General features: G+C 59.1%; 367 protein-coding genes, 6 tRNA genes, 2 rRNA genes, 1 other RNA gene, 4 pseudogenes and 1 riboswitch (2 of these 381 cut by a window edge). Of the genes and pseudogenes, 158 read left to right on the forward strand and 222 right to left on the reverse strand.

Translation table 11 applies throughout. The features are described 5' to 3' along the window. Positions 1-1,086, forward strand: partial view of a proline--tRNA ligase gene (locus AC3IUA_RS24855; RefSeq protein WP_489357501.1) — the 3' portion only. It extends 630 nt beyond the left edge of the window; the window shows 1,086 of its 1,716 coding nt (coding positions 631-1,716); the start codon falls outside the window, past its left edge; the stop codon is at positions 1,084-1,086. A gap of 19 nt (positions 1,087-1,105) precedes the next feature. Continuing rightward, positions 1,106-2,056: a hypothetical protein gene (locus tag AC3IUA_RS24860; RefSeq protein WP_489357502.1), complete on the forward strand. Its 951-nt coding sequence runs from the start codon at positions 1,106-1,108 to the stop codon at positions 2,054-2,056. A gap of 77 nt (positions 2,057-2,133) precedes the next feature. On the opposite strand, the gene dinB is transcribed toward AC3IUA_RS24860, so the two are convergent. Then, positions 2,134-3,195, reverse strand: a complete 1,062-nt coding sequence (gene dinB, locus AC3IUA_RS24865; RefSeq protein ID WP_489357503.1) for a DNA polymerase IV — start codon at positions 3,193-3,195, stop codon at positions 2,134-2,136. 300 nt (positions 3,196-3,495) lie between these two features. Here dinB and AC3IUA_RS24870 point away from each other — a divergent pair. The 5 genes from AC3IUA_RS24870 to AC3IUA_RS24890 all read left to right on the forward strand — a co-directional run bounded on the left by AC3IUA_RS24870 (position 3,496) and on the right by AC3IUA_RS24890 (position 8,411). Then, a tRNA-Met gene (locus AC3IUA_RS24870) sits at positions 3,496-3,572 on the forward strand. A 230-nt stretch (positions 3,573-3,802) separates the two neighbouring features. Continuing rightward, a tRNA-Met gene (locus AC3IUA_RS24875) sits at positions 3,803-3,879 on the forward strand. A 225-nt stretch (positions 3,880-4,104) separates the two neighbouring features. Further along, a tRNA-Met gene (locus AC3IUA_RS24880) sits at positions 4,105-4,181 on the forward strand. A 292-nt stretch (positions 4,182-4,473) separates the two neighbouring features. Continuing rightward, entirely contained in the window at positions 4,474-7,116 is a 2,643-nt protein-coding gene (mprF, locus tag AC3IUA_RS24885; protein ID WP_489357504.1) for a bifunctional lysylphosphatidylglycerol flippase/synthetase MprF, read from the forward strand. Next, positions 7,116-8,411, forward strand: coding sequence for a virulence factor family protein (locus AC3IUA_RS24890; protein WP_489357505.1), 1,296 nt, complete (start codon positions 7,116-7,118; stop codon positions 8,409-8,411). The genes mprF and AC3IUA_RS24890 overlap by 1 nt, the downstream gene beginning before the upstream one ends. Before the next feature lie 149 nt (positions 8,412-8,560). Here AC3IUA_RS24890 and AC3IUA_RS24895 read toward each other — a convergent pair whose 3' ends face one another. Then, positions 8,561-10,402, reverse strand: a complete 1,842-nt coding sequence (locus tag AC3IUA_RS24895; RefSeq protein ID WP_489362464.1) for a potassium transporter Kup — start codon at positions 10,400-10,402, stop codon at positions 8,561-8,563. A 339-nt stretch (positions 10,403-10,741) separates the two neighbouring features. Between AC3IUA_RS24895 and rimO the strand changes: the two genes are divergently transcribed. The 5 genes from rimO to tsaA all read left to right on the forward strand — a co-directional run bounded on the left by rimO (position 10,742) and on the right by tsaA (position 14,883). Continuing rightward, a complete protein-coding gene (gene rimO, locus AC3IUA_RS24900; RefSeq protein ID WP_489357506.1) occupies positions 10,742-12,079 on the forward strand; it encodes a 30S ribosomal protein S12 methylthiotransferase RimO in 1,338 nt (445 codons plus the stop codon). A gap of 113 nt (positions 12,080-12,192) precedes the next feature. Further along, complete coding sequence (locus AC3IUA_RS24905; protein ID WP_489357507.1) at positions 12,193-12,666, forward strand: acetyltransferase; 474 nt, start codon at positions 12,193-12,195, stop codon at positions 12,664-12,666. Positions 12,667-12,748: 82 nt separating this feature from the next. Next, positions 12,749-13,459, forward strand: coding sequence for an rRNA pseudouridine synthase (locus tag AC3IUA_RS24910; protein WP_489357508.1), 711 nt, complete (start codon positions 12,749-12,751; stop codon positions 13,457-13,459). A gap of 78 nt (positions 13,460-13,537) precedes the next feature. Further along, positions 13,538-13,999, forward strand: a complete 462-nt coding sequence (locus tag AC3IUA_RS24915; protein WP_489357509.1) for a YehS family protein — start codon at positions 13,538-13,540, stop codon at positions 13,997-13,999. Positions 14,000-14,184: 185 nt separating this feature from the next. Continuing rightward, the gene (gene tsaA, locus AC3IUA_RS24920; RefSeq protein ID WP_489357510.1) at positions 14,185-14,883 is read left to right on the forward strand and encodes a tRNA (N6-threonylcarbamoyladenosine(37)-N6)-methyltransferase TrmO; all 699 of its coding nucleotides are present in this window, start codon (positions 14,185-14,187) and stop codon (positions 14,881-14,883) included. A 67-nt stretch (positions 14,884-14,950) separates the two neighbouring features. Here the strand turns inward: tsaA and fpr are convergent, their stop codons facing one another. Beyond that, positions 14,951-15,730: a ferredoxin-NADP reductase gene (gene fpr, locus AC3IUA_RS24925; RefSeq protein ID WP_489357511.1), complete on the reverse strand. Its 780-nt coding sequence runs from the start codon at positions 15,728-15,730 to the stop codon at positions 14,951-14,953. A gap of 119 nt (positions 15,731-15,849) precedes the next feature. On the opposite strand from fpr, the gene AC3IUA_RS24930 reads away from it, so the two are divergent. Then, the gene (locus tag AC3IUA_RS24930) at positions 15,850-16,776 is read left to right on the forward strand and encodes a LysR family transcriptional regulator (RefSeq protein WP_489357512.1); all 927 of its coding nucleotides are present in this window, start codon (positions 15,850-15,852) and stop codon (positions 16,774-16,776) included. A gap of 7 nt (positions 16,777-16,783) precedes the next feature. Here the strand turns inward: AC3IUA_RS24930 and AC3IUA_RS24935 are convergent, their stop codons facing one another. After that, a complete protein-coding gene (locus tag AC3IUA_RS24935) occupies positions 16,784-17,146 on the reverse strand; it encodes a diacylglycerol kinase (RefSeq protein WP_489357513.1) in 363 nt (120 codons plus the stop codon). Between the two features lie 70 nt (positions 17,147-17,216). Beyond that, a complete protein-coding gene (gene erdR / locus AC3IUA_RS24940; protein WP_489357514.1) occupies positions 17,217-17,870 on the reverse strand; it encodes a response regulator transcription factor ErdR in 654 nt (217 codons plus the stop codon). 239 nt (positions 17,871-18,109) lie between these two features. On the opposite strand from erdR, the gene AC3IUA_RS24945 reads away from it, so the two are divergent. Then, positions 18,110-19,003, forward strand: coding sequence for a DMT family transporter (locus AC3IUA_RS24945; RefSeq protein WP_489357515.1), 894 nt, complete (start codon positions 18,110-18,112; stop codon positions 19,001-19,003). 3 nt (positions 19,004-19,006) lie between these two features. Here the strand turns inward: AC3IUA_RS24945 and AC3IUA_RS24950 are convergent, their stop codons facing one another. Further along, entirely contained in the window at positions 19,007-19,717 is a 711-nt protein-coding gene (locus AC3IUA_RS24950) for a tRNA-uridine aminocarboxypropyltransferase (RefSeq protein WP_489362466.1), read from the reverse strand. 187 nt (positions 19,718-19,904) lie between these two features. Here AC3IUA_RS24950 and AC3IUA_RS24955 point away from each other — a divergent pair, with 187 nt between their 5' ends. Both AC3IUA_RS24955 and AC3IUA_RS24960 read left to right on the forward strand, forming a co-directional pair. After that, positions 19,905-20,324, forward strand: a complete 420-nt coding sequence (locus AC3IUA_RS24955; RefSeq protein WP_489357516.1) for a quorum-sensing-regulated virulence factor family protein — start codon at positions 19,905-19,907, stop codon at positions 20,322-20,324. A gap of 649 nt (positions 20,325-20,973) precedes the next feature. Further along, entirely contained in the window at positions 20,974-22,092 is a 1,119-nt protein-coding gene (locus AC3IUA_RS24960) for an LOG family protein (protein WP_489357517.1), read from the forward strand. Positions 22,093-22,149: 57 nt separating this feature from the next. On the opposite strand, the gene recX is transcribed toward AC3IUA_RS24960, so the two are convergent. From recX to AC3IUA_RS24985, 5 genes are all read right to left on the reverse strand, one after another. Continuing rightward, a complete protein-coding gene (gene recX, locus AC3IUA_RS24965; protein WP_489357518.1) occupies positions 22,150-22,617 on the reverse strand; it encodes a recombination regulator RecX in 468 nt (155 codons plus the stop codon). Positions 22,618-22,625: 8 nt separating this feature from the next. Further along, positions 22,626-23,678: a recombinase RecA gene (gene recA, locus AC3IUA_RS24970; RefSeq protein ID WP_489357519.1), complete on the reverse strand. Its 1,053-nt coding sequence runs from the start codon at positions 23,676-23,678 to the stop codon at positions 22,626-22,628. An 83-nt stretch (positions 23,679-23,761) separates the two neighbouring features. Beyond that, positions 23,762-24,262 (reverse strand): CinA family protein, encoded by a 501-nt coding sequence (locus AC3IUA_RS24975; RefSeq protein ID WP_489357520.1) that lies wholly within the window; start codon positions 24,260-24,262, stop codon positions 23,762-23,764. Positions 24,263-24,437: 175 nt separating this feature from the next. Next, positions 24,438-24,782 carry a phage holin family protein gene (locus AC3IUA_RS24980; protein ID WP_489357521.1) on the reverse strand — a complete coding sequence of 115 codons (345 nt, stop codon included), beginning with the start codon at positions 24,780-24,782 and terminating at the stop codon, positions 24,438-24,440. A gap of 284 nt (positions 24,783-25,066) precedes the next feature. Beyond that, positions 25,067-25,801 carry a LexA family transcriptional regulator gene (locus AC3IUA_RS24985; protein ID WP_489357522.1) on the reverse strand — a complete coding sequence of 245 codons (735 nt, stop codon included), beginning with the start codon at positions 25,799-25,801 and terminating at the stop codon, positions 25,067-25,069. 200 nt (positions 25,802-26,001) lie between these two features. Between AC3IUA_RS24985 and mutS the strand changes: the two genes are divergently transcribed. Together mutS and fdxA are read left to right on the forward strand one after the other, a co-directional pair. Next, on the forward strand, positions 26,002-28,581 hold the full coding sequence (mutS, locus tag AC3IUA_RS24990; protein WP_489357523.1) for a DNA mismatch repair protein MutS: 2,580 nt from the start codon (positions 26,002-26,004) through the stop codon (positions 28,579-28,581). 142 nt (positions 28,582-28,723) lie between these two features. Continuing rightward, on the forward strand, positions 28,724-29,047 hold the full coding sequence (gene fdxA, locus AC3IUA_RS24995) for a ferredoxin FdxA (RefSeq protein ID WP_007908827.1): 324 nt from the start codon (positions 28,724-28,726) through the stop codon (positions 29,045-29,047). Between the two features lie 880 nt (positions 29,048-29,927). On the opposite strand, the gene rpoS is transcribed toward fdxA, so the two are convergent. The 8 genes from rpoS to AC3IUA_RS25035 form a co-directional block, all read right to left on the reverse strand. Then, positions 29,928-30,932, reverse strand: coding sequence for an RNA polymerase sigma factor RpoS (gene rpoS / locus AC3IUA_RS25000; protein WP_489357524.1), 1,005 nt, complete (start codon positions 30,930-30,932; stop codon positions 29,928-29,930). A 105-nt stretch (positions 30,933-31,037) separates the two neighbouring features. Beyond that, positions 31,038-31,895 (reverse strand): peptidoglycan DD-metalloendopeptidase family protein, encoded by an 858-nt coding sequence (locus AC3IUA_RS25005; protein WP_489357525.1) that lies wholly within the window; start codon positions 31,893-31,895, stop codon positions 31,038-31,040. Positions 31,896-32,105: 210 nt separating this feature from the next. After that, positions 32,106-32,741, reverse strand: a complete 636-nt coding sequence (locus AC3IUA_RS25010) for a protein-L-isoaspartate(D-aspartate) O-methyltransferase (protein WP_489357526.1) — start codon at positions 32,739-32,741, stop codon at positions 32,106-32,108. Between the two features lie 41 nt (positions 32,742-32,782). Continuing rightward, on the reverse strand, positions 32,783-33,532 hold the full coding sequence (gene surE / locus AC3IUA_RS25015) for a 5'/3'-nucleotidase SurE (protein ID WP_489357527.1): 750 nt from the start codon (positions 33,530-33,532) through the stop codon (positions 32,783-32,785). Further along, complete coding sequence (truD, locus tag AC3IUA_RS25020; protein ID WP_489357528.1) at positions 33,520-34,578, reverse strand: tRNA pseudouridine(13) synthase TruD; 1,059 nt, start codon at positions 34,576-34,578, stop codon at positions 33,520-33,522. The genes surE and truD overlap by 13 nt, the downstream gene beginning before the upstream one ends. Next, a complete protein-coding gene (gene ispF / locus AC3IUA_RS25025) occupies positions 34,575-35,048 on the reverse strand; it encodes a 2-C-methyl-D-erythritol 2,4-cyclodiphosphate synthase (protein ID WP_034149878.1) in 474 nt (157 codons plus the stop codon). The genes truD and ispF overlap by 4 nt, the downstream gene beginning before the upstream one ends. Positions 35,049-35,091: 43 nt before the next feature. Next, a complete protein-coding gene (fghA, locus tag AC3IUA_RS25030) occupies positions 35,092-35,937 on the reverse strand; it encodes an S-formylglutathione hydrolase (RefSeq protein WP_489357529.1) in 846 nt (281 codons plus the stop codon). Positions 35,938-35,945: 8 nt separating this feature from the next. Continuing rightward, positions 35,946-37,058 carry an S-(hydroxymethyl)glutathione dehydrogenase/class III alcohol dehydrogenase gene (locus AC3IUA_RS25035; protein ID WP_007907184.1) on the reverse strand — a complete coding sequence of 371 codons (1,113 nt, stop codon included), beginning with the start codon at positions 37,056-37,058 and terminating at the stop codon, positions 35,946-35,948. Positions 37,059-37,165: 107 nt separating this feature from the next. Here AC3IUA_RS25035 and AC3IUA_RS25040 point away from each other — a divergent pair, with 107 nt between their 5' ends. Further along, entirely contained in the window at positions 37,166-38,062 is an 897-nt protein-coding gene (locus tag AC3IUA_RS25040; RefSeq protein ID WP_489357530.1) for a LysR substrate-binding domain-containing protein, read from the forward strand. An 86-nt stretch (positions 38,063-38,148) separates the two neighbouring features. Here the strand turns inward: AC3IUA_RS25040 and ispD are convergent, their stop codons facing one another. The 23 genes from ispD to rpsB form a co-directional block, all read right to left on the reverse strand. Continuing rightward, complete coding sequence (gene ispD / locus AC3IUA_RS25045) at positions 38,149-38,856, reverse strand: 2-C-methyl-D-erythritol 4-phosphate cytidylyltransferase (RefSeq protein ID WP_489357531.1); 708 nt, start codon at positions 38,854-38,856, stop codon at positions 38,149-38,151. Next, on the reverse strand, positions 38,853-39,131 hold the full coding sequence (gene ftsB / locus AC3IUA_RS25050; protein ID WP_489357532.1) for a cell division protein FtsB: 279 nt from the start codon (positions 39,129-39,131) through the stop codon (positions 38,853-38,855). The genes ispD and ftsB overlap by 4 nt, the downstream gene beginning before the upstream one ends. A gap of 171 nt (positions 39,132-39,302) precedes the next feature. Then, positions 39,303-40,592, reverse strand: coding sequence for a phosphopyruvate hydratase (eno, locus tag AC3IUA_RS25055; protein WP_489357533.1), 1,290 nt, complete (start codon positions 40,590-40,592; stop codon positions 39,303-39,305). A 156-nt stretch (positions 40,593-40,748) separates the two neighbouring features. Further along, positions 40,749-41,594: a 3-deoxy-8-phosphooctulonate synthase gene (gene kdsA / locus AC3IUA_RS25060; protein ID WP_489357534.1), complete on the reverse strand. Its 846-nt coding sequence runs from the start codon at positions 41,592-41,594 to the stop codon at positions 40,749-40,751. Positions 41,595-41,598: 4 nt separating this feature from the next. Then, positions 41,599-43,230 (reverse strand): CTP synthase, encoded by a 1,632-nt coding sequence (pyrG, locus tag AC3IUA_RS25065; protein WP_489357535.1) that lies wholly within the window; start codon positions 43,228-43,230, stop codon positions 41,599-41,601. Positions 43,231-43,502: 272 nt separating this feature from the next. Further along, a complete protein-coding gene (gene tilS / locus AC3IUA_RS25070; protein ID WP_489357536.1) occupies positions 43,503-44,840 on the reverse strand; it encodes a tRNA lysidine(34) synthetase TilS in 1,338 nt (445 codons plus the stop codon). 146 nt (positions 44,841-44,986) lie between these two features. Beyond that, the gene (locus tag AC3IUA_RS25075) at positions 44,987-45,934 is read right to left on the reverse strand and encodes an acetyl-CoA carboxylase carboxyltransferase subunit alpha (RefSeq protein WP_489357537.1); all 948 of its coding nucleotides are present in this window, start codon (positions 45,932-45,934) and stop codon (positions 44,987-44,989) included. A gap of 144 nt (positions 45,935-46,078) precedes the next feature. Further along, on the reverse strand, positions 46,079-49,600 hold the full coding sequence (gene dnaE, locus AC3IUA_RS25080; protein WP_489357538.1) for a DNA polymerase III subunit alpha: 3,522 nt from the start codon (positions 49,598-49,600) through the stop codon (positions 46,079-46,081). Positions 49,601-49,675: 75 nt separating this feature from the next. Next, positions 49,676-50,302, reverse strand: a complete 627-nt coding sequence (rnhB, locus tag AC3IUA_RS25085; protein ID WP_489362468.1) for a ribonuclease HII — start codon at positions 50,300-50,302, stop codon at positions 49,676-49,678. Positions 50,303-50,313: 11 nt separating this feature from the next. After that, positions 50,314-51,444 carry a lipid-A-disaccharide synthase gene (gene lpxB, locus AC3IUA_RS25090; protein WP_489357539.1) on the reverse strand — a complete coding sequence of 377 codons (1,131 nt, stop codon included), beginning with the start codon at positions 51,442-51,444 and terminating at the stop codon, positions 50,314-50,316. A 2-nt stretch (positions 51,445-51,446) separates the two neighbouring features. Continuing rightward, entirely contained in the window at positions 51,447-52,223 is a 777-nt protein-coding gene (gene lpxA, locus AC3IUA_RS25095; protein ID WP_489357540.1) for an acyl-ACP--UDP-N-acetylglucosamine O-acyltransferase, read from the reverse strand. Continuing rightward, positions 52,220-52,660, reverse strand: a complete 441-nt coding sequence (fabZ, locus tag AC3IUA_RS25100) for a 3-hydroxyacyl-ACP dehydratase FabZ (RefSeq protein WP_489357541.1) — start codon at positions 52,658-52,660, stop codon at positions 52,220-52,222. Before fabZ ends, lpxA begins: the two co-directional genes overlap by 4 nt. 109 nt (positions 52,661-52,769) lie before the next feature. Beyond that, the gene (gene lpxD / locus AC3IUA_RS25105) at positions 52,770-53,825 is read right to left on the reverse strand and encodes a UDP-3-O-(3-hydroxymyristoyl)glucosamine N-acyltransferase (protein WP_489357542.1); all 1,056 of its coding nucleotides are present in this window, start codon (positions 53,823-53,825) and stop codon (positions 52,770-52,772) included. 3 nt (positions 53,826-53,828) lie between these two features. Next, positions 53,829-54,332, reverse strand: coding sequence for an OmpH/Skp family outer membrane protein (locus tag AC3IUA_RS25110; protein WP_095146539.1), 504 nt, complete (start codon positions 54,330-54,332; stop codon positions 53,829-53,831). 45 nt (positions 54,333-54,377) lie between these two features. Beyond that, positions 54,378-56,750, reverse strand: a complete 2,373-nt coding sequence (gene bamA, locus AC3IUA_RS25115) for an outer membrane protein assembly factor BamA (protein WP_489357543.1) — start codon at positions 56,748-56,750, stop codon at positions 54,378-54,380. 74 nt (positions 56,751-56,824) lie between these two features. After that, positions 56,825-58,177, reverse strand: a complete 1,353-nt coding sequence (rseP, locus tag AC3IUA_RS25120) for a sigma E protease regulator RseP (RefSeq protein ID WP_489357544.1) — start codon at positions 58,175-58,177, stop codon at positions 56,825-56,827. A gap of 54 nt (positions 58,178-58,231) precedes the next feature. Next, on the reverse strand, positions 58,232-59,422 hold the full coding sequence (gene ispC, locus AC3IUA_RS25125) for a 1-deoxy-D-xylulose-5-phosphate reductoisomerase (protein WP_489357545.1): 1,191 nt from the start codon (positions 59,420-59,422) through the stop codon (positions 58,232-58,234). Continuing rightward, positions 59,419-60,225 (reverse strand): phosphatidate cytidylyltransferase, encoded by an 807-nt coding sequence (locus tag AC3IUA_RS25130; protein WP_489357546.1) that lies wholly within the window; start codon positions 60,223-60,225, stop codon positions 59,419-59,421. Before AC3IUA_RS25130 ends, ispC begins: the two co-directional genes overlap by 4 nt. Continuing rightward, on the reverse strand, positions 60,225-60,980 hold the full coding sequence (uppS, locus tag AC3IUA_RS25135; RefSeq protein ID WP_489357547.1) for a polyprenyl diphosphate synthase: 756 nt from the start codon (positions 60,978-60,980) through the stop codon (positions 60,225-60,227). The genes AC3IUA_RS25130 and uppS overlap by 1 nt, the downstream gene beginning before the upstream one ends. Before the next feature lie 13 nt (positions 60,981-60,993). Further along, positions 60,994-61,551 (reverse strand): ribosome recycling factor, encoded by a 558-nt coding sequence (gene frr, locus AC3IUA_RS25140; RefSeq protein WP_489357548.1) that lies wholly within the window; start codon positions 61,549-61,551, stop codon positions 60,994-60,996. Then, positions 61,551-62,291: a UMP kinase gene (gene pyrH / locus AC3IUA_RS25145; RefSeq protein WP_150644510.1), complete on the reverse strand. Its 741-nt coding sequence runs from the start codon at positions 62,289-62,291 to the stop codon at positions 61,551-61,553. The genes frr and pyrH overlap by 1 nt, the downstream gene beginning before the upstream one ends. A 210-nt stretch (positions 62,292-62,501) precedes the next feature. Next, complete coding sequence (gene tsf, locus AC3IUA_RS25150; protein ID WP_489357549.1) at positions 62,502-63,365, reverse strand: translation elongation factor Ts; 864 nt, start codon at positions 63,363-63,365, stop codon at positions 62,502-62,504. A gap of 196 nt (positions 63,366-63,561) precedes the next feature. Continuing rightward, positions 63,562-64,302, reverse strand: coding sequence for a 30S ribosomal protein S2 (gene rpsB / locus AC3IUA_RS25155; protein ID WP_489357550.1), 741 nt, complete (start codon positions 64,300-64,302; stop codon positions 63,562-63,564). 382 nt (positions 64,303-64,684) lie between these two features. On the opposite strand from rpsB, the gene map reads away from it, so the two are divergent. The 8 genes from map to AC3IUA_RS25195 all read left to right on the forward strand — a co-directional run bounded on the left by map (position 64,685) and on the right by AC3IUA_RS25195 (position 74,271). Then, positions 64,685-65,467 (forward strand): type I methionyl aminopeptidase, encoded by a 783-nt coding sequence (map, locus tag AC3IUA_RS25160; protein WP_150644507.1) that lies wholly within the window; start codon positions 64,685-64,687, stop codon positions 65,465-65,467. A 42-nt stretch (positions 65,468-65,509) separates the two neighbouring features. Then, complete coding sequence (locus AC3IUA_RS25165; RefSeq protein WP_489357551.1) at positions 65,510-68,212, forward strand: [protein-PII] uridylyltransferase; 2,703 nt, start codon at positions 65,510-65,512, stop codon at positions 68,210-68,212. 34 nt (positions 68,213-68,246) lie between these two features. Next, a complete protein-coding gene (gene dapC, locus AC3IUA_RS25170; protein WP_489357552.1) occupies positions 68,247-69,446 on the forward strand; it encodes a succinyldiaminopimelate transaminase in 1,200 nt (399 codons plus the stop codon). 584 nt (positions 69,447-70,030) lie between these two features. Further along, positions 70,031-70,762 (forward strand): zinc metalloprotease, encoded by a 732-nt coding sequence (locus AC3IUA_RS25175; RefSeq protein ID WP_489357553.1) that lies wholly within the window; start codon positions 70,031-70,033, stop codon positions 70,760-70,762. A 392-nt stretch (positions 70,763-71,154) separates the two neighbouring features. Continuing rightward, positions 71,155-71,517 carry an ArsC family reductase gene (locus tag AC3IUA_RS25180; RefSeq protein ID WP_489362470.1) on the forward strand — a complete coding sequence of 121 codons (363 nt, stop codon included), beginning with the start codon at positions 71,155-71,157 and terminating at the stop codon, positions 71,515-71,517. Between the two features lie 33 nt (positions 71,518-71,550). Continuing rightward, a complete protein-coding gene (gene dapD / locus AC3IUA_RS25185; protein WP_489357554.1) occupies positions 71,551-72,585 on the forward strand; it encodes a 2,3,4,5-tetrahydropyridine-2,6-dicarboxylate N-succinyltransferase in 1,035 nt (344 codons plus the stop codon). Positions 72,586-72,661: 76 nt separating this feature from the next. Next, positions 72,662-73,867, forward strand: coding sequence for an aminotransferase class V-fold PLP-dependent enzyme (locus tag AC3IUA_RS25190; RefSeq protein WP_489357555.1), 1,206 nt, complete (start codon positions 72,662-72,664; stop codon positions 73,865-73,867). After that, the gene (locus tag AC3IUA_RS25195; RefSeq protein ID WP_489357556.1) at positions 73,864-74,271 is read left to right on the forward strand and encodes a SufE family protein; all 408 of its coding nucleotides are present in this window, start codon (positions 73,864-73,866) and stop codon (positions 74,269-74,271) included. The genes AC3IUA_RS25190 and AC3IUA_RS25195 overlap by 4 nt, the downstream gene beginning before the upstream one ends. Before the next feature lie 110 nt (positions 74,272-74,381). Here AC3IUA_RS25195 and tcdA read toward each other — a convergent pair whose 3' ends face one another. Continuing rightward, positions 74,382-75,200 carry a tRNA cyclic N6-threonylcarbamoyladenosine(37) synthase TcdA gene (gene tcdA / locus AC3IUA_RS25200; RefSeq protein ID WP_489357557.1) on the reverse strand — a complete coding sequence of 273 codons (819 nt, stop codon included), beginning with the start codon at positions 75,198-75,200 and terminating at the stop codon, positions 74,382-74,384. Positions 75,201-75,468: 268 nt separating this feature from the next. On the opposite strand from tcdA, the gene AC3IUA_RS25205 reads away from it, so the two are divergent. The 4 genes from AC3IUA_RS25205 (at position 75,469) to AC3IUA_RS25220 (ending at position 80,582) form a co-directional block, all read left to right on the forward strand. Then, positions 75,469-78,057: a glycosyltransferase gene (locus AC3IUA_RS25205; RefSeq protein WP_489357558.1), complete on the forward strand. Its 2,589-nt coding sequence runs from the start codon at positions 75,469-75,471 to the stop codon at positions 78,055-78,057. A gap of 105 nt (positions 78,058-78,162) precedes the next feature. Beyond that, on the forward strand, positions 78,163-79,314 hold the full coding sequence (dapE, locus tag AC3IUA_RS25210; protein ID WP_489357559.1) for a succinyl-diaminopimelate desuccinylase: 1,152 nt from the start codon (positions 78,163-78,165) through the stop codon (positions 79,312-79,314). Further along, positions 79,314-80,123: a putative RNA methyltransferase gene (locus AC3IUA_RS25215; protein ID WP_489357560.1), complete on the forward strand. Its 810-nt coding sequence runs from the start codon at positions 79,314-79,316 to the stop codon at positions 80,121-80,123. The genes dapE and AC3IUA_RS25215 overlap by 1 nt, the downstream gene beginning before the upstream one ends. Before the next feature lie 81 nt (positions 80,124-80,204). After that, positions 80,205-80,582 carry a hypothetical protein gene (locus tag AC3IUA_RS25220; RefSeq protein WP_489357561.1) on the forward strand — a complete coding sequence of 126 codons (378 nt, stop codon included), beginning with the start codon at positions 80,205-80,207 and terminating at the stop codon, positions 80,580-80,582. 202 nt (positions 80,583-80,784) lie between these two features. Here the strand turns inward: AC3IUA_RS25220 and AC3IUA_RS25225 are convergent, their stop codons facing one another. From AC3IUA_RS25225 to prfB, 7 genes are all read right to left on the reverse strand, one after another. Then, entirely contained in the window at positions 80,785-81,111 is a 327-nt protein-coding gene (locus AC3IUA_RS25225) for a PA3694 family proteiin (protein ID WP_489357562.1), read from the reverse strand. Then, positions 81,108-82,022 carry an alpha/beta hydrolase gene (locus AC3IUA_RS25230; protein WP_489357563.1) on the reverse strand — a complete coding sequence of 305 codons (915 nt, stop codon included), beginning with the start codon at positions 82,020-82,022 and terminating at the stop codon, positions 81,108-81,110. The genes AC3IUA_RS25225 and AC3IUA_RS25230 overlap by 4 nt, the downstream gene beginning before the upstream one ends. A 212-nt stretch (positions 82,023-82,234) precedes the next feature. Beyond that, positions 82,235-83,512 carry a flavohemoglobin expression-modulating QEGLA motif protein gene (locus AC3IUA_RS25235; RefSeq protein WP_489357564.1) on the reverse strand — a complete coding sequence of 426 codons (1,278 nt, stop codon included), beginning with the start codon at positions 83,510-83,512 and terminating at the stop codon, positions 82,235-82,237. 34 nt (positions 83,513-83,546) lie between these two features. After that, complete coding sequence (locus AC3IUA_RS25240; RefSeq protein WP_489357565.1) at positions 83,547-84,092, reverse strand: hypothetical protein; 546 nt, start codon at positions 84,090-84,092, stop codon at positions 83,547-83,549. A 71-nt stretch (positions 84,093-84,163) separates the two neighbouring features. Beyond that, on the reverse strand, positions 84,164-84,880 hold the full coding sequence (locus AC3IUA_RS25245; RefSeq protein WP_489357566.1) for a TetR/AcrR family transcriptional regulator: 717 nt from the start codon (positions 84,878-84,880) through the stop codon (positions 84,164-84,166). Positions 84,881-84,980: 100 nt separating this feature from the next. Continuing rightward, complete coding sequence (gene lysS / locus AC3IUA_RS25250) at positions 84,981-86,483, reverse strand: lysine--tRNA ligase (protein ID WP_489357567.1); 1,503 nt, start codon at positions 86,481-86,483, stop codon at positions 84,981-84,983. A gap of 110 nt (positions 86,484-86,593) precedes the next feature. Continuing rightward, positions 86,594-87,689 (reverse strand): peptide chain release factor 2 gene (prfB, locus tag AC3IUA_RS25255; RefSeq protein ID WP_150641470.1). Its coding sequence is split into 2 segments (ribosomal slippage): positions 86,594-87,616 and positions 87,618-87,689, totalling 1,095 coding nucleotides; the frame shifts between segments, so codons are not numbered across the junction. 720 nt (positions 87,690-88,409) lie between these two features. On the opposite strand from prfB, the gene AC3IUA_RS25260 reads away from it, so the two are divergent. From AC3IUA_RS25260 to AC3IUA_RS25280, 5 genes are read left to right on the forward strand one after another with little or no spacing between them, the layout of a single operon-like run. Continuing rightward, on the forward strand, positions 88,410-89,750 hold the full coding sequence (locus AC3IUA_RS25260) for a saccharopine dehydrogenase C-terminal domain-containing protein (protein WP_489357568.1): 1,341 nt from the start codon (positions 88,410-88,412) through the stop codon (positions 89,748-89,750). Between the two features lie 33 nt (positions 89,751-89,783). Next, positions 89,784-90,518 carry a hypothetical protein gene (locus AC3IUA_RS25265; protein ID WP_489357569.1) on the forward strand — a complete coding sequence of 245 codons (735 nt, stop codon included), beginning with the start codon at positions 89,784-89,786 and terminating at the stop codon, positions 90,516-90,518. A gap of 27 nt (positions 90,519-90,545) precedes the next feature. Then, positions 90,546-91,259, forward strand: a complete 714-nt coding sequence (locus AC3IUA_RS25270) for a hypothetical protein (RefSeq protein ID WP_489357570.1) — start codon at positions 90,546-90,548, stop codon at positions 91,257-91,259. 14 nt (positions 91,260-91,273) lie between these two features. Beyond that, positions 91,274-91,612, forward strand: a complete 339-nt coding sequence (locus AC3IUA_RS25275) for a hypothetical protein (protein WP_489362472.1) — start codon at positions 91,274-91,276, stop codon at positions 91,610-91,612. A gap of 42 nt (positions 91,613-91,654) precedes the next feature. Continuing rightward, entirely contained in the window at positions 91,655-91,798 is a 144-nt protein-coding gene (locus AC3IUA_RS25280; RefSeq protein ID WP_489362474.1) for a rubredoxin, read from the forward strand. A 224-nt stretch (positions 91,799-92,022) separates the two neighbouring features. Here the strand turns inward: AC3IUA_RS25280 and AC3IUA_RS25285 are convergent, their stop codons facing one another. From AC3IUA_RS25285 to AC3IUA_RS25320, 8 genes are all read right to left on the reverse strand, one after another. Continuing rightward, positions 92,023-93,024 carry a diguanylate cyclase gene (locus AC3IUA_RS25285; protein WP_489357571.1) on the reverse strand — a complete coding sequence of 334 codons (1,002 nt, stop codon included), beginning with the start codon at positions 93,022-93,024 and terminating at the stop codon, positions 92,023-92,025. Between the two features lie 48 nt (positions 93,025-93,072). Beyond that, positions 93,073-94,083: a chemotaxis response regulator protein-glutamate methylesterase gene (locus tag AC3IUA_RS25290; RefSeq protein WP_489357572.1), complete on the reverse strand. Its 1,011-nt coding sequence runs from the start codon at positions 94,081-94,083 to the stop codon at positions 93,073-93,075. After that, positions 94,080-96,389, reverse strand: coding sequence for a hybrid sensor histidine kinase/response regulator (locus AC3IUA_RS25295; protein ID WP_489357573.1), 2,310 nt, complete (start codon positions 96,387-96,389; stop codon positions 94,080-94,082). Before AC3IUA_RS25295 ends, AC3IUA_RS25290 begins: the two co-directional genes overlap by 4 nt. Next, on the reverse strand, positions 96,386-97,066 hold the full coding sequence (locus AC3IUA_RS25300; RefSeq protein ID WP_489357574.1) for a chemotaxis protein CheW: 681 nt from the start codon (positions 97,064-97,066) through the stop codon (positions 96,386-96,388). Before AC3IUA_RS25300 ends, AC3IUA_RS25295 begins: the two co-directional genes overlap by 4 nt. Next, positions 97,063-98,337, reverse strand: a complete 1,275-nt coding sequence (locus tag AC3IUA_RS25305; protein ID WP_489357575.1) for a CheR family methyltransferase — start codon at positions 98,335-98,337, stop codon at positions 97,063-97,065. The genes AC3IUA_RS25300 and AC3IUA_RS25305 overlap by 4 nt, the downstream gene beginning before the upstream one ends. Then, on the reverse strand, positions 98,334-98,870 hold the full coding sequence (locus tag AC3IUA_RS25310; RefSeq protein ID WP_489357576.1) for a chemotaxis protein CheW: 537 nt from the start codon (positions 98,868-98,870) through the stop codon (positions 98,334-98,336). Before AC3IUA_RS25310 ends, AC3IUA_RS25305 begins: the two co-directional genes overlap by 4 nt. Further along, complete coding sequence (locus AC3IUA_RS25315; protein ID WP_489357577.1) at positions 98,870-100,492, reverse strand: methyl-accepting chemotaxis protein; 1,623 nt, start codon at positions 100,490-100,492, stop codon at positions 98,870-98,872. The genes AC3IUA_RS25310 and AC3IUA_RS25315 overlap by 1 nt, the downstream gene beginning before the upstream one ends. Positions 100,493-100,777: 285 nt before the next feature. After that, the gene (locus AC3IUA_RS25320; RefSeq protein WP_489357578.1) at positions 100,778-101,503 is read right to left on the reverse strand and encodes a tellurite resistance TerB family protein; all 726 of its coding nucleotides are present in this window, start codon (positions 101,501-101,503) and stop codon (positions 100,778-100,780) included. 192 nt (positions 101,504-101,695) lie between these two features. Here AC3IUA_RS25320 and AC3IUA_RS25325 point away from each other — a divergent pair, with 192 nt between their 5' ends. The 7 genes from AC3IUA_RS25325 to AC3IUA_RS25355 all read left to right on the forward strand — a co-directional run bounded on the left by AC3IUA_RS25325 (position 101,696) and on the right by AC3IUA_RS25355 (position 109,961). Continuing rightward, complete coding sequence (locus AC3IUA_RS25325; RefSeq protein ID WP_489357579.1) at positions 101,696-102,610, forward strand: LysR family transcriptional regulator; 915 nt, start codon at positions 101,696-101,698, stop codon at positions 102,608-102,610. A gap of 101 nt (positions 102,611-102,711) precedes the next feature. Further along, the gene (locus tag AC3IUA_RS25330; RefSeq protein WP_489357580.1) at positions 102,712-104,199 is read left to right on the forward strand and encodes a gamma-aminobutyraldehyde dehydrogenase; all 1,488 of its coding nucleotides are present in this window, start codon (positions 102,712-102,714) and stop codon (positions 104,197-104,199) included. A gap of 89 nt (positions 104,200-104,288) precedes the next feature. Further along, positions 104,289-105,440 carry a putative ABC transporter substrate-binding protein YdcS gene (gene ydcS / locus AC3IUA_RS25335; RefSeq protein WP_489357581.1) on the forward strand — a complete coding sequence of 384 codons (1,152 nt, stop codon included), beginning with the start codon at positions 104,289-104,291 and terminating at the stop codon, positions 105,438-105,440. A 150-nt stretch (positions 105,441-105,590) separates the two neighbouring features. Beyond that, complete coding sequence (locus AC3IUA_RS25340) at positions 105,591-106,628, forward strand: ABC transporter ATP-binding protein (protein WP_489357582.1); 1,038 nt, start codon at positions 105,591-105,593, stop codon at positions 106,626-106,628. 1 nt (position 106,629) lies between these two features. Further along, entirely contained in the window at positions 106,630-107,574 is a 945-nt protein-coding gene (locus AC3IUA_RS25345) for an ABC transporter permease (RefSeq protein ID WP_489357583.1), read from the forward strand. Next, complete coding sequence (locus tag AC3IUA_RS25350) at positions 107,564-108,406, forward strand: ABC transporter permease (protein WP_489357584.1); 843 nt, start codon at positions 107,564-107,566, stop codon at positions 108,404-108,406. Before AC3IUA_RS25345 ends, AC3IUA_RS25350 begins: the two co-directional genes overlap by 11 nt. A 130-nt stretch (positions 108,407-108,536) precedes the next feature. Next, the gene (locus AC3IUA_RS25355) at positions 108,537-109,961 is read left to right on the forward strand and encodes a gamma-aminobutyraldehyde dehydrogenase (protein WP_489357585.1); all 1,425 of its coding nucleotides are present in this window, start codon (positions 108,537-108,539) and stop codon (positions 109,959-109,961) included. On the opposite strand, the gene AC3IUA_RS25360 is transcribed toward AC3IUA_RS25355, so the two are convergent. Both AC3IUA_RS25360 and AC3IUA_RS25365 read right to left on the reverse strand, forming a co-directional pair. Beyond that, positions 109,958-110,299 carry a hypothetical protein gene (locus AC3IUA_RS25360; RefSeq protein WP_489357586.1) on the reverse strand — a complete coding sequence of 114 codons (342 nt, stop codon included), beginning with the start codon at positions 110,297-110,299 and terminating at the stop codon, positions 109,958-109,960. The genes AC3IUA_RS25355 and AC3IUA_RS25360 overlap by 4 nt on opposite strands. 27 nt (positions 110,300-110,326) lie before the next feature. Then, a complete protein-coding gene (locus tag AC3IUA_RS25365; protein ID WP_489357587.1) occupies positions 110,327-110,512 on the reverse strand; it encodes a hypothetical protein in 186 nt (61 codons plus the stop codon). Positions 110,513-110,927: 415 nt separating this feature from the next. On the opposite strand from AC3IUA_RS25365, the gene AC3IUA_RS25370 reads away from it, so the two are divergent. Beyond that, positions 110,928-112,553, forward strand: coding sequence for a glucan biosynthesis protein D (locus AC3IUA_RS25370; RefSeq protein WP_489357588.1), 1,626 nt, complete (start codon positions 110,928-110,930; stop codon positions 112,551-112,553). 153 nt (positions 112,554-112,706) lie between these two features. Here AC3IUA_RS25370 and AC3IUA_RS25375 read toward each other — a convergent pair whose 3' ends face one another. From AC3IUA_RS25375 to AC3IUA_RS25385, 3 genes are all read right to left on the reverse strand, one after another. Beyond that, entirely contained in the window at positions 112,707-113,813 is a 1,107-nt protein-coding gene (locus AC3IUA_RS25375; protein ID WP_489357589.1) for an NADH:flavin oxidoreductase/NADH oxidase, read from the reverse strand. Positions 113,814-114,069: 256 nt separating this feature from the next. After that, positions 114,070-115,779 carry a single-stranded-DNA-specific exonuclease RecJ gene (gene recJ / locus AC3IUA_RS25380; protein WP_489357590.1) on the reverse strand — a complete coding sequence of 570 codons (1,710 nt, stop codon included), beginning with the start codon at positions 115,777-115,779 and terminating at the stop codon, positions 114,070-114,072. 66 nt (positions 115,780-115,845) lie between these two features. Further along, positions 115,846-116,388 (reverse strand): YaeQ family protein, encoded by a 543-nt coding sequence (locus tag AC3IUA_RS25385; RefSeq protein ID WP_489357591.1) that lies wholly within the window; start codon positions 116,386-116,388, stop codon positions 115,846-115,848. Between the two features lie 149 nt (positions 116,389-116,537). Between AC3IUA_RS25385 and AC3IUA_RS25390 the strand changes: the two genes are divergently transcribed. Both AC3IUA_RS25390 and AC3IUA_RS25395 read left to right on the forward strand, forming a co-directional pair. Continuing rightward, positions 116,538-117,737 (forward strand): CaiB/BaiF CoA transferase family protein, encoded by a 1,200-nt coding sequence (locus AC3IUA_RS25390; protein WP_489357592.1) that lies wholly within the window; start codon positions 116,538-116,540, stop codon positions 117,735-117,737. Between the two features lie 10 nt (positions 117,738-117,747). After that, complete coding sequence (locus tag AC3IUA_RS25395) at positions 117,748-118,623, forward strand: TIGR02285 family protein (RefSeq protein WP_489362476.1); 876 nt, start codon at positions 117,748-117,750, stop codon at positions 118,621-118,623. Positions 118,624-118,789: 166 nt separating this feature from the next. Here the strand turns inward: AC3IUA_RS25395 and AC3IUA_RS25400 are convergent, their stop codons facing one another. From AC3IUA_RS25400 to ffh, 11 genes are all read right to left on the reverse strand, one after another. Beyond that, on the reverse strand, positions 118,790-119,077 hold the full coding sequence (locus AC3IUA_RS25400) for a DUF3509 domain-containing protein (protein ID WP_489357593.1): 288 nt from the start codon (positions 119,075-119,077) through the stop codon (positions 118,790-118,792). A gap of 170 nt (positions 119,078-119,247) precedes the next feature. Beyond that, positions 119,248-120,609, reverse strand: a complete 1,362-nt coding sequence (locus AC3IUA_RS25405) for a transporter substrate-binding domain-containing protein (RefSeq protein WP_489362478.1) — start codon at positions 120,607-120,609, stop codon at positions 119,248-119,250. A 118-nt stretch (positions 120,610-120,727) separates the two neighbouring features. Beyond that, on the reverse strand, positions 120,728-122,137 hold the full coding sequence (gene thrC / locus AC3IUA_RS25410; protein WP_489357594.1) for a threonine synthase: 1,410 nt from the start codon (positions 122,135-122,137) through the stop codon (positions 120,728-120,730). 66 nt (positions 122,138-122,203) lie between these two features. Beyond that, positions 122,204-123,508 carry a homoserine dehydrogenase gene (locus tag AC3IUA_RS25415; RefSeq protein ID WP_489357595.1) on the reverse strand — a complete coding sequence of 435 codons (1,305 nt, stop codon included), beginning with the start codon at positions 123,506-123,508 and terminating at the stop codon, positions 122,204-122,206. A 135-nt stretch (positions 123,509-123,643) separates the two neighbouring features. Next, positions 123,644-124,375: a thioredoxin fold domain-containing protein gene (locus AC3IUA_RS25420; protein ID WP_489357596.1), complete on the reverse strand. Its 732-nt coding sequence runs from the start codon at positions 124,373-124,375 to the stop codon at positions 123,644-123,646. A 247-nt stretch (positions 124,376-124,622) separates the two neighbouring features. After that, positions 124,623-125,519 (reverse strand): site-specific tyrosine recombinase XerD, encoded by an 897-nt coding sequence (gene xerD, locus AC3IUA_RS25425; protein ID WP_489357597.1) that lies wholly within the window; start codon positions 125,517-125,519, stop codon positions 124,623-124,625. 280 nt (positions 125,520-125,799) lie between these two features. Further along, positions 125,800-126,150: a 50S ribosomal protein L19 gene (gene rplS, locus AC3IUA_RS25430; RefSeq protein ID WP_003175895.1), complete on the reverse strand. Its 351-nt coding sequence runs from the start codon at positions 126,148-126,150 to the stop codon at positions 125,800-125,802. Between the two features lie 45 nt (positions 126,151-126,195). Beyond that, positions 126,196-126,969: a tRNA (guanosine(37)-N1)-methyltransferase TrmD gene (gene trmD, locus AC3IUA_RS25435; protein ID WP_489357598.1), complete on the reverse strand. Its 774-nt coding sequence runs from the start codon at positions 126,967-126,969 to the stop codon at positions 126,196-126,198. Next, entirely contained in the window at positions 126,951-127,490 is a 540-nt protein-coding gene (gene rimM, locus AC3IUA_RS25440) for a ribosome maturation factor RimM (protein ID WP_489357599.1), read from the reverse strand. Before rimM ends, trmD begins: the two co-directional genes overlap by 19 nt. 5 nt (positions 127,491-127,495) lie before the next feature. Then, positions 127,496-127,747, reverse strand: a complete 252-nt coding sequence (rpsP, locus tag AC3IUA_RS25445; RefSeq protein ID WP_262114813.1) for a 30S ribosomal protein S16 — start codon at positions 127,745-127,747, stop codon at positions 127,496-127,498. A 250-nt stretch (positions 127,748-127,997) separates the two neighbouring features. Continuing rightward, complete coding sequence (gene ffh / locus AC3IUA_RS25450; RefSeq protein ID WP_489357600.1) at positions 127,998-129,374, reverse strand: signal recognition particle protein; 1,377 nt, start codon at positions 129,372-129,374, stop codon at positions 127,998-128,000. Positions 129,375-129,584: 210 nt separating this feature from the next. On the opposite strand from ffh, the gene AC3IUA_RS25455 reads away from it, so the two are divergent. Together AC3IUA_RS25455 and AC3IUA_RS25460 are read left to right on the forward strand one after the other, a co-directional pair. Beyond that, positions 129,585-130,397 (forward strand): cytochrome C assembly family protein, encoded by an 813-nt coding sequence (locus tag AC3IUA_RS25455; protein ID WP_489357601.1) that lies wholly within the window; start codon positions 129,585-129,587, stop codon positions 130,395-130,397. A 12-nt stretch (positions 130,398-130,409) separates the two neighbouring features. Further along, a complete protein-coding gene (locus AC3IUA_RS25460; RefSeq protein WP_489357602.1) occupies positions 130,410-131,687 on the forward strand; it encodes an HlyC/CorC family transporter in 1,278 nt (425 codons plus the stop codon). 359 nt (positions 131,688-132,046) lie between these two features. Here the strand turns inward: AC3IUA_RS25460 and purT are convergent, their stop codons facing one another. The 4 genes from purT to AC3IUA_RS25480 form a co-directional block, all read right to left on the reverse strand. Then, complete coding sequence (purT, locus tag AC3IUA_RS25465) at positions 132,047-133,228, reverse strand: formate-dependent phosphoribosylglycinamide formyltransferase (RefSeq protein ID WP_489357603.1); 1,182 nt, start codon at positions 133,226-133,228, stop codon at positions 132,047-132,049. 140 nt (positions 133,229-133,368) lie between these two features. Continuing rightward, positions 133,369-133,584, reverse strand: coding sequence for a DUF1289 domain-containing protein (locus AC3IUA_RS25470; RefSeq protein WP_489357604.1), 216 nt, complete (start codon positions 133,582-133,584; stop codon positions 133,369-133,371). Then, complete coding sequence (locus tag AC3IUA_RS25475; RefSeq protein WP_150801947.1) at positions 133,581-134,105, reverse strand: gamma carbonic anhydrase family protein; 525 nt, start codon at positions 134,103-134,105, stop codon at positions 133,581-133,583. Before AC3IUA_RS25475 ends, AC3IUA_RS25470 begins: the two co-directional genes overlap by 4 nt. A 55-nt stretch (positions 134,106-134,160) precedes the next feature. Further along, a complete protein-coding gene (locus AC3IUA_RS25480) occupies positions 134,161-134,760 on the reverse strand; it encodes a CoA pyrophosphatase (RefSeq protein WP_489357605.1) in 600 nt (199 codons plus the stop codon). Positions 134,761-134,907: 147 nt separating this feature from the next. Between AC3IUA_RS25480 and AC3IUA_RS25485 the strand changes: the two genes are divergently transcribed. The 7 genes from AC3IUA_RS25485 (at position 134,908) to nagE (ending at position 143,599) form a co-directional block, all read left to right on the forward strand. Then, positions 134,908-135,459, forward strand: a complete 552-nt coding sequence (locus tag AC3IUA_RS25485) for an NUDIX hydrolase (protein ID WP_489357606.1) — start codon at positions 134,908-134,910, stop codon at positions 135,457-135,459. 46 nt (positions 135,460-135,505) lie between these two features. Beyond that, a complete protein-coding gene (locus AC3IUA_RS25490) occupies positions 135,506-136,009 on the forward strand; it encodes a L,D-transpeptidase family protein (protein ID WP_489357607.1) in 504 nt (167 codons plus the stop codon). Between the two features lie 270 nt (positions 136,010-136,279). After that, complete coding sequence (locus AC3IUA_RS25495) at positions 136,280-137,011, forward strand: GntR family transcriptional regulator (RefSeq protein WP_489357608.1); 732 nt, start codon at positions 136,280-136,282, stop codon at positions 137,009-137,011. Between the two features lie 32 nt (positions 137,012-137,043). Then, positions 137,044-138,150, forward strand: coding sequence for an N-acetylglucosamine-6-phosphate deacetylase (gene nagA, locus AC3IUA_RS25500; protein WP_489357609.1), 1,107 nt, complete (start codon positions 137,044-137,046; stop codon positions 138,148-138,150). Further along, on the forward strand, positions 138,131-139,153 hold the full coding sequence (locus tag AC3IUA_RS25505; protein WP_489357610.1) for an SIS domain-containing protein: 1,023 nt from the start codon (positions 138,131-138,133) through the stop codon (positions 139,151-139,153). The genes nagA and AC3IUA_RS25505 overlap by 20 nt, the downstream gene beginning before the upstream one ends. Positions 139,154-139,328: 175 nt before the next feature. Further along, entirely contained in the window at positions 139,329-141,845 is a 2,517-nt protein-coding gene (gene ptsP / locus AC3IUA_RS25510; protein ID WP_489357611.1) for a phosphoenolpyruvate--protein phosphotransferase, read from the forward strand. Positions 141,846-141,874: 29 nt separating this feature from the next. Beyond that, positions 141,875-143,599 carry an N-acetylglucosamine-specific PTS transporter subunit IIBC gene (gene nagE, locus AC3IUA_RS25515; RefSeq protein WP_489357612.1) on the forward strand — a complete coding sequence of 575 codons (1,725 nt, stop codon included), beginning with the start codon at positions 141,875-141,877 and terminating at the stop codon, positions 143,597-143,599. Between the two features lie 113 nt (positions 143,600-143,712). Here the strand turns inward: nagE and AC3IUA_RS25520 are convergent, their stop codons facing one another. After that, positions 143,713-144,024 carry an NGG1p interacting factor NIF3 gene (locus AC3IUA_RS25520; RefSeq protein WP_489357613.1) on the reverse strand — a complete coding sequence of 104 codons (312 nt, stop codon included), beginning with the start codon at positions 144,022-144,024 and terminating at the stop codon, positions 143,713-143,715. 4 nt (positions 144,025-144,028) lie between these two features. Continuing rightward, complete coding sequence (gene purL / locus AC3IUA_RS25525) at positions 144,029-147,925, reverse strand: phosphoribosylformylglycinamidine synthase (RefSeq protein ID WP_489357614.1); 3,897 nt, start codon at positions 147,923-147,925, stop codon at positions 144,029-144,031. Between the two features lie 286 nt (positions 147,926-148,211). Here purL and mltF point away from each other — a divergent pair, with 286 nt between their 5' ends. Then, positions 148,212-149,672: a membrane-bound lytic murein transglycosylase MltF gene (gene mltF, locus AC3IUA_RS25530; RefSeq protein WP_489357615.1), complete on the forward strand. Its 1,461-nt coding sequence runs from the start codon at positions 148,212-148,214 to the stop codon at positions 149,670-149,672. Positions 149,673-149,792: 120 nt separating this feature from the next. On the opposite strand, the gene pdxJ is transcribed toward mltF, so the two are convergent. From pdxJ to lptF, 8 genes are all read right to left on the reverse strand, one after another. Further along, positions 149,793-150,539 (reverse strand): pyridoxine 5'-phosphate synthase, encoded by a 747-nt coding sequence (gene pdxJ, locus AC3IUA_RS25535; RefSeq protein WP_489357616.1) that lies wholly within the window; start codon positions 150,537-150,539, stop codon positions 149,793-149,795. Between the two features lie 49 nt (positions 150,540-150,588). After that, positions 150,589-151,278 carry a DNA repair protein RecO gene (gene recO, locus AC3IUA_RS25540; protein ID WP_489357617.1) on the reverse strand — a complete coding sequence of 230 codons (690 nt, stop codon included), beginning with the start codon at positions 151,276-151,278 and terminating at the stop codon, positions 150,589-150,591. 110 nt (positions 151,279-151,388) lie between these two features. Next, the gene (gene era / locus AC3IUA_RS25545) at positions 151,389-152,291 is read right to left on the reverse strand and encodes a GTPase Era (RefSeq protein ID WP_489357618.1); all 903 of its coding nucleotides are present in this window, start codon (positions 152,289-152,291) and stop codon (positions 151,389-151,391) included. Continuing rightward, complete coding sequence (gene rnc, locus AC3IUA_RS25550) at positions 152,284-152,973, reverse strand: ribonuclease III (RefSeq protein ID WP_489357619.1); 690 nt, start codon at positions 152,971-152,973, stop codon at positions 152,284-152,286. The genes era and rnc overlap by 8 nt, the downstream gene beginning before the upstream one ends. Before the next feature lie 228 nt (positions 152,974-153,201). Further along, positions 153,202-154,056 (reverse strand): signal peptidase I, encoded by an 855-nt coding sequence (gene lepB, locus AC3IUA_RS25555; RefSeq protein ID WP_489357620.1) that lies wholly within the window; start codon positions 154,054-154,056, stop codon positions 153,202-153,204. Between the two features lie 5 nt (positions 154,057-154,061). Beyond that, on the reverse strand, positions 154,062-155,861 hold the full coding sequence (lepA, locus tag AC3IUA_RS25560; protein ID WP_489357621.1) for a translation elongation factor 4: 1,800 nt from the start codon (positions 155,859-155,861) through the stop codon (positions 154,062-154,064). A 169-nt stretch (positions 155,862-156,030) separates the two neighbouring features. Continuing rightward, the gene (gene lptG / locus AC3IUA_RS25565) at positions 156,031-157,092 is read right to left on the reverse strand and encodes an LPS export ABC transporter permease LptG (RefSeq protein ID WP_489357622.1); all 1,062 of its coding nucleotides are present in this window, start codon (positions 157,090-157,092) and stop codon (positions 156,031-156,033) included. Next, positions 157,085-158,206 (reverse strand): LPS export ABC transporter permease LptF, encoded by a 1,122-nt coding sequence (gene lptF / locus AC3IUA_RS25570; RefSeq protein ID WP_489357623.1) that lies wholly within the window; start codon positions 158,204-158,206, stop codon positions 157,085-157,087. The genes lptG and lptF overlap by 8 nt, the downstream gene beginning before the upstream one ends. 319 nt (positions 158,207-158,525) lie before the next feature. Here lptF and AC3IUA_RS25575 point away from each other — a divergent pair, with 319 nt between their 5' ends. The 3 genes from AC3IUA_RS25575 to AC3IUA_RS25585 are packed head-to-tail and all read left to right on the forward strand — an operon-like array spanning position 158,526 to position 160,926. Then, positions 158,526-160,016, forward strand: a complete 1,491-nt coding sequence (locus AC3IUA_RS25575) for a leucyl aminopeptidase (protein ID WP_489357624.1) — start codon at positions 158,526-158,528, stop codon at positions 160,014-160,016. Positions 160,017-160,076: 60 nt separating this feature from the next. Further along, positions 160,077-160,505 carry a DNA polymerase III subunit chi gene (locus tag AC3IUA_RS25580; RefSeq protein WP_489357625.1) on the forward strand — a complete coding sequence of 143 codons (429 nt, stop codon included), beginning with the start codon at positions 160,077-160,079 and terminating at the stop codon, positions 160,503-160,505. A 7-nt stretch (positions 160,506-160,512) separates the two neighbouring features. Beyond that, a complete protein-coding gene (locus tag AC3IUA_RS25585; protein WP_489357626.1) occupies positions 160,513-160,926 on the forward strand; it encodes a DNA polymerase III subunit chi in 414 nt (137 codons plus the stop codon). A gap of 57 nt (positions 160,927-160,983) precedes the next feature. Here the strand turns inward: AC3IUA_RS25585 and AC3IUA_RS25590 are convergent, their stop codons facing one another. From AC3IUA_RS25590 to treP, 5 genes are all read right to left on the reverse strand, one after another. Next, positions 160,984-161,280: a PTS sugar transporter subunit IIB gene (locus tag AC3IUA_RS25590; protein WP_489357627.1), complete on the reverse strand. Its 297-nt coding sequence runs from the start codon at positions 161,278-161,280 to the stop codon at positions 160,984-160,986. Between the two features lie 2 nt (positions 161,281-161,282). Further along, complete coding sequence (gene ptsP, locus AC3IUA_RS25595) at positions 161,283-163,820, reverse strand: phosphoenolpyruvate--protein phosphotransferase (protein ID WP_489357628.1); 2,538 nt, start codon at positions 163,818-163,820, stop codon at positions 161,283-161,285. A gap of 156 nt (positions 163,821-163,976) precedes the next feature. Continuing rightward, positions 163,977-165,200, reverse strand: coding sequence for a maltoporin (locus AC3IUA_RS25600; RefSeq protein ID WP_489357629.1), 1,224 nt, complete (start codon positions 165,198-165,200; stop codon positions 163,977-163,979). Between the two features lie 102 nt (positions 165,201-165,302). Next, positions 165,303-166,949, reverse strand: a complete 1,647-nt coding sequence (gene treC / locus AC3IUA_RS25605; protein WP_489357630.1) for an alpha,alpha-phosphotrehalase — start codon at positions 166,947-166,949, stop codon at positions 165,303-165,305. 68 nt (positions 166,950-167,017) lie between these two features. Then, positions 167,018-168,460, reverse strand: a complete 1,443-nt coding sequence (gene treP / locus AC3IUA_RS25610) for a PTS system trehalose-specific EIIBC component (RefSeq protein WP_489357631.1) — start codon at positions 168,458-168,460, stop codon at positions 167,018-167,020. A gap of 204 nt (positions 168,461-168,664) precedes the next feature. On the opposite strand from treP, the gene treR reads away from it, so the two are divergent. After that, positions 168,665-169,369 (forward strand): trehalose operon repressor, encoded by a 705-nt coding sequence (gene treR / locus AC3IUA_RS25615; protein WP_489357632.1) that lies wholly within the window; start codon positions 168,665-168,667, stop codon positions 169,367-169,369. 10 nt (positions 169,370-169,379) lie between these two features. Here the strand turns inward: treR and AC3IUA_RS25620 are convergent, their stop codons facing one another. After that, a complete protein-coding gene (locus tag AC3IUA_RS25620; RefSeq protein WP_489357633.1) occupies positions 169,380-169,898 on the reverse strand; it encodes a helix-turn-helix transcriptional regulator in 519 nt (172 codons plus the stop codon). A 4-nt stretch (positions 169,899-169,902) separates the two neighbouring features. Further along, on the reverse strand, positions 169,903-170,181 hold the full coding sequence (locus tag AC3IUA_RS25625; RefSeq protein WP_489357634.1) for a hypothetical protein: 279 nt from the start codon (positions 170,179-170,181) through the stop codon (positions 169,903-169,905). 264 nt (positions 170,182-170,445) lie between these two features. On the opposite strand from AC3IUA_RS25625, the gene AC3IUA_RS25630 reads away from it, so the two are divergent. After that, entirely contained in the window at positions 170,446-173,490 is a 3,045-nt protein-coding gene (locus tag AC3IUA_RS25630; RefSeq protein ID WP_489357635.1) for a membrane-targeted effector domain-containing toxin, read from the forward strand. Between the two features lie 108 nt (positions 173,491-173,598). Here AC3IUA_RS25630 and guaA read toward each other — a convergent pair whose 3' ends face one another. The 4 genes from guaA to AC3IUA_RS25650 form a co-directional block, all read right to left on the reverse strand. Beyond that, positions 173,599-175,176 (reverse strand): glutamine-hydrolyzing GMP synthase, encoded by a 1,578-nt coding sequence (guaA, locus tag AC3IUA_RS25635; protein WP_489357636.1) that lies wholly within the window; start codon positions 175,174-175,176, stop codon positions 173,599-173,601. Between the two features lie 104 nt (positions 175,177-175,280). After that, positions 175,281-176,750, reverse strand: coding sequence for an IMP dehydrogenase (guaB, locus tag AC3IUA_RS25640; RefSeq protein WP_489357637.1), 1,470 nt, complete (start codon positions 176,748-176,750; stop codon positions 175,281-175,283). 256 nt (positions 176,751-177,006) lie between these two features. Further along, positions 177,007-177,555, reverse strand: coding sequence for a sugar ABC transporter ATPase (locus tag AC3IUA_RS25645; protein ID WP_489357638.1), 549 nt, complete (start codon positions 177,553-177,555; stop codon positions 177,007-177,009). 93 nt (positions 177,556-177,648) lie between these two features. Continuing rightward, a complete protein-coding gene (locus AC3IUA_RS25650; protein ID WP_489357639.1) occupies positions 177,649-178,416 on the reverse strand; it encodes a sulfite exporter TauE/SafE family protein in 768 nt (255 codons plus the stop codon). Positions 178,417-178,601: 185 nt separating this feature from the next. On the opposite strand from AC3IUA_RS25650, the gene xseA reads away from it, so the two are divergent. The 3 genes from xseA (at position 178,602) to leuA (ending at position 182,930) form a co-directional block, all read left to right on the forward strand. Beyond that, a complete protein-coding gene (gene xseA, locus AC3IUA_RS25655; RefSeq protein ID WP_489362480.1) occupies positions 178,602-179,981 on the forward strand; it encodes an exodeoxyribonuclease VII large subunit in 1,380 nt (459 codons plus the stop codon). A 3-nt stretch (positions 179,982-179,984) separates the two neighbouring features. After that, the gene (locus AC3IUA_RS25660) at positions 179,985-180,806 is read left to right on the forward strand and encodes a peptidoglycan DD-metalloendopeptidase family protein (RefSeq protein ID WP_489357640.1); all 822 of its coding nucleotides are present in this window, start codon (positions 179,985-179,987) and stop codon (positions 180,804-180,806) included. Positions 180,807-181,259: 453 nt separating this feature from the next. After that, entirely contained in the window at positions 181,260-182,930 is a 1,671-nt protein-coding gene (gene leuA, locus AC3IUA_RS25665) for a 2-isopropylmalate synthase (RefSeq protein WP_489357641.1), read from the forward strand. A 165-nt stretch (positions 182,931-183,095) separates the two neighbouring features. On the opposite strand, the gene AC3IUA_RS25670 is transcribed toward leuA, so the two are convergent. The 21 genes from AC3IUA_RS25670 to trmJ all read right to left on the reverse strand — a co-directional run bounded on the left by AC3IUA_RS25670 (position 183,096) and on the right by trmJ (position 201,964). Further along, positions 183,096-183,887 (reverse strand): amidohydrolase, encoded by a 792-nt coding sequence (locus AC3IUA_RS25670; RefSeq protein WP_489357642.1) that lies wholly within the window; start codon positions 183,885-183,887, stop codon positions 183,096-183,098. Next, a complete protein-coding gene (locus tag AC3IUA_RS25675; RefSeq protein ID WP_489357643.1) occupies positions 183,875-185,023 on the reverse strand; it encodes a pyridoxal phosphate-dependent aminotransferase in 1,149 nt (382 codons plus the stop codon). Before AC3IUA_RS25675 ends, AC3IUA_RS25670 begins: the two co-directional genes overlap by 13 nt. Positions 185,024-185,191: 168 nt before the next feature. After that, the gene (der, locus tag AC3IUA_RS25680) at positions 185,192-186,661 is read right to left on the reverse strand and encodes a ribosome biogenesis GTPase Der (protein ID WP_489357644.1); all 1,470 of its coding nucleotides are present in this window, start codon (positions 186,659-186,661) and stop codon (positions 185,192-185,194) included. Positions 186,662-186,804: 143 nt separating this feature from the next. Continuing rightward, on the reverse strand, positions 186,805-187,956 hold the full coding sequence (gene bamB, locus AC3IUA_RS25685; protein ID WP_489357645.1) for an outer membrane protein assembly factor BamB: 1,152 nt from the start codon (positions 187,954-187,956) through the stop codon (positions 186,805-186,807). Continuing rightward, the gene (locus AC3IUA_RS25690; RefSeq protein ID WP_489357646.1) at positions 187,949-188,590 is read right to left on the reverse strand and encodes a tetratricopeptide repeat protein; all 642 of its coding nucleotides are present in this window, start codon (positions 188,588-188,590) and stop codon (positions 187,949-187,951) included. Before AC3IUA_RS25690 ends, bamB begins: the two co-directional genes overlap by 8 nt. Before the next feature lie 40 nt (positions 188,591-188,630). Continuing rightward, entirely contained in the window at positions 188,631-189,920 is a 1,290-nt protein-coding gene (gene hisS / locus AC3IUA_RS25695; RefSeq protein WP_489357647.1) for a histidine--tRNA ligase, read from the reverse strand. A gap of 23 nt (positions 189,921-189,943) precedes the next feature. Next, positions 189,944-191,053, reverse strand: a complete 1,110-nt coding sequence (gene ispG / locus AC3IUA_RS25700; RefSeq protein WP_489357648.1) for a flavodoxin-dependent (E)-4-hydroxy-3-methylbut-2-enyl-diphosphate synthase — start codon at positions 191,051-191,053, stop codon at positions 189,944-189,946. Positions 191,054-191,056: 3 nt separating this feature from the next. Next, positions 191,057-192,073 (reverse strand): RodZ domain-containing protein, encoded by a 1,017-nt coding sequence (locus tag AC3IUA_RS25705; protein WP_489357649.1) that lies wholly within the window; start codon positions 192,071-192,073, stop codon positions 191,057-191,059. Continuing rightward, on the reverse strand, positions 192,073-192,831 hold the full coding sequence (pilW, locus tag AC3IUA_RS25710) for a type IV pilus biogenesis/stability protein PilW (RefSeq protein ID WP_489357650.1): 759 nt from the start codon (positions 192,829-192,831) through the stop codon (positions 192,073-192,075). The genes AC3IUA_RS25705 and pilW overlap by 1 nt, the downstream gene beginning before the upstream one ends. A 12-nt stretch (positions 192,832-192,843) precedes the next feature. Beyond that, on the reverse strand, positions 192,844-193,992 hold the full coding sequence (gene rlmN, locus AC3IUA_RS25715) for a dual-specificity RNA methyltransferase RlmN (RefSeq protein ID WP_489357651.1): 1,149 nt from the start codon (positions 193,990-193,992) through the stop codon (positions 192,844-192,846). Between the two features lie 28 nt (positions 193,993-194,020). After that, entirely contained in the window at positions 194,021-194,446 is a 426-nt protein-coding gene (gene ndk / locus AC3IUA_RS25720; protein WP_007903599.1) for a nucleoside-diphosphate kinase, read from the reverse strand. A gap of 93 nt (positions 194,447-194,539) precedes the next feature. Next, on the reverse strand, positions 194,540-194,740 hold the full coding sequence (gene iscX / locus AC3IUA_RS25725; RefSeq protein WP_489357652.1) for a Fe-S cluster assembly protein IscX: 201 nt from the start codon (positions 194,738-194,740) through the stop codon (positions 194,540-194,542). A gap of 14 nt (positions 194,741-194,754) precedes the next feature. After that, positions 194,755-195,096 carry an ISC system 2Fe-2S type ferredoxin gene (fdx, locus tag AC3IUA_RS25730; RefSeq protein WP_489357653.1) on the reverse strand — a complete coding sequence of 114 codons (342 nt, stop codon included), beginning with the start codon at positions 195,094-195,096 and terminating at the stop codon, positions 194,755-194,757. A gap of 3 nt (positions 195,097-195,099) precedes the next feature. Continuing rightward, the gene (hscA, locus tag AC3IUA_RS25735) at positions 195,100-196,962 is read right to left on the reverse strand and encodes a Fe-S protein assembly chaperone HscA (protein WP_489357654.1); all 1,863 of its coding nucleotides are present in this window, start codon (positions 196,960-196,962) and stop codon (positions 195,100-195,102) included. A gap of 51 nt (positions 196,963-197,013) precedes the next feature. Further along, positions 197,014-197,535 (reverse strand): co-chaperone HscB, encoded by a 522-nt coding sequence (hscB, locus tag AC3IUA_RS25740; RefSeq protein ID WP_489357655.1) that lies wholly within the window; start codon positions 197,533-197,535, stop codon positions 197,014-197,016. Positions 197,536-197,543: 8 nt separating this feature from the next. After that, complete coding sequence (gene iscA / locus AC3IUA_RS25745; protein WP_489357656.1) at positions 197,544-197,867, reverse strand: iron-sulfur cluster assembly protein IscA; 324 nt, start codon at positions 197,865-197,867, stop codon at positions 197,544-197,546. Positions 197,868-197,901: 34 nt separating this feature from the next. Then, positions 197,902-198,288, reverse strand: a complete 387-nt coding sequence (gene iscU / locus AC3IUA_RS25750) for a Fe-S cluster assembly scaffold IscU (RefSeq protein WP_003443374.1) — start codon at positions 198,286-198,288, stop codon at positions 197,902-197,904. A 96-nt stretch (positions 198,289-198,384) separates the two neighbouring features. After that, the gene (locus tag AC3IUA_RS25755) at positions 198,385-199,599 is read right to left on the reverse strand and encodes an IscS subfamily cysteine desulfurase (RefSeq protein ID WP_489357657.1); all 1,215 of its coding nucleotides are present in this window, start codon (positions 199,597-199,599) and stop codon (positions 198,385-198,387) included. A gap of 51 nt (positions 199,600-199,650) precedes the next feature. After that, positions 199,651-200,142 carry a Fe-S cluster assembly transcriptional regulator IscR gene (gene iscR, locus AC3IUA_RS25760; protein WP_489357658.1) on the reverse strand — a complete coding sequence of 164 codons (492 nt, stop codon included), beginning with the start codon at positions 200,140-200,142 and terminating at the stop codon, positions 199,651-199,653. A gap of 284 nt (positions 200,143-200,426) precedes the next feature. Further along, entirely contained in the window at positions 200,427-201,191 is a 765-nt protein-coding gene (gene cysE, locus AC3IUA_RS25765; protein WP_489357659.1) for a serine O-acetyltransferase, read from the reverse strand. A 2-nt stretch (positions 201,192-201,193) separates the two neighbouring features. Continuing rightward, entirely contained in the window at positions 201,194-201,964 is a 771-nt protein-coding gene (gene trmJ / locus AC3IUA_RS25770) for a tRNA (cytosine(32)/uridine(32)-2'-O)-methyltransferase TrmJ (RefSeq protein WP_150641553.1), read from the reverse strand. Positions 201,965-202,109: 145 nt separating this feature from the next. Here trmJ and suhB point away from each other — a divergent pair, with 145 nt between their 5' ends. Further along, on the forward strand, positions 202,110-202,925 hold the full coding sequence (gene suhB, locus AC3IUA_RS25775; RefSeq protein WP_489357660.1) for a type III secretion system regulator SuhB: 816 nt from the start codon (positions 202,110-202,112) through the stop codon (positions 202,923-202,925). A gap of 304 nt (positions 202,926-203,229) precedes the next feature. Here the strand turns inward: suhB and AC3IUA_RS25780 are convergent, their stop codons facing one another. From AC3IUA_RS25780 to queA, 6 genes are all read right to left on the reverse strand, one after another. Then, positions 203,230-203,778 carry a glycine zipper 2TM domain-containing protein gene (locus AC3IUA_RS25780; protein WP_489357661.1) on the reverse strand — a complete coding sequence of 183 codons (549 nt, stop codon included), beginning with the start codon at positions 203,776-203,778 and terminating at the stop codon, positions 203,230-203,232. Between the two features lie 122 nt (positions 203,779-203,900). After that, positions 203,901-204,815, reverse strand: a complete 915-nt coding sequence (gene secF / locus AC3IUA_RS25785) for a protein translocase subunit SecF (RefSeq protein ID WP_489357662.1) — start codon at positions 204,813-204,815, stop codon at positions 203,901-203,903. A gap of 9 nt (positions 204,816-204,824) precedes the next feature. Further along, positions 204,825-206,693: a protein translocase subunit SecD gene (secD, locus tag AC3IUA_RS25790; protein ID WP_489357663.1), complete on the reverse strand. Its 1,869-nt coding sequence runs from the start codon at positions 206,691-206,693 to the stop codon at positions 204,825-204,827. A gap of 62 nt (positions 206,694-206,755) precedes the next feature. Beyond that, positions 206,756-207,091 carry a preprotein translocase subunit YajC gene (yajC, locus tag AC3IUA_RS25795; protein ID WP_150802004.1) on the reverse strand — a complete coding sequence of 112 codons (336 nt, stop codon included), beginning with the start codon at positions 207,089-207,091 and terminating at the stop codon, positions 206,756-206,758. 42 nt (positions 207,092-207,133) lie between these two features. Then, on the reverse strand, positions 207,134-208,249 hold the full coding sequence (gene tgt / locus AC3IUA_RS25800) for a tRNA guanosine(34) transglycosylase Tgt (RefSeq protein WP_489362482.1): 1,116 nt from the start codon (positions 208,247-208,249) through the stop codon (positions 207,134-207,136). Between the two features lie 5 nt (positions 208,250-208,254). Further along, positions 208,255-209,319 (reverse strand): tRNA preQ1(34) S-adenosylmethionine ribosyltransferase-isomerase QueA, encoded by a 1,065-nt coding sequence (gene queA, locus AC3IUA_RS25805; protein ID WP_489357664.1) that lies wholly within the window; start codon positions 209,317-209,319, stop codon positions 208,255-208,257. 108 nt (positions 209,320-209,427) lie between these two features. On the opposite strand from queA, the gene AC3IUA_RS25810 reads away from it, so the two are divergent. The 6 genes from AC3IUA_RS25810 (at position 209,428) to AC3IUA_RS25835 (ending at position 213,729) form a co-directional block, all read left to right on the forward strand. Further along, positions 209,428-209,512, forward strand: a tRNA-Leu gene (locus AC3IUA_RS25810). A 163-nt stretch (positions 209,513-209,675) separates the two neighbouring features. Continuing rightward, complete coding sequence (locus AC3IUA_RS25815) at positions 209,676-210,005, forward strand: hypothetical protein (RefSeq protein WP_489357665.1); 330 nt, start codon at positions 209,676-209,678, stop codon at positions 210,003-210,005. Between the two features lie 604 nt (positions 210,006-210,609). Then, complete coding sequence (locus AC3IUA_RS25820; RefSeq protein ID WP_489357666.1) at positions 210,610-210,981, forward strand: DUF6124 family protein; 372 nt, start codon at positions 210,610-210,612, stop codon at positions 210,979-210,981. Positions 210,982-211,437: 456 nt separating this feature from the next. Then, on the forward strand, positions 211,438-211,938 hold the full coding sequence (locus AC3IUA_RS25825) for a hypothetical protein (RefSeq protein ID WP_489357667.1): 501 nt from the start codon (positions 211,438-211,440) through the stop codon (positions 211,936-211,938). After that, complete coding sequence (locus AC3IUA_RS25830) at positions 211,931-213,346, forward strand: PAAR domain-containing protein (protein ID WP_489357668.1); 1,416 nt, start codon at positions 211,931-211,933, stop codon at positions 213,344-213,346. Before AC3IUA_RS25825 ends, AC3IUA_RS25830 begins: the two co-directional genes overlap by 8 nt. Beyond that, complete coding sequence (locus AC3IUA_RS25835; RefSeq protein ID WP_489357669.1) at positions 213,343-213,729, forward strand: hypothetical protein; 387 nt, start codon at positions 213,343-213,345, stop codon at positions 213,727-213,729. The genes AC3IUA_RS25830 and AC3IUA_RS25835 overlap by 4 nt, the downstream gene beginning before the upstream one ends. 92 nt (positions 213,730-213,821) lie before the next feature. On the opposite strand, the gene AC3IUA_RS25840 is transcribed toward AC3IUA_RS25835, so the two are convergent. From AC3IUA_RS25840 to AC3IUA_RS25850, 3 genes are all read right to left on the reverse strand, one after another. Next, on the reverse strand, positions 213,822-214,208 hold the full coding sequence (locus AC3IUA_RS25840; RefSeq protein WP_489357670.1) for a hypothetical protein: 387 nt from the start codon (positions 214,206-214,208) through the stop codon (positions 213,822-213,824). Between the two features lie 26 nt (positions 214,209-214,234). Then, positions 214,235-214,645 carry a cupin domain-containing protein gene (locus tag AC3IUA_RS25845; RefSeq protein ID WP_489357671.1) on the reverse strand — a complete coding sequence of 137 codons (411 nt, stop codon included), beginning with the start codon at positions 214,643-214,645 and terminating at the stop codon, positions 214,235-214,237. Positions 214,646-214,761: 116 nt separating this feature from the next. Continuing rightward, entirely contained in the window at positions 214,762-215,094 is a 333-nt protein-coding gene (locus AC3IUA_RS25850) for a hypothetical protein (protein WP_489357672.1), read from the reverse strand. A gap of 62 nt (positions 215,095-215,156) precedes the next feature. Here AC3IUA_RS25850 and AC3IUA_RS25855 point away from each other — a divergent pair, with 62 nt between their 5' ends. The 3 genes from AC3IUA_RS25855 (at position 215,157) to AC3IUA_RS25865 (ending at position 221,109) form a co-directional block, all read left to right on the forward strand. Beyond that, positions 215,157-216,122 carry a GlxA family transcriptional regulator gene (locus AC3IUA_RS25855; protein WP_489357673.1) on the forward strand — a complete coding sequence of 322 codons (966 nt, stop codon included), beginning with the start codon at positions 215,157-215,159 and terminating at the stop codon, positions 216,120-216,122. A gap of 413 nt (positions 216,123-216,535) precedes the next feature. Then, positions 216,536-220,486: a M10 family metallopeptidase C-terminal domain-containing protein gene (locus AC3IUA_RS25860; protein WP_489357674.1), complete on the forward strand. Its 3,951-nt coding sequence runs from the start codon at positions 216,536-216,538 to the stop codon at positions 220,484-220,486. A gap of 332 nt (positions 220,487-220,818) precedes the next feature. Continuing rightward, complete coding sequence (locus tag AC3IUA_RS25865) at positions 220,819-221,109, forward strand: hypothetical protein (protein ID WP_489357675.1); 291 nt, start codon at positions 220,819-220,821, stop codon at positions 221,107-221,109. Positions 221,110-221,217: 108 nt separating this feature from the next. On the opposite strand, the gene AC3IUA_RS25870 is transcribed toward AC3IUA_RS25865, so the two are convergent. Next, positions 221,218-222,564 (reverse strand): MFS transporter, encoded by a 1,347-nt coding sequence (locus AC3IUA_RS25870; protein WP_489357676.1) that lies wholly within the window; start codon positions 222,562-222,564, stop codon positions 221,218-221,220. A 343-nt stretch (positions 222,565-222,907) separates the two neighbouring features. Between AC3IUA_RS25870 and AC3IUA_RS25875 the strand changes: the two genes are divergently transcribed. Next, positions 222,908-223,867: a LysR family transcriptional regulator gene (locus AC3IUA_RS25875; protein ID WP_489357677.1), complete on the forward strand. Its 960-nt coding sequence runs from the start codon at positions 222,908-222,910 to the stop codon at positions 223,865-223,867. A gap of 291 nt (positions 223,868-224,158) precedes the next feature. On the opposite strand, the gene AC3IUA_RS25880 is transcribed toward AC3IUA_RS25875, so the two are convergent. Next, on the reverse strand, positions 224,159-224,650 hold the full coding sequence (locus AC3IUA_RS25880) for a hypothetical protein (RefSeq protein WP_489357678.1): 492 nt from the start codon (positions 224,648-224,650) through the stop codon (positions 224,159-224,161). 173 nt (positions 224,651-224,823) lie between these two features. Between AC3IUA_RS25880 and AC3IUA_RS25885 the strand changes: the two genes are divergently transcribed. After that, a complete protein-coding gene (locus AC3IUA_RS25885; protein WP_489357679.1) occupies positions 224,824-225,303 on the forward strand; it encodes an anti-virulence regulator CigR family protein in 480 nt (159 codons plus the stop codon). A 396-nt stretch (positions 225,304-225,699) separates the two neighbouring features. Continuing rightward, positions 225,700-225,897: pseudogene (locus tag AC3IUA_RS25890) on the forward strand (DUF6124 family protein); the annotation flags it as partial. A 146-nt stretch (positions 225,898-226,043) separates the two neighbouring features. Here AC3IUA_RS25890 and AC3IUA_RS25895 read toward each other — a convergent pair. Both AC3IUA_RS25895 and AC3IUA_RS25900 read right to left on the reverse strand, forming a co-directional pair. Then, positions 226,044-226,568 (reverse strand): hypothetical protein, encoded by a 525-nt coding sequence (locus AC3IUA_RS25895; RefSeq protein ID WP_489357680.1) that lies wholly within the window; start codon positions 226,566-226,568, stop codon positions 226,044-226,046. Between the two features lie 39 nt (positions 226,569-226,607). Beyond that, complete coding sequence (locus AC3IUA_RS25900) at positions 226,608-227,786, reverse strand: PDDEXK-like family protein (RefSeq protein WP_489357681.1); 1,179 nt, start codon at positions 227,784-227,786, stop codon at positions 226,608-226,610. Between the two features lie 198 nt (positions 227,787-227,984). Here AC3IUA_RS25900 and AC3IUA_RS25905 point away from each other — a divergent pair, with 198 nt between their 5' ends. Further along, complete coding sequence (locus tag AC3IUA_RS25905; RefSeq protein ID WP_489357682.1) at positions 227,985-229,946, forward strand: alkaline phosphatase D family protein; 1,962 nt, start codon at positions 227,985-227,987, stop codon at positions 229,944-229,946. 315 nt (positions 229,947-230,261) lie between these two features. Beyond that, a complete protein-coding gene (locus AC3IUA_RS25910) occupies positions 230,262-230,660 on the forward strand; it encodes a GFA family protein (protein ID WP_489357683.1) in 399 nt (132 codons plus the stop codon). 81 nt (positions 230,661-230,741) lie between these two features. On the opposite strand, the gene AC3IUA_RS25915 is transcribed toward AC3IUA_RS25910, so the two are convergent. After that, on the reverse strand, positions 230,742-231,671 hold the full coding sequence (locus AC3IUA_RS25915) for a LysR family transcriptional regulator (RefSeq protein ID WP_489357684.1): 930 nt from the start codon (positions 231,669-231,671) through the stop codon (positions 230,742-230,744). Between the two features lie 121 nt (positions 231,672-231,792). On the opposite strand from AC3IUA_RS25915, the gene AC3IUA_RS25920 reads away from it, so the two are divergent. From AC3IUA_RS25920 to AC3IUA_RS25935, 4 genes are all read left to right on the forward strand, one after another. Continuing rightward, positions 231,793-232,146, forward strand: a complete 354-nt coding sequence (locus AC3IUA_RS25920) for a hypothetical protein (RefSeq protein ID WP_489357685.1) — start codon at positions 231,793-231,795, stop codon at positions 232,144-232,146. 50 nt (positions 232,147-232,196) lie between these two features. Continuing rightward, the gene (locus AC3IUA_RS25925) at positions 232,197-232,706 is read left to right on the forward strand and encodes a helix-turn-helix domain-containing protein (protein WP_489357686.1); all 510 of its coding nucleotides are present in this window, start codon (positions 232,197-232,199) and stop codon (positions 232,704-232,706) included. Further along, on the forward strand, positions 232,703-233,977 hold the full coding sequence (locus AC3IUA_RS25930) for a type II toxin-antitoxin system HipA family toxin (RefSeq protein WP_489357687.1): 1,275 nt from the start codon (positions 232,703-232,705) through the stop codon (positions 233,975-233,977). Before AC3IUA_RS25925 ends, AC3IUA_RS25930 begins: the two co-directional genes overlap by 4 nt. Positions 233,978-234,060: 83 nt before the next feature. Beyond that, positions 234,061-235,074, forward strand: coding sequence for a sensor domain-containing diguanylate cyclase (locus AC3IUA_RS25935; RefSeq protein ID WP_489357688.1), 1,014 nt, complete (start codon positions 234,061-234,063; stop codon positions 235,072-235,074). 45 nt (positions 235,075-235,119) lie between these two features. On the opposite strand, the gene msrA is transcribed toward AC3IUA_RS25935, so the two are convergent. The 4 genes from msrA to msrB all read right to left on the reverse strand — a co-directional run bounded on the left by msrA (position 235,120) and on the right by msrB (position 239,530). Next, entirely contained in the window at positions 235,120-235,836 is a 717-nt protein-coding gene (gene msrA, locus AC3IUA_RS25940; RefSeq protein WP_489357689.1) for a peptide-methionine (S)-S-oxide reductase MsrA, read from the reverse strand. 60 nt (positions 235,837-235,896) lie between these two features. Next, the gene (locus tag AC3IUA_RS25945) at positions 235,897-236,868 is read right to left on the reverse strand and encodes an IS110 family RNA-guided transposase (protein WP_489355766.1); all 972 of its coding nucleotides are present in this window, start codon (positions 236,866-236,868) and stop codon (positions 235,897-235,899) included. Positions 236,869-237,170: 302 nt separating this feature from the next. Continuing rightward, a complete protein-coding gene (locus AC3IUA_RS25950; RefSeq protein ID WP_489357690.1) occupies positions 237,171-238,967 on the reverse strand; it encodes a cytochrome c biogenesis protein DipZ in 1,797 nt (598 codons plus the stop codon). Positions 238,968-239,011: 44 nt separating this feature from the next. Then, complete coding sequence (msrB, locus tag AC3IUA_RS25955; protein WP_489357691.1) at positions 239,012-239,530, reverse strand: peptide-methionine (R)-S-oxide reductase MsrB; 519 nt, start codon at positions 239,528-239,530, stop codon at positions 239,012-239,014. A gap of 153 nt (positions 239,531-239,683) precedes the next feature. Between msrB and AC3IUA_RS25960 the strand changes: the two genes are divergently transcribed. From AC3IUA_RS25960 to AC3IUA_RS25985, 6 genes are all read left to right on the forward strand, one after another. Further along, complete coding sequence (locus tag AC3IUA_RS25960; protein WP_489357692.1) at positions 239,684-240,400, forward strand: response regulator transcription factor; 717 nt, start codon at positions 239,684-239,686, stop codon at positions 240,398-240,400. Beyond that, on the forward strand, positions 240,397-241,923 hold the full coding sequence (locus AC3IUA_RS25965; RefSeq protein ID WP_489357693.1) for a sensor histidine kinase: 1,527 nt from the start codon (positions 240,397-240,399) through the stop codon (positions 241,921-241,923). The genes AC3IUA_RS25960 and AC3IUA_RS25965 overlap by 4 nt, the downstream gene beginning before the upstream one ends. Before the next feature lie 185 nt (positions 241,924-242,108). Further along, positions 242,109-243,083, forward strand: coding sequence for an amino acid ABC transporter permease (locus tag AC3IUA_RS25970; RefSeq protein ID WP_489357694.1), 975 nt, complete (start codon positions 242,109-242,111; stop codon positions 243,081-243,083). A gap of 5 nt (positions 243,084-243,088) precedes the next feature. After that, complete coding sequence (locus AC3IUA_RS25975; protein ID WP_489357695.1) at positions 243,089-243,886, forward strand: amino acid ABC transporter ATP-binding protein; 798 nt, start codon at positions 243,089-243,091, stop codon at positions 243,884-243,886. A 55-nt stretch (positions 243,887-243,941) separates the two neighbouring features. Further along, on the forward strand, positions 243,942-244,775 hold the full coding sequence (locus AC3IUA_RS25980) for a transporter substrate-binding domain-containing protein (RefSeq protein ID WP_489357696.1): 834 nt from the start codon (positions 243,942-243,944) through the stop codon (positions 244,773-244,775). 94 nt (positions 244,776-244,869) lie between these two features. Beyond that, entirely contained in the window at positions 244,870-246,156 is a 1,287-nt protein-coding gene (locus AC3IUA_RS25985; protein WP_489357697.1) for an NAD(P)/FAD-dependent oxidoreductase, read from the forward strand. Between the two features lie 12 nt (positions 246,157-246,168). Here AC3IUA_RS25985 and AC3IUA_RS25990 read toward each other — a convergent pair whose 3' ends face one another. Both AC3IUA_RS25990 and AC3IUA_RS25995 read right to left on the reverse strand, forming a co-directional pair. Next, positions 246,169-247,773, reverse strand: coding sequence for a 5-guanidino-2-oxopentanoate decarboxylase (locus tag AC3IUA_RS25990; RefSeq protein WP_489357698.1), 1,605 nt, complete (start codon positions 247,771-247,773; stop codon positions 246,169-246,171). A gap of 129 nt (positions 247,774-247,902) precedes the next feature. Beyond that, positions 247,903-248,823 (reverse strand): LysR substrate-binding domain-containing protein, encoded by a 921-nt coding sequence (locus tag AC3IUA_RS25995; RefSeq protein WP_489357699.1) that lies wholly within the window; start codon positions 248,821-248,823, stop codon positions 247,903-247,905. Between the two features lie 220 nt (positions 248,824-249,043). Between AC3IUA_RS25995 and AC3IUA_RS26000 the strand changes: the two genes are divergently transcribed. The 10 genes from AC3IUA_RS26000 (at position 249,044) to AC3IUA_RS26045 (ending at position 257,931) form a co-directional block, all read left to right on the forward strand. Then, on the forward strand, positions 249,044-249,838 hold the full coding sequence (locus AC3IUA_RS26000) for an ABC transporter ATP-binding protein (protein ID WP_489357700.1): 795 nt from the start codon (positions 249,044-249,046) through the stop codon (positions 249,836-249,838). A 49-nt stretch (positions 249,839-249,887) separates the two neighbouring features. Beyond that, a complete protein-coding gene (locus tag AC3IUA_RS26005) occupies positions 249,888-250,661 on the forward strand; it encodes a transporter substrate-binding domain-containing protein (RefSeq protein WP_489357701.1) in 774 nt (257 codons plus the stop codon). A 37-nt stretch (positions 250,662-250,698) separates the two neighbouring features. Then, positions 250,699-251,412, forward strand: a complete 714-nt coding sequence (locus AC3IUA_RS26010; RefSeq protein ID WP_489357702.1) for an ABC transporter permease — start codon at positions 250,699-250,701, stop codon at positions 251,410-251,412. Positions 251,413-251,425: 13 nt separating this feature from the next. Further along, the gene (locus tag AC3IUA_RS26015) at positions 251,426-252,115 is read left to right on the forward strand and encodes an ABC transporter permease (RefSeq protein ID WP_150802049.1); all 690 of its coding nucleotides are present in this window, start codon (positions 251,426-251,428) and stop codon (positions 252,113-252,115) included. 50 nt (positions 252,116-252,165) lie between these two features. Beyond that, the gene (locus AC3IUA_RS26020) at positions 252,166-253,347 is read left to right on the forward strand and encodes a pyridoxal phosphate-dependent aminotransferase (protein ID WP_489357703.1); all 1,182 of its coding nucleotides are present in this window, start codon (positions 252,166-252,168) and stop codon (positions 253,345-253,347) included. 198 nt (positions 253,348-253,545) lie between these two features. After that, a complete protein-coding gene (locus AC3IUA_RS26025; protein WP_489357704.1) occupies positions 253,546-255,291 on the forward strand; it encodes an amidohydrolase in 1,746 nt (581 codons plus the stop codon). Then, positions 255,291-256,214, forward strand: a complete 924-nt coding sequence (locus tag AC3IUA_RS26030) for a CobW family GTP-binding protein (RefSeq protein ID WP_489357705.1) — start codon at positions 255,291-255,293, stop codon at positions 256,212-256,214. The genes AC3IUA_RS26025 and AC3IUA_RS26030 overlap by 1 nt, the downstream gene beginning before the upstream one ends. A gap of 263 nt (positions 256,215-256,477) precedes the next feature. After that, positions 256,478-256,732 (forward strand): type II toxin-antitoxin system prevent-host-death family antitoxin, encoded by a 255-nt coding sequence (locus tag AC3IUA_RS26035; RefSeq protein ID WP_489357706.1) that lies wholly within the window; start codon positions 256,478-256,480, stop codon positions 256,730-256,732. Next, complete coding sequence (locus AC3IUA_RS26040) at positions 256,729-256,983, forward strand: Txe/YoeB family addiction module toxin (RefSeq protein WP_489357707.1); 255 nt, start codon at positions 256,729-256,731, stop codon at positions 256,981-256,983. The genes AC3IUA_RS26035 and AC3IUA_RS26040 overlap by 4 nt, the downstream gene beginning before the upstream one ends. 243 nt (positions 256,984-257,226) lie before the next feature. Beyond that, entirely contained in the window at positions 257,227-257,931 is a 705-nt protein-coding gene (locus AC3IUA_RS26045; RefSeq protein WP_489362484.1) for a hypothetical protein, read from the forward strand. Positions 257,932-258,117: 186 nt separating this feature from the next. Here the strand turns inward: AC3IUA_RS26045 and cyoE are convergent, their stop codons facing one another. The 7 genes from cyoE to hmpA form a co-directional block, all read right to left on the reverse strand. Continuing rightward, entirely contained in the window at positions 258,118-259,005 is an 888-nt protein-coding gene (gene cyoE, locus AC3IUA_RS26050) for a heme o synthase (RefSeq protein WP_489357708.1), read from the reverse strand. A 10-nt stretch (positions 259,006-259,015) separates the two neighbouring features. Beyond that, on the reverse strand, positions 259,016-259,354 hold the full coding sequence (gene cyoD / locus AC3IUA_RS26055) for a cytochrome o ubiquinol oxidase subunit IV (protein WP_489357709.1): 339 nt from the start codon (positions 259,352-259,354) through the stop codon (positions 259,016-259,018). Then, on the reverse strand, positions 259,355-259,981 hold the full coding sequence (locus AC3IUA_RS26060) for a cytochrome o ubiquinol oxidase subunit III (protein WP_489357710.1): 627 nt from the start codon (positions 259,979-259,981) through the stop codon (positions 259,355-259,357). It lies immediately after the preceding gene. Positions 259,982-259,984: 3 nt separating this feature from the next. Beyond that, complete coding sequence (gene cyoB, locus AC3IUA_RS26065; protein WP_489357711.1) at positions 259,985-262,015, reverse strand: cytochrome o ubiquinol oxidase subunit I; 2,031 nt, start codon at positions 262,013-262,015, stop codon at positions 259,985-259,987. 3 nt (positions 262,016-262,018) lie between these two features. Then, complete coding sequence (gene cyoA / locus AC3IUA_RS26070) at positions 262,019-262,963, reverse strand: ubiquinol oxidase subunit II (protein ID WP_489357712.1); 945 nt, start codon at positions 262,961-262,963, stop codon at positions 262,019-262,021. 813 nt (positions 262,964-263,776) lie between these two features. After that, positions 263,777-264,286, reverse strand: coding sequence for a disulfide bond formation protein B (locus AC3IUA_RS26075; RefSeq protein ID WP_489357713.1), 510 nt, complete (start codon positions 264,284-264,286; stop codon positions 263,777-263,779). A 279-nt stretch (positions 264,287-264,565) separates the two neighbouring features. Further along, a complete protein-coding gene (hmpA, locus tag AC3IUA_RS26080; protein WP_489357714.1) occupies positions 264,566-265,747 on the reverse strand; it encodes an NO-inducible flavohemoprotein in 1,182 nt (393 codons plus the stop codon). Positions 265,748-265,903: 156 nt separating this feature from the next. Between hmpA and norR the strand changes: the two genes are divergently transcribed. From norR to AC3IUA_RS26105, 5 genes are all read left to right on the forward strand, one after another. Further along, on the forward strand, positions 265,904-267,460 hold the full coding sequence (norR, locus tag AC3IUA_RS26085; protein ID WP_489357715.1) for a nitric oxide reductase transcriptional regulator NorR: 1,557 nt from the start codon (positions 265,904-265,906) through the stop codon (positions 267,458-267,460). Between the two features lie 157 nt (positions 267,461-267,617). Continuing rightward, complete coding sequence (locus AC3IUA_RS26090; protein WP_489357716.1) at positions 267,618-268,520, forward strand: chemotaxis protein CheV; 903 nt, start codon at positions 267,618-267,620, stop codon at positions 268,518-268,520. Between the two features lie 3 nt (positions 268,521-268,523). Then, positions 268,524-269,006, forward strand: a complete 483-nt coding sequence (locus AC3IUA_RS26095) for a GNAT family N-acetyltransferase (RefSeq protein WP_489357717.1) — start codon at positions 268,524-268,526, stop codon at positions 269,004-269,006. A 182-nt stretch (positions 269,007-269,188) separates the two neighbouring features. Further along, positions 269,189-269,515: a hypothetical protein gene (locus AC3IUA_RS26100; protein WP_489357718.1), complete on the forward strand. Its 327-nt coding sequence runs from the start codon at positions 269,189-269,191 to the stop codon at positions 269,513-269,515. Positions 269,516-269,608: 93 nt separating this feature from the next. Next, entirely contained in the window at positions 269,609-270,382 is a 774-nt protein-coding gene (locus tag AC3IUA_RS26105) for a YkgJ family cysteine cluster protein (RefSeq protein WP_489357719.1), read from the forward strand. Between the two features lie 12 nt (positions 270,383-270,394). Here the strand turns inward: AC3IUA_RS26105 and AC3IUA_RS26110 are convergent, their stop codons facing one another. From AC3IUA_RS26110 to AC3IUA_RS26120, 3 genes are all read right to left on the reverse strand, one after another. Beyond that, positions 270,395-271,237, reverse strand: coding sequence for a type 1 glutamine amidotransferase domain-containing protein (locus tag AC3IUA_RS26110; RefSeq protein WP_489357720.1), 843 nt, complete (start codon positions 271,235-271,237; stop codon positions 270,395-270,397). Between the two features lie 30 nt (positions 271,238-271,267). Further along, on the reverse strand, positions 271,268-272,404 hold the full coding sequence (locus AC3IUA_RS26115; protein WP_489362486.1) for a transporter substrate-binding domain-containing protein: 1,137 nt from the start codon (positions 272,402-272,404) through the stop codon (positions 271,268-271,270). A gap of 238 nt (positions 272,405-272,642) precedes the next feature. Continuing rightward, on the reverse strand, positions 272,643-272,900 hold the full coding sequence (locus tag AC3IUA_RS26120; protein WP_489357721.1) for a hypothetical protein: 258 nt from the start codon (positions 272,898-272,900) through the stop codon (positions 272,643-272,645). Between the two features lie 273 nt (positions 272,901-273,173). Here AC3IUA_RS26120 and AC3IUA_RS26125 point away from each other — a divergent pair, with 273 nt between their 5' ends. The 7 genes from AC3IUA_RS26125 (at position 273,174) to AC3IUA_RS26155 (ending at position 283,099) form a co-directional block, all read left to right on the forward strand. Then, the gene (locus AC3IUA_RS26125; protein WP_489357722.1) at positions 273,174-274,343 is read left to right on the forward strand and encodes an efflux RND transporter periplasmic adaptor subunit; all 1,170 of its coding nucleotides are present in this window, start codon (positions 273,174-273,176) and stop codon (positions 274,341-274,343) included. Then, positions 274,340-277,426, forward strand: coding sequence for a multidrug efflux RND transporter permease subunit (locus tag AC3IUA_RS26130; protein ID WP_489357723.1), 3,087 nt, complete (start codon positions 274,340-274,342; stop codon positions 277,424-277,426). The genes AC3IUA_RS26125 and AC3IUA_RS26130 overlap by 4 nt, the downstream gene beginning before the upstream one ends. Positions 277,427-277,435: 9 nt before the next feature. After that, positions 277,436-278,110 carry a heavy metal response regulator transcription factor gene (locus tag AC3IUA_RS26135; RefSeq protein ID WP_489357724.1) on the forward strand — a complete coding sequence of 225 codons (675 nt, stop codon included), beginning with the start codon at positions 277,436-277,438 and terminating at the stop codon, positions 278,108-278,110. Then, positions 278,085-279,464: a heavy metal sensor histidine kinase gene (locus AC3IUA_RS26140; protein ID WP_489357725.1), complete on the forward strand. Its 1,380-nt coding sequence runs from the start codon at positions 278,085-278,087 to the stop codon at positions 279,462-279,464. Before AC3IUA_RS26135 ends, AC3IUA_RS26140 begins: the two co-directional genes overlap by 26 nt. A 248-nt stretch (positions 279,465-279,712) precedes the next feature. Beyond that, positions 279,713-279,937, forward strand: a complete 225-nt coding sequence (locus tag AC3IUA_RS26145; RefSeq protein ID WP_489357726.1) for a hypothetical protein — start codon at positions 279,713-279,715, stop codon at positions 279,935-279,937. A gap of 191 nt (positions 279,938-280,128) precedes the next feature. Next, positions 280,129-281,448 (forward strand): OprD family porin, encoded by a 1,320-nt coding sequence (locus AC3IUA_RS26150; RefSeq protein WP_489357727.1) that lies wholly within the window; start codon positions 280,129-280,131, stop codon positions 281,446-281,448. 148 nt (positions 281,449-281,596) lie between these two features. Beyond that, complete coding sequence (locus AC3IUA_RS26155) at positions 281,597-283,099, forward strand: sensor domain-containing diguanylate cyclase (RefSeq protein ID WP_489357728.1); 1,503 nt, start codon at positions 281,597-281,599, stop codon at positions 283,097-283,099. A gap of 153 nt (positions 283,100-283,252) precedes the next feature. Here AC3IUA_RS26155 and lpxC read toward each other — a convergent pair whose 3' ends face one another. The 18 genes from lpxC to rsmI form a co-directional block, all read right to left on the reverse strand. Further along, positions 283,253-284,164 (reverse strand): UDP-3-O-acyl-N-acetylglucosamine deacetylase, encoded by a 912-nt coding sequence (lpxC, locus tag AC3IUA_RS26160; protein ID WP_150802080.1) that lies wholly within the window; start codon positions 284,162-284,164, stop codon positions 283,253-283,255. A 112-nt stretch (positions 284,165-284,276) separates the two neighbouring features. After that, positions 284,277-285,464: a cell division protein FtsZ gene (ftsZ, locus tag AC3IUA_RS26165; RefSeq protein ID WP_489357729.1), complete on the reverse strand. Its 1,188-nt coding sequence runs from the start codon at positions 285,462-285,464 to the stop codon at positions 284,277-284,279. 115 nt (positions 285,465-285,579) lie between these two features. Next, the gene (ftsA, locus tag AC3IUA_RS26170; RefSeq protein ID WP_489357730.1) at positions 285,580-286,845 is read right to left on the reverse strand and encodes a cell division protein FtsA; all 1,266 of its coding nucleotides are present in this window, start codon (positions 286,843-286,845) and stop codon (positions 285,580-285,582) included. Between the two features lie 13 nt (positions 286,846-286,858). After that, entirely contained in the window at positions 286,859-287,725 is an 867-nt protein-coding gene (locus AC3IUA_RS26175) for a cell division protein FtsQ/DivIB (RefSeq protein WP_489357731.1), read from the reverse strand. A 4-nt stretch (positions 287,726-287,729) separates the two neighbouring features. Next, entirely contained in the window at positions 287,730-288,698 is a 969-nt protein-coding gene (locus AC3IUA_RS26180; RefSeq protein ID WP_489357732.1) for a D-alanine--D-alanine ligase, read from the reverse strand. After that, entirely contained in the window at positions 288,695-290,155 is a 1,461-nt protein-coding gene (murC, locus tag AC3IUA_RS26185) for a UDP-N-acetylmuramate--L-alanine ligase (protein WP_489357733.1), read from the reverse strand. Before murC ends, AC3IUA_RS26180 begins: the two co-directional genes overlap by 4 nt. Next, positions 290,148-291,218, reverse strand: a complete 1,071-nt coding sequence (murG, locus tag AC3IUA_RS26190) for an undecaprenyldiphospho-muramoylpentapeptide beta-N-acetylglucosaminyltransferase (protein WP_489357734.1) — start codon at positions 291,216-291,218, stop codon at positions 290,148-290,150. The genes murC and murG overlap by 8 nt, the downstream gene beginning before the upstream one ends. Further along, a complete protein-coding gene (ftsW, locus tag AC3IUA_RS26195) occupies positions 291,208-292,425 on the reverse strand; it encodes a putative lipid II flippase FtsW (protein ID WP_489357735.1) in 1,218 nt (405 codons plus the stop codon). The genes murG and ftsW overlap by 11 nt, the downstream gene beginning before the upstream one ends. Continuing rightward, a complete protein-coding gene (gene murD, locus AC3IUA_RS26200; RefSeq protein WP_489357736.1) occupies positions 292,422-293,768 on the reverse strand; it encodes a UDP-N-acetylmuramoyl-L-alanine--D-glutamate ligase in 1,347 nt (448 codons plus the stop codon). Before murD ends, ftsW begins: the two co-directional genes overlap by 4 nt. A 5-nt stretch (positions 293,769-293,773) precedes the next feature. After that, the gene (gene mraY, locus AC3IUA_RS26205) at positions 293,774-294,856 is read right to left on the reverse strand and encodes a phospho-N-acetylmuramoyl-pentapeptide-transferase (protein ID WP_489357737.1); all 1,083 of its coding nucleotides are present in this window, start codon (positions 294,854-294,856) and stop codon (positions 293,774-293,776) included. Beyond that, a complete protein-coding gene (locus AC3IUA_RS26210) occupies positions 294,856-296,223 on the reverse strand; it encodes a UDP-N-acetylmuramoyl-tripeptide--D-alanyl-D-alanine ligase (RefSeq protein WP_489357738.1) in 1,368 nt (455 codons plus the stop codon). The genes mraY and AC3IUA_RS26210 overlap by 1 nt, the downstream gene beginning before the upstream one ends. Next, complete coding sequence (locus tag AC3IUA_RS26215; protein WP_489357739.1) at positions 296,216-297,679, reverse strand: UDP-N-acetylmuramoyl-L-alanyl-D-glutamate--2,6-diaminopimelate ligase; 1,464 nt, start codon at positions 297,677-297,679, stop codon at positions 296,216-296,218. Before AC3IUA_RS26215 ends, AC3IUA_RS26210 begins: the two co-directional genes overlap by 8 nt. Next, on the reverse strand, positions 297,679-299,418 hold the full coding sequence (locus AC3IUA_RS26220; protein ID WP_489362488.1) for a peptidoglycan D,D-transpeptidase FtsI family protein: 1,740 nt from the start codon (positions 299,416-299,418) through the stop codon (positions 297,679-297,681). Before AC3IUA_RS26220 ends, AC3IUA_RS26215 begins: the two co-directional genes overlap by 1 nt. After that, on the reverse strand, positions 299,418-299,711 hold the full coding sequence (gene ftsL, locus AC3IUA_RS26225; protein WP_150802093.1) for a cell division protein FtsL: 294 nt from the start codon (positions 299,709-299,711) through the stop codon (positions 299,418-299,420). The genes AC3IUA_RS26220 and ftsL overlap by 1 nt, the downstream gene beginning before the upstream one ends. Continuing rightward, a complete protein-coding gene (gene rsmH / locus AC3IUA_RS26230; RefSeq protein ID WP_489357740.1) occupies positions 299,708-300,655 on the reverse strand; it encodes a 16S rRNA (cytosine(1402)-N(4))-methyltransferase RsmH in 948 nt (315 codons plus the stop codon). Before rsmH ends, ftsL begins: the two co-directional genes overlap by 4 nt. Next, a complete protein-coding gene (mraZ, locus tag AC3IUA_RS26235; protein ID WP_489357741.1) occupies positions 300,652-301,107 on the reverse strand; it encodes a division/cell wall cluster transcriptional repressor MraZ in 456 nt (151 codons plus the stop codon). Before mraZ ends, rsmH begins: the two co-directional genes overlap by 4 nt. 402 nt (positions 301,108-301,509) lie before the next feature. Beyond that, an RNA gene (gene rnpB, locus AC3IUA_RS26240) (RNase P RNA component class A) lies at positions 301,510-301,863 on the reverse strand. 74 nt (positions 301,864-301,937) lie between these two features. Further along, the gene (gene rsmI / locus AC3IUA_RS26245; protein WP_489357742.1) at positions 301,938-302,843 is read right to left on the reverse strand and encodes a 16S rRNA (cytidine(1402)-2'-O)-methyltransferase; all 906 of its coding nucleotides are present in this window, start codon (positions 302,841-302,843) and stop codon (positions 301,938-301,940) included. Positions 302,844-303,029: 186 nt separating this feature from the next. On the opposite strand from rsmI, the gene AC3IUA_RS26250 reads away from it, so the two are divergent. The 4 genes from AC3IUA_RS26250 to AC3IUA_RS26265 all read left to right on the forward strand — a co-directional run bounded on the left by AC3IUA_RS26250 (position 303,030) and on the right by AC3IUA_RS26265 (position 306,488). Beyond that, a complete protein-coding gene (locus AC3IUA_RS26250) occupies positions 303,030-304,841 on the forward strand; it encodes a penicillin-binding protein activator (RefSeq protein ID WP_489357743.1) in 1,812 nt (603 codons plus the stop codon). Next, positions 304,841-305,212: a YraN family protein gene (locus AC3IUA_RS26255; protein ID WP_489357744.1), complete on the forward strand. Its 372-nt coding sequence runs from the start codon at positions 304,841-304,843 to the stop codon at positions 305,210-305,212. Before AC3IUA_RS26250 ends, AC3IUA_RS26255 begins: the two co-directional genes overlap by 1 nt. A gap of 107 nt (positions 305,213-305,319) precedes the next feature. Continuing rightward, positions 305,320-305,913, forward strand: coding sequence for a phosphoheptose isomerase (locus tag AC3IUA_RS26260; RefSeq protein ID WP_003171862.1), 594 nt, complete (start codon positions 305,320-305,322; stop codon positions 305,911-305,913). Then, positions 305,910-306,488 carry a BON domain-containing protein gene (locus AC3IUA_RS26265; RefSeq protein ID WP_489357745.1) on the forward strand — a complete coding sequence of 193 codons (579 nt, stop codon included), beginning with the start codon at positions 305,910-305,912 and terminating at the stop codon, positions 306,486-306,488. The genes AC3IUA_RS26260 and AC3IUA_RS26265 overlap by 4 nt, the downstream gene beginning before the upstream one ends. A 120-nt stretch (positions 306,489-306,608) precedes the next feature. Here the strand turns inward: AC3IUA_RS26265 and AC3IUA_RS26270 are convergent, their stop codons facing one another. From AC3IUA_RS26270 to rplM, 7 genes are all read right to left on the reverse strand, one after another. Continuing rightward, entirely contained in the window at positions 306,609-307,022 is a 414-nt protein-coding gene (locus tag AC3IUA_RS26270) for a ClpXP protease specificity-enhancing factor (protein WP_489357746.1), read from the reverse strand. Between the two features lie 16 nt (positions 307,023-307,038). Continuing rightward, positions 307,039-307,656: a glutathione S-transferase N-terminal domain-containing protein gene (locus AC3IUA_RS26275; protein ID WP_489357747.1), complete on the reverse strand. Its 618-nt coding sequence runs from the start codon at positions 307,654-307,656 to the stop codon at positions 307,039-307,041. A 150-nt stretch (positions 307,657-307,806) separates the two neighbouring features. Beyond that, on the reverse strand, positions 307,807-308,589 hold the full coding sequence (locus tag AC3IUA_RS26280) for a cytochrome c1 (RefSeq protein ID WP_489357748.1): 783 nt from the start codon (positions 308,587-308,589) through the stop codon (positions 307,807-307,809). Then, positions 308,589-309,800, reverse strand: coding sequence for a cytochrome b (locus AC3IUA_RS26285; protein WP_489357749.1), 1,212 nt, complete (start codon positions 309,798-309,800; stop codon positions 308,589-308,591). The genes AC3IUA_RS26280 and AC3IUA_RS26285 overlap by 1 nt, the downstream gene beginning before the upstream one ends. Further along, complete coding sequence (gene petA / locus AC3IUA_RS26290; RefSeq protein WP_489357750.1) at positions 309,800-310,393, reverse strand: ubiquinol-cytochrome c reductase iron-sulfur subunit; 594 nt, start codon at positions 310,391-310,393, stop codon at positions 309,800-309,802. Before petA ends, AC3IUA_RS26285 begins: the two co-directional genes overlap by 1 nt. Before the next feature lie 252 nt (positions 310,394-310,645). Next, a complete protein-coding gene (rpsI, locus tag AC3IUA_RS26295; protein WP_003216038.1) occupies positions 310,646-311,038 on the reverse strand; it encodes a 30S ribosomal protein S9 in 393 nt (130 codons plus the stop codon). A 14-nt stretch (positions 311,039-311,052) separates the two neighbouring features. After that, positions 311,053-311,481, reverse strand: a complete 429-nt coding sequence (gene rplM, locus AC3IUA_RS26300) for a 50S ribosomal protein L13 (protein WP_150641864.1) — start codon at positions 311,479-311,481, stop codon at positions 311,053-311,055. 247 nt (positions 311,482-311,728) lie between these two features. On the opposite strand from rplM, the gene AC3IUA_RS26305 reads away from it, so the two are divergent. Then, positions 311,729-312,769 carry an NADP(H)-dependent aldo-keto reductase gene (locus tag AC3IUA_RS26305; RefSeq protein WP_489357751.1) on the forward strand — a complete coding sequence of 347 codons (1,041 nt, stop codon included), beginning with the start codon at positions 311,729-311,731 and terminating at the stop codon, positions 312,767-312,769. A 103-nt stretch (positions 312,770-312,872) separates the two neighbouring features. Here AC3IUA_RS26305 and AC3IUA_RS26310 read toward each other — a convergent pair whose 3' ends face one another. Beyond that, complete coding sequence (locus AC3IUA_RS26310; RefSeq protein WP_489357752.1) at positions 312,873-314,009, reverse strand: acyl-CoA dehydrogenase family protein; 1,137 nt, start codon at positions 314,007-314,009, stop codon at positions 312,873-312,875. Positions 314,010-314,251: 242 nt separating this feature from the next. On the opposite strand from AC3IUA_RS26310, the gene AC3IUA_RS26315 reads away from it, so the two are divergent. After that, on the forward strand, positions 314,252-315,148 hold the full coding sequence (locus AC3IUA_RS26315) for a GlxA family transcriptional regulator (RefSeq protein WP_489362490.1): 897 nt from the start codon (positions 314,252-314,254) through the stop codon (positions 315,146-315,148). A gap of 145 nt (positions 315,149-315,293) precedes the next feature. On the opposite strand, the gene zapE is transcribed toward AC3IUA_RS26315, so the two are convergent. From zapE to AC3IUA_RS26330, 3 genes are all read right to left on the reverse strand, one after another. Beyond that, the gene (gene zapE / locus AC3IUA_RS26320; RefSeq protein ID WP_489357753.1) at positions 315,294-316,388 is read right to left on the reverse strand and encodes a cell division protein ZapE; all 1,095 of its coding nucleotides are present in this window, start codon (positions 316,386-316,388) and stop codon (positions 315,294-315,296) included. Between the two features lie 89 nt (positions 316,389-316,477). Continuing rightward, positions 316,478-317,833, reverse strand: coding sequence for a tryptophan--tRNA ligase (locus tag AC3IUA_RS26325; RefSeq protein ID WP_489357754.1), 1,356 nt, complete (start codon positions 317,831-317,833; stop codon positions 316,478-316,480). Positions 317,834-317,857: 24 nt separating this feature from the next. Continuing rightward, a complete protein-coding gene (locus tag AC3IUA_RS26330; RefSeq protein ID WP_489362491.1) occupies positions 317,858-318,487 on the reverse strand; it encodes an alpha/beta hydrolase in 630 nt (209 codons plus the stop codon). A 146-nt stretch (positions 318,488-318,633) separates the two neighbouring features. Between AC3IUA_RS26330 and AC3IUA_RS26335 the strand changes: the two genes are divergently transcribed. Continuing rightward, entirely contained in the window at positions 318,634-319,068 is a 435-nt protein-coding gene (locus AC3IUA_RS26335) for a Z-ring associated ZapG family protein (RefSeq protein ID WP_150802107.1), read from the forward strand. Positions 319,069-319,148: 80 nt separating this feature from the next. Here the strand turns inward: AC3IUA_RS26335 and AC3IUA_RS26340 are convergent, their stop codons facing one another. Together AC3IUA_RS26340 and AC3IUA_RS26345 are read right to left on the reverse strand one after the other, a co-directional pair. Then, positions 319,149-319,841, reverse strand: a complete 693-nt coding sequence (locus AC3IUA_RS26340) for a YiaD family glycine zipper/OmpA-like lipoprotein (protein WP_489357755.1) — start codon at positions 319,839-319,841, stop codon at positions 319,149-319,151. A 116-nt stretch (positions 319,842-319,957) separates the two neighbouring features. Then, a complete protein-coding gene (locus AC3IUA_RS26345) occupies positions 319,958-320,602 on the reverse strand; it encodes an MBL fold metallo-hydrolase (RefSeq protein ID WP_489357756.1) in 645 nt (214 codons plus the stop codon). A gap of 202 nt (positions 320,603-320,804) precedes the next feature. On the opposite strand from AC3IUA_RS26345, the gene AC3IUA_RS26350 reads away from it, so the two are divergent. Genes AC3IUA_RS26350 through AC3IUA_RS26360 form a run of 3 tightly spaced genes read left to right on the forward strand, consistent with a single transcriptional unit; the run spans position 320,805 to position 323,013 of the window. Beyond that, complete coding sequence (locus AC3IUA_RS26350) at positions 320,805-322,277, forward strand: PAAR domain-containing protein (RefSeq protein WP_489357757.1); 1,473 nt, start codon at positions 320,805-320,807, stop codon at positions 322,275-322,277. After that, positions 322,274-322,888: a hypothetical protein gene (locus tag AC3IUA_RS26355; protein WP_489357758.1), complete on the forward strand. Its 615-nt coding sequence runs from the start codon at positions 322,274-322,276 to the stop codon at positions 322,886-322,888. The genes AC3IUA_RS26350 and AC3IUA_RS26355 overlap by 4 nt, the downstream gene beginning before the upstream one ends. A gap of 2 nt (positions 322,889-322,890) precedes the next feature. After that, positions 322,891-323,013 (forward strand): hypothetical protein, encoded by a 123-nt coding sequence (locus AC3IUA_RS26360; protein WP_489357759.1) that lies wholly within the window; start codon positions 322,891-322,893, stop codon positions 323,011-323,013. 142 nt (positions 323,014-323,155) lie between these two features. On the opposite strand, the gene AC3IUA_RS26365 is transcribed toward AC3IUA_RS26360, so the two are convergent. The 5 genes from AC3IUA_RS26365 to AC3IUA_RS26385 all read right to left on the reverse strand — a co-directional run bounded on the left by AC3IUA_RS26365 (position 323,156) and on the right by AC3IUA_RS26385 (position 332,187). Continuing rightward, positions 323,156-325,894, reverse strand: a complete 2,739-nt coding sequence (locus AC3IUA_RS26365; protein WP_489357760.1) for a winged helix-turn-helix domain-containing protein — start codon at positions 325,892-325,894, stop codon at positions 323,156-323,158. 217 nt (positions 325,895-326,111) lie between these two features. Then, positions 326,112-327,476, reverse strand: a complete 1,365-nt coding sequence (locus AC3IUA_RS26370; protein ID WP_489357761.1) for a DUF1329 domain-containing protein — start codon at positions 327,474-327,476, stop codon at positions 326,112-326,114. Between the two features lie 28 nt (positions 327,477-327,504). Continuing rightward, positions 327,505-329,394, reverse strand: a complete 1,890-nt coding sequence (locus AC3IUA_RS26375; RefSeq protein ID WP_489357762.1) for a DUF1302 domain-containing protein — start codon at positions 329,392-329,394, stop codon at positions 327,505-327,507. Positions 329,395-329,730: 336 nt separating this feature from the next. Next, positions 329,731-331,413, reverse strand: a complete 1,683-nt coding sequence (locus AC3IUA_RS26380) for a fatty acid--CoA ligase (RefSeq protein ID WP_489357763.1) — start codon at positions 331,411-331,413, stop codon at positions 329,731-329,733. 144 nt (positions 331,414-331,557) lie between these two features. Next, positions 331,558-332,187, reverse strand: a complete 630-nt coding sequence (locus AC3IUA_RS26385; RefSeq protein ID WP_489357764.1) for a LysE family translocator — start codon at positions 332,185-332,187, stop codon at positions 331,558-331,560. 93 nt (positions 332,188-332,280) lie between these two features. Here AC3IUA_RS26385 and AC3IUA_RS26390 point away from each other — a divergent pair, with 93 nt between their 5' ends. The 3 genes from AC3IUA_RS26390 (at position 332,281) to AC3IUA_RS26400 (ending at position 335,124) form a co-directional block, all read left to right on the forward strand. Further along, complete coding sequence (locus tag AC3IUA_RS26390) at positions 332,281-333,246, forward strand: 2-hydroxyacid dehydrogenase (protein WP_489357765.1); 966 nt, start codon at positions 332,281-332,283, stop codon at positions 333,244-333,246. 33 nt (positions 333,247-333,279) lie between these two features. After that, positions 333,280-334,278: a methyltransferase gene (locus AC3IUA_RS26395; protein WP_489357766.1), complete on the forward strand. Its 999-nt coding sequence runs from the start codon at positions 333,280-333,282 to the stop codon at positions 334,276-334,278. 50 nt (positions 334,279-334,328) lie between these two features. Continuing rightward, positions 334,329-334,451, forward strand: a riboswitch (yybP-ykoY riboswitch). Between the two features lie 88 nt (positions 334,452-334,539). Next, positions 334,540-335,124, forward strand: coding sequence for a TMEM165/GDT1 family protein (locus tag AC3IUA_RS26400; protein WP_489357767.1), 585 nt, complete (start codon positions 334,540-334,542; stop codon positions 335,122-335,124). Positions 335,125-335,280: 156 nt separating this feature from the next. Here the strand turns inward: AC3IUA_RS26400 and AC3IUA_RS26405 are convergent, their stop codons facing one another. The 4 genes from AC3IUA_RS26405 to AC3IUA_RS26420 form a co-directional block, all read right to left on the reverse strand. After that, positions 335,281-336,099: a M48 family metallopeptidase gene (locus AC3IUA_RS26405; protein ID WP_489357768.1), complete on the reverse strand. Its 819-nt coding sequence runs from the start codon at positions 336,097-336,099 to the stop codon at positions 335,281-335,283. A 267-nt stretch (positions 336,100-336,366) separates the two neighbouring features. Then, the gene (locus AC3IUA_RS26410; protein WP_489357769.1) at positions 336,367-336,987 is read right to left on the reverse strand and encodes an SOS response-associated peptidase; all 621 of its coding nucleotides are present in this window, start codon (positions 336,985-336,987) and stop codon (positions 336,367-336,369) included. Between the two features lie 36 nt (positions 336,988-337,023). Then, complete coding sequence (locus AC3IUA_RS26415; protein ID WP_489357770.1) at positions 337,024-337,284, reverse strand: putative signal transducing protein; 261 nt, start codon at positions 337,282-337,284, stop codon at positions 337,024-337,026. Between the two features lie 11 nt (positions 337,285-337,295). Further along, a complete protein-coding gene (locus AC3IUA_RS26420; protein ID WP_489072338.1) occupies positions 337,296-337,478 on the reverse strand; it encodes a CPXCG motif-containing cysteine-rich protein in 183 nt (60 codons plus the stop codon). 142 nt (positions 337,479-337,620) lie between these two features. Between AC3IUA_RS26420 and AC3IUA_RS26425 the strand changes: the two genes are divergently transcribed. Next, complete coding sequence (locus AC3IUA_RS26425) at positions 337,621-338,787, forward strand: 1-acyl-sn-glycerol-3-phosphate acyltransferase (RefSeq protein ID WP_489357771.1); 1,167 nt, start codon at positions 337,621-337,623, stop codon at positions 338,785-338,787. A gap of 143 nt (positions 338,788-338,930) precedes the next feature. On the opposite strand, the gene AC3IUA_RS26430 is transcribed toward AC3IUA_RS26425, so the two are convergent. Both AC3IUA_RS26430 and AC3IUA_RS26435 read right to left on the reverse strand, forming a co-directional pair. Beyond that, a complete protein-coding gene (locus AC3IUA_RS26430) occupies positions 338,931-339,299 on the reverse strand; it encodes a DUF6124 family protein (protein ID WP_489357772.1) in 369 nt (122 codons plus the stop codon). Between the two features lie 351 nt (positions 339,300-339,650). Then, positions 339,651-339,938, reverse strand: a complete 288-nt coding sequence (locus tag AC3IUA_RS26435; RefSeq protein WP_489357773.1) for a hypothetical protein — start codon at positions 339,936-339,938, stop codon at positions 339,651-339,653. Between the two features lie 192 nt (positions 339,939-340,130). On the opposite strand from AC3IUA_RS26435, the gene AC3IUA_RS26440 reads away from it, so the two are divergent. Beyond that, positions 340,131-340,337 (forward strand): hypothetical protein, encoded by a 207-nt coding sequence (locus AC3IUA_RS26440; RefSeq protein WP_489357774.1) that lies wholly within the window; start codon positions 340,131-340,133, stop codon positions 340,335-340,337. A gap of 126 nt (positions 340,338-340,463) precedes the next feature. On the opposite strand, the gene AC3IUA_RS26445 is transcribed toward AC3IUA_RS26440, so the two are convergent. Beyond that, positions 340,464-341,048 carry a YajG family lipoprotein gene (locus AC3IUA_RS26445; RefSeq protein WP_489357775.1) on the reverse strand — a complete coding sequence of 195 codons (585 nt, stop codon included), beginning with the start codon at positions 341,046-341,048 and terminating at the stop codon, positions 340,464-340,466. Positions 341,049-341,252: 204 nt separating this feature from the next. On the opposite strand from AC3IUA_RS26445, the gene AC3IUA_RS26450 reads away from it, so the two are divergent. Both AC3IUA_RS26450 and mqo read left to right on the forward strand, forming a co-directional pair. Continuing rightward, positions 341,253-341,486, forward strand: a complete 234-nt coding sequence (locus AC3IUA_RS26450) for a hypothetical protein (protein ID WP_489357776.1) — start codon at positions 341,253-341,255, stop codon at positions 341,484-341,486. Positions 341,487-342,226: 740 nt separating this feature from the next. Continuing rightward, entirely contained in the window at positions 342,227-343,735 is a 1,509-nt protein-coding gene (gene mqo / locus AC3IUA_RS26455; RefSeq protein ID WP_489357777.1) for a malate dehydrogenase (quinone), read from the forward strand. Between the two features lie 159 nt (positions 343,736-343,894). Here mqo and AC3IUA_RS26460 read toward each other — a convergent pair whose 3' ends face one another. The 4 genes from AC3IUA_RS26460 to AC3IUA_RS26475 all read right to left on the reverse strand — a co-directional run bounded on the left by AC3IUA_RS26460 (position 343,895) and on the right by AC3IUA_RS26475 (position 345,820). Continuing rightward, positions 343,895-344,182 (reverse strand): PA4642 family protein, encoded by a 288-nt coding sequence (locus AC3IUA_RS26460; RefSeq protein WP_489357778.1) that lies wholly within the window; start codon positions 344,180-344,182, stop codon positions 343,895-343,897. A 63-nt stretch (positions 344,183-344,245) separates the two neighbouring features. Then, the gene (locus AC3IUA_RS26465) at positions 344,246-344,731 is read right to left on the reverse strand and encodes a hypothetical protein (protein WP_489357779.1); all 486 of its coding nucleotides are present in this window, start codon (positions 344,729-344,731) and stop codon (positions 344,246-344,248) included. 54 nt (positions 344,732-344,785) lie between these two features. Continuing rightward, positions 344,786-345,259, reverse strand: a complete 474-nt coding sequence (locus tag AC3IUA_RS26470; RefSeq protein ID WP_489357780.1) for a WbuC family cupin fold metalloprotein — start codon at positions 345,257-345,259, stop codon at positions 344,786-344,788. A 3-nt stretch (positions 345,260-345,262) separates the two neighbouring features. Further along, positions 345,263-345,820 (reverse strand): hypoxanthine-guanine phosphoribosyltransferase, encoded by a 558-nt coding sequence (locus AC3IUA_RS26475; protein ID WP_489357781.1) that lies wholly within the window; start codon positions 345,818-345,820, stop codon positions 345,263-345,265. A 165-nt stretch (positions 345,821-345,985) separates the two neighbouring features. Here AC3IUA_RS26475 and upp point away from each other — a divergent pair, with 165 nt between their 5' ends. Together upp and AC3IUA_RS26485 are read left to right on the forward strand one after the other, a co-directional pair. Then, positions 345,986-346,624, forward strand: coding sequence for a uracil phosphoribosyltransferase (gene upp, locus AC3IUA_RS26480; protein ID WP_150802132.1), 639 nt, complete (start codon positions 345,986-345,988; stop codon positions 346,622-346,624). Between the two features lie 2 nt (positions 346,625-346,626). Beyond that, on the forward strand, positions 346,627-347,901 hold the full coding sequence (locus tag AC3IUA_RS26485) for a uracil-xanthine permease family protein (RefSeq protein WP_489357782.1): 1,275 nt from the start codon (positions 346,627-346,629) through the stop codon (positions 347,899-347,901). A gap of 176 nt (positions 347,902-348,077) precedes the next feature. On the opposite strand, the gene hemH is transcribed toward AC3IUA_RS26485, so the two are convergent. Both hemH and AC3IUA_RS26495 read right to left on the reverse strand, forming a co-directional pair. Continuing rightward, positions 348,078-349,100, reverse strand: a complete 1,023-nt coding sequence (gene hemH, locus AC3IUA_RS26490; protein WP_489357783.1) for a ferrochelatase — start codon at positions 349,098-349,100, stop codon at positions 348,078-348,080. Between the two features lie 11 nt (positions 349,101-349,111). Further along, a complete protein-coding gene (locus AC3IUA_RS26495; protein WP_489357784.1) occupies positions 349,112-350,014 on the reverse strand; it encodes a TIGR01777 family oxidoreductase in 903 nt (300 codons plus the stop codon). A 210-nt stretch (positions 350,015-350,224) separates the two neighbouring features. Here AC3IUA_RS26495 and AC3IUA_RS26500 point away from each other — a divergent pair, with 210 nt between their 5' ends. The 6 genes from AC3IUA_RS26500 to AC3IUA_RS26525 all read left to right on the forward strand — a co-directional run bounded on the left by AC3IUA_RS26500 (position 350,225) and on the right by AC3IUA_RS26525 (position 355,945). Continuing rightward, entirely contained in the window at positions 350,225-351,211 is a 987-nt protein-coding gene (locus AC3IUA_RS26500; RefSeq protein WP_489357785.1) for an NAD(P)/FAD-dependent oxidoreductase, read from the forward strand. A 227-nt stretch (positions 351,212-351,438) separates the two neighbouring features. Beyond that, the gene (locus AC3IUA_RS26505) at positions 351,439-352,404 is read left to right on the forward strand and encodes a YbgA family protein (RefSeq protein WP_489357786.1); all 966 of its coding nucleotides are present in this window, start codon (positions 351,439-351,441) and stop codon (positions 352,402-352,404) included. Next, entirely contained in the window at positions 352,404-353,345 is a 942-nt protein-coding gene (locus AC3IUA_RS26510) for a MerR family transcriptional regulator (protein ID WP_489357787.1), read from the forward strand. The genes AC3IUA_RS26505 and AC3IUA_RS26510 overlap by 1 nt, the downstream gene beginning before the upstream one ends. A gap of 19 nt (positions 353,346-353,364) precedes the next feature. After that, entirely contained in the window at positions 353,365-354,810 is a 1,446-nt protein-coding gene (gene phrB / locus AC3IUA_RS26515) for a deoxyribodipyrimidine photo-lyase (protein ID WP_489357788.1), read from the forward strand. 18 nt (positions 354,811-354,828) lie between these two features. Then, positions 354,829-355,539 (forward strand): SDR family NAD(P)-dependent oxidoreductase, encoded by a 711-nt coding sequence (locus AC3IUA_RS26520; RefSeq protein ID WP_489357789.1) that lies wholly within the window; start codon positions 354,829-354,831, stop codon positions 355,537-355,539. A 100-nt stretch (positions 355,540-355,639) separates the two neighbouring features. Further along, positions 355,640-355,945 carry a YkgJ family cysteine cluster protein gene (locus tag AC3IUA_RS26525; protein WP_489357790.1) on the forward strand — a complete coding sequence of 102 codons (306 nt, stop codon included), beginning with the start codon at positions 355,640-355,642 and terminating at the stop codon, positions 355,943-355,945. 172 nt (positions 355,946-356,117) lie between these two features. On the opposite strand, the gene AC3IUA_RS26530 is transcribed toward AC3IUA_RS26525, so the two are convergent. From AC3IUA_RS26530 to hemA, 6 genes are all read right to left on the reverse strand, one after another. After that, positions 356,118-356,636 (reverse strand): acyloxyacyl hydrolase, encoded by a 519-nt coding sequence (locus AC3IUA_RS26530; protein WP_489357791.1) that lies wholly within the window; start codon positions 356,634-356,636, stop codon positions 356,118-356,120. Positions 356,637-356,754: 118 nt separating this feature from the next. Continuing rightward, positions 356,755-357,546, reverse strand: coding sequence for a glutamate racemase (murI, locus tag AC3IUA_RS26535; protein WP_489357792.1), 792 nt, complete (start codon positions 357,544-357,546; stop codon positions 356,755-356,757). Further along, positions 357,539-358,294, reverse strand: coding sequence for a molybdopterin-synthase adenylyltransferase MoeB (locus AC3IUA_RS26540; protein WP_489357793.1), 756 nt, complete (start codon positions 358,292-358,294; stop codon positions 357,539-357,541). The genes murI and AC3IUA_RS26540 overlap by 8 nt, the downstream gene beginning before the upstream one ends. Continuing rightward, on the reverse strand, positions 358,288-359,118 hold the full coding sequence (gene prmC / locus AC3IUA_RS26545) for a peptide chain release factor N(5)-glutamine methyltransferase (RefSeq protein ID WP_489357794.1): 831 nt from the start codon (positions 359,116-359,118) through the stop codon (positions 358,288-358,290). Before prmC ends, AC3IUA_RS26540 begins: the two co-directional genes overlap by 7 nt. Continuing rightward, positions 359,119-360,201 carry a peptide chain release factor 1 gene (gene prfA / locus AC3IUA_RS26550; RefSeq protein WP_489357795.1) on the reverse strand — a complete coding sequence of 361 codons (1,083 nt, stop codon included), beginning with the start codon at positions 360,199-360,201 and terminating at the stop codon, positions 359,119-359,121. Beyond that, complete coding sequence (gene hemA, locus AC3IUA_RS26555; protein ID WP_489357796.1) at positions 360,198-361,487, reverse strand: glutamyl-tRNA reductase; 1,290 nt, start codon at positions 361,485-361,487, stop codon at positions 360,198-360,200. Before hemA ends, prfA begins: the two co-directional genes overlap by 4 nt. A gap of 191 nt (positions 361,488-361,678) precedes the next feature. Between hemA and AC3IUA_RS26560 the strand changes: the two genes are divergently transcribed. The 8 genes from AC3IUA_RS26560 (at position 361,679) to ychF (ending at position 368,603) form a co-directional block, all read left to right on the forward strand. Further along, positions 361,679-363,403 (forward strand): tetratricopeptide repeat protein, encoded by a 1,725-nt coding sequence (locus tag AC3IUA_RS26560; protein WP_489357797.1) that lies wholly within the window; start codon positions 361,679-361,681, stop codon positions 363,401-363,403. Positions 363,404-363,407: 4 nt separating this feature from the next. Then, the gene (lolB, locus tag AC3IUA_RS26565) at positions 363,408-364,040 is read left to right on the forward strand and encodes a lipoprotein insertase outer membrane protein LolB (protein ID WP_489357798.1); all 633 of its coding nucleotides are present in this window, start codon (positions 363,408-363,410) and stop codon (positions 364,038-364,040) included. Continuing rightward, the gene (ispE, locus tag AC3IUA_RS26570) at positions 364,037-364,888 is read left to right on the forward strand and encodes a 4-(cytidine 5'-diphospho)-2-C-methyl-D-erythritol kinase (RefSeq protein WP_489357799.1); all 852 of its coding nucleotides are present in this window, start codon (positions 364,037-364,039) and stop codon (positions 364,886-364,888) included. Before lolB ends, ispE begins: the two co-directional genes overlap by 4 nt. A 37-nt stretch (positions 364,889-364,925) precedes the next feature. Next, a tRNA-Gln gene (locus AC3IUA_RS26575) sits at positions 364,926-365,000 on the forward strand. A 46-nt stretch (positions 365,001-365,046) separates the two neighbouring features. Then, a complete protein-coding gene (locus AC3IUA_RS26580) occupies positions 365,047-365,988 on the forward strand; it encodes a ribose-phosphate pyrophosphokinase (RefSeq protein WP_003208392.1) in 942 nt (313 codons plus the stop codon). Positions 365,989-366,126: 138 nt separating this feature from the next. Continuing rightward, positions 366,127-366,726, forward strand: coding sequence for a 50S ribosomal protein L25/general stress protein Ctc (locus tag AC3IUA_RS26585; protein ID WP_489362493.1), 600 nt, complete (start codon positions 366,127-366,129; stop codon positions 366,724-366,726). Positions 366,727-366,894: 168 nt separating this feature from the next. Beyond that, positions 366,895-367,479 (forward strand): aminoacyl-tRNA hydrolase, encoded by a 585-nt coding sequence (gene pth / locus AC3IUA_RS26590; RefSeq protein ID WP_489357800.1) that lies wholly within the window; start codon positions 366,895-366,897, stop codon positions 367,477-367,479. A 23-nt stretch (positions 367,480-367,502) separates the two neighbouring features. Continuing rightward, entirely contained in the window at positions 367,503-368,603 is a 1,101-nt protein-coding gene (gene ychF / locus AC3IUA_RS26595; protein ID WP_489357801.1) for a redox-regulated ATPase YchF, read from the forward strand. Positions 368,604-368,758: 155 nt separating this feature from the next. Here the strand turns inward: ychF and AC3IUA_RS26600 are convergent, their stop codons facing one another. Continuing rightward, positions 368,759-372,364, reverse strand: a complete 3,606-nt coding sequence (locus AC3IUA_RS26600; protein ID WP_489357802.1) for a beta strand repeat-containing protein — start codon at positions 372,362-372,364, stop codon at positions 368,759-368,761. 541 nt (positions 372,365-372,905) lie between these two features. After that, positions 372,906-374,123 (reverse strand): MFS transporter, encoded by a 1,218-nt coding sequence (locus AC3IUA_RS26605; protein WP_489357803.1) that lies wholly within the window; start codon positions 374,121-374,123, stop codon positions 372,906-372,908. Positions 374,124-374,452: 329 nt separating this feature from the next. Between AC3IUA_RS26605 and AC3IUA_RS26610 the strand changes: the two genes are divergently transcribed. From AC3IUA_RS26610 to AC3IUA_RS26620, 3 genes are all read left to right on the forward strand, one after another. Next, complete coding sequence (locus AC3IUA_RS26610) at positions 374,453-376,510, forward strand: methyl-accepting chemotaxis protein (RefSeq protein ID WP_489357804.1); 2,058 nt, start codon at positions 374,453-374,455, stop codon at positions 376,508-376,510. A gap of 159 nt (positions 376,511-376,669) precedes the next feature. Further along, positions 376,670-376,746 (forward strand) — tRNA-Met (locus AC3IUA_RS26615). Between the two features lie 279 nt (positions 376,747-377,025). Further along, positions 377,026-378,588, forward strand: coding sequence for a sensor domain-containing diguanylate cyclase (locus AC3IUA_RS26620; RefSeq protein WP_489357805.1), 1,563 nt, complete (start codon positions 377,026-377,028; stop codon positions 378,586-378,588). A 39-nt stretch (positions 378,589-378,627) separates the two neighbouring features. Here AC3IUA_RS26620 and AC3IUA_RS26625 read toward each other — a convergent pair whose 3' ends face one another. Further along, positions 378,628-378,939 carry an isochorismate lyase gene (locus tag AC3IUA_RS26625; RefSeq protein ID WP_489357806.1) on the reverse strand — a complete coding sequence of 104 codons (312 nt, stop codon included), beginning with the start codon at positions 378,937-378,939 and terminating at the stop codon, positions 378,628-378,630. 204 nt (positions 378,940-379,143) lie between these two features. Here AC3IUA_RS26625 and ggt point away from each other — a divergent pair, with 204 nt between their 5' ends. Both ggt and AC3IUA_RS26635 read left to right on the forward strand, forming a co-directional pair. Continuing rightward, positions 379,144-380,988, forward strand: coding sequence for a gamma-glutamyltransferase (gene ggt, locus AC3IUA_RS26630; RefSeq protein WP_489357807.1), 1,845 nt, complete (start codon positions 379,144-379,146; stop codon positions 380,986-380,988). 78 nt (positions 380,989-381,066) lie between these two features. Beyond that, positions 381,067-381,240, forward strand: a pseudogene (locus AC3IUA_RS26635) (transcriptional regulator); the annotation flags it as partial. A 4-nt stretch (positions 381,241-381,244) separates the two neighbouring features. On the opposite strand, the pseudogene AC3IUA_RS26640 reads toward AC3IUA_RS26635, so the two are convergent. The 3 genes and pseudogenes from AC3IUA_RS26640 to AC3IUA_RS26650 all read right to left on the reverse strand — a co-directional run. Further along, a pseudogene (locus tag AC3IUA_RS26640) lies at positions 381,245-381,340 on the reverse strand (TOBE domain-containing protein); the annotation flags it as partial. Positions 381,341-381,404: 64 nt separating this feature from the next. Beyond that, positions 381,405-382,499: a D-alanine--D-alanine ligase gene (ddlA, locus tag AC3IUA_RS26645; RefSeq protein ID WP_489362495.1), complete on the reverse strand. Its 1,095-nt coding sequence runs from the start codon at positions 382,497-382,499 to the stop codon at positions 381,405-381,407. Between the two features lie 51 nt (positions 382,500-382,550). Next, complete coding sequence (locus AC3IUA_RS26650) at positions 382,551-383,030, reverse strand: GNAT family N-acetyltransferase (protein ID WP_489357808.1); 480 nt, start codon at positions 383,028-383,030, stop codon at positions 382,551-382,553. Between the two features lie 203 nt (positions 383,031-383,233). Between AC3IUA_RS26650 and AC3IUA_RS26655 the strand changes: the two genes are divergently transcribed. Continuing rightward, positions 383,234-384,043 (forward strand): AraC family transcriptional regulator, encoded by an 810-nt coding sequence (locus tag AC3IUA_RS26655; RefSeq protein ID WP_489357809.1) that lies wholly within the window; start codon positions 383,234-383,236, stop codon positions 384,041-384,043. 77 nt (positions 384,044-384,120) lie between these two features. Further along, on the forward strand, positions 384,121-384,489 hold the full coding sequence (locus tag AC3IUA_RS26660; RefSeq protein WP_489357810.1) for a cupin domain-containing protein: 369 nt from the start codon (positions 384,121-384,123) through the stop codon (positions 384,487-384,489). A 218-nt stretch (positions 384,490-384,707) separates the two neighbouring features. Here the strand turns inward: AC3IUA_RS26660 and AC3IUA_RS26665 are convergent, their stop codons facing one another. Beyond that, positions 384,708-385,166 carry a methyl-accepting chemotaxis protein gene (locus AC3IUA_RS26665; RefSeq protein WP_489362497.1) on the reverse strand — a complete coding sequence of 153 codons (459 nt, stop codon included), beginning with the start codon at positions 385,164-385,166 and terminating at the stop codon, positions 384,708-384,710. Between the two features lie 81 nt (positions 385,167-385,247). Beyond that, positions 385,248-386,024 (reverse strand): annotated as a pseudogene (locus AC3IUA_RS26670) (PAS domain-containing protein); the annotation flags it as partial. 192 nt (positions 386,025-386,216) lie between these two features. Here AC3IUA_RS26670 and AC3IUA_RS26675 point away from each other — a divergent pair. Beyond that, positions 386,217-386,726: a RidA family protein gene (locus AC3IUA_RS26675; protein WP_489357811.1), complete on the forward strand. Its 510-nt coding sequence runs from the start codon at positions 386,217-386,219 to the stop codon at positions 386,724-386,726. 98 nt (positions 386,727-386,824) lie between these two features. Here the strand turns inward: AC3IUA_RS26675 and AC3IUA_RS26680 are convergent, their stop codons facing one another. After that, the gene (locus AC3IUA_RS26680; RefSeq protein ID WP_489357812.1) at positions 386,825-388,162 is read right to left on the reverse strand and encodes an MFS transporter; all 1,338 of its coding nucleotides are present in this window, start codon (positions 388,160-388,162) and stop codon (positions 386,825-386,827) included. A gap of 263 nt (positions 388,163-388,425) precedes the next feature. Here AC3IUA_RS26680 and AC3IUA_RS26685 point away from each other — a divergent pair, with 263 nt between their 5' ends. Together AC3IUA_RS26685 and AC3IUA_RS26690 are read left to right on the forward strand one after the other, a co-directional pair. Next, entirely contained in the window at positions 388,426-389,598 is a 1,173-nt protein-coding gene (locus AC3IUA_RS26685) for a hypothetical protein (RefSeq protein ID WP_489357813.1), read from the forward strand. A gap of 179 nt (positions 389,599-389,777) precedes the next feature. Further along, positions 389,778-390,302, forward strand: coding sequence for a lysine methyltransferase (locus AC3IUA_RS26690; RefSeq protein WP_489357814.1), 525 nt, complete (start codon positions 389,778-389,780; stop codon positions 390,300-390,302). A gap of 10 nt (positions 390,303-390,312) precedes the next feature. Here the strand turns inward: AC3IUA_RS26690 and can are convergent, their stop codons facing one another. Then, positions 390,313-390,957, reverse strand: a complete 645-nt coding sequence (gene can, locus AC3IUA_RS26695) for a carbonate dehydratase (protein WP_489357815.1) — start codon at positions 390,955-390,957, stop codon at positions 390,313-390,315. A gap of 154 nt (positions 390,958-391,111) precedes the next feature. Between can and AC3IUA_RS26700 the strand changes: the two genes are divergently transcribed. Next, positions 391,112-391,516, forward strand: a complete 405-nt coding sequence (locus AC3IUA_RS26700) for a serine kinase/phosphatase (RefSeq protein WP_489357816.1) — start codon at positions 391,112-391,114, stop codon at positions 391,514-391,516. A gap of 140 nt (positions 391,517-391,656) precedes the next feature. Here AC3IUA_RS26700 and rimI read toward each other — a convergent pair whose 3' ends face one another. After that, positions 391,657-392,109, reverse strand: coding sequence for a ribosomal protein S18-alanine N-acetyltransferase (gene rimI / locus AC3IUA_RS26705; protein WP_150807591.1), 453 nt, complete (start codon positions 392,107-392,109; stop codon positions 391,657-391,659). Then, positions 392,102-392,887, reverse strand: coding sequence for an energy transducer TonB (locus AC3IUA_RS26710; protein ID WP_489357817.1), 786 nt, complete (start codon positions 392,885-392,887; stop codon positions 392,102-392,104). The genes rimI and AC3IUA_RS26710 overlap by 8 nt, the downstream gene beginning before the upstream one ends. Before the next feature lie 178 nt (positions 392,888-393,065). Between AC3IUA_RS26710 and mksB the strand changes: the two genes are divergently transcribed. The 3 genes from mksB to mksF are packed head-to-tail and all read left to right on the forward strand — an operon-like array spanning position 393,066 to position 397,883. Next, positions 393,066-394,343, forward strand: coding sequence for an Mks condensin complex protein MksB (gene mksB, locus AC3IUA_RS26715; protein ID WP_489357818.1), 1,278 nt, complete (start codon positions 393,066-393,068; stop codon positions 394,341-394,343). Beyond that, positions 394,333-395,046 carry an Mks condensin complex protein MksE gene (gene mksE / locus AC3IUA_RS26720; RefSeq protein ID WP_489357819.1) on the forward strand — a complete coding sequence of 238 codons (714 nt, stop codon included), beginning with the start codon at positions 394,333-394,335 and terminating at the stop codon, positions 395,044-395,046. The genes mksB and mksE overlap by 11 nt, the downstream gene beginning before the upstream one ends. Next, positions 395,043-397,883 carry an Mks condensin complex protein MksF gene (gene mksF / locus AC3IUA_RS26725; protein WP_489357820.1) on the forward strand — a complete coding sequence of 947 codons (2,841 nt, stop codon included), beginning with the start codon at positions 395,043-395,045 and terminating at the stop codon, positions 397,881-397,883. Before mksE ends, mksF begins: the two co-directional genes overlap by 4 nt. Before the next feature lie 135 nt (positions 397,884-398,018). Here mksF and AC3IUA_RS26730 read toward each other — a convergent pair whose 3' ends face one another. From AC3IUA_RS26730 to AC3IUA_RS26750, 5 genes are all read right to left on the reverse strand, one after another. Then, on the reverse strand, positions 398,019-400,322 hold the full coding sequence (locus AC3IUA_RS26730) for a PqiB family protein (protein WP_489357821.1): 2,304 nt from the start codon (positions 400,320-400,322) through the stop codon (positions 398,019-398,021). Further along, on the reverse strand, positions 400,315-400,938 hold the full coding sequence (locus AC3IUA_RS26735; RefSeq protein ID WP_489357822.1) for a paraquat-inducible protein A: 624 nt from the start codon (positions 400,936-400,938) through the stop codon (positions 400,315-400,317). Before AC3IUA_RS26735 ends, AC3IUA_RS26730 begins: the two co-directional genes overlap by 8 nt. Next, complete coding sequence (locus AC3IUA_RS26740) at positions 400,925-401,584, reverse strand: paraquat-inducible protein A (protein ID WP_489357823.1); 660 nt, start codon at positions 401,582-401,584, stop codon at positions 400,925-400,927. Before AC3IUA_RS26740 ends, AC3IUA_RS26735 begins: the two co-directional genes overlap by 14 nt. A 161-nt stretch (positions 401,585-401,745) precedes the next feature. After that, positions 401,746-401,861 (reverse strand): 5S ribosomal RNA (gene rrf, locus AC3IUA_RS26745). A gap of 163 nt (positions 401,862-402,024) precedes the next feature. Next, a 23S ribosomal RNA gene (locus AC3IUA_RS26750) occupies positions 402,025-403,830 on the reverse strand; it runs 1,086 nt beyond the window's last position.

Consider the following 403,830-nt stretch of genomic DNA (forward strand, 5'->3'; position numbering starts at 1 on the left):
CACGTACTGGCCGAATCCGGCGAAGACGATATCGTCTTCAGCAACGGTTCCGACTACGCCGCGAACATCGAGAAAGCCGAAGCCGTACCGCGCGAACCCTCCCGCGCCGCGCCGGCCGAAGAGCTGCGCCTGGTCGATACGCCGAACGCCAAGACCATCGCGCAACTGGTCGAAGGCTTCAACCTGCCGATCGAGAAGACCATCAAGACGCTGGTGGTTCACGCTGAAGAGAAAGGCAAGCTGATTGCCCTGATCATCCGTGGCGACCACGAGCTGAACGAAATCAAGGCCGCCAACCAGCCTGGCGTAGCCAGCCCGCTGGTCATGGCCTCCGAAGCCGAACTGCGTGACGCCATTGGCGCTGGCGCAGGCTCTCTCGGCCCGCTGAACCTGCCATTGCCGATCATCATCGACCGTTCGGTCGAGCTGATGAGCGACTTCGGTATCGGCGCCAACATCGACGACAAGCACTACTTCGGCGTCAACTGGGAGCGCGATCTGCCGGTTCCTACCGTGGCTGACCTGCGTAACGTTGTGGCCGGCGACCCGAGCCCTGACGGCAAAGGCACTCTGGAAATCAAGCGCGGCATTGAAGTCGGGCATATCTTCCAGCTGGGCAACAAGTACAGCAAAGCGATGAAGTGCGAAGTGCTGGGCGAGAACGGCAAGCCGGTCACCCTGGAAATGGGCTGCTACGGCATCGGCGTATCTCGCGTGGTGGCGGCTGCCATCGAGCAGAATAACGATGACAAAGGGATCATCTGGAGCGATAGCCTCGCGCCGTTCCAGATTGCCCTGGTGCCACTGCGCTACGAAACCGAACAGGTTCGCGAAGCCACCGACAAGCTGTATGCAGAACTGACTGCAGCCGGCTTCGAAGTGCTGCTGGACGATCGCGACAAGAAAACCAGCCCGGGCATCAAGTTCGCAGACATGGAGCTGATCGGCATTCCACACCGGATCGTGGTCAGTGACCGCGGCCTCGCCGAAGGCAACCTGGAATACAAGAGCCGTACCGAGGCCGAGGCGCATGCGTTGCCGGTCGCTGACGTGCTGTCGTTCCTCCAGGCCCGTATCCGTCGCTGAAACCAGATCAAGAGAAGTCATGCTCAAGCGAAACACCTTAAGCCTCGGTGGTGCCGCCCTGTGCGGCACCCTGCTGCTCAGCGGCTGTGCCAACCAGATGTCTCAACGCAGCGAGCATGAGGAGCGCATCGAGCGCAAATTGCTCGAGCATAGCCTGCAGATCGATGTTGGCGAGCCTAAGGTGCTTGAGCTGCCGCAACGTCGTGTGCGGATCCACGAACAGAAGACCTTCGAGGTCACCGAATTCGAAGTCACCCGGCGCTATGATCGCTACACGCCTTACCAACCCTGGCGCGAGGTCTACGAGATCCCGCTGGGCGCAGTGGCGGTGGTGGCTGGCGTCGGTGCAAACGTTGTCAATGTGTTCGCCCTCGGCAACCTGCCGGACAGCGTCACCATGGACTGGATCAGCTACGGCGTTGCCGGGCTCAACCCGTTCATGAACGTGCAGTCCCATGGTCGCGCGCAGCAAAACCTGGCCGGTATCGACGAAACCCAGCGTGACAAACGTCTGGAATATTCGAGCCTGCCATGGAGCGAGCGTCCGGTGGAGGTCAAGGCCGGCAAATATACCTTCAACCTGAGCACCGACCGCAACGGCGTTCTGCGTCTGAACCTGCTGGACAGTCCGTTTGCCGAACAGGACCTGAACCACCTCGGCAAGCTGCAGATCAGTGTCGAAGACGCTAAGGATGAGGTGCATTCCGATTCGACCCTGGCCATCAGCAGCGCCTTGCGCGGCAAGATGCTCGAAGCTCACGGCCTGATCTACGACGACCTCGAGGATGACGAAGTCAGCCAGTGGGTACACCGGGTAAAACGCCTGTCGGAACTGGGTCTGGAAGAAGAAGCCAGCGAACTGGAACAGAGCCTGATCGAGTTGACCCGCAACGATCCCGAGTTGCAGCAAGAATTCCTCAAGTCACTGACCAAAGATGCCGGACGACTGGTGGCTGATCCTGGGGCCTGATGAGGTCAGCTACGCTATTTTTGCGGGCAATGCCAATATCTGGGTGCCCGCAAAAAGATCGCAGCCTGCGGCAGCTCCTACCGGCTGAACAATTCCAACTGCTCATGCCCGCCGCGCAGATCCTGCAAACGCACACCAATCCCTAATAACCGCACCGGTTTGCCGCCTCGGTTGAAAGCCTGGGTCAGCAGCTGTTGATACCCCTCCAGATCCCGTCCAGCCCCCGCCTGCTCCAGCGTGGTCTGGGTAAAGTCGTGGAACTTCACCTTGACGAAAGGCTTGCCCGGCCGATAACTGCTATCGATCCTCGCCATGCGCCCGCTCAGGACCTCCAACAACTCGGGCAACTTCTCCAGGCAACTGGCCAGATCGGGCAAGTCCACATCGTAGGTATTTTCGACACTGACCGACTGACGCCGACTGTCGTTCTGCACCAGCCGGTCGTCGATCCCACGAGCCAGCCCCCAAAGCCGCTCGCCGAAACTGCCGAATTCCCGCACCAGCGCCAACTTGTTCCAGCCCCGCAGGTCCAGGCAACTGACGATACCCAACCGCCCCAACTTATCCGCGGTAACCTTCCCCACCCCATGCAGCTTGCTGACCGGCAGCGCGGATACAAAATCCTCGACCTGATCCGGGGTAATCACGAACAGGCCGTTGGGTTTTTTCCAGTCGCTGGCAATCTTCGCCAGAAATTTGTTCGGCGCGACTCCGGCCGAGACCGTGATATGTAACTGATTAGACACTCGCCTGCGGATGTCTTGCGCGATACGCGTGGCACTGCCGGCAAAATGCGGACTATCGGACACATCGAGATAGGCCTCATCCAGCGACAATGGCTCGATCAAGTCGGTGTAATCGCGGAAAATCGTCTGGATCTCTTTCGAGGCCTCCTTGTAGGCATCCATGCGCGGCTTGACGATCACCAGGTCCGGACACAACTTCAAGGCATGCCGCGAAGACATGGCCGAGCGCACCCCATAGGCCCGCGCCTCATAGTTACAGGTGGCGATCACTCCACGCCGCTCCGCCGACCCGCCAACGGCCAGCGGTTTGCCAGCCAGATTCGGGTCGTCACGCATCTCGATAGCGGCATAGAAACAGTCACAGTCGACGTGGATGATTTTGCGCTGCGTCATATAAGGCGGTGTTCGTTGAGGGCAAAAGAGATCAAGATGAAACTGATCGGCAGTATCTCACCGACACCTGTATATAGCACCAGTGCTTTGAATCTTCGCCTGTCTGCGTAGGAAAAAATCCAAATGGATTCGTTTTATCAATCAGGACAGGCGGTCCAATAGAGCTGGAAGCCTTACGCAGCAAGCCTTCAAGGCATGTCGAGCTGCCCTTCTGACACGCTAAGCGATTGAACAGGAACAGGTTTTTAGTAGATTCAGGTTGACAGGCCGGCGATCTTCTGTAGAATGCCGACACACAGACGCGGGATGGAGCAGTCTGGTAGCTCGTCGGGCTCATAACCCGAAGGTCGTCGGTTCAAATCCGGCTCCCGCAACCAAACATCAAAAAAGGCTACTCGAAAGAGTGGCCTTTTTTGTGCGTGTCGTTTTTGTGCCCCTCCACTCTCAGAGGCGTCGGTGTCCGAATTGACGCAAAGAAAAAACCTTTGCGATTCTGGCACTTAACCCGTCGAAACGAGCAAAAGCCGAGCTATTTGCACTTATTCGTCCTGACAGACCATTAAAGATTGACTCTCAAGCGTACCCCTGTAGGATGCCGCCACACAGACGCGGGATGGAGCAGTCTGGTAGCTCGTCGGGCTCATAACCCGAAGGTCGTCGGTTCAAATCCGGCTCCCGCAACCAAACATCAAAAAAGGCTACTCGAAAGAGTGGCCTTTTTTGTGCGCGTTTTTTTACCCCTCTCCTGCCGCCTATTCTCATCTCGGCCATCAACAACCTGGCCTCGAGGAAAATCCGTTGTAGCTCTGACACTTAAGCCGGCGCGACTCCTTATTGGCGCTTATTTGACCCTGAGGAGCATTAACGGTTGACACTCAAGCGATCGCCTGTAGAATGCCGCCACACAGACGCGGGATGGAGCAGTCTGGTAGCTCGTCGGGCTCATAACCCGAAGGTCGTCGGTTCAAATCCGGCTCCCGCAACCAAACATCAAAAAAGGCTACTCGAAAGAGTGGCCTTTTTTGTGTCTGTCAGAAATGTCCTTTCGCACCAAATGACTACCTGTGGCGAGGGGGCCTGCCCCCGCTGGACCGCGAAGCGGTCCTAAAATCAGTAGTCGCATTGTGTCAGGAAGAACGTATCAGCCGACTTTGCGACTGCTTCGCAGCCGAACGGCGGCAAGCCCCATCGCCACACATTTTGAAATTATTTTTCCTTAGGGATTGGTAACTTGGCTGTATACCCCCATCCTGTCGCGCACGATCCAAGAGGTGATTGATGCGCGCCAACTCGTCTGATCCACAAGACACCGTCACAGCGACCCAACCGATCACAGCCACCCGCCGGCACTGGCTCGACCAGGTGAGCAAATACCGCCAGCCCATAGGTTTGGCGGTCACTCTGTTGTTGTTCGTCATTGCACTGATTGCCTGTCGCCACCTGCTGAGCGAACTCGATCTGGATGCCCTGCACGACTCCCTGCTTGAAGTGCCAAAACCGGCCTTGCTCGGGGCGATGGCGGCCACCGTGGTCGGCTTCGTCATCCTGCTGGGCTATGAGTGGTCGGCCAGCCGCTATGCCGGCGTAAAGTTGCCACCACGCATCCTGGCCCTGGGGGGATTCAGCGCCTTCGCGATCGGCAATGCCATTGGTCTTTCGCTGCTGTCCGGCGGTTCGGTGCGTTATCGCTTATATGCACGCTTTGGACTGGGGGCGTCCGAAGTCGCGCGCATGTCGCTGTTTGCCAGCCTGTCGCTGGGTTGCGCGTTGCCTCCGCTGGCCGCCCTGGCCACCCTGAGCGACCTGCCAGCCGTCTCTGCCGCGCTGCACCTGCCCGAACCTCTGCCGGGCGCGATTGCCATCGCGGTGCTGCTCCTCGGCGCGGTGCTGGCAATCGGCATCTACCGCCGTCGTCTGCCCGAGCAACCTCTGCCGGACAACCTGCTGGTTCGGATCGGACGCCGGACCCTGCGCCTGCCCGGTCCCCGCCTGAGCCTCCTGCAGCTGGTGATCACCGCACTGGACGTCGCAGCTGCGGCTACCGTGCTCTATCTATTGCTGCCCGAGGCCCCGCCGTTCGGCGCATTCCTGCTGGTCTACCTGCTAGCGCTGGCCGCTGGCGTGCTCAGCCATGTGCCTGGCGGCGTCGGGGTGTTCGAGGCCATTCTGCTGGCAGCCTTCGCCGACACACTTGGCTCGGCCCCGCTGGCCGCGGCCTTGCTGCTGTATCGGCTGATCTACGTAATGATGCCGTTGCTGGTGGCCTGTTTGTTATTGCTGATCAGCGAAGCCCAACGCCTGTTTCAGTCTCGCCAATCGCTAAGGGTAGCCTCGGGGCTGGCCGCACCGATCCTGGCGGTACTGGTGTTCCTGTCTGGCGTGGTGTTGCTGTTTTCCGGCGCCACACCGGAAATCGACACCCGCCTGGAACACATCGGTTTTCTGATCCCCCACCGCCTGATCGACGCCTCGCACTTCGGCGCTAGCCTGATCGGCGTGCTCTGCCTATTGCTTGCCCAGGGGTTGCGCCGGCGCCTGTCGGCGGCCTGGATGCTGACCACCGTTCTGCTGCTGGTGGGCGCCCTGCTTTCCCTGCTCAAGGGTTTCGACTGGGAAGAAGCCAGCCTGTTGACCCTGACTGCCTGCCTGCTGGCGGTTTTCCGGAGTTCGTTCTATCGGCCCAGCCGATTGACCGAACTGCCGTTCTCGCCTCTGTATCTGGTGGCCAGTGTCTGTGTGCTCGGGGCGTCGATCTGGCTGCTGCTGTTCGCTTACCAGGATGTGCCCTACAGCCATCAACTCTGGTGGCAGTTCACCCTCGACGCCGACGCGCCGCGCGGCTTGCGCTCGCTACTTGGCGCCGCGGTGCTGCTGGTGGTGGTGTCGCTAACCTGGTTGCTGCGCACCGCACGCCCGGTGATCCATCTGCCGACCGCTGAAGAAATGGGCAAGGCGCTAAAGATTCTCATGGCCTCGGCCCAGCCGGATGGTGGCCTGGCCCTGACCGGTGACAAAGCATTGCTGTTTCACCCCGATGACGACGCCTTCCTGATGTATGCTCGCCGCGGTCGCAGCCTGGTAGCGCTGTACGACCCGATCGGCCCGCCCCGCCAGCGCGCGGAGATGATCTGGCAATTCCGCGACCTGTGCGACATCCACCATGCCCGCCCGGTGTTCTATCAGGTGCGCGCCGAGAACCTGCCGTATTACATGGACATTGGCCTGACGGCGATCAAACTCGGCGAAGAAGCCCGGGTCGATCTGCTGCGCTTTGATCTCGAAGCCAAAGGCAAAGAGATGAAAGACCTGCGCTACACCTGGAATCGCGGCACCCGCGACGGCCTGTCGCTGGAGATCTTTGATCCAGGCCAGGCGCCGATGGACGAACTGAAAGTCATCTCCGATGCCTGGCTGACTGGCAAGAACGTGCGCGAGAAAGGCTTCTCCCTCGGCCGGTTCAGCGATGATTACCTCAAGCATTTTCGCGTTGCGATCATCCATTTTGAAGGGCGCCCGGTGGCCTTTGCCAATCTGCTCGAGACCTACAGCCATGACCTGGCCAGCCTCGACTTGATGCGCGCCCATCCTGAAGCGCCAAAGCTGACCATGGAGTTCATGATGGTCGGCCTGATTCAACATTATAAAAATCACGGCTATGCACGTTTCAGCCTGGGCATGGTGCCGCTGTCAGGGCTACAGCCCCGTCACGGCGCGCCACTGACCCAACGCCTTGGCTCGATGGTGTTCCGCCGTGGCGAGCAACTCTACAACTTCCAGGGGTTGCGCCGTTTCAAAGACAAGTTCCAGCCTGACTGGGAACCCCGTTACATGGCCGTGCCCTCCGGACTCGATCCGCTGGTGGCACTGGCCGATACCGCCGCCCTGATCGCGGGCGGCTTGACTGGATTGGTGAAACGCTGATGATTCAACGCTCCTGGCGGTATTTACTGGCCACTCTGGTGGTGCTTGGCCTGATCCTCGGTGGTGGTTATTGGTTCTGGAACCGCCCTGCACCAGAACCGACACTTGAACACGTGACACAAGCCGACGGTTCGACAACCACCCGGGTCATTCCCGGAACCGCGCCGCACGCCCAAGTGGTGGTGGCCGTTACCGATGAGCAAAAGCTCAACGACCAACAACTGCTGACCCTGAGCCGTGGCGGCGCAGCGCAGATCGTTCAAGTGATCCTGCCTAAGGATTGCGTGCTGCAAGGTCGCGCATTGCAATCGGCCCTGAAACAACTCAACGGCCCCGCCACCCTGGTCAGCGGCATCGGTCCTGGCGCAGTCCTGGCCTGGCGCTGGCTGGCGGAGCAAAGCAATGACAAGGCCCAGGCCGTCTCTGTGGACCTGGCACTGGAAAAACCCGGCTGTACCCATCTGCTGCCCAAAACCGCGACTCACGGCCACTGGCTGGTGGCCTGGAACGACAACCCCGACGACACCAGCGCAGGCTTTGTGCGGGATCAACCCAACGCCGAAACCAGCATCAGCGACTACGACATCAACCTGCCGCAAGTGCTGAACAATGAGCTGCGCAAAATCCTCATGGGTTCGGACAAGGGCAACGGCGGCCTGAATATCCCGGTGGTCGAAGTACCGGCCGGCCAGGCCAAGGACACCGTGACCCTGTTTCTCTCCGGCGACGGTGGCTGGCGCGATCTGGACCGCGATGTGGCCGGCGAAATGGCCAAGATCGGCTACCCGGTGGTCGGCATCGACACCCTGCGCTACTACTGGCAGCACAAGAGCCCGGAACAAAGCGCCATCGACCTCAGCGAACTGATGCAGCACTACCGGCAAAAATGGGGCATCAAACGCTTCGTGCTGACTGGCTACTCCTTCGGTGCCGACGTGCTGCCAGCCATCTACAACCGTCTGCCTGAAGCCGAACAACAACGGGTCGACGCCATTATCCTGCTGGCTTTCGCCCGCACCGGCAGCTTCGAAATCGAAGTTGAAGGCTGGCTTGGCAACGCTGGCAAGGAAGCCGCCACCGGCCCAGAAATGGCCAAACTGCCAGCAGACAAAGTGGTCTGCATTTACGGTGAAGAAGAAGTCGACGAAAGCGGTTGCACCGAGAAGACCGCCGTTGGTGAAGCCATGAAACTGCCGGGCGGCCACCACTTCGACGAGAACTACCCGGCCCTGGCTCAACGCCTGGTCGATGCGATCGAAAAGCGCCAGGGCAAGACGCGAGTCGCTGAAGAGTGACCTGAGACTGCAAACCAGAGACCTTCGGCGCGGTTCGGTTCGTCAAGATCGCAGCCTGCGGCAGCTCCTACGTACACCCACAAATTATCAGGTGTATGCGAAACCCGTAGGAGCTGCCGCAGGCTGCGATCTTTTAGGGCCCACGGTGCTTATATTTCTACCTGAGTACCCAGTTCGATTACCCGGTTGAGCGGCAGGTTAAAGAACCGCAGGTTACCGTTGGCGTTCTGCAACATGAAGGCGAACAGCGCTGCGCGCCAGCGCGCCATGCCCACCAGCCTGGAGGTGATCACCGTCTCGCGGCTGAGGAAGTAGGTAGTGCGCATCGGGCTGAAGTCCAGCTCATCGAGATGGCAGAGCTTCAATGCCTGCGGCACATCCGGCTCATCGGTAAAGCCGAAGTGCAGGATCACCCGGTAGAACCCCTCTCCATGGGACGCCACTTCAAAGCGCCGCTGCGCTGGAACCCGCGGAATATCCTCGTAGACCACCGTCAGCAACACCACTTGTTCGTGCAGTACCTGGTTATGCAACAGGTTGTGCAACAAGGCATGGGGCACGGCATCCGGTCGCGCGGTGAGGAACACCGCCGTGCCCTGGATCCGATGGGGTGGCTGCACCCGAATACTGCTGATGAAAATCGGCAGTGGCAGCCCGCCTTCGTCGATACGCTCGACCAGCAATTGCTTGCCGCGTTTCCAGGTGGTCATGAGCACGAACAGGACAATCCCCGCCAGCACCGGAAAGGCCCCGCCCTGAAATATTTTCGGCACGTTGGCGGCGAAGAACAAACCATCCACAAACAGGAAACCCAGCAACACCGGGACTGCCAGCAGCGGCGGCCATTTCCATAAGAGCAACATCACCGCCGAAACCAGGATCGTGGTCATCAGCATGGTACCGGTCACCGCCACACCGTAGGCCGAAGCCAGCGCGCCCGAGGACTCGAAGCCCAGCACCAGCAAAATCACCCCGACCATCAGTGCCCAGTTCACCGCACCAATGTAGATCTGGCCCTGTTCGGCACTGGAGGTGTGCTGAATACGCATCCGCGGAATATAGCCGAGCTGGATCGCCTGACGGGTCAGGGAAAACGCACCGGAGATCACTGCCTGCGAGGCGATTACCGTCGCCAGGGTCGACAACCCCACCAGGGGGATCAACGCCCAGCTTGGCGCCAGCAGGTAGAACGGGTTGCGCGCCGCTTCCGGGTCGCCCAACAGCAGCGCGCCCTGGCCGAAGTAATTGAGCACCAGAGCCGGCAGTACCAGGATAAACCAGGCACGGGCTATCGGTTTGCGACCGAAGTGGCCCATGTCGGCGTACAGCGCCTCGGCACCGGTCAACGCCAGTACCACCGCGCCGAGAATCGCCACGCCCATGCCCGGATGAACGACAAAGAAGCGCACGCCCCAGACCGGACTCATCGCCTTGAGCACTTCCGGGTGCTGGACGATGCCATAGACCCCCAGTGCACCCAGTACCAGAAACCAGGCGACCATCACCGGCCCGAACAGAATGCCGATGCGCGCCGTGCCATGGCGCTGAATCAGGAACAGCGCCACCAGCACGATCAATGACAGCGGCACGACCCAGTGATCAATGCCTTCGAATGCCAGCCCCAGCCCTTCAATCGCCGAAAGGACAGAGATCGCCGGGGTGATCATGCTGTCACCGTAGAACAGCGCGGCACCGCACAAACCACAGACCACCAGTAAGGTGCGCAGACGCTTATGGTTCGCCGCCGCTCGCCGGGCCAGCGCAGTCAAGGCCATGATGCCACCCTCACCCTGGTTGTCGGCGCGCAGCACGAACAGCATGTACTTGATCGAAACGACCCAGATCAACGACCAGAAAATCAGCGCCAGAATGCCCAGCACCCCGTCATGGTTGACGGGCACACCATATTCACCGGAAAACACTTCCTTGAGGGTGTACAAGGGGCTTGTGCCAATATCGCCATACACCACCCCGACCGCCGCCACCAGCATGCTCAAGGGTTTCACCGGCGAATGCTCGGCGCCCGCAGCCTGACTACTTGCCTGACCCATCAACCACTCCTGTTACTCAAACCCGGGCTTCTCTATAAGAAGTACTATTTTGTGTCGTGCAGCATGCGCTGTTTTTCTTGCGTTTACAGGATCGTAACAATTCATTACAGCGCAAAAGGCGCGAAGCATAGCGCAGCACTCGTCGTATTTCCCCGCATAAAGCTGGTCAAGTGCGTTGCCCATCGCTAGAATTGCGCACTTTTTGATCAGAGGCGCGCCAAGCGTCCATCCGTCGCCTTGCCACCCGCGGCTTGAGGCGTCACAAAACCGAGGTTAGCTATGTCCACCGTCACCACGCCGGCCGCCCCCAAGGTCGGCTTTGTATCTCTGGGTTGCCCGAAAGCACTGGTCGACTCCGAGCGCATCCTTACGCAACTGCGTATGGAAGGCTACGAAGTCGTGTCCACCTATCAGGACGCCGATGTCGTGGTGGTCAACACCTGCGGTTTTATCGACAGCGCCAAGGCCGAGTCCCTGGAAGTGATCGGTGAAGCCATCAAGGAAAACGGCAAGGTCATTGTCACCGGCTGCATGGGCGTCGAAGAAGGCAACATCCGCAAGGTGCATCCGAGCGTGCTCGCGGTAACCGGCCCGCAGCAATACGAGCAGGTGGTCAACGCCGTGCACGATGTGGTCCCGCCGCGTCAGGATCACAACCCGTTGATCGACCTGGTGCCACCACAAGGCATCAAGCTGACCCCGCGTCACTACGCCTACCTGAAGATTTCCGAAGGCTGTAACCACAGCTGCAGCTTCTGCATCATCCCGTCGATGCGCGGCAAGCTGGTCAGCCGTCCGGTCGGTGACGTGCTCGACGAGGCCCAGCGCCTGGTCAAGTCCGGTGTCAAAGAGCTGCTGGTGATTTCCCAGGACACCAGCGCCTACGGCGTCGACGTCAAGTACCGCACCGGCTTCTGGAACGGCGCGCCGGTGAAAACCCGCATGACCGAACTCTGCGAAGCGCTGAGCAGCCTCGGCGTCTGGGTACGCCTGCACTACGTCTACCCGTACCCGCACGTCGATGAACTGATCCCGCTGATGGCCGCCGGGAAAATCCTGCCGTACCTGGACATTCCGTTCCAGCACGCCAGCCCGAAAGTCCTCAAGGCCATGAAACGCCCGGCCTTCGAAGACAAGACCCTGGCCCGGATCAAGAACTGGCGCGTCATCTGCCCGGAACTGATCATCCGCTCGACCTTCATCGTCGGCTTCCCCGGCGAAACCGAAGAAGACTTCCAGTACCTGCTCGACTGGCTGACCGAAGCCCAGCTCGACCGCGTCGGCTGCTTCCAGTACTCGCCAGTCGAAGGCGCGCCGGCCAATGACCTGGATCTGGAAGTGGTGCCAGACGACGTCAAGCAGGACCGCTGGGATCGCTTCATGGCCCATCAACAGGCCATCAGCTCGGCTCGCCTGCAGCTGCGCATCGGCAAGGAAATCGAAGTGCTGATTGACGAAGTCGACGAGCAAGGCGCCGTTGGCCGCTGCTTCTTCGATGCCCCGGAAATCGACGGCAACGTCTTCATCGATGATGCCAGCGACCTCAAGCCAGGCGACAAGGTCTGGTGCCGGGTGACCGACGCCGACGAGTACGACCTGTGGGCTGAAAAGCGCTAAAGCATACAAAATTGAAAAGCCCTGCTCTCCTGACGAGATGCGGGGCTTTTTTACGACTATCGTTTTGTGAAATAAAAGGACATCCGCCACCACTAGCATAAGGAACCGGCGACATGCGTCATCACGCGGTCATCCACACGCCGAAACAGAGCGACTATGAGGAACTCACCCGGATCTGGGAGGCCTCGGTGCGCGCCACCCATGATTTCCTGCCGGACAGCTATATCGACCTGTTGAAGAACCTGGTACTGACCCGTTACCTGGATGCCGTCATGCTGGTCTGCACCAAGGATCATCGCCAACGCATCACCGGTTTTGCCGGCATCGCGGCGGGCAAGATCGAAATGCTCTTTATCGACCCCGACCACCGCGGTCAGGGGCTGGGCAAACAATTGCTCAAGTACGCCATCGAACACTTGAATGCCGATGAGCTGGACGTCAATGAACAGAACCCGCAGGCCTTGGGTTTCTACTACAAGCTGGGGTTCGAAGTGATTGGCCGTTCGGAGCACGACGGCATGGGCCAACCCTATCCGTTGCTGCATATGCGCTTGAAACAGGCAAATCAGCGGGCACAAAGCGGCTAAAAGCTACAGTCTTCAAATGGACCCGCGATTAACCGGCGCCAGGCAGGTACAATGGGCGCCCTCTTTTGTTACGGCCCCTGTCATGACTGACCCGATTCGTCTCTCCAAACGCCTCATCGAACTCGTCGGCTGTTCCCGTCGGGAGGCTGAGCTGTTCATCGAGGGCGGCTGGGTCACGGTGGACGGCGAAGTCATCGATGAGCCGCAGTTCAAGGTCGACACCCAGAAAGTCGAGCTCGACCCCGAAGCCAAGGCCACTGCGCCGGAGCCGGTGACCATCCTGTTTCACGCGCCGGCGGGCATGGATGCGCAAAGCGCCATGCAGCTGATCGGCCCGCAAACCCTGAGCGAAGAGCACCGTTACAGCAAGCGTCCGCTCAAAGGGCACTTCCTGCGCCTGACCGCCAGCTCGGACCTGCAAGCCAACGCCAGTGGCCTGCTGGTGTTCACCCAGGACTGGAAGATTCTGCGCAAGCTCACCGCCGACGCCAGCAAGATCGAGCAGGAGTATGTGGTCGAGGTCGAGGGAGACATGGTCGCCCACGGCCTCAATCGCCTGAACCACGGCCTGACCTACAAGGGTAAGGAACTGCCGGCGGTCAAGGCCAGCTGGCAGAACGAAAACCGCCTACGCTTTGCGATGAAAAACCCCCAGCCGGGTGTCATCAAGCTGTTCTGCGAAGCCGTCGGCCTCAAGGTCATTGCCGTTCGTCGTATCCGCATCGGTGGAGTCTCCATCGGCAAAGTGCCGGTCGGCCAATGGCGCTACCTGTCCGGCAAAGAGAAGTTCTAAGGCTTCTCGCGCCGCCACACACTTCGACGCCGCACTTCTCTGCGCGGTGCTCACTGCTGATTGATCAGGACTGTAAACATGATTCATAACGATGTACTGCGCAGCGTGCGCTACATGCTCGACATCAGTGACAACAAAGTCGTCGAGCTGATCAAGCTTGGCGGCCTCGAAGTCACCAAGGAAGACGTCCTCACTTACCTGAAAAAGGATGAGGAAGAAGGTTTCGTCCATTGCCCGGACGAGGTCATGGCGCATTTTCTCGACGGCCTGGTGTTCTTCAAGCGCGGCAAGGACGAAAGCCGTCCGTCGCTGCCAGTCGAGCTGCCGGTGACCAACAACGTCATCCTGAAGAAACTGCGAGTGGCCTTCGAACTGAAGGAAGACGACATGCATGCGATCCTCAAGGCCTCCGACTTCCCGGTGTCCAAGCCTGAGCTGAGCGCGCTGTTCCGCAAGTTCGGCCACACCAACTACCGCACCTGCGGCGATCAACTGCTGCGCAACTTCCTCAAGGGTCTGACCCTGCGCATTCGCACCTGAGTGCCCTGGTTTCAGGTGGCTGAACCCAGCCGCCTGGCGAGTACTGCTGCAACCCCTGAAAAGATTGCAGCCTGCGGCAGCTCCTGCAGGGAATGCGTTCGGCGTAGGAGCTGCCGCAGGCTGCGATCTTTTGATCTTCACATCGATTATGATGCGCGCATCTCCCCCCGTTCCGACCCCAGACCATGACCTACAGCGTTTCCCCGATCGGCTTCGTGCGCTCCTGCTTCAAGGAGAAATTCGCCATTCCGCGTCAGCCGCAGCTGGCGCCGGCCGCCCGTGGCGTTCTGGAACTGGTGGCGCCGTTCGATCAGGGCGATGCCGTACAAGGGCTTGAGCAGGTCAGTCATGTCTGGTTGCTGTTCCTGTTCCACCAGGCCCTGGAAGACAAACCACGACTCAAGGTCCGCCCGCCTCGCCTGGGCGGTAACAAATCCATGGGCGTGTTCGCTACCCGCGCCACCCATCGCCCGAACGGCATCGGCCAGTCAGTGGTCAAGCTGGACAAGGTCGAAGCCAATCGTCTGTGGATCTCCGGTATCGATTTGCTCGACGGCACGCCGATTCTCGATATCAAACCCTACGTGCCCTATGCCGACATCGTTGATACAGCCTCCAACAGCATCGCCAGCGCCGCGCCCGAGCTGATTCCGGTGCAGTGGACGGATACCGCACTGCAACAGGCCCACAAGCATGCTCAGCGCCTGCAAGAGCCATTGCTGGAGCTGATCGAGCAGTGCCTGGCCCAGGATCCACGTCCGGCCTACCAGGCTCCCGCAGCCGAGCGCGAATACGGCGCACAGTTCTGGGATCTGGATGTGCGCTGGCATTACCCCGCGCCTGGCCTGATCCGCGTGCTGGAAGTCATCCCCGCGATCGTATAAACGCCAGAAATGAAAAAGCCCGCGCTGCCTTCTCAGGCAATGCGGGCTTTTCATTGATCGGGTTCGCTTACTTCTCGACGAAGGCGCGCTCGATCAGGTAGTCGCCTGGCTCACGCATCCGCGGAGAAACCTTCAGGCCGAAGCTGTTGAGCACTTCGCTGGTTTCGTCAAGCATGCTCGGGCTGCCGCACAGCATGGCGCGGTCGTCCTGCGGATTGATCGGTGGCAGACCAATATCGCTGAACAACTTGCCAGTACGCATCAAGTCGGTCAGACGCCCTTCGTTCTCGAACGGTTCGCGGGTCACGGTCGGGTAGTAGATCAACTTGTCACGCAGCGCTTCGCCGAAGAACTCGTTCTGCGGCAAATGCTCGGTGATGAACTCGCGGTAAGCGACTTCGTTGACGTAACGCACGCCATGGCACAGGATCACTTTTTCGAAACGCTCGTAGGTTTCCGGATCCTGGATGACGCTCATGAACGGCGCCAGACCGGTGCCAGTGCTGAGCAGGTACAGGTGTTTGCCCGGTTTCAAATCGTCCAGCACCAGGGTGCCGGTCGGTTTTTTGCTGATGATGATCTCGTCGCCTTCCTTCAGATGCTGCAACTGGGAAGTCAGCGGACCATCCGGAACCTTGATGCTGAAGAACTCGAGATGCTCTTCCCAGTTGGGACTTGCAATCGAGTAAGCGCGCATAAGCGGCCGGCCGTTGGGCTGTTGCAGGCCGATCATCACGAACTGACCGTTCTCGAAGCGCAGGCCCGGATCGCGGGTGCACTTGAAGCTGAACAGGGTGTCGTTCCAGTGATGAACACTGAGGACACGCTCGTGGTTCATGTTGCTCATGTACGGGGGCTCCTAGAAATTGCCTGCGCCGACAATGTGCGCAATTGCATCGCATTCTAATGGCGGCGACAATATCTGTTAAATGGATTATTAAGATAAGGGTTATCGGTTATATAGATATGCGATTTACTCTCCGTCAACTTCAAGTATTCGTCGCCGTCGCCCAGCAGGAAAGCGTGTCCCGTGCTGCGGGTCTGCTCGCGCTTTCTCAATCGGCCGCCAGCACCTCTATCACCGAGCTTGAGCGCCAAACCAGCTGTCAGCTATTCGATCGCGCCGGCAAGCGCCTGAGCCTCAATGCCCTGGGCCGACAGCTGCTGCCGCAGGCCGTTGCCTTGCTGGATCAGGCCAAGGAAATCGAGGACCTGCTCAACGGCAAGTCCGGCTTCGGTTCATTGGCGGTTGGTGCGACGTTGACCATCGGCAACTACCTGGCGACCTTGCTGATCGGCAGCTTTATGCAGCTGCACCCGGAAAGCCAGGTGAAGCTCCATGTGCAAAATACCGCCAACATTGTGCAACAGGTTGCCCACTATGAAATTGATCTGGGTCTAATCGAAGGCGATTGCAGCCACCCGGATATCGAGGTGCAAAGCTGGGTCGAAGATGAGCTGGTGGTGTTCTGCGCGCCCCAGCATCCCTTGGCAAAACGCGGTCAGGCGAGCATGGAAGAGCTGACACGCGAAGCCTGGATCCTGCGCGAACAAGGCTCGGGAACCCGGCTTACCTTCGACCAGGCCATGCGTCACCACCGCAGTACGCTGAACATCCGCCTCGAGCTCGAACACACCGAGGCGATCAAACGCGCAGTGGAATCAGGCTTGGGAATTGGCTGCATTTCACGCCTGGCGCTACGCGATGCGTTCCGTCGCGGCAGCCTGGTGGCGGTAGAAACGCCGGACCTGGATCTGCTGCGGCAGTTCTATTTCATCTGGCACAAGCAGAAGTACCAGACCTCGGCCATACGTGAGTTTCTCGAACTGTGCCGCGCCTTCACCGCCGGGGTGCAGCGCAGCGACGAGATCGTCCTGCCGACGATCGCGTGAACAGTCGTTAAAGCAGAATTACCGCCCAGACCACGGCGATCATGCTCAAGGCGACGAGCTGGGCGGCGCTGCCCATGTCCTTGGCGTTTTTCGACAGCGGGTGCAGGTCCAGGGAAATCCGGTCGATCGCCGCTTCCACCGCCGAATTGAGCAACTCGACAATCAATGCCAGCAGGCACACGGCGATCATCACCGCCCGCTCAACCCGACTGACGGTGAGCAGGAAGCTCAGCGGAATCAGGATGACGTTGAGCAATACCAGCTGACGGAACGCCGCCTCACCCGTAAAGGCCGCGCGCAGACCGTCGAGAGAGTAGCCGGAGGCGTTGAGGATGCGTTTAAGACCGGTTTGACCCTTGAAAGGCGACATAAAGTAGGCAACTGAAAAAAGAAGTGGGAAAGCTAGTTTAACGAAAGTCAAAATAGTGTGAATAAACGGGTTACTGGCTACTTGAAATTGACTCAAGTTGTTGCAAGAGCAACGCCGCCTGAGTCCGGGTCCGCACCCCCAATTTACGAAAGATCGCCGTAACGTGGGCCTTGATCGTCGCTTCCGAAACACTCAACTCATAGGCAATCTGCTTGTTCAGCAAACCTTCACAGACCATGGTCAATACACGGAACTGCTGCGGAGTCAGGCTCGCCAGGCCGGCGCTGGCGGCCTTGGCCTCGGCTGATACGCTCATCTCCTCGAAGGCTTGCGGCGGCCACCAGACGTCGCCGTCCAACACACTGCGCACCGCTTTCTGAATGACTTCCAGCGAACTCGACTTGGGAATGAAACCGCTCGCGCCGAATTCACGGGAGCGCACCATGATCGATGCCTCTTCCTGTGCCGAAACCATCACCACGGGGATCTGTGGATATTGGCCGCGTAACAACACCAGCCCGGAAAAACCGTAAGCACCCGGCATGTTCAAATCCAGCAGCACCAGATCCCAGTCAGTTTTTTCGGTCAGACGGGTTTCCAGTTCGGCAATGCTCGCGACCTCCACCAGGCGAACTTCAGGACCAAGGCCCAGGGTCACCGCCTGATGCAGCGCGCTACGAAATAAAGGGTGGTCATCGGCAATCAGGATTTCGTATGTGGCCATTTTTCAAATGATCCCGTTTTTTATGGTCGGTCTGAAGAATTCAGTCCTCGCCAACGCAACACCAGGTGACAGCAAAAAAAGCTGTACCCGCAGAGCCCGCTCAACGCCAAGAGCCCGAAAAGCCAGCGTTTAAAACCTCGGTCGCGCCCTAATCGGCGCCAAGCATGCCGAGCGAAGCCGGGGTGGTCAAGCTGGATGCTTTACGGCAAAGTCATCGGCTGACTAACTAGAGTGCCATCATGCGAAGCCATGCCTTGCGTGCCGACATCCTGATGCTTGTGACTGCCATGATCTGGGGCTCCGGATTTGTCGCACAAACCTGGGGGATGGATCATATTGGCCCCTTCCTGTATTCCGGTCTGCGCTTTGCGCTTGGCTCGCTCTGCCTGCTACCGCTGGTGTTGCGTGGCAATCGCCAGAACACCAACAGTGAGCCCTTCCTTACCCAAGGCTTGCTCGTCGGCGGTGGCCTGATGGGACTGGCACTGGCTCTCGGAATCAACCTCCAGCAAGTCGGTTTGCTGTTCACCAGCGTGACCAATGCCGGTTTTATTACCGGTCTGTATGTCATTGTAGTGCCACTATTGGGTCTGGTGATCGGCCACAAAACCGGCCTGGGCACCTGGCTCGGCGCACTGTTGGCGGTGGTCGGGATGTTTTTGCTCAGTGTCGGCGAGAATTTCCAGGTCGCCTCCGGAGATTGGCTGCAACTGATCGGAGCCGTAGTCTGGGGCGCACATGTGGTGCTGGTCGGGGTTTTCGCCAGCCGGCATGACCCGATTCGCCTGGCCTTCCTGCAATTTTCCACCTGCTCGGTGGTCAGCCTGGCCCTGGCGCTGGGCTTTGAGACCTTCCAACGGGACGCCATTATCGCTGCCGGGCCGGCCATTGTGTATGGCGGCATGGTTGCGGTGGGCATCGGCTACACACTGCAGGTGATTGCGCAAAAGGATGCGATCGCCTCCCATGCCGCGATCATCTTCTCGCTGGAAGCGGTCTTCGCCGCCATCGCCGGTGCCTGGCTGCTCGATGAGTCCTTGCAGCTGCGCGGCTATTTCGGCTGCGCGCTGATGCTCACGGGCATGCTGGTGACGCAGCTCTGGCCGAAGAAGCCGCAGCTGGTCAGCGCCTGAATCCTAGAGAAAAGGCTTCAGACGGCTGTGGGCCGGGTCGCCCGGATCAATCGCCTGTTGGTATTTCGCCGCCAGATAATGGGTGCTGAACACATCCAGATAAGCATCCAGCACTTCACTGGCCGGCTGGTCCTCGGCCAGCTCCAGGCACAAGGCAGCGACTTCCGCGGTACAGAAGTGGTCGTCACGCTTGGAGCGTCGCAGCTTGTAGCGCGACAGCTGCTCGGGCTCCAGACTGAGCACCGGCAAGTGCTCCAGATAAGGACTCTTGCGGAACATTTTGCGCGCTTCACTCCAGGTGGCGTCCAGCAGGATGAACAGCGGACGCTTACCCTCCTGGAGCTTGACCTCGGTCACCACACGCTCCGGCGCAACAAACTCGCCCGGAAATACGATGTAGGGTTGCCACTGCGGGTCGGCAATCAGCGCCAGTAACCCCGGTTCGACTTCCGTGCGCGACCAGGGAAAGGCGCTGGTGTCAGCAATCACATCGGCAATCAGCCAACCGGTATTGCTCGGTTTCAACGGCTCGACATCATGCATGACCAGGCACATCGCCGACTTTGCCGAAACCTGCGGGCGCCAGGCACACATGCAATGACTGGGAATTACCCGACACCCCGGGCAGCGTTCCGCTCGCGAGCCCCGTGCGACGAAGGGTTTGACGGCACGCGCCAGACGTTGGGCGCGCAAGCGGGAAACGGCGTGGCTCATGACAGGCATGGCTGGCAAGGGGAAAGAATCGACACGAAAGAACTCGGCTGGGTGAAATGTCATTGCAGTTTACCAGAGCGGCCGCGCAAGCCTGTACCGTCCACACCTGCTCCCCTATAATTCCCCGTCACTGAACGCACAGTCCTGTGGCTGGTCGAAGCAACAGTCACTGAACCAGGAGAGTTTCATGCTGCGCCTTATCGTTCCCACCGCTGCCGTTTTGCTGGCGTCGTCCTTCAATGCTCAGGCTGCATCCTTGAAAGACGTGGAGCTGAGCAAAATGCTGCAAAACGTGGCCACCCAGAGCAGCATCGGCACGCCGCGGGCGATCAACGAAGACATTCTCGATCAGGGCTATACCGTTGAAGGCAAAGAGCTGATCAACCACCTGAGCGTGCAAAGCAGCCATGCCGACAAGATGCGCGCCGACCCCAAGGCGGTCTACTTTCAGCTGGGTTCTACCGTCTGCAACAATCCGGGCTTTCGCAAGCTGATGGCCAAGGGCGCGATCATGCGTTACGAGTTCACCGAAGTTAAAACCAACCGCCCGGTGGCCACCGAACGCTTCAAGGAGTCCGACTGCCCGCAGCAGAAGAAGAAAAAGTAAAGACTACGCACGCACGCCATCAGCGCTTGCAGCTCATGCAAGCGCCGCAGGACGTCAACGGCACTCATCTTCAAAGCCCGGATGAGTGGCCTGCGCCGCTCATTGCAACAATCGATACAGCTGCATATCAATCTCCAGATTCACTCTGGTCATTGCCGCCTTGTCCTCTGACTCCCTGACAATCGCGATCAAACCTTCAACCCTGAAACCTTGCCCCGCCTCCTTGAAGCCAGGATGTCCAATCTTGGTTGCCACTTAGTAAATCAGAGCCCAGGCCACCTGGAGCAGGTTCTGACGAGTGGTGAAACTGCCTTTCGAATCGGCAATAAGCTATTGCCAGCCAAGACTTTCCAGGCACATGATCAAGTCAGCAAAAATCGCTGAGAGGGTCTAGATTCAGTGTGTTGACGCTAATTTTCTCGGGGCGGGAAAGGGGGTTGCCCACTCGCGTCTTGCAGTGCGAATGTTTCTTTCATCCAAGAAAGCAGAACCTGTATGGATGACTCGATCGCCACATCAATGCTTCACGGCTTTATCGAGTCAGTTGTAGTGCTCAGGCGTTAGCCTGGTCTGACAGCGACACATGCAGTGTCGTGGCGCTGGCGAATACTCGCTCGGGCCAAAGGTTCTGTGCAGAAGGAGAAGTTGAATGCCTTACGAACCGAATGACCTCCTGAGTCGTCATTTTCAAAGCAACGGTATCGACCTCACCAGCAAGGTCGAAGAGCAACTCAACCTGGTTTCACCCAATAGCCCGAATATTCCGATTTATCGCGACATGATATTGACTGTCTTGCGCATGGCCCAGGAAGACCACAATCGCTGGAATGCCAAGATTACGCTGCAAGCCCTGCGCGAACTGGAGCACGCCTTCCGGGTGCTGGAACAGTTCAAAGGTCGACGCAAGGTCACGGTCTTTGGTTCGGCCCGAACGCCGATCGAACACCCCCTCTACGGCCTGGCCCGGGAACTCGGTGCGACACTGGCGCGCTCGAACCTGATGGTCATCACCGGTGCCGGGGGAGGCATCATGGCTGCCGCCCATGAAGGCGCCGGCCTCGAACATAGCCTTGGATTCAATATCACCCTGCCATTCGAGCAGCATGCGAATCCAACCGTCGAAGGCACAACCAACCTGCTGCCATTCCACTTTTTCTTCACTCGCAAGCTATTTTTCGTCAAGGAAGCCGATGCTCTGGTTCTTTGCCCTGGCGGTTTCGGCACGCTGGATGAAGCATTGGAAGTACTGACACTGATCCAGACCGGCAAAAGCCCGCTGGTACCGGTGGTGCTACTGGATGCGCCGGGCGGAAATTTCTGGCAAGGCGCCCTGGACTTCATTCGCAATCAACTGGAGGACAATCGCTACATTCTGCCCAGCGACATGAAGCTGATCCGCCTGGTGTACAGCGCCGAAGAAGCGGTTCAGCAAATCAACCAGTTCTACAGCAACTTCCACTCCAGTCGCTGGCTCAAGCACCAATTTGTGATCCGCATGAACCACAAACTCAGCGAGCAGGCACTCGAGCACATGCAAAAGGCCTTTGCCGACCTGTGCCTGAGCGATCACTTTCATCAACATGCTTACAGTGGAGAGGAACACGACGAAGCACAGTTCAGTCACCTGGTGCGACTTTCGTTCACCTTCAACGCCCGCGATCATGGTCGCTTGCGTGAACTGGTCGACTTCATCAACCTGCCGGAAAACTGGGCCAATACTCAACCCAAGACGCAGCAACGCGCGCGCGAACCGATCAAGGTCACTTGATCAACAAGCAAGTCAGTGGCTCGCACGCTCAGACACAGCGTTCACGAGCCACACCTGTCAGTCATCCAGCCCGCGGCCGCTAAACAAGCGGCCGATCATTTCCATTGAATAACCCCGATAACTCAGAAATCGCCCCTGTTTGGCCCGCTCACGGGCATCTATTGGCAAATGCCCGGCAAACTTGCGGCGCCAGGTGTCTTCCAGTTGCTCTTGCCAACTGATGCCACACTCGCGCAGGGCGAGTTCAATATCGGCACGTTGCAGGCCACGCTGGCTCAACTCTTCACGAATACGCAAAGGGCCATAGCCGGCTCGGGCACGGTAGGAGACGAAGCTTTCGAGGTAACGGGATTCGGACAGCAGGCCTTCTTCCGTCAGCCGGTCAAGTGCCGTGTCGATCATTTCGGGAGGGGCGCCGCGCTGACGCAGTTTACGCGTCAGCTCGACTCGACCGTGCTCGCGTCGCGCGAGCAGGTCCATTGCGGTTCGTCGCACCGCGACGAGTGTATCGAGTACGACGGTCATCGGATCAATCAGATATCAGCGTCGGCCAGATCGTCAACAGTCTCGCGGGTCGCATTGGCTTTCACGTCCGACGTCGGAGTGAGCAGTTTGTCGCGGATCTGCTTCTCAAGGGTCGCCGCGATATCCGGGTTGTCCTGCAGGAACTTGGCCGAGTTGGCTTTGCCCTGACCGATCTTGCTGCCGTTGTAGGCATACCAGGCACCGGATTTTTCCACGAAACCATGCAGTACGCCGAGGTCGATCATTTCGCCGTTCAGGTAAATGCCCTTGCCGTAGAGAATCTGGAATTCGGCCTGACGGAATGGCGGAGCCACCTTGTTCTTGACGATTTTGACGCGGGTTTCGCTACCAACGACTTCGTCACCTTCTTTCACCGCGCCAGTACGGCGGATGTCCAGACGAACCGAAGCGTAGAACTTCAGCGCGTTACCACCGGTGGTGGTTTCCGGGCTGCCGAACATCACGCCGATTTTCATCCGGATCTGGTTGATGAAGATCACCAGGCAGTTGGCGTTCTTGATGTTACCGGTGATCTTGCGCAGCGCCTGGGACATCAGACGGGCTTGCAGGCCCACGTGCATGTCGCCCATCTCGCCTTCGATCTCGGCTTTTGGCACCAGGGCCGCCACGGAGTCGATGACGATCACGTCGATGGCGTTGGAGCGCACCAGCATGTCGGTGATTTCCAGCGCCTGCTCGCCGGTATCCGGCTGGGAAACCAGCAGGTCGTCGACGTTGACCCCCAGTTTTCCGGCATATTCAGGATCCAGTGCGTGCTCGGCGTCGACGAAGGCGCAGGTGGCGCCCATCTTCTGTGCCTGAGCAATCACGGAGAGGGTCAGGGTGGTTTTACCCGAAGATTCCGGACCGTAGATTTCAACGATACGGCCTTTTGGCAGGCCGCCGATGCCGAGAGCGATGTCCAGACCCAGAGAGCCAGTAGAGATAGCCGGGATCGCCTGACGGTCATGATCGCCCATACGCATCACGGCACCCTTGCCGAATTGACGTTCGATCTGACCCAGGGCCGCAGCCAAGGCTTTCTTCTTGTTGTCGTCCATTAAAGTCCTCACGTAATCAATAAGGCCTGACGGCCAACACCTGTATAAGTAGCCAGTATTATTCCACAGCGTTTGAGGATCGCCTACCCCTGATTTGAGATTTCTCCCGCAGCATGTTGCAGCAGCCCCTCTAGCGCGGCCTTCACCGTTTGTCGGCGGACTTCGTCGCGGTTGCCGGGGAAGTGTCGGCACTCGGTAATCATCCTCTCGCCTACCCCCCAGGCCAGCCATACCGTGCCCACTGGCTTGTTCGGCGTACCACCGTCCGGCCCGGCCACGCCGCTGACCGCCACGGCAAACCGCGCCCGACTCTTGGCCTGGGCGCCCCGGACCATGGCCTCGACCACCTCGCGACTGACTGCCCCGACCTGATCGAACAGCGCGGCGGGTACTTCCAGTTGCTGGGTTTTCTGGCGATTGGAATAGGTGACGTAACCGGCCTCGAACCATGCCGAACTGCCCGAAATACGGGTGATCGCTTCGGCGATGCCACCGCCGGTACAGGACTCGGCCGTGGTGACGTGGGCATTGAGAACCTGCAAGCGCCTGCCGAGTTCAGCGGCAAGCTGGGTGATTTCGTTCACGGACCTCTCCTGATCAGGCTGGCGTGAGGCCTACCGTACACGAGCCGATAGCGCTTGCAAGGCTCAGGCTCGATCAAAATGTGAACGACTGCAGGCGTAGGTTTTACCCTGCCCGGCTCGCGCATCGAGCTACCAGGAGGGGGCCGGTCACCTCCTGACAAACCCTGAAAGCTGCCTAGCGATCCTGCGTGGAATCACGGGGCGGCACGTCGCACACACCCAGTTTCCTGGTCGCCCATCGCTCGTAGAGCCCTATGGCGACATCGGCACCCGCCATGGCAGTGAGGCAACCGAAGGCGCCGGCAGCCCAGATCGACAGACCGGCGGCATACAACAGCATGATCGCCGCTACTCCGCAGATCATGCAGGCGCCGGAACGCAGGGTCAGGCGCCGGACCAGCGACCAGCCACGGGCGCCCTCCTTGTCGGCGCGCCACATTTCGCCAGACACTCCGCCAATAAGGGCGAGGATCGTGACCAGCCAGATCGGCATGTCCAGCAACGCCTGCTCATATGTCATGTCGCGCCTCCTGAATAGAACCACCAACGAATTGGCTGAGTGCCGCCCTGCTTGCGCATCCATCCAGCAGCCTCATGCCTGGCCGTTGCCATTGAACCGTTTCGACTCGTTGTCGAGCAGCCGGGACCCAGAATATGCATGTATGCATATACAGTCAATGCACACATGCATTTATAAGCCGATAAAAAATGCTCTGACGCATAATTCAAGACCGCAGGCCCTGGCCGTTTTCTACCGACGAAAAAAAGCCCGCTCAGTGGCGGGCCTGATCTCGCGAGTCATGGTTATCGGGCGTACATGCCCCACCAGAAGACATGGCCGAGGATGATGATCTGTTCTTCCTGGATTTCCTGAAAGCTGTAGTCCTCGTCCGGATGTTCGTCGCGGTTGAAGCTGCGCAGACGAATCCCGCTGGGCAGGCGGTACAGCTGCTTCACCCGCAACTGGCCGTTATGGTTGATCGCATAAAGGTCGCCGTCGACGATATCACCAATCCCGGACTTGCCGGCATTGACCCCGACCGTCGCGCCGTCACGCAGCACCGGCAGCATGCTGTTGCCGCGAACGGTCACGCATTTGGCCTGATCGAACTGCACGCCGTTGTGGCGCAGGCTGCGCTTGCCGAAACGCAGGCTGGCCTTCTCGCTTTCCTCGATGACGAATCTTCCTGATCCAGCAGCCAATTCAACCTCGCGAAGAAAGGGGATCGATACCTCGTCATCGTCGACGGGGGTGTCGTCGTCCCACAGGCTTATGTCCTTGAGTTCCGAGTGCCGCTCCTCGCGCGCCGCGCCTTTGCCCGGCGCGACAGCCACGCGACCGCGCAATTGATCGGTGCTCACACGGAAGTACTCGGCGATTCGCGAGATGTGCTTATCCGAAGGATCGGCAATCTTGCCGCCGAGAATGCGCGAGAGAGTTGATTGCGGCACGCCGGTTCGACGGTGAAGCTCCGTGGGGGAGATTCCGTGGCGATCGAGCAGCTCTCTCAAGACGGTAGAAACGTTGCGTTTGTGCATAACTCACATAGTGAGGGTTCTTTGCACCGATGACAAATGCTGATTCGCATAAATCATGCATAGACCTGCGCCAGGGTGAGCTGAACCTTCATGCCTGCGAAGGGCGGACCGCCCGTGGTAACCTTGCGCCCATCGCGAAAAAGCCGGGCCAAAAGGTCCCGATTTGCCCCCCACTTTTGACTAATCGCCCTAAACCACTGATGAATAAAGCACTTTCAGACTTATCCAGCCACACGCCAATGATGCAACAATACTGGCGCCTGAAGAACCAGCACCCTGATCAGTTGATGTTCTACCGCATGGGTGACTTCTACGAGATCTTCTACGAAGACGCGAAGAAAGCCGCCAGGTTGCTGGACATCACCCTGACGGCGCGCGGGCAGTCGGCCGGGCAGGCCGTTCCGATGTGCGGGATTCCTTATCACGCAGCCGAAGGCTATCTGGCCAAGCTGGTGAAGCTCGGCGAGTCGGTGGTGATCTGTGAGCAAGTCGGCGATCCGGCGACCAGCAAAGGCCCGGTGGACCGCCAGGTAGTGCGCATCATTACGCCGGGAACAGTCAGCGATGAAGCGCTGCTCGACGAACGTCGGGATAACCTGATTGCCGCCGTGCTGGGTGACGAGCGCCTGTTTGGCCTGGCCGTGCTGGACATCACCAGCGGCAACTTCACGGTTGTGGAAATCAAAGGCTGGGAAAACCTGCTGGCGGAGCTGGAGCGGGTCAACCCGGTCGAGCTGATGATCCCGGATGACTGGCCAAAGGACCTGCCGGCCGAGAAACGCCGCGGTGTACGCCGTCGTGCGCCTTGGGACTTCGAACGGGATTCGGCACTCAAAAGCCTCTGCCAGCAGTTCTCGACCCAAGACTTGAAAGGTTTCGGCTGCGAGACTCTGACCCTGGCCATCGGCGCTGCCGGCTGCCTGCTCAGCTACGCCAAGGAAACCCAGCGCACGGCCCTGCCGCACTTGCGCAGCCTGCGCCATGAACGCCTGGATGACACCGTGGTACTGGATGGCGCCAGCCGGCGCAACCTGGAACTGGACACCAACCTTGCCGGAGGTCGCGACAACACCCTGCAATCGGTGGTGGATCGTTGCCAGACCGCCATGGGCAGCCGTCTATTGACTCGCTGGTTGAATCGCCCGCTGCGTGACTTGCAGATCCTGCAGGCCCGCCAGACCTCGATCACCTGCCTGCTGGATAGCTATCGCTTTGAAAAGCTGCAACCGCAGCTCAAGGAGATCGGCGATATCGAACGAATCCTCGCCCGGATCGGCCTGCGTAACGCCCGCCCACGGGACCTGGCACGTCTGCGCGATGCGCTGGCGGCCTTGCCGGAACTGCAAGTAGCCATGACCGAGCTCGAGGCCCCTCACCTCAACCAACTGGCCATGACCACCAGTACTTACCCTGAACTCGCGGCTCTGCTGGCAAAAGCCATCATCGACAACCCGCCAGCGGTGATCCGTGACGGCGGCGTACTGAAAACCGGTTACGACGCCGAACTGGATGAACTGCAATCGCTGAGCGAAAACGCCGGGCAATTCCTGATCGACCTCGAAGCCCGGGAAAAGGCCCGTACCGGACTGGCCAACCTGAAAGTCGGTTACAACCGGATTCACGGCTATTTCATCGAATTGCCAAGCAAGCAGGCCGAGCAAGCGCCGGCTGACTACATTCGTCGCCAGACCCTCAAGGGCGCCGAGCGTTTTATCACCCCGGAGCTCAAAGCCTTCGAAGATAAAGCCTTGTCCGCCAAGAGCCGCGCCCTGGCTCGCGAGAAGATGCTCTACGAAGCACTCCTCGAAGACCTGATTGCCCAATTGCCGCCGTTGCAGGACACCGCCGCCGCACTGGCCGAGCTGGACGTACTGAGCAACCTGGCCGAGCGCGCACTCAACCTGGACCTGAACTGCCCGCGCTTCGTCAGCGAACCGTGCATGCGCATCACCCAGGGCCGTCACCCGGTGGTCGAGCAAGTGCTGACCACGCCATTCGTGGCCAACGACCTGAACCTGGATGACAACACCCGGATGCTGGTGATCACCGGTCCTAACATGGGTGGTAAATCCACTTACATGCGACAGACCGCATTGATCGTGTTGCTGGCGCACATCGGCAGCTTCGTGCCGGCCGCCAGCTGCGAGTTGTCACTGGTGGACCGGATCTTCACCCGGATCGGCTCCAGTGATGACCTGGCCGGTGGACGTTCGACTTTCATGGTCGAAATGAGCGAAACCGCGAACATCCTCCACAATGCCACCGAATGCAGCCTGGTACTGATGGACGAAGTCGGCCGCGGCACCAGCACCTTCGATGGTCTGTCCCTGGCTTGGGCTGCGGCCGAACGCCTCGCCCATTTGCGCGCCTATACCTTGTTTGCCACCCACTATTTCGAATTGACGGTGCTGCCGGAAAACGAGCCACTGGTGGCCAACGTTCACCTCAATGCCACCGAGCACAACGAACGGATCGTCTTCCTGCACCACGTTCTGCCTGGCCCTGCCAGCCAGAGCTACGGCCTGGCAGTTGCACAGCTGGCCGGTGTGCCCACGGAGGTGATCCTGCGGGCTCGGGAGCATCTGAGCCGCCTGGAAACCACCAGTCTGCCGCATGAGGTGTCAAGTCCCACAAAGAGCAAGGCGTCCGTCCCACAGCAAAGCGACATGTTCGCCAGCCTGCCGCATCCGGTACTGGAAGAGCTCGCCAAACTCAACCTGGATGACCTGACTCCGCGCAAGGCGCTGGAAATGCTCTATACATTGAAGACACGGATCTAACGCATACCGGTACAAGCTGTTAGAATCTCGCGCGGTTTGGGATGCTGCAGGCTATTAGCCTGGTCTGCAGACTATCGCTCCCGAACCTGGCGACCCCGTCCTGTAGGGGCTCCGCTGCCGCCGCCTGAGGAGAAAATTAGAAATGACCTTCGTCGTCACCGACAACTGCATCAAGTGCAAGTACACCGACTGCGTAGAAGTCTGTCCGGTGGACTGCTTTTACGAAGGCCCGAACTTCCTGGTGATTCACCCGGATGAGTGCATCGACTGCGCGCTTTGCGAGCCTGAATGCCCTGCTGTGGCCATCTTCTCCGAAGATGAAGTTCCGGAAGAGATGCAAGAATTCATTCAGTTGAATGTTGAGCTGGCCGAAATCTGGCCCAACATCACCGAGAAGAAAGAATCGCTGCCGGATGCAGAAGAGTGGGATGGCGTGAAGGGCAAGATCAAAGACCTCGAACGCTGATATATGCCACGTGCTGGAAAAGGCCCCTTGTGGGCCTTTTTGCTTTGTAGGAGCTGCCGCAGGCTGCGATCTTTTGATCCGGCATTTGCGGCGCCCCTGAAAAGATCGCAGCCTATCGGCAGCTCCTACGCCGACCGGATACACCTGCAATGTGGTGGGTGTACACCCCCCCCTGTAGGAGCTGCCGCAGGCTGCGATCTTTTGATCCGGCATTTGCGGCGCCCCTGAAAAGATCGCAGCCTGGCGGCAGCTCCTACGCCGACCGGATACACCTGCAATGTGGCGGGTGTACACCCCCCCCTGTAGGAGCTGCCGCAGGCTGCGATCTTTTGATCCGGCATTTGTGGCGCCCCCGAAAAGATCGCAGCCTGGCGGCAGCTCCTACGCCGACCGGATACACCTGCAATGTGGTGGGTGCGCACAATCCCCCTACGACAGGCGAAAAAAAGGGGCGGTTTGACCCGCCCACATTTTTCCTTAGTCCCTGTGCTCCTTTTCATCGTCCTGATGAATCGCTTCCTGCGATGTCCTTTAACCATCGTCCTTGATGGCGGTGTCCTTCCGTTGACACAGTACTGATAGTAGAAGGTTCCCCATCAAGAGCAATCACCTCGAGGAGGCTCAATAAAGGCTGAGCGCCATCCACGACACTTTAAAAAACGCTTTTAAATCAGACCAATAAGAAAAACCACTGCTATCAAAGGACTCCTGCGCTCAGGCAAGTAAACCGAACACTTACGAAAGAGTAGGCAAAGACCTACACAGAATGAAGGCTAAACCGGAAGAACGAAAGGCTAGCGCCCTGCCATTCAGTGATGTTGAGCGTAATAAAAAGCCCCGAACCAGTCGGGGCTTTTTATTGTCGAGTAACGCGTTCCAGTTACTGGAACAGCGACTCACTCGACAGGCCGTTCTTCTCCAGAATTTCCCGAAGGCGTTTAAGGCCTTCAACCTGAATCTGCCTCACCCGCTCGCGGGTCAGACCAATCTCCAGGCCTACGTCTTCCAGTGTGCTGCTCTCGTGACCGCGCAACCCGAAGCGGCGTATCACTACCTCACGCTGCTTGTCAGTCAGTTCCGAGAGCCACTGATCAATGCTTTGTGACAGATCATCGTCCTGCAGCAACTCGCAAGGGTCGGTTGGACGATCATCAGTCAAGGTATCGAGCAGGGTTTTATCCGAATCCGGGCCCAGCGAAACGTCAACCGAAGAAACCCGTTCATTGAGGCCCAGCATGCGCTTGACCTCTCCTACCGGTTTTTCCAGCAGGCTGGCGATTTCTTCAGGGGAAGGTTCATGATCGAGCTTTTGTGTCAGCTCACGTGCTGCCCGCAGGTAGACGTTGAGCTCTTTGACCACATGAATCGGCAACCGAATGGTTCGGGTCTGATTCATGATCGCGCGCTCGATGGTTTGACGAATCCACCAGGTTGCGTAGGTCGAAAAGCGGAAGCCGCGTTCCGGATCGAATTTCTCCACTGCACGGATCAAGCCGAGGTTGCCCTCTTCGATCAGGTCGAGCAGTGACAGCCCACGATTGACGTAGCGTCGAGCGATTTTCACCACCAGCCGCAGATTGCTCTCAATCATGCGTTTGCGCCCAGCCGGATCACCACTTTGCGACAAGCGTGCAAAATGAACTTCTTCTTCCGGGGAGAGCAATGGGGAAAAACCGATTTCATTGAGATACAACTGGGTCGCATCGAGCGCCCGGGTGTAATCGATGTACTTGTGCTGCTTAAGTGAAGCGGAGTGTTTGGATTTAGCGCGAACCGAGGGTGCAACAGATCCCTCATTCGACATCATATCCGTAGCGACGCCGGCCTCCATCAGGAGAACCTCATCGTCGATGTCAAACTCCGGCACTTCTTTACTGAGAGCCATTGTTATAGTCCTTTGGTGAGTTCGACCTCAAGCTCAAGCGGCGCCTTTATCCTTGGCAACGCTGAAGCCTGTTCCTCCTACGCAAGGGAACAGGCTGGTAACCGATCAACGACGTGGCAAGAATTGCAGCGGATCTACAGGTTTACCCTGACGGCGAATTTCAAAGTGCAGTTTCACCCGGTCTGTACCAGTTGACCCCATTTCGGCAATAGCCTGTCCGACTTTGACCTGCTGCCCCTCCCGAACCAGGAGCCTACGGTTGTGGCCGTAAGCACTTACGTAAGTATCGCTGTGTTTGATAATGACTAATTCGCCGTAGCCCCGCAAGCCACTCCCGGCGTATACAACCGTGCCATCAGACGCAGCTAAAACAGGCTGTCCCAAATCTCCGGCGATATCAATGCCTTTATTCAAACTTCCGTTTGAAGAGAATTTACCAATCAAAATACCGTTGGAAGGCCAGCCCCAGCCAGCGGGCGCAGGTCCGGGAGGCGCGAGTGGAGGCGCTGCCGGCTTGCTCGCGATGCTGGTTGTAGTGACCACTGCAGTGCCGGCAGCAGCACCGACCGGCCGGCGAAATACCGTGGTTTTACTGGAAGAGGATGGTGTTGAATCGGCCTTGGTGACCACCGCTGTCGGCGTTGAACCTGAACGGCCGTCGAAGCGAATCGTCTGACCCGGATGAATGGTGTAAGGCACCGGAATGTTGTTGCGTGCCGCCAGGGCTTTGTAGTCCCAGCCATAACGAAAGGCGATCGAGAACAACGTATCGCCGCGGCGAACCACATACTGGCCAGTGGTCACGGCTGGCCGCTGGGCCGCCGCATTATTGCGGTCGACCACTCCTGCGCTACCTGAAGGTTTGCTGGAGCACGCAACCAGCATGGTACTCAAGACAAGGCCAATCACCAGTCGCTGAAAGCTTGTTATATCCATACGCTGCGCAATGACTGTGAGACTCACCCGCCGCTCCCTATGTGGTGGCTGATAATAAAGTTTGCCTGTTCAGGCCTGGAGTGTCGCCAGTATAACCATCCGCTCCGGGTTTACCGCTGACAAAGCGTAATCCGGAGCAGCATACGGCCGCTGACTGGCGTTCAATCGCGTTTATCCGAACAGTCCCGCTGTAAGACAAACGCGACCAAACAGAATTCATCGCTATTCAACAAATACTCAGGCCAATGGCCCGTTGAGCAGAGGCACGAAGCGCACGGCGCCCAGTACATGCCGAGAGAAGCCCTGTTCTTCACGGACGATCAACATCAATTGTTGCACTTCTCCTGCGCCGACCGGGATCACCAGGCGCCCTCCCGGGGCCAGTTGATCGAGCAAGGCTTGAGGAACATCGGTGGCGACGGCGGTGACGATGATGCCGTTGTAGGGTGCCAGCGCCGGCCAACCTTCCCAGCCATCGCCCCAACGGAACACCACATTGCGCAGCTTCAACTCCACCAGGCGTTCCTTGGCGCGATCCTGCAGCACCTTGATCCGCTCGACTGAAAATACCCGCTCAACCAACTGTGCCAGCACCGCCGTCTGATAACCCGATCCGGTACCAATCTCCAGCACCTTGTCCAGGGGACCAGCCTCCAGTAGCAGCTCGCTCATGCGAGCCACCATATAGGGTTGGGAAATCGTCTGGTTATGGCCGATGGGCAACGCGGTGTCTTCATAGGCGCGGTGTGCCAGCGCCTCATCGACGAACATATGACGCGGGGTACGGCGAATCACCTCCAGCACCTGGGCATTGGTCAGACCTTCCTCGTACAGCCGCTGAATCAAGCGCTCGCGGGTTCGTTGAGAAGTCATACCGATACCTCGGCGCATCAGGTCATCTGGTTCACGCCGCATCAGTTCAGCCCCTCCAACCAGCCATCGAGACTACTGAAGGCATCGTTGAAGGTGCGATCGAGCTGCAACGGGGTGATCGAAACATAACCTTGCATCACCGCATGAAAGTCAGTGCCCGGACCGCCGTCTTCGGCATCGCCTGCCGCTGCAATCCAGTAGCCGGCCTTGCCCCGCGGGTCGACCATTTTCATCGGTGCCGCAGCACGGGCACGATGGCCCAGGCGGGTGAGCTGGATGCCACGAATGTGATCGAGAGGCAGGTTGGGGATGTTCACATTCAGCACCGTACGCGGCGGCAACTCCAGCTGGGCATGTGCGCCCACCAGTTTGCGCGCGAAGTACGCGGCGGTCGACAGGTTCTCGACCTGCCGTGACACCAACGAAAAGGCGAATGATGGCAGCTCCAGGAAACGCCCTTCCAGTGCGGCGGCGACGGTACCGGAATACAGCACGTCGTCGCCCAGGTTGGCGCCCAGGTTGATCCCGGAAACCACCATGTCGGGTTGTTGCTCCAACAGGCCATTGAGGCCCAGGTGCACGCAATCGGTCGGCGTCCCGTTGATGCTGATAAAACCGTTGGCCAGGGTTTGCGGATGCAACGGACGGTTGAGCGTCAGCGAACTGCTGGCGCCACTTTTGTCCTGCTCCGGGGCGATAACCACGCACTCGGTGTAATCCGCCAGCGCAGCATAAAGCGCGGCGAGACCGGGTGCTGTTACCCCATCGTCGTTAGAAATCAGAATACGCATGGGCTGTCCGTCTGCCCCACAGGCACCAGATCGACAAGTTCGCGCACCAATACAGTGGCGAAGCATCCGGCCGGCAGGACGAATTGCAGTTGCAGAATGTCAGGCTCGGGATAATGCCACGTCAACCCGCCAATGGGCAGCCGCAGGATGCGTCGCTCATGGCTCATGCCGGCATTGACCAACCAATCGCGCAGATCGGCTTCGCGAGCGGCGATTTCCTGCTCCAGTACATGGACAGCACCGGCCGCCGGCGAGTCACCTTCGCCCCACTGAGGGCCGGTCGGGTGCAGGTCGAGGATCGCCAGGCGTGGATCGCTGCATTCGGCTTCACCCGCCGCAAAGAAACTGCGGCTGTCGGTGAAGGCCAGCAGATCGCCGACCTGGGCACGCTGCCAGGTGCCATCGGCGACGCGCGCCGCCAACACCTGGTTGAACAGAAAACTGCGGGCGGTGGAGAGCAACCGGGAACGCACATTGCGCTGTTCCGGCAGAGCCTTGCGCGCTGCCCAGTCGCGAGCATCGACCAGATTACCGCCGTCATGACCGAAACGCTGGGCGCCGAAATAATTGGGGATACCTTGTTTGGCGATCAATTGCAGACGTTCTTCAATCGCCGCCTTGTCGCCGGCAAACCGGGTCAGGCGCAAGGTGAAACCGTTGGCCGAGTGGGCACCGCGTTGCAGCTTGCGCTTGTGCCGGCCGGTCTTGAGGATTTTCAGCGTGTCGTTTTCCGCCGCCGACAGATCAGGGTCGGCCTTGCCCGGCAGTTGCACGCTGAACCACTGGCGAGTCAGCGCCTGACGATCCTTGAGGCCCGCGTAACTGACGGTACGCAATGGTACGCCCGCAGCCTTGGCGATCCGCCGCGCTGCTTCTTCGGTATTCAGACCGCGCTTTTCCACCCAGATCCACAGGTGTTCGCCTTCGCCACTCAGCGGGATATCAAGGACTTCGTCGACTTGAAAATCTTCCGCCGTGGCTTTCAGTACCGCGGTGCCGAGGGCTTGACCATAGGCCCGCGGGCCGAGCAATTGCAGTTCGTTCATGCGCGCAGCAACAAGGCAACGGAATGCACGGCAATGCCTTCTTCGCGACCGACAAAGCCGAGCTTTTCGGTGGTGGTAGCTTTCACGTTCACTTGATCCAACTCAACTTGAAGATCCGCGGCAATCAGCGCGCGCATCGATTCGATATGCGGGGCCATTTTTGGCGCCTGGGCAACGATAGTGTTATCGACATTGCCGACTTTCCAGCCCTTGGCGTGGATCAGTGCGACGACGTGGCGCAGCAGCGCGCGGCTGTCAGCGCCCTTGAACTGCGGGTCGGTGTCCGGAAAGTGCTTGCCGATATCACCCAGCGCAGCCGCGCCCAGCAACGCATCGCTGAGGGCATGCAGCAAGACGTCACCGTCGGAGTGGGCGAGCAGCCCGAAGCTATGGGCAATTCGCACACCGCCCAGAGTAATGAAATCGCCTTCAGCGAAACGGTGCACATCATAGCCGTGGCCAATACGCATAAAAAAACGCCCCGATTTTATTCAGGGCGTGATTCTACCTGCATTAGGCGCCTAGAGCGCGCGCGTGATGCTGCAAGTGGTCGTCAATGAAGCTGGCGATGAAGAAATAACTATGGTCGTAGCCCGGTTGCAGTCGCAACGTCAGCGAATGACCAGCCAGTTTGGCGGCCTGCTGCAAGGCTTCAGGCTTGAGCTGGGTGGCGAGGAAATCATCGCGATCCCCCTGATCCACCAGCAGCGGCAACTTCTCGTCAGCCTCGGCGATCAATGCACAGGCATCCCACTCGCGCCACTTCGACCGGTCTTCCCCCAAGAAGCGCGAGAAGGCTTTCTGCCCCCAAGGGCAATCCATCGGATTGTTGATCGGCGAGAACGCCGACACCGACTGATAACGCCCCGGATTGCGCAAGGCGCAGACCAGCGCACCGTGGCCGCCCATGGAATGACCGCTGATGCCGCGCTTGTCCGACGCCGGGAAATGCGCTTCGACCAATGCCGGCAATTCCTGCACGACATAGTCATGCATCCGATAATGCCGGGACCAGGGTTCCTGGGTGGCATTCAGATAGAACCCGGCGCCGAGACCGAAGTCCCAGGCACCATCCGGATCACCCGGCACATCAGGGCCGCGAGGGCTGGTGTCCGGCGCAACAATGATCAGCCCCAGCTCGGCGGCCATGCGCATGGCGCCGGCCTTCTGCATGAAGTTTTCGTCGGTGCAGGTCAGGCCGGACAACCAGTACAACACCGGCAGCTTACCGCCCTGCTCCGCCTGCGGCGGCAGGTACACGGCAAACACCATGTCACAGCCGAGCACGTCGGAGCGGTGCCTGTAGCGTTTGTGCCAGCCGCCGAAGCTTTTCTGGCAGGAGATATTTTCCAGGCTCATGACCGACCTCAGAAATGGATGACGCTACGGATGCTTTTGCCTTCATGCATCAGGTCGAATGCCTTGTTGATATCTTCCAGACCCATGGTGTGGGTGATGAAGGTATCCAGCGGGATTTCGCCGGTCTGGGCCATCTCGACATAGCTTGGCAACTCGGTACGCCCACGCACACCACCGAACGCCGAACCGCGCCAGACGCGACCGGTGACCAACTGGAACGGGCGGGTGGAGATTTCCTGACCGGCACCGGCAACACCAATAATGACCGACTCGCCCCACCCCTTGTGGCAGCACTCAAGTGCAGCGCGCATCAATTGGACATTGCCGATGCACTCGAATGAAAAATCGACGCCGCCATCGGTCATGTCGACGATCACTTCCTGAATCGGACGATCGAAGTCTTTCGGGTTCACACAGTCGGTAGCACCCAGTTGTTTGGCGATCTCGAACTTGGCCGGGTTGATGTCGATGGCGATGATCCGACCAGCCTTGGCTTTGACCGCGCCAATCACGGCCGACAAACCGATGCCGCCCAGGCCGAAGATGGCGACGGTGTCACCCGGTTTGACCTTGGCGGTGTTGATCACCGCACCGATGCCGGTGGTGACACCGCAGCCCAACAGGCAGACTTTTTCCAGCGGCGCTTCTTTAGGAATTTTGGCGACGGAAATTTCCGGCAGCACGGTGTACTCGGAAAAAGTCGAGGTGCCCATGTAATGGAAAATCGTTTCACCTTTGTAGGAAAAACGCGAAGTGCCGTCCGGCATCAGGCCTTTACCTTGGGTCGCCCGAATCGCCTGACAGAGGTTGGTTTTGCCCGACAGACAGAATTTGCACTTGCCGCATTCCGGGGTGTATAGCGGGATCACGTGATCGCCGACAGCAACCGAAGTCACGCCCTCGCCGATCGCTTCGACCACCGCGCCACCTTCGTGACCGAGGATCGACGGGAAGATGCCTTCCGGGTCCGCGCCCGAAAGGGTGTAAGCATCGGTATGACAAACACCGGAAGCGACCACGCGCAGCAGGACTTCACCGGCCTTGGGCATGGCGACATCGACTTCAACGATTTCGAGGGGTTTCTTGGCCTCGAAGGCAACGGCGGCGCGCGACTTGATCATGCTGACTCTCCAGTGAATAAAAACGAGACAAGGAGTGTAATACAGCGGCTTAGGATGAATAATCAGGACAAAAGCAAAACATTATTGCCATACAGGGATAATCCTTGATGTCCGAAAACCGCTGGGAAGGTATCGACGAATTCGTCGCAGTCGCCGAGTGCAACCAGTTCACGGCTGCCGCGGAACGCCTTGGGGTTTCTTCCTCTCACATCAGTCGACAAATTGTACGCCTGGAAGAGCGCCTGCAAACTCGACTGCTTTACCGCAGTACTCGCCGGGTAACACTGACAGAAGCCGGGCAAACCTTTTTGCAACACTGCCAGCGCTTGCAGGATGGCCGTGAAGAAGCGCTGCGGGCAGTCGGCGACTTGACCAGCGAACCCAAAGGCATGCTGCGCATGACCTGCGCCGTGGCTTACGGCGAACGTTTTATCGTGCCGTTGGTGACCCGCTTCATGGGGCTCTATCCGCAATTGCGAGTCGACATCGAACTGAGCAACCGCACACTGGACCTGGTGCACGAAGGCCTGGACCTGGCGATCCGCCTCGGCCGCTTGCAGGATTCAAGACTGGTCGCAACACGCCTGGCGCCACGGCGAATGTACCTGTGCGCATCGCCGTCCTACCTGGAACGTTATGGCCGCCCGCACAGCCTGTCGGAACTGAGCCGCCACAACTGCCTGATCGGCAGCTCGGACCTGTGGCAACTGGAACAGAACGGACGGGAATTTTCCCAACGGGTACAGGGAAACTGGCGCTGCAACAGCGGCCAGGCGGTTTTGGATGCGGCGCTGCAAGGGGTTGGGCTGTGCCAGTTGCCGGACTATTACGTGCTGGAGCATTTGAACAATGGGGCACTGATTTCTTTGCTCGAGGCCCATCAGCCACCTAACACCGCGGTGTGGGCGCTGTATCCGCAGCAACGACATCTGTCACCGAAGGTTCGCAAGCTGGTGGATTATCTGAAAGATGGGTTGGCCAAGAGGCCGGAGTATCGGGTTTGACGGGTTGAAGATCAAAGGATCGCAGCCTGCGGCAGCTCCTACGCCGAACGCATTCCTCCGTAGGAGCTGCCGCAGGCTGCGATCTTTTAGCGGCGGTTGGCCCAACGCAGGCGCAGCCACTCCAGGTCTTCAGGCCGGGTGACCTTGATGTTATCCGCGCGACCTTCGATCAGGCGCGGCGCCAGGCCGGCCCATTCCATGGCCGAAGCCTCATCGGTGATGGTCACATCCGCCACCAGACTGTCGGCCAGGGCCCGATGCAATGCGCCCAGGCGAAACATCTGCGGTGTATAGGCTTGCCAGATCAGGCTGCGATCAACGGTTTCCAGCACTCGGCCGTGTTTGTCGACGCGTTTTAAAGTGTCGCGGGCGGGAACCGCCAACAACCCGCCGACGGGGTCGTCCGCCAGTTCGATCAACAACTTGTCCAGATCGTCACGTGCCAGATTCGGCCGCGCGGCATCGTGGACCAACACCCAATCCTCATCGGCAGCGCCCTGAGCGTGCAGATGCAGCAACGCATTGAGCACTGACCCCGAGCGTTCCGGGCCACCTTCTACCCGCTGAATGCGCGGATCAATGGCACAGGCCAGGGTTGGCCAATAGGGATCATCGACAGCAAGACTGACCACCAGGCCTTTGAGGGCCGGATGATCGAGGAAACAGCCGAGGCTGTGTTCGAGAATAGTGCGCCCGCCCAGTTGCAGATATTGCTTTGGACGGTCCGCGGCCATTCGGGCACCGACGCCCGCGGCAGGAACAACGGCCCAGAAGGCCGGTAACGGATGGATCATTGGGCCAACTGGTAGAGGGTTTCGCCCTCTTTGACCATGCCTAACTCATGGCGAGCACGCTCTTCAACGGTCTCCATGCCTTTTTTCAGTTCCGCGACCTCAGCGTCGAGTACGCGGTTGCGTTCCAGCAACGCTTCGTTTTCAGCGTGTTGATCGGCAATTTGCTGAGTCAGGTCAGCCACCTGCGCCAGACTGCCATTTCCCACCCACAGGCGGTACTGCAGACCAGCCAGCAGCAAGAGCAAGACGAGAAACAACCAATTGGGACTGCGCATCGAATATCGGGTTTCCAGTGAAAAAAGACAGCCATGCCAACCACTTTGAAACGACTGATAGCACGAAGCCTGGAAGAACCAGGCTCGGGCTTTCAGGCATCAGATTAGTAGCAAAAAACTCGCTGTAGCGATTTTCCCGACACAATCCGGTGTCTTTTTACCATCTACTACTTAACCGCGGAACTCGCCGCGGCCGTTGTACTTGGCTTTGCCATTCAACTGCTCTTCGATACGCAGCAGTTGGTTGTACTTGGAAACGCGGTCGGAACGGCACAGCGAACCGGTCTTGATCTGGCCTGCCGCAGTACCCACGGCCAGGTCGGCAATGGTCGAATCTTCGGTTTCGCCGGAGCGGTGCGAGATCACAGCGGTGTAACCAGCGGCCTTGGCCATCTGGATGGCTTCCAGGGTTTCGGTCAGGGTGCCGATCTGGTTGAACTTGATCAGGATCGAGTTGGCGATCTTTTTATCGATGCCTTCTTTCAGGATCTTGGTGTTGGTGACGAACAGGTCGTCGCCTACCAACTGGACTTTCTCGCCGATCTTGTCGGTGAGGATTTTCCAGCCAGCCCAGTCGGACTCGTCCAGACCGTCTTCGATCGAGATGATCGGGTAACGCTCGGTCAGGCCTTTGAGGTAGTCGGCGAAACCTTCAGCGGTGAACACCTGGCCTTCGCCGGACAGGTTGTATTTACCGTCTTCGTAGAATTCGCTGGCAGCGCAGTCCAGAGCCAGGGTCACGTCGGTGCCCAGCTTGTAACCGGCGTTGGCCACGGCTTCGGAGATCACTTTCAACGCGTCTTCGTTGGACGCCAGGTTTGGCGCGAAACCACCTTCATCACCGACGGCAGTGCTCAAGCCACGGGCCTTCAGCACGGCTTTGAGGTGATGGAAAATCTCGGTGCCCATGCGCAGACCTTCCGAGAACGTCTTGGCGCCAACCGGCTGAACCATGAATTCCTGGATGTCGACGTTGTTATCGGCATGCTCGCCACCGTTGATGATGTTCATCATCGGCACCGGCATCGAGTAAACACCCGGAGTACCGTTGAGGTTGGCGATGTGTGCGTACAGCGGCAGGTCCTGATCGTGGGCTGCTGCCTTGGCCGCAGCCAGGGAAACGGCGAGGATCGCGTTGGCGCCCAGGGTTGCCTTGTTTTCGGTACCGTCCAGCGCAATCATCGCGCGGTCCAGTGCCTGCTGATCAACCGGGTCTTTACCCAGCAACAGGTCGCGGATCGGACCGTTGATGTTGGCTACAGCCTTGAGTACACCCTTGCCCAGATAACGGCTCTTGTCGCCATCACGCAGCTCGAGTGCTTCACGCGAGCCAGTGGAAGCACCGGATGGCGCGCAGGCGCTGCCGATGATGCCGTTATCGAGAAGCACGTCTGCTTCGACGGTGGGATTGCCACGGGAGTCGAGAACTTCACGACCTTTGATGTCGACGATTTTTGCCATTGTTGTAAACACTCCAAAGTTGACGAAAACGACGCAGCTGAAGGAAAACCTTTTATCGTCGGCAAGTGTTGGGCAGCACGCAGACTTGCGGACGATAAGGCTCAGACCCGGGGGCCTGAGCAATTATCGTGGGGTACTTTACCGGAGAAATCAGCGTTACGCGGTTTCTACCGTCGGAAAACTCTTCACCAGTTCATCCAGAGCCTTGAGCTGGGCCAGGAATGGCTCCAGCTTGTCCAGACGCAAGGCACAAGGGCCGTCGCACTTGGCGTTGTCCGGATCCGGATGCGCTTCGAGGAACAGCCCGGCCAGCGATTGGCTCATGCCGGCCTTGGCCAGGTCAGTAACCTGGGCGCGACGACCGCCGGCGGAATCGGAGCGACCACCGGGCATTTGCAGCGCGTGGGTCACGTCGAAGAATACCGGGTATTCGAACTGCTTCATGATGCCGAAACCGAGCATGTCCACAACCAGGTTGTTGTAGCCGAAGCTCGAACCGCGCTCGCAGAGGATCAACTGATCGTTACCCGCTTCCACGAACTTGCTCAGAATGTGTTTCATTTCATGAGGAGCGAGGAACTGGGCTTTCTTGATGTTGATCACCGCGCCGCTCTTGGCCATGGCCACGACCAGATCGGTCTGACGCGACAGGAAAGCCGGCAACTGGATGATGTCGCAGACCTCGGCGACCACGCCAGCCTGTTCAGGCTCATGGACGTCGGTGATGATCGGCACGCTGAACGCCTGCTTGATGTCCTGGAAAATTCGCATGCCCTCTTCCAGGCCTGGGCCACGGTAAGAAGTCACGGACGAACGGTTGGCCTTGTCGAAGCTGGCCTTGAACACGTAAGGGATACCGAGTTTCTCGGTAACCTTCACGTACTCTTCACAGACCTGCATGGCCATGTCGCGGCTTTCCAGCACATTCATGCCACCGAACAGCACCATAGGCTTATCGTTGGCGATTTCGATGTCGCCTACGCGGATGATTTTCTGTGCCATTGGATCAAGCCTTCTTCTGATGTTGGGTCAAAGCAGCCTTGACGAAGCCACTGAATAACGGGTGACCGTCGCGCGGAGTCGAGGTGAACTCAGGGTGGAACTGGCAAGCGACGAACCATGGATGATCCGGTGCTTCGACCACTTCGACCAGGGCGCCATCACCGGAGCGACCGGAGATTTTCAGACCGGCTTCGATCAGGGTCGGCAGCAGTTTGTTGTTCACTTCGTAACGATGACGATGACGCTCGACGATGACGTCCTTGGCATAGCAATCGTGGACCAGGGAGCCGGCTTCGAGCAGGCAATCCTGCGCCCCCAGACGCATGGTGCCGCCCAGGTCGGAGGTTTCGGTACGGGTTTCGACCGCGCCGGTGGCGTCTTCCCATTCGGTAATCAGACCGACCACCGGATGACCGCTGTTGCGATCGAACTCGGTGGAGTTGGCGTCCTTCCAGCCCAGCACATTACGCGCGAACTCGATCACGGCCACTTGCATGCCCAGGCAGATGCCCAGGTAAGGAATCTTGTTTTCGCGAGCGAACTGGACGGCGGTAATCTTGCCTTCCACGCCACGCAGACCGAAGCCGCCCGGAACCAGGATCGCATCGACGCCTTCGAGCAGCGCGGTGCCCTGGTTCTCGATGTCTTCAGAATCGATATAACGCAGGTTGACCTTGGTGCGGTTGCTGATACCGGCATGACTCATCGCTTCGATCAGTGATTTGTAGGCGTCCAGCAGCTCCATGTACTTGCCGACCATGGCGATGGTGACTTCGTGCTCCGGGTTGAGCTTGGCATCGACCACGGCTTCCCACTCGGACAGATCGGCGCCATTGCACTCCAGGCCGAAACGCTCGACAACGAAGTCGTCCAGACCCTGGGAGTGCAGAATGCCCGGGATCTTGTAGATGGTGTCGGCGTCTTCCAGCGCGATAACCGCACGCTCTTCAACGTTGGTGAACTGCGCGATCTTGCGACGCGAAGAGATATCGATCGGGTGGTCGGAACGGCACACCAGCACGTCTGGCTGCAGGCCGATGGAACGCAGTTCCTTGACCGAGTGCTGAGTCGGCTTGGTTTTGGTTTCGCCAGCGGTGGCGATGTACGGCACCAACGTCAGGTGCATCAGCATTGCGCGCTTGGCGCCTACTTCGAAACGCAATTGACGAATCGCTTCGAGGAACGGCTGCGACTCGATGTCACCCACGGTGCCACCGATCTCGACCATGGCCACGTCGGCATCGCCGGCGCCCTTGATGATCCGGCGCTTGATCTCGTCGGTGATGTGCGGAATCACCTGGATGGTTGCGCCCAGATAATCACCACGGCGCTCCTTGCGCAGGACGTGTTCATAGACACGACCGGTGGTGAAGTTGTTGTTCTGGGTCATGGTCGTGCGGATAAACCGCTCGTAGTGACCCAGGTCCAGGTCGGTTTCGGCGCCGTCGTGGGTGACGAACACTTCACCGTGCTGGAACGGACTCATGGTGCCCGGATCGACGTTGATGTAGGGGTCCAGCTTGAGCATGGTGACCTTAAGTCCCCGCGCCTCCAGGATGGCCGCCAATGAAGCCGAGGCAATGCCTTTCCCCAATGAAGAAACAACACCGCCCGTGACGAAGATGTAGCGCGTCATGAAAAACCCTAGAAGTCTGCGTTAAAGCGGTCAGAGCCGCCGGGGAAAGCGAAGGAAGGCCGAAGCCCCCGATCACCTGCATTAATTACAGTGCATCTTTCGAAAAACTGCTGCGTTGGAACAGATCGGCACAGAAAACCGATACGGTACGCGCTACACATTTTTTGAGAATCGCCCAGCAAAGACTGCTTGGTAATCGGCAACTGCTGCAATTCTGGTGAATCCACAGAAGTTGTATCAAGAAGGGAGCGTAGTCTACCGGAAAGCCCCTTTCAGCTCAAACCTTGATCGCTCGTCGGTAACTGCCAATGCAATCGCCAGCATTCATTGGCACTTGCATCCAGCCCCGGGAGGTTTGCCACGGCCAGTAATTGCTCGCCGCGGTACAGCAGCGGCAATCTGCCACGGGCGAACAACGGCAGGCCGCTTTCGTTGAGCAAGCGCTTCAGGTCCCGATGACCACGCCCCGGCAACTGCATGACTTCGCCGCCCTGGCGATAGCGTACCTGCAAGGGACCTTCGGGGATTCGGCCACTGAGGCGCAACTGGCCGTTACCGGGCAATTGCAGCGGGGTTATCGGGTCTGCCCAGACCGGCACCGGCTCTAGCGCTTGCAGCCAATCACCGGACAGCCACCAGACTCGCCCGCCGGCCCGATGCAGCTCGCCGTCGGCCAAACGCCAGAGCGGTCGCGCATCGGCGGTTGCGTCACGCAAGGTCTGCCAACCGCTCCAGTGGTCGCTGTCGGGCAAGCGGCTCAGCGCCGCCAGCCAATGACTTAGCGCATTGCGCTGGCGCGCCAGCGAGAGTTTTTCCAGGGGCGCCAATGCCAGTGAAGGCAATCCCAGCCAAGCGAATTCGCCGGGCGTCGCGGCCTCGCGCAGATCCATTTCAGCCAGCTCGTCAAGCAAGCCCTGCGCCTCGCCCAGGTGCGCCGCACTGCGGGCGATGGTCACCACCGCCTGTGGCCAGCGCTCGGTCAGCACCGGGAACAGCTGATGGCGCAGATAATTACGGGAATACTGCCGATCGTCATTGGAGGGATCCTCGATCCAGCTCAACTGCTGTTCGACGGCATAGGCCTGCAACTCGGCTCGCGACACATCGAGCAATGGCCGTAGCAGATGCCCTGCGCCCAGCGGGCGCTGCTGCGGCATGGCCGACAACCCTCTCACCCCGGCCCCACGCAGCAGGCGAAACAGCAGCGTTTCAGCCTGATCATCAAGGTGCTGAGCGGTCAGCAGCACTTCATTGGGCCGGGTCTTCGCGATGAAGGCGCCATATCGCGCATCCCGGGCGGCACGCTCAAGGCTGGCGCCGGGCCGGACGTGGACGCGAACCACCTGCAGCGGCACGCCCAAGGCATCACAGACCGACTGACAATGCTCCGGCCACGCATCGGCCACAGCTTGAAGGCCATGATGGACATGGATGGCAGAGAGTGTCGGCAGGTGTTCGGTTTTCGCGAGTTGCGCGAGCAGGTGCAGCAGAACGGTGGAGTCGAGGCCGCCGGAGAAGGCGATGCGCCAGGTCGAGGCGTTGCGCCAGGGGGCCAGATTCAGAAGAAGCCTGGCTGGCAGATCATTGTTCATGCTCGAGTGGACAGCCATTTGAATCACCTTTGCCGGCGAGATCGCCAAGATCGCAGCTTGCGGCAGCTCCTACGCCGATTATCGGGTATATCCGAATCAGCGCAGGAGCTGCCGCAGGCTGCGATCTTTTCGAGGCAAACGCTGGACAAAAGGTCAGCCGCGAATCACAGACCGTAGCTCATCAGACGCTCGTAACGACGGGCCAGCAGCGCTTCGTTGTCGAATTTCTTCAGCATCGCCAGCTGCGAGCTGAGCTCGGCACGGATCGATGCAGCCGCAGCGGCCGGATTACGGTGCGCGCCGCCCAGTGGCTCACTGATGACCTTGTCGACAATGCCCAGGCCTTTCAAGCGGTCGGCAGTGATGCCCATGGCTTCGGCGGCATCCGGGGCCTTTTCGGCGGTTTTCCACAGAATCGAGGCGCAGCCTTCAGGCGAGATCACCGCGTAAGTCGAGTACTGCAGCATGTTCAGCTGATCGCAGACACCGATCGCCAATGCACCACCGGAACCACCCTCACCGATCACGGTGGCGATGATTGGGGTTTTCAGACGAGCCATGACCCGCAGGTTCCAGGCAATCGCTTCGCTCTGGTTGCGCTCTTCGGCGTCGATACCCGGATAAGCGCCCGGCGTGTCGATGAAGGTCAGGATCGGCATCTTGAAACGCTCGGCCATTTCCATCAGGCGGCAAGCCTTGCGATAGCCTTCCGGACGCGGCATGCCGAAGTTGCGGCGAACTTTCTCGCGCACTTCGCGGCCTTTCTGGTGACCGATGATCATCACCGGCTGGTCGTCCAGGCGAGCAACGCCACCGACAATGGCGGCGTCGTCGGAAAAGTGCCGATCGCCGTGCAGTTCATCGAACTCGGTGAAGATGTGCTCGATGTAATCCAGGGTGTACGGGCGACGCGGGTGACGCGCCAGGCGCGCGATCTGCCAGCTGGTCAGCTTGCCGAAGATGTCCTCGGTGAGCGTGCTGCTCTTGTCTTGCAGACGAGAGATCTCATCGCCGATATTCAGCGAATTGTCATTACCGACCAAGCGCAACTCTTCGATCTTGGCTTGCAGGTCGGCGATCGGCTGTTCGAAATCAAGAAAATTCGGGTTCATAGGCGTCCGTCTTGGGTCGACGTCCAAGGGAGCTTGGGCCGGCCGGTTGTCTATTCGCGCCCTACCTTAAGGGACAGGCGCGTTCAGGTCGAGATTAAAAATTCAGGTCGAGATCAGGCATATCATATCAATGGCACCTGACCGTCAACGGTATTGGAGGAAGACGTTGTCTCGCCCGAACTGGTCACGCAGGGCTTGAATCAAGCTGTCTGCCGGGTCGATTCGCCAGGTCTCGCCAAACTGCAGCAAGGCCTTGGCGTCCTGGCCGGTGTACTCCATGGTAATCGGGCAGGCTCCGCGATGACGCTTGAACAACTCGCCCAGCCAGCGCAGCCGGTCACCTTTCAAGGCCTCGCAATGGACCTTCAGGCGCAGGCTCTCGGCCAGATTGGTACGAGCGTCTTCCATGCTCATCACCCGTTTGACCCGCAGGCGCAGGCCACCGGAGAAGTCGTCGTTGCTGACTTCACCTTCGACCACTACCATTGCATCGGTCTGCAGCAGCGACTGCGCCGAGTGGAATGCTTCGGCAAACAGCGACGCCTCGATCCGCGCCGAGCGGTCATCGAGGGTGATGAAGCCCATCTTGTCGCCCTTTTTGTTCTTCATCACCCGCAGGGCGATGATCATCCCCGCGACCGTCTGGGTATCCCGGGCCGGTTTAAGGTCGATGATGCGCTGACGGGCGAAGCGGCGGATTTCACCTTCGTATTCGTCGATCGGGTGACCGGTCAGGTACAGGCCCAAGGTATCTTTCTCGCCTTTCAGGCGTTCCTTGAGTGTCAGCTCCTTGGCCTTGCGGTGATTGGCGTAGACATCGGCGTCTTCTTCAACGAACAGACCGCCAAACAGATCGGCATGACCACTGTCGTGAGTGCGAGCGGTTTGTTCGGCAGCCTTGATCGCTTCTTCCATAGCCGTCAACAAGACCGCGCGGTTGCGGTCGATATTGGCCTGATAGGCTTTCTGCTCATCATGGAAGTACGGACCAAGGCGATCCAGGGCACCACTGCGGATCAAGCCGTCGAGGGTGCGTTTATTGATGCGTTTGAGGTCGACACGGGCGCAAAAATCGAACAGATCCTTGAACGGCCCGTCTTGCCGCGCCTCGGTAATCGCTTCGACCGGGCCTTCGCCCACCCCCTTGATCGCACCCAGACCGTAAATAATGCGGCCTTCGTCGTTCACCGTGAACTTGAACTCGGAGGTATTCACGTCCGGCGCGTCGAGCCGCAGCTTCATGGTCCGCACTTCTTCGATCAAGGTCACGACCTTGTCGGTGTTGTGCATATCCGCTGAAAGTACCGCCGCCATGAACGGCGCCGGATAGTGGGCTTTCAGCCATGCGGTCTGATACGACACCAGGCCATAGGCGGCGGAGTGGGATTTGTTGAAGCCGTAACCGGCGAATTTCTCCACCAGATCGAAAATGTTACCCGCCAGGTCAGCATCGATATTGTTGGTCGCGCAACCTTCAATGAAACCGCCACGCTGCTTGGCCATTTCCTCGGGCTTTTTCTTACCCATGGCTCGGCGCAGCATGTCCGCACCGCCGAGGGTGTAACCGGCCATGACCTGGGCGATCTGCATCACCTGTTCCTGATACAGGATGATGCCGTAGGTAGGCGCCAATACCGGCTTCAAGCCGTCGTACTGATAGTCGATATGCGGGTATGCCAGCTCGGCGCGACCGTGCTTGCGGTTGATGAAGTCGTCCACCATGCCCGATTGCAGCGGGCCGGGACGGAACAGGGCCACCAATGCGATCAAGTCTTCCAGGCAGTCGGGCTTGAGCTTTTTGATCAGCTCTTTCATGCCCCGGGACTCAAGCTGGAACACCGCCGTGGTTTCGGCTTTTTGCAGCAGTTGGTAAGTCGGTTTATCGTCCAGCGGGATAAAGGCGATGTCCAGCGGCGGCTGGTCGACCTTGGCGCGGTCGCGGTTGATGGTCTTCAACGCCCAATCGATGATCGTCAGGGTCCGCAGGCCGAGGAAGTCGAACTTCACCAGACCGGCAGCCTCGACGTCGTCCTTGTCGAACTGGGTCACCAGGCCGTCACCCGCTTCATCGCAATAAATCGGCGAGAAATCGGTGAGTTTGGTCGGCGCGATTACCACGCCACCGGCGTGTTTACCCACGTTACGCACGACACCTTCAAGCTTGCGGGCCATCTCCCAGATTTCCGCGGCCTCTTCATCGACCTTGATGAAGTCCCGGAGGATTTCTTCCTGCTCGTAGGCTTTTTCCAGGGTCATGCCGACTTCGAAGGGAATCATCTTCGACAGTCGATCCGCCAGGCCGTAGGACTTGCCTTGCACCCGCGCAACGTCACGGATCACCGCTTTCGCCGCCATCGACCCGAAGGTGATGATCTGGCTCACCGCGTTGCGACCATATTTATCGGCCACATAATCGATCACCCGATCGCGACCGTCCATGCAGAAGTCGACGTCGAAGTCGGGCATGGAGACCCGTTCCGGGTTCAGGAAACGTTCGAACAGCAGATCGTATTCCAACGGATCGAGGTCGGTGATCTTCTGGACGTAGGCGACCAGCGACCCGGCACCCGACCCACGGCCAGGACCTACCGGCACGCCGTTGTTCTTGGCCCACTGGATAAAGTCCATAACGATCAGGAAGTAACCGGGGAAGCCCATCTGGATGATGATATCCAGCTCGAAATTCAGCCGGTCGACATACACCTGACGCTTGGCTTCATAGTCCTCGGTAGTGTCTTTGGGCAGCAGGACGCTCAGGCGATCCTCAAGGCCGTCGAACGACACTTTGCGAAAGTATTCATCGATGGTCATGCCATCGGGAATCGGGAAGTTGGGCAGGAAGTGCTTGCCCAGCTTCACTTCAATGTTGCAGCGCTTGGCAATTTCGACGGAGTTTTCCAGCGCCTCAGGCAAGTCGCTGAACAACTCGGCCATTTCCTCGGCGCTTTTGAGGTACTGCTGATCGCTGTAGTTCTTCGACCGCCGCGGATCGTCGAGGGCACGGCCTTCGCCGATGCAGACGCGGGTTTCGTGGGCTTCGAAATCTTGCTGCTTGATGAAGCGCACGTCGTTGGTCGCCACCAATGGCGCGCCAAGCTTCTCAGCCAGGGTCACGGCCGCGTGCAGATGTTCTTCATCGTTCGGGCGGTTGGTGCGCTGCACTTCCAGATAGAAACGATCCGGGAACACCGCCATCCAATCTCGCGCCAGGGTTTCGGCTTCCTGCGGATTGCCGCTGAGCAGGGCGATACCGACTTCGCCCTCCTTCGCCGCCGACAGCATGATCAAGCCTTCGCTGGCCTCGGCCACCCACTCGCGCTCGATGATGATCGAGCCATTGCGCTGGCCGTCGATGAAGCCGCGGGAGATCAATTCGGTGAGGTTGCGGTAGCCGACACCGTTCATGGCCAGCAGGCTGATACGGCTCAGGGAGTTTTCAGGGTCCTTGTTCGACAGCCACAGGTCGGCGCCACAGATCGGCTTGATACCGGCGCCCATGGCCGCCTTGTAGAACTTGACCAGCGAACACATGTTGTTTTGGTCGGTAACCGCCACGGCAGGCATGTTCATGCCGACCAGGGTCTTGACCAGCGGTTTGATCCGCACCAGACCGTCGACCAGGGAGTATTCAGTGTGCAGGCGTAGATGGACGAATGAAGCCGGCATAGTGATCCTGTGTAGAACTTGAAAACAACAAGGCCCGGATTGTACCGGGCCCTGAGCAAAACATCAGCCTGTTGACTAAACCTTGATCAAACCTTCGAGGGCCTCATAAGCCAGCCGCACCGGAGCGAAAGAGCGTCGATGAATCGGTGTCGGCCCCAGTCGGGCCAAGGCTTCCAGGTGTACTGGAGTCGGATAGCCCTTGTGCCCACCGATACCGTAACCCGGGTAAATCAATTCGAAAGCAGCCATTTCACGATCACGACTGACTTTGGCCAGGATCGAAGCCGCAGCGATTGCCGGCACCTTGCCATCACCCTGGATGACCGCTTCGGCACGCATCGACAGCTTCGGGCAACGATTGCCATCGATCATTGCCAGTTTCGGTGTGATGCTCAGCCCTTCCACCGCGCGCTGCATGGCCAGCATGGTGGCATGCAGAATGTTCAGCTCGTCGATTTCCTCGACTTCGGCGCGAGCGATACACCAGCTCAGCGCCTTTTCGCAGATTTCGTCGTAGAGCTTTTCGCGGCGGGCTTCGGTGAGCTTCTTCGAGTCGTTGAGGCCGAGAATCGGCCGGCGCGGATCGAGAATCACCGCCGCGGTGACCACGGCACCGCACAACGGGCCGCGACCGACTTCATCGACACCTGCAACCAGATCTTCAGCATCGGCGACCAAGGTGAAATCCAACCCCATCTGCATCTTTATCTTACTCATTGTAGTGTGCCGATCAGCTTCAGTACCGCCTCAGCGGCCTGATTCGAGGCATCGCGACGCAATGTCCGGTGGATCTGGTCGAAGCCTCTGGTTTGCTCTTCTCCGCCTTCGATCAATGGCGACAACGTCTGCGCCAGGGCCTCGGCAGTTGCATCGTCCTGCAACAACTCGGGCACCAGCAAACGCTGCGCCAGCAAGTTGGGCAATGAGATATAGGGGCTTTTGACCATGCGCTTGAGAATCCAGAACGTCAGCGGCGCCAGGCGATAAGCGACCACCATCGGCCGCTTGTACAGCAGGGCTTCCAGGGTCGCGGTGCCAGAGGCAATCAGTACCGCGTCGCAGGCGGCAAGTGCTTGATGGGAGCGACCGTCGAGCAGGGTCAGTGGCAAGTCGCGGCCGGCCAGCAACTCTTCAAGCTGCGCGCGGCGCTCGGGACTGGCGCAGGGCATGACAAACCGCACGCCCGGACGCATGGCACGCAGGCGCTCGGCGGCATCGAGAAACAGCCCGCCGAGCCGACCGACTTCCCCGCCACGACTGCCCGGCATCAATGCCACCAGCGGGCCTATGGGCAATCCAAGCTCGGCACGCGCCGCGGCACGATCCGCTTGCAGCGGGATCGCATCGGCCAGGGAGTGCCCGACAAAACGCACCGGCACGCCCTTCTCTTCGTAGAATTTCGCCTCGAACGGAAACAGCGTCAGCATCAGATCGCAGCCTTCGCGGATCTTCAGCACGCGTTTCTGACGCCAGGCCCAGACTGACGGGCTGACGTAATGTACGGTCTTGATCCCGGCCTGACGCAGTTTGAGTTCAATATTGAGGGTGAAATCCGGTGCATCGATACCGATGAATACATCCGGCTTTTCGGCAATCAGCGTCTTGATCAGCTTTTTGCGCCGAGCCAGCAGCTCGCGCAAACGCCCCAGAACCTCGACCAGCCCCATGACCGCCAGGCGCTCCATCGGGAAATAGGAGGTCAAGCCTTCGGCCTGCATCAGCGGACCGCCGACGCCAATAAACTCAATGGATGGATGCTGGGCCTTGAGCGCGCGCATCAACCCCGCGCCGAGAATATCGCCGGAAGCTTCACCGGCCACCAGTGCAACACGCAAAGTGGCCATGATTAACGAGTAATGCCGCGAGTCGAAGACTGGATCGAATCACGGAACACTGCGACTTCGGGAAACTGTGCAGACGACTCAGCCAGCTCTGCCAACGCCTGATCGACAGTCAGCCCCTGACGGTAAACTACCTTGTAGGCACGACGCAGGGCGTGAATAGCGTCTTCGCTGAAACCACGCCGACGCATGCCTTCGAAGTTCATGCTACGGGCCTCGGCAGGGTTGCCGAATACCGTGACGTAAGCCGGAACATCCTTGCCGATGGCGGTACCCATGCCGGAAAAGCTGTGGGCGCCGATATGGCAGTATTGGTGAACCAGGGTAAACCCGGAGAGGATTGCCCAGTCTTCAACGTGCACATGACCAGCCAACGCGGTGTTGTTGACCAGGATGCAGTGGTTGCCGATGACGCTGTCGTGACCGATGTGGGCATAGGCCATGATCAGATTGTGATCGCCCAGGGTCGTTTCGGCACGATCCTGAATGGTCCCACGGTGAATCGTCACGCCTTCACGGATGACGTTGTGGTCACCAATCACCAGACGGGTTTCTTCGCCTTTGTATTTCAGATCGGGCGTGTCCTCACCTACCGAGGAAAACTGGTAGATGCGGTTGTGCTTACCGATTCGGGTCGGGCCTTTGAGAATCACATGCGGCCCGATCACTGTACCCTCGCCGATTTCCACACCAGCGCCGACGATCGACCAAGGGCCGACCTCGACGTCGTCGGCCAGAACGGCCGTCGGATCGATGATTGCGCGAGGGTCAATCAAACTCATAGCTTGCGTTCCGCGCAGATGATTTCAGCGGAACAGACCGGCTTGCCGTCGACCGAAGCCTGGCATTCGAACTTCCAGATCTGGCGCTTGCAGCTCAAGAACCTGGCTTCGAGAATGAGCTGGTCGCCTGGCGTTACCGGCTGGCGGAAGCGCAGCTTGTCGGAACCGACAAAGTAGTAAAGGGTGCCATCGGCAGGCTTCACGTCCAGCATCTTGAAACCAAGGATACCGGCAGCCTGAGCCATCGCTTCGATGATCAGTACGCCCGGCATGATCGGATGCGCCGGGAAGTGACCATTGAAGAAAGGTTCGTTGATGCTGACATTCTTGTAGGCACGAATGTACTTGCCCTCAACATTCAGCTCCGCCACACGATCCACCAGCAGGAACGGGTAACGGTGAGGCAGGTATTCGCGAATCTCGTTGATGTCCATCATTTCGGGGGGAAGCCTGTAGTAAAGATTGGGAGGGCGCGTTGGACGCGCACTCCTCTAGCAAATCAAGGAGGCAGTCTAGCGGCTGTGCACACTTGATATGGAAATGGTATCAGCCATCTGATGAAGCATTACCGCCAGGGGTCACGTCCCCTACACGCTTTTCCAGTTGTCGCAGACGTCGCGCGATGTCGTCGAGCTGACGGATGCGTGCCGCGCTTTTGCGCCATTCGGCAGCCGGTTGCATTGCTGTACCGGATGAATAGGAACCCGGCTCGGTAATCGAGTGAGTCACCATGGTCATCCCGGTCAGGAACACGTTGTCGCAAATCTCGATGTGCCCAACCAGCCCTACGCCACCGGCGAGCATGCAATGCTTGCCGATTTTGGTGCTGCCGGAAATTCCCACGCACGCCGCCATGGCGGTGTGATCACCGACCTGCACGTTGTGAGCGATCTGAATCTGGTTATCGAGTTTTACCCCATTGCCAATCACGGTATCGGCCAACGCGCCGCGGTCGATGGCGGTATTCACGCCAATCTCCACATCGTCACCGATCAATACGCCGCCGATCTGGGCAATTTTCTGCCAGACGCCTTTCTCGTTGGCAAAGCCGAAGCCTTCACCGCCGAGCACCGCGCCGGACTGAATGACCACTCGCTTGCCGATTCGCACGTCGTGGTACAGCGTTACCCGCGGAGCCAGCCAGCCGTCTTCGCCGATTTCACAACGGGCTCCGACAAAGCAGTGGGCACCGACCGTGACGCCAGCGGCAATCCGCGCAGCGCTTTCGATCACCGCAAAGGCACCGATACTCGCCGCCGGATCGACCACTGCGTCCTCAGCCACAACTGCCGTCGGATGAATACCGGCACTGGCCTTGGGCTTGGGGTCGAACAGATGGGAAATCCGCGCGTAGGCAAGGTACGGGTCGGCCACCACCAGCGCATCACCGGCAAAACCTTCAGCGTCAGCGGCCTTCAGCAACAGGGCTGCGGCCCGGCTGTCGGCCAGGTATTTACGGTAGTGGGGGTTTGCCAGAAAACTCAACTGAGCTGGGCCAGCCTCCTGCAAAGTGGCTAGCCCAGTGATTTCTTTCTCCGGGTCGCCACGTAGCGTGGCGCCGAGGAACTCGGCCAACTGGCCGAGCTTCATAGTCGCGGCCATGGATTACTTCAGCTGATTCATGCGCTCGATAACCTGGCGCGTGATGTCGTACTGAGGCTTGACATCAATCACTGCGCCACGCTCGAAGACCAGGTCAAAAGCACCTTTCTTGATGACTTCTTCCACAGCACTGTCCAGTTTCGGCTTGAGCTGCTTCAGCATTTCACGGTCAGCAACGGCTTTGGCTTCATTCAGCTCCTTGGACTGGAACTGGAAGTCACGGGCCTTTTGCTTGAACTCGAGCTCAAGGCGCTCACGCTCGCCCTGGGCCATCTTGTCGCCACCACTGACCAGACGATCCTGGATGCCTTTGGCGCTGCTTTCCAGGCTTTTCAGCTTGCTCAGCTGCGGGCCGAATTTCTTCTCGGCATCCACGGCGTATTTTTTCGCCGCGTCGGATTCCAGCAGGGCCATTTGATAGTTCAGTACTGCAATTTTCATTTCGGCAAATGCCGGGGTCGCTACCAGGACAGTTGCCAGGAGAACCAATTGAGTCAACTTACGCACGATGCACTCCTACAAAATCCATTGTCGTTATCTTGGGTCGGACTATTAGAAAGTCTGGCCGAGAGAGAATTGGAACACTTGGGTCTCAGCGTCATCCGGTTCTTTGATCGGCATCGCCAAAGCAAAGCTTAACGGGCCAAGCGCGGTAATCCAGGTCACACCCACACCAACGGAGCTGGCCAGACCGTCAAGGCCAATGTCGTTGCATTCAACCTTCTTGCCGGAAGCCGATACCTTGCTCGAGCTGCAATTGCTGTCGAACACGTTACCCACGTCCCAGAACACCGAGGTCCGCAACGAGCGTTGATCTTTCACGAATGGCAGAGGGAACAGGAGCTCCACACCACCTTGAATCAACACGTTACCACCGAACGGCAGCGGATCCTGATCCGGATCTCTCTGGGTACCTGGGTTCGTACCCAGGCTAGGCGTGCTACGCGGACCTAAAGTACTGTCCTTGAAGCCGCGAACCGAGTTGAAACCACCCGCGTAATAGTTCTCGTAGAACGGTAGACCATCGGTCGAACCGTAACCATCGCCATAACCCAGCTCTGTGTGCAGGCGCATGGTGTAGTTGTCAGTCAAAGGCTGGAACACCTGGCCGCGGTAGTCGAGTTTGAAGAACGACAGGTCGCTGCCAGGCGTGGTGGTTTCAAGCACCAGGCTCTGGGAATGACCACGTGTGGCCAACACACCCTTGTTCAGGGTCGATTCGGACCAGCCGGCCGAAGCCTTGAAGTTCAAGTAGTTGTCGCCTTCCTTGTTAACGAAGTCGAAAATCTCGTCAACGGTGTAGCGACCGGTCTTGATCTTGTCTTGTTGCGCAGTCAGGCCAAAGGTCAGACGCGAGGTCTCGCTGATCGGGTAACCGACGCTGACACCCGCACCCAGGCTGTCCACCGCATAGCTGGCAACGTCGACATCGAGGTCGTCGTAATCAGTAGTGCGATAGAACGCATTGTAACCCAGGCTGACACCATCAGCCGTCCAGTAGGGATCGACATAACCGAAGTTATAGCGGCTCTGGTATTCGCTGCGGGTCAAACCGACGCTGACCTTGTTACCAGTACCCAGGAAGTTGTTCTGGGTGATCGAACCACCGAGGATCAGACCGGCGCTCTGTGCAAAACCGACGCTGGCGGTGATCGAACCGGAAGCTTGTTCTTCGACGCTGTAGTTGACGTCGACCTGGTCGTCGGTGCCCGGCACGGCCGGCGTCTCGACGTTGACTTCCTTGAAGAACCCCAGACGTTCCAGACGGGTTTTCGACTGGTCGATCAGGTAGGTCGAAGCCCAGCCGCCTTCCATCTGGCGCATTTCCCGACGCAGCACTTCGTCTTCCGACTTGGTGTTGCCACGGAAGTTGATACGGTTCACGTAGGCACGCTTGCCCGGGTCAACCACGAAAGTGATATCGACCGTGTGGTCTTCCTCATGGGGCTGCGGTACGCCGTTGACGTTGGCGAAGGTATAGCCTTCGTTACCCAGGCGACGGGTGATCAGCTCGGAGGTGGTGGTCATCAGCTTGCGCGAGAACACCTGGCCCTTCTGGACCAGCAGCAACGACTTGACCTGGTCTTCAGGCACTTTCAAGTCACCGCTCAGCTTGACGTCACGAACGCTGTACTTGTCGCCTTCGTTGACGTTCACCGTAATGTAGACGTGTTTCTTGTCCGGAGTGATCGAGACCTGGGTCGAAGCGATATCCATGTTGATATAGCCGCGGTCCAGGTAGTAGGAACGCAGACGCTCCAGGTCACCGGAGAGTTTTTCACGGGCATATTTGTCATCGTTCTTGAAGAACGACAGCCAGTTGCTGGTCTTGAGCTCGAACAGGTCGATCAGGTCTTCATCGGGGAAGACCGTGTTACCCACCACGTTGATGTGCTGGATGGCAGCGACCGTGCCTTCGTTGATATTGACCTTCAAGGCAACGCGGTTGCGCGGCTGCGGCACCACTTCAGTGTCGACCGTCGCCGAGTAGCGGCCTTGAGCGACATATTGACGCTGCAGCTCGTTACGCACCCCTTCAAGGGTCGCACGCTGGAAGATTTCGCCTTCGGCCAGACCGGATTGCTTGAGGCCCTTCATCAGGTCTTCGGTGGAGATCGCCTTGTTGCCATCGATCTCGATACTGGCGACAGAGGGTCGCTCGACTACCGTGATGACCAGTACATTGCCTTCGCGGCCCAGCTGGATATCTTGAAAGAAACCGGTTTTGAACAACGCACGAGTGGATTCCACCAGGCGACGATCGTCCGCCTGCTCGCCGACGTTTAGCGGCAAGGCACCAAAGACACTACCCGCGGAGACCCGCTGGAGGCCATTGACGCGAATATCGGAGATAGTGAAGGACTCAGCGTGAACTTCGGCGATCATCAATACGGAGAGAACCGCAGTTAGCAGCAGACGTTTCATGAAGTCCTTTCTTATTCCAACTGGCAATAAACAAAATGCCGCAAAATGCGGCAGATTCGCAATTCAGCGAAGCGTTACAGTCGACCCAGATCGTTGACCAGAGCAAGCAACATCACCCCGATCACCAAACTGATACCAATCTGTATCCCCCAACCCTGCACCCGATCCGACAAGGGACGACCACGCGCCCACTCAATCAGATAAAACAACAAATGCCCCCCATCCAGTACAGGAATAGGCAACAAATTCAGAACCCCCAGGCTAATGCTCAGATAAGCAAGGAAATTCAGGAAATCAGCGACACCCGACTGGGCAGAAGCGCCCGCCACTTTAGCAATGGTTATCGGTCCACTCAAGTTTTTTACCGAGAGCTCACCGAACAACATTTTCTTCAGCGAATCAAGGGTCAGGACACTCATGGTCCAGGTCCGACGAGCACCCTCGCCAATTGCCTCCAGGGGACCGTAGCTGACTTCGCGGATCATCGCTGGTGGCCAATCGACAGCTTTTACCCCCGCGCCCAGATATCCGGTGGCGACTTTCGCCTTGCCCTTGGCAGCCAAAGTAACAGGGACGTCGATTTGAGCACCATCACGCTCCACCCGCAGCACAATTTTGGTTTCAGGACGTACCCGAACCCAGTCAACCACTTGCTGCCAATCGCTCAACGCCTGGCCATCAACTGCCAACAGGCGGTCGCCGGTTTTCAGCCCGGCAGCATGGGCCGGTCCGTTCGGATCCAGCTCAGCCAATACCGGAGGTAATGCCGGACGCCATGGACGAATCCCCAGCGAATGAATTGGATCGGGTTCATCAGCACCTTTAAGCCACTTGTCCAACACCAGCTCACGCGGCGAATCGGCGGTCGAACCCTCTTCACGCACCAGCACCTGCAGGGACCCGCTTTCACCCAGCCGGTGTACCAGCTGCAGATTCACCGCAGCCCAACCGGAAGTCGGCTCACCGTCGATCGCAACGATTTCCTGGCCTGGGCTCAATCCGGCCCTGGCGGCAATACTGCCGATCTCGACAGCACCGATGACTGGCCGCACCTGCTCGCTGCCGAGCATTGCCAAGACCCAGAAAAACACCAGGGCCAGCAAAAAGTTGGCAATCGGGCCGGCTGCAACGATTGCGATACGTTGACGAACCGACTTGCGATTGAAGGATTGATCGAGCTGATCGGCAGGCACTTCGCCTTCGCGCTCGTCGAGCATTTTCACGTAGCCACCCAACGGGATGGCAGCGATCACGAATTCCGTGCCGCGGCGATCATGCCAGCGCAGCAGGGGCATACCGAAACCCACAGAGAAGCGCAGAACCTTGACACCGCAACGGCGCGCCACCCAAAAGTGGCCGAATTCGTGGAAGGTGACCAGCACGCCCAGAGTAACCAGGGTGCCGACAATCATATAGAGCGCGCTCATCTATTTACTCCGCATTCCAATCCAGTGCCGATTCGCTCGGACCCGCTGCAACGTCTATCGCCCGTGGCGACTCAACCATTGTTCGGTCAAGGCGCGGGCTTTGGCGTCCGCCGAGAACACCGCGTCCAGTTCTTCGACGGCAACCACAGGCTCGATGTTCAATACTTCCTCGATGATACTCGCGATCTCCGGGTAGCGGATGCGTCGTTCAAGAAAGGCTGCGACCGCCACTTCATTTGCTGCATTCAACATGGCCGGCGCACTGTTACCCGCTTCCGCCGCTTGACGGGCGAGCCGCAGGCAGGGGAAACGCTGCTCATCGGGGGCCTGGAAGTCCAGGCGCGCGATCGAGAACAGGTCAAGGGGCGCCACACCGGAATCGATTCGCTCAGGCCAGGCCAGGGCGTTGGCGATCGGTGTGCGCATATCCGGATTGCCCAATTGCGCGAGTACAGAACCATCGACGTAGTCGACCAGTGAATGAATCACGCTCTGCGGATGAACCACCACTTCGACCTGAGCCGGCCTGGCATCGAACAACCAGCAAGCCTCGATCAACTCAAGGCCTTTGTTCATCATGCTCGCCGAATCCACGGAGATCTTGCGACCCATCGACCAGTTGGGATGGGCACAGGCCTGCTCGGGAGTCACATGCTCAAGCTCGGCCAGCGGCGTTTGCCGAAACGGGCCGCCCGAGGCGGTCAGCAGGATCCGCCGGACCCCGACAGCCCCAAGCCCGCGGGCAAAATCGTTGGGCATGCACTGAAAAATCGCGTTGTGTTCGCTGTCGATCGGCAACAGCACCGAGCCGCTCTTGCGCACCGCCTGCATGAACAAGGCGCCGGACATCACCAGCGCCTCCTTATTGGCCAGAAGAATCTTCTTCCCGGCTTCCACGGCTGCCAGGGTCGGGCGCAAACCCGCCGCCCCGACGATCGCCGCCATCACCGCGTCGACCTGTGGGTCGGCCGCGACCTGGCACAACCCCTCCTCCCCCACCAGAACCCGGGTCGGCAGACCCGCCGCCCGCAAATCGTCCTGCAAGCCACGTGCAGCGCCAGCTTCAGGAACGACCGCGAAGCGCGGCGTGTGACGAACGCACAAGGCGAGCAACTCGCTCAGCCGACTGAAACCGCTCAAGGCGAAAACCTGGTAACGCTCGGGATGCCGGGCAATGACATCGAGGGTGCTCAGGCCGATCGAGCCGGTCGCACCCAGCACGGTAATCTGCTGCGGGCGACTCATGGTGCAGCTACCCATAACAGCACGGCAAACACCGGAATGGCCGCCGTCAGGCTATCGATGCGATCCAGCACGCCACCATGACCCGGCAACAGGTTGCTGCTGTCCTTGATCCCGGCCTGACGCTTGAACATGCTTTCGGTCAGGTCACCGACCACCGAAACAAACACGACGATTGCCGCACCGATCAACCCCATCAGCATCTGCGCCGCACTCCAGTCACGGGCAAGACCGACGACGGCAGTAATCAGCAAGCTGGCCGCCAAGCCACCATACACCCCTTCCCAACTCTTGCCCGGACTGACCTTCGGCGCCAGCTTGCGCTTGCCAAAGGCCCTGCCGGAAAAGTAGGCGCCGATGTCCGCGCCCCAGACCAGCACCATCACCGCCATGATCAGCCAATTGCCCAAGGGTTGCTGCTTGATCAGGATCAGCCCTTGCCAGGCCGGCAACAGGATCAACAGACCAATCACCAGTTTGCAGGCCGCACTGGCCCATTGCTCACTGGTGCGTGGATACGTCAGCACCAGGAAGGCTGCCAGCAACCACCAGATCACCGCTGCAGCCAGCACCCACGGCGCCAGACCGGGCAGCACATGCATGAAAAACAGCAGCAGCGCGACCAGGGCCGCGTAGGCAACCCGGACCGGCTGGGCAGTAAATCCTGCCAGCCGGGCCCATTCCCAGGCAGCCAGGGTCACCACCAATCCAATGAACAACGCAAAGCCGGTACCTTCCAGCAGGAAAAACCCGCACAAGGCGATCGGCAACAGGATCAGCGCGGTGATGATTCGTTGTTTAAGCATTAAGCCCGGGCTCCCGCTTCGACCTGTTCGCTCGTTTTACCGAAGCGGCGCTGGCGAGAAGCGTAATCGGCCAGCGCATTGCGCATGGCATCGTGTTTGAAGTCCGGCCAGAACAGGTCGGAGAAATACAGTTCGGCGTACGCCAACTGCCACAACAGGAAGTTGCTGATGCGGTGCTCACCGCCCGTACGGATGCACAAGTCCGGCAGGGGCAGATCGCCCGTCGCCAGACAGGTTTGCAGTAATTCGGGCGTGATGTCTTCAGGACGCAGATGCCCGGCCTGAACCTCGCGCGCCAGGCGCTGGGCAGCCTGGGCAATGTCCCATTGGCCGCCATAGTTGGCAGCGATCTGCAAGACAAAGCGATTGCTGCCCGCCGTTAGCGCCTCGGCCTCACGCATGGCCGCCTGCAACTCCGGATGAAAGCGCGAGCGGTCACCAATGATGCGCAGGCTGATGTTGTTGTCGTTAAGGCGCTTGGCCTCCCGACGCAGCGCCTTGAAGAAGAGATCCATCAAGGCACTGACTTCGTCGGCCGGGCGCTGCCAGTTCTCACTGGAAAAGGCAAACAGGGTCAATACTTCGACCTTGGCCTCGGCACACACTTCAATGACCGCACGAACAGCATCGACGCCCGCTTTATGCCCGGCAACACCCGGCATAAAGCGCTTTTTCGCCCAGCGATTATTACCATCCATGATGATCGCCACGTGACGTGGCACCGAAGACAGTACAGCCTGCTTGGTCTTTTCCATGTAAACGCGACCCTTATACGGCCATCAGGTCCGCTTCTTTCTGCTTCATGGCCGCTTCGATTTCCGCTACGAACTTGTCAGTCAGCTTCTGGATATCGTCAGCAGCGCGACGCTCTTCGTCTTCGCTGATTTCTTTTTCTTTGACCAGGTCTTTGAGCTGGCTCAGCGCATCGCGACGGATATTGCGCACGGCAACACGACCATCTTCCGCTGCTTCACGAGCCTGCTTGGTGAAGCCCTTGCGGGTTTCTTCGGTAAGCGCCGGCATCGAAATCAGCAGCAGTTCACCGAGGTTGGTCGGATTGAAACCCAGACCGGAGCTCTGAATCGCCTTATCGACGGCCGCCAGCATGTTGCGCTCGAATGCAACGACTTGCAGGGTGCGAGAATCCTTGACGGTGACGTTGGCCACCTGGTTCAGCGGGGTATCGGAACCGTAGTAAGGCACCATCACGCCACCCAGAATGCTTGGGTGAGCCTGGCCGGTACGAATCCGGCTGAATGCGTGATGCAGCGATTCCAGGGATTTCTGCATGCGCTCTTGAGCGTCTTTCTTGATTTCGTTGATCATTATTCGCCTTCCTCGATCAGGGTCCCTTCAGCACCGCCATGAACGATGTTCAGCAGGGCGCCGGGCTTGTTCATGTTAAATACGCGCAACGGCATCTTGTGGTCACGGCACAGGCAAATCGCCGTCAGATCCATCACACCCAGCTTGCGATCCAGCACTTCATCGTAGGTCAGATGATCGAACTTCTCGGCATGCGGGTCTTTGAATGGGTCAGCGGTATAGACACCGTCAACCTTGGTTGCCTTCAACACCACGTCAGCGTTGATCTCGATACCTCGAAGGCAAGCTGCCGAATCGGTGGTGAAAAACGGGTTGCCGGTACCGGCCGCGAAAATCACTACGTCTTTGGCGTTCAGGTGTCGCATGGCTTTGCGACGATCATAGTGATCGGTCACGCCCACCATGGAAATAGCCGACATCACGATGGCCGAGATATTCGCACGTTCCAGCGCATCACGCATGGCCAGAGCGTTCATCACAGTGGCCAGCATGCCCATGTGGTCGCCTGTCACCCGATCCATCCCGGCAGCACTCAGCGCGGCGCCACGGAACAGGTTGCCACCGCCGATCACCAGACCGACCTGAACGCCGATACCGACCAGCTGACCGACTTCCAGCGCCATGCGGTCCAGCACCTTCGGATCGATCCCGAACTCTTCCGAGCCCATCAGGGCCTCGCCGCTAAGCTTGAGTAGAATGCGTTTATAGCGAGCCTGATAACCACTGCCCTGCTGAGCCATTGCGAATCTCTCCTGCGGCGTATTTTTTAAAAATTCTTTGCCAGCCGTTTACAGCCAGCACTCACTCTAGCTTGACGCTATCACAGCGCCATCGGAACACGGCTTTGTAAGCCAGTTCCGAAGGGAAACCAATTAAATTGATCACCCCATTTGAAAAGAGGCTGCGCGCGTGAGCGGGCAGCCTCTTCTGGGCGACAGTTGAAAACCGTCTTACTTCTTGCTGGCAGCCAGCTGGGCAGCAACTTCTTCAGCGAAGTTGTCGACCGGCTTCTCGATGCCTTCGCCTACCTGGAAGCGGGTGAAGGAAACGATTTCAGCGCCGCCTTTCTTGGCCAGATCGCCAACGGTCACTTCAGGGTTCTTGACGAACGCCTGGTTGACCAGGCTGGCTTCGGCGAGGAACTTGCTGATACGACCAGCAACCATTTTCTCGACGATTTCAGCAGGCTTGCCTTTGATCTTGTCTTCGTTGAGGCTCAGGAAAACGCCTTTTTCGCGCTCGATGGCTTCAGCGGAAACCTGCGACGGCAGCAGGAACTCAGGGTTGCTGGCCGCTACGTGCATAGCGATGTCTTTGGCCAGTTCAACGTTGCCGCCTTTCAGTGCCACGACTACGCCGATCTTGTTGCCGTGCAGGTAAGAACCTACAACGTCAGCTTCGATACGCGCCAGACGACGGATGTTGACGTTCTCGCCTACTTTGCCAACCAGTGCTTCACGAGCCGGCTCTTGAGCGGCGATCAGCGGAGCTGCGTCGGTCAGTTTGTCAGCGAAGGCTTTTTCAACGCTGGCAGCGACGAAGTTCTTGAAGTCGTCTTGCAGAGCCAGGAAGTCGGTTTGCGAGTTGACTTCGATGATGACGGCAGCCTTGCCGTCTTCCTTGATGCTGATGGCGCCTTCAGCAGCAATGTTGCCTGCTTTCTTGGCAGCCTTGATGGCGCCCGAGGCACGCATGTCATCAATGGCTTTTTCGATGTCGCCGTCAGCCTTGGTCAAGGCTTTTTTGCAATCCATCATGCCTTCGCCAGTACGCTCACGCAGTTCTTTGACCAACGCTGCAGTAATCTCTGCCATTTTCAAAATCCTCTTGGATAGGTTTTCAACCATTCCACCCGAGCGAACGGGCGTTCAAATTCTTGCCCCGAGACCACCTGGCGACCGCCGCATGAAAAAAATCGCCACAGGCATTTCCAACAGATGATTTTCGAGGTGGCAAAAAGGGGGCCAAGCCCCCTTTTTGCGTACTGAGTAAACGCTAAGCGCTAGTTACTCAGCCTTCAACTACCGCTGCCGGAGCGTCTTCGACGAACACTTCGGTGCCGCCAGCAACGTGGTTGCGACCACGGATTACTGCGTCAGCCATCGAACCCATGTACAGCTGGATAGCGCGGATTGCGTCATCGTTGCCTGGGATGATGTAGTCAACGCCTTCCGGGCTGCTGTTGGTATCGACAACGCCGATAACCGGGATGCCCAGCTTGTTGGCTTCGGTGATCGCGATGCGCTCGTGATCAACGTCGATAACGAACAGTGCGTCTGGCAGACCGCCCATGTCCTTGATACCACCCAGGCTACGATCCAGCTTCTCAAGATCACGAGTGCGCATCAGCGCTTCTTTCTTGGTCAGCTTGGCGAAAGTACCGTCTTCGGCCTGGACTTCAAGGTCACGCAGACGCTTGATGGAAGCACGAATGGTTTTGAAGTTGGTCAGCATGCCGCCCAACCAGCGGTGATCGACGTACGGCGAACCGCAACGTGCTGCTTCTTCAGCAACGATCTTGCCAGCGGAACGCTTGGTGCCGACGAACAGGATCTTGTTTTTGCCCTGGGCCAGACGCTCTACGAAAGTCAGAGCTTCGTTGAACATTGGCAGGGTTTTTTCAAGGTTGATGATGTGAATCTTGTTACGCGCGCCGAAAATGTACTTACCCATTTTCGGGTTCCAGTAACGGGTTTGGTGACCGAAGTGGACACCAGCCTTCAGCATATCGCGCATATTGACTTGGGACATGATAGTTCCTTGATAAGTCGGGTTAGGCCTCCACGTATCCCAATGACCAACCAGCAGCGTCAAGCTGAAGGCACCCAGGTCATCGTGTCGACACGTGTGTGGGTTTAAGCCTTTCGGGGCATCCCCGGAAAGCGGCGCATTTTATACCATAAGAAAGGCGAAAACGAAACCAGGATTCACACTTCCCGGTGTCCGCTTTTGCCCTGACCCTGGAATCGGGTCAGAATGCAGCATCTATTATAGAGTGAAGAGAAGGTCGGGCGTTCATGATTTGCCTCGACCGTCTGCTAGAATCGCGTTTTTGGGGTTGCGCAGACGCAACATTGAGTCACGCAATCCATCTTCCGTGTTTATTTGCGCCATTGAGCGCTAGAGAGCCTGTATGACCGTCACCCTCAAAACCCCCGAGGACATTGCAAAAATGCGTGTCGCCGGCAAACTGGCCGCCGATGTGCTGGAAATGATTGCCCAACACGTCAAGCCTGGCGTCACCACCGAAGAGCTCGACCGCATCTGCCACGACTACATCGTCAACGAGCAGAAAGCCATCCCTGCTCCGCTCAATTACAAGGGCTTCCCGAAGTCGATCTGCACCTCGATCAACCACGTGGTCTGTCATGGCATCCCGAACGAGAAACCGCTGAAGGATGGCGACACGCTGAACATCGACGTCACCGTCATTAAAGATGGCTATCACGGTGACACTAGCCGGATGTTCCACGTCGGCACTGTTCCAGTATGGGCCGAGCGCCTGTCGCAAGTGACCCAGGAATGCATGTACAAGGCCATCGAACTGGTCAAGCCCGGCTGCCGCCTGGGTGACATCGGCGAAGTGATCCAGAAGCATGCTGAAAAGAACGGTTTTTCGGTGGTTCGCGAGTTCTGCGGCCACGGCATCGGCAAGGTGTTCCACGAAGAACCGCAGATCCTGCACTACGGGCGCGCTGGCACCGGCATGGAACTCAAGGAAGGCATGACCTTCACCATCGAACCGATGATCAACCAGGGCAAGGCCGACACCAAGGTCCTGGGCGATGGCTGGACCGCGATCACCAAGGACCGCAAGCTGTCGGCCCAGTGGGAACACACCCTACTGGTCACTGCTACCGGCTACGAGATCTTCACCCTGCGCAGCGATGACACTATCCCTCGCGTCTCGGCCTGATCTGCCCCACCGCTCTCTATAGAAAGAAAGGAAAGCCAATCGATGCCGCAGGTGGATCCAGAACTCTTCGACCGCGGCCAGTTCCAGGCTGAACTGGCCTTGAAGGCTAGCCCGATTGCGGCCTTCAAGAAGGCTATCCGTCAGGCCCGCGAGGTCCTTGACGGACGCTTTCGCAGCGGCCGGGATATCCGCCGGCTGATCGAGGATCGCGCCTGGTTCATCGATAACATCCTGCAAAAGGCCTGGGACCAGTTCGACTGGAACGAAGACGCCGACATTGCCCTGGTCGCGGTTGGCGGTTATGGGCGCGGCGAGTTGCACCCCTACTCCGACATCGACCTGCTGATCCTGCTGGACAGCGCCGATCATGAAATTTTCCGTGACTCCATCGAGCGCTTTCTGACGCTGCTGTGGGATATCGGCCTGGAGGTCGGGCAAAGCGTGCGTTCGGTGGCCGAATGCGCAGAGGAGGCCCGTGCCGACCTGACAGTCGTCACCAACCTCATGGAAAGCCGCACCATTACCGGCCCCGAGCGGTTGCGTCAGCGCATGCTGGAAGTCACCAGCACCGCTCATATGTGGCCGAGCAAGGAGTTCTTCCTGGCCAAGCGCGCCGAACAAAAGGCCCGCCACCACAAGTACAACGATACCGAATACAACCTGGAACCCAACGTCAAAGGTTCACCCGGTGGCCTAAGGGACATCCAGACCTTGCTGTGGGTCGCCCGGCGCCAGTACGGCACGCTGAACCTGCGCGCACTGGCTGGCGAAGGTTTTCTGGTGGAGAGCGAGAATGCTCTGCTGGCGTCGTCCCAGGAATTTCTCTGGAAAGTCCGCTACGCCCTGCACATGCTGGCTGGCCGCTCCGAAGATCGCCTGCTGTTCGACCACCAACGTTCGATCGCCGGCTTGCTGGGGTTCCAGGGTGAGGACGCCAAGCAGGCCATCGAAAGCTTCATGCAGCAGTACTACCGAGTGGTCATGAGCATTGCCCAGCTCAGCGACCTGATCATCCAGCACTTCGAGGAAATCATTCTCGCGCCGGAAGATGAAGCGCCACCGCAACCGCTCAACTCGCGCTTCCAACTGCATGACGGCTACATCGAAGTCACCCACGTCAACGTCTTCAAGCGCACCCCGTTCGCCATGCTGGAGATCTTCCTGCTGATGGCTCAGCACCCGGAAATCAAAGGGGTTCGCGCCGACACCGTGCGTTTGCTGCGGGAAAACCGTCACTTGATCGACGACGATTTCCGTAATGACATCCGCAATACCAGCCTGTTCATCGAATTGTTCAAGTGCGAGATCGGCATCCACCGTAACCTGCGACGGATGAACAGATACGGCATTCTCGGCCGCTATTTGCCGGAGTTCGGCCTCATTGTCGGCCAGATGCAACATGATCTGTTCCATATCTATACCGTTGATGCCCATACCCTCAACCTGATCAAACACCTGCGAAAACTGCAGTACACCCAGGTGTCCGAGAAATTTCCGCTGGCCAGCAAGCTCATGGCCAAGCTGCCCAAGCCCGAGTTGATCTACCTGGCCGGCCTGTATCACGACATCGGCAAGGGTCGGCATGGCGATCATTCGGACATTGGCGCGGTGGACGCCGAGGCGTTTTGTGCGCGCCATCAACTGCCGCAGTGGGATACCCGACTGATTGTCTGGCTGGTGCAGAACCATCTGGTGATGTCGACCACTGCCCAGCGCAAGGATCTTTCCGATCCGCAGGTGATCCACGATTTCGCGCAAATCGTCGTCGATCAGACCCGGCTCGACTATCTGTACGTGCTCACCGTCGCCGACATCAACGCGACCAACCCGACCTTGTGGAACTCCTGGCGGGCCAGCCTGTTGCGCCAGCTCTACACCGAGACCAAACGCGCCTTGCGCCGCGGCCTGGAAAACCCGGTAGACCGCGAAGAACAGATCCGCCAGACCCAGAGCGCAGCCCTGGACATTCTGGTACGCGGTGGCACCGATCCGGACGACGTCGAACAGCTCTGGGCGCAATTGGGCGATGACTATTTCCTGCGTCATACCGCTGGCGACGTCGCCTGGCACAGCGATGCGATCCTGCAGCAACCGGCCGATGGCGGCCCGCTGGTGCTGATCAAGGAAACCACCCAGCGGGAATTCGAGGGTGGAACACAAATCTTCATCTACGCGCCGGATCAGCACGACTTCTTCGCCGTGACCGTGGCCGCGATGGACCAGCTCAACCTGAACATTCATGACGCTCGGGTCATCACCTCCAGCAGCCAGTTCACCCTTGACACCTATATCGTGCTCGACACCGAAGGCGACTCGATCGGCGATAACCCGGCACGGGTCAAGCAGATTCGCGACGGCCTGACCGAAGCCCTGCGCAATCCGGACGACTACCCGACCATCATCCAGCGTCGGGTGCCGCGCCAACTCAAGCACTTCGCGTTCCCGCCACAGGTCACGATCCACAACGATGCCCAGCGTCCCGTGACGGTTCTCGAGCTGAGTGCCCCGGATCGGCCGGGCCTGCTGGCGCGGATCGGTAACATCTTCCTCGAGTTCGACCTGTCACTGCAGAACGCCAAGATCGCCACCCTCGGCGAGCGCGTAGAAGACGTATTTTTCATCACCGATGCGAATAATCAGCCGCTTTCAGACCCGCAACTGTGCAGCCGTTTGCAGGACGCAATCGTCAAACAGCTGAGCGTCAGCCATGAACCGAATATCGAACTGTCGCGCATCAGCATTTAGCCGCGCGCCATGACCTGAGTGAGATCCGCCAGCAATGAACAACGCTCTGAACCAGTTGCAGCCCTACCCGTTCGAGAAACTCCGCGCCCTGCTCGGCACTGTGCAACCCACAGCAGACAAACGCCCGATCGCCCTGTCCATCGGCGAGCCGAAACACCGTTCCCCGGGCTTTGTCGCCGAAGCGCTGGCCAGCAACCTGGACCAGATGGCGGTATACCCGACCACGCTGGGCATTCCCGCCCTGCGCGAAGCGATTGCACACTGGTGCGAACGCCGTTTCAGCGTTCCAAATGGCTGGCTCGACCCGGCGCGCAACGTACTGCCGGTCAACGGAACTCGGGAGGCGCTGTTTGCTTTCACCCAGACCGTGGTCAATCGCAGCGATGAAGCACTGGTGATCAGCCCGAACCCTTTCTACCAGATCTACGAAGGTGCAGCCTTCCTCGCCGGGGCCAAGCCGCATTACCTGCCGTGCCTCGACGAAAACGGTTTCAATCCGGACTTCGACGCGGTGCCGGCCGAGATCTGGCAGCGCTGCCAGATCCTGTTCCTGTGCTCGCCGGGCAACCCGACCGGTGCGCTGATCCCGCTGGACACCCTGAAGAAGCTGATCGCCCTGGCCGATGAGTTCAACTTCGTGATCGCTGCCGACGAGTGCTACAGCGAGCTGTACTTCGACGAACAAACACCACCTCCAGGCCTGCTCAGCGCCTGCGTCGAACTGGGCCGCAAGGACTTCAAGCGCTGCGTGGTGTTCCATAGCCTGTCCAAGCGCTCCAACCTGCCAGGCCTGCGCTCCGGCTTCGTCGCCGGCGATGCCGAAGTACTCAAGGCGTTCCTGCTGTACCGCACATACCATGGCTGTGCCATGCCGGTTCAGACCCAGCTCGCCAGCATTGCGGCGTGGAACGACGAAGAGCATGTACGCGCCAACCGTACGCTGTATCGGGAGAAATTCGATGCGGTGCTGGAAATCCTCGGCCCGGTCCTGGATGTACAGCGCCCGGATGGCGGCTTTTACCTCTGGCCGAACGTAGAAGGCGACGATGCCGAATTCTGCCGCGAGCTGTTCGCCCAAGAGCATGTGACCGTGGTGCCGGGATCGTATCTGTCCCGCGAAGTCGACGGCTTTAATCCGGGCGCCGGCCGCGTGCGGTTGGCGCTGGTGGCCCCCCTGGCGGAATGTGTTGAAGCGGCGGAGCGGATTCGCTCATTTATCACGCGACGCGCCTGATAAAATCCATACCCGCGCTGCGCAATGCAGTGCGGGTACTACCGCAACAACAGATCACATCTGCTAAACAATTCCAGCTTTACTACGTACTTTTTCCAAGACTAATATCTTGCTCTATCTCAACTTCCGACTCAAATCGGAACACTGGATATTCAGAAAAAAAAGTAGCCGCCCCCTCAATCAACCTGAACGGATATTTGTCGAAACACGACAAAGGCGAACTGGAAGATCGAACATAACAATAGCACCAACCAACTTGATCGACGACTGACGAGCAAGGCTTATCCAGAACAAGAACAAATATAGAGCCACCTGCAATTTTTCCGCGCGCCACAACCGCTATACACCCACATCAACTTCACGGATGAAGAAAAATGAACGAGCTTGAACACTGCACCCTCATTGAATGGCCCAACCCCCAGGAAATCCTGCGGAGCCGCCATTAGTGGGAATCCCCACAACGCGCTGCCTACAAACTCCCTACTCCCGATCACTAAAAAATCCGGACAAGGATGACATTTGTCTGACGAATACATTCAGAGTCATCGACGCCTGTTTCTTCAATAAAAACGAGAACACCCACAATGAAATCAATTATCCCCGGTAAAATCACAACGCCTGCCAGTCCGCAGGACTCCTATGAAGCCGCCATCAATGAACGACCGAGCAATGCCTTGCGAAGCGGCTCCCGCAGACCCAAACGCAACATCGGCGCCCACACCAAATACTGGGCACCCGGAAAGACGCTTAAAATTGCAATGTATGATGAAGATAACGAGGAAATTGTACAGTCGATAAAAAATGGCGCCAGCAAATGGCTGCCCTATATAAATCTTGAGTTTGAATATGTAGAGGGTGACAAAGGCGATATTCGAATTTTCGTGTCTCGAGATGATTCTGCCGCTAACGAATCTTTGGTAGGAACTGACGCACTGACAGAACAAATGCATCTTCCAACCATGACAGTTAACGCGAGTAATTACGACCCCCGATTTGAATATATGATCACACATGAATTTGGGCACGCACTGGGAGCTGCACATGCGCACCAACACCCCGATTCCGGAATCCCTTGGGACATACCCAGGTTATACGAGAGCTGCAGGCAAAAATGGGGCTGGACGAAAGAGATGGTCGACACAAACATCTTACCCATGCCTCGAGACGATAATTACACTTTCGAACCGTATGACAGAGACTCGCTCATGCACTACGAGATTTTTGAAGACTGGACTGTCGGAAACTGGAGTCAATCAAAGAACTGGCAGATTAGTGCTGGCGATATCGCGCTGATGCGCAAGGCTTACCCTCGGTAAATCCAGTGGATAGACCCAATGTTCAGTGATTTGTGCTGAACATTGGGCAGGTGTTATTTCACTTGCCCCAGATTCGCCTCACTCAAATCCAGCGCTCCCTGCACCTCACGCAACACATCATCGCCAATTTGATGATGGCGGCTCAGGCCATACAGCGCCAGGCGCTGAATTCCCGCTCACTCGAAAGCGAATGGCACACCAGGCAGGCGTTCGCCATTGAAGTGCCATACTCGCCGCGTAAGCTGCCGGCTGACCGCTGCACAAAAGTAGCGGTTGACTCGGGATCCAGTAACACAATGCAACAAAGGTCGGCGGCCGCCGACGCCGAACTTGCCTGGTCATGGCATAATCCGTCACCTTTCGTTTCCAGCACCTGCAAAGGGGGCAATTCCTTGACCGCTTCAAGCAAAACGTTGCACCTTTTCGGCATCAAAGCCTGCGACACCATGAAAAAGGCGCGCAACTGGCTCGATGAAAACGCTGTCAGCTATGACTTCCATGATTACAAAACGGCCGGAATCGACCGTGAACACCTGATCCAGTGGTGCAACGAGCACGGCTGGCAAGTGGTATTGAACCGTGCAGGCACGACCTTTCGCAAACTCGACGACGAACGCAAAGCCGATCTCGACCAAGCGAAAGCCATCGAACTGATGCTCGCACAACCCTCGATGATCAAGCGCCCGGTGCTCGATCTCGGTGACAGAACCCTGATTGGCTTCAAGCCAGATATCTACGCGGCAGCTTTTGCATAAGTCTGCCCGTTCATTATTGTAAGAGGTAACTACATGTCCACTACCCTGTTCAGCCTGGCATTTGGTGTCGGTACCCAGAATCGTCAAGGCGCGTGGCTGGAAGTGTTTTACGCCCAGCCATTGCTCAATCCATCGGCCGAACTGGTCGCTGCCATAGCACCCGTTTTGGGTTACACCGAAGGCAATCAGGCCATCGCCTTCACCACCGCTCAAGCCGCGCAACTGGCCGAAGCCCTGAAAAGCATCGATACAGCTCAAGCCGCGTTGCTGACCCGCCTGGCTGAAAGCCACAAGCCGTTGGTCGCCACCTTGCTGGCAGAAGACGCACCGCTGAGTTCCACCCCCGAGGCCTACCTCAAGCTGCACCTGCTGTCCCATCGCCTGGTCAAGCCTCATGGCCTGAACCTGGCCGGGATCTTCCCGCTGCTGCCGAACGTGGCCTGGACCAGCCAGGGCGCGATCGACTTGAGCGAACTGGCCGAGCACCAACTCGAAGCCCGTCTGCGCGGCGAGTTGCTGGAAGTATTTTCGGTCGACAAGTTCCCGAAAATGACCGACTACGTGGTACCGGCTGGCGTGCGTATCGCTGACGCCGCACGGATTCGCCTGGGCGCCTACGTCGGCGAAGGCACCACCGTGATGCACGAAGGCTTTGTCAACTTCAACGCCGGCACCGAAGGCCCGGGCATGATCGAAGGCCGCGTTTCGGCCGGCGTATTCGTCGGCAAGGGTTCGGACCTGGGCGGCGGTTGCTCGACCATGGGCACCCTGTCCGGTGGTGGCAACATCATCATCAAAGTTGGCGAAGGCTGCCTGATCGGCGCCAATGCCGGTATTGGCATTCCGTTGGGCGACCGTAACACCGTCGAGTCCGGCCTGTACGTGACTGCCGGGACCAAAGTGGCGCTGCTCGACGAGAACAATCAACTGGTCAAAGTGGTCAAGGCTCGCGAATTGGCTGGTCAACCTGACCTGCTGTTCCGCCGCAATTCAGAGACCGGTGCCGTGGAATGCAAAACCCACAAATCAGCCATCGAACTGAACGAAGCGCTGCACGCTCACAACTAAGCAGCGACTCGATGCCACAGCATCAACCGGGCGCGTATCATCAGCGCCCGGCCTGCTAAAACGAGTCTCGACCACCATGCTTGTGCCCTCTCCTTGGCGCGCCGATTTTCCGGCCATCGCCGCTCTGCAACGGCAAGACCAGACCTATCTGGACAACGCCGCCACCACTCAAAAACCCCAAGCCCTGCTGGACGCCCTGACGCACTACTACGCCAACGGCGCGGCCAATGTGCATCGGGCCCAACACCTGCCCGGCGCCCACGCCACCCAGGCGTTCGAAGACAGTCGTGGCAAGGTTGCCCAGTGGCTGAATGCCAGCGCTGACGGGCAGATCATATTTACCCACGGCGCGACCTCCGCGCTGAACCTCCTGGCCTATGGCCTGGAGCACCAATTCAACCCCGGCGATGAAATTGTCATCAGCGCCCTGGAACACCACGCCAACCTGCTGCCCTGGCAACAGCTGGCCCTGCGTCGCGACCTTGCGCTGATTGTCCTGCCATTGGACGCCGACGGCCTGATCGATCTTGACGCCGCGGCCAGCCTGATCGGCCCGCGCACTCGCCTGCTGGCGGTCAGCCAGTTGTCCAACGTACTCGGTGCCTGGCAGCCGTTGCCGGCACTGTTGACGATGGCCAAGGCCCATGACGCGCTGACCGTGGTCGATGGCGCTCAGGGCGTGGTCCATGGCCGCCACGATGTGCAGGCGCTGGGTTGCGACTTCTATGTATTTTCCAGTCACAAGCTCTATGGGCCAGATGGGCTCGGCGTGCTGTATGGCCGTAACGAGGCATTGCGCCAGCTGCGCCACTGGCAATTCGGCGGTGAAATGGTGCAAAACGCCGACTATCAGCACGCCTCCTTCCGACCCGCCCCGCTCGGTTTCGAAGCCGGAACCCCACCGATTGCCAGCGTTATCGGCCTTGGCGCGACCCTCGATTACCTGAGCGGGCTCGATCAGGACAGGGTAAACGCCCATGAGGCCGCCTTGCATGCCTATTTGCTGCAAGGCCTGCTCATGCGCAAAGGCATCCGCCTGTTGGGCAAACCGCAGGTGGCGCTGGCCAGTTTTGTCGTCGAGGGTGTGCATAACTCTGACCTGGCGCACTTGCTGACCGAGCAGGGCATTGCCGTGCGTGCCGGCCATCATTGCGCGATGCCATTACTGAAGAGCCTGAGCCTGTCGGGGGCGATTCGGGTCTCCTTGGCTCTGTACAATGATTCCGAAGACCTGGAGCGCTTCTTTACCGCCCTGGATCAAGCCCTGGAACTGCTGCGATGAGCCTCCCAGTCGAAGCACTGAACGCACTGCAAACCTTCCAGGCCGCCGCCGGCTGGGAACAGCGGGCACGCCTGCTGATGCAATGGGGCGATCGGCTGCCGGCCTTGAACGAGACGGACAAGAACGACGCCAACCGCGTGCATGGCTGTGAAAGCCAGGTCTGGTTGATCGGCGCCTTGCAGGATGGGCACTGGCAGTTTGCTGCAAGCAGCGATGCGCGGTTGATTCGTGGATTAGTGGCGTTACTGCTAGCGCGGGTCAACGGGTTGTCCGCTGAAGAATTACAGCAGGTGGATTTGCCGGACTGGTTTAATCAGCTAGGTCTGAGCCGGCAGTTGTCGCCGTCGCGCAGTAATGGCCTCAACGCTGTGCTACAGCGGATGCGGAGCCTCAGCGACGTGTAGGAGCTGCCGCAGGCTGCGATCTTTTCGGCGGATTGCGCGCTCTCTGAACGGGCGCCAAGATCAAAAGATCGCAGCCTTCGGCAGCTCCTACAGGGGCTCCCGGTCAACCTTCAAATCTGAGCATTGACCCGCTCCGCCGGCCGCCGCACACCCGCAACAATCTTGTCCACCGCCTTGGTCGCCGCGACCATGCCAAAGGTCGCCGTCACCATCATCACCGCGCCAAAACCACCAGCGCAGTCGAGCTTCACCCCATCGCCGACAAAACTCTTCTGCAGGCAAATGCTGCCGTCCGGTTTCGGATAACGCAGTTGTTCGGTGGAAAACACGCAGGGCACGCTGTAATGACGGGTCACGGTGCGTGAGAAGCCGTAGTCGCGGCGCAGGGTGGAGCGGACCTTGGAAGCCAGCGGGTCATTGAAGGTCCGGTTCAGGTCACAGACCTGAATCAGCGTCGGGTCGATCTGCCCGCCGGCACCGCCGGTAGTGATGATCTGGATTTTGCGACGCTTGCACCAGGCGATCAGCGCCGCCTTGGCGTTGACGCTGTCGATGCAGTCGATCACGCAATCGATGTTCGGCGTGATGTACTCGGCCATGGTCTCGCGAGTGACGAAGTCGGCCACCGCATGCACCTTGCAGTCCGGGTTGATCCCTCGCAGGCGTTCGGCCATCACCTCGACCTTGGCCCGGCCGACAGTACTGTCCAATGCGTGCAACTGGCGATTACTGTTGCTCACGCAAACGTCGTCCAGATCGAACAACGAGATCTCGCCCACCCCACAGCGGGCGATGGCTTCCGCCGCCCAGGAGCCGACTCCGCCCACCCCAATGATTGCCACATGGGCCGCACGCAAGCGCGCAAGGCCCTCGACGCCATACAAACGGGCGACGCCAGCAAACCGCGGATCTTCTGCACTCATGACCATTACCCCAAAAACCGGCGCGCATTATAGAGCCGACGGGATTAAAGACCACATCGCAAGGTATGAATGGCCACAAGTGTTAACCGAATGGCCTACTCGCTATACGAATCAACCTACACAGCATAGAGAAAGAACTTTACCGAAGCTGGATTGCCTAACGTCGGCATTTCCCTGTTCGCTGTACGATAAGTCTAGGGCCGGTGTAGGATGCGCGCCGCTTGGCACCTGCCGGCAGTTCTTCGTTCCACTCCCTTTGGAACCCGAAATATCTATGTCATCGCGTAAATTTGGACTCAATCTGGTGGTCGTGCTGGCAATCGCCGCGCTGTTCACCGGTTTCTGGGCGCTGATCAATCGCCCGGTCACAACGCCCGACTGGCCTGAACAGATCTCCGGTTTTTCTTACTCGCCCTTCCAGCAAGGCCAGTATCCACAGAGAAACCAATACCCGTCCGACGATGAAATGCGTCGCGACCTGGAGATCATGAGCAAGCAGACGGACAATATCCGGACCTATTCGGTGGACGGCACCCTGGGGGATATTCCCAAGCTGGCCGAAGAGTTTGGCCTGCGGGTAACTCTGGGGATCTGGATCAGCCCGGATCTGGAGCGCAATGAGCGCGAAATCCAGCGCGCCATCGAGATCGCCAACAGTTCCCGCAGCGTGGTGCGAGTCGTTGTCGGTAACGAGGCGATCTTTCGCAAGGAAATCAACGCCGAGCAATTGAGCGTGATGCTTGATCGCGTGCGCGCGGCGGTCAAAGTGCCGGTGACCACTTCCGAACAATGGCATGTCTGGGAAGAGAACCCGAGCCTGGCCAAGCACGTCGACCTGATTGCTGCGCACGTCCTGCCCTACTGGGAGTTCGTTCCGATGGAACAGGCCGGCCAGTTCGTCCTCGATCGCGCGCGCGACCTGAAAAAAATGTTCCCGAAGAAACCCTTGCTGCTGTCCGAGGTCGGCTGGCCAAGTAATGGCCGCATGCGTGGCGGTGCCGACGCGACCCCGGCCGATCAGGCGATCTACTTGCGCACCCTGGTGAACAAGCTTAACCGCCAGGGCTACAACTACTTTGTGATCGAAGCCTTCGACCAACCGTGGAAGGCCAGCGATGAAGGCTCGGTGGGCGCCTACTGGGGCGTGTACAACGCCGCACGCCAGCAGAAATTCAACTTCGAAGGACCTGTGGTCGCGATCCCGCAGTGGCGGGTCCTGGCCGTCGGCTCGGTGGTGCTGGCAATGCTCTCGCTGGCCTTGCTGTTGATCGACGGCTCGGCCCTGCGTCAGCGTGGCCGGACCTTCCTGACCTTTATCGCGTTCCTTTGCGGTTCGGTACTGGTGTGGATCGGTTACGACTACAGCCAGCAATACAGCACCTGGTTCAGCCTGACGGTGGGCTTCCTGCTTGCCCTCGGTGCGTTCGGGGTGTTTATCGTGCTGCTGACCGAGGCCCACGAACTGGCCGAAGCGGTCTGGACTCACAAACGTCGGCGTGAATTCCTGCCCGTGGTGGGCGATTCGGACTACCGACCAAAAGTCTCGATCCACGTGCCCTGCTACAACGAGCCACCGGAGATGGTCAAACAGACCCTTAACGCCTTGGCCAACCTCGACTATCCGGATTTCGAAGTCCTGATCATCGACAACAACACCAAGGACCCGGCGGTCTGGGAACCGGTGCAGGCCTACTGCGAAACCCTCGGTCCGCGCTTCAAGTTCTTCCACGTCGCGCCACTGGCCGGCTTCAAGGGTGGCGCGCTGAATTACTTGATTCCGCACACCGCTGCAGATGCCGAAGTCATCGCGGTGATCGACTCCGATTACTGCGTCGAGCCGAACTGGCTCAAGCACATGGTGCCGCACTTCGCCAACCCGAAAATCGCCGTGGTGCAATCACCGCAGGACTATCGCGACCAGAACGAAAGCACCTTCAAGAAGCTCTGCTATTCGGAATACAAGGGTTTCTTCCATATCGGCATGGTCACCCGCAACGACCGTGACGCGATCATCCAGCACGGCACCATGACCATGACCCGCCGCTCGGTCCTCGAAGAACTGGGTTGGGCCGACTGGTGCATCTGTGAAGACGCCGAACTGGGTCTGCGGATCTTCGAAAAAGGTTTGTCGGCGGCGTATTACCACACCAGCTATGGCAAGGGCCTGATGCCCGATACCTTTATCGACTTCAAAAAACAGCGTTTCCGCTGGGCCTACGGGGCGATTCAGATTATCAAGCGGCACACCGCCAGCCTGATTCGCGGTAAAGACACCGAGTTGACCCGTGGCCAGCGCTATCACTTCCTCGCGGGCTGGTTGCCGTGGGTCGCGGACGGCATGAACATCTTCTTCACCGTCGGTGCCTTGCTGTGGTCGGCGGCGATGATCATCGTGCCGCAACGGGTCGATCCGCCGTTGCTGATCTTCGCGATCCCGCCCCTGGCGTTGTTCGTGTTCAAGGTCGGCAAGATCATCTTTCTCTACCGTCGTGCGGTCGGGGTTAACCTGAAAGATGCATTCGCAGCGGCACTGGCTGGCCTGGCGTTGTCCCACACCATTGCCAAAGCAGTGTTGTACGGCTTCTTCACCAGTAGCATTCCGTTCATACGCACGCCGAAAAATGCCGACACTCATGGCTTTTGGAAGGCGATCTCGGAAGCCCGGGAAGAGATGTTCATCATGCTGATGCTGTGGGGCGCGGCGCTGGGCATTTGCCTGGTGCAGGGCCTGCCAAGCGCCGATATGCGCTTCTGGGTCGCCATGCTGCTGGTACAGTCACTGCCATATCTGGCGGCGCTGGTCATGGCCTTCCTGTCTTCGCTGCCTAAACCGGTAGCGACGAGCGAGCCGGCACCGGCTTGATCCGTTATTAGATAACGTCAAACGGCGGCCTTTGGGCCGCCGTTTTGCTTTAGAATGGTCGCCTTTTTCCACGGTTTATCGTGCTGCGCACACCGGAGCTTTTACATGACGGCCCACGCCGACCTTTCGCCGACCCTCCAACTCGCCTGTGACCTGATCCGCCGTCCCTCGGTGACGCCGATCGACGCCGATTGCCAGAAGCTGATGATGCAGCGCCTGGGCGATGCCGGCTTCAAGCTGGAGCCAATGCGCATTGAAGATGTGGATAACTTCTGGGCGACCCACGGCAAACATGATGGCCCGGTGCTGTGCTTTGCCGGCCACACCGACGTGGTCCCGACCGGCCCGGTGCAAGCCTGGCAGAGCGATCCATTCGATGCGCTGATCGACGAACATGGCATGCTCTGCGGCCGTGGCGCCGCGGACATGAAAGGCAGCCTCGCGGCCATGCTGGTGGCGGCCGAGCGCTTTGTCGCCGACTACCCGGACCACAAGGGCTCGGTGGCCTTCCTGATCACCAGTGACGAAGAAGGCCCGGCCCATCACGGCACCAAGGCGGTGATCGAACGTCTGGTTGCCCGTAAAGAGCGCCTGGACTGGTGCATCGTCGGCGAGCCGTCGAGCACCACGCTGGTCGGTGACGTGGTCAAGAATGGTCGTCGCGGCTCCCTCGGCGCCAGGCTCACCGTACGTGGTGTACAGGGCCACGTGGCCTACCCGCACCTGGCGAAAAACCCGATCCACCTCGCCGCCCCGGCCTTGGCCGAACTGGCCGCCGAGCACTGGGACCACGGCAACAGCTTCTTCCCGCCGACCAGCTTCCAGATCTCCAACCTCAATTCCGGCACTGGTGCGACCAACGTGATCCCGGGTGATCTGGTCGCGGTATTCAACTTCCGCTTCTCCACCGAGTCGACTGTCGAAGGCCTGCAAAAGCGCGTCGCCAATATCCTCGACAAGCATGGCCTGGACTGGCACGTGGAGTGGGCGCTGTCCGGCCTGCCCTTCCTCACCGAACCGGGCGCCCTGCTCGACGCAGTGTCAGCGAGCATCAAGGCCATCACCGGCCGTGAAACCCAGGCCTCCACCAGCGGCGGCACCTCCGATGGACGCTTCATTGCGACCATGGGCACCCAAGTGGTGGAACTGGGTCCGGTCAACGCGACGATCCACCAGGTCAACGAACGCGTGCTGGCCAGCGACCTCGACGTGCTGACCGAAATTTACTACCAGACCTTGATCAAGTTGCTCGCCTGATGCTCGCCTGCCCGATCTGCAGCGAACCGCTGAACGCGGTGGACAACGGCGTGGCCTGCCCCGCCGGGCATCGTTTCGACCGCGCGCGGCAGGGTTACCTGAACCTGTTGCCGGTGCAGCACAAGAACAGCCGCGACCCTGGGGATAACCAGGCGATGGTCGAAGCCCGTCGCGATTTCCTCAACGCCGGCCATTACGCGCCGGTGGCCAAACGTCTGGCCGAACTGGCCGCAGAAGTAGCACCGCAGCGCTGGCTGGACATCGGTTGTGGAGAGGGTTACTACACCGCGCAAATCGCGCAAGCCCTGCCCAATGCCGAGGGTTATGCCCTGGATATCTCCCGCGAAGCAGTGAAACGCGCCTGCCGACGCAATCCGCAGCTGACCTGGTTGATCGCCAGCATGGCCCGCGTGCCCTTGGCCGATGCCAGCTGCCAGTTCCTCGCCAGCGTGTTCAGCCCCCTCGACTGGCTGGAAGCCAAGCGCCTGCTCAGCCCCGGCGGCGGTTTGATGAAGGTCGGGCCGACCAGCGGTCATCTGATGGAACTGCGTGAGCGCCTGTACGATGAGGTGCGCGAGTACACCGACGACAAACACCTGGCGCTGGTGCCCGAAGGCATGCAGTTGCAACACAGCGAGACCCTGGACTTCACGTTGACCCTGGCCCGTGGTCAGGACCGCGCCAACCTGCTGGCCATGACCCCCCACGGCTGGCGCGCCAGTGCCGAACGGCGGACAAAGGTCATCGAACAGGTAGAGCCGTTCGAGGTCAGCGTATCCATGCGCTACGATTACTTCGTTCTTCAGTAACCCTTAATTCATGGCCTTGAGCATCGCTTGAGGCCGACTAAATCCGCGAATGGATTTTTCAGACCCGCATTGAGGACATCCATGCGCCAGCCCGATATCGAGATTTACCTCAAAGACGCCGACGTCGACTACAAGGCCATCGCGGCCTGGCTCGGCACGGCCCTGGGCCCTTGCACCGATTGGGTGCAGAAGGGCCAGACCTACAAATGCAAGGCCGGCAATGTGCCAGTGACCTGGCTGCCGAAGGCCGTGGGCAAATGGAACAGCCTGCACCTGGACAGTGACCAGACCCCGTGGGACGACGACATTGCCTGTGCCCGCGCCGCTTTTGCCGCGCTGAACGTGGAAGTGCGTTGCGCGCCAGGCACTTGGGTCGAGGACGAAGGCGAGGAAACCGCTGATCGCTGGATTCGCATCAGCGTTGATGGTGAAGAAGAGATCACCTGGCATACCGCGTAATCCACTGCCAAAAAAAATCCGGGACCTGTTAAGGATTCCGGATTTTTTATGCCTGACTGTAGCAGCTGCCGAAGGCTGCGTTCGAGCGCGCAGCGGTCGTAAAATGGCGAACTTCGTTCTTGCAGGAAGACCGCATTCTCTCTATTTACGACCGCTTCGCGGCCGAACGCAGGCTTCGCCAGCTGCTACGGCTATCTGCGCATCATTGTTCCAGCTGCGGTGTTTCCTGGCCCATGCAGCGCACAGCCTTCTTCTTGCTGTTGACCAGCACGCCGGTCAATCCCTTCTGCTCGGTGTCGAACAGCACCAGCACGCCATCAATGCACTGCGCGACCTGGGCAGCCGGTTCCAAGGATACTTTGTAGTCCTCGCCCGGCTGGGTCTTGACCATGGTGAAGTCGCTCAGCAGCAGCGCGTCCTCCGGCTTGGCGAAGTGCAGGTAGCCGTAGTACCACAGGCACGCCACGGTGCCGAGGATGCTGCAGATACCGGTGATGATCAGGGGAATGGCGTTACGTTCTTCACTCATTGCGGACTCTCTGGAGGTTCAACTTCTGAATTCGGGGGTAGTGGGTAATTGGGGATTTCGCCGAGCCGGCGCAGGCCGTCGAAATGCTGCGGATCATCAAGATAACGCAACATGACTTTTCGCCAGACCGGATCGGCAAAGGTCTGCACATGACCGCCCCGGGTCAGCTGCAGCACCCTGGGCGGCGGCGCAGCTTGATACAGACGGACGCCGTTGGAAAGAGGCACCAACGGATCATCGATGCTGTGGTAAATCAATTTCGGCACCGCACCCAGTTGCGCCATGGCATTGATCGCACTGTCGTCGTCCGGCACCAGCCAGGACAGCGGCACCTGGAACGGCCAGGTAAACCAGGAGTTGCTCAAGGCAAAACGCCCGACGTCACGATAACTGGCTGGGACGCCGTCGAGCACAATGGCCTTGAGCTGACGCTGACGCTCGGGATGTTCGACCAGGTAATGCACCGCCAGCGCGCCACCAAGACTCTGACCGAGGATCACCAGCGGTTTGCCCTGGACCTCGGGGGCCTGGTCCAGCCACTGGAACGCCGCATCGAGGTCCTGGTAGATCTCGGGCAACCGCGGCTCCCCCTCGGACAGGCCATAACCGCGGTAGTCCACCAGCAACACCTGATAGCCCTGCTCCGGCAGCCACCAGCTACCGCCCAGATGCCAGGCCAGATTGCCGCCATTGCCGTGCAGATGCAGCACTGTGCCCTTGACCGCCACACCGGTCTTGGCCGGCAGCCACCAACCATGCAGTTTGAGTCCGTCGGCGGTGGTCAGGGTGACGTCGCGGTAGGGCAGTCTGGCTTTTTCCGGAGTGAACGGCAGGCCGGGTTCGGGGTAGAACAGCAAAGCGCTGCAGCCGCTCAGGGCGAGTAACAGGCTGATGATGCCGAGGATTCTCATCCGTTTGAAACCTCGCGTTGAATGTTTAAATTCGTTGGCCTGGCACAGACCTGTGGCGAGGGAGCTTGCTCCCGCTCGGGTGCGCAGCACCCGCGAAACCGGTGAATGCGGTCAGTCTGGCAGAACTCGACTGCAGATCTTGGGACTGCTTCGCAGTCCAGCGGGAGCAAGCTCCCTCGCCACAAAGGCCCGTCCGCCGACAGGCGTCATTGCTACAGGATATTCGAGTAATCCGCTTCGATCCGGTCCAGGCTCAGGTGATTGAGGAAGTTGGAGAAACACATCCAGGCCGACAAGGCATTCAAGTCACGGATTTGCTCGGGCAAATACTTGGGCGGCACCACCAGTCCTTCGTCCACCAGTTGACGCAGCGTACGCATGTCTTCCAGGGTAGTCTTGCCACAGAACAGCAATGGAATCTGCTCAAGCTTGCCCTTGCGCACGGCCAACTGAATGTAGTTGTAAACCATGATAAAGCCCTTGAGGTAGGACAAGTCTTTGGTAAATGGCAAACCGTCAGGCACCGAGCCGCGAAACACCCGGCTGGCGTTACCATAGCTTTGCGCCATATCGAAGCCATGCTCACGGAAGAACTCGAAGATCTGCATGAAGTCCGCGCCCTCTTCCACCATATGGATGGCGCGGGTGCGGTTAGTCAGTTTGCGCAGGCGGCTGGGATAGGAGGCAAAGGTGATAATTTCCATCAGGATCGCCAGGCCTTCCTGGGTCACGGTGGAGGACGGTGGCCCCTTGGACAGGAAGGTGCAGATCGGCTGATTCAGGCCGTTGAGGGTGGTACCGACATGCACCAGCCCTTCATGGACTTCCAGGGCGCGCACGTCACGGTGGTTGAACATCGCATCGGTGCGGATCTTGATGTAGTCGGCACCGGCTGCCGCATCGGCGACGATCCCGTCGGACTCGAACACCCGAATGGTTTCCTCGGCCTCGCCGAACACCTTGTTCAGACGGGTTTGCAGCAAGTGGACGGCTTCCTTGGAAGTCAGGATCTTGGGTTCGTCCTTGAGGTCGCCGCGGCCGTCGATATTGTTCAGGTAATCGGAGAGCATCAGGCCCAGGTCGGCCAGGGTCGGGTCACCGGCATGGAAAGCGTCGGAGGCGGCGCCGTAAAGCTCCTGGGAGATCAGGCCGAAGTCTTCGGTGCCGCGCGCTTCGAGCATGCGCACCACCATGCGGTATTCCTTGCACATGCGGCGCATGATCTGCCCGACCGGGTTGAACTGGCCCAGTTGCCGGGTGATGTCCCGTTCGATGTTCTGGAATTCCAGCTTCACCGCATTGGAGTCGAACGCCAGCGGGCGATTGAGGTAGTAGTCACGATCCACCGCAGGCATTTCCTTGCCATTGGCCTTGAGGAAGCCGTTGCGGACGTTGTCGTCCCACTTGACCGCATCCAGTACGCGGATCGGCGTTTGCGCCAGCACTATGCGATCGGACAAAAGGCGTATCGTCTGCTGGTAATCGTCCACCCGAAGCTCCTATTGATAACGTTCTATGCTGCGTTTACTTACCCGAACGCTGGAAGCGCGCCGCTTCGACGAACACATCAGAGTTGGCCGGATCATCCAGGTAGGCGAATACCTGCTCCAGCGGATTGCCAATCAGCACGCCCTCGCCTTCTTTGGTTTCAAACGGTTCGCCACTCAGGGCTTCTTGCCCCAGTGCCTGATGGATCTGCTCGAGGTCGAGGTTGTAGACCACCAACTCGTGATCATCGGTCAGTTCGAAACCGGCGATAGTGAAGTTACCGCCGAAGCTGGCCGGTACTTTGGCCGACACATACCAGCGGTTGCCATGACGGGAGACAGTGAACCCATAGGCGTCACGCTCCCGGGGTTTGGCTTTGGCGTAGCTGACGGCCTGGTAGCGATTGGTGCCGACACGGGTCAGCTCAAGATTGAGTGCTTCGCCCCAGGCATTCTTGCTGGTCCATTTGCCGAGCAACCCCGCAGGGGCCGGCTCACTCGCCGGCAAGGGCTCCTTGAAGGACACCAGGCAGCCGCTGAGCAGCAGGAACGACAAGGCGATCACTACACGCCAGGACTTCATTCAACACTCCTTTGTACAACGCAAATCGGCAGGGGACCGTGTGGTTCACACCAATGCCAGTACCAAGTGGATCACACCGATGCCAGCACCAAGTGCATGTAACGCTTGAGAATACCGAGCATTTCTTCCTCCGCCTCAGGCTCCGGATCATTGAGCAGGCCTTGATATTCCATCCGTCCGATAATCGCCGTCAACACTTTGGCATCTTGTTGTGGCTCACGGGACCCCAAAACCTGGAAAAACTGGCATGTACCTTGTAGGAGAATTTGCTGGTGCGAGCGCACCAACAGCGCCAGGCGCGGATTGAGCAGCGCTTCCTGGCGGAACGCCTGCTCGGCCATCAGGTGTTCGCGACGGTTGTGCAATTGACGCTGAACGTAGTCGGCGGTCAATCGGGCAATGTCATCCGCCAGTTGCGAGCGGGACTGCGGACTGCCATCGCCGTAGGCGACCATCTCGCGCAGCAGGCCTTCGTTATTGGCCCACAGTTTGGCCATGAAGGCCGCGCTGCGTTCCACGTATTGAGCGAAGGTATCGGTGAGCAAGTCATCGATATCCTTGAAATAGTAAGTGGTCGCCGACAGTGGCACCCCGGCCTCGGCGGCCACTGCGCGGTGACGCACCGCCCGCACCCCGTCGCGTACGACGATGCGCATGGCGGCATCGAGAATGACCTGTCGGCGCTGCTCGCTGCCCTGTCGGCTGGCCTTGCGGCCCTGGTACTGAACACTTTCAGCGACCGCAGCGGCGATACCCGCTGCACCATCTTGAGCAATTGCACGATTCACGACAGGTATTTCCTCTCAAATGAAAGCAACAAATTGATACGCTTGTACCAGACAGACAATAAAAAGCCGCCTGACGTAGGCGGCTTTTTACTCAAAACACTTAGGCTTGCGGCCGCATGTGCGGGAACAGTATCACGTCGCGGATCGACGGAGCGTCGGTGAGCAGCATCACCAGACGGTCGATACCAATACCTTCGCCTGCGGTCGGCGGCATGCCGTATTCCAGGGCGCGAACAAAGTCGGCATCGTAATGCATGGCTTCGTCGTCACCGGAATCCTTGTCACGCACCTGGGCCTGGAAGCGCTCGGCCTGGTCTTCCGCGTCGTTCAACTCGGAGTAGGCGTTGGCGATTTCACGGCCACCAATGAACAGCTCGAAGCGGTCGGTGACATTCGGGTTGGTGTTGTTGCGACGTGCCAGCGGCGACACTTCGAACGGGTACTCGGTGATGAAGGTCGGCTGTTCAAGTTTGTGCTCGACCAGCTCTTCGAAAATCATGGTTTGCAGCTTACCCAGGCCTTCGAAGCCTTTGACGTCGGCACCGGATTTCTTGGCGATAACCCGAGCCTTGTCGATGTCTTGCAGATCAGCTTCGGTGATCTCGGGGTTGTACTTGAGGATCGAAGCGAACACCGAGATGCGCTGGAACGGCTGGCCGAAGTGGAACACCTTGCCCTGATACGGCACATCGGTGGAACCCAGGACCAGCTGCGCGAGTTCGCGGAACAGCTCTTCGGTCAGGTCCATGTTGTCTTCATAGTCAGCGTAGGCCTGGTAGAACTCGAGCATGGTGAACTCGGGGTTGTGCCGGGTCGAAACGCCTTCGTTACGGAAGTTGCGGTTGATCTCGAACACGCGCTCGAAACCACCGACCACCAGACGCTTGAGGTACAGCTCCGGCGCGATGCGCAGGAACATGTCCAGGTCCAGGGCGTTGTGGTGAGTCTCGAACGGCTTGGCCGCGGCACCACCAGGAATGGTTTGCAGCATCGGCGTTTCGACTTCAAGGAAGTCGCGCTGCATCAGGAAGCTGCGGATGTGCGCGATCACTTGCGAACGGATGCGGAACGTCTGACGGACTTCGTCGTTGACGATCAAGTCGACGTAGCGCTGGCGATAGCGGGTTTCGGTATCGGTCAGGCCGTGGTGCTTGTCCGGCAGCGGGCGCAAGGACTTGGTCAGCAGGCGCACGTCGGTCATTTCAACGTACAGGTCGCCCTTGCCGGAACGCGCCAGGGTGCCTTCGGCGGCAATGATGTCGCCCAGGTCCCAGGTTTTCACCGCGGCCAGGGTTTCTTCGGACAGGGTTTTACGGTTGACGTAAACCTGGATGCGCCCGGACATGTCCTGGATCACCATGAAGGAACCACGGTTGAGCATGAGACGACCGGCAACCTTCACCGGGATCGCAGCCTCTGCCAGCTCTTCCTTGGTCTTGTCCGCGTATTTCTTCTGCAAGTCTTCGCAGTAGGCATCGCGGCGGAAGTCGTTGGGGAAGGCCTGGCCCTTGGAGCGCTCGGCGGCAAGCTTTTCCTTGCGCAGGGCGATCAGGGAGTTTTCTTCCTGTTGCAGGGCTTGCGGATCGAGTTGTAGGTCGCTCATGTCTTTAAATATTCCATCACAGGTTCATTGCCCCCGGCTTCGAGGGTTCGCAGGCTTCGCCGCGCTCGCGCAGGAGCGCGGTGGCTCCGCAGATTTCCGGTGTTGCCTGATTACAGCCCTTGTTTGAGGCTGGCGATCAGGTATTCGTCGATATCGCCGTCAAGCACCTTGTCGCAGTCGCTGCGCTCGATGTTAGTGCGCAGATCCTTGATCCGCGACTGGTCGAGCACGTACGAACGGATCTGATGCCCCCAGCCGATATCCGACTTGGTGTCTTCCAGGGCTTGCGAAGCAGCGTTGCGCTTCTGCACTTCCTGTTCGTACAAACGTGCCCGCAACATTTTCATCGCGGTGTCTTTGTTCGCGTGCTGGGAACGTTCGTTCTGGCAGCAGACCACGGTGTTGCTCGGTACGTGAGTGATACGGACCGCCGAGTCAGTGGTGTTTACGTGCTGACCACCGGCACCGGAGGAACGATAGGTATCGATCCGCAGGTCGGACGGGTTGATATCGATTTCGATGTTGTCATCGATTTCCGGCGAAACGAAAACCGCCGAGAACGAGGTGTGACGACGGTTGCCGGAGTCGTAGGGGCTCTTGCGCACCAGACGGTGCACGCCGATTTCGGTGCGCAGCCAGCCAAAGGCGTATTCACCCTTGATATGCACGGTCGCGCCCTTGATCCCGGCGACTTCACCGGCGGACAGCTCCATGATGGTCGCTTCGAAACCGCGTTTATCCGCCCAGCGCAGGTACATGCGCAGCAGGATGTTGGCCCAGTCCTGGGCTTCGGTGCCGCCAGAACCGGACTGAATGTCCAGATAAGCGTTGTTGGCATCCATCTCGCCGCTGAACATCCGGCGGAACTCGAGCTTCTCGAGGGATTCGCGCAAACGCTCGACTTCAGCGGCAACGTCGTCTACAGCGGCCTGGTCTTCTTCCTCGGCAGACATCAGCAGCAGGTCTTTGGCATCGACCAGACCGCTGGACATTTCATCGAGGGTATCGACGATCTGGGCCAGCAAGGAGCGCTCGCGGCCTAGATTCTGGGCGTATTCAGGGTTGTTCCAGACACTCGGATCTTCAAGCTCGCGATTGACTTCGGTCAGACGCTCATGCTTTTGATCGTAGTCAAAGATACCCCCGAATAGTTTCGGAGCGCTCGGACAGGTCCTTGATACTGTTAAGGATCGGGTTGATTTCCATGGCGGGCAGCACTCGTTGGCGAACTTTTGAAAGCCGGCGAGTATACCGTAATCAGGCTGTCATCGCAGCCCGTCGAGCGGCCAGGCATCGAAATCTCTGGGTTCAGACTGATCGTGGCCGCGAGGGCCTGACGTGGGGTGGAAGCTCTCGGCGGGAGGTCATGCAGGCATCCTGATTCGGGCACATCTACGACATCCTAAGAAAGCTTATTCAAAACCAATTGAATACATCGACAAGTCTGTAGGAAATAACTTTCAATTAAGACGGACTGATACCACTAAGTTAATCATTGCTTATTGCTACATTTTTTTCTATAAATACGTTACACAAAAAAATCATGAGAAATGAATTGCGCTTGACCAATCAATCGCAACATCACATCAAGCGGAGGCTTAGATCAACTTCTGCACACTCAAAAACTGCAATTGCGGAAAATCGGCCTGGCACACTAGCGGAGGCTCTGCCTCGTCATTGATCCTCTATGGTGCTGTCCTCTGATAGTTTTCTCGGTGACTGACATGTCCAACATCGCGCAGGGTAATCGCTTTTGCATTACGACACTCACCACAAATCGTCAAAGCTGGGCATGTCCAATTATATTACGTCGCAACAATCTTCCTCAGCGGAATTAAGTACAGCCTTATCCCTAACCTGCATTCTGCCTCACCTGTGAGGTTCGGGTAGAGACGCCATTATTATGGATAAAACCAAAGGACTATAATGAAGCCCATCAACAACATAATAATTGTAGGTTTTGGCAGCATTGCTCAAGCGCTACTTCCGCTATTAGTCGAAAACTATAATGCAAAAATCATTATATTCGACAAAGAAGCGGATGAAATTCGACAGAATATTGCGAGAGAGTTTTCGGCCACTCTAAAGAAAAAGCTCATAACTGACAATAACTTTTGCGAAGTCTTGTCCCCATTACTAAGTGAAAGCAGTTTTCTATTGAATTTGGCAGTATCCATTTCAAGTATAGCCTTGATAGGTCTTGCTCAACAATTCAAGGTACTTTATTTAGATACCTGTATAGAGCCTTGGGAGTACGGCACCCAGAAAGGCCACGGACTTACTAGCAATCATTGTTTACGGGAGGAGTTGAAAAAATACGCACAAGCTCAAACGGGGACAACAACGGCACTTGTTGCACATGGAGCAAATCCTGGCTTCATCTCCATACTTCTCAAGAAGGCATTGCTTGAAATGGCGATCATTAACGGAATACACGATCGACCAACGGTACAACTCGAGTGGGCTGAGTTAGCCGAGAAGCTTGGATTACAAGTTATACAGATATCAGAGCGAGATACCCAAGTTACTTCGAGAGTCCGTGAAGCCTATAATTTTATGTGTACCTGGTCTGTAGATGGGCTTATCACCGAGTGCTTGCAGCCCGCGGAGATGGGATGGGGATCCCACGAAGAGACAACCCCTCATGGGGCTAAAGTTAACGGCTATTCACTGGAACTGATTGAGCAAGGACGAGAGGTCATAGTAAAAAGTTGGTCCCCTAACTATCTAGAGTTTTCCGCATATTTGTTGACGCATAATGAATCGCTATCAATTGCGGAGTATTTAACCTTAGGCGATCCCGTCAACCCCAAATATCGGCCAACTGTTTATTACGCGTATCACCCTTGTGATCAAGCCGTAGAGTCAATGCAACTACTTAATGACGGGAGTGAAAATCGAATCACATCAAAGGAAGTATTGAAAGACGATATAGTCTCAGGCATAGATGAGCTTGGTATTTTCTTGATCAGCAGAAAATACAAATCATTTTGGCTCGGCTCTAATCTTTCAATAGGCAAGGCGAGGAAAATGGCGAAGCACAATAGTGCCACAAGCTTACAAGTTGTTTCAAGCATAGTTGCTGGAATGAAGTGGGCTGAGCAGCACCCCGAGTCCGGAGTACTGGAATCCGAAAATCTCGACTGGCAGTATATTTTCGACTTCGCGGAGCGGTACTGGCAGCCCATAGTTACACAAGAAACTGATTGGCGGCCAGGTTTACCTGACGACAACTTATCGTTTCAGAGCTTCCGGGCATTTCCTTAGATTCAACCTAAAAAACAATGGAGTGCTAAAATCATGGACAACGCAAAAATTATTAACAGCCGATTCGAATCTCGCTCAACCCCAGATGCCGCAGTAGTTCTAGCAAACTTCAGATTCCCTCTTTTTGAACTCAGTGATGTCGAGCGCACAGAATGGAAGGAGATATTGTTTGACTCAACAATCACAGAGTACGATGCTCGGCGACTGTATTGGCACCTAGAAACCAAACATACAGACTACTTCCCGACACTCGTAGAGGTATTAAATCCATGGCTGAGGGACGAAATTGACCACGCTTATGGCTTTGCTTTGATTTATTCATCTTACACAGGCATACCGCTCGATCAAGTTGTGCTGGAAGCTGAAATCAGAAAGCCTGACTTCAGCATCATTAATCCAATTGCTGATGACGCATTCAAGCTACTCATCATGCTGGCCTATGACGAAATAATTACTACACACGTCTATCATCGCAGCATAGCCAAGTACGATCAGTTCGACTCTCTACAACTATCGACATGGATCAGAAAAACAAAGAAAGATGAAGTTAAACATTTTTTCTCATTTGTGCAGAAAGCAAAGGAATTGTTCCCTGAACGGATAAACGAGACCCCTTCAATACTTGAAGAAATCTTCAATATAGATTTTGAAAAAGAAAGCTACAGTGGAACATTCGTCTTGGACCATAACACGCCCGACTTCCCTTTATCCAAGCAAGAAATTAAAAACATGATCATCCCTGCTATCTTAAAAAAATTTAACGAATGAGAACTTTGCTTATCGGGAATAATATAAATGAATCAACCATTTTTAGTCAAAAGACATTGGAGTTCCCGGATTCTCTTCAGTGAGATAGCTGACAGCGGATGGGTGAACCCAGGAGTCGATTTTAAATATCAAGATTTTTTCATGGCAGATTTGGTTTCAGAGTATGACTCCGTGAATCTTTACCACCACCTACACCCGAAAAGAGCGAAATTTTCGCCATATTTCGTTCAATATTTAGACTTTTGGTTTGCAGATGAGAGAAATCATGCCGATGGTTTCTTTGAGCTTAACCGTCTTTTATTCGGCTCAAGTGAAGAGGAGCTAATTGACCAACTGAAGGTAAGGGTTGGAAACTTCGAGAGCTTGGAAGAGATACTTGTCAGCGAGTTCAACCTGCTACTCATGTTCGCTTATGATGAGTATGTTTCTGTTAAGACATACAAAAAAGACACGTTTTATAGCAAGTTTGGGCATCCTGCTTTCAACACATGGATTAAAAACTTAATAGCGGATGAAGCAATCCATTTTGGAAATGCTATAAAAATACTTAAGTACACCCATGCTTCAGAGTTAAGCAAAGCTGAAAACGTACTTCGCAGCATAGTTAAATTCGAAGGAAACGCATACCAGAACACCTTCCTATTCGATCACGACGGCCCACACTTTCTGCTTGATGGCAATGACCTTGGCGACATTGTTATAGAGGAAATTTTGTCAGCTTTAGCTAAAGGTCGAAAATGAAAAACCACCATTACATGATAGCTTCCCTGACACTTATGATCTTCGGCGAAATACTAACGATCTACAGCGAAGTGTATGCCTCAAAACTTCCTGGTCGACCAATGGAAACCCCGCTGATGTTCCTCAAACCCATGATACTTATTAGCATTGCCGGCGTCAGCCTTGTTTTTGCATATTGGCTTGGATATCAAGGTACCGGAAATATTTGGGTGGTGACGGTCGCCTCCTTGACGCTTCTGCTTATTCTAGAACCTATTGTTATATATGCCATGCTAAAGGAACTACCTGAAAGAGGGGCGCTAATAGGTTTTATTCTAGGGGCGACTGGATTAATTGCTACAGTAGCACTCTAATCAACTAACAGGAGTTAAATCATGCCGCCTGAAGAAAAGGTAATGAACTGTACTGTCTGTGGCTATGAATACGACCCAGCGGTAGGTGATTCTGAAAATGGAATACCTCCAGGTACGCGTTGGAAGGAGATCCACGACGATTGGCTATGTCCGGATTGTCAGATGCCTAAGAGTGATTTTGAGTAAGCACTCCTGCTGTAAAGCTGCTTGCCAACGCACGACTTCGCTCGAGCCCTTGCCATCCCGCTACGAGACGGCGGCATCTGATGGCCGTGATTGCAGACGCAGCCCCCGTAAAACATACGAATAGCTGACAGGTTTATTTTTATTCCATCAAAAATAAGCTTGTCAGTTATTTCTCATCAACCATCGATGCACATGCCCCGGCTACCCATGTAGGCGGTGGGTTGCTACTCAATCCCCACCTGATTGCGCCCATTGTTCTTCGCCAGGTACAAACCTTTGTCGGCAGCCGAGATCAGTTGCCGGCAATTGCTGCCCTGCTGCGGGGTTATGGTCGACAGGCCGATGCTGACAGTCAGGTTCGCGCCTTCGGTCGGGAAAATATGCCCAATCTTCAGTGCGGCCACGGTCTGACGCAATTTTTCGGCCACCAGTCGCGCGCCGCCCGGTGAAGTGTTCGGTAGCACCAGTGCGAATTCCTCGCCGCCGTAACGGGCCGGCAGGTCCGACGGTCGGCTGCTGGCGTCACGAATGGCCATGGCAACCTTGCGCAGGGCTTCATCGCCCTCCAGATGGCCGAAGCTGTCGTTGTACAACTTGAAGTAGTCGACATCGATCATCAGTAGCGACAGCTGCGTCTGATCGCGCAGGCATCGCCGCCATTCCAGTTCGAGGTACTCGTCGAAGTGCCGGCGATTGGACAGCCCGGTCAGGCCGTCGGAGTTCATCAGGCGCTGCAACACCAAATTGGTGTCGAGCAACTGCTGCTGGCTGACCCGCAATGCGCGATAGGCCGCATCCCGTTGCAAAAGGGTCATGTAGGAGCGCGAGTGATAGCGGATCCGTGCCACCAGCTCGATGTTGTCCGGCAGTTTGACCAGATAATCGTTGGCGCCAGCGGCAAACGCCGCGCTTTTGATCAAGGGGTCCTCCTTGGTCGACAGCACGATGATCGGAATATCCCTGGTCGCCGGGTGGTTGCGGTATTCACGCACCAGCGTCAGGCCGTCCAGCCCCGGCATGACCAGATCCTGGAGGATCACCGTTGGCTTGATGCGCACGGCCTGGGCGATCGCCTGATGCGGGTCGGCACAAAAGTGGAAGTCGATATTCTCTTCGTTGGCCAGCCCGCGTCGCACTGCTTCACCGATCATTGCCTGGTCATCGACCAACAGCACCATCGCGGCATTTTCATCGGTTTTGAAATCGTCGAGCTGTAAATCATTCATCAGTGGTCACCTGAGTCTCTAGGCTTGCCAGGACAGCTGTGTGGTCAGTCATTTGGCAAATATTTCCAACAGTCGTGGCGCAATCTTGTCCAGCGGACGAATTTCCACGGCGGCGTCGATCGCCGCCGCAGCTTTGGGCATCCCATACACCGCACTGCTGCGCTGGTCCTGAGCGATGGTCAGGAAGCCCTGCTGGCGCATCAACTTGAGGCCCTGAGCACCATCCCGACCCATACCAGTCAGCAATACGCCAACCGCATCGCCATTCCAGTAACTGGCCACGCTCTCGAAAAACACGTCGATCGAGGGTCGATAGATCTCGTTGACCGGTTCAGCGGTATAAGCCAGCGTACCGTTCTTCAACAAGCGAATATGGTGGTTGGTGCCCGCCAGCAGCACGGTGCCGCTTTGCGGCTGCTCCCCCTGTTGCGCCAGGCGCACCGTCAAACCCGAGGCACTGCTTAACCATTCGGCCATGCCCGCGGCGAACACCTGGTCAACATGCTGAACCAGCACAATGGCCGCAGGAAAATCCCGAGGCAGGCCTTTGAGGAGAATTTCCAGCGCCGCCGGCCCGCCAGCGGAAGAACCGATGGCCACCAGGCTCTTCCGCTGCGCCATGCTGCGCGACGGGGTCGGTGCCGAACGTAGCTGGCTGTCGCTCTGGCCGATCAGCCAGCCGATATTGAGGATCTTGCGCAGCAACGGCGCTGCAGCTTCTTTCGCATTACCGGCACCGACGACCGGCGTGTCGACCACATCCAGCGCGCCAAAGCCCATGGCCTCGAACACTCGATGGACGTTCTGCTGGCGGTCGACGGTCACGATCACGATGGCGCACGGGCTCTCGGCCATGATCCGCCGGGTCGCCTCCACGCCATCCATCACCGGCATGATCAAATCCATCAGGATCAGATCCGGGGTCAACCCGGCGCACTGTTTCACCGCCTCGGCGCCATTGCTCGCGACCCAGACCACTTCGTGCGCCGGCTCGAATGCCAGGGCCCTGCGCAAGGCTTCCACTGCCATGGGCATATCGTTGACGATCGCGATCTTCATGCCCGAGCTCCTCCAATGAGTTCAACTACCGCATCCAGCAACGCATCATCATGGAAACTGGCTTTGGCTAGATAATAGTCGGCCCCGGCGTCCAGTCCACGACGGCGGTCTTCTTCGCGATCCTTATAGGAGACCACCATCACCGGCAGCGACTGCAACCGAGTATCACGACGCAACAGGGTGACCAACTCAATGCCATCCATGCGCGGCATATCGATGTCGGTGATCAGCAGATCGAAGTCTTCGCCGCGCAAAGCGTTCCAACCGTCCATGCCGTCTACCGCCACCGCCACGTCATAGCCGCGGTTGAGCAACAGTTTGCGTTGCAACTCACGCACGGTCAGCGAGTCGTCGACCACCAGAATGCGTTTGCGGGCGATTTCCGCCACCTGATGCGGGTGCCGGGCGATCCGCTCCAGTCGGCCGGTGTTGAGCAATTTGTCCACTGACCGCAGCATGTCTTCGACGTCGACAATCAGCACCACGGAGCCATCATCCAGCAGCGCCCCGGCGGAAATGTCCTGAATCTTGCCCAGGCGATCATCGAGGGGCAGCACCACCAGCGTGCGTTCGCCGATAAACCGCTCGACAGCCACGCCATACACCGCGTCGCGCTCACGGATCACTACCACCTTGAGGGTTTGCGCGCTGCTCTGGGCCGCCGGGCGCTGCAACAATTGGCTGGCCGCGACCAGGCCGACATGCCGGCCTTCGTGCCAGAAGTGCTGACGGCCTTCGACTTGCACGATCGCCTCCGGCGCCAGGTCGCACATGCGTTCGATGTGCGCCAAAGGGAAGGCATAGGCCTCGTTGGCAACTTCCACCACCAGGCTGCGCACCACCGACAGGGTCAGAGGCACTTCAAGATGGAACCGGCTGCCCTCGCCCGCCGTTTGCTCCAGCACTACGGCGCCGCGCAACTGCCGGACCATGTGCTGGACCGCATCCAGGCCGACGCCGCGACCGGAGACTTCGGTGACCTTGTCGCGCAGACTGAAACCCGGCAGAAACAGGAAGGTCAGCAGTTCTTCTTCGCTCAACTGGGCGGCGGTCTCGGCCGGTGATAAATTGCGCGCCACAACACTGTGGCGGACCCGTTCCAGATCGATGCCGTTGCCGTCGTCGCTCAGCTCCAGCACCAGCAGTCCGGCCTGATGGGACGCCCGCAGACGAATCAGACCTTCGGCAGGTTTACCGGCCAGCAGCCGTTGTTCGGGGGACTCGATGCCATGATCCACGGCATTGCGCAGCAAATGGGTCAGCGGCGCTTCGAGTTTTTCCAGCACATCGCGGTCGACCTGGGTCTTATCGCCCTCGATCTCCAACCGGACCTGTTTGCCCAGACTGCGCCCCAGATCACGGACCATCCGCACCTGCCCGGCCAGCACATCGGCGAACGGCCGCATGCGACAGGCCAGCGCCGTGTCATACAAGACTTGAGCGCGCTGACTGGCGTGCCAGCCGAATTCATCCAGCTCGGCGGTCTTCTCCGCCAGCAGTTGCTGGGACTCGGCGAGCAGGCGTCGGGCATCGGCCAACTCTTCCTGGGCTTCGAGGCTCAGGTCGTGATCTTTGAGGTGAAGGTTGAGGTTTTCCAGGGCGCGCAGACTGTTGCTCTGCATGCGCCTGAGGCGCTGCATAGTCACCAGCCAGGGCTTGAGACGCTGGGTTTCGACCAGGGACTTGCTCGACAGGTCGAGCAAACTGTTCAAGCGTTCGGCGGTCACCCGCAGCACCCGCTCGCCACCCTCGGTGACGCGCCGGCTGTTGCGCGGCGTTTCGCTGGGTGCGGCAAGCATCGGTCCTGGCTCCAGCAACAACTCCAGTTCGGCACGGGGTAGCTCGAGTTGCAGCTCGGCCATCGGCAGCGTGACCGGTTCAACGCCGGGCGCGGCTCCTCTGGCAAGCATCGCAGCCGGATCGAGCAACCGGTCCATCAGGGCGACATAGCCCTCGATATCGCTCGGCCCCACGTTAGCGCTGCCGGGCGTCGCGATACGCATCAAAAAGTCGGTGCCTTGCAGCAAGGCATCGATATGTTCGGGTTGCAGGTACAAGCGACCCTCCTGGGCGCTGACCAGGCAATCCTCCATCACATGCGCCACGCTGACCCCGGCGTCGACCCCGACGATCCGTGCGGCGCCCTTCAGCGAATGGGCCGCACGCATGCAGGCTTCCAGTTGATCGGCCTGGGTCGGATTGCGTTCCAGTGCCAGCAGGCCAGCGCTGAGCACCTGGGTCTGGGCTTCGGCTTCCAGGCTGAACAGCTCCAGCAGCGAGGCGTCGCGCATTTGATCGGGGGTCATGCGAGGCTCCGGGTCACGGCGGACAACAACTGTTCTTCATCCAGCCAACGCAAGCTGCGGCTTTTGAATTGCAACACACCCCGGGTGTATTTACCGCTGGCTTGCGAGCCGGAGCTGGAGGCGGCGTTCAAGGTGCGTTCATCGATAGCATGAATCCCGTCCACTTCATCCACCGGTACCACCACCGGGCCGCCAGGGGCGGCGATGATCAACATGCGCGGCATGACCCGCGCTCCATTAGCGACGACGGTGGTAGCGTCCAGCCCCAGCAATTCCACCAGCGACAGGCAGGCGACCAGGGCTCCGCGCACATTCGCCACGCCCAACAGCGCCCGTGAACGCTGGTGCGGCAAGGAGTGTATCGGCTGCAACGGCGCAACCTCGACCAGGCAGCGAGTTACCAGTGCCAGCCACTCTTCGCCCAGGCGAAACATCAACAGCGAGCGAGTGACGACATCGTTCTCGACGGCGATCGACTGCTGATGGTCTTCCTGTTGCAAGGCATAACGATCGAGCAGGCGGGTAGCGGCAGCGGCATACACCGCGCAATTGCGACAGTGAATATGGTCGGCCAACAACGGACAGGATTTGTCACCCTGGATACCGATGCGGTTCCAGCAGTCATCGATGGCCTGTGCATCCTCGTGGATCAGGTTCAACGAAACAGAACGGCTCATCGTTTACGCTCACTGTCAGCGGTGCGCTCGCTACGAGCGGCGCGTTCCTGCAATCGACGGGCACCCGCTGCGTCCCCCTGGGACGCCAGCAATACCGCCAGGTGCATCAAGGCTTCCGGGTGCTGCGGCTGCAGATACAGGGCCTTACGATAAAAACCCTGGGCCTCCAGCACACTGCCGGCGACATCACTGAGCAAACCCAGCCAGTAAAATACTTGAGCCACCGGTTCATGACTGCGCAAGTACTGCTCACAGGCGGCGCGAGCCTCGGCACTTTTGCCTTCGTTGGCCAACGCGGTGATGTTGGCGAGCAACGCCGCGGCATCAGTCGGCGCAGCATCTGCCTGGCCAGGCCTGGTCGCTGGCGCAACGCTGGCGAAAGGTCGGCTACGCGGGGGTGGCACCACACTGCGCATTGGCTGGCGCACCGGCAATGGCGTCGGAACAAAGGCCGGCGGTGGCTCGGGTTCAGGCTCGGTGTGCCGACTGAAGGCAAAGGATTGGGCAACACCGATCGAGCGCATGCCCAGGCGCCCCAGCAGACTGCCCTCGGCCGGGCCGATAAACAGCACGCCGTCGACATGGGTCAGGCGCTTGAGCACTTCAAACACCTGTTGCTGGGTCGGCTGATCAAAGTAAATCAGCAGGTTGCGGCAGAATACAAAGTCGTAGGCTGGCTCATTGGCCAGCAGGGCCGGATCCAGCAGATTGCCCACCTGCAGATGGACCTGTTCGCGCACCCGTTGACTGAGGTGATAACCGTCAGCCTCATCGCTGAAGTGACGTTCACGAAAATCGGTGTCCAGCCCGCGAAATGAGTTTTTGCCGTACATCGCGCGTTTGGCCCGCTCCACCGACAAAGGGCTGACATCCAGCCCTTCGACCTTGAACTGATGGGGCGCCAGACCGGCATCGAGCAGGGCCATGGCAATCGAATAGGGTTCTTCGCCGGTAGAACATGGCAGGCTGAGGATCCGCAAGGCCCGCATGTTGTTGATGTCGGCCAAACGTGCGACCGCCAGTCTGGCCAGGGTCGCGAAAGATTCCGGGTAACGGAAAAACCAGGTTTCCGGGACGATCACTGCTTCGATCAGCGCCAGCTGCTCATCTCGTGAACCTTGCAGTGTGTGCCAATACTCATCAGCACTCAGCACCTGTTGGGCATTGGTACGCTGGCGCACCGCACGCTCGATGATCGCCGGCCCAACGGACGCCACGTCCAGGCCGATGCGCTCCTTGAGGAAATCGAAAAAGCGCTGGTCGCTGCTCATGGGCGCTCCTCTAGCCGAGCGAGATCCAGAGGTGGCGACGGAAACAGCAGCGCACGGACCTCGGCGTCCAGCAAATCGGCGACCCGAATCCATTGCAGCAAGCCCTGCTGATCTTCGCGCACCGGCCCCAGATACGGCGCCTGGCGATTGTCCAGGCCATAGGGCTGAAAGTCCGCCGGGGCGCAGCGCAGGGTATCGGTGGCCTGTTCAAGAATCAGCCCGAGCAATTGCCCGGGCAGCGAAGCGTCCGGGCGATAGTGAACCAGCACCAGGCGAGTGCTGGTGCGCGCCTGAGCCGGCTGGCCGAAAGTCAGCGCGCTGAGATCGATCACCGGCACCACCGCGCCCCGATAGGCGAACACCCCGGCGACCCACAAGGGGGCTTTGGCGATCGGTTTGAGTGGCAGGCGTGGCAGCACTTCGGCCACCTCGATAGCCTGCAGGGCGTAGCGGTCGTTGCCGATGCGGAACAACAAAAACAACGAATGTCCAGGCGCCAATGCTACGCCGCGTTTCGCCGCGAGTTCGCTCATCAGACTTTGAATCGCGAGACGCCGCTACGCAGCCCCACCGCCACCTGGCTCAGCTCGTCGATGGCGAAGCTGGCCTGACGCAGCGACTCCACGGTCTGGCCGCTGGCATCACCCAACTGCACCAGCGCGTGGTTGATCTGTTCTGCGCCAGTAGCCTGGGCCTGCATGCCTTCATTGACCATCAGCACCCGCGGAGCCAATGCCTGGACCTGATGAATGATCTGCGACAGCTGCTCGCCGACCTGCTGCACTTCGGACATGCCGCGGCGCACTTCCTCGGAGAATTTGTCCATGCCCATGACCCCGGCCGATACCGCCGACTGGATTTCACGGACCATTTGCTCGATGTCGTAGGTGGCCACGGCGGTCTGATCCGCCAGGCGCCGTACTTCGGTGGCGACCACGGCAAAACCACGGCCGTACTCACCGGCCTTCTCGGCCTCGATGGCAGCATTGAGCGACAGCAGGTTGGTCTGATCGGCGACCTTGACGATGGTGACTACCACCTGATTGATGTTGCCGGCCTTCTCATTGAGGATCGCCAGCTTGGCATTGACCAGGTCGGCCGCGCCCATCACCGAGTGCATGGTGTCTTCCATGCGCGCCAGGCCTTGCTGACCGGAACCGGCCAACACCGAGGCCTGATCGGCGGCAGTGGAGACTTCGATCATGGTGCGTACCAGATCCCGGGAGGTGGCAGCGATTTCTCGCGAAGTGGCGCCGATTTCCGTAGTGGTCGCTGCCGTTTCAGTCGCGGTGGCCTGCTGTTGCTTGGAGGTGGCGGCGATTTCCGTGACCGAGGTGGTGACCTGCACGGATGAGCGCTGGGCCTGGGACACCAGCGACGTGAGCTCGGTCATCATGTCATTGAAGCCGGTTTCGACGGCGCCGAATTCGTCCTTGCGCTCCAGATTCAAACGCCCGCTCAAGTCGCCGCTGCGCATGACATCGAGGATTTCGACGATGCGGTTCATCGGCGCCATGATCGCGCGCATCAGCAGCAGACCGCACAGACCGGCAGCTAATATCGCAATCAGTAAAGAGACGCCCATGCTGATTTCGGCTTCAATCAGTGCGTCATCAATGGCACCCATGGACTTATCTGCCACACCCTTGTTCTGGGAAATGATCTCGGTGAGTTTCACGCGACCGGCTGACCAGATCGGGGTCAACTCTTCCTTGAAAACCCGCTCGGCGTCAGTATTTTGCTCACGATGGTGCAGATCAAGCACAGTGGCCAGTGTCTTGGTGTAAGCCTGATGCAGCATCTTGAATGCGTCGAACTCGGCTTGATCCTTGGGTCCATGGATGGTCTGCTGATAATTTGCCAGTTGCTGCTCGATTTGCTGCTCCAGGGATTTGAAGTCCGCCATGTGCTCTGAGTCATCCTCCCCTCCATGTTGCAGCCCGAACAGTTCCTCGACCTCCAGGTAATTATCGACCCAGACGCCACGAAGCATCGCGCTGAAGTACAAACCAGGCATGGCATCGGACCGTATGTTCTCCTCCGAGGACTCGATCTTGAGCAACCGGGAATACGAGACCACGACCATCAGCAACATGATGCCGATAATCACCGCAAAGCTCGCCAAAATGCGTTGGCGCAATGTCCAGTTCTTCACAGTCAGTCCTCGGGAGCCGTTCAAAATTCGGGGGAGTATAGCCGAGGCAGTGCCATGATTTATCAGCGGTTTGCGCACCACATCTCACTTGGAGTGGAGAAAGTCGGCATTCGCTCTGGATGGCTACTTTGGGGCTGACGTGGGGAACGCCGCCAGTGATGATTGGGTAGGAATTGACCGTGGATTGGTCGTTGCAGGGGCTGAAAATGGAGCGGACCCAAAAAGATCGCAGCCTGCGGCAGCTCCTACGGGCTGCGATCTTTCCGATTGACCCGCTTTCTCTGATTACAGCGAAGCCTGGCGAACCTGCTTCTCCAATTCGGCCTTCAAACCTGGTTCCAGCTTGAGCTGACGGGCCAGTTCATCCAGGTAGGACTTCTCCATGAAGCTCTCTTCATCCACCAGCATCACGCTGGCGATGTACATCTCGGCGGCCATTTCCGGGGTGCTGGCGGCGCGGGCAACGTCGGCCGGGTCCAGTGGCTTGTTGAGTTCGGCATGCAGCCAGTGCTGCAGTTCCTGATCGTTGTCCAGCTTGGTGAACTCACCCTCGATCAACTCCCGCTCGCGCTCATCGACATGCCCATCAGCCTTGGCGGCGGCAACCAGCGCCTTGAGGATCGCCTGGCTGTGCAATTCAACTTGCGCGGGTGGCAGGCGATCAAGGGTTTGCGGCTCGGCTTGTGGCGCCCCGGCCTGCTGTGCCTGCCAATTGCCGTAAGCCTTGTAGGCCAGGACCCCCAGCGCGGCGAGACCGCCATAGGTCAGTGCCTTGCCGCCAAAGTTGCGGGCTTTTTTATTGCCCAGCAACAAGCCCATCGCCCCCGCTGCCAGCGCGCCGCCGCCAGCCCCGGAAAGCAGGCTGCCCAGACCGCCCGAGCCGCCACCCAGCAAGCTGCCCAGTGCGCCCTTGTCCGAACCCGAGGTTTTGTTCTGAGTACCGCCGGCCTTGTTCTGCAACAGGTCCTGACCGGATTTGAGTAACTGATCGAGCAATCCGCGTGTATTCATTTGCCACCTCCAAAACCGGGGTTAACCGGATCGTTTAGGCCACCAGCCTAGTGCGAAGTGCCACACACCTGTCGGCGAGTGTGCTTCCAGATGTTACCCACTTCTTGAAGCTTGTTGCTGCTCCCAAGCCATCGATTAAAAAGATATACACTCAAGTAAATCTATAAAAACCGTCCACCGGGTATTGCCCCCATGATGACTCTGCGTCAGATCCGCCACTTCATCGCCGTGGCCGAAACCGGCTCGATCTCGGCCGCCGCCCAGGCGGTGTACATTTCCCAATCGACACTAACCCTGGCGATCCAGCAGCTTGAGCTGGAGATTGGTGTCAGCCTGTTCAATCGCCACGCCAAGGGCATGACCCTGACCCACCAGGGCCACCAGTTCCTGCGCCAGGCGCACTTGATCCTGGCCACGGTCGACAATGCCAAACGCAGCCTGCAACAAAGCACCGATCAGGTCGCCGGACAGTTGATCGTCGGCGTCACCAGCCTGGTGGCTGGTTATTACCTCGCGGACTTGCTGACGCGCTTTCAGCGCGCTTACCCCAACGTGGAAATCCGCGTGATGGAAGATGAGCGCCCCTACATCGAGCACTTGCTGGTCAGCGGTGAAATCGATGTCGGGGTGCTGATTCTGTCCAACCTGGAAGACCGCCACGCCTTGCAGACCGAAGTCCTCACCCATTCACCCCATCGCCTGTGGCTGCCGGCCCAGCATCCGTTACTGGACCACGACAGCATCAACCTCGCCGACGTCGCCCGCGAACCGCTTATTCAGCTCAACGTCGACGAAATGGACCGTAACGCCCAGCGCATGTGGTCCGGCGCGGGCTTGCAGCCGCGCATCACCTTGCGCACTGCCTCGACCGAAGCGGTGCGAAGCCTGGTAGCGGCGGGTCTCGGCGTGTCGATCCAGCCGGACATGACGTATCGCCCCTGGTCGCTGGAAGGCGACATCATCGAAGCCCGCCCGTTGGCCGACCTCAACCAGACCCTCGACGTCGGCCTGGCCTGGCGTCGCGGCACCGCACGGCCGGCCCTGGTGGACCCCTTTTTGACCGTGGCTCGCGAGCAACCCCATACCGGGCGCAAGCCATCTATTTAATCGAATGCAGCCTTCAGTATTTAGTATTTGTCGCCCTCAATCCCGACCACTAGGCTTTATGCATCTAATAAGAGGTCGGGCTCCAGTCGCAAGGGAGCACCATGGCCACACAAGAAAAGAGATCCCGAAAAATGCCCGCCACGCAGACCCCGTTGTTCACCGCTTTGTTGATCGATGGTGAATTGGTCGCGGGTCAAGGTTTTGTCGAGCCGATCCTCAACCCGGCCACTGGTGAAGTGCTGACGCACATCGCCGAAGCCAGCACCGAGCAGGTCGAAAGCGCTGTCCTGGCCGCGCACCGCGCGTTTGCCGGCTGGTCGCGGACCACGCCACAGCAGCGTTCGAACCTACTGCTGGCCATTGCCAACGCCGTGGAAAAACAAGCCGACCATCTCGCCCGCCTGGAATCGTTGAACTGCGGCAAGCCGCTGCACCTGGCGCGCCAGGATGATTTGACCGCCACCGTCGACGTATTCCGCTTCTTCGCTGGCGCCGTGCGTTGCCAGACTGGCCAGCTCAGTGGCGAGTACCTGCCGGGCTACACCAGCATGGTCCGCCGCGATCCGATTGGCGTGGTTGCCTCAATCGCCCCGTGGAACTACCCGATCATGATGGCCGCCTGGAAAATCGCTCCCGCCCTGGCCGCGGGCAATACCCTGGTGTTCAAGCCGTCGGAACACACGCCCCTGTCGATCCTGGCCCTGGCTCCGGCGCTGGCCGAGCTGCTGCCACGCGGGGTAATCAACATTATCTGCGGTGGCGGTGAAGGTGTCGGCAGCCATTTGGTCAGCCACCCGAAAGTGCGCATGGTCTCGCTGACCGGCGACATCGTCACCGGGCAGAAAATCCTCCAGGCCGCGGCAAAAACCCTGAAACGCACCCATCTCGAACTCGGCGGCAAAGCGCCGGTAATTGTCTGTAACGACGCCGACCTTCAAGCCGTGGTCGACGGCGTGCGCAGCTACGGTTACTACAACGCCGGGCAGGACTGCACCGCGGCGTGCCGGATTTATGCACAGGCAGGGATTCATGATCGCCTGGTCGCCGAACTCGGCGCCGCCGTCAGCAGCCTGCGCTTTGCCGGCAAGCGCGACGCCGACAACGAGATTGGCCCGCTGATCAGTACCCGCCAGCGTGACCGCGTGGCCAGCTTCGTCGAGCGCGCCCTCGGCCAACCACATATCGAACGCGTCACCGGTGCCGCGGTGCATTCCGGAGCAGGCTTCTACTACCAGCCAACCCTGCTCGCCGGTTGCAAACAGAGCGACGAAATCGTCCAGCGCGAAGTGTTCGGCCCAGTGGTCACCGTGACCCGCTTCGAGGACCTGGAACAAGCGGTGGACTGGGCCAACGACTCCGAATACGGCCTGGCGTCGTCGGTCTGGACCCAGAACCTGGACAAGGCCATGCAGGTCGCGGCGCGCTTGCAGTATGGCTGCACCTGGATCAACAGCCATTTCATGCTGGTCAGCGAAATGCCTCACGGCGGTTTAAAACGCTCGGGGTATGGCAAGGACCTGTCCAGCGATTCGCTGCAGGACTACAGCGTGGTGCGGCACATCATGGCCCGCCACGGTCAGCATTTGTAGAAACGCACTACGCTAATAACAAGCCAGAACAGGCCAGCTTCACCACGTTCACAACTGCCCCGACCATAATTAAAGAAGAGGGAAACCCCATGTTCGTGCACAAGACCGCACTGCTCAGTGCAATTACCACGGCATTGCTGGCCAGTGCCTGCATCCAGGCCGCCGAACCGCTGAAAGCCGTTGGCGCCGGCGAAGGCCAGCTGGATATCGTCGCCTGGCCGGGCTACATCGAACGTGGCGAAACTGACAAGAACTATGACTGGGTGACCGGTTTCGAGAAAGACACCGGCTGCAAGGTCAATGTCAAAACCGCCGGCACCTCCGATGAGATGGTCAGTTTGATGGCCAAGGGCGGTTACGACCTGGTCACTGCTTCCGGCGACGCCTCCTTGCGTTTGATTGCCGGCAAACGTGTGCAACCGATCAACACCGCGTTGATTGCGAACTGGAAGAACCTCGATCCTCGTCTCAAGGATGGACCTTGGTACGTGGTCAATAAACAGATCTATGGCACTCCCTATCAATGGGGGCCGAATGTACTGATGTACAACACCAACGTGTTCAAGCAGGCGCCTACCAGTTGGGGCGTGCTTTTCGACGCGCAGAACCTGCCGGACGGCAAGCCCAACAAGGGCCGCGTGCAGGCCTATGACGGCCCGATCTACATCGCCGATGCGGCGCTGTACCTCAAGTCGGCCAAACCGGAACTGGGCATCCAGAATCCTTATGAACTGACTGAAACCCAGTACAAGGCCGTACTCGAACTGTTGCGTGCCCAGCAACCGTTGATCCACCGCTACTGGCACGACACCACTGTGCAAATGAGTGACTTCAAAAACGAAGGCGTGGTGGCCTCCGGCGCCTGGCCGTATCAGGTCAACGGCTTGATGAACGAGAAACAGCCGATCGCTTCGACCATCCCCAAGGAAGGCGCCACCGGTTGGGCCGACACCACCATGCTGCACACCGAGGCCAAGCACCCGAACTGCGCCTACAAGTGGATGGACTGGTCGCTGCAACCCAAGGTCCAGGGCGACGTTGCGGCCTGGTTCGGTTCGCTGCCAGCGGTTCCGGCCGCCTGCAAAGAAAGCCAATTGCTCGGCGCTGAAGGCTGCAAGACCAACGGTTTCGACCAGTTCGACAAGATCGCTTTCTGGAAAACCCCGCAGGCCGAGGGCGGAAAGTTCGTGCCGTACAGCCGCTGGACCCAGGATTACATCGCGATCATGGGTGGTAGGTAAGCCCTCTTAAGGTCAAAAGAAGGATCAAAAGAAGGGTCAAAAGATCGCAGCCTTCGGCAGCTCCTACGCGCCTGTGGGCGCTGCGATCTTTTTGACGCCACACCCTATTATTCAATTGTTCAAAAGCGCGCCTTTTTGGAGCACCGCACCATGACGCTTGCAGTCCAGTTCACTAACGTTTCCCGGCAGTTCGGCGAGGTGAAAGCCGTTGACCGGGTTTCCATCGATATCCAGGACGGCGAGTTCTTTTCCATGCTCGGGCCTTCCGGCTCGGGCAAAACCACCTGCCTGCGCCTGATCGCCGGTTTCGAACAACCGAGCGCCGGCTCGATCCGCATTCACGGCAAAGAAGCCGCCGGCTTGCCACCCTATCAACGCGACGTGAACACCGTGTTCCAGGATTACGCACTGTTCCCGCACATGAATGTACTGGACAACGTCGCCTATGGCTTGAAGGTCAAGGGTGTCGGCAAGACCGAACGCCGCAATCGCGCCGAAGAAGCCCTGGGCATGGTCGCCCTCGGTGGTTACGGCGAGCGCAAACCGGCACAACTCTCCGGCGGTCAGCGTCAGCGTGTAGCCCTGGCTCGCGCGCTGGTCAATCGTCCGCGGGTGTTGTTGCTCGACGAACCGCTGGGTGCTCTCGACCTGAAACTGCGTGAGCAAATGCAAGGCGAACTGAAGAAGCTGCAACGCCAGCTTGGCATCACCTTTATCTTCGTCACCCACGACCAGACTGAAGCACTGTCGATGTCCGATCGTGTGGCGGTATTCAACAAGGGGCGCATCGAACAAGTCGACTCCCCGTGCAACCTGTACATGAAACCGGCCACCACTTTCGTCGCCGAATTCGTCGGCACCTCCAACGTGATTCGCGGCGACCTGGCCAGACAGTTGAGCGGCAGCGACCAGCCGTTCTCGATTCGCCCGGAACACGTGCGTTTCGCCGAGGGCCCGCTGGCCAGCCACGAAATCGAAATCAGCGGCCTGCTGCACGACATTCAGTACCAGGGCAGCGCCACCCGCTACGAGCTGAAACTGGAAAACGGCCAGACCCTGAACATCAGCCAGGCCAACAATCAATGGCTGGACAGCAGCATCCAGCATCAGCCCGGGCAACGGATCAGTGCACGCTGGGCCCGCGAAGCGATGATTCGCTTGACCGACACCGTTGTGAGCGAGGTCTGACATGAGCCTGGCCATGACCCACACCGCGCCCGGCCACTCGCCGTTGCGACGGTTTTCCAATCTGCTGTACCGCCGGCCCAATCTGTATCTGTCGATGCTGCTGGTGCCGCCGCTGCTCTGGTTCGGCGCAATCTATCTCGGCTCGCTGCTGATCTTGCTCTGGCAGGGTTTCTACACCTTCGACGACTTCACCATGGCGGTCACTCCCGACCTGACCCTGGCGAACTTCGCGGCGCTGTTCCAGCCGTCGAACTTCGACATCATCCTGCGCACCCTGGGCATGGCGGTCGCAGTGTCGATCGCCAGTGCCATAGTCGCCTTCCCCATTGCCTACTACATGGCGCGCTACACCACGGGCAAGACCAAGGCGTTTTTCTACATCGCGGTAATGATGCCAATGTGGGCCAGCTACATCGTCAAGGCCTATGCCTGGACCTTGCTGCTGGCCAAGGGCGGCGTCGCGCAATGGTTCGTTCAGCACCTTGGGCTGGAACCGGTGTTGCAGTTCGTGCTCGGCATTCCGGGTGTCGGCGGCAGCACCTTGTCCACCTCCCATCTGGGGCGTTTCATGGTGTTCGTCTACATCTGGCTGCCCTTCATGATCCTGCCGATCCAGGCCGCCCTGGAACGCCTGCCGCCGTCGCTGCTGCAAGCCTCCGCCGACCTCGGGGCCAAGCCGCGCCAGACCTTCATGCAAGTCACGCTGCCGCTGTCGATCCCGGGCATTGCTGCCGGGTCGATCTTTACCTTCTCGCTGACCCTCGGCGATTTCATCGTGCCGCAACTGGTCGGCCCGCCGGGCTACTTCGTCGGTAGCATGGTGTACGCCCAGCAAGGCGCGATCGGCAACATGCCGATGGCCGCGGCCTTCACCCTGGTGCCGATTGTGCTGATCGCCATTTACCTGTCCATCGTCAAACGTCTGGGGGCCTTCGATGCGCTCTGATGCAAAAAAACATAAGCCAGAGGAGCCTGGGGAACAAGCGTCCCTGGGCTTGCGCATGGCCGCCTGGGGCGGGTTGGTGTTCTTGCATTTCCCGATCCTGATCATCTTCATGTACGCCTTCAACACCGAAGACGCCGCCTTCAGCTTTCCACCCCAGGGCTTCACTCTGAAGTGGCTGAGCGTGGCCTTCTCCCGGCCAGACGTGCTCGAAGCGATCAAGCTGTCGCTGCAGATCGCCGCCATTGCGACGCTGATCGCCATGATCCTGGGCACCCTGGCGTCGGCCGCGTTGTACCGGCGGGATTTCTTCGGCAAACAAGGTATCTCGCTGATGCTGATCCTGCCGATCGCCCTGCCGGGGATCATCACCGGGATCGCCCTGCTCGCGACCTTCAAGACCCTGGGCATTGAGCCAGGCATGTTCACCATCATCGTCGGCCACGCGACTTTCTGCGTGGTGATCGTCTACAACAACGTCATCGCCCGCTTGCGTCGGACCTCCCACAGCCTGATCGAGGCCTCGATGGACCTTGGCGCCGATGGCTGGCAGACCTTCCGCTACATCATCCTGCCGAACCTCGGCTCGGCATTGTTGGCCGGCGGCATGCTGGCGTTTGCCCTGTCATTCGACGAAATCATCGTCACCACCTTCACCGCCGGCCATGAACGCACCCTGCCGCTGTGGCTGCTCAACCAACTCGGCCGACCGCGGGATGTACCAGTGACCAACGTCGTCGCGATGTTGGTGATGCTGGTGACCATGTTCCCGATCCTCGGCGCCTACTACCTGACTCGCGGAGGTGAAAGCGTGGCCGGGAGTGGCGGTAAGTAACTAACCCCCCCGTAGGAGCTGCCGCAGGCTGCGATCTTTAGCGTCATTGAAGCCGCCAAAGATCAAAAGAAAGATCAAAAGATCGCAGCCTTCGGCAGCTCCTGCGAACCGCATTGAAGAGGAAATCGACATGCAAACCAAACTGCTGATCAACGGCCAATTGGTCGACGGTGAAGGCGCCAGCCAGCCTGTGTTCAACCCGGCGCTGGGCCGCGTGCTGGTGGAAATCAACGAAGCCAGCGAATCCCAGGTCGACTCCGCCGTCCGAGCCGCCGATGCTGCCTTCGAGGGCTGGTCGCAGACCCCGCCCAGAGAGCGCTCGCTGCTGCTGCTCAAACTCGCCGATACGATCCAGGCCCACGGCGAAGAACTGGCCAAGCTGGAGTCGGATAACTGCGGCAAGCCCTACAGCGCCGCGCTGAATGACGAAATCCCGGCGATTGCCGATGTGTTCCGTTTCTTCGCCGGCGCCAGCCGCTGCATGAGCGGCACCGCCGGAGGCGAATACCTGGCCGGCCACACCTCGATGATCCGTCGAGATCCAGTCGGTGTGGTGGCCTCCATCGCACCGTGGAACTACCCGCTGATGATGGTCGCCTGGAAAATTGCCCCGGCACTGGCTGCCGGTAATACCGTGGTGCTCAAGCCGTCGGAGCAAACTCCACTGACCGCGTTGCGCCTGGCTGAACTGGCGTCGGAGATCTTCCCGGCCGGCGTGCTCAACCTCGTGTTCGGCCGTGGCCCCAGTGTCGGCAGCCCGCTGGTGACCCACCCGAAAGTGCGCATGGTGTCCTTGACCGGCTCGATCGCCACCGGCGCGAACATCATTTCCAGCACTGCTAACAGCGTCAAACGCATGCACATGGAACTGGGCGGCAAAGCCCCGGTGATCATCTTCGACGACGCCGACATCGATGCCGCGGTGGACGGCATTCGTACCTTCGGTTTCTACAACGCCGGCCAGGATTGCACCGCCGCCTGCCGTATCTATGCTCAGGAAGGTATCTACGACAAGTTCGTCGAGAAGCTCGGTGCGGCGGTCAGCAGCATCAAATACGGCTTGCAGGATGATCCCGCCACCGAGCTCGGCCCATTGATCACCGCTCAGCATCGCGACCGCGTCGCCGGGTTTGTCGATCGAGCCGTGGCGCAACCGCACATTCGCCTGATCACCGGCGGCAAGGTGGTGGAAGGCGACGGGTTCTTCTTCGAACCCACGGTGCTGGCCGACGCGCAACAGGACGATGAGATCGTCCGCCGCGAAGTGTTCGGCCCGGTGGTCTCGGTGACCAGATTCACCGACGAAGCACAGGCTCTGACCTGGGCCAACGATTCGGTCTACGGCTTGGCGTCATCAGTCTGGACCACCGACGTCGGCCGTGCCCACCGATTTGCCGCGCGGTTGCAGTACGGCTGCACCTGGGTCAATACGCACTTCATGCTGGTCAGCGAAATGCCCCACGGCGGGCAGAAGCTGTCCGGGTATGGCAAGGACATGTCCACGTACGGGCTGGAGGACTACACCACTGTGCGGCATGTAATGTTCAAGCACTAAAAGCTTCGCGGGCAAGTCGGATCGCCGTACCGCAGCTCCCACAGGTTCATCGCGATCCCTGTGGGAGCGAGCTTGCTCGCGATAGCGTCACCGCGATTCAGGTCAATACCGGCACTCAAGCAGTAGGCAAGCATTTGGCAACGGTGCCGGATGTGCGTGAACTCATCCTGAGTCAGTATCCGTTTGTCGCGCCCTATCGTCTGATGCACGGTCAGATACAGATATTGCGGATTTTGCATCAAAGAATGGAGCGCATGGAATACTGGTAAATCTTCTCCAATGGGAAAGCAATTGAGCAGGTTCTCATTCCCAGCGGTGTACGAGGGGGCATGAACCATGCCTCCCCCTCACCCAGTAAAGCGCCTCTAAAACCGCGAAACACTCCTCATCGCATCCACCAGATACCGCATGGCGATGCGATCGCTCTCCGACAATGCGCGGTATTGTTCCACCAGCTTCACCTCCTCCGAACTGAGTCGACGCGACTTTCGCGAGCTGCTCAAACCACAAACAAGAGCAAAAAAACCGGCAATACCCTGTACTTTCGACATGGACGATGTCCTCTGCACATCAAAGAAAAACAGCTCATCGCCCTAACGTTTTTTTCAGCAGTGGCTTGACACAAACCTGCTGCTGAAATCCACCGGCCTGAGGGCTAAAACCAGTCATGAGTAGAAGAATAGAAAACATCTGCAAGGTGAACAGGGGTTTTTAGAGTAATTAGTCAAAAAATGCAGGAATGCCCTTTAAAACAGAAAGTACTGTGGGAAAACTTTACCGACATTTCTTGTTTCACTGCCGCGCCATCTCTGCGCCATCATTCATTTTGCTCCGCAACCGAACGGTTTAAGCTATTTGGCATCTGTTAAGTGTCAGTTGCGTTTGGCCGAAGGCATGTCCGAACCTCAATTTCTGATCCAGCACGTGCCAGGAACGGCGCGGGATCGCCCAAGACAGGTTGTACTTATGCATCGCAGGAATCTGCTCAAAGCCTCCATGGCCATTGCCGCCTATACCGGTCTCTCGGCCAGCGGGCTGCTCGCCGCCCACGCCTGGGCTGGCACCGATACCGCCGATGGCGAGGCACAGACATTCGACTTCGAGACCTTGAAGGCTCAAGCCAAGCAACTGGCAGGCAGTCGCTACCTGGACACTAAGCAGGTATTGCCGCCGACACTCGCCACCATGGCCCCGCAACAATTCAACGCGATCCGGTACGACGGAAACCATTCGCTGTGGAAAGAACTGAACGGTCAATTGGACGTGCGGTTTTTCCATGTCGGCATGGGCTTCAAGCAACCGGTGCGCATGTTCAGCGTCGATCCCAAGACCCGCCAGGCGCGGGAAGTGCACTTCCGGCCATCGTTATTCAACTACGAGAAGACCACGGTCGATACTACTCAGCTCAAGGGTGACCTGGGTTTCGCCGGGTTCCAGCTGTTCAAGGCCCCGGAACTGGACAAGCACGATGTCGTGTCCTTTCTTGGCGCCAGCTATTTCCGCGCGGTGGATGCCAGTGGTCAGTACGGCTTGTCCGCTCGGGGTCTGGCAATCGACACCTATGCCAAGCGCAAGGAAGAGTTTCCCGATTTCACCAGGTTCTGGTTCGAGACACCGGACAAGGACAGCACGCGCTTCGTGGTCTACGCCCTGCTCGACTCGCCCAGCGCCACCGGGGCTTATCGTTTCGACATCGACTGCCAGGCCAATCAGGTGGTGATGGCCATCGATGCGCATATCAACGCACGCACCGCCATCGAGCAACTGGGCATCGCGCCGATGACCAGCATGTTCAGCTGCGGCACCCATGAGCGGCGCATGTGCGACACCATTCACCCGCAAATCCACGACTCGGACCGCCTGGCCATGTGGCGCGGCAATGGTGAGTGGATCTGTCGGCCGCTGAACAATCCGGCGACCTTGCAATTCAACGCCTTCGCCGACAAGGACCCGAAAGGTTTCGGTCTGTTGCAGACCGATCACGAGTTCGCCAGTTATCAGGACACTGTCGATTGGTATAGCCGCCGCCCAAGCCTGTGGGTCGAACCGACGACCGCCTGGGGCGAAGGTTCGATTGATCTGCTGGAGATTCCTACCACCGGTGAAACCCTCGATAACATCGTGGCCTTCTGGACGCCCAAACGGCCGGTCGCGGCAGGCGAATCGCTGAACTACGGCTACAAACTCTACTGGAGTGCGTTGCCACCGGTCGGCACGCCACTGGCGCGGGTCAACGCGACGCGCTCGGGCATGGGTGGTTTTATCGAAGGCTGGGCACCGGGCGAGCATTACCCAGAGGTGTGGGCTCGGCGTTTTGCCGTGGACTTTACCGGCGGTGGCCTGGATCGACTGCCCGAGGGCACCGGCATCGAACCGGTTGTCACTGCTTCGAACGGTCAGGTGAAGGACTTCAACGTGCTGCTGCTTGAAGACATCAAGGGTTATCGCGTGACCTTCGACTGGTACCCCACCAACGATAGCGTGGCGCCGGTGGAGTTGCGGTTGTTCATCCGTACAAATGACCGGACGTTGAGCGAGACCTGGCTGTATCAGTACTTCCCGCCAGCGCCGGACAAGCGTAAATACCCTTGATTTGATACATCGCCTAAATCGAGGGGGCATCGAAAAGATCGCAGCCTGCGGCAGCTCCTACGGGATCTGCACATGGCTGCGATAGTGCGGATGTACCCTGTCGGTGCAGGAGCTGCCGCAGGCTGCGATCTTTTGATCTTGCTTCAGGCGTACCTAGTCGCGCAAATCCGACTCATGGATCGGTTGATCACGGTGAGTCGCCCGCTGGTACTGCGACGGCCAAATGGCCTTGTGCCCGCCCAAGTCGTCATCGGCATGCAGCGGCCAGTAGGGATCACGCAGCAGTTCGCGAGCCAGCAGGATAATGTCGGCCTGACAGGTGCGCAGGATGTGTTCCGCCTGCGCCGGCTCGGTAATCAACCCGACGGTACCGGTGGAGATGCCCGCCTCCTTGCGCACACGCTCGGCAAAGCGCGTTTGGTAACCCGGTCCCGTAGGGATCTCCGCATTCGCCGCGGTGCCGCCCGAGGACACATCGATCAGGTCTACCCCCAGGGCGTGCAGGCGTCGCGCCAGCTCGACGGTTTCATCCGGGTTCCAGCCGTCCTCGACCCAATCGGTCGCCGACACCCGGACGAACAGCGGCAACTCTTCAGGCCATACCGCCCGCACCGCTTCCGTCACTTGCAGTACAAGACGAATGCGATTCTCGAAAGAGCCACCATATTGATCGCGTCGCTGATTGCTCAACGGCGACAGAAACTGGTGCAGCAGGTAACCGTGGGCGGCATGCACTTCGACCACTTTAAAACCGGCAACCAACGCGCGATTGGCGGCATCGACAAAGGCTTGAATGACCTCGGCGATCTGCCCTTCATCCAGCTGTTTCGGCGCAGTATGTTCGGGGTCGTAGGCAATCGGCGATGGGCCAACCGGAATCCAGCCACCGTCGGCCGGTTTGACGCTACCGTGTTTGCCCAGCCACGGACGATGGGTGCTGGCCTTGCGCCCGGCGTGTGCCAGCTGGATACCGGCGACGGCGCCCTGGGCGGTGATAAAGCGAGTGATGCGTTGCAGCGGCTCGATCTGTTCATCGTTCCACAGGCCTAAATCCTGAGCGGTGATTCGCCCTTCGGCGGTGACTGCCGTGGCCTCGGTAAACACCAGACCGGCACCGCCCACGGCGCGGCTGCCGAGGTGAACAAGATGCCAGTCATTGGCCAGCCCATCGGCGCTGGAGTACTGGCACATCGGCGACACCGCGATGCGGTTGAGCAGCGTCAATTGACGAATGGTGTAGGGTTCAAGCAGCAGACTCATGGGGCACCTCTCAATCAGTGGTCAGGCTCCAGGGTTCTGTTTGAATAGTCGACGAGTGACTGGAAGGATGTAGCACCCGCCCCCGCGGGCAAAAAAAGACAAGACGTCACAAGGCCAATCAAGCAGTGCTTAGAGCCTAGTCGACAACGCGGGATGAGGGGGGCTAAAGAACCCGGTTTTGGAGTCTGACGAAATGTGATTGCAGATTCAGGGCCGCTGCGCGACCCAGCGGGAGCAAGCTCCCTCGCCACAACAGCTACCGCGGTTCGATATGGGCAATCATCAACTGCACCGTTTCCTGGCCGCGGAACTCGTTGAGATCGAGTTTATAAGCAAGCTCGACCCAGCGAATGGTCGGATTGGGCCAGATTTCGCGATCGATGCCGAATGCGATGCCGTCGAGTTTCAATGAACCGCATTCACTTTTGAGCACCACTTTCAGGTGCCGCTCACCGACGATGCGCTGCTCGACCAGCTGAAACACGCCATGGAACAGCGGCTCCGGAAAGTGTTGTCCCCAGGGACCGGCGTGGCGCAACGCGCGGGCCAGTTCCAGATGGAACTCTTCGACCGCCAGCGTACCGTCCGAGAGCAGCCGCCCGGTCAGGTCCTCCTCACGCAGTTGGCGACGGACCTCAACGTCAAACGCCTCGGCAAACGCCGGGAAGTTCTGCTCCGGCAGCGACAGCCCGGCCGCCATGGCGTGGCCGCCAAACTTGCTGATCAATTCAGGATGTTTCGCCGCCACCGCATCCAGTGCGTCACGGATATGGAACCCCGGCACTGAACGCGCCGAGCCTTTGAGCATCCCTTCGCCAGCATCGGCAAAGGCGATAGTCGGGCGGTGGTAGCGCTCTTTCATACGCGAAGCGAGGATCCCGATGACACCCTGGTGCCAATCGGCTTCGAACAGGCACAGCCCGAACGGCATCGATTCCAGTGGCAAGTCCTTGAGCTGGGCCAGCGCTTCGCGCTGCATGCCTTGTTCGATGGATTTGCGATCCTGGTTCAGTTCGTCGAGCTGGGTAGCCATTTCCCGCGCACCAGCAATGTCTTCGCTGAGCAAGCATTCGATGCCCAGGCTCATGTCATCCAGGCGCCCTGCTGCGTTCAGACGCGGGCCGATAATAAAACCCAGGTCGGTGGAAGTGATTCGCGAGTGATCGCGCTTCGCGACTTCCAGAATCGCTTTGAGACCTGGCCGTGCACGCCCGGCGCGAATCCGCTCAAGTCCCTGATGCACCAGGATGCGATTGTTGGCATCCAGCGGCACCACGTCGGCCACACTGCCCAGCGCCACCAGATCCAGCAGCTCGCCGATGTTGGGCTGCGGCGTGTTGTCGTACCGGCCCAGGCTACGCAACCGCGCGCGCAACGCCATCAGCACGTAAAAGATCACCCCGACCCCCGCCAGAGCCTTACTCGGGAACTCGCAACCCGGCTGATTCGGGTTGACGATGGCGTCCGCCACCGGCAATTCGTGACCTGGCAAGTGGTGGTCGGTGACCAGTACGGTCAGCCCCGCCGCTTTCGCTGCAGCCACGCCTTCGACACTGGAGATGCCGTTGTCCACGGTGATCAGCAGCTGTGGTGTGCGCTGCAACGCCACCGCGACAATTTCCGGGGTCAGGCCGTAACCGTATTCGAAGCGATTGGGCACCAGGTAGTCGACGTGAGCAGCGCCCAGCAGGCGCAATCCGAGCAGGCCGACGGTGCTGGCGGTCGCGCCATCGGCGTCGAAGTCACCGACGATCAGGATGCGTTGACGTTGCTCCAGTGCCAGCACCAGCAGATCCACCGCCGCATCGATGCCCTTGAGTTGCTGATACGGGATCAAGCGCGCCAGGCTCTTGTCCAGTTCAGCCTCCGATTGCACGCCACGGGCCGCATAGAGGCGGGTCAGCAGCGGCGGCAGGTCACCGAGAAACGGCAGGACAGCGGGCAACAGGCGGGGTTCGATACGCATGGGACGAGGGATTCTGCTCTTCAGGAAAAGGGATCAAACACAGGTGATGCAGACGGCTGGCGAGAATCAGCCGCGCTCGCCGGTCAGCCACTGCAGCTGGACTTCGTGCTGGCCGCGATCGTCGGTGACGAAAATCGTGCCTTCGCTGATCATCACATCCCACTTGATTACGCGCGGCATGTCTTTGGCCAGCACTTCCAGAATCTCTTGCGGCACAGCGGCGATGTTGACGTTTTTCAGGTTTTTCACCGCCGGGATCACTTTGGTTTCCCAGACCCGCAAGCTGCCATAGGCCAGCAAACTGGTGCGTTCGGTGCGACGCGAGCACCAGGTCAGGCGATCGGCGTCAGGCTGGCCGACTTCAATCCAGTGCAAGACACGGTCATCCAGGCTTTTTTCCCACAGGGCGGGTTCGTCTACTTCTGACAGACCACGCCCAAAGGACAGCTGCTCGTTGTACCAAAAGGCATAGGCCAGCAGGCGTACGGTCATCCGTTCTTCGGTTTCCGAAGGATGGCGGGCGATGGTCTGTTTGACGTTTTCGTATACCCCACGATCGAGGTCAGTAAGGTTCAGTTCAAACTTGTAGGTCGTGGACGGCTGGGCCATGAAAGGGCTTCTTGATACGAGGAAAGGCGGCAAGTCTAACCGATGCACAGGCCAATCAACGAATCCCGAGACTCATCAACCTTTAGCGAGATAGCCGGGCTATGTTAAAACGCTCTCTTCGTTCATCCGTTTGTCCTACAGGATTTCCCATGCCGCTCACCGCCAAACCGCTTGCCGGGGTCAAAGTCATCGAACTCGGCACCTTGATCGCCGGGCCTTTCGCATCGCGTATCTGCGGCGAATTCGGCGCCGAGGTGATCAAGGTCGAATCCCCGGATGGCGGCGATCCCCTACGTAAATGGCGCAAGCTTTATGAAGGAACTTCGCTGTGGTGGTTCGTCCAGGCGCGCAACAAGAAATCCCTGACCTTGAACCTGAAACACCCGGACGGCCTGGCGATTCTCAAACAGCTCCTCAGCGAAGCCGACATCCTCATCGAAAACTTCCGCCCCGGTGTGCTGGAAAAACTCGGCCTCGGCTGGGAAGTTCTGCATGCGTTGAATCCGAAACTGGTGATGGTGCGCCTCTCGGGTTTCGGTCAGACCGGGCCGATGAAGGATCAGCCGGGTTTTGGTGCCGTCGGCGAATCCATGGGTGGCTTGCGCTACATCACTGGCTTCGAGGATCGACCGCCGGTGCGCACCGGTATTTCCATTGGTGACTCGATTGCCGCGCTCTGGGGCGTAATTGGCGCGTTGATGGCGCTGCGTCACCGCGAGGTCAATGGCGGTCAGGGGCAAGTGGTGGACGTTGCGTTGTATGAAGCAATATTTGCCATGATGGAAAGCATGGTTCCGGAGTTCGACGTCTTCGGCTTTATCCGTGAGCGCACCGGCAACATCATGCCGGGAATCACGCCCTCCTCCATCCACACCAGCGCCGACGGCAAGCACGTGCAAATCGGTGCCAATGGCGACGCAATCTTCAAGCGCTTCATGCAGGCGATAGGTCGCACGGATCTGTCTGAAGATCCAACCCTGGGCAGCAACGATGGTCGCGACGCTCGGCGCGATGAACTATACGGGGTGATCGATCGCTGGGTCAGCTCATTGCCACTGGATGCGGTGATCGAGCAATTGAATCTGGCCGAAGTACCGGCCAGCCGGATCTTCAGCGCTGAAGACATGTTCAGCGATCCGCAATTTCTCGCTCGGGAAATGTTCCTGCAGGCCAGGCTGCCCGATGGCAAAGCCTTCAAGATGCCGGGAATCGTTCCGAAACTCTCGGATACCCCGGGTACATCCGAGTGGGTCGGGCCAGCGCTCGGCGAACATAACGTGCAGGTGCTGAACGATCTTGGCTACGACGCCGAGCAGATCAACCGCCTGCGCGAAGTCGGGGCTATCTAAGCTGAGGTGCCTGTCTTTGATTCGCCTGCTGAGCATTTTTCCGTTGCTGGCGTGCCTGCTGGCAGTGCCAGGGGCGGTTCAAGCCAAGGAGACGTTAGTCTGGCTGCTGCGCGACTTGCCACCCTTGACGATTTTCGAGGGACCGCAAAAAGGACGCGGAGCGATCGATCAATTGATTCCGCTCCTGATCGCCAGCATGCCGGAATACGATCACCAGATTGTGCGGGTCAACCGTGCGCGCGGCATGCAAATGCTTCGTGCCCACTCATTCACCTGCGATCCTTCGCTGATCTGGAATAAAGAGCGCGCACAGCGAATCGTATATTCGATACCGGCCCTCAGGATCATGAGCAACGGCCTCGCAGTGCGACGTCAAGACCGCGCGGCTCTGGCTCCGTTCATGGTCGACGGTCAAGTCGATCTGACATCACTGCTGGCCCGTAGCGGCAAGAAACTCGGGGTGGTTGCCGAGCGCAGTTATGGTCAAACGGTAGACGGTCTGCTGCAACAGGCAGCAGCCGAGGCATTGGCTGCGCACTATGGCAATGACGCGCTGGGCAGCCTGCTGCAAATGCAGCGTCTGGGCCGTCTGAGCGCGTTATTGGGCTACTGGCCGGAAATCCGCTACCAGGCGCAGCAACAAGGCATATCACCCGCAGAGCTGGCGTTCTACCCGATCAAGAATACGGAAAAATATCAGTCGATTCATGTCGGTTGCTCGGATACCGCGCAAGGGCGTCAAGCCATCACCCGCATCAACAAGGCCTTGGGCGATTTGCGTCAGGATACACTGAGCGGATTCTATGCCGCCTGGCTTGATCCAGAGATGCGTCGCGATTATCTGGCAGATGCCAGGGCATTTTTTCAGGGCCCGTCGGGGCAATGACAAACGCCAGGCAAAAAGAAACCCCGAGAAGTGGGGAGACGACTCGGGGTTAAACGTGGCCTATAAAGACCAGTACAACAAGCTACAAGCACCGGAGCACAATGCTTGATCCTGTTGTACAAAATCTGACTGGTCCGACGGCATTAAGGTTCCCCAAATACTAAAATCAATTGTTCCTGGCGAACACCTTGTCCTGTGCGGCGTTGCGCAAAGCGGCAATAACACAGGGTTCGAGGCGCCCTTCGGCAATCAACACATCACGATGCAGACCGTCGACAACATCTGTCAGCGCACGTTTGTCGGCCAGCTGAGCCTGATTGAACTCCCGCTCGACCACAATGGCTCCGGTGGCATTCTTCAAGGTCACCAGGCATTCGCCATGGGCACCCGACGGGGTCAGGGCTACCTGATAGGGGGTCAACGCCTCCCCTAGCAACAGGCGGATACTTTCCATCTCGATCACCACTCAATAGTCCGAAAACAAAGTGCCTAAGGGCGTGTCCACAGTAAATGACCACCGGCCCGAGGAGAAAGTCGTCACGTCGACCGAAAGCGAGTCACGTCAATGTGAGTGTGTAGAGCATGCAGGTGAAACATGACAGAGATAAAACAGCTGGCCCGCCGTCAATCGGTGCCAGGCCCTTTGCGCTCATTACAATCGATCCAGCCACCCAGCAATCCCCGTAAATGCCCCTCTGCACTGTAGAACGGAACCGTCCACTGATAGACGTTCATAACGCCGGTTTTAAACCTCAATTGTCTATTGATGAATCTGGTTCTTTGCGTGTTCAACTGCTCCATGAGCTCCACATGCAGCTGCTCGGCCATCTCCTTGGGGAAGACATCGACCTCTGTCAACCGGCGTCCCTGTACTTGATCCTGGCGAACCGATAACCGCTCTTCATAGCTTTTGTTGCACATCACCAGACGCGCTTCCAGATCGCGGACAAAAACCGGACTTGGAATGGCATTGAGCAGCACACGTTCAAAAGCCAGCTGATCACTGAGTTGTTTTTCGACCTTGAGGCGCTGTTGCACCTGACGCTTGAGCTGACGATCCCAAACCAGGGAAATCAATCCAAACACCATGGCGACAACTGCCCCCCAACACACCCAGCGCGAAACACGCTGCCATAAGGAGAGCGGTGCCGCAGGCGCAATGCCGCCCAGCCACTTCTGGCGAATACCGCGCAACTCGGCGGCGGTGAACGCATCAAGCGCCTTGTTGAGGATGCTCAATAACTGTGGCTGGTTTTTACGGATCGCGAGGTGATCGGACATCCATTTACCTTCCAGACGGCGCCCCACCTTGAGTTGTCCTAGCGGATATAGATGCGCGCCCGTCTCGTTCTCGATGGTTACATCCGCCTCGCCACTTTCCACCAGGGACCTGGCTTCGGTATAGGTCTTGACCGAGCGCAGACGAATATCCGGGTAGTCAGCTTTTATATTGGCCTCCAGAGCATGTCGTTCCGGTAGCACCAAAACCCTCCCTGAGAGTTTATCCAGGGAAACCCATGGGGATTCGTCTGCCCGGATCACGAAGACCCAGCCCGATCCTCCAAAGGCATGACTGAAATCGAGAAACGCTTTGCGCTCGTCATTCACCGCAAGGGTCGTACTCATGTCCGCCTTGCCATTTTCCAGCAGCCCGAGCATTTGAGCGTTGGAAAAGGTTTCCTCATGGATAAACTGCAAACCCGTCAGCGCTGAAATGTGCTTGAGGATATCGCTGTTCAATCCGGCCCACTGCCCGCGCTTGTTCTTGAACAGATACAGCGGATATTGCAATGAAGCCACTATGACTTGAGGGTGTTCCCGGATCCATTCCAGCTCTGCTGCATCAAGCATGGAAGCCTTGCCCGCGATAGAGGCCTCAGGAGCCGCTGCCCCGCTGTGAGCCGCCAAGGCGGGATGACCGACTCCCACCGCTGCAAAAAAAAACCACCAGCACAGGGCCAGTTTGAACCCTCCAAAAAACCGCATTGCCGCTCCCTTCACTGTCATTCGCCCGTCCCTCAACGGCGAAACTATGACAAGTGTGGCACGCAGAAATGAGAAAGCCCGTCAGAGACGGGCTTCAATATGTGACAGTTCTAGTCAATCAAAGAGGCTTGCCGCGGTTGCCATGCTGACTGACAAAGGCCTGTACGGCTTTTAGGTCATTGGCCAACACAGTGCAGCGTTCATCTCGCTCGAACAAATCAGAAAGATGAGCCGGTAGCTCAAGGGCTTTTCCTACGCCGGCTTTTTCCACGGCTTCAGGGAACTTGACCGGGTGAGCGGTTCCCAGAATCACCATTGGAATATCCAGGCTGCGACGGCACTCACGGGCAGCCTTGACACCGATGGCCGTATGCGGGTCCAGCAACTCACCGCTTTGGGCGAAGACTTCAGCGATGGTTTCGCAGGTTTGTGCATCATCAACCGCCAGCGAATCGAACAGTTTGCGTGTTTCGGTCCAGCGATCGTCATCAACGCTGAAACCGCCGCCCTGCTTGAAGGTTTCCATCAGGCCAGCCAGCGCAGCGCCGTTACGACCATGCATGTCGAACAACAGACGCTCGAAGTTCGACGAAACCATGATGTCCATCGACGGCGACAGGGTCGCGTGCAGGGTTTGCTTGACATACTGATTGCCGCTCATGAAACGGTGCAGGATGTCGTTGCGGTTGGTGGCGACGATCAATTGATTGATCGGCAGGCCCATGTTGCGTGCCAGATAGCCGGCGAAGATATCGCCGAAGTTGCCGGTCGGCACCGAGAACGATACCGAACGGGCCGGACCGCCCAGCTGCAGGGATGCATGGAAGTAGTAAACGATCTGGGCCATGATCCGCGCCCAGTTGATCGAGTTTACTGCGACCAGGCGCGTGCCCTTGAGGAAGCTCTGGTCGGCGAAGCTGGCCTTGACCATTTCCTGGCAGTCATCGAAGTTGCCATCGATGGCGATGTTGTGGATGTTCTCGCCGAAGATGGTCGTCATCTGCCGACGCTGAACCTCGGAGACACGGTTGTGCGGGTGCAGGATGAAGATGTCGACGTTTTCGCAGTGCTTGCAGCCTTCGATCGCCGCCGACCCGGTATCACCGGAAGTGGCGCCAATGATGACCACGCGCTCGCCACGTTTTTCCAGCACGTAATCCAGCAGTCGACCCAGCAGTTGCAGGGCAAAGTCCTTGAACGCCAGGGTCGGGCCATGGAACAGCTCGAGCACCCATTCGTTACCGTTCAGCTGACGTAGCGGCGCCACGGCACCGTGGGAGAACACGGCGTAGGTTTCTTCGAGAATTTTCTTGAAATCGGCATCCGGAATACTGCCGGTAACGAACGGGCGCATCACCCGGAACGCCAGTTCGTGGTACGGCAGGCCCGCCCAGGAGGCGATTTCTTCCTGGGTGAAGCGTGGCAGGTTTTCCGGCACGTAAAGGCCGCCGTCACTGGCCAGACCGGCCAGCAGGACTTCTTCGAAATTCAGGGCCGGTGCCTGGCCGCGGGTACTGATATAACGCATGACTGGCTCCAATAGACAGTGTTCGCAAACCCGGGCCCGCACGCGAGCCCGGTGAACGATAACGGCTTAGTTCAGGTGCTCGACGCGGATCCGTACGACCGGACCGACCACGTCTGCCAAGGCTTCCAGAGCGGCGATCGCATCATTCATGCGCTGTTCCAGCACACGGTGGGTCAGCAGGATCATCGGCACCAGACCGTCATGCTCTTCGACTTCTTTCTGCATGATCGATTCGATGTTGATGCCGCGCTCCGACAGGATGCTCGCGACCTGGGCCAGTACGCCCGGATGGTCCTTGGCCTGGATACGCAGGTAGTAAGCACTTTCACAGGCTTCGATCGGCAGGATCGGATGGGCCGATAGCGAGTCCGGCTGGAAGGCCAGGTGCGGGACGCGGTTTTCCGGGTCCGAGGTCATGGCGCGAACCACGTCCACCAGATCGGCGATCACCGAGGAAGCCGTCGGCTCCATGCCGGCACCGGCACCGTAGAACAGCGTCGAGCCCGCGGCGTCGCCGTTGACCATGACCGCGTTCATCACGCCGTTGACGTTGGCGATCAGGCGATCAGCCGGGATCAGCGTCGGGTGCACCCGCAACTCGATGCCCCTGGAAGTGCTGCGCGCCACACCCAGGTGCTTGATGCGATAGCCCAGGGCTTCGGCATAGTTCACGTCGGCGGTAGTCAGCTTGGTGATGCCTTCGGTGTAGGCCTTGTCGAATTGCAGCGGGATGCCGAAGGCGATGGAGGCCAGGATCGTCAGCTTGTGGGCCGCATCGATGCCTTCGACGTCGAAGGTCGGATCGGCTTCGGCGTAACCCAAGGCTTGCGCCTCGGCGAGTACGTCTTCGAAAGTGCGACCCTTCTCACGCATTTCGGTGAGGATGAAGTTGCCGGTGCCGTTGATGATCCCGGCGACCCAGTTGATGCGGTTGGCGGACAGGCCTTCACGGATCGCCTTGATCACCGGAATGCCACCCGCCACAGCCGCTTCGAACGCCACAATCACACCCTTCTCGCGGGCCTTGGCGAAAATCTCATTACCGTGAACGGCGATCAATGCCTTGTTCGCGGTGACCACATGCTTGCCATTCTCGATGGCCTTGAGTACCAGCTCGCGGGCAACGGTGTAGCCGCCCATCAGCTCTATAACGATGTCGATCTCAGGGTTCGTGGCCACTTCGAAGACATCGTTGGTAATCGCAATACCGGTCGTTTGGAACTGAGGCTTTGGCGTGCGCATGGCAATTTGTGCCACTTCGATTCCACGCCCGGCACGACGAGCAATTTCCTCGGCGTTGCGCTGAAGTACGTTGAAGGTACCGCCACCGACGGTCCCTAACCCACAGATGCCTACTTTGACCGGTTTCACTGTGAACTCCCCATGAAACGGCCGACTCAAGGTCGGCCGTGGAAACAGCCGCACAACGCGCGGCTCTCTATTAATGGAACGACGACCGCAGTCACCGCACCATGATCGTCAACGGCTTGGCGTGACGATGCAGGATTATTTCGCACCCAGTGCCAGTTTGGCGACTTGTGGCGCAGGCTGATAGCCCGGAATCACTTGGCCATCGGCCAAAACGATGGCCGGTGTACCGTTCACACCAATAGACTGACCGATGGCGAACTGTTTGGAAACCGGGTTGGCGCACTTGGCCGCCTTGATTTCCGTGCCGTCGACCATCTTGTCCATCGCCGCTTTCTTGTCTTTCGAGCACCAGACCGCTTGCAGCTGCTCGTCACCCGGCGAACCCAGGCCCTGACGGGGGAAAGCGACGTAACGCACTTCAATACCCATTTTGTTCAGCTCAGGCACTTCGGCATGCAGCTTGTGGCAGTACGGGCAGGTGGTGTCGGTGAATACCGTGATGTGCGATTTGGTTTCGCCGATGGCCGGATAAACCACAGTTTCGGCGACAGGGATGCCATTAATCAACTTGGAAACGCCCAGACGCTCGGTTTTTTCGGTCAGGTTGACCGGTTTGCCGTCCTTGAGCTGGAACAGGTAACCCTGCATGACGAACTGGCCGTCGGCACTGGCATACAGCACGCGGCTGCCTTTGAGTTTGACTTCGTACAGACCGGCCACTGGACTGGCGCTGATGGTATCGACTGGCACTTCGAGTTGCAGGTTATCGAGGCTCTTGCGAATCGCTTTCTCCGCAGCGTCATCGGCCACCGCAAAGGTACTGACCAACGCAATGGCTGCGGCGGCGAAAATCTGGGTCACGCGCATGGGAACTCCTGAAGGCGGACAAATGGAACGACTGGAACGCCGGTACTGAAACATCGGGGGTTCAGCCGCCCACTGTACAAACCGGCAAAGCCTACCACATAAGGCCCCTGTGGCCGAATGCGGCTGACGCAAGAGCTACAAAGCTTTTGTGGGAGCGAGCCTGTTCGCGATAGCTATCTGTCAGTTACATCAATGCTGAATGTGCCGCCGTATTCGCGAGCAGGCTCGCTCACACAAGAGGACACGGTCAACCGCGCGGATGGTGTTTGGCGTGCAGGTCTTGCAAGCGGGCACGTGCCACATGGGTGTAGATCTGCGTAGTCGAGAGATCGCTGTGGCCGAGCAGCATCTGCACCACCCGCAGGTCGGCACCGTGATTGAGCAGATGGGTGGCAAAGGCATGGCGCAAGGTATGCGGGGACAAGGACTTGCCGATCCCGGCGACTTTCGCCTGGTGCTTGATGCGGTGCCAGAACGTTTGCCGGGTCATCTGATCGCCACGCAGGCTGGGAAACAGCACATCGCTGGGGCGCCCGCCCAGCAGTTCGTGGCGGGCGTCGCGCATGTAACGCTCGACCCAGACGATCGCCTCCTCGCCCATCGGCACCAGCCGCTCCTTGCTACCCTTGCCCATCACCCGCAGCACGCCCTGGCGCAGATTGACCTGCTCCAGGGTCAGGCTGATCAGTTCGGTCACCCGCAGGCCACAGGCATACAGCACTTCGAGCATGGCACGATCACGCTGACCGATGGCCTCACTCAGGTCTGGTGCCGTCAGCAGCGCTTCGACATCGGCCTCAGACAAGGATTTGGGCAACGGCCTGCCGAGTTGTGGCATATCGATCTGCAAGGTTGGATCGAGCGCAATCAGCTTCTCCCGCAGCAAGTACCGATAAAAGCCACGCACACCCGAGAGAAAACGCGCGGTGGAACGTGGCTTATAGGCTTGCTCAAGACGCCAGGCCAGGTGATCGAGGATCAGCTCGCGGCCGGCATTGATCAACTCCAGGCCCTGCTCCTGCAGCCAGCCGTTGAACAGCGCAAGATCACTGCGATAGGCATTGCGGGTATTTTCGGCCAGGCCTTTTTCCAGCCATAAGGCATCGAGAAACTGATCTATCAGGGGATGGTCGATGGCAGGCATGAGCACTCAGGATTCGCAAGCTCAAGGCCGCGCGTGAAGAGACAGTGGATCGGGTCGATGGGCTCTAGTCTTTCATAGCCAGTTGTTTCAAGGAACAGGGAGCCCCCCCAAAAAATCGTCCGGCCCCAAGATCAAAAGATCGCAGCCTGCGGCAGCTCCTACGGGGGGATCGGCGCAACAACGAGTGAACACGGTCGGCGCAGTGATCGAAAAAGACAAAAAACGGGCAACAAAAAAGCAGCCCGCAGGCTGCTTTTTTTTTTGCATCGAAAAGCTGGACTTAAGCCAGTTTTTCCTTGATGCGAGCTGCTTTACCGGACAGGTCACGCAGGTAGTACAGCTTGGCTTTACGTACGTCACCGCGACGTTTAACGGCCATGCTGTCGATTTGCGGGCTGTAGGTCTGGAAAGTACGCTCTACGCCAACACCGTTGGAGATTTTACGAACGGTGAAAGCACTGTTCACACCACGGTTACGCTTGGCGATTACTACGCCTTCGAACGCTTGCAGACGCGAACGGTCGCCTTCCTTCACTTTCACCTGAACGACAATAGTGTCGCCCGGGGCAAAGGTAGGGATCTCTTTGGTCATCTGCTCTGCTTCGAGTGCAAGAATGATTTTGTTAGTCATGCTGTGCTCCTAAGGTAAATCGTCGGATCTACCATCGATACGTTGTTAACTATCGTCCCGCTCGCGGATGTATTCCTCGAGCAGCTTCTTCTCTTCTCCAGAAAGCGAGCGGCTTTCCAGAAGATCGGCGCGTCGTTCAAAGGTCCGCCCAAGGGACTGCTGTAAACGCCAACGCCGGATGTGTGCGTGGTTGCCACTAAGCAACACGTCGGGAACACGCTGATCCGCATACACCTCCGGTCGGGTGTAATGCGGGCAATCCAGCAGACCATCCGTGAAGGAATCTTCCTCGGCGGAGTCCGCATGCCCTAAAGCTCCAGGCAGCAGTCGTGTAACCGCATCTATCAGGACCATCGCCGGCAGCTCGCCGCCAGACAGAACATAGTCCCCAATCGACCACTCTTCATCGACATGAGCTTCAATAAAACGCTCGTCAATGCCTTCATAGCGGCCGGCAATCAGGATTAATGCTTCCTCATTCGCCAACTCGCGCACCGCCGACTGAGTCAGTTGACGGCCTTGGGGCGACAAGTAAATTACCTTCGCCGCCTCCCCGGCTGCCTGCCTGGCCTGAACCAGAGCATCTTCCAGGGGCTTGATCTTCATCACCATGCCCGGACCACCGCCAAATGGGCGATCGTCCACAGTGTGATGTCGATCCGTCGTGTAGTCTCGCGGATTCCAACAGGTGAGCTGCAAGAGCCCCTGTTTCACCGCACGACTGGTGATGCCGTAGTCGCTGATGGCAGAGAACATCTCGGGAAACAAACTGATCACTTCTACGCGCAAATTAGCCACGCTTAGAAGTCCGCATCCCATTCCACCTTCATCTCGCCCGCTGCCAGGTCGACGGCCAACACGCATTGCTCGGTATAGGGCAACAGGCGTTCGCGATCATCCAGGCTGCCAGCGCAAGGCTTGACCACCATTACATCATTCGAGCCGGTCTCCAGCAGGTGATCGATTTTCCCGAGCAATTGCCCGAGTTGGTCAATAACCTTGAGGCCTTCCAGCTGGTACCAGTAGTACTCGCCGTCGGTCAGATCAGGAAACAGGTTACGCGGCACGCAGATTTCAAAACCGGCCAGAAGACGAGCTTCTTCACGGTCATCGAGACCCTTGAGCTTTGTGACCAGAAACTTGCCGCCTTGTACGCGGCCGCTGACCAGCTCTACCTGTCGTACATCGCCATCACGCTTGAGCGTCCAGGTCTTGTAATCCAACAGGTTTGCAATTGGATCAGTAAAGGAAAAGACCTTCACTTCGCCGCGAACGCCATGGATAGAGTAAATCTTGCCGATAACGATCAAATCATCAGCAATAGCAGGCGTCGCGTTCATATTGCTCAGGCCGCAGCCTTAGCAGCGTCCTTCAACAACTGAGCAACACGCTCAGAAGGTTGTGCACCAACGCTCAGCCAGTAGGCTACGCGCTCTTGGTTCACGGACAGGCGGACTTCTTGACCACGAGCGATCGGGTTGAAGAAACCAACTTGTTCTTTGTGCGAACCGTCGCGTGGGTTACGGCTGTCGGTCACGGTCAAGTGGTAAAACGGGCGCTTTTTGGAGCCGCCAAGGGCAAGACGGATTGTTAGCATGTGAACATCGTTCCTGTAGTCGGTGCTGCAAATCTAAATGCACAGCGGGCATAGGTGCCCGAAAGGCCGCATATTCTAAGGAATATCCGGACTTTTGCAAATGTCTTTTTCCGGCGCCTATCGGCATGCCATCAAGATTTGCTATAGAGCCGTTGCGAACAACGGCAGGTCAGCTCCCGCCAAGCGCGGGTTTGCTGGAGATCCCACGTCCGTGTGGGGCTGCGCCGACATGACTGTCGACGCGAAACTTTTATCTTTTCGGCATACCGCCGCCGGGCAACATTCCGCCCATGCCGCGCATCATTTTCGCCATTCCGCCTTTGGCGGAGAATTTCTTCATCATCTTCTGCATCTGCTTGTGCTGCTTGATCAAGCGACCGATGTCCTGCACCTGAGTACCGGAACCCATGGCGATCCGACGTTTGCGCGAACCGCTGATCAGCTCAGGGTCGCGGCGCTCGGCCGGGGTCATGGAGTTGATGATGGCCTCCATCTGTTTGAACTGCTTCTCTGCCGCGCCCTGGGCATTGCCCATCTGCGCCAGATTCACTCCGCCGATGTTCGGCAGCTTGTCCATCAGGCCGCCGAGGCCGCCCATATTCTTCATTTGTTGCAGTTGATCGCGGAAGTCTTCGAGATCGAAGCCCTTACCTTTCTTCAGCTTCTTGGCAAGCTTGTCGGCTTTGTCTTTATCGAGGGTCTGTTCAGCCTGTTCGATAAGGCTGAGCACGTCACCCATGCCAAGAATACGCGAAGCGATCCGCTCTGGGTGGAACGGCTCGAGCGCATCGCTCTTCTCGCCCATACCGATGAACTTGATCGGCTTGCCGGTGATTGCGCGAACCGACAGCGCGGCACCACCACGGGCATCACCGTCGACCTTGGTCAGGATCACACCTGTCAGCGGCAACGCATCGCCAAAGGCCTTGGCGGTGTTGGCGGCATCCTGGCCAGTCATGGCATCGACCACGAACAGCGTTTCGACCGGCTTGATCGCCGCGTGCAGGGCCTGGATCTCGCCCATCATCTCGGCATCGATGTGCAGACGACCAGCGGTATCGACGATTACCACGTCGATGAATTTGAGTCGGGCTTCCTTGATCGCCGCTTCAGCGATCGCCACCGGCTTCTGGCTCAGATCGGACGGGAAGAAGGTTATGCCAACTTCACCGGCGAGCATTTCCAGCTGCTTGATTGCCGCCGGACGGTAGACGTCCGCCGATACCACCATCACGCTCTTCTTCTTGCGCTCTTTAAGGAAACGCGCAAGTTTGCCGACGGTAGTGGTTTTACCCGCACCTTGCAGACCGGCCATCAACACCACGGCTGGCGGCACAGCGCTCAGATTCAGGTCTTCGTTGGCCGCGCCCATCAGGCTTTCGAGTTCGGCCTGAACGATCTTCACGAAGGCCTGGCCCGGCGTCAGGCTGCGCGACACCTCGGTGCCGACAGCGCGCTCCTTGACCGCATGGACGAAGTCTTTGACCACCGGCAAGGCGACGTCGGCTTCGAGCAACGCCATGCGCACTTCACGCAGGGTGTCTTTGATATTGTCCTCGGTCAGCTTGGCCTTGCCGGTGACATGGCGCAGCGTCTGCGAGAGACGGTCAGTCAGGTTTTCAAACATGCGCGATCCTTTCAGGCCCTATAGTAGACCGAGGTAATGGCGGCCCAGCCCGTGAAAAACGTATGCTCGGCGAGCCTGCGGCGTGGGCAGGTCGCGGATTATAGCGAAGACTGGGGCCGGCGGACACCTCGCTGTCTGGTTCTGTGGTCTTTCGTGTCATGTGGGTTCTATGCCAAACTCAATGCCTTCCGGGCTTGCCTAACAGGATTTATGCTCCCCTTGTCACCCAGCTTGCTAACCGCCCTCGCCGCCGCCTGCTTATATGCCGCTGCGACCCTCTATCAAGGCTCTCGTCTGGCCATAGGCGCCAAGGCGAACAAACGCCTGCTGGTCACGCTCGGCGTCCTCGCCGTGCTGACCCATAGCGCCAGCCTTTTCAACCATCTGATGACTCCGATCGGCCTGGGCCTGGACTTTTTCAGCGCTGCCAGCCTGATTGCCGTCGCGGTGATAGCCCTGACGCTGCTGGCCTGCTCGCGGATTCCGGTGGAAAACCTGCTGTTGTTGCTGTTCCCGCTAGGGCTGGCCACGGTGTTGCTCGCGCAATTCGCGCCGTCGGGCACGGTGCAGGTGATCGATGAGGCACCGGGGATCCTGGCGCACATCCTGCTCTCAATCCTGGCCTATGGCATGTTCACCATCGCGGTGTTCCAGGCCTTGCTGCTGCTGATCCAGGATCACCAGCTCAAGCACAAGCATCCGTCCGGCCTGATCAAGAACTTCCCGCCGTTGCAAACCATGGAAAGCCTGTTGTTCGGCTTCCTCTGGGCCGGCTGGACGCTGCTGTCGCTGTCGCTGATTTCCGGTTGGCTGTTCGTCGAGAACCTGTTTGCCCAGCACCTGGTCCACAAAACCCTGCTGGCATTCCTGGCCTGGATCGTCTTCAGCGTGCTGCTGTGGGGCCGCAACCGCCTCGGCTGGCGCGGACACAAGGCCATTCGCTGGACCCTTGCCGGTTTCTGCCTGCTGATGCTGGCGTATTTCGGCAGCAAGCTGGTCCGCGAATACATCCTGCATGTCTGACGGGCCGTAACCATGGATAACTTGCCCCTCGGGCCGATGCTCGCTGTACTGGCCCTGCTGATTCTATGGTCAGGCTTGTTTACCGCCATCGAAGTCGCTCAACAGCACCTGCTGGCGCAGCGCACTGCCTCGCGCTCGAGCGACAAGCCGCTGGCCAGGCTGAACTTCCCGCGTGAGAGCCTGATTCTGTGCAACACCCTGTGCCGGGTCCTGACAGTAATCATTGGCACGTTGCTGGCCCTGACTTACTGGCAGGAAAACGGACCGTGGCTGGCCTGCCTCAGCGCTACCTGCGCCCTGCTGGTCTTTGCCGACTACCTGCCGCGCACCCTGGCCACGCGCTATCCCGAAGCGATCCTGGGCATGGGCAATGCCCTGCTCGGCGTGCCGCTGAAGATCCTCTATCCCGCCGCCTGGCTGCTCAACGGCATCGCCCAATTGTTCCTGCGCCAGCTGAGCGCCAGACCGTCCAGCGTCAAGCAAAGCGACGACGAGTCAGCGCCAACCCACGACCAGGGACCAGAGCAAGAGCAGCCCGCCTTCCGCCCGCACCTGCTGTCCGGCATTCATGCGCTGGACAACATCACGGTCAATGACATCCTGGTACCGCGCAGTGAAGTCGACGGGATCAATCTGGACGACCCGATCGAAGAGATCATCGACCAGCTGAAGAACTCCAACCGTACCCGCCTGCCGGTGTTCCACAGCGATATCAATCAGGTTGAGGCGGTGCTCAATACCCGGCAGATTCGCCATCTGTTGCCCGATGCGAGCCTCACCAAGGAGGCCTTGCTAGCAGCTTGCCACGAACCGTACTTCGTTCCGGAAAGCACTCCGCTGCAGCTGCAATTGTTAAACTTCCACAAACAACAGCGACGCCTGGGCATGGTGGTTGACGAGTATGGCGAGGTGCTCGGCATCGTTACCCTCGAAGAGATTCTCGAAGAAATCGTCGGCGAGTTCGAAAGTCAGCAAAGCCTCGACAACCCGCATATTCACCCTCAGCCCGACGGCCGACTGATGATCGACGGCGCCGCCTCGATCCGCGAATTGAACAAGAGTCTCGGCTGGCACCTGCCCAGCGACGGCCCGAAAACCCTCAATGGACTGGTTACCGAAGCACTGGAAACCATCCCGGAGAGTGCGGTCTGCCTGAAGATCGGTCGCTATCGCCTGGAAATCCTCGAAACCGAAGACAACCGGGTCAGCCGTGTGTTGATCTGGCATGTAGCAGCTGGCGAGTCCGCGAGCCTGCGTTCGACCGCGCCGTATCCGTTAAATCGCGCTTAACCAACGACGACCACTTCGTCCGAACGCGGCCCGAGTCGAACGCAGCCTCGCAGGCTCGGCAGCTGCTACATATCCTCTTGTTTGATCGATAGCTCCCTTCCTATAATCCAGGCGCTTACCCAGCCCCGCCAAACCGCGTGCTACCCGCACTCAGCGACATCCGGCCCCGCACTGCCCGCACCTGCCCGGTGCCGACTCCGATCTCGAGTCGCAGCGCGTCAAACCGATTTGAATCGAGTCGCCTGACAGATCGCATCGCGAGCAAGCTCGCTCCCACACTAATCTGTGGTGGTCACAAATAGTGTGTCCACAAAAGATCCAGTGTGGGAGCAAGCTTGCTCCTGATGGCCGCGACTTGGTTACAGCTCTACTACGACAGCCCGAGAAGCACGAGTCGCTTTCGCGCGAGCCGTTTCAATCGATTCGTCACGAGCCAACGCAACCCCCATCCGACGTTGACCATTCACCTCTGGCTTGCCGAACAGACGCAATGCCGTATCCGGCTCGCTCAATGCGGCGCCCAGGTTGGCGAAAGCAGTCTGGGTCGACTGCCCTTCCACCAGAATTACCGCCGAAGCCGATGGACCGAACTGACGGATCAACGGGATCGGCAACCCCAGGATCGCCCGCGCATGCAGGGCGAACTGCGACAAGTCCTGAGAAATCAGCGTCACCAGGCCGGTGTCATGGGGGCGAGGCGAAACTTCGCTGAACCACACCTGATCGCCCTTGATGAACAGCTCGACGCCGAACAGGCCCCGCCCCCCCAAGGCTTCAGTCACCGCTTTGGCAACCCGCTCGGATTCCGCCAAGGCAATCGGGCTCATGGCTTGCGGCTGCCAGGATTCCTGGTAATCGCCCTTCTCCTGACGGTGGCCGACCGGCGCGCAGAAGGTGGTGCCGCCGATATGGCGCACAGTCAGTAGAGTGATTTCGTAATCGAAGTCGATAAAACCTTCGATGATCACCCGGCCCTTGCCGGCACGACCGCCTTCTTGCGCATAATCCCAGGCCTTCTGCACGTCATCGACGCTGCGCAGCAGGCTCTGGCCTTTGCCCGAGGAACTCATCACCGGCTTGACCACGCACGGGAAGCCCAGGTCTTCGACTGCCTTGCGATAGTCTTCGACGGTGTCGGCGAAGTGATACGGCGAGGTCGGCAGGTCCAGCTCTTCAGCAGCCAGACGCCGGATACCTTCTCGGTTCATGGTCAACTGAGCGGCACGGGCAGTCGGAATCACGGTAAAACCTTCGGCCTCCAGCTCCACCAGGGTAGCGGTGGCGATGGCTTCGATTTCCGGCACGATGAAGTGCGGCTTCTCCGCTTCGATCACCGCACGCAGCGCCGCGCCGTCGAGCATGTTGATCACATGACTGCGATGGGCCACTTGCATGGCCGGTGCGTTGGCGTAGCGATCCACGGCGATCACTTCAACGCCCAGGCGTTGCAGCTCGATTACCACTTCCTTGCCCAGCTCACCGCAACCACACAGCAAAACGCGGGTCGCGGTTGGCGACAATGGAGTTCCGATACGGGTCATCTCAGGTCCTCAAAGGAGCGGATCATCGAGGGTCGCACGCAAGGCGGGCTTCCCATGGGGAGAAAGCGCGGCATTTTACATGAACCGGACGGCCGAGCGGGGCGATGCGGCATTCCGACAAGCCCCCTCGCCACAAATGTTCAGATATTCGGTTTGGCCCCGATCATCCACACCAACCCGCTGGACTTGGCCCGTTCATGACACAACCCCAGCACCTTGCGGCGCTCATCGTTGTCCATCCGGCTCCAGCGGGTGATTTCATCGACGGTTCGCTGGCACCCGGTGCAAATGTCGTCGTCATCCAGCGCGCAAATGTTCACGCAGGGCGAGGCGACCGGTCGCTCGGTCGCGCTCATTGTTCCTGCTCGACCAGATCCCGGGCATAACGCTGGGAGTTGTGCACATAGTGGGCGGCGCTGGCTTCGAGCATTTTCTTCTGCGCTTCGGTCAACTCGCGGACCACCTTGCCCGGCGAGCCCATCACCAGCGAACCATCGGGGATTTCCTTGCCTTCGCCGATCAGCGAATTGGCGCCGATGATGCAGTTCTTGCCGATTTTCGCCCCGTTGAGGATCACCGCATTGATCCCGATCAGGCTGTAATCGCCAACGGTGCAGCCGTGCAGCATGGCGTTATGGCCGATGGTCACGCCGGTGCCGATGGTCAGTGGGTAGCCCATGTCGGTGTGCATGACGGTGCCATCCTGCACGTTACTGTTCTTGCCGATCAGGATCAGTTCGTTGTCACCGCGCAATACGGCGTTGAACCAGACGTTGGCGCCCTCTTCCAGTTTGACCTTGCCCACCAGCGTGGCGTTGGGTGCGACCCAACTCTGCGGATGGGTTTCGACTCGGGCGTCGCCCAGGCGGTATTTCATCTAGTTATCCTCAAGGCTCAGGGTGCCACGGGTTCATGCCATACGAGCGATGGCTTCAAATATTGATAAAACTTTCAGGAGGATGGTGCAGGCTGATTTTCGCGTCATAAAGCAGATTGATCAATTCGACGATCATGATCGCCGTCAGGCCCCAGATCTTGTACTCGCCAAAACGGTAGCTGGGGACATACCAACTTCGGCCCTGGTAGTCGATCCTGTGGGTATGTTCGCGCGGGTCCTGACGGAAAAACTCCAGCGGTACGCTGAACACCGCGGCAATCTCCGCATCATTGGCCAGATACTCGACGTAATCGGGAATCACTCCGACATAAGGCGTGACCTTGATCCCGTGCAATGAGATCAGCGGACTGAGGGGCCCGATCACTTCCACCAGCCCCGGCGGCAGACCGATTTCTTCTTCGGCTTCGCGCAACGCTGTGAAAATCAGGTCCGGGTCTTCCGGGTCACGCCGCCCACCCGGGAAAGCCACCTCGCCGCCATGGGTCGAAAGCCCGCTGGCACGCAGAGTCAGGACCAGCTCCGGCTCGTCACTGCGGGTGATCGGCACCAGCACCGCCGCTTCGGGAAAACGTAGATCGGTCTCCAGCGTTCGCGGGGTGTGGTTGCTTACACGATGAAGCAGCTCGTCCAGCATGAGTCATCTCGATCTGTTGGCTACCTCGCATCATGCACCAAAGAAATCCCTCGCCCAACCCCCGATCCATGGCATGTCGCTTAACGACAACTTGCCGACAACGGGCCTCTCACGCCAAGATAGGTCCAGCCTCCACGGAAACCCAGCATGAAATTCTGCAGCCACTGCGGCAACCCGGTCACCCAGCGCATTCCCGAGGGCGATTCACGCCTGCGTTTCGTCTGCGATCACTGCCAGACCATCCATTACCAGAACCCCAATATCGTCGCCGGCTGCCTGCCGGTCTGGGGCACTCAGGTGCTGCTCTGCCGCCGGGCCATCGAACCGCGGCGCGGCTACTGGACCTTGCCGGCAGGCTTCATGGAGAACGGGGAAACCATAGAGCAGGCGGCGATCCGCGAGACCTTCGAGGAAGCCTGCGCGCGGGTGCGCAACCTGAGCATCTACACCCTGATCGATGTGCCGCATATCAGCCAGGTGCATGTGTTCTTTCGCGCAGAACTGGCGGACCTGGACTTTGCCGTTGGCCAGGAAAGCCTGGAAGTGCGGCTTTTCGAAGAAGCCGACATCCCTTGGTCCGAGCTGGCTTTCCGCACGGTCGGGCGTACATTAGAATGCTATTACGCTGACCGCAAGACAGAGGTTTTTCCTGTCCGGTCCGAGTCGATTCCACCACTCGCTCAACCTGCGATCACATAAACAAAAAACGTACGCGGCACCTCGTACTCTTAGGGATATCGTTTCAATGCGCTGGTTGCTTGCCCTCTTCTGCCTGTCTTTCATTGCTGTATCCCAGGCCTCCACGGCGGATCCCCTGGACGGCAGGCTCATCGAAAAAGTGCTGATCATCAAATCAGCCCATCAACTGCAACTGATCAACAACGGCAAGCCGTTCAAGTCCTATCGCATTTCCCTGGGCAAACAACCCAGGGGCGCGAAGCTCATGGAAGGCGACAAGCGCACCCCCGAAGGCCTCTATTGGCTGGACTGGCGCAAGGTCAGTGACCGCTTCAATCTGGCCATGCACATTTCCTACCCCAATATCAGCGATTCGGCCCGTGCCCGCCGTGAAGGGGTAGAGCCAGGCGGAATGATCATGATCCACGGCACTCCCGATACCGAGGACAACCCGGAACACTTCTTCCACACCCTGGACTGGACCGACGGTTGCATCGCCATGCGCAATATCGACATGCGCGAAGTCTGGAACCTGGTCCCGGACGGCACGATGATCGAAATTCGGCCGTAATAAAAAAAAAGATCAAAAGATCGCAGCCTGCGGCAGCTCCTACGGATTGAATACCACTTCACCCCGTAGGAGCTGCCGCAGGCTGCGATCTTTGCTTTTCTGCTTCACCCCCCCAATACCACTTTAAACCGTCTATCGCCGCTGCACCCTTTAGTGGCTTGCATTGTGCCGTGCGCAGCAAAGTACTGGCATTGACATGGTATTCAAGTGGTATTAATTTTCACTGACTACCGGGCGACAACACTCCTATCCGCATCGGACACCTATCACATGAATCACATCCTGGCCCTGCGCCCTGACGAAACCCAGCCAACGCCGCTGTACCTGCAACTGGCCCGCAATCTGGAAGCCGCGATCCACGCTGGCCAATGGAAAGCCGAGCAGGCAATGCCCTCGGAGCGCACTCTCAGCGATCTGCTGGGCATCTCTCGGGTAACGGCGCGCAAGGCCCTGGAAGTACTGTTCGAGCAAGGCCTGATTCGCCGCAGCCAGGGCTCCGGAACCTTCATCACCCCACGCATCGAGCAGCCACTGTCGCGCCTGTCCAGCTTCAGTGAAATGTTGCGCCTCAAAGGCTTCGTCCCGGGTTCGCAATGGCTGGAGCGGGAAATCACTGCGCCAACCCATGAAGAACTGATCCGTCTGGCGCTGTCGCCGAGCGCCAAGGTCGCGCGCCTCAAACGCCTGCGCAAAGCCGACGACACGGTGATGGCCATCGAGATGAGCACCCTGCCCGCCTCGATCATCCCGCAGCCGCAAGCGGTGGGTGATTCGCTCTACGAATACCTCGACGGCATTGGCAAACCGGTGGTCCGCGCTCTGCAACACATCCAGGCGATCAACGCCTCGGACGAGTTCGCCGCGCTGGTCGGCATCGCCCCCGGCACCGCCATGTTGCTGATGACCCGGGTCGGCTACCTCGAAGACAACACCCCGATCGAAGTCACCGACACCTATTGCCGCAACGACTACTACGACTTTGTTGCCGAGCTTCGACGCTAAGAGCGGCGTCGCCAACGTCCTGAGAGCTATTTATGTCCGAAGACAACATTCTCACCGCCCAGGGTTGGGTTCGCGGTCGCCTGACTCATCGGGACGGCAAGGTCGTCAGCATCGAAGGCAGCCCCTGCGATCCGGCGGACAATGACCTGCCCTACCTGCTGCCGGGATTTATCGACCTGCATGTGCATGGCGGCGGCGGCAAAGACATCATGGAAGGCCTGCCCGCCTTCGAAACCATTACCCGCACCCATGTGCGCTTTGGTACGACCTCGATGCTCGCGACCACCATGACTGCACCGCCCGAGGACATTTCCAGCGTCCTCGCGGCGCTCGGCGGCTTCTGCGAACAACGCGGCAAAGGCAGTGCCCGAGTCCTCGGAGTCCATCTCGAAGGGCCGTACATCAATCCCGGAAAGCTCGGTGCGCAGCCGAACTTCGCCCATACCGCGCTGATGGCGGAGGTTGAAGAATACCTGCGCCTGGCACCGATCCGGGTGATCACCATCGCTCCGGAAATCGCCGGCCACGACGGTTTGATTCGTACGCTCAGCGCTCGTGGGGTGCGCATGCAAATTGGCCATACCCTGGGCAGCTATGAAGAGGGCGTTGCCGCGCTGGAAGCCGGCGCCAGCAGTTTCACCCACCTGTACAACGCCATGAGTTCGCTGCATCACCGCGAGCCCGGCATCGTCGGCGCAGCCCTGGCCCATGCCCAATACGCCGAACTGATTCCTGACTTGCTCCACGTGCATCCCGGGGCGGTCCGCGTGGCGCTGCGTTCGATTCCCTGCCTGTATTGCGTCACCGACTCCACCGCTGCCGCTGGCATGCCCGATGGCGAATACAAGCTCGGCAGCCACACCGTGACCAAATGCCTGGGCGGTGTGCGCCTGGCCGACGGCACCCTGGCCGGCAGCACCCTGACCATGGATCAGGCGCTGCGCAATCTGGTGAAAATCGGCTTGCCCATCAGCGAGGCCTCGCAACGACTTTCGCAATTTCCCGCCGACTACCTCGGCATTCCCGATCGCGGCCGCCTGCAACCCGGCAGCTGGGCCGACTGCGTGCGGCTGGATCGCTCACTCACACTGACCGCCGTCATGGTCGAAGGAGAAGACATTGACTTCAAAAATGCTTGAAGAGGCACTGTCCTCGTTCGAAGCCGTGCAAGCCCAATTGCAGCAACTGGACCCGCAGATGATCGAGATTGCCGGGCGCCTGCGCCGTCAGCCGCCACAAGTGGCGATGACCGTCGCTCGCGGCAGCTCCGACCATGCGGCGAGCTACTTTGCGTACTTGACCATGCAACAACTGGGGATTCCAGTGGCTTCATTGCCGATGTCGGTAGTGACCATGCAGCAAGCACCGTTGAAGGTTAGCGGCCAGGTAGCGTTTGCCTTCTCGCAATCGGGACAAAGCCCGGACCTGGTGAACAGCCTGCGCCTGCTGCGCAAGCGTGGCGCACTGAGCATTTCCATGGTCAATGCCGAGAGCTCGCCGCTGGAAGCGGCGTGTGAATTCAGCCTGCCGCTGTGCGCCGGCACCGAAAGCAGCGTCGCCGCGACCAAGAGTTTTATCGCCACCCTCACCGCCAGCGCTCGTCTGGTCGCCCATTGGAAACAAGATGTGGAATTGCTGGAAGCAGGAAAAGCCCTGCCCGAAGGCCTGCGCGAAGCGGCGAAACAGGACTGGAGCCTGGCCATCGATGCCCTGCGCGATTGCCAACGCTTGATGGTCATCGGTCGGGGCGCCGGTTTCGCGATTGCCCAGGAAGCCGCCCTCAAGTTCAAGGAAACCTCGGCGATCCAGGCCGAAGCCTTTAGCAGTGCCGAAGTCCGTCACGGGCCGATGGCGTTGATCGACGAGAACTACCCACTGCTGATCTTCGCCCCGCGCGGTGCCGAGCAGGCCGGTTTGCTGAGCCTGGCTGCTGACATGCGCCAACGCGGTGCCCGGGTATTGCTGGCCGCTCCGGATGACGTCACCGAGCGTGACCTCACTCTGACTCGCGCCGAGCACCCGGCCCTCGACCCGATTCTGGCAATCCAGAGCTTCTACGTCATGGCCGCCGGTTTGGCCCTCGCTCGTGGCATGGACCCGGACCAGCCACGCCATTTGAGCAAAGTGACCCGCACGCACTAAGCCGATAGGTATCTGCACATCTTTGATGGCGGGTGAATAACCCCGTAGGCGCTGCCGAAGGCTGCGATCTTTTGACTTTGATTTTCAAATACAAGATCAAAAGGTCGCAGCCTTCGGCAGCTCCTACAGGGGGCGAGTTGATCCGAACCGTAGTTTTTATAAACGAGACCGAGCCATGCACAACAATAATAAAGAGCTGACCCTCAACGCCCCGCTCAGCGGCCCGGTGCTCACACTCGCCAAGGTCCCGGACCCGGTGTTTGCCAGCGGCGCTATGGGCGACGGGATCGCCATCGACCCGCTGAATGACACCCTCCACGCACCGTGCGCCGGTGTGGTGATGCACGTCGCCCGCACCGGCCACGCGATTAGTTTGCGCGCCGATAACGGCGCCGAATTGCTGCTGCACCTGGGCCTCGACACCGTCGAGTTGCAGGGCGAAGGCTTCTCGATGCTGGTCAAGGAAGGAGCGCGAGTCAGCAATGGCCAGCCGCTGCTGCGTTATGAGCTGGACAAGGTCGCGCAGCAGTGCAAAAGCCTGGTCAGCCTGATGATCCTGACCAACAGCCAGGACTTTCAGGCGCGACCGATCGCCCTGAAATCAGTGAAAGTCGGCGAGCCGCTGCTCCACATCATTCGTCGGGACGTGTCTGGTGCGCAGGCGGAAGAGGACCTTTCGGGGAAGGAAATTCATGGACATGTTCGCATCGCCCATCGCGGCGGGTTACATGCCCGGCCGGCAGCGCTGATTCGTCACACAGCTCAAGGTTTCAAGTGCAAATCCGAGCTGCGGTTCGCTGGCAAATCGGCGACCTGTAACAGCTTGATCGGGTTGATGGGTTTGGCCGTCGGCGAGCAGGACGAGGTTCAGGTCAGCTGCCAGGGCCCGGACGCTGAAGCGGCGTTGCAAGCCTTGTTGGCTGCGCTGTCCACAGCACTGGCCGAAGACAGCCACGCCGCGGCGCCAACACCGACTGCCCAGCGCGGTCGTGCCGCCGAGGCAGGTGTGTTGCACGGTGTCTGCGCGGCTCCAGGCCTGGTCGGTGGGCCGTTGTTTCGTTTGAACGCGATCAGCCTTGCGGTGGACCCAGGCAAGCATGATCCAGAGCAACAACTCCACGCCCTCGACACCGCACTGACCCGAGTCCGCAGCGAAATCGACAGCACCCTGGCTCAGGCCAAAAAGCACCAGAACTCCGACGAAGAGGCGATCTTCGCTGCGCACCTCGCGCTGCTCGAAGACCCGGCATTGCTGGACGCGGCCAACCAGTCCATCGACCAGGGCATGGCCGCGACCCACGCCTGGAGCCAGTCGATCGATGTGCAGTGCGACATCCTCCAGCAACTCGGCAGCCCGTTGCTGGCCGAACGCGCCAACGACCTGCGCGACCTCAAGCAACGAGTACTGCGCGCCTTGCTCGGTGAAACCTGGCACTACGAGGTGCCGGCCGGCGCCATCGTCGCCGCCCATGAGCTGACCCCGTCCGATTTGCTGCAACTGAGCCAGCAAGGTGTGGCCGGGTTGTGCATGGCCGAAGGTGGTGCAACTTCCCACGTGGCAATTCTGGCGCGGGGCAAAGGCCTGCCGTGCATGGTTGCGCTGGGGTCGACGCTGCTGGATCAGGGACAAGGCCAAGCGGTGGTGCTGGATGCCGACGGCGGTCGTCTCGAACTTATGCCGAATGCCGAGCGCTTGGCCGAGGTGCGTCAGGCACAAATAGAGCAGCAACAACGCCGAGCCCAACAACAGGCTCAGGCTCACACCCCGGCGCACACCCTTGATGGATTAAGGATCGAAGTTGCGGCCAACGTCGCCTCCAGTACCGAAGCGGCCGATGCCTTGGCCAACGGCGCCGATGGCGTCGGACTGCTACGCACCGAGTTTCTGTTCGTTGATCGCCAAACGGCGCCGGACGAGCAGGAGCAACGCATCGCCTATCAAGGGGTGCTCGACGCCATGGGCGACAAGTCGGTGATCATCCGCACCATTGACGTCGGCGGCGACAAGCAGCTCGACTATCTGCCACTGCCAGTGGAAGCCAACCCGGTACTCGGCTTGCGCGGCATTCGCCTGGCCCAGGTACGACCGCAATTGCTCGATCAACAACTGCGAGCCCTGCTGCACGTCAGTCCCCTGTCGCGCTGCCGGATCCTGCTGCCGATGGTCACCGAAGTCGAAGAGTTGCTGCACATCCGCCAGCGCCTCGACGTCTTGTGCAACGAACTCGGCTTGACCCAACTCCCAGAGCTCGGCGTGATGATCGAAGTCCCGGCGGCCGCACTGCTGGCCGAGCAACTGGCCGAACACGCGGACTTCCTGTCCATCGGCACCAACGATTTGTCCCAATACACCCTGGCCATGGACCGCGACCACGCCGGCCTTGCCTCGCGAGTGGACGCCATGCACCCAGCGCTGCTGCGGCTGATCGCCCAGACCTGCGCCGGTGCCGCCAAACATCAGCGTTGGGTTGGCGTCTGTGGCGCACTCGCCTCCGATCCGCTGGCCACGCCAGTACTGATCGGTCTGGGGGTCAGCGAGTTGTCAGTCAGCCCGGTCCAGATCGGTGAAATCAAGGACCGCGTCCGTCACCTGGACGCTGTCCAATGCCGACGCATCAGCCAGAACCTGCTCAACCTGAGCAGCGCCGCCGCTGTGCGTCACGCCTGTCACCAGCAATGGCCTCTGAGCTGAACAACAACAAGAATCCAGGGAGATCCGCCATGTACCAATACTTCATCGAAGGCCTGCAGCGCCTTGGCCGGGCGCTGATGCTGCCGATCGCGATCCTGCCGATCGCCGGTCTGTTGCTGCGATTGGGCGACACTGACCTGTTGAATATCGCGATCATTCACGACGCCGGGCAGGTAATCTTCGCCAACCTGGCGATGATTTTCGCCATCGGCATCGCCGTCGGTTTCGCCAAGGACAACAACGGCACCGCGGGCCTCGCCGGCGTCATTGGCTACCTGGTGATGGTCTCCACCCTCAAGGTGCTCGACGCGAGCATCAACATGGGCATGCTCGCCGGGATCATCAGCGGCTTGATGGCCGGCGCGCTGTACAACCGCTTCATGGACATCAAGCTGCCAGAATACCTGGCGTTCTTCGGCGGTCGGCGCTTCGTGCCGATTGTCACCGGGTTCGCCGCCATTGGCCTGGGCGTGGTGTTCGGCTTGATCTGGCCGCCGATCCAGCACGGCATCAACAGCTTCGGCGCATTGATGCTGGAAAGCGGCAGCTACGGTGCCTTCATCTTCGGCGTACTCAACCGCCTGCTGATCGTCACCGGCCTGCACCACATCCTCAACAACATGGCGTGGTTCGTCTTCGGCAACTTCACCGACCCGACCACGGGCGCACTGGTGACTGGAGATATAGCGCGCTACTTTGCCGGCGACCCCAGGGGCGGCCAGTTCACCACCGGCATGTTCCCGATGATGCTCTTCGGCCTGCCGGCCGCGTGCCTGGCGATGTACCGCAACGCCCTGCCGGAGCGCCGTAAAGTCATGGGCGGGATCTTCCTGTCGATGGCCCTGACCTCATTCCTCACCGGCGTGACCGAACCGGTCGAATTCGCCTTCATGTTCCTCGCGCCATTGCTCTTTGTGCTGCACGCGCTGTTGACCGGCCTGTCGTTGGCCATCACCAATGCGCTGAACATTCACCTGGGCTTTACCTTCTCCGGCGGCTTCATCGATATGATCCTGGCGTGGGGCAAGTCCACCAATGGTTGGCTGGTGTTCCCGGTAGGGCTGGTTTATGCGGTGATTTACTACCTGGTGTTTGATTTCTGTATTCGCCGCTTCAACCTGAAGACGCCGGGGCGCGAAGATGTTCCGACTGGCGAGAAAACCGTGGTCGCGGAGAACGAGCGGGCCGGGGCGTATATCAAGGCGCTGGGTGGTGCGCAGAATTTGATCACTGTCGGGGCATGCACCACTCGCCTGCGTTTGGACATGGTTGATCGCAACAAGGCTTCGGATGCCGACCTGAAGGCCCTCGGCGCCATGGCCGTGGTTCGTCCGGGCAAGGGCGGGAGTTTGCAGGTGGTGGTCGGGCCATTGGCGGACAGCATTGCCGATGAAATTCGCCTGGCCCTGCCCTACGCCAACCAGTTTGTTGCAGTTTCTTCCAGCCCGCAAACCGTCGTTGAAGTCATCCAGAAACCGCTGATGATTCCGGCACAAGAGGCGCAAAAATGGCTGAGCGCCTTCGGCGGCAGTGGCAATGTGTTGCAACTCAATTGCGTGGCGATGACCCGGCTGCGGGTACAGCTGGATAACGACAAGGCGCTGTCCGAAGGTCAGCTCAAGGAGTTGGGATGCCTGGGTGTCAGCCAGCTTGAGGGCGGAATCTGGCATCTACTGGTGGGCGAAAAGGCTTCGAGCTTGAATGCTGCGCTGGAAGCTTTGGTGAATCGAAGTGAGGTGAGCACGAAGGTTTAGATCTTCATTGCCTGTCAGAATTGGCCTTGGCAGTACCGAAAATTCCAGCGCCCAACAAAAAACCCGCTGACCGGTAAAGGTCAGCGGGTTTCTCATTCCAGCAGCAATGAAGATCAGAAATCTTCCAGCCGCCACACTTCGTAAGCCGGCGTCTCATAGGGATGGCTCTGCTTGAGCGCCATCACCACCGAGCGGATCAACTCGTCGGCCACTACCAGCTCAACCTTCCACTCCTCTACCTGCTCGACCAGACCGGTTTGCCCGAGAAACGGCTGGCTGCCGTCCAGCGGGCGAAACTGGCCCTGGCCCAGTACCTGCCAAGCGCAGTGATCATAAGCGCCAATCCGCCCGCCACCGGCGGCGAATACGGCGTTTTTGACCACTTCGACATGGCTCGCTGGCACAAAGAAGCTGAGCTTGTACACGGCCTTAGTTCACCCACACTCGCGCATTACGGAACATACGCATCCATGGCGCGTCTTCGTTCCAGTCTTCCGAACGCCAAGAGTTCTGCACCGCGCGGAACACCCGCTCCGGGTGCGGCATCATGATGGTCACGCGACCGTCGCGGCTGGTCAGCCCGGTGATCCCGCGCGGCGAGCCGTTCGGGTTGGCCGGGTAGGTTTCGGTGACCTTGCCATGGTTGTCGACGAAGCGCATCGCCACGCAACCCGACAGATCAGCTTCCAGCAACGCTTCTTCGCTGGCGAACTCGGCATGACCTTCACCGTGAGCGATAGCGATCGGCATGCGCGAACCGGCCATGCCCTGCAGGAAAATCGAATTCGACTCCTGCACCTGAACCATCGCCACACGGGCTTCGAACTGCTCGGAACGGTTACGCACGAAGTGCGGCCAGAACTCGCTACCCGGAATCAGCTCGTGCAGGTTGGACATCATTTGGCAACCGTTGCACACACCCAGGGTGAAGCTGTCAGTACGTTCGAAGAAACCCTGGAACGCATCGCGAGCGCGGCTGTTGAACAGTGCCGACTTGGCCCAGCCTTCACCGGCACCCAGTACGTCGCCGTAGGAGAAACCACCGCAAGCGACCAGACCTTTGAACTCGTTCAGGTCGACGCGACCGGCGAGGATGTCGCTCATGTGCACGTCGATTGCATTGAAGCCGGCACGGTCGAACGCCGCGGCCATTTCCACCTGACCGTTGACTCCCTGCTCGCGCAGAACCGCCACCTGAGGACGAATGCCTTTCTTGATGTACGGTGCGGCGACGTCCTGGTTCACGTCGTAGCTGAGCTTGACGCTCAGACCCGGGTTGTCTTCTTCCAGCAGCACGTCGAACTCTTGCTCGGCACACTCCACGTTGTCGCGCAGACGCTGGATCTGGTAGCTGGTTTCAGCCCACTGACGCTGCAGCAGACGACGCTGACCTTCGAAAACGGTTTCGCCGTTGAAGGTGATGCTGATTTCGCCATTGTTGAGCGGCTGACCGATCACCGACACGCAATCGCCCAGGCCGGCAGCGCTGAACTGCGCGAGGATATCCGGGGTAGCGTCCTGGCGAACCTGGATCACCGCACCGAGTTCTTCGTTGAACAGGATTGCGGCGATGTCGGCCGACGTTTCCGCCAGACCGTCGAGGTTCAGGGCCAGACCGCAATGGCCGGCGAAGGCCATTTCCACGGTGCTGGTCAGCAGGCCACCGTCGGAACGGTCGTGGTAAGCCAGCAAGTGACCGTCGGCGTTGAGGCCCTGGATCACTGCGAAGAAGGCTTTCAGGTCTTCGGCGTCATCGACGTCCGGAGCCTGCTTGCCGAGCTTGCCGTTAACCTGGGCCAGGATCGAGGCGCCCATGCGGTTCTGGCCACGGCCCAGGTCGATCAGGATCAGGTCGGTGGTGCCCTTGTCCATGCGCAGTACCGGGGTCAGGGTCTGACGGATGTCAGCCACTGGCGCAAAACCGGTCACAATCAGGGACAGCGGCGAAGTCACGCTCTTGTCGACGCCTTCGTCGTTCCAGCGGGTGGCCATGGACATCGAGTCCTTGCCCACCGGAATGGTGATGCCCAGCTCAGGGCACAACTCCATGCCGACCGCTTTCACGGTGTCGTACAGACGGGCGTCTTCACCTGGGTGACCGGCAGCGGACATCCAGTTGGCCGACAGTTTGATGTCGGAGATCTTGTTGATGCGCGAAGCCGCGATGTTGGTCAGGGTTTCGCCGATGGCCATGCGGCCCGACGCCGGAGCGTCCAGCAGTGCCAGCGGGGTACGCTCGCCCATCGCCATGGCTTCACCGGTATAGACGTCGAAGCTGGTCGCGGTGACAGCAACGTCGGCCACCGGCACCTGCCATGGGCCGACCATCTGATCACGGGCCACGAGGCCGGTGATGGTGCGGTCGCCGATGGTGATCAGGAAGCTTTTGCTGGCCACGGCCGGGTGATGCAGAACACGCTCGACACTCTCGGCGATGTCCAGCGTCGACGGATCGAAGTCGTCGCCCAGTTCGTTTTCGCGAACGGCCGAACGGTGCATGCGCGGAGCTTTGCCCAGCAGCACCTCCAGCGGCATGTCCACCGGGCTGTTGCCGAAGTGGCTATCGGTAACGGTCAGTTGCGGCTCGGCAGTGGCTTCACCGACGACCGCGAATGGGCAGCGCTCGCGCTCGCAGATCGCCTGGAAGCGCTCGAAGTCCGCAGGTCCCACGGCCAGAACGTAGCGTTCCTGGGATTCGTTACTCCAGATTTCGTGCGGGGCCATGCCCGGCTCGTCGTTTGGAATATTGCGCAGCTCGAAGCGACCACCACGGTTGCCGTCGTTGACCAACTCCGGGAAGGCGTTGGACAGACCGCCCGCGCCCACATCATGGATGAAGCTGATCGGGTTGTGTTCACCCAACTGCCAGCAACGGTCGATGACTTCCTGGCAGCGCCGTTCCATTTCCGGGTTTTCGCGCTGAACCGAAGCGAAATCCAGGTCTGCCGAGCTGGTGCCGGTGGCCATGGAGGAAGCAGCGCCGCCACCCAGGCCGATCAGCATCGCCGGGCCGCCGAGCACGATAAGCTTGGAGCCAACAGTGATCTCGCCTTTCTGCACGTGTTCGGCACGGATGTTGCCCATACCGCCGGCCAGCATGATCGGCTTGTGGTAACCGCGAACTTCATCGCCACGCGGGGTGGTGATCGACTGTTCGAAGGTGCGGAAGTAACCGGTCAGGGCCGGACGACCGAATTCGTTGTTGAACGCGGCGCCACCCAGTGGGCCTTCGATCATGATGTCCAGCGCGGTAACGATCCGCTCAGGCTTGCCGTACGGCACTTCCCACGGCTGTTCAAAGCCTGGGATTTGCAGGTTGGACACGGTGAAACCGGTCAGGCCGGCCTTTGGCTTGGCACCGCGACCGGTTGCACCTTCGTCGCGGATCTCGCCACCGGAACCGGTGGATGCGCCCGGGAACGGGGCAATCGCGGTCGGGTGGTTATGAGTCTCGACTTTCATCAGGATGTGCACCGGTTCCTGCACCGCACCGTACTGGCGGGTTTCAGGGTCCGGGAAGAAACGGCCGGCGACGTTACCGACGATCACCGAAGCGTTGTCCTTGTAAGCCGACAGCACGCCTTCGCTGTGCATCACGTAGGTGTTCTTGATCATGCCAAACAGGCTTTTTTCCTGGCTCTGACCGTCGATATCCCAACTGGCGTTGAAGATCTTGTGACGGCAGTGCTCGGAGTTCGCCTGGGCGAACATCATCAGTTCGATGTCGTGCGGGTTGCGCTTCAAACCAACGAAGGCGTTGACCAGATAGTCGATCTCGTCTTCCGCCAGGGCCAGGCCCAGCTCGGTGTTGGCTGTTTCCAGCGCGGCGCGGCCGCCGCCCAGCACGTCGATCGCGGTCAGCGGCTTGGGCTCGGCGTGGCTGAACAGGCCGGCAGCTTGTTCGAGGTTGCCGAGGACGATCTGGGTCATGCGGTCGTGCAAGGCATCGGAAATCAGCTGCGCTTCAGCGTCGCTGAACTGGCCGGCAACGTAGAACGCGATACCGCGCTCCAGACGCTGGATCTTGCTCAGGCCGCAGTTGCGGGCAATGTCGCTCGCTTTACTGGACCACGGCGAGATGGTGCCGAAACGCGGCAACACCAGGAACAGACGACCGGTCGGTTCTTGTACCGGAACACTGGGGCCGTACTTCAGAAGGCGCGCGAGCACCTGCTGTTCGTCGCCGGTCAGGACGCCGGTAACTTCGGCGAAGTGAGCGAATTCAGCATACAGGCCGCTGACAGCCGGGACCTTCTGGCTCAGTTGCTCAAGGAGTTTGCTGTGGCGAAAGGCAGAAAGGGCAGGAGCGCCGCGCAGGATCAACATCTTCGGGACAGCCTCGGGAAGGGGTGTGCTTTGAGGCCGTGCATTCTAGCCTAAACCGCCCGTTACAGCACCCGAAACGGTACACCGGGCTTGCGCCGGACGTCGGCCAGTGCTCCAACACCTATAACTGTTGGTCATCAAGGCGGGTGCGAGGGGTTATTTTTCTCCTCTCCTTAATGCCCAATAGCCTGTTCTTGAGGCCTTCAGCCCGGTTTTCCAGTTGCTAGCAGACCTGCTCTTCGCTGTCGAGATATGGCGCTCGTGGTCCTTTGCGTATACTGCGCAAATGTTTTCCCAAATGGCTTTCCGTCCGCGCTGTGCCAAATGGCTCATCGCAACCGGACTCTTCCTGATGCTTGGTGCCTGTGTTGATAAACCCAGCACACTCGAGCGCGTAAAGGAGGACGGCGTACTGCGGGTGGTCACCCGTAACAGTCCCGCCACCTACTTCCAGGATCGCAATGGCGAAACCGGCTTCGAATACGAGCTGGTGAAACGTTTCGCCGACGATCTGGGGGTCGAACTGAAAATCGAAACCGCCGATAACCTTGACGACCTTTACGGTCAGTTAGGCAAACTCAACGGCCCGGTGCTGGCTGCTGCCGGTCTGGTCAGCAGCGAGAAACGCAAGCAACAAGTCAGGTTTTCCCATACCTACCTGGAAGTCACGCCACAGATCATCTACCGCAACGGCCAGCCACGCCCGACCAACCCGGCCGCTCTGGTGGGCAAGCAGATCATGGTGCTCAAGGGCAGCAGCCACGCCGAGCAGCTAGCGGCGCTGAAACTGAAATATCCTGGCATTCAGTACGAAGAGTCCGACGACGTTGAAGTGGTCGACCTGCTGCGCATGGTCGATGAAGGCCAGATTGACCTGACGCTGGTCGATTCCAACGAACTGGCGATGAACCAGGTCTACTTCCCCAATGTGCGGGTCGCCTTCGACCTCGGCGAGGCAAACAAACAGAGTTGGGCGGTGGCCGCCGGCGAAGACAACAGCCTGCTCAACGAGATCAACGAATTTCTCGACAAGGTGCAAAAGAACGACACCTTGCAACGTTTGAAAGACCGCTACTACGGTCATGTGGATGTACTCGGCTATGTCGGCGCCTACACCTTCGCCCAGCATTTGCAGCAACGCCTGCCCAAGTACGAGAAGCACTTCAAGGCCTCGGCCAAGGAAGAGCAAGTCGACTGGCGCCTGCTGGCCGCCATCGGTTACCAGGAATCGTTGTGGCAAGCCACTGTCACCTCCAAGACCGGCGTTCGCGGCATGATGATGCTGACCCAGAACACCGCCCAGGCCATGGGCGTGGCCAATCGCCTGGACGCCCGGCAGAGCATCAAGGGTGGCGCCAAGTACCTGGTCTACATAAAGGATCAGCTGGACGACAAGATCGCGGAACCGGATCGCACCTGGTTTGCGCTGGCAGCCTACAATGTCGGCGGCGGCCATCTCGATGACGCGCGAATCATGGCCAAGAAGGAAGGCCTGAATCCGAACAAGTGGCTCGACGTGAAGAAGATGCTGCCGCGCCTGTCGCAGAAGCAGTGGTACAGCAAGACTCGTTATGGTTATGCCCGCGGCGGCGAACCGGTGCACTTTGTCGCCAACATCCGCCGTTACTACGACATCCTGACCTGGGTGACGCAGCCGCAGCTGGAAGGCAATCAGGTGGCCGAGGGCAGCCTGCATGTACCTGGCGTGGACAAGACCAAGCCGAACCTGGAAACCCCGCCGCTTTAAATCGTGGTGCCTGCAAAAAGATCGCAGCCTGCGCCAGCTCCTACAGGATTTGCATACACCCGCAATTTACGGGTGCAATCGGTCGGCGCAGGAGCTGGCGAAGCCTGCGATTTTTTGATCTTAGGCTTTTGCCGCAGCCGCCAGAATCAACGCCTTCATCTCCCCCACCGCCGACTTGAAGCCGACGAACAGCGCATGAGCCACCAGCGCATGGCCGATGTTCAATTCATTGATGCCTTTGATCGCCGCGACCGCTTCGACGTTGTGGTAATGCAGACCGTGGCCGGCGTTGACGATCAGGCCCTGGGCCAGACCGCAGGCCACGCCATCCGCCACCCGCTGCAACTCTTCAGCGACTTCACTTGGGGTCTGGGCATCGGCGTAACGGCCGGTATGCAGTTCAATCGCCGGCGCGCCGACCCTTCTGGACGCTTCGATCTGCCGCTCATCGGCGTCGATGAACAGCGACACCTCACAACCGATTTTAGCCAGGCGCTCCACCGCGGCCTTGATCCGGGCTTCCTGCCCGGCGACGTCGAGACCGCCTTCAGTGGTCAGTTCCTGACGGGTTTCCGGGACCAGGCAGATATGGGCCGGACGGATGCGCTCGGCGAACGCCATCATTTCTTCGGTGACGCCCATTTCGAAGTTCATGCGGGTTTGCAGCACGTCCTTGAGCAGCAGCACATCACGCTCCTGGATGTGTCGGCGGTCTTCGCGCAGATGCACGGTAATCCCGTCGGCGCCCGCCTCTTCCGCATCCAGCGCGGCCTTGACCGGATCAGGGTAACGAGTGCCCCGGGCCTGACGCAGGGTGGCTACGTGGTCGATGTTCACGCCAAGAAGAATGCGATTGCTGGTGGTCACGGAAGCGCTCCTGAGAAATTGAGGGTTCGGCGCACAGCATACGGGTTGATCAAGGCTTGCGAAACAACTCGCGGCTGACCAATGGCCGGCCACCCAGGTGCACGGCCAATGCCTGGCGCATCAGCCGCTTGGCGGCGGAGAGCGCGCCGGGGGCCGTCCAGTCAGCTTCAGCCATGGCCAACAACTCGGTGCCGTTGAACAGGCCTGGCTGCAGCAGGTAGACCCGCTCAAGCCCGGCGTCGACCTGCAGGCGATACAAACCATCCGCCGCGATGGGCTCGCCGTGCAGGTCGCTGTCCAGTGCGAAGCCGTAGCCGAGATCATCCAGCAGTCGCCATTCGAACGCCCGCAGCAATGGCTCGAGCGGGCGGCCTTCGGCCAGGGCCAGCAGCGTCGCGGCGTAGTGATCGAAAACCGCCGGGTGCGGATCTTCGGCAGGCAACAGGCGAATCAGCAGTTCGTTGAGATAAAGGCCGCTGAACAGCGCCTCACCGTTGAGCCAATTGGAAACGCCAGCACTTTCCATCCGCCCGACATTTTTCAGCTCGCCGCGACCACGGAATTCGACTTCCAGCGAAACGAACGGTCGCGCCAGAGTCCCGGCCTTGCCCCGCGCACTGCGCAATACCGCCCGCAGCCGCCCTTGAGGCGTGAGGAAGTCCACCAGCGCGCTGTTTTCCCGGTAGGCCCGGCTGTGCAGTACAAAGGCGGGCTGGGCGGTAGGCGCGGTGGTCGACATGATGTTTTTTATGTCCCTGTCGGGGATTGCAAAAAAGATCGCAGCCTACACCAGCCCCCGTAGGAGCTGCCGAAGGCTGCGATCTTTTGATCTTTTGATCTTTGGATCTTTTACAGGTCGCCATAGCCCAGCGAACGCAGGGCGCGTTCGTCGTCGGACCAGCCGCCTTTGACCTTGACCCACAGGTTAAGCATGATTTTGGAGTCGAACAGCAGCTCCATATCCTTGCGCGCCTCGGTGCCGATGCGTTTGATCCGCTCGCCCTTCTCACCAATGATGATTTTCTTCTGGCCATCACGTTCGACGAGGATCAGCGCATGGATGTGCAAGGTTTTCCCCTGCTGCTTGAACTCTTCGATTTCCACGGTGATCTGGTATGGCAGCTCAGCGCCCATCTGGCGCATGATTTTCTCGCGCACCAGCTCCGCAGCGAGGAAGCGGCTGCTGCGGTCGGTAATCTGGTCTTCCGGGAAGAAGTGATCGTTTTCCGGCAAGTGCTGGGCGATTACGCGCTCCAGCGTGTCGAGGTTGTGCCCGTGCTGGGCAGAGATCGGCATGATCTGCGCGTTCGGCAGCTGTTCCTGCAACCAGGTCAGGTGCGGCATCAGCTCGGACTTGTCTTCGATGCGGTCGGTCTTGTTCAGCGCCACGATCAGCGGGCCGGTCACGTACTGGACGCGCTCGAGGACCATCTGGTCTTCGTCGGTCCACTTGGTGCGGTCGACCACGAAGATCACCACGTCGACGTCTTTCAACGCCGCCGAAGCGGTCTTGTTCATGTAACGATTGAGCGCTTTCTCGCCGCCTTTGTGCATGCCGGGGGTGTCGACGTAGATCGCCTGCACATCGCCTTCGGTCTTGATCCCGAGCATGTTGTGGCGGGTGGTCTGCGGCTTGCGCGAAGTGATCGCCAGCTTCTGCCCGAGAATATGGTTCAGCAGCGTGGATTTGCCCACGTTGGGGCGGCCGACAATGGCGACATAGCCACAGCGAGTTGCAGTTGAATCAGTCATGGCCATTCTCCACGCCCAGGGCAATCAGTGCTGCAGCCGCCGCTACCTGTTCGGCAATACGACGACTCACACCCTGACCTCGGCTTTTTTCGTTCAGTAAGGTGATTTCGCATTCGACGAAGAACGTCCGGCAATGCGGCTCACCCTGGATATCCACCACTTCGTAACGCGGCAGGTCACAGGCACGCGACTGCAGGAATTCTTGCAGACGAGTCTTTGGATCTTTGTTGGTGTCGACCAGCGTCAGGCCTTCGAACTCGGACGCCAGCCAGGCCAGCACGCGCTCACGCGCCATCTCCATGCCAGCATCGAGATAAATGGCTCCGATCAAGGCTTCCAGGGCATCCGCGAGGATCGATTCACGACGAAAACCGCCGCTCTTCAACTCGCCGGAACCCAGGCGCAGGTACTCGCCCAGATCGAAACCGCGGGCCAGTACGGCCAGGGTCTCGCCTTTCACCAGTCGTGCACGCAAACGCGACAGCTGGCCTTCGCGAGCGAGCGGAAAGCGATCGAACAAGGCTTCCCCGGCGACGAAGTTGAGAATGGCATCTCCGAGGAATTCCAGGCGTTCATTGTTGCGCCCGGCAAAACTGCGGTGAGTCAGGGCCAGGACCATCAGTTCCTGGTCTTTGAAGGTATAGCCGAGCTGACGCTCGAGACGGCTTAAAGAGACGCTCACGGTTTACCCACGCTGAGTTCGTGGTCGAATTTCACCACCATAGGGGCGAGGCACCGACGGCCCTCGACAATTAACGCTGTGTTCAAATCCACATCCTGAATATCATTGACTGCATGCTTTTGGCGATATCCCTGCAAAACTCACTGACGGCGGTGAAACCGCTGCCATGAAGCATTCTACAAGACCCAGAAAAGCATTCGGCGCTGTGTTCAACAGCGCCGTGTTTGATTACTTGATCAGGCCAACCCGCGAGAAATTCGGCAGGTGGCTGAGTTTTGGTTCGGGCCAGCTCATCCAGACTGCAAAGGCCTTGCCGACAATGTTCTTGTCGGGAACCATGCCTAGCAGATCCTTGGGAATACTTGGGTCATCCCAGTAGCGACTGTCGTTCGAGTTGTCGCGGTTGTCGCCCATCATGAAGTAATGCCCGGCGGGCACGACCCACTGACGGTCCGGCGGCGAACGGTAGCGGCTCATTTCCTTGCGGATCAGGTGCTCGGCAACGCCGAGTTTTTCCTTGTAAAGCTCGGCACTGCCCAGCGTACCCGGCTCGGAACCGACCATCTGCTCAGCGACCGACTGGCCGTTGACGAACAACCGCTTGTCGCTGGTGTAGCGAATCTGGTCACCCGGCAAGCCGACTACACGCTTGATGTAGTTGACATTCGGATCGCTCGGATAGCGGAACACCATCACATCGCCACGCTGTGGTTCACCGACTTCGATGACTTTCTTGTCGATCACCGGCAGGCGGATCCCGTAAGAAAACTTGTTCACCAGAATGAAGTCGCCAACATCCAGGGTCGGTTTCATCGAGCCCGAAGGAATCTGGAACGGTTCCACCAGGAACGAACGCAGCACCAGCACGATGAACAACACCGGGAAGAATGACTTGCCGTATTCGACCAGCAGCGGCTCTTTGTTCAGTTTCTCGACCACCACCCCGTCAGGCTGGCTGACGCTGCCCTGATAGGAGGCAATGGCGGCACGCCGACGCGGCGCCAGGAAAACCAGATCGAGCAACGCCAACAGGCCGCAGACGAACACGGCGATGACCAGCAACAGCGGGAAATTTAGCGACATAGGACCTAACTATCCAACCTGAGCACTGCAAGGAAGGCTTCTTGTGGAATTTCCACGTTACCGACCTGCTTCATGCGTTTTTTACCGGCCTTCTGCTTTTCCAACAGCTTGCGCTTACGGCTAACGTCACCGCCGTAGCATTTGGCCAATACGTTCTTTCTGAGTGCCTTGACGGAGGTCCGCGCAATAATCTGCCCGCCTATGGCGGCCTGGATTGCGACGTCGAACATCTGACGTGGAATCAGTTCTTTCATTTTCTCGGTCAACTGGCGACCTTTGTAGTGCGCGTTGTCCTTGTGCACGATCAGCGCCAGGGCGTCGACTTTGTCTCCGTTGATCAACACATCCAGCTTCACCAGATTAGCTGATTGATAACGATCGAAATGGTAATCCAGCGAAGCATAGCCACGGCTGGTGGACTTCAGACGGTCGAAGAAGTCCAGGACCACTTCGTTCATCGGCAGATCGTAGCTCACCTGGACCTGGGTGCCGAGGAACAGCATGTCGTGCTGCACGCCACGCTTTTCGATACACAGGGTAATGACGTTGCCCAGGTGCTCTTGCGGCACAAGAATATTGGCCCGCACGATCGGCTCGCGCATGTCCTCGATCGCCGACAGATCCGGCAGCTTCGACGGGTTATCGACGTAAATCGTTTCACCGGTTTTCAGCAACAGCTCGAAAATAACCGTCGGCGCCGTGGTGATCAGGTCCAGGTCGTACTCGCGCTCCAGGCGCTCCTGGATGATTTCCATGTGCAGCATGCCGAGGAACCCGCAACGGAAGCCGAAGCCCAGGGCGTCGGAGCTTTCCGGGGTGTACTGCAGGGACGAGTCGTTGAGCGTGAGCTTTTGCAGGGCTTCACGGAAATCTTCGAAGTCGTCGGAGCTGACCGGGAACAGACCGGCGTAGACCTGCGGCTGGATGCGTTTGAAGCCTGGCAGCACGTCGACGTCCGGCGTGGAGCTCAAGGTCAGGGTGTCACCCACCGGCGCACCGTGAATGTCCTTGATGCCGGCGATGATGAAGCCCACTTCGCCGGCCTTCAGATCAACGGTGGCGGTGTGCTTCGGGTTGAACACACCGACGCTGTCCACCAGGTGGATCTTGCCGGTGGACTTGACCAGAATCTTGTCGCCTTTCTTCACACGACCGTGGCGCACGCGAACCAGGGAAACAACGCCCAGGTAGTTGTCGAACCAGGAGTCGATGATCAATGCTTGCAGCGGATCTTCGATGTTGCCGGTTGGCGCAGGAATGGTGTGAACCAGACGCTCGAGCACTTCGTCGACGCCCAGACCGGTCTTGGCACTGCACTCGACCGCATCGGTGGCATCGATGCCGATGATTTTTTCGATTTCTTCTTTGACGCGCTCTGGATCGGCCTGAGGCAGGTCAATCTTGTTCAGTACCGGCATGACCTCAAGGCCCTGCTCGATCGCGGTGTAGCAGTTGGCAACCGATTGCGCTTCCACGCCCTGCCCGGCATCGACCACCAGCAACGCACCTTCACAGGCCGCCAGCGACCGGCTGACTTCATAGGTAAAGTCGACGTGGCCCGGGGTGTCAATGAAGTTCAGCTGGTACTTGATGCCATCTCTGGCGGTGTAATACAGGGTGACGCTGTGGGCCTTGATGGTGATCCCGCGCTCACGCTCGAGGTCCATGGAGTCCAGCACCTGGGCTTCCATTTCGCGCTCGGCCAGGCCGCCGCACATCTGGATGAAGCGATCGGCCAGAGTCGACTTGCCATGGTCAATGTGGGCGATGATGGAGAAATTGCGGATATGACTCAAATCACTCACGGATCAACACTCAAAAAGGCTGCAGGCATAGCCCGCCGAAAAATAGCCGGGAATTGTACCTGATTCGCGGCCCTAGCGTCACGTTTGCCTGTGAACCGCGCACATGCAAAAGCGCCCCGGCCTTTCGACCGGGGCGCTTTTAACCCGCCAATGCAGGGCGAAACCGCTATCAGCCAGCTCGTCGCAATAGCCAGATCCCGGCCAATGCGCAGATGCCGGCCGGTACCAACACCGCAAATAGCGGCGAGAAACCGAACACCAGGCTCGACGGCCCCAGCAGATCCTGGGCAATACGGAAGGTGAAGCCCACCAGCACGCCGGTGAACACCCGCTGACCGAGGGTCACCGAACGCAACGGGCCGAAAATGAACGAAATCGCCATTAGCACCAGCGCGGCGGTGACCAACGGTTGCAACACTTTGACCCAGAATGCCAGCCAGTAGCGACCATTGTTCAAGCCCTGGTCGGCCAGGTAGTGGATGTAACCCCACAAGCCGCTGATCGACAGCGATTCCGGCGCCATCACCACAGTACTGAGCAACTGCGGGCTCAAGGCCACTTCCCAGCGCTCTTCGGGCAAGGTGACGACTTCGGTACTGCCGTCATGGAACAGCGTGGTGGTGACATCGCTCAATGTCCAATAGTCCTCATTGAACTTCGCACGCTTGGCAAAACTCGAGGACAGCATGTGGCGCTGATCGTCGAAGCGATAACGGGTTACACCGTACAGCAGGCCATTGGGTTGCACCGAGTTGACGTGAATGAACTCGTCGCCCTGACGGTGCCACAAACCATGCTTGGCGCTTTGCGCTTCACCGCCGCCCTGAGCCAGGGAACGATTGGCCTGCGCGATGTTTTCCGTGGCCGGGGCCACGTACTCGCCGACCAGCACGCCCGCCAGCATCAGCACCAGCATCGGCTTCATCACCGCCCAGACGATCCGACCGATGGACACCCCGGCAGCGCGCATGATGGTCAGTTCGCTGGCACTGGCCAGGCTGCCCAGGCCGATCAGACAGCCGATCAAGGCGGCCATCGGCAACATGTCGTAGACCCGCCGCGGCGCGGTCAGCAGCACGAAACTCAAGACATCGAGCAAGGTGTAGGTATCGCTGACGTCGCCCATCTCATCGATGAACGCAAACAATGACGCCAGACCGAGAATAATCCCCAGGACCGCGACAATGGCCATGAACACGCTGCTACCGATGTAGCGATCGAGCTTATCCACGGGCCACCTCCAGCGCACCGCGGCGACTCGCCAGCTTCAGGCGCAGCGGCTCCCAGTACAGCAACCCCAGACCGATGGACAGGAAGATCGCATGCACCCACCACAAACCCAGCGCTGGTGGAATCTTGCCTTTTTCCAGCGCACCACGGGCGGCGATCAGGATGGTCAAATAAGCCATATAAAGAAGAATTGCCGGAAGCAGCTTGAGGAAACGACCCTGGCGAGGATTGACCCGAGACAAGGGCACCGCCATCAAGGTCACGATAAATACCAGCAGCGGCAGTGAAAGCCGCCATTGCAGCTCGGTGTTCGAACGCAGGTCGTCGTTGGCCAGCAGGTCCCGGGTCCGCATCGCATCGCGATCGGTCACTTCGTCACTGACATCCGGCTTGGGCAGCAGCACGCCATAGGTGTCGTACTTGATGGCACGATAGTCCGCCTGCCCCGGATTACCGTCGTAGCGATAGCCATTCTCGAGAATCAGGTAACGGTTACCGTCCTTCTGGACTTCCTGACGCCCGCTCTGGGCAACCAGAACCGAGATGCCACGCTCCTTGCTCTTGTCGGAGGAAGTATTCTTTTGCGAAATGAATACGCTCCCCAGATTGGCGCGATCATCAGACAGTTGCTCGGTGTAGGTCACGCGAGTGCCATCGCGCAACGACTGGAAGCGACCCGGCACCAGGGTATCGAACTCGGTCAGCGCATCCTGTTTGTTGATCAGCAGCTGGAACTGGTTCGCCCCTTGCGGCGCCAGGCTCAGACTCAACCACGCCACCACCAGCGCCACCAACGTGGCCGGGAACAGGGTCATGCCCAGCAAACGCTGCTGGCTCATGCCTGTGGCGGAGAGCACGGTCATTTCGCTTTCCAGGTACAGCCGGCCGTAAGCCAGCAAAATACCGAGGAACAGCCCCAAAGGCAGAATCAGTTGCAGGAAACCTGGCAGGCGAAAACCCATGATCAGGAACAGCGATCCTGGGTCCAGGGCGCCCGAGGCAGCCTGAGCCAGGTACTTGATGAAACGTCCGCTCATAATGATCACTAGCAGGACGGCGCTGACGGCGCTCAAGGTCAACAGGACTTCTCGGGACAGATAACGGAAGACAATCAAACCAGACACTCCAGGGTTGTCAGGCTAAGGCGGCCAAACAAGCAAACACACTCGGGGCCGGCTCGTATAGCGGGGCCGCCGAAAAAGATGGCGCATTATCCTGTGATTGGGTGCGCCTGTCACTGCACACGCTCAAGCTGGCATGTAATGCAGCGAAGTTCGCTCATGTCAGGGTTGTCAGCCTCGGTCGGCGAGGTTCAAACTGGCGGCTTTGTCGCCGGCACGTACCGGCGCCTTTGATAACCAGGCTTTATATAGATAAGCCAGGCGCACGCCTTTGAGCACCGCGCACTTTGACCATTTATTCAGGGACCCGGACATGGAACTGGTTGTAAAAAGCGTTAGCCCAGAAACGTTGAAGACTGCCACTCTGGTGGTCGCCATCGGCGAAGGCCGCAAGCTCGGCACAGTCGCCAAACAACTCGACGATCTCAGCGGCGGCGCCATCAGCGCAGTCCTCAAACGCGGCGACCTGGCCGGCAAAGTTGGCCAGAGCCTGTTGCTGCACAGCCTGCCTAACCTCAAGGCCGACCGCGTACTGCTGGTGGGTATCGGTAAAGACGCCGAACTGGGTGATCGCCCGTTCCGCAAAATCATCAGTGGCTTGCTCAATACCCTCAAAGGCCTGGGCGGCAGCGACGCAGCACTGGCGCTGGACGAAGTGATCGTCCAGGGCCGTGACAGCTATGGCAAGACACGCCTGCTGGCCGAAACCCTGGTGGACGGCGAGTACCTCTTCGAGCAGTTCAAGAGCCAGAAAACCGAACCGCGCGCCCTGAAGAAAATCACCCTGCTGACCATCAAGGCCGCGCAAGCCGAAGTCGAACGTGCCGTGACCCACGCCCAGGCTATCGCCGGCGGCATGGCATTCACCCGCGACCTGGGTAACCTGCCACCGAACATCTGCCACCCGAGCTTTCTCGCCGAACAGGCGAAAAACCTCGGCAAGGCGCACAAAGGCCTGAAGGTCGAGATTCACGACGAGAAGAAAATCAAAGATCTGGGCATGGGCGCATTCTATGCCGTTGGCCAGGGCAGCGATCAGCCGCCTCGCCTGATCGTCATGAACTACCAGGGTGGCAAGAAATCCGAGAAGCCTTACGTGCTGGTCGGTAAAGGCATCACCTTCGACACCGGCGGTATCAGCCTCAAACCGGGCGCCGGCATGGACGAGATGAAGTACGACATGGGCGGCTCGGCCAGCGTGTTCGGCACCCTGCATGCGGTGCTCGAACTGAAGCTGCCGATCAATCTGGTGTGCATCCTGGCCTGTGCCGAGAACATGCCGAGCGGCGGCGCGGCTCGTCCGGGCGACATCGTCACCACCATGAGCGGACAGACCGTGGAAATCCTCAATACCGACGCCGAAGGCCGTCTGGTGCTGTGCGATGCCCTGACCTACGCCGAACGCTTCAAGCCACAGGCCGTGATCGACATCGCCACCCTGACCGGTGCTTGCGTGGTCGCGCTGGGGGCCCACACCTCTGGCCTGCTGGGCAACAACGACGAGCTGATCGGGCAACTGTTGAGCGCCGGCCAGCAAGCTGACGATCGCGCCTGGCAACTGCCGCTGTTCGACGAGTACCAGGAACAGCTGGACAGCCCGTTCGCCGACATGGCCAACATCGGCGGCCCGAAAGCCGGCACCATCACGGCCGCCTGCTTCCTGTCGCGCTTCACCAAACAATACAACTGGGCGCACCTGGACATCGCCGGGACTGCCTGGACCAGCGGCGGCAAGGACAAGGGTGCCACTGGCCGTCCGGTTCCGTTGCTGACCCAGTACCTGCTGGACCGCGCCAAAGCCTGAAACTGAAGACCCCGGCCTGCAGCATCCGTGGATGACGCAGGCCGGGCGTCAGGACCCGTAATGACCAAAGTCGACTTCTACATTCTGCCCAGCGCCGATCCTTCCGCGCGCCTGGACTTCGCCTGCAAACTCACCGAAAAGGCCTGGCGCATGGGTCACAGGATCTACCTGCACTGCAGCGATGCGGCCCAGCGTGACGATCTCGATGCACGCTTGTGGAGTTTCAAGGGCGAGAGCTTCGTGCCCCATGGTCCTGCCGAAAGCGAACCGGACGGGCTGATTGTTCTGGGACTTGGCGAAGATCCCGGGCAGCATTCGGATCTGTTGGTCAATCTGGACCTGAAAGTCCCGGCATTTGCCCAGCGCTTCGCCCGTGTGGCAGAAGTGGTGGTCGAAGACCCTGCTATTCGTCAGGCCGCACGGGAGAGTTTCCGTTTCTACCGTGAACAGGGCTATCCTCTGCAAGATCACCGTCTACAGCGACTCTGAGCACCCGATGGACACTCCAAACACGCAGCAAAAGTCCGCGCACCTGCTGGATGACCTTGAGTCGATCCGCCAACTGCTCGGCGATGACAACCTGCAACCACCGCTGCTGACCGACATGGTTACCAACGATGTGCAGATCCCCATGCTGTACGAGATAGTGGGTGGCCAAACGCCTGCTGAAAGCCACGAACCTGCACCTGAGCAACCGGCGCCAAAACCAGTCGCAGCACCACAGCCCGCCCCGGCACCGGTCGCCGCCAAAGGTCCCGACGCCCTCCTGCACCTGGACGACGAACTGCGCGCCGCCGCCCAATTGATCATGCAAGATGTGATCGACGACTTCGCGCCGCATATCGAAACCGAAATCAAACGCCGCCTCGACGCGCGGATGGAACGGTTGTTGAGCCAGTACCAAGCCTGATTCTCGTAACACCGGTTTATCGTGGCCAGGGGCTTGTCCTCTGGCCATCCGGTTGGGTTACGCCGGCAACCCCAGCACTAAATGCACCACCCCTCCCGCCAATGGCATAACCCCCGGCACACCGGCCACACGCAGGGCCATCAGGTCCATCTGCGCCTGATCGTGCAGTTCCACCCGCACTCGTGTCAGGGCAATGCGTTGTTGCGACTTGAGGTTACTCTCCCCTCCCAGTGCCGCCACAATGCCTGGTTCCAGGAGTGTCGCCGCGACAGGCTGCGCAAGCGCCGTGGGTTGGTCCACCACCAGATCCGGTGTCAGGGCTTTCCAGAAAGCACGCTGTAATTTTTTCAACATATTCAATTCTCCAGGACCAATGAGCTGACGACCGCGGTCTGTTGATGCCGGTGCAAGGTTTCACGTACCTGTTCGGCGCTCTCCAGGCTCAGGACTTGTTGCGCGATGACCTGGCAATCCCTCAGGTCGAGTTCGCGAATCGTCGCCTTGATGGACGGAATCAACGGCACACTGACCGACAGCTCATCCACCCCCAGGCCGAGCAACAGCGGCACCGCCAACGCTTCGGAGGCCAGCGCGCCACACACGCCGACCCACTTGCCGTGGGCATGGGCGGCTTTCACGGTGCTGGCGATCAGGCGCAGCACCGCCGGATGAAAGCTGTCCGCCTGGCAGGCCAACCGCGGATGGTCGCGGTCCATGGCCAGGGTGTACTGGGTCAGGTCGTTGGTGCCGATGGAGAAGAAGTCCACTTCGGCGGCGAACAGATCAGCCATCAATGCCGCGGCCGGCACCTCAATCATGATGCCGAGCTTGGGCAACGCCTTGAGCCCCAGTGCCAGCGCCTCCTCTTCGAGCATCTGCCGAGCCATGCGCAGTTCGGACAACTGACTGACCATCGGCAGCATGATGTGCAGACGGGCCAGCCCGGCGCAGCTCAGAATCGCTCGAAATTGCTCACGCAACAGCTCGGGACGCTCCAGGCACAGGCGAATCCCGCGCATGCCTAGAAAGGGGTTGGCCTCGCTGTCCATCGGCACGTAGGCCAGCGGCTTGTCACCGCCGACGTCCAGGGTGCGCACCACCAGATTGCGTTCCGCCCCCAGCGCGCGGGCGATCGCGCTGTAGGTAGCCGCTTGCTCGTCATGGCTGGGTGCGTGGTTGCGTTCCAGGTACAGAAACTCCGAACGCAGCAGACCGACACCCTCGCCTCCCAGCGCTATCGCTTGTTCAACTTCAGGCAACGAGGCGACGTTGGCCGTCACCTCGAAGTGATGGCCGTCGCGAGTACAAGCCGCCAGCGCAGCCTGCTCGAGTTCGCGCTGATGCCGCTGGCGTTGCTGCTGACGTTTGGTCTGCAGCTGTTCGATAGCCGACAGATCAGGGTCCAGCTGCAATTCGCCCTTATCGGCATCGAGCAAGACTTGAGTGCCGCTCTCCAGCGACAGCGCCTGGATTGGCAGCCCGCACAAAGCCGGCAAGCCAAAGGCCCGGGCGAGAATCGCCACGTGACTGGTGGCGCCGCCGCCCACGGTGGCAAAGCCCAATACCTTGCTGGTATCGAGGCCGGCGGTCTGCGAAGGAGTGAGTTGCTCGGCAATCAGGATCGCCTGGTCCGGCAACACCCAGACGCTGTCCTGCACGCCAAGAATCAATTTGAGGACCCGCTGGCCGACGTCCGCCAGGTCCACCGCGCGCTCGGCCAGCAACGCGCTACCGAGTTGTTTGAACAGTTCGGCCGTGGCCTCGGTCGAGGTGCGCCAGGCGAACGCGGCGCTTTTCCCTTCAGCGATCAAGGTGTAGGCCTGCTCCACCAGGCTCGGGTCTTCCAGCAGCTGCTGATGGGCTTTGAAGATCTCCGCTTGCGCATCGCTTGTCGCGTTGTCGCGTAGCCCCTGCAGTGCTTGCGTTGCCTGGAACAACCCACGCTCCAGATGCCTGCGTTCATCGGCTTGATCGGCACCGAATTCAGCCACCTCCAGAGTTTGCTCAGCGACCTGCACCACCCGGCCGAACGCCGAGCCGGGCGAGGCACATACACCCCGCAAGACCTTCAACGAAGGCGCTTCAACGACAGCAACCGGCTCACTTGCAACCGGCACCGAGATTGCTTCACCGCAACCTGCTGCCAGCAACTCGACGAGGGTCTTGATCGCCAATTCGGCATCTTCGCCCACCGCACTGACCTGCAAGGTATCGCCCTTGGCGGTCTGCAACGCCATGATCGCTACCAGGGATTTGGCGTTGGCACTGGCCTGTTGCTTATGCAGGCAAATGTTCGCCGCAAAGCCCTTCGCCGCCTGAGCGAATACTGCCGCGGGACGGGCATGCAAACCGTTCGGGTTGGACAGGGTCACCGCCCCCGAAAACAGTGCTTCTCCCTCTGGCGCCAGCGCCGCATCGGCCGGCTGGCCGGCCAGATTCAAACGCAACAGTGGCTGCCCGCTTTCGACCAATCCGCTGTCCGGCGTCAGCAGGCTGAAGGGCTCGGCGCTGACCACCAGCATCAAGGTCAGCAAGCTGCGGGCATGCAAGGCGATGTAGTCGGCGTCGAATTCGATCAAGGCCTGCCCGGCCTCGACCCGCTGCCCCTCGTCCACCAGCCGCGTGAAGCCCTTCCCCGAGAGATTCACCGTATCCAGACCGATGTGCATCAACACCTGCACGCCGCTGTCGTCGGTGATGCTGACCGCATGGCCACTGCGCGGCAGATTACTGATCACTCCGGCCATGGGTGCGCAGAGGGTTTGCGAGGTCGGATCAATGCACAGGCCATCACCGATCAGGCGACTGGAGAACACCGGATCCGGCACTTGATCAAGCGGCATCAGCACCCCGGACAGGGGGGCTAGCAGTTGCAAATGTTGGGTTGTGGCCATGACTTCACCTGCTGTTTTAATGTCTAGAGGTAGGAGCTGCCGAAGGCTGCGATCTTTTGATCTTTCGCTTGGGACTCAAGTGGACCTGGAAAGATCGCGGCCTCGTTTCACTCGACAGCTCCTACGCAGCTCCTACGGGTTCTTCGGACGGCACCGTTATTTCCACCAATACTCGACCTGCAATCCAACGTTCGAACCATGCCGCGCCCTGCCGAAAGCTCCGGTGTCGGACAACGCCGAACCCGCCGCCAATTGATTGGCCGCACGTTTGGCCGCCTGGTTCCAGCTGGCATAGGTGTAGTACAGGCGCACTTCCGGGCGTGCCCAGAAATCCGGGCCGTTAGGTGACCAGGTCGGTGCGAAGGTGAACTTGCTCAGCTTGCGCGTGCCGCCTGGGGCCTCGACCTGATCGTGTCCCAGCTCGGTGACCAGTTTGAACTGCTCCGTGAGGGCATAGGCCGGGCGAATGCCAACGGAAAACCAGTTCTGATCGTTGCCGTCCGGGCGAATGTCTTTCTGATAGACCGCCTCGACCTGACCACCGAAACGCGGGGTCACCTGCCAGTCGAAGAACTCCACCAGGCGGTAGCTCTTGTTGCTGTCATCGAGCCGGACATTGCCAGTGTAGCCAAGGCCGGTACCCGGGCCTTCGCCGTACTGAAAAGCCAGCTTGTTCTTGCCGCCGAGAAAACCGCTCTGCACATGTTGGGTGGTAATCGCCCAGCCACGGTGCGCGTCGCGACTGTCCGGCTTGTCGATATAGCTCAGGCCGAACTCCAGCGCGCCACCGGGGTTGGTGTTGAACCCGGCGACATTGAAGTCGTGCCGATTGATGTAATCCTTCTGGTACAGGTTGTCCTTGCGCGAGAAGGCGTAGCTGTATTTCAAATCGCCGATCAACACATCCTCGATGCCGCCGCCGGTGGCGCTCTGGTTCCAGTAGTAGAAGTCGGAAATATGGATGTCATTGCGTTTGTAGTAACGCCGACCGGCCCACAATGAACCGCCATTGAGGCTGGGCATCTTCGACCACTGCGCGTACAGCTGCGGCATGCGCACCGAGCCGTTATCGCCGTTGAAGGTCAGGCTGCGGTCGTACTGGTTGTACAGCGATGCCATACCGTCGACGCTGAGCACCGAACCGTCGTCGAGAGTGAACAAGTCCTGGCGCAACTCCAGTTCCCCGTACTGTTCGCACTCGTTGCCCAAGCGGTATTTCGTCTGTGCGCCAGGTAACTGAAAACATGACTGCGAACTGCTGTTGACCGAAGTCCCCACACCGCTGCGCAAGTAACCGGAGAACTCCAGTGCCTGGGCCGGGAAAGGCAATGCCAGGCATACGCACGATGCTGCAAAGCTGCGAATTATTGTTGTTTTCAAGAGCCGCTCCATTATTTTTATTGTGTTGGTCTGCCAATCTTCGGGCGCAACTTCCCCGCGCACGAGTCATGCGAGCCGATCTAAAACGAAGGGTTTTTCCGGTTATTCAGTCAGATGCAGCACGAACGACTCATAGGGCCGTAGGAACACCTGCCGATTGCGGACTGGGCAGTCCGCGTAGTTGCTGATCACCAGGCGTTGCGCCATCGCGTCGCTGATCACCCCTTCCGGCAGTTCGACGTCGCAGGTCGTGGCGTAGAAGTTGTTCAGCACCAGCAGACGCTCGCCCTTACCTTCACGCAGGTAGGCCCAGACTTGCAGGTGTTCGGGCAACAGCTGGCGATAGACACCTTCCTGGATCAGCGGCTCGCTGCGGCGCAAAGCGATCAGCTGGCGATAGTGATGCAGCACCGACGCCGGGTCTTCGAGCTGCTGTTCGACGTTGATCAGCGCCGCGTTTTCCGGCACGCCGATCCACGGTTCGGTGGTGCTGAAACCGGCATGTGGCTGAGCATTCCAGTGCATCGGCGTGCGGCTGTTGTCCCGGGACTTCTGCATGATCGCCGCCATGTTTTCCGTCTCGGATTCTCCGGCCTCACGCTTGAGCCGATAGATGTTCAGCGTCTCGACATCGCGGTAATGGTCGATGTGATCGAACCCCGGATTGGTCATGCCCAGCTCTTCACCCTGGTACACGAACGGCGTGCCTTGCAGGAAGTGCAACGCCGTACCAAGCATCTTCGCCGAGACCGCCCGGTGTTCGCGGTCATTACCGAAGCGCGAGACCACCCGTGGCTGATCGTGGTTACACCAGAACAGCGCGTTCCAGCCGCCACCGGTTTGCATGCCGGTCTGCCAGTCGGAGAGGATGCGCTTGAGGTCAAGGAAATCGAAATCGGCGCGAATCCATTTCTGCAGGTTCGGGTAATCGACTTTCAAATGATGAAAGTTGAAGGTCATCGACAGTTCTTTCGACTCAGGACGCGAGTAACGAATGCAGTGCTCGAGGCTGGTGGAAGACATCTCGCCGACATTGATCAGGTCATGGCCCTCGAAGACTTCACGGTGCATTTCCTGCAAGTACTGATGAACGTTGGGGCCGTCGGTGTAGAAGCGCCGACCGTCACTCTGGTCCTCGGGAAAATCCGCCGGTTTCGAAATCAGATTGATCACGTCCAGGCGAAAACCGCCGACCCCCTTGTCACGCCAGAAGCGCATCATCTTGAAGACTTCGGCGCGCACCAGCGGGTTGTCCCAGTTCAGGTCGGCCTGGGTGTGGTCGAACAGGTGCAGGTAGTACTGGCCGGTTTGCGCTTCGTACTCCCAGGCCGAACCGCCAAACTTGGACTCCCAGTTGTTCGGCTGATCGCGCCAGATGTAGAAGTCGCGGTACGGGTTATCCAGCCTGCTGCGCGCCTGCTGGAACCACTGATGCTCGATGGAGGTGTGGTTGACCACGATATCGAGCATCAGCTTGATACCGCGTTTGCCCGCCTCGGCAATCAGCAATTCACAGTCGGCCATGGTCCCGTAGCTCGGGTCGATGGCGTAGTAGTCGCTGATGTCGTAACCGTTATCGCGTTGCGGTGAACGCAGGAACGGCGTGATCCACAGGCAGTCGACGCCTAGCCAGTGCAGGTAATCGAGCTTGGCGACTACCCCGAGCAAATCGCCAGTGGCTTTGCCGGCGTGGCTGTAAAAACTCTTCGGGTAGATCTGGTAGATCACCGAACGTTGCCAGTCTTGCATGGCGTGTTTCTCCAATTAATTTTGCGGTGGCCCTACCGGCCTCATCGCGAGACGGGCGATACGATCTATCAGGCGACCCGGTATCCGGGGCGCACAATCTTCATGCTCAAGCCACAGGTCAGCACAAACGGCACCACCATCGCGATCACCATGCCGATCACGAACATCGGGATGAATTGCGGGATGATCGAGATGAAACCCGGTAGCCCGCCGACACCAATCGCCGAGGCCTGGACTTTGTTCAGCGACAGGAAAATGCTGCCCAGCGCCGAGCCGATCAGGGCGGCGTAGAATGGAAACTTGTAGCGCAGGTTGACCCCGAACATCGCCGGCTCGGTGATACCGAAGTAAGCGGAAATCGCCGAAGTCGAGGCCATGCTTTTGTCCCGCACATTGCGGGTCATGTAGAACACCGCCAGTGCCGCACTGCCTTGGGCGAGGTTGGACATGACGATCATCGGCCAGATGAAGGTACCGCCCTGGGTCGAGATCAGCTGCAGGTCCACGGCGAGGAACATGTGGTGCATACCGGTGATCACCAGCGGCGCATAGAGCAGGCCGAAGATCGCCCCGCCGACCATCGGCGCCAGATCGAACAGCAGGACCATACCTTCGGTGATGAGGATGCCCAGGTGCCGGGTGACCGGACCGATCACCGCCAGCGCCAACACACCGGTGACCACGATGGTGGTGATTGGCACCACCAGCAGCTGAATGGCGTTCGGTACTCGCGCCCGCAACCACTTCTCGATAGTGCTCATGACCCAGGCCGCCAGCAGGATCGGCAGGATCTGCCCCTGATACCCGACCTTCTCGATCCGGAACAGACCGAGGATGTCGAAGTAAGGCAGGCTCTGACCGTCAAGGCCGGCAACCGCCTTGCCGTAGTTCCAGGCATTGAGCAGATCCGGGTGGACCAGCATCAGGCCCAGCACAATGCCGAGAATCTCACTGCCACCAAAACGCTTGGCCGCCGACCAGCCGACCAATGCCGGGAGGAATACGAACGAGGTGTTGGCCATCAGGTTGATCAGGCTCCAGACACCGTCCAGGTCCGGGTAGGCCTCCAGCAGGGTCTGGCCTTCGATGAACATGCCCTTGGCACCCATCAGGTTGTTGATGCCCATCAGCAGGCCGGCAATGATCAGCGCCGGCAGGATCGGCATGAACACATCGGAGAACACTCGCACCAGGCGCTGCATGGGATTGATCTTCTCGGCGCTCTTCTGTTTGACGTCGGCGATGGTCGAGGCCGCGAGACCTGTCTGTTGACGCAACGCGGCGTAGACCTTCTCCACTTCACCGGGGCCGATGACGATTTGCAGCAGACCGCCGGTGAAGAACGAACCTTTGACCAGGTCGATCTGGTTCAGTGTGGCGTTGTTGACCAGGCTCGGGTCTGTCAACGCCAGGCGCAGACGGGTCACGCAGTGCGCAGCCTGTTCGAGGTTGTCTGTACCGCCGAGGCTTTGCAGGATCTCGCTGACGATAGTCGGGTAGTCGTGGCTCATGCTTTTTTCTTCCGTTTTAGCTTCTTGTTATTGGAGAGCGTTATTGGCAGCACGCCGAAACGAAAAATACTCGTCTGTACGAGTTAAAGCAATAACTCGTACAGACGAGTTGAGAAATATTTTTTACGATCAGCCATAAATGGACAAACCCCAGCCCTGCCCTTAAGGTTCCAAGCCTTGAGTACAGCGGCACAGAGCCATCCCATGAGTAAATACAACCAGATCTACACCGATCTGCTTGCCAGCATCACCACCGAACGTCTGGAACGTGGCGCCAGGTTGCCCTCCGAAACCGAACTGATGGACAGCTACCAGGCCAGCCGCGGCACTGTGCGCAAGGCCATCGAGCAACTTCAGGAGCGCGGCTTCGCACAGAAAGTCCATGGCAAGGGCACGTTCGTCCTGTCACCGGCACCGATCGAATTTCAGTTGGGGGGAATCGTCAGTTTCCAGGAAACCTACCCACGGCTGGGCAACGACGTCAGCACCGAGGTCGTGGAGTTCAGCCAGATCCCCCTCGAAGGCGCCCTGCTTGAACACATCCAGGCTCCAGAGGGCAGCTTGATCACGCGGATCAAACGTGTACGGCGAATCGAAGGCAAACGGGTGATTCTCGACATCAACCACTTCGTCGCCGACCTGATACCGGGGTTGAACCGCGAGATCGCCGAACATTCGATCTACGCCTTCATCGAACAGACCCTGCAACTGCAGATCAGCTATGCGCAGCGGACCATCGAAGCCGTACCACGGGGCAAGGATGACCAGCAGCACCTGGACCTTGACGGCCAGAGCCATGTGATCGTGGTGAGCAACCAGACCTTTTTGCAGGACGGCCGGCAGTTCGAGTACACCGAATCGCGGCATACCCTGGACAAGTTCTATTTCTCGGACGTGGCACGCCGCTGAGAGGTGTGCATCAAACCAGCGCCTGCCACTCGGCGCTCAGGGCCACGACCCGGCGTGACTCCTTTGCAACATTGACGCTTTGCGCGATCCGGGCGACGTCGATCACCGGTTGTTCAAGGCTGTAACCGCCCTTCGCATCCAGCCAGCTCAAAACCTCGGCCAGGTGCCAGACCGATGTCTTGCCCTCATGCACGGCCAATGGGAAGCTGTTGCAATGGGTCAGCATCAGTTTGCGCATGTTCTGCCGCGAAACCCCGACGATGTCGGCAATATCCGTCAAACCGACGAAGTCCGGCGCTACCTCCACCAAACGAGCGTCAGGAATGATGCGCTTGACGTCCATCAGCGCGCTCAACAGCGCCGTTTCGGCCGTCACCGCCTCGCGGGTGAATTCCAACGCCAACCGGCCCTGCAATCCGAGACCGACCAACGCATCATCGCAGCCTGCGGCGTATAGCCGTTCGACCAACTCGTCGGAATCGCAATTGCACTCTGCGAGTTGATACTTGAGGGTGAAAATGTAGTCCATTGAATTACTCCTTGAGTCGAGGTGCTGTTTTCCCATCAGTCACCTGCTGCTGCGTACAGTTATCAACCACTCGCCGTAGTGCCCTCGCGTGATTGAAAGGGTTCCTCGGCGTGCTGCACACGCTGGTGATACAGAACTCGCCACAGCGGCAGAGGTCATTTCTGAAAGGGCAGTAGATCTTTCCCCAGGCGTGACTGCCGCCGACTTCTATTCGCCAGCCTCGTTCTTCGGCATGACGCAGGGCCATTTCGATTTCTTTTTTTGGGTGAGATGCACGAGCCATCCATAGCCTCCAGTCTCGTCAAGTATCGACAGGTTGTCAAATGACAACCTGAAAAAATCCACTTCCCCCCAATCAGAAGTGTGAGCTTCGAAAACCGTTCGGATAGGGCTGGACGATGATCTGCGCAGAGTACAGACGAGACTGAAAGTGGAAATGCCTTATGTCTTTCAGGTTATTGCGAAGTTTCCACTTACACAAAACCGATTCTGCTTCCCTGATTTTTTGCCAAGCTTTGTTTTCAAGTTTTCTCAAGGAGAGAGAGATATGAACAGCAATCAAACCCCGCCCCTGCCCAATGCCGCAGACGCAATGAAGCTCAAGGCATTGATTCCCGAGTTGGTGGATGCCTGCCCGGATATGTATTCCATGGCCCGGGAGGCCGCTCAGGAGATTCTCGACAAGCACGGCATTCACAACATTGAGCCGGAAACGGTCTATTGGCATCGTTTCAACAACACCACAGCGAGCAATCCCAAGGCCTTTACCGGTTGGGAGCACTTTGGCATACCCCATCAATCGCTGACCCTGCCGCAATTGGTGATCAAACGCTTCGATGTTCATGATCAGGACAATGCGGACCTGCTCGACTCTTACGGCGGTTTTTATCGCGCCGGCCCGGATGCCGGAACATACAATGAAACCAACGATATCCACCTGCATGGCAATGAGGTGCTCAACGACTTCTGGGCGATCAATTTCAAATCACGCTACAACGATAAGCTGACTTCGTTCTGGAAAAACCACGCCGGACATTTCAGGGCATTGGCCAAGTGCAGTTTTATTGCCAAAGCGATGGAAGACCGGGAAAGCGGAAGGCTATCCGACGATAATTTCAGGACAGTCATCAAGGCCGCAGCCGGAAACATTTCCTGGCCGGTCACCCTCGACATGTTGCAAGCGGACGCTCCGGCGGTCGATGGGCTGCGCATTTGCAAACTCGAAATAGGCGAGTTCTTCGCTACCGATATCCTGCGTATCGTTGATCGCAACGGTCGGCAAATCATCTACGTACCGGGAGAAGTCTGGGGATTTCACGCATTCGAGACTCCCAGGGATCTGCATTGGTGGCTATTGTCGTTGGCCAAGGACACTGCGGGGCGGCAGCGACTGATGTCACATTTTCAGCTGGCGGATCACGACATAACCCAGGACAACGTCAATACCGATTTTTGGCTGTCGGTTCTTGAGGTGGGGGCTTCGCTGGGCTCTCCTTTTGCAAGTTTGCTACCAAAACGCAAAGAGCGGCCCGATCACGAGCAAGTCGGGCTGAACGCCATGCTGGATCTGCTCTTCAGCACCTGGCAACACGGCAATCATCACTTGCTCAACTCCACGGAGGAGAGGATCACCACAGATGCCTTCACATTTTTGAGCCAGGCCACACAAGCGCGCATGATCAGTGATGCCAACTATCTGATGCATTCCAATGGCGAATTGAGGAAGAAGCTATGGATAGGCTACCTCAATGCCTTCAACCGGGTTTTTGGTCCATTGGCCGCAGTCGGTTGGCCGGTGGCGCTGGTGGTGGTGGGTGCCGGTGTTGCCAACGTCGGGTTGAATATCGATCAAGCGGTGAACGCTAACACCCTCTCGGAACGCAAAGCGGCCGTCATTAGCGCCATCTTCGCGGCCGTGGACACACTGTTCAATGCCACGTTCCTCAAAGGCAGCGGTGCACTGCCGGAGATTGCCGAGGCCAATGAGTTCATCGCCCCCGAAGAAAAACTGGCTGAAGCAGCCATCCCCCAAGCCGCCCTCCCCACCCTCGAAGAACTAACCCCCGGCCGCGTTTACCCGGTCGAGCAGGACGATTTTCTTACACCCTTCAAGACCGAAATAACAGAACCCATCTATACCGGTTTCAGGGAAAAAAAGTACTTTTACATTCTTGAAACACCCAAAGGCAAAAACTACATCTTGATGAGTCATGGCGCGTCCTCCAGTCATTTCGAAGTCCGCTACGTTGCCCAGATGAACACTTGGGTCATCATCGACCCGGCAAACCCTTACTCCTTCTATCGCAATGTCCCGGTACGCTTGAATGCCTATAACCGGTGGGAGCCGATCCCCGGTCTCGGCTTGAAAGGTGGCGGGCGGATTTTCGGCAAGAAGCCCTGGGGACAAGCCAGTGGAACGCTGCCTGATATCGAATTGCCCCCCACGACATACGACGTGCCTGCGGCGTTTCGAGACGAATTGAAAGAGGCTGCCAATGGTCGTGTTCCAGACCGTAACCTGAGTGACAATACTGTCAATCTGAAGAACCCAGAGGACGGCTTATCAAAGTTCAAGTCTTTGCGCCGTAGCTTGCACACGGACGCCTCTGCCTACTTTGCCCATCCAGGCTTGCCAGCCAGAGCAGAAATCCCCCTATTCAATCCCGCCACCAAAGCCAAAGACATCATCAAGCGAGTTTTCGAGAACAGTCGCGCCCTGGTGATTGGCGAAAATCACTCCACCGTCGGCAGCAAACAGTTCCTGATCGAGAACATGGAGTTACTGGCCAAACAAAAAGTCAAAACGCTCTATATGGAACATCTGCTGACGGACTTTCATCAGGCGGACCTCGATACCTTCTTCCGTACTGGAAAAATGCCGGAAGACCTCGAGCGTTACCTGAAAGAACTGGATGAAGGTCATCGAACCGACCCCAGCGGGCGGTACACCTTTCTTGAAGTGGTCAAATCCGCTCAAGAGAACCATATCCGCATCCAGGCCATCGACTGCATGAGCAGTTACCGAGTCACCGGTCTGGAAGAGCCGGCTCAGAACTATCGGCAAAAAATGATGAATTACTTTTCCCACCTCATCATCAACGCCGATCAAGCGGCACGAGGCGCCCATAACTGGGTCGCCCTGGTCGGCGAAAGCCATGCCAATACCTTCAATGGCGTGCCGGGGCTCAGCGAACTGGAAGGCGGGATCGGCTTGCGTATCGAGGATGTTGCACCGGGACAATCCAGCGGTATTGAAGTGGACCCGGGAAGGTTCGCCACCAACGAACTGGAGCAAGTCCAAGTAAAAAATGATCTGAGATTGCAAATGGAGATCCCTGAACGGGTGGCGCCGATTCAACCCATTGAAAAACGCCTTCCTCAACGCGGCATGTTTACCCTTGAACATACCTCAGGCAGACCGTTTCTCGTTCACCGCAGCAACGACGGCTCCATCGTGCGCACCGCCATCCAAAGTGATCGAGGGCATCTGTACATAGAGCGCCCCAAATGGTCGATCAGCAGCCAACGTTTTTCCAGCCTCGCGGAGTTTGTCAGCGCACTCGAACATATGGGCATGAAATTCGTCCGTTGATTGCCTGTTCACTCAGCAGAAGTAAAACGTAAAAAAACAAAACCCCGGCCTGAGCCGGGGTTCTGTTTGATCGGTTAACGCCCTGTTTGCCGGGGCGCTAGCGCAGGATCACTCCCACTCAATGGTCGCTGGCGGCTTGCTCGACACGTCGTAGGTGACGCGGGAGATGCCTTCGATTTCATTGATGATCCGGCCACTGACGGTTTCCAGCAGCTCGTACGGCAGGTGTGCCCAGCGGGCGGTCATGAAGTCGACGGTTTCCACAGCACGCAGGGCCACGACCCAGGCGTAACGACGGCCATCGCCGACCACGCCGACCGACTTCACTGGCTGGAATACCACGAACGCCTGGCTGACCTTGTGGTACCAGTCGGCCTTGCGCAGTTCTTCGATGAAGATGTGATCAGCGCGACGCAGCAGGTCGGCGTATTCCTTCTTCACTTCACCGAGGATCCGCACGCCCAGGCCCGGGCCCGGGAACGGGTGGCGGTAGACCATGTCGTACGGCAGGCCGAGTTCCAGGCCCAGACGACGGACTTCGTCCTTGAACAGCTCGCGCAGGGGTTCAACCAGCTTGAGGTTCATTTCTTCCGGCAGGCCACCCACGTTGTGGTGCGACTTGATCACATGAGCCTTGCCGCTTTTCGCGCCAGCCGACTCGATCACGTCCGGATAGATAGTGCCTTGGGCCAGGTACTTGATGTTGTCGAGTTTGCAGGATTCGGCATCGAACACGTCGATGAAAGTACGGCCGATGATCTTGCGCTTCTTCTCGGGATCCGACTCGCCTGCGAGGTTATCGAGGAACTGGTCGGCAGCATTGGCGCGAATCACTTTGACGCCCATGTTCTCGGCGAACATGGCCATCACTTGCTCGCCTTCGTGCAGACGCAGCAGACCGTTGTCGACAAAAACGCAGGTCAATTGGTCGCCGATGGCCTTGTGCAACAGCGCAGCCACTACCGAGGAGTCAACGCCGCCGGACAGGCCGAGCAGCACATTGTCAGTACCGACCTGGGCACGGACTTGCGCGATGGCGTCTTCAGCGATGTGCGACGGCGTCCACAGGGCTTCGCAGCCGCAGATGTCGAGGATGAAGCGCGAGAGGATGCGACCGCCCTGCTTGGTGTGGGTCACTTCCGGGTGGAACTGCACGCCGTAGTAGCCACGGGTATCGTCGGCCATGCCAGCGATCGGGCAGCTCGGGGTGCTGGCCAGAATATGGAAGCCTGCCGGGATCTCGGTGACTTTGTCACCGTGGCTCATCCATACATCAAGGCCGAAGACGCCATCGGCATCGACATGGTCTTCGATGCCATCGAGTACGCGGCTCTTGCCGACCACGTCGACGCGGGCGTAACCGAACTCACGCAGATCCGAACCTTGCACACGACCACCCAGCTGTTCAGCCATGGTCTGCATGCCGTAGCAGATACCGAAGACCGGTACACCGAGGTCCCAAACGGCTTGCGGCGCACGCGGGCTGTCGGCTACGTGCACGGACTCCGGGCCGCCGGCGAGGATGATCCCGCGCGGGGCGAATTCGCGAATCGCCTCGTCATCCATGTCAAACGGATGCAGTTCGCAGTACACGCCGATTTCACGCACGCGGCGGGCGATCAGCTGGGTGTACTGGGAACCGAAGTCGAGGATCAGGATGCGGTGGGCGTGAATGTCGAGGGCCATGGTCATTCTCGTCTAATTTCAGAAACGACACGGGGCTGAAGAAAACAGCCCCGGTTACTAAAGTCATCAATCACCTTCAGGACTGAACCTGAAGGCGATCACTATCAACCTACGCGATAGTTTGGAGCTTCTTTGGTGATCTGCACGTCGTGGACGTGGGATTCAGCCATGCCAGCGCCGGTGATGCGCACGAATTCAGGCTTGGTGCGCATTTCTTCAATGTCGGCACTGCCGGTGTAACCCATCGAAGAACGCAAGCCGCCCATCAGCTGATGGATGATCGCGCTCAGGCTGCCCTTGTACGGAACGCGACCTTCGATACCTTCCGGCACCAACTTCTCGGCACCCGCGGAAGAGTCCTGGAAGTAGCGGTCGGAGGAACCCTGGGCCTGAGACATGGCACCCAGCGAACCCATGCCGCGGTAAGCCTTGTACGAACGACCCTGGAACAGTTCGATCTCGCCCGGGGCTTCTTCCGTACCGGCGAACATCGAGCCCATCATCACGCAGGAAGCACCGGCCACGATGGCCTTGGACAGGTCACCGGAGAACCGGATGCCGCCGTCGGCAATCAACGGCACGCCGGTGCCTTCAAGGGCCGCGGCGACGTTGGCGATAGCGCTGATTTGCGGCACGCCGACACCGGCAACGATACGCGTGGTGCAGATCGAGCCTGGGCCGATACCGACCTTGACGGCGTCGGCGCCGGCTTCAGCCAGAGCCTTGGCGGCAGCGCCGGTGGCGATGTTGCCGCCAATGACCTGCACTTGCGGGAAGTTTTCCTTGACCCAGCGAACGCGGTCGATCACGCCTTTGGAATGGCCGTGGGCGGTATCGACCACCACTACGTCTACACCGGCATTGACCAGAGCAGCGACGCGATCACCAGTGTCTTTACCGGTACCGACCGCAGCGCCGACACGCAGACGACCCTGGTCGTCCTTGCTGGCCAGTGGGTAGGCCTTGGCTTTTTCGATGTCGTTGACAGTCATCATGCCTTTGAGGGCAAATTTGTCGTCGACGATCAGCACGCGTTCGATGCGGTGTTTGTGCAACAGCTCGCGTGCTTCATTCTTGTTGGCGCCTTCCTTGACCGTGACCAGACGCTCTTTAGGCGTCATCACTTCACGGACGGTGGCGTCCAGACGGTTCTCGAAACGCACGTCACGGGAAGTGACGATGCCGACCAGGTCGCCATCGTGCAGTACCGGGACGCCGGAAATGTTGTGCAGGCGGGTCAGTTCGAACAGGTCACGAACCGTGGCGTCAGCCTCGATGGTGATCGGGTCCTTGACGACACCGGCTTCGAACTTCTTGACCTTGCGCACTTCGGCAGCTTGCTGCTCGATGGTCATGTTCTTGTGGATGATGCCGATGCCACCTTCCTGAGCCATGGCAATTGCCAGACGGGCTTCAGTAACGGTGTCCATGGCGGCAGAAACCAGGGGAATATTCAGCTCGATGCCACGGGTTAGGCGGGTCTTGAGACTGACTTCGTTAGGAAGCACCTCGGAATAACCGGGCACTAAGAGAATGTCGTCGAATGTCAGAGCTTCTTGGCTGATACGCAGCATCGCGGGGGCTCCCGAGCGGGAAAATGGAAGCGCGCCATTATACTCAGACACCCCCCTGGGCTCAATGTAAAACTCTGTCTATTATCGGCATTGCGGATATACGGGTATCACCGCCCCTACGCCGACCGAATACACCCGGGATATCGCGCATGTACACAAATCCCGTAGGAGCTGCCGAAGGCTGCGATCTTTTGATCTTCGCCCCCTCTTCATAACCTCAATTATCCGCTGAAAAGATCCCAGACTTCCCCAATGCCTACAGTTCGACCTTGACCCAAGTAACAGGCTGATCAAGCCAGTCGGCGAACTCGTCGATAAAGCTCTGCTTGAATCCCGCCTCGGCCCAGTTATTGAAGATAAAACCCAGGTTGGAAAAACCGCATTCCTGCAAGAACAGAAAACCATTGATGTCGTCTTCATGGCCGCATTCCGGGCAGATGAAGTTGTCGGTACGCCCGGGCATCCAGTCCTCCAGGCTGTCGAACAGGGCTTCACCCACTTCTTTTCGGCATTCGGCGCAGCCGGCTTCTTCGAGAAAACCCTTGGCCGGCGTGTAAATGCAGCGCTTGGTGATGATCTCCAGGCCATTGATTGGCTCACCAAAAGGCAACGCCTCCGGGTGCAGCACCACATCGCGGGCACCCGGCGCAATGGCATGGGCCATGCGGTTGCCGGTGCGACCGCAGGTGCTCAGTTCGGCTTCGATGATGTTCTTGCGCACCAGCCAGCGCACGATCGCCCGTGCCCGGGGTTCATGCACCGGCAGTGTGGAAATTTTCGGGACGATAATGCTTTGGGAATTCATGGGGTGGGGCCTGGAGCAGTTCTGGATAATGACCAATGATGATCCTCGCCACAGGATCTGAGGGCCGGCAGCTTAATCCTTGACGAAATCAGGTCAAGTACTCAGATAACGGCTGATCAAGGCAATGCCGCTGGCCAGTACCAGCCAGGTCACCAGGTGCACAAACGCCTCGCGGGACAGCTTCATGATCAAGCGGCGGCCGATCCACAAGCCCAGCGCCATTGCCGGCAGTAAACACAGAGCCAGTAACAATAAGGGTAGCTCGGCATACACCCCGGCGAGCAAAAACAGGCTCAAACGCACCACCGTGCTGCAACTGATCAACGCACTCTGGGTCGCTCGCGCCGCATCCTTGGACAAACGGCTGTTCAAATAAATTGCATATAAAAAGCCGCCGCTGCCAAACAAGGCGCCAAACAACCCGCCCACCGTGCCCATCGGAATCGCCCAACCGGCCGCCAGTTGAGCGGGACGAATTTTAACCGCGAGGCTGTAGATCGCATAAGCACTGATAAACAGCCCCATCAATAGCAGCAACACATCGGACTTGAGGTTGAGCAGGAAGATCACCCCCAACGTGCAGCCCAGCGCCATACACGGCAGCAAGCGCAACAATTCGGGCCTGGCCACCTCTCGCCGCGACGGCAGCAAGTTGCCGAACGCCGCGACAAAGTCCAGCAGCACCAACAGCGGCACGATCTTCGACAACGGCAAGAACAAAATCAGAATCGGCCCGGCCACCAGCGCCGTGCCAAAACCGGCGACGCCGAACACGATGTAGGCCAGGGCCACTCCCAGCTCGATCAGCAACCAATCCATCGCGCCGAACGGCCATTGATTCAACAGTGCGACAACACTCATGGGTACGACATCCTTGGTCTCATTTTTGATTAACGTACAGGAGCTGCCGCAGGCTGCGATCTTTTGATCTTGCTTTTGTTCTGCGGCGACGGGGGAAAGATCGCAGCCTCGCTGCGCTCGACAGCTCCTACGGGGGATTGCATGACCGTAGAGATTGTCGGTCAAATGCCTTTATCATGCGCCCCATGATTAAAGACCCCTTTGCAAGACTCGGCCTCGACCGCGAAGTCCTGACTGTCAGCCAGCTCAACGGCCGTGCGCGGGTGTTGCTGGAAGATGTGTTCAGCAACATCTGGGTCGAAGGCGAAATCTCCAACCTCGCCCGCCCGGCTTCCGGCCATGTGTATTTCACCCTCAAGGACAGCGGCGCGCAGGTGCGTTGCGCGCTGTTCCGGCAGAACGCTGCGCGGGTTCGTCAAGCATTGAAAGATGGCTTGGCGGTGAAGGTGCGCGGCAAGGTGTCGTTGTTCGAAGGCCGTGGCGACTATCAACTGATTCTCGACACCGTGGAGCCGGCCGGTGATGGCGCGCTGCGTCTGGCATTCGATGCCTTGAAGGAAAAACTCAGTGCCGAGGGCCTGTTCAGCGCTGAACGCAAAGTGCCGCTGCCCGCCCATCCGCAACGTATCGGCATCATCAGTTCGCCGACCGGCGCGGTGATACGCGACATCATCAGTGTCTTCAGCCGTCGCGCGCCGCAAGTCCGACTGACCCTGATCCCGACCGCCGTACAAGGCCGCGAAGCCACGGCGCAGATCGTCCGCGCATTGAAACTGGCCGACGCCCGTGGCTTCGACGCGCTGATCCTGGCCCGCGGCGGTGGTTCTCTGGAAGACCTCTGGTGCTTCAACGAAGAAGCAGTCGCCCGTGCGATAGATGCCTGCGTGACGCCGATCGTCAGTGCCGTCGGCCATGAAACCGATGTGTCGATCAGCGACTTTGTCGCCGACGTCCGCGCACCGACGCCCTCCGCCGCCGCCGAACTGCTCGCGCCGGACTCCAGCGACCTGCTACGCCGGGTCGAAAGCCTGCACCGCCGCCTGGTGATGCGCATCCGTGACCGGCTGATGCGCGATCGCCTGCGCCTGGAAGGCATGGCTCGGCGCTTGCGCCATCCCGGTGAACGTCTGCGCCAGCAAGCGCAACGCCTGGACGACCTGGACATGCGCATGCGCCGCGCTTTCGAGCGCAGCCTCAATACCCGCCGCGAGCGCTTGATCCGCCTGGAAACCCGTCTCGCCGGGCAGCATCCGGGTCGCCAGCTGGCGCTCTTGCGCCAGCGCCTCGACAGCCTTGCCGAACGCTTGCCCCGGGCGATGCGCGAAGGCCTGAAGGCCCGTCGCCTGCAATTGCAGAGCCAGATGCAAACGCTGCATGTGGTCAGTCCGCTGGCGACCCTCGCTCGTGGTTACAGCATCCTGCTGGATGAACGCGGCCAGGCCATTCGCAGCGCCGCCCAAACCCACCCCGGTCAGCGCCTGAAGGCCAGACTCGGCGAGGGCGAATTGCAGGTTCGAGTCGAAGACAACCACCTGACGCCCGTCACCCTTTCTTTACTGGATTGATTCATGCCGCGTTTTCTTTGCTCCCTGCTATTGCTGTGCCTGACCCTCAACGCCCACGCCGACAGTTACATCACCCGCCTGCTGAACAAACCGGTGCCCGGTGGCGTGGCGGTGGTCGATCTCGGCACCTCGGCCCAAGCCCCCAAGGCCAGCTATCAGGGCAAGCCACTGCTGGTGGTCAAGGAACAGAACAACTGGCTGGCAATTGTCGGCGTGCCCTTGACCGTCAAACCCGGCAGCCAGCAGATCAGTACCGGCGGGCGCAGTGTGAAGTTCACCGTAGTTGCCAAGAAATACCCGGAACAGCACATCACCCTGAAGAACAAACGACAGGTCAATCCCGACCCGGCGGACCTGCAACGCATCGAAGTTGAATTGGCCGAACAGATTTCCGCCTACCGCAGCTTCAGCCCCAACACCCCGAGCAACTTGCTGCTGGACAAACCGGTCAACGGGCCGCTTTCCAGCAAGTTCGGCGTGCGCCGCTTCTTTAACGGCGAAGAACGCAATCCCCACGCCGGGCTGGACTTCGCAGTACCCGCTGGCACTCCGATCAAGACCCCGGCCGGCGGCAAGGTGATCCTGATCGGCAATTACTTTTTCAACGGCAACACGGTGTTCGTCGACCACGGCCAGGGCTTTATCAGCATGTTCTGCCATATGTCGAAGATCGACGTGAAGGTCGGCCAGCAATTGGCCCGCGGTGGCGTGGTCGGCAAAGTCGGCTCCACGGGGCGGGCGACCGGGCCGCATATGCACTGGAACATCAGCCTGAATGATGCCCGGGTTGATCCGGCGATCTTTATTGGGGCATTCCAGCCCTGAGAGTTGTGGCGAGGCAAAGGGCTTCATCGCGAGCAGGCTCGCACAGGGGAACGCGGTGCCTTGTGGGAGCGAGCCTGCTCGCGATAGCAATCTCAAAGCCAATATCGGAACAAAACCAGGCTAATCCTCCAGAACTCAATTGCTGACCTTTAGATATCAGCGCAATTTAATCAAATACAAACTCAATCCAGCGCTACAAAATCTCGAATAACCCTCAAAAATCAGAACTTCTCTCAATTTTTTTCACCTGCTTGCCATCCTTCATTCCAATGGTTAGGGTTGAAGGCATGAAAACCTCTCACACCCTCATTCAGCGACGCCAGCACCGCAGCCTCTGCCTCGTCAGTGCACGACTGCCAGGGTGAATCGCGGTGCCTCGTCCCCAGCTTCATCAATAGAAAATGTTTCAACGGCAGGCCGCCTCTTTTCGGCCAACACCATAGGGATTTCCTGATGACCATGCTCAAAGACCCGTCCTCGAAGTACCGCGCATTTGCGACCATTGATATTCCGGACCGCACCTGGCCTTCGAAAACCATCACCGCCGCGCCGATCTGGTGCAGCTCCGACTTGCGCGATGGTAACCAGTCGCTGATCGAGCCGATGGACGCAGTCAAGAAGCTGCGCTTCTGGAAAACCCTGGTCGCGGTGGGCGTGAAAGAGATCGAAGCCTCCTTCCCTGCCGCTTCGCAAACCGACTTCGACTTCGTCCGTACCTTGATCGAAGGCGGCCATATCCCGGACGACACCACGATTCAGGTGCTGACCCAGGGTCGTGAAGACTTGATCGAGCGCACTTTCGAGTCCCTGCGCGGCGCGAAAAAAGCCATCGTTCACCTGTACAACGCCACCAGCCCGTCCTTCCGCAAGATTGTCTTCAATCAGGACAAGGAAGGGATCAAGGCAATTGCCGTGGACGCCGCCAAGCTGTTCGTCAAGTATGCCGCCCGGCAGCCGGACACCCAGTGGACATTCGAATACTCGCCAGAGACCTTCAGCGCCACTGAACTGGAATTCGCCAAGGAAGTCTGCGATGCGGTGATCGAGGTCTGGAACCCGACACCTGAGCACAAGATGATCCTCAACCTGCCGGCCACCGTCGAATGCGCGACGCCGAACATCTATGCCGACCAGATCGAGTGGTTCGGCCGGAACATCAACCGTCGTGACAGCGTGATCATCAGCCTGCACACCCACAACGATCGCGGCACTGGCGTTGCCGCCACCGAGCTGGGCCTGATGGCCGGTGCCGATCGCGTCGAAGGTTGCCTGTTCGGCAACGGCGAGCGCACCGGTAACGTCGATCTGGTCACCGTGGCGTTGAACCTCTACACCCAGGGCATCAACCCTGAACTGGACTTCTCGGATATCGACGGCGTGCGCAAAGTCGTTGAGGAATGCAACCAGATAGCGGTGCATCCGCGTCACCCGTATGTCGGCGACCTGGTTCATACCGCATTCTCCGGCTCGCACCAGGACGCCATCCGCAAAGGCTTCTCGCAACAGAAACCGGACGCCTTGTGGGAAGTGCCGTACTTGCCGATCGACCCGGCCGACATCGGTCGCAGCTACGAGGCGGTGATCCGCGTCAACAGCCAGTCGGGCAAAGGCGGTATTGCCTACCTGCTGGAACAGGAATACGGCATCAACTTGCCGCGCCGCATGCAGATCGAGTTCAGCCAGGTGGTACAGCGTGAAACCGATCGCCTCGGCCTGGAAATGACTGCCCAGCAGATCCACGCCTTGCTGCACACCGAGTACCTGCAGGCTAACCTGCCTTACGCGCTGGTCAGCCATCGCTTGCAGGAAGAAAACGGCCACAGCGCGGTCGACGTCGAGGTTCACTGCGACGGCGAAACCCAGCACTGGCGCGGCAAGGGCAATGGCGCCCTGGAAGCCCTGGTGGCCGGTCTGCCGATCGCCGTGGAGATCATGGACTACAACGAACACGCGATCGGCGCGGGCACCAATGCCAAGGCTGCGGCCTACATTGAGCTGCGGGTGAATGGCGAACGTGCGGTACACGGCGTGGGTATCGATGAAAACATCACCACCGCCAGCTTCAAGGCCCTGTTCAGCGCGCTGAACCGCTCCCTGAGCCAGCCGCAGGCCCAAGCGGCGTAAGTCGTCGCTGAAATGCAAAAGGCCCCAAGGTTAGAACCTTGGGGCCTTTTTTGTTTTAGCCATTTTGAAGATCAAAAGATCGCAGGCTGCGCCAGCTCCTACCGGGGATCACATTCCAGCGTAGGAGCTGGCGAAGGCTGCGATCTTTTCGATGAGCCCCCGATATCAGGTGAACTGAAAGGTATCGGCATCCAGATTGGCCGGGAAGCGCTTGCGGTAGGCCTCCAGTTCGGCTGCATCCAGGCTGACCTGAAACACCCCATCCGCCTCGCCGGCGCTGAGCAGGGTTTCACCCTGGAAATCCAGCACCTGGCTGTCGCCGGTATAGGCGAAGCCCTTGCCATCGGTGCCCACCCGATTCACCGCCGCCACATAGCAGAGGTTTTCGATCGCACGCGCCGGCAACAGGCGATTCCAGTGCTGTCGCCGCGCGCCAGGCCAGTTGGCGGTGTACAGCAGCAAATCGGTGTCCTGAGCATCGCGGCTCCATACCGGGAAGCGCAGGTCATAGCAAATCAACGGCCGGATCCGCCAGCCTTTGAGCTCGAACTGCACCTGACGCTCGCCCGGAGTGAAGTGATTGTGCTCACCGGCCATACGGAACAGATGGCGCTTGTCGTAGTGCCAGACTTCACCGTCGGGACGCGCCCACAACAGGCGATTGCGATGGCTGCCATCGGCGGCCTGAACGATCAGACTGCCGGTAATCACCGCATCGAGTTTTTTCGCCTGACTGCGCAACCATTTACTGGTCGGACCATTTTCCGGCTCGGCGAGGGTTTCGGACTCCATGGAAAAACCGGTGGTAAACATCTCCGGCAGGATAATCAGGTCTGCGCCCCGGGCCTGTTCCAGCAGTTGCTCGAAATGCTCGAAGTTGGCCTGACGATCATGCCAGGCTAGCGTCGTCTGAATCAGCGCGACGTTGAGGTTGGGCAGCGCACTCAGATCACGCATAGTTTTTCCGCTGCTTCACGCAGCGTCTCCTCGCGCTTGGCAAAACACAGGCGTACCAGACGCTGCCCTTGCGGTGGGTTCTGGTAGAACACCGAGACCGGAATCGTCGCTACGCCGTGCTCGCGGGTCATCCATAGCGCCATGTCGACGTCATTGAGGTCCGGGCGAATCTGCGAGTAGTCCACCAACTGGAAATAGGTACCGGCGACCCGAGTGAAACTGAACCGCGAAGGCATCAGCAAATCGCAGAACAGATCGCGCTTGGCCTGATAGAAAGCGGGCAGCTCCTCGACATGCTCAGGGTGCTCGACCATGAAGTCGGCCAAGGCATACTGCAACGGCGTCACGCTGCAGAAGCTCACGTACTGATGCACTTTACGCAGCTCGGCGGTGAGCGCCGGCGGTGCGACCACGTAGCCGGTTTTCCAGCCCGTGACATGGTAAGTCTTGCCGAACGAGCTGACCACAAAGGCCCGCTGATACAGCTCTTCATGGGCCAGCACGCTGACATGGGGCACGCCGTCGAACACCAGGTGCTCGTAGACTTCGTCGCTGATCAGATAGATGTCGCGATCGCGGATCAAGTCTGCCAGTTGATCCAGTTCGGCCCGACTGATCAGCGCGCCACTGGGATTGTGCGGAGAGTTGAGGATGATCATCCGCGTACGCGGGCTCAACGCCTCACCGAGCTTCTGCCAGTCGATGGCGAAATCATTCAGGCCCAGCTGCACATGCACGCAGCGGCCACCGGCGAGTTCCACCGAGGGCTCATAGCTGTCGTAGCACGGATCGAACACTATGACCTCATCACCGGGGTGGATCAGCGCTTGAATGGCGCAGAAAATCGCCTGAGTCGCGCCGGGGGTGATGGTCACTTCACTGTCGGCATCCACCGTGCAGCCGTAGCTGCGGGCGATCTTCGCCGCGACTTGCTGGCGCAGCGCCGGCAGGCCGGTCATCGGTGCATATTGGTTGTGGCCGCTGGCGATATGCCGGCCAACGGCATCGCGCAGTGCTTGCGGGCCGTCAAAATCGGGGAAGCCTTGGGACAGGTTGAGCGCGCCGGTTTCCACCGCGAGCTGCGACATACGAGTGAAGATGGTAGTGCCGACATTCGGCAGCTTGCTGGTGATCATCGGTGGTTCCCTGCTCAACACCCGGCTCTACGGCGGCACGGGAGAGCCCGAGGATAGCCCAAACGCCAGGTATGAAAAAGGGCGCCATGGGCGCCCTTCTTCCGATGCAGCGATTTGCGAACCAACCACAAAGAGCCCACCTCACACAGGATGAGCCAGGCCCAAGAATCAGCGTTTGTCTTTACGCTTCTTCTCGGCTTTCTTGTGGTGGGTCATCAAACGACGCTTCTTGTTGACCTGACGGTCGGTGAGCGTGTTCTTCAGGGCTTCGTACGGGTTCTCGCCACCTTTGAACTCGATACGGATCGGCGTGCCGACCAGTTTCAAGACACGGCGGTAAGTATTTTCCAGGTAACGGACGTAGGATTTCGGAACCTTTTCCACCTGGTTACCGTGGATCACGATAATCGGCGGGTTGGCGCCACCCAAGTGGGCATAACGCAGCTTGATCCGACGGTTGTTGACCATTGGTGGCGCGTGCTCACCGACCGCATCTTCAAGGATCTGGGTCAGGCGGTTGGTCGGCCAGCGGGTGACCGCGGACTTGAACGAGTTCTGCACCGACTGGTACAGGTTACCCACACCCGTGCCGTGCAGGGCCGAGATGAAGTGGATGTCGGCGAAGTCGACGAAGAACAATCGACGTTGCAGCTCGATCTTCACGAACTCGCGTTCGCTCGGCTCCATGCCATCCCACTTGTTCAGTGCGATAACCAGGGCGCGACCGGCCTCCAGGACAAAGCCCAGCAAGTTGAGGTCGTGGTCGACCACGCCTTCGCGGGCGTCCATGACGAACACCACCACGTTGGCGTCTTTGATCGCCTGCAGGGTTTTCACCACCGAGAACTTTTCAACTTCCTCGTGGATCTTGCCGCGCTTGCGCACACCGGCGGTGTCGATCAGCGTGTACTTCTCTTCGTTACGCTCGAAGGGAATGTAGATACTGTCGCGGGTGGTGCCGGGTTCGTCATACACGATAACCCGGTCTTCACCGAGCATACGGTTGACCAGGGTCGACTTGCCGACGTTCGGACGACCGATGATGGCGATCTTAATACCGTCTTTTTCGCTCGGGCCTGGAATGCGCTTGGCTTCCTGACCTTCGGCGACGATTTCTTCTTCGCCTTCTACCGGTTCTTCCTCATCTTTCGGGAAGTCGCGCAGGCAGATTTCCAGCATCTGCGTGATGCCGCGACCGTGGGCACCGGCGATCGGGATCGCGTCGCCCATGCCCAGCGGGCTGAACTCGGCGCGGGCCAGCTCAGGGTCGATGTTGTCGACCTTGTTGGCGACCACATACGAACGCTTGTTGCGCTTGCGCAGATGCTCGCCAATCATTTGATCGGCAGCGGTAAAACCGGCGCGGGCGTCTACCAGGAACAGGACGACATCGGCTTCTTCAATGGCCAGCAGCGACTGCTCGGCCATCTTTTCGTCCATGCCATGTTCGTCACCGGAGATACCACCGGTGTCGACCAGAATGTAGGAACGCCCTTGCCACTTTGCCTCACCGTACTGGCGATCACGGGTCAGACCGGACAGGTCGCCAACAATGGCGTCACGGGTCCTGGTCAGGCGGTTGAACAAGGTGGACTTGCCGACGTTCGGTCGACCCACCAGGGCGATTACGGGAACCATGCGGCTCTCCACTTCGTTATTTCAGAAAATACAAAAGCCGCTGCTGGGCAGCGGCTGGTGCTCGGGGCAGCACGTGAAGTGCCACAAGCCTTGCGGAGCAAGGCCGCCTGAAGACATCAATGCCTTCAAGCATAGTCAAACCATTACTTGATGGTCAGGGCTTCCAGCTTGCCACTGTTGCCATACACATAAATCGTATCACCCACTACCAGCGGACGCGCACGCAGGCCATCGCTGTCGATGCGCTCACGACCGACGAAACGGCCATCCACCTGGCTCAACAGGTGCAGGTAGCCTTCCATGTCACCGACTGCGACGTAGCTGGAAAACACCTCCGGTGCCGAGAGTTGACGGCGAGCCAGCGAGTCGTTGGTCCACAAGGCTGTGGTGGAACGCTCGTCGACGCCTTCAACGGTACCCGAGGCCAGGCTCACGTAAACGCTGCCAAAACCTTGAGCGACGCCTGCATAGCTGGAAGCATCACGCTGCCAGAGCGGGCGACCGCTATCCAGATCCAGGGCCGTAACACGACCTTGATAGCTGGCGACATACAGGGTGCTGCCGGACAACAGCAGGCCACCGTCGATGTCGACCACGCGATCCAGCTCCGAACGACCTTGCGGGATGGCAACGCGTTGCTCCCAGACCGGCACGCCGTTCGAAACATCCAGCGCGACCACTTTACCGGTCGACAAGCCGGCAACCGCCAAGCGGTTGGTGACGATCGGCGCACTGGTGCCGCGCAGGGTCAGGACCGCCGGGGTGCTATCATAAAGCCAGCGTTGATTGCCAGTGGCGGCGTCGAGGCCGATCAGACGGTCATCCTGAGTCTGAATCACCACCACGTCACCGTTGGTGGCAGGCGGTGCGAGTACTTCACTGGTCACGCGAGCGCGCCATTTTTCTTCGCCGCTGCTCGAATCCAGCGCTACCACTTCGCCTTTCAGCGTACCGATCATGACCAGCCCGTAACCCACGCCAACGGCGCCGGAAACAGGCAGTTCGAGATCTTTCTTCCATTTGACGTCGCCGTTGCTGCGATCCAGCGCCATGACCACGCCGGTGACATCGCCTGCATAGAGGGTGTCGCCATCAATCGCCGGCACCAACATGTTGTAGGTTTTGCCCTGGCCGTCACCGACCGAACGGCTCCACTGCTTCTGCAGGACCACTTCTTCCTTGAAGTCGACCAGTTCAGCCGGTGGCAATTCTTTTTTGCTGTTGCTGCTGCAACCCGCGGCCAGAACGGCCAGAGCCAGCAATGCTGCATGTTTCCAACGAATCACGTCACGCATCCCCTTTGGCCAGGTCGTCCAGCTTGATTTGCAGGCCACCGACCGCCGCCTCATCGGACAACGCAGCCTTGGCCTTTTGATACGCAGCATAGGCTTCGTCGGTACGACCCAACTGGACCAGCAGGTCACCCTTGAGCTCTTCACGAGTGGCCAGGAATGCCTTGTCGGTATCGCCTTCGAGCAGCTTCAGGGCTTCGTCAGCCTTGTTCTGTGCAGCCAGCACCTGAGCCAGGCGCTGACGGGCGACTTCACCCAGGGTCGGGTTGACCGGTTTATCGGCCACGGCCTTGAGCTCCTTGACCGCGTCATCCAGCTTGCCGGTTTCGACCGCGACTTTCGCCACGAACAGGCTGCCGTACTGGGCATAGGCGCTGCCGCCGAACTCGCTGTTCAACTTGCCGGCCAGGTCCGCGACGCGGGCCGGATCAGGCTTGCCGTCCGGGGTCAGGGTAGTTTCCAGCAATTGCTGATAGAGCATCGAGGCGCCTTGCGCCTGGTTGCTCTGATACTTCTGAAAAGCCTGCCAGCCGAACACGATGACCAGCGCCAACAGGCCGCCAGTGAGCAGAGGTTTGCCGTTACGCGTCCACCAGTCCTTCAAATCCGCCAGCTGTTCATCTTCGCTACTCGACACCCCAATACTCCTTATTCGCTAAATCAGCTGTTTTACAGCTTCAACCCTGCACGACGCAGGTGGCCAGGTGCGCGGCAAGCGCATCCCAGGCAATGCTTTGTTGTTCGCCCTGGCCACGCAGCGGCTTGAAACCTACCACCTGATGGGACAATTCGTCGTCACCGAGAATCAGTGCATACAGCGCACCGCTCTTGTCGGCTTTCTTGAACTGGCTTTTGAAGCTGCCGGCACCGGCATTGATCTGCAGGCGCAGGTTCGGCAATTGATCGCGTACCCGCTCGCTCAAGGTCAGGGCAGCGATTTCGGCGGCTTCACCGAAGGCGCAGAGGTAGACGTCGACCTGACGGGAGATTTCTTCCGGGATCTTTTCCAGGGTTTCAAGCAGCAATACCAGGCGTTCGATACCCATGGCGAAACCTACGCCCGGGGTCGGCTTGCCGCCCATCTGCTCGACCAGGCCGTCGTAACGGCCACCGGCACATACCGTGCCCTGGGCGCCCAGTTGATCGGTGACCCATTCGAAAACGGTCTTGCTGTAGTAATCCAGCCCGCGCACCAGCTTCGGGTTGATCACATAAGGGATACCGGCAGCATCCAGGCGAGCCTTCAGGCCCTCGAAGTGCACGCGGGATTCTTCGTCCAGGTAATCGGCCATTCTCGGCGCGTCTGCCAGTACGGCTTGTGTCTCGGCGTTCTTGGTATCGAGTACGCGCAACGGGTTGGTTTTCAACCGGCGCTGGCTGTCTTCGTCCAGTTGATCCAGACGGGCCGACAGGTACTCCACCAGCGCCTCGCGATAACGACCACGGGACTCGCTGGTGCCCAGGCTGTTGAGCTCGAGCTTGACCGCATCACGGATGCCCAGCTCGCCCCAGAGGCGCCAGGTCAACACGATCAGCTCGGCATCGATGTCCGGACCGTCAAGGTTGAAGACTTCGCAACCGATCTGGTGGAACTGGCGATAACGGCCTTTCTGTGGACGCTCGTGGCGGAACATCGGGCCGATGTACCAGAGTTTCTGCACCTGGCCGCCGCCGGTGATGCCGTGCTCGAGCACTGCGCGCACGCAGGCCGCGGTGCCCTCGGGGCGCAGGGTCAGGGAATCGCCGTTGCGGTCGGCGAAGGTGTACATCTCTTTTTCGACGATGTCGGTCACTTCACCGATGGAGCGCTTGAACAGCTCGGTGAATTCAACGATCGGCATCCGGATCTGCTTGTAACCGTAGTTATCCAGCAGACGCGAGACGGTACCTTCGAAATGACGCCACAGGGGAGTCTGCTCGGGCAGGATGTCGTTCATGCCACGAATGGCTTGCAAAGACTTGCTCACAAAAAATCCTTAAATTCGTTTGATCAGCCGCGAGCGATCAGCGCTGCGTCGGCTTCGACCTTTTCGGCCGCTTTCTGGCGGATCAGCCTTTCCAGCTCATCCACCAGATTGTCATTCGTTAGTTTCTGCGCCGGTTTACCGTCGATATAAATCAGGTTCGGCGTACCACCGGTCAGGCCGATATGCGCCTCTTTGGCTTCACCCGGACCGTTCACTACGCAACCGATCACCGCGACATCCAGCGGTACCAGCAGATCTTCAAGGCGCACTTCCAGTTCATTCATGGTTTTCACCACATCGAAATTCTGCCGCGAGCAGCTTGGGCAGGCGATGAAGTTGATACCACGGGACCGCAGGTGCAGGGATTTGAGAATGTCGTAGCCGACCTTCACTTCCTCGACCGGGTCGGCCGCCAGCGAGATGCGGATAGTATCGCCAATCCCGTCAGCCAGCAGCATACCGAGGCCCACGGCAGATTTCACCGTGCCTGAGCGCAAACCACCGGCTTCGGTGATGCCCAGGTGCAGCGGTTGCACGATTTCCTTGGCCAGCAGGCGATAGGCTTCGACGGCCATGAACACATCGGAGGCCTTTACGCTGACCTTGAAGTCCTTGAAGTTCAGGCGTTCAAGGTGTTCGACGTGACGCAGTGCAGACTCCACCAGCGCGGCAGGGGTCGGTTCGCCGTATTTCTTCTGCAGGTCTTTTTCCAGCGACCCGGCGTTGACGCCGATACGGATCGGGATCCCGCGATCGCGGGCGGCATCGACCACGGCACGCACCCGGTCTTCACGACCGATGTTGCCCGGGTTGATCCGCAGGCAGTCGACACCCAGTTCGGCCACGCGCAGAGCAATCCTGTAGTCGAAGTGGATATCGGCAACCAACGGTACCTTGACCAGTTGCTTGATCCGGCCGAAGGCTTCGGCGGCGTCCATGTCGGGCACCGAAATGCGCACGATATCGACACCGGCGGCTTCCAGCCGGTTGATCTGGGCGACAGTGGCCGCGACATCATTGGTGTCGCTGTTGGTCATGCTCTGCACCGCGATCGGCGCATCGCCGCCCACCGGTACCGAGCCGACCCAGATCTTGCGGGACTCGCGACGTTTGATTGGAGATTCGCCGTGCATGACTTATTGACCTAACTTCAGGCGAGCGGTTTCGCCACTGGTGAACGGAGCGAGATTGACCGGCTGACCGTTGTAGCTGATCTGCGCGCCACGGGCATAACCCAGGCGGACAGAGAACGGTGGCTTGCCGCTGAGTTCGACATTTTCGCCCTTGCGCTTGAGACCACTCAAGAGCACTTTGCCGTTGCCATCGCTGACCTGGGTCCAGCAGTCAGCAACGAACTGCAGCCGAACCTGGCCGGCACCGGCGACGGGGGTAGTCGCTGCCGGAGCGGTTTGTGCAACCGGCGCGGGCGCAACAGCCGCCACAATCACCGGGGCTGCCGGGACAGCAGGTGCCACAGGTGCTGCAACGACTGGAGCCGGAGCAACTGGCGCGGGAGCGGCTGGCACTACTGCTGGAGTCTGCGCAGTTGTTTCAGCCGAATTGACCTGTACTTCGGCTGGCGACTGGCCGGGCAGCGCGAGAGCGGTCTGGCCTTCAGTCTGGCTTTCGACAACGGCCTGGTCTTCCGGCTCGTCGATCGGGTGAATCTGCGTGGTGCCATCGGCGCCTTCGACTTCAACGTGCTCCTGATTGAGCCCGATCAGCTCCTTGGGGCGCAGCGAGGTCTGATCCTGCCACCAGATAAAGCCGCCGCCGATCACCGCAATCAGCAACAGCAGGCTGACAATACGCAAGATGGTGTGGGAAACCCGTACCGGTTCTTCGATACGCCCCAGGCTGTGTACGGCACTGCCCTGGGAATCGGTACCGGTGTACTGGTCGAAGTTCTGCACCAGTACGGTCTGGTCCATGCCGAGCAATTTGGCATAAGCGCGAATGTAGCCACGGGCAAAGGTATGCCCTGGCAGCTTGTCGAAAGCACCGGTCTCAAGGCTGCTCAATGAAGCCACGGTCAGGTTGAGCTTCAAAGCCACTTCCGCCAGCGACCAGCCATTGCTTTCGCGGGCCTGACGCAAGGTCTCACCGGGGTTTACGCGAGTCGCTGCTACAACTTCGGGATGCGCCGCTTTCATCATTGCTCCGACAGGTATTGCTGATATTCCGGTGTACCGGGATAGAGTCGTTTTAATTGCAGGCCGAAACTTGCGGCCTTGTCGCGATCTTCGAAGACTTTTGCCAGCCGAACGCCGAGCAATAGACTACGTGCATTTTGCTCGGTCAGCAGGCTAAAACGATCGTAATAGTCGCGTGCGGGCACATAATGCCTGTCTTCGAAGGACAACTCAGCCATTTCCAGCAGCGCGCGAGGTTGTTGACGGTTCAGGCGCAGGGCTTTTTCCAGCTGCTTGTGGGCCAGTTCACGCTGACCGAGCTTCGAAGCGGTCATGCCCAGGTTCTCGAAAACCCGCGAACGCTCAGGATAAAGGGTATCGGCGGCGGCTTGCTCAAAGCGCTCGTAGGCATCTTTGTAACGTTTTTCTTCGAAGAGAAAACTACCGTAGTTGTTCAGGATACGCGCATCGCCGGGCCGTGCGGACAACGCCTTGCGAAAGTGCTGGTCGGCGAGCTCCGGTTCCATCTCGGCCTGAAACACCAGCGCCAGTGCCGCGTTGGCATCCGGGTCCGAATCATCCAGATCGAGGGCTCTCTTGAGCGGGACTTTAGCCCGTTCGGTCATGCCCTGCTGCAGATACCCCAAACCCAGCTGCACGTAAGCCCCACGCGCCTCGTCCCGGCCCTTGCTCGTCTTCAGCGGATTGAAATCACCCGACAGAACACAGCCAGTCAACAGACTGGCGAATAGCACGAGCAGCGCGACGCGCAAGGTCATGGAGATCCTCTCTCAGGTACGATTCGCAGCGCTTTGCGGCATATCGGACTCGGCGCTCAACTCGCGCACGGCGATATAACGTTCGCTGCGACGGGTGCGATCCAGCACCTGCCCTACCAATTGGCCACACGCGGCATCGATGTCTTCACCGCGGGTGGTGCGCACGGTGACATTGAAGCCTGCATGGTGAAGCTGATCCTGGAAACGACGAATCGCGTTGTTGCTCGGGCGCTCGTAACCGGAATGGGGAAACGGGTTGAACGGAATCAGGTTGATCTTGCACGGGATGTTCTTGAGCAACTCGATCATTTCCACGGCGTGTTCGACCTTGTCATTGATGTCTTTGAGCAAGGTGTACTCGATGGTCAGCACGCGCTTCTCGCCCAGGGTCGCCATGTAGCGTTGGCACGACTCGAGGAGCATCTTAAGCGGATACTTCTTGTTGATCGGCACCAATTGGTTACGCAATGCGTCATTCGGTGCGTGCAGCGACAACGCCAGGGAGACGTCGATGTGCTTGGCCAGTTCATCGATCATCGGCACCACGCCGGAGGTGGACAGAGTCACCCGGCGCTTGGAGATGCCATAACCCAGGTCATCCATCATCAGATGCATGGCGGCCACGACGTTGTCGAAGTTCAGCAGCGGCTCACCCATGCCCATCATCACCACGTTGGTGATGGCACGGTCGGCGGTCGCCGGGATGCTGCCGAACGATTTGTTGGCAATCCACACCTGGCCGATGACTTCGGCGGCAGTGAGGTTGCTATTGAAGCCTTGCTTGCCGGTGGAGCAGAAACTGCAATCCAGGGCACAGCCTGCCTGGGACGAAACGCACAAGGTGCCGCGTTTGCCCTGGGGAATGTAAACGGTCTCGACGCAGCTGCCGGACGCCACGCGCACCACCCATTTACGGGTGCCGTCGGTGGAAATGTCCTCGCTGACGACTTCCGGACCACGAATTTCAGCAACGACCTTGAGCTTTTCGCGCAAGGCCTTGCTGACGTTCGTCATGGCATCGAAATCATCGACGCCAAGGTGGTGAATCCATTTCATTACCTGACCGGCACGGAAACGCTTCTCCCCGATTGAGTCGAAGAATTTTTCCATTTCCAGCTGAGTCAGACCCAGCAGGTTAATTTTTGCAGTCGATGTAGTCATGGATTCACCTTCACTCATAAGCCAATGCTTAGCGAGTGGTTACTTCAGTAGCTGCGAAGAAGTACGAGATTTCGCGAGCAGCAGCGGCTTCGGAGTCCGAACCGTGTACAGCGTTGGCGTCGATGGAGTCAGCGAAGTCAGCACGGATGGTGCCGGCAGCAGCTTCTTTAGGGTTGGTAGCGCCCATCAGCTCACGGTTCAGAGCGATAGCGTTTTCGCCTTCCAGAACCTGAACGACAACCGGACCGGAGATCATGAAAGCAACCAGGTCGTTGAAGAAACCACGAGCGCTGTGCTCAGCGTAGAAGCCTTCGGCTTCGGCTTTGGACAGTTGCTTCAGTTTCGAAGCTACAACGCGCAGGCCTGCTTTTTCGAAACGAGTGGTGATCTCGCCGATAACGTTTTTTGCAACAGCGTCAGGCTTGATGATGGAGAAAGTACGTTGAACAGCCATGGTGTAACTCCAGAAACGATGATTAATGCGAAAAATTAAACCCGCGAATTATACGCGGGTTTAGGGGGATTGCCTAACTGCGTAGGGGTGCGTTCAGTCTGCTTCTTCGATCCAGGCAGCTTGAATGGCCTCGAGCACTTTCTCGCCGCCATGCTTGGGATCGTCACTGAATTCCGGCAAAGCCAGAACCCATTGGTGCAGATCGACAAAATTCACGTAACGCGGATCCACACCCGGCTTGCTTTCAGCCAGCTGGATCGCGATCTCCAGCACATCAACCCATTTAAGACTCATGACAGCTCCTTGAATCAATGCGGCGCTTCGGCGGCATGGTTGAGTGAGTATTTCGGAATTTCGACGGTCAGGTCTTCCGTCCCGACGATTGCCTGGCAGGTCAGGCGCGACTGCGCTTCCAGACCCCAGGCCCGATCAAGATAGTCCTCTTCCAGCTCGTCGGCCTCATTCAGCGACTCGAAGCCTTCGCGAATGACGCAGTGACACGTAGTGCAGGCACAGACGCCGCCGCAGGCGCTCTCGAGCTCGATATGGTTGTCATGGGCCACTTCGAGAATGGATTTACCCGTCTCGGCCTCTACAACCATACCGTCCGGGCAATGCTCGGCGTGTGGCAGAAAAATGATCTGCGGCATCAGTTATTCCTCGATTTCATTCAGGTTGCGCCCCGCCAGAGCGGCTTTCACCGTCGAGTCCAGGCGGCGGGCTGCAAAGGCATCGGTCACTTGCGACAGACGCTTGGTCTGCTGCTCGATGGCATAACCATCGGTGCCGCGCATCAATTCACTCAATTCTTTCATCTGCAGTTCGATGACCATGCGCTCCTCTGCATCGAGCAGACGTTCGCCGTCGACATCGAGGGCGCCCTGCACCGCTTCGATCAAGCGCTGGGCATCGACCTGCTGTTCACGCAGCACCCGGGCAACCTTGTCGTCGTTGGCGTGCTGGAACGAATCCTTGAGCATCCTGGCGATTTCGCCGTCGGTCAGACCGTAAGACGGCTTGACCTGAATGCTGGCCTCCACGCCCGAACCCAATTCGCGGGCCGCGACACTGAGCAGACCGTCGGCATCGACCTGGAAGGTCACGCGAATCTTCGCCGCACCGGCCACCATCGCCGGAATACCGCGCAATTCGAAGCGTGCCAGGGAGCGGCAGTCGCTGATCAGCTCGCGCTCGCCCTGCAACACGTGAATCGCCATGGCCGACTGGCCATCTTTGTAAGTAGTAAAGTCCTGGGCGCGAGCAACGGGGATGGTGGTGTTGCGCGGAATCACCTTCTCCATCAGGCCGCCCATGGTTTCCAGCCCCAGGGACAACGGAATCACGTCGAGCAGCAACAGTTCGTCGCCATCGCGTTTGTTGCCGGCCAGGGTATCGGCCTGGATCGCGGCACCAATGGCCACCACTTGATCCGGATCGATTTCGGTCAGCGGTTCGCGACCAAAGGCTTCAGCGACAGCTTCGCGAACGCGAGGCACACGAGTCGAGCCGCCGACCATGACCACCGCATGCACTTCTTCCAGCTCGATGCCGGAATCGCGCACAGCGCGGCGGCAGGCTTTCAGGCTGCGGGCGACCATCGGCTCGATCAGCGCATTGAAGGCTTCACGGGTCAACCGGGCTTTCCAGTCGCCGTAAGCGACTTCAACAGCAGCAGCGTTGGTCAGGGCTTCTTTGGCCGCACAAGCGGTTTGCAGCAGATGGCGTTGCGCACCCGGATCGAGGTCGGCCGACAGACCGGCGCTCGCGATGATCCAGCCTGCAATGGCATGGTCGAAGTCATCGCCGCCCAAGGCGCTGTCGCCGCCGGTCGCCAGGACTTCAAACACACCGCCGGTCAAACGCAGAATCGAAATATCGAAGGTACCGCCACCCAGGTCATAAATGGCGACCAGGCCTTCGGCGTGCTGATCCAGACCGTACGCCACAGCGGCGGCGGTCGGTTCATTGAGCAAGCGCAGCACGTTCAGACCGGCCAGCTTGGCCGCATCCTTGGTGGCTTGACGCTGAGCATCGTCGAAATAGGCTGGAACGGTGATCACTGCCCCCACCAACTCGCCCCCCAAGGCCTCTTCAGCGCGCTGACGCAGCACCTTGAGGATATCGGCGGAGACTTCGACCGGGCTTTTCGGGCCCTGGATCGTATCGATGAACGGCATGTGCGACTCGCCGTCGACGAAGCGGTACGGCAATTGTTCACCAAGCTGCTTGACGTCGGACAGACCACGACCCATCAAGCGCTTGACCGACAACACGGTATTCAACGGGTCGCTTGCAGCGGCCAGCCTGGCCGACATGCCGACTTCAATGCGATCAGCGTGATAGCGCACCGCGGACGGCAGAATGACCTGCCCCTCAGCGTCGGCCAGAGGCTCGGAAAGACCACTGCGCAATGCAGCGACCAGCGAATTGGTAGTACCCAAGTCGATCCCCACAGCCAGGCGACGCTGGTGCGGTTGAGGACTTTGGCCGGGTTCGGCGATCTGCAGTAGGGCCATCGTTATCAGGACTTATCTGTATATCAGGCGTGCGACCGAGGCGGCACTGGGTTAATCGTCGAGGCGCTCTTCTAACTGGCGCACTTCGTAGGTGAGCTTGTCGAGGAATTGCATGCGCCGCATCAGGCGTTCTGCCTGTTCACGTTGCGCCGCATTATCCCAACAGGCTGCGAAGCTTTCGTTCAGTTCATCCTGAGCGGCCTTCAGGCGGCGCTTGAACACGGCAATCCCGGCCAGGTCGGCACTGTCTTGCAGGTCTTCGAGCTCTTCACGCAGCTCCATCTGCTGCAGAAGAAACTCCGGATCATGCACCGTGACCTCCAGCGGCAACTCGTGACCGCCCAGGGCGAGCAAGTAACGTGCGCGCTTGGGGGGACTCTTGAGCGTCTGGTAGGCCTCGTTGAGGCTTGCGGAGTGCTCTAGCGCCAGCCGCTGCTCGCGCTCGGAAGCGTCTGCAAAGCGGTCTGGATGAACACCGCGCGCCAACTCACGGTAGCGCGTGGCCAACTGCTCGAGATCCAGACGGAAACTCGGTCGCAGTTCAAATAAAGCGAAATGACAAGGAGTACCCACAAGCAGCCTCAGATGTTGAAGCTTTCGCCGCAGCCACATTCACCGCGCACGTTGGGATTGTTGAACTTGAAGCCTTCGTTCAACCCTTCCTTGACGAAATCGAGTTCGGTGCCGTCCAGGTAAGCCAGGCTTTTCGGGTCGATGATCACTTTCTCGCCGTGACTTACGAACACCTGATCGTCTGCAACCACCTCGTCGACAAACTCCAGCACGTAGGCAAGGCCGGAACAGCCTGTGGTGCGAACACCCAGACGAATCCCCTCACCTTTGCCGCGCCCGTTGAGGGAGCGTCGCACGTGTTGAGCAGCCGCTTCTGTCATGCTGATAGCCATCGGTGACTCCTTACTCGTCGCCAAATCTTGAAAGTCAGATCAAGCCTTTCTTCTGCTTGTAATCGCGAACGGCCGCTTTGATAGCGTCTTCAGCGAGTACCGAGCAGTGAATTTTTACTGGCGGCAGGGCCAGTTCTTCAGCCAGCTGAGTGTTCTTGATGGTCTCTGCTTCATCCAGAGTCTTGCCTTTCATCCACTCGGTCGCCAGGGAACTGGAGGCGATGGCCGAACCGCAACCATAGGTCTTGAACTTGGCGTCTTCGATGATGCCTTGCTCGTTGACCTTGATTTGCAGGCGCATAACGTCGCCGCACGCCGGAGCGCCGACCATGCCGGTGCCAACATCAGGATCTTCCGCATCCATCTTGCCGACGTTGCGCGGGTTCTCGTAGTGGTCGATGACCTTTTCGCTGTAAGCCATGGTTCTTATTCCTCACTCATCAGTTAGTCGCTCTTCGGGCTCTATCAAGTCGCTGTGTTCGGCAGCTTCACAGAGCCCGTTTACGGCAACTTAAATTCAGTGCGCTGCCCACTCGATTTTCGAGATGTCGACGCCGTCTTTGTACATGTCCCACAGCGGCGACAGAGTGCGCAGCTTGGTAACGGCCTCGCAGACTTTCTGCGCGGCGTAGTCGATTTCTTCTTCGGTGGTGAAACGGCCGAAAGTGAAACGGATCGAGCTGTGTGCCAGTTCGTCGTTGCGGCCCAGGGCGCGCAGTACGTACGAAGGCTCCAGGGACGCCGAGGTGCAGGCCGAACCGGAGGAAACCGCCAGATCCTTGAGCGCCATGATCAGCGACTCGCCTTCAACGTAGTTGAAGCTCAGGTTCAGGTTGTGCGGTACACGGGAAGTCATGCTGCCGTTGATGTACAGCTCTTCCAGGCCTTCGACCTGTTTGAAGAAACGGTCGCTCAGGGCTTTGATCCGGATGTTCTCGGCAGCCATGTCTTCCTTGGCTACACGGAAGGCTTCGCCCATGCCGACGATCTGGTGAGTTGCCAGGGTACCGGAGCGCATGCCACGTTCGTGGCCGCCACCGTGCATGGCCGCTTCGATGCGAACACGCGGCTTGCGGCTCACGTACAGCGCGCCGATACCTTTAGGGCCGTAGGTCTTGTGGGCCGAGAAGGACATCAGGTCGACTTTCAGCTTCTGCAGGTCGATGTCGACCTTGCCAGTGGACTGCGCGGCGTCGACGTGGAACATGATCCCTTTGGAACGGGTCAATTCGCCGATCGCTGCGATGTCGTTGATGGTGCCGATTTCGTTGTTCACGTGCATGACCGAAACCAGGATGGTGTCGTCGCGCAGGGCGGCCTCGACCATTTCCGCAGTCACCAGGCCATCTTCACGAGGCTCGATGTAGGTCACTTCGAAACCTTCACGCTCCAGTTGGCGCATGGTGTCGAGGACAGCCTTGTGCTCAATCTTGGTGGTGATCAGGTGCTTGCCTTTAGTGGCATAGAAATGCGCGACACCCTTGATTGCCAGGTTGTCGGACTCGGTGGCACCGGAGGTCCAGACAATTTCACGCGGATCGGCGTTCACCAGGTCAGCGACCTGGCGACGTGCATTTTCCACGGACTCTTCAGCTTTCCAGCCAAACACGTGGGAACGGGACGCCGGGTTACCGAAGTTTCCGTCGACCAGCAGGCATTCACTCATCTTTTGCGCGACACGCGGATCAACCGGGGTGGTCGCAGAGTAATCAAGGTAAATCGGCAATTTCATGGACTATCTCCTAAATCAGGCTGGCTGGCGTGCCGTTAGCTCTATTGGCTGTCATTCGACGGCAGACGCTTCAATCTTGTCCAGACGCGACGCCTTGCTGTTGCAACGGCGCTGGTCTTGACGCTGGGCTACTTCTTGCACCTCACGGCGAGTCACAAGATCAGCCAAGCTGATACCGCTCAGAAATTCATGGATCTGCAGGCTGAGATCGCACCACAAATGGTGGGTCAGACACGTGTCGCCGGCATGGCAATCGCCAAGACCCTGGCAACGGGTCGCATCGACCGACTCGTTCACTGCATCGATCACCTGGGCAACCTGGATCCCCTGCATATCCCGAGATAGCTGATAGCCACCACCAGGACCGCGAACACTGGACACCAGATTGCTGCGGCGCAACTTGGCGAAGAGTTGTTCGAGGTAGGACAAGGAAATGCCTTGGCGCTCAGAGATATCGGCCAGGGACACCGGCCCGTTTTGCGCGTGCAACGCCAGGTCAAGCATGGCGGTTACTGCGTATCGGCCTTTTGTAGTCAGTCTCATGGACAGGTACCACGGAGTTTCAGAATGGGGGCGAGTATGCAATTCCCGAGTATTTAAGTCAACTATAAGACCTAGCGTTTTACTCGGGTTTAACTGCAAAAAGAGCGCGCGAATGATAGCAGGGTCCGCAGCGCAATGGCACACCGCTCAACCCAACCCAACCCATCCCAACCCAACGCGGCACCCATCTGCAAACCCAATCCGTAGGAGCTGCCGCAGGCTGCGATCTTTTCAGGATCGCCACCACCCCTTGAAGATCAAAAGACCGCAGCCTTCGGCAGCGCCTACACATCCTTGCCCTTCACGCAGGCGAAGTCTTCTTCGCGCAGTTCAGGCAGGTCCTTGGCGCAGTAGTTGCTGCCCAGGTCCTTCAGCGCGCCGCACATCCCTTCCAGGCGCCCGTCCACGGCTTGCAAGTGGTCGAGCAACTGGCCAATGGCCCGGGCGACCGGGTCCGGCATGTCTTCGCCGACACCATAGGCATCAAAGCCGATCTTTTCCGCCATCGCCTTGCGCTTGGCGTGCTGCTCGTCATCAGGCTTCATGATGATCCGCCCCGGAATCCCGACCACCGTCGCGCCCGCCGGCACGGCCTTGGTCACGACCGCGTTGGAACCGACCTTGGCCCCGGCACCGACCGTGAACGGTCCCAGCACCTTGGCGCCCGCCCCTACCACTACGCCATCTTCCAGCGTCGGGTGGCGCTTGCCTTTGTTCCAGCTGGTGCCGCCCAGGGTCACGCCCTGATAAAGGGTGACATCATCACCGATCTCGGCGGTTTCACCGATCACGATGCCCATGCCGTGGTCAATAAAGAAGCGTCGACCGACCTTCGCCCCCGGATGGATCTCGATCCCGGTCAACCAGCGGCCGAAGTTCGACACGACCCGCGCCAGCCACTTCCAGCCCATGCCCCACAGAGCCGACGACAGGCGATGGATCCAGATGGCGTGCATGCCCGGGTAGCACGTCAGAACTTCAAAAGCGTTACGCGCCGCCGGGTCACGATGGAAAACACTCTGGATATCTTCACGCAAACGCTCGAACATCATTAATCCTTCCGCTTTAGAAGCTCGCCACGGGCCGCTTTCTGGGTTTCCGTGAGGATGCCACGCAATATATTCATTTCCGCCCGGCTGACCGAGCTGCGTCCGTACAACCGACGCAGGCGCGCCATCAAGTGCCGGGGTTTTTCCGGATCAAGGAACTCAATGGCCACCAGGGTCTGTTCCAGGTGTTCATAGAATCGCTCCAATTCATCCATAGTCGCCAGCTCGCCGCTCTTGGTCGACGCCACTTCATCCTTCTCGACCTTGCTCGGCTGACCTTCGGCCGCCAGCCAGGACATGCGCACTTCATAACTCAGCACCTGCACCGCGGCCCCGAGGTTCAGTGAGCTGAATTCAGGGTCGGACGGGATGTGCACGTGATAATGACATCGCTGCAGCTCGTCGTTGGTCAGGCCGGAATCTTCACGGCCAAACACCAGGGCAATCTCGGCGCCTTGCGCGGCCTCCTCGACCACCTTGACCCCGCACTCGCGCGGATCGAGCAGCGGCCAGGGAATGCGCCGGTCACGGGCACTGGTGCCCAACACCAGATTGCAGCCGACCAGAGCATCCTCCAGAGTGGCGACGACCTGGGCATTTGCCAGGATATCACCGGCGCCGGACGCCCGGGCGTCGGCCTCGTGGTGCGGGAAAAACCGCGGTTCGACCAGCACCAGCCGCGACAGGCCCATGTTCTTCATGGCACGCGCAGCCCCGCCGATGTTCCCGGGATGACTGGTATTGACCAGGACGACACGAATGTTTTGCAGCACGGGAGGCGCTCTCGGACACGGGAAAGGGGAGCAAATCTTACAGACCATCCCGAAGTTAAGCTATGAAAGCGAACGTCGACCTTCATCTGTAGAAAGTTTCTGCTAGAATGCTCGGCTTTCTTTAACAACCTTAGGTGACACATCCATGCAGCCCATGCTGAATATCGCGCTGCGCGCCGCCCGCAGCGCCAGTGAATTGATTTTCCGCTCCATCGAGCGCCTGGATACCATCAAGGTCGACGAAAAAGACGCCAAGGACTACGTGTCCGAAGTGGATCGCGCTGCCGAACAGAAAATCATCGACGCACTGCGCAAGGCTTACCCGACTCACAGCATCCTTGGCGAAGAAACCGGCATGCACGCCGGTAGCGGCGACGGCCTGGACTACCTGTGGATCATCGACCCACTGGACGGCACCACCAACTTCCTGCGCGGCGTCCCGCACTTCGCGGTCAGCATCGCCTGCAAATACCGTGGTCGCCTGGAACACGCAGTGGTTCTGGACCCGGTTCGCCAGGAAGAATTCACCGCCAGCCGTGGTCGCGGCGCTCAGCTCAACGGTCGCCGCCTGCGTGTCAGCGGTCGCACCAGCCTTGAAGGTGCGCTGCTGGGTACCGGCTTCCCGTTCCGTGACGACCAGATGGACAACCTCGAAAACTACCTGGGCATGTTCCGCAGCCTGGTTGGCCAGACCGCCGGCATCCGCCGCGCCGGCGCCGCCAGCCTCGACCTGGCCTACGTGGCCGCCGGTCGCTTCGACGCGTTCTGGGAATCGGGCCTGTCCGAGTGGGACATGGCTGCAGGCGCCCTGCTGATCCAGGAAGCAGGCGGTTTGGTGAGCGACTTCACCGGCGGCCACGACTTCCTTGAAAAAGGCCACGTCGTTGCCGGCAACACCAAATGCTTCAAAGCAGTCCTGACGGCCATCCAGCCGCACCTGCCGGCTTCGCTGAAACGCTAAGCAAGCAGCCCCGAAAAAGCACCCCGAGGGGTGCTTTTTTTATGCCCGGGATTTGAGCCGGACCATACCCCGAAACCACCACCCATCAACTGTGGAAGCGGGCTTGCTCGCGATGAGGGTCTCACATTCGATATCGATGTTGCCTGACAATCCGCTATCGCGGGCAAGCCCGCTCCCACAGGATCAGGATCAAAAGATCGCAGCCTGCGGCAGCTCCTACGGGGGATTGGTGGTATCTCACAAATCTCACGTACAAAAAAAGCACCCCGCAGGGTGCTTCTTTTTGTGCCTGAAAGTCAGCTCATCATTGAGCAGGTTCGTTTTGCCCCAGAACCAGCTGGCCTTCTTTGTTGACCGGAATCTGGTTGCCGGGATCACGATCCATGCGCACTTTGCCTTCCTTGCCATCCAGCGAATACTTCACGTCGTAACCGACGATCTTGTCACTGATGTCATTGACCGTGTTGCAGCGAGTTTGAGTCTCGGTGTAGGTATCACGATTCTGCATGCCTTCCTGGACCTTGTTGCCGGCGTAACCGCCGCCAACCGCGCCCGCAACGGTGGCAATCTTCTTGCCGGTCCCGCCGCCAACCTGATTGCCCAAGAGACCACCCGCCACTGCACCGAGCACGGTACCGGCGATCTGGTGTTGATCTTTCACCGGCGCCTGCCGGGTCACCGTGACGTCCTTGCAGACCTCACGCGGGGTTTTGATCTGAGTCTTGACCGGTTCGACTGCCAGCACTTGCGCATACTCAGGGCCGCTCTTAACCAGGTTATAGGTGGCAACAGCGCCCCCTGCGGTCACACCGACAGCACCCAGTACAGCACCAACGAGCATCGACTTGTTCATCATGAACCTCCTGACCATCACATGCGGGACAAGCCCGCGCTTCTCCCAGCCTTGGAGCACAAAAAAAGGCGCGAGTTCAATACTCGCGCCTTTTTGGGTGATGCCAGAAGCGACGTTTGCCGTTATGGGCGGTCGTCTACTTCCTTTTCAGTGATGGCCGGAGGAATCAGATCCTCGGTGGTCAGGTTCAGCCAGATTAGCACCACGTTGGCGATGTAGATCGACGAGTAGGTACCCGCCATAACACCGACAAACAGCGCGATGGAGAAGCCGAACAGGTTGTCACCACCGAAAAACAACAGCGCCGCGATCGCCAGCAAGGTGGAGATCGAGGTCGCCATGGTCCGCAGCAGGGTTTGCGTGGTCGAGATATTGATGTTCTCGATCAGGCTCGCCTTGCGCAGCACCCGGAAGTTCTCACGAACCCGGTCGAATACCACAATGGTGTCGTTCAGCGAGTAACCGATGATCGCCAATACCGCCGCCAGCACCGTCAGGTCGAAGGTGATCTGGAAGAACGAGAGGATACCCAGGGTCACCACCACGTCGTGGATCAGCGAAACGATGGCACCGACCGCGAACTTCCACTGAAAGCGGAAAGCCAGGTAGAGCATGATACCGCCCAGCGCCATCAGCATGCCGAGGCCGCCCTGGTCGCGCAGCTCTTCACCCACCTGCGGGCCGACGAACTCGACGCGCTTGACCACGGCCGGGTTGTCGCCGCCGACTTTCTGCAGCGCTTGCGCGACCTGATGACCCAGTTGCGGGTCTTCACCAGGCATGCGCACCAGCAGATCGGTAGTCGCACCAAAGCTCTGCACAATGGCGTCGCCATAACCGGCCTCAGCCAGCTGGCCACGCACCTTGGAGACATCGGCCGGACGTTCGTAGGTCAGCTCGATGAGCGTACCGCCGGTGAAGTCCAGACCGTAGTTCAGGCCCTTCTGGAACCAGCTGAACAACGCCAGAACGGTAAGGAGCAATGTGACGCCGAACGCAATGTTGCGAACGCCCATGAAGTTGATTGTACGTAACATGGCAGCCCCTTAAATCCACAACTTCTTGAAGTCACGACCGCCGAAGATCAGGTTGACCATCGCGCGGGTCACCATGATGGCCGTGAACATCGAGGTAAAGATCCCGAGGGACATGGTCACCGCAAAGCCTTTGACCGGGCCGGTGCCCATGGCAAAGAGAATCCCGCCGACCAACAGCGTGGTCAGGTTGGAGTCGAGAATCGCGGTAAAGGCCCGGCCGAAGCCTTCGTTGATTGCCCGCTGCACGGACATGCCGGCAGCGATCTCTTCACGGATCCGCGAGAAGATCAGTACGTTGGCGTCGACCGCCATACCCATGGTCAACACGATACCGGCGATACCCGGCAGGGTCAGCGTCGCACCCAGCAAGGACATCAAGGCCAGCAGCATCACCATGTTCACCGCCAGCGCGACCGTGGCAATGATGCCGAAGAAGCGGTAGATGGCAATGATGAACAGCGAAACGAACAGCATGCCCCACAGGGAAGCATTGACGCCCTTGACGATATTGTCGGCACCCAGGCTCGGGCCAATGGTGCGCTCTTCAGCGAAGTACATCGGCGCCGCCAGGCCACCGGCACGCAGCAGCAGGGCCAGCTCGGAAGACTCGCCCTGGCCGGTCAGGCCGGTGATGCGGAACTGGCTGCCCAGTGGCGACTGGATGGTCGCCAGGCTGATGATCTTCTTCTCTTCCTTGAAGGTCTGCACCGGCACGTCTTTCTCGACACCGTTGACCACCTGCTTGGTGTAGGTGGTCACCGGCCGTTGCTCGATGAAGATCACCGCCATGCTGCGACCGACGTTACTGCGCGTCGAACGACTCATCAGCTCGCCGCCGTGGCCGTCGAGCTTGATGTTCACCTGCGGACGACCCTGCTCATCGAAACCTGCCTGAGCGTCGGTCACCTGGTCACCGGTGATGATCAGGCCACGTTCGATCTGTGCCGGCGGACGACCGCCTTCACGGAACTCGAACGACTCGGAACTGGCTTTCGAAGCCCCTGCATCGGCGGCCAGACGGAATTCAAGGTTGGCAGTCTTGCCGAGGATCCGCTTGGCTTCAGCGGTGTCCTGCACGCCCGGCAGCTCAACCACGATACGGTTGGCACCCTGACGCTGAACGATAGGCTCGGCAACACCCAGCTCGTTGACGCGGTTACGTACCGTGGTCAAGTTCTGCTTGATGGAGTATTCGCGGATTTCCGCCAGCTTGGCCGGGGTCATCGCCAGACGCAGCACCGGCTGACCATTGAGGTCGGCAGCGGTCACTTCAAAATCGTTGAAATTCTTGCGGACCAGCGCACGGGCCTGTTCGCGGGTAGCCTCATCAGTGAAGCCCAGCTGAATGGCACCCTCGAGTTGCGGCAGGCTGCGATAACGCACCTTCTCTTTGCGCAACAGGCTCTTGACGTCGCCTTCATAGACTTTCAGGCGTGCATCGAGGGCTTTATCCATGTCCACTTCCAACAGGAAGTGCACACCACCAGACAAGTCCAGACCCAGCTTCATCGGGTGCGCGCCAAGGCTGCGCAGCCATTGTGGAGTGGTTTGTGCCAGGTTCAGCGCAACGACATAGTCATCACCCAGGGCCTTGCGCACGACGTCTTTGGCCGGAAGCTGATCTTCCTGCTTGCTCAGACGCAACAAACCGCCCTTGCCTTTCTCCGCCAGACTGGCAGCCTTGACGTTGATCCCGGCGTCGGTGAGCGCTTTGCTCGCCCGATCCAGATCAGCCTGAGAGACCTGCAGCGCAGTACTTGCACCACTGATCTGAATGGCCGGATCGTCAGGGTATAAATTGGGAGCGGAATAAATAGAGCCGATCGCCAGCACCGCCAGGATCAGTATGTATTTCCACAGAGGGTATTTGTTCAGCATCACGCCGCCCGCTTATGACGCGGGGCGCCTTGCGCGCCCCGTCGATTGGTAAAAGTTGGAACTTAGATCGCTTTGAGCGTGCCTTTTGGCAGCGTGGCGGCGATAGCGCCCTTCTGGAACTTCAGCTCTACCTGGTCGGAAACTTCGAGCACCACGAAATCATCGGCCACTTTGGTGATCTTGCCGGCGATACCGCCAGTGGTCACGACTTCGTCACCCTTTTGCAGGTTGCCCAGCAGCGCTTTTTGCTCTTTGGCGCGCTTGGCCTGTGGACGCCAGATCATCAGGTAGAAGATGACCAGGAAGCCGACCAGGAAAATCCACTCAAAACCACCGCCCATTGGGCCGGCAGCAGGTGCTGCAGCATCAGCCATGGCATTAGAGATAAAAAAGCTCATTTAGCACTCCAGTTGCAATATTGAATCTTAGGGTCAGAAAACTCAGTCCAAAGGCGGAACAGGCAGCCCGCGCTTGGCATAGAAGGCATCGACAAAGGCGGCCAATGTACCCTGTTGAATAGACTCGCGCAAACCAGCCATAAGCACCTGGTAATGGCGCAAATTGTGGATGGTATTCAACATGCTACCCAGCATTTCGCCGCATTTGTCCAGATGATGCAGATAAGCGCGGGAGAAGTTCTGGCAGGTGTAGCAATCGCAGGTCGGATCCAGCGGCGAATCATCATGGCGATGGAACGCGTTGCGGATCTTCAGCACACCGGTGTCGATGAACAGATGCCCATTGCGGGCATTGCGGGTTGGCATCACGCAATCGAACATGTCCACACCGCGGCGCACACCCTCAACCAGATCTTCCGGTTTGCCAACACCCATAAGGTAACGAGGTTTGTCAGCGGGCATCAAGCCTGGCAGGTAATCCAGCACCTTGATCATCTCGTGCTTGGGCTCGCCCACCGACAGACCACCGATGGCCAGGCCATCGAAGCCGATCTTGTCGAGGCCTTCCAGGGAGCGCATACGCAGGTCCTGGTGCATCCCGCCCTGAACAATACCGAACAGTGCGGCGGTATTCTCGCCATGGGCATTCTTCGAACGCTGGGCCCAGCGCAACGACAGCTCCATGGAGACCCGCGCCACGTCTTCATCGGCCGGGTACGGCGTGCATTCGTCGAAAATCATCACGATGTCCGAGCCCAGGTCGCGCTGGACCTGCATCGACTCTTCCGGGCCCATGAAAACTTTCGCGCCATCGACCGGCGAGGCGAAGGTCACGCCCTCCTCCTTGATCTTGCGCATGGCGCCCAGGCTGAACACCTGGAAACCACCGGAGTCGGTCAGAATCGGGCCTTTCCACTGCATGAAGTCGTGCAGGTCGCCGTGCTTCTTGATCACTTCCGTGCCAGGACGCAGCCACAGGTGGAAGGTGTTGCCCAGGATGATCTCGGCGCCGGTGGCGGTGATATCCCGCGGCAACATGCCCTTGACCGTGCCATAGGTACCGACCGGCATGAACGCCGGGGTTTCAACGGTACCGCGGGGAAAGGTCAGACGACCACGACGAGCCTTGCCATCAGTGGCGAGCAACTCAAAAGACATACGACTCATGCATGATCCTCAGGGGCCAAACCCTTGGGGGCAGTTGGCGCAGGGTTACGGGTGATGAACATCGCATCACCGTAGCTGAAAAAGCGGTACCCATGCTCGACGGCCGCTGCATAGGCAGCCATGGTTTCGGGATAACCGGCGAACGCCGAAACCAGCATTAACAATGTGGATTCAGGCAAATGGAAGTTGGTCACCAGGGCATCGACCACATGGAACGGCCGGCCCGGGAAAATAAAGATATCGGTATCGCCGCTGAACGGCTTGAGCACGCCATCGCGGGCCGCGCTTTCCAGCGAACGCACGCTGGTGGTGCCCACCGCCACCACCCGCCCGCCACGGGCCCGGCAGGCCGCCACTGCATCCACCACTTCCTGGCTGACTTCCAGCCATTCGTTATGCATGTGGTGATCTTCGAGACGCTCCACGCGCACCGGCTGGAACGTCCCGGCGCCAACGTGCAAGGTCACAAACGCGGTCTCGACGCCCTTGGCGGCAATCGCCTCCATCAGCGGCTGATCGAAATGCAGCCCCGCGGTCGGCGCCGCCACCGCGCCCAAACGCGCGGCATACACCGTCTGATAACGCTCGCGGTCCGAGCCTTCATCCGGGCGGTCTATATAAGGAGGCAACGGCATATGCCCGACGCGATCGAGCAGCGGCAGCACTTCCTCGGCAAACTTCAACTCGAACAACGCATCATGGCGCGCCAGCATCTCGGCCTCGCCCCCGCCGTCGATCTGGATCGTCGAACCGGGCTTGGGCGACTTGCTGGAACGCACATGGGCCAGCACGCGGTGACTGTCGAGCACCCGTTCGATGAGGATTTCCAGCTTGCCGCCGGAAGCCTTATGGCCAAACAGCCGCGCCGGAATCACCCGGGTATTGTTGAACACCATCAAATCGCCCGGGCGCAAAAGCTCGAGCAGATCAGTGAATTGACGGTGTGCCAGAGCGCCGCTGACCCCATCCAGGGTCAACAGGCGACTACTGCGACGCTCAGCCAAAGGATGGCGAGCAATCAAGGAATCAGGGAGCTCGAAGGTAAAGTCAGCAACGCGCATGATGGAGTTCGTCTAGCAGGGCCGGGAAGTTTAGCGGAAATAGTCAAAATTGACCATGAAACGTGATTGACCAACGGTAATCTCATCTCTATACTTCGCCGCCATTGAGCCCTGATGGCGGAATTGGTAGACGCGGCGGATTCAAAATCCGTTTTCGAAAGGAGTGGGAGTTCGAGTCTCCCTCGGGGCACCAAAATCAAGAAAGGCCTTGCATTGCAAGGCCTTTTTTTATGCCCGCAAAAAACTCCCGGCCTCACCACCGCTCCCCGTGTAGGAGCTGCCGCAGGCTGCGATCTTTTGATCTTGCTCACCACGCCCCCCCTCGCCCGGCAGAACATTTCACAAGGATTCCCCCCATGGAACTTCCACTGGAAACCGTCGCCCTCTTCTCCCTCAAACTGGCTTACGAAACGGAAGGTCAAAGCCCGATCCTGCGTGACGACCCGATAATGAGCAGCTATCAGCAGGAAGTATTCGGCTTGCTGGTGCGCAGAGGTGATGTCGAGACGATCCAGCTTAAAGTCGATGAATGCCTGGGTTTGGCGCTGAAAGCGGTAGGCGGTGCCAATACGCCGCTAGGTCGCGAGCTGCATAGGTTGTCAGCGGATTTCGGCGCTGCTAAGACCCTGGAGCAGCTTCATGCCCCGCTCATCGCGCTCAAGGACTACTTGAAAGACATTCAGTGAATGATGGGACCACACGCAAATCGGTTACATCCTTTACACCCACCTACTCTGGCCTCTTGGCGTTAACCGCCCAAGGCCGCGATCTTTTGATTCTGATCGCCGCAATAACACACCCTGCGACGCGCTCCGCCGCAACGGGAATCACCACATCCCCCCGTAGGAGCTGCCGCAGGCTGCGATCTTTTGATCCTGATCCTGCTTTTGATCTTGACCTGCTATTGATCATCCCCCCACCCCACCTGCCCGCCGCCCAAACAAAACGACATGACCCAACGACCTTCCACCCCCCGCCACTGACTACACCACCTTGCGCCATTACCTACAAATCCCCCAGAATCCGCCCGCTTGTGCGCCTTGCCCCACGCCACTAACGTTCTCCTGTCGCTGCCCATCAGCGATCGGGTTTAGTAGCTCGTGGTTTTCCAAGGTGCATAGCGCTCCAATCAGTCAGGTATTCCCTTTACCTGCATTTGATGGTGGCTGTGCGTAGGGCGCCCTCGGGCGCGCCGGTTCCTTGGATCCCCGGTCTACTAACCTGCGTACAGCTGCCACCCCTTCGTTTAGTAGCGAATCGGTGGCAACTCCAAACTAAGGATCCGAGAGAATGTACAAAGTAACCCCCAATCCCCCCGAAATCCCAAACGTTTCCCCCTACGAATCCCTCGATTCAAAAAAACTCCACGAGGCCGCCTACCGAGCCCTCGATCACTACCTGCCCCCACCACCATCAAACAAACCGCGCTCCAACGACCAGCGCCCCAACCAATTCTTCACCGTCGCCCCAGACATCAACCCCGAAGCCCTGATGGCCCACACCTACGAAACATTCTGCTCAGCCAGCACCCTGACGTTGGATCTTTCCGATGACCTGGAAGGCAAACACCGCAACCTCGCACTGGCGATATACAGCCTGATGGAACTGGGGTTGTTGTTGATCGAAAAGACGCTGGATCGCGAACATTCGGTGAAGCTGTAGACAGTTAGCACAAGCGCGCCCGCGTCGATCGCGGGCGCGCCAGAGTTGAAGGGGTTTGGTGCGAATGGCGCCGAGCGCAGAACCTTTGGGGAGGGGGCTTCGATACGCGCTGAATCAGTCCGTCAAACCGGCTGAATAGCTGATTCAACAGCAACAAAGGAGACCGGTTTTTTTTCAAGAAACCAACAAGCCGAGAAACAAATCCGTCTCCCATTTCCCACTTCCCCCGGGCAGCTTTTAGTTTCGGCGGGCATGACTGGGTTGTCGTGTAGGAAACAGATTTATTTCTTTGCGTCATTTCCTGTTCGCTCCTGATGCCCTGCCATTGGGGCGGCGACGCTGCTAGCGTCCCACCGTCTTATTCGTCATCGCCCCGATATTCGCCCGGCTCAGTGCTCTTGCCGAGGGTAAAGGGGAAAAGCAGCCCCAAAGCCTCCAAGGATCAGGACCATAGAAATGAACGCACCGTTGCACTCCTTGTATACCAACAAAGTCTCCCCAGAACTTCTCCGCCGCCTGGACGACTCGCCCTTCACCGAGGAGCAACTTGCGGGATTTGACGACGAAGTCATGGCGATCATTCGTCAGCAGCGGGCTTACGCTGAAGAACATCCCCCTCGCGCGATTTACCGAGTCGCAACCGAGGGCAGTCAAACCCGTGACGGTGGGGTGATCCAGCAGGCAGCAGCGCCGCTGGTGTTCACATTGGAGAGCGGTCAGACAGTAAGTGCAGCACAGAAAGGCGATTACGTCGTGTATGCCGATGGCGGTACGGCGCAGATCGTCACGGGCGCGGGACAAGGGAATAGCCATCTAGCGCTGGTCGGCAGCCGTCTTTGCAATGGCGACGAGATCATCAATACATTGCAAGGCGGTTCTTTGTTCGTTGCGCGTGAAGGCGTATCGATGGCTGAGGATTTTTTGCCCTCTATCGAGGGAGTAGAAACCAATGAGTAAGGGATATTTCATTGGCCTGGATGACAAGACCACTTGCGGCGGAAAAGTCCTGGATGGTGATACCCGAGTCATGATGTTTGGCATCGCCCATGCTCGCGATGGTGATCGAGTCACCTGTGGCAAGGACGGCAAGACTTATCAAATCGTCGGTGGCATTTCGTACATGATCAGTCATGGCAAAGCCGTGGCTGGCACGCTGGATAGCCATAGTAATTGTCCCTGTAAAGCTCAGCTGATCCCCTCGATATTCACAGCCAGCTATCAGAATGAGGCAAGCCCTGCGCCGCAAGCTACCAGGAGAGCCGCTCAACCGACCCCTCCTGCCGCGACCAGCCGCTCGGTAGCGCCGCGTCAATCCGGTTTCTCCCCTATATCGAGCAATCCAGCTTCAGCGCTGTTCAACAGCGCAGAGGCCCAGGAACCTGGCTTCTATGTTGTGCCCAAAAGCATGACCCGCGAAGCATTGGAAGCTACGCTTTTCTCCACGCGCGACCCGGCCGTGATGAGCAAGTTTCATGCGCTCAACCCTGATCCAGGCGACATCAAAGCTGGCTCAATGATCGTGCTGAGCGATCCGAACAACTTGCAGTGCACTCGTGAAGAAGCCTTGCTGATGGAAGCGGCGGCGAAGGTCAATAACGCGCTTAAACCGCTGACGCCGGAAGAGGCAGATTTCATGGCGCGGCACCGTGACGAAATCGAAACATTCCTGGCCCGGGGCTCAACGGCTATCGGTATCGGCGAGGCAATGTTCGCGAATAAACTGGAGAACGTGAAAACGGCACTGAAAGACATTGAAGCTCTCCACCAACGAACCTTCCAAAGAGAGGGGCACCTAAAATCACCAGAATTTTTCGCCGAACGTAGGCAACTACTGGCAAAACTTGATACCCACCTGACGACCATAATCCGCAAAGGCACAGGCTTTCCCGATCATCCCAATCTGAAGTCGGCGCTGGGTATTTCCAGCCGTAGTCTGGTTCACCGCTGGAGCCAGGCCGGTGCCCCGCAACAGATACCGGGTTACGCGACGCACATCGACGGCGTGACCAAAGCGGCCAGGTACGTCAAACATGGCGGCTGGCTTGGTACGGCGATCGGTGGTGGCGCCTCTTACATGAAGGTCCAGGACGTGTGCGCAGCGGGTAATACCGAGGCGTGCGAGCGCATCAAATTCACCGAAGGCGGAAGCTTTGCCGGTGGGATCATTGGGGGGGCAGTGATAGGTTCTGTGTTAACGGGTCCCGCCCTCGGAACTATTTGTCTCGCAGTGGGAGTGCCCACCGCTGGTGTAGGTACTCTTGTGTGTGGTGTCGTGGTGGTTGGTGTCGGTTCTTTGGCTGCAGGGAAGATTGGTGAGGCAGGCGGTGAAGCGATAGCTGAGAAAATTTATGAGGTGGTCAAGTGAGTTTGAACACCGCGGATAAAATATTTCTGATAGTCGGATTAATAGGTTTCGGAGGGGGAATCGTTTGGATTGGAGTCATGTTGTACCTGGCTTCTACTAAGATGGACGAGATGCTTGAACACCTTAAAAACAGCCCTACGATTATGACTTTGGCCTCACTTCGACATACTGGGCCATGGGGAAAATTGATGTTGATCGGTGGGATTTCTGGCTTCCTCGCGTTTCCTCGCGGTTATCTGAAACGCGGCTGCATCAGCACTGAAGATATCGAAAATTTTCCCGCACCGCTTAAGCGAAAGTTGAAGAGACTGCATTGTATTGGGTTAGTGCTCGCACTGATAATTGTTGGTATTGGTGTGGTGGCTATGCTTGACCTTATCTAACGTACTGATCATCCGGATCAGGACAATCGAGCCCTTCACACTAGGGCTCGTAGTCCGTAATCACTGCATCGCACCTCAAAATGTTAAGTGCTTCAAGCCCTGGAACACTCCATAGCCGTATTGATCAGCCTTCCCTTGTCATACCAGGCGTCTCTCTGGTGGACGGAATAGTGTTTCTCGCCTGCAGAACCGGACAGCTCCACAAGGCCTGAAGCTCTATCGGGATCAAGGCTTCCGATGAAAAGTTTGGTTTTGCCATTCTCCTCAACGGTAAAGGTCTCTATGCCGCCCTGAATATCATCCTTGATGCAGGCTATATAGTCCGCGTTGTCCTTGGCGGTTACCCCGGAAACATTATCGGGCCCCTGTCTTATATCGGGGTTATATGCGCAACCCGTAGCCAGCAGCAGGATGGAAAGCAACGAAACCGTGCCGTGGCTGACTGAGCTTGAGAACTTACCAACTAGTGTGCTGTTCATGGTGGTGCTCCACGTTATCGTTTGGGTCAATCGACTAGAATCAATGCGGGCTTTTTCGCATCCTTCAGGAGGAACACCAGAAACTTGGCGGGCTTCTCCTGGCTGGCGTTGCGTCCAACCGTGTGCACGTCGTCTGGTCCTTCATAAAAGCTTTGCCCAGGTGTCAGCGTGACTTCCTTGCCGCCCTTCACGCCCATGACGATGGAGCCTTCGAGCACGTAGATGAAGCCATGGGCGTCATGACGATGAACCGGATCGGCACCGCCGGGCGGAAACTCTACCGTGATCATCAGCCCTTCCTTTCCGGGGTACTCGGGAAGCGGTTTGACCATCACCGTAGTGACGGTCGGGAGCGGCGCGGAGACTGCCTTGTTCTCGGCCATCACGAGCCCGGTGCACACCAGGGGCAGCAGGGCGAAAAGATGATGAATTTGCATGTGGCTTTCCTCATCTGGAGTTTCTGGAACACCTCTGATTGCGTCGCCAGGGACGTAGAGGGCTGGCAGTTGGTGATCTGTAGCACGCGATCGCCAACTGCCGGCCGGCCTAGCCGCTAGCGCGGAGCGGCAGAGTTCTTGAGCCATGTCTCGAAGCGGGTCGCTCCGATGAGCGGATTGGCGCCGGGGGTCAGTGACTGGTCGTCGATCGGCGCTCCGAAGTAAGTGGCCTCAACGTCCGGGATTACCTCCCGCGGATCTTCGTTGTGTTTCAGGTAGGCTTTGGCGAACCAGACCATCGGCTGCCGGTCAGGTCCAGCCACCTCATCTGTCGGCGTGTGACGAGCGCACGGCAGCTCAAGCTGCGCTCGCGGTTGATTGGCTGGCAGGAACCACAACGGTCGTAATGCGGCACGTTGTGCATCCGCTAGAACGCCAGTGATTCGCATTGACGATCACGTTAGAAACGGAGCCTAATTCGGTCAAGGACATTGATCGTGGGATTTCAGCCATGGCCCGCCGAATCGGTTTTCTGGTCTACCCGGGCTTTGTGCTGCTGGATCTGAGTGGGCCGCTTGAAGTCTTTTCCAACGCCAGCCAACGCTCATCCTCCGATTACTTGCTGACCGTCGTTTCCATGGACGGCGGAATGGTCCGCAGTGCCTGCGGGCTTCCTGTCGTCACTGAGCCATTGCAGCCCTGCGCGTTCGACACCTTCGTGGTGGTCGGTGCACCCGAACCCCCTGAGGGCGAATGGATCGCTGAGCCGGCAGCGGCCATTCGCGACATCTCCAGGCACTCGCGCAGGACCGCCAGCGTGTGCACTGGCGCCTTTTTGTTGGCTGCCAGTGGCCTGCTCGATGGCCGAACTGCAACCACCCACTGGTACTACGCGCCGCAGTTGCAGGCGCGGCATCCGGCGGTGCGCGTCGATGGTGACCGCATGTGGAGTGAAGACGAGGGCATGTGGACGTCGGCAGGCATGTCCGCCGGCATCGACATGAGCCTGGCAATGATCGAGCAGGACCTGGGCAAAGAGACGGCGCTATCGGTCGCGCGCATGCTGATCGTTTACTACCGGCGACCTGGCGCCCAGTATCAGTGCTCTTCGCTGCTGGATTTCGATCCGGGGTCGGACCGCATTCGCACGACGCTAAGCTTCGCTCGCGAACACCTGGGCGACAATCTGTCGGTCGAGCGTCTGGCTGAGATCGCGAACCTGAGCGTGCGACAGTTCGGGCGGGCGTTCGCATCGTCTACGGGGATGACACCGGCACGGGCGGTCGAACGTCTGCGGGTGGAGGCAGCACGACCGCAAGTCGAGGATGGATGGCAGACGTTCGAGGAAATCGCGCGCCTGAATGGCTTCATCGAAGCCGGCCGCATGTGCCAAAGCTTCCTGCGGGTCGTTGGGCGCACGCCACAGGAGCTTCGACACTGCGCACGCCAGGCTGAATCCTTGCGGTTGGCGTTGTAAGGCCCAGTGGGATTTGAGCACGTCGCTTTGGAATCAGGGACGTAGTGTGATGGGTCAAAATAAATCCCCTTTTCCGCTGTCCCCTTTTCCGCTTTTGCAAACCCAAGCACGGCAATCCAGCTAAGATATGGCAGAAGGCCATCCCAAGGGATATTCTTAGCCCTTTCACAGCCGCTTTCAGCCCCTGCAACGAACAACCCATCGCCCATATTTTGAACATGGAAGCCCTAATGAGCGTAAAAAACCTAGTTTTCATGACAGGCCCATGGCCTCTGACCTGTATCGCCGAAGCGCCCTTAAAAAGCTTGAGGAAAGCGGACTGATTTATTGACCGCACCCAGCACTTACCAAATAAATAAATCTGTCCCTTATTCCCCTCTACTCAGAAGATCCAACAGCAAGGAGCATCGGCAATGGCATTGAATTATACGGACGCATCAGGAAACACCTGGGCTGTCGATAACGACGGCGATGTGATTCAGGCTACAAAGTCAGGGCACTACAGTGATACCTTGGACAATAGCTCCATAAGCCTTTATATCGGCGGATCAACTTCATCTACCTACTTGCCATGGGCCGTCGCCAGTGTTTCAGCCAATACGCAGACAGTCACTGCGACAGATTCTGCCTCTGGTATTTCCATCACACGTAATACCTATATCGGCGATGGTTTTGTCCGCACGCTGGAAGTTGTAAAAAATACCGGAAGTACCGCACAGTCAGTCAGTCTTCAGCTGACGGACAATATTTATTATGATTCCAGCACTGTTATTACAGCCACCAGCAGCGGTGACACCGTACGCACTACCGCTGATGACTGGTTTGCCGTCGGCAGCCGCGATTACACCATCTCTCCCAATCTTGTCCATGTGGTTTCGGGGGGTGTAGGCTCGCCAAGCGCCACGAGCCAGAACTACGGCGATGTTGATCAACCCCAGAGCGCCTACAACCTGACGCTTGCTGCGGGTGAGACCAAAGTTGTCATGCATTTCTATGCTCTGGCGACCGATGCGGCTGGAGCACAGGTGATCGGTAGTTCGCTCGCAGGGCTGACTAGCAGCACCTATTTGGCTGGCATGAGTCCGGCCGAACTGAGTGGTCTTGTCAATTTCACCCAGGATATTTCCAGCGGCGTGACCACAACACTTGCTGCGCATCAGGCCAACCTCACACTGACCGGAACTTCCGCCATTAATGGTACCGGCAATGGGCGCGACAATATAATTACCGGCAACAATGCAGCTAACACGCTCAGTGGCAATGACGGTAACGACACCCTTATCGGTGGGGCTGGCAACGACACTTTGATCGGCGGTAATGGCAATGACACCCTTGATGGTGGAACGGCTAACGACCAGATGAGTGGCGGTATCGGCAATGATCTCTATGTCGTCGATACGGTTAGCGACAAGGTCACCGAGAATGCCAATGAAGGCGTCGATACCGTCAAGAGCAGTATCAACTTCAGCATTGCCTCTTTGCTTAATGTCGAAAACATTACGCTGACCGGCACGGCCCAGAACGCTACCGGTAACGTCAACGCCAATACATTGATCGGCAATGCTTCAAACAATGCGCTGATCGGTGGTGATGGCAACGACACCCTCAAAGGTGAGGGCGGCGTCGATACACTGAATGGCGGCAACGGTAACGATGTCTATGTCGTCGATACCACGACCGATACCATCACTGATACGGCCGGTACGGACCGCATCGAGTCCTCGGTAACGCTCAGTCTGGCCGCTTATGCAGCCATCGAGAACCTGACGCTGACCGGGACCGCCGCCATCAATGGCACCGGTAACAGCCTCGCAAACACCATCACGGGTAATGCCGCAGCCAACACCCTTGATGGTGGTGCGGGAGCAGACAAGATGATCGGGGGTGCCGGCAACGACACCTATGTGGTGCGTGATAGTGGAGATGCCATCACCGAAACCAGTACCGGCGGTACCGACAAAGTCATCAGCTATCAGAACTACACGCTTGGCTCCACTCTGGAAAACCTGACACTGGCCGGTACCGCGGTAACCGGTACGGGCAACGCTGGCAACAATTCGCTCGTGGGCAATGCCAGCAATAATACCCTGAGCGGTCTGGCCGGCAACGATACCCTGAATGGTGGCAACGGGACTGACACCCTGAACGGAGGCGATGGCAACGACCTCTACATCGTCGACACCAATACCGATGTCATCACCGACTCTTCAGGTGTTGATACCGTTCAGAGCACGGCCAGCTTTTCGCTCGCCACCCGCACGACCATCGAGAATCTGACATTGGTCGGCACCGGAGCCATGAGCGCTACCGGCAACTCACTGAACAACCTGATCTCGGCCAACGTTGGCAACAGTGTTATCAATGGGGGCAGCGGCAACGATACCGTCAGTTATGCCAGCGCCACTGCGGGTGTCACGGTAGCGGTCACTGGCGCCAGCCAGATTACTGGCGGGTCGGGTACTGACACTCTGAGCAACATTGAAAACCTCTCAGGGAGCAAATTCAGTGACAGCCTTACCGGTGACGGCAATGCCAATACCCTGCGTGGCGGCGATGGCAATGACAACCTCATTGGCGGTGCAGGCAGTGACCAGCTCTACGGAGATGCGGGCAATGATCGTCTGACAGACTCGATCGGCGATGACACGCTGAGCGGTGGCGCAGGCAACGATACCTACGTGGTTGCCGGCACCACTGGCTCTATCCTGGTTGAAGACTCGACCGGTATCGACACGCTGGACGCATCGGGCGCTACTGGCGGTGTGACCATCGATCTCACGCCTGGTAGCACCAGCAACATCAATGGACGGATGGTGACGCTTTCCTCCGGAGGCACGGTAGACGCACCACTCGACGTGCTCTTCCTCCAGGACGCCTCCGGATCGTTTGGCGACGACGTTGCTAAAGTGAAGACGCTAGTGCCCCAGGTGGTATCCGCCCTGTCCTCGGTTCAGGCTGACAACCGTTTCGGCCTGGCCTCCTTCATTGACAAGGGCGAATACGTCTATCGCACTGATCTGGCGATGACCGCCAATCAGACCAGTCTGGTCAACGCACTCAATGCGCTGACCATCGGCAGTGGCGGCGACGCCCCGGAGTCGCAAATTGAAGCGCTGATGCAGGCCGCCATTCGCCAGTCCGAACTGGGTTTTCGCTCCGAATCCTTCCGGGTGGCGGTAGTGATGACTGATGCTGACTATCACAAGGCAGGCGACTCGTCTTACCCCGCCAATGACGGTGATGCGCTGCTGGAGCTCGAAGACTACCCGACGGTTGAACTGCTCAAGACCAAGCTGTTGGCCAGTGGAATAGTGCCGGTTTTCGCAGTCACCGCAGGCAACGAATCCTATTACAACGACCTTGTCGATCAGCTTGGCTTCGGAACCGTCGTGACGCTGGCGGCAGACAGTTCCAATCTGGTTGATGCCTTGACTGACGGCATGACCCAGATTACCGAGGCACGGATCGAGAACGCCATAGGCAGCCTCTACAACGATACCCTGATCGGTAACGGCCTGGACAATCGCCTGGAAGGCAAGGCTGGCAACGATACCTACTACGTTCAGAATACTGGGGACGTCGTGGTGGAAGCAGCCCTGGGCGGAACCGATCTGGTCATCAGTTCAGGAAGCTATGGGCTATCGGACAACGTTGAAAACCTGACGCTTTCCGGTAGCGCAAATATCGACGCTACGGGCAACGCCCTGAACAACCAGCTCGCCGGCAATAGCGGTGCCAACGTCATTTCCGGCGGCGCGGGTGCGGACAGGATGCTGGGTGGTCGTGGCAACGATACTTACGTCGTTGATAATGCCGGCGATCAGGTGATCGAGTACTCCGGCGCCGGCACCGACACCATCAAGACCTCGGTCGGTTTTGAGCTGAGCGCCAATGTCGAGCATCTGATCCTGACGGGTACGGCGGCCATCAATGGCACCGGCAATACCCTGGGCAATACACTGACCGGCAACGCCGTTGCCAACGTGCTCAATGGCGGTGCAGGCATCGACACGCTTATCGGTGGTGAAGGCAACGATACATTGATCGGTGGTGCCGGCAACGACACATTCGACTTCAACTCGCTGTTGGAGATGGGGACGACCAGTGCGAGCAGTGACGTCATCACTGACTTCATCCGCGGGCAGGACATAATCGACCTGGGGACGCTGGATGCCAAAACGAGCACTGGCTACACCAACGACGCCTTCTCGTTCATCGGCAGTACTACTGCCTTTACCGGAGCCGGGCAGCTGAGGTTGCAGGACAGTGTGCTGTACGGCAACACCGATATTGACAGCGAAGCCGAGTTCGCCATCAAGCTCACAGGCGTCACTACCCTGGTGGCGACAGACTTCATACTCTGATCTACCGCTACAGGCTGTATCTACCTTGCGTTACCAGAACCCTGACAAGCCTTGGTGCTTGTCGGGGTTTTCTTTTGTAGGCGATCCATCGTCTACGAGATAACCAGACAAGCCCTCGCCCCTTCACGCCCAGAGCCAGTCCATCAAGCCGGCTGAAGATCTGACGCTTCGACCCGACTTGGCATGACAGGCAAAAATCGGCCCGCAGCTGCCGGTGGTCGTTGCATGTCGCTTGTCGCTGGCGTTTGGCTAAGCTCAATAAATCGGGGCGAACTGAAACCTGAGTGATAGCGGCCATGGCACCAAGACCGTAACTCTCAAAGGAGACGAATATGTACGCGGTTATAAGAACCTACCTGGGTGCTGGAGCAAAGCAGCTTTTCGATGTTCTGGAAAAGCAAAACGCCGACGTCGAAGCGACCCTGCGCAAAGTGCCTGGCCTCGTAAGCTACACACTGCTAAATACGGGTGATGGCGGTACATCGGTGACTGTTTGCACGGACAAGGCTGGCACCGATGAGAGCTCGAAAGTCGCGCGCGACTGGATTCAGAAGAACGCCTCGAATATCCAGGCGAAACCGCCGATCATTACGGAAGGTCCGGTCATTGTGCAGATCAATTAGCGTGTCCTGCTGATCTCTCACGACGGTGTCCTGGGGAGGCAAAAAAATAGCCGAAGCCCCTGAAGGCTTCGACTGCTTTTAAAGGCTTGCTCGATAATTCGAGAGTGCCTAGGTATTACTCGCAATCCCGTCTGCACGGCCCAGGTTTACCTGCGGTTGACCCTTCGTCGCGCGCAACGTCCAGAGCAGATAGACCCCCACCAGCCCCGCCGCCGACAGTGACAACATCCCGGCACGGGGATCGATGAACCAGACCTCCATATTGGCTTTGAGCATCGGCGCAACGAAGCCACCGATATTTCCCATGGAACCAATCAGAGCAATACCGCCTGCAGCGGCGACCCCTCCCAGGTAACTGGTCGGCAGTGTCCAGAACAGCGGTTGAACGGTCACGAAACCGGCGGCTGCAAAGCAGAAAGCCAGCAATACCGGAGCAAAGCTATTGAGCAATGCCGAGGCGGCAATACCCAGCGCAGCCATGCCCAGCATGCACATCGCCATCTTCAGGTGCGCCCCATGCCGGTCGGCATAGCGTGTCACAAAATACATGGCGACGGCGGCGCACAGCCATGGCAACGAAATGAACATGCCTACCTTGAAACCGACGGTGGTACCCAGCAGCTCGGCGATTCGCGTCGGCAGATAAAAGATGACCCCGTACACACTGACCTGAACGCTGAAGTAGATCAGGATGAACTTCAGCACTCGCTTGTTGCGGACCAGATCCATCAGGCTCTTCGGTCCATGGGTCAGTTTGAGCTTGTCTTCAGCCTTGAGCTCCTGGCTCAGGGCGGCCTTCTCCTCACGGGTCAGCCAGTTGGCGTCCTCAGGCTTACTCTTGAGATAGAACAGCGCAATGATCCCAACGATGACAGCGGCCAGGCCTTCCACCAGGAACATCCATTGCCAGTTGGTCAGGTCGAACATGCCATGCATTTCCAGTAACCAACCCGACAACGGGCTGCCTACCATCAAGGCCAATGGCAGGCCGAAATAGTAGATCCCGATGGCCTGACCGCGACGTTGGGCCGGGAACCAGTAGGTCAGGTACAGGATGACACCCGGAGAAAAGCCCGCTTCGGCCACGCCGAGCAGAAAGCGCAGCACATAAAAGGTCGTTTCATCCCGCGTGAACATCATGGCCGCAGACACCAGCCCCCAGGTGATCATGATCCGGCTAAGCCAGACCCTCGCCCCGACCCGGTGCAACATGAGGTTGCTGGGGACTTCGAAGATTGCATAACCAATGAAGAAAATGCCGGCCCCCAGGGCGAAGGCTGCATTGCTCAAGCCGATATCGGTTTGCAGCGCCGCCTTGGCGAAGCCGACGTTGGAGCGATCAATCATTGCCAGGGCGAACATCAAGGCGAGGAAAGGCAACAGCTTCCATCGACACTTGGCGATCGCGCTCTCAATAGCTGCCGCGTGGTCCGATCTTGTTGATTTTTTGGTCATCATTTGCGCCTTATTATTAGATGTCCAGCGACCACTGTTTTCTATCGACCAAGAACTTCTGGCAGGCCAATCAGTGGCGAGATTTGCCTGTCACCGGACCGCGAGCGGCCAGGTTGTCAATCACTGCACGCAGGCGAACGTGAAATCAGGCACTGCGGTTTTACAGGTTAACCGTGGTGCATGATTTACGACTGCTTCGCAGTCGAACGCAGGCTTCACCAGCTGCTACGGGGGAAGTCACTCACTGACGACCGGGGCAAAACTAGTGGATCTGATTGATAAATCCCAATGACATATATTCAGCGTTTGATATCGTTCCGTTATCAACCAGCGTGAGCGCCTCATGGAAAATCGCGATATTTCATACGCCAGCGTCAGCAAGTGGCTCAAGATCAAGCACCTGACGTTGATCGATACGCTGGCCAAGACCCGCAACATGCACACCACCGCCGACCTGATGAATCTGACCCAGCCAGCCATCAGCAAGATGTTGCGCGATATCGAGCTGTTGCTGGGTTTCGCTTTGTTCGAACGGCAAACCCGCAGCATGGCGTTGACCGAACTTGGCGAGTTCGTGGCCCGCTATGCCCGGATAACACTGGACGACACACAATCATTCGTCGATCAGCTCAACAAACTGCGCAAAGGCGGGCATGGTCATTTGAAGGTCGGCGCGATTTTCGCGGCGACCTCGTTCGTGCTGCCCGAGGCGATCACCAGGATCAAGCTGGACCGGCCGATGCTGTCCATCGAAGTGATCGAACAAACCAGTGATCAACTGCTGGAAATGCTCGAGCATAAAAAGCTCGACTTGATCATTGCGCGCTTCACCGATGAACGTTTCCAGCAACCGTTCGAGTTTCGTGCGCTAGGGCCTGAGCCCTTCTGTCTGGTGGCCAACAGTCGCCACCCCCTCCTGCAGTTCGACGAGGTGGCGACCGATCAACTCAGCGATTGGCCGTGGGTCATGTATCCCTTCAACACCCCTATACGTCGACGGATGGAACGTGCCTTCGCCGAGTTCAATATGGACACGCCCACCAACACGGTCGAGACCATCTCGATGCCGACTTTCCTGCAACTGCTGCAATCGGGACCGATACTCGCCCTGTTGCCCGAGTCCATGGTCCAGTCGCAGGTCCAGAGCGGATTGCTGAAAGTACTCAACACGCCGTTCAAGGTAGAACCTCAGGACTACGGCATCATCACCCGCAAGGACGAACCGCTGACCGAAGCCGCCCGGGAGTTTGCCGATACCTTGCTTGAGTTCGCCAGGCTGCGGCGCGAATCTGGCGACCGTTGAGGCACAGCGCTGGATACTTTCGCACGAACCGTGTCAGCGTCACGCCAGCACAGCCCAAGGGGGAAAATGGCCATGCGAAATGGCAGGAAAAGCCTGCTTCGTGCCCTCCGCAGACTTGTTCCGAAGGTAAGAACGGGACGCCCGAACCCAATACCTGTGGCGAGGGGGCTTACCCCCGCCGGGTTGCGAAGCACCCCCAAAACCAGCCACCGCGAGTCTTCAGATACAACGCGGCGGCCTATAGCTTTCCATTAACTGACCGGCATTGGCACCGGCCAGTCAACCCAACCGTCAGCGGTCGTTCTTGATGCTTGACGCGCCAGCGTTACGCAGGCCCTTGGTATTGTGATCGCCTGGCGTGGTGCGAGAGATCGCAGTCGCCTTGCTCAACCCGCGGGTATCTCTGTCATGTGCCACCGAAGAAGTCACCGAACCATGACCATTGTCGTCATTGCGCGTACTGCCGTAATGGTTGCCGCTGTCGCCTCGATCCCGGACGGCTTTCCCGGCATGGTCGCTACTGAGCCCCTTGCCAATGCCATTCCCGGCCGAGCCACCGGAATGACCAGCACCACCGCCATGGCCGCCACCGTGCCCGCCGCCATTGCCACCACCGTGGCCACCACCACCACCACCACCACCACCACCACCACCACCACCACCGTTGCCGTTGCCGGCCTGAGCAGAGGAGATGAGCGATAGCTCACTTGGCAGCATGGTTGTCCCCGCCAGCATCAGGGCGCAAACAGCAACAACCATCAAATTTTTCTTTTTTATGAACATGATGCCTCCCGGCGATTGGATTTCACCCTCATCAGACATGGACTTTGAATTTAGGTTCTTTCCCCCAACACAAAGGTTTCACGGTATTACATCCTGCCTCCACAGGAACTTAGGGCTTAGCCATAATCTAATGGCATGTGGGGCACGCCCCCTCCTCCAGAGGTTTCTACGCTATGTCGAATATTCGTCTGTTAGTCGCCACGTTCACCGCCGCGGCATTGCTCGCCGGTTCACCCGCGCTGCTTGCCGACCCAGGCAACGGCAAAGGTAACCCGCATGCCAACCAGGGCCAGCAAGGCAATAGCGGCAACAAGGGCAACCCGAACGGCGGCAACGCCAAACAGGGGCAAGGAAAGCAGGGTGATAGCGGCTGGGATCGTGGCCCGAGCATCGACGTGGGCGGCATCCGGGTGATCTTTGGCGATAATCGACAATACTGGGGCAATGCCCAGCCGCTTCCGCCCGGCATTCAAAAAAACCTCGCGCGCGGCAAACCGCTGCCACCCGGCATTGCCAAAAAGCTCGATGGCCGGCTGGTTGGACGCCTGCCCCACTATGACGGATACGAATGGCTCCAGGCCGGTACCGACGTGATCCTGGTCGCCGTCGCGACGGGCATCATCTACGAAGTCCTGCACGACATACTTCACTGACAGAGCGCAGCCCTATGGCAACACCTCGCGTAGGAGCTGCCGCAGGCTGCGATCTTTTGATCTTAAAAAACCACCCCGCATCACCCGCACCCACTGACTACACCAACTTGCGCCACTGCCTACAAATCCCCCAGAATCCCCCCGCTTGTGCGCCTTGCCCCACGCCACTAAGGTTCTCCTGTCGCTGCCCATCAGCGATCGGGTTTAGTAGCCCGTGGTTATCTAGCAAGGTGCAACAGCTCCATTCAGTCAGGTATTCCTATCCCTGCACTTAATGGCGGCTGTGCGCAGGGCGCCCTTGGGCGCGCCGGTTGCTAGGTCCCCGGTCTACTAACCTGCGTACAGCTGCCACCCTTCCGTTTAGTAGCGAGATGGTTGCAGCGCCACTAAAAGGGCCTGCGCCAATGTTCAAAAGTAACCCCCAATCCACCCGAAACCCCAAACGTTTCCCCCTACGAAACCCTCGATCCAAAAAAACTCCACGAAGCCGCCTACCGCGCCCTCGATTACTACCTGCCCCCACCACCATCGACCAAGCCGCGCTCCAGCGACCAGCGTCCAAACCAATTCTTCACCGTCGCCCCAGACATCAACCCGAAGGATGCAAGATTTCGTGGAAAAACGGGGGGACAAACCACGATTATAAGACGGGTCAATTGTTAGTTAGCTAAAAACGTCCCCGTTCCGTCCGATTTCTCCTCTAATTATTAATCGTCACGTAGCAGCTTCATGACTGGGGGTTAGCTAACTTTCTTTAATTTCTTGCTGATGGATGGATCTTGGTGACTACTTAGAGCCCATAGCACCGCTCCAAGCTCATCTATGGAGGATGCTTCAGACACTATCTTTGAAAACTCACTGTAGGTGATTGCCCCGTACGGCAGCCATTGTGCAGATGGATTAAATGATTGGATAGCATTGAGATTCTTAAGCGTTCGGCTTGGGTCATATTCTTTTCCTAACGCATTATCTTTGCTTTTGTAAAAGTGAACAACGACAAATAGAGTTTTATCTCGCTCACCATCGAACAATCCATTGATCAAGGCATACTGCCCAGCAAGCAGTTTTGCATAGTTACCAGAATCAACTTCCAAAAGCACTAATCGACCATCCGACATGCTCAATGAGTCGTCAACTGAAATATAGACACTTTTACTATGCCCCGCCAGAGTGGCTTTAAATGACCGCTTCCCCTTTAAGCACTCAGCACCGAACTTATTATTCAAGAGCGTTCTAAACAGACGCTCATTGTCTCCTGCAGGCATTGCTAAATTCTCCTTATTAATTAAACTACCTACTGTTTTTTACATATCAGTCGCTAGCGCTTCATTAATTTCCCTGACATACCCTGTCACTAGACCAAGGGCCACATTGATATCGTCTTCCGTGAGTTCATTTCCCTTGGCTCGAATCCTTCGCCCTTCGTCCAGGTCCTGCCTCGCGGTTACGTACCGGTAGCCCGGCCAATGGCGTGCGTCTTTCTCCGAAATCGGTAGAGGACAATCGGCATCCAGACTTTCCGAGTCTACATCGAGAATGAAGGGAAACACGGCGAACCATGTGTGCTTGTAGATCTTGATCCATACGCCCTCCGGCCAATCTTCCAGGCGAATATCGAGTTCGCAAAACACCACTTCCTTATCGTGGTCTCTGGCGGGGTAGTGTTTGATTTGAAACCTTGACGAATCTGCACGGAAAACCGGATCCGTAGACAACCGCTCGACAATAGATAAAAACATACGTTCGACTTTTCGTTTAATGCAAAACCGGTACTGATCCACCATCAACTTGTAAGCGTCCTCGTGCTTATCGAAGAGCTGCCAACACTGTTCACTGATTTGGGCATTTCCAGTCATGTATCTCTCGATATGGTTAACGAATTGGTCAACGAAGACGGCCGCGGCTGGAGTCAATCCGGGAGATGTCTTGCACGTATGAAGCATGCCGGCGATCTCTGTGTACCCCATGCAGTAAACAGGCACGGGATGCTCGATGTCAGCGGTTTTTGGCTTACGCCCGCTTCGAGTCAGAAAAACCAGAGCCTGACGATAACCACTGAAGCGTGTGCTTAGCGTTTCCTGGTAACGAGCGATCTGATCTTTCTGCTCCCCTGCCAGCACCTTGTTCTCGATGCCAATGACCAACTGACATGCAGGAAACGCAATCACAAGGTCAATGAACTCGAGCTCTCGGTAAACCATGGATTGGGTGTTCGGTTCTGTAGCCCTCAGAAGGGTCGCGCCATCGAGACGGGCTCCCGAAAATACCACGGCGTCGGGCCGCGCCAATGCAGTCAACAATGCATTAAGAAACTTGGGGCCTAAACCATGACGGGCCTGCTTGTTCAGGAAGGAGGCGAGAACTCTTGAATGTACGAGTTCGCTGCTTCTTACCCCCATGGTTTTGAAAGGATCGAATGCATCGGTGTAACCGATGAGAGCAGAGAAATCGGGAGATGCCGCAAGGGCTTCGACGTCATGCATGGTGATCTTGATCCGTAAGATGCTGCGATAGAGGCACAATAACATCACCTTTACCCGTATTGCGGAGCCATGCACCCGTACACATCAAGAAAAAATACTGATTACGACTAATGCACGCTTTAAGGCCACACAACAAAACCCCACCCCACCTGCGGTATGATCCCCGGCTCTGTTTTACGCCAAGAGCCTTGAACCTGGATGTCTGTCACCTCCCCGCTACCCGAATCCCCCGCCCCATTACCTGCCGTTCTCGCCGGCCCGCTCCTGCGACGCCTGGAGCCGACGCGTCTGGTGCTATGGGTAGTGGGGTCGAGGGCGCTGGACTTGACACTGCGTCTACGATTCGTCGAGGGCAGTGGTTCGGAAACGACTCTCGATTTCTCGCTCGATGCCCAACAGTGCCAGGTAGTACCAATCGGCTTGCATGGCTTTATCCACCTGATCGATCTACACCTGGACCGCGCCCTACCCTGCGACCAGTCGATTCAGTACGACCTGTTGATCATCGAAGCAGACGGCCAACAATCGGGCATCGCCGACTGGGCCCCACATCTGCTCTACGGTGATGCGCATTGTCCCGACTTCGTCCTGCAGAGCCGTATCAAGCAGTTGCTCCACGGCTCCTGCCGTAAACCCCATCATTACGCCGACGAGGGTCTGCTTTGCGTCGATCGGCTGCTGGCCGCGGCGCATGCGCCTGAGCAGCGTCCAGCCTTGTTGATGATGAGTGGCGATCAGGTTTACGCGGATGATGTGTCGGGGCCGATGCTGCGGGCGATTCATGCGTTGATCGAGCGCCTTGGGTTGTTCGAAGAGTACCTGGACGGCGCGGTGGTCGAGGACAGTGCCAGGCTCTACGGGCATCCGGCCAGTTACTACCATCGTGCCGATCTGCTGCCGGCGCTGGAAAGTAATGAGACCCTGCGCGAGCGGTTTTTCGGTGGGGTGAAGAAGCCGATTTTCACCAGCAGTACCGCCGACAACCACTTGGTGACCTTCTCTGAAGTCATGGCGATGTATCTGCTGGTCTGGTCGCCGGTGCCCTGGACGCTGATCGATCCGCAGCCACCGGTGCTCGCTGTCGCAGAGCGGGCTCGTTATGCCGGCGAACAAACGCGGATCGATGCTTTCAAGGCGGGTCTGGGCGGTGTTTCGCGGGTGTTCGCGCATCTGTCGTGCCTGATGATTTTTGACGACCATGACATTACCGATGACTGGAACCTCAGCGCCCAATGGGAAGAGACGGCTTACGGCCATCCGTTTTCCAAGCGCATCATCGGCAATGCGCTGATGGCTTACATGCTCTGCCAGGGCTGGGGCAACAACCCCGATGTGTTCGTCGCACTGCTGGAGAAAACCCGCGCGCTGAGTGCCGAGGCCCTTGGCCGGGACCGGCATCTGGACAGTGTCGATCAGGACAGCCTGATCGATGATTTGCTGCGTTTTCAGAGCTGGCAATATGTGTTGCCGACCACTCCGGCGCTGGTGGTGCTCGATACCCGAACCCGGCGCTGGCGCAGTGAGTTCAACCTGAAGCAGCCGTCGGGTCTGCTCGACTGGGAAGCCCTCAGCGAGCTGCAACAGGAACTGCTGGATCACCCTTCGGCGATCATCGTTTCGCCGGCGCCGATCTTCGGCGTCAAGCTGATCGAGACGGTGCAGCGGGTGTTCAGCTGGTTCGGTTTCCCGCTGTTGGTCGATGCGGAAAACTGGATGGCCCATCGTGGCGCGGCGCAGGTGATCCTGAATATCTTCCGCCACTCACGCACGCCGGGGAATTACGTGATTCTGTCCGGGGATGTGCATTACTCCTTTGTCTATGAAGTGCTGATCCGCCACCGCAAGGGCGGCCCGCGTATCTGGCAGATCACCAGCAGCGGCATCAAGAACGAGTTTCCGCCGAAACTGCTGGAATGGTTCGACCGGCTCAATCGCTGGCTGTACTCGCCGCGCTCGCCGCTGAACTGGTTGACCAAACGTCGACGGATGCAGGTGATTCCGCATATCCCCGAGCATGCTGAGGCGGGTGAGCGGCTATGGAACTCGGCGGGGATTGGTCAGGTGTTTTTCAACCAACAAGGGCAACCGCAGGCTATTTATCAACACAATGCCAATGGCTCACCACCTACGCGGTTGGTTGGGCCTGAGGAGCCGCGCTAAGCCGCGGCCACAGAGTAAGAAGACTGAGACCGGGGTGTGATTGGGTTGATGCCGGTCAGTCAGGGCCGGCTGGCCGCTAAAAGATCGCAGCCTGCGGCAGCTCCTACACCAATCCCATGCACCCGCAAATAATCCGCTGTACACAAACCCCGTAGGAGCTGCCGCAGGCTGCGATCTTGGCGATATCACATGCGCCGCAAATCTCCGAACCGCGGTGTCTGAATCGTCGGAACGCCGCCCGGAGCCGGCTCGCTCCCACTGTCCTCGGTAGTAAAATTCCACATGTCCCCCGCTAGAACGACACAAGGTAAAAATATGAATGACTATGCCGGCAGTTGTTTGTGTGGTGCCGTGACCTATCGAATTCGCGCAGAGATAAAAGCGGTCAGCCATTGCCATTGCAGCCAGTGCCGAAAATTCCATGGTGCTGCATTCGCGACCTACGGCACTGTCCCTCGTGCAGCGCTTGAACGCGTGACGGGCACGGAGCTCATTCGCGGTTATCGGTCGTCGCCAACGGTGAGTCGAGAGTTCTGTTCCCAGTGTGGCTCGAGCCTGTTCTGGTCGAGTACGGGCGGGGAGCATCCTGACTGGATTGCCGTGGCGCTGGGGACCCTCGACACGCCCTTTATGCCTGCTCGGCAGAAGCACATTTATGTTGCGTCCAAGGCGTGCTGGGTGAGTATTGAGGATGATTGGCCGCAGACGCCGTAGTGCGATTTCGCAGTCTGGTGACACCTGTGGCGAGCGGGCTTGCCCCCTCGCCACAGGTGATCGTCCGACCATAGATTGCTGTTAACTGACCGACAAGCTCCACCGCGCCCGATATTCCATCAAAAAATCGACAAAAGCCCGTAGCCGCAATGGGGTGTGGCGTCCGCCCGGGTAAAGCAACGTGAAGGGCCGGGAGCGTCCGTGGAATGCTTCAAGGACTTCGACCAGGGAGCCTTCCGCCAGTTCTTTTTCAATGATGAACTTGTAGGTCTGAAACAGGCCAGCGCTGTGTTTGGCCAGGGTGACGCCGCCCAGCACATCGTCCAAACAGCTGTAGCCGCCTTCGGTCATCAGGTCCTGATCTTCGCCCTTGTCCTTGAACAACCAGGCGATGTGCCGGCCGCTGCTGGGCAGCTCGAATTGAATGCACTCATGCTGGTGCAGGTCGTCCAGGGTTTGCGGCGTACCGACACGCTGCAAGTATTCAGGGCTGGCCACGGTGACCAGCTGCGCGTCTTCGAGGTGGCGGGCGATCAAGCCAGAATCGGGCAGGACCCGGACCCTGATCGCCATGTCGTAGCCCTCCTCGATGAAGTCGATGTTGCGATTGCTTATATGTGCCTCGACCTTCACCTCCGGAAACCGCGCCCTGAAGATCGGCAACAGCGGCAGAATGCGGTGATGGCCGTAGGTGGTGGGCACGCTGATGCGCAAGGTTCCGGAGGGGGTTTGCTGTTTGCCCATGACTTCCCGTTGTGCTTCGACCAGCTGGGCCAGGGCCTGGCGACATTGTTCAAAGTACGCTCGGCCGCTTTCCGTCAGTTTGACGCTGCGGGTGGTTCGGGCGAACAGCCGCACGCCCATGCGCGCCTCCATCCGCGACACCGAGCGACTGACCGCCGCCGGGGTGACACCGGCGACCGCGGCTGCGGTGGTGAAGCTGCCGGACTCAGCCGCCAGGCAAAACAACTCGATGCTGCCCAGTTGAATATCTTCGAACTGTCGCTTCATGATTGATTACACCATGGATCAAATGAAGTGCTCGTACCTGTATTTATCAAACAAAAGTAAAGAAATACAGTGAATTCAACCCGAGCAGTTCCTTCCAATAGAGGGCTCTGGGACAGGGCATTTGGGCAACACCCTGGTCAGGGCGCTGATCGCGCGCGGTGACCAGGTCCGAATGTTCTACGGCATCAAGCAGGAATACGACATCAGCAAAGCCGAATCGGAACTGGGCTATCGCCCGCGACCACCCGGAGAAGCCCTCAGCCAGGCGTTCGAATACCTGAAGACGCGGCACAACGCGGTGCCGTATCCGCAGGCGAATAGCCGATTGATTTCGCCTTTGAGCGCGATCAACTGGCCGTCGGCACCTTGCCGTCAGGTCGTAGGATCCCGATCAAAACATGCAATTATTCCTTCACTAATCGCTATAAAACGCCAGAATAACTGCACCATGATTTTTTTCAGATTTTACATTTAGTGCTATTATTTTTGCACTCTATGCTGATAAACACTGGAATACTTGCACTCATGGCCAATAAAACCGCGCCGTTGCTCCCGGCTACAAGCCATTTGCTGGTAGAGCTGGGTGAAAGACTTCGCCTGGCCCGCCTGCGGCGAAAGCTGACGGCCAAGCAAGTGGCAGAGCGGGCCGGCATGTCGCAAATGACTCTGCGGGCACTAGAGCGAGGCGGCTCGGGAGTTACCATGGGGGCCTACCTTTCTGTACTGCAGGTGCTTGGGTTGGAGAAAGACATTTCCCTGATTGCCCAGGCCGACGAAATGGGTCGTCATTTGCAAGATTCCACGCTCTCGGGAAAGCAGCGGCCTGCAGCGCAAAAGTCGACCTCGACTGACAAATCCAGACCAGCGCCACACGTGAGGGAAGAGTCCGCGATACCTATGCCCAGGCAGGCCAATAGCCTGCCCAAGCCGAACGAGCCAGGCGCCCCGGTTCAGGTCGCCTCGAAGCTTTCGGCCTTGATTGTGAAACCCGAAAAGGCCGGTAAAGTGCCTTCCAACACAGGGGACCAGGAATGAGCCCGATAGCCGTTTATGCCGACTGGGACGGTTTGCCAGCGCCTCGCCGCCTGGGTCTTCTTCACGCACGGCGCAGTGGTGCCGGTGAGCTGTTTGAGTTCGAGTATGAGCGCACGGCACTCGCTGATCCGACCCTGGGGATGATCCAGCTGGATCCCAGGATCGGCTTGTTCGAAGGTTCACAATATCCCGCGCAAGGACGCGAGACCTTCGGCGTATTTGCTGACTCGAGTCCTGACCGGTGGGGTCGCATGCTCATGAATCGTCGGTTCGAGCGCGACAAGAGAGCAGGCGTGGAACCGGCGAATAAGCGACTGTTCGAGTCGAATTATCTCTTGGGAGTGCATGATACTTACCGAGTCGGTGCTCTGCGTTTCAAGCTCAATGACGAGGGCCCGTTCCTCGACGATCGGGAAGGTCTGGCGGCTCCCCCGCTGGTCCAGTTGCGCGAGCTGGAGGCCGCTAGCCGGTCCCTTGAGAATGATCAGGACAATACCGCGGCCGAAGGGGGGGACTGGATTCGCCTGTTGATTGCTCCAGGCGGCTCACTGGGAGGTGCCCGACCCAAGGCCAGCGTCGTCGACACCGAGGGGCAACTCTGGATCGCCAAGTTTCCGAGTGTGCGCGATGAGCAAGATGTCGGCGCCTGGGAATATATCGTCGGGTCCCTGGCCGAGGCCTGCGGGCTTCGGGTCGCGCAGATGGACGCAGAACGTTATGCAAGCGCGCATCACTGTTTCCGGGTAAAGCGTTTTGACCGGACCGCCAATGGCCGACGACTGCACTTTGCCTCCGCCATGACGCTCACCGGCCATACCGATGGCGAAGATGCCTCGACCGGCATCAGCTATCTGGATTTGGCTCAGGTGCTTATTACTCAGGGAGCCAACACCAACGCAGACCTGCGTGAGCTTTGGAGCCGCATCCTGTTCAACATGCTGGTTTCCAACACTGACGACCATCTGCGCAATCACGGCTTCATCCTTGAGCCTGGCCGAGGCTGGCATCTCTCCCCTGCCTATGACATGAATCCGGACCGCTACGGGCAAGCGCTCAAGTTGAATGTCAGCGAACACGACAATGCCCTTGACCTTGACCTTGTTCGCTCAGTGGCAGCGATTTTTCGGGTTCCGCTGAATGAGGCGAACCAACTGATCGAGGACTTCCAGGGAGTGGTGCGCCAATGGCCAACGCTGGCCAATGCGCTTGGCGTATCCCGCCGGGAGCAAGATGAAATGAGCGTAGCGTTCAGACTCGCGACTGAAATTTGACGCTAGAGCAGCCAGATTATTTTGAACTATCCTCTCTCGAATTACCTGGCCACCTCGAAACCAGGGCCGCAGGGAGAGCGATGATGGGTGATGTGTCCAGTAGTGAGTCATTGAAGTTCAGTGTTTGCGACCTGAATGAAGACATGCTGCATGCCATTATGGAGTTGGTCAGCGACGGGATCTGGGACTGGAATGCCAACACCGGTTTCGTCTACCGCAATCCCGGTTGGTACGAGATGCTCGGTTATCCCCCGCATACCCTGGAAAACAGCGTGTTCACCTGGGAGAACGTGATCCACCCGGACGATTACCCGCGGGTGATGGCACAGTTTGATGATTATCTGCATCTGCGTACCCCTCGTTATCAGGCTGAATATCGTTGCCGTATGCAGGATGGCAGCTACACCTGGATCGAGGATCGCGGCATTGTGATTGCCCGCAATGCGGATGGGTCGGTGGCACGAATGGTCGGCGCGCACCGCAGCATTCAAGACAAGAGAAGCTTGTTCGAACAACTCGAACTGAAGAATCAGTCTCTTGAGACCGTCGTGGCCGAACGCACTCGCGAGTTGTCCCTGGTCAACCAGCAGTTGCAACTCCAGCTCGATGAGAATCGCCATCTGGCGGAACGGGATGCGCTGACCTCGGTGGCCAATCGGTACCGCCTGGAAAAGGCGCTGCAGCTGGAGTGCGAGCGTGCCCAGCGGTTCCGCCAACCGCTGGCGCTGATCATCATGGACATCGACGACTTCAAACCGATCAACGATCACTACGGCCACGCCCTCGGCGATGCGGCCCTGGTGCGAGTGGTGGAAAGCATCAAAGGCTGCGTGCGCGAAGATGATCTGCTGGCCCGCTGGGGCGGCGATGAATTCATGGTGGTCTTGCCCAACAGCTCCCTCGAAACCGCCAGGGTGATGGCCGAGAAAATTCGCCAGGCGCTGTTGAACGTACCCCCTGTCGGCGACTTCAAGGTGACGATGAGCTTCGGCATCGTGCAGCGTCTGGAGGATGAGCAACGCACGGGGCTGGTGGGCCGGGCCGACCAGGCGCTGTATCGATCCAAGGCAGCGGGCAAGAATATGATTTCCGGGTGAGGGTTAAGACGGTATCTACGCCGACCGTGTTCCACCCCGACCCACCTACATCCGCGCCTTCACCAACACCGGCTTCTCCTGGTAACGCTCTGGATACAGCTGTTTGAGCTGCGCCACCTTCGGCAAATCGTTGATCACGATATAGGGATAGGTCGGGTGCTCGGTCAGGAAATCCTGATGGTAGTCCTCGGCCGGGTAGAAACCGTTGAAGCTTTCGAGCCGGGTGACGATCGGTTTGCTGAACGAATGCGCGGCGTCGAGTTGGGCGATGTATGCCTGGGCGACCCGCTGCTGTTCGGTGTTTGCCGGGAAAATCGCCGAGCGGTATTGAGTGCCGGTGTCCGGGCCCTGGCGATTGAGTTCGGTGGGGTTATGCGCCACCGAGAAGAAAATCTGCAGCAAACTGCCGTAGCTGACCTGGGTCGGATCGAAGGTCACCTCGACGGCTTCGGCGTGGCCAGTGTTGCCGTTGCTCACCTGCTCGTATTGAGCGGTGCTGGCGGTGCCGCCGGCATAACCGGAGACCGCTCGTTTGACACCTTTTACGTGCTGGAATACGCCTTGTACGCCCCAGAAGCAGCCGCCGGCGAACACTACGGTTTCGCTGGCGGATTGACCGGCCGGCATATCCAGAGCCGGTGGGGCGATGGCCACAGCATCCTCTGTGGCGCCGAAGGAAAAGGCCGCGCATTGACCGACGAAGGTGGCGGCAGCCAGGCCTATCAAGATACGGCGCCAGGTGGATTGGGACGGAGTTTTCATGGTGGTGACTCCAAATCTGATAATTGCGCTGCATGGGCCTCGTAGATACCGTCTTAACCCTCACCGGGCAAGCGCAAGTTTCGGGTCAAATGGTTGGCCCGATTTGATCACTCCAAAGATGATGTGCAGCAGCTTGCGCATCGCTGCACAGATGATCTGCTTGGGGGCCTTGCCGTTGGCTTTCAATCGCTCTTTGAGCGCGATAATCGCTTCGTTATGCTGCATCGCCACCAGACCTGGCATGTAGAGCCCGGTGCGGAGTCGCGCTGATCCGATTTTCGAGATAAAGGTGCGGCCCTTAAGCTGGCCAGACTCTTCCAGCTTTGGATTTAAGCCCGCCGCCGCCACCATTTGTCGAGGATTCGAATACTTTCGCAGGTCGCCCAGCTCGGCAAAAAGCATCTGCGCCGATTTGTCGGCAATGCCATCAATGGTCACCACCAAGTCGCGCATTTGGCGCATGTCCGGGTCGTCATCAATGTGTTTCTTCAGCGCCTTTTTGGTTTCGGCAATCTCTTTCTGGATGTGGTTGATGACGGAATTGATCGAAACCTTGACGCTGTCGTCGGACACGTCCAGACGATTACGTTCCATTTGCAGCATTTCCTGAAGGTCATTCAGGCGACGAACCATGGCCTTCACCTGTCGATACTTCAGTGGCTCCGGCGCCCACAGCGTTAGCTTTTCATGCTTTTCCTTGGCGAAATCGGCGATTAGCTTGGCGTCGGTCTTGTCTGTTTTGACCCGTTGCAAATCACTCCTGGCATGGGCTTTGGTCTGCGCAGGATTGACGACACAGACCCGATAGCCCTTGTTGTACAAGAACTCGGCCAGCGCTTCGTGGTAGATGCCGGTGGCTTCCATCACGATTAAGGCTGAAGGCTCGACGTGCTTCTGCAGCCAGGCGTGGAACTCCTCGAACCCCTTGATTGCATTGGGCAATTTTGCTTTGGTTTTATGTTTGCCGTTAGGCAGGTATTTGGCGATGTCAAAGGTGTGTTTAGCGGCGTCGACGCCAACATAATCGGACATGATCGTCTCCCAATTGAATCAATTGTGATCATCACTGCACTCTGTCCAACCTTGCGAATGCGGGCTCTCGCCAGAGACGGGCCCAAGATACCGTTCGAACTATATGAGTGAGTGTGGAGGGTTGGAGCACGATCTACGTCGCAGGCTCTAGGCCTAAGGAGCTGCACGGCTTCCAAATCCCTCCCTCGATGATCAGTCGAGAACTATCGCTCCTGGCGGAGCGATAGTCGAGATACAAGGAGCTGCCGCAGGCTGCGATCTTTCAGGGGCACCCCTATTCCTCGCTAAACACCTGCACTTTTTCACCCAAAGGTAAACGCATACGCCGACACCTGCGGGTCAAGAAACTCGATGCTGAAGGTGCGCTCCGTCACGTCCCCCGGCTGGCGTACCAGCTGGTACAACCGTTGCTCGGTCACTACTCCCGTACCGTCCGGGGCTACGTCGGTGCCGTGGGCAGCGCCCGGAACCTGACCGTCGAGGGTGACTTTGAAGCGCACCGGTTTGCCGTCGGCGCCGGGGCCCAGTACCAGGTGCAGGTCCCGGGCATGAAAGCGGTAGACGATTTTCCCGGCCGGGGCGACCAGGGTGGCCTGCTCGGCGCCGACCGTCCATTGGCCCTCCAGCCCCCACTCGTTGAGGGCAGGTTGGGTCGGCGGGCTGTAAGCCGCGACGCGGTCGGGCGCCAGGCTGGCGGCCGGGACAAAATGTTCCAGCCGTTGGTAGCCCAGATAGGTTTCCGGCGAGCGGACTTCGCTCATGTCCGCGGCCAGCTGCACGCCTTGGGCCTTGGCATCGATCAGACCGCCCGCCACTTGGTCGGCACCGGCCTCGCGCAACAGCTGCTGGATCACCCGCTCCGACTCGGCATAGTTGCCCTCGCCAAAATGGTGATAACGGATCCGGCCCTGGGCATCGATAAAGTAATGCGCCGGCCAGTACTGGTTGCTGAATGCGCGCCAGATTTTGTAGTCGTTGTCGATGGCCACCGGGTAGCTGATGCCCAGGTCCTTCATGGCCTTGGTCACGTTGCCGACATCACGCTCGAAGGCGAATTCCGGGGTGTGCACGCCGATCACCACCAGCCCCTGATCGCGATACTTCTCAGCCCAGGCTTTGACGTACGGCAAGGTGCGCAAACAGTTGATGCAGGAGTAGGTCCAGAAATCCACCAGCACCACTTTGCCCTTCAACGCCTGCGCGCTCAGGGGTGGCGAGTTGAGCCATTGCACGGCACCGTCGAGGGGCGGCAGCTTGCCTTCGATCGGCAGCGTCGCAGCCTCTTGCGCGGCCATTTTCATCGCGCCCCCGGCAGCCATCCTGTTTGAGCCCGCTTGAGGGATTTGCGCCATCATCACCCCACTGTTGAGCGGCGATTTACCGACCAGCCGGCCGACCAGCGCCTGTTCGATACCACCGGTGGAGGCCGTCGACAGCCGCGCCAGAATGCCCGTGTCCAACCCCAGGGAAATCGCCACCACCCCCGCCAGCATCGCCGCACCCAAGCCACGGCGCAGCCATTCACCGGCACCGAGCGAGCGTTTCATCGCCGCAAAGACTTTACCGCCCAGCAGCAATGCCCCGGCGAGCGAAGTCGCGGCTCCCGCGGCGTAGGCGAGTAACAGCAAGGTTGTGCCGATGCTTGCCCCTTGCAGCGCCGCGCCGGTCAACAGCAGCCCGAGAATCGGCCCCGCGCACGGCGCCCAGAGCAGGCCGGTGGCGACGCCAATCAACAATGAGGCGCCGGCTCGTGGCCGGGTATCGGCACCCGCCGCTTCGGACAGCCGACCGCCGGCCGCCACCAGTGGCCGCGTCAGGCGTTCGGCGAGTTGCGGCAGCAACAGCGTCAGCGCGAATAGCGCAACGAACAGCAACGCGAGCCAGCGACCGTACTGATTGACTTGCACCACCCAACCGCCGCCCACCGCCGCCAGTGAGGCGACCAGCGCGAAGGTCAGGGCCATCCCCGCCAGCAGCGGCAAGCCACTGCGCAAAAACGGCTGGCCGGTGCGAGCGAAGACAAAGGGCAATACCGGTAGAATGCACGGGCTGACAATCGTCAGCACGCCGCCCAGATAAGCGAGAACCAGGAGCCACATGGCGTCGACCTGTATGAAGTGGAAGAACCGGCATTGCCATGGGCTTATGCCGAGAGTGGTTTGAAGGTCAGGGCCAGACCATTCATGCAATAACGCAGGCCGGTGGGTTTCGGCCCGTCGTCGAAGACATGGCCCAGATGGCCACCGCAACGCCGACAATGGACTTCTTCGCGCACCACCCCGAATGAGCGGTCCTGACGGGTAGCCACCGCGTTGTCCAGCGGCGCCCAGAAACTCGGCCAGCCGGTGTGGCTGTCAAATTTGGTGCTCGATGAAAACAGCGCCAGGTCGCAGCCGGCGCAGGCGAACACCCCTTCACGGTGTTCATTGTTCAGTGGGCTGGTGTAGGCGCGCTCGGTGCCTTCCTTGCGCAAAATCTCGTACTGCTCGGCGCTGAGCAGCGCCCGCCATTGCGCATCGGTATGAGTGACCTCGAAGGTTTCGCTGGCACTGGCGTTGCCGACCAGGACCGGACTTGCCGTCCACCTGGGCAGCACGCCGATGGCCAGTGCCGCAACGCCCAGGCCGCCGCCCGCTATCAGAAACTGTCGCCGAGAAAACATGGCGCTCTCCAAAAGTCGCAGTGCTTTACGTTGGAGACAGCCTAGGCTTGTGATGGTCGCCAAATCCTCACGCCAAGTTAAACAATTCGTGATAACTCGGTCCCGGGAAAAGCCGCACAATAACCCCATTGCCCAGCGCAGGATTGAGTTCCGATGGATCAGCCCAAACGTGTCCTGGTGGTTGAGGACGATATGCACATTGCCGACCTGATCTCGCTGCATCTGCGCGACGAACAGTTCGAGGTGGTGCACAGCGCCGACGGTAATGAAGGTCTGCGCCTGCTGGAGCAAGGCGGCTGGGACGCGCTGATCCTCGACCTGATGCTGCCGGGTGTCGACGGCCTGGAAATCTGCCGCCGGGCCCGGGCCATGGCACGCTACACACCGATCATCATCACCAGCGCACGCTCAAGCGAACTGCACCGCATTCTCGGCCTGGAACTGGGGGCCGACGACTATCTGGCCAAACCGTTTTCGATGCTCGAGCTGGTGGCGCGGGTCAAGGCGCTGCTGCGACGGGTCGACGCGATGGCGCGCAACCTGAAAATGGACGCCGGCAGCCTGATGGTCGACGGGCTGTTTATCGACCCGCTGACCCGCGACGTCTCACTCGACGGAAGGCGTCTGGACCTCACGCCGCGCGAGTTCGACCTGCTGTATTTCTTCGCCCGCCAGCCAGGCAAAGTGTTCTCGCGCATGGACCTGCTCAACGCCGTGTGGGGGTACAGCCACGAGGGTTATGAGCACACCGTCAACACCCATATCAACCGCCTGCGGGCCAAGATAGAGGCCGATCCGGCGCAACCGGTGCGTATCCTCACGGTGTGGGGCCGTGGCTATAAATTCGCATCAAAGGAGGATCAGTCATGAGACTGACCCTCACCCAGCGTCTGTCGGCGGTGTTCGCCCTGCTGTTGCTGGTGTGCTGCGGCACTTCGGTGTGGATGCAAGTGCGCTCGAACAAAATGCACGAACTGGAAGTGGTGCAAGGGCTGTCCCGTGATCTGGCCCGGCACATTGCCCACGACACCCAACTGATGGACGCCAACGGCTTGAAGCCGGACGCAGTGCGCCAGTTGTTCAGCCAACTGATGCTGGTCAACCCCAGCGTCGAGGTCTATCTGCTCGACGCCAACGGCCGCATCGTCGGCAATGCCGCGCCCGAGGGCCGCTTGCGTCGCGACAAGGTCGATCTGGCGCCAGTGCAGCGGCTGATCAATGGCGACGCCTTGCCGATCCTCGGTGATGACCCGCGCAGTGTCGATGGGCGCAAGGTGTTCAGCGCCGCACCGTTACAGGTCAACGGCCAGCAGGCGGGCTACCTCTATGTGGTGCTGCTCAGCGAGGAACACGACCGCTTTGCCGAACGCGGCGCGACCAGCGCGGCCCTCAATACCGCGCTCTGGTCGATTGGTCTGGTGGCGCTGTTGTGCCTGATCGCCGGCCTTACGGCATTTGCCCTGATCACCCGGCCCTTGCGCCGGTTGACCGAGACCGTCGCGCATTTCGACATCGACGGCGCCCCGCTGATCCCGCCCTCGCCGCCCGCCGCCAGCACCGCGGAAAAAGGCGCCAGCCAGGACGAAATCGCCAGGCTCGACGCAGCGTTCCGACAAATGCAGACCCGCCTGGGTGAACAATGGCGCTCGTTGACCCGCCAGGATCAGGAACGCCGGGAACTGGTGGCAAACATCTCCCACGACCTGCGCACGCCGCTGGCGTCGTTGCATGGCTATCTGGAAACCCTGTCACTCAAGGACGCCACGCTGACCGCGGCCGACCGGCGCCGCTACCTCGGCATCGCCCTCGATCAGAGTCGCAAGGTGAGCGGTCTGGCGCAGGCGCTGCTGGATCTGGTGCGACTGGAACATGGCTTCGTGCAACCGGTGCTGGAGCGGTTTTCCCTGACTGATCTGGTGCAGGACGTGTTCCAGAAATTCGAGCTGACCGCCGAGGCGCGGCAGATCACCTTGAAAGCCACCTTCGCCCCCAGCGGGTCAGTGGTGTGTGCCGATCTCGGCCTGATCGAGCGGGTCCTGACCAACCTGCTGGACAACGCCCTGCGGCATACGCCGCTCGATGGCGAAGTCGAAGTCAGCCTCGTGACCCAGGGATCTTTCGTCGAAGTGACCATCAGCGACAGCGGCCCGGGCATCGCCGCTGAACTGCGCGAAGGCTTGTTCCTGCGTCCGTTCAACATCGGCGGTGCCCGCCGTGATGGAGGGCTGGGTTTGCGCATCGTGCACCGGATCCTGCAATTGCATGGTCGCGAGATCCAGCTGCTCGATGTTCCCGGCCAGGGCGCGACCTTTCGCTTCTCGCTGCCGGTGGATGAGGAACTGGCGGCGCAGCTGGCGATTCGTTCGATGAATCTGAATTCGCCGGGGAAATAGTCGGCGCAAGACTATTGGACGGTGGGGTCCCCAAAAGATCGCACACGCCATACCTCCCCTTGATGCCTCCAGCGACTGACGTAGCGAATTATGGTCGCTTGTAGCCGCCAGATCGGTGGCGTACTACTGGCCCGAGCCCCTCTTACCTGAACGAGATCAACGACACATTCAAACCAGAGGCATCCATGTATCACGACAATATAATTTATAAAAAAAAGTCTAACGATCCTCGATTCCTCCTTGGTGTAGCAGTGGTGCTGTTCCTCGGCGCTTACCTGATGAACCTGGGTAACAGCGCCATCAGCCATTTCGTCCAGCCGCTGTTCGGCAGCGAGCCCGACAGCCTGGCCTACCGCAATATAGCGGTCGGGCTGGCGATTGCCGTGCTGGGCACGCTGAACTTCCATGTGCTCGGCCGCTTGAAGTTCAAGGTGCAGACGACGGTGGTCTGGGTCGAGTTGTTTGTGTTGTTCATGGCGTTCTTCGATACCTTCGACCTCTCCTACTCCTTCATCCTGGATAAAGTCGGTTTCCTGATCATTCAGGGCGCCGCGACCACCCTGTATATTTCCGCCCTGGCCATCATCATTGCCTTTGTCCTGGCGCTGATCGGTGCGGTGGCCAAGCTCTCGAACAACGGTTTGGCAAACGCCCTCGCCTCTTTCTATACCTCGTTCTTTCGTGGCGTTCCGCTGCTGATCCAGATCTATCTGATCTACCTCGGGCTGCCGCAACTGGGCTATGTGGTCGATGCGGTGCCCGCCGGTGTCCTGGCCCTGTCCTTGTGTTATGGCGCCTATATGACGGAAATCTTCCGGGCCGGGATCCAGAGCATTCCGGTCGGCCAATGGGAGGCGTCACGGGCACTGGGCATCAGCCCGTTCAAGACCCTGAGCCGGGTGATCATGCCTCAGGCGCTGAAGGTGATCATTCCACCCACCGGCAATCAGTTCATCGCCATGCTCAAGGACAGCTCGCTGGTGTCTGTGATCGGCGTCTGGGAGTTGATGTACCTCGCCAAGACTCAAGGCCGCGCGGACTTCCGTCACCTGGAAATGCTGATCACCGCGGCGATGATTTACTGGGCCCTGTCGTTCGTGCTCGAAAGGGTTCAGGCCAGGATCGAAAAACGGGTCAACCGATCCACTGTGAGGGGTTGAACCTGATGACAGGCACTATTACCGCCGAGCTGCTTCCCAATGAAACGAACCCGGTCGCCAAGGCCCGGGACTCGATGATCTCCATCACCGGCCTGAACAAGTGGTACGGCAACTTTCATGCGCTGCGCGACGTCGACCTGAACGTCGCCACCGGCGAGATCCTGGTGGTGTGCGGTCCGTCGGGTTCGGGCAAATCGACGATGATTCGCTGCATCAATCACCTGGAGAACTTCCAGAAGGGCCACATCAGCGTCAATGGCATCACCCTCACCAGCGAAGCCGAAAGTGTCAGTGCCGTGCGGCGCGAGATCGGCATGGTGTTCCAGAGCTTCAATCTGTTCCCGCACCTGAGCGTGCTGGATAACCTGACCCTGGCGCCGCAACTGGTGCAGGGAGTTTCCTCCAGCGAGGCCAAACGTCGCGCCCAGGTGTATCTGGAACGGGTACGAATTGCCGAGCACGCCCACAAGTACCCGTCACAACTTTCCGGCGGCCAGCAGCAACGCGTCGCCATTGCCCGGGCGCTGTGCATGAATCCCAAGGTGATGCTGTTCGATGAGCCGACCTCGGCCCTCGATCCGGAGATGGTCCATGAAGTGCTGGAGGTCATGGGCGAACTGGCAAATGACGGCATGACGATGATTTGTGTCACTCACGAAATGGGCTTCGCCAGCAAGGTGGCCGATCGCGTCCTGTTCATGGATCAGGGGCAGGTCATCGAGCAAGCCACGCCGGCAGAGTTCTTCAAAAACCCGCAAACCGAACGCGCCCGAAAATTTCTCTCACAGATCATCGGTCACTGATTTTTCCGTACCTGAACACCCAGCCCCACAACAATAAATAACCACGGAGATGGACATGCTCACGAATAAACGTGCTGTAACGCTCGCGGCCTTGATGTCGGTGCTGTTTGTCGGCGCCGTCAACGCCGGTCCCGTCCTCGATAAAATTCACAAAGATAAAGTGATGACGGTCGCTACGTCCGCCACCTGGCCACCGCAGGGATTCATCAACGACAAGAATGAAATCGACGGTTTCGATATCGACGTCTCGAAGGAAATCGCCAAGCGCCTGGGGGTCGAAGTCAAATTCGTCACGCCCGATTGGGACGTGATCACCGCCGGTAAATGGAACGGTCGTTGGGACATGTCCGTCGGCTCTATGACCGCCACCAATAGCCGCGCGCGGATCCTCGACTTCCCCGCCACCTATTACTACGTGCCGTATGTGTTCGCCGTGCATAACGCCTCGGCCCTGAAAGACCGTGCCGCACTCAACGGCAAGGTCATCGGCGTCGAAGGCGGGACCACTTCCGAGGACTTCCTCAACCAGTCCCTGGCCATCGAAGCGACCGACGTTCCACCGTTCAAGTACGACGTGAAAGCCGGGAAGCTGAAAACCTATTCCGGTTCGCTGGGGCCGCTGGATGACCTGCGCCTGGGCGACGGTGTGCGTCTGGACGCCATCCTCACGCAACAAAGCACCCTGGAAGCGGCAGTCAAAAAGAACTACCCGCTCAAGGCCGTTGACGGCAGCGTGGTGTTCTACGAACCCCTGGCGATTGCCATCGACAAGGGTGACCCGGAGTTGAAAGCCAGGCTGGGCGAAGTCATCGGCGCCATGCACAAGGATGGCACCCTGACCAAGCTGTCCAACAAGTGGTACGGGGTTGATTATTCGACGGTGAGGTAAGCGGGTGGCCGGGGAATTTTGATAATTCCCTGGCCTTTGTACAGAGGATTGAATCGCCAAGATCGCAGCCTGCGGCAGCTTCTACAGGATAACTATGCCCTTTCCAAAAACCTGGTACTCCCAGACCTCGCTCCCGCACGAAACCAGAGCCGAACTGCTGGCCGATGAAGAATGCGATGTGTGCATCATCGGCGCCGGCATCGCCGGCTTGACCGCGGCGCTGGAGCTGACTCGACGCGGTAAACGGGTGATCGTCCTTGAAGCCCACCAGATCGGCTGGGGCGCTTCCGGGCGCAACGGCGGCGTGGTGTCTCCTGGCTGGGCGCAGGGGTCCGGCGCGATTCGGAAAAAGCTCGGGCTGGAGAGTGCCAAGGCCTTGTTCCAGATGTCGGTGGAGGGGGTGAATATTGTCAGGAGCAACATTGCCGAACTGGCGCTACAGGGCTGCGACCCGTCTCCCGGGACGATTCGGGTCAAACGCTACGATGACCGCGCGGCAGTAAAAAGCTACGTCGAGAACATGCAACGCGACTTCGGATACCCATTGAATTTCCTCGATACCGAGCAGGTACGGGCACTGGCCCACACCGAAAAGTACTTTCAAGGCATCGAAGATCCACAGGCTATGCACTTCCATCCGCTGAATTATTGCCTGGGGCTGGCCAAGGCCATCGAAAGTGCCAACGGGCGGATTGTTGAGCACTCGAAAATGCTCGCCTGGCGCCGCGAAGGTGCCGGTAAAACGGTACAGACCGCTCTCGCCAGTGTGCGCTGCAAGGACCTGATCTTCTGCGCCGGCGGTTACGGCGGCCACGAACTGCAGAAGTTGAGCCGGGCCTATCTGCCAATCGCCACCTATGTGGTGCTGACCGAACATTTGGGTGACTCGATCAAAGGCATCCTGAACTCGGGCGCGGCCTTTTCCGATGACCGCCGCGCCTCGGATTACTATCGGGTGGTCGAGGGCGACCGCCTGCTGTGGGGCGGCCGAATCACCACCCGCAACGAACAGAACGAGCAAGCCCTGGCCAGCATGCTCAAACACGACATGGTCTCGGTGTATCCCCAGCTGGCATCGGCGAAGATTGAATTGGCCTGGTCAGGGCTGATGGGCTATTCAACCAACAAGATGCCAAACCTGGGCCTGCTTGAACCGGGCGTCTGGGCCTGTACTTCGTTTGGCGGCCATGGCCTGAATACTGGCTCCATCGGCGGCCGGGTGATTGCCGAGGCGGTCTGTGGCGAGAGCGAACGTTATCAACTGTTCAAACCTTACCTGCTGGACTGGAATGGCGGCCCGTTCGGATTGCTCGCGGCCAATGCTATCTATCAATCGTTGAAGGTCATGGACTTTATGCAGGAACGACTGCGTAACCGCTGAGGGTTGTGCACGCTAGGATGCCAGATACACCGCCGCATCCAGCTCGATCATCACCGGCTCGGTCGTGGACGCCAACTCCAGCAACAACCCGCGCAACGCCTCTGGATTTTGCGGAGCATGGTGTTCGATGTGGAAGCTGCGGGCCATGGCCGCGAAGTCCGGGGTCATGATGTCGACGCCCAGTGGCGGGATCTCCCGGGCCTGCATGTAGTCGCGGATTTCGCCGTAGCACTGGTTATTCCACAGCAGCATGATCACGCCCACAGCCGCTTCGCGGGCAGCGATCAATTCAGCGCAGGAAAACTGCAAGCCGCCATCCCCCACTAACGCGACCACCGCACGCTCGGGCTTGGCCAGTTTGGCGCCGATCGCCGCGGGCAAGCCGTAACCGAGGGTGCCGTAGCCGCTTCCAGCGTTGAACCAGCTGTTGGGTTTCGGCGACTGGTAACCCACCGCGCCCTGATACACCGGTTGCGTGGAGTCGCCGACGATCAGCGGATCGACCAGGCTGTCTCGCAGCAGGTCCAGCAGCCCTTGCAGCCCCTGTTGCCTGGCTGTCCAGCTGTCGCGCTCGAGCTGGTTGACCCGCTGCACACTGTCCAGCGCCCAACGCCCGGATTGAACCGGCGCGGCAATATTGGCCAACAGCGCCTGCAAGCCTTCGCGAGCATCGCCCACCAATCCGACATGCGCCCGTTGCACGCCCATGACCTGCATCGGATCGATGTCCAGACGAATCAGCGGTGCCTTGAATTTCAGTGCTCCCAAGCCGAAAAAATCGTAGTCGGTCTCGCCCAGTTCGGTGCCGACCGCGAGGATCACATCGGCTTCATCGAACAGCGACCGACCATGGGCCGACGATTGCACACCGTCGAGCAGCAGTGGATGGCCGACCGGCAGCAAGCCCCGGGCATTGGTGGTCAACGCCACCGGCGCTTGCAGACGTTCGGCCAGTTGCTGCAGCACATCGGCGCAGTCACGCGCCCCGCCTCCGGCCAGTATCAAGGGCCGTCGCGCTTCATTCAGAAGGTTCAGCGCCGCCTGCAACGAGGCGGTCGCCGGGGCCGGAGCACCGGGCAAACTGCGCGGCATCAGGTTGAGGTCATCGGCGGGCATCTCAAGCACATCCAGCGGGATTTCGATATGCACCGGCCGTGGTCGGGCACATTTGAAAATGCCGAAGGCGCGGGCCAGCAGCTCAGGCAACTGTGCCGGCGACTGCAGTGTGTGGCTGAAGGCACAGACGCCGGCGACCATTGCTCGCTGGTCCGGCAGTTCATGCAGATGGCCGTGCCCCAGATGCAGGTGCTCGCGACGGTTGGTGGTGGAGATCACCAGCATCGGCACCGAGTCCGCATAGGCCTGGCCCATGGCCGTGAGGATGTTGCTCATACCGGGCCCGGTGATGATGAAACAAACCCCCGGCTTACCACTGGCACGGGCGTAACCGTCGGCCATGAAGCCGGCGCCCTGCTCGTGACGCGGGCTGATATGCCGCAGACGGCTGCCATGCAGACCTCGATAGAGTTCAACGGTATGCACCCCGGGAATCCCGAATACGGTGTCTACGCCGTAACCTTCAAGCAAGCGAACCAGCGACTGGGCACAGGTGGTCATCTTTCACTCCTCTTATTGTTCTGCGCCGACGGTCAGCGAGTGAATCGGCAGGTCTTCATTCGCAGGACAGTAGTGCCAGGCAGCGCCTCGCCACAATCAAAAAAAATCGTCGCGATTAAACAATAAAATTCAGCTTTTCAACGCACGACGGACTTCCGAACGCAGCCCGACCAAGCCCCCCAACTGTGACTTGACCCAGTCGCTGAAGGCCTGCACCACCGGCCGCTCGACTTTCTGCTGATCGGCGACCAGGTAGTAACCGCGGTTGGATTCGATCTCGGTGTCGAACGGACGCACCAGCAGCCCATTGGCCAAGGCCTCGCCACTGATCAGGTTGTCGCCCATGGCAATGCCCTGGCCGGCGATGCAGGCCGACTGCACGAAATGCGCGTCGGCAAAGACAATGCCGCGTTGCACATCCACGTTCGGTGCGCCGGCGGCCGCCAGCCAGACTCGCCAATCGGAGTAATCGATCATGTGCAGCAGTGGCGCGCCGACCAGGTTTTCCGGGGCTTTCAAGCCGCCCATGGTGTTGACCAGGCGCGGGCTGCACACCGGGAAATAGCGCAGCGACACGATTTTCTGCACATGCTGGTTAGGCCAGTCGCCCATCCCGTAGGCGATGAACAGGTCGGGCGTGTTGTCGCTGGTGTCATCCGGCGTGCGCGGAGAAATCAGCTGCAGTTCGACCTGTGGATAAAGCGCCTGGAACTCGGCGATCCGGGTACATAACCAGTACGTCGCAAAACCTGCCGGGCTGCTGACACACAGCCGCCCGCTGACCTGCTGGCCATCGAAACGCTGGCCGGCCTCAAGGATGTTGGCCAGCAGCAGGTGGATGTCCCGGGCATAGCGCTCACCCTGCCAGGTAATGCGGATATTGCGCCCAGTGCGTTCGGTCAGGGCGAAACCAAGGGTCTGCTCCAGGCTTTTGATCTGGTGGCTGATGGCGCTGGGCGTGAGGTTCAGCTCAGTGGCGGCGTCGGACACGCTGCCCAGCCGGGCCACCGCATCCAGCGCCCGCAACGCGGTCATGGAGGGGAAACGCATAAGTTGGCATCACACAAGTAGAGATGGCTTTCACGATAACGGGAATTGTCCGACAGACATAGCCAGCAAAACTTTCTGCTCAGCGGGCAACTGTTGAATTTAATTTCACAGTTGCGCAAAAAACCCTCGATTGACCCCCATGTGCCATTAGCTATTCTCGATTGCCACCACGGCCCGTCTGTGATGCCCGGTGCCACGACAAAAACAAGAGGGACGACCCTTGCACTTGCAGTCCAACTCCGTAAATCCGGTGGTAGCGATAGACGCTCTGCACAAGAGTTATGCCGCTCACCATGTCCTCAAAGGCATTTCCCTGCGTGCCAACGAAGGTGAAGTGGTGTCCTTGATCGGCTCCAGCGGCTCCGGCAAAAGCACCCTGCTGCGCTGCATCAACCTGCTGGAAATTCCATGCAGCGGCAGCCTGCGCATCAACGGCGAAGAAGTGCGCCTGAAGAAGGACCGCGCCGGCAATCCGCTGATCGCCGACCCCGAACAAGTGGCGCGTCTGCGCACCCGACTGAGCATGGTCTTCCAGAGCTTCAACCTGTGGCCGCACCGCACGGTGCTGGAGAACGTCATCGAAGCGCCGGTCTACGTACTGGGTGAGGACCGCAAGGACGCCATCGCCCACGCCGAGCATCTGCTGGAAAAGGTCGGCCTGGCGGACAAGCGCGACGTCTTCCCTTCATTCCTTTCCGGTGGTCAGCAACAACGCGTGGCGATTGCCCGTGCCTTGGCGATGCGCCCGCAAGTGCTGTTGATGGATGAACCGACTTCCGCCCTCGACCCGGAACTGGTGGGCGAAGTGTTGAAAGTGATTCAGGGCATCGCCGAGGAAGGTCGCACGATGATTCTGGTCACCCACGAAATGGCCTTCGCCAAAGACGTATCGAGCAAGGTGATGTTCCTCCACCAAGGCCTGGTGGAAGAGGAAGGTACACCGCAACAAGTCTTCTTGAACCCGAATAGTGAGCGCTGTCGGCAATTCGTGATGGCCCAGGAAAACCGCAGCTGATTACCCGCTTCAATCCTTGAAAACAATAACTTCGATAAAGGGTAAAGCCATGAAACAAGTCTTCAAGACCCTCGCCGCTGGCTGCATGTTCGCGGTCCTGGCCCAGCACGCCGTCGCTGCCGAAAAAATCGTCTTCGGTATCGCCCAGGAACCCTACCCACCGTTCTCCATGAAGAGCGGGAATGGCGACTGGAACGGCTTCGAGCCGGAACTGATCAAGGCATTGTGCGAGCGTATGCAGGCCGAGTGCCCACTCAAGGAAGTGGCCTGGGACGGACTGATCCCGGCCCTGCAATCGAGCCAGATCGATGTGATCCTCAACTCCATGAGCATCACTGCCGAGCGCGAGAAAGTCATCGACTTCTCCCAGCCGTACTACCAGACCCCGGCCATGTGGGTAGCCGAGCAGAACCTGGAACTGGTCACCACGCCTGAAGGCCTCAAAGGCAAAGTGATCGGCGTGCAGGGCTCGACCTCCAACGCGACCTTCGTCAAGGAGTACTACGCCAAGGGTTCGACCCTGCGCTACTACAACACCCAGGACGACATGACCTCCGACCTGCAAAGCGGCCGGATCGACGTGATGCTGGCCGACGCGTTGACCATCGAACCCTTTATCAAAACCCCGGCAGGCAAAGGTCTGGCCGACAAAGGCCTGGCGCCCAGGGATCCGCTGTTCGGCTCGGGTATCGGCGCGGCCATCCGCAAGGGTGATTCGGCCCTCAAGGACAAGATCAACGTCGCACTGGCCTCACTGAAAGCCGATGGCACTTACGACAAGATCCGCAGCCGCTTCTTCAGTGTCGACATCTCTGCACAGTAAATCGCCGCTCTAGCGCTACTATTCGACTGGATACGCCATGATTTCTTTGTCCGAGATAACCCAGCTGTTCATCGCCGACGGCTGGCTCAACGCCCTGCTGCACGGGGCCGTGGTGACCCTGCAGATTTCCGCGGGGGCTTTTGTACTGGGGTTGAGCATTGGCCTGCTGGTGGCAATGATCAAACTCAAGGGCCCGCGCTGGCTGGTTCGCCTGGCCAACACCTACACCACGCTGTACCGCGCGGTGCCGGAGTTGCTGTTGATTCTGTTGCTGTACTACGCCGGCACCGACCTGTTGAACATGGCGATGGCGGCGATGGGCAAACCGGTGGTCACGGTCAACGGATTCGTGGCGGCGGTACTGGTGTTGGGGATCGTTCAGGGCGCCTATTCGGCAGAGATTATCCGCGGGGCGATCCTGGCCATTCCCATTGGCCAGATCGAAGCGGCGCGTTCATTCGGCATCGAGCGCTGGTTGCTGATGCGCCGGGTGCTGCTGCCAAGCATGTTGCCGTTCGCCATGGCCGGCTTGTCCAACCTCTGGCTGGTGCTGGTCAAGGACAGTGCGTTGATCAGCATCGTCGGCTACAGCGAGTTGCTCTCGGTGGGCAAGCAAGCGGCCGGCTCGACCAAGCACTACCTGGTGTTCTACCTCGCCGTAGCAGCGGTTTATTTCATCATCACCCTGGTGTCCAACGGGGCTTTGCGGCTGTTCGAGCGGCGTATCAATCGCTGGATGCCGCAGCACTAAGGAGCTCGCCCATATGGACTTTTCCTGGATCAACAGTTTTGCCGGCGAGCTGCTGCATGGCCTCGGCATCACCCTGAAGTTGCTCGGACTTTCCGGCTTCTTCGGTTTTATCCTCGCGGTGCTGGTGGCGCTCGGGCGCCTCTCGCCCAACCGGCTGATCAGCGGCAGCATGCGCGCCTACACCAGTGTATTTCGCGGTACGCCGCTGCTGGTACAGATCTACATCCTGTATTACGGCATCGGCAGCCTGTTCGCCGCGTACCCGCCGATTCGCGGCAGTTTTCTCTGGCCGTACCTGCGTGAAGGTTTCTGGTACGTGGCGCTGGCCTTGATCCTGTGTGTCGGCGCCTACGTCGGTGAAGTGTTGCGCGGCGCCTTGCGTGCGGTGCCACGGGGTGAACTGGAAGCGGCGCGCGCCTACGGCATGAAGCGTTTCCTGGTGTTGCGCCGGGTGTGGTTGCCCCGCGCCTTGCAGCTGGTTCGTCCGACCCTGGTCGGTGAATCGGTGCTGCTGCTCAAGGCCACCGCCCTTGCCTCGACCGTGGCCGTGACTGACTTGCTGGGCGCCGCCAACCTGGTGCGGGCCCAGACCCTGCGGGTTTACGAACCGTTGCTGGCGGTCGCGGTGGTCTACATCGTCCTGGCTTTTGTGATCGAACACGGCTTCTCGCGCCTGGGCAAAGTCCCCCAGCGCCAAGCCTGAAGCCCCCCTATTAATTGACGCTGGCAGTCATTACCAGCGAGGAGAACAGCATGCGTTATTCACCTTTTGTCGAGCGCATCAGCGGCGAGTCGGTCAGCGCCTGGGACATTCATTACGCGGCCATCGAAGCCCGCGGTCGCGGCGAGGATGTGATTATCCTCAGCATCGGCGACCCGGACTTTGCCACCGACAGCGCAATTTGCGAGACCGCGGTCGAGGCCTTGCGCCAGGGCGACACTCACTACACCCACGTGCTCGGCCGTCCGCTGCTGCGTGAAGCGATTGCCGCCAAACAGAGCGTGCTGCAAGGCATCCCGGTGAACGCTGAAAACGTCGCGCTGGTGGCCGGCGCGCAGAACGGCCTGTTCGCCACCGCGTTGTGCCTGTTCAGCCAGGGCGACGAGGTGCTGGTGCCGGAGCCCATGTACCTGACGTACGAAGCCTGCATCCACGCCTCTGGCGCGCGCATCACGACCATCGAACAACCGGCGTCCAATGGCTTTCGCTTGACCCGCGCCGCGCTGGAAGCGGCGATCACCGACAAGACTCGTGGTATTGCGCTGGCGACACCCTGCAACCCTACCGGCAATGTTTATAGCCGCGAAGAACTGGAAGCGGTGGCCGAAGTCGCGCGGCGGCATGACCTGTGGGTGATTTCCGATGAGGTCTACGGCCAGATCACTTACGACCGTCCGCACCTGAGCATCACCTCGCTGCCGGGCATGGCCGAGCGCACCGTGGTGCTTAACAGTTTGTCGAAAAGCCATGCCATGACCGGCTGGCGCGTCGGCTGGGTGATCGCCCCGCCGACCTTGATCGGCCACCTCGATAACCTGCTGCTGTGCATGCTCTACGGCTTGCCGGGGTTCATTCAGGAAGCCGCGCTCAAGGCGCTGGAACTGGATGAGCCGGTGGTCAGCCACGCACTTGAAGTCTATCGGCGCCGGCGCGACCTGGTGGTCGCGAGCCTGCGCGGGATTGCCGAGCTGGATTGCCGGATCCCGCAAGCCGGCATGTTCATGCTGGTGGATGTGCGGCGTACCGGGCTCTCGAGCATGGACTTTGCCTGGCAGCTGTTTCGCCAGACCGGTGTGTCGGTGCTCGATGCCGAGGCCTTCGGTGCCAGCGCCAAGGGCTTTGTGCGGATCTCGTTCACGGTGGCCGATGCCACGCTCAAAGATGCCTGCCAACGCATTGCCGGCTTTGTCGAGTCGCTGCGTGCCAACCGCTAACGCGGCCCGTAGCAGCTGGCGAAGCCTGCGTTCGGCGGCGAAGCCGTCGTAGAACCTGACAACTCGGTTTTTCAGATAAATCGTATTTATCTGTACTGCGGGGACTTCGTCCCCGAACGCAGGCTTCGCCAGCTGCTACGAAACCGTGCTGTGCCCGAACTCCTTAGCAAACCGGCAATGATCAAGAGGTTTACTCCCGTGACCGCTTCAGACCAATTCAATTCGACCCACTCCGTTGTCGCGCCGTACGCCGAACTGGTGCTGCACAACGGTCGTTTCTATACCCTCGACCCGGCACAACCCTGGGCCGAGGCGGTGGCTATTCGTGACGGCCGCTTCATCGCCGTCGGCAGTCTTGAGTCGTTGCACGCGCTGATCGGCCCGAACACCCGTCAGCACGACCTGGACGGCGCCTTCTGCATGCCCGGCCTGCACGATATGCACACGCACCCGGATCTGGCGCTGGCACCGCGTTACAGCGACGACCTGGATGTCGGCATCGAAGACCCGACGCCCGAGCAACTGGTCGCGGCGATCCACGCCTACGCCGATGCCCATCCCGGTGACGGCTGGATCTACGGTCAATACTGGGTGCGTTACACCTTCCGCGAAGCCGGCCTGACCCCGGGCCGCGAGTGGCTCGACAGCGTAATGCCGGACCGCCCCATAGCGCTGCTCGACCGCATGTGGGGCACCATGATGGTCAATTCCAAGGCCCTCGAACTGGCCGGCATCGACCGCCACACCGCCGACCCGCGCAACGGTTACATGGAGCGCGACGAGCTGAGCGGCGAACCCAACGGCCTGTTGATCGATGGCGCGTATGCCTTGATCCACGCCGCGATGCCGCCGACTCCGGTGGACGTACTGCGCCGCGCTTATCGCGATGGCGTACATTTCCAGACTTCCCGGGGCGTCACCGCGACCAAGTACGTGCATGTCTGCGAACGGCGTCTGGAAGCCCTCAAGGAACTCGATGACGCCGGTGAACTGACCCTGCGCGTAGAAGCGGCGATCAGCTGGCAGGACGACATCTTTCCGGTCCGCCGTCGTTGGGAATTGCTCAGTGGCGAACGGCATTACTATCGCAGCGCCCGCCTGAACGCCAACGCGGTGAAGTTCCACTTCGACGGCACCGTGGAGCCCAAGTCTTCGTACCTGATGACCCCCTGGTCGCAAGACTCGAACTGGCGCGGCAAGCTCAATCTGACCCCGGAACACATCACCGACATGGTGGTGGACATGGATCGCCGAGGCTTGCGAGTGATCGCCCACTGTACTGGCGACGGTGCTTCCGACGTGTTCCTCGATGCGGTCGCCGAAGCCCGACGCCGCAACGGTTACAGCGGCATTCGCCATCAGTGCGCCCACAGCACCCTGCTGCATCCGGGCAACCTCAAGCGTTTCAAGGAACTGAACGTGATTGCCGAGTTTTCCCCGGCCGCCTGGTACCCGACGCCCTTCGCCAGCGGCGCACGCTCCGGCTACGGCCAGGAACGTCTCAAGCGCATTTACGACTTCAAAGGGGTGCTGGCCGCTGGCGGCATTGCCGTCATGGGCACCGACTGGCCGGTGGCCTCGATCGATCCGTGGCTGGCGCTGGAAACCATGATCACCCGGCAGAACCCGTGGAACCAGGAACCTGACTGCTTCGGCGAACCGATCACCCTGGAACAGGCGCTGCAAGTCGCGACCCTCAACGGTGCTCATGCCATGGGCCTGGAGCATTTGACCGGCAGCCTGGAAGTCGGCAAGTCCGCCGATCTGATCGTGCTCGACCGCGACCTGTTTGCCCAAGCCCCGCGCAACTACATCCATCGCACTCAGGTGCAGCTGACCTTCGTCGAAGGCCGACCGGTGTACGACCGCGAGTCAAGGTTCAGCGACACTCCGCTGAAAGCCGTCTGGCAAGGTCAGCCTCCGGTGATCGAGGGGTTAGCCTGATGAACCTTCCAACCATTCCGGTGACGGTGGTCGCCGGGTTCCTCGGTGCCGGCAAAACCACCCTGCTCAACCGCATGGTCCAGCGCGCCGACAGCGGGCGCATGGCGGTGATCGTCAATGACTTCGGCGAGCTGAACATCGATGCCGCGATCATTGCCGAGGTCACCGACGCGGTGTACAGCCTGCAAAACGGCTGTATCTGCTGCACCGTGCAGGAAGACCTGCTGGCGCAACTGGTCAGCCTCGCGCAGCTGCAACCGCGACTGGAGCGGATCGTTATCGAGTGCAGCGGCGTGTCCGATCCACAACGCATCGTGCAAACCCTGGGCTATCCGCAACTGCGCGCCAACCTGCATCTGGATGCCGTCATCACTCTGGTCGATGCCACAGGCTTCAGCGCACTGGAAGGCGAGTTCGCCCGACTGTCCCGAGCCCAGGTGGCCTGTGCCGATCTGGTACTGCTGAACAAAGCCGACCTGGCCGACCCGGCCGAACTGCAAAGCATCCACGCATCCCTCGGCAGTCACGCCCCGGTGTTCGACACCGTACAAGCGGAACTGCCGGATGTGTTGCTGCTGTCGGATCGTAGCAACCGTGGCGGCCTGAAAATCACCCCGCTGGCGGAACGCCATGACCAGCTGTTCGAAAGCTGGATCTGGAACAGCCCGCACCCGCTACCGCCCAAAGCCTTGCGCGAGTGGCTGGCGAGGCTGCCCAAAGACATCTTCCGCCTCAAGGGGCTGGTGCAACTGCAAGGCAACGAACAGCCCTACTGGCTGCAGCATGTCGGTGCCCGCAGCCAATTCAGACTGGCCATCGGGCAAACGCCGGAACACGCCGTGCAACTGGTGTTCATCGCTCGGCGCGGCTGCGGGCTTCGGGAAATGCTGGAGGCGGGGTTGGTGGATATTCAAGCGGTGTGATGCGAGAGCCTGGTGGTAACTGTGGCTGGCGGCATATCCCGCAACAATCTGAACTACGCCAGCCCCTTACATCTTTCATACACAGTACTACGCTGGGTTTCATCGTCTTGAAGCGCCTCTTCGAGCACCTTTTTGAGTCCCACGGCCCCCTTATGAAAGATCAGACCCGCCCCGTGTTACCAGCAGAACGACCGCTCATAGGGAGCACCTTGCCAATACGTACGTATTTCTGTACGTTTCAGCCATTGAGCGAGGATCCCGTCATGCAAACCATCAACTACACAAATGCCCGTGCGCACCTGTCTGAAACCATGGATCGAGTGAACGAAGATCGTGTTCCGCTGCTGGTGACACGTCAAAAAGGCGAACCGGTGGTCATGATTTCCCTGGCCGAATACAACGCCCTCGAAGAAACCGCTTACCTGCTTCGCTCCCCCACCAACGCCGAGCGCTTGATCAAATCGATCAACAGCCTTCGCGCTGGAAAAGCCAAAGCCAGGCAACTGATTGAAGAATGAAGATTCTCTTTACCCCAGAAGGCTGGGATGACTACCTCTGGTTCCAGCAGAACGATAAGGCGGGACTCAAGCGCATCAACCTTTTAATCAAAGCGATCCAGCGTGATCCCTTCGATGGGCTCGGCAAACCTGAACCCCTCAAACACAACCTCAGCGGATTCTGGTCACGCCGGGTAACGGCGGAGCATCGCTTGGTCTATGGGATAGAGGATGATGAGATGCATATTCTAATGTGCCGATATCACTACTGAACCACCGTATTAAAGCTATCTACTGCTGGCGCCGAGCTCAATCACTTCAGGGTTCCAGGTCTGTTCTGCGTGTGGCGATCACTTTGCATCGGGCGCTGCTATCGCTGCAGCGCGAACCTGGCAGCACAGCCGTTAAAAAACCGTCACTCAGGCATGGTTCCTTGACGCCGCTGCACAGCCGCGCTGAAAATGCCCGGCGCTTTTCCCGTCTCAAACCCTGTTAAACGAAGTAGTGAAATTTCAATGCCTGATTCCAACACCGATGAATCCGTAACCAGCTTGTCGTCCAAAGCCGAATACGAAAACGCCATCAATCTTTCGCAGCATGTGCCGCAGGCCAAGACCATCAGTGAAATGGTGCTCGATGCTTTCCACACCTCGAAGGAAAGCGACCAGATTCGTGAGTTACGCAATGCGATTCGCCACGCACATGACCAGTTTGACGACGACAAAGCCTACGACCTGATGGGCGAGCTGAAAAAGCTTAAAGACGCAGAAGCCGCTGACAGCGCGGCGCTGGAAGACTTGAGCACGAAATTTTCCATCAGCCGGATACTCTCCTGCTTCAAGGACGACCCTGAGTTTCAGGAGCTGGTGTACGGCCTGGCGCTGAAGGTGCTGAACCACACCCACCAGGCGGTGAAGGATCCATCCGGCGGCAAAACCAAAACGGCTCGTGCCAAGAAAGAAGTCGAAGTGTTCGTCATCAGCAAAGACGGCGCGAGCGTCACCCTGCCCCTGCGCACACCCCGTTCCAAGCCGAATGTAGACCGTGAAGCCTTCGAGTTCCTCGGTTTTGCGTTTGTCGGCGAAGGTGATCAGGCGGAACTGGAATCCGAGACCTTCATCGACAACGAAGGCGCCGAGCAGCCTGCTACCCGTAAAAGTGTGATCGCCGCCCTGCAGCAGCAGAGCGCGTTCGACGGTTACAGCATCGCTCAGCAGTAACGTCGAAAGATCAAAAGATCGCAGGCTGCGCCAGCTCCTACACCGACCGAGTACACCTGTGAAATTGCAGGAACACGCGGTCCCGTAGGAGCTGGCGCAGGCTGCGATCTTTTGCTTTTAATCGGCGCAATAAAAAGCCCCGCTCTTCATATCGAAGGCGGGGCTTTTTGGTAGCCATGTTCTAGCTCAAGGCGCGTAAGTCAGCAACAACTCACTCGGCACCTGGAAGTCCAGGGACATCATCACGCTCAGGGCCGTGATGGTGAAGATCGAGAACACGAACAGCTTGCGCGCCCAGACTCGGTCATCCACCGCCTTGTAGCCGGTCCAGGCCATGTACAGCCAGTACATGCCCATGGCAGCGGCGACGGCGAGGTAGCTCATGCCGGCGTAGCCACTGAAGGTCAGCATCAAGGTCGCCACGAGGAACGCCAGGATGTAGAGCAGGATGTGCCGCTTGGCCACTTCAATTCCGCGCTTCACAGGCAGCACCGGAATCGATGCGGCCAGGTAATCGTTGAAGCGGAAGATCGCGATGGCGTAGGAATGCGGCATCTGCCACAGGCTGAACATCACCAGCAGCGTCAGCGCAGCCATGTCGAAGCTGTTGCTCACGGCCACGTAGCCGATCACCGGCGGCATGGCGCCCGACAGACTGCCGACCAGCGTGCCGTGAACCGACTTGCGCTTGAGGTACAGGCTGTAGAAGCCGACGTAGATGACGAAACCGATCACTGCGAACAACGCCGCCAACGGGTTGGCCACGCGGTACAGCAGGACCACGCCGGCGATGCCGAGGACAGTCGCGAAAACCAGTGCCAGTTTCAGGGAGATCAGGCCCTGGACCAGCACGCGGTTTTTGGTGCGTTCCATCTTCAGGTCGATGTCGCGGTCGATGCAGTTGTTGAACACGCAACCGGACGCCACCACCAACGAAGTACCAATCATCGCGGCCAGGAAAATGGCGATGTCGACATGCCCTTTCGAAGCCAGGAAAAACCCGCCTGCCACAGAAAGCACGTTACCGAAAATGATCCCCGGTTTGGTGATTTGGATAAAGTGCTTAAAGGACATCCGGAGTTCCTCAGTGCGCCATCATGTTGGTGTGGATGCTGAACATGATCCACAACGACAGGCCGACCAACAGGACGATCACCAGGGCTGCGAAGACGAACGCGATCACGTTGTTACGCTGGGCGGCGGAGCGGTCCAGGTGCAGGAAGTACACCAGGTGAACCAGCACCTGGACCACCGCGAAGGCCAGCACGATCCACAGGGTCACGTCTTTCGGCAGGGATGGGTACATCACCAGGCCGAACGGAATGACGGTCAGGATCACCGACAGGATGAAGCCGATGGCGTAGGACTTTACGCTGCCGTGGTTGGCATCGTGGGCATCGTGGGAATGTGCTGCGTTAGCCATTTACATAGTCCCCATCAGATAAACAACCGTGAATACACAGATCCACACAACGTCCAGGAAGTGCCAGAACAGGCTCAGGCAGCTCAAACGGGTTTTGTTGGTCGACGTCAGGCCGTTTTTCTGCACCTGATACATCATGATCGCCATCCAGATCAGACCGCTGGTCACGTGCAGACCGTGGGTCCCGACCAGGGTGAAGAACCCGGACAGGAAGCCGCTGCGGCTTGGGCCGAAGCCTTCGGCGATCAGTACGTGGAACTCGTTGATCTCCATGGCGATGAAGCCGGCGCCGAACAGGAAGGTCATGCCCAGCCAGCCCAACACCTGGTTCTTCTTGCCCTTGAACAGCGCCAGCATGGCGAAGCCGTAGGTGATCGAACTGAACAGCAGCAGAGCGGTTTCGCCCAGCACGTACGGCAGTTCGAAGATGTCGTGGCCCGACGGGCCACCGGCGACGTTGTTTACCAGTACCGCGTACACCGCGAAGATCGACGCAAACAGAATGCAGTCGGTCATCAGGTAGAGCCAGAAACCGAATACGGTCATCTCGCCCGAGTCGTGGTGATGGTCATCGTGCCCATGTCCATCGACATGGGTGTGTCCAGCATTGGTCACTAAGTTCGACATGGTTTAAGCCTGTTCCAACGAGGTTTCAACACGGGTGGCGGTGGCTGGAACTTTCCCGGCCGCTACCAGACGCTTGTGCTGCTCGGCTTCGATGCGCTCGATCACGTCGACCGGCACCATATAGCCCTGGTCATCACGAGCAGCGTGGATCACGAAGTACACAACAGTGCCGACCAGACCGACGATGGCCAACCACCAGATGTGCCAGATCATTGCGAAACCGAACACGGTCAACAGCGCCCCCATGACCACACCGGTGGCGGTGTTATTTGGCATGTGAATCGGCTCATAGCGGTGTGGAGCCTTGTACGCAGTACCGTTTTCCTTGGCATCGGTGAACGGGTCGATGCACTCGGCTTTCGGCAGCACGGCAAAGTTGTAGAACGGCGGTGGCGACGAGGTCGACCATTCCAGCGTGTGGGCATTCCACGGGTCGCCGTGTTCGCACATGTTCTCGGGCTTGTTGCGATCACGCACGCTCACGTAGAGCTGGATCAGCTGGCAGGCGATACCGACGGCGATCATCACCGCACCGAACATTGCAACGTACAGGTAAGGCACCCACTCAGGGTTGGTGGTGGCGTTCAGACGACGGGTCATGCCCATGAAGCCCAGTACATAGAGCGGCATGAACGCGACGAAGAAGCCGGTGATCCAGAACCAGAACGCTGCCTTGCCCCAGCCTTCGTGCAGCTTGAAGCCGAACGCTTTCGGGAAGTAGAAGGCGAAACCGGCGATATAACCGAACACGGCGCCGCCGATGATCACGTTGTGGAAGTGCGCGATCACGAACAGGCTGTTGTGCAGCACGAAGTCAGCACCCGGAATGGCCAGCAGTACGCCGGTCATGCCGCCGATGGCGAAGGTCACCATGAAGCCCAGGGTCCACAGCACCTGGCTGGTGAAACGCAGACGGCCCTGATAGATGGTGAAGAGCCAGTTGAATAGCTTCACGCCCGTCGGGATCGAAATCAGCATCGTCGCCAGACCGAAGAAGGCGTTGACGCTGGCACCCGACCCCATGGTGAAGAAGTGGTGCAGCCAGACCATGAAGCCCAGGATCGAGATCGCGCCGCTGGCGTAGATCATCGAGTGGTGGCCGAACAGTTTCTTGCCGGAGAAGGTCGAGATGACTTCGGAGAAGATCCCGAATGCCGGCAGAATCAGAATGTAAACCTCAGGGTGACCCCAGGCCCAGAACAGGTTGACGTACATCATCGGATTGCCACCAAGTTCATTGGTGAAGATGTGGAAATCCATGTAACGGTCAAGCGTCAGCAAAGCCAGAGTAGCGGTCAGGATCGGGAACGAAGCGACGATCAGGACGTTGGCCCAGGTGCAGGTCCAGGTGAAGATCGGCATGTCCATCAGCTTCATGCCCGGGGTACGCATTTTCAGCACGGTGGCCAGGAAGTTGACCCCCGTCAGCGTCGTACCTAGCCCGGATAGCTGCAGCGCCCAGATGTAGTAATCCATCCCGACGCCCGGGCTGTATTGCAGGCCCGACAGCGGCGGATAGGCAACCCAGCCGGTCTTGGCGAATTCGCCAACGCCCAGGGACAGGTTGATCAGCACCACGCCGGACACCAGCAGCCAGAAGCTCAGGGAGTTCAGGAACGGGTAGGCAACGTCACGCGCGCCGATCTGCAGCGGCACTGCAAGGTTCATCAGGCCGGTGAAGAATGGCATCGCCATGAAGATGATCATGATCACACCGTGGGCGGTGAAGATCTGGTCATAGTGTTCAGGCGGCAGGTAGCCAGGCGAACCCTCGGTGGCCATGGCCAACTGGGTACGCATCATGATGGCGTCGGCAAAACCACGCAGCAGCATGACCATGGCGACGATGATGTACATCACGCCGATCTTCTTGTGGTCGACCGAGGTCAGCCACTCGGTCCACAGGTAGGTCCACTTCTTGAAATAGGTGATTGCAGCGAACAGCGCCAGACCACCGAGCGCGATCATGGCGATGGTTATCATCACGATCGGTTCGTGGAACGGGACCGCTTCCCAACTTAATTTACCAAACATTGTTTACTCCTCTGCCCCGGCAGCTGAATGCGAACTCATGTCCATCCCTTCCATATGGGCCACTTCTTTCTCTTTCTTCTCGTGGTGCATCGGCTTGCCCGGTTTCATGCCTTCGTACTTGTCGACGATGATCTGGAACAGGTTCGGCGTGAACGAGGAGTAGAGTTCTACTGGGTTGTTCTGGCTTGGTTTGGAAAGGGCTTCGTATTCAGCTTTTTCAAGCTGTTTAGGTGCCTTCTTGACATCACTGACCCAGGCATCGAAATCCGCCTGAGAGGTGGCGATAGCTTTGAACTTCATGCCGGTGAAACCCGCGCCGCTGTAGTTGGCGGAGATACCGTCGAGTTCAGCGTTCTGGTTGGCAATCAGGTGCAGCTTGGTCTGCATGCCCGCCATCGCGTAGATCTGGCCGCCCAGACCCGGGATGAAGAACGAATTCATCACGGTGTCGGAAGTCACCTTGAAGTTGATCGGCGTGTGAGCCGGGAACACGATCTTGTTGACGGTGGCGATGCCTTGCTCGGGATAGATGAACAGCCACTTCCAGTCCATGGCGACCACTTCAATGGTGATCGGCTTGACGTCGGAATCCAGCGGACGATAAGGGTCCAGCGCATGGGTGGAGGTGTAGGTGATGTAACCCAGGGCAATGATGATCAGCACCGGAATGGTCCAGATCGCGATTTCGATCCTGGTGGAGTGCGACCACTTCGGTGTGTAGACGGCGTCCTTGTTGGACGCGCGGTATTTCCAGGCGAACAGGAAGGTCATGAAAATGACCGGCACGACGACCAACAGCATCAGCAGCGTTGCGGTGATGATCAGGTTTCGCTCGTCCAGGCCGACCTGGCCCTTGGGATCGAGCAAGGTCATGTTGCAACCACTCAGCAACAACGTGCCGAGTAGCGGCAATAAGCCTAGGAATCTGGGGTACCTGTTTTTACTCATCTCACGACCTCTAAAGCAGCTTGCGCAATGCAGTTGGGTTTTGATCGCCAACACTTCACCCTGCCAAGGGTTGGCATTTTTCTTGGATTGAATAAGGGCCTGCCCGAAGCGCTAAGCGCTGATCGACAAATCCCGGGTTAGCGGTGAGTTCTTATTCAAATTCTGGGTCAAAGGCCTTTTTACAGACCAATTCCATTTGGTGCGGATAGCTGGAAGGTGCCGACACCTGGGGTCCTATGGAGCTCGCCAACCGCTCCTCGACCGCACTCGTATGCTCAGGGATGAGCAGCGCCGGAAATTCAGTGCGGGCGATTGTAGATATGTAACGTTTTATAAACCATGTCTCATCTCGAAATAATTAATATCGGATCCAGCAACAATCGCTAACCTTTATTGCGCCATTGAGAAAACGTATCGCTTTTCATTCTCAATAATAATCACAAGAAAAGTAGGCCTAATCTGCTCATTTCAGACAGTTTTTCTATCGCGAACGGTTTCTTGATCTCTCCCAAAGCCCGTTAAAACAAGGCCTTCAACAGTTCTCTGAAACCTGTTAAATCTGCCTGATGGGATTTTGCGACTATCGGTAAATCGACAGTAATGCGCGGGCGTTTGATTGGATTCTGTAGCGCGGATTCAAGCTTTTGAAATGTTCTGGCACACCTTGCGTGTGACAACGTGTCGCACATGTTTCGCGCATTTCCTTGAGCAAAATCATGTTCCTTTTTCTGAACCCTGAAATGCAAAACGCCCCGACCCTCACAAGGAGGACCGGGGCGTTTGTGTGTTACTCACCCATGGGGTTGCTGCCCCTTAGCGGAGACTCTTGCGGTTGCGGGAAATGCCCAATGGCACTAACACGATGGTCAGCACAAAGGCCACCAGCGCCCACTGCGCCAGGGACAGGCCCAGCACTGGCGGGTAAGGCGTCGAGCAGAAACCGTCGACCTGGAAGCCCAGCGGGAAGACCGAAGCCAGCGGCAGGCTATCGACGATTGGTTGCAGCACATCGATCCCGCAACTGACCGTCGGGTAGAACTGGGTGTACACATGATGCCCGGCGACGGCGGCGCCAGCGATGGCACTGAGCACCACCAGAACTTCGAGTACGGTAATACTGCGTCGGCTGGGCATCACCGCACCGATAAAGGCGAAGATCGCGATCAGCAACAGGGCATAGCGCTGCAGGATACACAGCGGGCAAGGTGCCTCGCCCAATGCCACTTGCATGTACAGCGCGCCGCCGATCAGCGCCAGGCAGATCAGGCCGAGCAGGACCAGGAATCGTCGCTCGCGTCCCAAACGCAGTGTTTCGTCACTCATCCCCGTATCCCTTTGCTGAAGTGGTGGAAGTCATCGATAGGCTAGTTTACCGCGCAGCGGCAGTGAGGTGGGTTTGCAGGAGGGAATTAACGGCAGGGGCATTAACAGCGGATTAAGCAGGAGAGGTGTGTTGGAGCGGATGACGCCATTGCGGGCAAGCCCGCTCCCACATTAGGACCGCGTCGTACACAGCGTTTGTGTCTGGACGCGGTCGGGTGTGGGAGCGGGCTTGCTCGCGATTTAGACGACGCGGTGAGCCTGACTCACCGCGACTGAGCCTTACTCCAGCGCTGCTGCCGGGCCGAAAAACTCGTAGCGGCTTTGTTTCTCTGGAACGCCCAACGCCTTCAGGTGACGCTTGATCGCGCCCATGAAGCCTTTGGGACCCAGGAAATAAGCGTCCAGATCGCGCTCTTCAGGCAGCCAGTCAGCCAGTTGTTTCTGGCTCAACAGCCCAACCTGGTCCGCCGCCGGGCTGACCCCGTCATCTTCGGCGTAGCAGTAGAAGCGCTTGAGTTGCGGGTGACGCTCGGCCAGGCCATCGACCCAATCGCGGAAGGCGTGAACGCCACCGTTACGCGCGCAGTGGATGAAATGCACCGGGCGCTTGCTCGCCAGTGCCGCTTCCAGCATCGGCAAGGTCGGCGTGATGCCGACTCCGCCGCTGATCAGCACCAGCGGCTTGTCGCTGGCAGTCAGGATGAACTCACCGGCCGGTGGAAACAGCATGATGCTCGCGCCGACATGCAACTGGTCGTGCAGGAAGTTCGAGGCACGGCCACCGACTTCGCGCTTGACGCTGATGCGGTACTGACCGGCGTCTGTCAGAGACGACAACGAATAGTTACGACGAATCTCTTCGCCCTCGAGCATCAGTTTCATGCCGATGTATTGGCCAGGCTCCGCCGCGAGGATCGGGCCTTTGTCTGCCGGCTCGAAGTAGAACGAAGTGATTTCCGAACTCTCCTCGACCCGCGCCACCAATTTGAACTCCCGCTCCCCGCGCCAGCCGCCCGGTGCTTCGGCCTTCTGGTCGTAGATCGCGGTTTCGGCACCGATCAGGATCTCGGCCAACTGGTTATAGGCCGCGCCCCAGGCATTCATGACTTGCGGGGTGGCAATTTCGCTGCCGAGCACTTCAGAGATGGCCCGCAACAGGCAGTTGCCGACGATCGGGTAGTGTTCGGGAAGAATTTGCAGGGCAACGTGCTTGTTGATGATCTTCGCCACCAGATCGCCCAATTGGTCCAACTGGTCAATATGCCGCGCATACATCAGTACACCGTTGGCCAGCGCCCGCGGCTGATCGCCGCTGCTCTGGTGGGCCTGGTTGAACAGCGGGCGCACTTCAGGGTACTCGGAGAGCATCATGCGATAGAAGTGAGTGATCAACGCTTCCCCCCCGCTTTCCAGCAGCGGGACGGTCGATTTGATGATGGCACGGTCTTGAACGCTAAGCATAGGGCGACTCCTGAGCTTTTTTGATTACTAGCTAATTACCCTTTACTTATCAGTTTCCGTGCCAACAATTAAAACCATATAAATCAATGATTTGACAAACAACTAGTCATATCGACAATAACTACCTTATAGTCATCATGACTATATGGAGTCAATATGACTGCGAAATCATTGCTCACCACCCTGCTCCCCCTGGTCTCCGACCTGTCCCGCGAACTGCCGGAGGGTGAACGCTATCGACGCCTGCTCGAAGCCATGCGCGCGTTGCTGCCCTGCGATGCCGCCGCCCTGCTGCGTCTTGATGGCGAATGGCTGGTACCACTGGCGGTGGATGGCCTCAGCCCGGACACCCTGGGCCGACGCTTCAAAGTCAGCGAACATCCGCGCTTCGAGGCGTTGCTCAGCAGCCCGGGGCCGACCCGCTTCGCCAGCGACAGTGACATGCCGGACCCCTATGACGGTTTGGTGGACGGTCTGGACGAGCACCTGGAAGTCCACGATTGCATGGGCTGCCCGCTGTTTATCGATGAACGGCCCTGGGGTCTGCTGACCCTCGATGCGCTGGACCCGCAGCGTTTCCAACCCATCGAACTGGACGCCCTGCAAGCCTTTGCCAGCCTCGCCGCCGCAACGGTGAATGCCGCCGAACGCATGCAACGCCTGGCCCTGCGAGTCGAAGACGAACATCAACGGGCCGAGGTCTACCGCCAGGCCAGCGGCCAGCAGAACAGCGAAATGATCGGCCAAAGCAAAACCCACAAACGCCTGGTGGAAGAGATCAAGCTGGTCGGCGGCAGCGATCTGACGGTGCTGATCACCGGTGAAACCGGGGTCGGCAAGGAACTGGTAGCCCAGGCGATTCATGCCGCCTCGCCGCGCGCCGACAAACCGATCATCAGCCTCAACTGCGCCGCCCTGCCGGAGACTCTGGTGGAAAGCGAACTGTTCGGTCATGTGCGCGGCGCCTTCACCGGCGCAATGAACGACCGCCGCGGCAAGTTCGAACTGGCCAACGGCGGCACGCTGTTTCTCGATGAGGTCGGCGAGTTGTCCCTGACGGTGCAGGCCAAGTTGCTGCGGGTGCTGCAAAGCGGCCAGTTACAACGCCTGGGCTCGGACAAGGAGCATCAGGTCGATGTACGCCTGATCGCCGCGACCAACCGCGACCTGGCCGAAGAAGTGCGCAGCGGCCGTTACCGGGCCGATTTTTACCATCGTCTCAGTGTTTACCCGCTCCTGGTGCCGGCGCTGCGTGATCGCGGTCGGGATGTGTTGCTGCTCAGCGGTTTCTTCCTGGAGCAGAATCGCTCGCGCATGGGCCTCAACAGCCTGCGCCTGACCAGCGATGCCCAGGCGGCGCTGCTGGCTTATGCCTGGCCGGGGAATGTCCGCGAACTCGAACATTTGATTGGCCGCAGCGCGCTGAAGGCGCTGGGCAATTGCAAGGAACGGCCGAAGATCCTCAGCCTCAGTGCGGCCGATCTGGACTTGCCGAATGTCACGGCGCAGGTGCCCGCGCCAGAACCGGCCAACGCTCCCGAGGTGCTAGCCGACGCCGTCGGGGATCTGCGCCAGGCCACCGAGAACTACCAGCGCCAGTTGATCACCGCCTGCCTTGAGCGCCATCAACACAACTGGGCAAGCGCCGCCCGTGAGCTAGGCCTGGACAGGGCGAATCTTGGGCGAATGGCTAAAAGGTTGGGGATGAAGTGATCTCCGGTCGAACTCGATCCCCATGTGGCGAGGGATTCGCGTCGGGCTGGAAAGCAGGGATTAATCCTAAAGCCCGCCTGCAACAAGTCGATAACCCCTTATCGATCGCTGTTCTCGGTGCCGTCACCGCGAACCACCTTTTCCACAGAAGGTTTATATGTCCTCCACCAAAGCCCGCGCAGACTCACTCTCGCTTCTGCTGTTTACCTTGCGCAGTGGCAAGCTGATGGCGATCAATCTGCTGAAAGTCAGTGAAATCATCCCCTGCCCACCACTGACCCGGCTGCCGGAGTCGCACCCCCACGTCAAAGGCATTGCCACCCTGCGTGGCGCCTCGCTGTCGGTGATCGACCTGAGCCGGGCGATTGGTGAAAGGCCGTTGGTCGACCCGGAGGGTGGCTGCCTGATTGTCACCGACGTCAGCCGCTCCAAGCAGGGTCTGCACGTTCAGGCCGTGAGCAAGATCGTGCATTGCCTGACCACTGATATTCGGCCACCGCCCTACGGTGCTGGCGGCGTCAAGTCGTACATCACCGGAGTGACCTCTGTCGACGGGACCCTGGTGCAGGTGCTGGATATCGAGAAAGTCATCCACGGCATCGCTCCGGCGCAAATCGAAACGGCACCGACCGAACTGAGCATGGAAGACGCCGAAGTGCTGGGCAATGCGCGGATTCTCGTAGTCGATGACAGCCAGGTTGCATTGCAACAATCGGTGCATACCCTGCGCAACCTCGGCCTGCAATGCCACACCGCGCGCAGCGCCAGGGAAGCCATCGACTGCCTGCTGGACCTGCAGGGCACCGATCAACAGATCAACCTGATCGTCTCGGACATCGAGATGTCGGAGATGGACGGGTACGCCCTCACCCGTACCCTGCGCGAGACTCCGGACTTCGCCCACCTCTACGTGCTGCTGCACACCTCCCTGGACAGCGCGATGAACAGCGAAAAGGCACGCCTGGCCGGGGCCAACGCGGTGCTGACCAAGTTCTCCTCGCCGGAACTGACCAAATGTCTGATCGAGGCCGCCAAAGCCGTCGCGGCCCAGGGTATCTGAGCCGTGGCCGAGGACTATTGCCTGCTGCTGCGGCGCGACCTCACTGAGGTGTTGTCACCGGTCAACTGGCCGAGCGGCATCAGCCTGACCGAATACCATCCGGCGCTTGCCGAGGCGGTTCACAGGCTGATGGAAATCGGTTATCAGCAAGGTGGCGGGCATGTGCCGGCGCTGGACAGTTGGCGCGAACATTTCGAAACCGATGCCGAGTACGACCCGGCACTGTGCTTTATCGCCTCGGACGCTCAAGGGCTTGTCGGCGTTGCCCAATGCTGGACCAGCGCCTACATCAAGGATCTGGTGGTGCATCCGCGGGCTCGGGGCCAAGGCCTGGGCCGAGCGTTGTTGCTGCATGCGTTCAGGGTGTTCCAGCAGCGCCGGGAAGGTTTTGTCGACCTGAAGGTGCTGGAAGATAACCAGCGGGCGCAGCGTTTGTATGAAAGTGTCGGGATGCGACGGGTGCGCAGAGAACCCGTTCCAGCATAAAGCCGCTAAAAGATCGCAGCCTGTGGCAGCGCCTACACCGACCGAGTCCGGCCACCGATGTACACCGCGACACAATTCCCTGTAGGCGCTGCCGCAGGCTGCGATCCTGGCAGCCTCTGCCACACAGCAGATCCTCTGGCATACTTCCCGTTTCGTCAAAACGCGTCCTGGGGAACCCTGCCATGAAAGTCCTCACCCTACCTCTCATCTGCCTGGCCACTTTCGCCGTGCAGGCTAACGCTTCCAGCTCCGACGCCTGGGAATCTTTCGACCAGGCTGTGCTCGCCAGCTGTAACAAGGCCAGTCATCTCAAGTACGCCAAACCGGTCGGCAAGATCGCCCAGTTCGATGACCGGGTGGGTTACAGCGCGATTCTGCTGCAAGGCCAGTACCCACAAAAGCACATGAAGGGTCAGCCAGGCACCGAACTGTGCCTGTACAACAAAAAAACCAAAACCGCTTATGTCACCGAGTGGGATTCGATCCGCCCTCCCGCCAAAGCCCAGTGACTGGCGCATAACTTGCTTCCAGACAGGCCTTCAAGGTGATTGCGTGGGTATTCCCGTCACCACTCACACCTACCAATGACGGCCGGCCGCTCGATGAATACAACGTTTTCCTGTGTAGGGTGCGGCAAGTGCTGCCACGACCACCATGTGCCTCTGACCCTCGCCGAAGCCCGGCAGTGGGCGGCGGACGGCGGCAACGTGATCGTGCTGGTGGAAGGCTTTCTCGGTAATGGTCTGGGGCTCCCTTTAGCGCAGCGCGAACATGCCGAGCGACGTTCCTGTGTGGTGCCCAGCGGCGCGACCGAGGCGTATGTGGCGATCACTTTCGCGGCGTACAACGTCGGTCCCTGCCGGAATCTTGACGAAGACAACCTCTGCCGGATCTATGAGCACCGGCCTTTGGTCTGTCGCATCTACCCGATGGAAATCAATCCGCACATCGCACTCAAGCCAACCGCCAAGGAATGCCCGTCAGATGCTTGGGAAAAAGGCCCGCAACTGATTGTCGGTGGTGAGTTGGTTGACCGGCAACTGGCCGAACTGATCCAGCGTTCGCGCCAGGCGGACCGAGACGATATCCAGACCAAGGAGGCCATCTGCGAACGGCTGGGCATTCGCACCACCGCGCTCAAGGGTGACGGGTTTACCGCTTATCTACCGGATATGTCGGCATTCGCCACAGAGATTGAACAAACTGAAGCGCATCCAGCAGAGCGTTCGGCTGGCGAATGGTTGTTCCATGTGTCGGGGACGGATATCGCCGGACAGGTGCAAGCAGCCGGGGCGCAGGTGGCGACGGCGGAGCCGGTGAATTACGCGTTTATTCCGTTGCGGGCCGCCCAAGATCGTTCCCACGCGAAAGCGTAGGAACGATCCGGGTTATCTCAGACGTTTCAACAGTTCATTCGCGACGTCCAGTGTCGAAGCGGGGTTCTGACCGGTAATCAATTCGCGATCAACCACCATGTTGGGCATCCAGGGCACAAGGTTGCTGCCGTATAGACCACCCGCCTGCTCTAGAGCCGTTTGTGGGAGGAACTTCATTTTCCCTCCGCCGAGGCGACCTTCAGCCATTCGTTCTTCCACATTACTCATGACCGTCATCTTATAGCCTGCATAAATCCAGTCGGGGCGTGCAGTTACGCGTCCTGCCAACTCCAGCTGACCGACAAAACCTGCAGCATCAGGTAACGCCGAGAGCAACGCCGCAGGCCCATGGCACACGAGCGCGGTAGGCTTGCCCTTGGCATGGAAACTCGCCAATAACTTGCCCAAGAGAGGGCTGTGAGTCAGATCCTGCATCGGCGCACGGCCACCGGGGATATAGAGTGCATCAAAGCGCTCGTAACCCAGCTGCTCTACGCGGGATAGACTGATCACTGGTGACTCGCCTGGCGAAGTGATCTTGAGCCGGTCCAGTAATGCCTTGTGCGCATTAAAGGCGTCAACATCATTGTTGAAGTAGGACTTGTTGACGGAACCCTGATCCAGGCTCGGCGCTTTGCCCTTGGGTGTCGCGAAGGTCACCGTATGACCGGCATCGAGAAGCAGTTTCACCGGTTGCATCAACTCGTTGAAAAAAAAACCCGTCTGGGTGACCTTGCCGTTCTTCAAGTCAAGTTGCGTGGCATCGGATAACACCACCAACACATTGGCGGCGTGGGCAAAGAAGCTGATGAGGTTGAGCATGACCGTCAGCGCCAGCATCGTTAATATTTTCATGGTCGTTCCACAGGTTTGGAGAGCGTGAACCTAGCGTTTGATAACGGCCAGGCATTCAACTTCGACGCGCGCACTCGACACCAGCTTCCTGGCAGAGAAGGTCGTACGGGCAGGAAGTCGACCGGCAGGAAAATATCTGGCATACACCTCATTCATCGCGGAGAAATCGTTGATATCTGCGAGTATGACCGTGCACTTCGCCACGTGATCAAGGGAGGAACCATTGCGCTCGAGCACCTCACCGAGGGTGTTCATGGCCTGGGTCATTTCGGCGCGAATCCCCCCTGCCACCAGCTTGTCATTGGCAGCGACACCCAGAATCCCGGAGAGATAAAGCGTCTCGCCGACTCGTACGACTTTTGAAAACGGCTGACCTTTTTCCCCGGGGCTGTACTGTGGTGAATTTGCCGCGACAGTCGATGAGTCGGAGGGCTCAGACAAATAGCGCTTGATGATGGGGTCGTATTGGCCATTTTGTTTAAGACGCGCCAGGGCTATATTCAAGGCCTCACGCAGATCAGGGTCGGTCTTGCGCACACCGATCGCCACGCCACTTCCCAGAAGGTCATCGGTAATCACCGACCCGGAAAAACCGAAAGCACGGCCTTGGGGCGTATCCAGCAACGCCGCAGAGATTTCAATGGCGTCTTGCAGCGTCGCATCGATAGCGCCAGCCAGAAGACTGTCGACCAATTCGGTATTGAGTTTGAAACTCTGAACCACTACCCCGGCAGGTGCCCACCTGGTTTGCGCGTAGGCTTCCCGGCTGGTGCCGGCCAATACACCGACACGCTTGCCTTTGAGCGATTGCGCGTCTGGCAGCAAACCCGAGTCCCTGAGAGCCACCAGGCGATTGCTCAGCGGGTACAGATTCTCGGTAAAATCGATACTCTGTCGACGCAGTGCTGTGGCCGACATCGGCATGATCGCGTCGAAGCGTCCGGCCTCGAGCGCTGCAATGTTGCTTGCATAATCCTGATCAACCCAGACACAGCGAGCATCGAGTTCGGCGCATAGGGCGTTGCCCAACTCGATATTCAGCCCAACCAGCTCACCCTGGGCATTGCGACTTTCAAACGGTGGAACCAGGGCTTCGACCCCGAAGCGGATTTCAGTCCATTTCTGTTCTTCTGCAACAACAAGCGAACACAGGCCACCCAGGGTCATGGACAAAAGCAGAGTCGTTACGGTTTGTCCAAACATCATCGTGGCGTCCTTCCAGAAAGATCAATGGACCCCGCAACGGTCTCCTCCGGGATGAGCAACGTTGAACGGGCAATGAACTTTCAACCAATTACCGTTTCCCTCTCTACAGGAAGGATCGGGGTTTGGCGTAGGACGAGGCCTGGAATGGAGCAGCTTGATTACTGCTCCGGAAGGGAAAAGTCAGCTAAAACTGCGCGAATCAGCGCTTGCCCATCGAACGACGGGTACCGGGAGGCGCTGCGCCTGGGGTCTTGGTGTGGCCGTTCTTGGCGCCGTTTTTGTACCACGGCTGGCTGGCGTTCTTCGTCGCGGCCAGTTCGCCCGGGTTGAACGGGAACTTGAACGCGGGGATGGCGGCCTTGTCTTCGGTCTCTGCGCTGGAGTCGACGCTGTTTTGCAGGTCAGCCTGTTCGTCGCTCTGGACGTCAGCAGCAGGCGATTGTGTACGGGAAGTCATGGAAGCTCCGGGTGATGCATAAATAAGAGTCGGGCCGGGTTGGCTGGCCGCGAAAGGCGGCAGTATACCTGCCCGGCTGGCGCCCGCACGCTGACCTTCGGTCGACTATGGAAAAATTCTCTGCGGCCCCGTTAATCCACTCGTTTCAGCGGCGGTCAGCCATTACTGACAACGCTGTCAGTTAGCAGTCATTTTGCTGACCGGGTCAGAGGGCTATAAATAGTCATTGATACTGGCCAATCCATTGATCACTTGTTCTGGCGTCCTGACAGCATGCGTATTCAGAAAAAAAACATCGTGATCGCAGGGCTGCTGATCACCCTGGCCGCCCTTGCCGGCTGGTACCTGACCAAACCCGCCACGGCCAGACTGGCGGCACCGAGCGCGATTCCGGTGCGGGTGGTCAACGTCGTCGAGCAGGACGTGCCGCGCTATGTCAGCGGCATCGGCTCGGTGCTGTCGCTGCACAGCGTGATCATTCGTCCGCAAATCGATGGGATCCTCACCAAATTGCTGGTGAAGGAAGGTCAGCTGGTAAAAGCCGGTGACCTGCTGGCCACCCTCGACGATCGCTCGATCCGCGCCAGCCTCGATCAGGCCCGCGCGCAATTGGGCGAAAGCCAGGCGCAACTGCAAGTGGCCCAGGTCAACCTCAAACGTTACAAGCTGCTGAGCGTCGATGATGGCGTTTCAAAGCAGACCTACGATCAACAACAGGCCCTGGTCAATCAGCTGAAAGCCACGGCGCAGGGCAACCAGGCCGCCATCGATGCCGCGCAGGTGCAACTCTCCTACACCCGGATTCGCTCGCCTGTGACCGGACGGGTCGGCATTCGCTCCGTCGATGAAGGCAACTTCCTGCGCATGACCGATGCCCAAGGGCTGTTCTCGGTGACCCAGATTGACCCTATCGCCGTCGAGTTCTCCCTGCCGCAACAGATGTTGCCGACCCTGCAAGAACTGCTCGGCGCCCAGCGCCAGGCCGAGGTCAGTGCTTACATGGGCGCCGATACCGATGGCGAAACCGGCGACTTGCTGGGTAAAGGCCAGTTGACCCTGATCGACAACCAGATCAATACCAACACCGGGACCATTCGCGCCAAGGCCGAATTCAGCAACCCGGGGCAAAAGCTCTGGCCGGGGCAGCTGGTGACGATCAAGATCCAGACCGGCCTCGACAAAGATGCCCTGGTGGTACCGCCGACTGTGGTGCAACGCGGGCTGGACCAGCATTTCGTCTACCGGGTCAACGCCAACACCGTGGAAATCGTGCCGGTGCGAATGGTCTATCAGAACAGCAATCTGAACATTATTACCGGCGTGCGGCCTGGCGATGTGCTGGTCAGCGACGGCCAGTCGCGGCTCAAGGCAGGCTCCAGGATCGAGGTGCTCAGCGAGTCGCCGCAGGTCATTGAAACGGCGAAGTCGCAGGTGCAACCATGAAGGGCCATGGCTCGGTTTCGGCCTGGTGCATCGATCACCCGGTCGCCACGCTGCTGCTGACTTTCGCCCTGGTGCTCCTGGGCGGCATCGCTTTCCCGCAACTGCCCATCGCACCGCTGCCGGAAGCGGAGTTCCCGACCATTCAGGTCAACGCCCAACTGCCCGGCGCCAGCCCGGAAACCATGGCGTCCTCGGTGGCCACGCCGCTGGAGGTGCAATTCAGTGCCATTCCCGGCATGACCCAAATGACCTCCAGCAGTGCCCTGGGCTCGACCAACCTGACGCTGCAATTTACCCTCGAAAAAAGCATCGACACCGCCGCCCAGGAAGTCCAGGCGGCGATCAATACCGCCTCCGGCAAACTGCCTAATGACATGCCGAGCCTGCCCACCTGGAGGAAGGTCAACCCGGCTGACAGCCCGGTACTGATCCTCACAATCAGTTCGACGCAGATGCCCGGCACCGAACTCAGCGACTACGTCGAAACCTTGTTGGCACGGCAGATCAGTCAGATCGATGGCGTTGGCCTGATCAACATCACCGGCCAGCAACGCCCGGCCATTCGCGTGCAGGCGTCGCCGGACAAACTGGCGGCCATCGGCCTGACCCTGGCCGACATCCGCGTGGCGCTGCAGCAGGCCAGCCTGAACCTGGCCAAGGGCGCGCTGTATGGTCAGTCGAGCATTTCCACCCTGTCGACCAACGATCAACTGTTCCATCCCGAGGAATACGGGCAACTGATCGTCTCCTATAAGGACGGCGCGCCGGTACTGCTCAAGGATGTCGCACGGGTAATCGCCGGCCCCGAGAATGCCTATGTACAAGCCTGGTCCAATGACCAGCCAGGGCTCAATCTGGTGATCTTCCGTCAGCCCGGGGCCAACATTGTCGAGACCGTTGACCGCATTCAGGCCGAACTGCCGCGCCTGCAAGCGATGCTGCCGGCCTCGGTGCAAGTGACCGTGCTCTCGGACCGGACCAAAACCATCCGCGCTTCCTTGCATGAAGTGGAAATCACCTTGCTGATCGCCGTATTGCTGGTGGTCGCGGTGATGGCCCTGTTTCTGCGCCAGCTGTCGGCGACGCTGATCGTTGCCAGCGTACTCGGCGTGTCGTTGATCGCCAGCTTCGCCCTGATGTATGCGATGGGCTTCAGCCTGAACAACCTGACCCTGGTGGCGATCGTGATCTCCGTGGGGTTTGTGGTCGACGATGCGATAGTCGTGGTCGAGAACATCCACCGCCACCTCGAGGCCGGCGATGGCATGCGCGAGGCCGCGATCAAGGGAGCCGGCGAGATCGGCTTTACCGTGGTCTCCATCAGCTTCTCGCTGGTAGCGGCGTTTATCCCCTTGCTGTTCATGGGCGGCGTGGTCGGGCGACTGTTCAAGGAGTTCGCGTTGACCGCGACCTCGACCATCCTGATTTCGGTGGTGGTGTCGTTGACCCTGGCGCCAACCCTGGCTGCGCTGTTCATGCGAAAGCCGGTGCATCACCCCCACGGTTTGGGCGAACGCTTGCTGGCGCTCTACGAAAAAGGCCTGCGCCGCGCCCTCGCCCACCAACGGCTGATGCTGGGGCTTTTCGGCCTGACCCTGGCCATGGCGATCGTTGGTTACGTGGCCATTCCCAAAGGCTTCTTCCCGGTGCAGGACACCGGATTCGTGCTCGGCACCACTGAAGCAGCCGCGGATATTTCCTACCCGGACATGGTGGAGAAACATAAGCAGTTGGCAAAAATACTCGCTACCGATCCTGCCCTTGAGACGTTCTCCCATTCCGTTGGCGTGACCGGCAGCAACCAGACCATCGCCAACGGGCGTTTCTGGATTGCCTTGAAGGACCGCAGTGAGCGGGACGTATCGGCCAGTGAGTTCATCGACCGGATCCGTCCGCAGATGGCCAAGGTACCGGGCATCGTCCTTTACTTGCGCGCAGGGCAAGACATCAACCTCAGTTCCGGGCCGAGCCGCAGCCAGTACCAATACGTGCTCAAAAGCAACGACGGGCCGACCCTCAACACCTGGACCCAGCGCCTGACCGAGAAACTGCGGGCCAATCCGGCGTTCCGCGACATGTCCAACGATCTGCAACTGGGCGGCAGCATTACCCACATCAGCATCGACCGCAGCGCCGCGGCGCGGTTCGGCCTGACCGCCACCGATGTCGACGAGGCGCTCTACGATGCCTTCGGCCAACGCCAGGTCAACGAGTTCCAGACCGAGACCAACCAGTACAACGTGATCCTCGAACTCGACGCCAAACAACGCGGCAAGGCCGAAAGCCTGAATTACTTCTACCTGCGCTCGCCGCTCAGTGGTGAGATGGTGCCGTTATCGGCGCTGGCCAGGGTCGACCCACCCACAGTCGGCCCGCTCTCCATCAGCCATGACGGGATGTTCCCGGCCGCCAACCTGTCCTTCAACCTCGCACCCGGCGTGGCCCTGGGCGATGCGGTGTCGATGCTCAACCAGACGAAGAACGAGATCGGCATGCCGGCCTCGATCATCGGCACCTTCCAGGGCGCGGCCCAGGCCTTCCAGAGTTCCCTGGCCAGCCAACCCTGGCTGATCCTCGCGGCGCTGGTAGCGGTCTACATCATTCTTGGGGTGCTGTATGAGAGCTTTGTGCATCCGCTGACGATCATCTCGACCCTGCCCTCGGCCGGCCTTGGCGCCCTGATCATGCTGTGGATCTTCGGCCAGGATTTTTCGATCATGGCCTTGATCGGCCTGGTGCTGCTGATCGGGATCGTCAAGAAGAATGGCATCCTGATGATCGACTTCGCCCTCGACGCCCAGCGCAAAGGGGGGCTGACACCGGAGGAAGCTATTTATCAGGCCTGTTTGACCCGGTTCCGGCCGATCATCATGACTACCCTCGCCGCGCTGCTCGGCGCATTGCCACTGATGCTCGGCTACGGCACCGGCGCCGAGCTGCGCCAGCCGCTGGGGATCGCCGTGGTCGGTGGATTGCTGGTGAGCCAGGCGCTGACGTTGTTCACCACGCCGGTCATATACTTGTGGCTTGAGCGGCTATTCCATCGGCCCAAACCAGCCCCGGTGCTGGCGACCACTAACTGAGGCGGGGTCATGCGCGTTCTGATTATCGAAGACGAGGAAAAAACCGCGGACTACCTGCACCGCGGTTTGACCGAACAAGGCTATACGGTGGACGTGGCCCGGGACGGCGTCGAAGGCCTGCACCTGGCGCTGGAAAGCGATTACGCGGTGATCGTGCTGGATGTGATGCTGCCCGGTCTCGACGGTTTTGGTGTGCTGCGCGCCCTGCGTGCGCGCAAGCAGACCCCGGTGATCATGCTCACTGCCCGCGAACGGGTGGAAGACCGGATCAAGGGCCTGCGCGACGGTGCCGACGATTACCTGGGCAAACCCTTTTCCTTTCTCGAGCTGGTCGCGCGCCTGCAAGCGTTGACCCGCCGCAGCGGCGGTCATGAGCCGGTGCAGATCAGCATCGCCGACCTGTGGATCGACTTGATCAGCCGCAAGGCCACCCGAAGCGGCACGCGTCTGGACCTGACCGCCAAGGAATTTTCGCTGCTGAGCGTGCTGGCCCGGCGTCAGGGTGAAATCCTCTCGAAAACCGCCATCGCCGAGATGGTCTGGGACATCAATTTCGACAGCGATGCGAATGTCGTCGAAGTCGCGATCAAACGCCTGCGGGCCAAGCTCGACGGGCCGTTCGAAGAGAAACTGCTGCACACCATTCGCGGCATGGGTTATGTGCTGGAGAGCCGTAGTGAGTAACTCCATTGCCCTGCGCCTGAGCGGCATGTTCACCCTGGTGGCCCTGCTGGTGTTCCTGCTGATTGGCTGGGCGCTTTATCAACAAGTCGATAAAGGCCTGGGCCTGCTGCCCGAAGCCGAACTGGATGCGCGCTACAGCGTGCTGGAATCGACGGTTGGCCGCTATGGCACTCCCGAACACTGGGTAAAGATCAATAACAAACTCAAACTGCTCGGCGAAGAAGACAAGCGTATCCGCTTCTGGATCATCAGCGGCGATCCGAACTATGAGTATGGCAATCCGACTTCGCCGATTCGTGCCTTTGCCGAAGGTCCGCTGGGTATGCGCGACTTGCAACTGCCGGACCAGCCCTACCCGTTGAAAGTACTGGTCAGCCAATTCCCGGCCAAGGACCAGCGCCCGCCGCTGCGCTTCATGATCGGCATTGATACCGAAACCTTCTACCAGACCCAGCATCAGCTGCTGATCGCCCTGATCGGCCTGGCCATCATCGGCGTACTGCTGGCCTCGGCACTGGGTTACTGGGTGGCGCGGATCGGCTTGAAACCACTGATCAAACTGTCCCAGGAGGCGCAACGCCTGGCGCCACCGCGACTCTCCGGGCGTCTGCAACTGTCACCGCTGCCACCGGAGCTCAATCAGTTTGTCAGCGCTTTCAACTCGACCCTGGAACGGGTGGAACAAGCCTACTCGCGCCTCGAGTCATTCAACGCCGATGTGGCCCACGAACTGCGCTCGCCATTGACCAACCTGATCGGCCAGACCCAGGTCGCGCTGACTCGCGGGCGTTCGGCCGAACACTACTTTGAAGTCCTGCAGTCGAACCTCGAAGAGCTGGAGCGGCTGCGCTCGATCATCAACGACATGCTGTTTCTGGCGAGTGCCGATCAGGGCAGCAAAGCGACTACTCTCACCTCGACCTCACTGGCCGATGAAGTAGCAACCACGCTGGATTACCTGGACTTCATCCTCGAAGACGCTCAGGTCAAAGTCGAGGTCAGCGGCGACGCCCAGGTGCAAATCGAAATCGCCCACTTGCGCCGGGCACTGATCAACCTGTTGAACAACGCCGTACAACACACCGCGCCAGGGCAAATCATTCGCGTCCAGATTGAACGGCAAGAACACCAGGTCGCCATCGGCGTCGCCAACCCTGGCGAGGCCATCGCCAGCGAACACCTGTCGCGGTTGTTCGAACGCTTCTATCGGGTCGACGCCTCACGCAGCAACAGCGGCGCCAACCACGGGCTGGGCCTGGCGATCGTCAAGGCCATTGCCTTGATGCATGGCGGCGATGTGTTTGTACGCAGTGATGACGGGATGAATACGTTCGGGATCTATCTGCCGGTTTAGTCCCATACCTTTGCGCATCTTTTGTGGTGCCGGCGAGATCGCCAAGATCGCAGCCTGCGGCAGCTCCTACGCAGATGTGCACAGCATTTGTAGGAGCTGCCGCAGGCTGCGATCTTTTGGAGGCCCCAATGCACCTACTGTTACCTTATAGGCAACAGTCCTTTGAGTGATCCGCTCTGTTTCCCAGCGCCGAAGACCGTTACTTTTGCCGCACCAAATATCACTTGCTCTGCAAGAAGGTTTTCAAGATGTCCAACACTATGGGTATTGCCAGCGCTTTTGTTTTGTCTTCCTTGATCCTGTCGCCGTTCGCCATGGCTGAAGAGTCGCCAGCATTTGTTGCGCAAAATGCCGCGCGTGCCGACGCTTTGGAACAGTCCCGGAGCGAACTGACCGCAAAGGCCAAAACCGCTGAAAAACCCCAGCAAACATCCGTCAATCAAGCGCAAGCGCCGGTTGAGAAAGATAGCTGATCTGCACCACTGCTCTATTTCCCTCGACACTTCCAGAGCTCTTTCCCTGAGAAGTTGTCTTCAAAGCCGCTGCTCTCAGCGGCTTTTTTTTCGTTGTGAAAACACCTCGAATGCCTGGTCTTGCCGAACAGGACGCACCCGTTCTTCAAAATAATAACTGCCATTATCGATCGAAGGAGTTTTAACCCTACGTGTGTCTTTCACTAAGGCTCAGCCCGCTATTCATTGCAGTGGCTGTAACTATCGCCTCAAACGCCCATGCAGCAGACGACTCGGTCGCAGGCTTCGTTGAAGGCTCCGGGCTCAAGCTCAATGCCCGCAATTACTACATGAACCGCAACCGTCGGCAGGGCGCGGATGACAACATTGAATGGGGACAGGGGTTACTCGGGATTTTCGAATCCGGCTACACCCCGGGCACCGTCGGTTTCGGCCTGGACGCCCACGCCATGCTCGGACTCAAACTCGACGGTGGTGGCGGAACCGATAGCTCAAGCATCCTGCCCATCGGCAGCGGTAACGGTAAAGCGCCGCCCGGGTTTTCCACGGCCGGCGGCACGCTGAAAATGCGCGCATGGGATACCGAACTCAAAGCCGGCGACCTGTTTCTGAACAATCCGGTGATTGCCGGTGGTGAGACTCGCATGCTGCCGCAGACCTTTCGCGGAGTGAGTCTGAGCAACCAGAGTATCGACGGCTGGTTGATCGAAAGTGGCCAGGCCAGCTTCACCAAGCTCTACAACCAGAGCGGCCATCAGCGCATCGGCACCTCTTATGGCAACCTGCCAGAGGGTAAAGAAAGCCAGCACCTGAATTGGGCCGGTGTCGCCTGGAGCGGCCTGCCAGGGCTGAACAGCAGCCTGTATGCGTCTGAGCTCAAGGACATCTGGAACCAGTATTACTACGACCTGGATTACAGCTACGCGCTGAACGACCTGGTCAGCCTCAACCCTGGCCTGCACTTCTATCACACCCAGGACACCGGCGACGCGCTACTGGGTACCATCAACAACAACACCTTCAGTCTGCATTTAACAGTCGGCGTCGGTTATCACAGCGTAACTGGCGCCTATCAACGGGTGAACGGCAACACCCCTTTTGATTACATCAATCAGGGCGACAGCGTCTATCTCGACAACTCTCAGCAATACTCGGACTTCAATGGCCCGAACGAACGCTCGTGGAAACTCAAATACGCCTACAACTTCGCGGGCCTCGACCTGCCGGGCCTGACCTCGGCGGTGTCCTACTCCCGTGGCGAACTGGACCTGAGCAAGGTCGACCCGCAGAGCACGGGTTACGGCCGGACCTGGTACAGCGCCGATGGCCAACATGCCAGGCACTGGGAACGTGACCTCGATCTTAACTACGTGGTCCAGGGTGGCAAGGCCAAGGATCTGGCACTGCGCCTGCAATGGGCGGCCAACCGCGGCGGCAATGGCTATGGTGCGCTGGATCAGGACACCGACGAATACCGGGTGATCGTCGATTACCCTTTGAATGTGTTCTAAGCTCAAATAAGCAAACGGCCAGCATTTTTTGCTGGCCTTTTTTATGCCCCGGATTTATATAGGCGCCCCAGGCGCGACCGGTCTCTGTCACTCTGCATGCTTGCTCGCAACTTTATTGATACCGTCCCGGACAGCAGAAGTCAGAACCATGAGTGTGAGTAGTGCGACATCCCTGCGCCCGCCCCCTGTCAGCCGATCGGTACTGATCCTGATTGTCGGCAGTTCGCTGACGGTGATTGCCATACTGAGCATCGTGACCTTTCTGCTGATCCGCGAACACCGCAGCGCCGAGCTGGCCGCAACCCGTAGCGCCACCAATATTTTGCAATTGATCAATACCGACGTGCTGCGAAATGTCGAGCTCTACGACCTGTCCCTGAAAGGTCTGATCGCCGCCGCCCAGCGTGACGACCTCAAGCAGGTCTCGCCACAGATACGCCACCTGGCGCTGTTCGATCGAGCCGCCGGCGCGCCCTTCAAGGGCGACATCCTGCTCCTCGACAAGTATGGCGAGGTGATTGCCGACTCGTCGCTGATCAAGCCAAAACCCGCCAACTTTGCCGACCGCGACTACTTCCTCGCGCACGCCTTCAATCGCGATACCGGGATGTTCATCAGCCGTCCGTTCAAGCACCGCTGCGACTGCGACGAGCGTGGCGAATGGCGCATCAGTTTCAGTCGACGGGTGTCCTCCGTCATTGGCGAATTCCAGGGCGTCGCCGTGGCTTCCATGCGTCTGGGTTACTTCGACCGGCTGTTCAATAGCCTGAACATCGGCAACGACAGCACCATCAACGTGATTAACCGTGACGGCATCATGCTGGCGCAACATCCATTGCGGAACAAGGATCTGATCGGCAAGAACTTCAGCGCCCGACCCAATGTCGAACGCATTCTGCATGAAGGCACTGGCAGCTTCAGTGGCGTATCGAGCGCCAACGGGGAAAGTCGCCTGTTCACCTTTTCCCAGGTCGGCGACCTGCCATTGACGGTGATGGTCGCCCTCTCTACCCATGAAGTATTCGCTGCCTGGAAGCGCACCGCTATCGTCATCAGCAGCGCCACTGGAGTGCTCTGTAGCGGCCTGCTGTGGTTGACCTGGCTGCTTTGTCGCGAGCTGAAGCTGCGCCATCACGCCGAGCAGGAACTGGCGCAACTGGCCGCCACTGATGCACTGACCGGTGTGGCCAATCGCCGGGCGCTGGATCAGGTACTCAACCATGAGTGGGCGCGCGCGCAGCGGACGGGCAAACCGCTGTCGGTGCTGATGATCGATGCGGACCATTTCAAGGCATTCAACGACCGCCATGGCCATCAGGTCGGCGATGACGTCTTGCGCACGGTCGCCAAGGTCATCAGCGAGAGTGTCCACCGGCCGGCCGATCTTGTGGCGCGTTATGGCGGCGAGGAATTTGCAGTGGTACTGGCCGAGACCAACCGGGCCGGGGCGTTACAGATCGCCGAAAGCATTCGCGTCGCGGTCGAACGTTTGCCACGGACCAAGGGTGATGAATCGCCGATTACCGTCAGCATTGGTGTGAGCACCTGGTCTGGAGCGCCTCAAGACAACTTGAAAACCTTGCTGTTCGCCGCCGATAAGGCGCTTTACCAGGCCAAGGAAAGGGGCCGTAATCGGGTGGTGGCTGGTTGAGAGTTGTGGTGTGGCTGTGAAGGCCAGTCAATGAAGCTTTCACACGGTTCGTAGCAGCTGGCGGAGCCTGCGTTCGGATGCGCAGCAGTCGCAAGCCGCATAAAAAAAGGCCACCCGAAGGCAGCCTTTAAAAACTAAAGAAGAGAGTATTGCTTACACGGCCGCAACCGGACGCATGTAAGAGATCGGTGCAGTGCTGGCATCTTCGAAGGTCACGACTTCCCAGGCATCTTTCTGCTCAATCAATTTGCGCAGAAGCTGGTTGTTCAGTGCATGCCCCGACTTGAAGCCGCGGAACTCACCTATCAGGCTGTTGCCCAGCAGGTAGAGGTCACCAATTGCATCGAGGATCTTGTGCTTCACGAATTCGTCTTCATAGCGAAGGCCGTCTTCGTTCAGTACTCCATCCGCGTCGACCACGATGGCGTTTTCAACGCTGCCGCCGAGTGCGAGGTTGTGCTTGCGCAGGTACTCGATATCACTCATGAAACCAAAGGTCCGGGCGCGGCTGACTTCTTTTACGAAGGAAGTGCTGGAAAAATCCACGCTGGCACTTTGAATGCGGTCACGGAACACCGGGTGATCGAAATCGATCTCGAAGCTCACTTTGAAGCCTTCGAAAGGCAGGAAAGTGGCGCGTTTGTCGCCGTCTTCCACAGTCACTTCACGCAGGATACGAATGAACTTCTTGGCTGCGTCCTGTTCTTCCAGGCCGGCAGATTGAATCAGGAATACGAAGGGTCCAGCGCTACCATCCATGATTGGGACTTCAGACGCGGAGAGCTCGACGTAGGCGTTATCGATGCCCAGGCCAGCCATGGCCGAGAGCAAGTGCTCCACCGTGTCCACTTTGGTGTCACCGCTGACCAGCGTGGTCGACATAGTGGTTTCACCAACGTTTTCTGCGCGAGCAGGTATCTGCACCACAGGGTCCAGGTCGGCACGACAAAACACAATGCCGGTGTCTACAGGTGCAGGCTTGAGAGTCAGGTATACCTTCTCCCCGGAGTGCAGACCTACACCTGTGGCACGGATAATATTTTTCAGGGTGCGTTGTTTAATCATGGCTTGGGCCGCTTCAGCGCAAATTGCGAACTGGTATCAACAAAGGCTGGCGATAATAGCAGACCAGGCCTTTGCTGAACACCAATCACCCTAATACCCCTGATACATTTCATCAATCGGCCTGGCGACGCAGGAATGCCGGGATGTCCAGATAGTCTAGATCATCGTGCGGATTCAGTTTCGCCGCGGTCGCAGCACTGGCCTGAGCCTGGTTGCGCATCACGGTTGGACGGTCCAGATCGCGGTAGTTGACCGACGGCATTTCATGACGAGCAGGTGCCGGCGATTGAGCTGCCATGGAGGTATGAACGGTATTATCGATGATTTTTACAGGCTTCTCGATTTTTGCGCCCAGACCAGTGGCTACCACTGTCACGTGCAACTCGTCGCGCATGTCCGGATCGATAACCGTACCGACCTTGACCATTGCGTGGTCGGAAGCGAAGGCTTCGATGATGCTACCCACGTCCGAGTACTCACCCAGGGACAGGTCAGGACCGGCGGTGATATTCACCAGGATGCCACGTGCGCCTTGCAGGTTCACGTCTTCGAGCAACGGGTTGCGGATCGCCGCTTCAGTCGCTTCACGCGCACGGTTCGGACCGCTGGCGCAGCCAGTGCCCATCATCGCCATGCCCATTTCGCTCATCACGGTACGCACGTCGGCAAAGTCGACGTTGATCATGCCCGGACGCTTGATGATGTCGGAAATACCGCGAACGGCACCGGCCAGAACGTCGTCAGCCTTGGCAAAAGCAGACAGAAGGCTCGCATCCTTACCAAGAATGGTCAGCAGTTTCTCGTTGGGAATGGTGATCAACGAGTCGACGCTTTCGGAGAGCAGACGAATGCCTTCATCGGCGATCTGCATGCGCTTGCGACCTTCGAACGGGAACGGGCGAGTCACCACCGCAACGGTGAGAATCCCCATTTCCTTGGCCACTTCGGCAATGATTGGCGCAGCACCGGTACCGGTACCACCGCCCATGCCCGTGGTAATGAACACCATGTTGGTGCCTTGCAGCACTTCGGCAATGCGCTCGCGGTCTTCCAGAGCGGCCTGACGACCGACTTCCGGATTCGCACCGGCGCCCAGGCCCTTGGTCACACCAGTGCCCAATTGCAGGATGGTTCGTGCGCCGATGCTTTTCAGCGCCTGGGCATCAGTGTTGGCGCAGATGAATTCCACACCTTCAATGTTGCTCTTGACCATATGGTTGACAGCGTTGCCGCCGCCACCGCCGACACCGATAACTTTAATTACCGGGCTGGCGGGGATGTTGTCTACGAGTTCGAACATTTTCCCTCTCCTTACATTTCTCTAGTTTTTCGCCTACTACTTTTTACTGCTGCCTACCGCTTGTTGCTTGCTGCCTGCCGCTTGATTCTTGTCGCTGCTGTAGTCCGTTAACTCTTTAGAAGTTGCCCTGGACCCAGCTCTTGAAGCGATCAAACAGTGGGGCTTTGGCCTCTTCACTGCTGTAGCTTTCGCGATTGCTGCCGATCCCCGAAAAGGACACACCGCCGTCGGACTGTTTTTGCAGTCCGTACATCAGCAAGCCCACACCGGTGGAGTAAATCGGGTTGCGCACGACATCGTCGAGGCCTTTGACGCCATGGGGTACGCCGAGGCGGACCGGCATGTGGAAAATCTCTTCGGCCAGTTCCACCGCGCCTTCCATCTTCGACGTACCACCGGTCAGCACGATGCCGGCCGGAATCAGGTCTTCGTAGCCGCTGCGACGCAGTTCGGCCTGGATCAGCGTGAACAGCTCGTCGTAACGCGGCTCGACCACTTCGGCCAAGGCCTGACGGGACAGCTCGCGCGGCGGACGGTCACCGACGCTTGGGACCTTGATGGTTTCACCGGCACCGGCCAGCTTGGCCAGGGCACAGGCGTAGCGGATCTTGATTTCTTCGGCGTACTGGGTCGGAGTGCGCAACGCCATGGCGATGTCGTTGGTTACTTGATCACCGGCAATCGGGATCACCGCGGTATGGCGAATCGCGCCTTCGGTGAAAATCGCGATGTCGGTGGTACCGCCACCGATGTCCACCAGGCACACGCCCAGCTCTTTCTCGTCATCGGTCAGCACCGAATAAGCCGAGGCCAGCTGCTCGAGAATGATGTCGTCGATTTCCAGACCGCAGCGGCGCACGCATTTTTCAATGTTCTGTGCGGCATTCACGGCGCAAGTGACCACGTGGACCTTGGCTTCCAGACGCACGCCCGACATGCCCAGCGGCTCGCGCACGCCTTCCTGGTTATCGATCACGTAGTCCTGCGGCAGGGTGTGCAGCACGCGCTGGTCGGCCGGAATCGCCACGGCCTGGGCCGCGTCGAGTACCCGCTCCAGATCCGCCGAACTGACTTCACGATCACGAATCGCGACGATGCCGTGGGAGTTCAGGCTGCGGATATGATTGCCCGCCACGCCGACGAACGCCGAGTGAATGCGGCAACCGGCCATCAGTTGAGCTTCTTCGATAGCGCGCTGGATCGACTGCACGGTGGATTCGATGTTCACCACCACGCCCTTCTTCAGGCCGCGGGATGGATGAGTACCGATGCCGACGATTTCCAGGGTGCCATCGGCTCCGACCTCGCCCACCAGAGCGACCACTTTGGAAGTGCCGATATCCAGACCGACGATCATTTTCCCGCTTTGCACGTTTGCCATGGTCCTGCCTCTCTTAATTCTTCGCGACAGCGGGTTCGGCTGTCGTCGGCGCTACAGGTTCCCGCCAGCCAACGGCGAGGCCGTTGGCATAACGCAGGTCGATGCGCGCAATATTTGTAATCTGTTCTTTCAGCGTCTTGTCATAGATGGCAATGAATCGGCGCATCTTTTCCACCAGGTAGCCGCGACCCAACAACAATTCGATCCCCGGACCGGCACTGCCTGCACCGGTGGTCAGGAACCAGCTGCCACGTTCATGCAACTCCAGTCGGGCAATCGAAAAGCCCATTGGCCGAAGCATCTGACTCAACACCTGATACTGCTGCATCACTCGCTGTTGAGCCCGCTGTGGGCCGAACAACTGTGGCAAATGTTCGTAGTTCGCCAGTTCACGCGGAGTGAACGCTTCGCCCTGGTTGTTCAACAAGGCTTCGTCACCCCAGCGGGCTACGGGCAGTTGCTCTTCCAGGCGAATCACCACTTGATCGGGCCAGACGCGACGCACTTCGGCGTGGGCAATCCATGGCATCTTTTCAAGCTCGGTACGCATGCTCGCCAGATCAATAGTGAAGAAGCTCGAGGCCACGTAAGGGGCGATTCGCTGCTGCACGGCTTGCTGGCTGATGTAGCTCAAATCGCCCTGAACATTGATTTTGGTGATCGGCCGGTCGGCGTAGGGCAGCAAACGCTGCGCGCCTTCGTAGGTGCCGAAACCCAGCGCCACCAGCAGCACCGGCCAGAACAGGCTTTTCAGAAAGCCGAAATTGGCTTTCGGCAGGCGCGACGACATCGGCTCTTTGGCCACCATTCGGCTGGCACCACGCGGCACCGGCTTGCGGCCGGGAGCGGGTTGCGGATGACGTAGCTGGGCGCCTTGCATGGACTTAACCTCGCGGCTCTTCGTTCTTGGCAATACTTGCCGCCAGGATTGCCAGCACCAGTTGCTGGAAATCCAGGCCGGCGGCACGGGCCGCCATCGGGACCAGACTGTGGTCGGTCATGCCCGGTGCGGTATTGACTTCCAGGAACCAGAACTGCCCATCGGCGTCCTGCATCACGTCAGCCCTTCCCCATCCGGCGATACCCAGCGCCTCACAGGCTTTGGCCGTGAGGTCCATGAGTTGTTTTTCTTTAGTGCTGTCGAGGCCACACGGAATCCGGTACTGAGTATCGGAAGCCACATACTTGGCGTCATAGTCGTAGAAGCTGTGGGTCGTGCCCAGGGCGATCGGTGGCAACACCTGGTCACGCAGAGTGGCGATGGTGAACTCAGGACCTTGAATCCATTGTTCGACCAACACTTGCGAATCGTAGGCACTGGCCGCTTTCCAGGCGTCGATCAGTTCCGACGCATTGGTCACCTTGGCCATACCAATACTTGAACCTTCATGCGCCGGTTTGACGATCAAAGGCATGCCCAGTTCCGTCGCTGCGCAAATACAGTCGGCTTCGCTGGTCAGTACGGCGTGACGCGGCGTTGGAATACCCAGACTGTGCCAGACCTGTTTGGTCCGCAGCTTGTCCATGGCCAGCGCCGAGGCGAGGATTCCGCTGCCGGTGTAAGGAATGCCCAGGCATTCCAGCAGGCCCTGCATGCTGCCGTCTTCACCGCCACGGCCGTGGAGAATGATGAAGGCGCGGTCGATCTTCTCGCTCAGCAGACGCTGCAGCAAATCGTCACCGACGTCGAGGCCGAAGGCATCCACACCCGCGCTCAGCAGTGCGTCGAGAACGGCATTGCCGGACTTCAGCGAAACCTCACGCTCGGCACTCTTGCCACCGAACAGCACGGCGACGCGGCCAAAGTCTTTCGGCTCGATGGTCGATACCAGGTTGGCGTAGGCAGCAGTCATTTCACTTTCCCCGGGGCGACAGCAACAACGGCACCCGCAAACAACGGACTCTTCAACAGTTTTGGCGCGAGACCACCGATATCACCGGCGCCCTGGCACAGCAGGATGTCGCCGGCACGCAGCAGCGGCTTGACCAGTGGCGCCAGTTCGACGCCACGCTCGATGTAGATCGGGTCGAGCTGGCCGCGTTGCCGGATGCTGTGGCACAGCTGACGGCTGTCCGCGCCCGGGATGGGTTCTTCGCCAGCCGGGTAGACTTCCATCAGCAGCAGGACGTTGGCATCGGCCAGCACTTGCACGAAGTCGTCGTACAGGTCACGGGTGCGACTGAAACGGTGCGGCTGGTAAACCATCACCAGACGCCGGTCCGGCCAGCCACCGCGTACCGCTTTGATCACGGCCGCGACTTCGGTCGGGTGATGACCATAGTCATCGACCAGCATCACGCTGCCGCCATCGATCGGCAGTTCGCCGTAGACCTGGAAGCGTCGACCGACACCCTGGAAGCCCGACAAGCCCTGAACGATGGCTTCATCGCTGATGCCCTCGTCAGTGGCGATGGCGATGGTTGCCAGGGAGTTCAGGACGTTGTGGTTGCCCGGCATGTTCACCGAAACATCCAGCGGCTCGCGATCAGGACGCAGCACGGTGAAGAAGGTCAGCATGCCTTGCTGGCGCACATTGATCGCACGCACGTCGGCTTCTTCGCTGAAGCCATACGTCAGGGTCGGCCGGGCGATCAGCGGGAGGATTTCACGGACCACCGGATCGTCCAGGCAAACCACTGCCAAACCGTAGAACGGCAGGTTGTGCAGGAACTCGACGAAGGTTTTCTTCAGTTTGTTGAAGTCACCGTCGTAGGTCGCCATGTGGTCGGCGTCGATATTGGTGACAACCGCTACCAGTGGCTGCAAGTGCAGGAAGCTGGCGTCGCTTTCATCGGCTTCGGCGATCAGGTATCGGCTCGTACCCAGCTGTGCATTGGTGCCTGCTGCATTCAGCCGGCCACCGATGACAAAGGTCGGATCCAGGCCACCGGCAGCGAACACCGAGGCGATCAGGCTGGTGGTGGTGGTTTTGCCGTGGGTACCGGCGACCGCGATGCCGTGGCGGTAGCGCATCAGCTCGGCGAGCATTTCGGCCCGCGGCACTACCGGAATCCGCCGTTCCAGCGCAATGGCGACTTCCGGGTTGGAGGTGTTCACGGCACTGGAAACTACCAGCACATCGGCGTTCGCGGCGTTCTCGGCACGGTGGCCGATAAAGATCTGCGCGCCGAAGGACTCGAGACGCTCGGTCACAGGCGAGGCCTTGAGGTCGGAACCCGAGACCGCATAGCCCAGGTTCAATAACACTTCGGCGATCCCGCACATGCCCACACCGCCGATACCGACGAAGTGGATGCGACGGATGCGGCGCATTTCCGGTTGTGGCATGGCTTTGTGCTTCTCAACCATGGGCCACCTCCAGGCAGATATCGACCACGTTACGGGTGGCATCGGGTTTGGCCAGGCGGCGTGCCGCAGTGGCCATATCGTTGAGTCGTTCCGGTTGCATCAAGACCTCTGTCAGGCGTGCAGCGAGATCCGCTGCGCCAGTCGTTCTTTGCGGCATCAGGAAGGCAGCGCCTTCGCGGGCCAAATAGTCGGCGTTGCGGGTCTGGTGATCGTCGATTGCATGGGGCAAAGGCACCAGCAACGAGGGCAGACCGGCGGCGGCCAGTTCACTGACGGTCAGCGCACCTGCGCGACAGACCACCAGGTCGGCCCAGCCATAGGCTTGGGCCATGTCTTTGATGAACGGCTGCACTTGCGCCTCGACACCCGCGGTTCGATAGCGCTCGGCAGTCACTTCATCGTGGTTTTTGCCGGCCTGATGAAACACTTGCGGACGCAGTTCAGGGGAGACCTGCGCCAGGGCTTCAGGCAGCAATTTATTCAAGGGTTCTGCCCCCAGGCTTCCACCCAGGATCAGCAAACGCGCCTTGCGTCCGGCCAGGGCCTGACGCGGTGTTTCGAGGAACAGCTCGGTACGCACCGGGTTGCCGGTCGTACGCCGGCTGTTCGATGCCCCGAAGGTATCCGGGAAAGCTTCGCAGACTCGGGCAGCCAAAGGCACCAGCAGCCGATTGGCGGTACCGGCCACGGCATTCTGTTCGTGAACGATCACCGGCACACCGGACAGTTTGGCCGCAACACCACCGGGGCCGGTCACATAACCGCCAAATCCGACGACGCAGACCGGCTGCAACTGACGAATGATCCTGCGTGCCTGCAACACCGCCTTGAACAATACGAACGGCGCCTTGAGCAAGGACAGCTTGCTCTTGCCGCGCAGGCCACTGACGTCGATCAGGTGCAGCTGCAGACCCGCGTTGGGCACCAGTTCGTTTTCAATGCCGCGCGGAGTGCCGAGCCAGTGCACGGTGTAGCCACGCGCCTGGAACTCTCGCGCACAGGCCAGCGCCGGGAACACGTGGCCGCCGGTGCCGCCGGCCATGATCAGCACGTTAGCGCCCATGGGTCGGCTCCTCGGCGAAGTCGCTCTCTTTGAATTCCATCTCTTCGCTGCCCAGGTGGGTTCGACTCTCCCATTCGATGCGCAGCAACAATCCGAGACAGGCGCAGCAGATCACCAGCGAGCTGCCGCCGTAACTGAGGAACGGCAAGGTCAACCCTTTGGTCGGCAGCAGGCCGACGTTCACCCCGATGTTGATCAGGAATTGGCCGATCCACAGGAACGCCAGCCCATAGGCGACGTAGGCGGCGAAAAACTGCTTGGCTTTTTCGGCCCACAAGCCGATGTACATGGCCCGCACGCAGACGAACACGAACAGCCCGACGGTGACCAGCGAGCCAACCACGCCGAGCTCTTCGGCCAGCACCGAGAACACGAAGTCGGTGTGCGCTTCGGGCAGGTAGAACTGCTTCTGCACGCTGTTGCCCAGGCCGACGCCCAGCCATTCGCCACGACCGAAGGCGATCAGTGCCTGGGTCAATTGATAACCGGAGCCGAACTGGTCGGCCCACGGGTCGGTAAAGGTAATCAGACGTGCCATACGGTAAGGCTGAGCCTGAACCAGCACCGTCACCGCGCCGACCGCCAGCGCTACCATCAAGGTGAAGCGGAACAGGCCGACGCCGCCGAGGAACAGCATGGCCGCCGCAGCACCCATCATCACCACGGTGGCACCGAAGTCCGGTTCCATCAGCAACAGGCCCGCCATGGGCAACAGCACGATGAACGGCTTGAAAAAGCCCATCCAGCTTTCGCGCACTTCTTTCTGACGACGCACCAGGTAACCGGCGAGGTAGATCACCACGAATACCTTGGCAATTTCCGACGGCTGCACGTTGAAGAAGCTGAAACCGATCCAGCGCATCGAACCGTTCACTTCGCGGCCAATACCCGGCAACAGCACCATCACCAGCAAACCGAAGGCGCCGATCAGCATCAGCCAACCCAGGCGCTGCCAGGTGGCAATCGGAATCATCATGGTGACGAGGCAGGCGCCGAGACCGATGATCAGGTAAATCAGGTGGCGCATCATGTGGTAGAGGGTGTTGCCAGACTGCACCGCCGCGACTTCCGAGGACGCCGAAGTGATCATCACCAGGCCCAGGCCGAGCAGCGCCAGGCAACCGGCGAGCATCGGGAAGTCGAGGTCGATACCGCGCCCGGTAATCAGCGGCGATGGATACGGCTTGATGATATTACTGAAGATCATTTCAAGCCCTCCACGGCCTGGGCGAACAACTGCCCACGCTCTTCGTAGTTCTTGAACATGTCGAAACTGGCGCAGGCCGGCGACAGCAATACCGCGTCGCCCGGCTCGGCAATCGCACGGCATTGCTCCACCGCTTCGATCAGCGAGTTGACTCGAATCAGCGGCACGGAATCGCCGATGGCCTGGCCGATCAGCTCGGAGTCCCGGCCCATCAGCACCACGGCGCGGCAGTTGGCGGCGACCGGACCGCGCAGGTCCTTGAAGTCGGCACCTTTGCCGTCGCCGCCGGCAATCAGCACCAGTTTGCCGTCGATGTCCGAGCCCAGGCCTTCGATGGCCGCCAGTGCGGCGCCGACATTGGTGGCCTTGGAATCGTTGTAGTAGCTCACGCCGTTCAAGTCGCGAACCCATTGGCAGCGATGTTCGAGACCGGCGAAGGTGCGCAGGCTCGAGAGCATGGCGTCGAACGGCAGGCCCACGGCGTGACCCAGCGCCAATGCCGCCAGGGCGTTGGACTGGTTATGGGCGCCGCGAATTTTCAACTCGCGCACCGGCATCAGGTTCTGGAATTCGAAGGCCAGATATTTCTCGCCATCTTCTTCCCGTATACCGAACGCCTTGAAATCGGGCTTGCTCAAACCAAAGGTCCAGCACGGCTGACCTTCGCCCATCAATGGACGACTCAGGGCGTCCTGACGATTGACCACAAACTGTTTGGCGCCACGGAAGATCCGGTGCTTGGCCAGGTGATAGGCCGGCAGACCGCTGTAGCGGTCCATGTGGTCTTCGCTGATATTGAGCACGGTCGCCACTTCGGCGCCGAGGTGATCGGTGGTTTCGAGCTGGAAGCTCGACAGTTCCATCACATACAGCTCGACGTCGTCGCTGAGCAGGTCCAGCGCCGGCGTGCCGAGGTTGCCGCCGACAGCGACACGCTTGCCGGCCGCGGCAGCCATCTCGCCGACCAGCGTGGTGACGGTGCTTTTCGCATTGGAACCGCTGATGGCGACAATCGGTGCTTTCGCGTTACGCGCGAACAGCTCGATGTCACCGGACAATTTCACGCCACGGGCGGCGGCAGCCTGCAGGGCCGGGGTCGCCAGCGCCAGACCGGGGCTCACGTAGAGCTCGTCGGCACGGCACAGGAACTCGACGTCCAGCTCGCCACAACGCACTTCCACGTGCGGGTAGTCACGACGCAGCGTGGCCAGCTCCGGTGGATTTTCCCGCGTATCGGCCACAGCAAACGACACGCCCCGGTTCGCCAGGAAGCGAACCAGGGACATGCCGCTCTTGCCGAGGCCGACAACGATGCGGAAGTGGTCAGAAGCGATCAGAGACACTCGTTCTACCTCAGCTTCAGGGTGGCAAGGCCGATCAACACGAGAATCACGGTGATAATCCAGAAACGGACGATCACGCGTGGCTCGGGCCAGCCCTTGAGTTCAAAGTGGTGGTGAATTGGCGCCATGCGAAATACCCGGCGACCGGTCAACTTGAAGGAAGCAACCTGAATGACCACCGACAGGGTCTCCATCACGAACACCCCGCCCATGATGAACAGGACGATTTCCTGACGGACGATCACCGCAATGGTGCCCAGGGCCGCGCCCAGCGCCAGTGCGCCAACGTCGCCCATGAAGACTTGTGCCGGGTAGGTGTTGAACCAGAGAAAACCCAGGCCGGCACCGATCAGCGCGCCGCAGAACACAATCAGTTCGCCCGCGCCCGGTACATAAGGAATCAATAGGTATTCGGCGAACTTCACGTTACCCGACAGGTAGCAGAAGATCCCCAGCCCGCCGCCGACCATGACCGTCGGCATGATTGCCAGGCCATCGAGACCATCGGTCAGGTTGACCGCGTTGCTCGAGCCAACGATGACGAAATAGGTCAGGACGATGAAACCGAATCCCAGGGGAATGCTGAAATCCTTCAGCATTGGAAGAATCAGGGTGGTTTCCACCGGTGTCTGGGCAGTCATATAAAGAAAGATCGCCGCGCCCAGGCCAAACACCGACTGCCAGAAATACTTCCAGCGGCTGGGCAGGCCACGGGAGTTCTTCTCGATCACCTTGCGGTAGTCGTCGACCCAGCCGATCGCGCCAAACAGCAGGGTTACCAACAGCACGACCCAGACATAACGATTGCTCAGGTCAGCCCACAACAGGGTGCTGATGGCGATCGCGGAAAGAATCAGCGCGCCGCCCATGGTCGGCGTACCGGATTTCGACAAATGCGATTGCGGCCCGTCGTTACGTACCGATTGACCGATCTGGCGATTCTGCAAGGTGCGGATCATCCATGGACCCAGGCACAGCGACAACGACAGTGCGGTCAGAATACCGAGGATCCCGCGCAGGGTCAGGTACTGGAAGACCGCGAAGCCTTTGTAGAACTGTTGCAAATACTCCGCTAACAGCAGCAGCATTAATGTTTCTCCCCGCTGGAACCGCACAAAGCCGCGACGACGTTTTCCATCACCGCGCTGCGCGATCCCTTGATCAAAATAGTGGTGTTTGTATCTTGTTCGGCACCAAGTGCCGCAATCAGATCAGCCTGAGTGGCAAAGTGCCGGGCGTGTTCGCCGAAGGCCGCGACGGCATGCGCCATCATCGGACCGACCGCATAGAGCGCAGAAACCTTGCCGGCGGCATAAGCACCCACGTCACGGTGCCCCTGCTCCGCCCACTCGCCCAACTCGGCAATGTCCCCGAGCACCAGCACGGTGCGGCCGGAAAAGCCGGCGAGTATATCAACGGCGGCGCACATAGAGGCAGGGTTCGCGTTGTAAGTGTCATCGATGACGCGCATGCCATTGCTCGCCAGTTGCGCAACAGTCCGGCCTTTGACCGGTTGCAGCGCGCCCAGGCCAGCGGCGATGCCAGACAGCGGGACGCCCAGTGCATGAGCCGCAGCAGCCGCGGCCAGCGCATTGGCGACGTTGTGACTGCCGAGCAGGTTCAACTGTACCCGCGCCACACCCTGCGGGCTGTGCAGGTTGAACGCCAGGCAGCCGCGTGCATCGCGATCCAGATCGGTTGCATAAAAATCGGCCGCGGTAGTGTTCAGTGCGAAACTCAGCACCTGACGACCGGCAGCGCGGGCCTTCCAGATGGCGAAGGCCTTGTCGTCGAGATTGAGAACGGCGACGCCATCGGCATCCAGCCCTTCAAGAATCTCGCCCTTGGCTTCGACGATTTTTTCAGGACCGCCAAACTCGCCGACATGCGCTGTCCCGGCGTTGTTGATCACGGCCACGTGCGGTTTGGTCATGCCAACGGTGTAGGCAATCTCGCCGATACGCGAGGCACCCAGCTCGATCACCGCCGCGGTATGTTCCGGGGCCAGTTCGAGCAGGGTCAGCGGTACGCCAAGATCGTTATTCAGGTTGCCACGGGTCGCCAGCACTGCGCCGCGGGTACGCAGGATGCTCGCGAGCATTTCCTTGACCGTGGTCTTGCCGCTGGAGCCGGTAATGGCCGCCAGCGGATTGCAGTAGGCCGCACGATTCAATGCGCCGAGTTCACCCAAGGCCTGACGAGTGTCTTTCACCAGCAATTGCGGCAGAGCCGAATCGGCCACTTCACGCTCGACCAGTGCGCCGACCGCGCCCTTGGCGGCAACCTCATTCAGGTAGTCATGGCCATCGAAACGCGGACCGCTCAACGCAATAAACAGTTGTCCTGCCTTGATCGCACGGCTGTCGATGCTGACGCCGTCGAAGCTGCAATCGCCAGCGACCAGGCGACCGGCCAAAGGTCCGCTCAGCTCACTCAATTTGAGGGCTTTAAGCATGGGCCACCTCCCACGCGGTCAAGGCTCTGTCAGCCTCGACCAGATCGGAGAAGTCATGGCGCTGGCCATTGATTTCCTGATAGTCCTCGTGACCTTTGCCGGCCAGGACGATTACGTCGTCGGCCGAGGCGCTGGCAATCAGCTGGGCGATGGCCAGGCCACGACCGGCAACGAAATTGACCTTATCCACAGCACTGAAGCCGGCGCGGATATCGTCGAAAATCTGCGCAGGGTCTTCGCTGCGCGGGTTGTCGTCGGTGACCAGCACACCGTCAGCCAGACGTTCGACCACTTCGGCCATCAGCGGGCGCTTGCCGCGATCGCGATCACCGCCGCAACCGAACAGGCAGAGCAACTTGCCCTTGGCATGCGGACGCAGCGCGGTCAGGACTTGTTCCAGGGCATCCGGGGTGTGGGCATAATCGACCACCACCAACGGTTGCGTACCGCCGCCCAGACGCTGCATGCGACCGGCCGGACCTTCGAGTTTCGGCAACACCCGGAGGATCTCGTCCAGCGCGTAGTCCAGGCCGAGCAAGGCGCCGACCGCTGCCAGCACGTTGCTCAGGTTGAAACGACCGAGCAAGGCGCTGCGCAAATGATGTTCGCCCTGGGGCGTGACCAGAGTGGCGCGCACGCCCTCGTCGTTGAACTGCGCTTCACGGCAATACAGGTAGGCGCTGGCATCTTCCAGGCTGTAGCTGATCAGCCGCGATTCATGTTTTTCAGCCGCCAGTTGCCGACCGAAATCGTCGTCGAGGTTGATCACCCGGCAGCTCAGATCGGCCCAGCCGAACAGCTTGGCCTTGGCGTCGGCGTAAGCCTCCATGGTCCCGTGATAGTCCAGGTGATCGCGAGACAGGTTGGTCATGACCGCCACATCGAACGCCAGCGCGGTGACGCGACCTTGATCCAGCCCATGGGAGGAGACTTCCATCGCCACGGCCTTGGCGCCGGCCTTTTTCAGGTCGGCCAGGGTCGCCTGCACGGCAATCGGGTTGGGCGTGGTGTGCAGACCGCTTTGCAGCGCACCATAAAAGCCGCTGCCCAGGGTGCCGACGATGCCGCAATGCTGGCCGAGCAGGTCCAGCGCCTGGGCGACCAATTGGGTGACGCTGGTTTTTCCGTTGGTGCCGGTCACCCCGATCATGTTCAAGTGACGGCTCGGTTCGCCGTAAAAACGACCGGCGATATCCGACAACTGCGCTGCCAGGCCTTTGACCGGAATCAGTGGCACATCGGTAATAGGCAGGACGGTGGCGCCTTCCACTTCATAGGCCACGGCCGCCGCACCGCGCTGCAAAGCATCGACAATATGGGTACGACCATCCACCTTGCCGCCCGGGACCGCAAGAAACAGGTCGCCGGCACGTACATTGCGGCTATCGAGGGTCAGCTCGCGAATCAACAGATCACGGCCAGCGTGGGCAAAAATTTTGTTCAGGCTAAGAGACATCAGCCGCGCCCTCCATTGGCTTTAATTAAATTGCCGGGGGTGGCATTGGCTTGTTCCACGGGTGGCAGGTTATCGGGGGTGATATTCATCAGGCGCAGGGTACCGGACATCACTTTGCTGAACACCGGCGCCGAGACCAGGCCACCGTAGTAGCCAGCCTTGCTCGGTTCATCGATCACCACCACGATTGCGTAACGCGGATCGTCCATGGGACCGAAGCCTGCGAACAGCGAACGATAGGAGTTTTCGGCATAGCCTTTGGTGCCCACAGAAGTCTTGCGCGCGGTACCACTCTTGCCAGCTACGTGATACGCCGGCACCTGTGCACGGAACACGCCGCGTGGTGCTTCGATCACTTGCTGCAACATGCCTTGCATGGTTTTCGCGACGTGCTCCGAAATCACCTGAGTGGTTTGCGCAGGCTTATCGGTTTTGATCAGGGTCAGCGGTGCGATCCGGCCATGGTTGGCCAATGCCGAGAAGGCGTGGACCAGCTGAATGGCGGTGACCGACAAACCGTAGCCGTAGGACAGCGTGGCCGTTTCAGCCTTGCGCCATTCGCGGTAGTTCGGCAGGTTGCCGACGCGCTCGCCCGGGAAAGCCAGACCGGTGTCCTGGCCCAGGCCTACCCTCTGCATCAAGCGGTAGATGTTTTCACCACCGACATCGAAGGCGACCTTGCTCATGCCGACGTTACTGGAGTTGATCAGAATTCCGGTCAGATCGAGGACTGGCCCTTCGGTCCTGGAAACGTCACGAATGGTGTATTTGCCGATCTGCAAAGTACCCGGATAAACCTCGACGGTGTCGCTCGGCTTCCAGCGCCCGGTTTCCAGGGCGGCACTCATGGAGATTGCCTTCATGGTCGAACCCGGCTCGAACACGTCGATCATGGCGCGGTTGCGCATCATCGCCGGCTGCAGGTTGCGACGGTTATTCGGGTTGTAGGTCGGCTGGTTGACCATGGCCAGGATCTCGCCGGTCTTCACGTCCATGATCACCAGGCTGCCGGCCTTGGCGCCGTTCTCGACGATGGCATTGCGCAGTTCGCGATTGGCCAGATATTGCAGGCGCAGATCAATGGACAACGCCAAGGGCTTTCCGGCCTTGGCGTTTTTGGTGACCTGGACATCCTTGATCAGCCTTCCGCGCCGATCCTTGATGACTTGTCGCTTGCCGGGCACTCCGGCGAGCCACTCATCGTAGGCCAGCTCGACCCCTTCTCGCCCGCGGTCATCGATATCGGTAAAACCCACCATGTGCGCGGTGACTTCTCCGGCCGGGTAGAAGCGCCGGAACTCTTCGATGCCATACACACCCGGCACTTTCAGATCGAGCACCAGCTGGCCCTGCTCCGGGGTCAAGCCGCGGACCAGGTAAATGAATTCCTTGTTGGCCTGAGCTTCGAGACGCTCGGCCAGCACTTTAGGCTCTTGCCCCAGTGCAGCCGCCAACGCCGGCCACTTGTCCTTGGCCACCTGCATTTCCCTGGCGTTGCCCCACAGGGTGGTCACCGGAGTACTGACAGCCAAGGGCTCGCCGTTACGGTCGGTAATCAAGCCGCGGTGCGCAGGGATGGGGATATGCCGAACGCTGCGTGCGTCGCCCTGACCTTTGAGGAAAGCCCGGTCCACGACCTGCAGATCGATGATGCGCCAGGCGATCGCACCCACCATCAGTGCCAGCAAACCCAGCACCAGACGGAATCGCCAAGGATAAAGGGCGCCTTCGAGTTTCATCATGGCGCCACCATCCGAACTTCGGCTGCGCCAGGAATACGCATCTTCAGTTGTTCGCTGGCCAGTACTTCGATACGGCTATGAGCGGTCCAGGTACTCTGCTCGAGAATCAGCCGACCCCATTCGGCTTGGGTCTTGTCACGCACACTCAACTCGCCGTACAGGGTATTGAGCAGCTGCCGGTTCCAGTGGGCGCTGTAGGACACCGCGATCGCGGAAACCAGCACACCTATAAACAGGAGCAGCATGAAAAAGCTCCCGCCTGGAAGTGGTTTGGCGAAGAGCTTGCTCACCGCAGCTTCTCCGCGACACGCATGACGGCGCTACGCGAGCGTGGATTGGCCTTGAGTTCGGCTTCGGAAGCGAACTGCGCCTTGCCATGAACCTTGATTTTCGGGACGAAGGCTTCGAAGCGCACCGGCAGGTTGCGCGGAAGGTTATCGCTCTCGCCTTTGACCAGGCGACGCATGAACAATTTGACGATGCGGTCTTCCAGCGAATGGAAGCTGATGACCACCAGGCGGCCGCCTACTTCGAGGGCTTCCAGCGCGGCTTCGAGGCCGGTTTCCAGATCACCCAGTTCGTTGTTGACGTGAATGCGCAAACCCTGGAATGCCCGGGTCGCCGGGTGCTTGCCCTTTTCCCAGGCCGGATTGGCGACTTTCAGGACTTCGGCCAGATCGCCGGTACGCTCGAACGGCTTGATTACACGGCGTTCGACGACTGCACGGGCCATGCGCCCGGAGAAGCGTTCTTCGCCGTATTCCTTGAACACCCGGGCGATTTCTTCCGCCGGAGCCGTGGCGATGAATTCGGCGGCACTGACTCCGCGGCTCGGGTCCATGCGCATGTCCAGCGGGCCATCATTCATGAAGCTGAAACCGCGCTCCGGATCATCGAGCTGTGGCGAGGACACGCCCAGGTCAAGCAGAACCCCGTTGACCTTGCCGGCCAGGCCGCGTTCGGCGATTTCCGCCCCCATCTCGGCAAAGCTGCGCTGCACAACGACAAAGCGGCCGTCTTCGGCCGCCAGCGCTTGCCCGGTGGCAATCGCTTGAGGATCCTTGTCGAACCCCAGCACCCGACCATCGGGACCGAGCTGGCTGAGTATCAGGCGACTGTGTCCGCCGCGCCCGAACGTTCCGTCCAGATAGCAGCCATCAGGGCGTACAGCGAGAGCCTCGACGGCTTCGTCAAGCAGTACGGTGATGTGGTTAAAGCCGCTATCAATAGTCACAGGATCAAATCACGCAGTTCATCAGGCATGGCGCCCGGTTGTTGAATAGCAGCCAGGTCCGCAGCAGAAACTGCGTCCCAGGCATCCTCGTCCCATAATTGGAACTTGTTCAGTTGGCCGACCAGCATCACGCGCTTATCGAGTTTTGCGTACTCGCGCAGACGTGGCGGAACCAGAAAACGACCACTGCCATCGAGCTCGAGGTCGACGGCATTACCAATCAGTAAACGTTGCAAACGACGGTTTTCTTCGCGTAGAGAAGGCAGTGCGCGTAGCTTGGTTTCGATCAACTCCCACTCATCGAGGGGATAAACACATAAACAAGGGTCAACGGCATCAATGGTGACAATTAATTGGCCAGCACTGCGCGAAACCAGCTCGTCACGATACCGGCTCGGCATGGCAAGCCGACCCTTCGCATCGAGGCTGATAGCGTTAGCTCCGCGAAACACTTCTGCGCTTCTCCAAATTTTAGCGTTTTTCGTTCAAAAAACCCACTTCGTGCCACTTTTCGCCACTTTCGCACACTATAGGAATGCGCCTACCGCACCGTCAAGGCGCGACTTCAACGAAAAGCCTTACAAAACTGAGATTTAGGAGTCTGAAAGAGGGAGTAGCAGGAATTTAGCGGACGTTTCGACCCGCGAACTTCAACCGGAGCAGTGAGCTACGGCCAGAAGTTAATGTGATTTATTAAGAGTAAGATTTTTTCGATCTTACAAAAGTGCTAATACTATTGATTTAATCAGAGAGGGTAATTGCTATTACCACCCCCCTGCTGTCAGCGATTCAAACAGGGAGGAATCGGCATTGCAACGCCCTGCCGTCGGCGATCGAGACAGGGAAGGGAAAAGGTGGAGAGTCGATCTGTAAGCCGGGTTCTGTCGAGGACAGTCATTCGTCTACGATGGCCATCACTGGACATCTTTAGCAACCTACCCGGTTCCAGCGCGGGCCACGCCTTGGAACCCTATTTGGTCTTGCTCCGAGTGGGGTTTACCTAGCCACGAACTGTTGCCAGTCGTGCGGTGCGCTCTTACCGCACCTTTTCACCCTTACCGGCACCGAAGTGCTTAGGCGGTTATTTTCTGTGGCACTTTCCGTAGGCTCACGCCTCCCAGGCATTACCTGGCACTCCGCCCTATGGAGCCCGGACTTTCCTCCCCCCTCTAATTTTCATAGAAGGCAGCGACTGTCCAATCGACTCTCCGCGGCGAAGATTAACGGCAGAGCCGCCGAAGAACAAGCGCTAAAAGCCTTTTGCCTCTCTGTAACCCGCAGGCTACTCACCTTTCTGCTTATCCAGGGCAACCTGATACAAGACATTTTTCCGCTCGCCGGTAATTTCCGCAGCCAGGGCCGCGGCTCGTTTAAGCGGCATCTCCTTGAGCAGCAAATCGAGAATGCGCATCGCCTCGCTACTGACGGCCTCCTCGGTTTGCGGCGCGGACCAGCCAGCGACCAGTACAACGCACTCGCCACGCTGCTGATTGCTGTCGCTCTCGACAAAAGCCCGCAGGTCCGCCAGCGGCAACCCCTTGAGCGTTTCGAACGTCTTGGTCAACTCACGGGCCAGCAAAGCCGGTCGCTCAGCACCGAATACCAATTCCAGATCCTGCAGACACTCGAGAATCCGGTGCGGGGCTTCGTAGAAGATCAGCGTGCGCGGCTCTTCCTTTAATAGCTCCAGACGAGCCCGACGCCCCACCGCCTTGGCCGGCAGAAAGCCTTCGAAGATAAAACGATCGGACGGCAAGCCCGCCGCGGACAAGGCCGCGATCAGCGCACAGGCTCCCGGAACCGGAACCACATTGATACCCGCAGCACGGGCCTGACGCACCAGATGGTAGCCAGGATCGGAAATCAACGGGGTACCGGCGTCGGAGATCAGCGCCACATTGTCACCCGCCAGCAATCGGGTGATAAAGCGGCTGCCTTCGTCGCGCTCATTGTGCTCATGGCAGGCTGCCAGCGGAGTCGAAATTCCGAAGTGCTGCAACAAACGCAGGGAATGGCGCGTATCTTCGGCGGCGATCAGCGCCACCTCGCGCAGTATTTTCAACGCCCGCGCACTGATGTCATCCAGGTTGCCAATGGGCGTCGCCACCACATAAAGCGAGCCAGCAGCGGAATTCAAAGCACCTGGAACAGTCAAAGCGCACACCTCGCGATCGGTAAAAGGCGCCATTGTAGCGCGTAGAGCCCCTGCGAATGCGCATGACAGACACGCTGTATTGCCACGTTTTTCAGCCTTTTTCGATGCATTGCAACATTTGCACCCGCTAAATAGCCAGATTGACGCCAGTAACATCGCGCCCCGGCCAGTGCTTGGGTACAATTCCACGCTAATTTGATCGAGTATCAGGAACACTACATGATCGCTTGCCTGCGGCTGTTCACTGCCCTCTGCCTCGCTGCCCTATTGGCGGCGTGCGCCAGCTCGCCCTCGTCCAGCCTTGGCGAACTCCCACGGACTCCGGATGCCAGTATCGAGCAGCTGCTCGAACAGGCCGCCACCAGCAAGACGCCGGAGAAAGCGGCGTTGCTGCGCCTGAGTGCGGCGGACCTGGCCTACCGCCAGAAAAATCCCGGCCAGGCCGCGCAGATTCTTGCGCAAGTCCCGATGGAACAACTCAAGCCCGGCCAACAGGTCTTCGCCAGCACGCTGGCGGCCGAACTGGCCATGGCCCGCAACCAGCCCAAGGCAGCGCTGAGCGCCTTGAGCCATCCGAGCCTGCAGCGCCTGAGTGAATTGCCGGAAGAGCAACAGATCCGTACCGGCACTGTCCACGCCCTGGCGCTTGAGGCCGACGGCCAGACTCTCGCCGCCGCTCGGGAGCGCATCTTTATTGCTCCACTGCTCAGCGGTGACGCCGCGAGCAAGAACCACGAAGCAATCTGGACATTGATCGCCTCCTTGCCCACCGATCAATTGCAACCCGGCAGTGATGACGATCTCGGTGGCTGGCTGAGCCTGGCACTGGCGGTAAAAACCGCCGGCACCCTGGAGCAGCAACAGACGGCTATCGACAACTGGCGCGCGCAGAACCCGAAACACCCGGCCGCCATTCAACTGCCGCTACCGCTGACCCAGCTCAAGCAACTGGCCAGCCAGCCGATTAGCAAAATCGCCTTGCTGCTGCCTCAGGAAGGTCCTTTGGCCGCGGTGGCCAAAGCCCTGCGCGAAGGTTTCATGGCGGCTCATTACCAGGCCCAGCAAGCCGGGCAGAAGCCACCGAGCATCGAGTTCTATGACAGCTCACGCCTGACCTCCCTGGACGAGTTCTACCGCAAGGCCCAGGCCGATGGCGTGCAACTGGTGATCGGGCCGCTGGAAAAGCCACTGGTCAAGCAACTCAGTGCTCGCCCGCAACTGCCGATTACCACCCTCGCCCTGAACTACAGCGAAGGCAACCAAGGCCCGGTGCAACTGTTTCAGTTCGGCCTTTCCGCCGAAGACGAAGCCCGCGAAGTCTCGCGCCGTGCCCGCGCCGATGGTCTGCAACGCGCCGCCGCCATGGTCCCCAAAGGCGAATGGGGCGATCGCGTACTCAAGGCCTTCCGCCAGGACTGGGAAGCCAACGGCGGCACCCTGATCGGCGTCGAGCGCGTGGACCAACCGGTGACCCTGGCCCAGCAGATCGCCAATCTGTTCCAGCTGCGTCAGAGCGAAGGCCGCGCCAAAAGCCTGCAGAGCACCGTTGGCTCGCAAGTCGCCGCACAGCCTTCGCGCCGCCAGGACATCGAGTTCCTGTTCCTCGCCGCGACCCCACAACAGGCGCAGCAGATCAAACCGACGCTGAATTTCCAGTACGCAGGCGATGTGCCGGTTTATGCCACCTCCCACGTATTCAGCGCCAGCGGCGATCAAAACCAGTACAACGACATGAATGGCGTGCGCTTCTGTGAAACGCCATGGCTGCTGGATGCCAACGATCCGCTGCGCAAACAAGTGTCAGCACAATGGCCGCAAGCCGGCGGTAGCCTGGGACGCTTGTATGCCATGGGTGTCGATGCCTATCGCCTGGCACCGCGCCTGGGTCAACTCAAGGCCTTGCCAGACAGTCGCATCGAAGGCGTGTCGGGCAGCCTGAGCATGAGCCAGACTCAACGGATCCAGCGCCAGCTGCCTTGGGCCGAGTTCGTCAGCGGCCAGGTTCAACGCCTGCCCGATACCCCCCACTGATGCCCGACAGATCACGCCAGCAAAGCGGTCGAGATGCGGAAAGCCAAGCGCTCAAGCATCTCCAGCAACAGGGTCTGCGCCTGCTGGCGCAGAACTGGTTGTGCAAACGCGGCGAGCTTGATCTGGTCATGCTTGACGGCGATACAGTAGTATTCGTCGAAGTCCGTTACCGACAACACACACAATGGGGTGGCGCACTCGGCAGCATCGATGCACGCAAGCGCCAGAAGCTGATACTCGCCGCGCAGTATTTTCTGCAGCGCGAGTCACGCTGGGCCGATTACCCCTGCCGCTTCGATGTGGTCGCCATAGACAGCGCAATGGGCGCAGCACCTCATTTGAACTGGCTACGGAATGCCTTTGACAGTTGATCGAAGCGCTCGATCCGAGCCGGACATTTTCACTCAACCATTTTGCTCTTTGCTTTGCGGGCTGCACTTTCATGTGCCGGAAAGCCGCGCCACTTAAGGTCACACAGATGGACATGCAATCGCGAATTCGCCAGCTTTTTCAGGCCAGCATCGATACCAAGCAACAGGCGATGGACGTACTTGCACCTCACATCGAGCAAGCCAGCCAGGTAATGGTCAACGCCCTGCTCAACGAAGGCAAAATGCTCTCGTGCGGTAACGGCGGCTCTGCCGGCGACGCACAGCATTTCTCCTCCGAGCTGCTCAACCGCTTCGAGCGCGAGCGCCCGAGCCTGCCGGCCATCGCATTGACCACCGACAGCTCGACGATCACCTCGATCGCCAACGACTACAGCTACAACGAAATCTTCTCGAAACAGATCCGCGCCCTCGGCCAACCCGGCGATGTTTTACTGGCGATTTCTACCAGCGGCAACTCGGCAAACATTATTCAAGCGATCCAGGCCGCACATGATCGCGAAATGATTGTCGTAGCATTGACTGGACGCGATGGCGGCGGCATGGCTTCGCTGCTATTGCCCGAAGACGTCGAAATTCGCGTACCGGCCAATGTCACTGCACGTATTCAAGAAGTCCACCTGCTGACGATCCATTGTCTTTGCGACTTGATCGACAGCCAACTGTTCGGGAGTGAAGAATGACCCCTAATCGCCTTGGCCTGCTGGCCTTGACCCTGTGTCTCGGCATCAGCGGCTGCACCTCGGTAGTTAACGCCAGCCGTGAGGCGCCGATCGATGATGACCGCGGCACTCGCACCTTCGGCAGCAAGATCGACGACTCCCTGATCGAAACCAAGGCCGGCGTGAACATCGCCAAGGCCAATCCAGACCTCGACCACAGCTCGCACATCGTCGTCACCAGCTTCAACGGAGTCGTACTGCTGGCCGGACAGACTCCGCGCGCCGACCTCAAGGCTCAGGCCGGACAAGTCGCCGGCGCCGTCCAGCGCGTGAAGACGGTGCATAACGAACTGCAAGTTCTGCAGCCCTCCTCGCTGCTGGCGCGCCAGAACGACACCTGGCTGACCGCCAAGATCAAGACCCAGATGCTCACCGACCCCAGCATCCCTGGTTCACGCATCAAAGTCGTGACCGAGAATGGCATCGTTTACCTGCTGGGCTTGTTGACCAGACAGGAAGCCGCCCGGGCCACCAGCCTGGTGCAGGGCGTTTCCGGCGTACAGAAGATCGTCAAACTGTTCGAGTACATCGACTGACGCCTGTAGGAGCTGCCGGAGGCTGCGATCTTTTGATCTTGAAAAGCAAAGCCAAAAGATCGCAGCCTTCGGCAGCTCCTACGTAATAAAAAAGGCGATCCTTGCGGATCGCCTTTTTTGTTATTTGACCACTTTCAAACTGGGCCGGCCGCTTGGACGCGGCGGCTCGTTATCAGGTGGCGGAACGTCATCATCCGGCTCGATGTCTTCATCGTCTTCCATGGAAGACTCCAGATCGAAGACCATACCCTGACCATTCTCTCGGGCATAAATACCCAGGATCGCAGCTATAGGCACGTACAGCGTATGCGGCACACCGCCGAAACGCCCTTCGAAGCTGACTGCATCGTTATCCATGTGCAAATGCCGTACTGCACTGGGCGATACGTTCAGGACAATCTGGCCGTCACTGGCAAAGCCCTGCGGCACCTGCACCGACGGGTATTCGGAATTGACCAGCATGTGCGGGGTGCAATCGTTATCCACAATCCACTCATAGAGCGCACGGACCAGATAAGGTCGACTGGAGTTCATAGCGGCTCCTTAAGCTTTAGCGCATATCGCGTTCGACACCAGACAGACTCGCCTGGAAAGCCTCACGCGCAAACTGGCGCTCCATATAATCAAGCAGCGGCTTGGCCGGCCGCGGCAACTCAATACCTAGAATCGGTAAACGCCAGAGTATTGGCAATAGGCAGCAATCGACCAGGCTTTGTTCCTCACTGAGGAAAAATGGCTTGTCGGCGAACAACGGCGAAACACCGGTGAGACTTTCGCGCAGCTCTTTACGAGCCTGTACGCGAGCGGCTTCCTTGCTGCGTGGATCCAGAATCAGATCCACCAGCCCACACCAGTCACGCTGAATGCGATGGATCAGCAGACGGCTATTGGCACGCGCCACCGGATAAACCGGCAGCAAGGGCGGATGCGGGTAACGCTCATCCAGATACTCCATCACCACGGTTGACTCCCACAACGCCAGATCACGATCGACCAGGGTGGGCAAGCTGCCGTAAGGGTTCACTTCGATCAGTTTCGGCGGATGACGACCCACCTCCACGCTGATGATCTCGGCGCTGACACCCTTCTCTGCGAGCACGATGCGTACTCGGTGGGAATAGTGGTCGGCGGGGTCGGAGTAACAGGCCAACCGATTGGTCACGCCCATGGCGGTCCTCCTCGCTTGTTGAAATTATCGGGAGCGGAAAAACGAGCGCGCCCAGAGGGCGCCTCCCGTAACGTCTGGAGATCCAGACTCGTTACACTTTCAGAGACGCCCTTGGGCGCGCGCGATCAACAGCAATTGCTTACAGCTTAATCAATGAACATCCTTCCAGTATTCGCGCTTGAGCAGATAAGCGAATACGAAGAAGAAGGCCAGGTACAGCAACACGTAGGTACCGATGCGCTGATGCTGCAGCTTCACCGGGTTGGCCGAGTAGGCCAGGAAGGTCACCAGATTCTTGACCTTCTCGTCGAACTGCTCTTCGTTCAGCGTGCCGGTTTTCGGCAACACGGTCAGCTGATCGCAGGCTTCGTGAGTCAAAGCGGTGCCGGTCAGCGGATCGAATTGCTTTTTACCGTCTTCGACGATTTGAACTTGTTTGCAGCCTACCACCTGACGACCTTGCAGGCCGACCAGGACGTTAGGCATACCGACGTTCGGGAATACCTTGTTGTTCACACCGTAAGGACGAGACGGATCTTCGTAGAAAGATCGCAGGTAGCCATACAGCCAGTCCGTACCACGAACGCGAGCCACCAGGGTCAGGTCGGGCGGAGCCGCACCGAACCAGCTCTTGGCATCGGCCGATTGCATGCCGATGTTCATGTGGTCGCCGATCTTGGCGCCGGTGAACACCAGGTTCTTGAGCATCAGATCATGGGGAATGCCCAGATCGTCGGCAACGCGCTCATAGCGCTGGAACTTGGCGCTGTGGCAGCCCATGCAATAGTTGGCGAATGTACGCGCGCCATCTTGCATTGCGGCCTTGTCGGAAACGTCGATATCGACCTTTTCCAACTCAGGAGCGCCAGCCGTCGACGCGAACGAGAACACAGGCAAAGCAGCAAGAATCAGTACAGCAAATAGCTTTTTCATCAGCCAGTCACCCTTTCCGGAACCGGTTTGGTCTTCTCGAGCCGGGTGTAGAACGGCATCAGAATGAAGTAGGCGAAGTACAGGAAGGTACATACCTGCGACAGTAGTGTACGGCCCGGAGTCGGCGCCAGAACACCCAGCACACCCAGAATCACGAACGAAATGCAGAACACCCAGAGCCAGATCTTGCTCATCCAGCCCTTGTAGCGCATGGATTTGACCGGACTACGGTCGAGCCAAGGCAGGACGAACAGCACCGCGATCGCGCCACCCATGGCGATAACACCCAGGAGCTTGTCCGGAATCGCACGCAGGATCGCGTAGAACGGGGTGAAGTACCAGACCGGTGCAATGTGTTCCGGGGTCTTGAAAGCGTTCGCCACTTCAAAGTTCGGCTTCTCGAGGAAGTAGCCGCCCATTTCCGGGAAGAAGAACACGATCGAGCAGAAGATGAACAGGAACACCACCACGCCGACGATATCTTTCACGGTGTAGTACGGGTGGAAAGCAATGCCATCCAGCGGTACGCCGTTTTCGTCTTTGTATTTCTTGATGTCCACACCGTCCGGGTTATTCGACCCGACTTCGTGCAGCGCCAGGACGTGCAATACCACCAGGCCGAGAATCACGATCGGCAAGGCGACTACGTGCAAGGCGAAGAAGCGGTTCAGGGTAATACCCGAAATCAGGTAGTCACCACGGATCCACTGGGTCAGGTCGTTGCCGATCACCGGGATCGCACCGAACAGCGAGATGATCACCTGGGCCCCCCAGTAGGACATCTGGCCCCACGGCAGCAGGTAGCCCATGAAGGCTTCAGCCATCAGCGCCAGGTAGATCAGCATGCCGAACACCCACACCAGCTCACGCGGCTTCTGATACGAACCGTAGAGCAAACCACGGAACATGTGCAGATAGACCACGACGAAGAACGCCGAGGCGCCGGTGGAGTGCAGCAGACGCAGGATCGAGCCGTACTCGACGTCACGCATGATGTATTCGACGGAAGCGAAGGCCTCTTCCGCCGATGGGGTGTAGCTCATGGTCAGCCAGATACCGGTAACGATCTGGTTAACCAGAACCAGCAGTGCCAGGGAGCCAAAGAAATAGAAGAAGTTGAAGTTCTTCGGGGCGTAATACTTGCTGAGATGGTCTTCCCACATTTTGGTCGCGGGAAAGCGCGCATCAACCCAATCCATGAACTTGCTCATCACGCTTTCTCCGTATCGACGCCAACGACAATGATGTCGTCCGACTCATAGGAATGCGGGGGAACTGGCAGGTTCAAAGGCGCAGGTTGCGACTTGTAGACGCGGCCAGCCAGATCGTAGTGGGAACCGTGGCAAGGGCAGAAATAGCCACCCACCCAGTCCGCGCCCAGATCCACAGGCGCCACTTCTGGACGGAAGGTCGGTGAACAGCCCAGGTGCGTGCAAATTCCGATCAGCAGCAGAATTTCTGGCTTGATCGAACGCACTACCGGGTCGACATAAGTCGGTTGTGTCGAGTTCTTGGAGTCAGGGTCAGCGAGCTTCCCCTCGATCTTTTTCAGATTCCCCAGGATTTCCTCGGTACGGCGGACAATGAACACCGGCTGACCGCGCCACTCAGCAATCATCTGCTGGCCCGGCTCGATCTTGCTGACATTCACTTTCACCGGTGCACCTGCGGCTTTCGCCTTGGCACTGGGAAACCATGACCCCACGAACGGGACCGCAGCCCCCACCGCTCCTGCAGCACCCACCACGGACGTGGCTGCTACCAAGAAGCGACGCCGGCCTGCATTCACGCCGTCATTGCTCATTCAGTCCTCTCCCATCAGCTTTGTGGCCTGTTAAATCAGGCATCTACTAAGTAAAAATCTGAACTTATAAAAATTTTGCCGAATGGTAATGAAAACCCCCTATTCTGACAAGGTAATTACCATCCCACTCCAGCGCGAAGCCTTGTAATGCAAGGGGGCTGCGGATGTGGCAAGTTGTCACAGCTAAAATCATCGCCCATAAAAAACGCCCAGATCCGTGAGGAAACTGGGCGCTTTGAACGTAAAAGCGAATTAACGCTTCGAGTACTGCGGACGCTTACGCGCTTTACGCAGACCAACTTTCTTACGTTCAACTTCACGTGCATCACGAGTAACGAAGCCAGCTTTGCGCAGAGCACCGCGCAGAGTTTCGTCGTACTGCATCAGAGCGCGAGTGATACCGTGGCGGATTGCGCCAGCTTGACCACTTACACCACCACCGATCACGGTGACGTAGATGTCGAATTTCTCGACAGTCTCAGTCAGTTCCAGCGGCTGGCGAACTACCATGCGGGCAGTTTCGCGACCGAAGAAATTTTCCAGGGTGCGGTTGTTGATGGAGATGTTACCAGTGCCCGGACGCAGGAAAACGCGTGCGGTTGCAGTCTTGCGACGGCCAGTGCCGTAATTTTGAGTCGCCGACATAATGAACTATTCCGTTAAAACTTCAGTTCTTGGGGCTGCTGAGCAGTATGAGGGTGTACAGCGCCCGCATAGACTTTCAGCTTACGGTACATGTCGCGACCCAGCGGGTTCTTAGGCAGCATGCCTTTAACCGCGGTCTCGATCACGCGTTCAGGAGCTTTGGCGATCAGCTTTTCGAAGTTGATCGACTTAATCCCGCCCGGGAAACCGGAGTGAGAGTAGTACATTTTGTCAGTGAACTTGGCGCCAGTGACACGTACTTGCTCAGCGTTGATCACGACGATGTAGTCACCGGTGTCAACGTGCGGAGTGTACTCAGGCTTGTGCTTGCCACGCAGGCGGCTCGCGATTTCGGTGGCCAGACGACCCAGGGTCTGACCAGCAGCGTCGACGATGAACCAGTCGCGCTTTACTGTTTCCGGTTTAGCAGTAAAAGTTTTCATTCTTTATAGCCTCAGGGGCCGCCCTGATAAATTAGACGGCGGATCTTACTGAATAGTGCGTACTTTGACAAGTCAAAGGCAGCCGGATACAGACGCTATCGGGGGCTCGGGTCAGCGCGTCCGTTCAACGGCAAGATTCTTCGGCAGGCGGCGCATCACTTCCACCGCAGAAAGAGGTGCGCAATTATGCAGATTGCGAAAAAATTTTCAACCTGCTTTTATGAATGTTTTGCCAAGGGAGCACCCGATGGACTATCGCCAGCTAGGCAGAACCGACCTGAACGTGAGCGCCATCTGCCTCGGGACCATGACCTGGGGCGAGCAAAACAGCGAGGCAGAGGCCTTCGCCCAGATCGAGCGAGCCAAGAGCGCCGGGATCAATTTCATCGACACCGCCGAGATGTACCCGGTGCCGCCCAAAGCCGAAACCTACGCCAGCACCGAACGCTACCTCGGAAACTGGTTCAAGACCCGTGGTGATCGCGCCGACTGGGTCCTGGCCAGCAAGATCGCCGGCCCCGGCAACACCATCGACTATATTCGCGACGGCCAGCTCAAGCACAACCGCAAGCACATCGTCGAAGCACTGGACGCCAGCCTCAAGCGCTTGCAGACCGACTGGATCGACCTGTACCAATTGCACTGGCCGGAGCGCAGCACCAACTTCTTCGGTCAGCTCGGCTACACGCACAAGGCCGATGAGGACTTCACGCCACTGGAAGAAACCCTCGAAGCACTGGACGAGCAGGTCAAGGCCGGCAAGATCCGCCATATCGGCCTGTCCAACGAAACCCCGTGGGGCACCATGAAGTTCCTCGCGCTGGCCGAACGCCGCGGCTGGTCAAGAGCGGTATCAATCCAGAATCCCTACAACCTGCTCAACCGCAGTTTCGAGATCGGCCTGGCGGAAATCGCCATCCGCGAACAGTGCGGCCTGCTGGCTTATTCACCGCTGGCGTTCGGCTTTCTCTCAGGCAAATACGAAGGCGGGGCTCGCCCACCCAAAGGCCGCCTGAGCCTCTACAGCCGCTTCAGCCGCTACTTCAACCCACAGTCGGAGGCTGCGTGCAGCCGTTACGTCGCACTGGCCCGCGAACACGGTCTCGATCCGGCGCAAATGGCCTTGGCCTATGTGACGCATCAGCCATTCGTGACCAGCAACATCATTGGGGCCACGACCCTGGAGCAGCTGGAGAGCAATTTGGCGAGTTTCGACCTGACGTTGTCGGATGACGTGCTGGCGGGGATTGAGGCGATTCACAAAGATCACCCGAATCCGGCGCCGTAATTTTCAGCGCGCCCGAAAAGATCGCAGCCTGCGGCAGCTCCTACGGATGTACACCTGTAGGAGCTGCCGTAGGCTGCGATCTTTTGCAGGCCCCGCCGATTGATTAAAGCGACCGCGCAATAATCTCCTTCATGATCTCGTTGGTCCCCGCATAGATCCGCTGTACCCGCGCGTCGGCCCAGGCGCGGGCGATCGGGTATTCCCACATGAAGCCGTAGCCGCCATGCAACTGCACGCACTCGTCGAGCACTTTGCATTGCAGGTCGGTGCCCCAGTACTTGGCCATCGCCGCTGTCGGCACGTCCAGCTTGCCTTGCAGATGCAACTCCAGGCAGCGGTCGACGAACACCCGGCCGATCTGAATCTCTGTCGCCATCTCGGCCAGCTTGAAGCGGGTGTTCTGGAAGTCCGCGATCGCCTTGCCGAACGCCTTGCGTTCGCGGGTGTACTCCAGCGTCCACTGCAATGCCGCTTCGGCCGATGCCAGACCGCCTACCGCGACCGTCAGGCGCTCCTGAGGCAACTCCTGCATCAGATAGGCGAAGCCCATCCCGGCCTGCCCCAGCAGGTTCTCCTTGGGCACACGGACGTCCTGGAAGAACAGCTCGGACGTGTCCTGGGCCTTCATCCCGACCTTTTCCAGACGCTTGCCTTTGGAGAAACCTGGCGTGTCAGCTTCCACCAGGAACAGGCTGGTGCCCTTGGCGCCGGCTTTCGGGTCGGTCTTGGCCACGACAATCACCAGATCAGCGAGAAAGCCGTTGGTAATGAAGGTTTTCGAGCCATTGATCACGTACTCGTCACCGTCCAGCACTGCCGTGGTCTTCACCCCTTGCAGGTCCGAACCGGCACCCGGCTCGGTCATCGCGATGGCCGTGACCATCTCGCCAGAGACCAGTTTCGGCAGGTACTTGTGCTTCAGCGCTTCACTGCCGTAATGCAGGATGTAGGGCGCCACAATGTCCGAGTGCAGCGAAAAACCGATGCCGGTCAAGCCGAGACGCCCGACCTCCTCGATCACCACCGCACTGTAGAGAAAGTCTGCCCCGAGGCCACCGTATTCTTCCGGCAGATGCGAGCAGAGCATCCCTGCCTCCCCCGCCTTGTTCCACAGTTTGCGGTCGATGTACCCCTGTTTTTCCCATTGCCCATGGAACGGCACGGCCTCTTTCTCGAGAAACGTGCGCACGCTGTCGCGAAAGAGCTCGTGCTCGGAACTGAACAAGGTTCTGGGAATCATGCGGGCACCTGTAATTATTGTTAGCCGGGATTGACTCACAGAGCCTAAGCCTGTGATCCGATACAGGACACTGGACACATGCGACAAAAAATAAGACGATCCAGCCGTTTGGTGACCACTTTCCCCTATAAGAATAATTGAATATGTCTATCCAGCTCTCCACGCCCCTGCGGCGCGTCAGCATCCTGGCTATCGACCGGGTTTTCGCTTTCACCCTGATGCAGGCCAAGGATTTCTTCCATCTGGCCAGCCTGCGTTATGGCAAACAACTCGGTCACGGCCTGACTCCGGCCTTCGAAACCCGTCTGGTCAGCCCTGATGGAAAACCGGTGTGCAGTTTCAGTGATGTGATCCTGCCGGTGGACGGTGGCCTGGAAGATACCGACGTGATCATCCTCCCGGCCTTCTGGGACGATTTCGAAACCCTCTGCCAGCGCTATCCACAAGTACTGCCCTGGCTGCGCGAACAACACGCACGCGGCGCGGTGCTCTGCGGCGAAGCCACCGGGGTGTTCTGGCTCGCTGAGGCCGGCCTGCTCGACGGCAAGGAAGCGACCACCTACTGGCGCTTCTTCAATGCTTTCAGCGAACGCTTCCCCAAGGTCCAGCTCAATCAGGACAAGCACCTGACCGACGCCGACAACCTGTACTGCGCCGGCGGCACCACCTCGGCCTGCGACCTCTACATCTACCTGATCGAGCGCTTCTGCGGAGCCAACGTTGCCCAGGCCGTGGCCCGCGACATTCTCTACGAGGTGCAGCGCAGCTACGCGCCCGGGCGCATCGGCTTCGGCGGGCAGAAACTGCACCAGGACGTGATCATCCTGCAGATCCAGCACTGGCTCGAGGAACATTTCGCCGACAAATTCCGTTTCGAAGACGTCGCCCGCGAACACGGCATGAGCATCCGCAACTTCATGCGCCGCTTCCAGACCGCCACCGGCGACAAGCCGCTGCACTACCTGCAACGCCTGCGCATCGAAACCGCCAAGGGCCTGCTTTCCGCCAGCCGTAAAAGCATCAAGACCATCAGCTATGAAGTCGGTTATGACGATGCGAGTTTCTTTGCCCGGTTGTTCCGCCAGCACACGGAGTTATCGCCGAATCAGTATCGGCAGCAGTTTCAGCAGGCGGCGTAGAGGAGATCGCACCACACCACCCCGCTTCTTCGGCGTAGAGGAGATCGACTTTTGATCTTGACGTCCGTTCAGGCAATCCATTTTCCAGATCTTCAGCACAAAAAAAGGGCCTGCAATGCAGGCCCTTTTTATTTTCCGAAATGTCCTACGGCTTGTGCGCCCGCGACAGGAACTCGTGGGACTGCATTTCCAGCAGACGGCTGAGGGTGCGCTGGAACTCGAAGTTCAGACGACCACCGGTGTAGAGGTCTTTGAGTTCGACTTCAGCGGAGATGATCAGCTTGACGTTACGGTCGTAGAACTCGTCGACCATGTTGATGAAGCGTCGGGCGATGTCGTCGGTGGTGACAGTCATCTGCTCGACGTCGCTGAGCAACACCGCGTGGAAGATCTTGCCCAGTTCGATGTAATCGTTCTGGCTGCGCGGGCCGTCGCAGAGTTCGCGGAAGTCGAACCAGGCCACGTCTTCACAGGTGCGCAAAGCACGGATTTCGCGGTTTTCGATCATCAGCACATCGTTTTCGACAGCCAGAGTGCAATCCGGCGTCAGGGCCTGGAAGCTCTTGCGCAGGCTTTCGTTGGCCGCGGCGTCCAGCGGAAAGTGGAACAGTTCGGCCTGCTCCAGATGCCGCAGACGATAATCGACGCCACTGTCGACGTTGACGATGTCGGTGTTCTGCTTGATCAGGGCGATAGCCGGCAGGAAGCGCGCACGTTGCAGGCCGTCTTTGTACAGACCGTCCGGGACGATGTTCGACGTGGCGACCAGAGTCACGCCATTCTTGAACAGCTCTTCCATCAGCGTGCCGAGGATCATCGCGTCGGTAATGTCGGAGACGAAGAACTCATCGAAACAGATCACCCGCGCCTCGTCGGAGAAACGCTTGGCGATGATGGTCAGTGGGTTTTTCTCGCCAGGCAGGGTCTTCATCTCTTCGTGCACGCGCTTCATGAAGCGGTGGAAGTGAGTGCGGACCTTTTCCTTGAACGGCAGGGCTTCGAAGAAGGTGTCGACCAGGTAGGTCTTGCCGCGACCAACACCACCCCAGAAGTACAGACCCTTGACCGGTGCCTGGTCTTTCTTGCCAAACAGTTTGCCGAACAGGCCCGGCCTGCTCTGCGAGGCTGCGACCAGATCGTCATACAAGCGCTGCAAATGACGCACGGCAGTTTCCTGGGCGGCGTCATGGAAGAATTCCGGGCGTTTCAGATCAGCTTGATATCGTTCTAGGGGCGTCATAATTCGTTAGCAAGGCAACAAAAACGGGCCGTCACTGTAGCGACGGCCCTTGAGAATGGCAATCAACCCTTGGTCGGGCTGATCCGGAATTAGTCCTGCGAAGGGCTCAGAGCCACCCGCAAAGCCTCGATGGCGGCATCCCGCGCAGCGCTGTCGGCAAAGGCCGGACTGTCCGCCACGCACTCACCTTCCACCCAGACGCTGAAGCTCAGCTCTTCGCTGCGCAGATCCAGGTCCTTACCCGCTTGCAGTTGCTTGCTCACCGCACCGGCGGTTTTACCGTCGGGGAAGTTGCGCGACAGCAGCAATTGCTCGCCATCAGCCGCCAACAGACGGAAGCGGAAGCTGCCGTCGTCTTCACGGAAGCTGACGAACCGCGCGGCTTTCACGGCTTTCTTCTTGGTGGTCGTGGTGGTTTGCGCCTGATTGACGAAAGAGCGCAGGCCGACTGCTTCACGCAGTTCGTGGAGGAACGGCGTGGCGACACTGCGCGCTTTCTTCGCGCCGGCCCGGAGGATGTCTTCCAGGTCCGCCGGACGCTCAAGCAGCTTGATATAAGATTCGCGGGACTCGCCCAGTTCGTTGTCCAGCAGCTTGAATAAACGGCTTTTGGCTTCGCCCCAACCCAGCCCCTGCAGCAGCTCACTGCGGAACTCCTCGGCTTGCGCCGGCGTGGCAAAAGCCTGGAACAGGGTGAACAGGTGCGAGTTGTCCGGGTCCTTGGCTTCGCCAGGGGCGCGGGAATCGGTGACGATCCGCGAGATGGCGTCTTTCATTTCCTTGGCGCTGCTGAACAACGGGATGGTGTTGTCGTAGCTTTTGGACATCTTCCGGCCGTCGAGACCTGGCAGCGTGGCCACATCCGCTTCGATCACTGCTTCGGGCATGGTGAAGAATTCTTTGCCCTGGCCGAACAGGTGGTTGAAACGCTGGCCGATGTCGCGGGCCATCTCCACATGCTGGATCTGATCGCGACCGACCGGCACCTTGTGCGCGTTGAACATCAGAATGTCCGCGGCCATCAGCACCGGGTAGCTGTACAGGCCCATGGTAATGCCGGCATCCGGGTCTTCGCCGGTTTCGACGTTCTTGTCCACCGAGGCCTTGTAGGCGTGAGCGCGGTTGAGCAGGCCTTTGGCCGCTACGCAGGTCAGCAGCCAGGTCAGCTCAGGGATTTCCGGGATATCGGACTGGCGATAGAAGGTCACCCGATCCACGTCCAGACCACCGGCCAGCCAGGTCGCGGCGATTTCCAGACGCGAGCGCTGGATGCGCAGCGGGTCATCGCATTTGATCAGGGCGTGGTAGTCGGCCAGGAAGTAGAACGAATCGGCATTGCTGTCACGGCTGGCGAGAATCGCCGGACGGATAGCCCCGGCATAGTTGCCCAGGTGCGGCGTGCCGGTGGTGGTGATGCCGGTGAGAATTCGCGTACGAGTAGTCATGGGTAATCGCTTATCAGACTGCAATCAATTCGAAAGGCGCGGCAGGATCAGATCTTTAAGTTCCGTCAGCTTGCCGTGAAAAAAGTGTCCGCATTCTGCCACTTTCAGCAGCTCATGGGGGCGATCGAGGGCTGCGGACCAGTCGTAGACCAGTTGTGGATCGATCACTTCGTCGGTTTCTGGCTGAATCAGGGTCAGCGGGCAGTTTTTTGGCAACTGATCCTGATCGCCCAGGCGCATGACCGCAGGTGCGACCATGAATAAGTGAGCAAGTGTATCGCCCTTGGCTTCCAGGCGGCCGCCCAGGCTGGCCGCGACGAAACCGCCAAAGGAGAAACCGAACAGGGTGATGGGTAGCTCAGGGTGTTTGGCACGCAACCATTGGGCCGCAGCCTGCGCATCATCGACTTCACCGGTGCCCATGTCATGGCTGCCGGCGCTGGCGCCAACCCCGCGATAATTGAAGCGCAAGGTGATCAAGCCGGCGTCCCGCGCTGTGCGCTGAAGGGTCGACACGACTTTATTGAGCATGGTCCCACCTTGCACCGGATTGGGGTGGCAGATCAGCGCCAGGCCACGGGCGTCGGGCAGATCCAGGTACAAGGCTTCCAATTGGCCAACCGGGCCATCGATAAATACTGGGGTTTCACGCATAAGCAAGGAAGGAACTCCGTGACCTCGAATTGGGTCGACTCGTCTAGCTAAAAGTCTGCGCCTGGCATGATTGCGATCTCATCGCGGTATACAGCGCAGGTCCGAGCCGTTAACGTAAAGCAAAGCCGTTTATAGAGGAAGGACTCGTGGAACACTCGCTCTTAGTTTGGCTGTTGCCGACTCTTGCCCTGGTTGCTGGTGTCGCCATTGGATTCCTGATCGCCCGCCTGCTGCCGAATGCCGCGCCTAACCGCACGCAACGTCAGCTGGATGATATTCAGGAACGTTTTGACAGTTATCAGAATGAAGTGGTTACCCACTTCAACAGCACTGCGTCTTTGGTGCAGAAACTCACTCAAAGCTATCAGGATGTGCAAGACCATCTCGCCGAGGGTGCCAATCGCCTGGCCCTCGACGAACTGACTCGCCAACGCCTGCTGGCCGCGCTGCACGCCGACTCCGTGCAGGCTCCACGGGAACGCCTGACCCCACCACGCAGTCAGGAACCGCCGAAAGATTACGCGCCAAAAACGCCGAATGCACCCGGCATGCTCGATGAGCATTATGGCCTGAAAAAATAACCAGACTTTTCGAGAAACACTAAAAAGCCCGGCCGATCATTGATCGGCCGGGCTTTTTTACGCCTGCGGCTGGGCCGGGCTTACTGGTATTGCTGGCCAGGAATCGGCTTGAGATTGACCTCGACCCGACGGTTCTGCGCGCGGCCATTGACGTCGCTGTTGCTGGCGACAGGATTATCCGGACCGGCACCGCGCGAAGACAGGTTCGCACCGCTAACGCCCTGGGAGGTCAGGTAAGTCGCCACGCTCTGGGCGCGACGCTGGGACAGGTCCATGTTGTGCTGACGGCTACCGGTGCTGTCGGTGTAGCCAACGATTTCGATCTGGTTCTGGTTGAACTCCTTGAGGGAGCCCGCCAGGCTGTTCAGCGGCTGATAGAAACCTGGGGCGATATTCGCCGAATCGGTGGCGAACGTGATGTTGCCCGGCATGATCAGCTTGATCTGATCGCCCTGACGCTGCACTTCGACGCCGGTATTGGCCATGCTTTCACGCAGTTTCTTTTCCTGCTGGTCGGCGTAGTAGCCATAACCGGCGGCGGAGGCGCCGACCACTGCGGCGCCAATCAGCGCACCCTTGCCACGGTTGTCGTGACTGATGGCGGCACCAGCCAGCGCACCGGCCAACGCACCCAGCCCACCGTACTTGGCGGTCTTGCTCATGCCCGTGGAGCTGTCGGCCTGACCCTGGTTGTCATACGGGTTCTGCGAAGCGCAGCCAGACAGCAAAGCCACGGCGGTAGCGACAATAATCAAACGACGCGAGGTGAACATGGAAAGCTCCTACTTTTTTTGCATTCTGTGGTGCAGCGGATGTTGGCAATAGACCTTAACTGGCGTTGGAACACGACAGGCAGCAAAAATTCCGTCGGTTTCTCCAGGCAAATCAATCAGGCCCGCACAAAAGGGTTTTCGCGCATTTCATCGCCCAGACGGGTGTCGGGGCCATGCCCGGTGATCACGGTTGCGTCTTCATCGAGGGTGTACAGACGTTGCTTGATCGAGCGCACGATGGTCGCCTGGTCGCCGCCCCACAAATCCGTGCGCCCTACCCCGCGACGAAACAGGGTGTCACCGGCAATCAGCAGCTTGGCATCGGAAAACCAGAAGCTCATAGACCCTGGTGTGTGTCCGGGTGTGTGCAACGCCACGCCACAGCCGCAGGCCAACTCTTCGTCATCGGCCAACCAGCGATCCGGAGACGGCACTGGCGTATAGGGCACGCCGAACATGCGGCATTGCATTTCCAGGTTGTCCCAAAGGAACTGATCCTCCTTATGCAAGTGCAGCGTGGCGCCGGTTTTTTCCTTCATCTGGCCAGACGCCAGGAAGTGATCGAGATGGGCGTGGGTGTGAATGATGCTCACCACCTTCAGGCCCAAGGCATCGAGCCGCGCCAGAATCAACTCATGATCGCCACCCGGATCGACGACGATGGCCTTTTTGGTGATCGGATCGCCGATGATCGTGCAGTTGCACTGCAACGGGCCGACGGGGAAGGTTTCGCGGATAAGGGCGGGTTTGGCAGCGTCCATGGGTGTTCCTGGAAAAAATGGATCGCCTATTCTGGCACAGCCCACCGGTATCGCCGATGCCGGGGCCGTTACAATTTCCTCAGCGGCGAAGCTGCCTGATTGCAGAATCGACCTACACCAGACAAAGAAACGCCTGACATACCTCCCGCATCGCCTTACCTAGCGTGTTTGTCCCTGCAGATAAAACAAGGACACAGACCGCATGAGGCGTTATAACATCACTGTCGGAGCTAAAACCACCGTCGACGGCACCGTGCGCACCGGCTGGGAGCGCAGCACGATCCATGGCCTGGCCATGGCCCGCGAAGGCGATGAGGTCGTTTGCCCGGCATGCAACAGCATCGGGGTGATTGTCTGCGACGGCCCGCGCCTGGTCGAACGGCTGGATGGACGCCACGCCGCCCTCGACGGCGACCTCTGCCGTTGCCAGTGCGATCCGCCACCGCGGCTGATTGCCAACCAGACCCTCAAGTGTCAGATGATCGAAGGTGGCGACGTCGCGCCACGGGCCAGAGCCGCCGCTCAACCCGCCGCTGCGGCGGCAACCAGTCCCGCGCCAGCCGGGCCGCGCCCCTCCGGTTTCGCGCCGGCAGCGAGCCGTCCCACGCCGACCTTCGCGGAACTGCCGGGACGGGTCTGCGAGAACCTCTGGCGCGGATACCAGCAACGAGCCGAAGCCATCGTGGCGCCGGGCGGCATCCTGATCGCCGACCCCAAGGCGCGCAATCGCGCGATCAATGCCGCCTACGCCCAGTTATGGCTGCACGATCAGCGCTTCCAGTGGGCCGGCCTCGCGGCCTTCGCCTCCAAGCAGGTCGGCTGTGGCCTGCTGCACGCCGCCGATTCGATCGAGAAGATTCAGGCCGAATATGAGGCGGGACAGGGCCTGAAGAATAGCGCCAGGAAAGGGTTCTTTGGCTTGTTCAGCCGCAGTGAGCGAGACAGGCAGGCGAAACTGCGGGAGTTTGAGCAGACGCAGCGTGACTACGAGCAAGCCCGCCGCAACAACCCGCTGCCGAGCATCGACTTCGGGCGCGATGACGGATCGCTGTCGTATGCGCAGCGGCTATACCAGTTCGTGTATGAGATGCTGGCCATGGGCAATACCACGCTGTTTCTGGATGTTTTTCCGCTGCATGTTTTTTACAAAGAGCGTGGGTTGAAGGCGCTTGGAACCTGCCTACCTTCACGCAAAAACATTTATGGGCATGACCAGCACCCGGTGCTGTGGCCGGTCGCGCAGGAGACGCTGAAGTTCGGTACTGACCACGAGGAAATCCTGCAAGCCTTTGAAGCCATGGAGGCAGGCAACATCGCCGAAAGTGTTAAGTTTCTTGCTACGCACGAACAGGTCAACATCTTGCAACCGGTGATGTACAGCAACTCGAAATTGGTAGCTCTGCTGCGCGGCAACCACGTCTCCTACGTCACAGACATCCCGTCAGGCGTCGCTCAAGCCATCGAACTGACGCTCGCCAGTCAGTGCCGTCCTGTCGATGATCGACGCACCATTGGTTTCAGCAATAACCCCCTGGCCGACCTGTCCGACATCGAGCAGCGCATGGCCTTTGTGCTCAAGGCCGCGGCGCAGTTTGACGAACTGCTGCGAAACGACAATCGCCACCAGATCGAACGGGCGATTCTGGATATTGCCGCTGGCCGGGGCGGGCGATGAGCCTGCTGCAACGTGTGGGCTGGCGACGCGCGGTATTTGCACTGGCGGTCGCTGCCCTCCTTACGGTGGCGGCGATTCAAGTGCAATCGGGTGAGCCGGAAATCGCGTTGGTGATTGGCGAGCCTTACGAGTCCATGCGTCAGCGCTCCAGCGCGGTCATTGGTCCAGCCATTCCCGGGCAAGTCTCGTTCAACATTCCCAAGTCTGATGCTCGTCTGCGTTTCACTGACCCTCAATACGGGTTCGTGACCCCACTGGCCCGCTTCTTCACGGTTATTTACCGTAATGAGCGGATCAATAGTGTCCGTATGTCCCCGCAGATCGAACCGCTGTTGCTCGACGATACGCTCAAGGTCGTGCTGGATTTGCAGGAGCAATGGCGCCAAGGGGGCTGGACACCAATCCGGGTCCAGGACTTTCCATCGTTCGCCGACACGCCGCAATGGCGGGCCCGATTGCGCGACGTGAACAAAGGTGGCACGGCCTATTGGCGAGCGGGCGACCAGTACCAGGTGATGCTGGTGGTTAATCGCTTCAGGGACCATAAGCGTCCCACAGAGGAGCGCTACCTCATCACGATCGGCCTTGGCAAGTCTCGGGGTGGGCCTTGAACATGCGTATTAATAACGGAAGCACCATTGGCTTCGGCAACAACCCCATGGCCGACCTGACCGATATTCATCAGCGCATGCCCTTCGTGCTCAAGGCCGCAACGCGGTTTGAGGAGTTGCTGTAGCCCCTGAGGTATGCGATGAGTGAGCTCCCTCATATCGGCTGACGACGTGGCGTGCGCTCACCGGCAACGTGCTGCTTGAGTTGGCACTCGGTTTCCTGCAACACCGGACTGTGCATTCCCTCACTCAAAAAGTCGTTGCGCGTTACGCCAGCAAGCCCAACTCTTTCGCCCGCGCCACAGCCTGGGTCCGGCGTTCGACGCCAAGTTTGCTGTTGATGTGGCTGGCGTGGGTTTTAACCGTGTGCAGGGAGATGAACAGCCGGTCGCTGATTTCCTGGTTCGAGCACCCTTGAGCAATCAATCGCAGCACCGCCAGTTCACGGGTACTGAGGTTTTCCGTGTGATGCTGCGGTTCGACCGGCTCGCGGGTCACGGCCAGCGGTAAACGTTCGAGCAGGCTTTGACGCAACGCTGGTTGCGGGCAAAGCGGCAGTTGCTCCCGCAGCCAGTCGGGATGCCCGGCCAGCAACCACTCGAAAGGTTGCAGGGCGCCCCCCGAGGCCGCTTCAAACGCCTGAGCCAGGGCTTGCCGGGCCTCAGGCTCGCGCCCGCTGCCGAGCAGCAACGCGACCTTCTGATTCAACGCCATCACGCTGAGCATCAGCCGGCCGGTTTGCTGCCCGTGCTCGACCAGTTTATTCAATCGTTGCTCGGCCACCGCCGGCTGCCCCTGGATCACCTCGAGTAACGCCTGTTGCAGTTCGATGTGCAGCGGCAGTTGCGGATGGAACTCCGGAGGCGCGGCCGCCTGTTCACCGTTATAGGTCTGCCCCAACCGCGCCAGCCAGGCTTCGGCCAGATCGGTACGGCCCTGGGCCAGCCACAGCTGGCATTTGACCAGGGTAATCATCGCCAGGTAGTAGATCGGCGGCACGTCCCAGATATGCATCAGACGCTCGGCCTCGGCCAGTTCGGCGAAAGCCCTGGCAAAGTGGCCGCTGTTCCCTTCCTGCGTAGCGATCACGCAATGACCGATCAACACGCTGATATCCCGGCAGGCTCGTGCTTCGATCAGGCCCACCTGCAATCGGGCAAGACCGGCTTCGGGCTGGCAAAGCAGCGTGAGCAAATAACCTTCATACAGGGTCAGACGCGCACGCACCGCATACAGCCGCAGGGCAGACAACCCCTGCAGGCGCTGCAAACCCTGGCGCACTTCATCGAGCGCGCGGAGGATTTCTCCACGGGCTTGCAGCACCCGGGCCCGATCGGAATGGGCCAAGGCTTCGAACAGCGGGTTGCCGACCCGTTGCGCCAACTCCAGAGACTCACGGTTCAAGCCACGGGCACGCCACAGGTCGGCGTCGGCAATCGCCAGATTGGAGAGGGTCGAAAGACACATCAAACGCTGCCCGTAACGCTTTTGCGGCAGGCTTTCCAGTGCTTCGGTGCAATAAAGCCGGGTCAACTCGCGGTTGCCGCGACCACGGGCGATGATTCCGCTCAGTGCCAGCCATTGCGCCAGCATGGATTTCTGCGCGGTCTCCGAAGGCGCCGGCAGGAAACGACTCAAATGGCTGGCCAGCTCCTCGGCCGCGTCCAGCTGACAGGCCAATCCCAACGCCCAGCTGTAGAGGACAATCAACCGTGGCGTGCTGATCAGCAGGCTGTCGGGAAGGTCCATTTTCCAGCGCAACAGCATCCCGACGTTTTGTTCCGCCAACAGTTGCTCTTCGGAAAGGTTCTGCACCAGATTCGCCGCGACATCCAGATGCCCGGCACGCAACGCCTGCTCCACCGCTTCGTCGAGCAGGCCCTGGGCATTGAACCAGCGACAGGCCCGCAGGTGCAGGCTGGCTGCCGGCAATACCGCATTGGCCGTGGGACGGGTCCGCAGCAGGTCGGAAAACAGGTGGTGATAACGGTACCAATGGCCCTGGTCATCCAGGGGCACCAGGAACACCTGATGGGCCTGCAGGTAACGGAGAATTTCGGCGCTGTCGTGGGCTTCGCGCACGGCGTCGCACAACTCGCTGCAAAAACGCTCCTGGGGCGCGGTGTCATACAGGAACGATTGCACTTCGGCGGGCAGGCAATCGATGACCTCTTCGAGCAGATAATCGCGAATCAAACCTTCGCCGCCGTGCAACACCTGGGGCAATGCACCGTCATTGCCTGCTTCAGAGGCCGCCAGCAGCCAGAAGCGCAACCCGGCGACCCAGCCTTCACTGCGCTGGATCAGGCTTTCCAGGGCTTCACCGCGCAACGAGCTGCTGTGCCGGTCGAGCAAGGCCAGGGATTCGTCATGGGTCAGGCGCAGGTCCTGCTCATTCAGTTCGAGCAACTGCCGGGACAATCGCAGCCGCGCCAGGTGCCAGTCAGGTCGCTGCCGGCTGGTGACCAGCACCAGCAAGCCATCGGGCAGATGATTGAGGAAAAATTGCAGGCAGCGATCGAGCACCGAGCCTTGGGCCAAGTGATAGTCATCCAGCACCAGCAACAACGGATTGCTCGGCACGAGGTGGTCGGCCAGTTCATCGAGCAGCCCATCGAGCCATTCTTCGAAAGCGAACGGCTGGTGCCGCTGACGCATTTTCAGCAGACCGAGGGCCCGGCTGCCCAGACGCGGGAAATAGTGTTGAAGACCATCGAGCAGACGTTCGAGGAAGCGCCCGGGATCGTTGTCGCGGGGACTCAGGCCCAGCCATAGACTTCGCCAGTGAGCCGGCAGGCCCTGGCAGAACTCTACCGCCAGCGAGCTTTTACCAAACCCGGCGGGAGCGCTGACCAACAGCAAACGCCCGCTCAAGCCGGCACTCAGACGCTCGCACAAGCGAGGCCGCAGTACATAGCCGTCAGGCAAGGGTGGACGGTAAAAGCGCCCTTCCAGTGCTGGAACAGCAACGCCGGAAGGCCCTTGTGTACGGGACAGGTCAGTCATAGCCAACTCTTGTTAATTGCTGTTGTCGGCATTGCAGATGTCCGCAGACTAGCGGTAAAAGGCCTGATGTTGAAGGTTATTGCTGCAAATTGATGGAAAAAGACTGCGACCAGAATTGTCAGTCCGGTTTTGCCGGCTGGTGGTTTTTTGCGCCCAAAAGAAAACGCCCCGAACCAGTCGGGGCGTGCAGAGGTTGCGGCCTCTGTCTTACTGCCTGTTAGCGAACACCTTCCTGACGCAGTGCGGCAGGGGTGAAATCACTGGTGGTCGCGGTGAAGCCGAAGTCATATGCCTGTTTCTCTTCGTTCTTCATGCCCAGTGCCAGGTAACGGCCGGACTGCAGGTCGTAGAGGGTTTCCAGGGTGTACCACGGCACCTGAACGTTGTAATAGTTCTGGGAGTGAGCTTCAGCCACACGCCAGAGTTGACCACGACCGTCGTAGTGATCGATCACCGCGGCTTGCCAGGTGTCTTCGTCGATGTAGAAGTCACGCTTGGCATAGATGTGACGCTGACCTTCCTTCAAGGTCGCAACCACATGCCAGACCCGGCGCAATTCGTAACGAGTCAGGTCCTGGTTGATGTGGCCGGCCTTGATGATGTCGGCGTACTTGAGCTGCGGCGAATCGAGCTTGTAGCTGTCGGAAGCAATGTAGATCTCTTTCTTGCCTTCAAGCTTCCAGTCGTAACGATCTGGCGCACCGTTGTACATGTCGAGGTTGTCGGAGGTCCGCAGGCCATCGGCTGCAGTACCCGGACCGTCATAGGACACTTGTGGCGCACGGCGAACCCGACGCTGACCGGCGTTGTAGACCCACGCCGAACGCGGTTCCTTCACCTGGTCGAGGGTTTCGTGCACCAGCAGCACACCACCGGCCAGACGTGCCGGTGCGGTCACTTTCTGCTTGAAGTAGAACAGGATGTTGCCCGGGTTCGCCGGATCGTAGTCCTTCATCTTGTCGCGGAACACGAACTGATCCTGGAAGTACACCAGGCTGTACGAGCCGTTCGGCTGTGGCGTGGCCTGGGTCACCAGACGGGTCACGCTGCCGCCGCGATAGCGGGTGATGTGGTTCCAGATAACCTCGACGCCGGTTTTTGGAATCGGGAAAGGTATGGCGGTCTCGAAGTTTTCCAGGCCGTTGCCGCCGGACACCAGATTGGTCGTGGTGGCGTTCTTCTTGATGGAGGCGAACACGGCGTCCGGCACGGTGGCACTGCGATGGGACGGGTAAACCGGCATCTTGAAGGATTCCGGGTAGCGCTTGAACATCGCGTACTGGCCCGGAGCAAGCTTGTCCTTGTACTGATCGACGTTCTGCCCGGTGATGGTGAACAGCGGTTTTTCGGCAGCAAAAGGGTCAGACAGGAAGCCTTTGCTGTCGACGTTGCCGGCGTTCTTGGCCATGGGTTTCCAGGCCGGAATCGAGCCGTCGGCATTGCCTGCCATTTCTGCGCCCATCGGCGTCAGGCTTTTGCCCAGCTTGTCCGCTTCAGCCGCGGGTACCGCGGCCATGACGCTGGTCGCCAACAGCGAAAGCCCAAGGACACCAACGTGCAACAGACTCTTGGTTATTTTCATATTCTTGTTTGTCCTGAAGATGCAGTGCTTAGAAGTTCACGCCGAAGCTGAGCGCAACGAAGTCGCGGTCATCTGTGGTGGTGTACTTGCCGTCAAAGAAGTTGGTGTAAGCCAGGCTCGCGGTGTAGGTGTTCTGGTATTCGGCATCGACACCCAGGCTCACGGCTTTACGGCCTTCTTCGAAGTTGCCGCCAGGGCCAGGCGAGTAGCCGCTGACGTCATGGGACCAGACCACGTTCGGCTTGAGGTTCACACCGGCAAATACGTCGTTGTAATCCCAGATGGCACGACCGCGATAACCCCACGAGGCCGCCGTAGTGAAGCCTTCGTCGGTGCAATTGCGGCTGCGATTGTTTTGCGCGGCACCAGGCCCGGCACCGTTGATGGTGCTGGCGTTGAGGATGTTGGCGCAGGTGTCGACGCCGCCGGTTGCCGGCAATTCGCCCGGACCGTAGACCGGATCACGGCCGTAACGCAGCTTGGAGCTGCTTTCCAGACCGCCGACATAGGTCATGCCTACTTCGCCCACCAGGGTCAGACGGCTGGCGCCCATAACCTGATCGAAGAAGTGCGTGAAGGTCGTCTGGATCTGGGTGACTTCCTTGCGGCGATAGCCGTGCAGGTCCTCTCCTGGTACCCCCTGGAGCAACGAAGCGTTTGTCAGGCTGCCGCCCAACGGAACCACGCCGGAGAACAGGATGTCGGTGGTGTTCAGCTGCACCGGCGCGTTCGGACGGTAGCTGATCTCGCCTTGCCACGCGGTACCGGTAGGCAGGGTGGTGGAGAAGCTCAGGCCGTAGAGGCGAATGTCTTCCGGATATTCGACGAAGTATTCGGAGCTACCGGCCACCAGCAATGGGGCCAAGGGTCTGAATGCGGCTGGCAAGCTCGCGGCGAGGTTATAAATAGACTGCGGTGCCCCCGTGGCACTGAAGATCGGCGCACGGCTGTGGTAGTTCATGAAATAGGCGCCGAACTCAGTGTCCAGCGGCTCGTAGTTGTACTTGAACGACACGCCCCACTGGCCGCTGTCGCGTGCATCGCGGTCCCCACCGCGACGAACCAGCACACCTTCCTCGTTGACATTGACGCCTAAGCCGGCCGCTGCGGCCACGGCAGCCGGAGGCAGTGTGGAACGCTTGCTCAGGACACGCAGGTTGTCGTCGCAGCCATCGGCGATGATGTCCGGCTGCGAGAAAAAGGTGCCGCAGTTATCGACGACGGTCTGGTCCCACTCGAGCTGGTAGAAAGCTTCAGCCGACAGGTTCTCGGTCAGGCTTTGCGAGACGTAGAACATGTTGACCGGGATCAGCCCTTCCTTGACCTCGGCGCCCGGACGCCGGAACGCGGAGACGTCGATCGGGTTGATCGAGTTGATGCCGCCGCCGATGAAGGTACTTTCACCCCAGCTGACGACCTGCTTGCCCAGACGTACCGAACCCGGCTCATCGCCAATCGAGTAGTTGTGGTAGACGAACGCATCGAGGATCTGCCCGCCAGCGGACTTGGCGCCCTCTTTGCGATTTTCGTCGCTGATGTCCTTGAATAGACGATGTTCGTCTTTGAGTTCGAAGTCGTACCAGTATTTGCCCCGGACGAAGACCCCGGTATCGCCGTATTTCAATTCAAGATCGTGAATGCCCTTGAAGATCTTCGAAAACGTTTCGCCGCTTTTGAAGTTCAGGTGACCATCATCGGAGGTCTGGGACAGGCCGTGGCCGCCGTTGTTGACACCGATCAGGTTCTTGTTGGGGCTCTGAGTAGACCAGCTGGCGCCGACCGACAGGGACGAGTCGAACTGACCTTCGATTTCACCGATGTTGAAACTGACGCCGAATGCTGGCCCGGCGAGCGTAGAGGCGAGACTGACCGCCAGGGGCAATTTCGCCCGGCGCCAGAACTGGTTTACTGATGTCATCGACGCTACTCCATGTGCTTTATTGTTATGGCAGTGAGCACTTCTAAAAACGCTCTGAGTGACAGGGAGCCAGGTTGTCCCGAAGCCAGTCAGAGTTGCATCGCGGTGTTTTGTGCGTTTGCCCCGTTCTTAAAAATCCTTGAGCGGACTATATCCAGCAGGTAGTACTGCTTGATCCCTCTAAAGTGTGATTTGCAGCCCCCAACCACTCTGGAACAGTCCTTTCGCCAATCCGGCAGATGCCGGACGGGGAAGAATGGCTGAAAAATTCGATTTGACAAGCCAAGCGCTTGCTTGGTGGGCGTGCCGTGCCCTTTCGGGCACGGCAACTGACGCTTAAAGCGTCGAAAGGAAGGTGCTGTTGTTGGTCTGCCATTCGGCGATGTCGACGCGGATGCGCTTCTTGTCGAGCTTGCCGACACTGGTCTTGGGAATTTCAGTAACAAGCGCTATCTGGCTGGGGATCGCCCACTTGCTCAGGTGCCCTTGTTCAACGAATGGCTTGAGGTGTTCCTTGAGCTCTTTGGCCTCGATGGAGTGCCCCTCGCGCACCACCAGCAGGGCAAACGGGCGCTCGCCCCATTGCGGATCCGGAATGCCGACCACTGCTACTTCGCGTACCGCCGGATGGCGGCTGATGAGGTCTTCCAGCGCCAGGGACGACACCCATTCGCCACCGGTCTTGATCACATCCTTGATCCGGTCGCGAATATCGATCACCCCCATGCTGTCCAGGGTGGCCACATCACCGGTGTGCAACCAGCCGCCGGCCCAGAGTTCGGCGCCCTTCTGCGGTTCGCGCAAATAACCCTCGGTCAGCCACGGCGCACGCAGCACCAGTTCGCCCTGGGTCTCGCCATCGGCCGGCAGGAAGTTGCCCTCGGTGTCGACAATCGCCGCTTCCACCAGCGGCCCCGGCACTCCGGCCTTGATTCGATAAGTGGTGCGTTCGTCTTCAGTACCGGCCATCAGCTCGTCATTGAGGTGAGCGCAGGACACCAGCGGGCCGGTCTCCGACATGCCGTAAGCGGCAGTCAGCTGTATGCCCTTGGCCTTGGACGCTTCGTACAGCGCACGGTTGAGGGCGCTGCCGCCGATGACTATTTTCCAGCCGCCGAAGTCGGTGCCCTGAGCCGCCTTGGAATTGAGCAGCATCTGCAGGATGGTTGGCACGCAGTGAGAGAACGTGACCTTTTCCTTGCGCCACAACTCCACCAGGTACTCCGGATCGTAACGGCCGGGATAAACCTGCTTGAGCCCGAGCATGGTCGCCACATACGGCAAGCCCCAGGCGTGCACGTGGAACATCGGGGTGATCGGCATGTACACATCGCTGGTGCCCAGCAGCCGCACGCTGTCGATGCTGCCCATGATCGTCGACACACCCATGGTGTGCAGGACCAGTTGCCGATGGGTGAAATACACCCCTTTCGGGTTACCCGTGGTGCCGGTGGTGTAGAACGTGGTCGCGACCGAATTCTCGTCAAAATCTTCGAAGGTGTACTGCGGGCTGGCGGCGGCCAGCAATTGCTCATACTCGCCGATCAGATTCGGTAGGTCGGCGGTTTTTTGGGCCCCATCAGTCAGCAGCAGGGTCTTCTCGACCGTGGTCAGCTGCCCGGCAATCGCCTGGTAAAGGCCCGTGAACTCACTGTTGACCAGCACGAAGCGGTCCTCGGCGTGGTTCATGGTGAAGAGAATCTGCTCGGGTGACAGGCGCACGTTGATCGTGTGAATGACTGCGCCGATCATCGGGATGGCAAACATGCACTCCAGGTAGCGATGACTGTCCCAGTCCATCACCGCCACGGTGTCACCCGCCTTGACCCCGGCTGCGGTCAGGACATTGGCCAGCCGCGCGACACGCTCGATGAGGGTCGGGTAGCTATAGCGCAGTTGATCGCGGTAGACGATCTCGCGGGTCTTCTCGTAACGGCTGCCGGACATCAGCAGCCGTTTGATCAACAGCGGGTATTGATAGGCGCCTTCGGCTGGCGGGATAACGCGAGTCTGCAACATAAGCATCCCTTTTCTGACTGCACGGTCTTGGCTGTAAAGATCTTCACTTTAGAGCCCCTTGATGACCGCTAAATCAGCCAAAGGAATGATTTGCAGGCTGTACAAATGCCGGCTTTGCGCCAGCACTTATTTCCGGTAGCGCATTCAATGCATCTCGGTGAACGCCAGCTTCACGCCAATGGCAATCAGCACCGCGCCCATGGTCCGGTCGAACCAGTGACCCATGCGGGCGAAACCGGCACGTACCCGTTGCTGGCTGAACAGCATGGCCACCAGGCAGAACCAGAATCCGGTCGCCACGGCCAGGTACACCCCATAGCCCGCCTGGATGGCCAGCGGTGTATGCGGATTGATCACCACGGTGAACAACGACAGGAAGAACAAGGTCGCCTTGGGGTTCAGGCCATTGGTCACGAAGCCCGAAGTAAAGGCGCCACGGGCCGTGCGCTCGCCGGCTTCCTTGTGCAGGTCGTCAGTCGCAGGTTTCGCCGGCTGTGCGCGCAACGCCTTGAAGCCGATGTACAACAGATAGGCAGCCGCCAGCCATTTCAAGGCGTTGAACAGGACGATCGACTGCGACACGATCAAGCCGATCCCCAGCAGCGAGTAACCCACGTGCAGGAAGATCGCCGTGCCGACACCCAAAGCCGTCCAGGTGCCCGCGCGGCGACCGTGGGTCACGCTTTCGCGAACCACCACGGCAAAGTCCGGGCCCGGGCTGGCAACGGCGAGCAGGTGAATAAGGGCGACGGTCAAGAACTCTGTCCAGTACATGGGGGCTCCTTTTTGGGTATGGAGTAACGAATTGTTTCATCTGTTAGGCTCGCCACATTACGCCTTCAGGCAATCCCACAAAAGGTACAGTTGATGAGTAACAATCGCCGCGCCGTGTTCCTTGACCACACCTCCCTGGATTTGGGTGACCTCGACCTCAGTGCGCTGCGCAACAGCTTCAGCGACTTGCAGCTGTGCTCACAGACCACCCCGGATCAGGTCGTCGAACGCCTGCAAGGCGCCAGCGTTGCCATCAGTAACAAGGTCATGCTCAATGCCCAGACCCTGGCGGCCTGCCCCGAACTGAAGCTGATCCTGATCGCCGCCACCGGCATCAACAACGTCGACCTCGATGCCGCCCGCGCCCACGGCATCACGGTGAGCAACTGCCAGGGTTACGGCACGCCATCGGTGGCCCAACACACCCTCATGCTGCTACTGGCCCTGGCCACGCGCCTGAGCGACTATCAGAAAGCGGTCGGCGAGGGTCGCTGGCAGCAGGCCAAGCAGTTTTGCCTGCTGGATTTCCCGATTGTCGAGCTGGAAGGCAAGACCCTCGGCCTGCTCGGACATGGTGAACTGGGCAGCGCGGTAGCGCGACTGGCCGAAGCCTTCGGCATGCGTGTATTGCTCGGCCAATTGCCGGGGCGCCCTGCCCGTGCCGATCGCTTGCCGCTGAATGAACTGCTGCCGCAAATCGATGCGCTGACCCTGCACTGCCCGCTCAACGAACACACCCGCAACTTCATCGGCACCCGCGAACTGGCGCTGATGAAGCCTGGCGCCTTTGTGGTCAACACCGCGCGCGGTGGCTTGATCGACGAACAGGCGCTGGCCGATGCCCTGCGCAACGGCCACCTCGGCGGCGCGGCCACCGACGTACTGAGCGTCGAGCCGCCGACGGCCGGCAATCCATTGCTCGCCAACGACATCCCGCGGCTGATTGTCACTCCGCACAACGCCTGGGGCAGTCGCGAGGCGCGGCAGCGGATCGTTGGTCAACTGACGGAAAACGCCCAAGGCTTCTTTAACGGTACAGCGCTGCGGGTTGTCAGTTGATAAACTGCGCGCCATTTTTTCAAGGAGCAGACCATGGATCCGCGCAGTGAAGTACTGCTTCGTCAGGCTGAGTTATTCCAGGGCTCACTGCTGCTGGCCGGTTTGCCCGCCGATGACTTGCTGGGCAAATTGCCCAACGCCCACGGCTGGTGCTGGCACGCCGGTGATCAGGCCGCGCTGGATGCACGCTTTGCCGAGCGCAGCCATTTTGGCGTGAATGCCCCGGATCAAGGCTTCGAAACCGCGGTGCTGTTCCTGCCCAAATCCAAAGACCTGACCGACTACGTGCTGAATGCCCTGGCCTCGCGCCTGGCCGGCCGCGAGTTGTACCTGGTGGGTGAAAAGCGCAGTGGTATCGAAGGCGCGGCCAAACAACTGAACCCCTTTGGCAAACCGCGCAAACTCGACAGCGCGCGGCATTGCCAGCTCTGGCAAGTCACCGTGGCCAATGCCCCGGAGGCGGTGACCCTGGAGAGCCTGGCGCAAGCGTACGAACTGCCGCTGGCCGAAGGGCCGCTGAAGGTTATCAGCCTGCCCGGCGTATTCAGTCACGGGCGCCTGGATCGTGGCAGCGCGCTGCTGCTCGAACACCTGGACAAACTGCCCAGCGGGCACCTGCTGGACTTCGGCTGTGGCGCAGGGGTGTTGGGGGCGGCGGTCAAACGACGTTATCCGCATAACACCGTGACCCTGCTCGACGTCGATGCATTTGCGGCGGCCAGCAGTCGCCTGACCCTGGCTGCCAACGGCCTGGAAGCCGAGGTGTTGACCGGCGACGGAATCGACGCCGCCCCCATGGGTTTGAGTGCGATTTTGAGCAACCCGCCGTTCCATGTCGGGGTCCATACCGACTATCACGCCACGGAAAACCTGCTGCGAAAAGCGGCCAAACATCTGAAAAACGGTGGCGAACTGCGCTTGGTAGCCAACAGCTTCCTCAAGTACCAACCCTTGATCGAGGAGCACCTTGGGGTCTGTGCGATCAAGGCTGAAGGGCAAGGATTCAGAATCTACCGGGCCAAGCGTGGGTAACACGCTTTTGTAAAAAGAGGCTTGCCCAATCGGATTTGCCTAGGCAGAATCCGCTCCGTCCTAGGGGAGTAGTCTCCCACGAGCGCCATGCTCGTCCGGCATACGTCAACATACTTGGTCCTCAGATCATGGCGTATGCGACCCAGAGTCCGCACAGACGGACCGCAGGGTTTGACAAGACCTATGACACGAACACCTTACCCGGGGCGGGAAGGCTGTACGTGTCATAGCCGTGTCGACCCGCCCCTTAGGAAATACCTGATGCTGGATTCTCTACTCGTTCCTACCGCGATCGTTGCCTTGGCCGAAATCGGCGACAAGACGCAACTGCTTGCCCTGATTCTCGCTGCGCGCTTTCGCAAACCCTGGCCGATCATTGCCGGGATCGTTGCCGCAACCCTGGCCAACCATGCGGCAGCGGGCGCGGTCGGTGCCTGGTTCGGCAGCTTCTTCTCGGACGCCACCCTGCACTGGATCCTCGCCGCGAGCTTCGCCGCGACGGCGCTGTGGACCCTGGTGCCGGACAAGATGGATGACGACGAAACCAGCACTGCACGCAAATTCGGGCCATTCCTGACCACGCTGATCGCCTTCTTCCTCGCCGAGATGGGCGACAAGACCCAGGTCGCCACCGTAATGCTCGCCGCGCAATACCCGGAACTGTGGCTGGTGATCATCGGCACCACCCTCGGCATGCTGATTGCCAACGTGCCCGTGGTGTTGGCCGGCAACTTCGCGGCGGAAAAGCTACCCCTGACCCTGATCCGTCGCCTGGCGGCCACGGCATTCCTCATCCTCGCCATTGTCGCGGTGTACAAAGCGATGCAGATGAGCGGGTGGGTGTAGGTGCTGACGAACAAGACATTGCTGTCTGGCGGGTAATTGTCGCGAGGGGGGGCTTGCCCTAATGCTGCAAGGAGCTGCCGCAGGCTGCGATCTTTTGATCTTCAGTGCCTTTGATGACGCCAAAAGATCGCAGGCTACGCCAGTTCCTACAGGGATTCAGGTCTTCTTGGCCTTCAGGTAAAGCGGCATCACCTTCGGAATCGCTGCCTTCAACGAAGTCATCCGGCTGCTGGATGACGGGTGGGTGCTCATGAACTCGGGCGGCGAACCTTCCGAAGCCTTGCTCATCTTGGTCCACAGGGTAATCGCCGCATTCGGGTCGTAGCCGGCGCGGGCGGCCAGTTCGAGGCCGATCAGGTCCGCTTCGTTTTCATTGCCGCGGCTGTTGGGCAAGGTCATGCCGTAATTGGCCACGGTGTCCGCCAGTGCCAGGCTGTCCTGCCCCAGACCGAGCAAGACTCCGGCACCCTGCTTGGCCATTTCGATGCCATAAGCCTTGGACATCGCTTCACGGCCATGCTCGCGCAATGCGTGGGCAATCTCATGGCCCATGATCGCGGCGATTTCGTCATCGGTGAGTTTCAGGCTGTCGATCAACCCGCTGTAGAAAAAGATCTTGCCGCCAGGACCGCAGCTGGCGTTGAGCTCGTCACTCTTGATCAGGTTGACCTCCCATTGCCACTGGGCCGCATCCGGACGGAAATTCGGCGCCTGAGCAATCAGTCGGTCGGCGATTGTCTGGACCCGTTTGGCATCGTTACTGGTCTTGTCCAGCAAACCTTTACTGCTCGCCTCTCCCACCGTCTGCTGGTAGGACTGCGCATACATCTTGTTGACTTCAGCGGTCGACAGCATGCTGAACATGTACTGCTTGCGCTCCACACCCACTGCGCCGCCGCTGGTGGTGTTGACCGACTGACAACCGCTGAGCAGCAAAGCCGCGCTCAGTGCACACAAAACCAATGACTTACTCATGAATGCGCTCCCTGAAGACATGGCGCGTATCCTAGGTGGTGATGGGTATCGGCGCCAGATGCAACGGACGTGTAACAGCTGAATTTCAGATTCATCCGGGAAAAACCTCACCCGGATCCATCTGCAATGTCAGCCAGCAAGGCCCGAGGCACCCCCAAAAGATCGCAGTCCTGCGGTAGCTTCTCCAATATCATTGGTAGAACACACATCCCGTAGGAGCTGCCGCAGGCTGCGATTTTTTCGAATGCACCGCAGTCTCAAGTTGACTCAACCCGGCGTCAAACACTCCGGTGCATTGAGCTTCGGATCATTCACCAGATTGGCCAGCACCCGCTCGCGCAACGCTGCCGGCTCGCTGGCGAGCAACGCCTGCAAGCTGTGTAGCGGCGTTTCCGGGTTCAGCCAGGCTTCCTGGCCGGCGGCATCGAGAATCAGCGGACGACGCTGGCTTGAAGCTGCCTGGGTGACCACCGCGGTACTCAGCCAGACCTGCTCCTGCACCGGATAAGCCTCCCAGATCGCCGCGAAGAACAGCGCCGAACCCTCTCCCGGAGTCAACCAGTACGGACGCTTGCGGGTGGTGCCGCGCCATTCGTAAAAACCATTGGCCGGCAACAGGCAACGGCGCTGGCGAAAAGCCTCGCGAAACATCGGCTGCTCGGCCAGGGTTTCCGCCCGGGCGTGAGCCGGGGTCCGCGACATATCGGTCAGCCACGGCGGTGTCAGGCCCCAGCGAGCGCGGGCCAGGTTACGCTGACCGTCGGTCGCGCGCAGGATCAGTACCGAGTCGTTGGGCGAAATATTCCACTGCGCCTGCTGATCCGCGGGGAATCCTGGCAGGGCTGCGAAAGCGGGGTTCCAGCGAAACAGAGCATAACGTCCACACATGGGGCAACACGACTCTAGAACAAAACAAAGACCAGCCTAACAGACCAGAACGCCAGGAAAGCTTTCCGGTTCATCCCCCGGCAGCGGCAGCGCGGCATTGTACGCGGCGATCAGCTCCCGTGCGTATTGCGCTTGATCGTTATCCACCGCCAGACCGAGCAGACCGAGCACCGGCAACTCACCGGCCCCACCCAGCAGATCGCCACCCACCAGATGCGCTTCCACGCCTTCGCTGGCGAGCATGCCCTGCAGCAACTCGCCCTCCATCAGGTTTTCCGGTTCATAGATTCGCTGCATGCAGCCCCCCTTCACTCGTTTTCAGTGTGAACGTCGAGCATCCATTCCTGACCATCGGTTTGCAGCGTGAACACAATCGGCCGGCAGCACACCGGACAATCCTCAATGTACTGCTGATCGCCGCCGGAAAGGTCGAGTACGGCCTCGACCGTTTCACCGCAGTAAGGGCAGTCGTAGTGGGCAGTTTCGAGCATCGCGGTCTCCCGAGTGACTTGTGCGTATAATCGCCGGTCTATTTGCAGGGGCTATTTTTGTTTGAGCTTACTTTTCAGACCGTGCCCGGCTACTTTTTGATCCAGACCTTTTACTTACCCTAGCCGTTTCCAACAAGAGAGCATGATGGGCGAATTCGATGCCATCCGACCTTACGACGACAGCGAAGTCCCGGCAGTGCTGGCACGGCTGCTCGGCGACAAGGCGTTTCTAGATATCCTCACCCACTTCCGCTTCCCGCGCTTTGCCGGCGCCCTTGGCTGGATGCTCAAACCACTTATAGCTCATCGACTGCGGCGTGAGTTCGCCGGTATCACTTCGGTGGCCACGCTGCAGGACAAAGTCGAGTTTTACGTCGACCACACGATCGAGCGCGCCACTGACGGCGTGACCTACTCCGGCGTCGAACAGTTCAAGTCCGGCAGCGCCTACCTGTTCCTGGCCAACCACCGGGACATCGTGATGGACCCGGCCTTCGTCAACTACGCCATTTACCACGCAGGCCTGCCGACCCCGCGCATCGCCATTGGCGACAACCTGCTGCAAAAGCCGTTTGTCAGCGACCTGATGCGCCTGAACAAGAGCTTTATCGTGCACCGCTCCATCAGCGGCCGCCGCGAGAAAATGGCCGCCTATCAACTGCTGTCGGCCTACATCAGCCACTCGATCCGCAATGATTGCCAGTCGATCTGGATCGCCCAGGCCGAAGGTCGCGCCAAGGACGGCGATGACCGCACCGAGTCGGCGATCCTCAAGATGTTCCACATGAGCCGCAAGGACGAGCCGTTCGGCGAGGTCATCCGGTCGCTGAACCTGACCCCTGTGTCGATCAGCTACGAATACGACCCCTGCGATCAGGCCAAGGCTCGCGAGCTGTACATCCGCGCCACCACCGGCACTTACAGCAAGGTGCCGGGCGAGGACGATGCAAGCATCGCCAAAGGGATTACTGGCTACAAGGGCCGCGTGCACGTGAATTTCGCCGCACCGATCACCGAACTGTTCGAAGACACCAAGCAACTGGCGATCGAAATGGACCGGCAGATTCTGGGTGGCTACCGATTGTTCCCGGTGCACTACCTGGCGTACGCACAGTGGAACGACGCCGACCCGCAATTGCAGGTGCCGGCCGCCGCCGACCTGTTCCCGGCCGAGGAACTGGCCAAGGCCCAGGAAGAATGGCAACAACGCCTGGACGCCTGTCCGGTCGAGCACCGTCCGTTTATGGTCAAGCAATACGCAACACCGGTACGCAATCAGTATTTGGTGAAGGCGGGGTTGCTGCGCTAAGCGATGGCTGGATATGACAACGGCGCCTTTGGGCGCCGTTTTGGTTTCTGGAACGCGAGTCTTCGGCTTGGCGGATACCCTGTGGCGAGGGTGCTTGCTCCCTCGCCACAGGGTTTTGTGTCCGGCACCTTATTACCTTCTGCCTACACCTTCACCGCACCCTCGCGATCCATCATTTTCTCGACCAGCAACAACCCCAACTCCATCAGGCTGTAGATCGCCAGGGCGAGGTTGCGCTGTTTGCCTTCCAGATCGTCGGACAGGTCCAATGTCAGGGTGCTGGCCGAGCAGAAGGTTTCGTAGGTGTGGGCCATCAAGGCTTCGGGGTTGATGTCTTGGGCGACGGTGAAGAACTGGGGCGAACGCTCGTCGCTGGACGGCGGCTTTCCCAATGGTGGGATCAGGTAGTAATCAAGGGCCCGGCACGCGGCGGCGTGGAGCTTTTTTGAATCGAAGGCTTCGTAGGGCGAAACGTTTGGGATTTCAGGTGGGCTGGGGGTAACTTTGAACATTCGCTAAACTCCTTGAGTGTAGCCGCAACCACCTCGCGACTAAACGAAGGGGTGGCGGCTGTACGCAGGTTAGTCGACCGGGGAGTTCAGCAATACCGGCGCGCCGAAGCGCCCTGCGCACAGCTACCATTGAGTTCAGGGATGGGGAATACCTGACTGAGTGGAGCTGATACACCTTGCTAACAACCACGGGCGACTAAACCCGATCGCTGATAGGCAGCGACAGGAGAACCTTAGTGGCGCGGGGCAAGGCGCACAAGCCGGGGGATTCTGGAGGATTTGTAGGCCGCGGCGCAAGGCGCTGTAGTCAGTGAGGCGTGACGTTCACTTTAATCCCACTTGAATGCCGGCTCAGATCCAGGTGCTGATCCACGACACCAGCAGCGCCAAGGCCAGGCAGGCGAAGCCGAAGCAGTAGAAAAGCCGGTTCTTGCGCAAGGTTGCGACGTCCAGCAGCGGGATGGGCTGGTCGGTGCTGCGATTCTGGCTTTGCGCCTCGAGGCTGGCCAGGGCGCGTTGCTCTCGCCGACGGGTCGAGTGCAGCAGCCAACTGCCTGGGCAGGCAAACAGCAACGCGAGGACATTAATCAGTTTTGCCGGGTGGGCGTTGAACATGGACCAGATCAGTTGCAGCGACATTATCAACCTCGTGTAAGACATGCCATTGGGCCATCGAACAAGCACCCGCGCGCGGATTCTACCGAAAGCCCTGACGCATGCCCCGCCCTATTCGACCAAAGTGCGCCCTATTTGCCGATTAATTTACCCGGTCACGCTTTCGTCATCTAAACAAACCAGTCTGTTGCACCCGACACCGACACGGAGCTTGTCATGCTGCATGCAGAAAACCAGGATAGTCTTTATCTGATCTCCCCCAGCGACGAACAGGAAGCCCTGGTCGGCGGCTTGGCCTTCAACGTCCAGGACCGTCACTGGCTGGTGTATTGCGCCCTCGGCGGCCATCAGCATGCCGACCTGCCAGAGACTGACTTGTTGACCGGGGTGAGCATGCTCGACTTCTATGTCGAAGCCGCCTGAATTCAGGCCGGCATGAAAAAGCCCGGCTTCAGTGATGAAGCCGGGCTTTTTGATTTTGAGCAGTGTGCCGTCAAGGGCGAAGATCAAAAGATCGCAGCCTTCGGCAGCGCCTACACAGAGCCCACATTATTGGCCCAGGATCTGACCGATGGACGGATCCTTGAACAGTCGGGTCAGGGCATCGCTCAGGACGTCGCTCACCAGCTTGGTGTTGGTTTCCTGGTTCGGCGCCATGCCGAAGCGCTGGTCCAGGGAAGCGCCGTAACGGCCGCTGTAGCGACGGTTGGCGTTCGATACATCGGAGCGGAAGGTCGCGCCGATAGTCGCTTCGGTCACGTACATGCCTTGTTTAGGCGACTGATACTTCAGCTCGACCAGGGTCACGGTCACTTGCGGAGCGTTCAGCGCATTCGGGCTTGGAGTGAAACCCAGCAGACGCACGGCGGCTTCGGCCTGGGCTTGCAGCTTGGGCACGATATCGGCGCTGGCGACGCTGATGGCGCTGGTTTCAGGGTACAGACCGCCACGGGTCCCCAGGGTTGGCGACGGACGACCGTCGACCACTTTCACCACCACCGGCTGGCCCTGGCCCACAGGCGCGAGCTGGGCCGTGAGTTTCGGTTGCGGGCTGAGTTGTTGCGGGCTGTGGGCGCAGCCGACCAGCGTCAAGCTGGTCACAGTGATCAAACCGAACAACAGGCGTTGCAACATGCTCATCTCTCCAGAATCAGGCACAAACAGGCGCGCAGTATAGCGGTGGGCCAGTGCCGCTAACTAGCGCTACGCAACACTTGCTCAAATGTCTGACCCGGACGCTACGGGCGGGTTCCTGTCACACAGCCGTCACAGTTTTTACATCGGTCTGTCATGCCTGGCTGGCAACCTTCGATTCAGTCACCCAGCAGGTACTCCACCATGCGCTTTCTCCGGTCCTTGTTCGCTCCACGCCAGCAATACCGCAGCTTTGCCTTGCTCGACCAAAAGGGTTGCTGCCAGGCATTCAAGCAGTGCAGCCTGCCGCCAATGGGCGCCAACTGGGTCGAAATCGAAGAAGTTCGCCTCAACTGGCTGCAGCGACCACTGCCCGCCGACGCCCGGATCACCCCGCGCATGTCCCGCTCACGAGCACATTACGCGCTGACCACCTGACCAAACGGCTAATAAAAGTCATTTAACAAGACCATTTCCGTGCGTTTCTTCGCTACAATCTCCCCCCGATTATAAGGACGTCTCCTGATCGGGCCTCGCAGCATCGCTAATGCGCTTGCATTAGCTCCCCCGCACCGCCCACAGAGAGCCGCCCACACAGATCGAGTGAAGCTGGCGCGCTTGCTGTTTTTCCTGCAAACCACCACTTTTCGCGAATCTGCCAGAGCTGCCATTGCGCTCGGTCACTGAGTTGTTTGCCCGTTTTGCCTGTCATGCATCCCATGACGGCAGTTAACCTCGGGCCCGGTGCCAGGCTGGGGCAGCCCTTTTTGAGGTTCACGTCTTCAAAAGAGCGTGAAAAAACGGGTTTTCACTACTTCACAAGAGTGTGGCGAGCAAATGAATAGTTTTGCGTCTGAAAATGCACTATTAGCGTCTGAAACAGCCCAATTACACAGGACCGAGCACTCCTCAAGAACTGGAGCCTGAAGCCTGTCCGCTACGGATTTGGTTGCACAAACGGACGCCTTGACCATAAGTCGAATTGCCTGCGGCGCGCTGAAGTGAGTTCATATGAACTTCAGGCCGGTTGGTAGCGTCCGTCGAAGTTGCGAAAAATTGCGAAGATTCGGACATGGCGATCCTGGCCATGGGTGACCTGGGGCTAATTTGAAGCATGCCCCGTAACTCTTGGCAGCTATGCCGTCAATTTGGTGCTGCAGATTTTGGAGACGCGTTAAATGGCGCATAACGAAGCAGTCGACGTGGTATTGGTTGGGGCGGGCATCATGAGTGCCACCCTCGCTGTACTGCTCAAAGAGCTCGACCCCGCGATCAAGCTGGAAGTCGTCGAGCTGATGGATTCGGGTGCCGCGGAGAGTTCCAACCCGTGGAACAACGCCGGTACCGGTCACGCCGGGCTGTGTGAGCTGAACTACACGCCACAGGCCGGGGATGGCTCCGTCGATATCAAGAAAGCCGTGCACATCAACACCCAATTTGAGGTGTCGAAGCAGTTTTGGTCCTATCTGACCAAAAAAAGCACGTTCGGCTCCTCGAAAACCTTCATCAGCCCGGTGCCGCATCTGAGCTTCGTGCAGGGCGGGGATGGCGTTTCGTTCCTGAAAAAGCGCTTTGAGAAGCTGCACAAGCACCACGCCTTCGCCGACATGGAATACACCGAAGACAAGGCGAAAATGGCGGAGTGGATGCCATTGATGATGCCGGGGCGTCCGGCTGACGAAGTCATCGCCGCCACCCGCGTGATCAATGGTACCGATGTCAACTTCGGCAACCTGACCAACCAGTTGCTCCAGCACCTGACCAGCGCACCCGATGCCCAGGTCAAGTACTGCAAGCGTGTCACCGGCCTCAAGCGTAACAACGGCGGCTGGACCGTCAGCATCAAGGACGTGAACACCGGCAACTCCCGTGATGTCGACGCCAAATTCGTCTTCCTCGGCGCCGGCGGTGCTGCGCTGCCGTTGCTGCAGGCCTCGGGCATCGAGGAAAGCAAAGGCTTCGGCGGCTTCCCGATCAGCGGCCAGTGGCTGCGTTGTGACAATCCGGAAGTGGTCAAACATCACCAGGCCAAGGTCTACAGCCAGGCTGCCGTGGGTTCGCCACCGATGTCCGTGCCGCACCTGGACACCCGTGTCGTCGATGGCAAGAAGTCCCTGCTGTTCGGACCTTACGCCGGCTTCACCACCAAGTTCCTCAAGCACGGCTCGTTCATGGACCTGCCGATGTCGGTTCGCGCCGGCAACATCGGCCCGATGCTGTCCGTGGCCAAAAACAACATGGACCTGACCAAGTACCTGGTCAGCGAAGTGATGCAGTCGATGGAGCAGCGCCTGGAGTCCCTGCGTCGCTTCTATCCAGAAGCCAAAGCAGAAGACTGGCGCCTGGAAGTGGCCGGTCAGCGCGTGCAGATCATCAAGAAGGATCCGAAGAAAGGCGGCGTTCTGCAGTTCGGTACCGAACTGGTTGCAGCCAAGGACGGCTCTCTGGCCGCCCTGCTCGGCGCTTCGCCGGGTGCCTCGGTGACCGTTTCGATCATGCTTGAGTTGATCGAACGTTGCTTCCCGGAAAAAACCAAAGGCGTTTGGGCGACCAAACTCAAGGAAATCTTCCCGGCTCGGGAAAAGGTCCTGGAAACCGACGCTGCGCTGTACCGCAAGATCAACAAGCAGAACAATCTCAGCCTGGAACTGGTTGAGCCAAGCAGCGAGACCCCAAGCTACGCTTGAAGTCATAGCGCATAAAAAACGCCCCGTTCTCCTTGAGAGCGGGGCGTTTTTTTATGTCGTTTAAAAGATCGCAGGCTGCGCCGACCGAATTTACCCGTCGGCTCGCCGATCCCCTGTAGGAGCTGCCGCAGGCTGCGATCTTTTGATCTTGTTTCTATGTCAGCCGCGAGCCTTCTGGATCAACTCGATGTACTCATCGGCATTACGCTGATCCTGGACCAGGGCAACAAAATCCTTACCGTGCTCGTCCTTGCCATCCAGGTCGTAACCGGCCTCGACAAAGAACCCCAGAAAGCGCTCGAAATCGTCGATACGCAGGCCACGGTAGGCCTTGATCAGTTTGTGCAGGGACGGCGATGTGGCATCGACCGGCTCGAAATCGAGGAACAATTTGATCTGCGCATCGCCGATCTCGTCACCAATCACCTGTTTCTTATCTTTACGCATTGCCGACTCCAGCTCGCAGACGTTTCACGGGGCGGGCAGTTTACCCCCCGCCAGCCTCTGCGCTCAACGCGCGCGTACGGCCCCGGTGTGCAGATCGGCCCAGACATGCCCGTTGGCATAGCTCAGGAACTGGCAATAAACCGTGTCATTGCGCAGCAGATCGATGATCACCCGGTACTGGGCCATCGGGTAATACAGGGTGAGAGTCTTGGTCTTGTCGTCGAACACCGGCTTTTTCAGGCTTTTGCTTTCACCATCGAAATTGACCAGTACCTGATTAATCGCGGCGCCCTTGTTCAGCGACTTGCCCTTCAACCGGATCATCACCGGTGAAGTCACCGGGATCGGCTGCTGATTGGATTGACGCTGACTGCCGACCACCACCGAGTATTCGGTGACCTGTAGCAGTTGCTGCTGTTCAGGCTGAGCATCACGCAGGGTCAGATCGTCTGGCGGCAGGAACTGCGCGTGCATCGGCGCTGGCGCGGCCTCCAGCGGCAGGCAGAGTGCCAGCAACACAGCGGCGCAACTGCGAATCAAAAGGCTCATGACGGGCTCCGGAGACATGGCCGAGCACTCTAGCATGGGGGCACAACGCAGCAATCAATCGAACTGCGCGCGCATCCAGGCCTGATACTCGGCCACGCCTACCTCGCCTTCGCGCGGCGCCCAATGCGCCAGCTCGCCTTCGCCCACCGGCCGATAAGGCCCGGATTTGCATTCGAACATCAGGCTGTCGGCTTCCAGCACCACCAGGCCGTGGAACACCCCCGGTGGCAAGTCCACGCCCAGGCAATCGCCGCCTGCCTGCAGCACACGCTTGCTCAGTACCTGACCCGACTCGTCGAAAATCAGCAGGCCGAGGCGGCCCTTGAGGACCAGCAGGGTTTCGGCCTTGTCGGCACCCAGATGCCGATGGGGCGGAATGTAGGTCGAGGGTTGCAAGCCCACCGCCATCCGGTGGCACGGTTCTTCCATCTGATGGAAGTTGTGATGCTGCCGGCCACGAGGGTTGGCCGCGGCTTTCTCGGCCAGTTCGCAGAAGAGTGATTGATCGAGAAAGCTCGGGGTTGGCATGTCTTACATTCCTTTGACGGCAAAAATGCCGTTCGCATTGCGCCAGTAGCCTTTGTAGTCCATGCCGTAACCGAAGATGTAGCGGTCGATGCAGGGCAGGCCGACGAAATCTGCTTTCAGATCCGGGCGAGCCTTGCGGTCGTGATCCTTGTCGATCAGCACGGCAGTGTGTACGGCGCTGGCGCCGGCGTGTTTGCAGAAGTCGATGATCGCGCCCAGGGTATGACCTTCGTCAAGGATGTCGTCGATGATCAGTACGTCACGGTCGATGAACGAGACTTCCGGCTTGGCTTTCCAGAACAGGTCGCCGCCGCTGGTTTCATTGCGGTAGCGGGTCGCGTGCAGGTAGGACGCTTCCAGTGGAAAATTCAGGTGGGTCAGCAGTTTGCCGGAGAAAATCAACCCACCGTTCATCACACAGAAAACCACTGGATTGCGCTCAGCCAGTTGTTCATTGATTTGTGCACCGACACGGGCGATGGCCGCCTCGACTTCAGCTTCGGTGTACAGGCAGTCAGCCTCTCGCATGATTTGACGGATATGCTCGAGATCAGCGGACATGGCGCTCTCCAAGGGGGTGGCGGATTCGGAAAAGCGGGCAAAGGTACGCATCCGGCGGAGCCAGATCAAGCCTTTCTGGACTAACGTACAGCATGTCTATAGGACAACACCCTCGGATAGATTAATCTAGGCCGGTTTTTTTGCCCGCCGCCGGAGCCATTCCCTATGCCCATCCGTGAGATCCGCCATCCGCTGATCCGCCACAAGCTCGGCCTTATGCGCCGCGCCGACATTAGCACGAAGAACTTCCGTGAGCTCGCTCAGGAAGTCGGTGCCCTGCTCACCTACGAGGCAACCAAAGACCTGCCGCTCGAGAGTTACGACATCGAGGGCTGGTGCGGCACCGTTTCAGTCGAAAAGATCGCCGGCAAGAAAATTACCGTGGTACCGATCCTGCGCGCCGGTATCGGCATGCTTGAAGGTGTCCTCAGCCTGATTCCGGGTGCCAAGGTCAGCGCCGTTGGCGTGGCTCGCAACGAGGAAACCCTGGAAGCCCATACGTACCTGGAGAAGCTGGTTCCGGAAATCGACGAACGCCTGGCAATGATCATCGATCCGATGCTCGCCACCGGGGGTTCGATGGTCGCGACCATCGATTTGCTGAAAAAAGCCGGCTGCAAGGATATCTGCGCCATGGTGCTGGTCGCCGCTCCCGAAGGCATCGCTGCCGTCGACAAAGCTCACCCCGACGTGACCATCTACACCGCGTCCATCGATGAGCGCCTGAACGAACACGGTTACATCATTCCTGGCCTGGGTGATGCCGGCGACAAGATTTTCGGTACCAAGCAGAAGGACGCGTGAGCATGCAGGACGAGTTCAACGACCCGCTCTGGCGCCAGGTCCTGTCGGGTGCGCAGATGCTGTTCGTGGCGTTTGGCGCGTTGGTGTTGATGCCGCTGATTACTGGTCTCGATCCCAATGTCGCGCTGTTCACGGCGGGCCTGGGGACTCTGTTGTTCCAAGTGGTCACCGGGCGTCAGGTGCCGGTGTTCCTGGCTTCGAGCTTTGCCTTTATTACCCCGATCATTCTCGCCAAGGGCCAGTTCGGCCTTGCCGCGACCATGGGCGGGGTGATGGCGGCCGGTTTCGTTTATACCTTTCTGGGTGTGGCAGTAAAGATCAAGGGCACCGGCTTCATCGACCGGCTGCTACCTCCCGTGGTGATTGGCCCGGTGATTATTTCCATCGGCCTGGCCATGGCGCCGATTGCCGCCAACATGGCGATGGGCAAGGCCGGCGACGGCACTGAGCTGATCCCTTACCAGACCGCCATGCTGATTTCGATGCCGGCGCTGCTGACCACCTTGATCGTGGCCGTTTTCGGCAAAGGGATTTTCCGCCTGGTGCCGATCATCTCGGGCGTGCTGGTGGGCTTCGGCATGGCGTTCTTCTTCGGCGTGGTCGATACCGCGAAGATTGCCGCCGCTCCCTGGTTCGCACTGCCGCAGTTCACCGCTCCAGAGTTCAACTGGCAGGCGATTCTGTTTATCGTTCCGGTGGCGCTGGCGCCGGCCATCGAGCATATCGGCGGGGTAATCGCGGTCGGTAGCGTGACAGGTCGCGATTACCTGAAAAAACCCGGTCTGCACCGCACCCTGTTCGGTGATGGCATCGCCACCACCGCTGCCGGACTGCTCGGCGGCCCACCCAACACCACCTATGCCGAAGTGACCGGCGCGGTGATGCTGACCAAGAACTACAACCCGAAAATCATGACCTGGGCGGCGATCTTCGCCATCAGCCTGGCGTTTATCGGCAAGTTCGGTGCGCTGCTGCAGAGCATTCCAGTGCCGGTGATGGGCGGGATTCTCTGCCTGTTGTTCGGCTCGATCGCCGCGGTGGGAATGAACACGATGATTCGCCACAAAATCGATCTGGGCGAAGCGCGCAATCTGGTGATTGTGTCGGTGACCCTGGTGTTCGGGATTGGCGGCGTGCTGGTGGGCACCGGAACCGGCCCGGATGACTTCGGCCTCAAAGGCATCGCCTTGTGTGCGGTGGTGGCGATAGCGCTGAATCTGCTGTTGCCCGGCAATGACAGCTGGAAGCACAAGAAAGCGGATGAGTCGTTGCTGTAACTGACACAAGCAGGTCCCCTGTGGCGAGGGGGCTTGTCGGAACGCCGCATCGCCCCGCTGGGTCGCGAAGCAGCCCTAAAACCTGCAATCACATTTCGTCAGGCACACCGCAACCACTGGTTTTACGACTGCTGCGCAGCCGAGCGGGGGCCAGCCCCCTCGCCACAGGTCTGCATTTACAACGCTCGCGGCGCCCGCTCGCACAGCGCATTCAACGCCTGTGCCCACTCGGGGTTGTCGTTTAAACAGGGCACCAGCACCAGTTCCTCGCCCCCCGCTTCGCGGAACTGTTCACGCCCGCGATCACCAATCTCTTCCAGCGTCTCGATGCAATCGGCAACGAATGCCGGGCACATCACCAGAATCTTCTTCACGCCTTGGGCTGCGAGGTCCTCAAGCCGCGCTTCGGTGTAGGGCTCGATCCATTTCGCGCGGCCCAGCCGCGACTGGAATGACACTGACCACTTATCCTCCGGCAACCCCAAGCGCTCGGCAAAGGCCCGGGCCGTTCGCAGGCACTGGCCGCGATAACAGGTCGCGAGGACCTTTGGCGATGCATCACGGCAGCAATCAGCCCCACCGTCGAAGCAATGCCCAGGGTTGAGTTTTTTCAGATGCCGCTCCGGCAAGCCATGGAAACTCAGCAACAGGTGATCGAAATCCTGCTGCAGGTGCGGTTTGGCACTGGCGACCAACGCGTCCAGGTATTCCGGCTGGTCGTAGAATGGTTGCAGCACCGAGAACTGAATATCCAGCTGCTGGTCTCGCACCACCCGCTTGGCCTCTTCGATCACCGTGGTCACGGTGCTGTCGGCAAACTGCGGGTAGAGCGGCGCCAGGGTAATTTTCTTGTGCCCTTGGGCGACCAGACGGGTGAGCGTCGTCTCAATCGACGGCTCGCCGTAACGCATCGCCAACTCCACCGGGCCTTGTGTCCATTGCTCGCTCATCGCCTGTTGCAGGCGTCGGCTGAGGACCACCAGCGGCGAACCCTCCTCCCACCAGATCGACGCATAGGCATGGGCCGACTGTTCAGGGCGCTTGATCAGAATCAGTGAGACCAGCAGACGCCGCACCGGCCATGGCAGGTCGATGACGTAAGGGTCCATCAGAAATTGATTGAGGTAGCTGCGCACATCAGCCACCGAAGTGGAGGCAGGCGAACCCAGGTTGACCAGGAGCAACGCGTGATCGGTCATGCAACGTCCTTTCAAAGGCGGCTGGATAAATCGTCCAGTGCCGCACGTAAGTCAGTGAACTGAAAAGTAAAACCCGCCGCCAACAAACGCGTCGGCGTGGCCCGCTGGCCACCCAGCAGCAACAGTGACAACTCACCCAGGCCAACCCGCAAAACCAGGGTTGGCACCGGCACTATCGCCGGCCGGTGCAACACGCTGCCCAGGGCCTGGGCAAACTCGCGATTGCGTACCGGGTTGGGCGCGCAGGCATTATAAGGACCACTGGCATCTTTCTGATTCAGAAGAAAATCAATCAGGGCGATTTGATCCTTGATATGAATCCACGGCATCCACTGCCGACCACTGCCAATAGGCCCGCCCAGCCCGAGTTTGAAGGGGATTAACAGCCGCGACAAAAAGCCGCCCTCGGCGGCCAGCACCAACCCGGTGCGAATCAGCACCACGCGGATGCCCATGGTCTCGGCACGTTGCGCGGTCTCCTCCCAGGCGATACACAGCTGACTGGCGAAATCTTCATTGATCGGCGGCGAGCCCTCGGTCAATTCGCGCTCGCCACCATCGCCATACCAGCCCACCGCCGACCCGGAAATCAGCAGCTGGGGCTTTTGTTCGCGGCTTTCCAGCCAGGCAAGCAGGGTTTCAGTCAGGTTGATCCGGCTGCTCCAGAGCAATGCCTTGCGCTTGTGGGTCCAGGGCCGACTGGCAATTGGCGCACCGGCGAGATTGATCACCGCGTCGAGCGGCTGATCGCCAAACTCCTCGAGGCGCTCGATTGCGCGGACCTCGACACCGCAGAGTTTGGCCACCTGATCCGGTCGACGACTCCAGACAGTCAAGCGATGACCTTGGGTCAACCAGTGTCGGCAGAGCTGACGTCCTATCAAACCAGTACCGCCGGTCAGCAATATGTGCATGACAACTTCCTCGCGTGGCGTTTTACCCTTATCACTAGTCTATTTTTATAAGCAGGGAGCTTTTGAATCGGGCAGGCTCTATGGTTAACCATAGGACAACCTGCCTGGAACAGCTTGCAAGACCGAGCACGGCAAAAGTTATACAACAAAACATTATTGTACAGGTTTAAACCGACGGCGTAGTCTGTACAGAAGGTAAACGAGGCCCCTATGACTGTACCTATCGCAATCATCGGCACCGGCATCGCCGGACTCTCAGCCACCCAGGCACTTCGTGACTTCGGGCATGAAGTGCAGCTTTTCGATAAAAGTCATGGCAGCGGCGGACGCATGTCGAGCAAGCGCAGTGAAGCGGGTGTTCTGGACCTGGGGGCGCAGTACTTCACCGCCCGTGACCGCCGCTTCGTCAACGAAGTCCAGCGCTGGCAAGCCAATGGCTGGGTTGCCGTGTGGTCCCCGCAGCTCTACAACTTCCACGGCGGCCAGCTCAGCCCTTCGCCCGACGAACAGACTCGCTGGGTCGGGACGCCGCGCATGAGTGCCATCACCCGCGCCCTGATCGGTGACATGGCCGTGCAGTTCAACTGCCGTATCACTGAGGTTTACCGTGGCGAGCAGCATTGGCATCTGCAAGATGCCGAAGGCTTCACCCATGGCCCGTACAGTCATGTGGTGATTGCCACTCCCGCCCCTCAGGCCACCGCCCTGCTGGCTGCCGCGCCGAAACTGGCGGGGGCCGCTGCCAGCGTGAAAATGGAGCCGACCTGGGCTATCGCCCTGGCCTTCGAAACCCCGCTGGATACCCCGATGGAGGGCTGCTTCGTACAGGACAGTCCGCTCGACTGGCTGGCTCGCAACCGCAGTAAACCGGGGCGCGACAACACCCTGGACACGTGGGTACTGCACGCCACCAGCACCTGGAGCCGGCAACATATCGATCTGCCCAAAGAGGCAGTGATCGAGCAACTGCACGGCGCTTTCGCCGAGTTGCTGCACAGCGCCATGCCCGCTCCGAGCTTCAGCCTTGCCCACCGCTGGCTCTACGCCCGCCCGGCCGGCACTCATGAATGGGGCGCCTTGGCCGATGCCGACCTGGGTCTGTATGCGTGTGGCGACTGGTGCCTGTCCGGACGCGTCGAAGGAGCCTGGCTCAGCGGTCAGGAAGCTGCCCGCCGCTTGCATGAACACCTGCAGTGAAGCGCATTGACCCGAGCAAATTGCTGCTGTCGAAATGGACAGCAGCCCATTGGCAAAACCACTAAAACATTTTTCTGGTCATCGAACCGGGAATCAGGTCCTACCGATAAACCAGACCTCTCCGAAAAACCTATACAAAAAGTTTGACTTGTACACCTTTGTATCTATGATGCATTAAAGTTGTACGAATAAAACTATCGGTACAGGTGTAGATCAGAGGTCCCCCCATGCCCGGCGACGTTACTGCGACCCGACCGAAAATCGCTGTCAGCGCATGCCTGATGGGCGCCGAAGTCCGTTACAACGGTGGGCACAAGCAATCGTACCTGTGCAGCCACACCCTCACAGACTATTTCGACTGCATTGCAGTCTGCCCGGAAGTCGCTATCGGCCTGGGCATTCCCCGTGCGCCGATCCGTCTGGTGGGTGATCCGCAGCATCCGGATGCCGTCGGCACGGTTCATCACGAGGTCAATGTCACTCGACCCTTGGCTGATTACGCCTCAAAAATGGCCGGCGAACTGTATGACATCTGCGGCTACATCTTCATGCAGAAGTCGCCGTCCTGCGGTCTGCACCGGGTAAAGGTCTACCAGGATAACGGCATGCCGATTGATGGCGGCGGCCGCGGGATCTATGCCCAGGCGTTCTGCGCGTTGCATCCCGACCTTCCGGTAGAAGAAGACGGCCGTCTGAATGATCCGGTACTGCGCGAAAATTTTCTGACTCGGGTTTTCGCCTATGTCGCCTGGCAGCAGTTGCTCAAGGAGGGCTTGAGCCGCCGCCGGCTGACCGAATTTCACTCGCGCTACAAATACCTGCTCATGGCCCATAACCCGGTGCAATACAAAACCCTGGGCAATGTGCTCGGCAGCATGGGCAAGTCCGACCCTGCCCTGCTCGGCCCTCGGTATTTCAGCGAGCTGATGGCGGCGCTAAAAAAATGCGCCACCCGCCGCACCCATGCCAATGTTTTGCAACATCTCAGTGGTTACCTCAGGCAAGCCATCAGCGCTGAAGACAAACAGGAAGTGCAACACGTCATCGGCCAGTACCGCCAAGGAATCGTGCCGTTGGTGGTACCGCTGACACTGCTCAAGCATTACTTTCGCCAACACCCGGATCCGTACATTGCGCAGCAGGTTTATCTGCAGCCGCACCCGGAAAATCTCAGCCTGCGAAATGCGATCTAATGAAAACCATACCCGACACCAGTGCCAGCGAAGACCTCGGCCCGGACTTCGAGAAGGCCCTGGACGAAGGCTGGCTGCCAATCCGCGAAGTGGCCCGGCAGACCGGGGTCAACGCGGTTACCCTGCGCGCCTGGGAGCGGCGCTACGGGCTGATCGTGCCCCAGCGCACGCCCAAGGGCCATCGGCTGTTCTGCGCCGAACACGTGCAACGGATCCTGATCATCCTCACCTGGCTCAATCGCGGCGTCGCCATCAGCCAGGTCAAACAACTGCTCGATACCCCTCAGGCCTTTACCGGGCCCGTTGAAAGCGATTGGCAAGTGTTGCGCCAGACGGCACTGCAAGCGGTCAGTCAACTGGCCGAACGCACTCTTGATGACACCGTCAATCAAGCCATGTCGCTGTACCCGCCGCGAACCTTGTGCGAACAGTTGCTGATGCCATTGCTCGCGGAGCTGGAGCAGCGCTGGCTGGGCCAGTTCGGCGCGCAAATGGAGCAGGTATTTTTCTATTCCTGGTTACGCAGCAAGTTCGGCGCGCGGATCTACCATAACAACCGCCAGTTGCGCGCCGCACCGCTGCTGTTGATCAATCACTCGGACCTGCCCCTCGAGCCTCACCTGTGGCTCACCGCCTGGCTGGTGAGCAGCGCCGATTGCCCCGTGGAAGTCTTCGACTGGCCGCTGCCCGCGGGCGAACTGGCGTTGGCCGTCGATCACCTGCAAGCCCGTGGCGCACTGCTCTATTCGAGCCAAGCGATAAATTTGAACCAACTGACGAAACTTCTGAATGGCGTCAGCTGCCCAAAAATCATTGCCGGCCCCACGGTGCGCATCCATCACGCCGAGTTGTCCCTGAAAACATCTGAAATGGCTGATTTGTTCCTCGCCGAAGACCCTTTGTCGGCTCACCAGGGATTGGTTCAATGCGGTCTGATTTAAGGCTTTTCCTGGAATGACCATGCAATTGATCTGGTTGCGCAGCGATCTGCGCGTACATGACAACACTGCCCTCTCGGCCGCAGCGGCAAGCGGCCCGACGGTAGCGGTGTACGTGCTGAGTCCGAAGCAATGGCTGGCCCACGACGACGCTCCGTGCAAAGTCGACTTCTGGCTGCGCAATCTGCGTGAGTTGAGCACAGCCCTCGGTGAGCTGAATATCCCCTTGCTGCTCTGCCATGCCAGCACCTGGGAACAGGTGCCGCAGGTATTATTCGATTTATGCCGGCAACACCGGATTGAAGCGGTTCATGCCAACGAGGAATACGGTATTCATGAAAGCCAGCGTGATACGGCCGTCAATAACCTGCTGCAAGCCCATGGCATCACCTTTCATCGTTACCTCGATCAATTGTTGTTCAAGCCCGGCAGCGTGCTGAGCAAGACCGGCAGCTATTTCCAGGTCTTCAGCCAATTCCGTAAAGTCTGCTACGCCCGCCTGCACAGTATGCTACCGCGATTGATCAGCGCGCCAAACGCCCAGTTGCCGCTGACCATCGGCAGCGATCCGGTTCCGTCACAGGTAGAAAGCTTCGCGCCACCCGGCGAGGCATTGCGCAAACTCTGGCCTGCGGGTGAAACCGAGGCACGGCGCCGTCTGGAGCGTTTTGCCGAGCAGCAGATCGACTACTACAAAAGCGAGCGAGACTTTCCGGCCAAGCCTGGCACCAGCCAATTGTCCGCCTACCTGGCCGCCGGGGTGATCTCGCCACGCCAGTGCTTGCACGCCGCCTTGCAAAGCAACCAGGGTGAGTTTGAAAGCGGCAATGAAGGTGCCGTTACCTGGATCAACGAATTGCTCTGGCGCGAGTTCTACAAACATATTCTGGTGGGCTACCCAAGGGTCTCCCGGCACCGCGCATTTCGCCCGGAAACCGAAGCCCTTCCCTGGCGCCACGCCCCCGAAGAACTGGCCGCCTGGCAACAGGGGCGGACCGGCTTGCCGATCATCGACGCTGCCATGCGTCAATTGCTGGAAACCGGCTGGATGCACAATCGGTTGCGAATGGTCGTGGCGATGTTTCTGACCAAGAATCTGTTGATCGACTGGCGGCAAGGCGAGCGCTTCTTCATGCGCCACTTGATCGATGGCGATCTGGCGGCGAACAACGGCGGCTGGCAATGGAGTTCGTCCACCGGCACCGATTCGGCGCCCTACTTCCGCATCTTCAACCCGCTAAGCCAGTCGGAGAAATTCGATACGCAAGGGCTGTTCATCAAGCACTGGCTGCCGGAACTGGCAAACCTGAACAATAAAGATATCCACAACCCGGCCGCCATGGGCGGGTTGTTCGGCGTAACTGGCTACCCACCGCCGATCGTCGATCTGAGCCAGTCTCGGCAACGGGCTCTGGCCGCATTCAGGAGCCTGCCCTCGCGACAGGCCGCGCGAGCCGGGCATGAATAAATTTACAAGGAGAATGGGATGAGTCGTACACCTCCACGTCGTATCTGGCTGACCGGTGCCGGCAGCGGAATCGGGGCCGCGCTGGCCGAGGAACTGCTCACGTCAGGGGCCCACCTTGCTCTCAGCGCACGCGCTGTCGCACCGCTGCATGCGTTGGCCGCGCGGTTTCCGGGGCAGGTACTGCTGGTCCCCGGCGACCTCACCAACAGCCAGCAGGTGCGGGAGATCGGCGAACGCATCAGTGAAACCTGGGGCTCGCTCGACAGCTTGATTCTCAATGCCGGGACCTGTGAATACGTCGACGCCAGACAGCTCGACAGCTCCATCATCGAACATGTGGTGCGCACCAACCTACTGGCCAGCAGTTATTGCATCGAAGCCTCCCTGCCCCTGTTGCGGGCCGGGAACAAACCGCATCTGGTGGGCATCGCCAGTTCAGTGACCTATCTGCAGCTACCGCGAACTGCCGAGAATGGCGCCCGCAACACTGGCCTGCGCGCTTTATTCGAATCCTTGCGAGTCGATCTGGCACCGCAAGGCATTGACGTCACCGTACTCAGCCCGGGCTTCGTCGACACTCCATCGACCAAGGACAAGGACTTGCCCATCCCGCAGGATTGGCCGCTGGACAAGGCCGCACGGCATGTACTGGGGGAAATCCAGAGTCGTCCGCCGAAAATCGCTTTTTCGGCCTTGAGCCTGTCCGAGTTCTGGCCACTGCCGAAGTAGCCGGCTCGGGTGAAGCACTGATCGGCAACCACAAGGGCGCATCACTGCGTCCGTCAGGCCTTTCACACAACCGTGGCGCGCTGCCTTACACTGCGCGGCTATGACCAATATCCCCCTCACCGAGATCGCCGAACCGGCTGTCACCTGCTCCACGTGCGCGGCCTGCTGCTGCCAACTGGAAGTCATGCTGATCACCGACACTGGCGTGCCTGAACGTTTTATCGACACGGACGATTGGGGCGGGGAAGTCATGCTGCGCCTGGATGACGGCTGGTGCGCCGCGCTGGATCGCAACAGCATGATGTGCACCATCTACGAGAAACGCCCGCTGATCTGTCGGGAATTCGAGATGGGTGCGCCAGAATGCATCGATGAACGATTGGGAATTACGACGGCATATCGCTGAAAAACTTATCACTTGTGGCCATGATCAACTGTGGCGAGGGAGCTTGCTCCCGCTGGGCCGCGAAGCGGCCCTAAGATCTGCAACTCTGTTGTGTCAGATAAAACAGTTTCATCGGATTTGCGACTGCTCCGCAGTCGAGCGGGAGCAAGCTCCCTCGCCACAGGGCGCAGACTTACAACGTCATCGTGTAATGCAACGCGTAACTCTCTACACCGTCGTTGGGGCTGGTAATACCAGCGTTGGAGTAATGCGTCGCGCGAACCCCGACTTCATGCCCACCGGCAAAGCGCAGGCCAAAACCGAAACGGTCCTCGAACTGAAAGGCCGACCCCAGGTTGTTGCTCTCCACCTCGGTGGTGGCGAACAGGGCTACGCCTACCCCTAATTCAATGTACGGCTTGACGGTTTCACCGGCGAATTCATACACAAATACCGGTGAGAACGACAGGCTGTGATTACTGGAGGTCTGGTCGCCATCCCAATAGGTGTAGGCGGCGTCCCAGTAACCGGTCACGCGGCCGACACTCGTCTGTAGCCAGCTCTTGTCCCAATCCAGTTGCACGCCCAGACGATAGGCCATCGTAGACTCGCCAGTCTGGCCGACCGAGAACTCGACACCCGCCGCCTGTGCCGAAAAACTGTGCCCCAGTATGGTGGCTGCAATGGCAGCCAAACAGAACAGTCGCTTCATGAGAAACATCCTTTTGAGAACGTTTTTGTATTGTTCTTGTACTACTCAAGAGACTAGCTATAGAAGTCGCTGCACATGCAGAAGTTCAGCGCTTTTGAGCGTTCTTTTCACGTTTTTTTTACAAAAGGAAGTCTTGCACTACGCCAGACCCGCTCCATAGCAGAGGCAGGATATTTCGCAAGTGTTCGGGACTGGCACTGGTCCAGAACTGCGCTTCGCGGGAAGGGCCCGAAGCGAGCAATTCACGCTCGGCCAGCAAGCGTTGAAGTTGCCGGGCAACCGCGGCGCCGGTATCGATCAGGCTGATGTCGTCGGCGATCATCTGCTTGAGCAACGGCTTGAGAAAGGGATAGTGGGTGCAGCCGAGAATGAGGGTGTCGCACCCCGCCGCCAGCAGCGGCTCGAGGTAACCCTGCAGCAATTGGCGCAACGCCGGGCTGTGCAGGTCACCCGCTTCAATCAGTTCAACCAGCCCCGGGCACGGTTGAGTGATGACCCGCACATCGGTGGCAAAACGATCGAGCAAGGCGGCGAACTTGGCGCTCTGCAAGGTCCCGGTGGTCGCCAGTACACCGACCACCCCACTGCGGGTTGCCGCCGCCGCCGGTTTGACCGCGGGCTCCATGCCGACGATGGGCCACTGCGGGTAGTCGCGACGCAAGTCGGCGACGCCCGCCACCGTTGCCGTGTTGCAGGCCAGCACCAACGCCTTGGCCCCCTGCTTGACGAAAAATTCAGCCATCACACTGCAGCGCTGACGAATGAACTCCGGGGTCTTTTCGCCGTAGGGAATATTGCCGCAATCGGCGACGTACAGCAGCGTCTCATTGGGCAGCAAACGCTTGATTTCAGCCAGCACCGACAGCCCGCCGACACCGGAGTCGAACACGCCAATCGGCGCTTCACGCATGTTTGGTTCCACAGACGCTGCAGCCTGGATCACGTTTGACGCGCAACTCGCGAAAACGCGTGCCCAGGGCATCGATCAACAGCAACCGCCCCACGAGCGGCTCGCCAAAACCGACCAGCAATTTCAACGCCTCAAGAGCTTGCAGGCTACCGACCAGCCCCACCAGCGGCCCCAGCACTCCGGCTTCGCTACAGGTCAGCTCGGCTTCGCTGCCGTGCCCATACAAGCAGTGATAGCAAGGGCTCTCGGGGCGACGTGGATCAAACACCGAAAGCTGTCCTTCCAGACGAATTGCCGCGCCGCTGACCAAAGGTTTGCCGGCAGCCACACAGGCCGCATTGACCGCTTCGCGGGTCGAGAAATTATCCGAACAATCGAGCACCAGATCGACAGCGGCCACCACAGCCGCCAGAGAATCTTCATCCAGGGCTGCGCGATGGGCAATCAGCCGGATCTCGGGATTGATTGCCGTCAGGCGACGAATCGCCGAGTCGACCTTGGTCAGGCCAACGCTGTCGGCGTCATGAATGATCTGCCGTTGCAGGTTGGTCAGATCGACGGTGTCAAAGTCCGCCAGATGCAGCTCGCCGATCCCCGCAGCGGCCAGGTACAAGGCCACTGGCGAACCTAGACCGCCAAGACCGACGATCAACACACGGCTGCTCTTCAGGCGCAGCTGGCCGTCGATGTCGACGTGCTGCAACAGGATTTGCCGGCTATAACGCAACAGCTCTTGATCATTCAGCATGGCAGGCGCCCCAGGCTGATGCGTTCGTGGCCGCCCAGGTCCTGGCGACTGTGGACCTGTTCAAAACCCTGTGTCAGCAGCAGATCACGCACCGCAACTGCCTGATCGTAGCCGTGCTCGAGCATCAACCAGCCGCCGGCTTCAAGGTATTGGGGTGCCTGGACAATGATCAAACGCAGATCATCCAGCCCGTCGGAACCGGCCACCAACGCACTGGCCGGCTCGAAGCGCACGTCACCTTCCACCAGATGCGGGTCGGCATCGGCAATGTACGGCGGGTTACTGATAATCAGCTGATAGCGATGACCTGCCAGCGCACTGAACCAATGGCTGCTCAGTACCGTCGCGTTGTGCAAATGCAGACGCTGACGGTTGCGCTCGGCCAGGGCCACGGCTTCGAGCACTCGATCCACCGCCGTGACCTGCCAGGCCGGACGTTCGCTGGCCAGGGCCAGGGCGATCGCGCCGCTGCCGGTGCCCAGGTCCAGAACCTTGGCAGGCGTGGCCGGCAACAGCTCCAGCGCGGCCTCCACCAGCAGCTCGGTGTCCGGCCGCGGAATCAGCGTATGGGGCGCGACCTCCAGGTCGAGTTTCCAGAAACCCTGCTGACCGAGGATGTAAGCCACTGGTTCGCCACTGCGGCGGCGCTGCAAATAGCCGGCAAAGGTCAGCGCGGCTTCGCTGCTGACAATCCGTTCTGGCCAGGTGTGCAGAAAGCTCCGGGACTTGCCCAGGGCCGCCGCCAGCAACAACTCGGCATCCAGCCGGGCCGTGGGCGAATCAGGCAGGTCGGCAGCGCGCAACAGGCTGGCAATAATCGTCATTTACTCACCTATTGCTGCCAGTTGATCGGCCTGGTATTCGGCCAGCAGCGGCTCGATCACCGCGTCGACGCCGCCAGCAAGGATTTCATCAAGGGAATACAGGGTCAGGTTGACCCGGTGATCGGTCACCCGACCCTGGGCGAAGTTATAGGTGCGGATCCGCTCGGAGCGATCACCCGACCCCACCAGCAACTTGCGCTCGCTGGCGATGGCATTGGCCGCGGCGCTGGTCTGCTGGTCGTTCAACTTGGCCGACAGCCAGGACATGGCTCGTGCGCGGTTCTTGTGCTGGGAACGCTCTTCCTGACACTCGACCACAATCCCCGAAGGCAGGTGAGTGATACGGATTGCCGAGTCGGTCTTGTTGACGTGCTGACCACCGGCACCCGAGGAGCGATAGGTGTCGACCCGCAGGTCCGCCGGGTTGATCTCGATCGCTTCCTGTTCATCCGGCTCTGGCAATACCGCCACGGTACAGGCCGAGGTGTGGATACGGCCCTGGGATTCAGTGGCCGGAACCCGCTGCACGCGATGGGCACCGGATTCGAATTTCAGCTTGCCGTAGACATTGTCGCCTTCGACCCGGGCAATGACTTCTTTGTAACCACCGTGTTCGCCGATGTTCTCCGAGAGAATCTCGACCCGCCAGCCACGACGCTCGGCGTAGCGCGAATACATGCGGAACAGGTCGCCGGAAAAAATCGCCGCTTCGTCACCCCCGGTGCCGGCACGAATCTCGAGAAACACGTTGCGCCCGTCGTTGGGATCCTTGGGCAGCAGCATGCGTTGCAGGTCGCCTTCGAGCTCGATCAGCCGCTCTTTGGCTTCGCGCACTTCCTCCACGGCCATTTCACGCATGTCCGGGTCGCTGTCCTTGAGCAGCGCCTGGGCGCCTTCGAGGTCGGCCTGGACCTTGAGCAGCTGGGTATAGGTACTGACAATCGGTTCAACTTCCGCGTATTCCCTGGAATAGGTGCGAAATTTGTTCTGATCGGAAATGACTTCGCCATCGCCAAGCAAGGCGGTCAGTTCCTCGAAACGGTCCTGGAGGATGTCCAGCTTATTGAGCAGTGACGCTTTCATTGCGGTTTTTTATCCGAAGAGCTATCCGAAGGGCCCTCACCGAGAGCAAAAAGTTCCTGGGCCATGGCCAGCGCATCGAGGCGGCCTTCGGCGGTCAGCTTTTTCAATTGCACGCTTGGCGCATGCAGTAATTTATTGGTCAGGCCGCGGGCCAATTGCACCAGCACGTCCTCGGCGTTGCTGCCATTGGCGAGCATGCGCTGGGCCTTGAGCAATTCGTCATCACGCAGGCGTTCGCTCTGCTGACGATAGGCCTTGAGCACATCCACCGCCGCCAGCTCACGCAGGCGCACCATGAAGTCGTCTGCACCGATGGAGACCATCTCTTCGGCCGCTTGGGCAGCGCCCTGACGGCTCTTGAGGTTTTCGGCGACCACTTCGTGGAGATCGTCGACGCTGTACAGGTAAACGTCGTCCAGTTCGCCGACTTCCGGCTCGATATCGCGAGGTACGGCGATGTCGACCATGAAAATCGGTTTGTGCTTGCGCAGCTTCAATGCGCTCTCGACCGCGCCCTTGCCCAGAATCGGCAACTGGCTGGCGGTAGAGCTAATGACGATATCGCTGCGAACCAGTTCCGCAGGAATATCCGAGAGCAGCACTGCGTGGGCACCGAACTGTTCGGCCAGGATGCTCGCGCGCTCCAGGGTCCGGTTGGCCACCACTATGCGTTTGACGCCCAGCTCATGCAGATGCCGGGCGACCAGGGTGATGGTTTCACCGGCCCCGATCAACAGCGCCTGGCTGCGTTGCAGGTCACTGAATATCTGCTTGGCCAGGCTGACGGCGGCGAAAGCCACCGACACCGGGTTTTCGCCGATGGCGGTGTCGGTACGCACCTGTTTGGCCGCATTGAATGTGGCCTGGAACAAGCGCCCGAGCAGCGGCCCGATGGTGCCCGCCTCGCGGGCCACGGCATAGGCCGACTTCATCTGGCCGAGAATCTGCGGCTCGCCGAGCACCAGCGAATCCAGCCCCGAGGCCACCCGCATCATGTGACGAACTGCCGCATCGTCTTCGTGCACATAAGCACTGGCACGCAGGTCGTCGATGCTCAAATGGTGGTAATCGGCCAGCCAGCGCAGCACCGAGTCAGACGAAAGGTGATCCTGTTCTATATAGAGCTCACTGCGATTGCAGGTGGAGAGGATCGCAGCTTCGCGGCTGTCGGTGAGGCGGCAGAGCTGCTGCAAGGCCTCAACCAACTGCTCTGGGGTAAAAGCCACGCGCTCGCGGACGTCTACTGAAGCAGTCTTGTGGTTAATACCGAGTGCAAGGAAGGCCATTCAAGGTCGCTGATGATGTCGAGAAGCCGACAATTGTCCTACTTCGCCAGATCCAGAACAACCACTGCCGCACCGAATACCCTGTATAAAGCGTTCAAACGTCTGTCAATATGAATTGCCTGACCCGGTTATGTTTGACCGAAGGCTTGTGTCATGATGATCCGACCGCAGGTTAGTCGTCCTCCTCCTATATGAATAGATCTTCCTCGTTGCTCCTCGCTTTTGTCTTGCTCAGTGGCTGCCAGTTCCTGGTACCCGTACCACCGGACAGCACGCCGCCGGTTGAAGACAGTACTCCGGCGCCTGAAAAGCCAAAGGTCTACAGCTCGTTCAGCGAAGACACGATCTTCAGCCTGCTGAGCGCGGAGCTGGCTGGCCAGCGCAATCGTTACGACATTGCCCTGGACAACTACGTAACCCAGGCCATCAACACTCAGGACCCCGGGATCTCCGAGCGAGCCTTTCGCATCGCCGAATACCTGGGCGCCGATCAGGCCGCGCTGGATACCGCGCTGATCTGGGCGAAAAACTCCCCGGACGACCTGGAGGCGCAACGCGCCGCAGCCATTCAACTGGCACGCAGCGGGCGTTATGACGACTCCATGGTCTATATGGAGAAAGTCCTGCAAGGCAAAGGCGACACCCATTTCGACTTTCTGGCCTTGTCTGCCGCCGATACCGATCAGGAAACCCGCAACGGCCTGATGAAAGGCTTTGACCGCTTGCTGCAAAAGTACCCGAACAATGGCCAGTTGATCTTCGGCAAGGCTTTGATGTTGCAACAGGACGGTGACTCCGAGGGCGCCTTGGGCCTGCTTGAGGATAATCCGCCGGAAGAAGGCGAAGTAGCGCCGTTGCTGCTGCGCGCGCGCCTGCTGCAAGCGTTGAATCGCGGCCCGGAAGCCTTGCCGCTACTGGAAAAAAGCATTCGCAAGTACCCCGACGATAAACGCCTGCGCCTGACCTACGCGCGCATGCTGGTCGAGCAGGACCGCATGGAGGACGCCAAGGTCGAATTCTCCAGCCTGGTCCAGCAATACCCGGAAGATGACGATTTGCGTTACTCACTGGCACTGGTCTGCCTGGAAGCCAAGGCCTGGGAAGAGGCCAAGGGTTATCTGGAAGACTTGATCGCCCGGGAAAGCCATGTCGATTCGGCGCACCTGAACCTCGGTCGGATCGCCGAAGAACGCAATGACCCGCAAGGCGCGCTGATCGAATACGCCCAGGTCGGCCCGGGCAATGACTACCTGCCGGCGCAATTGCGCCAGGCCGACATCTTGATCAGCCACGGCCGCACCCGTGAAGCCCAAAGCCGCCTGGCCACGGCCCGCGATACTCAGCCCGATTACGCGATTCAGTTGTACCTGATCGAAGCCGAGACCCTGTCAGCCAACAAGCAGGGCGATCTAGCCTGGAAAGTCCTGCAACAAGCCTTGGCGCAATACCCGGACGATCTGAACCTGCTGTATACCCGCGCCATGCAGGCAGAGAAGCGCAACGATCTGGCACAAATGGAGAAAGACCTGCGCCTGATCATTCAGCGTGATCCGGACAATGCCATGGCATTGAACGCCCTCGGCTACACCTTGTCCGACCGTACGACGCGTTACGCCGAGGCCAAGGCGCTGATCGAGCAGGCTCATCAGCTGACTCCGGAAGATCCGGCGGTACTCGACAGCCTCGGCTGGGTGAATTTCCGCCTGGGCAACCTCGATGAGGCCGAACGCCTGCTGCGTCAGGCCCTTGAGCGGTTCCCCGATCAGGAAGTCGCCGCGCACCTGGGCGAAGTCCTGTGGGCCAATGGCAAACAACGCGAAGCCAGGCAAATCTGGGGCAAGTTCCTCAAGGATCAGCCCGACAGCCCTATTCTGCGCAGCACCATCAAGCGCCTGACCGGTTCCGAGACTCTTTAAGATTATGTTTTTGCGCCACGTTATCGTTTTCAGCTTCATCGCCCTGCTCGCCGGTTGCGCAGGCCTGGGCCCCCGCGAGTCTGTCGAGGGGCACGGCAACACCGCGCAATGGCGCGAGCACAAACAGCAACTGAGCAGCCTCGATGGCTGGCAGATCAGCGGCAAGGTCGGCATTCGCGCCCCGAAAGATTCGGGCAGCGGCACCTTGTTCTGGCTGCAACGTCAGGACTACTACGACATCCGCCTGTCCGGCCCGCTGGGGCGCGGTGCGGCACGCCTGACCGGTCGCCCGGGCCAGGTATCACTGGAAGTCGCCAACCAGGGACGCTATGAAGCGCCTACGCCCGAAGCCCTGCTCGAAGAGCAGCTGGGCTGGAAGCTGCCAGTCTCGCATCTGGTCTGGTGGGTCCGCGGCCTTCCCGCGCCTGACAGTAAAAGCCGTCTGAACCTCGATGCCAATAGCCGCCTGGCCAGCCTCGACCAGGATGGCTGGAAGGTCGAGTACCTGAGCTATGCGCAACAGAGCGGCATCTGGCTGCCCGAACGGATCAAGCTGCACGGCCGCGACCTCGACGTCACGCTGGTGATCAAGGACTGGCAACCACGCAAGCTGGGGCAAGTTGGGGCGTTGAAATGACTGCAACCCGCCTGACCTTGCCCGCGCCGGCAAAACTCAACCTGATGCTGCACATCCTCGGTCGCCGCGAAGACGGCTATCACGAACTGCAAACGCTGTTTCAGTTTCTCGATTACGCCGATGAACTGACCTTTGCCGTTCGCGATGATGGCGTGATCAAGCTGCATACCGAATTCGATGGCGTGCCCCACGACAGTAACCTGATCGTGCGCGCGGCAAAAAAACTTCAGGAACAATCCGGCTCCATGCTGGGAATTGATATCTGGATCGAAAAAATCCTGCCCATGGGCGGCGGAATCGGTGGCGGCAGTTCAAATGCGGCGACCACGCTGCTCGGCCTCAATCATCTTTGGCAACTGGGTTGGGATGAAGATCGGCTGGCCGCTCTGGGCCTGACTCTAGGCGCCGACGTCCCGGTTTTCGTGCGTGGACACGCCGCTTTTGCTGAAGGCGTTGGGGAAAAACTCACGCCTGTAGACCCCGAAGAACCGTGGTATCTCGTGCTTGTGCCGCAAGTCTCTGTAAGTACAGCAGAAATTTTTTCAGATCCGTTGTTGACACGTAACTCTTCTCCCATTAAAGTGCGCCCCGTTCCCAAGGGAAACAGTCGAAATGACTGCTTACCGGTTGTAGCGAGGCGTTACCCAGATGTACGTAACGCTTTGAATTTGTTAGGTAAATTTACCGAAGCAAAATTAACCGGAACTGGAAGTTGTGTGTTTGGGGGCTTCCCAAGCAAAGCTGAAGCTGATAAAGTCTCGGCCCTTCTTACAGAGACCCTTACAGGGTTTGTAGCAAAGGGAAGCAACGTTTCGATGTTGCATCGCAAGCTGCAAGGTCTGCTCTAAAAGGAACCGAGTGCTGGGCACTCGTTGCAACAGATACAGGGGCGTCGCCAAGCGGTAAGGCAGCAGGTTTTGATCCTGCCATGCGTTGGTTCGAATCCAGCCGCCCCTGCCATTTTCTAATACTCATCCAGGTTACCCTCAGCCTTCAGGTACTGCGCGTGTCCAAGATGATGGTCTTTACGGGGAATGCTAACCCCGATCTGGCTCGGCGTGTTGTACGTCAGCTGCATATCCCTCTCGGCGACATCTCTGTCGGTAAGTTCTCCGACGGCGAAATTACCGCCGAGATCAATGAAAACGTCCGCGGTAAAGATGTCTTCATTATTCAGCCGACTTGCGCTCCGACTAACGATAACCTGATGGAACTCGTCGTGATGGCTGATGCCTTCCGCCGCTCCTCAGCGACTCGAATCACAGCGGTAATCCCCTACTTTGGTTATGCCCGTCAGGATCGCCGTCCGCGTTCCGCACGTGTGGCTATCAGCGCGAAAGTCGTCGCTGACATGCTTACCGTAGTCGGCATCGATCGTGTTCTCACGGTTGATCTGCATGCTGACCAGATCCAGGGATTCTTCGATATTCCGGTAGATAACATCTACGGCTCCCCCGTTCTGGTGGATGACATCGAAGACCAACGCTTCGAAAATCTGATGATCGTGTCCCCGGACATTGGCGGCGTCGTGCGTGCACGTGCCGTTGCCAAATCCCTGGGCGTTGATCTCGGGATCATCGACAAGCGCCGTGAGAAAGCCAATCACTCTGAAGTGATGCATATCATCGGTGATGTCGAAGGGCGTACCTGTATTCTGGTCGATGACATGGTCGATACCGCCGGCACTCTGTGCCACGCGGCTAAAGCCCTGAAAGAGCATGGCGCAGCCAAGGTCTTTGCCTACTGCACACACCCTGTGCTGTCGGGCCGGGCGATCGAGAACATCGAGAACTCAATGCTGGACGAACTGGTGGTGACCAACACCATCCCGTTGTCCGCTGCCGCTCAAGCCTGTTCGCGTATCCGTCAACTGGATATCGCACCGGTAGTTGCCGAAGCGGTTCGCCGCATCAGCAACGAAGAATCGATCAGCGCGATGTTCCGCTAAGGGTCGAACCTTAGCTGCATCCCGCCGACGAAAAGCGCCCCGCCCTAACATTTTGTTGGGGCGGGGCTTTTTTGCCCATATCGCCTTTAGCGCTGGTCGCAAACGCTGGGGCGAATGTGGTTATTTTGGAGATACAACATGAACGATTTTACTCTGAATGCTGAAGTGCGTTCCGACCTGGGGAAAGGTGCGAGCCGCCGCCTGCGTCGTCTCGCAAGCCTGGTTCCAGCTGTAGTTTACGGTGGCGAAAAAGCCCCTGAATCCATCAGCATGCTGGCCAAGGAAGTTGCCAAACTGCTCGAAAACGAAGCGGCTTACAGCCACATCATCGAGCTGAACGTTGGCGGCACCAAGCAAAACGTAATCATCAAAGCCCTGCAGCGTCACCCGGCCAAAGGCCACGTGATGCACGCTGACTTCGTACGCGTTGTAGCTGGCCAGAAACTGACCGCTATCGTGCCTGTACACTTCGTTAATGAAGAAGCGCCGATCAAGAAAGGCGGCGAAATCTCGCACGTTGTTTCTGAAATCGAAGTTTCCTGCCTGCCGAAAGACCTGCCTGAATTCATCGAAGTTGACTTGGCTAACGCTGAAATCGGCTCGATCATTCACCTGTCCGACCTCAAAGCCCCTCAAGGCGTTGAGTTTGTTGCTCTGGCTCACGGTAACGACCTGGCTGTTGCCAACGTTCACGCTCCACGTGTTGCTCCAGAAGCTGCAGAAGGCGCTGCAGAGTAATTCACTCTGTACGCCGGAGTTCATGGAAACATCGCGGACTAGAGCGTAGCGAGAAAGCAGGCGAGAACGCGGAGTTTACATAATGGTAAATGAGCACTTTTCGTCCACTTTCGCCGCACAACCTGGTTGCGGCGATGTTATCCACCACTCCAAGGAAGGGCCCCTATCGTGACTGCCATTAAACTGATCGTTGGCTTGGGAAATCCAGGTGCTGAATACGAACAGACCCGGCATAACGCAGGGGCCCTTTTTGTTGAGCGCATCGCGCAAGCACAGGGCATCAACCTCGTGGCCGATCGCAAATATTTCGGCCTGACCGGGCGTTTCTCGCACCAGGGTCAGGATGTTCGTCTGCTGATTCCCACCACCTACATGAACCGTAGCGGCCAGGCCGTGGCGGCACTCGCTGGCTTCTTCCGCATCAAGCCTGAAGAAATCCTGGTGGCGCATGACGAACTCGACCTGCCACCTGGCGTTGCCAAGCTCAAACAGGGCGGCGGCCATGGCGGTCACAACGGGTTGCGCGACATCATTGCGCAGCTGGGCAATCAGAATACCTTTCACCGCTTGCGGCTTGGCATTGGCCACCCGGGCGTTGCCAGTATGGTTTCAAACTTTGTCCTGGGTCGTGCGCCACGCGCCGAACAGGAAAAACTCGATGCCAGCATCGATTTTGCCCTCGGCGTGCTGCCGGATATCTTCGCCGGTGAATGGAACCGCGCGATGAAAAACCTGCACAGCCAGAAGGCCTGACTCTAACTCCTCGGGGAAACACCATGGGATTCAACTGCGGCATCGTCGGCCTGCCTAACGTCGGCAAGTCCACCCTGTTCAACGCCCTGACCAAATCCGGTATCGCGGCCGAGAACTTCCCCTTCTGCACCATCGAACCGAACACCGGTATCGTGCCGATGCCGGATAAGCGTCTGGACGCGTTGGCGGCGATCGTCAATCCCAAGCGCATCCTGCCGACTACCATGGAATTCGTCGACATCGCCGGCCTGGTTGCCGGCGCCTCGAAAGGTGAAGGCCTGGGCAACAAGTTCCTGGCCAACATCCGCGAAACCGATGCCATCGCCCACGTGGTCCGCTGCTTCGAAGACGAGAACGTGATCCACGTCTCCAACAGCGTCGACCCGAAACGCGACATCGAGATCATCGACCTCGAGCTGATCTTCGCCGACCTCGACAGCTGCGAAAAGCAACTGCAGAAAGTCACCCGCAACGCCAAGGGCGGCGACAAGGACGCAGTGGTCCAGAAAGGCCTGCTGGAACAACTGATTGGCCACTTCACCGAAGGCAAGCCTGCGCGCAGCCTGATGAAGAACATGAGCGCCGACGAAAAGGCGGTGATCCGCGGCTTCCACCTGCTGACCACCAAGCCTGTGATGTACATCGCCAACGTTGCTGAAGACGGCTTCGAAAACAATCCGCTGCTGGACGTGGTCATGGCCATTGCCGAAGAAGAAGGCGCGATTGTGGTACCGGTCTGCAACAAGATCGAAGCGGAAATCGCCGAACTCGACGACGGTGAAGAAAAAGACATGTTCCTCGAAGCCCTGGGCCTCGAAGAACCGGGCCTGAACCGCGTGATCCGCGCCGGCTACGAAATGCTGCACTTGCAGACCTACTTCACCGCCGGTGTCGAAGAAGTCCGCGCCTGGACCGTAAAAGTCGGTGCTACCGCGCCACAAGCAGCCGGCGTGATTCACACCGACTTCGAGAAAGGCTTTATCCGCGCTGAAGTCATCGCCTACAACGACTTCATTCAGTACAAGGGCGAAGCCGGTACCAAGGAAGCCGGTAAATGGCGCCTGGAAGGCAAGGATTACATCGTCAAGGACGGCGACGTGATGCACTTCCGTTTCAACGTGTAATGGATCCCGTGGATTTACACGGATCTCGATAGACTGAAAATCCCCGTAATCACTCGATGATACGGGGATTTTGTGTTTCAGGATCGCCATCCTCCTCCATTGCGATCCGGGAGGTTGATGGGTACGCCACCGGAGCTTTATTGCACTAAACGGACTCAGCTTTGGAACATATAATCCGCTGCCGCTGTTTGTGCACTGTTCAGGCTACCCAATAGCTGCAACTCATTTGACTCCACCGCGGCATCGGCATCCACTGCTTTGAACAGATAAATCCCGGTCTGTGTACCGTTGTCCACAGCAAAGAGGCGGCTATCGCCAATCACATACGCGCTGGCAGCACTGCCGATATTGCCGGCCGCCGAACCAGCATTTATGGCGCCGCTGATGTTGCTGCTGAACACCACCAGCTCGGCATTCGCGGCAAATCCACCGGCCTCGCTACGCAGCACGGCTCCCTCCAGGACGGCATCCTTGTCACCCAGGCCGCCCAGTGAGGAGTTATCCAGCACTAGCTTGTCGGTGCCACTGAGGAAGTCGGTGATCAGGTCCCTCGTGGCCGCGCTATCCAGGATAAAGCGGTCCGCCCCTGCACCACCCGTCAGCGTGTCGCTGCCCGCACCGCCATTCAGCACGTTGGCCGCGCTGTTGCCGGTCAGGGTGTTAGCCAAGGCATTGCCGGTGCCATTTATCGCCGCACTGCCGGTCAGCACCAGCCGCTCCAGGTTGGCACCCAGTATCCAGCTCAGCGAGGACTGCACGGTATCGATTTCGCTGGTCAGCGTGCTGGTCTCAGAGATGACATCGCTAGCCACATCGACCACATAGGTGTCGTTACCCAGACCGCCGATCAGCGTGTCGCTGCCCCCGCCGCCATTCAGCACGTTGGCCGCGCTGTTGCCGGTCAGGGTGTTAGCCAAGGTATTGCCGGCGCCATTAATCGCCGAATTGCCGGTCAGCACCAGCCGCTCCAGGTTGGCACCCAGTATCCAGCTCAGCGAGGACTGCACGGTATCTATTTCGCTGGTCAGCGTGCTGGTCTCAGAGATGACATCGCTAGCCACATCGACCACATAGGTGTCGTTACCCAGACCGCCGATCAGTGTGTCGCTGCCCCCGCCGCCATTCAGCGTGTCGCTGCCCGCGCCGCCATTCAACACGTTGGCCGCGCTGTTGCCGGTGAGGGTGTTAGCCAAGGTATTGCCGGTGCCATTAATCGCCGCACTGCCGGTCAGCACCAGCCGCTCCAGGTTGGCACCCAGTATCCAGCTCAGCGAGGACTGCACGGTATCGATTTCGCTGGTCAGCGTGCTGGTCTCAGAGATGACATCGCTAGCCACATCGACCACATAGGTGTCGTTACCCAGACCGCCGATCAGCGTGTCGCGGCCCCCGCCGCCATTCAGCACATTGGCCGCGCTGTTGCCGGTCAGGGTGTTAGCCACGGTATTGCCGGTGCCATTGATGGTACCGGTGCCGGTCAATAAGAGGTTTTCGAGGTTGGCACCCAGCATCCAACTGACTGAAGATTCCACGGTGTCGATTTCGCTGACCAGCGTGCTGGTCTCGGAGATGACATCGGTAGCCACATCGACCACATAGGTGTCATTGCCCAGGCCGCCGATCAGCGTGTCGTTGCCCAGGCCGCCAATCAGCGTGTCGCTGCCCGCGCCGCCATCCAGCACGTTGTCCGCGCTGTTGCCGGTCAGGGCGTTAGCCAAGGTATTGCCGGTGCCATTGATGGTACCGGTGCCGGTCAACAAGAGGTTTTCGAGGTTGGCACCCAGCGTCCAACTGACTGAAGATTCCACGGTGTCGATTTCGCTGACCAGCGTGCTGGTCTCGGAGATGACATCGGTAGCCACATCGACCACAAAGGTGTCGTTGCCCAGGCCGCCGATCAGCGTGTCATTGCCCAAGCCGCCATTCAGCACGTTGGCCGCTCTGTTACCGGTGAGGGTGTTAGCCAAGGCATTGCCGGTGCCATTAATTGCCGCACTGCCGGTCAGCACCAGCCGCTCCAGGTTGGCACCCAGCATCCAGCTCAGCGAGGACTGCACGGTATCGATTTCGCTGACCAGCGTGCTGGTCTCAGAGATGACATCGGTTGCCACATCGACCACATAGGTGTCGTTACCCAAACCGCCGATCAGTGTGTCGCTGCCCCCGCCGCCATTCAGCGTGTCGCTGCCCGCACCGCCATTCAGCACGTTGGCCGCGCTGTTGCCGGTCAGGGTGTTAGCCAAGGCATTGCCGGTGCCATTAATCGCCGCACTGCCGGTCAGCACCAGCCGCTCCAGGTTGGCACCCAGTATCCAGCTCAGCGAGGACTGCACGGTATCGATTTCACTGGTCAGCGTGCTGGTCTCAGAGATGACATCGCTAGCCACATCGACCAGATAGGTGTCGTTACCCAGACCGCCGATCAGCGTGTCGCGGCCCCCGCCGCCATTCAGCACGTTGGCCGCGCTGTTGCCGGTCAGGGTGTTAGCCAAGGTATTGCCGGTGCCATTGATGGTACCGGTGCCGGTCAATAAGAGGTTCTCGAGGTTGGCACCCAGCGTCCAACTGACTGAAGATTCCACGATGTCGATTTCGCTGGCCAGTGTGCTGGTCTCGGAGATGACATCGGTAGCCGTATCGACCACGTAGATGTCGGAGCCCTCACCACCAATCAAGGTGTCGCTGCCAATTCCGCCGTCGAGGAAATCGTTTCCATTATTGCCGTAGAGGATGTCGTTTCCACCAGCGCCCTCAAGACTATCGTTTCCCTCATCGCCTTGGAGGGTGTCGTTGCCGAGGTCGCCGTAGAGGTCGTCGATTCCGAGACCACCGTAGAGTAGGTCGTCGCCCTCACCGCCGCCAAGGTAATCGTCTCCCTCTTCGCCTTGCAGCGTGTCATTGCCGAGTTCGCCGTAGAGCTCGTCGTTTCCGAGACCACCGTAGAGAAGGTCGAGTCCATTGCCGCCGAAAAGACGGTCCTGACCCTCGTTGCCGTCAAGGATGTCGTTGCCTTCAGCGCCGTCGAGGTCGTCGTCACCTTCAGCGCCGTCGAGGTCGTCGTTTCCAAAATAACCTCCAAGCACGTCGTTGCCGATTCCGCCGCTAAGGGTGTCGTTGCCCTCACCGCCGTCGAGATGGTCGTTTCCATCATCGCCAACGAGAGTGTCGTCGCCGAGGTCTCCCCAAAGGGTATCGTCACCCACGCCTCCGTCGAGGTAGTCGTTTCCGATATAGCCTCTAAGCACGTCGTTGTCGATTCCGCCGTCAAGGGTGTCGTCACCTTCACCGCCGTCGAGGTCGTCGTCTCCAGCACCACCAGAGAGGATGTCGTTGCCTATTCCGCCGTGGGAATAGTCGTTGCCCTCGTTGCCCTCAAGGGTGTCGCTTCCATCAAAGCCGTGGAGGGAATCGTCGCCGATACCTCCATAGACGGTGTCGTTGCCCTCACCGCCGTCGAGACTGTCCTTTCCATCACCGCCGACGAGAATGTTGTCGCCGAAGCCTCCCCAAAGGGTATCGTCACCCGCGCCTCCGTCGAGGAAGTCGTTTCCGATGTAACCTCTAAGCACGTCATCGCCGATTCCGCCGTAAAGGGTGTCGTCGCCCAAACCACCGTCGAGGTTGTCGTTTCCAGCACCACCATCGAGGAAGTCGTTTCCACTATTGCCGTAGAGGATGTCGTTGCCTGCATAGCCGTAGATGCTGTCGTTTTCCAGCCAGCCTCGGAGATCATCGTTGCCAGTGGTACCTACTATTTTCATGTGCACCTCAGTTCAATAGTCCATTTGTCGAAGGGTGCCCGGCATGGCGGAGGCACAATCAGGAAAACGCTGGTCTGCAGCGGTGATTATTACTCTCCGTTGCATTGGATAATGGCGGTTGGCCTTCATTGTAGGATTAGTGCTCGCATTCCCATGCGACCATTGGTCGTAAATAGCGAACCTGTGCCTATGTGTCGATGCGCACGACTAACGAGAACTTGACGATCCAATGTGCGGGCGCGCTCCCCACTATGTGGTCTGCACGAATTTGCCGCCGTAGTGAAAGGAGGGACACCACATGCTTACAGGCAGGTGGTTGGGAGCCTAATCAGCTCATTGTGGGCTGGAAAGCACTACTGACCTGCGGGGAACCCAGGTAGAGACATCGCCGGTGTGAAAGTTCTAATGTGAGAGCGAGGCTTGTTCGCGAGGCAGACGCGCGGTCTGCCAGGCACACTAGGTCATCATTCTTTGCGGGCAAGTCGGATCGCCGCACCGCCGCTCCCACAGGTATGGGGTTGCCCGTAGATTTGCAGCAACCTCAAGCCTTCCTGGTTCTTGGCAGAAAGATCGCCAACACCCCGAGCAGCGGCAAGAACGAACACAGGAAGTACACGTACTCGATCCCGTGAACATCCGCCAGATGCCCAAGCAGCGCCGCGCCAATCCCGCCGAAACCGAACATCAAGCCAAAGAACACTCCGGCGATCATCCCGACGTTACCCGGCACCAGTTCCTGGGCGTAGACCACGATGGCCGAGAATGCCGAGGCCAGGATGAAGCCGATCACCACGCTCAGCACGCTGGTCCAGAACAGGTCCACATGCGGCAGCAACAAAGTGAACGGCGCCACGCCGAGGATCGAGAACCAGATCACCGCCTTGCGGCCGATCCGGTCGCCAATCGGCCCGCCGAAGAAGGTCCCCGCCGCTACCGCGCCCAGAAACAGGAACAGATGCAGCTGCGAGCTGGCCACCGACAGGTCGAACTTCTCGATCAGGTAGAAGGTGAAATAGCTGGTAAGGCTGGACATGTAGAAGTACTTGGAGAACACCAGCAGACCGAGTACCACCAAGGCACTCAACACCCGCCCTTTGGATAACCCATGGGTCGCAGCCTGACCTTGCTTGAGCTTGAAAAGGTTCAGGTGGTTGGCGTACCAGTGGCTGATGCGGTAAAGCACGAACAACGCAAAGACCGCGAACAACCCGAACCAGGCCACGTTACCTTGACCGAACGGAATAATGATCGCTGCCGCCAGCAACGGCCCGAACGCCGACCCGGCATTCCCGCCGACCTGGAAGGTCGACTGCGCCAGACCGTAGCGCCCGCCGGAAGCCAGTCGGGCGACCCGCGAAGCCTCAGGGTGAAAGGTCGAGGAGCCGATGCCAATCAACCCCGCCGCCAACAGAATCAAGGCAAAGCTGCCCACCTGGGACATCATCAGGATCCCGATCAGCGTGCAGACCATTCCAGCCGGCAGCAGAAACGGCTTGGGATGGCGATCGGTGTAATACCCGACCCAGGGCTGCAGCAGCGAAGCGGTGAGCTGAAAGGTCAAGGTGATCAAGCCGACCTGAGTGAAGCTCAATCCATAGTTGGCCTTGAGCATCGGATAGATCGACGGCAGCACCGCCTGAATCAGGTCATTGATCAAATGTGCGAGGGCCACGGCACCGATGATGCGCATGACCAGCGGGCTGGTTTGCGCGGTGGCTGAAGCCGGGGCCGCGGTGGTCTGAAGATTACTGATAGCCATAAGGTTTCCGTACAACAGATGGATGCGCACTTGCAGGTGCGACAATGTGCCATTTTTCAGTGCAGCAAAGCCATCCCCTTAGCCTGCTAACGACTTCATCTTGAGCCCGCCAAGTGATAGCCGAACGCCATGGTCTGAATCTTGCCTTGTTTATCCGCTTCAACGCGGCCCCTTACAAAGGGACCGAGAATGGGAAGTTTCGCTACAGGGCTCACCTCACAGGGCACACGCTGGCGGACTTTCCGAGGCCTTTAACGAGGGCACAGGTCCGGGCCATACCGCCAGGACTGCACGCCATTTGTGCGTAGTGCCCAGAGGAGTAGTCGGGCATGCAGGCTTTTCTATCACCAGGAATCAGATTGCTCGGGCGCTTCGGCTTTGCCCGCAAGTTTCAGCTGTTATTTCTGCTGTTCATCCTGCCGCTGATGGGCAGCCTGTGGATGATCGGCCAGGATTACCGTGACAAGCTGAGCCTGATTTCCGGCGAGCGTGCCGGGGTTCGCCAGTTACTGGCGCTCGACGCCCTCGACAACCTGCTCGCCGCCCAGCGTGACCGCGCGGCCCGCTGGCGAGCCACGGAAACCAATCGTCAGCCAACGCCCGCGACCCTCGCCGCCATGGCCGCATTCGATGCGGTTCAGCCGGCGCTCAATCAGGCCGCTACAGACTTCGGTACGGCCCTGAAAATCGAAGGCGCCACGGGCGACACCTTGAGCCGCTATCAAGCGCTCCAGGCGGCTCTCAACGGCCTGGATTCGAAAAGTCTGAGCAGCGTCGGCTGGTGGCCGGACGGTTACGAGCGTTTCACCGCCGCGTTGAGTGCGCTGCAAGCCCTGCGCGAGCAGATTGCCATGGATAACCGGCTGATCCTCGCCCCATGGCTGGAAACCTACCTGCTGACGCAAATCTCTACTCAACATACGCCGGACCTGATTGAACGGGTCGGTCGCCTTGCCAGCGTCGGTCAGGCGTCAGTGGTGTCCGGGCAATTCACCCTGCAGAGCCGCCTGCAACTGCGGGACCTGCGCAGCCGCATCGGCGATGCCCGCGAGCAACTGGTGAAGACTGGCACCCTGCTCGAGGCCCGACTGCCCAGTGCCTTGCAGTCCTGGGCCGGGCAATACCATCGCAGCTTGAAGCTTCTGGACGAGGGCCTCAAAGTGCTGGATGACGGGGTCTTCGGCGGCAGCATCAAGCTCAAGCCGGAAGAGTTCGAACGCAACCTTGACGCCCTGCTCCGCGACCTGGCGTCGCTGCGGCAGCAGTCTCTGCAAGCGCTGGACAGCCGCCTGGATTACTACCACGGTTCAGCTGTCGGCCAACTGACCCTGGTGGCGACGATCTTCGGCTGTTTGCTGCTGGCCGCGCTGTACCTGTTTGTCTGCCTGCAAGCCTCGATCCGTCGCAGCGCCAGCGGCATTACCCTGTTGGCTGAAGCCCTGCGTGACGGCAATCTGTCTCTGCAGGTCCCGGTGCACGGGCGCGACGAACTGGCCGCCATCAGCACCGCGCTCAATGTCGCCGTGCTGCAACTGCGCAGCAGCCTGCTCGGAGTCGATCACGAAACCCTGCAACTGAGTAACGCAGTGCGAGCCCTCAACGATCACTCCGGCGGTGCCTTGGGCGAAGTCGAAGCGCAGCAATTGCAGATCAGTCAGATCGCCGCGGCGGCGACCCAGCTGGCCGCCACCTCACAAGGCGTCGCGCAGAGTTGCGAACAAGCCTCCGGCAGTGCCCGGCACACTCAACGGATCGCCGCTGACAGCAGCCGAGACAGCCAGCGGACCACCGCCAGCATCCAGCAACTCAACCAGCGACTGAACGACACGGCCGCAGCGCTGGGTCGGGTCAGCGCTCAGGGCCAGCAGATCCAGTTAGTCGTCGATACTATTCGCGGGGTCGCCGAGCAGACCAATCTGCTGGCATTGAACGCCGCCATCGAAGCGGCGCGGGCTGGCGAACAAGGCCGGGGATTTGCCGTGGTCGCCGATGAAGTGCGCAGCCTGTCGCAGCGCACGCAAATCTCCACCGCCCAGATCGCCGGCACAGTCGACAGCCTGCGGGCCACGGTGAGTGAAGCAGTGAACTTGATGGAAGCCGCTTGCGGGCAGGCGCAAACCGATGCTCAAGCAGTAACCGGGCTTGGCGAACGCCTGGGGGAAATTGCCAGCGCGGTGCAAGGCGTCACCGACACCCTGGCACAGATTGCTACCGCGGTTGAAGAACAGGCCTGCACCGCCGATGAAGTCAGCGGTAATATTCAACAGGTCGATCAAGCGGCCGTGCGCCTGCTCGAAGGCGCGCGAGCGGTGAACCGCGCGGCGGACACCTTAAGCCAAGGCAGCAATGCACTGAGTGAAAATACCGGGAGGTTTCGCTTGAGTTGAAGCCGCCGGGCCGCAGCAAAGAACCGGCACGTCGTGCTTCCAACACCGCCCACCACCCCGGCTGACCAGGGGGTTTCGATAAACAGTTGATAGTGTAGATAAATTTTCAATAAAAACGCTTGACGCATTTCCGTTATCGGCGAATAATGCGCGCCACTTGGCTACATAGCTCAGTTGGTTAGAGCATAGCATTCATAATGCTGGGGTCCGGGGTTCAAGTCCCTGTGTAGCCACCAAGTACTAAAAACGGCTTACCGAAAGGTAGGCCGTTTTTTTATGTCTGGAGATAAGTAGTGCTCCAGACCCGGTCAAATCAGCCGGTACGCCAGAACGCGTCACGCAGGGAACGGCTGCTGATTGCTGCACCCTCATTCGAGGCAATGCTCAGGTAAGGCGCCCTGTCTCGGCGTTGATGATGCATAGTTGCAGGCGACACGACGCAATCAGTGGCCAGGTAAGCCGCAAAAAATGGCAAAGAGGATAAATTGCCATTCCATCAGGTTTCAGGGAGTGACATGCCGCAACCATCTTTGAAAACTCATATCGCCGAACGTCCAACCACTGAAAAGCCCGAGTCCGGACTCAAGGTTCGATCTGCAATACTTTTCCTGATGGCGGTATGTCTGTCGCTGGTGGCAGTGGCTATTTGGGAGAGCTGGAGTTCCCGTCAATACCATTTGGGCGACAAAGAAGTCGCGATGTCAAACCTTGCGCAGACCCTGTCATCGCAGGCGCAGGCGTCAATCAAGCAAGCCGACACCGTTTTATTCGGCCTGGTAGACCGTCTCGAAATCGATGGCATGGGCCACGAGCAGATTCCCAGGTTGAAACGCTTGCTCAGTTCCCAGCGCAAGGAGTTGAGCCAATTACACGGCCTGTTCATTTATGACGAAAAAGGCCGGTGGGTAGCGAACTCGAACGAGATCATCCCGTCCAGCGCCAACAACTCCGACCGCGAGTATTTCACCTTTCATCAAGAGCATCCGGACCGCGGACCGCATATCGGGCCTTCGATACAAAGTCGCTCCACCGGCGACTGGATCATGCCCGTGTCGCGCCGGATCAATCACCCCGATGGCAGTTTTGCCGGGGTGGTGCTGGCAACCCTGTATCTGGATCATTTTCTTCAGCTGTACAACAGCATTGATATCGGCGCTAACGGCGTCATCAATCTGATATCAGCCGACGCCAGAATAGTGATTCGCCGCCCGTTCAAGGAAGCTGAAATCGGCACCAGCCTCGCCGGTGGCCCACTCTTCACTCAACTCTTGCCCAAGGGCTCTTTTGGTTCCGCAACCGTCAAATCCTATGTGGACGGTGTCGAACGCGTGGTGGGTTATCGGCGAGTCGATCAGTATCCGCTGATCATATTTGTCGCGCAGAACAAGGACGAGGCTCTCACAGGCTGGCGACAGGCGTCATTACTGAGCGCGGCGATCGTGGCTTTTCTGCTGATGATTCTGGGGCTGCTCGGCTATCGGCTGATCAGGCTCATGAAGCAGCAAAATCACATCCAGAACGAATTGCTGGGTGCTCAGGACCAATTGATCGAGGCCAATCGGACGCTGGCGTTATTAGCGTTGGAGGATGCCCTGACAGGGTTGGCGAACCGGCGTCAGTTCGACCTGTTCATTCATGCGGAGATGGGCCGCGCCAGGCGCAGCCAAGGGAGCCTTGCCCTGCTGATGATCGATGTCGATCACTTCAAGCCTTTCAACGACAAATACGGTCACTTGGTCGGAGACAGCTGTTTACGCACTATCAGCGCAATCATACGGGAGAACATCAAACGGCCCGGCGATCTCGCTGCGCGTTATGGCGGCGAGGAGTTTGCCGTGGTGTTGCCAGGGACTGACTACGTCGGGGCATTTCTGATTGCAGAGAACATTCGCCGCGCCGTTCTGCAAGCAGCAATCGAGCACAACGAAAGCACCGAAGGCATGGTCACAGTCAGCCTTGGCGTCGCCGCCTGCAGCCCGACATCGCAAGAATTACCCGATCACTTGATTGGCGCCTCCGACAAGGCACTCTACGTCGCCAAAGCCAGTGGCAGAAACATGAGCGTTATCGCTAACTGACTGGCTCAACCACGCACGACGAGGGGTAATGGTTGCCCATCACTGATGAGCCTTCCAGCGCTTCAGTTCTTCTTCGATGAAGTGATTGACCAGATCGGCATAAAGCTTTTCGATTGCTGCCGGGCTCAGGCCTTCGGTTTCTGCCCACTCGCGACGCTTGGCCAGCATCGCATTGAAGCGCTCCGGAGCCCGAACCGAGGTTTCCGAGGTTTTGAATTTCGACGCGGCCAGAACGTATTTGAAACGTGTGCCAAGCAGCTTGATGACGGCTCGATCGAGGGCATCGATCTCGCGTCGAATATCTTCCATGCCTTCACATTCGTCAGGGCGTAATTGATTGACGACTTCCATGTTGATAGCTCCGGCTTATCAGGGAAACGCGTGGGTTGATGCAGCCATTCGATTTAAACACGCAGGGTCAGACCTCGTCATTTGAACCCGAGACCAGCGGCGTCGCCCCGCGCGTTGCGCCGGCCGCTGTCGGCCGATACATTCCCCACTCGCAGTCACCGCTGCGCTCGATACCTCTATTTTCCAACGGACGGAGCGCCCCGCGTGTTCTCAGCCTTCAATTTACGCCACTACCGCTTATCTGCCCTTTCGCTGATAGCCGCCGCACTCACCCTCGCCGCCTGCAACGCCCCGCCCTGGGCCCCCTCCGGCGGCGCCCTGGCGCTGGCCCCGGAACTTGCTTCGGGTTATCGCAGCGATTTGCGCACCCAATACGCCTCCCGGCACATGGCGGCGGCGGCCAACCCGCTGGCGGCCGAGGCCGGGCGTGAAATGTTGCGTCAGGGCGGTTCGGCGATCGATGCGGCGATTGCTATGCAAGCGGTGCTGACCCTGGTGGAACCACAATCCTCGGGTATTGGTGGCGGTGCACTGATCATGCTCTGGGATGGCAAAACCGTGCGGGCCTACGACGGTCGTGAAACCGCTCCTGCGGGCGCGAGCGAAAAGCTCTTCCTGCAAGCCGATGGCCAACCGATGCCGTTCACCCAGGCGCAGATTGGCGGTCGTTCGGTCGGCACACCGGGGGTATTGCGCGCCCTTGAGCTGGCTCACAACCAACACGGTCGCCTGCCTTGGGCTCAGTTGTTCGAACCGGCCATCCACCTGGCGGAGCACGGTTTCCTGATCTCGCCACGACTGCACGCACTGATTGCAGCCGATCGCGCCCTGCCCCACTCGCCGGACATGGCCAGTTACTTCCTGAATGTCGACGGCAGCCCGAAAGCCGTCGGCACTCCGCTGAAAAACCCGGCGCTGGCAGCCGTCCTGAAACGGATCGGCAAAGAAGGCCCCGCGGCCCTTTATCAAGGCTCGGTCGCCGAGGAGATCGTCGCCAAGGTTCAGCGTCACGCCAACCCCGGCAGCCTGTCGATGAACGATCTGCAAGGCTATCGCGCCAAAGAGCGCATGCCACTGTGCACCGACTACAAACGCTGGCAAGTCTGCGGCATGCCACCACCGTCTTCCGGAGGAATCGCTGTCGCGCAAATCCTCGGTACCCTGCAGGCCCTGGAAAGCCGCGATAGCCGTTTTGCCCTGCCACCCCTCAAGCCAGTCCCGAGCACTACCGCCGCCGGCCTGGAGCCGGCGCCTGAAGCCGTCCACCTGATCGCCGAGGCCGAACGCCTGGCCTATGCCGACCGCGCGCTCTATGTGGCTGACCCGGACTTCGTCCCGGTGCCGCTCGCAGGCCTGGTCGCCCCCCACTACCTGGCAACTCGAGCCGCCTTGATCGGTGAGCGCAGCATGGGCATGGCCAAGCCGGGCAATCCGGCTGGTGTCCAGCTGGCCTATGCTGCAGACCGCTCACCAATGCGGATTTCCACCTCGCAGGTGGTCGCGGTCGACGACAGGGGCGGCGCCGTGTCGATGACCACCACTGTGGAAGCGGCCTTCGGTTCTCACCTCATGGTTCAGGGTTTTTTGCTCAACAACCAATTGACCGACTTCTCCTTCATCCCGGAGGAAAACGGCCTGCCCGTCGCCAATCGCGTCGAACCTGGCAAACGTCCGCGCTCTTCCATGGCGCCGACGCTGATCTTCGATCGTCAGAGCGGTGAACTGGTGGCCACTGTGGGCTCCCCGGGCGGCTCGCAAATCATCGAGTACGTCGCCAAGTCCGTGGTGGCCCTGCTCGACTGGAACATGGACCCGCAAGCCGCCATCAGCCTGCCCAACTTCGGCAGCCGCAACGGCCCGACCGAACTCGAGCAGGGGCAATTCAGCCCGGCACTGGTACAAGCGCTCAGGGATAAAGGGCATGAGATGAAGCAGATCGACATGACCAGCGGCACCCAGGCCATCGTCCGGGTTCGTGATGCCCAAGGCAAAGCGTCATGGGCCGGCGGCGCCGATCCACGGCGTGAAGGTGAAGCGCTGGGGGATTGATCGGGGTTAGGGACAGGTCGGCACCCACAGGCAGTACGACGCGATCAACGCCGACGCCGTTGAAATGGAGTAACCACCATGAATATTCGCCCTATTCACAGCGATCAAGACTACCGTGCGGCACTCAAGGAAGTGTCTACGCTATTCGACAATGAACCAGAACCTGGCACCGCCGAAGATGATTACTTCGACGTCATGATCACCCTCATCGAAGCCTATAAGTCGAAGCAATTCCCGGTCGACTTGCCCAATCATTGCCACCCGGCAGTTTCAAGGAAACTTCGGCGTTGACGGCGCTTTCCTGCAGCCTGCTGATGCTGCCTTTGAAGACGTTACGCGCACTGACCTTCATGGACGTGTACCCTCGAATAATAATTTTTGAGAACAACCTCGCCCGTCATTGAATATAGCCCCCCCTAGCGACTGTATTTCAACCCCTGGCGCGCGGCATGGCGTTCCAGTGCCAGATCGATCAGCCGACTGACCAGCTCACCGTAGCTCATGCCCGCAGCCTGCCAGAGCTTGGGGTACATGCTGATGCGGGTGAAACCCGGCAGCGAATTGACTTCATTGATCAGCACTTCACCAGTATCGGTGAGGAATACATCAACACGAGCCAGGCCGGAGCAGCCGAGTACCTGGAACGCCTCGATGGCGAGGGCGCGGATGCGTTCGCTGCTCTCCAGGCTGATGTTTGCCGGAACCACCACTTCTGCGGCCTGGTCATCGATGTATTTGCTGTCGTAGGAGTAAAAGCCACTACGCACCACGATCTCGCCGCAACCGCTGGCGATCGGCTGGTCATTGCCCAGCACCGCGCATTCGATTTCGCGACCATTGACCGCGGACTCGATAAGGATTTTTTCGTCGAAGTTCAGCGCCAGCGCTACGGCCGCCACATACTCGGCCTCATTGCTGACCTTGCTGACGCCCACCGAAGAACCCTGGTTCGCCGGCTTGACGAACATCGGCAGGCCGAGCTTGAGTTGCGCTTGAGCAAAATCGGTGCGAGTGGCGTTGGCACGAGTCAGGGTGATGAACGGGGTGATCGCCAGCCCGGCATCGCGCAGCAGGCGTTTGCTGACGTCCTTGTCCATGCAGACTGCCGAGCCGAGCACGTCGGAGCCGACGAAGGGCAGGTCTGCCATGCGCAGCAAGCCCTGCAGGCAACCGTCCTCGCCGAGGGTGCCGTGGACGATGGGAAAGGTCACGTCGACATGCTCCAACAGCTCCTGGCTGGAAGTCTCGACCAGTTGCTGGCTGGGTTTGCCGGGCACTACGGCCAGCTCGCGGTTCGATTGGTTGAGGGCAATCAGCGCCGGATTTTCCTGGTTGATCAGAAAGTTCGAGGTGTCATTCAGGTGCCAGCGCCCTTGCTTGTCGATACCGATCAGCATCGGCTCGAAGCGCGAACGGTCCAGCGCATCGACGATGTTCTTCGCCGATTGCAACGAGACTTCATGCTCTGCCGAGCGGCCACCAAAAATAATCCCGACCCGCAATTTGCTCATCATCCGGCCTCCTGATGAAAGTACTGTTTCTGGATACGGCAAGCGAAGGTCTCAGGCCTGCGCATAACGCAGATGAATCAACGCCACACGCTGGCCTTTTTTGTCTTTGCGCTCTTCTATCGCGTAAGGCGTAAAGCCGAGTTTTGGATAGAGCAACAGCCCCGCCACATTCGAATTGAAGCAGGACAAGGTCACCTCGCCAGCGCGATGCTGGCTCAGGGCGGTGTCGATCATGTGCCTGATGAGATGCCCACCGATCCCACCCGATCGTGCTTCAGGATCAATGATGACATTGCCGATGGTGCAGGTCCCCTCGGTTTGCCATTGGTAGAAGTTGGCAAAACCGACCACCCGCTCATCCTGTTCGATGACTGTCGAATCCGAGCGCTGGGCGATGGAGTTACGCAGTTGCTCGTGGGTCAACGGCCAGGTAGCTGCGGGGAAGAAGAAAAACAACTCGTCCTCGTTGCGGGCAAAACTGCAGATCCGTGGAATGTCCCGTTCCTCTACTGGCCGATAGCCAAGTTTCATCCTCTGTCTCCTGACAGTGTGCTCGGATCTGTAGTTCTACCCGACCTCGGGTGCGTGGATCAACCTCGCAGGTTGCAAGCGCCAGCCATTGTTTTGCAGCACCCCTCCCAGCGTGCAGAAATACGCCTTCGGGCCCGATGAAGACAGTCGGCCAGCATTGCGTTACCGTATTTTCCATTGAGCACAGAGCAGGGTCGCTCCTCATGGGCAAACATCACAGCCAGACCGACTGGCTCCACCGCGCGCCCCGTGCCAGCGGTATGGAGCGCATCGAGGCGTTTTTTTCCGGTCACGGTTATGACCTGCACCGCCACGACACCTACGCCATTGGCCGAACGCTGGCGGGCGTGCAGAGCTTTCAGTATCGCGGCGAGTGGCGACACAGCCTGCCAGGCGGGACCATGGTGTTGCACCCGGATGAAGTCCACGACGGTGAGGCCGGCACCGAGGACGGCTTCAAGTACCGGATGATGTACATCGAGCCGGCGCTGATTCAGCAGATGCTCGGTGGCAAGCCGCTACCCTTTATCAAGACCGGTCTGTCTGCTGATCCTCGGCTGTATGCGGCGACCCAGGTGTTGCTGCAGAGCCTGGACTGCCCGCTTGATCCACTGGAAGAGCAGGACGCGCTGTTCGACCTGGCCAATGCCCTGAGTAGCGTGTCCGGCGTGACTGCGATCCGCCAGAGTTTCGATTATCAAGCAGCGGAACGGGCGCGGGAATTCATCCACAGCGCCCTGGATCGCACCGTGACCCTGGATGAACTGGCCGAGCACAGCGGCCGCGATCGCTGGGGTCTGTCGCGGGATTTCCGTCTGCTGTTCGGCACCAGTCCTTACCGTTACCTGACCATGCGCCGCCTGGATCTGGTCCGTTCGTTGCTGATGCAAGGCCAGCCGCTGGTCAGCGCCGCGCTGATCGCCGGCTTCACCGATCAAAGCCATATGACCCGACAATTCAGCAAAACCTACGGCCTGTCACCGGCGCGCTGGTTGAAGATGCACGGGCGTTGAAGGCTGCACAATCGTTCAAGAAACACCCTGCTGCCTTGGCTATCGTTGGTTCAAGATCACCCGGCGGATGAACCCCCATGAGTCATTATCAAAGCCTGAATTTTGCGCAAAAGCTCAGCCTGTTCAACGAGCACTGGACGCCCAGGGTCATCGCCGAAATGAACGACTACCAGTTCAAGGTGGTGAAGCTGCAAGGGGATTTCATCTGGCACCACCATGCCGATACGGACGAGACCTTCATCGTCCTCGACGGTCAACTGCGCATCGACTTTCGCGATGGCCAGGTGTTGGTATCCCAAGGAGAAATGTTTGTCGTGCCCAAGGGCGTCGAGCACAAACCCTTTGCCGAGCACGAGGTCAAGCTGCTGCTGATCGAGCCCAAGGGTGTACTGAACACCGGGGATGAGGGTGGCGAGCGGACGGCGGTGAATGATGTGTGGATTTGAGGTCAGAGGGCACTGAGACGACAAGCCCGCGCCTGGGCCATCTCGCTGGGTAAGTGCCGCCCGCCGAAAAGATCGCAGGCTCCGCCAGCGCCTACGCCGAAGCAGTCGTAAGCCCAGTATATGCAGTGTGCCTGGCAGAATAGGGTTGCCGAGCTCCAGCGGGGCAAGCCCCCTCGCCACAAAGTCTGCGCTCGGCACTCTCTATTTGCACGGCGCATTTACACCGACAACTGATTGGCAAACTGCCCCACCGCACTGACCACTTTTTGCGCGCCGTCCTGAATCTCGACAATCACCGTGCCTGCTTCGGCGGCCAGTGCCAGGCCTTGTTCGGCCTGGAGTTTGCCATCGCTCATCAAGGTCACTGCGTCACGGGCCATGTCCTGGTTCTGGCGCACCACCCCGACGATTTCATCGGTAGCTTTGCTGGTGCGAGAAGCCAGTTGCCGGACCTCATCGGCGACCACCGCGAACCCTCGCCCCTGCTCGCCGGCGCGGGCCGCCTCGATCGCGGCGTTGAGCGCCAGCAGGTTGGTCTGTTCGGCGATGCCGCTGATGGTCTTGACGATGGTGCCAATCACCAGCGATTGCTCGTTCAGCGCCTCGATGCCTTCGCCGGCCTGTTGCATATGCCTGGCCAGTTCGCGCATCACATTTACCGCCTGAGTGACGACCATGGTCCCGCGCTGGGCGCTGCTGTCGGTCAGTAATGAAGTGCTATAGGCAATATTCGCCGCCTCGGCCACGGCCGCTTCCTGATTCACCTGGTCAGTAATCACTGTGGCGAATTTGACGATTTTGTAGAGCGTGTCATTGGCGTCGGTCACCGGGTTGTAGGACGCCTCCAGCCAGACCTCGCGACCATGGCTGTCGATGCGTTTGAAGCGGTCAGCGACAAACTCGCCGGCGTTCAAGCGTTTCCAGAACGCCTGATAGGTTGCGCTGTTGTATTCCTCCGGCTCGCAGAAGGTGCGGTGATGTTTACCTTTGATCTGCGCCAGGCTGTAACCCATGCCGTTGAGAAAGCGATCATTGGCGGTCAGCACGTTACCGTTCAGATCGAACTCGATCACCGCGGCTGAACGCAACAGCGCGCCGATCATGTTTTCGTGCTCACGGGAGGTCTCAATGGTGCGGGTCAGGTCGCTGGCGAAAATCGAAAAATGCTTGATCCGCCCATTCGCCCCGCGAATGGGTTGCATGATCGAGCGCAACCAGGCTTCCTGGCCATTGCCTCTGAGCAAGCGAACCGCCCCGGCGAAATGCTCGCCACGGGTCAGCGCGGCTTTGAAGCGATGGTGAAAATCATCCGCCTTCACATGGGCCGGAACGATGTCTTCGATGTGCCGCCCCAGCAGCTCATTGCTTTTGTAGAACATCTCATCGATGAAGTTCTCATTCACCGACTGAATCCGCCCATCGGGGTCGAGGGTCATGGCGAGCATCTCGCTTTCCAGGCTTTCTTTAACTTGCGCCAGGCTGGAGAGTTCTTCGCGAAGAGCCGACAGCTCCTGCTTCAAGCGGTTGTTGAACATGGAGTGCACCGATGGCCAAGGATGAGTGCTGCGTTAGCTTTACCCATCGGCCACGGGAAAATTTTCTGAAGTGCACGCCCGCAGAAAATAGTGGCCATGGGCCTTGCTGCGCTGAAAAACCCGGATTCCCTCAGTGATCCGAGGCGCTATAGTGGGAGCAACAATATTCAGCGGCTGCCAGGGAGTTGCGCAATGGACAGTTCACGCAAGGCACTATTCGACGGGGTTGCCAAAACTCTCGGCCACAGTTTCGAGGGCGAAATGCGCATCGGTGGCAACTATGTGCCGGCGCTGCAAAACGGTGATGAGGTGTACGTCAGCGGCCAGATCCCGCGCATCGACGACACTGTGATAGTGGTGGGACGGGTGGGCGCGGAAGTCTCTCTGGAGCGGGCCCGGCACGGAGCAAAGATTTGCACCCTGCGCGCGCTGGCCATCCTGGGGCAGTTACTTGGCGACCTGGAGCGGATCAAGCAGGTCTTGCGCATTAATGTCTATGTCCAGAGCGCTGCGGACTTCACTCAACAAAGCGAAGTAGCAGACGCTGCGTCCGAAGTCCTCTATTCGATTTTTGCCGATGCAGGCGTCCACACCCGCACTTCAGTGGGTGTTTATCAGTTGCCGAAAAATGCCTCGGTTGAAATCGACATGATCGTCGCGCTAGAGCCGGCTGAAGCGCCTCATGAAGAAGCCGAGGACTAGGGAGCCTGGGTATAGACCTCTAAGGTGTTCGCGGGCAAGCCCCAATGCCAGTCGGTTAAGCACTGGAGCCCCCAAAAGATCGCAGCCTGCGGCAGCTCCTACACGTTTGGGGCAGGCCCGCTCACCACACCTGAAGCCACGGCTTCACAACCGACCCGGGGTACACGCGAGCCAAAATACCCCGCGCTGGCTACCCCGACCGCACCCATTACTGCGCAGTAAATCACGCATATCCACGGGCTCCAGGGCATCAACCCGATCAGCAGCAAGGGGGTGATGCTGGCCCACACTGCATACGCGATGTTGTAGGTAAAAGAGATCCCGGAGACACGGATTCGCGCCGGAAACAGGCTGACCATCACCGACGGCACCGCGCCGACCACGCCACAGCTCAGGCCGGCTATCGCATAGGCCAGGCCAATCCAGCTGCCGCCAGCGATCAGGCAACCATAGAGCACAGCAATGCCCAGCGGCAGCAGCAGGCTGTAGAGCATGACTGTGCGCCAGGCACCAATGCGGTCGACAATCAGCCCGGCGAGCACGCAACCGATGTTCAGGAACACAATGCCCAGGCTGCTCAAGGCAAAGGTATGGCTGGCACTCATGCCGAAAGTTTTTTGCATCATGGTCGGGGTGATCACCACAAACACTACCACCGCCGAGGTCAACACGCAGGTGAGGATCATGGCCGGCAACATGGCCGGACGATGGTCACGCAGCACCGTGCGCAGCGGCAGTTCAACGTCGGCTTCACGACGCGCCTGCATGGCCATGAACACCGGAGTCTCGCTCAGCCAACGGCGCAGCCAGACGCCTATCACGCCAAAGGCGCCGCCCAGCAGAAACGGATAACGCCAGGCGTGATCGAGGATTTCCGTGGGGGTGTAGACCTGCGCCAGCAAGGTCGCGGTCAATGCGCCGATCAGGTAGCCGAAAGTCAGCCCGGCCTGCAGAAAACCCAAGGCATAACCGCGATGGCCACGCGGCGCATGCTCGGCGACAAACACCCAGGCACTCGGCACTTCACCGCCCACTGCGGCGCCTTGCAGCACCCGCAGTACCAGCAACAGCAATGGCGCGAAATAGCCGATCTCGGCATAGGTCGGCATGATCCCGATCAGCAGGCACGGCAGCGCCATCATCAGGATACTCAGGCTGAAGACCTGCTTGCGCCCCAACTGATCGGCAAAATGCGCCATCAGGATTCCACCCAGCGGCCGCGCCAGGTAACCCGTGACAAAGATTCCGAAGCTTTGCAGCAGGCGCAGCCATTCGGGCATTTCCGGCGGGAAGAACAGCTGGCTGAGGGTCAGCGCGAAAAACACGAAAATGATGAAATCGTAGATTTCCAGCGCACCGCCCAAGGCCGCCAGGCCTAGCGTCTTGTAGTCCGACCGGGAGAATGGCGCCGGTCGCAAATCAGTAATGGCAGTCATAAACAAACTCTGAATAGGCAAAACCACGGCGCCAATGGTCTACGTAAATGCCCGGAGGAACAACCCGATCAGGTCCGTGGGTAGGTTTTCAGCCGAGTTTTGTGTAGTGAACCCAATGGGCCGCATGAATGCCATGGCCAGAATCCCTATGCCAGTAGGCGTCGATCCTGAAAAGAATCTCCCCGCCCACTTCTGCGTCACCCGCTACTCTCCTTGCTCGGACATTCATCCCGGACAACCGGGACTCTGACAAGGAGCCATGTATGCTGAAACTCACTGGACTGCCCTTAACCCTCGCCGCCCTTACCCTGAGTGCAACCGCCCACGCCGACGTGGAACTGAAGCTGGGGAGCACCGAGCGGGTCACCCGGCTGTTTGCCTATCCCAATAACTGCAATGTGATTTGTTTGCGCGACTGGACGCTGGAGCAGACGGTTGAGCACTACTTGAACCAAAGCGTGCAGCGCGATGGCTACAGCGCAGCGAAAGTCGACGTCAAAGCCGATAATGATCAGCTGTACGCGACGATCAGTGGTGTGCCGGACAATTACGAAAAACCACTGGCAGCGCTACTGGATGCCGGAGATCTGGCCTACAACGGCGCGAGCAAACTGAATGCCGATGGCAAGTGGGCCTATAGCTGGTATCTGTTTCTACCGCTGGGGATGGCGCTGGAGAATCGCAAGAGTGTCGAGTTGCTGCACTTCCCGCCGGATTACTCCCTGACCCGTGCTCAGGACTATCTGGAGTCCGCCACTACCGACCGTTGGGCCACGTTGTTGACCGTCAATGGCATTCCGGCAGAGCAAACACCGGGCTATCAGACCATCATCGACATCGCACCGATTGCCGCGCCGTCCAGCGCGGGAAAGGATCTGGAGGGGGTCTACGACTACTTCAAAGATTACCAGACGACGATGGTCAAGGAAGTCAGCCAGAATGCCAGCGGCGTGGCCTTGCCAATGGTTGCCTTCGGTGCGCCGGTGCGTAACTGGATCAAGCAGCAATATGGGGCAACCGTCAGTGTCCTGGGCTTGGCTCAGATCAGCCCGACCGAAGGGGTGAAGGTGCCGGTTCTGGGCTCCAATCACCCCAGCTATATCTGGTATGCCGCCGACCCGGAGAGTTATGACGGCGATGAAGCCAAGGCCGATGCCGCCGGTTTGATCGTCATGGGCCAGGACTTGAGTGCCGCCTGCTGGCAAGCCGGGATGGGCAGCAAGCCTGGAAGCGATCCGAATGTGCAGTTGAAAAGCTGTATGCAAACCTGGCAAATAACCCGGAAAGAGCAAACCTGCGAGCTGTTCTACACCTCAATCCGCAATCTGACAGTGGCGCAAGCTCAGGCCAAGTGCTCGACGACGCCAATCAAGTCTCAGCTGAGCCAGCTCAAGGCCCCCGCACCGGTAGCCTCGATCGCTGCACCACGATTGTAAAACCAACCGCACAGCCTGTGTCAGCCTTGGCTGACGCAGGCTGGAGCCGATATCGACTGTCAAATCTGACAGTAGATTCTCTTGTTTATTTGCGAGACCCTTGAGGTGGACCCATTTGCTGCAGGGTTGGCAGGACGCCAGTGCACCGCGGTCGCAGCACCGAACCGACAAGGACCGTTATGAAAAGCCCGGCGATGGAAAAACCCCGTAAATCAGCCACCGATTGCCTCTACCCCTACGACAGGGTAGCCATTTCGCAGGGCTACCCCGCGAGGCGCAACTTCAAGACAACCTACAACAAAAACGGACAGGATAGCGCAGTCGTTGCATTGCTGGACCTGCAACGCATACGCCGGATCTGCAAGGTGTCCGGACAATTGCTATCCGCTCGCGGCCCGCACACACGCCAGTTGATACCCGGCATCCATGTCTACGACCCCTACTTCTGTGGTTTGCTGGCGCACTCTTGCGATCCCAATGTCTTTCTCGACATGAGCGAGTTGTGGCTGTGGTCATTGAAGGACATTACCAAGGGCACGCTGCTATGCATGGACTACGCCAGCACCGAAGACGAACTGTTCCATCAGTTCGCCTGCCGTTGTGGTTCAGCCGAGTGCCGAGGCTGGATTACCGGCTATAACGAGCCGCCAAATGCCGAAGGACTGTTGTTTATGCAGCACTGGCGCCGACACAGCCTTTGTTGAGCTGCGTTGCTCAAATCGCTCCGACCGGACGCAAGCGATACTGCGGTGGCAGCTGCTCAAAGCCGCTGATGGTCGCGTTCAGGCTCTTCCAGCGACCATCCTTGATGCCATAGATGCAGCCGTGGACCGACAGGGCCTGCCCACGATGCCAAGCGTTTTGCACTATGCTTGTATGGCCGACGTTGGCGACTTGCTGGATCACGTTCAGCTCGCAGAGACGGTCGACTCGCTCTTCTTCCGTGGCCAGCAGGGCCAGCGGTTCACGGTGTTCGTAGTAAAGGTCACGAATCGAGCGTAGCCAGCCGTCGATCAGGCCCAACTGCCGATCCTGCATCGAGGCGCGCACTCCACCGCAGCCGTAGTGGCCGGTGACCAGGATATGTTTGACCTTGAGCACATCCACCGCGTACTGGATGACCGACAGGCAGTTGAGGTCGGTGTGCAGGACCACGTTGGCGACGTTACGGTGGACGAACAGATCGCCAGGTAGCATGCCAACGATCTCGTTGGCCGGCACCCGAGCGTCCGAACAGCCGATCCACAGGTATTCGGGAGTTTGCTGGCGAGCCAGTTTGGCGAAAAAGTCAGGATCTTCCTGCTTGATCGCGTCGGCCCAGCGCTCGTTGTTATCAATCAGATCTTGTAGTTCGTTCATGCTATGAAGCCTCAAGAATGATGTGCTGCTTTGACAGACGACCGCCGGTCGGGGTCACGCTCAGGGTGAAGATAGCCGAGCGATGGTTAATACAGTGGAATCTTAAAGGGTAATGCCTGTCCACCCTATAGGCCTTACATTATGAGGAGTTGTCATGACTGAATCACGACGTCCCTACGGCGCGCCACAGCCGGAGGAGATCGACGACACCGAAGATCGTATGGGTTCGATGCAGGAGCTGCAATTCGATGAAGACGAATCTCGCGACCGCATCGCCGAGCTGACACCTGACAGCGAACGCCAGCAGGCCCCTGCGCCCAAGCGCGGCCATGAGGCGGGTATGACCGGTGCCTCGACGCCAGATCATGAATCAACCGATGACGACCTCAGCGCCGAAACCATGATCCTCGAAGACGGCGCGCGTGATGCCGGTGAAGCTGGCGAAGACGAGCCGGCCGACTGGGACCTGAGCATCGTCGACGAAGATGACATCGGCGGTGGCAATGGCCTGGATGAAGCCGAAATGGCCGAGCGTGAGCCCGTGGATGGCAATCGCTAGCCCACCGGTATCACTGGAAACACGCCCAACCTGTAGGCGCTGCCGCAGGCTGCGATCTTTAGCTGGCTGTGCAGTACTGCAGACTTGCGACAACCGTCATAACGTCAAAAGATCGCAGCCTGCAGCAGCTCCTACGAGCTTCAGTCGACCAGGGTGCAAGCCATCACTACTGCATCTTCACGCCCGCCCACTGCCGGGTAGTAATCGCGCCGGCGACCGATTTCGTTGAAGCCGTAGCGCTCGTAGAGCTTGAAAGCCGCGCGATTGCTGTCGCGAAGTTCCAGGAAGCATTCCCGAGCCTTCGCTTCGTAAGCGCGGGACATCAAGTGCTCCAGCAGCTGCAAGCCAAGACCGCGACCCTGGTTTTCCGGTTTGACCGTGATGTTCAGCAAATGCGCTTCATCGAGGATGATCTGGACGACACCGTGTCCCACCTGTTGCTCACCTTCGAACATCAACCAGATCTGGTACTTGCCCAAGCCATCAAGAAAAATCCCACGGGTCCAGGGGTGGCTGAACGCCGCGTATTCGATTTTCAGTACAACATCCAGGTCCGCCTCGGTCATCGGACGGAAAGTTACAGCATCACTCATCGTTGCTTTTCCAGCGCGCCATCAGCCGACGCATGGCTTGCCAGATATCAGCCTTACGCTGTGGCTCTTCCATTAATAATTCCAGGCCCGGCAGCGCCCAGACCGAGCCCAGACCTTCGACCTGCAGTTCACGGTTGTAGGATTCGGCGTTCGCTTCACCGGCAAAGCGGATCGCCGGCAGACCGATCAGCCATAGACAGATGCAGGGTGCGTCCTCCAGACGTGCCGAAACAAAACCTTGCACAAAATCGCGAGCTGCTTCAGGACCTTGATCCATCGTGCCGCGTACCAGCAACGGCCAACGCACCGGCTCGCCGACGATTTGCGGGTTGTCCGGCAGACCGGCGGCGCGCAGCATGTCTTTGAGCAGCAAATAGGCCGGATCGCGGGTCTGGAAGGCTTCGCCTGTGGGTAACTCCACCAGCAGCAGGCAAGCACCCGCGCGCAGCAGTTGCAAAGCGAAACGTGGTGGCGGCACTTGCGGCGCCCTGGCCACCGGGGCAGGCGCTTCCTGGGCCTGGACCGCGGGTTTACTCGCGCTGGTCGGCCTTGGCACTTCGATCTTCGCCCGCTCGACAGGCCTGGCCACAGGCTCGGCGGTGACTTTGCCACTTGGAGCAGGCGCAATCGGAGCAGGCACAACCGCCTCGACCGGCGGCTCAGGCATCACCAGCAGCTCCGGGCGCGACGGCGCGGCAAACGGCAATTCGGTGCGCGGCAGCCAGTTGACCACCTGCATGGCGGTCAAATAAGCGCGGCGACGGGACTCGATAAGCAAAGGTCGGCCACTTGTGGATAACTAAAGAAGGGGGATTCTACCGTCCTTCGTCCAAGATCGCCCGCCGTTGATCGATAGAAAATCGGCAGTACGTCTCATCAAGAGACCGGGGGTGAATCGCAGGCCCTGCGATGCAGTACAATCGCGGCTTTTAATCGTCAACCAGCCGGCCTCTCCGATGATCGAACCCAAGCGTGTCTTGCGCGCCCTCGCCGAACACTGGGCACTCCTGGAGCCTCTGTGCGAGCACTTCGACCAAGGCACTTTGAGCCTCAACGAACTGCGTTCACAGCTGGGCGCCCAGCAATTGGACAGCACGCCACAGGACATCACCAGCCTGCTGGACGTATGGATCCGCCTGGATATTCTGGTTCCGGTGGCCAAAAGCCCGAACCGTTTCGAGTTGAATGCCCAGATCCACGACTTCCTCGCGTACTTGCGGCGCGAGCATCGTCTGGGCCTGTGCCTGGAAATCGAAGCCTATCTGCGCCATCTGGAGCGGCTGGCCGGTTATATCCAGGATGCCTTCGACATCCGTGACGGCAGTGATCTGGCACGCCAGCTGCGGTTGCTGGATATGCGCGTAAGGGATGTCCTGAAAAAACTCGCCAACGACGAGCAGGCCCTGGTGGCGGTCGCCGAGCGGGCCAAGACCAGCGACCGGCAGATCCCGCTGCGCCAGCGCTACGCCGAGGTGCTGGCGACCTGGGACGAATACGTCGAACCCATGATCCAGCTGGTCAACGCTGACGGAGCGTTCGAGCAAGGCGTGCGTAAAGTCGAGAACGTGCTGCTGCGCATGCTCAGCGAACAGCAGCGCCTCGGTCACCTGGTCGACGATGACATGCTGTTGCGCACTCACGCACGCATTCTCGAAATGCAGACCAGCGCCCAGCTGACCCTGCGTCATGCCCGGGAACTGCTGCTGCCACTACGCGAAGAAGCCCGCCGCCATAACGCCGTGACCCGGGGTGCCGCACTGGCGCTGGCGGCCATCCGGCGCAAGGGCATCGATGCGGTGCCGCACGCGGCAATGCCGATGTTCACCCGGCCGCAAAGTACCTTCCTCGGCAGTGCCAGCCAGGTCGAGGCCTACGTGTATGCCCTGGCGCGCTTCGAGCCGAAACCGGCGCGCTTCCCCAAGGCCCACAAGACTCAAAATGGTGAGGCCCCACGCGCGCCGCGCACCGTTCGGGAAATGCTCGAACGCTGCGAAGACGCCCTGCCGATGCCGGATCTGATGACCTGGCTGCTGGAACAGGAACCGGACGGCGCCACCGACGAATTGCTCTACTGGTTCTCGCGCCTGTCGCGGGAGAAACGCTTCAAGCGCGAACGTCTCGAACGTCGCGATTACCACACTCACGAGCACCAGGTCAGCCTGCGCTCCTTCGCCCTGCTCTCCGCCCGCGATGACGCGACCGAGAATTCTGCGAGCACTCCCCATGCATCTTGATCTTTCCGAACTGTCCCAGCTCGCGCCGATCTTTCGCGAGCTGTTCAAGGGTTACCACGTCAGCCGCCGCGACCCGGAGCTGTACGCGCAACTATCGAACTTCCAGGACCAGTACCGCACGCTGTTCAAGGCGCTGGGCTTCGAGCTGGTCTGCGATACCCGTGGTTTCTACTACTTCGTTCCGGACCTGGCCGCCGCGGCGGTGAACAAGACCGCGCAACGTCTGGCGCTGTTCACCTTCATTATCGTCGAGCATCTGGCGGATCAGGGTCGCGACCCGGTTGCCGTGCTCGACGGCGGCAGCCTTGGCCGCGATGAGTTGCCATCATTGCTGGAAAAATACCGCGACCTGTTCATTCAGGCCGAAGTGCAGACCCAGGAAGAGCTGGAAGAAAAGATCATGCGCCGCATGACCCAGCTGGGATTCGCCAGTGAGGAAAACGGCATCTACCGTTTCCTGCCGCCGATGCACCGCTTCCTCGATGTTTGCCTGTCAGTCCAGCAAGACCGGGATTTGGCTGCGAGCCTGCACAGCGTGCTGCCATTGCCGACACCGGTGCTGATCGATGACGACAGCGACGAAAAACTGCTGGAAACCGATGATCCGCTGGATCTGACCGAATTCAAGGTGCAGAGCGCTGAAGAAAGCGAAGAAGAAGCTCTGGCTCGCGCCATTGCCGCTGAACAGGAGATCGACGCATGAGCCAGGAACGCTACGGCATTCGCCGCTTCGCCCTGCTGAACACCGCCGGTTACAGCCTCGGGTTGTTTCCGCTGGAGCACCCGTTGTCGGTATACGGCGCGAACAACCTCGGCAAATCCGCCTCGATCAATGCCTTGCAGTTCCCGATCCTGGCGCGCATGTCGGACATGAGTTTCGGCAAGTACAGCCTGGAACAATCGCGGCGCTTCTACTTTGCTTCGGACACCAGCTACATCCTGGTCGAAGTCTGCCTGCCCCACGGCACCCACGTAATCGGCGTGGTCGGTCGCGGCCCGGGAGGCGGCTTCGGTCACCAGTTCTTTGCTTATGCCGGCAAACTCGACCTGGCGCATTACCAGAAAGACGACACCTGCCTGCGACAGAAAGAACTGTTCAACAATCTCGAGCGCCAGGGCCTGAAAGCCTACGAGCTCAAGCCCGAAGAACTGCGTCGGTTGCTGGTCGGCGGTCACACATCGATTCCGCTGGACCTGACCCTGATTCCGCTGCGCTCCACCAGCGAACAGAGCCTGAAGACCTTCCGCGCCTTGTTCATCAACTTGCTGCACATGCGCGAAATCACCGCGGCCAAGCTCAAACAGCTGTTCCTTGATGCCTTCGAGCACAGCCTGCGGTCCGGCAGCGTCGACTACATTGCTGCCTGCGAAGAAGCCTTCCGCGATGTCCGGCGGATGGAGCAGGATTACAACTCGCTGGTCACCGCCGGTCCCCTGGTCGAAGCCTTGGCCGCCGGGGTCACCCAGCGCAATTTCCTGCGCGGTAAGTTGCATCGTCTGTCGCCGCTGCTCGACTCCTTGCTCGGCACCTGGTCGGACTACGCCGGTGCGCGCAAGGAAGAGCTGCTGATTCAATCCGAGCATTACCGCAACGAACAGGACGCCCTGCAAAACGACCAACGCAGCAGTACTCAAGAACTGATGCGTCTGGAGCGGGAAATCAGCGGCATCCAGCGCTGGCTCGGTGAACTGTCGGTGCTCAAGCATCGCTTTGCCCTGGTCGATGATGTCAAAGTCCTCGAACAGCAGCTGCTGGCCGCCAAAGACGCTCACGATGAACTGGCCGGTGCTCTTGCACAGTCCCGGCAGTTCAGCGCAGAAGACCTTGAAGAGCGTCTGCGGGATCTGGAAAAACGCCTGAAGTCGGTCAAGCAGCAACTCGATCATGCCGACAACAACAGTTACGCCCGCCTGCGCGAAGAATTCTCACAACAGGACGTCGAACGCCTGATGCGCCTTTTCAACAGCGCGCTGTTCAGCTTGCCGCTGGGCGAGCACGGCATCGAGCTGGACGAGAATGGCCAGTGGGTCAAATCCATGGAGCTGATTCTCGATGGCTTCAAGGGCGAGCGTTTCGAAGTACCGGGCCTGTCCATCGATCTGTCGCACATCGAGCCACCGGCGCTGCAAGCCCTGGCCGACCGCGCGGCGCTGCGGGATCAGAAGGAGCGCCTGGAAAAAGAACTCAAGCAGCTTAAGACACAGCAAGCCGTTGCGGCGGACCGCGCGGCCAGCAAGACCCAGACCGAGGCGCTGTATCAGCAAGTGCTGGATGCGCAGAAAGCCCTGGAAGACTTCCGTCGCTCACAAACCCTGAGCGCCGAGGAAGACGACAAGCTTGAGCAACTGGCTCAGATGGAAGGGGCTCAGGATGAACTGAAGCGCTCCAGCGACGCTTTCACCGAACGCGTCCAGCAACTGTCGGCCAAGTTGCAACTGGTCGGTCGGCAGCTCGGTGACATGGAAGCCAAGCAACGCACGCTCGATGATGCCCTGCGTCGCCGTCAGCTGTTACCGGCCGACCTGCCGTTTGGTACGCCGTTCATGGACCCGGTCGACGATTCCATGGACAACCTGCTGCCGCTGCTCAATGACTATCAGGACAGCTGGCAAGGTTTGCTGCGCAGCGATGGGCAAATTGAAGCGCTGTACGCTCAGGTTCGCCTCAAGGGCGTGGCCAAGTTTGACAGCGAAGACGATATGGAGCGTCGCCTGCAACTGCTGATCAATGCCTACGCGCACCGTACCGACGAAGCCCTGACCCTGGGCAAGGCGCGCCGCGCGGCGGTCACCGATATCGCCCGGACCCTGCGCAACATTCGTAGCGACTACGACAGCCTTGAACATCAGTTGGCCCTGTTCAACCGCGAGATCAACAAGCGCCAGGTGTCCAACCTGCAGAGCTTTCGCATTGTCCTGGCGCCGAACAAGGAAGCCCTCAAGCATATCGACCAGATCATCCACAGCGCCGGCCAGTATGAAGAAGGCGAAACCCTCTCGGTGTTCGACCTGAGCCAAAGCGCCGATCAGGACAACAAGAACGAAGAAGCCAAGGAGTACCTGGCGCGCCTGGTGGCGGCGAACCATAACCAGCTGGGTCTCAAGGACCTGTTCGAACTGGCGTTCGAGATCACCAAGGTCAACGGCCAGCCGGTTATCCACACCGACATCGATGGCGCCGCATCCAACGGCACGACCATGACTATCAAGGCGCTGACCAACATGTATTTGTTGCTGCACTTGATGGATCGCGATCAGGCCGGGCGCGTCCGTCTGCCGTATTACCTCGACGAGGCGGCAGACATCGACGAGAAGAACCAGGCCGCGCTGCTGGAAACCAGCCTGCAACTGGGCTTCGTGCCGATTCTGGCCAGTGTGAAGCCACAGGTCTGCGCCCATGTCGCCATCGACCTGGAAGGCGGCAGCGGGCCGAACGGGATCTACATCGATGAGGCGGACTGGAAATACATCCGTCGGCATGACGAGGTGAAGGCTGCTATCAAGGTGGAATCGACCGAGCCGGAACTGGACGAGGCTTAATCGCCTGGCGCAGAAACGAAAAGGCCGCGATCCATTGGATCGCGGCCTTTTTCATGTGAGTGTCAAAAGATCGTCCGAACGCGGCCCGAGCCATCGGCAGCTCCTACGCATTGGGGCAATGCCCCCTATCATTTTTTATTTACCAATGGAGATCTTCGGTGCCCAGCCCAGCCACTCTTCCTCGAATTTGTCGAACAACGGGAAAGTGTGCTCCGCTCGAACCGGGTTACCCATGCGTTCGCCGTCCGGCGTGGCAAAGGCGATGCCGCCCTGGATCAAGGTCTCCAGGGATTCGGTACGCACCGTCGCGCCCTTGAACAGGCCGATATCCAGGCCAAAACCGCTGGTGTTCCAGAATCGGCTACCGCTACGGACCAATGGCGCGTACTTCGGCTCGATCAGGATATGAATCAGCACCCGATCCGCGGTCTGACCCAACTCATAAGCGGTGACTTTACCCACCGTGATTTCTCGGTAGGTTACCGGCACACCGGCCTTCAGCGATCCCCGGCGAGCGGCGCTCAGCACCAGGCTCAGGCCCGCCTCGGAAACCGCCGATTCCGGTGGCTGAGCCAGTGCGACAAAGTTCTTTTGCGGACCGAGGTTTTTCGTCGCTGGCTGAACTTCCAGGTATTGCCCGGTGACCAGTGTTTCAAGGTTGGAGGTCTTGATCAGGCCCAGTTCCGGCTTGACCACCCAGAACTGGCTACCCGCACGGGCTATGCGCTCAGGAACCTCGGTGATACGCGCTGTCAGCAATACCGATTGCAAATCATCGCTGAGATCGACGTCCTCGACCTTGCCGACATCCAGCCCTTTGTAGCGAATCGGCGTGCCACTGCGCAAACCATCGGCGCGGTCGACCCTGATCGAAATCACTGCCCCCTTCTGCGCCGCCTCTTCATGGTTGGCGAACAGACGGAAGCGCGGAATACGCTTGCTCAAGGGTACATTCGTTTCCGGAGTTTCGAAGGCAATGCCTCCAGCCATCAAGCTTTGCAGCGATTCACTTTTGACTTGAATACCGCCAGTCAAGCCACCCGACAAGGTGACACCACTTGCATTCCAGAAACGCGAGGAGCCGTTGACCAGCCCTTCATATTCTTTCTCGATGTGCACACCGATGACCAACTGCTTACGGGTGCGCGAGAACTGATAACTCTGCACCGAACCGACTTTGACCTGCTTATAGAGAACCGGACTGCCAACCTCCAGTGAACCCAGGTTCTCGGTGAGCAGCACCATGTGCAAGCCAGGGGAGCGCAAGTCCAGCGGCGGAGCCTTGGCGCGGGCCTCGAACTCACGTTGCGGTGCCCCGCCCTTGTCACCCGGCCGGATCGCTATGTAGTTACCTTTGACCAAGGCTTCCAGACCGGTGATACCCGCCAACGAAATGGACGGCTTGACCACCCAGAACTGGGTGCCTTCTACCAGGTAATCCTCGGCCAGTGGATCAAGCGTCAACTCGGCGCTGGCGCTGGACAGATCGGGATCGACTTTCATGGCTTTCAGGCTACCGACCTGAATCCCCTTGTACATCACCGGTGTGCGACCGGCCTGCAAGCCTTCGAAATCACTGAGTTTGACCTTGATCCGGATACCGGCCTGGGCTGCGTCAAAGTCTTCATAGAGGCGAAACGGCAGGCTCGGATCAGTAGGCGGACTGTCTTTGCGGTTTTCTGGAGTGGCGAACGCAATGCCACCGGCCACGATGCTGGCCAGAGACTCGCTGCGCACTTTGACACCGGACAGGTTGGCATCGATGCTGATCCCGCTGGCATTCCAGAAACGCGTATGTTTGCGCACCAGCTTGGCGTAGGTCGGCTCGATATAGACTTTGATTTCGACAGTGTTCTGATCTTCGGACAACAGGTAGCTTTTAACCTGCCCTACCTGGATCTGCTTGTAGAACACCGGGCTGCCGCGATTCAGCGAACCCAGGCGATCTGCCTTGACGGTCAGGTGCAAGCCCGGCAACGAGTCCGATAACGGCGGCTCTTGCGCCAGGGCCTTGAACTTGCGGGTCGATTCACCCTCACCCGGGCTGACTGCGATGTAATTACCCGACACCAGCGTTTCGAGCCCGGTTATCCCGGCCAGGGTCACGCTCGGCTTGACCAGCCAGAAACGCGTGCTGGTCCTCAGGTAAGGTTCGACATCCTTGTTCATTTCGACTGTAGCGATCACGCCCTTATTGTTGCCCTCGTCGTCGAGGGCCAGGGCTTTGACCTTGCCGACCGGCATGCCTTTGTAGACCACCTCGGTCTTGTTTACCTGAATGCCTTCGCCACTTTCAAAGCGAACCTGGATTTTGATACCGGTCTCGTTGTAGGCACGCCAGCCCAGCCAGCCGCCGATCACCAGGGCGATCAGGGGCAGCACCCAGATGGCCGACCAGTTGGAAGCCGGTCGAGTTTTAGCGTTAGGCAAATCAGTCATGGTCGTCGTCCGACTCCGTGTTATCCCAAATCAGTCGGGGATCGAAAGTTACTGCAGCAAGCATTGTCAAAATCACCACACTGGAAAAAGCCACCGCGCCGAGATTCGCCTCGATACTGGCGAGCCGGCCAAAATTTACCAACGCCACCAGAATGGCGATCACGAAGATATCCAGCATTGACCAACGGCCAATGAATTCGATGAATCGATACATCATGATGCGCTGGCGGGCCGACAGCGGCTGATGGCGTTGCACCGAAAACAACAGCAAAGCGATACCGACCAACTTGAAGGTGGGGACCAGGATGCTCGCGATAAACACCACCGCGGCGATCGGAAACATACCGTGCTGAACCAGCTCGATCACCCCCGACATAATGGTGCTGGGAGCGCCCTGACCTAAAGAACTGACCGTCATGATCGGCAACAGGTTCGCCGGAATATAGAGGATCGCGGCAGTCACCAGCAGCGCCCAGGTGCGCATCAAGCTGTTCGGGCGACGCGCATGAACCAGCGCGCCACAGCGCGTACAGGTCTGCTCATCGCTGTCCGGTTCCTGCCTGTTCAGCTCATGGCATTCCATACAAATCAGAATGCCCGCATCAATCGCCCGCATGGACATCCTCTCCTGACAACGCTTGCCAGATTTGATGGGGCGACATCACCACCTCCAGACAGACCTGAACCAATAGCAAACCGACAAAGCACACCAGGCCGAGACCGACTGTGACTGCGGCCATGTCCGCCAATTTGACGATGGAAACCAGGACCCCCATCAAATAGACCTCGAGCATCCCCCAATCACGTAAATGGTGATAAATGCGATAGAGCAGCAAGCCGTAGCTGCGACCCCGGTTCCAGCGAATACTCAGCAACACGACCAACTGGCAGATCAGTTTGAGCAGCGGAATCCCCATGCTGCAAAGAAACACCACGACCGCCACGCCTTGCATACCGGTATTGAATAAAGCGATCACGCCGCTCCAGACCGTATCTTGCGACGACTGTCCGAGTAGATTGAGCTGCATGATGGGTAAAAAGTTCGCGGGGACATACAACAGCAAGGCGGCGATGACCAAAGCCAGGCTGCGATCCACGACGTTGTGCCGATGAGCGTACAACTCATAACCACAGCGCGGACATTGGGCTTTCTCACCGTGAGCGAGGTCTGGCTTGCGCATCAGCAAATCACACTCATGGCACGCCACCAAGTCGTCCAGCGGTAAATCTGACACCTCCAGGGTATCAACCGGATCTGGCATAAAAGGCTCTGGCTCGGAAAATGTTGGGGCTATTCTAGTGTTCTGGCTCGAAAATAACTGTGCAAAATTGTTTTGCAACACTCTTGTCGCTTGACACCGGTAAATCGCGCACAAAAACAAAACCCCTACCTGCATACGCAGATAGGGGTTTTGGAATTTAATCTTGACGATGACCTACTCTCACATGGGGAAACCCCACACTACCATCGGCGATGCATCGTTTCACTGCTGAGTTCGGGATGGGATCAGGTGGTTCCAATGCTCTATGGTCGTCAAGAAATTCGGTAGCCGGGTCGTCTTCTCTTGCGAGATCACGCTCCAGCGAATGGGTATGTAATAGATTTGTGCTGCTTTTGTGAGTGCTGCAAACTTTCGACTGTTGCGTCTTCACACACCGCAATCTGGCGCCCTTTCGAGTCAGCAAATTGCTTGGGTGTTATATGGTCAAGCCTCACGGGCAATTAGTATTGGTTAGCTCAACGCCTCACAGCGCTTACACACCCAACCTATCAACGTCGTAGTCTTCGACGGCCCTTCAGGGGACTCAAGGTCCCAGTGAGATCTCATCTTGAGGCTAGTTTCCCGCTTAGATGCTTTCAGCGGTTATCTATTCCGAACATAGCTACCCGGCAATGCCACTGGCGTGACAACCGGAACACCAGAGGTTCGTCCACTCCGGTCCTCTCGTACTAGGAGCAGCCCCTCTCAAATCTCAAACGTCCACGGCAGATAGGGACCGAACTGTCTCACGACGTTCTAAACCCAGCTCGCGTACCACTTTAAATGGCGAACAGCCATACCCTTGGGACCGGCTTCAGCCCCAGGATGTGATGAGCCGACATCGAGGTGCCAAACACCGCCGTCGATATGAACTCTTGGGCGGTATCAGCCTGTTATCCCCGGAGTACCTTTTATCCGTTGAGCGATGGCCCTTCCATACAGAACCACCGGATCACTAAGACCTACTTTCGTACCTGCTCGACGTGTCTGTCTCGCAGTCAAGCGCGCTTTTGCCTTTATACTCTACGACCGATTTCCGACCGGTCTGAGCGCACCTTCGTACTCCTCCGTTACTCTTTAGGAGGAGACCGCCCCAGTCAAACTACCCACCATACACTGTCCTCGATCCGGATAACGGACCTGAGTTAGAACCTCAAAGTTGCCAGGGTGGTATTTCAAGGTTGGCTCCACGCAGACTGGCGTCCACGCTTCAAAGCCTCCCACCTATCCTACACAAGCAAATTCAAAGTCCAGTGCAAAGCTATAGTAAAGGTTCACGGGGTCTTTCCGTCTAGCCGCGGATACACTGCATCTTCACAGCGATTTCAATTTCACTGAGTCTCGGGTGGAGACAGCGCCGCCATCGTTACGCCATTCGTGCAGGTCGGAACTTACCCGACAAGGAATTTCGCTACCTTAGGACCGTTATAGTTACGGCCGCCGTTTACCGGGGCTTCGATCAAGAGCTTCGCGTTAGCTAACCCCATCAATTAACCTTCCGGCACCGGGCAGGCGTCACACCCTATACGTCCACTTTCGTGTTTGCAGAGTGCTGTGTTTTTAATAAACAGTCGCAGCGGCCTGGTATCTTCGACCGGCATGAGCTTACGGAGCAAGTCCTTCACCCTCACCGGCGCACCTTCTCCCGAAGTTACGGTGCCATTTTGCCTAGTTCCTTCACCCGAGTTCTCTCAAGCGCCTTGGTATTCTCTACCCAACCACCTGTGTCGGTTTGGGGTACGGTTCCTGGTTACCTGAAGCTTAGAAGCTTTTCTTGGAAGCATGGCATCAACCACTTCGCTAACTAAAAGTTAGCTCGTCATCAGCTCTCGGCCTTAAGATCCCGGATTTACCTAAGATCTCAGCCTACCACCTTAAACTTGGACAACCAACGCCAAGCTGGCCTAGCCTTCTCCGTCCCTCCATCGCAATAACCAGAAGTACAGGAATATTAACCTGTTTTCCATCGACTACGCTTTTCAGCCTCGCCTTAGGGACCGACTAACCCTGCGTCGATTAACGTTGCGCAGGAAACCTTGGTCTTTCGGCGTGGGTGTTTTTCACACCCATTATCGTTACTCATGTCAGCATTCGCACTTCTGATACCTCCAGCAAGCTTCTCAACTCACCTTCACAGGCTTACAGAACGCTCCTCTACCGCATCACCTAAGTGATACCCGTAGCTTCGGTGTATGGTTTGAGCCCCGTTACATCTTCCGCGCAGGCCGACTCGACTAGTGAGCTAT

The organism is Pseudomonas sp. KH_050, from assembly GCF_057838875.1.

What these genes read in the sequence shown, in the direction of transcription:
- AC3IUA_RS25650 (WP_489357639.1), bottom strand. Translation starts at nt 178,416, where the DNA reads ATGAGTGTTGTCGCACTGTTGAATCAATGGCCGTTCGGCGCGATGGAT.
- ispD (WP_489357531.1), bottom strand. Translation starts at nt 38,856, where the DNA reads ATGATCCATCCGTTACCGGCCTTCTGGGCCGTTGTTCCTGCCGCGGGC.
- AC3IUA_RS26485 (WP_489357782.1), top strand. Translation starts at nt 346,627, where the DNA reads ATGCAGGACGAGTTCAACGACCCGCTCTGGCGCCAGGTCCTGTCGGGT.
- lepB (WP_489357620.1), bottom strand. Translation starts at nt 154,056, where the DNA reads ATGTCGCTAAATTTCCCGCTGTTGCTGGTCATCGCCGTGTTCGTCTGC.
- AC3IUA_RS26135 (WP_489357724.1), top strand. Translation starts at nt 277,436, where the DNA reads ATGCGCGTTCTGATTATCGAAGACGAGGAAAAAACCGCGGACTACCTG.
- hscA (WP_489357654.1), bottom strand. Translation starts at nt 196,962, where the DNA reads ATGGCCCTACTGCAGATCGCCGAACCCGGCCAAAGTCCTCAACCGCAC.
- AC3IUA_RS26280 (WP_489357748.1), bottom strand. Translation starts at nt 308,589, where the DNA reads ATGAAAAAGCTATTTGCTGTACTGATTCTTGCTGCTTTGCCTGTGTTC.
- AC3IUA_RS25345 (WP_489357583.1), top strand. Translation starts at nt 106,630, where the DNA reads ATGAGCCTGGCCATGACCCACACCGCGCCCGGCCACTCGCCGTTGCGA.
- ptsP (WP_489357628.1), bottom strand. Translation starts at nt 163,820, where the DNA reads ATGGCCACAACCCAACATTTGCAACTGCTAGCCCCCCTGTCCGGGGTG.
- hemH (WP_489357783.1), bottom strand. Translation starts at nt 349,100, where the DNA reads ATGACCGATCACGCGTTGCTCCTGGTCAACCTGGGTTCGCCTGCCTCC.
- AC3IUA_RS25420 (WP_489357596.1), bottom strand. Translation starts at nt 124,375, where the DNA reads ATGCGCGTGACCCAGATTTTCGCCGCCGCAGCCATTGCGTTGGTCAGT.
- treP (WP_489357631.1), bottom strand. Translation starts at nt 168,460, where the DNA reads ATGAGCCACGACTACCCGACTATCGTCAGCGAGATCCTGCAAAGCCTC.
- AC3IUA_RS26220 (WP_489362488.1), bottom strand. Translation starts at nt 299,418, where the DNA reads ATGAAACTCGAAGGCGCCCTTTATCCTTGGCGATTCCGTCTGGTGCTG.
- dapC (WP_489357552.1), top strand. Translation starts at nt 68,247, where the DNA reads ATGAACAACGCTCTGAACCAGTTGCAGCCCTACCCGTTCGAGAAACTC.
- rpoS (WP_489357524.1), bottom strand. Translation starts at nt 30,932, where the DNA reads ATGGCTCTCAGTAAAGAAGTGCCGGAGTTTGACATCGACGATGAGGTT.
- AC3IUA_RS26260 (WP_003171862.1), top strand. Translation starts at nt 305,320, where the DNA reads ATGGACATGCAATCGCGAATTCGCCAGCTTTTTCAGGCCAGCATCGAT.
- AC3IUA_RS24860 (WP_489357502.1), top strand. Translation starts at nt 1,106, where the DNA reads ATGCTCAAGCGAAACACCTTAAGCCTCGGTGGTGCCGCCCTGTGCGGC.
- lysS (WP_489357567.1), bottom strand. Translation starts at nt 86,483, where the DNA reads ATGAGCGACCTACAACTCGATCCGCAAGCCCTGCAACAGGAAGAAAAC.
- recJ (WP_489357590.1), bottom strand. Translation starts at nt 115,779, where the DNA reads ATGCGTATCGAACCCCGCCTGTTGCCCGCTGTCCTGCCGTTTCTCGGT.
- AC3IUA_RS25385 (WP_489357591.1), bottom strand. Translation starts at nt 116,388, where the DNA reads ATGGCCCAGCCGTCCACGACCTACAAGTTTGAACTGAACCTTACTGAC.
- AC3IUA_RS26130 (WP_489357723.1), top strand. Translation starts at nt 274,340, where the DNA reads ATGAAGGGCCATGGCTCGGTTTCGGCCTGGTGCATCGATCACCCGGTC.
- AC3IUA_RS26475 (WP_489357781.1), bottom strand. Translation starts at nt 345,820, where the DNA reads ATGTCCGCTGATCTCGAGCATATCCGTCAAATCATGCGAGAGGCTGAC.
- guaA (WP_489357636.1), bottom strand. Translation starts at nt 175,176, where the DNA reads ATGGCCCTCGACATTCACGCCCACCGCATCCTGATCCTCGACTTCGGT.
- fghA (WP_489357529.1), bottom strand. Translation starts at nt 35,937, where the DNA reads ATGAGCCTGGAAAATATCTCCTGCCAGAAAAGCTTCGGCGGCTGGCAC.
- AC3IUA_RS25010 (WP_489357526.1), bottom strand. Translation starts at nt 32,741, where the DNA reads ATGACTTCTCAACGAACCCGCGAGCGCTTGATTCAGCGGCTGTACGAG.
- rsmI (WP_489357742.1), bottom strand. Translation starts at nt 302,843, where the DNA reads ATGGCGCCTTTTACCGATCGCGAGGTGTGCGCTTTGACTGTTCCAGGT.
- AC3IUA_RS25975 (WP_489357695.1), top strand. Translation starts at nt 243,089, where the DNA reads ATGACAGGCACTATTACCGCCGAGCTGCTTCCCAATGAAACGAACCCG.
- prmC (WP_489357794.1), bottom strand. Translation starts at nt 359,118, where the DNA reads ATGACGATTATTGCCAGCCTGTTGCGCGCTGCCGACCTGCCTGATTCG.
- AC3IUA_RS26310 (WP_489357752.1), bottom strand. Translation starts at nt 314,009, where the DNA reads ATGATTCCCAGAACCTTGTTCAGTTCCGAGCACGAGCTCTTTCGCGAC.
- cyoA (WP_489357712.1), bottom strand. Translation starts at nt 262,963, where the DNA reads ATGAGTAAAAACAGGTACCCCAGATTCCTAGGCTTATTGCCGCTACTC.
- pilW (WP_489357650.1), bottom strand. Translation starts at nt 192,831, where the DNA reads ATGACCTTGCGCGTCGCGCTGCTCGTGCTATTCGCCAGTCTGTTGACT.
- AC3IUA_RS25865 (WP_489357675.1), top strand. Translation starts at nt 220,819, where the DNA reads ATGTACGCGGTTATAAGAACCTACCTGGGTGCTGGAGCAAAGCAGCTT.
- AC3IUA_RS26015 (WP_150802049.1), top strand. Translation starts at nt 251,426, where the DNA reads ATGGACTTTTCCTGGATCAACAGTTTTGCCGGCGAGCTGCTGCATGGC.
- AC3IUA_RS26680 (WP_489357812.1), bottom strand. Translation starts at nt 388,162, where the DNA reads ATGACTGCCATTACTGATTTGCGACCGGCGCCATTCTCCCGGTCGGAC.
- der (WP_489357644.1), bottom strand. Translation starts at nt 186,661, where the DNA reads ATGGTTCCCGTAATCGCCCTGGTGGGTCGACCGAACGTCGGCAAGTCC.
- AC3IUA_RS26605 (WP_489357803.1), bottom strand. Translation starts at nt 374,123, where the DNA reads ATGGCTATCAGTAATCTTCAGACCACCGCGGCCCCGGCTTCAGCCACC.
- mutS (WP_489357523.1), top strand. Translation starts at nt 26,002, where the DNA reads ATGAATAAAGCACTTTCAGACTTATCCAGCCACACGCCAATGATGCAA.
- murI (WP_489357792.1), bottom strand. Translation starts at nt 357,546, where the DNA reads ATGCGTGAAGCGCCGATTGGCGTGTTCGACTCCGGTGTCGGCGGGCTG.
- tilS (WP_489357536.1), bottom strand. Translation starts at nt 44,840, where the DNA reads ATGGCTGTCCACTCGAGCATGAACAATGATCTGCCAGCCAGGCTTCTT.
- iscR (WP_489357658.1), bottom strand. Translation starts at nt 200,142, where the DNA reads ATGAGACTGACTACAAAAGGCCGATACGCAGTAACCGCCATGCTTGAC.
- AC3IUA_RS24950 (WP_489362466.1), bottom strand. Translation starts at nt 19,717, where the DNA reads ATGAGCCACGCCGTTTCCCGCTTGCGCGCCCAACGTCTGGCGCGTGCC.
- pyrH (WP_150644510.1), bottom strand. Translation starts at nt 62,291, where the DNA reads ATGGCTCAGCAGGGCAGTGGTTATCAGGCTCGCTATAAACGCATTCTA.
- secF (WP_489357662.1), bottom strand. Translation starts at nt 204,815, where the DNA reads ATGTTACGTACAATCAACTTCATGGGCGTTCGCAACATTGCGTTCGGC.
- lpxA (WP_489357540.1), bottom strand. Translation starts at nt 52,223, where the DNA reads ATGAGTTTGATTGACCCTCGCGCAATCATCGATCCGACGGCCGTTCTG.
- AC3IUA_RS26330 (WP_489362491.1), bottom strand. Translation starts at nt 318,487, where the DNA reads ATGCGTGAAACCCCAGTATTTATCGATGGCCCGGTTGGCCAATTGGAA.
- AC3IUA_RS26350 (WP_489357757.1), top strand. Translation starts at nt 320,805, where the DNA reads ATGAGGCGTTATAACATCACTGTCGGAGCTAAAACCACCGTCGACGGC.
- dapD (WP_489357554.1), top strand. Translation starts at nt 71,551, where the DNA reads ATGTCCACTACCCTGTTCAGCCTGGCATTTGGTGTCGGTACCCAGAAT.
- rimM (WP_489357599.1), bottom strand. Translation starts at nt 127,490, where the DNA reads ATGAACGCGACGCCTGCTATTGCTGATGATTTGATCGTTATCGGCAAG.
- cyoB (WP_489357711.1), bottom strand. Translation starts at nt 262,015, where the DNA reads ATGTTTGGTAAATTAAGTTGGGAAGCGGTCCCGTTCCACGAACCGATC.
- AC3IUA_RS25870 (WP_489357676.1), bottom strand. Translation starts at nt 222,564, where the DNA reads ATGACCAAAAAATCAACAAGATCGGACCACGCGGCAGCTATTGAGAGC.
- AC3IUA_RS26140 (WP_489357725.1), top strand. Translation starts at nt 278,085, where the DNA reads ATGTGCTGGAGAGCCGTAGTGAGTAACTCCATTGCCCTGCGCCTGAGC.
- AC3IUA_RS26375 (WP_489357762.1), bottom strand. Translation starts at nt 329,394, where the DNA reads ATGACATCAGTAAACCAGTTCTGGCGCCGGGCGAAATTGCCCCTGGCG.
- prfA (WP_489357795.1), bottom strand. Translation starts at nt 360,201, where the DNA reads ATGAAAGCGTCACTGCTCAATAAGCTGGACATCCTCCAGGACCGTTTC.
- AC3IUA_RS25910 (WP_489357683.1), top strand. Translation starts at nt 230,262, where the DNA reads ATGAATGACTATGCCGGCAGTTGTTTGTGTGGTGCCGTGACCTATCGA.
- lpxC (WP_150802080.1), bottom strand. Translation starts at nt 284,164, where the DNA reads ATGATTAAACAACGCACCCTGAAAAATATTATCCGTGCCACAGGTGTA.
- AC3IUA_RS25705 (WP_489357649.1), bottom strand. Translation starts at nt 192,073, where the DNA reads ATGAAAGCGGCGCATCCCGAAGTTGTAGCAGCGACTCGCGTAAACCCC.
- AC3IUA_RS25320 (WP_489357578.1), bottom strand. Translation starts at nt 101,503, where the DNA reads ATGAATACACGCGGATTGCTCGATCAGTTACTCAAATCCGGTCAGGAC.
- AC3IUA_RS25860 (WP_489357674.1), top strand. Translation starts at nt 216,536, where the DNA reads ATGGCATTGAATTATACGGACGCATCAGGAAACACCTGGGCTGTCGAT.
- AC3IUA_RS25990 (WP_489357698.1), bottom strand. Translation starts at nt 247,773, where the DNA reads ATGACCACCTGTGCCCAGTCGCTGGTTCGCTTGCTTGAAGGTTACGGC.
- AC3IUA_RS26665 (WP_489362497.1), bottom strand. Translation starts at nt 385,166, where the DNA reads ATGGTCGTCACTCAGGCGGTAAATGTGATGCGCGAACTGGCCAGGCAT.
- AC3IUA_RS26460 (WP_489357778.1), bottom strand. Translation starts at nt 344,182, where the DNA reads ATGCGTAAAGATAAGAAACAGGTGATTGGTGACGAGATCGGCGATGCG.
- AC3IUA_RS26530 (WP_489357791.1), bottom strand. Translation starts at nt 356,636, where the DNA reads ATGAAGCGACTGTTCTGTTTGGCTGCCATTGCAGCCACCATACTGGGG.
- cyoE (WP_489357708.1), bottom strand. Translation starts at nt 259,005, where the DNA reads ATGTCCTTTAAGCACTTTATCCAAATCACCAAACCGGGGATCATTTTC.
- truD (WP_489357528.1), bottom strand. Translation starts at nt 34,578, where the DNA reads ATGAACGAACTGCAATTGCTCGGCCCGCGGGCCTATGGTCAAGCCCTC.
- AC3IUA_RS26380 (WP_489357763.1), bottom strand. Translation starts at nt 331,413, where the DNA reads ATGTTGCAGACTCGCGTTATCCCGCCAGCCGAAGGCGCCTATCAATAC.
- AC3IUA_RS26125 (WP_489357722.1), top strand. Translation starts at nt 273,174, where the DNA reads ATGCGTATTCAGAAAAAAAACATCGTGATCGCAGGGCTGCTGATCACC.
- AC3IUA_RS25840 (WP_489357670.1), bottom strand. Translation starts at nt 214,208, where the DNA reads ATGAACAGCACACTAGTTGGTAAGTTCTCAAGCTCAGTCAGCCACGGC.
- AC3IUA_RS26395 (WP_489357766.1), top strand. Translation starts at nt 333,280, where the DNA reads ATGGATCCGCGCAGTGAAGTACTGCTTCGTCAGGCTGAGTTATTCCAG.
- AC3IUA_RS25590 (WP_489357627.1), bottom strand. Translation starts at nt 161,280, where the DNA reads ATGTTGAAAAAATTACAGCGTGCTTTCTGGAAAGCCCTGACACCGGAT.
- AC3IUA_RS26450 (WP_489357776.1), top strand. Translation starts at nt 341,253, where the DNA reads ATGCGCTTTCTCCGGTCCTTGTTCGCTCCACGCCAGCAATACCGCAGC.
- AC3IUA_RS25980 (WP_489357696.1), top strand. Translation starts at nt 243,942, where the DNA reads ATGCTCACGAATAAACGTGCTGTAACGCTCGCGGCCTTGATGTCGGTG.
- rimI (WP_150807591.1), bottom strand. Translation starts at nt 392,109, where the DNA reads ATGAGTGATGCTGTAACTTTCCGTCCGATGACCGAGGCGGACCTGGAT.
- rpsB (WP_489357550.1), bottom strand. Translation starts at nt 64,302, where the DNA reads ATGTCCCAAGTCAATATGCGCGATATGCTGAAGGCTGGTGTCCACTTC.
- AC3IUA_RS24905 (WP_489357507.1), top strand. Translation starts at nt 12,193, where the DNA reads ATGCGTCATCACGCGGTCATCCACACGCCGAAACAGAGCGACTATGAG.
- rplS (WP_003175895.1), bottom strand. Translation starts at nt 126,150, where the DNA reads ATGACTAACAAAATCATTCTTGCACTCGAAGCAGAGCAGATGACCAAA.
- tgt (WP_489362482.1), bottom strand. Translation starts at nt 208,249, where the DNA reads ATGTCTTTTGAGTTGCTCGCCACTGATGGCAAGGCTCGTCGTGGTCGT.
- nagE (WP_489357612.1), top strand. Translation starts at nt 141,875, where the DNA reads ATGTACCAATACTTCATCGAAGGCCTGCAGCGCCTTGGCCGGGCGCTG.
- ftsZ (WP_489357729.1), bottom strand. Translation starts at nt 285,464, where the DNA reads ATGTTCGAACTCGTAGACAACATCCCCGCCAGCCCGGTAATTAAAGTT.
- AC3IUA_RS25625 (WP_489357634.1), bottom strand. Translation starts at nt 170,181, where the DNA reads ATGGCTCGTGCATCTCACCCAAAAAAAGAAATCGAAATGGCCCTGCGT.
- recO (WP_489357617.1), bottom strand. Translation starts at nt 151,278, where the DNA reads ATGTCGACCACCGCGCCTACCGCCCAGCCCGCCTTTGTACTGCACAGC.
- AC3IUA_RS25905 (WP_489357682.1), top strand. Translation starts at nt 227,985, where the DNA reads ATGTCTGTCACCTCCCCGCTACCCGAATCCCCCGCCCCATTACCTGCC.
- fpr (WP_489357511.1), bottom strand. Translation starts at nt 15,730, where the DNA reads ATGAGCAACATGAACCACGAGCGTGTCCTCAGTGTTCATCACTGGAAC.
- AC3IUA_RS26620 (WP_489357805.1), top strand. Translation starts at nt 377,026, where the DNA reads ATGCCGCAACCATCTTTGAAAACTCATATCGCCGAACGTCCAACCACT.
- AC3IUA_RS25485 (WP_489357606.1), top strand. Translation starts at nt 134,908, where the DNA reads ATGAAATTCTGCAGCCACTGCGGCAACCCGGTCACCCAGCGCATTCCC.
- AC3IUA_RS26660 (WP_489357810.1), top strand. Translation starts at nt 384,121, where the DNA reads ATGAGTCATTATCAAAGCCTGAATTTTGCGCAAAAGCTCAGCCTGTTC.
- AC3IUA_RS26180 (WP_489357732.1), bottom strand. Translation starts at nt 288,698, where the DNA reads ATGACTGCTGCCTACGCCAACCTGGTATCGACCATCGAGCCGAAAGAC.
- AC3IUA_RS25375 (WP_489357589.1), bottom strand. Translation starts at nt 113,813, where the DNA reads ATGAGTCTGCTGCTTGAACCCTACACCATTCGTCAATTGACGCTGCTC.
- AC3IUA_RS26275 (WP_489357747.1), bottom strand. Translation starts at nt 307,656, where the DNA reads ATGGGCGTGACCAATCGGTTGGCCTGTTACTCCGACCCCGCCGACCAC.
- AC3IUA_RS24915 (WP_489357509.1), top strand. Translation starts at nt 13,538, where the DNA reads ATGATTCATAACGATGTACTGCGCAGCGTGCGCTACATGCTCGACATC.
- AC3IUA_RS26730 (WP_489357821.1), bottom strand. Translation starts at nt 400,322, where the DNA reads ATGACTGATTTGCCTAACGCTAAAACTCGACCGGCTTCCAACTGGTCG.
- mksB (WP_489357818.1), top strand. Translation starts at nt 393,066, where the DNA reads ATGATCGAACCCAAGCGTGTCTTGCGCGCCCTCGCCGAACACTGGGCA.
- AC3IUA_RS26115 (WP_489362486.1), bottom strand. Translation starts at nt 272,404, where the DNA reads ATGACCCTGGGTGGCCTGTGTTCGCTTGTTGTTGCAGAAGAACAGAAA.
- AC3IUA_RS26210 (WP_489357738.1), bottom strand. Translation starts at nt 296,223, where the DNA reads ATGCTTAAAGCCCTCAAATTGAGTGAGCTGAGCGGACCTTTGGCCGGT.
- AC3IUA_RS26270 (WP_489357746.1), bottom strand. Translation starts at nt 307,022, where the DNA reads ATGAACTCCAGTCGACCTTATCTGGTCCGTGCGCTCTATGAGTGGATT.
- tcdA (WP_489357557.1), bottom strand. Translation starts at nt 75,200, where the DNA reads ATGGTCATGAGTGCAGAAGATCCGCGGTTTGCTGGCGTCGCCCGTTTG.
- AC3IUA_RS26120 (WP_489357721.1), bottom strand. Translation starts at nt 272,900, where the DNA reads ATGACTTCCCGTACACAATCGCCTGCTGCTGACGTCCAGAGCGACGAA.
- surE (WP_489357527.1), bottom strand. Translation starts at nt 33,532, where the DNA reads ATGCGTATTCTGATTTCTAACGACGATGGGGTAACAGCACCCGGTCTC.
- rseP (WP_489357544.1), bottom strand. Translation starts at nt 58,177, where the DNA reads ATGAGCGCGCTCTATATGATTGTCGGCACCCTGGTTACTCTGGGCGTG.
- AC3IUA_RS25660 (WP_489357640.1), top strand. Translation starts at nt 179,985, where the DNA reads ATGCCGCGTTTTCTTTGCTCCCTGCTATTGCTGTGCCTGACCCTCAAC.
- tsf (WP_489357549.1), bottom strand. Translation starts at nt 63,365, where the DNA reads ATGGCAGAGATTACTGCAGCGTTGGTCAAAGAACTGCGTGAGCGTACT.
- ftsW (WP_489357735.1), bottom strand. Translation starts at nt 292,425, where the DNA reads ATGATCTTCAGTAATATCATCAAGCCGTATCCATCGCCGCTGATTACC.
- AC3IUA_RS25845 (WP_489357671.1), bottom strand. Translation starts at nt 214,645, where the DNA reads ATGCAAATTCATCATCTTTTCGCCCTGCTGCCCCTGGTGTGCACCGGG.
- AC3IUA_RS24955 (WP_489357516.1), top strand. Translation starts at nt 19,905, where the DNA reads ATGCTGCGCCTTATCGTTCCCACCGCTGCCGTTTTGCTGGCGTCGTCC.
- AC3IUA_RS25295 (WP_489357573.1), bottom strand. Translation starts at nt 96,389, where the DNA reads ATGACCCCCGATCAAATGCGCGACGCCTCGCTGCTGGAGCTGTTCAGC.
- AC3IUA_RS25130 (WP_489357546.1), bottom strand. Translation starts at nt 60,225, where the DNA reads ATGCTTAAACAACGAATCATCACCGCGCTGATCCTGTTGCCGATCGCC.
- nagA (WP_489357609.1), top strand. Translation starts at nt 137,044, where the DNA reads ATGTCCGAAGACAACATTCTCACCGCCCAGGGTTGGGTTCGCGGTCGC.
- AC3IUA_RS26100 (WP_489357718.1), top strand. Translation starts at nt 269,189, where the DNA reads ATGAAAGTCCTCACCCTACCTCTCATCTGCCTGGCCACTTTCGCCGTG.
- AC3IUA_RS26370 (WP_489357761.1), bottom strand. Translation starts at nt 327,476, where the DNA reads ATGAAAATAACCAAGAGTCTGTTGCACGTTGGTGTCCTTGGGCTTTCG.
- zapE (WP_489357753.1), bottom strand. Translation starts at nt 316,388, where the DNA reads ATGACGCCCCTAGAACGATATCAAGCTGATCTGAAACGCCCGGAATTC.
- hmpA (WP_489357714.1), bottom strand. Translation starts at nt 265,747, where the DNA reads ATGCTTAGCGTTCAAGACCGTGCCATCATCAAATCGACCGTCCCGCTG.
- AC3IUA_RS25820 (WP_489357666.1), top strand. Translation starts at nt 210,610, where the DNA reads ATGTACAAAGTAACCCCCAATCCCCCCGAAATCCCAAACGTTTCCCCC.
- AC3IUA_RS25850 (WP_489357672.1), bottom strand. Translation starts at nt 215,094, where the DNA reads ATGCGAATCACTGGCGTTCTAGCGGATGCACAACGTGCCGCATTACGA.
- AC3IUA_RS26105 (WP_489357719.1), top strand. Translation starts at nt 269,609, where the DNA reads ATGAATACAACGTTTTCCTGTGTAGGGTGCGGCAAGTGCTGCCACGAC.
- trmD (WP_489357598.1), bottom strand. Translation starts at nt 126,969, where the DNA reads ATGGGATGCGGACTTCTAAGCGTGGCTAATTTGCGCGTAGAAGTGATC.
- AC3IUA_RS26440 (WP_489357774.1), top strand. Translation starts at nt 340,131, where the DNA reads ATGCTGCATGCAGAAAACCAGGATAGTCTTTATCTGATCTCCCCCAGC.
- AC3IUA_RS25885 (WP_489357679.1), top strand. Translation starts at nt 224,824, where the DNA reads ATGTCGAATATTCGTCTGTTAGTCGCCACGTTCACCGCCGCGGCATTG.
- AC3IUA_RS24930 (WP_489357512.1), top strand. Translation starts at nt 15,850, where the DNA reads ATGCGATTTACTCTCCGTCAACTTCAAGTATTCGTCGCCGTCGCCCAG.
- AC3IUA_RS25365 (WP_489357587.1), bottom strand. Translation starts at nt 110,512, where the DNA reads ATGTCGAAAGTACAGGGTATTGCCGGTTTTTTTGCTCTTGTTTGTGGT.
- AC3IUA_RS25880 (WP_489357678.1), bottom strand. Translation starts at nt 224,650, where the DNA reads ATGTTCATAAAAAAGAAAAATTTGATGGTTGTTGCTGTTTGCGCCCTG.
- AC3IUA_RS25965 (WP_489357693.1), top strand. Translation starts at nt 240,397, where the DNA reads ATGAGACTGACCCTCACCCAGCGTCTGTCGGCGGTGTTCGCCCTGCTG.
- AC3IUA_RS26510 (WP_489357787.1), top strand. Translation starts at nt 352,404, where the DNA reads ATGAAAACCATACCCGACACCAGTGCCAGCGAAGACCTCGGCCCGGAC.
- eno (WP_489357533.1), bottom strand. Translation starts at nt 40,592, where the DNA reads ATGGCAAAAATCGTCGACATCAAAGGTCGTGAAGTTCTCGACTCCCGT.
- AC3IUA_RS26690 (WP_489357814.1), top strand. Translation starts at nt 389,778, where the DNA reads ATGAAAAGCCCGGCGATGGAAAAACCCCGTAAATCAGCCACCGATTGC.
- AC3IUA_RS26250 (WP_489357743.1), top strand. Translation starts at nt 303,030, where the DNA reads ATGATCGCTTGCCTGCGGCTGTTCACTGCCCTCTGCCTCGCTGCCCTA.
- AC3IUA_RS26520 (WP_489357789.1), top strand. Translation starts at nt 354,829, where the DNA reads ATGAGTCGTACACCTCCACGTCGTATCTGGCTGACCGGTGCCGGCAGC.
- AC3IUA_RS25405 (WP_489362478.1), bottom strand. Translation starts at nt 120,609, where the DNA reads ATGCGGTTTTTTGGAGGGTTCAAACTGGCCCTGTGCTGGTGGTTTTTT.
- ispE (WP_489357799.1), top strand. Translation starts at nt 364,037, where the DNA reads ATGACTGCAACCCGCCTGACCTTGCCCGCGCCGGCAAAACTCAACCTG.
- AC3IUA_RS25895 (WP_489357680.1), bottom strand. Translation starts at nt 226,568, where the DNA reads ATGCCTGCAGGAGACAATGAGCGTCTGTTTAGAACGCTCTTGAATAAT.
- AC3IUA_RS25580 (WP_489357625.1), top strand. Translation starts at nt 160,077, where the DNA reads ATGACCAAAGTCGACTTCTACATTCTGCCCAGCGCCGATCCTTCCGCG.
- pyrG (WP_489357535.1), bottom strand. Translation starts at nt 43,230, where the DNA reads ATGACGCGCTACATCTTCGTCACGGGCGGTGTTGTTTCTTCATTGGGG.
- lolB (WP_489357798.1), top strand. Translation starts at nt 363,408, where the DNA reads ATGTTTTTGCGCCACGTTATCGTTTTCAGCTTCATCGCCCTGCTCGCC.
- AC3IUA_RS25290 (WP_489357572.1), bottom strand. Translation starts at nt 94,083, where the DNA reads ATGAAGATCGCGATCGTCAACGATATGCCCATGGCAGTGGAAGCCTTG.
- AC3IUA_RS25215 (WP_489357560.1), top strand. Translation starts at nt 79,314, where the DNA reads ATGCTCGCCTGCCCGATCTGCAGCGAACCGCTGAACGCGGTGGACAAC.
- AC3IUA_RS26435 (WP_489357773.1), bottom strand. Translation starts at nt 339,938, where the DNA reads ATGTCGCTGCAACTGATCTGGTCCATGTTCAACGCCCACCCGGCAAAA.
- AC3IUA_RS25490 (WP_489357607.1), top strand. Translation starts at nt 135,506, where the DNA reads ATGCGCTGGTTGCTTGCCCTCTTCTGCCTGTCTTTCATTGCTGTATCC.
- AC3IUA_RS25630 (WP_489357635.1), top strand. Translation starts at nt 170,446, where the DNA reads ATGAACAGCAATCAAACCCCGCCCCTGCCCAATGCCGCAGACGCAATG.
- AC3IUA_RS25825 (WP_489357667.1), top strand. Translation starts at nt 211,438, where the DNA reads ATGAACGCACCGTTGCACTCCTTGTATACCAACAAAGTCTCCCCAGAA.
- AC3IUA_RS25755 (WP_489357657.1), bottom strand. Translation starts at nt 199,599, where the DNA reads ATGAAATTGCCGATTTACCTTGATTACTCTGCGACCACCCCGGTTGAT.
- AC3IUA_RS26155 (WP_489357728.1), top strand. Translation starts at nt 281,597, where the DNA reads ATGAGTGTGAGTAGTGCGACATCCCTGCGCCCGCCCCCTGTCAGCCGA.
- AC3IUA_RS25035 (WP_007907184.1), bottom strand. Translation starts at nt 37,058, where the DNA reads ATGATCAAGTCGCGCGCCGCCGTTGCCTTCGAGGCCAAGAAACCCCTC.
- mksF (WP_489357820.1), top strand. Translation starts at nt 395,043, where the DNA reads ATGAGCCAGGAACGCTACGGCATTCGCCGCTTCGCCCTGCTGAACACC.
- ndk (WP_007903599.1), bottom strand. Translation starts at nt 194,446, where the DNA reads ATGGCTGTTCAACGTACTTTCTCCATCATCAAGCCTGACGCTGTTGCA.
- lpxD (WP_489357542.1), bottom strand. Translation starts at nt 53,825, where the DNA reads ATGGCCGCGACTATGAAGCTCGGCCAGTTGGCCGAGTTCCTCGGCGCC.
- mksE (WP_489357819.1), top strand. Translation starts at nt 394,333, where the DNA reads ATGCATCTTGATCTTTCCGAACTGTCCCAGCTCGCGCCGATCTTTCGC.
- recA (WP_489357519.1), bottom strand. Translation starts at nt 23,678, where the DNA reads ATGGACGACAACAAGAAGAAAGCCTTGGCTGCGGCCCTGGGTCAGATC.
- AC3IUA_RS26060 (WP_489357710.1), bottom strand. Translation starts at nt 259,981, where the DNA reads ATGTCGAACTTAGTGACCAATGCTGGACACACCCATGTCGATGGACAT.
- AC3IUA_RS26090 (WP_489357716.1), top strand. Translation starts at nt 267,618, where the DNA reads ATGTCCTCCACCAAAGCCCGCGCAGACTCACTCTCGCTTCTGCTGTTT.
- AC3IUA_RS26005 (WP_489357701.1), top strand. Translation starts at nt 249,888, where the DNA reads ATGAAACAAGTCTTCAAGACCCTCGCCGCTGGCTGCATGTTCGCGGTC.
- AC3IUA_RS25325 (WP_489357579.1), top strand. Translation starts at nt 101,696, where the DNA reads ATGATGACTCTGCGTCAGATCCGCCACTTCATCGCCGTGGCCGAAACC.
- AC3IUA_RS26400 (WP_489357767.1), top strand. Translation starts at nt 334,540, where the DNA reads ATGCTGGATTCTCTACTCGTTCCTACCGCGATCGTTGCCTTGGCCGAA.
- AC3IUA_RS26305 (WP_489357751.1), top strand. Translation starts at nt 311,729, where the DNA reads ATGGACTATCGCCAGCTAGGCAGAACCGACCTGAACGTGAGCGCCATC.
- AC3IUA_RS25360 (WP_489357586.1), bottom strand. Translation starts at nt 110,299, where the DNA reads ATGGTTCATGCCCCCTCGTACACCGCTGGGAATGAGAACCTGCTCAAT.
- rlmN (WP_489357651.1), bottom strand. Translation starts at nt 193,992, where the DNA reads ATGACTACATCGACTGCAAAAATTAACCTGCTGGGTCTGACTCAGCTG.
- ispC (WP_489357545.1), bottom strand. Translation starts at nt 59,422, where the DNA reads ATGAGTCGCCCGCAGCAGATTACCGTGCTGGGTGCGACCGGCTCGATC.
- AC3IUA_RS24980 (WP_489357521.1), bottom strand. Translation starts at nt 24,782, where the DNA reads ATGACATATGAGCAGGCGTTGCTGGACATGCCGATCTGGCTGGTCACG.
- AC3IUA_RS26215 (WP_489357739.1), bottom strand. Translation starts at nt 297,679, where the DNA reads ATGTCTCTTAGCCTGAACAAAATTTTTGCCCACGCTGGCCGTGATCTG.
- AC3IUA_RS25470 (WP_489357604.1), bottom strand. Translation starts at nt 133,584, where the DNA reads ATGAGCGCGACCGAGCGACCGGTCGCCTCGCCCTGCGTGAACATTTGC.
- AC3IUA_RS25300 (WP_489357574.1), bottom strand. Translation starts at nt 97,066, where the DNA reads ATGAGCCGTTCTGTTTCGTTGAACCTGATCCACGAGGATGCACAGGCC.
- AC3IUA_RS25480 (WP_489357605.1), bottom strand. Translation starts at nt 134,760, where the DNA reads ATGCTGGACGAGCTGCTTCATCGTGTAAGCAACCACACCCCGCGAACG.
- guaB (WP_489357637.1), bottom strand. Translation starts at nt 176,750, where the DNA reads ATGCTGCGTATCAGCCAAGAAGCTCTGACATTCGACGACATTCTCTTA.
- AC3IUA_RS25260 (WP_489357568.1), top strand. Translation starts at nt 88,410, where the DNA reads ATGAAGCCCATCAACAACATAATAATTGTAGGTTTTGGCAGCATTGCT.
- AC3IUA_RS25190 (WP_489357555.1), top strand. Translation starts at nt 72,662, where the DNA reads ATGCTTGTGCCCTCTCCTTGGCGCGCCGATTTTCCGGCCATCGCCGCT.
- AC3IUA_RS26410 (WP_489357769.1), bottom strand. Translation starts at nt 336,987, where the DNA reads ATGTGTGGACGTTATGCTCTGTTTCGCTGGAACCCCGCTTTCGCAGCC.
- AC3IUA_RS26010 (WP_489357702.1), top strand. Translation starts at nt 250,699, where the DNA reads ATGATTTCTTTGTCCGAGATAACCCAGCTGTTCATCGCCGACGGCTGG.
- AC3IUA_RS25330 (WP_489357580.1), top strand. Translation starts at nt 102,712, where the DNA reads ATGGCCACACAAGAAAAGAGATCCCGAAAAATGCCCGCCACGCAGACC.
- AC3IUA_RS26045 (WP_489362484.1), top strand. Translation starts at nt 257,227, where the DNA reads ATGCCTGATTCCAACACCGATGAATCCGTAACCAGCTTGTCGTCCAAA.
- treR (WP_489357632.1), top strand. Translation starts at nt 168,665, where the DNA reads ATGAGTAAATACAACCAGATCTACACCGATCTGCTTGCCAGCATCACC.
- AC3IUA_RS25475 (WP_150801947.1), bottom strand. Translation starts at nt 134,105, where the DNA reads ATGAAATACCGCCTGGGCGACGCCCGAGTCGAAACCCATCCGCAGAGT.
- AC3IUA_RS24910 (WP_489357508.1), top strand. Translation starts at nt 12,749, where the DNA reads ATGACTGACCCGATTCGTCTCTCCAAACGCCTCATCGAACTCGTCGGC.
- AC3IUA_RS25915 (WP_489357684.1), bottom strand. Translation starts at nt 231,671, where the DNA reads ATGAAGCGACAGTTCGAAGATATTCAACTGGGCAGCATCGAGTTGTTT.
- AC3IUA_RS24985 (WP_489357522.1), bottom strand. Translation starts at nt 25,801, where the DNA reads ATGCACAAACGCAACGTTTCTACCGTCTTGAGAGAGCTGCTCGATCGC.
- mraY (WP_489357737.1), bottom strand. Translation starts at nt 294,856, where the DNA reads ATGCTGCTGCTGTTAGCGGAGTATTTGCAACAGTTCTACAAAGGCTTC.
- dinB (WP_489357503.1), bottom strand. Translation starts at nt 3,195, where the DNA reads ATGACGCAGCGCAAAATCATCCACGTCGACTGTGACTGTTTCTATGCC.
- AC3IUA_RS26610 (WP_489357804.1), top strand. Translation starts at nt 374,453, where the DNA reads ATGCAGGCTTTTCTATCACCAGGAATCAGATTGCTCGGGCGCTTCGGC.
- upp (WP_150802132.1), top strand. Translation starts at nt 345,986, where the DNA reads ATGCCCATCCGTGAGATCCGCCATCCGCTGATCCGCCACAAGCTCGGC.
- AC3IUA_RS25960 (WP_489357692.1), top strand. Translation starts at nt 239,684, where the DNA reads ATGGATCAGCCCAAACGTGTCCTGGTGGTTGAGGACGATATGCACATT.
- era (WP_489357618.1), bottom strand. Translation starts at nt 152,291, where the DNA reads ATGACTGATTCAACTGCAACTCGCTGTGGCTATGTCGCCATTGTCGGC.
- AC3IUA_RS26325 (WP_489357754.1), bottom strand. Translation starts at nt 317,833, where the DNA reads ATGACTACTCGTACGCGAATTCTCACCGGCATCACCACCACCGGCACG.
- AC3IUA_RS25815 (WP_489357665.1), top strand. Translation starts at nt 209,676, where the DNA reads ATGGAACTTCCACTGGAAACCGTCGCCCTCTTCTCCCTCAAACTGGCT.
- AC3IUA_RS25585 (WP_489357626.1), top strand. Translation starts at nt 160,513, where the DNA reads ATGGACACTCCAAACACGCAGCAAAAGTCCGCGCACCTGCTGGATGAC.
- AC3IUA_RS26360 (WP_489357759.1), top strand. Translation starts at nt 322,891, where the DNA reads ATGCGTATTAATAACGGAAGCACCATTGGCTTCGGCAACAACCCCATG.
- tsaA (WP_489357510.1), top strand. Translation starts at nt 14,185, where the DNA reads ATGACCTACAGCGTTTCCCCGATCGGCTTCGTGCGCTCCTGCTTCAAG.
- bamA (WP_489357543.1), bottom strand. Translation starts at nt 56,750, where the DNA reads ATGAAACGTCTGCTGCTAACTGCGGTTCTCTCCGTATTGATGATCGCC.
- AC3IUA_RS25390 (WP_489357592.1), top strand. Translation starts at nt 116,538, where the DNA reads ATGCCGCTCACCGCCAAACCGCTTGCCGGGGTCAAAGTCATCGAACTC.
- AC3IUA_RS26035 (WP_489357706.1), top strand. Translation starts at nt 256,478, where the DNA reads ATGCAAACCATCAACTACACAAATGCCCGTGCGCACCTGTCTGAAACC.
- kdsA (WP_489357534.1), bottom strand. Translation starts at nt 41,594, where the DNA reads ATGGCACAGAAAATCATCCGCGTAGGCGACATCGAAATCGCCAACGAT.
- AC3IUA_RS25205 (WP_489357558.1), top strand. Translation starts at nt 75,469, where the DNA reads ATGTCATCGCGTAAATTTGGACTCAATCTGGTGGTCGTGCTGGCAATC.
- AC3IUA_RS26470 (WP_489357780.1), bottom strand. Translation starts at nt 345,259, where the DNA reads ATGCCAACCCCGAGCTTTCTCGATCAATCACTCTTCTGCGAACTGGCC.
- ftsB (WP_489357532.1), bottom strand. Translation starts at nt 39,131, where the DNA reads ATGCGCAGTCCCAATTGGTTGTTTCTCGTCTTGCTCTTGCTGCTGGCT.
- rpsP (WP_262114813.1), bottom strand. Translation starts at nt 127,747, where the DNA reads ATGCTAACAATCCGTCTTGCCCTTGGCGGCTCCAAAAAGCGCCCGTTT.
- AC3IUA_RS26020 (WP_489357703.1), top strand. Translation starts at nt 252,166, where the DNA reads ATGCGTTATTCACCTTTTGTCGAGCGCATCAGCGGCGAGTCGGTCAGC.
- AC3IUA_RS25930 (WP_489357687.1), top strand. Translation starts at nt 232,703, where the DNA reads ATGAGCCCGATAGCCGTTTATGCCGACTGGGACGGTTTGCCAGCGCCT.
- AC3IUA_RS25670 (WP_489357642.1), bottom strand. Translation starts at nt 183,887, where the DNA reads ATGCGTGATCTGAGTGCGCTGCCCAACCTCAACGTCGCGCTGATTCAG.
- iscU (WP_003443374.1), bottom strand. Translation starts at nt 198,288, where the DNA reads ATGGCTTACAGCGAAAAGGTCATCGACCACTACGAGAACCCGCGCAAC.
- AC3IUA_RS26075 (WP_489357713.1), bottom strand. Translation starts at nt 264,286, where the DNA reads ATGAGTGACGAAACACTGCGTTTGGGACGCGAGCGACGATTCCTGGTC.
- fabZ (WP_489357541.1), bottom strand. Translation starts at nt 52,660, where the DNA reads ATGATGGACATCAACGAGATTCGCGAATACCTGCCTCACCGTTACCCG.
- map (WP_150644507.1), top strand. Translation starts at nt 64,685, where the DNA reads ATGACCGTCACCCTCAAAACCCCCGAGGACATTGCAAAAATGCGTGTC.
- AC3IUA_RS25855 (WP_489357673.1), top strand. Translation starts at nt 215,157, where the DNA reads ATGGCCCGCCGAATCGGTTTTCTGGTCTACCCGGGCTTTGTGCTGCTG.
- norR (WP_489357715.1), top strand. Translation starts at nt 265,904, where the DNA reads ATGACTGCGAAATCATTGCTCACCACCCTGCTCCCCCTGGTCTCCGAC.
- petA (WP_489357750.1), bottom strand. Translation starts at nt 310,393, where the DNA reads ATGAGCAATGACGGCGTGAATGCAGGCCGGCGTCGCTTCTTGGTAGCA.
- ydcS (WP_489357581.1), top strand. Translation starts at nt 104,289, where the DNA reads ATGTTCGTGCACAAGACCGCACTGCTCAGTGCAATTACCACGGCATTG.
- uppS (WP_489357547.1), bottom strand. Translation starts at nt 60,980, where the DNA reads ATGGAAAAGACCAAGCAGGCTGTACTGTCTTCGGTGCCACGTCACGTG.
- ftsA (WP_489357730.1), bottom strand. Translation starts at nt 286,845, where the DNA reads ATGGCAAACGTGCAAAGCGGGAAAATGATCGTCGGTCTGGATATCGGC.
- phrB (WP_489357788.1), top strand. Translation starts at nt 353,365, where the DNA reads ATGCAATTGATCTGGTTGCGCAGCGATCTGCGCGTACATGACAACACT.
- AC3IUA_RS25935 (WP_489357688.1), top strand. Translation starts at nt 234,061, where the DNA reads ATGGGTGATGTGTCCAGTAGTGAGTCATTGAAGTTCAGTGTTTGCGAC.
- ispF (WP_034149878.1), bottom strand. Translation starts at nt 35,048, where the DNA reads ATGCGTATTGGCCACGGCTATGATGTGCACCGTTTCGCTGAAGGCGAT.
- AC3IUA_RS25165 (WP_489357551.1), top strand. Translation starts at nt 65,510, where the DNA reads ATGCCGCAGGTGGATCCAGAACTCTTCGACCGCGGCCAGTTCCAGGCT.
- AC3IUA_RS26525 (WP_489357790.1), top strand. Translation starts at nt 355,640, where the DNA reads ATGACCAATATCCCCCTCACCGAGATCGCCGAACCGGCTGTCACCTGC.
- secD (WP_489357663.1), bottom strand. Translation starts at nt 206,693, where the DNA reads ATGCTGAACAAATACCCTCTGTGGAAATACATACTGATCCTGGCGGTG.
- AC3IUA_RS25675 (WP_489357643.1), bottom strand. Translation starts at nt 185,023, where the DNA reads ATGATCACCAGCAAGCTGCCGAATGTCGGCACTACCATCTTCACTCGT.
- AC3IUA_RS24960 (WP_489357517.1), top strand. Translation starts at nt 20,974, where the DNA reads ATGCCTTACGAACCGAATGACCTCCTGAGTCGTCATTTTCAAAGCAAC.
- AC3IUA_RS26495 (WP_489357784.1), bottom strand. Translation starts at nt 350,014, where the DNA reads ATGCACATATTGCTGACCGGCGGTACTGGTTTGATAGGACGTCAGCTC.
- ptsP (WP_489357611.1), top strand. Translation starts at nt 139,329, where the DNA reads ATGCACAACAATAATAAAGAGCTGACCCTCAACGCCCCGCTCAGCGGC.
- AC3IUA_RS25875 (WP_489357677.1), top strand. Translation starts at nt 222,908, where the DNA reads ATGGAAAATCGCGATATTTCATACGCCAGCGTCAGCAAGTGGCTCAAG.
- thrC (WP_489357594.1), bottom strand. Translation starts at nt 122,137, where the DNA reads ATGCGTTATATCAGTACCCGCGGCCAGGCACCGGCCCTGAATTTCGAA.
- dnaE (WP_489357538.1), bottom strand. Translation starts at nt 49,600, where the DNA reads ATGCCGGCTTCATTCGTCCATCTACGCCTGCACACTGAATACTCCCTG.
- fdx (WP_489357653.1), bottom strand. Translation starts at nt 195,096, where the DNA reads ATGCCGCAGATCATTTTTCTGCCACACGCCGAGCATTGCCCGGACGGT.
- frr (WP_489357548.1), bottom strand. Translation starts at nt 61,551, where the DNA reads ATGATCAACGAAATCAAGAAAGACGCTCAAGAGCGCATGCAGAAATCC.
- AC3IUA_RS25995 (WP_489357699.1), bottom strand. Translation starts at nt 248,823, where the DNA reads ATGCGTTTCCCCTCCATGACCGCGTTGCGGGCGCTGGATGCGGTGGCC.
- AC3IUA_RS25350 (WP_489357584.1), top strand. Translation starts at nt 107,564, where the DNA reads ATGCGCTCTGATGCAAAAAAACATAAGCCAGAGGAGCCTGGGGAACAA.
- AC3IUA_RS26340 (WP_489357755.1), bottom strand. Translation starts at nt 319,841, where the DNA reads ATGTTCACCTCGCGTCGTTTGATTATTGTCGCTACCGCCGTGGCTTTG.
- can (WP_489357815.1), bottom strand. Translation starts at nt 390,957, where the DNA reads ATGAACGAACTACAAGATCTGATTGATAACAACGAGCGCTGGGCCGAC.
- murG (WP_489357734.1), bottom strand. Translation starts at nt 291,218, where the DNA reads ATGGGCGCTAACGTGCTGATCATGGCCGGCGGCACCGGCGGCCACGTG.
- rimO (WP_489357506.1), top strand. Translation starts at nt 10,742, where the DNA reads ATGTCCACCGTCACCACGCCGGCCGCCCCCAAGGTCGGCTTTGTATCT.
- AC3IUA_RS26175 (WP_489357731.1), bottom strand. Translation starts at nt 287,725, where the DNA reads ATGCAAGGCGCCCAGCTACGTCATCCGCAACCCGCTCCCGGCCGCAAG.
- AC3IUA_RS25305 (WP_489357575.1), bottom strand. Translation starts at nt 98,337, where the DNA reads ATGAGCAGCGACCAGCGCTTTTTCGATTTCCTCAAGGAGCGCATCGGC.
- AC3IUA_RS25830 (WP_489357668.1), top strand. Translation starts at nt 211,931, where the DNA reads ATGAGTAAGGGATATTTCATTGGCCTGGATGACAAGACCACTTGCGGC.
- AC3IUA_RS26735 (WP_489357822.1), bottom strand. Translation starts at nt 400,938, where the DNA reads ATGCGGGCGATTGATGCGGGCATTCTGATTTGTATGGAATGCCATGAG.
- AC3IUA_RS25970 (WP_489357694.1), top strand. Translation starts at nt 242,109, where the DNA reads ATGTATCACGACAATATAATTTATAAAAAAAAGTCTAACGATCCTCGA.
- msrB (WP_489357691.1), bottom strand. Translation starts at nt 239,530, where the DNA reads ATGTTTTCTCGGCGACAGTTTCTGATAGCGGGCGGCGGCCTGGGCGTT.
- AC3IUA_RS25355 (WP_489357585.1), top strand. Translation starts at nt 108,537, where the DNA reads ATGCAAACCAAACTGCTGATCAACGGCCAATTGGTCGACGGTGAAGGC.
- AC3IUA_RS26540 (WP_489357793.1), bottom strand. Translation starts at nt 358,294, where the DNA reads ATGCTGAATGATCAAGAGCTGTTGCGTTATAGCCGGCAAATCCTGTTG.
- AC3IUA_RS26655 (WP_489357809.1), top strand. Translation starts at nt 383,234, where the DNA reads ATGGGCAAACATCACAGCCAGACCGACTGGCTCCACCGCGCGCCCCGT.
- recX (WP_489357518.1), bottom strand. Translation starts at nt 22,617, where the DNA reads ATGACCGTCGTACTCGATACACTCGTCGCGGTGCGACGAACCGCAATG.
- AC3IUA_RS25460 (WP_489357602.1), top strand. Translation starts at nt 130,410, where the DNA reads ATGGATAACTTGCCCCTCGGGCCGATGCTCGCTGTACTGGCCCTGCTG.
- AC3IUA_RS24895 (WP_489362464.1), bottom strand. Translation starts at nt 10,402, where the DNA reads ATGCTGGTGGCGGCGGTCGGGGTGGTGTATGGCGATATTGGCACAAGC.
- AC3IUA_RS26685 (WP_489357813.1), top strand. Translation starts at nt 388,426, where the DNA reads ATGCTGAAACTCACTGGACTGCCCTTAACCCTCGCCGCCCTTACCCTG.
- ddlA (WP_489362495.1), bottom strand. Translation starts at nt 382,499, where the DNA reads ATGAGCAAATTGCGGGTCGGGATTATTTTTGGTGGCCGCTCGGCAGAG.
- lpxB (WP_489357539.1), bottom strand. Translation starts at nt 51,444, where the DNA reads ATGGCCACTTTGCGTGTTGCACTGGTGGCCGGTGAAGCTTCCGGCGAT.
- purT (WP_489357603.1), bottom strand. Translation starts at nt 133,228, where the DNA reads ATGACCCGTATCGGAACTCCATTGTCGCCAACCGCGACCCGCGTTTTG.
- AC3IUA_RS26255 (WP_489357744.1), top strand. Translation starts at nt 304,841, where the DNA reads ATGCCCGACAGATCACGCCAGCAAAGCGGTCGAGATGCGGAAAGCCAA.
- AC3IUA_RS25620 (WP_489357633.1), bottom strand. Translation starts at nt 169,898, where the DNA reads ATGGACTACATTTTCACCCTCAAGTATCAACTCGCAGAGTGCAATTGC.
- AC3IUA_RS25400 (WP_489357593.1), bottom strand. Translation starts at nt 119,077, where the DNA reads ATGGAAAGTATCCGCCTGTTGCTAGGGGAGGCGTTGACCCCCTATCAG.
- AC3IUA_RS25040 (WP_489357530.1), top strand. Translation starts at nt 37,166, where the DNA reads ATGTCCGAAAACCGCTGGGAAGGTATCGACGAATTCGTCGCAGTCGCC.
- AC3IUA_RS24935 (WP_489357513.1), bottom strand. Translation starts at nt 17,146, where the DNA reads ATGTCGCCTTTCAAGGGTCAAACCGGTCTTAAACGCATCCTCAACGCC.
- AC3IUA_RS26585 (WP_489362493.1), top strand. Translation starts at nt 366,127, where the DNA reads ATGAACGATTTTACTCTGAATGCTGAAGTGCGTTCCGACCTGGGGAAA.
- xseA (WP_489362480.1), top strand. Translation starts at nt 178,602, where the DNA reads ATGATTAAAGACCCCTTTGCAAGACTCGGCCTCGACCGCGAAGTCCTG.
- AC3IUA_RS25225 (WP_489357562.1), bottom strand. Translation starts at nt 81,111, where the DNA reads ATGAGTGAAGAACGTAACGCCATTCCCCTGATCATCACCGGTATCTGC.
- AC3IUA_RS25985 (WP_489357697.1), top strand. Translation starts at nt 244,870, where the DNA reads ATGCCCTTTCCAAAAACCTGGTACTCCCAGACCTCGCTCCCGCACGAA.
- AC3IUA_RS25370 (WP_489357588.1), top strand. Translation starts at nt 110,928, where the DNA reads ATGCATCGCAGGAATCTGCTCAAAGCCTCCATGGCCATTGCCGCCTAT.
- AC3IUA_RS25900 (WP_489357681.1), bottom strand. Translation starts at nt 227,786, where the DNA reads ATGCATGACGTCGAAGCCCTTGCGGCATCTCCCGATTTCTCTGCTCTC.
- mprF (WP_489357504.1), top strand. Translation starts at nt 4,474, where the DNA reads ATGCGCGCCAACTCGTCTGATCCACAAGACACCGTCACAGCGACCCAA.
- AC3IUA_RS26650 (WP_489357808.1), bottom strand. Translation starts at nt 383,030, where the DNA reads ATGAAACTTGGCTATCGGCCAGTAGAGGAACGGGACATTCCACGGATC.
- rpsI (WP_003216038.1), bottom strand. Translation starts at nt 311,038, where the DNA reads ATGTCGGCGACTCAAAATTACGGCACTGGCCGTCGCAAGACTGCAACC.
- AC3IUA_RS25220 (WP_489357561.1), top strand. Translation starts at nt 80,205, where the DNA reads ATGCGCCAGCCCGATATCGAGATTTACCTCAAAGACGCCGACGTCGAC.
- AC3IUA_RS25240 (WP_489357565.1), bottom strand. Translation starts at nt 84,092, where the DNA reads ATGAAGTCCTGGCGTGTAGTGATCGCCTTGTCGTTCCTGCTGCTCAGC.
- AC3IUA_RS25280 (WP_489362474.1), top strand. Translation starts at nt 91,655, where the DNA reads ATGAACTGTACTGTCTGTGGCTATGAATACGACCCAGCGGTAGGTGAT.
- AC3IUA_RS26465 (WP_489357779.1), bottom strand. Translation starts at nt 344,731, where the DNA reads ATGAGCCTTTTGATTCGCAGTTGCGCCGCTGTGTTGCTGGCACTCTGC.
- cyoD (WP_489357709.1), bottom strand. Translation starts at nt 259,354, where the DNA reads ATGGCTAACGCAGCACATTCCCACGATGCCCACGATGCCAACCACGGC.
- AC3IUA_RS25195 (WP_489357556.1), top strand. Translation starts at nt 73,864, where the DNA reads ATGAGCCTCCCAGTCGAAGCACTGAACGCACTGCAAACCTTCCAGGCC.
- ffh (WP_489357600.1), bottom strand. Translation starts at nt 129,374, where the DNA reads ATGTTTGAAAACCTGACTGACCGTCTCTCGCAGACGCTGCGCCATGTC.
- AC3IUA_RS26345 (WP_489357756.1), bottom strand. Translation starts at nt 320,602, where the DNA reads ATGGACGCTGCCAAACCCGCCCTTATCCGCGAAACCTTCCCCGTCGGC.
- AC3IUA_RS26390 (WP_489357765.1), top strand. Translation starts at nt 332,281, where the DNA reads ATGAGTAACAATCGCCGCGCCGTGTTCCTTGACCACACCTCCCTGGAT.
- AC3IUA_RS26675 (WP_489357811.1), top strand. Translation starts at nt 386,217, where the DNA reads ATGGACAGTTCACGCAAGGCACTATTCGACGGGGTTGCCAAAACTCTC.
- murC (WP_489357733.1), bottom strand. Translation starts at nt 290,155, where the DNA reads ATGGTTGAGAAGCACAAAGCCATGCCACAACCGGAAATGCGCCGCATC.
- mqo (WP_489357777.1), top strand. Translation starts at nt 342,227, where the DNA reads ATGGCGCATAACGAAGCAGTCGACGTGGTATTGGTTGGGGCGGGCATC.
- mltF (WP_489357615.1), top strand. Translation starts at nt 148,212, where the DNA reads ATGTTTTCCCAAATGGCTTTCCGTCCGCGCTGTGCCAAATGGCTCATC.
- AC3IUA_RS26505 (WP_489357786.1), top strand. Translation starts at nt 351,439, where the DNA reads ATGCCCGGCGACGTTACTGCGACCCGACCGAAAATCGCTGTCAGCGCA.
- xerD (WP_489357597.1), bottom strand. Translation starts at nt 125,519, where the DNA reads ATGCCTGCCATCGACCATCCCCTGATAGATCAGTTTCTCGATGCCTTA.
- AC3IUA_RS26385 (WP_489357764.1), bottom strand. Translation starts at nt 332,187, where the DNA reads ATGTACTGGACAGAGTTCTTGACCGTCGCCCTTATTCACCTGCTCGCC.
- msrA (WP_489357689.1), bottom strand. Translation starts at nt 235,836, where the DNA reads ATGAAAACTCCGTCCCAATCCACCTGGCGCCGTATCTTGATAGGCCTG.
- AC3IUA_RS26415 (WP_489357770.1), bottom strand. Translation starts at nt 337,284, where the DNA reads ATGCAGCGAATCTATGAACCGGAAAACCTGATGGAGGGCGAGTTGCTG.
- AC3IUA_RS26145 (WP_489357726.1), top strand. Translation starts at nt 279,713, where the DNA reads ATGTCCAACACTATGGGTATTGCCAGCGCTTTTGTTTTGTCTTCCTTG.
- ychF (WP_489357801.1), top strand. Translation starts at nt 367,503, where the DNA reads ATGGGATTCAACTGCGGCATCGTCGGCCTGCCTAACGTCGGCAAGTCC.
- queA (WP_489357664.1), bottom strand. Translation starts at nt 209,319, where the DNA reads ATGCGCGTTGCTGACTTTACCTTCGAGCTCCCTGATTCCTTGATTGCT.
- AC3IUA_RS25340 (WP_489357582.1), top strand. Translation starts at nt 105,591, where the DNA reads ATGACGCTTGCAGTCCAGTTCACTAACGTTTCCCGGCAGTTCGGCGAG.
- AC3IUA_RS25265 (WP_489357569.1), top strand. Translation starts at nt 89,784, where the DNA reads ATGGACAACGCAAAAATTATTAACAGCCGATTCGAATCTCGCTCAACC.
- treC (WP_489357630.1), bottom strand. Translation starts at nt 166,949, where the DNA reads ATGCAAGACTGGCAACGTTCGGTGATCTACCAGATCTACCCGAAGAGT.
- AC3IUA_RS25230 (WP_489357563.1), bottom strand. Translation starts at nt 82,022, where the DNA reads ATGAGAATCCTCGGCATCATCAGCCTGTTACTCGCCCTGAGCGGCTGC.
- rnhB (WP_489362468.1), bottom strand. Translation starts at nt 50,302, where the DNA reads ATGCAGATGGGGTTGGATTTCACCTTGGTCGCCGATGCTGAAGATCTG.
- AC3IUA_RS26700 (WP_489357816.1), top strand. Translation starts at nt 391,112, where the DNA reads ATGACTGAATCACGACGTCCCTACGGCGCGCCACAGCCGGAGGAGATC.
- AC3IUA_RS25645 (WP_489357638.1), bottom strand. Translation starts at nt 177,555, where the DNA reads ATGAATTCCCAAAGCATTATCGTCCCGAAAATTTCCACACTGCCGGTG.
- AC3IUA_RS24890 (WP_489357505.1), top strand. Translation starts at nt 7,116, where the DNA reads ATGATTCAACGCTCCTGGCGGTATTTACTGGCCACTCTGGTGGTGCTT.
- AC3IUA_RS25310 (WP_489357576.1), bottom strand. Translation starts at nt 98,870, where the DNA reads ATGAGCGAACTCGCGGCGAAACGCGGCGTAGCATTGGCGCCTGGACAT.
- iscA (WP_489357656.1), bottom strand. Translation starts at nt 197,867, where the DNA reads ATGGCTATCAGCATGACAGAAGCGGCTGCTCAACACGTGCGACGCTCC.
- fdxA (WP_007908827.1), top strand. Translation starts at nt 28,724, where the DNA reads ATGACCTTCGTCGTCACCGACAACTGCATCAAGTGCAAGTACACCGAC.
- AC3IUA_RS26625 (WP_489357806.1), bottom strand. Translation starts at nt 378,939, where the DNA reads ATGGAAGTCGTCAATCAATTACGCCCTGACGAATGTGAAGGCATGGAA.
- AC3IUA_RS25075 (WP_489357537.1), bottom strand. Translation starts at nt 45,934, where the DNA reads ATGAACCCGAATTTTCTTGATTTCGAACAGCCGATCGCCGACCTGCAA.
- AC3IUA_RS25270 (WP_489357570.1), top strand. Translation starts at nt 90,546, where the DNA reads ATGAATCAACCATTTTTAGTCAAAAGACATTGGAGTTCCCGGATTCTC.
- dapE (WP_489357559.1), top strand. Translation starts at nt 78,163, where the DNA reads ATGACGGCCCACGCCGACCTTTCGCCGACCCTCCAACTCGCCTGTGAC.
- AC3IUA_RS26500 (WP_489357785.1), top strand. Translation starts at nt 350,225, where the DNA reads ATGACTGTACCTATCGCAATCATCGGCACCGGCATCGCCGGACTCTCA.
- iscX (WP_489357652.1), bottom strand. Translation starts at nt 194,740, where the DNA reads ATGAGTCTTAAATGGGTTGATGTGCTGGAGATCGCGATCCAGCTGGCT.
- AC3IUA_RS25285 (WP_489357571.1), bottom strand. Translation starts at nt 93,024, where the DNA reads ATGAATGATTTACAGCTCGACGATTTCAAAACCGATGAAAATGCCGCG.
- yajC (WP_150802004.1), bottom strand. Translation starts at nt 207,091, where the DNA reads ATGAGCTTTTTTATCTCTAATGCCATGGCTGATGCTGCAGCACCTGCT.
- AC3IUA_RS26265 (WP_489357745.1), top strand. Translation starts at nt 305,910, where the DNA reads ATGACCCCTAATCGCCTTGGCCTGCTGGCCTTGACCCTGTGTCTCGGC.
- AC3IUA_RS25175 (WP_489357553.1), top strand. Translation starts at nt 70,031, where the DNA reads ATGAAATCAATTATCCCCGGTAAAATCACAACGCCTGCCAGTCCGCAG.
- AC3IUA_RS26040 (WP_489357707.1), top strand. Translation starts at nt 256,729, where the DNA reads ATGAAGATTCTCTTTACCCCAGAAGGCTGGGATGACTACCTCTGGTTC.
- rplM (WP_150641864.1), bottom strand. Translation starts at nt 311,481, where the DNA reads ATGAAAACTTTTACTGCTAAACCGGAAACAGTAAAGCGCGACTGGTTC.
- AC3IUA_RS24945 (WP_489357515.1), top strand. Translation starts at nt 18,110, where the DNA reads ATGCGAAGCCATGCCTTGCGTGCCGACATCCTGATGCTTGTGACTGCC.
- leuA (WP_489357641.1), top strand. Translation starts at nt 181,260, where the DNA reads ATGACCATGCTCAAAGACCCGTCCTCGAAGTACCGCGCATTTGCGACC.
- bamB (WP_489357645.1), bottom strand. Translation starts at nt 187,956, where the DNA reads ATGCGTGACGTGATTCGTTGGAAACATGCAGCATTGCTGGCTCTGGCC.
- ispG (WP_489357648.1), bottom strand. Translation starts at nt 191,053, where the DNA reads ATGCACGGCGAATCTCCAATCAAACGTCGCGAGTCCCGCAAGATCTGG.
- AC3IUA_RS26445 (WP_489357775.1), bottom strand. Translation starts at nt 341,048, where the DNA reads ATGTTGCAACGCCTGTTGTTCGGTTTGATCACTGTGACCAGCTTGACG.
- AC3IUA_RS26740 (WP_489357823.1), bottom strand. Translation starts at nt 401,584, where the DNA reads ATGCCAGATCCGGTTGATACCCTGGAGGTGTCAGATTTACCGCTGGAC.
- AC3IUA_RS25275 (WP_489362472.1), top strand. Translation starts at nt 91,274, where the DNA reads ATGATAGCTTCCCTGACACTTATGATCTTCGGCGAAATACTAACGATC.
- AC3IUA_RS25925 (WP_489357686.1), top strand. Translation starts at nt 232,197, where the DNA reads ATGGCCAATAAAACCGCGCCGTTGCTCCCGGCTACAAGCCATTTGCTG.
- AC3IUA_RS26355 (WP_489357758.1), top strand. Translation starts at nt 322,274, where the DNA reads ATGAGCCTGCTGCAACGTGTGGGCTGGCGACGCGCGGTATTTGCACTG.
- AC3IUA_RS26285 (WP_489357749.1), bottom strand. Translation starts at nt 309,800, where the DNA reads ATGAGCAAGTTCATGGATTGGGTTGATGCGCGCTTTCCCGCGACCAAA.
- purL (WP_489357614.1), bottom strand. Translation starts at nt 147,925, where the DNA reads ATGTTGATCCTGCGCGGCGCTCCTGCCCTTTCTGCCTTTCGCCACAGC.
- hemA (WP_489357796.1), bottom strand. Translation starts at nt 361,487, where the DNA reads ATGGCCTTCCTTGCACTCGGTATTAACCACAAGACTGCTTCAGTAGAC.
- AC3IUA_RS26420 (WP_489072338.1), bottom strand. Translation starts at nt 337,478, where the DNA reads ATGCTCGAAACTGCCCACTACGACTGCCCTTACTGCGGTGAAACGGTC.
- AC3IUA_RS25950 (WP_489357690.1), bottom strand. Translation starts at nt 238,967, where the DNA reads ATGTGGCTCCTGGTTCTCGCTTATCTGGGCGGCGTGCTGACGATTGTC.
- erdR (WP_489357514.1), bottom strand. Translation starts at nt 17,870, where the DNA reads ATGGCCACATACGAAATCCTGATTGCCGATGACCACCCTTTATTTCGT.
- AC3IUA_RS26110 (WP_489357720.1), bottom strand. Translation starts at nt 271,237, where the DNA reads ATGAAAATATTAACGATGCTGGCGCTGACGGTCATGCTCAACCTCATC.
- suhB (WP_489357660.1), top strand. Translation starts at nt 202,110, where the DNA reads ATGCAGCCCATGCTGAATATCGCGCTGCGCGCCGCCCGCAGCGCCAGT.
- AC3IUA_RS26430 (WP_489357772.1), bottom strand. Translation starts at nt 339,299, where the DNA reads ATGTTCAAAGTTACCCCCAGCCCACCTGAAATCCCAAACGTTTCGCCC.
- AC3IUA_RS26030 (WP_489357705.1), top strand. Translation starts at nt 255,291, where the DNA reads ATGAACCTTCCAACCATTCCGGTGACGGTGGTCGCCGGGTTCCTCGGT.
- AC3IUA_RS26600 (WP_489357802.1), bottom strand. Translation starts at nt 372,364, where the DNA reads ATGAAAATAGTAGGTACCACTGGCAACGATGATCTCCGAGGCTGGCTG.
- AC3IUA_RS25945 (WP_489355766.1), bottom strand. Translation starts at nt 236,868, where the DNA reads ATGTCCGATTATGTTGGCGTCGACGCCGCTAAACACACCTTTGACATC.
- AC3IUA_RS25455 (WP_489357601.1), top strand. Translation starts at nt 129,585, where the DNA reads ATGCTCCCCTTGTCACCCAGCTTGCTAACCGCCCTCGCCGCCGCCTGC.
- AC3IUA_RS25575 (WP_489357624.1), top strand. Translation starts at nt 158,526, where the DNA reads ATGGAACTGGTTGTAAAAAGCGTTAGCCCAGAAACGTTGAAGACTGCC.
- AC3IUA_RS25780 (WP_489357661.1), bottom strand. Translation starts at nt 203,778, where the DNA reads ATGAACAAGTCGATGCTCGTTGGTGCTGTACTGGGTGCTGTCGGTGTG.
- cysE (WP_489357659.1), bottom strand. Translation starts at nt 201,191, where the DNA reads ATGTTCGAGCGTTTGCGTGAAGATATCCAGAGTGTTTTCCATCGTGAC.
- AC3IUA_RS26425 (WP_489357771.1), top strand. Translation starts at nt 337,621, where the DNA reads ATGATGGGCGAATTCGATGCCATCCGACCTTACGACGACAGCGAAGTC.
- AC3IUA_RS26560 (WP_489357797.1), top strand. Translation starts at nt 361,679, where the DNA reads ATGAATAGATCTTCCTCGTTGCTCCTCGCTTTTGTCTTGCTCAGTGGC.
- AC3IUA_RS26365 (WP_489357760.1), bottom strand. Translation starts at nt 325,894, where the DNA reads ATGACTGACCTGTCCCGTACACAAGGGCCTTCCGGCGTTGCTGTTCCA.
- AC3IUA_RS26405 (WP_489357768.1), bottom strand. Translation starts at nt 336,099, where the DNA reads ATGAGTAAGTCATTGGTTTTGTGTGCACTGAGCGCGGCTTTGCTGCTC.
- AC3IUA_RS25495 (WP_489357608.1), top strand. Translation starts at nt 136,280, where the DNA reads ATGAATCACATCCTGGCCCTGCGCCCTGACGAAACCCAGCCAACGCCG.